Origin of the sequence: Kitasatospora sp. NPDC051984, from assembly GCF_044593455.1 — a bacterium.
Classification (GTDB): Bacteria; Actinomycetota; Actinomycetes; order Streptomycetales; family Streptomycetaceae; genus Kitasatospora.
In genome coordinates, this window is record NZ_JBIUCB010000007.1 from 1 (window position 1) to 372636 (window position 372636).

A 372636-nucleotide genomic window follows, 5' to 3' on the forward strand; every position below is an offset into this window, starting at 1 on the left:
GACCTGCTCGCCCAGGGCATCGAGCTCGCCGAGGGGCACCGCCGGAACATCGACCTGAAGGAGCTGGGCCAGAACGCCCTCGCCGGCGCGATCGGTGGCGCCTCCGGTCACCTGGTCGGCAAGGGGCTGGGCGGCGCGGCCGGCCGGCTCGGCCTGGGCAGTGCCGCGCGGTCGCTGCCCGGGAAGGCGGCGATCGGCGCGGCCACCGGGGTCGGCGCCGACGCCACCACCCAGTACCTGACCACCGGCAAGGTCGACACCTCCACCCTGCTCGGCTCCGGCCTCTCCGGCGGCGCGGGCGCCGGCCTGCACGCCGGCGCCACCTCGGTCAAGCACCACAGCGCCCCGCCCAAACCCGGCGGCGGCCCGCACGACCTGCCCGACCTGACCCGCGCCGGCGGGGACGGAAACCAGGACGGCCCACCGAAGTTCGGCAAGCCCGGCACCTCCTCCTCCAGCAGCTACCACGGTCCCGAGCTCACCCCGGGTGCCGGGAGCTCCCGGACCGATGGCCTCTCCCCCTTCGGTACCGCCGGCACCACAGCCCCGCAAGGGCGGCCCGGACCTGCACCCGCTCCCCATCGGGCACCCGCAAACCCTCAAGCGCAGAACCCGAACCCGGACCTTTCATCCATGGCTGGTGCGGCTTCCGTCTCCCGGCCCTCCACCCAACAGGCCGACACCACCGCCCCCTGCACAGCTCCCTCGAACGTCGGCAGCACAGCGTATGAACCCTGCCGGCTTTCCAGTGTGATCATTTTCCACAATGGGGGTGCCCAGCAAGGCCAGTGACGAGTTGTTGCAGGTCAGGAGGTTGTTGACGAAATGAAGTGCTGATCGACGGTTTGCTCTTTGGTGCCGACGTCAGACTGCGCGCAGTAGGCGTTGTGCAGTCAGATTGAGGAAGTATCGGTATTCGGTGGGCTCGTCGATGGTGAATTCGATGTCGGTGGCTGCCAGGACGACGGTGATCCATTCGAAGGAGTCGACGTAGGCGGTGTAGCGGCAGTGGTGGTCATCGATCGGTTCGAGTTCACCGTCGATCCGGTGAAGCCTGCCGGCGGCGTCGCGAGCGTCGGCGTTGAGCGTGAGGACGATGCGGACGGTTCTGGGGCCGTGGAAGCGGTGTTGGAGGTGGCGTGCGAGATCGTCCGTCGGTAGGGCGCGCGGGGTGAATCTCTCCGCCTCGACGTGTGGCGTACCGACCCGGTCGACGCGGAAGTTCCTCCAGTCGTGGCGGTCTCGGTCCCACGCGTAGAGGTACCAGCGGCTGCGGATCTGGACCATTCGCATCGGCTCGACCGTGCGCCGCGAGGAGCCCGCCTTTCCCAGGTAGTCGAAGGTGGCGGGGGCGTGCTCGGAGATCGCTGTCGCCAGTGAGCGGAGGACGGCGTTGTCAGTCTGCGGGGGCGCGGTGTGAGCGAATTCGACGGCGGCGAGGACTTGTTCGGTGCGGTGCCGCAGGGCCGATGGCAGGACCCGTCGGAGCTTGTCCCCGGCGCGTTGAGCGGACTCGGTGACGGTCTCGACTCCAGTGCCTCCCGCCGCTGCCCAACGCAGCCCGAGGGCGATGGCGATGGCTTCGTCGTCGTCGAGCATGAGCGGCGGCAGCGCAGCGCCCGCGACGAGCTGATAGTAGCCACCAGGTCCACGGGTGCTCCGGACGGGGTACCCGATCTCGCGCAACAGGTCGAGATCACGTCGGAGCGTGCGGCCGGGCACCTCCAACGCTCGGGCGAGATCCTCACCGGTCCACCGCCGGCCGGACTGCAGCAGCGACAGCAACCTCAGCGCCCGCTGGACCGGTGTCGCCACGGCGTCCTCCCGACCAGGTCGCTCATCTCCATAGTTGTGGCAATGATATGGCCACAACTGCTTGTAGCGTCGGTCCATGGCCCACAAACGAGTCCCCGACCGCGCAAGTTGGATCACGGTCGAGAAAGCGCGCACGCACAACCTCCGAGATGTCACTGTGCGGGTGCCCAAGCATCGACTGACGGTGTTCACCGGAGTTTCGGGGTCGGGGAAGTCGTCGCTGGCCTTCGACACCATCGCCGCCGAGGCCGACCGCCTGGTGACCGGTTCCTATCCGGTGTTCGTGCGCAACCGGCTGCCGCAGCATCCGGCGGCGAACGTCGACCGAATCGACGGGCTGACCTTCACCACGATCATCGATCAGCGGCGGTTCACCGGCAGCGCACGGTCGACCGTAGGCACGGCCAGTGACATCGCTCCGATGCTGCGGCTGTTGTTCTCGCGGGTCGGACGCCCCAGCGCGGGCTTCTCCCCGGCCTACTCGTTCAACGACCCGACCGGGATGTGTCCGCATTGCGAGGGGCTCGGCGTCGTCGATGACATCGACCTCGACCGGCTACTCGATCGGTCGCTCAGCCTGCGGGAGGGCGCCATCCGGTTTCCCACGTTCGAGCCGGGCACGTACCGGTGGAAGCGACTGGTGGACTCGGGGCTGGCCGACGTGGACGTGTCTCTGCGTAACCTGCCGGGAAGCGTCGTCGACACGCTGTTGTACGCCGAAGAGATCAAGCTGACGAACCCGCTGCCGGGCTACCCCAAGCATGGGACGTTCGACGGCGTCATCCCGCGACTGCGGAACTCCTATCTACGCAAGGCGCCGTCGCGGTTGTCCGACGAGGTCGAATCGGCGCTCTCCCGCATCGTTTTCCGCCGAGCCTGCCCTGACTGCGGTGGAACTCGGCTCAACGAGGCGGCAAGAGGCAGCCTGATCGGCGGCAGGTCGATCGCCGACTGGTCGAACCTTCCGATCACAGAACTGCACAACACCGCAGCCTCGGTGAATGATCCGACCGTGGCGCCACTGGTCACAACGATCCTTGAACGGCTCCACGCCTTCGAGCTCGTCGGGCTGGGGTACTTGTCCCTCGACCGGGAGTCCTCCACTCTGTCCGGTGGCGAGGCGCAGCGGGTCAAGATCGTTCGGCATCTCGGCAGCCCGCTCAGCGACGTGTGCTACGTCTTCGACGAACCCAGCGCCGGACTGCATCCCCACGACGTGCAGCGACTCCTCGACCTCATCGCACGACTCCGCGACGCGCACAACACGGTCCTCGTCGTCGAACATCACCCGGCCGTCATCAACGCGGCCGACCACATCATCGACCTCGGGCCCGGCGGCGGAACCCTCGGCGGGATCGTGACCTTCGAAGGAACACCGAAAGACCTGACCGCCACCGACACCGCAACGGGGCGGTTCCTCCGGCAGGCCGTCCCGCTGAACACCACACCGCGCGCACCGACCGGGAAGGTGCGGATCAGCAACGCCCGCCGGCACAACCTCCGCGACATCACCATCGACGTTCCCCTCGGCGTCCTGGTCGCGGTCAGCGGTGTCGCCGGCTCGGGGAAGAGCACCCTGTTCGCCGGCGAACTACCGCGCCAGCATCCGGACTTCGTCACCGTCGACCAGACACCGTTGCGTGGCGGCATCCGGTCCACCCCGGCGACCGTGCTCGGCATCGCCGAGGCGATCCGGACCGTGTTCGCCGCCGCCAGCGGCCTGCCTGCACCGTGGTTCAGCGCGAACGCCCGTGGCGCCTGCCCCGTTTGCAGGGGCAAGGGAGTCGTCATCACGGACCTCTCCTTCCTCGACGACGTGCGCACCGAATGCGACGCCTGCGAAGGCACGCGCTTCAACCCCGAAGCCCTCGCGGCCCGATATCACGGTCACACCATCGCTGACGTCCTCACGATGAACCCCGAGGACGCGGTCGAGCTGTTCTCCGAACACCATTCGATCCGCCGGCGCCTGCCGTGGATGAGCCGCGTCGGCCTCGACTACCTCACCATCGGACAGAGCGTCGACACCCTCTCCGGCGGCGAACGTCAACGGCTGCTCCTCGCCAGACACCTCGCCGACACCACCACAGAGGCTCTCCGACTCGTCCTGGACGAACCCACCACCGGCCTGCACGGCGCCGACGTCGACCGCCTCCTCACACTCTTCGACGACCTCGTCGACCACGGCGCGACCATCATCGCGATCGAACACAACCAACGAGTCATCGCCCGAGCCGACTACGTGGTCGACGTCGGTCCAGGCGCCGGCCACCAAGGCGGGACCATCCTCTACCAAGGCACACCGCAGGGACTCCTCGACGCCCCTGACTCGATGACCGGTCAGCACCTCCGAGGGCAAGTTGCGCCGGCACGGCCTTCGGCCCGAGTACGGAACGGGCAATCCGGGTGAACCACGGTGCGGGTTGGCGGACAACCGCCTGCCGCCATGCTCGATCCTCAGCGCGGTTCCTCGCCAGCGGGCCGCTCGGCAAGCCGTTCCGCCGCGCGGGTACTCCCGAGGTCCGCTGCTTTTCGGCACCAGTCCACGGATTCGGCGTGCTTTCCTTGCTGCTCGAGAATCCACCCGACCGACTCCGCGGCCGTTGCGTTGCCCATTGCCGCGCAGATCAGAAACCAGTGTTTCGCCTCGCCCAGTGCGCCACGCTCTGCCAGCCTGACGGCGAGCCGGAACATCGCCTCGGGATCGCCATTTTCGGCATCAGGCCGGTAGCCGGCTTCGGCTGCGGCGGCGATTTCCGGTCGGTCGGGTTGCGGGTGAAGGTTGAATCCGGGGGTTCGGCTGCCGTCCTTTCGGAACGTCACCATGGACGTTTCGGCTGTGGTGCGGACGTTGCAGCTGGTCCACGCTTTTTTCTCCCCGCAGCTCCACTCGATGCCGAGTTCCCACTCGACGTCGTGCTCCTGGGTGTGCGCGGTCAGCAGGAACCACTCGCTCTGCCCGCGCGGAATGATGGTGGGAAGTGTGATGGGAACGGGCCCGTCCGCCATTTGCGCCGGTTCGTCCAGCCACACCCGAACCTGCGGGTCCGGGATGCTGCCCCAGGGGTCGATTTCCAACGGTGCGGTTCGAGTGGGATGACGGGATTTCACCCGGAAGCCCAGGGTGTGCACGACCACCGGCTCCGCCTCGGGTGCGCTCACTCGCACCGCGATCCCGTGTCCGCTGACCTGAGCGGTAATCGGGCGCGGACCGGTTGCCGAGCTGGGCGGATAAATCAGCTGAAGACGGCTGATGAATCGGACTTCAACGACGGGTTCCAAAGGGCCACCTCCGTGCTCCTGGCTTGGCCGTGAACTCGAAAGGATGCCCACCGAGATCGATGACGCTCGTGCCCGACCGGCCCGCGCAGGTCCAGTCGAGTTCCAGGCGCCATTCGACGTAGTGGCGGGTGGAGGTGACTGTCAGCTCGAATACTTCCGGGTCGCCCGGAGAGACCGTGTACAGGAATTTCGGGCCTTTCAGGCGTGGCGGGTTCTTGTCGAGATCAAGGGAATACTTGCGCACTTGCGGGATTCCCAGATGCGTGGTCTCGGTTCCGTCGAGCGGAGGGCGGCGCGCCACCACAATGGGGCGCAAGGCGCGTAGCAGGACGGCCCGGTCCTCGACGGCCTCCACAAAGATCCGGACCAGCCCACCGCTGAGGGGAACTCCGTCGGACCAGTCGCGCTGGATCACGTAGTCGGATTCCACCTCGCAGGTAATGGCGACCGGAATTTCGGCAGGAGGCCGCTGCGGGGGAGAGTGGTAGATGTTCACCGCCCCGACCGATCCGGCCTGTACGGCCGACTCGGCCCTGCCCGAGAAATCGTTGTGCGTCCGCGGTTCCGACGTCCCGCCGCTGTCCGAGCGTTCGGGATCCCTGGTGCCACCGTGATCACTCATGCTTCCCCCACGCTGAGATCGTGCGATCGGCGCTGCGGTCGCCGGCGTGCGTCTCAGCCATCGTCCTCCGTCCGGGTGCCGGAAGGAGCCGGTTCGCCGGAGATTCCAGGGCTGGGCCGAGAAAGGTGGGAAGCCCGTGGCGGTGTCGCGGACGAGCGAGTAGCGTCCGGGCTCGATGACCGACTCCTGGGACACCATCGCCGATTGGTACACAGCCCTGCTGCGGGCCGGCTCCGCGATGAACGACTTCAACCGCGATGTCCTGCTCGAACACCTCCCCGACGAACTCGGCGGCCATCGCGTGCTCGATCTCGGCTGTGGCGAAGGCGTCATCGCCCGTGCGGTGGCCGCGCGCGGGGCCTCGGTCGTGGGTATCGACCCGTCACCTCGCATGATCGAGCACGCGAAGTCCGCCGTGGCAGGCCGGGCCGGTACGGTGAGCTACTCGGTCGACGACGGATGCGTGCTGAGGACGGTCGCCACCGACTCGGTCGACTGGGTGACCGCCGGACTGTCCCTGAACAACGTGCCCGACCTCGACGCCGCACTCTCGGCCGTCCGGCGAGTGCTGACGGTGCACGGCTCGCTCGTCTTCACCATCCCGCACCCCTGCTTTGAAGCACCCCACGCCACCTGGACGCAGACCGAGGACGGCACCGCCCGCCGGGTCGTCGGCGCCTACCTCGCCGAAGGATTCTGGCGCTCGACCAACCCCGAGGCCGTCCGCCGAGCCGGCAACCAACACCGGACCTTGTCGACGTACCTGATGGCCCTTGTCCGCCAGGGTTTCGTCCTGGACGCCATCACCGAGCCGGCCCCGGGCTGCCAACTCGCGGCCGCACAGCCACAGCGAGCCGGGCTGCCGCCATTCCTCGCCGTCCGCGCGCACCGCGGTTGAGCGCGGACCAGTACCAACCGCGCGCCCTCGGCCCCGACGTTCACGAGGGCAGTGGCATCAACTGCCCGCAGTGAGGTTTACCGGCCACGGCCGTTCGCCGACCTCGCAGTGGTAGCACCGGGCGACGCAGGAGCGCGTTGCCGGCACCGATGGCGGGCTGCTCGAAGCTGCCGTTGACCAGGGCGATGCGGGACGGGACGGGCGTGGTCACAGTCTTCCCCTTCGGGTCGGTGGCGTGAGTGCGGACGGTCGGACCGGAGGTGACGAGGGATCCGGAATCGCCGGCCGAGGAGCCCGCGCAGTCGCGGCCGGGCCCCGCAATTCCCCGGCGAACCGGGAGCGGAGCTGCGGCGGACCGGGCATCCGAGCCTCAGAGTGGCTGGTCGTTTCTGTGCGCACCAGGGCGTGGGATTCGTGTGCGGAGCATGGAAAGTGGCGTCCGCCTCGAACACCCCGGGGCGTGAACGCCCTGGCGTGGACCGGGGCCGGGCGCAGCGCGGCGCGTTCGCGAGCCGGGGGGCGGGGGTGTGGCGTCGCGTCAGGGCTGATGGGGGCGCGGGGTGCCGAACCAGCGGGTCAGGGCGGCCGTCAGGGTGTGCTGGTCGCCGCCTAGCCAGGCCACGTGGCCGTCCGGGCGGAGCAGGACCGCGGGGGCGGGCAAGTCCGGGCAGGGGTCGGTGAGTTGGTCGACGCGGTCGGACCAGGGGGCGGCCGAGAGGTGGCCGGTGCGGTCGAGGAGGAGGCCGCGGGCGGTGTGCAGGTGGGCGTAGAGGCGGCCGGTGGTGAGGGGGATGTCCCGTTGGTGGCGGCCGAGTTGGTCGGGGCCGTCGCCGAAGTCGTAGCGGATGTCCAGGGCCGTGATGATGCCGGTGATGTGGCGGTTGACCTCGGGGAAGTCCATCAGGCGGGTGAACAGGTGGCGCAGGGCGGTCGGGCCCGGGTCGGTGCCGATCATGATGCTCTGGGCGCGGGTGTTGTCCAGGACGGCGGCGCCCACCGGGTGGCGCTCGGCGTGGTAGGTGTCCAACAGGCCGGGCGGGGCCCAGCCGTTGACCTCCGCCGCCAGTTTCCAGCCCAGGTTGAACGCGTCCTGCACGCCGAGGTTGAGGCCCTGGCCGCCGGTCGGCGGGTGGATGTGCGCGGCATCGCCCGCGAGCAGGACCCGGCCCACCCGGTACTGCTCCGCCTGGCGGGTCGCGTTGCCGAAGCGGGACAGCCAACGCGGCGAGTGCACACCGAAGTCGGTGCCCGCCACCGCACGCAGCTGCTGCCGGAAGTCGTCCAGCGTCGGCGCCGTCCGATCCTCGGACACACCGTCGGCCGGCACCACCACCCGGTACTGCCCGTCGCCCTCCGGCTGCAGGCCGAACCGCACCTGGGTGCGCCGCACCCGCTCCACCACCTCGGCGATCCGCTCCGGGTCCTCCGCGGCCGACAGCTGCCCCACCAGGGTCTCCACCGTCGCCGCCTCGCCCGGGAACGCCACACCCGCCAGCCGGCGCACCGTGCTGCGACCACCGTCGCAGCCCACCAGCCAGCGCGCCCGCAGCCGCGAGCCGTCCGCCAACTCGACCTCGACACCCTCCTCGTCCTGCGCCAGACCCACCACCTCGCGCCCGCGCCGCAGCTCCACGCCCAACTCCGCGGCGCGCTCCGCCAACAGCCGCTCCGTCACCGGCTGCGGCGTCGCCAGACCGTACGGATGGGCGGTGTCCATGCCCTCCGGCCAGTCCTTCATCACGCCGCCGAACAGGCCGCCGACCCGGTACTCCGGACTCACCGCCCGGAAACGCTCCAACAGACCGCGCTGATCCATCACCTCCACACTGCGCGCATGCAGACCCTGCCCGCGGGACTCCCCGGTCGGAGCCGTCAACCGCTCAAGAACCACCACCTCCACCCCGTGCAGCCGCAACTCGCACGCCAGCATCAGCCCGGTCGGCCCGCCGCCGACCACCAGCACGTCGATCATCAACTCTCCCAAATCGTCCGGCAAGTGATTTTTCGTCAGATTCGGCGCGTACTTCGCTTCCCGCGCTTCCCCGCCCTTGGTCGGACATTCTGCGACAGCCCGGGGGCCTTGCCGCAAGCCCCCCGTCGCGCTATAGCTTGAGAGTGGCAGGAGCGGCCCGACCGCCCTGCCGTTGCTGTTCCCGGCACCTGTGTTCGAGCCGGCGGCCGGCGCGACGGCGCGCCGCCCCCGGATGCGGCGTGTGCGCGGCGTGTGCGCGGCCGGGAACCGGACAAACCCGTGGCCGAGACCCCGGCAGACCGCCCGCAGCCGCACACCCACGGTGACCGTCCGGATACGATGACGGCACATCAAGTCCGCCGGCGGGGAGCCGGGACGGACGCGAGCCGGGGAGGGCGGGATGCGCCGAGCCGTGCCGCCGATCCGGCAGTTGCGCGCCGGTCCGAGCGCCGCGAGGGTCGCCACGTTGGTCGCCGCGTTGGCGGTGACGCTGGTCGTGGCGCTGCTCCCCGGCCCGGCCGGCGGCGACCGGTTCGCGGACGCCCGCGGGGCAGCGGTCCGGGCGGCCAACAGCGCGAGCAACGCGAGCGCCGCGGGCAGCATGGCGGAGGAGGAGCCGGAGAGCGTCGAACGTGGACGCGGCTCCACAACTCCCGCCCCCGCAGCCCCCGTTCGCCGCGAGGCCCGGCCGTCCGCGGTGGCGAAGCGATCGGCGGTCGGCGCGGCCCCGCGCACGCCGCCCGATACCGCCGGCCGTCAGCCCGCACCGGCCGCACATCCGGCCGGGCCCGCCGTACTTCAGGTGTTCCGCCACTGAGCCGGAGCCGTCGCGCCCGGCCCCGACACCCCGTCACCGACCGACCACCGTCGCGCCGCACCGTGCCGTATCGCCCCGCGCACCGCATCGCGCCGTGCCGCACCGCATCGCCCCGCGCCGCGCAACCTCGCCCCAGCCTGCCCGCGCCTGCCCGCGCCCGCCCGCACGCCGGACGGCCGCCGGGCGGACCGGGCGTGCCCCGCGCCACCGGAAGTCCCCGTCACTGCTACGTCCGAGGACCCGCCATGCCCTGGAACCCTGCCCGGGTGCGCGCCGTGCTGCGCACCGATCTGCCCGCCTCGATCACTGTCTTCCTCGTCGCCGTCCCGCTCTGCGTGGGCGTCTCCGTCGCCTCTGGCGCGCCCGCCGAACTCGGCCTGGTCACCGGCATCATCGGCGGCCTGGTGGCCGGCGCGCTGCCCGGCAGCAGTCTGCAGGTCAGCGGGCCCGCCGCCGGGCTGACCGTGCTGGTCCACTCCGCCGTCACCACCTACGGGTTGCCCGCGCTCGGCGTGGTGGTGCTGACCGCCGGGTTGGTGCAGGTGTTGCTCGCGGTGCTGCGCCTGGGGCGCTGGTTCCGGGCCGTCTCCGCCGCGGTGGTGGAGGGGATGCTCACCGGGATCGGCATCGTGCTGATCGCCTCGCAGTCCTATGTGTTGCTGGATCGCAAGGCCGGCGGCGAGGCGCTCGCCAACCTGGTCGGTCTGCCCGTCGCCGCCGTCCGGGCGGTGGACACGGCGGCCGGCGGGGCGTCGCTCGCCGTCGGCGCGGGGGTGGTCGCGGTGCTGGTGCTGTGGAAGTTCGTGCCGCGCCGACTCTCGCTGCTGCCCGGCCCGTTGGTGGCCGTGGTGCTCGCCGCGGCCGCTGTCCGGCTGCTGCACCTTCCGGTGCCGACCGTCCGGGTGGACGGCCTGCTCGACACCGTGCAGCCGCCGGGCGCCGAGCAGTTCGCGCTGCTGGTGCGGCCCGAAGTGTGGGGCACCGTGCTGGCGTTCGCGCTGATCGCGTCCGCCGAGAGCCTGTTCAGCGCGTCCGCAGTCGACCACATGCACGCCGGGCCGCGCACCGCGTACAACCGGGAGTTGCTCGCCCAGGGCGTCGGAAACGCGGTGGCGGGGGCGCTCGGCGCGCTGCCGATGACGGCGGTGATCGTCCGCAGCGCCGCCAACGTGCAGGCGGGCGCCCGGACGAAGGCCTCGCGGATCCTGCACGGAGTCTGGCTGCTGCTGTTCGCGCTGGTGCTGCCGGGTCTGCTGCACCTGGTGCCGCTGGCCGCGCTCGCCGGGCTGCTGGTTCACGCGGGCGGCAAACTCGTCGCGCCCCGGGCCCGGTTGAGGATGTGGCGCGCGGATCGCTCCGAGGCGCTCGTGCTGCTCGCCACCGCGATCGGCATCGTCGCCCTCAACCTGCTGGAGGGCGTGGTGATCGGCCTGGTCGCCGCGCTCGCCAAGACCGCGTGGGACGTCACCCACATTCGGCTGCACGTCGAACAGTCGCCGGACGGCACCGTGGTGCGGGTGCACGGGAACGCCACCTTCGTCAAACTCCCCACCCTGGTCGACCGGTTGGAGGACGTCACCCCGACCGGCCCGGTGGAGCTCGACCTGTCCGCCCTCACCCACCTCGACGCGGCCTGCCGCCAGGCCCTCACCTCCTGGGCCGACCAGCACCGCCGACGCGGCGTCCCCGTCACCGTCACCCCCGGCCCCGAGCTGGTCGGATCGACCTGACGTATCATCAACAGCCGGTGCCCGGCACCGTGGTTGACAGCCCACGGCGCCGGGCATCGGCGCGTTCAGACGCGGCGGACCGGGTGACCCACCGTCGCGTTCAGACGCGGCGGACCGGGCGGCCCAGCCGTCGCGTTCAGACGGCGGACCGGGTGACCCGCCGGTAGACCAGGAACACCAGGGCGGCCGAGAGGGCCAGCAGCAGGCCGCCCTCGACCAGCTGCATCGGGATGAAGTGCGAGTTCGGGTGGTAGGTCGCCCAGGCCTGGGTGGCCTTGTCGCACGCGTCGCCGAGGTGGTAGCAGTCGGCCTCGGTCGCCCGCGTCCCGTTCGCCAGCACCGGTCCGTGGTCCACCAGCCAGGCTCCGTACGGAATTTGGCCGGGGACGCCGCGCCAGTGGCTGATCTGCCCGCCGAGGTTGCCCGTTGCTTCGGACACCGGAACGAAGTACACCCGGAGCGAGCGGACCAGCAGTTCGGCCCCCAGCACGAGGACGCCGGTCACCAGCATCGACACCACGGTGCGGCGCACCAGTTGACCGACCGCCACGCCGACGGCCAGCGCGAACAGCGACCAGGCGAGCGGCGCGAGGCCGATCGTCGCGTAGGTGAAGCCGGGGAAGAGGTCGTTCCGCCCGAAGTCGAGACGGTTCATGTCGAGCGCGAGCCAGGTGTTCAGCGCGGCGAACAGGCCGATCGCGAGGATCACCAGCGCCGCCGGCGCGGCCAGCCGGGCGGTCAGCCAGCGCGCCGGCGACACCGACTGGGCGCGGATCATCCGCACGGTGCCGCGCTCGTACTCCTGGGCGAGCAGCGGTGCGCCCAGGAACATGCCGACCACCGCGGGCAGCAGGAAGAACGGCCGGTGCATCCAGTCGGCGGTCCAGTTCACCGCGTCGTTGACGTCGGTGATGAAGTGGTCGCAGGCCGGCACACCCCAACCGCCGCCATCGCGGCACTCGCCGTGGTACAGGGAGATCTCGCGCTGGATCTTGAAGTGCAGGAACAGCTGGACGGCGGCCACCAGCAGCATGGCGCCGCCGACGGTCCAGACGGCGAGGCGGTTCTGTCGCCAGGCCAGCCAGGCGAGGCCGTGCAGGCGGGAGCGGCGGGCGGGAGCGGGCTCCTTGGCCGGGCCGGAAGCGGTGTCGGGCGAGGTCAGCTGTGCGGTGCTCATGCGGCGGCCTCGCTGATGGTCGAGAGGCGGTCGCCCGGGGTACCGGCCTCGGCGGGATTGCGCAGGTGGGCGAGCAGGAGTTCCTCCAGGCGCGGACGCGTCGCGTCCCACGACTCGGGCAGGTCCCCGGTCGGCGGGCCGGCCGGGTCGATGCGGATCAGGCCGGTGGCCTGGCGGCCGGTGACCCGCCACTCGATCACCTTCCCGGCGGGCCGCTCCGCGTCGGCCAGGCCGGCCACCAGCCGGTGCCCGTCCAGGAGTTCGTCCAGGTCGCCGGCCAGTCGGACGCGGCCGGACTGCACCAGCAGGACGTGGTCGACCACCTCCTCCAGCTCGGACATCAGGTGCGAGGAGATCACCACAGTGGTGCCGTGCTCGGCGGCCTGGGCCAGCAGCAGGCCGGTCAGGTCGTGCCGGGCCAGTGGGTCCAGATCGGCGAACGGCTCGTCCAGCAGCAGGAGTTCGGCCCGCTTGCCGAGCGCCATGGCCAGCGCGACCCGGCTGCGTTGGCCGCCGGACAGCCGGCCGACCCGGGCGTTCGGCCGCAACTCGCCGAGCTCGACCACGCGTTGGGCTGTCGCCTGGTCCCAGGACGGGTTCAGCTCGCGGCCCATCCGCAGCGTTTCGGCGACCGTGAACGTCCGGTAGAGCGGCTTCTCCTGCGTCACATAGGCCACCTTGGCCCGCAGTTCGGGCGCCGCGGGGCCCGTCACCGACTCGCCGAGCACCCGCAGTTCGCCCTCGGACGGGGCGAACAGCCGTGCCGCCAGCCCGAGCAGTGTGCTCTTGCCCGCCCCGTTCGGCCCGACCACGCCGCAGACCCGGCCGGTCGGCACCGTGAAGTCGCAGTGCCGGACCGCCCATTGATTCCGGCGGTAGGCCCAGCCGAGGTCCTTCGCCTCGAGTGCGAGCGGCGTACCCATCGCTGCTGTCATTCCTCACCCTTGTCCAGTGTCGTCCGCTCCGCCGGGCGGCCCCCGGTCGCGAAGCGCTGATCCAGTACGGAGGCCACCAGCGCGCCGATGTCCTCCCGCTCGAGCCCGGCCTTCCGGGCCGCGTCCACCCACGCCGTCAACTGCGCCCGCAGCGGCCCGTCCTCGGCCGTCTCCGGCCGGGACAGCGACCGCAACACGAACGTCCCCAGCCCCGGACGCGGCGCCACCAGCCCCTCCCGCTCCAGCTCCCGGTACGCCTTCAGCACGGTGTTCGCATTGACCGCCGTCCGCTCCACCACCTCCCGCGCCGTCGGCAACCGGTCCCCGGGCTGAAGGGCGCCGAGCCGCAACGCGTGCTTGGTCTGCTGGACGATCTGCTGATACGTCGGCACGCCACCGCGCCGATCCAGGCGGTACTCGATCACGGCACCACCACCCTTTCACTAATTGATTAGTGGAATGGTGGCGGTCGGGCGTGGCCAGGTCAAGTCGCCTGGTGAGAGGCATGTTTGACGACACTTCGGGTCGGGCGGGGTGAGATGCGCGGGCCGTGGTGAACGTTCCACGAGGTGCCCGGGCTTGCTGCGAACGGCGGGAAAACCGGCGGATCCGGGTGCGGACCCGTGTGACCTGGGCACACGCGCAACCATGGTGCGAATCGGATACACGATGATGACGGAGCAGCGCGGCCCGACCGATCTGGTCGCGGACGTGGTGGGTGCGGAGCGGGCCGGGTTCGACTTCTCGGTGATCAGCGACCACTACTTTCCGTGGCTGGCCGAACAGGGGCATGCCCCGAATGCCTGGGTGGTGCTCGGCGCGGCCGCCCGGGCCACTGACGCGCTGCCGCTGATGACGTACGTGACCTGCCCGACGTTCCGCTACCACCCGGTGGTGGTCGCGCAGCAGGCCGCGACCGTTCAGCTGCTCTCCGGCGGTCGGTTCCGGCTCGGGCTGGGCAGCGGCGAGAACCTCAACGAGCATGTGATGGGCCGGGGTTGGCCCGCCGCGGCGGTGCGGCAGGAGATGCTGGCGGAGGCCGTCGAGATCATTCGGGCGCTGTTCGCCGGGGGGTACGTCACCCATCACGGGCAGCACTTCCAGGTGGACCGCGCGAAACTGTGGGATCTGCCCGAGCCGCCACCGCCGATCGGCGTCGCCGTCTCCGGCCCGGCCTCCTGCGCGCTCGCCGGACGCCTCGCCGACCTGGTGATCGCGGTCCAGCCGGAACGGTCGCTGCTGACCGGGTTCGCCGAGCACGGCGGAGCGGGAAAGCCCGCCGTCGGGCAGATCCCGATCTGCTTCGACCGCGACCGCGACGCCGCCGTCACCCGCGCCCACCAGCAGTTCCGCTGGCTCGGCGGCGGCTGGAAGGTCAACGCCGAACTTCCCGGCCCGGCCGCGTTCGCCGCCGCGAGCCGGTTCGTGCGCCCCGAGGACGTCGCCCGGATCGTCCCCTGCGGCGACCGGACGGAGGACTTCCTCGGCGCCGTCCGCCCGTTCGTGCAGGCCGGGTTCGACGAGCTCGCGCTGATCCAGATCGGCGGCGGGAGCCAACCCGCGTACCTGGACTGGGCGGAGCGCGAGCTGCTGCCCGCGCTCCGCGAACTCTGACGGAACGCCCCGCGCACGCGCCGACGGAGCGCTCACTCTCGACGGGCCGCCGCACCGCCTGCGGGGCTGACCGCCGAAACGGACCGGCGCGTCGCGTGGGCGCGCAGCTCGTCCGCGTACGGCGCCCAGTGTTCGCGGGTGAGCAGGTGGCCCGCGCCCGGCATGACGCGCAGGCGGGCTCCCGGGACGGCGGCGGTGAGGGCGCGGGCGGCGGACGGGCGCAGCAGCGGGTCGCGTTCGCCGTGCAGGACGAGGGTCGGTGCGGCGATCCGGGCGAGCGGCCCGCCGGACCACTTCGCGCCGATCTGCCGGCTCTGCGCCTGGGCGTCGCGGAACCCGGCGAGGCCGTGCGCGGCCTCCCGTTCGACGAACTCCCGGACGTCGTCCGGCCCGACGGCGCGTTCGGGAGCGTCGAGGATCCGGGCGAGCGCGACCGCCAGGGCGAGGTTGCCCTCGGGGGTCTCCGGGTGGTGCAGCCGGGCCAGTCGGAGCACCGGCCCCGGGCAGACGTGGCGCAGCGCGCCGAGCGCGCCCGCGTCGCTGGGCATCGCCGCGGAGGAGGTCAGGGTGAGCACCCGCTGCGGGTGCCGGACGGCGACGCGCTGGGCGACCAGCCCGCCCAGCGAGTGCCCGAACAGGTGGGCGCGGGGCCAGCCCAGTGCGTCCAGCACGGCGACGGCGTCGTCCGTCAGGTCCTCGGCCCGGTAGGCGGGCGCGGTGCGGCGCAGCAGTGCGGTGACGGGGTGCCTGGCGGGCGGCGCGGTCACCCGTCCGGACTCGCCGGCGTCGCGCTGGTCGTAGGCGGCCACGTGGAAGCCGCGTGCGACCAGTTCGCGGACCAGGCCGTCCGGCCACCAGAACCGGGTGGTGCCGAGGCCCATCACCAGCAGCAGCGGTTCGCCGCCCGTCCCGCCGAGGTCCTGGTAGGCGATCGGTACCTCGCCGTTGTACGTGTAACGCGTTGTCGTGGTCATCTGTCTCCTCCCCGACTGTATCGCGTACAGCGTTCGCGAACACCGTACGCGATAGGTAGGCTGGCCGCCACACCCACCCCGGAGGCGCAACGTGACGCAGCGGCAGGACGGCCCGATCTGGCTGCGGCCCGAACAGGCCAGGGCCGGACGCCCGGCCGAACGCAGCCGGGCCGAGATCACCGCGTCGGCCGTCGAACTCGCCGACCGCGAAGGCCTGGACGCCGTCTCGATGCGCCGCGTCGCCACCGCACTCGGCACCGGCGCCGCCTCGCTCTACCGGTACGTCGCCACCCGCGACGAACTCCTCGACCTGATGACCGACAGCGCCGCCGCCGAGTACGACCTCCCCGCGCCCACCGGCGACTGGCAGACCGACCTGCTCACCGTCGCCCGCCAGGCCCGGCAGATCATGCGCCGCCACCCCTGGCTGCCCGCCCTCGTCATCGGCCGCCCCACGCTCGGCCCGCACGGCGCCGACCTGCTCGAACACGTCCTCGCCGTGCTCGCCGACCACCCCGCCGCCCCGTCCCGCAAGGTCGAGGCGTTCGCCCTGCTCGGCGGCCTCACCGCCCTGTTCGCCCAGAACGAGACGGCCGCCCGCGCCGACGACGCCGCCCACCGCACCGCCTACCTGCGCCACCTCGCCACCGACGGCGGCCACCCCCGGATCGCCGCCCTCTTCACCACCCCCGGCCCCGCCGCCCCCCGCGACCCGTTCGAGGACGTACTCACCCGCGCCCTCGCGGGCGTACTCGGCTGACGGGGCTTCGGTACGGGTCGGCTCAGCCCGCGGCCGGGCGGCCGGCGAAGGCGTCGACCAGGGCGCGCTCGAACGCGGGCAGGTCGTCCGGCCTGCGGCTGGACACCAGCGTGTTGGGCCCGTCCACGCAGACCACCACCTCCCGGTCCACCCAGGTCGCACCGGCGTTCACCAGGTCCGTGCGAAGGCTCGGCCAGGACGTCAAGGTGCGGCCGCGCACCGCGTCGGCCTCGATCAGCGTCCACGGACCGTGGCAGATCACCGCGACCGGTTTGCCGCGCGCGAAGAAGCCGCTGACGAAGTCCACGGCGTGGCGGTCGGTGCGCAGGAAGTCCGGGTTCGCCACGCCCCCCGGCAGCACCAGCGCGTCGAAGTCGGCGGCCGAGGTGTCCGCGGCGACCGCGTCCACCGGGAAGGCGTCCGCCCGGTCCAGGTGGTGGAACGCCCGGATCCTCCCGGGTTTCGTCGACACCAGCCGGGGCGTGCCGCCGCGGTCCGCGACCGCCTGCCACGGCGAGGTCAGTTCGACCTGCTCCGTTCCTCGGGGTGCCGCCAGAAAGGCGACCACGACCTCGTTCAGCTCGTTCATCTCGACTCTCCGCTCCGCGGTCGATCCGGCCCCCGCGGCGCGTTTCACCACGATCGCCACCCGGCAAACCGGCCGGCCGGGACCGGCGGGGCCTGGACCACGTACTGCGCCGCCCGGCCCCGGATTCCCCGACCCGCCGGGCGGCGCCTGCGTCCCCGCCGGTCCGGCTCACCGGCACGGCGGCGAGCCGGACCGGTCAGCCGGACCGACGCCTGCCCGGCGGTTCTTCTGCGAGCTGGTGCCGCCCCGGTCAGCCCTCGCGCATGTCGCCGAAGCGGAACCGGCGGTGCATCCGCTCGTGCCAGGTCAGCTCGGGTGCGACCAGGTCGTCCGGGGGCAGGGTGTCGCGCGGCAGAACGGCCCTGGAGAGCGGCGGGGCGGTCCGCTCGGTGTCGCGGGCCTGTTCGCCCAGGGCCGCCAGCTGGAGCGGGGTGGCGTGGGTGCGGACCGTCGGGAACAACTGGGCCTCCTCCACCCCGAAGTGCCCCGTCGCCTCCTCGATCAGCCGGGCCAGCAGCCGGTCGAACTCGGCCGAGCCGGATGGGGTCGCCCGCAACTCGCGCACCAGCTCGTACAGCACCGCGTGCGTCCGCAGGCCGTGGTCCACCGTGTCGTCACGGGCCGGCCGGCCGCTGCGCGCGATCGGGTACAGGTACTCGTCCTCCGCCGCCAGGTGCCGCACCAGCCCGTCGGCGGTGAGCAGCGCCAGCCAGTTCCGCCGCGGATCGCCCAGCGGCAGGCCCGCCAGCTCACTGAAGCGCACCCGCAGCACGTCGTGATCCGTCGTCATCTGTTCCAACAGGTCCAGCTCCAGGTCGGTCGCCATCGTCAAGCACCTCTTCGTCGCGGTCCCAACCCCTCGCGGATGCGCCTGCCCGCCTCCGCGAACCGGAAACCGCACTCTCCGGCTGCGCCGCGAGACCGCCCCGGGGTCAACCTCGCAGCGTGACGAACCCGTTCACGAACCCGTTCACGGACCCGGACGCCGAGCCGACGCGCGACAAGATCGCCGACGTGCTGGGCCCGGCGATCGAAGGCTGGGACGCGTTGCTGCGCGTGCTGGCGGATGGCGGGGTCGAGACACCCTGGCGGTGGTTCCGGGACGGCGGCCGGCTGGTCAAGGCCGCGGACCGCACCCGAGTGTCGACCGCCTGCGCCCCATCCTGAAGGCCCGCATCGCGCTGCGGTAGCGCGCCTGCGGTGGCGCGCGCGGCCCCGGACGGACGGTTCCTGGTGGGCGGACCGACCCGTTCAGCCCTCGCTGGCGATCTCGATGCAGGCAAGGTCGATCTGGTCGGCGAGCTGGCGGACCAGGCTGGCGAACACTGCGGCCGTCACCGGGTCGAGTTCGTTGTCGTCGCGCTGCGCCCAGTCCTGCCACTCCTCGGGGAGTGCGCGCAGCAGGGCGACCACTTGCAGGGCGGGAATGGCCAGGTCGCCGGAGAGTCCGCAGACGATCGGGACGCTGAGTTGCGCCATGGTGTCCACCTCCTGCTGCGTCGATGCCCGTTCGGGCGTCTGCCCGCGAGCGGGGGGCGGAAACGGGGGGCGGTGCGGCTGTCCTGCGGATGTGCTGCGAGCGGGCCCGGGGCGGCGAGGGTAGTAGTGGTGGTGGCGGGTGGTGAAGGCGCGGGCCGGCGTGCGGGTTGCGGCGGGTCCGGGCGGACGGGAGGCGGGAGTGTGATGGCCGGACGCGCAGGTGGGCCGCGCGAGCGCAACGTCCGTGCGCCGCGAGGCAGTCGCCCGGCCAGGTCGGGGCGGCCGGCGGCCGCGCGCGGCGCCGAGGTGCCCCGGCGGCCGAGCGGGCTGGAGCGGATGGCCGGACGGGCCTGGCGGTTGCTGGCCATCGCGGTGGCCGGGTACGCCGGTTATCTGATCGTCAGTCGGCTGCTGCTGCCGGTGGTGGCGGTGTTCGTCGCGCTGGTGGTCACCGCCGTGCTGCGCCCGCCCGTCGATCTGCTGGCCCGCCGGATGCCGCGCGCGTTCGCGGTGCTGTTCACCGTGCTCGGCGCGATGCTGCTGCTCGCCGCGGTGGGGACGCTGATCGCGGTGGTGACCCAGGCCCAGTCCGGGCAGCTGGGAGGGCAGGTGCGGGACGGCCTGGACCGGCTGGAGCACTGGCTGGAGGGCCCGCCGTTCCACGCCCGGGCCGGCACCCTCGGCGACCTGCGGCACCGGCTCGGCCAACTGCTCAGCACGCACCGGCAGGCCGTGCTGTCCACGGCCGTCACCGGCGCCGGCTGGGTGGTGGAGGCAGCGGCCGGCGCCGCGCTGGCACTGTTCTGCGCGGTGTTCTTCACGCACTCCGGCGAACGGATGTGGAGCTGGGGGACGTCCCTGCTGCCCGCCCGCACCGGCGAACTGTGGCAGCGGGGCGGCCGCGCCGGGTGGCGGACCTTCGCCGGCTACACCCGGGGCCTGTTCCTGGTCGCGGGCACCAACGCCGTCCTGGTCGGCGTGGTGCTGGCCGTACTCGGCGTGCCGCTCGCCGTGCCGCTGGCCGGCCTGGAGTTCGTCGCGGCGCTGATCCCGCTGATCGGTTCGCCGATCGCCCTCGCGGTCGCCTCGCTGGTCGCACTCGCCACCCGCGGACCGGTGACCGCGCTGGTGGTGCTCGCCCTGATCGTGGTGATCGGCCAGCTGGAGGGCCACATCCTGCACCCCCTGGTGATGGGCTGGGCGGTGCGCCTGCACCCCGTCGCGATCGCTCTGGCCGTCGCCGCCGGCGGCACGCTGGGCGGGATCGTTGGCGCGGCCGTCGCGGTGCCGGTGCTGTCGGTGGGCTGGGGGGTGTTCCGCGAACTGCGCGGACCGGCGGGAACTACCTGAGGGGGCGCGCGGCGGGGGAGTTCGTGCGCCCGGCGCTCATTGGTCGTAACGGTGGCTGCCCCGTGACTGGGTGCCGGTGGTCGGGTCGATGGTGCCCGTGCCGAGCGGGTCGGTGGTGGTGGTGGTGGCCGGGTGGCTGCGGCGGTGGCCGTAGTGGTGGCGCCGGCGCAGGCCCGCGCGGATCAGGAGCAGGCCGGCGCCGAAGATCAGCGTCAGGGCGATTCCGGCGAGGAACGCGCCCAGGGTGCTGATGGTGGCGATCTGGTGACCGAACATCGTCACGGCCGTCTCGGGTCCGCCGCCCAGGTTCTCGGCGATCAGCAGTCCGGCGAACGCACCGGACGCGGCGAACAGGAGGAGTCCGAGCAGCAGCATGGGTCCACGTCCTTTCGCGTGCTCCATTGCTCCGTTCACGCGGCGTCTGCCCGGTGGCCCCCCGCTCAATCACCGGGCCCGGCCGAGACGCGTGACCTGCCGCTGTGTCCGGCCGTGTCGGGATGTGCGCCCTCAGATGAGGTCCGGGCACTCCGTGGCGAAGCCGTCCGAGACGGGCTGCCAGACGCCTTCGTCCTGGCGTGCGCTCAGTCGGTCGGCTTCGGTGGCGGTCTCGATCAGCTGGGCGGTGGTCAGGTGGACGGCCGCCGTGAAGACCCGGCCGAGGTGGTGGCAGTGCATCACCGGGCGGAACTCCTCGGAGTACGGCTCGTCGGCGACCGCGAACAGGTCGGGCAGCGTCCAGCCCAGGGGGCCCGCGATGGCGCACAGCTGGTACCTGTGGTGCGGACTCGGCTCCCAGCTCTCCACCATGCTGGGCAGGGTGCTGCGGGACAGGCCCATGAACGGCAGTTCGCGGAGGCCGAAGCCGCGGTTGTGGATCATCGTGCCGAGCGCGGCGGCGAAGCCGGTCTGGGCGGGAAATGGCTCAGGCCGTACCGCGCTCCGTCGCGGCGATGCGGGGCAGTGAGCGGACGAAGGCCTCCAGGGCGACGAGTTGCGCGTGGTTGCAGTGGCTGACGCGGTAGGAGAACCGGTCCATGACCTTGGCGTCGCGCCGCGGGGGGAGGAGTTCCGGCGGGACCGGGTGGCCGGCGACGGCGTACAGGTCGGCGAGGGGTAGGCCGAGTTCGGCGGCGAGTTCGGTGAACCGCTGCGGGCCGGGCTGGTGTCGGTTCCGCTCGCGGCGAGACTGCCGAGGATGGTGGTCCGTTCCAGGGGAGGAAGGTAGCGGATCCGCGAACTCCCCTTCCGGGCAGGCCGGGTGGGGTCAGGCGCCCTGGCGGAAGACGAGCAGGTAGCGCCAGAACAGCAGGCGGCGAATGCGGCACCCGGGCAGCAGCGAAGCGGCCTCCCGGCGGATCTCGTGCAGGGGCATGGTCGGCATGGCGACCGGCGCCGTGCCCGCCGGTGGAGCCTGGCGGCGGCGGAGCGTTTCGGCGGCTGCCACGGCGAGCCGGGCGGCGGCGTTGACGGGTACGGCCGCCAGGCTCCACGCCCAGTCGCGGCGGGTCTTCTCGGGGTAGCAGCCCAGGATCACCAGGACGCCGCCGGGCGCCAGTGCCTCGCGCAGTGCGGCGACGGTGGCGAAGGGCATGTGGTGGACGGTGGCGAGGCAGGAGATGAAGTCGTAGTGCCCCTGGGGGAGTTGGAGCTCTGTGAGGTCCGCGTGCCGGAAGTGGAGTGCCCGGTGGTCGGCCGTCCGTGCGGACGCCGCGCGGGCCTGCGCTATCGCCTCCGCCGACCGGTCGATCGCATCGACCCGCAGGCCCGACTGGGCGAGTCGGCGGGCGAATCGGCCGGTCCCGCAGCCGACGTCCAGGGCCGCACGGCCGTTCCGCGGCACCTGGCGCAGCAGCAGGCGGTGGTAGTGGTCGTTGTGATCGAAGGGCACGATCCGATCCTGCCACGGCGACCGCAAAGGCAACTCGCCTGCGTACCGCTGCTGTTGGGGGGAGTCAGGGCGTCCGGAAGAGCCGGTCCAGGTGGTGGTGGAGGACGGCGATGGCGGACTCGGGGGTGCGCTGGCCCAGGAGCACGCTCAGGCCGAGGCCGGCGGAGAGGGCGAGGAGGACGACGGCCTCGTGCTGGGGGTCGGTGATGGCGGCGGCGGTGAGGTGGGCGACGAGGAAGGCCTCCATCTCGTTCGGGGCGGAGAGGAAGGATTGCTCGGCGAGGGCCGGGTCGGTGACGGAGAGGACGGCGTACGCGGTGTAGACGAGGTGGAAGGTGCGGCTCTCCTCGTCGGTGGGGACGGCCTCGACCAGGACGGCTTCGACGATCTCGCGCGGGGACGGGGTGGCGGCGGTGGCCCGGACGCGGTCGCGGACGCGTTCGCCCATCCGGACCCCGAGGCGGGTGAGGGTGGCCAGGAGCAGCTGCTCCTTGGTGTCGAAGTAGTACTGCACCAGGCGGACCGAGACGCCCGCCTCCTGTGCGACGGAGCGCATCGTGACGGCGTGCAGGCCGGTCCGTGCGGCGGAGCGAAGCAGGGCGTCGATGATCAGGGCCCGCCGTTCCTCGTGGTCGACCAGCTTCGGCATCCGGGCTCCTTCGAACGTTTTTGTGGTACAAACATACCATCAAAAGCTCCGGAGGGGATTCATGACCAGGACCAGCGTCGGACACTTCGTCAACGAGGAGGCCCGCACCGCGTTCCTCGACGCCTACGATCGGGCCATGGGCCTGTGGCCCGCCCCGCACAGTGCCCTCGACGTCGAAACCTCCTACGGCACCGTGCACGTCCACCACTACGCGGGGCCCGGCGCGGGGGAGCCGGTCGTGCTGCTGCACGGCCACGCCGGCCACCCGGCCAACTGGTACCCGCAGATCGCGGCGCTCGGCGCCCACCATCCCGTGTACGCGATCTCCACCCTCGACGACCCCGGCCGCAGCGTGCAGCGCGCCGTCGCCCCAGGGCCGGCCGAGAACGCCGAGTGGCTCGGCGAGGTGCTGGCCGGGCTCGGCCTGGAACGGGTGCACCTGGTCGGCGTCTCGTACGGCGGCTGGCTGGCCCTCAACCAGGCGATCCGCGCGCCCGGGCGGCTGGCGTCCATCGCCCCGCTGGACCCGGGCGGCATCGAGAAGGTGCCGGTCCGGTTCTACTTCCACATGATCGCGGGCCTGTTCGGCATGCTCGCACCCCGCCGCTTCCGTCCCGCCCTCGCCCGGCTGCTCGCCAACCCCGCGCTGATCGCCCCACCCGAGATGCTCGCCCCGATGATGCTCGCCATGCGCAGCTGGAAGCCCACCGGCCGTCCCGCCGCCCCGCCGTTCGGCGACGAGGAACTGCGTGCCGTCACCGTCCCCACCCTCGTGCTGGTCGGTGCCCGCAGCGCGCTGCTGCGCCCGCGCCGGGTGCTGGCCCGGGTCACCGGCCTGATCCCGGGCGTCCGGGCCGAGATGGTTCCGGGCGCGGGGCACGGCCTCACCCTGGAACGGCCGGAGCTGGTCAACGCGCTTCTGCTGGAGTTCTTCGCCGCCACGAAAGCGGAGTGCGCGGCGGAGTGACGTGACGTCAGGCCGCCAGTCGTCCGCCGGGTGGGGGAGCGGAGGGCTCGGGTTCGGGTGCGGGCTCGGGTCCGGGCGCCGGGTCGGGCGGGGCGGGGTTCGGCGGCGGGGGCTCGTACGGGCCGGGCGGGGAGAAGGGCGGGTCCGGGTCCGGCGGCACGGGCGTCGGGCTGTACGGGCCGGGCGGATCGGTCGGGCGCGGCGGGCTGTCCGGCGGTTCGGGCGGCCGCACGTCCGGGTCGACGGGGATCGGCATGGTCATCGCGCTCACCGTCCCAAAGCCTTTTCGAGCTGGTGTTTGTTCATCTTCGAGCGGCCCTCGACGTTGCGCTGCCGGGCCTCGTTGTACAGCTGGTCGTACGTCGGCCCCTCGGCCCCGCTGTGCGAGCGCTTGCCGCCGCGGTGTCCGGAGGAGACGTCCTTCACCGAGCTGCGCGAGGCCGTCCGACTCTCGCCGTGCCGGGCGCGTTCCTTGTTCACGGTGCGCGCCGCGATCTCCTCGGCGCGCTGCTCGCTCGCGCCGCGCTTCAGCTGGCTCTCCTTGATGTGTTCGTACTGGCGCTCCCGTTTGGGGCTCGATCCGGCGGGCATGACTGCTCTCCTTTCGTGGCCGGACGGGTTCATGTCGGCGCATACCCGGATCGGTCGGGACGAATCGGGTTCAAACGCGGCCGATCGGGTAAAGGTGGAGCGTCGCTCCGAGCAGGCTGCCCAGCGTCCCAGCAGCGATGCGCCCGGAGCCGTGACCAGAAGCCCGGCAGACAGCAACAGCGGGCCCACCGCCGTCCCCCGGGAGATGACTCCCAGTGATCACCACGACCCACCGCCACCGGCCGGCGCGCCGTCGCCGCGCCGGCCGGCCGAACGACCGCCGGTACGGAGAAAGCGACCGGCGGTACGGAGAAAGCGACCGCCGGTACGGAGAACGCGGCAGCCGTGAGATCGACCCGATGTACCGGCCGACCCGGCGCGAGATGCGGGCCATGGGCAAGTTCGAGGCCCGGGAGCTCAGTGACGCGCTGTTCCGGCGGCTGGCCGAACTGCCGCCCGAGGATTCGCGGTCGAGCTATGTGCGCGGCACCGTGATCGAACTCAACATGCCGCTGGTGCGGTTCGTCGCCGCCCGGTTCCGGCACCGCCCGGAGGAGCTCGACGACATCCTGCAGGTCGGCACGATCGGCCTGATCAAGGCCGTCGACGGGTTCGACCCGGATCGGGGCGTCGAGTTCGTCACCTACGCGATCCCGACCATCGCCGGTGAGATCAAACGATTCTTCCGCGACACCTCGTGGCCGCTGCGGGTCCCGCGCAGCGTCCAGGAACGCTACCTGGCCGCTGCCCGCGCCTCCGACCGGCTCGAACAGGACCTCGGCCGGCTGCCCGACACCGCCGAACTCGCCGAGGAACTGCACGTCACCGAGGCCGAGGCGGCCGAAGGGCTGGACGCCGGGCGGCTGTGCCGCTGCGACTCGCTCGACTCGCTGCGCGACGACGAGTCCGACGAGACCGGCAGCGCGCTGATCAACCGGCTCGGCTGCTGCGACCCGGAACTCGAACTCGCCGAACTGCGCGTCGCGGCAAGGCCGTTCATCGGCCGACTGCCCGAACGGGAACTCACCGTGCTGCTGCTGCGGTTCTGGGGCGGACTCACCCAGAGCGAGATCGCCGTCGAGATCGGCGTCTCGCAGATGCACGTCTCGCGGATCCTCACCGCCACCCTGACCGGGCTGCGCGAACAGATCGAGGGCGGGACGCGCGGCACCACGGACACGGCGCGTGATTGAGCCTCGCCCAGCCGGGTAGCCGCGCGGACCGTAGCCGCCTCAGGGCGGGAAACCCTACCGTCGGCAGGAGGTGTTCGCACCGTGGACGCCCGGACTGCCATCGGTGCCCTCCTCACCGTCACCCTGCGCCGTCCCCCCGGCGCACTGGTGGTGCGCCCCGAGGGCGAACTCGATCACGACAGCGTCGGCCCGCTCCGCGAAGCCCTGGAGCGGGCCGTCGCCGACCCGCCCGCCCGGCTGGTGGTGGACTGCGGCGGCCTCGACTTCTGCGACTCCACCGGCCTCAACCTGCTGCTGCGGGCGAACGCCGCCCTCCAGCAGGCGGGCGTCCCGCTGCTGGTGGCCGCTCCCGGACGGGTGATGCTCCAGATACTGGAGATCACCGGCGCGGACGAGGTGCTGGCCGTGCGGCCCACCGTCGAGGACGCGCTGACCGACGGGCCGGCCGGGAACGCGGCAGCGCCGGCGAGCAGCGATGAGAGGCCGGCAGCGCCGCCGGGCGGTGGCGGGCCTTCGGGCGGTACTGAGTCCGGCGGTGTCGAGCCTTCGAACAGTACCGAGCCTTCTGCCGCGTCTTCGGACAGTGCCGCGAGTCCGGAGCCGGGCGGCGCGGAGAGGCACGGGGAGCAGCGATGAGCGGCCGGCCCGTCGAGGGTCGCACCGAGCGCCGCCGCCTGCCGCTCACTGCCGCGCCCGGCGCGGTCGCCCGCAGCCGGGAGTTCACCCGCCTCGCCCTGCTGGAGTGGGGCTGGCTGCCCGCGCGCGACGCCGTCGGCCGGGCCGCCGCCGAGGACGTGCTGCTGATGACCGGCGAACTCGTCACCAACGCCTGCCAGCACGCGTCCGGCCCGTACGCGCTGGAACTGACCAGGTGCGGGCCGCTGCTGCGGGTCGCGGTGTGCGACGGCGACGACCGGATGCCGGTGCTGCGCGCCCCGCACGTGCCCGCGCGGCCGGGTGGCCACGGTCTGCGGGTGGTCGACCGGCTCGCCGCGGCCTGGGGCAGCGAACCGGTTCCCGGCGGCGGCAAACGGGTGTGGCTGGAGACGATCCGCCCCCCGGCGGAACCCTGGCGGCGACGGTGCCACAGTGGAAGAGATGTCAGTGAACGGCCGGGGCCCCGCCTCACCCGGCGGGCCCGGCGCCGTTGACCGGACCCGAGGTGGTGGTGACGTGGACAGCGCGCCCGACCCGCGCACACCGGAGCCCGCACGGCCCGAACCCGAGCCCGAGCCCGAATTCGAGCCCGAGCCCGAGCACGCCGACGCGCGGCACCCCGCGGCGCCCCGGCCCACGTCCGACGGCGTGGCGCTGCGCCGGCTGCTGGCCGGGCTGACAGCCGTGCGGGACGGCGACCTGTCGCTGCGGCTGCCGAACGCGCCCGGGGTGCTGGGCGAGATCTCCGGCGTCTACAACGACATGGCGGAGCGGCTGTCCCGGCTGAACGCCGAGGTGACCCGGGTGGCCCGCGAGGTGGGCACCGAGGGCATGCTCGGCGGCCAGGCCGAGGTGCCGCAGGCGGTGGGCGCGTGGCGGGAGCTGGCGGACTCGGTGAACGCGATGGCCGGCAACCTCACCGCGCAGGTCCGCAACATCGCGCAGGTGACCACGGCGGTGGCCCGCGGCGACCTGACCCGCACCATCGCGGTGGACGCCCGGGGCGAGATCCTGGAACTCAAGAACACCGTCAACACCATGGTGGAGCAGCTCAGTTCGTTCGCCGCCGAGGTGACCCGGGTGGCCCGCGAGGTCGGCACCGAGGGCATTCTCGGCGGGCAGGCGGACGTGCGCGGCGTGTCGGGGACGTGGCGCGACCTGACCGACAGCGTGAACTTCATGGCGGGGAACCTCACCGCGCAGGTCCGTTCGATCGCCCAGGTGGCGACGGCGGTGGCCCGCGGCGACCTGACCCGGAAGACCGACGTGGTGGCCCGGGGCGAGATCCTGGAACTGAAGAGCACCGTCAACACCATGGTGGAGCAGCTGAGTTCGTTCGCCGGCGAGGTGACCCGGGTGGCCCGCGAGGTCGGCACCGAGGGCATGCTCGGCGGGCAGGCGGACGTGCGCGGCGTGTCGGGGACGTGGCGCGACCTGACCGACAACGTCAACGTGATGGCGTCCAACCTGACCGGCCAGGTCCGGTCGATCGCCCAGGTGGCGACGGCGGTGGCGCGCGGCGACCTGTCGCGCCGGGTCACCGTCGAGGCGGAAGGCGAAGTCGCCGAACTGGTCCGTACGTTGAACGCGATGGTGGACACCCTGTCGGCGTTCGCGGCGGAGGTGACCCGGGTGGCCCGGGAGGTCGGCACCGACGGCATCCTCGGCGGCCAGGCCCGGGTGCCGAACGTGGCGGGCACCTGGAAGGACCTGACCGACAGCGTCAACTTCATGGCGCACAACCTGACCAGCCAGGTCCGCAACATCGCGCAGGTGACCACGGCGGTGGCCGGCGGCGACCTGACCCGCAAGATCGACGTGGACGCCCGGGGCGAGATCCTGGAACTCAAGAACACCGTCAACACCATGGTGGAGCAGCTCAGTTCGTTCGCCGCCGAGGTGACCCGGGTGGCCCGCGAGGTCGGCACCGAGGGCCGGCTCGGCGGGCAGGCCGAGGTGGAGGGCGTCTCCGGCACCTGGAAACGCCTGACCGAGAACGTCAACGAACTCGCCGGGAACCTGACCCGGCAGGTGCGGGCGATCGGCGAGGTCACCGGCGCCGTCACCGCGGGCGACCTGACCCGGTCGATCACCGTCGAGGCGTCCGGCGAGGTCGCCGACCTGAAGGACAACGTCAACGTGATGGTGGAGTCACTGCGCGAGACCACCCGGGCCAACCGCGAACAGGACTGGCTGAAGACCCACCTGGCCCGCCTCACCGGCCTGATCCAGGGCCGCCGCGAGCCCGCCGCCGTCGCCGAACTGCTGATGGACGAACTCTGCCCGCTGCTGAACGCCCAGTACGGCACCTGCTACCTCTCCGAGGAGTACCTGACGGAGGACGGCGCGGCCCGGGCCGGCGCCGGGCGGCCGGTGCTGGTGCGGGCCGCCGCCTACGGCCACCGGGCGAGCGACACCCCGCGCCGGTTCGGCCTCGGCGAGTCGCTGATCGGCCAGGCCGGGCGCAGCCGCCGCCCGATCGCCCTCACCGACCTGCCGCCCGGCTACGCCGAGATCGGCTCCGCGCTGGGCTCCGGACCCCCGCGTGAACTGCTGATCCAGCCGATCACCATGGAGGACCGGCTGCTGGGCGTGGTCGAGGTCGCCACCCTGCACCACTTCACCGACCTGCACCGGGACTTCCTGGAACGCCTCGCCCAGGACATCGGAACCACCCTGGCCACCCTGCTGGCCAACGCCCGCACCGACGAACTGCTCCAGGAGTCGCAGCGGCTGACCGCCGAACTCCGGGCCCGGTCCGAGCAGTTGGTCGACGGCCAGGAGGAACTGCGGCGCTCCAACGCGGAACTCGGCGAGAAGGCCGAACTGCTGGCCGCGCAGAACCGCGACATCGAGGCGAAGAACCTGCAGATCGAACAGGCCCGCCGCGAACTCGAGGACCGCGCCCGCCAGTTGACCTCCGCCTCGATGTACAAGTCGGAGTTCCTGGCCAACATGAGCCACGAGCTGCGCACCCCGCTCAACAGCCTGCTGATCCTCGCCCAGCTGCTCGCGCAGAACTCCGAGGGCAACCTGACGGACAAACAGGTCGAGTACGCCGAGGTGATCCGCTCGGCCGGCTCCGACCTGCTGCAACTCATCAACGACATCCTCGACCTGTCGAAGGTCGAGGCCGGCAAGCTCGACGTCACCGTCGAACGGTTCCCGCTGCGCGAACTGCTCGACTACGTCGACACCGCCTTCCGCCCGCTGGCCGCCGAGAAGGGCCTCGACTTCCGGATCGGCGCCGCGCCCGGCGCGCCCGCCGAACTGCGCACCGACCAGGCCCGGTTGCGGCAGATCCTGCGCAACCTGCTCTCCAACGCCGTCAAGTTCACCGACCGCGGCTTCGTCGAACTCACCGTCGAACCCGCCCGGACCGGTGAACTTCCCGGCGGGCAGCGGGAGTCGGGCGCCGTCGCGTTCCGCGTCCAGGACTCCGGCATCGGCATCGGCGCGGACCACCTGGAATCCATCTTCGGCGCCTTCCAGCAGGCCGACGGCACCACCAGCCGCAAATATGGCGGCACCGGCCTCGGCCTGTCCATCAGCCGCGAACTCGCCCGGCTGCTCGGCGGCGCGGTGAGCGCCGAATCGGTACCGGGCGAAGGGAGTTGCTTCACCCTGCTGCTGCCCGACCGGCTCGCCCCCGCACCCGAAGCCACCGAACCCCGCGCCGCCGAACCCCGCACCGGTGAACCCCGCTCCGGCGAAGCCGCCGGCCCGCCCGGCGCCGCACCCGCCGCCCCGTCACCCGCCCGCGCGGGCCGACTGGCCGGCCGCACCGTCCTGGTCGTCGACGACGACTCGCGCAACGTGTACGCCCTCAGCACCGCCCTCGAACTCGAAGGCGCCACCGCCCTGCACGCCGCCAACGGCCGCACCGGACTCGCCATGCTGCGCGCCCACCCCGAGACCGACCTGGTGCTGATGGACCTGATGATGCCCGAACTCGACGGCTACGCCGCGACCGCCGCGATCCGCGAGAGCGCCGAACACGCCACCCTCCCGATCATCGCCGTCACCGCGAAGGCGATGCCCGACGACCGCGCCCGCAGCCTCGCCGCCGGCGCCGACGACCACCTCACCAAACCCGTCGACACCAACCACCTGATCGCCACCGTCCAGCACTGGTTGGAGAGTTGACGCCGTGTCGAAGAACTGCGAGCAGCACCGCGCGGGGGCCGACCCGCGCCGTCTGCTCGCCCTGCGGCTGCGCCACGCCCAGGACGAGACCGAGGACCTGCGCGCCGCCCTCGCCGCCCGCCCGCTCACCGCCCTCGCCACCGGCGTCCTCGCCGAACGGCTCGGCTGCGGACCCGCCGAAGCCGGCAGCCAACTGCTCGCACTCGCCGAACGCGCCCGGCTCACCCCGCAGGAACTCGCCGCCGACATCCTCACCACGCTGCCCGGCCCCGCCGACGGCGACACCACGCCCGCCGCCACCGCACCGCCCGACCGGCCGCCTGACCGACTGCCCGGACCGCCCGAACCCACCGTCGAGTCCGCCCTCACCCAGGCCGCCGCCATGGTCGCCGCCACCGCCGCCGTGCTGTGGACCGCCCGCCCCGGCGGCGTCCTGCACCCCGCCGCCGCACCCGGCTTCGGCGACACCGAACGCGCCGACTGGCGACACGTCCCGCCCGGCCTCGACACGCCCGCCGGGCGCGCCCTGCGACAGCGCACCACCCAGGGCCCCGAAGGCCCGGTCGCCGCCACCCTCGGCGCCGCCCGCGCCCCCTACCGCCTCGCCGTGCCCGTGCACCGCGCCGACGGGCCCGCCGCCGTCCTCGAACTCGCCTGGCCCGAGCGCCCCGGCGACCCCACCACCGCCGAACGCCGCCGCCTGCAAACGATCGCCGAGGTCTGCGCGCTCGCCCTCACCGACCCCGGGCTCGCCACCACCGGCCCCGCCCCCACCGACACCGGCGCCCTCGACGCCGCGCTCGCCCCCGCCGCGCTGCTCGACCCCGAACCCGCCCACGGCACCCCCGCAGACTTCCGCCTCGCCCGGGTCAACGCCGCCTTCACCGACCTCGCCGACCGGCCCCCGCACCGCCTCGAAGGCCGCACCCTCACCGAGACCTACCCACTGGCCTGCGCCGACGGCCTGCTCGACCTGCTGCTCGAAGTGCACGCCACCGGCCGCCCGCAGCACCACGACAGCCTCGCCCTCACCTTCCTGGCCGGTCAGACCCCCGCCCCCGTCCTGCTCGAACTCGCCGCCGCCCGCCACGGCAACCGCCTGCTGGTCAGCTGGCAGCCCGCCGCCGGCACCGACCGCACCGACCACCTGCTGCGCGCCGCCCAACGCCTCAGCCACCTCGCCGGGTTCGAGGAGGACCTGCGCACCGGCGAGATCCACTGGACGCCGCGCACCGCCGACCTGCTCGGCCTGCCCGCCGGCACCGCCCCCGTCCCGCTCGCCGCCCTCGCCGCGCACGTCCACCCCGACGACGAACAGACCGTCCGCCGGGTCGTCAACTCCGCCGTCCAGCACGGCCGCGCCGACTCCGCGGTCTTTCGGATGCGACACCTCAGCAGCTACACCCACTACGTGCGCCTGGTCGCCGAACCCGTCCTCGACGCCCACGGGCACACCGCCGCCGTCCGCGGCGCCTACCAGGACGTCTCCGCCCAGCACTGGACCGAGACCGCGCTCGCCGCCACCACCGAACGCCTCGCCGACACCCGGCAGGAAGCCGCCGACAACCACCGCCTCGCGCTGCGCCTGCAACAGGCCATCCTGCCGCCCGCCCCGCCGCCGCTGGAGAGCGCCGGCCTGCGCGCCGCCGTCCGCTACCGGCCCGCCTCGCAGCGCGACCGGGTCGGCGGCGACTGGTACGACACCACCCTGCTGCCCGACCGCACCGCGCTGCTGGTGGTCGGCGACATGGCCGGACACGGCGTCGAGGCCGCCACCGGCATGGTCGCCCTGCGCAACGCGCTGCGCGGCCTCGCCTACACCGGCGCCGGGCCCGGCCGCCTGCTCGGCTGGCTCCATGAGGCCGCCGCCGACCTCACCGACGCCACCGCCACCGCCGTCTGCGCCCGCTACCACCCCGACACCCGCACCCTGCACTGGGCCCGGGCGGGCCACCTGCCGCCCCTCCTGCTGCGCGACGGCACCGTCGGCCCGCTGCCCATGCCGCACGGCATCCTGCTCGGCGCCGCCGAAGACCCCGAGTACGAGGAGGCCCGGCACACCCTGAGGCCCGGAGACATCCTGGTGCTGTACACCGACGGCCTGATCGAACGCCGCGACCAGTCCGTCGAGGAAGCGCTCGACCACCTCGCCCAGGTGCTCGCCGAACCCGCCGCCGACCTCGACACCCTGCTCGACCGGGCCCTGGAACTGAGCGTGGCCGACACCGACGACGACACCTGCCTGATCGCCGTCGAGGTCCTCGGCACGGTCCTCGGCACCACGAACGACACGTCGGACCACGCGTCCGACCCACCCGCACCGGCCGCACACCCGACCGGGACGACCTGACGAGAGACGGAGGAGAGCAGCCATGACCATGATCCAGGAGACCGTCGAGGTGGACGTCCCACTGCACACCGCCTACAGCCAGTGGACGCAGTTCGAGGACTTCCCCCAGTTCATGGACGGCGTCGAAGAGGTCACCCCGCTCGACGAACGGCACAACCACTGGCGCACCAGGATCTCCGGCGTCAGCCGCGAGTTCGAGACCGAGACCGTCGACCGGCAGCCCGACCGGAAGATCGTCTGGCGGACCGTCGGCGGCGACACCGACCAGATGGGCATGGTCAGCTTCGCCCGGCTCGCCGACGACCGCTGCGAGGTGCGCCTCGCGATGGACTACGACCGGCAGGGGATGGCCCACCACACCGCCGACACCACGGGGATCATCGACCGACGGGTCCGCGGCGACCTGGAACGGTTCAAGTCCTTCATCGAGGAGCGTGGCGTCGAATGAGGACCCCGGGTTCGCGGCCGGCCAGGTTTGAGGCCCGCCACAACGGACAGCCGCCCCACATGGACAGAGCATGCTGCTCAGGCCCCGCCGACTGGCTGGACGCCCCCACCCACTGGACGTTCCTCGACCCGGTCGCCGACCGCCTCGCCGACTTCATCCAGGCCCTGCCGCTCGGCCGGGTGCGCGACGTGCTGCACGGCGTCCCGCTCGGCCACCCGCTGCACCCGGCGCTCGTCGACACCCCGATCGGCTGCTGGCTGGCCGCCGGAGTGCTCGACCTCACCGGCGGCGACGACCGGGCCGCCCGCACCCTGACCGCCGTCGGGCTGATCAGCCTGCCGCCGGTCTTCTGGTCCGGCTGGGTGGACTGGTCCCGGCTGCCGCCCGCCCAGCGCCGCCTCGGCCTGGTGCACGCCGCGAGCGCCGCCGCCGGCGCCATCCTGCACGGGTGCTCGCTGCGGGCCCGCTGCCACGGCCACCCGCTGCGCGGCCGGGTGCTCGGGCTGAGCGGCACCACCCTCGTCGGCCTCGCCGCCGGGCTCGGAGGACACCTGGCGTACCGGCACGCCGCCGGCGCCGCCCACGCCGAGGCCGAGTTCCGGCTCGCACCGCCCGACTGGCAACCGCTCGGCGACACCGCCGAGTTCCCCGAAGAGGTCCCGGTGCGCCGCCGGCTCGGCGAGGTCGCCGTGCTCGTCGTGCACGGCTCCGACGACAGCTGGACGGTCCTCGCCGACCGCTGCACCCACACGGCCGGATCGCTCTCGGACGGCGAACTGATCGACGGCTGCGTGCAGTGCCCGGAATGCCAGTCCCGGTTCCGGCTCAGCGACGGCCACCCCGTACAGGGCCCCGCCACCGCCGTACAGCCCCGCTTCGAAACCCGGATACTGGCCGACCGGCTGGAGGCCCGGCCACCCCAATGACCACCGTCCAGGACCTGCTGGAGCGGCACGGCACCACGTACGCCGAGCAGGCCGGCATCCGGCTGCGCGACACCCCCGCGCCGCTCTACCAACTGCTGGTCCTCACCCAGCTGTGCGCGATCCGGATCCGCGCCGACACCGCCGCCGACGCCGCCCGCGAGCTGTTCGCCGACGGGCTGCGCACCCCCCGCGCGATGACCGGGTCCAGCTGGCAGCAGCGGGTCGACGCGCTCGGCCGCGCCCACTACGTCCGGTACGACGAGAGCACCGCCACCGCGCTCGGCGAGGGCGCCGCACTCGTCACCGAACGCTGGCACGGCGACCTGCGGCGGCTGCGCGAAGAGGCCGAACGCGACCCCGCCGCGATCGGCCGGCTGCTGCGCGAGGTGCCCCGGATCGGCCCCGTCGGCGCGGACATCTTCCGCCGCGAGGCCCAGCTGCTCTGGCCCGAGCTGCGCCCGTTCTTCGACCGCCGCGCCCTGTCCGCCGCCGCCGGTCTGGGCCTGCCGCGCGAGCCCGACGCGCTTGCCGCGCTGGTCCGCCCCGACGACCTGGCCCGGCTCTCCACGGCGCTCGTTCGGTCCACCTTGAGCTGATCGGCGGTCGGCCAGGTGGGCGCCGGGGACGCAGCTGGGCAGACGCGCTGACGGTACGTTCGGAACCGCCGGATGTTCGGGACGGTTCGACGGAGGCCGAGATGTCCGCACCGCAACGCCAGTCCACCGTGGCCGTGGAGACCGACGTCCCCGGCAGACTCGACCGGCTGCCGTGGTCGCCCTGGCACTGGCGGATCCTGATCGGCCTCGGCACCGTCTGGATCCTGGACGGCCTGGAAGTCACCATCGTCGGCAACCTCGCCGCCCGGCTCGCCGAACCCGGCAGCGGCATCGCCATCAGCACCGCCCAGGTCACCACCACCGCCGCCGCGCTGTACGTGGCCGGCGCCTGCTGCGGCGCGCTGTTCTTCGGCTGGCTCACCGACCGGCTCGGCCGCAAGAAGCTGTTCATGGTCACCCTCGCGGTGTATCTCGCCGCGACCGCCGTCACCGCACTCTCCTGGACCGCCTGGTTCTTCTTCCTGTGCCGCTTCTTCACCGGCTTCGGCATCGGCGGCGAGTACGCGGCGATCAACTCCGCCATCGACGAACTGATCCCCGCCCGGGTCCGCGGCCGGATCGACCTGATCGTCAACGGCAGCTTCTGGATCGGCGCGGCGATCGGCGCGTTCGCCTCGATCGCCCTGCTCAACACCGCGCTGTTCGCCACCGACGTCGGCTGGCGGCTCGCCTTCGGCATCGGCGTGGTGCTCGGCCTGGTCATCCTGCTGGTGCGCCGGCACGTCCCGGAGAGCCCGCGCTGGCTGATCACCCACGGCCGCCGCCGGGAGGCCGAGAAGATCGTCACCGAGGCCGAGAGGACCGTCGAACGCGAGACCGGCGAACCCCTGCCACCGGTGGACGAACCACCGATCCGGATCCGCGAGCGCGGCCCGATCGGCTTCGGCACCATCACCCGCACCCTGGTCGCGCACTACCCGCGCCGCACCGTCCTCGGGCTGGCGCTGTTCATCGGCCAGTCCTTCCTCTACAACTCCGTCACCTTCGGCTACGCCGCGATCCTCACCACCTTCTTCGACGTCCCCGCCGGCGACACCGGCTACTACTTCGCGGTGATCGCCGTCGGCAACTTCCTCGGCCCGCTGCTGCTCGGCCACCTCTTCGACTCGGTCGGCCGCAAACCGATGATCGCCGGCACCTACATCGGCTCCGGCGTCCTGCTGTTCGGCACCGCCTGGCTGTTCCAGCGCGGCTCGCTGGACGCCACCACCATGACCGCCTGCTGGACGGCCGTGCTGTTCCTCGCCTCCGCCGGGGCCAGCGCCGCCTACCTCACCGTCAGCGAGATCTTCCCGCTGGAGACGCGAGCGCTGTGCATCGCGTTCTTCTACGCCGTCGGGACCGCCGCCGGTGGTATCTCCGGCCCGCTGCTGTTCAACGGCCTGGTCTCCAGCGGCCAAGTCGGCGACGCCACATTGGCGTTCTGCATCGGCGCCGCGCTGATGACGCTGGCGGGCCTGGTCGAGGCACTGATCGGCGTCAAGGCCGAGCGGCGCAGCCTGGAGTCGCTGGCCGCGCCGCTCAGCCAAGTGCCGTCCGAGCAGTGACGGTACGTCAACCGTCGCGCGGGGGTCGCGTCAGCCCAGCGTCCACTGCTGGGCGGGCGTGCCGTTGCAGGTCCACAGCTGGAGCCGGGTGCCGTCGGCGGGCGAGCCGTTGGGGGAGTCCAGGCACTTGCCGGAGCCGGTGTTCACGAAGGCGCGGCCGCTGCCGTACGACCACTGCTGGGCGCCGGTGCCGTTGCAGGTGTACAGCTGGATCGCCGCGCCGTCGCTGTGCGAGGCGGCGTCCACGTCCAGGCACTTGCCGAGGGCGCGAACGGTGCCGTCGCTGCCGACCGACCACTGCTGGGCGGCGCTGCCGGTGCAGTTGTGCAACTGGATCGGCGTGCGGTCGGCACTGGACGCCCCCGCCACGTCCACGCACATGCCGCCCGGGCCGGTGATCCGGCCGGTGTAGGGCACCGGGCCGGTGCCCGACGTGCTGGCGTGCACGTAGTCGACCACCATGGTCTGCGGGAAGGCCGACGACCCGTCCGGGCTGCCCGGCCAGTCGCCGCCGACGGCCAGGTTGAGGATCACGAAGAACGGGTGGTCGAACACCCAGCGGTTGCCGCCCAAGTCGGCCGGGGTACGGGTCTGGTAGGCGTGGCCGTCCACCGACCAGGTCACGGCGGACGGGCTCCAGTCGACGGCGAAGACGTGGAAGTCGTCCGCGAAGGACTGCCCCGCCGGCAGCGAGTACGGCGCGCCGATGCCGCCCGCGCCCGAGTAGCCCGGCCCGTGGATGGTGCCGTGTACGGTGCCCGGCTCGCGGCCGATGTTCTCCATCACGTCGATCTCGCCGCTGTTCGGCCACTGCACCGTGCCGATGTCGTTGCCGAGCATCCAGAACGCCGGCCAGATCCCCTGCCCGCGCGGGATCTTGATCCGGGACTCGAAGTGCCCGTACGCCTGGGCGAAGCTCCGGGCGGTGTTCAGCCGGGCCGAGGTGTACTGGCAGGTGCCGTACCAACAGCCCAGCCCCGCATCGGTGTTGCGCTTCGCCGTGATCACCAGATGCCCCTGGCCGTCCAGCGCGGCGTTCGCCGCACCCGCCGTGTAGTACTGGAGCTCGTGGTTGCCGTTGCCGGAACCGCCGGTCTCCACCGTCCACTTGGCGGGATCGACCGCGGATCCGGCCGGGCCGTCGAAGTCGTCGCCCCAACTCTGTGCGGCGGTCGGTTGGTTGGCGATCGGCGTGGCGACCGGGGCGGCGTGGGCAGCCGGTGCGGCCGGGGCGGCGCCGAGCAGCGCGGCGGCCAGGAGAAGCGCGAGGCCGCCGAAGGGCCGGCGGCGGGTGGACGGTGCAGCAGTCATGGACGAACCCGCTTCCTGCTAGCGCTCGTTGACGATACGCCTGATGGTAGGAACGCGCTCTCGCCATGGCAATGTCAAGGTAGCGGTCGCCGCGTCACGGATTTCGATCACCTGGTGTGCACAATCGGTCGCCGCGTGTGAGCGGTGCGGCTTGCGGGCACGGGCACCCCGCAGCCCCCTCGCAGATCGGAGCTCACGGTGAACCTGGCACGCAGCTCGGAGACGGGCGCCGGCCATGCCCTGGTGCTCGGCGCCGGCATCAGCGGCCTGTGCGCCGCCCGGGCCCTCTCCGAGGTCTACGACCGCGTCACCCTGGTCGAACGGGACACCCTCACGGGCGACGGCACCGTCCGGCGGGGAGCGCCGCAGGGGGCGCACGTGCACTCGCTGACGGTCCGCGGCGCGAACGTCCTGGAGGAGTTCTTCCCCGGCTTCGCCGACGAACTCGCCGCCGACGGCGCCACCTTGGTCACCGCGCTGAGCGAGGTCGACATCGTGTTCTTCGGCTCCCTGCTGCACAAAGTGCCGCTGGGCACGGTCCTCCAGGCCGGGCGCCCCTTCCTCGAGGAGCGCCTGCGCGCCAAAGTCTGCGCGGCGCCCAACATCACCCTGCTGGACGGCCGGGAAGCGACCGCCCCGCTCACCACGCCCGACCGCACCAGGGTGACGGGAGCCCGGTTGGCACGCTCGGGCACCTTCGAGGCCATCGACGCCGACCTCGTCGTCGACGCCATGGGACGGGCGGGCCGAGGCGCCACCTGGCTGGCGGCACTCGGATACGACAAGCCCACCGAGCAACGCCAGCGCGTCGACGTGGCCTACGCGAGCCGCCGCTACCGGCTCCCTCCGGGCGCCCTCGGCCCGAACAAGGCCCTCCTGGTCGGCGCGACCCCCGCACGCCCACGTGGCCTGGTCCTCACCCAGCAGGAGGACAACCTCTGGGTGCTCTCCCTGTACGGATTCGGCCGCCAGGACCACCCGCCGACCGCACCCGACGAATTCCTGCTGTTCGCACAGGAGTTGGCCACCGTCGACGCGTGGGAAGCCCTCCGGAACGCCGACCCGGTCACCGGCGTCGCCTCCTTCGCGTACCCCCACTCCGTGCGCCGGCACTTCCACCGGCTCCGCCGCCTCCCCGACGGCCTGATCTCCATCGGCGACGCGATCTGCAGCCTCAACCCGATCTACGGCGCCGGCATGACCGTCGCCGCACTCGAAGCCGCCGCTCTGCGCGACTGCCTCGCCGACGGCACACGAGACCTCCCCCGCCGCTTCTACCGGTCCGCCGCGAAATCCGTGCAACTCTCCTGGCTCTTCGCCACCCTGGCCGACCGTTCCATGCCCCAAGTCCCCGGCACCCGCCCCGCGTTGGCCGCCCTCCTGGCCAAGTCCTTCCGCGCCACCATGCGAGCCGCGGCCACCGACCCCAAGGTCGCCGCCGCCGTCTGGAACGCCGTCAGCCTCACCGGCTCCCCGGCCGACCTGGCCCGCCCGCACATCATCGCCGCGACGCTGCGCAACTGGCCGCGCGAGAAGCCCGAAGGCTAGCCCAGAGCGACGCTGAACACGTCGCCGTGCCCCGGCCGGCCGTCACGTTCCTCGCGGCTGTCGACGACGAGCGCCGAGACCCGCAGGGCCTGCGCCCGGTACTCGACGTAGCCGCACGTCGCGCTTCTCGCCCGGATCGGCCCGGTCGAACAGCGGGAGCAGCCACTCGTCCGGTGTCAGCCGCAACGCGCGGTGCTGTTCGGCGAGTTGGCGGGCCGTCGTGGTCTTTCCGGCCCCGGGAGGCCGACCCTCAGGAACAGTGTGGGCACGCCCCGATGGTGTCAGCCTGCCGATCTGGACGGTCACCCGATTGTTGCCCTCACGGGACGTTCCAGGCGGCGATGACCGGGTGGCCGTGTTCGGTGGCGAGGGTGCTGAGGGTGCCGGGGTGGGGGTGGCCGAGGAGGCCGGCCGCGGACGGGGCGAGGTCGAGCCAGCGGGCGGCGAGGATGCGGGCCAGGTGGCCGTGGGCGACAACGGCGACGTCACCGTCGGCCAGCAGGGGGCGGATTCGGGCCAGTGCCGCGTCCGTGCGGGCGGCGACCTGCTGGAGCTGCTCGCCGGGGAAGGCCGCTCCGCCGGGGATGACGCCGTCCCGCCACAGGTCCCAGCCCGGCCGGGACTGTTCGATCTGGTCGGCCGTCAGGCCCTCGTAGCCGCCGTAGTCCCACTCGATCAGGTCGGGGTCGGCCATGACGTCGGACAGGCCCGCGAGTTCGGCCGTCCGCAGGGCGCGGCTCAGCGGGCTGCTGAACACCGCCACCGGGCGGCGGCGGGCCGCGAGTCGCGGCGCGAGCGCCCGGGCCGTCGCCTCGCCGGCGGCGGTCAGCGGGACGTCGGTGCGGCCGGCATGACGGCCCGACAGGCTCCACTCGGTCTGGCCGTGCCTGATCACTGTCAACTCGCCCATGGCTGTGCAGGTTAGCCGATGATGTGATCACCATGGCGGGGGTATGCGCGATGCGGCAGGCTGACCGTCATGGAGACGACGCCGTTGGCCGATGGAGATGTTCGCTGGGTGTTTCCGGAGCTGGAGCGCCCTGCCGAGGTCGAGGCGCTGCTGCGCGAAGCGGGCACGCTGATCGAGGCGCTGGCGGAGCGCTTGGGCGTCCGGCCGAGCTGGACGGGCAGCGGGTTGGAGTTCTGCCGCCCGGGCGGCGAGCCGAACGCGTCCCTGTTCGGTTGCGCCGAAGTGCCCGAGGTGTCGTTCGTCGTCGACCTGGAGGCGGAGCGTGGTGCCGTGCGGCGCTGGGAGGTCGAGGCGAGGATCTCGGTGCGCTGCGACCACGCGGGGCCCTGGGACTGCGGCCATCACACCATCGAGGAGAGGTCCGCGTCGTTCGGCTCCCCGGCGGCCGCAGCGCGAGGCCTGGTGGAGGCGGCCGCGTGGTTGCGGGAGCGTTGCGCGGCCGAGCCGCTGAGCGTCTGGCGGGAGCGGGACGACGAGCCCGGGGAGCGCCGGTCGGTGTCGTCGAGGGCAGTGTGACAATCGGGGCGTGAGTGAAGAATTCGTCGACCTGGGGTTCGTGACGGCGCCGTCCGGTGTGCTGGTGTTCGGCATGGCGTCGTGGATCGACTACTGGCCCGAACTCGGGCTGCCGCTGTCCGAGCGGGCCGCGGCGGCCGCGGCGTCCGGTGGCGGCCATCTGTGGGACGGCGAGTGCGAGGCGGTGGCCGTGCCGGCGGCCGGGGACCGGAAGTTGGCGGTGCGGGCGCAGACCGCGCTCTCCTGGTACACCGAGGAACCGGTGATCTCGCTGCTCGAGGTCGACCTCGGCCTGACCTGGGCCGGGGTTGACGACATCCCGATCCCGCTCGGGGACCTGCCGGTCGACCGGTGTGGCATGGTCCTCGGCGACGGTGTGGCGCTCGACGCCTGGATCGGGATGGAGGGCGAACCGGCCGACGGTCTCGCCGACCTCACCTACTGGGGGCTCCACGGGCCGGACGCCCACGCGCGGTTCGGCGGGCAGGAGTTCACGACGGACGGCACCTGGGGCTGGCTCGACCTGCCGGTCGCGCAGGCGGAGGCGCGCGCGGCCGAGATCGAGGCGTGGCGGGGCGGCCTGCGGAGCGGAAAGGGCGTTGCCGTCACGGTCAGCAAGCACACCGACCACCACCTGTTCCAGCGTGCCGGCGCGAACCACCCCCTGCTGGCCGGAGCGATCGAGGTCGGCGGCTGCCAGGTGCTCGGCATCGACTGGGAGCCGGCCGACCACTCGATGACCCACCACGGCGAACGGGCCCTCGGCCAGGTCTACCCCGTCACGCTCGAAGCGGACGGGGCCGGCGGGACGGTGCTGCGATGGGCGGTTCAGCCGGCTGATGAGCACGAGGACTGACGGTCAGGTGGCCTCGCCGCACAGGTCCGCGCCGTCGCGACGACTGCCAGGCTGCTCGGGATCGTACATCGCAGCAGCATGCCCACCGGCGTCGATGTCGACAAATCGTGCGGGTGCCCGATGAGTTCCTCGGTGCAGGCGTGCTACACAGGCGCATGACGTTCTTTCGTGACCTGAGCCCGTACACCTATTCCGAACGGGAAGTCATCGCCGACGGGCCCTATTTCGCGACGTTCGCCCCCACCTACCGCAGGGTGAACGTGGGGTGGCTGAGCAGATGGCACCGATACTCGAGTGGCGCCGCCCCGGAGGGTTTCCTCGTCCGGCTGCTCGACATCGTCCAGTGGCAGTGCGTGAACGGCACGCGGGGGTTCCACAGTTGCGGGCTCTGTCCGCCCTGGCGGCGGCAGGACGGGGCGTTAACGGTCGAGCACCAGGGTGCGGCCGTCGCTCTGGGGTCCAGCGAGATTCGTGTCCCGGGCCGGGCCGGCGAGGTCTTCGCGGCGCCGACGTTGGTGGTGCATTACGTGAGCGCGCACGGGTATCTTCCGCCGCCGTCGTTCGTCGAGGCGGTGCTGGCCTGTCCCGAGGGGTGGATGTCCGGGCCGGACGCGGCTGGGGTGCCGGACGGGGCGGAGCGGCAGGACTATTCGGCTCGGGTCGGGGAGGGGTAGCCGGACCGTCAATTCGCGAATACCGGGAGCCGTGGCCAATTCCCTTGGCGGAGCCGACAGCTGCGGCCCATTCAGCGGTGGGGGACGCGACTTTCCAATGACGGCGTTGATCACTAAGGTCTGGGGTCTGTGACCACGAGTGAACCCGGCGACGACCTGTGGGCAGAGTTCGTCAGGGAGTTTGAGAAGAACAACGCGGTGCACGAGCCGAGCGCCGCGGAGCGGGCGGCGGCGGCCCGGCAGCGGCCGGTGCGGCGGCGTTCGCGGCGGTGGCTGGTGCTTCCGGCGGCGGCCGTGCTGCTGGCGGCGGCGGGTGCGACGGCGTACGTGATGCGGCCCGCGGAGAAGAAGGCGCCCGTGGTGGCGGCCAGCCCGTCGGGGGTGGCGGGTGCGGCGATCCCGCTGGCCGTTTTCCCGAAGCAGGTGCAGGGGTTCACGCTGGTGGCGGCCGTGCAGAACCCGAGTTGCACGGGCCCGGACACGGTGGGGGCGACCCTCGCCGGGATGATCGCGCAGGGGAAGGGGTGTCTCGGCGTCGATCTGGCGCTGTACAAGGACGCCGACGGCAACCAGTACAACCTGGCGCTGTTCACCATGAAGGACCCGGTCGAGGCGCTGCACCTGGTGACGTTCCTGGCCGGCAACGCCGACACGTACCAGGTCGCCGTCCAGCTCCCGCCGAAGGACTCCGGCCTGCGCGAACTGCCCGCCGACAGTGGCCTGGTGCAGAACTTCGGGTCGTACGGGCACGGCATGCTGGTCGGCATGGCGCAGTGGTCGGACGGCCGCACCGCCGACTTCAACAAGCTGGCGGACCGGCTCAAGCCGCTGACCGATGCCGTCATGAAAGACATTCCGGCCTGAGGAAAAGCATGACGGTGCGTCAACTCGCTTGAACCGTCCCGGGTCGGTGGCCTGCTCGGTTAGGGTGAGGCTGCGCTTCGGTGCGGCGGCGGACGCGGTCGTCGCGGGGCGGGGGAGGAATGGACGCGGTGGTTCCGAGCACGGTGCAGCAGTTGGCCATCCTGGTGGCTCTCGTTCTGCCCGGGATCTTCTACCAGGCCGTCTCCGACCGCCTGCGCGGGCCGCGGGCCTCCGAGCAGGAGCCGCAGAACCGTGCGCTGCGGGCGGTCGCGATCAGCGGTCTGCTGGACGCCGTGTACGCGGTGGTCGCGGGGCCGTGGCTGGCGCGGCTGTTGACCGGGGGCGACGGCGGGCCGCTGGCGGGGGTGCTGCGGCATCCGCGGCAGGCGGGGCTGGCGGTGCTGCTGCTGGTCGTGGCGGTGCCGGCGGGCGCGGCCTGGGCGGCGGCGGCCGTGCGGCGGCGGCGCGAGCGGGCGCACTACGAGCCGACGCCGACGGCCTGGGACTTCCTGTTCGCCGACCGGGACCCGTGCTTCGTCCGGATCCGGCTCAAAGGCGGCCTGTGGGTGGGCGGTTGGCTCGGCTCGCGGTCGGCGGTGTCGGCGTTCCCGCAGCAGCAGGACATCTATCTGGAATCGCAGTGGCGCCTGGGCAGCGACGGGACGTTCCTCGGCAAGGTGCCCGGCACCGCCGGGGTCTACGTCAAGGGCAGCGAGGTCGAGGTGCTGGAAATGCTGGCGCCGCCCGAGTTGGTGGAGGTGCCGGTGACACGGAGGGAGCAGAACGATGGCAGCGAGCAACCCGAAGAAGCGCGGCAGTGACGACGACCTGTCGCTGGAGGGCCTGATCGAGGAGCACGGTTCCCGCCGGATCTTCCGGATCGGCGGCGGCTCGACCGAGCCGGACCAGGGCCCCGAGGGCGCCTCCGGCACGGCGCAGAGCGAGAAAGCACCCGAGAACGGCAGTTCCGAGTAGCCCGCTCACGGCCCGATGTGGAGGTGCGCCGCCCACAAGTGCGGTGCGGGCAGCAGGCGTTCACGCAGTGAGCGGACGGCGTGGTGCAGGGCCAACGCCGGGTCGAACGGTCGGAGGCCGGCGGCGTCGTCCTCCGCCAGGGCGGCGTAGAAGTCTCCGGTGACGCGGCGGGCGACCTTGTCGGAGACGCTCCACAGCGTGCCGACGACGTGGGTGAAACCGGCCAGCTGGAACGACGGCGCGAGGTGCACCGCCTCGTCCGGCAGATCGACGCCGCCCTGGGACGTTGAGCAGGCCGACAGGAAGGCCAGTTCGGCGTCCACCGGGCGCTGCGCGAAGAGGTCGAGGGCGCTGAGCCGGCCGTCGTGCAGGATCAGGCCGCTGTTCGACGGGCTGCCCGGGTCGCTGATGCCGTGACAGCTGAAGTGCACCCAGGAGTGCCGGGACAGCGCCCGGCGGACCTGCTCCACGGTGGCGTGCTCGCCGTCCAGCCGCAGGCCGCCGGGGAAGAGTTCCGTCACCAGTGCCGCCTCGGGCTCGGCGCCGGGCAGCGGCGGGCCGCCCGGGGTGTGCGGAAGCGCGACCACCAGCGGGGCGGGTCGCCGCCGGGGTGACACGGTGGCCCTGCGCCGGGCGCGCAGCAGGGAGCGCACGGTCGGCGTGTACGAGGAGACGGCGCGGTCCATCACCCAGGTGCCGGGGATGTTCCGGCCCTTGCCCGCGGCGTGCAGCGGCAGGAACGCCAGCCGGCCGGTCGGGCACCACCGCAGCCGCGGCCACTCCTCGCCGTCCAGCGGGGTCCCGCGCAGGCCGAGCCGGTTCAGGACGGGCGCGGCCAGGCTGTCCCACAGCCACTCGAGGACGGTGCTGTGGAAGGTCATCATCTGCTTGGCGGCCGCCATGCCCTGGTCCCCGTAGGCGACGTCGATGCGCCGCTCGTCGAAGGCCAGCGCGGCCGTCAGCACCTCGTCCGGGCTGAGGTCCGGCAGCGGCAGGACGTCGATGCGCGGCTCGCCGCCGCCGCGGGCGGCCAGGATCAGGGCGTGCGAGCCGTACGCGCTGACGTTGACCACCACCACCGGCCCGTGCTCCGCCACCGAGAGCAGCTGACGGGTGGTCGGTGGGCGCAGGAAGTCGTCGAGCCCGTCCAACTCCCGTATTTCCTCCAGGAGTTGGTTCCATCGGCGGGACAGCGTGTGGCGCTCCTCGGCGTCCCGCAGGGCGGCCGCGCCTGCCGTCTCCTGGACGAAGAAGGCGTCGGGCCCTTGCTGTTGCAGCGCGGGGTGCTCCTGGCTCAGCCGGTCCCGGATCCGTTCGAACTCCGCGGCGCGGGCCGGGTCGAGCGCGCGCAGCCGGGACAGGTCGCCCTGGTTCTCCAGGCCCTGGGCCAGCAGCACGCCCCGGCCCTGTTCGAGCAGGGCCAGCGCCCGCGCCGGATCGCCCGCCCGGATCGCCAGGGCCGCCGCCGAACTGGCCAGCCCCCGGCCGGAACTGAGCCGGTCCTCCTGGTCGATCCGGGCGAGATGACGCGGCGCCACGCTCGGCAGCAGGCCCACCGCGTGGGCGAAGCCGTCCAGGGCCTCCGCCCACCGGCCGGTTCGGGCCGCGATGCCGCCCCACGTGCGGGCCGCCTCGAGCCGGGTGTGCGGCGGGAGGACCGGATCCTCGGCCGTCTGCCGGTTCAGCCGGATCACCTCCGCCAGATCGACCCGCTCGCCGTGATCGCCCCGCCGCAGCTGCGCCGTCCCCTCGACCCGTTCGCCGTACCGGGCCCGCCGCAGCTGCGCCATCGCCAGCACCTGACGGGCCAGGGCGTGCATCGGGTCGGGGGAATGCGTGTGGTCGGCGAGGGCCTCGCGGGCGGCCGCCGCGGCCCGGCGCAGCGCCGTCCTGGCGGCACGTTCGGGGAGCAGCTCCGAGGTGCGCAGAGCGGCGAGGGCCAGCCGGGCCAGCGCGGTCGTCCGCAACGGGTGCGGGGAGCCGAGCTCCATCACCAGGTCCTCGAACTGCCGGCAGACGTCCAGCGCGGCCGGGGCGTCCTCGGCCTCGCGGGCCTGCTCGAAGCGCACCACGGCCAGGTTGAGCGCGGCGCGCTCCCGGGCCGGCGACATTCCGCGGTGCCGGTCGGCGGCCTCGCTCAGCAGGGCGAGCGCCTGCTCGCGCAGAGCCGGGTCGTCGGTGGTCGCGGACAGGCCGGACAGGGCCAGGCCGAGGTTGTTCAGCACCTGCGGGCGCAGTACCGAGCCCGGGGCGGTGTGCTCCACGGCCGACCGGAACACGGCAACGGCCTGAACAGCCCAGCTGCGGTCGCCCGTTCGGGACGCCCGGCTGAGCAGAGCGGCCCCGAGGTTGGTGAGGACCAGGCCCCGGTCGCCGTACCCCTCCGGTACGGCGGCGAGCGCGCCCTTCAGGGTGCCCAGCGCGGCATCCAGCTGCTCGTCCGAGCCGGACTCCGCCGCCAGCGACCACTGGAGATAGCCGAGGCCGGCCTGCACGGTCGAGCGCTGCGGGGCGTGCTCCGGCAGGTGGAGCAGCGCGGCACGGCAGCACTCCATCGCCTCGGCCCGAAGCCGCGCGTCCGGCCGGAAGCCGTACAGGTCGGCGAGGCAGGTGGAGAGCCCCTCGAGGGCGTACGGGTGGGGTTTCGGCGCGGTCAGCGCGATGGTCTCGCGGTGGCGGGCGGCGGCCTGCTCCAGGTACGCCGGGTCGCCGGTGAAGTGGAAGCGCATGCGCAGGTTGTTGCCGAGGGCCACCAGGCAGTCGGCACGGTCCGTCCGGTCCTCGGTCGGCTCCGCCAGGGCCTCGGACAGCAGGGCGGCGGACCGGTCGAGCGCGGCGGTGTCCGAACGCAGCCAGCCGGACTTGTCGAGCGCGGCGGCGAGACGGTGGATCACGGTCAGCTGTCGCGGGTCGTCGGCGGGGGCCATCGCCAGGGCCAGTTCGAGGTAGTGCACCGACCGGTCGAGCACGTCCGCGTCGTCACTGTGGTTGGTGAGATCCAGCAGCGCGGCGCCCAGCAGCAGCCGGTAGTACGCGCGGTCGGACGTGGTGCACCGCTCGTCGGCCGTCACGACCGCGTCCAGCACGGCCACCGCCGTACGGTGGGCGGCCGGGTCGCCGGTGTTCGCCGCGCGCTGCATCCAGTGACCGCCGAGCCGGGCCTCCAGGTCGAGCCGCCGCGGGTCGCCAGGGGGCAGCAGCGCGGCCGCGCCGCTCATCGACGCAGTGGCCTGCTGCCACGCGTCCCCGACCGGCTGGTCGGTGCCGAGTACGAGGGCCGTCCCCAGCGAGAACCGCACGTCGGCCTCGAAGTCCGGTTCGGGGTAGGGCAGTTCGAGGCATTCCCGGTAGTGCACCACCGCCTCGGCGGCGCGCTCGCCCCGGTCCTCCCTCGCTGCGGAGCCGAGCAGGCAGTCGGCCAGGTGCCGCAGCGCCAGTGCGCGTGCGGCCGTGGGCTGCGGCAGTTCCCCGACCAGCCGGCGCAGCAGCGTGATCGACTCGGCCGACGGGTCGTCACTTCCCTCGGACTCGGCCCGCAGACCCAGCAGGTCCGCCAGCGCCGAGCCCCGTTCCAGCCGGAGCACCGGGACCTGCGGCGAGGTGGCCTCGAAACCCGCGCCGGCCAGGGCGACGGCCTCCGCGAGATCCCGGGGGTCATGGCCGGCCCGGTAACGCCTGGTCAGGGCGAGCGAGAGCATCGTCAGGGCGTTGGCGGACAGCGCGGTCCCGCCCGGTGCGAGACCGGCCACCTCCCGGGCCGCGTCGAGCGCGACAGCGGTGGCCTCGGCGTCGTCCTCGGCGGCGGCCCCGAGCAGGGCGAGGCTCAGGTTGTGCAGGTACTGCAGCCGCAAGCCCTCGGCGGGCGCGACCTCGGCGGCCCTCCGACACAACGCGACACCTTCGGCCCGCAGCCCGGGCTCTGTTGCAGCCTGGGTGATCAGCACCATGCCCAGGTGGCAGAGCACGTCCGGGTACCCCGACGGGTCGGCGGCGCCGTCCGCTCCGCGCAGCGCCTCGCGGAGGAGGGCGGCGGCCTCCGGCAGGGCGTCGCGGTCGTCGAAGAGGACCGCGGACTGGGCCAGGGCTCGGCCGAGTTCGAGGCGGTAGGCCGCGAATTCGGGGGAGTCGGGCGGGCAGGACGCGAGCGCGGTGCGGATTTCGGAGGCGGCGTCGCGGATCGCCTCGTTGTCCAGGGTGGCGTCCGCCCAGAAGCGCAGGGTGGTGCCCAGGTTGGCGTGCCGGAGGGCCTGTTCGTCGGGCGTGCCGGGGACGGCCGCCACGGCGGCGCGGCAGACCTCCACGGATTCGGCGAGCGAGGGGAGTTCGGCGCGGTCCTGCCAGTCGTACAGCAGGGCCACCCCGAGCCGGGACAGCACCGAGCCCCGCACCGGGCTGTCCGGCGGGCACTGGGCCGCCGACCGGCGGAACAGCCGGACCGCGGCGGCGGGCGCGCCGGGGTACCGCCAGCGCTGGTACGCCAGCGTCAGGCCGATCGCCGCGGCGTTCGTGTGCGCGAGGCTCGGCCCGTCGTCCTCGGGGACGTCCTCGCCGGCGGCCACGGCCAGGACCGGCGCGTATTCGGACGGAATCTCTTCCGGCCGGTGCCGTCGCACCTGGAGCAGGCAGAGCAGCCCCTCGCCGAGCGGCGTCGGGTCGCGCTCGCCGCCGGCCCAGTACGCGAGCAGGTCGGCGCAGCCGAGCAATACGGCGTGCTCGAGCGGGAGTCCGGTGGCGGGTGGCACCCCGCCGGCCCGGAGTGCGGCCGTCGCCGCGTACGCCTCGGCGGTGGTGAACCACGTCAGCGCCGCAGGATCGGCCGCCGGAAGGTCGAAGTGGGCGGACAGCAGTGCGATCGCCTCGTCGTCGGTCACAGCCAGCTGCTCTCCGCCGGGATGTCGTCGGCGAGCAGCACGATGAGGTCCTCGCGGCTCGGGGTGTCGGCCCCGGCGAGCCGGGAGGCCTGCCGTTCGACCATCTCCTCCAGCAGGGTGCGGGCGTCGCGGGCGTTGGCGGGGTCGCCGCGGAGCTCGCGGCGGGTGAATCGTTCGACGAGCCGGTCGGTGACTTCCGGGGCGAGGCGGTAGGTGTGCCGTTCGGCTTCGCGGACCACGATCTCGGTGAGCTCGGCCGGGTCGTACGGGTCGAACTCGAGGATGCGGGAGAACCGGGAGCGCAGGCCGGGGTTGGAGTCCAGGAAGGTCCGCATCTCCTCGGTGTAGCCCGCCGCGATGACCACCACGTCGTCGCGGTGGTCCTCCATCAGTTTGGTGAGGACGTCGATGGCTTCCTGGCCGAAGTCGCTGCTCGAGCCGAACCGCCGGGCCAGGCTGTACGCCTCGTCGATGAACAGCACGCCGCCGGACGCGCGTTCGAAGGCCTGGCGGGTCTTCTGCGCGGTGTGCCCGAGGTACTCGCCGACCAGGTCGCCGCGGGCGACCTCCACCAGGTGGCCCTTCTTCAGCGCGCCGAGCGCGGCGAGTATCTGTCCGTACAGCCGGGCCACGGTGGTCTTGCCGGTGCCGGGCGGGCCGGAGAAGACCAGATGGTGTGCTCGGGGCGGCGGGGGCAGGTCGGCGTCGGTGCGCCACCTGGCCAGCCGGAGCAGGTCGACCTGGATGTCGACCTGCCGCTTGGCCTCGGCGAGTCCGATCATGCGCCCGAGTTCGGTGATCGGGCCGGTCTCGGGCCGCAGGATGTCCTCCGCGGTGGCGCCGGTGCGCAGGTTCTCCGTCCGCACCCGGTCGTTGGAGATCAGCGCCTCACCCTCGCAGCCGGTGATCTCGCAGTCCGTCAGGCTGCCGTACACGTTCTCGTCCAGGCGGACGCCGTCGCTCCCGGCTCCGTGCACCCGTACCCCGCTGAGCGTCAACTGGCTGGTGTTGCGGGCCCACAGGGCCGTGCCCCGGCTGGCGGAGATCTCCAGCCGGTCGATCTCCACGGTGGTGTTGTCGAGGGTCAGCAGCCCGACCTCACCGGCCTTCGTCACCGTGCAGTCGTGTGCGGTGAGCCGGCTGTCCTCGCGGCAGTTCAGGCCGTACAGGCCGGCCCGTTCGACCGTGACGGCTTCGGCGGTGAGACGCGCGGTGTTCTGCAGCAGCAGCCCGGAGGTGGTGACGTCGGCGATGACGGCGCCGACCAGCCGGACGGTCACGCCGGTGCCGATGCAGCGCACCCCGTTCTGGCAGCGTTCCAGGCGCAGTTCGGTCAGTTCCACCACCGATCCCTCCTGGATCAGGACGGCGCTCTCGGACTGGTCGTGGACCCGCAGCCGGGTGAACTCGCCGCGCGCCTTGTGCACGTTGACGCCGGTGCCGCCGAAGGCCACCGCGCAGTCGTCGACCAGCGGGACGCCGCCGGAGGCGACGCTGATGCCGTGCACGCCGGCGTTCTCGATCCGGCACCGCTCCAGCCGTCCGCGGCCCTGGTCCTCGACGATCACGCCGCAGTCCCGGCAGCGCGCGAACAGGCAGTCCCGGACCTTGGGTTCGGCGCCCCGGGCGATGTAGAGGCCGACGGTGGCGCCGCTGACCGTGGTGTCCTGGACGGAGCCGCGCGCCTGGTGGTCGTAGACGATGCCGGTGGCGTGCACCTCGTCGATCCGGGAGCCCAGGATCTGTACGGCGGAGTGGTCGCCGGCGGCGATCGCGGTGTCGCCGGTGCCCCGGAACTCGCAGCCGCGGATCTCCGCCGTCGAACCGGTCACGTCGATGCCGCGGCCCCGGCTGTCGACGACGGTGCAGTCGGTGATCTCGGCGTTCGCGCGTTCCTTCAGCACCAGCGCGTGGCCCTTGGCGGAGCGGAACGCGGTGCGCTCGAACGTGCCGCCGGCGCCCGCGAGTTCGGTCCGGCCCGCGGTGATCTCGCAGTCCCGCACGGTCAGTTCGGCGCCCTGGGAGGCGAGCAGCGCGTACTCGCCGGGCGCGTCGATCCGGCAGTGGCGCAGCTCCAGGCGGCCGGTGGTGGAGACGGCGATCGCGCCGCGGCCCTCGACGGTCAGGGAGTCGAGCGTGACGGCGCCCTCGCACTCCAGGGCGGATCCTTCGGGGGTCTCGATCACCACTGGCCCCTCGCCCTCCGCCCGGACCACCTCGACGGTGCCGGACACCAGCAGCGGCCCCGCCTCCCGGTACCGGCCCGGCTCGATCAGCACCCGGACCGGCCGGTCCCTCGGCGCGGCGCGCAGCGCCGACCCGAGACTCCGGTGCGCCGCCCCGCGACCCTGCCCGACCCGGACGGTCACGGCCTCGCCCGTCACCGACTCGGCCCGCCTGGTGTGCCCGGCGAGCAGGTTCGAGCCGTACGGGGTCAGCGCGTTCGCCAACTGCGCCGGAAACACGGCGAGTCCGTGCATCTGGGCGAGCACCGGCGAGTTCAGTGGCAGGAGCTGGACGGCCGGCCCGTCGGTGCGGAACGGCCAGTGCGGCAGCGGCGCCGGAGGGTTCGCCCCCGGGTTGAGCCGGGCCAGCACCGCCGTCACCGCGTACCGCCGCCCGGCGCGCGTGACGGTCTGCTGCCCGGCCTCCAACGAGGCGATCTCGGACCACGGCACGGCCCGCTCCCGGCCGCCGACGGCCACCACCACGCCCCGGCCCTCCACCCGCAACTCGCAGCCCCGGGACAGCCGGAGAACCAGCCACCTGATGCCGAACGTGCCGAACACCGCCACGGTGAGCAGCGCCAGCAGCGGCTGGACGGGCGCGAAGGCGCCGAGCGGGGCCATGGCGAGGACGGCGGCGACGATCACCAGCAGCATCACCACCCGGAACCCGCGCAGCAGCACCCGGCCCGGCAGGGACAGCAGCGCGCCGGCCGCGAACACCGAGGCCCCGCCGGGGCCGTCCGGCAGCCGGGTCGTCCCGCCCCAGCGGTCCGACAGGCGCGGGACGAACACCTGGTCGAGGCGCGCCGCCGGCACCGCCAGCGGCGCCAGGTCGAGCAGGATCCCCTGCCACTGCGCCGACCAGCGCGGCGAGCCGCCGGCCGGCAGCGCGGCCGGGCTGCCCAGCGAGGTCCGCACCAGCAGCGAGCCCCGGAAGTGCGGCGCCTCGTACGCGGCCACGAACCCCCGCGTCGGCAGCACGCACATCCCGTCGACCGCGTCCCAGGGCAGCCGCACCTTCCGCAGGCCGCCGCGGAGTTCGAGGTACTCGGGATCGACCACCACCGTGACGGGCGCCCACGCGCGCACCGCCTGCCGGACCAGCACCACCGCCCACACCACGGCCGTCAGACCGTCGACCAGCATCGCCGCCGGCCGCGTCACCACCCCGGCGAACAGCGGCAGCCCGCAGCCGGCGAACGCGCCGGCCGCGAACAGCGCGAACGCCGCGCGCCGGCGGCGGTACTGCGCCGACGGCCGCAGCCGCACCTGCTCACTCTCCTGTGCCATCGCGCCCCCAGTAACGCCGACTGCCCTCCTGGTCATCAAATCAGCGAACTCCGGCCCCGGCGGCCGGTTCGGCGTTTTGACCGGTCTGCTGATGGGACGTCAACGACGCGCGCACCACCCCCACTTGGAGACTGGTCAACGGCGGCCCCGGTGGCCAGCATGGGTACCCGTCGTTCCGCACCACCGCGCCCAGGAGGCCTTCGTGTCGCACGCCCCGAGCCAGCCGAGCCACTCCTCCGGCCCGTCCGGAACCCCGCTGCTCGGCGACACCGTCGGAGCCAACCTCGACCGGGCCGTCCGCGCCTTCCCGGACCGCGAGGCACTGGTGGAGTGCGCCACCGGCCGGCGCTGGACGTACGACCGACTCGCCGCCGACGTCGACGCGGTGGCGCTCGGCCTGCGCGCCAGGGGCGTCGGCCGCGGCGACCGGGTCGGCATCTGGGCGCCGAACCGCGCCGAGTGGACGCTCACCCAGTACGCCACCGCGAAACTCGGCGCCATCCTGGTCACCGTCAACCCGGCCTACCGCACCCACGAGCTGGAGTACGTCCTCAACCAGGCCGGCGTGCGCCTGCTGGTCGCCGCCCGCGAGTTCAAGACCTCCGACTACGCCGCGATGATCGCCGACGTCCGCCCGCGCTGCGCCGAACTGGCGGACGTGGTGCTGCTGGACGGGCCGGACTGGGACGAGCTGCTGCTGGCGGGCCGCCGGGAGGACCGGGCGGTGCTGGCCGGGATCGCGGAGGAGCTGGCCGCCGACGACCCGATCAACATCCAGTACACCTCCGGCACCACCGGCTTCCCCAAGGGCGCCACCCTCTCGCACCGCAACATCCTCAACAACGGTTATTTCGTCGGGGAGTTGTGCGGCTACACCGAGCAGGACCGGATCTGCATCCCGGTGCCGTTCTACCACTGCTTCGGCATGGTGATGGGCAATCTCGCCGCCACCTCGCACGGCGCCTGCATGGTGATCCCGGCGCCCGCGTTCGACGCCTCCGCGACGCTGGCCGCCGTCGCCGCCGAGTCCTGCACCTCGCTGTACGGGGTGCCGACCATGTTCATCGCCGAACTCGCCGACCCGGACTTCGACCGCCACGACCTGAGCAGCCTGCGCACCGGCATCATGGCGGGCGCGCCCTGCCCGATCGAGGTGATGAAGGACGTCATCGGCCGGATGGGCATGACCGAGGTGTCCATCTGCTACGGCATGACCGAGACCTCCCCGGTCTCCACCCAGACCCGGGCCGACGACTCGGTCGAACGCCGGGTCTCCACCGTCGGCCGGGTCGGGCCGCACCTGGAGGTGAAGGTCGTCGACCAGGCCACCGGCGCCACCGTCCCGCGCGGCGAGACCGGCGAACTGTGCACCCGCGGCTACTCGGTGATGCTCGGCTACTGGGGCGAGCCCGAGCAGACCGCGCAGGCGATCGACACCGAAGGCTGGATGCACACCGGCGACCTCGCCGTGATGGACCAGGACGGCTATCTGAGCGTCACCGGCCGCAGCAAGGACATGGTGATCCGCGGCGGCGAGAACCTCTACCCGCGGGAGATCGAGGAGTTCCTGTACACCCACCCCGACGTGCTCGACGTCCAGGTGATCGGCGTTCCCGACGCCAAGTACGGCGAGGAGTTGATGGCCTGGGTGCGGATGCGCGAGGGCGCCCGCCCGCTCACCGCCGAAGCGGTCCGGGAGTACTGCACCGGCCGGCTCGCGCACTTCAAGATCCCGCGCTACGTGCACGTGGTCGACGAGTTCCCGATGACCGTCACCGGCAAGATCCGCAAGGTCGAGATGCGCGAGCAGGCGGCCCGGATGCTGAGCGACTGACCGGCCGTCGGGGGAGCATGGGGGAGTGCCCGTTCTCGCCGTCCTGTTCGCTGTCCTCGGCGCCGCCTCCAACGCCACCGGCACCGCCTTCCAGCGCAAGGCGGCCGCCAAGCTCGGTCACGGTGGCGGCCTGCGGTTCGTGCTCACCCTGGCGCGGGACTCGGCCTGGCTGATCGGCATCGCCGGATTGGCCGGCGCGGCCCTGTTCCAGGCGCTCGCGCTGAGCTTCGGGGCGCTCGCGCTGGTGCAGCCGGTGTTCGTGCTGGAGCTGCCGTTCGCGCTGCTGATCGCCTCGCCGCTGATGCACCGCCGGGTGCCGCGGGCCGGCTGGGCCGGGGTGGCCGCCGTGGTCGGCGGACTGGTCCTGTTCCTCGGCAGCGCCGCGCCGACCGGGGGCACCGTCAACGCCCCGATGAGCCGCTGGGTGCCCGTGCTGGTGGGCTGCCTCGGCCTGATGGGCGCCGCCGTCCTTGCCGCCCAGCACTGGCGCGCCCCGCTGTTCCGGGCCGGCGCGCTGGGCAGCGCGGCGGCCGTCGGCAACGCGCTGACCGCCGCCCTGATGAAGTCCGCCACCGGGACCTTCGCCGACCACGGACCGGCCGCGTTCTTCTCCGTCTGGCAGACCTACGGCTTCGCGCTGGCCGGAATCGCCGCCGTCCTGCTGCTGGAGAACGCCCTGCAGGCCGGCCCGCTGGCCATCTCGCAGCCCGCCCTGACCATCGGCGACGCCGGGGTCAGCCTGCTGCTCGGCGTGGTGCTGTTCGACGAGACCGTCCGCACCGGCTGGTGGGTGCTGCCCGCGCTGCTCGGGCTGGCCGTGGTCATCGGCGGCGTGCTGACCCTGGTGCGGGCCGTCCCGCACATCCAAGAGGTCGTCAGCTCCGGGAAGAAGTGAGCTTCCGGGAGCTGACGACCTCGGCAAGACGGTGCGTCAGGAGACCGTGCGTCAGGAGACCTCGCGTCAGAAGATGAGCTTCCAGTTGTCGATGTAGCCGGTGTCACCGCGGTACATGTCCTGGACCTTCAGCCGCCAGGTGCCGTTGGCGACCTGCGCGGAGGCGTCCACCGTGTAGGTCTCGAGCACGTTGTCGGCGGAGTCGCCGACGTTGGCCTTCTTCAGCGAGTAGACCTTGCCGTCGGGGCCGACCAGGTCGATGTTCAGGTCACCGCGCCAGGTGTGCTTGATGTCCACGGACACCTTGAGGTCGCTGGGCGCCTGGCCCTCGACCTTGTCGACGACGATGTCCGAGAAGGCGGCCGGGCCGCCGCCGTCCGGGATCGGCACCCGGGTGGCGTTCGAGACGATGGCCCGGGCGACCTTCCAGGTGAACTTCGTCGTGACGCTGCTGTGGTGCGAGGCCTTGGCGAGCAGCGTGACCTCGTAGGTGCCCGGCGTGGTCGGGGTGCCGGAGACCTTGCCGGTGACGGGGTGCACCTTCAGACCGTCGGGCAGGCCCTCGGCGTGGAAGGTGAGCTGACCGGGGTTGAAGTTGGTGGCCTTGAACTGGAGGTCGACCTCCTCGCCGACCGCGCTGATCTGGGAGTCGATCGAGTCGACCATGATGCCGTCGACGACCCGCGGACCGACGTTGATCGCCGCCCAGGCGTTGGCGGTGTTCATGTAGGTCTGGCTGGTCTGCCCGTACAGGTCCGCGGCGGCCTTGAGGGTCGCGACGCGGGCGGCGGCGTAGTTGGTGGAGGAGGTCATGTAGGTGGTGAGCGCCCGGTACCAGATCTTGGCGGCGGCGTCGCGGCCGATCCCGGTCACCGGCAGGCCGTCGGAGGTCGGCGAGTCGTAGTTCACGCCGTTGACGGTCTTGGCGCCGCTGCCCTCGGAGGCCAGGTAGAACCAGTGGTTGGCCGGGCCGGACGAGTAGTGGACGTCGATCGAGCCGAGGCCCGAGTACCAGGCGTCCTTGGACTTGCCGTCCTTGGAGGGCTTGTCCATGTAGCGCAGCGGGGCGCCGGTGCCGTAGATGTCGATCTTCTCGCCGACCAGGTAGTCGCCCTTGTCCTGGGGGTTGTTGGCCCAGAACTCGATGGCGGCGGCCATGATGTCGGAGGTCGCCTCGTTCAGACCGCCGGACTCGCCGCTGTAGATCAGGCCCGCGGTGTTCGAGGTGACGCCGTGGGTCATCTCGTGGGCGCCGACGTCGATCGAGGTGAGCGGGTGGGTGTTGCCCGAGCCGTCGCCGTAGGTCATGCAGAAGCAGCTGTCGGACCAGAACGCGTTGACGTAGTTGCTGCCGTAGTGGACCCGGGTGTAGGCGCCGACGCCGTCGTTCTTGATGCCGTTGCGGCCGTGGACGTTCTTGTAGTAGTCCCAGGTGAGCTGGGCGCCGTAGGCGGCGTCCACGGCGGCGGTCTGCCGGTTGGAGACGGTGCCGTCGCCCCAGGTGTCGGTCGGGTTGGTGAACAGCGACTTGGTGGAGCCGCTGGTGCCCTTCAGGTCGTACGTGCTGTGGCCGCCGCGGGTGGGGTCGGTCATCGCGAAGCCGCCGCCGGCCGCTGCCGAGGTGCCGATGTCGACCTGGCCGGAGAACTGGCTGTTGCCGATGCCGGTCTCGATGCCCTGGAACTCGAAGATCTTCTTGCCGGTGTTCGCGTCGGTGATGACGTGCAGCTCGGACGGCGTGCCGTCCTCCTGCGTGCCGGTGACGATCGTCTCCCACGCCAGGGTCGGGGTGCCGGAGGCGGCCCAGACGACCTTGCGGGCGTTGTCCGCCGCCGGCTCCTCGACCTTCGCGTCCCCGGCGCTGTCCAGCGCGAGGCCCTTCGCGGAGTCGGCGCTCTCCTTCTCGTTGGTGTCGACGGCGATGTCCGCCTCGGTGGCCTTGGTGACGCCCGTGGTCGAACCGTCCGGGGCGGTGTGGACGACCAGGTCGCCGCCGAGCACCGGCAGTCCGGCGTAGGTGCGCTCGTAGCGGGTGTGCACGCTGCCGTCCGCGTCCTTCGTCACGGACTTGGCGATCAGCGCCTCCTCCGACCGCAGGCCCAGCGACCTCGCGGTCTCGGCCTTCGACGCATCCGCCGAGGCCAGCAACTCGCCACGCTGCTCCGGCGACAGCTGCACCGGCAGCGCGCCGGCGATGGCCTGGACCTCGGCCGGGGCCTGGTCCGTGGTGTCGGCGGAGGCGACACCGGAGGTCAGGGCGGCCGCGATCATGGCGGCGCCGGCTATCAGAGCGGTTGCGCTGACGGTCTTTCGGGAGGATCGAGTCACACGGAACTCCTTCTGCGACGGCCGCGTGGGTACGGCCGGAGTCAGCCGGGAGGGCAGGGATGGAGCCGCCCGGTAGAGCTGGTGGTTCGAACGAGCAGGACGGTGTCCGACGGGTCGCCGCATCGTGGTGGTGCGTGTGCGTCTGCAAGGACCTCTGCGGCGATGGGACGGTACAGTGCCAGCTTTGTTGGGAACGCGTCACCCATGCGGCAACAAGTTGGCCGAAATACTTCGTTCTCGACGTAATGTCGAGGTAATCGGCCGTCAGAACGTTGGTAATGCGCCAAAAAAGCGGGAGCCGGGGACGGCCCCACACCGTCCCCGACTCCTCTTCCCGCGCTCCCGGACGGGCCCCACACCCGCCGGGAGCTCTTCCCGCCTCCGGACAGACCCCCACGCCTGCCGAAGGCTCGACCGCTACGCGGCGGGCGTGATCAGCCCGTAGTGCCCGTCGTAACGGTGGTACATGACGTTGCCGCGGCCGGTCACGGCATCGGTGTAGAACACGAACGGCAACCCGGTCAGCTCCAGCCGCGCCCGGGCCTGCTCGCCCGTCAGGCGGGGCACCGTCAGACGGCTGACCACCAATCCCGTCACCGGGTGCGGCAGCGGGCCGGTCGAGGCCAGCCGGTAGCCGCCCGCCGCGCCGCGGTAGACCAGGCTGTCGCAACCGCTCTCGGCGTCCGTGAACAGCTGGAAGTCGTAGTCCATCGCCTCCAGTTCGAACACCGCGTCGAGCGCACCCAGCCGCGCCGCGCTGTAGCTGCGGTGCCGCACCAGCCGACGGTCCTCCGGCTCCACGTGACGGCGCTGCGGGCGGTGCTCCGGGTCCAGGCCGTCGGCCCAGCCGAGCGGCGTGCGGGCCGGCCGGCGGTGATGACGCAGGCGGGCGACCCGCGACACCAGGCGGTCCTGGAGCAGATCGATCGCCTCACGCATCGTCGCCGCAGCGACGTGCGCCCGCACCGGACGTCCGTTGACGTCCACCGTGGCCTGCGCCAACGACGGCCGGGCCACCGCGTGGTTGGGCTCCTGCACCAGCCGCACCCGGACCGCGAGCACCGGCTCGTCCAGCCGGTCCAGCACCGCGGCGATCTTCACCCGCGCGTAGTCGGGGGCGCCGGCCGAAACCTCGCCGCGGGTCTCCACCAGCACCTCGACCTCGGCAACACTACGGGTCTGCAGACGGTTCATCAGAAACTCCTTTCCCGATGACTCCAGCCTGCTCCATGGCCGCCGCCGCGCAGAGGGCCGAACGGTCCACGTGGGGGAGCCGACGGGCCTGGCTGTTTCGGGACGGTCGGCGGGCATGGTTCGACGAGGTGTCAGTCCTGCTTCGCCTCGTCGTTGCTGTCATCGTCCCGTTGGTGCTCGTCTTCGTGCTCGTCTTCGTGCTCGCGGCGGGCCTCGCGTCGCCGGGAACGCAGGTGCCACACCAGCAGGGCCACGAGCACCACCGCCGCCACCACGATCGCCGCCGAACGCCCCACCACAGCCTCAATGTGCGAATACGCGGAGCCCGCGAAATAGCCGAGCAGGACGAACCCCACGCCCCAGATCACCCCGCCGATCGCGTTGAACAGCAGGAACCGGGGGTACGGCATCCGCGACACCCCCGCCAGCGCCGGCATCATTGCCCGGAAGAACGCCACGAACCGCCCCAGCAGCACCGCCATCGGACCCCGACGGCGGATCAGGCTCTGTGCTCCCTCGACCCGGTTCGCGTGCCGGCGCATCGTCTTCGTCCGCAGCACCGCCGGACCGAACCGGCGGCCCACCTCGTACCCCGTCGAGTCGCCGAGGATCGCCGCGGCCACCACCACCAGCACCATCAGGCCCAGCGACACCTTGCCCTGATGGGCAAGCACTCCGCCGAGCACCGCCGCCGTCTCGCCCGGCAGCACGAACCCGACGAACAGCGCGTCCTCCGCGAACACCAGGGCCCCCACCACCGCGTACACCACCGGGCCCGACAGCCCCCGCAGCCAGTCGGTGAGGCCGTGCACCCGGACCACCTCGCTCCCGGCTCGCCCGCCGTCCGACCCTCACCGTAACGCCGGGCCCGCGCCACCGCCCGCAGAACCCGCTGCCCGGGGGGCGCGTCGCATGCCCCCGATGGGCCAGACTGTGCCGGTGACCGCGAGATCCCTGGCCAAAGGCAGCAACCTCCCGATCGACGTGCCCGCCGTGCACGCCGACCTCAGCTGGACGCCCGCACCCGGCGCCCCCGACCTCACCGCCGCCGCGCTGCTGCTGACCGCCGACGGCCAGGCCCGCGAGGCAAGCGATCTGATCCGGCGTCGACGCACCCCGCACCGTTCCGGCGCCGTCCTCTGCCGCGGCCGCACCGGCCCCGCCGAAGCCCCCGTCGAACGGATCGAGGCCGACCTCGCGGCGCTCGACGTCCGCGACGCCGACGTGCAGCGCGTCCTGCTGCTGGCCGCCACCGACGGCGAGGGCACCTTCGGCCGGATCCGCGACCTGACGCTGGCGATCTCCGACGCCCGCACCGGCCTGCCCCTCGCCACCTTCACCATCGAGGCCGGCCGGGAGACCGCCCTGATCGGCGGCGAACTCTACCGCCGCAACGGCCACTGGAAGTTCCGCGCCGTCGGCCAGGGCTTCGCCAACGGCCTGGACGGGCTGGCCGCGGCGTACGGCTTCACGCTGCCCACGGACTCTGCCGGGCAAGAGCCGGAGCCGGAGCCGGTGTTGGAGACGGCATTGGAGCCCGAGCCGGAGCCGGATTCGAGGCGGGAGGCCGGGAGTTCGCCCGGGCCCGAGGCCGTGGCGGGGCCGGCGCCGGATGCGGGCGGCGCGCTCACGGTGCCGCGACCGGCGGCAGAGCCGTCGCCCGTACCCGAGCCGAAGCGCGAGCCGGCCCCGGAGACCGGGCGGGCGAACGGGCCGCACACCGCACCGGAGTTGGAGGCCGGGCCGGCACCCGAGCCCCTGCCGGGGCCGGATGCCACCCGTGAGTTGAGGCTGCGCCTGTCGGCCGGGCCCTCGCCCGAACCGGTGCCGGTGCCGGAGGGCGTGCACTTCACCCGCGAGCTCAGGCTGCGCCCGGCGGAAGAGCCGTCTCCCGCACCGGAGTTGGAGCCCGGGCCCGGGGGCGTCCACTTCACCCGCGAGCTCAGGCTGCGCCCGCTGCCGACCCCGCAGCCCGCGCCCGCATCCGACCCGTTCGCGTCCTCGCCGGCACCGCGGCCCGCGCCCGCATCCGACCCGTTCGCGTCCTCCCCGGCCCCGCAGCGCGCGCCCGCGCCCGACCCGTTCGCGACGTCGCCGGAACAGCCCGCGCCCGACCCGTTCGCGCTCCCGCCGTCGCCGGAACAGGTCGCGCTCCCGCCGTCGCCGGAACCGCTCTCGGTGCCGCCGGCCGTCCCCCCGCGCCCCACGCACGCGCCCGACATCGCGGCCGCCGCCGCCGCGCAGCAGCTCGCCGCCGCCGCCGCGCAGCAGCTCGCCGCGGCAGGCGAGTCGCAGCTGCCCGTCGACATGCGCAAGCGCCTCTCGTTGCGCAAGCAGCAGGTCGCCGTCAGCCTGCAGAAGCACGGCGCGCAGGGTGTGGTGGCGCGGATTCTGCTGGTGCTGGACGCGTCCGGGTCGATGGCGGGGTTGTACGCGCGGGGCGTGGTCGCGGACGTGGTGGAGCGGATGGCCGCCGTGGCCGCGCAGTTGGACGACGACGGGACGATGCAGGCGTGGACGTTCGCGTCCCGCTCGGCCCGGCTGCCCGATCTGAGCGTGCCGGGGCTGCCCGAGTGGCTGCGGCTGCACGTCCGGCCCGGTGAGGCGAGCATGGGCGGGCTGTTCGGCCGTCGTCGTATCCGGGCGCCGAGGCCCGACGGGCGGGTGGACATGAAGGCGGTCGGGATCCAGAACGAGGAGCAGAAGGTGATCGCCGAGGTGCGGGAGTTCGTCCGCGCCTTCCCGTCGCCGCTGCCCACCCTGGTGCTGTTCTTCTCCGACGGCGGCATCTACCGCAACTCCGAGATCGAGTTCCAGCTGCGCTCGGCCGTCGAGGAGCCGATCTTCTGGCAGTTCGTCGGCCTCGGGCATTCCAACTACGGCGTGCTGGAGTACTTCGACCGACTGCCGGGCCGCCGGGTCGACAACGTCGGGTTCTTCGCCGTCGACGACATCAGCACCCTGCCCGACCCGGAGCTGTACGACCGGCTGCTGTCCGAGTTCCCGCAGTGGATCACGGCCGCCCGCCGGGCCGGCATCCTGCGCTGACGGGCCCGCATCCTGCGCTGACGAGCCGGCGGGACGTCAGGCCGCGGCGCGCGTGGTCCGGTCGGTGACCGAGACCACGCCGTCGACGGCGGCGCACAGTTCGCGCAGGGCGAGGGTGTGGCAGTGCGGGGCGGTGGTGCCGCTGAGGGTGACCTCGCCCTGGACGACGTCGACGCTGATCAGGGCGGGGCTGGTGCCTTCGACGGTGGTGAGGATCTCCTCGACGATTTCGCGGCGGATCGCCTGGTCCTCGCGGAGGAAGACCCGCAGCAGATCGCCGCGGCTGACGGTGCCGATCAGGCGGCCGTCGGTGGGGGAGACCACGGGCAGGCGTTTGACTCGCCGACGGGTCATCAGGCGGGCGGCGGCGACCACCGTGCTGTCGGGGGTGGTGCAGACGGCGGGGGTGGTCATCAGGTCGGCGGCGGTGGTGCCGGTGCCGCGCAGGTGGACGGGTGCGGGCAGCAGGGATGCCGGGTCGTACTGGGCGAGTTGGGTGCGCAGCAGGTCGGCCTCGGAGACGACGCCGAGCGGCCGGTGGTCGGTGTCCACCACCGGCACGGCGGTGATGTCGTACTCGGCGAGCAGTGCGACGATCTCGCGGAAGCCCGTTCCGGGGCTGACGGTGACCACTTGACTGGTCATCATCGCTCCGACGGTGCAGTGCCGCATCGCCCTTCGCCTCCTCGGTCCGCGCCGGTCCGATGCCGACGTTCCCACTCTGCGGGGTGTGCGGCGTCGGGGGCGAGGGCCGGAGGTCCCGGGTGGTGGGGCCGGTCGGCGGGGCGGGGGCGGGGCGGCAGCAGCCGCAGTCCGGACACCCATTCGGGGCGGATCCGGACGGAGACGGCGGGCGGGCCGGTGGCGGCGGTGGGGTGTACGGCGTCGGCGTGGCCGAGCACGGTGACAGTCCAGCCGCTGCCGTCGGCGGGGTCGACCTGGTCGGCCTGGAAGGCGACGACGGTGCCGGTCACGGCGCGCAGCAGCTCTTCGTCGGGCTGGTCGACCAGGACGCTGCCGCCGTCCGCGAGGCGGTAGCGGACCGGCAGGACGGCGGGCAGGGCGTGCCGGGTGTAGACGAGCCGGCCCACCGAGTGACGGGCCATCAGGCGCAGACACTGGCCCGGGTCGAGGCTGAGGCCATCGGGGGAGGAGACGGGTTCGCTGGTCATATCTCCGATCCTGGGCGGTCGGAGCCGTGTGGCGGGAGGGCCGTTGGTCGTTTCCGTACCGGTCGAGCGTCCTTCCGATCGGCGGGGGTGGGGCTCCGGGATACGAACCGATTACGTTCTTTTTCTGTTCATAGAACTGTTTGTATGTTCATCGACAGGCTGTCAGTCGGCCAGCCCCCCGCTACCCGACTGGAGTCACGAGTGAGCCCCTCCTCCTCCGCGCGCCGACGCACCCTCACCGCCGGCGCCCTCGCGGCGAGCGCCGCACTGCTCGTCGCCGCAGTCCAGGTCGACACCGCCTCCGCCGCCCCCGGCCGCGACGCCGCGATCGCCCGCGCGGAGGCGAACGTCTCCCACCACGCCGACCTGTTCGGCTTCGGCGCCGGCCAGGGCCTGAAGGTCAAGGACGTCATCATCGACGCGGACGGCACCCAGCACGTCCGCTTCGACCGCACCTACCGCGGCCTGCCGGTGATCGGCGGCGACCTGGTCGTCCACCAGGACGCCCGTGGCAAGCTCGCCGACTCTTCCCGCGCCAAGGGCCACGACGCCGCGGTGAAGTCCGTGGTGCCCGCCGTCTCCCCGCAGCACGGTGCCGCCGCCGCGCTCGGCCAGGCCCAGGGCATATCCGGCGCGACCGCCACCCCCGAACTGGTCGTCTGGGCCGCCGACGGCACCCCCCGCCTCGCCTGGCAGACCACCGTCAGCGGCGAGGGAAAGCAGGGCCAGCCGGCCGGCCGGATCGTCGTCACCGACGCCAACACCGGTGAGGCGATCGAGAGTTACGACTCCGAGCAGTCCGCGGCCGGCACCGGCCACTCCGAGTACACCGGCGACGTCCGGATCGACACCACCCAGCAGGCCGACGGCAGCTACACGCTGACCGACCCGGTCCGCGGCCACCTCACCAAGGACGCCAAGAACCTCGGCGCGAGCAGCGTCAAGGCCGGCTCCGGCAGCGCGCTCACCAGCACCACCAACGTGTGGGGCGACGGGAAGAAGTTCTCCACCGACCGGTCCACCGCCGCCGTCGACGCCCACGCCAACACCGCCTGGACGTACGACTACTACCTCAACACCTTCGGCCGCAAGGGCATCAAGAACGACGGCCGCGGCGCCACCGTCTTCGTCCACGTCGGCACCAACTGGGACAACGCCCAGTGGTCCGACACCTGCTTCTGCATGATGACCGGCGACGGCAACGGCACCACCGACCCCGAGCAGGTCGACCTCGACACCATGGGCCACGAGATGACCCACGGCGTCACCAGCGCCACCGCCAACCTGCGCTACAGCAGCGAGTCCGGCGGCCTCAACGAAGCCACCAGCGACATCTTCGGCACCATGGTCGAGTGGTACGCCAACAACGGCGTCGACACCCCCGACTACCTGTTCAGCGACCAGTCCACCCCGCCGTGGCTGCGCCGCTTCGACAAGCCCTCGCTGGACGGCCGCTCCGCCGACTGCTGGAGCAAGACCGTCGGCAAGCTGGACGTGCACTACTCCTCCGGCGTCGCCAACCACTGGTTCTACCTGGCCAGCGAGGGCAGCGGCAGCAAGACCATCAACGGCTTCACCTACAACAGCCCGACCTGCAACAACTCCACCGTCACCGGCATCGGCAACCAGAAGGTCGCCGCCATCTGGTACCGGGCGCTCACCGTCTACATGACCTCCACCACCAACTACGCCGGCGCCCGCACCGCCTCGCTGAACGCCGCCCGCGACCTGTACGGCGCCACCTCCACCGAGTACGCGACCGTCGCCGCCGCGTGGAGCGCCGTCTCCGTCGCCTGACCGCACGTGTGTCCGGATGGCGACCGATCGGCCGCTATCCTGGCCCGATGAGCGACAACCTTCCCCCCTGCCCCAGCTGCGCCGGCCAGTACACGTACGAGATGGACGCCCTGATGGTCTGCCCCGAGTGCGGCCACGAGTGGGCGCCCGCCGGGGACGACGCGGCGCAGCCGGCGGGGGAGCGGGAGATCCGGGACGCCGTCGGCAACGTGCTGGCCGACGGCGACACCGTCACCGTGGTCAAGGCCCTGAAGGTCAAGGGCAGCGCCTCCGGCATCAAGGCCGGCACCAAGGTGCGCAACATCCGGCTGGTCGACGGCGTCGACGGCCACGACATCGACTGCCGGATCGACGGGTTCGGCGCCATGCAGCTCAAGTCGAGCGTGGTCAAGAAGGCCTGACCCGCTTCCTGCCCCGCCGTGCTCCCGGACTCCCCGCGTGGGGGCCGGGAGCACGATCATTGTCGGGGTCGGCTTGCTAGGGTCGGCGCGACGCCCCCGTGCCCTTTCGGGCCTTGAACGAGACGGTGACGACCACGTGAACGCCGAGAACCCGCAGTCGCTCCCGGTGGCCAGTGTGCCGCTGTACCAGCTGAAGGCGGAGTTCTTCAAAACGCTCGGGCACCCCGTGCGGATCCGGGTCCTGGAGCTGCTCAGCACCCGCGACCACGCCGTCGCCGAGATGCTCCCCGAGGTCGGCGTGGAGCCGGCCAACCTCTCCCAGCAGCTGGCCGTGCTGCGCCGCGCCAAGCTGGTGCACGCCCGCCGCGAGGGCTCCACCGTCGTCTACACCCTCGCCAGCGGCGAGGTTGCCGACCTGCTGCGGGTCGCCCGTTCCATCCTCGGCTCGCTGATCACCGACCAGGCCGGCCTGCTCGCCGACCTGCGGGCCGCCGACAAGGGCTGACGCGCCGTCACTTCCCTTGCTGTGCCCGCGAGGGCGCCGTTGCGCCCCAACATGCAGACATTGCGACTTGCGAAATTCTTCAAGTCGATACATTCTGATCGGGTGCCCGGCAGGTCCGTCCTGCCCGGGCGCCTGCGTGCCGACATGGGGAAGGGGCCGGACGTGACCGAGCTGTTCGAGGATGAGGTCCGCGAGCAACTCGCCCTCGCCGAAAGGGCGTTGCGCGAGGCCCGGGACGCCGACGACGACCACGGCGCGCAGGCCCAGGCCGGCCGGATCGCCGGGCTGCTGCGGATCGCGGAGCAGCACGGCGTCGCCGTCCCGTCCCGGTCCGGAACAGAGCCGGAACCCCAGAAAGAGAGCTGAACGGTGCCCGCGTCGCAGTGTCAGGCCCAGGCGGAGGTCCATGATCCGCTCGCCACGATCCGATGCGGCGGGGCGGCGTGAACGGCGGGGGTGTGATCGGACGGCGGGTGCGGGCGGTACTGCCGAACCGCAAGGTGCTGGCCACCATGGGCCGCGACCCGCGCCGCGACTTGATCGCCGGCCTGACGGTGGCCGTCGTGGCGCTGCCGCTGGCACTGGGCTTCGGAGTGTCCTCCGGGGCGGGCGCGGCGGCCGGGCTGGCCACCGCCGTGGTCGCGGGTGCGATCGCCGCCGTGTTCGGCGGCTCCGGCCTCCAGGTCACCGGCCCGACCGGTGCGATGACCGTGGTGCTGGTGCCGATCGTGGCCCACTACGGCACCCCGGGCGTCCTGACCGTCGGCCTGCTCGCGGGCCTGATGCTGATACTGCTGGGGCTCGCCGGGGCCGGGCGCTGGATGGCGTACGTGCCGGTGCCGGTGGTGGAGGGCTTCACGGTCGGTATCGCCGGTGTGATCGCGCTCCAGCAGGTGCCCGGCGCGCTCGGAGTGGCCAAGCCGGAGGGCGAGAACCCGGCGGTGGTCGCCGCCCGCGCCGTGAAGGCGTTCGCGGAGACCCCGCACTGGGCAGCTGTGCTGCTCGCCGCGGGCGTCGCCGCCCTGATGCTGATCGGCGGGAAGCTGCGGCCTGCCGTCCCGTTCTCGCTGATCGCCGTGGTCGCCGCCACCGTGCTGGCCAAGGCCGTCGACCTGCCGGTCGGCGTCATCGGCAAGCTGCCCGCCGGGCTGCCCAGCCCCTCGCTCGGCTTCCTCGACCTGTCCGCCGTGCCCGGGCTGCTGCCGTCCGCGCTGGTGGTGGCCGCGCTCGGCGGGCTGGAGTCGCTGATGTCGGCGACCGCCGCCGATGCGATGACCGCGAACGACCCCCGCCGGGGCGGCGAGCGGCACGACAGCGACCGGGAGCTGTTCGGCCAGGGCCTGGCCAACCTGGTCGCCCCGCTGTTCGGCGGCGTTGCCGCGACCGGCGCGATCGCCCGCACCGCCGTCAACGTGCGCACTGGCGCGGTCTCCCGACTGGCCGCGCTGGTGCACGCCGCCGTGCTGGCCGTGGTGGTGTTCGCCGCCGCGCCGCTGGTCGCCGACATTCCGCTGGCCGCGCTGGCCGGTGTGCTGATAGCCACCGCCGTCCGCATGGTCCAGGCCGGGGCGCTGCGCGCACTGGCCCGCACCGGGCGCGGCGAGGCCGCCGTGCTGGCTGCGACCGCCGTCGCCACCCTCGCCTTCGACCTGGTCACCGCCGTCGGGGTCGGCCTGCTGCTGGCCGGCGCGCTGGCACTGCGCTCCGTCGCCCGGGGCGCCCGGCTGGAGCGGCTGCCGGTGTCCGAGGAGGACCACGCGGGCGGGCGGATCGCCGCCTTCAGGCTGCACGGCCCGCTGCTGTTCGCCGCCGCGCACCGGCTGCGGACAGAGCTGACGGCCGCCGCGCGGGCCGAGGTGGTGATCCTGCGGATGTCCCGGGTCACCGCGATCGACGCCAGCGGCGCGACCGTGCTCGGAGAGGCGCTCGCCGACCTGCACCGCCGCGGCACCCTGGTACTGGTCTCCGGGCTGCACGACGAACACCGGCGACCGCTGGACGCCCTCGGCGTGCTGGACGAACTCCAGCTCCAAGGGCGGCTGTTCGGCACCTCGGCGGAGGCCCTGGAATACGCCCGGGACAGCCTGCCGTCCATCCCCGCGCCGGCCGTCGGCACCCGCTGAACGGCCCGGGCCGCTCGCACGCCGGGCGGCCCGGCCTGCCCGGTAGAGTGGGCCCAGTAGCACCCCCTCGGGGTGCGTGACGGCGGTGGGGCCCGCCGGACACGAACCGCAGCGGTCTGCTGCCAACGGTCCCTGCTTGTACAGTGGCGCGCCCGGAATTCTCGGGTGCCGTGCGAGTAGGAGACGTGTGCCCGTGGAGAGTCCGATGGCGGTCGATGCCGAGGCCCGGCAGCGGCCGGTGAGGCGGGGGCCGGACAGTGAACTGGCGGCCGTGATCGGTGTGGTGGCCGTCGGGGGTGTGCTGGGGGCGTGTGCCCGGTACGCGATCGCGCTGGCATGGCCGACGCCGGTGGACGGGTTTCCGTGGGCGACGCTGGCGATCAATGTGGCCGGGTGCGCGGTGATCGGGGCGTTCATGACGGTGCTCACGGAGGCGTGGCGGGCGCACCGGCTGGTGCGGCCGTTCTTCGGTACCGGTGTACTGGGCGGGTTCACCACTTTTTCCACCTACGCGGTCGACATCCAGCGCCTGATGCTGGCCGGCCGCGCCCCGGCGGCGCTGGGGTACCTGGCCGCGACCCTGCTCGCCGCGATGGTCGCGGTCTGGGCCGGCGCGGCGGTCGCCCGCCGGGTGATCCGACGGAGGACGCGATGACCACACGCATCGAACGGGCGCTGCGGATGACGGCGCTGGTCGGCGAGGACGAGCGCTGGCACCACCGCCCGCTGTACGCCGAGATCGTGCACCGGGTGCACGCCGCGGGGCTGGCCGGTGCCAGCGTGTTCCGCGGGGTCGAGGGCTTCGGCGCGTCCTCGATGGTGCACACTTCGCGGCTGCTGTCGGTCGGCGACGACATGCCGATGGCGGTCGTGGTGGTGGACCGCGAGGAGCGGATCCGCTCGTTCCTGCCGCAGCTGGACGACCTGCTGGACCGGTGCCTGGTGACGCTCGACGCGTGCGAGGTGCTCCGGAAGGTCAAGGACGACGGGATGGCGCGGTGAACTGGCTGCTGGTGATCGTCGGCGCGGCGGTCGGCGCCCCGCTGCGCTACCTGACCGACCGGGCGGTGCAGGCCCGGCACGACACGGTGTTCCCGTGGGGGACGTTCGCCGTCAACGTGTCCGGTTCCCTGGTGCTCGGCCTGCTGACCGGCGCGGTGGCCGCCGGCGCGGCCTCTTCGCAGCTCCAGCTGCTGCTCGGCACGGGCTTCTGCGGGGCGCTGACCACGTATTCGACGTTCTCGTACGAGACCTTGCGGCTGGCCGAGAGCGGGGCCCGGTTCTACGCGGTGATGAACGCGGCGGGCAGCGTGGTGGCGGGTCTGGGGTCGGCGTTCACGGGGTGGGCGATCGCCCAGGCGCTGTGGGTGTGAGGCCGTGGCCCGTTCTCGATCGGCCGTAAGGATGATCCTCCGGCCGTGACGGACCTGGGCATGGCTGGTGGGCGGGGGTCCCGGACCCCGGGGGAGTGGCGGTGCGTCGCCGTGATCCGGACAGAATGCCCGCCGGGGCCAGGATCATCTTCCCGTGGGCACGGACCGCGAGTTAGCGTGACGTTGAGTTAGTTGCCCGAGGCACTCAACTGCCCGGGCCGCGCAGTCGCAGGCTCCATCGCCGACGCCACCGCCGGCCCAGCTCCGGGAAGGGAGCACCAGATGGCCACCGCCGCAGAAACCTCCCCCACCATCCACCCCGCCCCGCGCGAGGCGACCTGCCCGTTCGCCCCGCCGCCCGCCTACCAGCAGGCCCGGCACGACGAGCCGATCAGCCGCGTCACCCTGTACGACGGCAACACCGCCCTGCTGATCACCCGCCACGAGGACGTCCGCGCCATCCTCGCCGACAACCGGTTCAGCTCCGACCCGGCGAACCCCGGCTTCCCGTTCCTCACCGAGGGCGCCCGCCAACTCCTCAACGTCAAGCCCACGTTCATCCGGCTCGACGACCCCGAGCACGGCCGGCTGCGCCGCATGCTCACCGGCGACTTCACCGTCCGCAAGACCGCCGAACTGCGCACCGAGATCCAGCGGATCACCGACGAACTCATCGACAGGATGATCGACGGACGCCAACAGGCCGACCTGGTCGGCGAGTTCGCGCTGCCGCTGCCGTCCCTGGTGATCTGCCTGCTGCTCGGCGTCCCCTACCAGGACCACGACTTCTTCCAGGAGTGCAGCCGCACCCTGCTGCACCGCGGCGCCACCACGGAGGAGATCGTCGAGGCCAACAACCGCCTCACCGAATACCTCGACGCCCTGACCGCGTCCAAGCGCGACAACCCCGACGACGGCATCCTCAGCCGCCTGGTCGAGCGCGGTGAACTCGAGATCGAGGACATCGGCGCGATGGGCCGGCTGCTGCTGATCGCCGGGCACGAGACCACCGCCAACATGACCGCGCTGTCCGTGCTGGCCCTGCTCCGCAACCCCGAGCAACTCGCCCACCTGCGCGCCCACCCCGAGGACACGCCCGCCGCCGTCGAGGAGCTGCTGCGCTACCTCAGCATCGTGCAGACCGGCCTGGTCCGGGTCGCCGTCGCCGACGCCGAGATCGGCGGCACCAAGATCCGGGCCGGCGAGGGCGTCATCCTCCAGGTCAACACCGCCAACTGGGACGACGGACGCTACCCCGGGGCCGACACCCTCGACCTCACCCGCGACACCCGCCACCACCTCGCCTTCGGCTTCGGCGTCCACCAGTGCCTCGGCCAGCCGCTCGCCCGGCTGGAACTGGAGATCGCCCTGGAGACCCTGCTGCGCCGGCTGCCCGACCTGAAGCTCGCCATGCCGTTCGAGGACGTCCCGTTCCGGCACGACATGCTGATCTACGGCGTCCACGAACTCCAGGTCGCCTGGTGAGCGCCACCACGCCGGCCCGCACCGGTGACCCCGCGACGGCCGGAACCGTGACCGTCTCCGTCGACCAGGACCGCTGCTGCGGCGCCGGACAGTGCGTCCGCAACGCCCCCGAAGTGTTCGACCAGCGCGAGGAGGACGGCGTGGTCGTGCTGCTCGACGCCCGCCCGCCCGCCGAGCTGCGCTCCGCCCTCGAGGACGCCGCCGCGTCCTGCCCCTCCGGGGCGGTCCGGATCACCGAGAACTGACCCGGACGCCCCCGGTAAACTGCCGAACCGTCCCGCCGCTCCATGGCGGGACGGTTCGACGTTTGAGGAGGAGTCCCGTCGAGGCCACCGTCGAACTCGCCCCGCACGGCGTCACCGACCTGCGCGGGCAGGCAGGCCCGCCGCTGACGATCCGCTACGGCCCGGGCGCCGCCGTCGTGGTGGCCGGACTGCCCGGCAGCGGCAAGAGCACCCTGCTGCACCGCTGGGACGGCCGCGCCCCCGTCCTCGACCCGCGCACCAGCCGCCTGGCCGCTCAGGCCGCGATGCCCGCCCGGCTCCCGTACCCCGTCTACCGGCCCGTCGTGCGCACCCTGCACCTGCTGCGCACCCGCGCCGCGCTGCGCAGGCCCGGGCCGCTGCTGGTGCACGACTGCGGCAGCCGCCGCTGGATGCGCCTCGCCCTCGCGCACTGGGCCCGCCGGTACGGGCGCGAGCTGCACGTGGTGCTGCTCGCCGTCCGGCCCGAGCAGGCGCTGGCCGGCCAGCACGCCCGGGCCCGGACCGCCGCCCCGCGCACCTTCCGCCGCCACGTGCGCGGCCTGACGGCGCTGCTGGCCGCCGTCGAACGGCGGGGGCGGTCAGCGTTCCCGGGTGCCTCGTCCGTGCTGCTCGCGGACGAGACCTCGCGGGAGCGGCTGACCGCCGTCCGGTTCGTGGCCCCGGACCAGTAGCCGTCAGGCGTAGATGACGTTCCACTGCTGGTTGCGGTCGCCCGTGCGGCAGCCCTCGATCGTCACCTGGCTTCCGGCGTGGGAGGTCAGGCAACCCTGGTCGCCGTCGGCGGAGTGGATGTACGTGCCGATGTCGCCGGCCGCGTACCACCAGCGCGACCGGGACGCGGTGTTGTCGTACGGGTCGTACCAGGGGTTGTACTCGGACAGTTCGCCGGTGTTGTTGAAGCTGTTTCGCAGGTTCCGGTAGCTCTTGGTGGTGCACCAGCCGTCGGTGCACTTCTCCGTCTCCCAGGAGGAGAAGACGACCTGGTTGGCGGAGGTCATGGTGACGTACCACCACTGGTTGGACTGGCCGGTCTGCGCGTAGCTGTACACCGGGGCGCCCTGGTCGATGTTGTGCGCGTAGTCGTCCAGGTACTGGCCGGTGCCCATGTTCAGGACGTGCACCCAGCCCCGGGGCACGGCGGCCTGGGCGGGGGCCTCGACGGCGAACACGCCCGCGAGGACGGACAGGGACACGCCGGCGGCGGTGAGGATCGTTCGGATGTTCTTCACGGTGGGACTTTCCTTCCGGCGGGTCAGCTGTAGGTGATCTGCCACTGCTGGTCGTGGTCGCCCGAGCGGCAGCCCTCGACCGTCACCTGGCCCCAGGCGTGGGCGGTCAGGCAGTCGCCGTTCCAGGCGGCGGAGTGGATGTACGTCCCGGCGTCGCCACCCACGTAGTACCAGAGCTGCTCGCCGGGCAGTTCACCGAAGCGGGTGTCGTGCTGCCAGCGCTGCTGCGGGCCGAGGACGCCGCGGTTGCCGCTGTCTCGGGTGAGGTTGCGGTACCACCAGCCGGTGAGGCCGTTGCCCTGCTGGGTCTCGTAGGAGGAGAACGAGACCGTGTTGTTGCCGCTGTTGTCCACCCACCACCACTGGTTGGACTGGCCGGTCTGCGCGTACGTGTACACCGGGGCGCCCTGGTTGGTGTTGTGGGCGTAGTCGTCCAGCAACTGGCCGGTGCCGACGTTCCGGATGTGCGCCCAGCCCTGCGGCACGGCGGCCTGCGCGGGGGCCTCGACGGCGAACACGCCGGCGAGGACGGACAGGGACACGCCGGCGGCGGTGAGGATCCTTCGGATGTGCTTCATGGTGCGGCTCTCCTTCCGGCCGGTCAGCTGTAGAGGACGTTCCACTGCTGGTCGTGGTCGCCCGAGCGGCAGCCCTCGACCGTCACCTGGCCCCAGGCGTGGGCGGTGAGGCAGTCGCCGTTCCAGGCGGCGGAGTGGATGTACGTCCCGGCGTCGCCGGCCACGTAGTACCAGGCCTCCTCACCGGGCAGGCCGCCGAAGCCGATGTTGGCGGTCCAGAGCTGCTGCGGGCCGAGGACGCCGCGGTTGCCGCCGTCGCGGACGAGGTTGCGGTACCACCACTTGGCCACGCTGCTGTACTGCTGCGTCTCGTAGGAGGAGAAGGTGACCGTGCTGTTGGTGTTGTTGGCCACCCACCACCACTGGTTGGACTGCCCGGTCTGCGCGTACGTGTACACCGGCGCGCCCTGGTTGGTGTTGTGCGCGTAATCGTCCAGGTACTGGCCGGTGCCGACGTTCTGGATGTGCGCCCAGCCCTGCTGCACCATGGCGTCGGCGGGCGCGGCCGCGGTGATGGTGGCGGCCAGTGCGGCGCCGGCCACCAAGGCGCCGACGAATCTCTTCTTCACTGTCTTTCCCCCTTGTTCCTGTTCTGCGGGCGACGCCCCCGCGTCGCCGACCAGGTGAGGGGACGGTATGAAAGGCCGTTGGACAGATGATGGACAGCCGAAAATGCCGCCGCCCCGGACGTGGCGTCCGGGGCGGCGGATGGTTGACGGGCCGTCAGTGGCCGCGGGCGATCCACTCCGCCAGGTGCGGGGCCTCCGCGCCGACGGTGGTCGAGTCGCCGTGGCCGGTGCGCACCACCGTCTCGGCCGGGAGCGTCAGCAGACGGTCGCGGATCGAGTCGACGATGGTCGGGAAGTCGGAGAACGACCGCCCGGTGGCGCCCGGCCCGCCCGCGAACAGGGTGTCGCCGGTGAAGACGGTGCCCAGCTCCGGCGCGTACAGGCTGACCGCGCCCGGGCTGTGGCCCGGGGTGTGCAGAACGGTCAAGGCGGTTCCGGCGACGGTCAGTTGCTGACCGTCGGCGAGCGCGCCGTCGGGCCCCCGGTCCGGGTGGGTCTGGTCCCACAGCACCTGGTCGTCCGGGTGCAGCAGGATCGGCGCGCCCGTGCGGGCGGCCAGCTCCGGCGCGGCGTCGATGTGGTCGTTGTGCGCGTGGGTGGAGACGATCGCCACCAGTGCGCGCCCGGCCACCGCCGCGGCGATCGCGTCCGCGTCGTGCGCGGCGTCGATCACGATCACCTCGTGGTCGTCGCCGACCAGCCACACGTTGTTGTCGACCTGCCAGGTGCCGCCGTCCAGGCAGAACTCCCCCGCGGTGACCAGGTGTTCGATCCGGGCCGCCATCAGAAGACCACCACCGAACGCAGCACCTCGCCGCGGTGCATCCGGGCGAACGCCTCCTCGACGCCGTCCAGCGGGATGGTCTCGCTGACGAACGCGTCCAGGTCGAGCCGGCCCTGGAGGTACAGGTCGATCAGCATCGGGAAGTCCCGCTCGGGGAGGCAGTCGCCGTACCAGGAGGACTTGAGCGCACCGCCGCGGCCGAACACGTCCAGCAGCGGGAGTTCGAGGGTCATCTCCGGGGTCGGAACGCCGACCAGCACCACGGTGCCCGCCAGGTCGCGGGCGTAGAACGCCTGCTTGTACGTCTCCGGGCGGCCGACCGCGTCGATCACCACGTCCGCGCCGTTGCCGCCGGTCAGCTCGCGGATCGCCTCCACGGCGTCGGTCTCCCGCGAGTTCACCGTGTGGGTGGCGCCCAGGCCGCGGGCGGTGACCAGCTTGCGCTCGTCCACGTCCACCGCGATGATCCGCGACGCGCCCGCCAGCCGGGCACCCATCACCGCGGCGTTGCCGACGCCGCCGCAGCCGATCACCGCGACGCTGTCGCCGCGACCCACCTGGCCGGTGTTGATCGCCGCGCCCAGACCGGCCATCACGCCGCAGCCCAGCAGGCCCGCCGCGGCCGGCGAGGCCGCCGGGTCCACCTTGGTGCACTGGCCCGCCGCGACCAGGGTCTTCTCGGCGAACGCGCCGATGCCCAGGGCCGGCGACAGCTCGGTGCCGTCCTCCAGCGTCATCTTCTGCTTCGCGTTGTGGGTGGCGAAGCAGTACTGCGGCCGGCCCCGCCGACACGCACGGCAACGGCCGCACACCGCACGCCAGTTGAGGATCACGAAGTCACCCGGCACGACATTGTCGACACCCTCGCCGACGGCCTCCACCACGCCCGCCGCCTCGTGGCCCAGCAGGAACGGGAACTCGTCGTTGATCCCGCCCTCCCGGTAGTGCAGGTCGGTGTGGCACACGCCGCACGCCTGCACCTTCACCACGGCCTCGCCCGGACCCGGATCGGGCACCACGATCGGCACCACCTCCACCGGCGCGCCCTTCGCCCGAGCGATCACACCCCGCACAACCTGAGCCATCCCGAAACCCTTCTTGCATTTACGGCAATTTCGCGGCGCGGACGCGCCTGTGCCGAACCTACGCCGATCTGCCCGCGCGGCGGACCCTTCAGTCCCCGGACGGGCGACCCGCGGGCCGACGATCCAGCAGCACAGCGCCACTTCCACGGCCCTGACGTGCCAGCAGCGTACCCAGCGCCAGCCACCCCGCCGCCAGCAGCCAGCCGCCCAGCACATCCAGCGTCCAGTGCACCCCCAGGTACACCCGGCTCGCACCGACCGCCCCCGCGAACAGCACCGCCCCCACCACCGCGAGGCGGGCGGCCGCCGGACGGGCCAGCACCACCGCGAGCGCCAGCAGCCCCGCACCGGCCGCGGCCGTGAACGCGTGCCCCGACGGGAACGAGAAACCGGAGGCGTGCACCGCCCGGTCCGCGAGCGGCGGCCGCGGCCGGCCGAAGCCGTGCATCAGCAGCTGGCGCAGCCCCTGGCCGAGCAGCAGCCACACCGTCGGCGCGAACAGCACCAGCGCGACGGGCTTCGGTACCCGCCGGACCATGAGCGCGCCCGCCGCCAGCGTCATCAGGTACGGCAGCGGCGCCGAACCCAGCGCCGTCACCATCGTCGCCACCGTCGTCGCGCCGGGCGGCCGGTGCCCCACGCACCAGTCCAGCACGGCCTGTTCGAACCCGAACGGCCCCCACCCGTGCGCGGCCAGCACCCCCGCCAGCACTGCGAACGCCGCCCAGCAGCCGACCAGCGCCACCGCTGCCTTCCGGCCAGCCGTCATCGTGGAATCTCCCGAGGTCGCAAGCGGCGCACCGCCAGGAACCGCACGCACCGCAGGGGACATCGTACGGGTCCGAACAACAGCAGTCGGAACCGGTCGGCGATCGCTAGGATTCGGCGGTCGAACAGCAGGTGAAGGAGTGTCAAGGATGGCCGAGCAGGCGGTGGCCGGGGAACTCGGCGACCGGTACGTCGGGATGCTCGCCGAAGTCTCCCGCTCCGGGCGCCGGTTGACCCGCGCGGAAGTCGAATCGCTGCGCGCCCTCGGCGAACGCGGCGCCGAGACCGGACAGGGCCTGCGCGACCTGGTCGCCCACTGCATGAGTGCCGGACGCCGGGCCTGGCCGACCCTCCCCGGCATCGCCGGCGCCGGCACCGTCGGCGAACTGCGACAGGTCGGCGAAGCCCTGCTGATCGCCGCCGAAACCGCCCTCGCCGCCCTCGGCGAAGGCCATGAGCGCGCCCAACGGCTGGCCGTCCGCCAGGAGGAAGCCGCGCGCCGCGAGTTCATCGACGACCTGCTGTACGGCCGCAGCGACCTCGGCACCCTCGCCGAACGCGCCGAACGCTTCGGCCTGCGCCTGGCCCGCACCCACGCCGTCGCCGTCGCCGTCGGCGCCGACCAGCCCTACGGCCACCTGGACGCCGTGGTACGCCGCGTCGAACGCGAACTCACCGGCCGCTTCGGCGAACGCGACGTCCTGCTCGCCACCAAGGACGGCCGGCTGGTGTGCGTCGCCCCCGAGAGCGAACAGGCCGTCCTCGACGCCTTCGCCCGCCTCGCACTGCGCCCCGGCGCCGGCTACCCACCCGCCCGCCGGGTCGCCACCGGACGACGCCACTCCGGGGCCGGCGGCGTGGTGCGCAGCTACGAGGAGGCGCTCGACGCGCTCGACTTCGCCGAACGGCTCGACCTGCCGTCGGAGCTGCTCAAAGCCGAGGAGTTGCTGGTCTTCCCGGTCCTGATGCGCGACCGCGCGGCGATGGCGGACCTGGTGCGTACGGTCCTCGGCCCGCTCGCCGCTGCCCGCGGCGGGGCCGGCCCGCTGCTCGACACCATCGCCGTGCAGGCGGAGGCGGGCTACGTCAACGCGGAAGCGGCTCGCCGCCTGGGGGTCAGCGTACGGACGCTCGGCTACCGGACGGAGCGCATCAAGGCGCTGACCGGGTACGACCCGACGGACGCGCTGCACCGGTACACGCTGGAGACGGCGGCGATGGGGGCTCGGTTGCTGGGGTGGCCGGGGCAAGGGCTTTAGCTGCGCGCCAAGCGCAAGCCGGTCCGTGAGGTCGCGAGCACGTGCAAGTCATTGTTCGGTGTCGCGATCTTGCCGACAGTTGCGTTCCCCTTCGCGCAGTTCCGCCCCCTCGCTTCGCTGGGGGCACCCCCAGCGCCCCTGTTTTCGCGCCCGTCCGAGCACATGCGTGGATTGCGCGTCAAGAGGGCGTCAAGATTGCCGGGTTCTGGCAATGTGCGGAGGGGGCCCGAGCTGACACGATCTTCCTGTCGCCGGGAGATCGGCGCGGATGGGCCGGCGGGAATCGGGGGATTCGTTCCGTTGGCCCGGGTGTCGACGCTCCGGACCGGGGGGTACGGGGGTCGGCACTGGAGGGGGGAGGCGTCCCGACCGGGGGGTAGGGGCGTCGATGAAGGGGGAGCGGCGTCCTGACCGGGGGGTAAGGGCGTCCACGAGGGGGGAACGGCGTCCCGACCGGGGGGTAGGGGCGTCAACGAGGGGGAAGGGGCCGGCGTCCGTGGGGGGGCGGAGCCGGCGCCTGCCCCGTTTTGGGGTTCTGCGGGGCGGGGCCCGTTGAGGTGATTGTCGGATGAGTGGGCTGCGAGCCGTCGGGGGCGGTCGGGGCCGAGCTGCCAGGGTGGCTGACGGCTCATCCCTCCTGCCCCGCGCGTGCCGTGCGCTTCTCGGGCCCGTGCGGGCAACCCCCGACCACGGACGAAGAGGACATCGCAGCGATGACCGACGAGATCGCCTACGCCCGGATCCATCCCGCCATCGGCATGGCCCGGATCGGTAACAGCACCCGCGAGGACGGCTGGTTCTACGGACCGGAGACGCCGGATCCGGAACCCGCGCCGGTCGGCTTCTACAAGGACGACAGCGGAGCGATCAAGCGTCAGGCCGCCCGGTTCCGGATCTACGGCTACGACAGCCGGCACCAGGTGGTGCGTGAACTCACCGCCACCGAGGCGGGGGTGACGATCGAGTGGGCCGTGCACGTGGCCAACCGGAAGGCCGACTGGTACAACTTCGACCTCGCGCTGGACATCCCCGACATGAAGGGCCAGGCGTCGGCCCGCCGCAACCTCAAGCAGGCGGACCGCGGCAGCCTGATCATCGACCCCGGGCCCAAGACCCTGACCGCCGGGACCAAGGACGTCGTCGAGTTCACCGGCGGCACCTTCCTAGGCAAGTCGGTTCCGCTCGGCCGGATGCACACCGACGACCAGGGCCGCCTGGTCGTTCTCGGCGGCACCGGCGACTCCGGGGCGCCCGGCGGCGAGCCGTTGCACTCGTTCGGCAACAACGACGGCTGGTACGACGACACTTCGGACGGCCCGGTCACCGCGACCCTCACCCTCGGCGGCAAGGAGGTTCCGGTGCAGGGCGCGTGGGTGGTGGTCGCCCCGCCCAACTACGGCCCGGACCTGAAGGCCGTGCGCACCCTGTGGGACGTGCTGCACGACGTGTTCGGCGCAGGTGCCGGTTTCGGCGACAACGACGAGGACGGCGTCAACTTCCAACGGGACATCGAGCCGATCCTGCGGCGGTTCTGCGAACTCCAGTGGGCCAACAAGGGGTTCGCCACCCACTTCGGCTTCGGCGGCCCCGAGGACTTCCTCGCCCCGGAGCTGCTGAAGCGCCTGTCCAGCCCGGCCGAACGCAACCGCGAGCTGCGCCACCAGGTGCTCACCACGATGCGTGACTACAGCCGCGACGGCATGTCGCCGGTGCCGTGGCCGTGGATCTACGGCGACGCGATGGCCCGGACGCCCAAGTCGGCGCTCCAGTACCTGGCGCTGTCCGACACCCAGATCACGCACCTGATCGCCTGGTCCAAGGGCGAGTTCAGCACCACCCCGTGGCGGGGCTTCCCGCGCCGGCTGGAGGACGCCGAGGTCGCCGACCAGCCCGGCCTGCTGGACCGCGCCGCCCTCGACTTCTGCCTCGCCGACGCCTTCCACCCCGGCTGCGAAGTCACCTGGCCGATCCGGCACTCGTCGATGTTCGAGCACCCGTTCCGGATCCTGCGCCGCCCCGACGGGCAGCAAGAACCCGACTACGGGCCGCAGTTGAGCGCCGAGCGGGCTCTCGGCCCCGACGGCCCGCTGCACGCCCAGGGCCCCGGCGACCTCACCCGCTGGATGGCGATCCCCTGGCAGACCGACACCGCCAGCTGCCGGGCCGGCTACGAGATCCAGGCGCTGCCGCCCGACCGCTACGACCCGTACGTGCCGACCTTCTGGCCCGCCCGGGTGCCCAACCACGTGCTCACCGACGAAGACTTCCGGATCGTCAACAAGGAGGACGGGCAGGGCAGTTCGGACGAGGAGCGGGAGGACGCGTTCGCCCGCCGGGCGTCCTGGCTGCGCGGCCTGTTCGGCGAGTACCCCGACCAGCTGGCGCAGGCCGTCAGGGAGTGGCACCACTTCGGCATCGTCGAGACCCGCCAATACACCGTCGGCGACGGGAAGTTCCCGCCGGTGATTCAGGTCGAGTCCGTTCCGGGCTTCGATCTGGAGGGCGTTCCGCACGACCGCAACCTGGTGACCGTGCACGTGCCGGAGACCTCCGTGCTGGACGTCACCACCGTCAGCGGCGTGCTCGGCGACGCCGTCGAACGCACCGGCTTCCGGGCCGAGCAGATCACCGTCGGCTACATCGACAAGCTCGACCCGTTCGGCGAGGAGGCCGCCAACGGGGGCGGCGCCCGCCCGGCGGAGCCCACCAACAAGTGACCCGCTACGACGTCCTGGTGGCCGGCGGCGGACCGGCGGGCGCGGCCGCCGCGCTGACGCTGGTCAGGGCCGGGCGCAGCGTGCTGCTCGCCGACGCCGGACGCGGCCCCGCGCCCGTCGGCGAGGCGCTGCCGGCCGCCGCCCGGGTGCTGCTCGGCGACCTCGGCGCGGGCGGCGTCCTGACGGCCGGCCATCTGCCGTGCCTGGCCAACCGCTCCGCCTGGGGCGGGCCCCGGCTGGCGTCCACCGACAGCGTCTTCGACCCGCACGGCCACGGCTGGCACCTGGACCGCGTCCTGTTCGACCGTCAACTGCGCGAGTGCGCCCGGGCGCAGGGCGCGCACCTGGTCGCCGGCGCGGTGCGGATCAACGGGCGGGCCAGGGGCGGCAGTTGGCGCGTCGAGCTGCGCGGGGCGGGGGAGCGGCGGACGGTGCGCTGCCGGTGGCTGGTCGACGCCACCGGGCGGCGGGCCGCGCTCGCCACCGCGTGCGGGGCGCGGCGCCGCACCGGTGACCGGCTGGTGGCGCTGCACCTCACGCTGGGGCCCGCCGACCCGGCCGACCCGGACACCACCACCACCGTCGAGGCCGCCCCCGACGGCTGGTGGTACACCGCGCCGCTGCCCACCGGCCGCCGCCTGCTGGTCTGGTACACCGACGCGGACCTGCCCGCCGCCGACCCCGGACTACCGGCGTTCGCGGCCCGGCTGGCCGCCACCCGGCACGTCCTCGACCTGGCGGCCCGGCACCCGTGGCCCGCCGGCGCCGCACCCCGGCGGGCCCCCGCGCACACCGCCCGGCTGGCGGACGTCACCGGCGACGGCTGGATCGCCGCCGGGGACGCCGCGGCGGCCTTCGACCCGCTGTCCTCGCAGGGCATCCTCACCGCCCTGTACACCGGCCTGGCCGCCGGCCGCGCCGTGCACGCCCGGCTGTCCGGCCGGCCCGGGGCGCTCGACGCGTACCGCGCCGAGCTGGCCGCCATCGACGCGGCCTACCTGCGCAACCACCGCACCCACTACTGCGCCGAACAGCGCTGGCCCGACCGGCCGTTCTGGCGCCGCCGCCACCCGCACCCCGGCGGGAGCGGACACCCGACCCCCTTGGAGACCGCATGTCCACCGACCCCCGTGCCGACGTGACCAGCCGCGCCGCCGACGCCCCCCGGCACGGCCACCGCTTCCTGCTGCTCGGCCGGAAGACGATCTTCAGCTACCACCTGGCGCTGTACCACGTTCCCGTGCACGCCTTCCAGATGATCACCCTGTTCGGCCTGTCCGACGAGCTCCGCGCGCTGTACCTGAAGGACCTCGCCGAGCACGAGCGCGAGCAGGTCTACTACGCGCTGTTCTCCGAGGGCCACTGGCCGCTCAAGGAGATCGTCGACGGCACCCGCCGCTCGCTCCCGGTGGAACTGGAGCGCGTCACCGTGGACGAACAGGGCAACCGCACCTTCACCACCATCCTGCCCGCCACCGACGCCACCTGCCGCAAGGAGGACGTCCTGCACTACCAGCCGCTCGACGCCACCGGCTACCCCGACTACCTGACCCTGCTCTCCTTCGGCCAGGGCGACGAAGTGCACCTCGCCCACCAGCTCGCGGCGTCGCCCAACTGGGACGAGGTGGTCACCACCGTCGAACCGCAGGGCTTCGGGCCCGCCGACCTGCGCCCCGCCGGGACGGTCACCATCCCGTCGATCAAGGACGCCCACGGGGTGGTCGGCAAGAGCCCGCTGGTCACCGGCGGGAAGTACCAGGGCCGGATCGACGGCCGGACCGTCAACTTCATCGCGGGCCGCCAGGGTTGGTGGAACAACACCTCCCTGAACGCCAAGTAACCCGGCCCCCACCGGTAACAGGACGTCCCGGCCGCCCCAGGAATCGATGGCCACTACGCCACAACCGGTAGCCGGCGCTCCGTCGGCAGGCACGGTCGGTTGTCGTGCGAACGGCCGCCCGCCGTAGCCGGACGTATCGGTTCCGGTCAGGACGCTGGGCCACCGGACGGCGCCCCGCCTAGCATGTGTGGCCACCGGACTCCCCGTGCCACCACGCACCGCGCACCGCACCGTCCGCCTCGCCGGGTGCCGCCCGGCCTCGCGCGCCCCGTCCCCCTTCTCGGACGGGGCGCTCCACCTTGGGGGTTGACCGCCCATGCACACCGGATCCGCCGCACCGCCCGCCCGGCCCGTCCGGGCCGTCCTGCTGGTCCTGGCCCTGCTGGCCGCGCTGCTCGCCGCCGCCGTCCCCGCCGCGGGCCCCGCGCACGCCGCCGTCCCCGACCGCTGGGGCTTCGCCTACCTCGACAACCCGACGCCGCCGCCCGGCTACGTCCCCGACCCGTCGCGCCAGTGGGGCAGTTGGCCGTCCCCGGGGACCAACCCCGTCAGGGTCGACCAGCTCGGCACCGGCAGCTACGTGGTGCACTTCCCGCTGATCGCCGGGCCCGGCGGCGTCGCCCACGTCACCGCCGTCAACCGCTCCGGCACCTGGTGCCAGGCGGCAGGCTGGACCGCCGCCGGCAGCGGAATCGACGTCGGCGTGAGCTGCTACCGGCCCGGCGGCGCGCCCGACGACTCGCAGTTCACCGTGCTGTACACCGCCAGCAGCGGCGCCCCCCTCCCGCCCGGGGCCGGCTATGCCTACCTGGACTCCACCCCGGGCGGCACGCTGCTCGACCAGTACAACTCCTCCGGTGGCAGCAACCTCTCCAGCCACGGCTCCACCGGCATCTGGAAGGCCTGGCTGCCCGGCGTCGGGGGCGCCGGTTACCTCGGCAACGTCGAGGTCACCGCCGTCGACCCCGGCCAGGGCGCCCGCTGCAAGGTCACCGAATGGGGACCGTCCAGCAGCGGCCAGACCCTCGTGGTCAACTGCTTCGACGCCTCGGGCGCGCTCTTCGACACCGAATGGACGCTCAGCTACTCGGTCAGGCGCGCCGTGCACGGGCCCGCGATCCCGCCCAAGAACTTCGGCTACCTCTGGTACAACGGCTCGGTGCCGGCCGCCACCAACTTCAACTCGGCCGGCGGCACCAACACGCTGGCCGTCGGCATCCCCAGCACCGCCACCCTGCCGAGCCTCGCCGTGCCCGCCGACCACGCCCAGGTCACCGCGTTCGGCAGCGGCGCCGGGTACTGCCAGCTCGCACTGCCCTGGGCGCGCAGCTCCGGCAGCGTCCAGCTGTACCCGATCTGCTTCACCCCTGGGGGTGGGCCCACCACCGCACCGTTCTTCACCGCGTACACCTCGGCGTTCTGACGAGTGTTCTGACGCTGCATCGTTTTTGCGCCCCGCCCCCCTGTCCTCGGGAGGCGGGGCGTGGTGCGTCCACAAGCCGTTTCGTAACCGTACGGGTTCAGGTGATTACTGATAGAGATGGGGGGTCCGTCTCGGCAAGGGAGCCGCCATGACCGTCCTGACCGACCGCAATCCGTCGCCCGTGGCGGAACCCGATACGCGCGGCGCAGCGCGCAAACCCGGGAGCGTGCTGGTCCGCTGGATCACCACCACCGACCACAAGACGATCGGCAGCCTTTATCTGATCACGTCGTTCGCGTTCTTCCTGATCGGCGGAGTGATGGCGCTGATCATGCGGGCCGAACTGGCCAGGCCGGGCACGCAGATCGTCTCCAACGAGCAGTTCAACCAGCTGTTCACCATGCACGGCACGGTGATGCTGCTGGTGTTCGCCACCCCGCTGTTCTCGGGTTTCGCGAACTGGATCATGCCGTTGCAGATCGGTGCGCCGGACGTCGCGTTCCCACGGCTGAACATGTTCGCCTACTGGCTGTACCTGTTCGGCTCGCTGATCGTGGTGGGCGGCTTCCTCACTCCCAACGGCGCGGCGGACTTCGGCTGGTTCGCCTACTCGCCGCTGTCGGACGCGGTGCACTCGCCGGGCATCGGCGGCGACATGTGGATCATGGGCCTGGTGTTCTCCGGCTTCGGCACCATCCTCGGCTCGGTCAACTTCATCACCACGATCATCTGCATGCGAGCCCCCGGCATGACGATGTTCCGGATGTCGATCTTCGTCTGGAACACCCTGCTGACCGCCGTGCTGATCATCATGGTCTTCCCGCTGCTGGCCGCCGCGCTGCTCGCCCTGGAGGCCGACCGCAAGTTCGGCGCCCACGTCTTCGACCCCGGCAACGGCGGCCCGATCCTCTGGCAGCACCTGTTCTGGTTCTTCGGCCACCCCGAGGTGTACATCATCGCGCTGCCGTTCTTCGGCATCATCTCCGAGATCATCCCGGTCTTCGCCCGCAAGCCGATGTTCGGCTACTCCGGCCTGATCGCCGCCACCATCGCCATCTCCGGCCTGTCCCTCACGGTCTGGGCGCACCACATGTTCGTCACCGGCCAAGTGCTGCTGCCGTTCTTCTCCTTCATGACGCTGCTGATCGCCATCCCGACCGGCGTGAAGTTCTTCAACTGGATCGGCACCATGTGGAAGGGCTCACTGAGCTTCGAGACACCGATGCTGTGGGCCTTCGGCTTCCTGGTCACCTTCCTGTTCGGCGGCCTGACGGGCGTGCTGCTCGCCTCCCCGCCGATCGACTTCCACGTCTCCGACTCGTACTTCGTGGTCGCGCACTTCCACTACGTGGTGTTCGGCACCGTCGTCTTCGCGATGTTCGCCGGCTTCCACTTCTGGTGGCCCAAGATGACCGGCCGGATGCTCGACGAACGAATCGGCCGGATCTGCTTCTGGACGCTGTTCGTGGGCTTCCACACCACCTTCCTGGTCCAGCACTGGCTCGGCGCGGAAGGCATGCCCCGCCGCTACGCCGACTACCTGGCCTCCGACGGCTTCACCACCCTCAACATGATCTCCACCATCGGCTCCTTCCTGCTCGGCCTGTCGATGCTGCCCTTCCTCTACAACGTCTGGAAGACCGCCAAGTACGGCGAGAAGGTCGAGGTCGACGACGCGTGGGGCTGGGGCCGCTCGCTGGAGTGGGCGACCTCCTGCCCGCCGCCGCGGCACAACTTCGTCACCCTGCCGAAGATCCGTTCCGAATCCCCGACGTTCAACCTGCACCACCCCGACGTCCCCGACGAGCTCCAGGACGCCGGACACCAGGGCGGACGGCAGCAGGGGGCCCCGGCGATCCCGCGCGACGACCAGCGATGACCGAGCGGACGCCCACCGGCCCCTCCGTCGGCGCCGCCGGCGAGACCGACGCGGGCCTGCGGCAACTCGAGGGCTACCTGTACTGGCAGGACCAGACCCGGCAGGCCCGGCGCGCCGCAGCCGAGTTCGCCGACCTGCTGCCCTGGCTGACCGCCACGCAGCGCTTCGACCTGGAGCACCACTTCGCGCACGCCCAGCTCCAGGCCAGCCGGCGCCGGCTCGAACAGTTCCGGGAGACCCGCGAACGGCTCCGCGAGCAGTACGGCGCGCGCTACCGCCGGCTGCGCGCCCGCTGCCTGCTGGCCGCGCTGCTGGCGACCGTGCTCTGCACGACGGCGTTCCTGGCGATCGTCCGGCCGCACTGACCGGGCGCCACCGGTCGCCGGGGGTGTTCCCGGGACAGGCCGGGGACGGCCCGGGGAATGATCGAGGTCGCTCGCCTGTTCGGAGGTGGGTGAGCAGGGGCCGGTACGGCCCCGGCCGGTTCGCGGCCGGAGTCCGGGCCGGGGCAGGGGCGACGGAGGCGGGGATCATGGAACTGGGTGTGTACGGGCTGAGCGCCAAGGCGACGCTGGGGCCGGCCGATACGGCGCGGCTGGCGCGCAGGGCCGAGGAGTGGGGCTACCGGTCGTGGTGGGTCGGCGACCACGTGGTACTGCCCAGCCCCCGGGTGCCGGAGTCGCCGATGGCGCCCACTGATCCGATCCTCGATCCGCTGGTGCACCTGTCCTACGTCGCGGCGCTGACCGAACGCATGGAACTGGGCACCGGAATCCTCATCCTGCCGCAGCGCAACCCCGTGGTGCTGGCCAAGCAGGCCGCGAGCCTCGACGTGCTCTCCGGCGGCCGGCTGCTGCTCGGCGTCGCGCCCGGCTACCTGGAACCGGAGCTGGCCGCCGTCGGCGTGCGGCTCGCCGAGCGCGGCGGGCGCACCGACGAATACCTGGACGCGATGCGCCAGTTGTGGAGCTCGCCCGAGCCGGAGTTCCACGGCCGGTACGCCGACTTCGACCACGTGGACGCGCACCCGCGCCCCGTCCGGCCCGACGGCCCGCGGATCATGATCGGCGGCCACAGCCCCGCCGCCTACCGCCGGGCCGTGGCCAAGGGCCACGGCTGGATCGGCAACGGCCACAGCCCGCAGGACCTGGCCCGCCACCTCGACGGGCTGCGCAAGGCCGCGGCCGAGGTGACCCGGCCCGCGCACCTCGGCCGGCTGGAGATCAACTTCATGCAGATCGACCCGGTCGAGACCAGCCCCGACGACGCGCGGCGCTACGCCGACCTCGGCGTCGACCGGCTGCTGCTCTACCCGTTGCCGCTGGAGGACCCGGCGGACGTCGAAGCCTTCCTGCGACGGCACGCCGACCTGCCCCGCTGAGCGGTCGTCAGCGGTCCGCCGCCGCGCGCTCGGTGGCCGGGCGGCGCCGCGCGGACGGGGCGAGCGCAGGGGGAGTCCAGACACCGTCAGGGTGGTACACGTTGGTGCCCGGCGCGACGATCGCGTCGATCCGGTCCAGCGCCGCGTCGTCCAGCACCAGCGAGGCGCCCTTCAGCAGCCCCTCCAGCTGCTCCACTGTGCGCGGACCGATGATCACCGAGGTGACCGCCGGGTGCGCCAGCGGGAACGCCACCGCCAGCTCCGGCAGCGTGCAGCCCAACTCGTCGGCGAGCTCGACCAGTTGCTCCACCGCCTCGAGCTTGCGGGCGTTCACCGGCAGTGCCGGGTCGAAGCGGTGCGGGTGCAGCGCCGCCCGGCCCGAGGACAGGTCGATCGTGCCGCCCTTGCGGTGACGGCCGGTCAGGAAGCCCGACGCCAGCGGGCTCCACGTCAGCACGCCCATGCCGTAGCGCTGCGCCACCGGCAGCACCGAGGACTCGATGCCGCGCGCCAGGATCGAGTACGGCGGCTGCTCGGTCCGAAAGCGCGGCAGCGCCCGGCGCTCCGCCACCCAGTGCGCCTCGACGATCTGCTCGGCCGGGAAGGTCGAGCAGCCGAACGCCCGGATCTTGCCCTGCCGGACCAGGTCGCCCAGCACCGACAGGGTCTCCTCGACGTCCGTCCGGTGGTCCGGCCGGTGCACCTGGTACAGGTCGATCCAGTCGGTGCGCAGCCGCCGCAGGCTGTCCTCGACCGCCTGCGTGATCCACCGCCGCGAGTTCCCGCCCCGGTTCGGCCCCTGGCCCATCGGGAAGTGCACCTTGGTGGCCAGCACCACGTCCTCGCGCCGCCCCTGCAGCGCCTTGCCGACGATCTCCTCCGACTCGCCCGCCGAATACATGTCCGCGGTGTCGACGAAGTTGATCCCGGCGTCGAGCGCCGCGTGCACCAGCCGGATGCCCTCCTGGTGGTCCGGGTTGCCGACCGACCCGAGCATCATGGTGCCGAGGCAGTGTGCGCTCACCTCGATGCCGGTGAGTCCGAGAGTCCGGTAACGCATGGTCAATCCCCTTTGTCTGGCTGTTCGTTGTGCGGCGCGCCGGTAGTCACTGTAGGAACTGGAGTGGGCTCTAGATCAACTCTCTATGCTGATCCGATGCAGACCCCGCCCACCCCGGCCGCGCCCCTGACCATCGGCCAGGTCGCCGGACGCACCGGCCTGAGCGTGCACGCCCTGCGCTTCTACGAACGCGAGGGAATCCTCGCCGCCCCCGTGCGGCGCACCTCCGGCGGCGGGCGCCGCTACAGCGAGAGCGACGTCGAGTGGCTCAACCTGTGCATCGTGCTGCGCGCCTCCGGCATGCCCATCCCCGACATCCGCCGCTACACCGAACTCGCCCGCACCGGCGCCGGCACCGAACCCGACCGGCTCGCCCTGCTGCGTGCGCACGAGGCCCGGGTGATCGATCAACTCGCGGAGCTGCAACGGTCGTTGGACCTTGTGCGGTACAAGGTCGCGGTGTACGAGGACTATCTGGAGCAGCATCCGCAGGGCGCTGCTCCGGCGTGCTGAGCCGAGAGTTCAGGCGCCGTTCGCGGGGCGGGCCGCGGGCTGGGCGCCGCCGAGCACGTGCGCGAAGGCGACGCGGGCAGACGGCGGTGCCTCTGCGGTTGTGAAGGTTCGGGGTGCGAGGCGCTGGGGCGGGCGGGGCGGGGTAGCCGCCGGGGGACACCGAAGGAGGGCTTCTCGTATGACAGTCTCCGCCGCCCGGGCCACCCGGGTCACGTTGCCGGACAGTCCGCACCCCGAGGCCTGCGTCGAAGCGTGGCTGGGGTTCGACGCCAACGAGCCGTACGCCGTGTGCCTGATGTTTCCGCCGTTGCGGGCCGAGGACGAGCCCATCGAGTGGTGGTTCGCCCGGGACCTGCTGGACGCGGGGCGGCACGCCCGGGCCGGGCGGGGGGACGTGACGGTTGCGCCCGGGCCCGGCGGGGCTGTGCACGTCACGTTGCGGGGCGAGACAGGGGAGGCGGTGATCAGGGTTCCGGGCGAGGTGGTGGACGGCTTCCTGGGCGACTGCTTCGCGCTGATTCCGGCGGGTGCCGAGTCGTTGCAGCTCGACCTCGATGCCGAGTTGGTGCGGCTGCGGGCCTGAAGCGTCCGGGAGTTGGCGTGCGGTCGGCGGATCGGGGAGACTCGCGCGCATGGTTTCGGTAGTGCAGAACGTGGCGATCGACTGCGCCGACGCGTACGGACTGGCCCGGTTCTGGGCCGAGGTGACGGGCCGGCCGATCGATTCGGACGCGGCGCCGGGGGACCGGGAGACGCAGGTGTCGCTCGGTGGTGGGCTGGTGCTGTACTTCAACCAGGTGCCCGAGCCCAAGACGGTCAAGAACCGCGTCCATCTGTGCCTGCGCCCCGAGACCGCGCGCGACGGGGAGGTCGAGCGGCTGCTGGGCCTCGGCGCGGCCTTCGTCGCCGACCGCCGCAACCCCGACGGCACCGGGTGGGCCGTGCTGGCCGATCCCGAGGGCAATGAGTTCTGCGTGCTGCGCAGCCGTGCCGAGCGGGTCGCGGCGGCGGACTGAGCCGATCGGCGTGCCACGCCGATTCGGGATCGGGAATGCCCGGTAGATTCGGGCCCGTGACCGGCAACGACGCGGTCCTGGCGTTGATGGTGGTCACGGCGCTGGGGTTCGATTTCACCAACGGGTTTCACGACACGGGCAATGCGATGGCGACGTCGATCGTCACCGGTGCCCTCCCACCGCGAGTGGCGGTCGCCGTCTCGGCGGTGCTGAACCTGGTCGGGGCGTTCCTGTCGACCGCGGTGGCGGCGACCATCGCCAACGGGCTGGTTGAAACCGGGGTGGTGACCTTGACCGTGGTCTGCGCCGGGCTGACCGGCAGCATCCTGTGGAACCTGGCGACCTGGTACCTCGGGATCCCGTCCAGCTCCTCGCACGCGCTGATCGGCGGCGTGATCGGGGCGACGATGGCGGCGGCCGGGGCCTCGGCCGTGAAGTGGCAGGGCCTGGTCTCCAAGGTGATCGTGCCCGCCGCTCTGTCGCCGTTCATCGCCGGCGCGGTGGCCGCGACCGGCACCGTGCTGGTCTACCGGTTCACCCGGGGCGTCGCCGAGGACAGGCGCGGGCGCGGGTTCCGGTACGGCCAGATCGGTTCGGCGTCGATGGTCTCGCTCGCCCACGGCACCAACGACGCGCAGAAGACCATGGGCGTCATCACGCTGGCCCTGATCGCCAACGGCACCCTGCCCGCCGGGTCGAAGGCACCGGACTGGGTGATCCTGTCCTGCGCGGTGGCGATCGCGCTGGGCACGTACATCGGCGGCTGGCGGGTGATCCGGACCCTCGGCAAGGGGCTGGTGGAGATCGAGCCGCCGCAGGGGATGGCCGCCGAATCGGCCTCGGCGGCCGTGATCCTCTGCTCCACCGACTTCGGCTACTCGCTCTCCACCACCCACGTCGCCACCGGATCGATCCTGGGCTCGGGCATCGGCCGCACCGGCGCGATGGTGCGCTGGCAGCTCGCCCGGCGGATGGTGACCGCCTGGGTGTTCACGCTGCCGGCTGCCGCGCTGGCCGGCGCGGTGGCCTACCGGATCGCCGACGGGATCGGCGGGACGGCGGGCGTGGTGGTGATCTTCGTGCTGCTGGTGCTGGCATCGACGGCGTTCTACATCGCGTCCCGCCGGGCGGCCGTGACGCCGGACAACGTCAACGCCGAGTGGACGGGCTCGGTGACGCCCCAGCCCGTCAAGGCCAACAACCGGGTGAGCCCGTGAACTCCTGGATCAACCTGGACGCGCTCTGGCGGATCGTCGTGGTCGGCCTGCTCACCGGCGCCGGCCTCCCCGCCCTGTTCGCCATCGGGCTGCGCCTGCTCAACCCGCCCGGCACGTCCGTGACGGCGGCGCGGCCGACCGCCGGAGCGGTCGGCCGCGTACTGGCCGGGCTGATCTTCGCGGTGGTGCTCGCGGCGATCGGCTGGGGAATCTCGGTGATCGTCAACCACCGGTGAGCGCCCGGCCCGCTGCCGGGTGGTTCAACTGGCGCTCCGCTCGAAGGAGTTGACGGGCTCCGGGGCGGAGTGGGTGGCGCGGGCGGTGGGGCGCAGGGGCCACCAGAGGGCGCGGCCGAGGAGGGCGGCGAGGGCGGGGACGAGAGCCAGGGAGAGGACGGCGGCGGAGAGCAGGATGCCGAGGGTGAGGGCGAAGGCGATCTGTTCGGTGCCGGGGGTCGCGGCGAGGGTGGCGAAGGAACCGGCCAGCACCAGGCCGGCGGTGGCGATGGTGGGGGCGGTGTGGCGGACGGCGCGGGCGACGGCGGCGCGGGCGGAACCGGGACCGCGCATCTCCTCGCGGATCCGGTCGGTGATCAGGATGTTGTAGTCGGTGCCGAGCGCCACCACGAACAGGAACAGCACCAGCGGCAGGGTGAAAGCGACACCGGGTTCGGACCGCAGGTGCTGGAAGACCAGGGTGGACGCGCCCAGCGTGGCGGTGAAGCCCGCGCCGACGGCGAGCATCAGCGCCAGCGGGGCCAGCAGACTGCGCAGGAGCAGCAGCAGGATGACGGCGATGAGCGCCGCCGCGACCGGGAAGACCAGCTTCAGGTCGTGGTCGATGGCGGTGGAGATGTCCGCGAAGATTGCCGCCGTACCGCCGACGTGGGCGCTCGTCCCGGCGGGGGTGTGCGCGGCGACGGCGGCGCGGACGGGGCCGGAGACCAGGTCGCGGGCCTGCTGGCTCTGCGGGTCGGCGGTCGGGTAGAGGTCGATGCGGGCGGCCCGGCCGTCGGGGCTGAGGGCCGTCCGGCCGACCTGGCCGATGCCGTCCACCCGGGCCAGCTCCTTGGCCAGACCGTCCAGTTGAGCCACCGCGACGGGGCCGCCGTTGTTCGCCGTGACGTACACCGTGGTCGGGTCGGAGACGCCCGCCGGCAGTGCCCGGGAGATCTCGGCGGCGGTGGCGGTCGCCGGGGTGCCAGAGGAGGCGGGCGGGCTGTAGTTCATCCGGATGCCCACCATGCCGGCGGTCAGCGCGCCCAGCAGCGCGACGGACGCCAGCAGCAGGGCCGCCGGACGCCGGGCGACCAACTCGCCGAACCGGCCCGCGAAACCCTCCCGGGCCGGGCGGCGCAGCGCGCGGGACGGCCAGAACATCCCCCGGCCGCAGGCGGCGAGCAGTGCGGGCATCAGGGTGAGGCTGGCCAGCAGCATGACCAGCACGGCGACCGCGACGGCCGGACCGAGCGAACGGAAATCGCCGAAGCTCGCCACACCCAGAGTGGCGAACGCCGCCACGATGGTCAGCGCGGCGGAGGTGATCGCCGTGCCGACCCGGCCCGCGACCTCGGCCGCCGCCTCCCGGACGGGCTGCTCGGGCCGGGCCCGCAGCTGCTCGCGGAACCGGAACAGCAGGAACAGCAGGTAGTCGACGCCGATGCCGAGCAGCACCACCGTGATCAGACTCGACGTGGACGGGGACAGCTTCAGCCCGGTGAGCGCCGCCGCCCCGGCCACCGCCCCGCTTGCCGCGCCGCCGACGATCGCGACCGCCAGCAGCGGCAGCAGGGCCGCCAGCACGCTGCGGAACACCAGCACGTTGAGCAGCACGATCAGCCCGGCCAGCAGCGCGCTGCCGATCGCGGCGGCGGTCCGGTCCCTGTCGGCGGAGTCCGCCGAGTCGGCCAGGCCGCCGGTGAAGCCGGTGCGCATGCCGGCCTCGGCGAAGCGCTCGCGAGTATCGTCGCGGAAGGTCCGGTAGACGCTCTGCACACCCTCGTTCGAGGAGTCGCCGGTCAGTTCGACGGCGAGCAGTTCGAAGCTGCGGTCGGGGGCGAGCATCGCCGGGGCGACCTTCGGGGTCTGCGAGTGGTCGGGCACCAGGAAGGTCGGCTCGTCCTTCTTGCGCGGCATGACGATGCGGTGCTTGCCGAGCCGGTCCGCCTCGGCCTCGATCCGCTTCTGGTCGTCGTCGGTGAGCGCCCGGCCGTCGGTGCGGGCGACCAGGACGGTCACGACGGTGGCGTCCGGGTCCAGCCCGAAGTGGTCCTCGGCGATCCGCAGCGCGGCGGCCGAGTCGTAGCTGCGGGGCAGGAAGTCGCCGGACTGCGACTGGGTGACCTTGTCGAACAGCATCGGGCCGAGCCCCGTCAGTGCGATCCCCAGCACCGCCCAGACGGCGATGACCTTCCAGGCGTTTCTGGTGGCGAATCCGGTCAGTGCGCGGATCACGAAACCCTCCCGTTGATGGACGCGCACGCCGCCCCTGAAATCGGAGATCGGTGGGTGTGAACGTCGGTGTTTTCGCCGGGACTCTCCGGCCTGATCACAGCTCATCAGCCGATTCGGGCCCAGACGTCGGGTCGGCGGACGATCCGGGGCGGGGCCCGCGCTCCCGCCGCCCGGCAGGGCCTGGGACCGTGCTCCCAGCGAGAGCCACCGCAGGGGCCCATGTCCGGCCCGTCCGGCCGGTGCGAGAATGGGGCATCAGCGCAGATCAGCGACCCGGGGCCGACCGGGCACCGGGGAGTTGGGACATGACGGGGACGGTGGGTCCGGAGACGGCGGGCTCAGCAGCTTCGGGGACGGCGGGTTCAGCAGCTTCGGAGACGGCGGGCGCGCTCTCGCGTCGTTGGCCGGAGGGGCTGCCGTGGAGCCAGACCGATGCGCTGGTGGCCGTCGGCGCGAGCCTGCTGGACGTGCTCGGCTACCTGCTGTTCGCCGCAGCCGTAGGCGGCGTCGGCGTGCCCGGCTTCCTGCTCGCCCTGTGTTCCGGGATGCCGCTGCTGGCGCGCCGCACCCACCCGGTGCCGATGTACGCCGGCGTGCTGCTGCTCCAGGCGGCCACCAACCTGGCCGAGCCGGTCGGCATCCACTTCGGTGCCGTCCTGACAGTGGCGCTGTACACGCTCGCCCGCCACGCCCGGCTCCGGGTGACCGCCGCGGCCGTCGCCGTCACCTCGCTGATGACGGTGCTGACCCAGAGCCACTTCCGGGCGCCCAGTTGGGATGCCCTGGTCTCCGCACCGGCCTCCTGCGTGCTGGTGGCGGGCGCGGCCCTGGTGGTCGCCCGCTGGCAGCGCGAGGTGGCCGCCAACCGCCGGCTGATGGCCGACCGGGCGGTGGCCGAGGAACGCCGGCGCATCGCCCGGGAGCTGCACGACATCGTGGCCCACCACATCACCACCATGCAGTTGATGGCCGGCGGCGCCCGGGCCAACCTCGCCGACCCCGAGGTGGTCCGGGACGCCCTGATCACGCTGGAGTCCTCCGGCCGGCTCGCGCTGCGCGAGATGCGCCAACTGCTGGACGTCCTGCGGGCCGGCGACGAACCCGACGCCGCGCCGCCCGCCCCGCAACCCGGCACCGACGACCTCGAACGACTGGCGGACGACTCCCGCCTGGCCGGCCTGCCCACCGAACTGACCGTCCACGGCGCCCCGCGCCCGCTGCCGCCGAGCCTCGGCCTGACGGTCTACCGGATCGTCCAGGAGGCCCTGACCAACACCCGCAAGTACGCCGGCCCGAAGGCCCGCGCGACCGTCCGCCTGACGTACCGCCCGGACGCTGTGGTGGTCCTGGTGCGCGACGACGGTGTGGGTGCCGGCGGGGGAGCGGGTGGCGAGGGCGGCGGTCACGGCCTGATCGGCATGCGTGAGCGCGTCGCCCTGCACGGCGGCAGCCTCAGCTGCGGCCCGCACCCCGACGGCGGCTTCGCCGTCCTGGCCGAACTGCCCCTGACCGCCGACGAGACCGCCGGGGCCGAACCCCGGTACGGAGAGGTACCCGCATGAACGCCGCCGCCCCCGCGATCCGCGTCCTGGTCGCCGACGACCAGCCCCTGGTCCGCCGCGGACTGACACTGATCCTCTCCCCGAACCCGTCCTTCGAGGTGGTCGGCGAGGCCGAGAACGGCGAACAGGCCGTCGCCCTCGCCCAGCGCCTGCGCCCCGACGTGGTGGTGATGGACCTGCGGATGCCCGTCCTCGACGGCGTCGCCGCCACCGAACAGCTCGCCGGCCTCCTCCCCGAGTGCCGGGTGCTCGCGCTCTCCACCTTCGACCTCGACGAGTACGTGGTCGCCGCGCTGCGGGCCGGCGCCCACGGCTTCCTGCCCAAGGACGTCTCCCCCGAGGACCTCGCCACCGCGATCCGCACCGTCCACGCCGGTGACGCCGTGGTGGCGCCCCGCCTGCTCACCCGCCTGATCGCCACCCACGTCCGGTCCCCGCAGCCCGCCCCGCCGACCGCCGCCACCGCCTCGGTGGCCGACGACATCACGCCGCGCGAACGCGAGGTCTGGCGGCTGATGGCCACCGGGCTGGACAACAACGCGATCGCGGACGCGATGGAGATCAGCCCGTCCACGGTGAAGAACCACATCACCGGCCTGTTCGCCAAGCTCGACGTGCGCGACCGGGCACAGGCCGTCATCGCCGCCTACGAATCCGGGCTGATCACGCCGCAGCGATCCTGAGCGACCCGGACGGGCTGCTGCTTCCTGACGGTGCGTCAAGTCGAGTGAATGGCAGTGGAGTTGAAGGGCCGATCGGGGCCGAAGGCGTGGCGGGCGAAGTGTTCGCCGATTCGGCGGTGGGCGGCCGCGTCCGGGTGGAGGCCGTCGGGGAGCGGGAGTTCGGCGTACTCGTGTTCGCCGTACAGCCGGCGGCCGTCGAGGTAGTGCAGGTGCGGGTCGTCGAGCGCGCGCAGGCCGACGATCCGGGCCAGTTCCTCGCGGATGACGGTCAGCGTCAGGCGGCCGGCGGCGCGTTCGGCCGGGTCGCCGGTGGCGCGGAAGCGGAGCGTTCCGGCGGTGAAATCCGGCATCAAGGGGCCCGGGGTGTCCTCGTGCAACGGGCACAGTAGCGGGGAGACCAGCAGCAGCGGGGTGTGCGGGTGCCCTTCGCGGATCGTGTCCAGGAAGCCGTGCACCGCCGGGCCGAACGCGCGCAGGCGCATCGCGTCGCTGTTCACCACGTTGATGCCGACCTTCAGGCTGATCAGGTCGGCCCGCGCGTCCCGGATCGCCCGGGCCGTGAACGGGTCGAGCAGCGCGCTGCCGCCGAACCCCAGGTTGACCAGCTCCACGCCGCCGCGCGCCGCCGCGATCGCCGGCCAAGTCCCGGTCGGGTGGGCCGCGTTGGAGCCGTGGCTGATCGAACTGCCGTGGTGCAGCCAGATCTTGCGCCCACGCCCCGGGAGCGGCTCGACCGGCGCGTCGGTGCGCAGTGCGACCAACTCGGTGACCTCGGTGTGCGGCAGCCAGATCTCCACGTCCTTCGCCCGCCCCGGCAGGCCCGTGAACCGGGCCGCGCCGATCGGGCCCTCGGTGAGTTCGGCTTCCTGCGTCAGCAGATCCGTGACGGTGCGCAGATTGCCGCCCGCAACCGTGGCCTGAGCGGTCAGCCGCCCGTCGATCAGCAGGTCGTACACCCCGGCGGCGGGCGGCGGGAACCCCCGGTAGGCGCGCCTGGTCGGCAGCGTGTCCAGCTCGATCCGGGTGGCCGCCGTCCGGAACACCACCCGCACCCCCGACGGCTGCGCCTCCGCGACGGCCAACTGCCGGTCCGGCACCTGCCGCCGCGCCCGGCTCGGCAGCCGGTGCGGCAGCAGGCCGTGCGGGGTGATCTCGAAGTCGAGGTGGCCGCGCAGGAGTTGGGGGGTGATGGGGGTGGTGATCCAGTCCGGTGCTTCGGTGCTTGGTGCTTCAGCCTTGGGTGCCATGGCCTCTTCCTCGATCGCCTATGCGCATCATGCTGGTTCCTAAGTGGCTTAGGCAAATGTGGTGGTGATGATGGCGTGGCGTGAGGTGTCTTCGGCGTCGCCGGTGGGCGGGAGCGGCGAGGTGGAAAACGGGGTGCGGTGCCAGGAGTCGCAGAGCGGCTGACCCGTTGTCGGTCCCTGGCCGGTGGATCGGGATACTGCCGGAATGACAGACGATCTGACGGTCCGACCGGAGAGCGGTGCGGGTGGGGGCGAGCGGCGGCGGAGTCTGCGGCGGGACGTGTCCGGGCCCGCGTTGCTGGCCGGGCTGGTGTGTGTCGCGGTGTCGTTCTCCGGGCCGTTGGTGGTGGTGCTGGCGGCCGCCGCGGCCGGGCGGTTGGATGCCGCGCACACCGCGTCGTGGATCTGGGCGGTGGCGATCGGCAGCGGGATCAGCGGGTTCGCTCTCAGCTGGTGGACCCGGACGCCGGTGGTGACCGCGTGGTCGACTCCCGGGGCGGCGCTGCTGGTGACGAGTCTCGGCCACTACCCGTACCGGGAGGCGGTCGGCGCGTTCCTGGTGAGTGCCGTCGCGGTCACGCTGTTCGGTGTCACCGGCTGGTTCGGACGCCTGATCGCCGCCGTGCCCGAGGGGATCGTGCACGCGATGCTGGCCGGCATCCTGTTCTCGTTCGGCGCCGGGATCTTCGGGGCGGTGCACGGCGCGCCTGTGCTGGTGCTCGGGAGCTTCGTCGCGTTCCTGTTCGCGAAGCGGCTCGCGCCGCGGTACGCCGTGGTGATCGCCCTGGTGGTCGGCGGGGTGCTGGCCGCGCTGACGGTCGGACTGCGGCTGCACCCCGGCTCGGGTGGGCCGACCGTGCCGGTGCTCACCGCCCCCGCGTTCTCCTGGCCCGCGCTGGTCGGCCTGGCGCTGCCGCTCACCATCGTCTCGCTCGCCTCGCAGAACGCGCCGGGGCTCGGCGTGATGCGAGCGTTCGGCTACCGTCCGGACGACCGTCTGCTGATCGGCGTGACCGGCGGGGCGTCCGTCCTGCTGGCGCCGTTCGGCTCGCCCGGCGTCAACCTGGCCGCCATCACCGCCGCGATCTGCTCCGGTCCCGAGGCGCATCCCGACCCGCGGCGCCGCTACGTCGCGGGCATGTCGTCCGGTGCGCTGTACGTGCTCGTCGGCAGCTTCAGCGGCGTGCTGGTCGGCCTGTTCACCGGCCTGCCACGGGAGTTGATCGCCGTGATCGCCGGCGTCGCGCTGCTCGCCTCGCTGCAGAACAGTCTCGCCGCCGCGCTCGCCCCCGAACCCGGTCGCGACGCCGCCGTGGTGACGCTGCTCGCCGCCGCCTCCGGCACGACCCTGTTCGGCATCGGCTCCGCGTTCTGGGGCCTGGTGTTCGGCCTCGCCACGCATGCGGTCACGTCCGGACGGCTGCCGCGGTTGGGCCTGCGTCGCTGACGAGCCCCACTGCCGGCGGCAGTGGGGCTGTCGGTGGGCCGGTGGTTCAGCGGGTGTCGCGGGCCGCGCGGACGATGAGGTCGGTGACCTCGGCCGGGTGGGAGACGGCGACCGCGTGGGAGGCCTTGTCGATGGTGACGGTGTAGGCGTGGGCGCGCTCGGCCATCCACTTCTCGGCCTTCGGCGGGATGTTGTGGTCCTGACCGACGGTCATGGCGTAGGAGGGGATGTCCTTCCAGGCCGCCTTCGAGGCCTTCTCGTCCAGGGCGAGGGTGGTGACCGGCCGCTGGGAGGCCGCCATGATCGCGGCGGTGGGAGCGGGGACGTCGGCGGCGAACTGCTGGTGGAACAGCTCCTGCTTGATGGTCAGTTCAGTGCCGGTGCTGCCGTCGGGCATGGGGATGGAGGTGGGGCTGACGGCGTCGCCCAGGGTGCTGCCCGGGTACTTGGCGGCCAGGTCGCCGGCGCTCTCGCCGACGTTCGGGATGAACGCGGCGATGTAGACCAGCGCCTTCACGTCGGGGTCGCCGGCGGCGGCCTGGGTGATCACCGAGCCGCCGTAGGAGTGGCCGACCAGGACGATGGGCCCGTGCACGCTGTCCAGGACGCTGCGGATGTAGGCGGCGTCGCTGGTCACGCCGCGCAGCGGGTTGGCTGCGGCGATGACCGGGTAGCCGTCGTTCTTCAGACGCTTGACGACGCCGGACCAGCTGGAGGCGTCGGCGAACGCGCCGTGGACGAGCACGACGGTGGGCTTGGCCTGGCTCGTCACGTCCTTCTGCGGGGCGGCGCTGCTGGTCACCGTGGTGGCGGCCAGCAGGGAGCCGGCCACGGCGGTGGCGGCGGCCACGGTGGTGGCGGCCTTGACGGCTGAACGGGTGCGGGAGGAACGGGACATGACGGTCTCCTTGTAAGCGGTCGCCGGTGACACGGTCCGGCAGAAAGACGCGGGTGTGCCGCGCTACGGACCGTTCTGAGCGGCGACGGCGGTTGAACGGCCGCACCGATGACGGCGGGCGGCCGGCTGAGCCGGACAGGTCGGCCGGAAGGGCTGCGCGGTGCGCGGCGTCCGGCCTTGGGGGTGCAGGCATCCCAGGGCGGCCCGGGGGGAGCCGGGCCGCCCTGGAGCAGGGGTCAGGACCCGTTGTGCAGGCCCGCGTAGAGGAAGCGGCTGGCCTGGTCGACGGCCGCCTTCGCGGCGTTGGTGTTGGCGAGGGCGTCGAGCATGGCGAAGTCGTGGATGATGCCGTTGTAGCGGACGCTGGTGGTGTCGTTGCCTGCGGCGCGGAGCTTCGCGGCGTACGCCTCGCCCTCGTCGCGCAGCACGTCGGCCTCGTCGGTGATGACCAGGGCCTTGGGCAGCCCGGCGAGCTGGTTGAGGTTCGCGCGCAGCGGGGAGGCGGTGATCTGCTCGCGGTCCTTGGCGTTCGGGGCGTAGGCGTCCCAGAACCACTTCATGGCCTTGCGGGTCAGCCAGGGGCCGTCGGCGAACTCCCGGTAGGAGGGGGTTTCGAAGTTGGCGTCCGTGACGGGGTAGAACAGCACCTGCTCGCGCAGGGCGGGGCCGCCGCGCTGCTTGGCCATGAGCGTGACGGCGGCCGTCATGTTGCCGCCGACGCTGTCGCCGGCGACGGCGATCCGGGAGCCGTCGACGTTGATCTCGTCACCGTGCTCGGCGACCCACTTGGTGGCCGCGTACGACTGCTCGTTGGCGATCGGGTAGCGGGCCTCGGGCGCGGGCGTGTAGTCGACGAAGATGACCGCGGCCTGGGCGCCGTTGGCGATCTGCCGCACCAGCCGGTCGTGGGTGTTCTCGTTGCCGAGGACCCAGCCGCCGCCGTGGAAGTACATGACCGCCGGGAGCTTGCCGGTCACGCCGGCGGGGCGGACGATCCGGATGTTCACCTCACCGGTGGGTCCCACCTTGAGCGTGCGGTGGCTGACCTCGGCCGGCAGCTTGTCGACGGGACCGCTCTGCGCGCCGTCGAGCGCCTTGCGGGCGTCCTCGTAGGACAGCGTGTAGATCGGCGGGTTCTTCGCCGCCGCGTCGGCGAACGCCTGGGCGTCCTTCTCCAGAACCGGCCCGGACGCCTTGGCGGGCGACTTGGCCGGAGCGGCCGAGGCGTTGGCGGCGATCGTGGCGCCGGCGACGAGGGTGACGGCCGCGACGACGGCGACCTTGCGGTTGATGCGGAAGGGGATGGTGCGCATGGGGAAACTCCTGGTCCGGTGGCGAACAGTGAGCGCCACCGGATCGTCAAGGTGGGGTGAGACCGGACCTACGAGGTGAGACCGGAGGTAACTTGCGGGCGCTGCTTGTGGGTTGAGCGGGCGCTGCTTGTGGATCGAGCGGGCTCGGCGAGTGGATCGAGCGGGCTCGGCGAGTGGGTCGAGCGTGCTCAGGCGGTTCCGAAGGCGGTGTTCAGGCGGTGCCGAAGGCGGTGCGCAGAATGGCGATGGCCTGGCTGATGGCGCCTTCCGCGGCATGGGTCCCGCGCAGGGCGTTGAGCATCACGAAGTCGTGGATGACGGCCTGGTAGCGGACGGCGGTGACGGGGACGCCGGCCTGGCGCAGCTTGTTCGCGTAGGCCTCGCCCTCGTCGCGCAGGACGTCGGCCTCGCCGGTGATGACCAGGGCCGGGGGCAGGCCGGTGAGCTGCTCGACGGTGGCGCGCAGCGGGGAGGCGGTGATCTCGGCGCGCTGCTGCTCGTCGGTCGTGTACTGGTCCCAGAACCACTGCATGGCGTCGCGGCGCAGGAAGTAGCCGGTGGCGAACTGGTGGTACGACGGGGTGTCGAAGGACGCGTCGGTCACCGGGTAGAACAGCACCTGCTGCACCAGGCGGACGTCGCCGCGCTCCTTGGCCATCAGGGTCAGCGCGGCGGACATGTTGCCGCCGACACTGTCGCCGGCCACCGCGAGGCGGGTGGCGTCCAGGCCCTCGCCCGCGCCCTCGGCGACGATCCAGCGGGCGACGGCGTAGTTCTGCTCGATGGCGACCGGGTAGCGGGCCTCGGGGGAGAGGTCGTACTCGGGGAAGACGACGGCCGCGCCCGCGCCGACGGCCAGTTCGCGCACCAGGCGGTCGTGGGTGTGCGCGTTGCCGAACACCCAGCCCGCGCCGTGGATGTAGAGGATCACCGGCAGCGTGCCGGTGGACCCGGCCGGGCGGACGATCCGCGCCCGCACCGAGCCGGTCGGCCCGCCGGGAACGGTGATCCACTCCTCGTCGATCGCCGGCAGCTCGACCTCACCGGACTGAACCTCGTCGACGGCCTTGCGGCCCTCCTCCGGACCCAGGTCGAACAGGTACGGCGGGTTGGCGGTGGCCTCGGCGAAGTCCCGGGCCTGCGGCTCGAGGAACGGGCTGGGGGTGGACTGCGAGTGGGACATGGTGAAGGGCGGCCTCTCGGTGGTCGAAGGGGGGTAAAGCCCAGGTTAGGAACCCGGGTTCGCCCCGCTTGTACGCGCAGCGCACTCGTTCCGGCCGGTCCGCGTACTCGTCGCCGGCACCCGTTGGGGCGTCGACTCGGCGATCACCGAAGGTAGGGAAAGCCCAGGGTCAACAGGGGTAGAGGTGGTGCCGGTGCATGCCGACCTCGATCGCGGTCGCCACCCATGTGCACGGGCGGACCGCCCCCGCGCCCGGCCGGGCCCGGGCTTCAGCGGCCGGCGGCCCCTTTGTGCCGCTTCCCGTGCTTGTCGGCGGGTTCGGCCTGGTCGTCCGGCCAGTCGTGCGTGACGGTCGGCGGACGTCCCTCCGCGCGGTAGTTTTCGCGGGGCCGCCGGTGCAGCACGCCGACGGGTTCGGCCTGGTCGCTCGGCCAATCGTGCCCGACGGTCGGCGGACGGCCCTCGGCGCGGTGGTCCTCGCGCTGCTCCTCGGGCGCGTCGGTGCGGGCCTTCGCCCGGCGCTCTTCGCGGAGCGCCTCGCGGTCCTGTTCGGGCGTGGGTACGCCGCCCGCGCCGCCCTGCGGCATCTCGTCCATGGCGCCGGCTCCCTTCCTCGCCGTCGGAGCCGTCCGACGGAGTCACTTCGCGGGTGCCCGGCCGGGCGGAGTCCAATCGTGTGTTCTCAGTTCGGCTGGTGCAGCGGCGCTCCGCGGTGCGTCGCGGCCAGCGCGAGCACCTGGTCGACCGTCCAGTGGTCGGCCGCGTGGGTGCCGTAGTGGGCGGCCAGGACCCGTCCGTCGGGCGCGAGCAGGAAATCGGCGGGCAGCCCGAGCCGGCCGCCGAGCGGACGGGCGGCGGGGAGCCGCTCGCGGCCGCGCAGGACCAGCGGGATGCCGACGAGCACGGCGCGCGCGATGGCGGGCCAGACCCGCGGGTCGAGCAGTGCGCGAGCGCCGCGCCCGACGCCGTACATGCGGTACAGGCGCTGCGAGGGGTCGGCGACCAGGGCGAACGGCAGACCGTCGGCGTACGGCCGGAGTTCCTCGACGGGGGAGTGGAAGACGGCCGCCTCCCGGATCCCGGCCTCCTGCAACTCCCGGTGGCGGACGGCGAATTGGCGCAGGTGCAGGTTGCAGATCGGGCAGCCGGCGAAGCGGCGGAACTGGAGGTGGGTGACGCCGCCCGCGGGGACGGGCGGGAGGGGCGCGCCGGTGGTGTCGGTGGTGGGGACGGTCGGGGCGGCGGTGCCGATCCGGAGGCGGGACATCTGGGCTCCCTCGTAGGTGTAGACCGTACGCCTAAACTGTAGGCGTATGCCGTACGCTGTCAACCCGTGCCCCGCCCCCGCTCTCTCACCAACGACCAGATCGCCGCCGCCGCGCTCGCCGTGATCGACCGCGACGGCCTGCCCGCGCTCTCCATGCGCACCGTCGCCACCGAACTCGACCGCCGCACCATGGCGCTGTACCGCTATGTCGAGGACCGCGAGGAAGTGGAGTGCCTGGTGGTCGACCTGGCGCTCGGTGCCGTCCTCGACCGCGCCGCCGCCGAGCAGCCGACGCCGCGCGCGCGGGTGCTCGCACTGCTGGAGCTGATGCGCGAGGCGGTCGGCGCCCACCCGGGCGTCCTGCCGCTGGCCATCCGCCATCACCGCACCTGCCGGCCCGCGCTGCGCTGGCGCGAACGCCTGCTGGAGGCCCTCACCGATGCCGGCCTGGACGACCCCGCCCGCGCGGCGGCCCTCCACGCGCTGGTCGCCTACACGATCGGCGCGCTCGAACTCGAACACCAGGGCGCGGCCCCCGGCCCCACCCCCGACGCCTTTCCGCTGCTCGCCGCGGCCCTCGCCACCCGCGACACCACTCCCGCCGGCCCCGCGTTCACCGCCGGGGCGCGGACCGTCCTGGACGGCCTCGGCCTCGGTCTCGGTCTCGGCTGACGGTTACGCGGCGATGTCCAGGATGTCGTAGAGGTGTTCCCCGGCGCCCCAGCGCTCCAGCGCGGCCCGGTCGACCAGGTGGATGCGCTGCTGGTGGGCGAGCTTGCGGGCCGGGGCGGTGAATCCGGACAGGCCGACCACGATGGCGATCCTCGCCCGGTGGACGGGCCGGGCGGTGCCGTTGAAGGTCTGGAGCTCGGGGCTGCCGACGGGGCGGCGGTAGCGCTTGCACTGGACGACCACCTTCCGGCCGTCCTCGTCGCGCGCGATCACGTCGGCCCCGAGATCGCCGGCGCCGCCGACCCGCAGCGCGCCGGAGAAGCCATCCCGGTCGAGCAGCGCCCGGCACATCTCCTCGAAGCCGCGCGGCGCGGAGTTCACGAAGTCGTCGAGGGTGAAGTCCGCCGTCCAACTCGCGGCCACCGCCGGGTGGTTCGGGACGGCGGGCAGCCAACCGGGCGCGGTGGCCCGGACGTAGAGGGTGGCGGTGGCGGCGGCCAGCAGGGCGATCCCGCCGAGGCCGATGCCCAGGTACAGCAGGTGCGCGGCGGCCCACCCCCAGGCCGCCTTCAGCACCACGATGGCGGCGCCCAGGGCGAGAATCCACAGCACGACCTTGACCGCGTCGTCGCTCATCGCCGCCCCAGTCCCTTCCGCTCGTCGGTCCGGCGCCCGCCGCGCCCGACCGTTGGTGTACCAGCGGCGGGGGACGGTAGGTGGGCGGTTGTCCGCACCCGGACCGCCCGGTGGCCGTGATCAGGACATGCGCGCCGGGGGCGTACGCCGTGGCTCCACCTCGCGGGCGGTCGGCGGTCTGTCGATCGGTGAGGGCGGAGGCCGGGCGCGGCCACCGCCGACGAGCTGCGGCGACGGCCCGCGCGGGGCGAACACCCGGGCGCCGTCCGGAGATTGGCGGAATCCGAACCGGTCGGGCCTGCCTCCCTCTCGGATCCTGCTGGATCGGTGAGCGGCTTTTCGGGTGGTCAAGTGCTGCTCCGTCGCTGGACAGGCCCCATGGCGGGACGGAGCTGCTGGTCGGTGCCGGCCTGGGGCGTCTCCCTGGACGTTGCGCAGGAGTGGGGCGTGGCCCCCGAGGGGTACGTACAGCGCAGGGACACGGTGATCACCGGCCTGCCGGCGACCGGCCCCGGATGGGCCGAAGACCTCTGGAACGCCGAGCCGGTGGCCGACCGGCTGGGGTTCCGCGACAGGCCGGCCGAGGCGGGGCCGTGGGCGGTGGTCCCCGACGCAGACCGGCCGCGCTGGCAGTGCAAGCCGCTGGAGGGCGTGGGCCCGCTGCGGTTCGGGATGAGCCACTCCGGCCCGGGTGACTCCCAAGTGTGGGCACGAGCAGAGCGGGCCGGAGACACCTCGGTCAGCGCGGCCTGCTTCTGCGTCGAGGGCTGGGAGTACCACGGCTGACACCACAACAGGGGCCCGGTCGGCGAGCCGGCTCACCATGCTAGACCCATCCTCCGCACGTAACCGTTTCGGATGAACTGATGATCTGGCCGGCACTTCGGCGGGGGTGGGTCGTTGGGCAGGACGTGTCGATATCTCGTTCGCGTCGTTCCCGGGTCCGGCGTCCTCGCATGACGGTGGAGTTGGCCCCGGTGATCGAGAGGCGTCTGGGCGCTCTGCCTGCCTCTGCCGAGTTTCTGCGCCGGCTCGACGTGGCCGGGATCATCGACGAGCTGTGCCCGATCCGCGAGGTCGCGCACCTCACGCACGGGCAGGTGATCGAGGTCCTGGTCGCCAACCGGCTGTCCTCGCCGACCTCGATGGTGCGAGTCGGCAACTGGGCGCGGGCATGGGCGGTCGAGGAGGTCTTCGGGGTCGAGCCGGACCTGCTCAACGACGACCGGCTCGCCCGCGCACTCGACGCGATCGCGCCACATCTGCAGGAGATCACCGGCTCCATCGGCGCGCAGGCGATCGCGGAGTTCGGTGTCGACACCGCCCAGATCCACTGGGACATGACCAGCATGTCGCTGTTCGGCGCCTACGAGGACCAGGAAGAGGGCTTTCCGCAGGTCAGATACGGCCACCCGAAGGACCGGCGGGTGGATCTCAAGCAGATCCAGGCCGGGCTGGCCGTCAGCCGCGACGGCGGGATCCCCCTCTTCCACCGCGTCCACGACGGCGGCGCGGGCGAGGTCGCGCAGGTCGTCGGCGCGATGAAGGCCCTGCGGAAGATCGCCGACCGCAAGGACTTCCTGCTCGTCGCGGACTCCAAACTCGTGTCCTACACGAACATCACCGCGCTGCTCGACGCGAAGGTCGACTTCGTCGCCCCGCTCCCGGCAGCCCAGGTCAAAGCGGAGGTCTACGCCGCCCTGGACGTGGAATCCGCGCAGTTGGTCGACTACGTCAACGACCGCGACCGGGAGCGGAACACCCCCACCGGCCAGCGCGAGTCCTACCGGGTCCTGGAAGACGTCCACGTCATGGCCGGGCCGCGCAAGAGCGACCCGCAGCACCGGCTGCGCAGGATCCTGGTCCACTCCACCGGCAACGCCAAGGGCCAACAGACCGCCCGCGCCAAACGCCTGGCCCGCGCGGCGGAAGAGCTGGGGAAGCTGCAGCGCTCGGCCGGCGGGCGTTTCTACAACACCGCGGCCAAGGTCGAGGCCCGCATCGGCGTGATCGCCAAGACCCGCCGGGTCACGAACTGCCTGCGCACCGAGGTCACCACCGACCCCGACGGGCGGCCGCTGCTGGCCTGGCACTTCGACCAGGACGTCCTGGATGCCGAGACCGCCACCGACGGCTGGTACGCCCTGGTCACCCGGCTCACTCCCGAGCAGGCCGACGCGTCCGAGGTCCTCAAGCGTTACAAGGGCCAGAACGTGGTCGAGCGCCGCTACAACGACTTCAAGGGCCCTCTCGCGGTCGCGCCGATCTTCCTGGAGCACAACCGCCGCATCGCCGCCCTGATCACCGTCATCTGCCTGGCCCTGCTGGTGTTCTGCCTGATCGAACGTCAAGTCCGCCAGGCCCTGGGCCCCGAGCAGACCATGACAGGCCTCTACCCCGACAACCGCCGGGTCCGCCCCACCGGACGCATGATCCTCTACCACCTCGACAGCCTCATGCTCCGCCCCGGCACCGCCACCAGCCCACCGGTCATCCTCATCAGCCAAGGAGTCCAAGCACACCTGCTCGAACTCCTCGACATCGACGAAACCCGACCCCGCTGGCTGGAGACCTAAAACCCCACCCGCGAAGTCACCGGCTAGAGGCCGTAGCGGCGGCCGGACTGCTCGGCCTGGGCGAGGCGGCGGAGGTTGAGGAGGACGGGTTCGAACAGGACGGCGGCGGCGACCGCGTACTCGGCCTGCTCCTGGGGGGTGGGGAGGACCTCCATGCGGTCGAGGTCGTAGACGGCGGCCTGTTCCATGTAGCGGGCGTACGGGAGCAGGTCGTCGGCGCTGAGGGGGTAGCCGAGGCGGCCGAGGGTGGCGAGGGCGGCGACCAGGGCCCGGTGGGCGGGGGAGAGGTCTCCCACCTCGCAGGGGGCGGACCAGCCGAGGCGGGTGAACAGATCGTCAGCGAGCTTGCGGGCGGCGGCAGTTGGCTGGTCCTCGTCGGCCGCGAGGGTCGGCTCGGTGGGGTGGGGCAGCGTCCTCAGGGCCGCACCGAGGCGGAGAGTGAGGCCGAGGGAGTCGTCGTCGACGTGCGCGAGCACCTCCCGGACGGTGGCGACCGGGATGCGGCCGACCTGGATCATCGCCCGCACCAGGCGGAGCCGTCGCAGGTGCGATTCGTCGTATTCGGCCTGGGTGGTGTTGATCAGGCGGCCGGGCGGGAGCAGGCCCTCGCGCAGGTAGTACTTGATGGTGGCGAGGGAGACACCGCTGCTTTCGCTGAGATCTGCCAGGCGCATCCTCTTGTGGCCTCCGTCGGCGAGTGTCACTATCCAAGGCATTGATGAGTGGGGCTATCCAATCACGGACGGTCCGACGACAGGGGGATGTCATGTTCGCCAAGCCGATACCGGGCCGAACCACCGCCGCCGCCGCCGAAGGGAACGTCGTCCTCTTCCTGATCGGCATGCGGATCAACCACTTCTGGGCGCCGCACCACTGGCTGCCCGTGTTCCTCGCGATGCCGCGGATGCTGCGCGAACTCTCCCGCGACCCGCAGAGCGGACTGCTCGGCTACCAGCTGCTCACCGGCTCGCCGCGCACGTACTACGTGGTCCAGTACTGGGAGTCCGAGGAGAAACTGCTCAAGTACGCCGCCGCGCCGCAGCAGTTGCACCGCAAGGCCTGGGCGATGATCAACCGCTTCGAGCGCAAGTCCCGTCAGCACGTGGGGATTTGGCACGAGACGTACATCGTCCCGCCCGGCTCCTACGAGTCGATCTACGGCGACATGCCGCCGTACGGCCTCGGCGCCGCCACCGGCACCCTGCCGATCGAGCGCCGCGGCGCCACCGCGCGGGAGCGCTTCGCGCACGGTGCCAAGGGTGCGGAGGGTGCGGAGGGCCCGGAGAGTGCGGAGGGGCCGGAGAGTGCGGAGGGTCGGGAGGGTCGGGAGGACGCTTCCTGACCTGGGGGTTGACCGAATGTGATCGGATGGCGGCGGATAGAGTCTGGCCCGGATCGGCGCCCGGTGGGGGCGTCGGTGAGGGCTTGACCTGGCGAGGGTGTGTTGCAGGAGAACGGTGTCGGGGCGATGGATCCCGACCAGGGCGGGAAGCTGGCGGCGCGCTGGTGGAAGTGGGCGCTGTCGGCGCCGGAGGAGAGCTCGCCGGTAGCGGACCGGACCGGCGAGTTCGCCGGCTGGCAGCAGCCGTCGGACGTCTGGTTCCTGGCCGGGACGTACGGCGGCCGGGTGGTCCGGCGGTGCCAGATCCCCGCCGGGAAGCCGCTGTTCTTCCCCGTCCTGAACACCACCCGTCCGGCGCTGGGCTTTTCCGCGCGTCCGTGGCGGATGGACGTGTCCCGGGCCGAGGCCGATCTGAACGGAATCCCGCTGCCGCTGCGGGAGTTCGCCTCCCGGCGGTTCATGGTGGGTATTTTCCCACAGGTCGCGTGGGGCCTGTGGGGTGCGCTGGAGCCGCTCACGCCCGGGCATTACGTGCTGGCGATCAACGGGACGGCCGGGGACTTCGAGGTGGACACCACCTACCACCTGGACGTGGTCGCGTCCTGACGCAGGGCCCTTCGAGGGGTGGTCCGGCAAAGTTTACCGAGTTGTGGCCATGACAACTTGTCAAAAGTGTGGACCGCGAACGGTCGCTTCCGTAGGTTCGGTGCCTCCCGGTGACAGTGCGATCGCCGAACTCCCATTCGGGTTCGGCGAGTTGCCACTGCCACATCGAGTGCTGCGATGCGGAGGAAGCATGCGTGTCACCCGTAGGAACCTCAGGCTGCTGGCGGGCGCCCCGCTCGCCGCAGCCGCCCTGCTCGCGCTGACTGCCGGCCCCGCCGGCGCCGCGATACCGATCAACAAACCGATGACCGGCATGGCCACCTACTTCACCGACACCGGCTACGGCGCCTGCGGCACCCAGATCAACGCCGGCACCCAGATGCTGGTCGCCGTCCCCGCCAGCTGGTGGACCACCGCGAACCCGAACAACGACCCGGTCTGCAAGGGCATTTCGGTGAAGGTGACGTACCAGGGCAAGACGCTGACCCTGCCGGTCAAGGACAAGTGCCCGTCCTGCGCCTCCACCCACCTGGACCTGAGCAAGCCGGCGTTCGCCCAGCTCGCCCCGCTCGACCAGGGCGTCATCAACGGGATCACCTGGCAGTTCGTGCAGACCACCCTCACCGGGCAGACCGTCGCGCTGAGCGCCCCGGTCAGCGGTTCCGTCGGCGGGCAGGCCGCGCCGCAGGACGCTCCGCTCACCGGCTTCTAGGCCCCGCTCGGCCGGTGTCCGCGTTCGCGTGCGGGCACCGGCCGGGGCGGTCCGTCGGCGCCGCCGACCGTCAGTGGCGCCGACCGTCAGCGGCGCCGACGGTCGGCGGACGCCAGGGCGAGGACCGCCGCCACGATCACCACGGCCAGCACCAGGCTCACCGGGCCGGTGCCCAGGTCGAGGCCGCCGCGTTCCCGGCTGACGCCGGCCCAGTCGGCGAAGCACGCGCCGAGCGGGCGGGTGAGGACGTACGCCCACCAGAACGCGAGGACCGGCGGCAGCCGCAGCAGTCGGTGGCCCAGCGCGGGCACCGCGATCAGGGCGGCGAACAGCAGGCCGGACGGGAGGTACCCCCAGCCGAGGGTGGCGGCAGTCAGGTCGCCGACAGCGGTGCCCAGGGCGAAGGTCGCCATCACCGCCGTCCAGTAGAAGACCTCCCGGCGGCCGCCGCGCACCGTCTCCACCGCGAGCGTCCCCTCCGTGCGGCGCCACACCCAGAACACGGCGGCCAGCGCCAGCGTGAACGCGGCGGCCGAGACCGCGTACGGCACCCCCAGCGCCACGTGCGCCACGTCGGCGGCCATCGTGCCGAACACGCTGACCATCACCACGGCCGCCCAGTAGACCGCGGGCCGGTACCGGCCGGCCCGCGCCTGGGCGAAGAGCGCCGCCGCGAGCAGCACCGTGGCACCCGCCACCGCCGGAATCGGACCGAGCGTGCGCGCCAAGTAGTCGGAGGTGGTCTCGCCCATCCCCGTGGTGAGCACCTTCACCACCCAGAAGCCGGCCGTCACCTGCGGCACCTTGCTCCACAGCGGAGCGGGGCGCTGCCCGTTCAGCCGGTCGGTCCCGGTCATCGTCGTCGTGGCGCCCACAGCGGCGGCACTCCTCTCGGTGGCGCGGCCCGGCCGCGCGGGGTCGTTGCGGTGGCCGGGCGGCAACAGGGTGGGCGGCAGGGCCGACACCGGTGCGGCAACAGGGCCGGTCAGCAGCATGGCCGGGCGAAGCTGAAGGGAAGCTGAAGACCTCGCCGGTCTCCCGTCCGGTGGGTGGCGGGTCTCCCGTCCGGAGGGTGGCGCCTGCCCCGTTCGGAGGGTGGCGCAAGGCCGTCGCAGACCAGTGGTCGGCGGGGAAGGCGGCCTGGTTCCCGGGGAGTTGGTGTGACGGTCGTCATAGTCGTGCGGGTGGGCGACAGGTGGGGGAGGGCGGGGTCCGGCGGGTGTGAAGGATGTGATGATGAGCCCGTCATGAAGGCTGGGCGAGTGGTACGGGCAGGCCGGGCTGCGGTGTTCGCGGCCGGATGCGTGCTGCTCGCTGCCGTCGCGCACGTGCTGATGTCCGGGCAGCCGGTGGCCGTCTGGGTGCTGGCCGCCGCGTTCGGCGGCGTCGCCGGGCTGGGCTGGTTGACGGCCCGGAGGGAGCGCGGCCCGCTGCTGGTCACCGCGCTGACCGTCGGCGTCCAGGCCGCGCTGCACACGGCGTTCTCGTTCGGGCAGGCAACGGCGGCTCCGGCTGCCGCCCCTGCCGCGACGGACGGGCTCGCCGCGCGCTGGGCGCACCTGCTGCTGTGCAACGCCGGGCCGCTGACCGACGAACAGGCCGCCCGGTTGATCGAGGCCGCCGGTCTCGACCCGGGGACGGTGGCGGCGCTCACCGATCCACCCGGGATGGCAGGTGTGCCCGGGATGTCGGACATGCCTGGCATGGCGCACCACGCGATGGCGATGGCCGGGCCGCACGGTGGCGGGGGTGGCGGCATGCTCGCCGCGCACCTGTTGGCCGCGCTGCTGCTCGGCCTGTGGCTGGCCGCCGGCGAGCGCGCCGTGCACGGGCTGGCCCGGACGGTTGCCGCCCGGCTGTTCGCGCCCGTCCTGCTGCTGCTCGGCGTCGTTCGGCCCGCCTGGGTGCCGTTGCGCTCGCGCCGGTCCAGGGCCTCGGGGTGGCGGCCGCGGTCGCGGCTGCTCGTCCACTCCCTTGCCACGCGGGGACCGCCGGTGGTGACCGCCGTCGCCTGACGGCCACGTCACACCCCGGAGTCGCTCCGCCCCACCACCGCACGCCCCTGCTCGGGCACCGGTGCCGTCGGCGCGCGCCCCGGGCCGGCCTCGCGGCCCGATCCGGCCGCTCCCGTCTCCCGAGCAAGGACACCCGGAGATGATTTCCGCTCTTCCCGCGTCACGTTCCGTCACCGGCCGGACGCGTGCCGACGACCAGACCGTGACCGCCTGGGCGCTGGCCGCCCGCAGCGGCGACCCCGCCGCGGTCGAACGGTTCGTCCGCGCCACCCGCCCCGACGTCCGGCGGTTCGTCACCCACCTCAGCGGCGAACCCCAGGCCGCCGACGACCTCACCCAGGACACCTACCTGCGCGCGCTGCGCAGCCTGCCCAGCTTCGAGGGCCGCTCCTCGGCCCGGACCTGGCTGCTCTCCATCGCCCGCCGCACCGTCGTCGACCGGTTCCGGTTCGCCGCCCGCCGGCCGCGACTGCTCGACACCGACGACTGGCAGAGCGCCGCCGAACAGGTCCAGCCCCACCACCTGCCCGGCTTCGACGAGGGCATCGCGCTCGGCGAACTGCTCGACGCGCTGCCCGCCGAACGCCGCGACGCCTTCGTCCTCACCGCGCTGCTCGGCCTGCCCTACGAGGAGGTCGCCGAACTGACCGGCTGCCCGATCGGCACCGTCCGCTCCCGGGTCAACCGGGCCCGCGGGGTGCTGATCCGCAAGCTCGCGGACGCCGAACACGCCGACTCCCTGGCGGTCGGCTGCGCGGCCTGAACGGTTCCCCGCGAACGGGGGGCGCTCCAGCGTCCCCCGGCGGGGTGTGAACGGTGTCGCCGGTCTCGCGCAGCTCCGTGCGTCGAGCGACGTCGGTGGTGGGGCGTGAACGGTTCCCGGGTCCACCCGATGGGGGCATCGGGCCGCGTGTCCCGGTGCTACCGGCGGGCGGAGTGCGCTGTCGTGGATCCGCATTCACCGATCACGTCCATGGGAGTACGCATGTCCGTCACCACCGGCACCACCGGCACCACCGTCTTCGCCGTCGAGGGAATGAGCTGCGGCCACTGCGAACGGACCGTCACCGCAGGCCTCGTCGCCCTGCCCGGCGTCACCGACGTCGTCGCGGACGCCAAGGCCGGCCGGGTCACCGTCAGCGGCGACGCCGACGAGGGCGAGGTCCGCGCGGCCGTGGATCAGGCCGGATTCACCTTCGCCGGTCGGATCTGACCGGCATCGGCAGAACGGCGGGAACCCGGGCCCGGTCGGGCACGACAGCTGAGGTGTGAACCCAACCCGACCGGCTCCGGTGCCGCCGACGCCGCCCGGCGCCACCGAACACGCCGCTACCGTGATCCAGCCGTCTCATCGCGTCTTCCTCACCGCCGTACCTCCGTTCGCACCTTCGCGGAGCACGTCGAGGCGGCGTGCGGCGTGCGGCGCGCGGCGGCGGTGACGGCGCGGCCGTGTCGCAGGGCGCCATGCCAGGGGCCGTGGTCAAGACGGTCGACGAGGGAGTCGATAGTGAAGCTCCGGGCGCCGATCCCGGGGTCTTCGACCTCGGGCCGGGTCAGTGGCGCGGCCACCGGCGCCCCTGGGCGGGCGCGCACCGCGTAGGGGGCGACGGCGGCTGGGCGTACGCGTTGCGCAGGCGCCCGTCCTGGTAGTGGCCGAGCAGCAGGGCGCCGAAGCCCACGCTGCTGCCGGCGGCCTCGGTGAAGCCGCCGCCGACGAACTCCTGGCCGCCCTCGCACTTGAGCTTGAGCCAGTCGGGCGAGCGGCGGTGGACGTAGGGCGCGTCGGCGCGTTTGGCGATCAGCCCCTTCCGGCCGCGGGCGCAGGCGGTGTCGAGGAGCTGCTGGTTCCAGTGGTTGCGGTGCGGGGTGAAGCGGAGCGGGTCGTCGAAGCCGAGCGCGTCGCGCAGCAGTGCCTTGCGGGTGCGCAGCGGCAGCGCAGTGAGGCCGTGGCCGACGCCCTGCCCGAGCCGGCGGCCGGCGGTTCGCCGCCGGGGCCCGGACTGCCCGGATCGGGGAGGACGTCGAGCGGGCCGTCGCCCGGATGCTCACCGAGTGAGACGTTCACGCTTCGGGGTGGACTCGCAGGTGTGCGCGCTGTTCGCGACCGCGCCGAGGATCTGCCCGACGGCGGGCCTACCGGGAACCCGGCGGTACCGGAGGGGAAGAAGTCGAGGGCGCGGAGCGGGAACGACCGTGGCGGCGGTGGCTGGTGTCGCACAGCGGGTAGTGGCGGCTGCGACGGCAGGTGCAGACGGCCACCACCGGGCGGTCGCAGTACAGCGTGCCGCCGTCGGGCAGCAGCAGCTCCACCGGCCCGTCGATCAGCAGCGGGCCGCGCTCAGTGAGGCGCACTCGTGGGGCAGGTGGGTCGTGGTCAGGGGCGGACACTGCGTATCACCGCCAACTCCTCGGTGCGGACGCCGGGTTCGACCAGCCCGTTCGCCTCGAACCACTGCGCCCGGGAGGTCATCACCGGGCCGAAGGCCTGCGACTTCCGCGCGGTGATGTCGGTGTGCAGGCCGGCGGAGCGCAGCCGCCGGACGGTGGCGTCGGGATCGGCCAGTGAGGACTGAACGAGCAGCAGCACTCCGCCGGGATCGAGCAATGTCGGCACTTGGAGGCACAGCCGGTCGAGCAGCAGCCGCCCGTCCGGTCCGGCGTCCCATGCCATCGCGGGCCCGCGGGTGGGCGGCTGCGCGGATCGGGAGGGGACGTACGGCGGATTGGACAGCACCAGGTCGAAGCGGTCGTCGAGGGCAGCGGCGGTCAGGTCGGCGCGCCGGAGATGTACCGGAAGTCGGTGCAGGTGTGCGTTCAGCCAGGCCGTCGTCAGTGCGCGGCGGGACAGGTCCACGGCCGTGACCCGGCATCCGCGGCGCGCCGCCGCCAGAGCCAGGGCACCGCAGCCGGTGCCGAGGTCCAGGCACCGGGCCCCGGGCGACACGGGCTCGCGTCCGAGCGCTTCCAGCAGCAGCTCGGTGTCCCCCTGCACGGGGTACACGCCGGGTGGTCTGAGCAGGAGCATGGCCACGCGTATGCCCGTCGGGCGGGGGGCCACACGTGGCCGAGCGCTTCAAGGCCGGCGGTGCGTCGGGCGAGGTCGGTTCGCTGTCGCGGCCGCCGTGGTGACCGGGCGGGTGGCGCGGAGATGCGGGGGGAGCGTGCACGCTTCGTTCCGGGTGGCCGGCACCGCGACCCGGTGTGCGGGTCGGTCAGCAGGAACTCCTCATCGGGCGCCGGAGCTCAGCCGATTGGGGGTTCGGACAGCTCGGCGGTCGCGCAGCTGCCGGTGGGCTCCTCGGGCAGCGGGGTGCGGAGTGAAGTGGTGCCGGCGCACCAGGCGCGCAGCTGGTGGGCGGCGAGTCGTTCCTCGGTGAGGGCGTAGGCGAGCGCGCCGAACGCAATGTCCTCGGTGGGGCAGCCGAGATCGGCGATCAGCGGGTCGATGACGGTGCGCCGGACGAGCTGCTCGTGAACGGCGTCGGCAAGGACGTGCTCGCGGTAGAACAACGTGCCGCGCGGTGACGCGCCGAGCCGTTCGAACGCTGTCGCGAGTCGGGCCGCGCCGGGCGGCGAGGTGATCTCCACCGCCGCGAACTGCCCGACCAGGGCGCCGCGCAGCGCCCGGTGCAGGCCGAAGAGCGACATCGTGTTGACCACCGCGAGGGCCGGCCCGGGTGCGGCGTCCAGATAGGCGCCGTACGCCGGATCGAGACCGAAGTCCGCCATCATGGCCGCGAACAGCTGGGCGTGCGCCCGCTCGGGCCGGCCCGCGCCGTACTCGTCGTACTGCACGGCGACCAGTGCTGCCTTCGCCGGGTTCGGCAGCCGCGGTACCGCCCACATCTGGGGGTCGGCCTCCTTCAGGTGGTACAGCGACCGGTGGGCCAGGTACTCGCGGGCCTGCGTCCTGGTCCCGCGCGTCAGCAGGTGGTGCGACGGCCCGTCGCCGTCCGGCGGCTCCACCAGCAGACCCGCCAGCACCTCGGCGAGCGGCACCGGCCGGCCCACCTCGCGGCGCAGCGCGGAGAGGAACACCTCCTCCAGGGCGGCCCGCAGGGCAAGCAACTCCGGCGACCACTCCCAGCCGTCGTCCACGCCCGCGAAGCCCCGGTAGTGCAGCTCGTAGCAGACGTACAGGGCGAGTTGCAGGTCGTCCCCCCAAGGATCGGCCGGCGCCCACGAAGGCAGCGCGTATCGGCCGGAGCCGTCCAGGGCGGCCAGAACGGCTGCGGAGAGCGGGCCGCGCGGGGTCGGCAGCGGCGGAGCGGCCGACGCGGAGGGGGAGGGGGGAAGCCGGGTCACGGCGGGCCTCCGTCCGAACGCAGTTCCAGGACGCAGCATTTGGGTCCGCCGCCGGCCTTCCGCAGTTCCGGCAGGGCAACCGGCACCGGCTGGTAGCCGGCAGCGTGCAGCTGGTCCGCCAGGCCCTGGGCCGTGGCAGGCAGCACCACGTGCCGCCCGTCACTGACAGCGTTCAGGCCGAACACGGCAGCGTCCGCGCCGTGAGCGAGGATCGCGTCCGGGTACAGACGATGAAGCAGGCGGCGGCTGTCCGGGGAGAATGCCGGTGGGTAGTACATGATCCGCTCCTGGTCGAGTACGGCCAGCGCGGTGTCCAGGTGGTAGTAGCGCGGATCGGTCAGACGGAGGGTCACCACTGGCAGCCCCAGAATCCGCTGGGCCTCCCGGTGAGCGGCCGGGGTGGTGCGAAAGCCGCTGGCTGCGAGGATGCGCGGGCCCGCCACCAGCAGGTCGCCCTCGCCCTCGTTCACCTCCAGGGCGTTTCTCACCTGCCGGAATCCGGCTGCGGTGAACCAGCGTTGGTGCGCCTCAGCCTCGCCGGCGCGCTGCGGATGCCGGAACCGCGCCACCAGTACCCGCCCCGCCACGACCGTGGCCCCGTTCGCGGTGAACACCATGTCCGGCAGCCCCGGTTCGGCGTCCATGAGCTCGACCCGGTGGCCCAGCCCGCGCAGGACCGCCGCCAGGTCCGCCCACTGCCGTAGCGCCGCAGTGCGATCCACCGGTCGCGTCGGGTCCATCCACGGATTGATCGCGTACTCGACCGCGAAGTGCTCGGGCGGGCACAGCAGGTACCGCCGGGACGGCGTTCCTGGCGATGTGGTGGACGACGTCCGGTGCCAGTACGCAGGCGCGGCGGCAGCTGGTGGAGCGTTCATGCGCCGCGTCTGTCCTGGCCCGGCCGCACCGAAACGCCGGCCGTAGGGAGTGCCGGCGACCCCTGTTCTGGCGAATCGGGCAAATCGGAATAAACATGTCGCCCGGCTCCGGGGCGAGCCCTTGGCCCTGACGGAGGAGCGCCCAGCAGTCGGTTGCCGGGAGCTCCTGCGTTCACCTTCACCGGGGCCCGAGGCCGTCGAGTGGCGCCCTACGGCAGGGGCACGGCGTGCAGGCACGGGTGGCGGACGTCCTGCCCGGGAGCGGGCAGCACGATCGCCACATCGCCGTCGATCTCTACCCGCAGGTCGCCGGCGGCACTTTCCCAGACGGGTCGCCCGTCAGGGGCGACCGCACCGGTGAGATGGACGATGACCACGGTCGGCGGTGCGTGGCAGCCGACGGCGCCGGGCAGAGTCACCGCGTACCGGCGGGTGGGGTCCATGGTGGTCGACCTCCTCGGGATGCCCCCGCGTACGGTGCAGCAGGCGGCTCTCGCCCGTCGCGGCTCTCGTCTCGGAGCGGGACCGGGCGTGCGACGTCCCGCGGTCCATCGCTTTCCTGCGCGGATCGCCGCGGCAGGTGCGGCGGCTCAGGGCCGGAACACCACCTTCACCGCGCCGTCCCGCTTCTGCTGGAACATCTCGTACGCCGCGGGCGCCTCGTCCAGCGGCAGGTGGTGGGTGGCGAAGGCGTCGACGCCCAGCGGGTCCGCGTCGGTGAGCAGCGGCAGCAGGTCGTCCGTCCAGCGGCGGACGTTGGCCTGGCCCATCCGCAGCTGGATCTGCTTGTCGAACATGGTGAGCAGCGGCAGCGGGTCGGTCATGCCGCCGTAGACGCCGACCACCGAGATGGTGCCGCCGCGGCGGACCAGTTCGATGGCCAGGTGCAGGGCGTGCAGGCGGTCCACGCCGGCCCGCTGCATCAGTGCGCGGGCGAGCGCGTCCGGCAGCAGACCGGTGGCGCGCTGCGCGGCTGCCGCCACGGGGGAGCCGTGCGCCTCCATGCCGACCGCGTCGATCACGCTGTCCGGGCCGAGGCCGTCGGTGAGGTTGAGAACGGTGTCGGGCACTGCGTCGGGCAGGTCGTTCAGGTCGAGGACGACGGCGCCGCGCTCCCGGGCGCGTTCCAGCCGCTCGGGCACCAGGTCCACGGCGATCACCTGCCTGACGCCGGGGCGCAGCAGGGCGATGCGCACGCACATGTCGCCGATCGGGCCGAGCCCGAGCACCAGCAGCGTGCCGCCGTCCGGGACGTCTGCGTATTCGACGGCCTGCCAGGCCGTCGGCAGTACGTCCGACAGGAACAGGAACCGGTCGTCCGGTGGCCCGTCCGGCACCTTCACCGGCAGCGTGTCGCCGAACGGAACGCGCAGCAACCCGGCCTGCCCGCCCGGTACTTGGCCGTAGAGCTTGGTGTAGCCGAACAGTGCGGCGCCGCTGCCGTACTCGCGTACCTGGGTGGTTTCGCACTGCGAGTGCAGGCCGGCCGCGCACATCCGGCAGGTGCCGCAGCTGACGTTGAACGGCACCACCACCCGGTCGCCCGGACTCAGCGTGCGCACTGCCCCGCCGGTCTCCCGGACGGTGCCCATCGCCTCGTGTCCGAGGATGTCGCCCGGGTCCAGGAACGGACCGAGCACCTCGTACAGGTGCAGGTCCGAGCCGCACAGGCCGGTCGACGTCACCTCCACCAGTACGTCCGACGGGTCCTCGATCCGCGGGTCGGGCACCTCCTCGACCCGCACGTCCCGCCTGCCCTGCCAGGTCACCGCGCGCATCGCGCACTCCTTCCGCCGGCCGTCCGTCTCCGCCCGGGTTCCGCCGGGCACGACCACGCGTCTGCCCGGGGCGGCCGCACGCCAAGCGGGCGACGGGCGCGGTTTGGCGGTAACCGGCCAGCAGTCGTCGTGCCTGTCGTGCGGCGTCGTCCGTGGTTGGGTTCTATCTGCAAACGCCGAAGGCCCGGACCGCTTGCATCCGGCCCGCGCGCCTGGGCAGCAGCTGGAAGCCGCCCTCGCCGAGGTGGGTGAGCCGGTTGCTTGCAGGGCGGGATGCTGCGCCTATCCAGAGGGTGGCAGCAGCGTCCCGAGGGGGCCGAGATCCAGGTTGAGATCTTCCATGGCCAATCCGTATCGGGCGCAGAGTTCGGACATGCGTTGGTGGAGGGCCATGAGCGTTGCGCCCAGACGCTCCTCCTGCTCGTCCGTGAGGTCACCGAGGTCGACGCGGTGGAGGGCTTGGCGCTCCATGAGTTGCCGCAGAAGCTCGACGATGGTGAGGACGAGTTTCATCAGGTCCCGCTCGACGGTTTCTTCACTGGTGGTCAGCCGGTGCGGCGGCCTCGCCGGTGGATGCCTGGCCGGGAACGGAACGCTCTGAGGGGTCGTCGGCAGGAGTTGGAAGGCGCGGGTCGCCGCGTCGGCGATCTCGTCGAGGCGGTTCGCGGGCTGACGGGTGTCACCGGTCATGGGGCATCTCGCTGTGGTGACGCCGCGGCGTTCCAGGGTGCCGGGTTCTGCTCGCTGATGGACATGATGAGGGCCCGCAGGGAGACGCGGACGAGGTCGATGTCCGCGATGGACAGGACGATGTCGCCGGTGAGTACCACGCCGTCACTGAGCAACCGGTCCAGCAGGTCGATGAGTGCGACCTGCCGTTGGGGCATCGGCGTCGCGGAACTCGCCGGCAGCACATCGGGCGTTCTCACGGTGCCGCCTCCTGTGCCTGCTGGAGGGCTGCGAACGAGTAGGGGGCCCATGGACCGGTGACTTCGACGCGGACGCCGGCCAGGCCGTCGATCGAGTGCAGGACGTCGGTGCGGAACGGCTCGGCGTGGTCCAGCGGTACCAGGTAGGCGTCGTTGCTGACGTTCACGCCCGGGCCGACGGCCAGCTGGCCTTCCTGAGGCCGGTGGCGGACGCGCTCGACGGCGTACGCGCGGGCGGCGGTTTCGATCCGCCGTGCGGCCCGTTCGGCTGCTTGGTAGGCGTCCTGTCGCGAGTCCCGTTGCGCCCGTCGCTGGCGCAGATAGGCGCGCCCGGAACCGGGCTCGGGATTCGGAGGAGGTCCGGCAGGTGTCGTCGGCTGGTCGACGTAGAGCTTGACGCCCCATTCCAGGTGATCGGCGAGGTGGGACAACTGTTCGTCGAACACGGACTGCCGCTCGTCGAGCACGGCCCGAACCCGGATGTCGTCGAGGTACACCGTCGCCAGACGCAGGGGAAGGACGGTGGTGCGGGCCGCGATCGCCTCGATCACGCCGTGGTGCGCGCGTGCCAGGTCCTCCAGCCACTCGAGGTCTTCGAGATGTCGGCGGAGCGCGCTCTCCTCGAAGTCCTGCTCGGGTACCGGACTGACAACGGCCACCGGGCCGGCGCCGTGTGTCGGCTCGACCAGGTGCACTGGTTCCCCGCCCACCCCGTGGAGCCCGCGCAGGGTCCGGCGCAGGCCGTCGACGTACCTGGCCACGGCATACGTGTAGCTGACCGACCTGGTCATTTCTCACCCCCGGTGTCCGACCGGGATCGGGGCGCCGCCCTCCGGGCGCGTGCCGGGCGCCGTTTGGCGGGCTCCTCCTCGGTGTCCTCGACCGGCGGCAGGGCCGCGGAGGCGCGTAGCGTTTCGATCTCCTCGCGGAGACGCCGGTTCTCGTCCTCGAGCGTGGGTGGGCTGACGGCGCTGGAGGAGAGCGAGGGATCGTGCTCCCACCAGTCGATGCCCATCTCCCTGGCCTTGTCCACCGATGCGATCAGTAGGCGCAGCTTGATGGTGAGCAGTTCGATGTCGAGGAGGTTGATCTGGATGTCGCCGGCGATGACGACGCCCTTGTCCAACACGCGTTCCAGGATGTCGGCGAGGTTTGCCGAGGACTGGCCGTACGGCGGGGCGGACCCGTAGGGCAGGGAGCCGGGCCGGTTGGCGATGGGTTCGGACACGGCCTGTCGACCTCCTTCGAGCGTGGCGGCACTCAGCTCTCGCTGTGGCTCCGGTGCGCTTGGATCTCGTCGAGGCGGTCGAGGAGTTCGTCCTCGCGACGGCTGAAGGTTTCCTCGTCGATGTCTCCGGCGAGGAGTGCCTTCTCCAGTGCGGCGAGTTCCCGTTCGACGGGCGTGGGATCGTAGTACTCGTCCTCGGCTGCCTCGACGACGCGTTCCAGCACCCAGACGGTGCCGCGTACGGGTGCCAGGGGAAGGGTCAGGATTTGGGCGATCAGACCCACTGGGTGTTCCTCCTTCAGACGAAGCTGTAGGCGGGGAGGGGACCGTGCATCCGGAAGTCGAACTCCTCCCCCAGCTCGTCGGCAAGCCCCTTCTCGGCGGTGAGAAACTTCTCCTGGTGCTCCTGGTCCACCAGGAAGGAAATGTTCAGGAAGTCGGATCCGGTGGGCTCGGAGGCCCGTTCCCGGCGGGTGTGGGGGCGCAGCGCCTCGATGACTCCGGCCGCCAGTGCCTGGTGCCGGGCCTGGACTTCGTTGACCACGAGCTCTCCGAGAGCCAGTGGCAGGTCGGGGTTGGTGTCGCCGGCCTTGATGTCGTCGTTGAGCTGCCGGGCTTCGGCGGACTCCGCCAGGATCTGACGGAGCAGGGCCTCCTCGTCGATGGCCGCTTTGAGGTGGTACTCGGCACAGCCTTCCAACGCCGCCAGGCGCTGGACGTACTCCTCACGCCGTTCTTCGAGGGCCGACCGCACGGCGTCGTCGTCCGGGGCGGTGAACCCGAAGCGCAGTGGAAGCACCGTGCCGTCGGCCATGAGGCGTTCCTGGACCGCCTGGTGGGCCGCGAGGTCGCGGCGCTTGGGCCGCAGGCTCTCGGGCGCGTCGCTCACGACGGCGCTGAGCGGCCCGCCGGCCACGGTCCGCAGCTGCGAGGGGGGATCTCCGACCCCGGCGAGACCGTCCAGGCGCTTGGGGTGGGCGTCGGCGGTGATGGAGTAGACGTACACGGCCATGTCATTCCTCCCGTCGCCTGGTGGGTCGGCGCGCGGGCCTCTCGCGCTTCGGCGCGGGCTCCTTGTCCTCGTCCTTGTCCTCGTCCTTGTCCCGTCCGAGGTGAAGGGCGTCGGCGGCGCTTTCGACGGCTCCGCTGATCGCGCCCTTGGCCTTGCCGCGCGATCCGCCTTCGGTGACCTCTCCGACGATGTCGGTGAGCTGGGTCGGCGCCTTGCGCCCGGATTCAAGATCGAGGCGGTTGCACGCCTCGGCGAAGCGGAGGTAGGTGTCGACGCTGGCGACGACGATCCGGACGTCGATTTTGAGGAGCTCGATCCCAACCAGGGACACCCGGATGAAGACGTCGATGACCAGGCCGCGGTCGAGGATCAGTTCGACGATGTCATAGAGATTTCCTGTGTTGCCGGTCCTGGAAACGCTGCTTGCGCCTTGCGGCACCACACTCACGGTGCCTCCCTTCGCCGGCCCTTCGCTGCGGCGGGAGCCGATGTCGAGCCATCCAGCGCCGGGTTCTCACGTCGGCCGGTCGATCTGCCCACGCGTGTAGCGGCGGTGCCGCTCGTACCCGATGAGCTCGCCTTCCTCGTCGAGCGTCACCCGGTAGCTGGCCATCACACTGGTCGTTTCGGGGATGCGTTCCAGTTCGACCACCTCCACGTCGGCCTGCCACCCGTCCTCGGTGGGCTTGAGCGCGGAGACGGACTCGGGCTCGCGGCCCAGGAGCTCCGCCAGTTGCTCGGCCGCGCAGCGCATGGCCCTCAACGCCGGGACCCGGCGGTGCCGGTGCCTCGCCCCGGTGGACTGATGGCTGCTGTCGCCGGTGCGGGTTGCGGACGCACGTCGGGAAGCAGGTTTGCTCAGTCGGGGGTCATCGTCCTTGCCTGCGGCCATGTTCCTCTCCGGACTCGGAGATGTGCTGGCTGACGGTCTGCGTGCACCGGCTGCCAACCAACGCAGTCCATCTCATGATATCGGCCCATCAGCACTCGGCGAGGTTTGGAGGAATCCCACCGTTCGGAACCCGCAATCCGTGAGAGGCGGGGAAATGATACCGGCATCGGCTTCTGAAGGCACCTCGAGCGCGCATGATGGGCCTGTGTGCGGGGACGCGGCAGCACATGCGCGTTCGGAATGCACTGGGTCAGACTTGTGTAGTACGGAGTGCCCCTACGAGAGCTGCACAAAGGCCGGCTTGCGGTTGCGCCCAATTGTGTGCCGTGCGCCGAGTGCCTTTGGGGTCGTGCAGCCGACGACCATATTCGCTCGGGCGGCAACTGGACAGTGAATGTGCATGGGACCGCATTGTCATTCGCGGCTGTATGCGTGCCGTGTGCTGTTGGCCTGCTCCTCCACGTTGCACCCCTCCGACCGAAGGGGCTATGAGTGCCTCTCCGGCGAAGGGGATATGAGCCGGAAGGAATGACCTCATGAAAGACACCTCCAAAGTCGCCCTCGCGGCTGCGGTCGCTGGTGGTTACGTGCTCGGGCGTGCCAAGAAGGGGCGGCTCGCTTTCGGCGTCGCGGCATACCTCGCGGGCCGCCGGTTGCCACGCCAGCTCGTAAGCGACGGGCTGCGTCGACTCGGCGACCTGCCGCAGGTGGCGGAGCTGAACGAACAGGTCAAGGGAGAACTGCTCGAAGCCGGTAAGCACGCGGCGGCGACTGCGGCCGATCGCGGTGTCGGGAAGATTGCGGACTCGCTGAGGGAACGCAGGCTCAACATCGGCAAGCCGGAGTCACAGGGGGAGGAAGAGGAGGAGCCGTACGACGAGGAGGAAGAGTACGACGAGGAGGAGCCGGAGCAGGACGAGGGCGAGGAGGACGGGGAGGAGCCAGAGCAGGACGAGGACGAGGACGAGGAGAAACCGCGCCGCCGGACCCAACGACGACGCGCCGCCTCCACGGGTGACGAGGACGACCACCCCCGTCGGCGGCCCGCAAGCCAGAAGGCCACGGGAACGAAGTCCACAGCCGCACGCAAACCCGCGAAGAAGGCGGCACCGGCGAAGAAGGCGGCTCCGGCAGCGAAGAAGGCCCCGGCCAAGAAAGCCTCCGCGAGCAAGAGCGCCACCGCCAGGACATCCTCGCGGTCCACCCGAAGGAGGTAGGTCATGGCCAGGACGAAACAGGAGCCACCCGAGGTCTCAGGCGTCGACCGGCTGAAGGACGAAGCCGTCAAGTACGTCGGTGCCCAGATTGAACACCTGGCGGCCAGGGCCGGGGACAAGGTCACCGACCTCACGGACCGGCTCGGCGATGTCGCGGAGAACGGTGGCGTTCTACCCAAGGTGGGTGCCCGGGTCCTGCAGGGTGACTCACCGGTCAAGGCGTTCTTGGGTGAGAAGGCGAGCAGCTTGAAGGACAACGTCGTGGGCAAGGTGAAGGAGACCTTCGGTGGCGGGGGCAAGTCCGGCCGCAAGGCTGGAAAGAAGGTCATGAACATCATCGAGACCCTCGATGTTGGCCTGCCCGTACGCACTGTCTACGACCACTGGACCCAGTACGAGGATTTCAGCGGATTCGCCAAGGGCGTGCAGGACGTCTCGCACGGCGACGAAGTGACCACCGACTGGCAGGTGAAGGTCGGACCCTCGAAGCGCAGCTTCAAGGCGACCGTCCAGGAGCAGGTGCCGGACGAGCGCATCGTGTGGACCTCGGAGGGCGCCAAGGGCAGCACCCGCGGGCATGTGAGCTTCCACGAGCTCACACCGACACTGACCCGCATCGTCCTGGTCGTCGAGTACTACCCGTCGGGGTTCTTCGAGAAGACCGGGAACATCTGGCGCGCGCAGGGCCGCCGGCTGCGGCTCGACTTCAAGAACTTCCAGCGGCATGTCTCCCTCACCAACGACGAGGCGGAGGGGTGGCGCGGTGAGATCCGCGACGGCGAGGTCGTCCGCAGTCATGAGGAGGCCATGGAAGAGGAGGAAGCGGAACAGGAGGACCAGCCCGAGGAGGAAGCGGAACAGGACGACCAGCCCGAGGAGGAATACGACGGGGAGGAAGGGGAAGACGAGTACGAAGAGGAAGCCCCTGAGGATGAAGAGGACAGGGACTACTCGGATCGAGACGTCGAATCCGAGGAGGAGTCCGACGACGAGGACGAACGAGACGAACCATAAGTCGCCCTCCTCTCCGCGGTCGTCGCCGGGGGTACCCGCGGATAAGGGCCGAGTACGGGGACGCGAGCTTTTCTGACCGTGCCGGTCCGCTGCCGCATAGTGCGCGGGGACATCAAAAGCGGCTTGCAGAATGGGTAGCGGAGGAGAATTCAATGAGTGCCGGGAAGAAAATCAAGCACACCGCTAAAACGGCTGAGGGAAAAGTCAAGGAAACGACCGGCAAGGCCGTCGGAAACGAGAGCCTCGTGGCCAAGGGAAAGGCCGAGCAGGTCAAGGGAGATACGGCGCAGGCAGGCCAGAAGGTAAAGGACGCTTTCAAGCACTGAGCGGATTCACCGAACCATGCCGGCCGCCCCAGCCGAGTACTGCGCTGGGGCCACCGACGCGATTGGCGAGCCCACCTGCCTCCTGGTCGTCGTCGGCGATCAGGAGGCGGGGCAGCCCCCGCGACCGCCGTTGGGCTGTTCGCAGGGGGCCGGCGTTCGCCGTCGGCACGCCGGTCTCTGGTGGACCGGATCGCACAGCGCTGGGGTGCCCGTTCCCCTCACCGCCGCGGGAGGTGCTGACGCCGGAGTTGCTCGGCGAGGTGTTCGGAGTCCGGTCCGCCGTCACCGCGCATCCGCTGACCGGGGATTCGACCACCGGGCGCCCGCAGTCTGAACGGGGCGCCGTTCATGGGGAACTGAGAAGTTGGGCTGCCACCATGGTGCGCGCCCGGCGGCCCCCGCCGCCGGGTGGTTGCCGGGCCTGCCGGTCGGAAGGAGTCTCCTCGGTGAGCACGCTCAACGGTCTGCCCGTGCACATACTTCTGGTTCACATCGTGGTGGTGTTCGTGCCGCTGACGGCGCTCGCCCTGATCGTGTGTGCGCTCAGCCCGGCCGTCGCGCGGCGGTGCGGTCTGCTGCTGCCGGTGCTGGCGTTCGTCACGGTGGCGAGCGTTCCGCTGACCACCAACGCGGGGGAGTGGCTGGAGCACAACGTCGAGCGCAACGACCTGGTGCGCAAGCACGCCGAGCTCGGTGACGGCATGCTGCCGTGGGTGGGCGGGCTGTTCCTGCTGGCGGTGCTGGTCTGGTGGTTCACCCGCGCGGCCAGCACCCGCAGCTTCTCCGGCGCGCTGCGGATCGGCGCCACCGTGCTGTGCGCCGTGGTGGCCGTCGGCGCGGTCGTCGACGTCTACCGGATCGGCGACTCCGGCGCGAAGGCCGCCTGGCAGGACGCCCTCACCTCCAGCAGCGACCACTGAGCACTGGTCATGACGGGCGGCCGGGCGGGACCAGGCCGCACTGGTAGGCGAGTGCGACGAGCTGGGCGCGGTCGCGGGCGTCCAGCTTGGACATCGCGCGGTGCACGTGGGTGCGGACGGTGAGCGGGCTGACGAAGATCCGCTCGGCGATCTCCTCATTGCTCAGGCCGGTCGCGGCCAGCGCCATCACCTCGCGCTCGCGGGCGGTGAGGACGGCCAGCCGGTCGGCCGCGGGCTCGGCGGCCGGGCCCGGCTGAGCGCGGAAGCGGTCGATCATCGCGCGGGTGGCGGCGGGCGAGAGCAGGGCGTCGCCGGCCGCCACCGTGCGGATCGCGCCGAGGAGTTCGGCGGGCGCCGCGCCCTTGCCGAGGAAGCCGTCGGCGCCCGCGCGCAGGGCCTGGGCGATGTACTCGTCGATCTCGAAGGTGGTCAGGATCAGCACCCGGGTGCCGGACAGCTCCTCGCTGCCGCAGATCTCGGCGGTCGCGGCGAGGCCGTCGCCGCCGGGCATCCGGATGTCCATCAGGACCAGGTCGGGTCGGGTGGCGCGGGTGATCTCGACCGCCTCGCGGCCGTTGGAGGCCTCGCCGACCACCTCCATGTCGTCCTCGGCGTCGATCAGCATCCGGAAGGCGCCGCGCAGCAGGGCCTGGTCGTCGGCGAGCAGGACACGGATGGTCATCGGAGGGAGTCCTTGTCGTCGGGCTCGGCGGAGGCGGGGTCGGTGAAAGCAGGCGTGTCCCGGCTGCCGGTGCGCAGCGGGAGTTCGGCGGTGACCAGGAAACCGCCGTCGGGCCGGTGGTCCGCGCTGAGCCGGCCGCCCACGGCGACGGCCCGCTCGCGCATGCCGATCAGGCCGAAGCCGCCGGGGCCGTCCTGGCGAAGCGCCGGCCGTCCGATGGCCCGGCCGTTGGCGACGGACAGCGCGAGCCGGCTGCCGCTGTAGGCGAGGGTGACTTCGGCGTCGGCCCCGCGGGCGTGCTTGGCGACGTTGGTCAGCGACTCCTGGACGATCCGGAAGGCCGTCAGGTCGACGCCGGGGGAGAGCGGGCGCAGCTCGCCGGTGACGGTGAGCCGGACCGGCAGCCCGGCCTGTTCGAAGGCGTTGATCAGGTCCGGCAGGCGGTCGAGGCCGGGGGTGGGTTCGAGCGGGGCGGGCTCCTCGGCGCGGCGCAGCAGGCCGACGGTGGCGCGCAGTTCCTGGAGGGCCGCGCCGGTGGCGTCGGTGAGGTGGCTGAGTACCTCGCGGGCCCGGTCGGGGTGCCGGTCCATCAGGTGGACGGCGATGCCGGCCTGGGCGTTGGCGAGCGCGATGTGGTGGGCGACGACGTCGTGCAGGTCGCGGGCGATCCGGATCCGCTCGTCGGCGACCCGGCGGCGGGCCTCCTCCTCGCGGGTGCGCTCGGCGCGTTCGGCGCGGCGCTCGATCGCGGCGAGGTGGGCGCGGCGGTTGCGGACCGAGTCGCCGAGCGCGCCCGGCAGCAGCGCCCAGGCGAGGACGCCCAGCCGTTCGCCGATCGGGCCGTGCGGGCCGAAGACCAGTGCCGTCGCGGTGAGCAGCACGGCCGAGAGGACCGAGGCGCGGAACGCGATGGTGCGGTCGGTACGGACGGCCAGGAAGTAGAGCGCCGCCAGCAGCGGCCAGCCCAGCGCGACGGTGAGCCGCATGCCCGTCGCGGCGAGCGTCACCGTGCACACCAGGGTGAGGGCGACCACCATCCGCGGGTAGCGGCGGTGGAAGAAGACGGCGACGGTGGAGACCGCGGCGAGCACCAGGGTGAGCAGGCCCGGCATCGTGTAGTGCCCGCCGCTCTGGTCCGCGCTGACGCCCTGGGTCACGATCGCCACCAGGGCGACGCCCCCCGCCGCGTCCAGCAGGCGGGGGTGGTCGCGGCGCAGGCGCTGCCACAGGTCGGTCATCACGGGGCCCTGGTTCTCGAAGCGGAGGGTGTGCGACGGCGGGGCCGCCCGGCGGGGGGCGGCCCCGCCAGTCAACGGTAACGTTCCGGGCCCGAACAACCGTCCGGGCCCGGAACGCGGTGACGCAGGTCAGACGGTCGCGGGCGTGCGGTCCGCGGCCGGCTCGGCGTCGGCGGCCTGGAGCTTGCTGCCCTCGACGTCGATGTCCGGCAGGACCTGGTCGAGCTTCTTCGGCAGCCACCAGGCGCGGCGGCCGAGCAGTGCCAGGACAGCCGGGACGAGTGCCATCCGGACCACGAAGGCGTCGAAGGCGACGGCCGCGGCCAGACCCAGGCCCATCATCTTGATCATCGGCTCGTTCATGCCGATGAAGCCGGAGAACACCGCGATCATGATCAGCGCGGCGGCGGTGACCACCCGGGCGTTGTGCCGGAAACCGGTGACGATCGCCTCGGACGGGCTCTCGCCGTGCACGTACGCCTCGCGGATCCGGGTGACCAGGAACACCTCGTAGTCCATGGCCAGGCCGAACACCACGCCGACCATGAAGATCGGCATCATGCTCATCACCGGGCCGGTCTGGTCCACGCCGATCAGGCCGGCCAGCCAGCCCCACTGGAAGATCGCGACCACGGCGCCGAGCGCGGCGGCCACCGAGAGCAGGAAGCCGACCGCGGCCTTCAGCGGGACCAGCACCGAGCGGAACACCAGCAGCAGCAGGACGATCGCGAGGCCGACCACCACTGCGAGGTAGGGCACCAGTGCGTCGGAGAGCTTCTGCGACACGTCGATGTTCATCGCCGTGGTGCCGGTGACCAGCACGGTCGCGCCGGTGGTGGACTTCAGGCCGGCCGCGTCGTCGCGGATCGCCCGCACCAGGTCCGTGGTCTTCGCCTCGGCCGGGCCGGTCGCCGGGATCGCGTTGACCAGGGCGGTGTCACCGGCCGGGTTGAAGACCGGCGGGGCGACCGCGACCACGCCGGGCAGGCCGGAGACGGTCTTGGAGACCTGCTCGGCGGCGGCCTTCGGGTCGGGTGCGCCCTTGGCGTCCACCACGACGGTCAGCGGGCCGTTGAAGCCCGGGCCGAAGCCCTGGGACAGCAGGTCGTAGGCGCGGCGCTCGGTGGTCGAGGTCGGCTTCGCCTCGTCGCCGGGCAGGCCCAGGCGCAGGTCCAGCGCCGGGGCGGCGATCACGCCGAGGCCGATCACGCCGCCGATCAGCACCAGCAGCGGACGGCGCAGCACGAACCGGGCCCAGCGGGCGCCGCCGTTGTCACCGCCCGCCGGGCGGGTGCTGTCCGCGGCGGCCCTGCGCTCCTTGCGGGGCAGCGCCTTGCGGCCGATGAAACCGAGCAGCGCGGGCACCAGGGTCAGCGCCACCAGCACGGCGATCACGACCGTTCCGGCGGCGGCCAGGCCCATCTTCGACAGGATCGGGATGCCGACCACGGACAGGCCGGCCAGCGCGATCACAACGGTCAGACCGGCGAACACCACGGCCGAACCCGCCGTGCCGACGGCCCGCCCGGCCGCCTCGCGCGGGGCCCGGCCCTCGGCGAGCTCGGCGCGGTAGCGCGAGATGATGAACAGCGCGTAGTCGATGCCGACCGCCAGGCCCAGCATCATCGCCAGCGTGCCGGTGGTGGCGGACAGGCCCAGCGTGCTGCCCAGCGCGGTGATCAGTGCCATGCCGAGGCCGACGCCGACCACGGCCGTCAGCAGCGGCAGCCCCGCCGCGACCAGCGAACCGAAGGTGATCACCAGCACGACGGCGGACAGCGCCATGCCGATCGCCTCGCTGCTGCCGCCCTCCTCGCCGTGGCTGGCCAGTGCGGTGCCGCCCATCTCGACCTTCAGCCCGGCGTCCCGGCCGTGCTGCGCGGCCTGCTCCAGCGCGGCGGTCGCCTCCTTGGACAGCTCGCCGGCCTTGGCCGAGTAGGTGACGGTGGCGTACGCGGTGGTGCCGTCCTGGGAGACGGTGTGCGCCTGGAACGGGTCGACCGCGCCGGTGACCTCGGGGGCGTGCGCCAGCTCGCCGACCGTCTTCTGCACGGCCTGCTGGTTCGCCTCCGCGGTGACCTTCTGACCGTCCGGGGCGACGAACACGATGCGGGCCTGGGCGCCGTCCGCGTGGCCGCCGGGGAAGCGCTGGTTCATCAGGTCGAAGGCCTTCTGCGCCTCCGTGCCGGGTATCGAGAAGGCATCGGCGGGGGCGGCGGGCGCCTTGGCCGCGAGCACTCCGCCGACGGCCAGCACGGCGACCCAGAGCAGGGTCACCAGCTTGCGCCGGTCGAAGGCCCATCGGCCCAGGCGGTACAGGAACGTGGCCACGGGGGAGCGGCCTCCTTCGGATTCGGTGCACGGGCGCGGAACATGCCGCAGGCGGCACCGCGCACCGGTTCCGGCGCGGTCCGCCCGCAGCATGTCCCATCCTTCGTCACCGCCCCCACCTGCGTCGTCGTCGCTGTGCAGACAGTTGTGTACTGCGTCCGCAGTAGGGCCGGGCGGGTCCGCTCATCCCGGAGGCTCAGGGCAGGTACGCCACCTCGGGGAAGCGGGGCGAGGGGCGGTCGAGCAGCGGGGCGGCGCGGTGGCGCAGGTGGAGGTCGAAGAAGGCGCGCGGTAGGCCTGCTGGATCAGCAGGGCGCGGGCCGGGTCGATGGTGCCGACCATGCGGGTTATCTGCTCGTCGGACAGGCCGAGCAGGCGGCCCGCTTGCGGGATCAGGGTGACGTTGTCGCCGTACGAGGGGTGGACGGCGCCCGCCGCCCGGACCTCCAGGCGCCAGCCGCGCAGGTGGGACCAGAACTCGGCGACGTAGGGGTCGGTCGCGCGCGGGAAGTCGGCGGTCATCAGCAGGAACGGCCGGTCCAGGTCGGCCGTGATGCTGGGGTGGCCGAAGCCGGGCTGCATCGGGCCGTCCAGGCCCAGGCCCGCCAGCACCCGGCGGTCGTCCAGCATGGTGCAGGCGGTGGCCGTGGCGCCCTTCGACCAGCCGAACATGCCGATCCGCGAGGCGTCCATGGCCGCGCCCAGTCCGTCCGGGAGCGGGCGGCGCTCGGCGTCCGGGTTGTGTCCGGCGGCGAGCTGCTCGACACAGTCCAGGACGAAGCGCAGGTCGACGGCGTAGTCCAGGGCGTACATCGGGCCGGGGGAATCCGCCGGGGTGAGGACCCTTCCGGAGGGCAGCTCGCTGAAGCAGTCACCGAGATGGTCGACCGTCACCACCACATAGCCGTGGCTGGCGAGCTCCTGCACCATCACGGTGTGGTCGGCGCGGTGGCTGCGCGCGCCGTGCGAGTAGACGATCACGGGCAGCCGGTGGCCGGTGCGGTGCACCGGAGCGCCAGTCCGGCCGGCGGTGAGCGGGACGAGCGCCGGGTCGAGCGGGAATCCGGTGGCCGACAGGAACGCCCGCATGGTGGCGTCGGGCAGCCACGGGGCGAGCGGCAGGCCGTCGGTGGGGCGGGCCGGGTACCAGACGCTCGCCATCAGCTCGCGGTGCGGGTTCATGCCCGCCATCGGGTTCGGGCGGGAGGTGTCGACCAGGTGCAGCGGCGTCGTGCCGATCGGGAACGGGCCGGTGGGGGCAGGCAGGGTGAGCCGCGCTGTGCCGCTCTCCGCGTGGGCGGGCCGGGCGGCGGCGAGCGGGGCGGCGGCGCCGAGGGCCAGGGCGGCGCCCAGGCCCATGCCGGTGCCCAGCAGGCGGCGGCGGGTCAACTCGGGGCGGGGGAGGGTCATTTCGGCTCCAGGGGTTCGAGGGGAGGGGAGGTTCACTGGTCGCGGCTCGGGACGGTGAACAGTGCGAGCAGGACGGCGATCGCAGCCCAGATCGGGTAGACCGCCCACGCGCCGCCGATCGAGGACGGGTAGGGCTGGCCGGTGATCTCCCCGACCAGGCCCAGCCGGGCCCAGGCGTTGAACGGTTGCATGTGTGCGACCACCGCGCCGAAGTGGGTGTTGTCGCGGACGAACATCGGGACCATGAACAGCAGCGCGAACAGCGCGACCATCGCCGTGACGCTGTGCCGGATCACCGCGCCCAGCGCCAGACCGACCAGCGCGCCCACCGGCGCCAGCAGCGCGGAGGCGAGCAGCAGCCGCAGCGCGCCCGGGTCGCCGATCGACACGCCGCCGTACTTGCCGGCCAGGATCGCCTCGTCCAGCCAGAACGAGACGGACGCCACCAGCAGGCCGAACCCGGTGGCCGTCGCGGCGACCACCAGCAGCTTGGCGGCCAGCACCTCCTTGCGGGCGGGGACGGCGGCGAAGGTGGTGCGCAGCAGGCCGGTGGTCTGCTCGCTGAGGATCGCGATCGCGCCCAGCGCACCCATCATCAGCAGCACCAGCGACGCGCACGGCCGGGTGAACGCGTCGTGCAGGGCGCCGAATTCGGCGTAGTACGCCTGCTGCGGGGCCGGCCAGGAGTCGAACTCGGCGCGGGAGGTGCGGGCGCCGTTGGCGTTCATCGCGACGATGGTCAGCGTGGCGAACAGCAGGAACCAGGGGATCGACCGCAGCGAGCGCAGCTTGATCCACTCGGCGGCCAGCAGGTCGGTGAACCGGGCGGGCGGTGCGGCCCGGTCGATGGTCGGGTGAAAGGTGCTCATGCTCGTGCTCCTGCCGCGTACTCGACGCTGCTGCCGGTCAGTTCCATGAAGGCCTGCTCCAACGAGCCGGTGCGGGGCACCAGTTCGTGGATCAGCAGGCGGTGGTCGAGGGCGGTCCGGGCGATCGAGAGCGCGTCCGGGCCGGTCACCGTCAGTAGCCCGTCCGGTGCCTGCGACACCTGCGCGCCGTCGGCGGTCAGCGCCGTCACCAGCGCCGCCGGGTCGGTCGTGCGGACCTGAACGGTCCGCTGCGAACCGCGGGCCGCGAAGTCCGCCACCGTCTCGTCCGCGAGCAACTCGCCGCGTCCGACCACGATCAGCCGGTCCGCGGTGTGCTCCATCTCCGTCATCAGGTGGCTGCTGACGAACACCGTGCGGCCCTCGGCGGCCAGCCGCCGGAACAGGTTCCGGACGAACAGCACGCCCTCCGGGTCCAGCCCGTTCAGCGGCTCGTCGAAGATCAGCACCGGCGGGTCGCCCAGCAGCGCCCCCGCGATGCCCAGCCGCTGCCGCATGCCCAGCGAGAAGCCGCCGATCCGCCGGTCCGCGGCCGCCGACAGCCCGACCTCGCGCAGCACCTCGTCCACCCGGTCGGCCGGGATCGCGTTGCTACGGGCCAGAAAACGCAGCTGGTCGCGGGCAGTTCGGCCGCCGTGCACGTCCCCGGCGTCGAGCAGCGCGCCCACGTGCCGCAACGCCCGCCGCAGGCCGCGGCAGTCGCGGCCGGCCACGGTCGCCGAACCGGAGGTCGGCGCGTGCAGCCCGAGGATCATCCGCAGAGTGGTGCTCTTGCCCGCACCGTTCGGGCCGAGAAAACCGGTGACGTGGCCCGAACGGACCGTGAAGGACAGGTCGTTGACGGCGGTGACGCGGCCGTAGCGCTTGGTGAGACGGGTAACTTCGATCACGGGGACAACGCTGCCGGGCAGCGGTATTCGCGCACATTCGGCGACGGGGGACAATCGCGCTGGCGGACGATCAACTTCGGGATGTCATCCGTGGGGGACTGCGCGGCCCGGAGGATGATCGTTACGCTCGGGGCATGAATCTCACCCGGGTGCCGACGAAGTTCCTCTCCCGCGTGGCACCCGGGACTTGGATGGTGCTGCTCTGGTTCGCCGTCACCGCGTACACCGTCTTCGAGCAGGCACACACCCGGGACGGCATCTCCGTCCTCACCCTGAGCACCGGCAACCAGATCGACGAAGTGATCGCCGTCCTGGCCGTGCTCGCCGCCGGACGCCGCCGGCGCCGCCCGCTGACCGCGCTCTGCCTGCTGCTGTTCGGCACCATCGCGTCGGTGATGGCGATGGCCGTCGCAGACATCCCGCTGCTCCAGTACCTCGTCGTAGACGTGGCCATCTGCTACCTCGCGGCCACCCAGCCCACCCGCACCTCCGTCATCGCAGGAGCGCTCGCGCTCGGCACCCTGCTCGGCTACTCCGGCCTGCGCGCGCTGTTCAGCATGGACGACTACGGCAGCACCACGCTCACCGGCGCGCTCGCCACAGCGATCGCCTGGCTGATCGGACACGCCGTCCACCAGAGCCACACCCACGCCGAGACGCTGCGCGCGCAGGCCACCGAACAGGCCATCACCTCCGAACGGCTGCGCATCGCACGCGAGTTGCACGACATGGTGGCGCACAACATCGGCATCGTCGCCATGCAGGCCGGCGCCGCCCGCCGGGTCTTCGACACCCAGCCCGCACGGGCCCGCGCCGCACTCGGCGAGGTCGAGACCGCCGGCCGCGAGACGCTGGCCGGGCTGCGCCGCCTGCTCGGCGCGCTGCGCGACGCGGAGACTGTTGACGCTGATGAACTGTCTGCCCCCGCACCGGTGTTGGACGATCTGGCGCGGCTGGCCGCGACCACCACCGCGGCCGGCGTCCGGGTGGACCTGCACTGGAGTGGCGCGCGTCGCCCGCTGCCGCCCGAGATCGAACTGTCCGCGTACCGGATCGTGCAGGAGGCCGTCACCAACGTGGTGCGGCATGCGAAGGCGCGGGCCTGTTCGGTTTCCATCGAGTTCCGCCCCGCCGAGGTGGCCGTCAGCGTGGTCAACCCCGGCCCCGGGCCACGGCACTCGGACGGCAGCGGGTACGGTCTGGTCGGCATGCAGGAGCGGGTCACGCTGCTGCACGGCGAGTTCACCGCCGGGCCGCAACCCGACGGCGGCTTCCGGGTGGCCGCGAGGCTGCCGGTCCCCGTACCCAGCGACCTTCTCGTCTCCTTGGAGCCCGCCCGATGATCCGCGTCCTGCTCGTCGACGACCAGCCGCTGGTCCGCGCCTCTCTCGACATGATCATTACGGATGCGCCCGACCTTGCGGTCGTCGGCGAGGCCGGAAACGGCGCCGACGCGGTTCGGCTCGCCGCCGAACTGCGGCCCGACATCGTGGTGATGGACATCCGCATGCCCGGCATGGACGGCATCGAAGCCACCCGGATCATCGCCGGCGCCGGCGCGGACGCCCCCCAGGTGCTCGTGCTGACCACCTTCGACCAGGACGAGCACGTCTACGGCGCGCTGCAGGCCGGGGCGTCCGGATTCCTCGTCAAGGACATGGAGTTGGACGACATTCTGGCCGCGATACGGGTGGTCGCCGCCGGGAACGCGCTGATCGCCCCGACCGTCACCCGCCGGCTGATCGCCCACTTCGCCCGGCAGACGGCTCCGGTGGCCCCGGCAGCTCCGGTCACCTTCGAGGCCCTGACCACCCGGGAACGCGAGATCCTCACGCTGGTCGGGCTCGGGCGCTCCAATGCGGAGATCGCCGCGGAGCTGCACCTCACTGCGGCGACCGCGAAGACGTACATCTCGCGGCTGCTGACGAAGCTCGACGCGCGGGACCGGGTTCAGTTGGTGATCACGGCGTATGAGGCGGGGCTGGTGGGGCAGCGTTGAAGTTCAAGCGCTGCGCTTCGGCTGGGGGAGGATGCTGAAGCGCGGCGCTTCGGGGAGGGGCTGCTGAGGACTGTCGGCAGCCCGTCGGCGTGATGTCGGCATTTGTCGGCGGGATGCCGGTGCACAGGTACAGGCTTGTGCACATGACTGAGCTTCTCGCATCGTCCGACGACGGCCACCCCATCACCGCTCTCGACACCGGATCCGGGCCGAACCTGCTGGTGGTCCACCCCGGCGGCGCAGATGCGACGTCCTGGGACGGCGTCACCCGCCACCTCACCGACGACTTCCGCGTCGTCAGGATCCGCCGACGGATCTACGTACCCGAAGCAGACATTGCGCTACCTCACTCGACGACCGTCGAGGCAGCCGACATTGTCGCTGTCGCGAAGCTCCTGGAGTCCCCGGTGCTCCTCGTCGGACACTCCTCGGGCGCCGTCGCCGCGCTGGAAGCCGCACTGCTGGACCCGTCGGCGTTCGCCGGACTGTGGCTCTACGAACCACCCTTGCCCACCAAGGAGTTGATCGCCGGTCAGGCCGGAGCGCGGGCCCGTGCCGCGCTCGACAGCGGCGATCCGGCCGAGGCGATGCGGATCCACCTGCGGGACATCGTTCGCATGCCCGCGAACGTGGTGGACGCCATGCTCGCCGACCCGCATGTGCGAGCGGCGCTCACCGCATACGCGACGGCACAGATCGCCGACAGCGAGGCGATCGACGCGCTCGGTGTCGGTATCGATCGCTTCGCGACGCTCGAAACCCCGACGACCTTGATCGAAGGCGACCTCAGCCCCTCCCACCTGCGCGAACGCCTGGCCGACCTGGCGGCAGTCCTGCCGAACGCGCGGATCACGACGCTCACCGGCCACGGACACATCGCCCACCTGACGGCCCCTGACACCTTGGCCGACACCATCCGGGACATGGCGCGGCGGGTTCTCCACGCATGACAGCTGCGCTGACCTCTGACTTCCTGGCAGCCGATCTGAGGAGTTGCGGGGAAGGGAGAGGCAGCGCGACGGCAACGTTCGTTCTGGTGCGCGGCCCCGGGCCGGCGTGTTGCTGCCGGGCCCGGGGCCGGGCTTGCCGGGATCAGCACTTGATGTAGTGCCACTCCACGCGGCGAACGTGAGAGCCGGTGGGCGAGGAGATGGAGACGGTGGCGTGGGTTCCCTTGCCGGTTGCCCACCTGCTGTCCCGGACATTTCCGTCCCAGAAAACGGCCCGCACGAAGGGACAACGGCCGTCCGCCGCCGTGTCGTACACCGTGCCGGAAACGTACGTGTAGTTGTTCTGGAAGCAGCCGTTGGCGTACCCCTCGCTGCCGTTGACGTACCAGTTCTTCTCGCAGGCCGTCATGGTGGGGGAGCCCGCGGCCATGGCGGGGGTCAGGCCGGTCGGGAACGTGAAGGCGGCGACAGCGCCGGCCAGGACGGCGGCCTTCTTGAGGTGGTTGAACACGGGAATCTCCTTTGTTCGTTCGCGTCTTGGTGATCGTCCGGAAAGAGGTCGTGCCCAGGTGGCGGCGTGGCAGGAGGACGTGCGCGGCGGCAAGAACGAGCTGGGTCGTTGCATGTGCCGGCTCGATCGAGAGGCAATGTGATTGCCGCGATCGGCTCTGCTGCCAGCAAAGGTTGGCCGGACACGAACATATCGTCGGACCGGCCGCCGCAGCAGGGCGGAATGCGGCGTGCAAGGGGTAGCTACGAAGCGGGCCGGCAGGCTGGGCAAGGCTGCACTCCTCCCGTGTGTGCCGCGTGCGCCGGTCGCGCCCGGTCGTCGACGCGCGGGCCGTAGGAGCCCTCATCGCAGGAGCGGCGCTTCCATTTCTGCGGGGGCGGACGGGCAACCAGGTCGTGCAGCGGGCAGGTGACGGCGGTGTCGTGGCGGGTGGTGGCTGCGACATGGAAGTCATCAGCCTGCTCCAACTCGCTTCGCCGGGCCGCGCTGCAGCCGTGATCCGCGTTCGGGGAAGGCAGGGCGCCCGGTCGATCGACGTCCGCCCCGCAGACCCGGCTGGGAGCTGTCCGGCCGATCATTGATGGCGTGCTCCGGCTGCTTCCGTCGCCCGGGGCCGTCGCCAGAAGCCGATTGCCAGAGGTCTGCCCTTGCGTGACCATCGCTGGATGGAAACGGATGAGGGCCGAAAGCTGATTCGGGTCGTGCGGACGTGTCCGGCCTGCCCGTCGCAGTGGGATGCCTGGACGGCGGACGGCCAGTACCTGTACTTCCGATACCGGCATGGTGAGGGCAGCGTCGAGTGGCACCCCGGCCCTGACTTTGATGACGGTCCGGAGTCTTGGAACGATGGCCGCTCGGGGCTTCTCGTCGAATGGGACGACGGCAGCGACAGCGGTGACATCGACCTTGAGGACTTCCTCGCGGCAGCGGGCTTGGTGTTGGCCCCAGGTGCCTTGGTGCGCTGAGGTTGTGGCACGTGGTCAGGTGCGGAGCCGGACGGCTGGGGCCGCCTCGGTGACGGCGCCGAGGAAGGCGTAACCGCGCTTGTTGCAGTGGGTCGCGACGGCGCGGGAGGTGTGCAGCCTGTTTGCCGGCCTGCTCGCTGGTGTTGCGCTTCTGTGCCGCTCCCGATCGAAGCCCGGTGGCCGTCCGCCTCGTGATCCTTTGCGCAGGTGGGCGGCCTGGCTGTCGGCCTTCTCCGGGATCGTGTGTCGGACGCCGCTGCGGCGCCGCCGCAGGTACTCGCGGCAGGGGCCGTCGCCGGATGGCGGGCTTGTCTATCGGATGTTTATCGGTATGGGTGATCATGGTGCGGGCCGAGCGCACTCGGCTGCAAGAACCGCACCGGTCCCGTTCGCGGGGCCGCAGAAACACGAGCGAGAACCAACATGCGTACCCGTCAACTGTCTGCTGCCGTCGGCCTGGTGGCCGCGCTGGGGCTCACCCTGACCGCGTGCGGCTCCGACGCCGCCAACACTGCCGCGGCCAAGCCCTCCGCCCCGGCCAGCACCGTGCCGAGCGGTCAGGCGTCCACCCCGGCGAGTGCCCCGGCGGGTGCGCCGGAGAGCTCCCCGGCGAGTGCCAAGGCAAGCCCCGAGGGCGGCGGTGGCGGGGGCGGCGGCCGCAAGTGCACGGCGGCGGACCTGAAGGCCGCGATCGCGTTCGGGACCGGTGCGCAGACGCCGGACGGGCCGGGTGCGGAGGAGATCGAGCTGACCAACCAGTCGAAGTCGGTCTGCACGATGAAGGGTTACCCGGGGGTGGACCTGGTCGGCAGCAAGGGCACCTGGAACCTGACGCGCTTCCAGGGCGTCCAGCCCGAGCAGGTCACCCTGCAGCCCGGCGGCAAGGCGTACGTCACCATCAACTACCTGCCGTTCGCGGGCGACGGCGGGGCCGAGTTCAAGGTGCAGAAGATCGTCCTGACGCCGCCGGACGACACCCACCAGCTGACCGTCGAGTGGAGCGGCGCCAGCCCGCAGGACCAGAGCGGCGCCACCCACCCCGGCACCTACGTGCGTCCCGTGATCGCCGCCCGCTGACGCGTCGACACCAGGCAGGCCCCGACTTCCCCGAGTGCGGCGGGAGATCGGGGCCTGATGTCGTTTCCGGCCGGGCGTCGCAGGGGCCGGACGATCATCTGTCGGTGTGGCCGGATACGTTCTTCCCAGCTCAGGAACGGCGGCCGGGAGGGCTCTGACGTGGCATGGCTGACAGCGGGTGACTACGAGGTCACTCTGGAGGCGGACGGAAAGGTCGCGTGCCGGAACGCGGCCGGCCGCCGGTTGAAGACGGTGCCGGCGAAGCTCAAGGACGACCCGGCCGTCGTGCAGCTGCGCCGGCTCGCGGAGTGGCTCGACGCGCACGAGCGGCAGTGCCTGGCGACCGTCGAGCGGTGGATGGTCCGTTCGCTGCCCGTCCCGGCCGCCGTGCTCGGCGCGGTGTGGGCCGACGAGACCTGGCGGTCGGTGCTGCGCGACCTGGTGGTGACGGGCGCCGACGGCTCGGTGGCCGGGTTCCTGCGCGACGCCGACCCGGCGCGCGGCATCGGCGTGGTCGACCTGGACGGCGACACCGTCCGCCTGACCGACGCCGAGATCCGGATCCCGCACCCCGTGCTGCTCGAAGACCTGGACGAGCTACGGGAGTTCGCCGTCGAGCTGGACGTCGCCCAGCAGCTCCAGCAGCTGCACCGCGAGGTCTGGCAGCGCCCCGCCGACCTCGACCCCAAGGACACCCAGGTCGACACCTACGCCGGCGGCCGCTACAAGGAGCTGCGCGAACTGGTCGGCCGCTGCGCCCGGTTGGGCCACCGCGTCCGCGGCGGGTACGCGATCGTGCCGCTGGTCGAGGACGGCCGCACGCTGGAGGCCCGCGTCTGGGTCGGCGACTACTACGAGTACGACGAGTGCGAGACCGGCTCGCTCAGCTGGGTCAACGCCGACGGGCGGCCGGTGCCGTTCGCCGAAGTGGGCCCGGTGGCCTGGTCCGAAGGCATGCGCATGGCCGCCGCGCTGCACGCCGGCCGCACCATCGAAGGGGAGGAGTCGGCATGACGGACAGCACCCGCACCGACGCGCAGTACCACGAAGACCTGCTCGACGCCGGCGCCGTTCTGACGCTCGGCCGGATCGCCGCGGCCGACGGCGTCGACAGCACCGTCGACACGCTGACCGCCCGCAGCTACCGCCACCCCGGGCTGGACGGCCGCACCGTCGTCCGCCTGGTGCCCGCCGCACTCGGCCCGGCCGAGGACCTCGCCGTCGAGTTCCTCGGCCTGATACCGGACGGCGAACCCGTCGAGGTGGGCCAGGTCCGGCAGGAGGCGCTCGGCTTCCCCGCCTGGGCGCTGGTCCACGACCCGGCCAACGGGCACCACGCGCTGGCCGTGGTCAAGGAGATGGAACGCCTCGCCCGCTTCGTCAAGTCCAAGCCCGGCAACGCCAAGGACGGCTTCGACGAACTCGCCGTCCGCCTCGGCCGCGCCGTCCCGCACTTCCTGCCCACCTACTGCGAACAGGTCGGCCGGATCTTCCTCGAACAGGGCAACCAGAACTACGCCGCCACCTACTTCGGCAAGGCCCGCGAGGCCGAACGCACCCACAGCCTGCCCATCGACGAGGAACGGCTGCGCGCCGTCTTCCTGGAGTTCGCACTCGGCGGCGCTCTGACCGTCAAGGCGCTGCGCCAGTACGTGAAGGAACTCGCCGGACGACTCGACGCGCCCACCGCCTGGCAGCGCTTCCGCCAGCTGTGCGCGGAACGCTCCGCCGCGGGCATGGCCCCGTACGCGGGCATCGCCGAGGACGCCCGGCAGCTGATCCGGGCCGCCGGGCTCGACCGGCAGGAACAGGAACAGCTGCTGCTCGGCGAGTTGCTGACCTCGCCCGCCGTCGGCCGGGCCCCCGCCGCGGTGTGGAAGTCCTGGCGCGGCGCGCTGATCGAACTGGCCCGCCGGGACGACGCGGTCCGGGCCCGGCTGCTGGAGATCCTGCCGACCCCGGCCGGCTCCCAGAACGACGCCGCCGTCGACGCCGACTGGCTGACGCTGCTCCAGGAGTCGGGTGCCGAGGACCTCCTGACAGACCCGGAGGCCACAGGTGCGGAGCCCGCCGCCCGCTGGCTCCAGCGCTGGACCGCCCACCTCGACCGGGGCTGGCGCTCCCGCCCCGCCTGCGGCGCCACCGTCGAACTGGCCGGCCGGATGGCCGAGCGGCTGCGCGCCGAGGCCGTCCCGGTGGAGCTCCTGCCCAAGCACCCGACGGCGCTGAACGTCCTGGACGTGCTGCTCGCGGAGGGGGTGCCGGTCGCCGATCCGTCGGACACCCCGAGCATCTACCTCGGCCCTTGGGTGGAGGACGGCGGCCCCGGACGCCGCGACCTGGCGGCCGTCGCGGCGGACCCGCGCTTCCGCGCCGCGCTGAAGAACGCCGTCCCGGAGGTCTGGGGAAGGCACGGTGGCAGCACGCTCGGCCCGATCGCCGTCCAATACCCGGTGCTGCGCGCCCTGTTCGTCGAATGGGCCGACGAGCGGGCCGACGAACTGCGCTCCGCGACCGGCCTGGCCGGCGCCCTGAGCCTGCTGACCACCCTCGGCCCCGTCCGCTCCGCCCTCATCGACGCCAACCCGGCCGCCGCCGCCCGGATCGCCGGAATCGACGTCGCCGCCCTGCTCGGACACACCCTCCGGGCCGGCATCCTCGACGAACTCGGCTGGCCCGCCCTGGAGGAGGGCCTGCGCCGCCTCTTCGAGGACGAGGACAGCGGCCGCGTCCCCGGCCGGATCAACCGCAGCGACCTGCAGATCGAGGACGCCTGGCCGGCCCTGATCCTGGCCCGCCGCAACAGGGCCGTCGTGGTCGGCCCGGACGGCATCCTGCTGGAGCACGACCTGCGCTGCCCCGCCGACCTGCCCCGCTGGCACAGCCCCCGCCTGCGTTTCGTCGACGGCGAACTGCTGGTCGCCTGGCGGGAGGACGGCGAGGTCCGCGCGTACTGGTCCGGCCGGCCCGACCAGGTGTTCGTGCCGACCGGCGAACCGGTCGACGTCGGCTACTACGGCCCGCACAACATGAGTGAGGCCTCTCTGCCGCTGCCCGGCGGCGGCCGCGCCACCGGCGGCCGGGTTTTGCACGCCGGCGACACCGTGCTGCCCGTCGAACGGCCCGTGTTCAGCGACGGCGTCGGCCACTGGACGTACCGCCGCGGCGCCCTGGTCGAGTACGACCCGCTGACGGGCAGCCACGGCCGGGCGTCCGCACCGCCGCTGTTCAGCAAGGACGGCGACTCGTCCGGCACCCTCCGGCCCGTGCACTCCCGGCTGTTCCCGCTCCAACCCGGTCTGGAACTCAGCCCGCTCGGCACCGACGGCACCCTGCTCGGCGGCTGCCTGCGCACCGGCAACGACCGGGCGACGTTCACCGGCGTCGACGGCCACCGGGTCACCGTGGAGTCGGCCCACCGGTGGCCGGTCGGCCGGATCACCCTGCCCGGCGGCGCAGCCCTCGCCCTGACCGCCGACCAGCGCACCATCCTGCTCGGCCCCGCCGACGGCACCCCCGACCACGTCGCCGAACTCACCGTCTCCCACCCCGGCCAACTGCACGCCGCCGGCACCGCCCTGGTGCCGCCGCTCGACCACTGGCACGCGCTGCGCCCCCGCGACGAGGCCGGCTCACAGCTGCTGCGCGCCGTCACCGACCGACAGGCCGCCGAACTCCTCGACGCCGCCTGGCCGGTGGACGCCGAGGACGTCGAACCGCCGAGCAGCCCCGAGCTGCTGCTGATCCAGGGCACCGCCCGGCAGGTCGCGGGCAGCAAGGCGCGCCAGGCCGTCCCGGTCACGGCCGCCGCCCAGATGCTGCCGGGCCTCACCGACCCGCTGCTGCTCGCGGGCGTCGCCGGACTCGCCCGGGTCGCCACCGACACCGCGACCAGCGCCGCCCGCTTCGCGCCGCTGCCGACGCCCGAGACCGACGAGCAGCCCGCGTCCGCCGAACCCGCCGTGTACCAGCCGGAACACGGCGACGACGGGATGCTGCACGAGACACTCCGGGGCGTCCTCGGCGACGTGGACGGCTTCGGGCGCCGCTGGCGGCACGAGCCCCAGCAGTGGCACGTGCTCGCCAACCTGCGCACCGTCACCGACCTGTTGGCCGCGCCGCCGCAGGACCGGCCCGCCACCTGGACGGCCGACCCGCGCCGCCTCTCCCTGCGGGGCGACCACCACGGCTGGGCCCACCTGCTCGGCCGCACCGCCCCCCTCGCCGTGGCCGCCGCCGTCCCCGGCACCGGGCAGCCCGCCCGGTCCGCGCTGGCCCTGCTGCTGACCGAGCTGACCCGCGGCTGGCTCGCCGACCGCGGGCCGATGCTCCGTCAGCTGACGCTCAGCGAAAAGAACGACACCACGAAGTCCGGGGCGCACAAGGCCCGGGTGGGCCAGGTGCTGCGCTGCGGCGAGCGAACCGTGGTCGTGCTGGAGAGCGAAAGCTACGGGGACCTTCTGCACTGGGACGCGATCGAGCACGACCCGTCCGGGGAGTTCGGGCCCGTCGCCGACTTCACCATCACCGGGGAACGGCGGGTCCGCGACGACCTGACGGCCGACTGGATCGCCCGCTTCACCGCCCAGCTCGCCCAGCACGGCCCGATCGCCGCGAAGCCGGAGCAGGCCGAGGAGTTCGACGCCGCCACCGGCATCGGCCGGGCCCGCGCCACGCTGCTGCTCGCCATGCCCGACGGGCTGTACTGCCGGTGGAGCGACTTCCCCACGGCCGAACAACTCACCCGGTACGAGCTGAAGGCCGCTCAGGCCAACGCCGCCGCCGAGTGGCTGCGCGCCCTCGACCGCCCCGACAGGTTCGCCGTCCTGGCCGCCCTGCTCCCCGCCGACCCGGCGCAGCTGTGGTCCGACGGCCTGGCCACGGACACCGCCGCGGCCCGCTGGATCGAACGGCGCGGACGCCTGCGGACCCTCCCCGAGGAGGACCAGACCGCCGTCACCGGCACGACCATCTCCGCGATCGAGGAAGTCCTCAACCCGGCCACCACCCGCTGGCTCACCCGCACCACCACCCAGCGCCTGCGCCCGACCGACTACGGCGCCGAGCTGGTGCCCGACGACCCCGGCGCGTTCCCCAGCGGCCACAACCTCGGCAGGGCCGTCGACGCGCTCCGCTGGCTGGCCCACCGCCTGCCGTACGGCGCCGAACTGCGCCCGCTGCTGCCCACGGCGCTGGCCGCGCTCCGCGCCCGCCTCACCGACCCGGGCCTGCTGCTCGACCTCGGCCCGTACGCCACCGTCGGCAACCAGATACTCGCGCCCCTGCTGCGCAGCCACTTCGGCCTGCCGGAGCGGAACGGCGACACGTTGGTGGCCTGCGGCGAGGCGCTGGTGCTGGCCCCCGGCCGCCGCGGCGAGACCGTCTACCTGCGGTCCGCCGCGCTCACCGGCCCCGAGGACCCGCTGCTCGAACTGCTCGACGGCCTGGTGGCAGGCCACGACGGCCGGCGCACGCTGGCCGCCCTGCGGGCGCTGCTCGGCGACGACCTGGCCCGGCTGACCGCCCACGGCTGTGACGCCGACGAACCGGCCGGCTACCCGCAGGACCCACTGCGCAGCGCGCCCGCGCTGGTCGCCCAGGTCTCCGAGGAGTTCGGGCTCGGCGAGGACGCCGCCGCCCTCTACCTGCAACTGCTCGCCCTCCCCGACCCCACCGACCGCAACACGGCCCGCTGGACCAGCTGGAAGCCCGCCCGGCTCAAGCGCGCCCGGGCCGAACTCGCCGCCACCGACCTGGTGTTGGAGGCCAAGCGGTCCCGGGCCGGCCGGGGCCTGTTCCTGCCCGGCGGCTGGCAGGAGGCCAAGTCGCCCGCCCTGCCCATCGAGGCCTGGAAGGCCGGCCTGTACGCCATCCCGTCCGACCGGGCGATCCTGCCGCACCTCCCCGCACCCGAACTGTTCGCCCGCGCCTGGCAGCGGATCGCCGACGGCGACCGGCCCGGCTACGAACAGCTCACCACCAACACCCGCCGGCGAGGCCGTCGATGAAGACCACTGGGGATTTCGCCATGAGCACTGAGCCCGACCGGCAGGTCGTCCTGCCCGAGGACAAGTACGCCGCCGAACTCGCGTTCCTCGCCGCGTACGACACCGGCCCCCGCCCGCCCGGCTGGCGGCTCACCCCGCGCGCCGTCGTCACCTTCGTGCTCGGCAGTGGCGGCGAGAAGCTCAAGCACGGCCGTCGCAGCATGACGGTCGAAGCGAAGTTCGTCGGCGACCGCGCCCTGGTCGAACGCTGCGTCGTCACCCTGGCCGGCGAACACGGCCTGCTGCTGGTCGGCGAACCCGGCACCGCCAAGTCGATGCTCTCCGAACTGCTCGCCGCCGCCGTCTGCGGCACCAGCGCACTCACCGTCCAGGGCACCGCCGGCACCACCGAGGACCAGCTCAAGTACGGCTGGAACTACGCCCTGCTGCTCGCCAAGGGCCCCAGCCGGGAAGCCCTGGTGCCCTCGCCCGTCCTCACCGCCATGACCACCGGCGCGGTCGCCCGCGTCGAAGAAGTCACCCGCTGCCTGCCCGAAGTCCAGGACGCCCTGGTCTCGTTGCTCTCCGAACGCCGGATAGCCGTCCCCGAACTCGCGGGCAGCGCGGACGCCCAGCTGCACGCCGCCCCCGGGTTCACCCTGATCGCCACCGCCAACCTGCGTGACAAGGGCGTCTCCGAGATGTCCGCCGCCCTGAAACGACGCTTCAACTTCGAGACCGTCGGCCCGATCGGCGACCTCGACGCCGAGATCGACCTCGTCCGGCGCCAGTCCACCGCCGCCGTCGCTCGCGCCGGCGCACCCTACGCGGTCGACGACGCCGTCCTCGAAGCCCTGGTCACCGCCTTCCGCGACCTGCGCACCGGCCGCTCCGTCGAAGGCTGGGACGTCGAACGCCCCTCCACCGTCATGAGCACCGCCGAAGCCGTCTCCGTCGCCACCGCACTCGGCGTCACCGCTGCCTACCTCGACGGCGCCGACACCCTCACCCGCCTCCCCGGCCAACTCGTCGGCGTCGTCCGCAAGGACGACCCCGCCGACACCGCCCGGCTCCTCGGCTACTGGGACGGCCCGGTCCGCCGCCGCGCCGAACAGGGCTCCGCGACCTGGCGCACCCTGTGGGACCTGCGCCCGGCACTGGGGGCCTGACGGCAGTGACCACCGATGCCAATGCCTCCCCGGCGGGGATCGCGCGGGCCGGCGAAGACTGCCCTGGGACGTCCGCCGTGGGCGCTGCTGCCGACGTCGTGTCCGAGGCTGCCCCGGCCGGGCTCGCCCATTCCGGCGACGAGCGCCCCGGGCCGTCGGCCACCGACACCGTGCCCGGGGCGTCCCCGGCCGAGGCCCTTGCCCGGCTTGCCGGTTCGGGCGTGGACGGCCCCGGGCCCTACCTGATCGGCGTGCGCCACCACGCCCCGTCGATCGCGGCCGCGCTGCCCGCCCTGCTCGACGCGGCGCGGCCGGACGTGCTGCTCGTCGAACTGCCCGAGGAGTTCCAGCCGTGGCTCGGCCTCCTCGCCGACGAGCACACCGATGCGCCGGTGGCCCTCGCCGCCGCAACCGCCGACGAGGGTGCCGGACCGGCGTTCTACCCGTTCGCGGACTTCTCCCCGGAACTGGCCGCCCTCCGCTGGGCCGCCCGCCACGGCGTGCCCGCCCTCGCCTGCGACCTGCCGCTCGCCCACCGCGCCGCCGGCGGTGCTGCGGCGGGTTCCGGCGGCGCGGCCGGGCTCGCCGAGGCACTGCGCCGCCGATTGACCGGCCGCCCCGACGAAGACCTGTGGGACCGCCTGGTCGAGGCCCCCGCCCCCGGCTGCACCCCGGAAGAAATCCGCCGCGCCGCCCTGCTCGTCGGCTGGGCGCTGCGGCAGGACGCCCACACCGTCGACCCGCTCGACCTCCACCGCGAGTCGTGGATGCGCGCCCGCATCCACGCGGCCAGGGCGGCCGGCCGCCGGGTGGCCGCGGTCATCGGGGCCTTTCACGCGTCGGCGCTGCTCGGCGATGCCGGGGCGGCAAGTGCTCCCGCGGCGACGGACGTTGGTCCGCGGGCAGGGGCTGTGCCGGGGCAGGCAAGTGCCGTTCCGGCCTCGGTGACTGCCCCGTGTTCGTTGGCTGCCTCGCCGGTGGAGGTTGTCCCGGATGCGACGAGCAGCTTGCCTTCGGCAGCTGTCGTGCCGTGGTCGGTTGCTGACGGGCTGGTGGCTGATGCGCCGTCAGCGGCTGCCCCGATGTCGGCGGCGAGCGCTGCTTCGGTGGCTGGTGCGGTACCGGCAAGTGCCGTTCCGGCCTCGGTGACTGCCCCGTGTTCGTTGGCTGCCTCGCCGGTGGAGGTTGTCCCGGATGCGACGAGCAGCTTGCCTTCGGCAGCTGTCGTGCCGTGGTCGGTCGCTGACGGGCTGGTGGCTGATCCGCCGTCAGCGGCTGCCCCGACGTCGGCGGCGAGCGCTGCTTCGGTGGCTGGTGCGGTACCGGCAAGTGCCGTTCCGGCCTCGGTGACTGCCCCGTGTTCGTTGGCTGCCTCGCCGGTGGAGGTTGTCCCGGATGCGACGAGCAGCTTGCCTTCGGCAGCTGTCGTGCCGTGGTCGGTCGCTGACGGGCTGGTGGCTGATCCGCCGTCAGCGGCTGCCCCGACGTCGGCGGCGAGCGCTGCTTCGGCGGCTGGTGCGGCCCCGGCGGCGAGCGCCCCTTTGGCGGCTGGCGTGGCCCCGGCGGCGAGCGCTCCTTCGGCGGCTGGCGTGGCCCCGGCGACGAGCGCCCCTTCGGTGGCTGGCGCGGTACCGGCGACGACCGCCCCTTCGGCGGCTGGCGCGGTACCGGCGACTGCCCAGGCACAGCCCGTCGCGACCGTGCCGTCGTCGGAGACTGCACCTGCGTCGACCGGCGGGCCGGAGTCGTACGTCATCTCGCTCGTCCCCTACACGTACCCGCTGCTCGACGCCCGCTCCGGCTACCCCGCCGGGATCCGGGACCCGGAGTGGCAGCACACCGTGCTGGCCGCCGGCGGAGACCCGGACCGGCTCGCCACGGAGCTCACCCGCACCGCGGTCCGGATCTGCGACGCGCTGCGTGGCCAGGGGCACCCTGCCGGGCCCGCCGATGCGCGGGAGGTGGTGCGGCTGGCAGGAGACCTGGCCCGGCTGCGCGGGCTTCCGGCGCCGGGGCGGGGGGAGTTGATCGAGGCGGTGCAGACCGCCCTCGCGCAGGGGGAACCGCTCGGGCGCGGTCGGGCTGTTGCCCGGGCGCTCGAGGAGGTGCTGGTCGGCAGCCGCACCGGTCGTCCGACCCCGGCCGCGCCCCGCACCGGTCTCGGACCGGCCGTCGAGGCACTGCTCGTCGAACTCGGCCTGCCCGACGCAGCCGAGCCGTCCGCGCGCGATCTCCGGCTCGACCCGCACCGCTCGTCCCTCGACGCCCGCCGCGAACTGCTGCTGCGCCGCCTGGAAGTGTGCGGCGTGCCCTACGGCGAACCGGTCGCCGTGACCGGTGCGGGCGGCACCGACGCGGTCGGGTCGCGGTGGCGGGTGCAGTGGACGCCGGCCGTTGCCGCGATGCTCACCGTTGCGGGAGTGCGCGGGGTGACGCCCGGTCAGGCCGCCGACGGTGCGCTGCGCGAGCGCTTGCGGCGCGAACGGGAGGCGGGCGGCTCGACGGCCCGGCAGACCATCGACGGTCTCGCCGCCGCCGCCGGGTGCGCCCTGCCCGCGCTGACGGCCGCCCGGCTCGGCCAACTCGCCGAGGAGGTACCGGCGGTGGCGTCCCTCGCCGAACTGCTCGACGGGCTCGCCCTGCTCGACCGGTTCGCCGCCGGGCACCTGGCCGGCCGCGAGGCAGTCGCGCCGCTGCTCGGCCAGGCCGCCGAGGCCGCCGAACTGCTCACCGCCGCCGCGGTGAGGGGGCTCGAGGGCCTGGCCGGTTCCGACGACTTCGCCGACGCCCGCGCCCTGGTGGAGTTCGCCCGCCGGGCCGACGCCGACGGCGGCATCCGGCTCGGCCACACCCTCCGCCGCCTCGCCGACGACGGCTCGCCGCTGATCCGCGGCGCCGCCGGCGCGACCCGGGTGCTGCTCGGCCACCAGGAGCCCGCCGAGTTCGGCGGGCGGGTCGCCTCCTGGGTGGACGCCGCCTCCGCCCCGGCGGGCCGGGCGGCACTCAGTCGCTCTCTCGGCGGGCTGCTCACCGCGGCCGAGGGGCTGCTCACCGCCGCCCCGGCCGCGCTCGAACCCCTGCTGGCCCGCGTCACCGAGCTCTCCGACGAAGCCTTCCTGGACCGATTGCCCGCCCTGCGCGGCGGGTTCGACACACTCAGCCCGGCCGCCCGCGACCGGCTGCTCGCCGTCGTCGAGGAACGCCTCGGCGCCCGGGTCGACACCCTGCCGACCGAGCTCGACCCGGCCACCCTCGCCACCTGGGCGCGGGCTGATCTGGCTGTGCGTCAATTGCTCGAAGCCAGTGGATTGTTGATCGAAAAAGCGGACGATCCCGCAAGGCTTCACGCGCCCGACGAGCCAACCCGCCCGACCGGAACCCCCGGAACGACTCTCCCGCCCGCCGACCGATGGCGGCTGGTACTCGGACGCCCGGGCAGCGGCCCGGCCCCGACCGGCCGGTCCGCGCGACTCGCCGCCGCGCTCGACGAGCTGTACGGCACCGGCCGGGGCGAGGGTTCCGCGCCCGGCCCGACCGGTGACTGGCGCGGTGGCCGGGAAGCCCCGTACCCGGGCGTCCGGGAGTGGTCGGAGGAACTGGTGGCCCTGTTCGGGCCGGGCATCCGCGAGGAGGTGCTCGCCGCCGCGGCCGGCGCGGGCCGTACCGATGTGCTGGAGGCGCTCGCCCCGGAGGCCGTCCGCCCCTCGGTCGAGCTGCTGCGCACGGTGCTCCAGCACGCGGGCGGCCTGCCCGAAGCGCGCCTCGCCGCCCTGCGCCCGCTGGTCCGGCGGCTGGTGGAGGAACTGTCGCGCGAGCTGGCGAGCACGCTGCGCCCCGCGCTGACCGGACTCACCCTGCCCCGGCCGAGCCGCCGTCGCGGCGGCCCGCTCGACCTCGACCGGACGATCCGGGCCAACCTCGCCACCGCCCGTCCCGGCGCCGACGGAAGCACCGTGATCGTGCCCGAACGGCCGGTCATCCGGACCAGGGCCACCCAGGCCAACGACTGGCGGCTGATCCTCGTCGTGGACGTGTCCGGGTCGATGGAGGCGTCCACCGTCTGGGCCGCGCTGACCGCGTCGATCCTGGCCGGAGTCCCGTCCCTGACCGCGCACTTCGTGGCCTTCTCGACCGACGTCGTCGATCTGAGCGGACGGGTCGACGACCCGCTGGGGCTGCTCCTGGAGGTCCGGGTCGGCGGCGGGACGCACATCGCGGCGGGCCTGCGGTACGCCCGCGAGCTGGTCACCGTGCCGTCCCGCACGCTGATCGCGGTGGTGAGCGACTTCGAGGAGGGCTACCCGCTCGGCGGGCTCCTGACGGAGACCCGGGCGCTGGTAGGCGCCGGCTGCCAGCTGCTCGGCTGCGCCGCCCTCGACGACACCGGAAAGCCGCGGTACTCGGTGGCCGTCGCCGAACAACTCGTCGCCGCGGGCATGCCGGTGGCGGCGCTCAGCCCGCTGGAACTGGCCCGCTGGGTGGGGGAGAAGATCCGATGACAGACACCCAATGGCCCGCGGTGGCCGCCGAGGTGGTCGCGGAGGTAGTGTCGGCCCTGTCGGCGCGCCTCCAGAAGCGGCTCGACGGCGCGGCCGCCAAACTCGCCGACCGCCCGATCGAGCGGACCGGCGACGACTGGACACTGCGGATCGACGACGAGACCGTGCTGGTCCTGCACGCCCCCGGCGGCACCGTCCGTACGGCCGACGACGTCCGGTGCGGCTGCCTGCTCGCCCCCGACTGCCTGCACCGCGCCGCCGCCGTCACGGCCGCGCCGCTGGCCGCGCCCGCCGCCGACGAACCGGTGCCAACGCCTTCGGAACCCGTACCGGGCGCGGGAGTTGACGCCCCGCCGCCGGACGAGCCGCTCACCCCCGCCGAGGCCGAAGCCGTCGACCGCCTGCGCCGGGTCGCGGCCGACACCCTGGCCGCCGGCATCAGCGGCGCCGGCAGCATCCTGCAGGCGGAACTGCTGCGCACCGCCCACCAGGCCCGGCTGCTCGGCCTGCACCGGCCGGCCGCGCTGGCCACCACCGTGGTCACCCGGCTGCGCGCCGCCCGGGCCGCCGAGCCCGACCACCGGCTCGCCGACCTGGCCACCGCCCATCGCGAACTGCTCGGCGCCACCACCGTGTTGACGCCCGGGGAGCTGCGCGGAGCGGCCCGGCAGACGTACCGGGAGGTCGGCTCGCTGCGCCTGTACGGGCTGTTCGCCGAGCCGGTGGTGTCGGCCACGCACGCCGGTGTGACGGTCTGGGTGGTGGACGCCGACGGGAAGCTCGCCACCGTCTCCGACGTCACCCCGCACGCCGATCCGACCGAAGCCGCGCAACTCGCGGGGGCGGCGGCCGGCCGGCCGGTCCGGCTGGGGGACGCGGCGCTGTCGCACCGCGACCTCGCCCGCGCCGGGCTGGTCATCCAGGGTGCGACCCGGACCGAGTCCGGGCGCCTCGGCGCGGGCGCGCAGGTCCGGGCCGTGCGCGCCGCCGGGGCCGACTGGGACGAGGAGCCCGTCGCCCGGCTCTGGGCGGAACCGGTGCCCGCCCAGATCGCCCGCGCCCTGACCGTCGGACGCACCCCGCACGAGCGGCGGCCCGCCGGGTCGGACCTGCTGTTCCTCGACGTCACCGTGCTCGGCCCCGGCGCCGTCCCCGGTTCGCCCGGCCCGCAACTGCTCGCCGAGTGCGCGGGGACGGCGGTGGCGCTGCTGCCCGCCCACGACCACCCGCGACTCGCCTTCGCCGCCAACCTCGCGGCACTCGCCTCCGTACCCGGCCTGCCGCTGCGCGTGATCGGCCGCCTGGAGCGCGCCACCCACCCGCGCCTGCGCCTGCTGGCCGCCGCCCCCGCCCCGGGACGCCCCGGCCCGCTGCTCACTCTGCCGCCCGCGTACCGCGACCGCGTCAGCCTGGGCCTGGAACGCCTTCAACACGCCGACCTGCCGCCGGGCCACGCCGAAGCGCCGCCTGCCGCCGCGTTCCCCCCGCAACCGCCCTTCCACCTGCTGACCCGCCCGCTCGAACAGGCCGTCACCGGCGGTCGCCGGGCGCTGGCCGGACGCTCCGCGCAGGCCGCCGCGGAAGGGCGCGGGCTGCGGGCGGTGGGTCTCGGCACCGCGGAGCAGTTGGTGGTCGCGCTGCACGCGGCGGCGGCGGATCGGGAGCGTGATGTGTTCGGCCGTCTGCACGGCGCCGATCACCTGGGTTTCGCCGCGGCCTGGCTCGCTGCCGCGCGCTACCAGGAGGAGCTGGTCACCGCACTCTGCGCGGCCGCCTGGCCGGCCGAGGCCGCCGTTGATCCGACAGGCCGGATCGGCCCGGTGCCGAGATGATCGGAGGTGGGCGTCCGCCGGGCGCCGGAGACGGGTGGGGTGAGCGCGAGGAGGCCTCGGATGGACCAGGAGTCGACCACGGCGATCCGGGCCGTGCCGAACGCGACGCCCGAGGAGCGGGTGGCGCTCGGGCGGGAGGCCCGGCGGCGTGCCCCGCGTTCGAGTCATGCGGAGTTCCGGGCGGCGAAGGACCGGCCGGATCCGTTGAAGATCCTGAAGGCGCAGTCGGCGGTCCGGCTGCCCGAGCTGGTGCCGATCCGCTACGCCCGGATGATGGAGTCGCCGTTCCGGTTCTACCGGGGCGCCGCCGCGATCATGGCCTCGGACCTGGCGGGCTCGCCGGATTCCGGCATCCGGGCCCAGCTGTGCGGCGACGCCCACATGCTGAACTTCCGGCTGCTGGCCTCGCCGGAGCGTCAACTCCTGTTTGACATCAACGACTTCGACGAGACGCTGCCCGGCCCCTGGGAATGGGACGTCAAGCGGCTGGCGGCCAGCCTGGTGATCGCCGGGCGGGCCAACGACTTCGACGACAAGGTGCGGGCCGACATCGTGCGGGCCACCGTCCGGTCGTACCGCGAGTCGATGACCCGCTTCGCCGCCCTGGGCAACCTCGACCTCTGGTACACCCGGATGGACTCCACCCAGCTCCAGGCCCTGGCCACCGGGCGCCTCCACAAGCGCGGCCGGACGATGCTGGCCCGCAGCATGGCCAAGGCCCGCACCCGGGACAGCCTCCAGGTCTTCGGCAAACTCACCCGGGTGATCGACGGTGAGGTACGGATCGCCCCCGACCCGCCGCTGCTGATGCCCATCGACGAACTGCTGCCGGAGATGCAACGTGCCGCGCTGGAACGGGAGTTCCGTAGTCTGCTCGAACGCTACGGCAGCACCCTCAGCTCCGACCGGCGCACCCTGCTGGCCGACTACCGGCTGGTGGACGTGGCCCGCAAAGTGGTCGGCGTCGGCAGCGTCGGCACCCGTTGCTGGATCTTCCTGATGCTCGGCCGGGACGGCCAGGACCCGCTGTTCCTGCAGGCCAAGGAGGCCGGCCCGTCCGTACTGGCCGCCCACGTCGGCGCCAGCGAGTACCACAACCAGGGCGAGCGGGTGGTGGCCGGCCAGCGGCTGATGCAGGCCGCCAGCGACATCTTCCTCGGCTGGGAGCGGGTGCGGGGCCTCGACGACCGGCAGCGCGACTTCTACATCCGCCAACTGCGCGACTGGAAGGGCATCGTGGTCGCCGAGGACCTGCTGCCGTCCGGCATGCAGGTCTTCGGCGAGGTCTGCGGATTCACTCTGGCCCGCGCCCACGCCCGCTCCGGCGACCGGATCGCCATCGCCGCGTACCTGGGCAAGAAGGACGTGTTCGACCACGCGCTGGTGTCGTTCGCCGAGGCGTACGCGGACCAGAACGAACGCGACCACCGGGCGCTGGTCAAGGCCGTCAAGGCCGGCCGGCTGCCGGCCGAGGAACTGCCCGCCGGCTAGGCCGCATTTCGTTCGGCTCGAAAAACGGCCTAGCGGGGCGACCAGTACGGCGCGGCGTGGGCGAGGGCGCGGCCCTCGAGGGCGGCGACGAGTTGTTCGAAGAGGTGGACGGCGGCGGGGCCGGACCAGTCGGGGGGCAGGACCTGCGGGGGCAGGCCCGGGTCGCGGAAGGGGAGTTTGCGCCAGTCGTCGACCACGGACAGGTAGCCGGTGAAGGCGTCCCGGCCGTCCACGAACGCGGTCGCGGCCAGGCGGTCGGCCTCGGCGGTGCGGTCGGTGAGGAACTCCCGGTAGCGGCGGTCGATTTCGTCCAGGTCCCAGCCCTTGCGGACCATCGCGGCGAGGTCCTGCCCGCCGACGTGGTCGCCGGTGAAGAGGGCGCACTGGTCGGTCAGGCCGAGTTCGTCGATGGCGCGCCCGGCGGCGGGGAGCATGCGGGCGGGGGCGATCCACACCGCCGCGCCGATGTTGCCGAAGCCGAGTGCGGCCAGGTGCGCGGTCAGTTGGTGGCGTCTGGCGCGGGCGGACTCGGGGACGGAGAAGTTGACGAGGCACCAGCCGTCGGCGAGGTCGGCGGGCTGCCGGGCGTGCCAGATCACCTCGTCGCCGGCGGCCAGTGCCTCCAGCGCGGCGGGCGTCAGCGCGTATCCGCGGACGCCGGAGCGGGTCTGGGCCTCCAGCCAGCCGCGCTGCTTGAGCCGGAAGACCGCGGTGCGGACGCTGGAGGCGTCCAGGCCGGCCTGGGTGAGCAGTTCGACGGTGCCGGCGATCGGCATCCAGTTGCCCAGCTTGCGGACGACGGCGCCGAGGAAGGTGACCAGCACGGTGCGGGAACGGCGTGCCGCGGTGGGCCGGGCGTCGTCCGTGGGCTCGGCCGTCCCGCCGAGTGCCCCGCTCGTCCCGCCGAGTGTCTCGCTCATCCCAGTGAGTATGACGGACGTCGAACCGATGATCGGACCGCACCCCGGGCCCTCACGCGGGAGCCCCGATCCGGTCCGGCGTCCACCGCAGGTGCACGGTGGCGGGGGCGCCGTCGCGCAGCAGCGACAGCCGGGGCGGGACGCGGTCGGTGCGCGCGGTGGGCGGGCGGCGGCGTCCGGCCCGCCACTGCACCGGCCAGTCGGCGCCCGCGCCGCGGTAGTCCTGTTCGGCCGCCGCGTGCAGCGTCCACTGCGGGTCGTACAGGTGGGTGCGGCCCAGTGCGCACAGGTCGGCGCGGCCGGCCAGCAGGATCGAGTTGACGTCGTCCCAGGAGGAGATCGCGCCCACCGCGATCACCTGCACCCCCGCCGGGGCCGCCACCCGGTGGCGGATCCGGTCGGCGAACGGCGTCTGGTAGGAGCGCCCGTAGGCCGGTTTCTCGTTCCTGGCGACCTGCCCGGAGGAGACGTCGATCGCGGCCGCGCCGTGCTCGACGAAGGCCCGGGCGATCTCCACCGCGTCCTCCTCGGTGGTGCCGTCCGGCAGCCAGTCGGTCGCCGAGATGCGCACCGTCACCGGGATCCGCTCCGGCACGGCCCGCCGGACGGCGTCGAACACCTCCAGCGGGAAACGCAGGCGCCGGGGCAGGCTGCCGCCGTACGCGTCGGTGCGGCGGTTGGCGACGGGGGAGAGGAAGGAGGACAGCAGGTAGCCGTGCGCGGCGTGCACCTCGATCAGGTCGAAGCCCGCCTCCACCCCGCGCCGCGCCGCCGCCTCGAAGTCGGCGAGCACCCGGTCGAGGTCGGCGCGGGTCGCTTCGCGCGGCACGTGGCAGCCGGGCCCGTACGGCAGCGCCGACGGCCCGATCACCTCCCAGTTGCCGTCGGGGAGCGGCTCGTCGATGCCGTCCCACATCAGCCGGGTCGAGCCCTTGCGGCCCGAGTGGCCGAGCTGGAGGCCGATCTTCGCCGAACTGTGCTGGTGCACGAAGGAGGTGGTGCGATGCCAGGCGTCGCGCTGCGCGTCGTTCCACAGGCCCGCGCAGCCGGGCGTGATCCGGCCCTCGGGGGAGACGCAGACCATCTCGCTCATCACCAGGCCCGCGCCGCCGAGCGCCTTCGAACCCAGGTGCACCAGATGGAAGTCGCCGGGCACGCCGTCCACCGCGGAGTACATGTCCATCGGCGAGACGACGACGCGGTTGTTCAGCTCCAACTCGCCGATCCGCACCGGCTGGAACATGGCCGGCGCCGCCGCCAGCCCCTGCTGCCGGGCGAAGTCGCCCTCCACCAGCGCGGCGAACTCCGCGTCGCGTTCCTTCAGGTTCTCGAAGGTGATCCGGCGCGAGCGGGTCAGCAGGTTGAAGACGAACTGGGCGGGCTCCTGGTCGGCGTACATGCCGATGTTCTCGAACCACTCCAGCGAGGCCTGCGCGGCCCGCTGGGTCGACTCGACCACCGGCCGGCGCTCCTCCTGGTACGCGGCCAACGCCTTGGGAACGGTTGCCCGTTCGTGCAGGCAGGCCGCCAGCGCCAGGGCGTCCTCCATGGCGAGCTTGGTGCCGGAGCCGATCGAGAAGTGCGCGGTGTGCGCGGCGTCGCCGAGCAGCACCACGTTGCCGTCGTACCAGCGCTCGTTGCGGACGGTGGTGAAGTTCAGCCAGCGCGACTTGTTGGTGAAGACCTGGTGGCCCTTCAGCTCCTCGGCGAAGATCTCCGCGATCCGGGAGACCGCGTCGTCGTCGGACTCGCCCGGCCCGAACTCCCGCCCGGCGGTGCGGTCGAAACCGGCCCGCCGCCACACCTCTTCGTGCATTTCCACGATGAACGTCGAGCCCGTCGCCGAGTACGGGTAGCCGTGGATCTGCATGGTTCCCCACTCCGTCTGCTTGACGAAGAACTGGAACGCCTCGAAGACCAGGTCGGTGCCGAGCCAGATGTACTTGTTGTGCCGGGTGTCCAGCGACGGGCGGAACGCCTCGGCGAGCGAGGTCCGCACGGCGGAGTGCACACCGTCCGCCGCCAGCACCAGATCGTGGGTGGCCCGCAGTTCCTCGACGCCCGGCGCCGGGGTGCGGTAGCGGACGCGCACGCCGAGCTCCGCGGCGCGCCGCTGGAGGATCTCCAGCAGGTCCTTGCGGCCCATCGCGGCGAACCCCTGCCCGCCGACGGTGAACCGGTGGCCGTTGAAGTCGACGTCGATGTCCGTCCAGCGGGCGAAGCCGCGCTCCATCGCGGCGTGCACCACCTCGTCCGCGCCCGCGATGCCGGTCAGCGTCTCGTCGGAGAACACCACACCGAAGCCGAAGGTGTCCTCGGGGGCGTTGCGCTCCCACACCGTCACCCGGTGCGAGGGGTCCAACTGCTTCATCAGCGCGGCGAAGTACAGCCCGCCCGGGCCGCCGCCGACCACCGCGATCCTCATGCCGTGCCCTCCACTGCCGAGTCCTCGACGAGCCTGCGCAGCCGGAAATGCTGGAGCTTGCCGCTCGGATTGCGCGGCAGCGCCTCGACGAACCGCACCTCGCGCGGGTACTTGTACGGCGCGAGCTGCCGCTTCACGTGGTCCTGGATGCTGCGGGCCGTCGCCGGGTCCGCCGCCGCGCCCGGCCGCAGCACCACGAACGCGCAGACCACCGAGCCGCGTTCGGCGTCGGGCGCGGCCACCACCGCCGACTCCACCACGTCCGGATGGGTGTCCACGGCGGCCTCCACCTCGGGCCCGGCGATGTTGTAGCCGGACGAGACGATCATGTTGTCGCTGCGCGCCCGGTACCAGAAGTAGCCGTCCTCGTCGCGGACGAAGGTGTCGCCGGTGACGTTCCAGCCGTTGAGCACATAGTCGGCCTGGCGCTCGTCGTCCAGGTACCGGCAGCCGACCGGGCCGATCACCGCCAGCCGCCCCTCCTCGCCCGGGCCGAGCTCCTCGCCGTCCGGGCCGAGCACCGTCGCCCGGAACCCCGGCACCGGCCGGCCCGTCGCGCCCGGGCGGATCTCGTCACCCGCGGCCGAGATGAAGATGTGCAGCAACTCCGTCGCGCCGATGCCGTCCACCACTCGCAGACCGGTCTCCGCCCGCAGCTGCTCCCACACCTCCAGCGGGATGTGCTCGCCCGCGCTCACCGCCACGCGCAGAGATGAAATCCGATGCGTCAGACCGGACTTGACGATCTGCCGGTACGCGGTCGGCGCCGTCGCCAGCACCGTCACCCCGTGCTCGGCCACCAGCTCGGCCAGCTGCGCCGGCGTCGCCGACTCGGTCAGGAACGCGCACGCGCCCGCCCGCAGCGGGAACACCACCAGCATGCCCAGCCCGAAGGTGAACGCCAGCGGCGCCGTGCAGGCCACCAGGTCGTCCGGGCGCAGCCGCAGGGTGGAGGTGCCGAAGGTGTTGTCGATCGACAGCAGATCGCGGTGGAAGTGCACGGTGATCTTCGGGACGCCCGTGGTCCCCGAGGTCGGCCCGAACAGCGCCACGTCGTCCGCCGCCGTGTCCACCGCCGTGAACCGGCCCTCCTTGCCCGCCGCCCGCTGCACCAGGTCGTCCTTCGCGCTGCCGCCGACCGGCACCACCGTGAGCTCCGGGAGGCCCCGCACCTCGTCCAAGCCCCTCATCTCTTCCAAAAATCGGTGGTCCACCAGCGCCAGCACCGGCCGGGTCTTCGCCACGATCGGCCCCAACTCCCGTGCCCGCAAGGCCGCCATGGTGGCCACCGCGATCCCGCCGGCCCGCAGCACGCCCAGCCAGGCCGCCACCGCCCACGGATTGTTCGGCGAACGCAGCAGCACCCGGTTGCCCGGCACCAGGCCCAGATCCTCGGTCAGCACCTGCGCCACCTGCGCCGACCGCAGCTGCAACTCGCCGTACGTCCACACCTCCCCGCCCGGCGTGCGCAGCGCCGGCCGGTCCGGGCCCAGCGCGGCGACCTGACGGTCCAGCAACTCCACCGCGGCGTTCAGGCGTTCGGGGTAGTGCAGCGACTCGGTGGTGAACTCCAGCACCGGCCACTGCCCGGCCGGCGGCAGGTGGTCGCGCGCGAACGTGTCACGGAAACCCGACTCCGTCATCTGCCGTCCCCCGCCCGGATCATGCCCTCCTGGAGCACCGTCGCCAGATGCACACCGTCCGGCGTGAAGAACCGGCCCTCGCCGAGACCCCGGCCGGACTCCGCCGCCACCGCCTGCTGCGCGTACAGCAGCCAGCCGTCCAACACCCCCGGGCGCGGCGGGCGGTGGAACCACATCGCATGGTCCAGGCTCGCCGTGACCAGCCCCGGCCGCGCCCACCCCAGGCCCAGCACCCGCAGCACCGGCTCCAGGATCGTGTAGTCGCACACGTACGCCAGCGCCGCCGCGTCCCGCTGCGCGTCGCTCAGCCCCTCCACCGGCCGCAGCGCGTCGAACGGCCGCACCCAGACCGCCTGGTGCGGCGCCCGCCCGCCCTCGACGTCCAGGTACACCGGGCCCGGTACGTGCCGCAGGTCGAAGCTGCGCCCCGCCGACCAGTACTCCTTGGACGCCTCGGTCATGGTGCCGCCCTCGCGGTCCGCCAAGTAGGCGGCGGAGCCGAGCAGTTCATCAGGGCCGGGCAGACCGCCGGGCGGCGCGGCGGCGAAGCTGCCGCCGGGCTCGCCCGCCGCGAAGTTGGCCAGGCACACGTACAGCGCCTTGCCGCGCTGGTAGGCGCGCACCTGCCGGGTCGCGTAGCCGCGGCCGTCGCGCAGCAACTCGACCTCGTGGCGCACCGGTTCGCCGATCTCGGCCGGGCGCATGAAGTACGAGTGCATCGAGTGCAGCACCTTGCCGTCCCCGACCGAGCGCATCGCCGCGGCCGCCGCCTGCGCGACCAGGTCGCCGCCGTACGCCTTCGGCCACGGACAGGGCTGGGTGACGGCGGTGAACGCGAGGTCGAAGTGCTCGGGTGCGACGGGCTCCAGGGCGACGGCCGCGGCGAAGAACTCCGAGGTGGTGTCGGCCATCAGGGCCGCTCCAGCCAGTCGGGGAGCTCCGCGTCCGGCACCTCGGGCAGGTTGACCACGATGTTCTCCGGGGTGCGGGTGGTCATCCAGGTCAGCGGGCGGTTGCGGTCGAGGTTGCACTCCACGTGCGGCATGAACGGCGGGACGAACACCCAGTCGCCCTCGGCGAGATCGACGTAGTCGGCGAACTTCGCGCCGAAGTAGATCCGGCCCCGGCCCGACAGCACGTAGCCGCCGGTCTCCGCCTCGCCGTGGTGATGCGGCACCGACCGGTAGCCGGGCTCGTTGCCGACCTTGCCGAACCACAGCCGCTTCGCCGGGGTGTGCTGGATGCTGACGCCGGAGATCCGGGTGGCGCCCGCCGACTGCCCGGTGTCGGCGGGCTCGTTGCCCGCCCTGGTCACCACCGGGACCACCAGGCCGCTCTCGGTGGCGTACACCGAGTTGTCGCCCTCCAGCAGGTACGAGCTGTAGTCGGGGGAGTTGCCGGGGGTGGGGTCCATGGGAAGCTCCTCGTCGTTGAGGGTCGGTTCGAGAGAGTTCGCTCTGCTGGATCGTCGGCGGTGCCGTGTACGACGGTGGTGCGGGGTCAGTCGGTGAGGCGCACCGTGTTGCGCAGGGTGCCGATGCCGGAGATCGACGTCTCCAGCACGTCGCCGTCGGCCAGGAAGCGCTGCGGGTCGCGGGCGGCGCCGACGCCGCCGGGCGTCCCGGTGAGGACCAGGTCGCCCGGGCGCAGCACGGTGAACGTGGAGATGTAGGCCAGCAGGTCGGCGGCGTCGAAGACCAGCGTCTTGGTGCTGTCGCGCTGCACCTGTTCGCCGTTGACCCGGCAGACCACCTCAAGTCCGGCCGCCGGGTCCACCTCGTCCGGGGTGACCACGACCGGGCCGACCGGGCAGGACCCGTCCCAGGCCTTGCCCTGGAGCCACTGCGCCGTCCGGTTCTGCCAGTCCCGCACCGAGACGTCGTTCGCCACCGTGTAGCCCGCGATCCCGGCCAGCGCCGCCGCCCGGTCGGCGCGGCGCAGCGTGGCGCCGACCACCACCGCGAGCTCGGCCTCCCAGTCCAGCTGGAGGCCGCGCGGCAGCACCAGGTCGTCCTGCGGCCCGGCCAGCGTGTCCGCGAACTTCGCGAACAGCGTGGGGTGGGACGGGAGTTCACGTCCCATCTCGCGGATGTGCTCGGCGTAGTTCAGCCCGCAGCAGAGCACCTTGCCCGGCGTGGGCAGCGGCAGCACGGGGACGGCGCCGGGGATCGGCTCACCGGGCTGCGGCGTGGCGCCGGTGCGGAGGAAGGCCGACAGGTCGGGGGCCGGGAGCGCGTGCCAGACCTCACCCCGGAGCACCGCGGCACTGCTGCCGCCGCCCGGGCGGGTGACCGTTGCGAGACGCATGGGAGGAACCTCCACTTCGGCACCGCTGCACGCCGCCCGGTGCCGGGAGCGTTGTTTCAATGGTTCTGCGACCGTCACAGGACTGTCAATAGCTGCTACGGTGACGCGCACCGAAGACACCCGACAGCACCAGACGGTTACCAGACCCGCAGGAGTCCTCCATGGCGAGCTACTCGGCCCCCGTCCCGGTCAACCCCGCGTCGCTGCCCGAACCGCGCGGCTACTCGCACGGCACGCTCTGCGGCAACACCCTCCACCTCGGCGGCCAGACCGCCCTCGACCGGGACATGCGGATCGTCCCCGGCGGCATCGTCGAACAGTTCCGGCAGGCCTTCGGCAACGTGCTCGCCACGCTCGCCGAGGCCGGTGGGCGGCCGGAGGACCTGGTGAGCATCACGCTCTACCTCACCGACATCCCCGACTACCAGGCGCACGGCAAGCAGATCGGCGAGGTCTGGCGCGAACTCGTCGGGCCGGTCTACCCGGCGATGGCCGGCATCGGCACCCCCGCGCTGTGGCAGCCCGAGGCGATGATCGAGATCCTCGGCGTCGCCGTCATCCCCGACGACCGGCTGATCCGCCCCGCCGCGTCCTGACTCCTCGTCCTGATCATTGACGGCCGCACCCACAACGGAACAAGGGCGGTGACGCGCAGGAGAGGGGGAGTCCCTGCGCGCCACCGCCCGTCGGTGGGTCTGTCCGAGCGTCAGCCGGTGAAGGCCGCCGTGCCGTGCGGGGTGCCGAGGCCGGTCGGGCCGTCGTAGCCGGTGGTGGACACTCGTTCACGAGGAGTTCGGCGGCGGCATCATCTCCGCCATCAACTTCAAGCTCGACGTCAAGAAGGGGCGCCGGCATGCCGCCGGGCCGTCCGGAAATGTGTCCGAATTGTGGTGGCGATGGTGCGTGCACGGCCCTAGACTCCGGCTGCTCGAACGTCGGTGATCGGCACGGGCGTTGAGCGACGAACCTTGGGGGGTTCCGATGAGATTGCTGCCGTCGTCCGGCAGGCACCGACGCGCCGTCGGTGTGTTCGCGGCGGGCGCGCTGCTGTTGACCTCGCTGGTCGCCCAGTCCGGCACCGCCTTCGCGGCGGCCGGCGGGTCGTCCGACGCCGCCAAGCCCGCGGCCGAGGCGCCGCGCGCGGGGGGACCGGAGGCGAAGGCCGAACCGAAAGCCGAACCGAAGGCCGCGCCGAAGCCGGACCCGCAGGCCGAGCACCAGGCGGCCGCGAAGGCGCTGCAGGAGTCCGACCCGACCGGGGCCTGCCCGGCGGAGCTCGACCCGAAGGCACCCGTCACCTGCACGATGGACGGGTCCGGCACCGCGAGTTCGACGCTGAACGTGACGCAGGACCACGACCTGGTCCTCTTCCAGGTGCTCGCCACCCAGCAGTACAGCCTGACCAGGACGCTGACCGCGCCCGACGGCTCGACCGTCGCCTGCGAGAACGTGATCTCCTACGCCTCCGGCGCGTTCCGCTGCGCGACCGGGCAGGCCGGCACGTACACCCTGAACCTGACCAACGCCTACGGGGCGAACTCGATCTCCGTCGCCTACCTGCCGCTGCTGTCCACCGGCGCGTGCAGGACGGTGGCCGGCGACGACAGCAAGCTGGGCACCGCGAAGTCGTTCAGCGGCTCGCTGGGCACCGGCGCGGTCGGTGACTGCTACACCACCGACCTCGCCCCGGGCGACCTGCTGCGCACCTACGGGCCGAACTACCAGGCCACCTGGACCGTCTACGACGGCGCCGGCAAGCGGATCTGCGACTCCTACACCACCGGTAACTCGAGCAGCGGCCTGGACTGCGCTCTGACCGGTACCGCGCCCTACCGGGCGACGGTCCAGCAGGTCTCCGGCCAGGCGGTCAACTACACCTTCGCCGCCGCCCGGCTGTCCCGGCCCGAGGGCTGCGCGACCGTCGAGCCGCAGGCCTACGGCGAGGCCCCCGACCTGACCTCCACCACCCGCTGCCGCACCCTGCGGGTGGCCGCCGACGGCCGCTACCAGTACAGCTGGGTGAACAACTCCGGGACGTACCTGCGCGGTCGGCTGTTCCGCACCGACGGCACCTTGGACAGCTGCCAGAGCACCGACTGCACGCTGACCGCCGGCGACCACACCTGGGTGCTGGACGGCGACTCCGGTGACGTGGGCGCCTACGGGATGACGCTGCGCTCGGCGACCGAGACCCGCGGCTGCACCGCCACCCCCGACGACGGCTTCGCCTCCGGCGCCGTCACCGGCACCTTCGACAGCGCCGGGCAGGCCCGCTGCCTGACCCTGCCGACCGCCTCCGGCAAGGGCCTGTACCTGCTCAACCGGCCGCCCACCGACGGAGCCGCGGCCACCGTCGAGATCGACGACGCGGGCGGCGCCAAGCAGTGCGACAACGGCGGCTACGGCTACGCGGCCTGCAAGCTGACCGGCACCGCCCCGTTCCGGGCCGTGCTCACCGCCGGCGCCGGCAAGCCGTACGGGGTGATCGTCCACCGGACCGACAGCGACGCGGGCTGCACCGCCTGGCCGCAGTCCGGCTACGGCGGCTCCTGGGGCACCGAGGTCTCGCTGAACGCGACCGACCCGCAGCGCTGCCTGAGCATCCCGGCCGACCAGCACGCGCCCGCCGAAATGCTGGACTACGCGAACAACCTGAACCAGGTGAACGCGTCCGTGTCCATCACCGACGGCACCGGCGCCGAGGTCTGCTCGACGCAAGGCAGCTCCACCACCACCTGCCGGTTCACCCCGGGCACCTCGTACACGGCGGTGCTGGCCGGCGGCCAGACGGACACCTACAAGATGGTGCGCCGGGACATCTCGCCGAGCGCGCCGTGCACCACCCGCTCCTCGACCGCCGTCGGCGGCCCGTCCACCCCGTTCGACTTCACCTCGGCGCTGGACGCCCGCTGCGTGCGGATCACCGGCGCGGCCACCGACAAGTTCTGGCTGACCAGCCGCACCACCGGCAACCGCTACGAGGCCGGCACGCTGCTGATGGCGGTGGACGCCGACGGCAAGGTCCAGTGCCGGCAGTGGGGCGTCTCCTGCAAGATGACCGGTTCGACCTCGTACGTGGCCCTGGTGGTCGCGTCCGGTTACCAGGGCAAGGCGGTCCACGCGAACGTCGACGCCTGGAAGGTCGGCGGGGCGGACGGCTGGGCCCCCGAGTGCGCGTCCAACGTGCTGTCGGCGAACGGCTTCCCGCAGCACAGCGGCATGCTCACCGAGACCGACACCGCGTACTGCGGCGTGATCGACCTGAAGGCCGGTCAGGGCATCACCGTGGCGGGCACCACCAGCAACGCCGGGCCCTACCTGGCGCCGTGGCTGGCGATCTCCGGCCCGAACGAGTGGACCGACTCCTACAACAGCTACCAGTGCTTCCAGAACTACGGCCAGTTCGGCGGCGCCTGCACGAACTGGAGCTCCACCGGCGGCCGGGCGCTGCTGATGGTCACCCCGGACAAGTCCCCGACCCCGGTCGAGTACACCGTCCAGGGCCTGGCCGGGGGTTCGAGGCCCGACTACGGCACGCCGCAGACGATCGCCCCGGCGACCGGCCGGGCCGGCACCCTGCTGCCGGCCGTGATCCGCGGCACCGGCCTGACGATGGGCAGCAAGATCAAGCTGGCGCAGAGCTCCACGAACAGCCTGGTCTGGCCGCAGTCGGTGAACGCCGACGGCACCGTGCTGAACGTGCTCGTCGACACCAGGAACCTGGCACCCGGCACGTACGACCTGCTGCGCGACGGCATGGGCTACACCCCGGGACAGGCCTCGCCGGGCTACGTGCCGAACGCCTTCGAGGTCACCGCGGCCGACACACCCGTCAAGTCCCGCTTCGTGCCGCTCACTTCGGCCCGGCTGCTGGACACCCGCGACGGCACCGGCGCGTCCAAGGCCCGCATCGGCGCGGGCCAGACGACGAGCCTGCAGGTGACGGGCGCCAACGGCGTCCCGGCCACCGGCGTCACCTCCGTCGTGCTGAACGTGACCGCCGTCGACCCCAGCGAGGACGGACACCTCACCGCCGGCCAGTCCGCGGTGCCGAGCCTGACCTTCGCCGCCCACCGCACCACCGCCAACGAGCTGACGGTGCCCGTGGTCAACGGCAAGATCGACCTGCGCAACGACACCGGGACGCTCGACCTGGTCGCCGACCTCGCCGGCTACTACACCGACGCCACCGACCAGGGCTCCGCCCTCACGCCGATCACCCCCGCCCGCTTCCTCGACACCCGCGACGGCACCGGCGCGCCCAAGGCCCGCATCGGCGCGGGCCAGACGGCTGCCGTGCAGGTGACGGGCGTCAAGGGCGTCCCGGCCGACGGCGTCACCGCCGTGGTCATGAACGTGACGGCCGTGTCCCCGACCGGGACCGGCTGGATCACCGCCCACGCCGACGGGCAGCCGCTGCCCGGCACGTCGAACCTCAACTTCACCCCCGGCCGGACCGTTTCCAACCTGGTGACCGTCCCCGTGGTGAACGGCAAGGTCGACCTGCACAACAGCGCCGGCACCGTCGACCTGATCGCCGACGTCACCGGCTACTACTCGGCGACCGGCACCAGCACCTTCAGCCCCGCCACCCCGCTGCGCCTGCTCGACACCCGCGACGGCACCGGCGCCCGCCAGGGCACCGTCGGCGCGGGCGGCATCGTTAGCTTCCAGGTCGGCGGCGTCGATGGCGTGCCGTCCGGCGCCACCGCCGTACTGCTGAACGTCACGGCCACCGACTCGACCGCCACCGGGTACCTGACCGCCTACCCGCACGGCACCGACCGTCCTGGTACCTCCAGCCTCAACTACGTGGCGGGCCAGACGGTTTCGCACCAGGTGCTGGTCCCGGTCGTGGACGGGCGGGTGGTGTTCTACAACTCCACCGGGAACGTGAACGTCACCGCGGACCTGACCGGCTGGTTCGCCGCCTGACCGGTTGAGAGCATCCGACGGGCCGTCGACGCAGCCGGCGTCGGCGGCCCGTTCTGCGTCAGAGCGCGCGGAAGAGCCGGTAGCCGGTCTGGATGAAGCGGCCGTCGACCCGGGGGCCGGCGTTGGTCAACGCGGCCAGGGCGGTGCCGCGTTGGGGGGAGAACGCGATGAAGGACGTGCAGCCGCGGGTGCCGCCGGAGTGGAAGAGGACATCGCCGTCGGGGGTCGGGCGGAGGTTCCAGACCAGGCAGATGCGGTCCGTGGAACGGGGTTTGACCAGGCGCGGTTGCTGGACGTCGTGGAGCGCGGTTTCCAGCGGGGTGCTCGGGGCGGCGGCCGGGTCGAGGTGGAGGGTCAGGTAGCGCAGCAGGTCGCGGGCGGTGGAGCGGACGGCGCCGGCGCCCGGCAGGGCGGGGATCTCCCAGGGCGGGAGCGGACGTCCGTGCAGGTGGCCGACGGCGGCGCCGGGCTCGCAGCCGGTGCCGGTGAGTCCGAGCGGTCCGGCGACGCGGACGGCGAGCAGCGCCGGATAGGTGCTGTCGGTGCGTTCGGCGAGGGTCCGGCCGAGCAGGCCGACGCCGTAGTTGGAGTAGTGCACCCCGTCACCGGGCTTGTGCCGCAGGCGAGTTCGGGTCATGGCCAGGTCCAGGTCCGCGGCGGAGTAGGCCGCGTACGGGTTGGTGAACCAGGAGGGCAGTGCCGAGCGCCGCAGGCCGGGCGGTAGGCGGGGGAGGCCGGAGGTGTGGGTGGCGAGGTGGAGGAGGGTGAGCGGGGTGTCGGAGACGGTGACGGTGTCCTGGAGGCTCAGGTCGTTCCGGGCGACCAGTTCGGCGAGCAGCAGGGCCGTGAACGTCTTGCTGACCGACCCGAGTTCGAAGCCGGTGTCCGGCGTGACCGGCTCGCTGGAGAGGCCGTCCGTTCGGCCGTGGCAGAGCAGTTGTTCGCCGTCGTCGGGGGAGACGGTGGCGAGGGCGATGGCGGACCCGCGCGGTACGGTCCGGGCGAGTGCCGTGAGGTGCGGGTTCACCGGAGGGCGCGGGCGAGGGTGAGGGTGCCGGCCACCACGCCGACCACGGCGGTGTGTTCGTTGTCCTTGAAGGCGCGCGCCGGGTCCTCGTCGACCGGGTCCAGGTCGCGTGGCAGCAGGCCGTCCTCGCGCTGGGCGGCGAGCAGGTGCTCCCAGCTCCGCGGGTCGCACACCGGCTCGGGCAGGCAGGCGTCCACGATCAGCAGTTCGCCGAGCAGGTCCCACTGGCCGGTCTCCTGCCAGATGTCGGCCCACACCGGCAGCCAGGCGGCCAGGTACTCGCGCAGCGGCGCGGGCAGCCGGTCGGGCAGAGCGCCCCAGTCGGTGAGGTGGAAGACGGTGTGGGTGACGCTGTAGGCGGTCATCCAGTCGATCGCCCAGGGTTCGGGCCGGGCGCCGAGCCAGGTCGCGGTGGCGAGCGCGTCCCAGGCGGGTCGGCTCTCCAGTCCGATCACGTGCCGGGCGTTGGCGACGGCCAGGCGCCGGTTCGGCATCGACTCCACGGCGTGCGTGGCGCGCAACCCGTCGAGGCCGCGCAGGAGTTCGTCGAGCGATGGGTGCCGGTAGCCGGCCCGGTGGAAGTGCAGGTAGGTCTCCAGCGGGTCGCTGAGCAGCATGTGCCGGAACTGCCGTTCGTACAGCAGGTCGCCCTGGCGCAGTTGCTGCCAGCCGAAGTCGAGCAGCACCCGGGCACGTTCCCGTTCGGTCGGGCCGGAGACGGTCTCGCGCAGTACCAGGGAGGCGGCGAGGGCGCATTCGCCGATCGGCTTGTAGGCGTTGTCGGGGTCGGAGAGGTCGGCCCCTCCGTCGGGTGGCAGGGCGCCGAGGCCCTGCTCGTGCGCGGTGTGCAGCCACTCCAGCGAGCGGGTGGCCAGCCGGTGGGCGTCGGCGAGCACGGCCGGGTTCATGCGGCGGCCAGGTGCTGGGCGACGGCCAGGTCGAGGGCGCTGCGCGCGGTGCCGTCGCCGGTCAGCGCCAACTGCCGCAGCAGCGGCGGTAGTTCCAGCGCGGACGGGGTGCCGGTGTGCTGCAGCCAGGCCAGCCAGCGGACCAGCCGGGCGGCGGTGCGGTGGTCGCGGCGCAGCACGGCGCGGGCGGCGCCGCGGGCGAGTGCGAGCGGGTGTTCGTGGGCGAGCCGGTGCACCGGGCCGTCCAGGGTCGGCAGGGCGAGGCAGGACAGCTGCGCCATTCGCACCGACCAGTGCTGCCAGCCGTCCTCGCCCGGGTCGGGCGGCGGGGGCGGGGGCGGGGCCAGGACGGGGTAGCCGGCGAGGGAGAGGAGTTCGGCGGTGGCCCGGTCGCGCCACACGTGGATCCCGGACTCGTCGGAGGGGAACAGCCGGAACGCCTCGGCGGCGAGCTCGGCGGTCTCCGGCGGGGTCGGGACGCCGGTGAGCAGGGTCGGGGCGAACACGTCCGGGCCCAGTACCCGGACTCCGGCCAGCAGGGCCTGCGGCTCCGGCGCGGCGGGGGCGGGAAGAGCCGCGCCCTCGGCGCCGGTGAGAGCGTCGAGGGTGCGGCCTGCCGCCCACTCGGTCGCGGCAGCGAACTCCCGCTGGGGCGATTCGGCGAACGGCATGGGGTCTGCTACTTTCTTCCGATTCTTCCGGGTTTTCCGATTTGATGCCGGGTCGGTGCTACTTCTTCTCCTTGGGACCCTTCGGGGAGAGCAACAGGGCGAGCAGGAGCAGGCCGAGCGCCTCGGGGCGGTACAGCGGGGCGTCGCTGACCGTCGACTCGTCTTCGGTCATCAGCGCCCGCACGGCGCCGAGTTCGGGCGTCGTCGCCCGGTGCGGAGTAAGCACGGTCTGGGCAAGCATCGGATACGCCTCCTCGGGGAAGGACGGACGTCATCGTCGGATCGACGATGTCCTTTCCCCACGCTAGGCGCGGCCCCGGATCGACGCATGTGGAGTTCCGGCTCCGCTGTCAGGGGCATGACCTCATGTCATGGACGCGACTGCTGGGTCCGCACCCGGGCCGCCCGGAACTCCAGATGGCGCTGCTCGGCGAGGCTCGCGGTGGCCTTCGCGGCACGTCGGTAGTGCGCGAACGCCCCGGCCAGGTCGCCGCTCCGCTCCAGCAGGTGCGCCCGCACCGACAGCAGCCGGTGGTGGCCGGCCAGCCGCCCGTCCTCGTCCAGGGCGGCCAGCAGCGCCAGGCCCGCGGCCGGGCCCTCGGTCTCGGCGAGGGCGATCGCACGGTTGAGCGTCACCATCGGATTGGGCGCGATCCGCTCCAGCACCAGGTACAGCGCGTGCACGTGCGGCCAGTCGGTCTCCGCCGCGGTGGCCGCGTCGGCGTGCGTCGCCGCGATCGCGGCCTGCAACTGGTACGGCCCCAGCGCCGGATCCGCCAGCGACGCCCGGACCAGCGCCATGCCCTCGCCCAGCAGCGCGCGGTCCCACTTCGAGCGGTCCTGCCCGTCCAGCGGCACCAGATCGCCGGACGCCGTCGCCCGCGCCTCCCGGCGGGCATGCGTCAGCAGCATCAGCGCCAGCAGCCCCGTCACCTCGCTGTCGCCCGGCAGCTGTTCATGCACCGTCCTGGTCAGCCGGATCGCCTCGCGGGCGAGGTCCGCGCGGTGCAACTCGCTGCCCGAGGAGGCGATGTAGCCCTCATTGAAGATCAGGTAGAGCACGTGCAGCACCACCCGCAGCTGCTCCTCGCGCTCCGCGCCGACCGGCAGCACGAACCGGCTGCCCGCCGCCCGGATCCGCTGCTTGGCCCGGCTGATCCTGGCCGCCATCGTCGCCTCCGGCACCAGGAACGCGCGGGCGATCTCCGCCGTCGTCAGACCACCCACCGCACGCAGCGTCAACGCCGTCCGGGACGCCGCCGTCAGCGTCGGATGGCAGCACAGGAACAGCAGCACCAGCGTGTCGTCGGTGCCAGGCACCTCCTCCGGCACCACCTCCGCAGCCATCGCCCACTCCCGCTCGCGGCGCGCCCGGTCACTGCGCACCTGGTCCACCAGCCGCCGCGACGCCACCGTCACCAGCCAGCCGCGCGGACTGTCCGGCACACCCTCCGCCGACCACTGCACGGCCGCCGCCAGCACCGCCTCCTGGACGGCGTCCTCGCATCCCTCGAACCGGCCGTACCGGCGGACCAGCGTGCCGAGGACCTGCGGCGCGAGCTCACGCAGCAGGCCCTCGAAGTCGGTTGCTGTCATGCCTCCAGGTTTCCGTCGGAGAACATCACCTGACGCACCTCCACCCCCAGACCCGCGATCGCCGCGTCCGGGATCTGCGCCGCCAGCTCGACCGCCCGCTCCTTGTTCTCGCAGTCCACCAGGTAGAAGCCGCCCAGGAACTCCTTCGCCTCCAGGAACGGGCCGTCCGTCACCACCGTCTGCCCGCCCCGCACCGACACCACCGCCGACTGCGACGGATCCACCAGCGCCTGCGTGAGGATCAGCTCGCCGGAGTCCTTCAGCGTCTGGATGAACCTGCCGTGGCCGGCGCCGAGACCCGCCTTCTCCTCGTCGGTCAGCGCGTCCAGCACCGCCGGGTTGATGTGCAGGCCGATCAGGAACTTCATCTCGCACTCCTCGTTGTTCGGCGGCCCCGGCCGGGGCCCTCGGGGTGTGGTCGGAGCCGTCGACGCGGTCTTGACATCTTCCGGGCGAGTTCCGGACGAGAAATTCTTTGCCCGCCGGGACGGGCGGGGGTGTCAAGAACCGCTCGGCCGCTCCGACCATCCGGCGAAACGTCGGGAACAGGTGAAGAAGGAGCTTTCGGAGATGCGAGTCGACCGGGCACGGTGGGGACTGGCCCTGCTCATGCTGCCGACCCTGATCGTCGCGATGGACGTGACCGCGCTGCTGCTGGCGCTGCCACGGCTCAGCGCCGACCTCGGGGCGGACAACGTCCAACAGCTGTGGATCAGCGACAGCTACGGCCTCATGGTGGCCGGCCTGGTCATCACCATGGGCACCCTCGGCGACCGGATCGGCCGTCGGCGCCTGCTGCTGACCGGCGCCGCCGCGTTCGCGGTGCTCTCGGTGGTGGCCGCCTTCGCGGTCGATCCGCTGATGCTCATCGTCGTGCGGGCCCTGCTGGGCGTCGCCGGAGCGACCCTGGCCCCCTCCACGCTGTCGCTCATCACCAACATGTTCCGCGACGAGCGGGCACGCGGCCGGGCCATCGCCATCTGGGCCACCGGCCAGTTCGCCGGCGGCGCGCTCGGGCCGGTGCTGGCCGGCGTGCTGCTCCAGCACTTCTGGTGGGGATCGGTGTTCCTGATCGCCGTACCGCCGATGCTGCTCCTGCTGATCGCCGGGCCGGCGCTGCTCCCCGAGTTCCGCAGCGACCGCGCCGGCCGCCTGGACCCGGCGGGCGTCGGGCTGTCGCTGGCGGCGATGATGCTGCTGGTGTACGGCATCAAGCAGCTGGCCGTGGACGGCATTTCGGGCGGGGCCTCGGCTTGGCCGGCCGTCGCGCTGGTGGTCGGCGCGGTGCTGGGGATGCTCTTCGTCCGGCGTCAACTCCGGGTCGATTCCCCGCTGTTGGACCTCCGCCTGCTGCGCAGTCGGCCGTTCACGGCCGTCCTGGTCGGGCTGGTCCTCGCGGGCGTCGCGATGGCGGGCACCGGGCTGCTGGTCACCCAGTACCTGCAGAACGTGCTCGACCACTCGCCGGCCGTCTCGGCGGTGCTGTTCGCCCCCATGGGCATCGGCGTGGCCGTCGGCACCATGACCGCACCCGCGCTCGCCCGCCGGATGAAGCAGACCGCCGCGATCGCGGGCGGCCTGGCCCTCTCGGCACTCGGCGGCCTGCTGCTGGCCGCCGTCGACGGGGACGGCGCCCTGCCGCTGGCGATGACCGGCATCACCGTCCTCGCCCTCGGCACCGGCCCGCTGTTCGCCCTCGGCACCGGCCTCGTCCTCGGCTCCGTCCCCCCGGAACGGGCCGGCTCCGCCGCGTCCATGTCGGAGACCGGCAACTACCTCGGCGGCTCGCTCGGGTTCGCCCTGCTCGGCGTGCTGGCCGCGATCGTCTACCGGCACGGCATGCACGGCACCTCCGACTCCCTCGCGGGCGCGGTCGCTGCCGCGCAGCAGCTTCCCGCGGAGCAGGGGGCTGCGCTGCTGCGCGACGCGCGGGAGGCGTTCACCACGGCCCTGCACGTCACAGGGCTTGCCGCGGCGGTCATCTTTGCCGCGCTGGCGGTTCTGGTGCTGACGATGCGACAGCCTGCGGCGGCGGGTGCGGTGACGCTTCCGGAGGCGGAGGTGAGCCGGGCGTAGCCGCGAGGGCCGTCGGCGGGTGGCCGTCACCCGGTCGCCACGGGCACGCCCTCCGGGCGGTCGGCGAGCAGGGCCGCGATGTGGTCCGCGCAGCGCAGGGCCGCCGTAGCCATGGCGGCCCTGGTCATCCCGGCGACGTGCGGGGTGAGCAGGGCGTTCGGCAGGCCGAAGAGCGGCGAGGCGAAGGCGGCGTGCTCGTGCTCGAAGGTGTCGACGGCGGCTGCCGCGAGCGGGTGCGTGGGGTCGCGCAGCGCATCGGCCAGCGCCTGCTCGTCGACGATCCCGCCCCGGGCGGTGTTCAGCAGGATCGACCCCGGACGCATCAGCGCGAGCTCCGCCCGACCGACCATCCCCCGGGTCCGTGGAGTGAGCGGCAGGTGCAGGGAGACCACATCACTGGTCGCCAGCAGCGCGGCGAGGGAACGGGCCCGGGGCACCGACGCCTCGTCCGGTCGGCGCGAGAGGCCCTGGACCTCCATACCCAGGGCGGTCGCCCGCGCGGCCAGGGCCAGGCCGATCCGCCCGAGTCCGACGATGCCCAGGGTCAGCTCCGACAGCTCCACCGCCGGTGCGGCGGGCGCGCGCCAACTGCCTTGGTGCGCGGCATCGTTGTGTGCCGGGAGATCGCGGGCCAGGGCGAGGAGCTGGGCGAGCGCGAACTCGGCGACCGCATTCGCGTTGGACCCCGGAGTGTGGGTGACGGCGACCCCGTGACGGGCCGCGGCCGCCAACTCGACGTGATCGGTGCCCGCCCCGGCCCGGCCGACCACCCGAAGCCGGTTCGCCAGCCCCGCGTCCGTCGCCGCCGCGAGGAACGCCGCGCGCAGCGGCACCCCCGCCCGGGACTTGACCGCGTGGTAGCCGCGTCCGTCCCGGACGGCCTCGGCGAGCAGCGCGGACTCGTCGAAGGCATCGAAGTCCGTGAAGTCCACCCGGCCGCCCCAGGCGGCCCGCGCCCCGGCGGGATCGGCCACCCGCCGGAGGTTCAGCGTGACGGCCAGCCCGTGGCCGAGCAGACGCTCCAGTTCCCGACCCAGCAGCTCGCCAGGAGCCGCGTCCAGCAACAGGACCCGGGCCCGCTCCATGTGGCCCCCCTTTCCCCTCCCCTGCGTGGACCCTACTGCCGCCGGACATGTCGATGTGTGATCAGGCAGGTGGCGAGGCCGGGAAAGGTTTCATGGATGTGGTCGCGCAGCTCCCGGCGGATGAGTAGGCGGCGGAATCCGTGGAGCCGTGCGATGGTCCGCTCGACGACCCAGCAGTGAACGCCGAGGCCGGATCCGTGGGGTACTCCGCGTCGGGCGATCACCAACGCGGAACGCTCGCTTGCCGGAGGCTCGCGCAGCGCTTCACCCGACCCGCCCACGCGGACAGGCGACTCGATCACGGGCGCCCGAGACTGACGGGGCGCGCATGCTCGCCCGCCGTCTGGAGGTCTACATGTCCAGCTTTTCCCAACTGCCGGATTGGAACTACGCCATGGGGCAGGCAGCTGCCCATCTCCGGGTCCTCGACCACACTTCCAAGGTGGAAAAAGGCAAGAGCCCGACGTTCATGTCGCCCGAGCTGGGGAACCTGCTGCAGGCGTATGCGGCGGCAGCCGACGCATGGATCAAATTTGCGCGCGAGGTTTCCGCGGCTCAGAGTTCCGGGCGCCAAGAGGCTCTGTGAGGACACCCAGGAGCCCTGGCCGCATGTGTTCGCCGGGTTGGCTGGATCACGCGGCGAGGAGGGGTCTGCCGCCCCAACGGACACCACTGGCGGTTGCAGCGACTGCGGGAGTGGGACCGACGAGGGCACGGTAATCCTGGACGGGCCGTCGCTGCCCGTGCTCAGGCTCGTGTACGCCGCGGCGCACGGCCGGAAGCCCCTCGGAGAGGGCGCGGGCCATCAGCCCGTCCGGTGAGCGGCGGATGCCGAGCGCGGCCTCCGATCGCAGTCGCGCTGTTCCGACCGGTCGGGCCCGGTTGTTGTCGCAAGGGGCGGATGATGGATCGTGTGGACGAGAGCGACTTCGGTGCGGCGGCGGGTCCGGCGGTGCCGGTGGCACTGCGGGGCTCGGCCGGCATCGCGTCCGGCGGTCCGACGCCGACGGTGTTCCTGCTGGTCGGGCTGACCGGGTCGGGTAAGACCACGTATGCCACCCGGGTGCTGGAGCCGGCCGGTGCGGCGCGGCTGTCGGTGGACGAGCTGGTTCACGCCCGGCACGGCCGTTACGGGGTGGACTACCCCGAGCACCGGTACTTCGAGTTGGAGGCTCCGGTGGTCGCGGAGGTCCGCGAGCGCCTGGCCGGGCTGGTGGCCGCCGGAACCGACGTGGTGCTCGACCACGGGCTGTGGCTCCAGCGGGGCCGCGACGAGTGGAAGAAGCTGGTCTCCCAAGCCGGTGCACGGTGGCGGCTGCTGTACTTCCCCGTCCCGAAGGGCGAGTTGCTTCGGCGTCTGCAGGAGCGCAACCGGCGCGAGGACGCCAACGCGCTGACCGTGACGGCCGGCGCGCTGGACGACTTCTACGAGCGGTTCGACGTCCCCGAGGGCGAGGGCGAGGAGATCGTCGAGCCCGGCTCGTTCTAGCCGAGCGGCCTGGTGGGTGGGCGCCAGGCGTCCACGATGTGCTGGGCCTCCCCGGCCCACCGGTCGGGGACGGCGGCGAGGGTGGGCGGTCGCGGTCCGAGCGCCTGCGCGCCGATCCGGCCGCCGTTGCGTTCCAAGTGGGCGAGGCTCGTCGACGGATGGCGGCGGCGACGCCGTGTCGCCACTTGAAGTGGTGCACGACGATCGGTGGCCGGTTGATCGGCCGGTGACCGGGGGCGCGGTGGTTGCCGGAGGCGACTTGCATGGACGAGCGGGCGAGTTGGCGCCGGTCAGTCGGGGAGGAGGACGGCGACGCCGGTGACGTGGTCGGCGGCGAGGTCGGTGAGGGCCGTGTTGGCCTGGTGGAGGGGGTAGCGGGTGAGGTGGATGGACGGGCGGACGCGGGCTGCCTCGGTGAGGAAGTCGTGGCCGTCGGTGCGGGTGTTGGCGGTGACGGAGCGGAGGGTGCGTTCCTGGAAGAGGTGGTGCTGGTAGTTCAGGGTGGGGATGTCGGTGAGGTGGATGCCGGCGATCGCGAGGGTGCCGCCGCGGTCGAGGGCGGCGAGGGCGACAGGGACGAGTTCGCCGACCGGGGCGAACAGGATGGCGGCGTCGAGGGGTTCCGGCGGGGCGTCGTAGGAGTCGCCGGCGAAGCCCGCGCCGAGGTCGCGGGCCAGGTCGCGGGCTTCGGGGGCGCGGGTGAAGACGGCCACCCGGGCGCCGCGGGCGAGGGCGATCTGGGCGGTCAGGTGGGCGGAGGCGCCGAAGCCCCAGATGCCGAGGAGGCCGCCCGGCGGGAGGTTCGCGCGGGACAGGGCGCGGTGGCCGATGATGCCGGCGCACAGCAGTGGTGCGAGTTCCTCGGCGGCCGGGCCGTCGGGCAGCGGGTAGGCGAAGCGGGCGTCGGCGGTGACGAACCCGGCGTAGCCGCCGTGCCGGTCCCAGCCGGTGTACGTCGAGGCGGGGCACAGGTTCTCCCGTCCGCTGCGGCAGTACCGGCACTGCCCGCACACCCCGGCCAGCCAGGCCACTCCCGCGCGGTCGCCGACCGCGAACTCCGTCACGCCCGGGCCGGTCGACGTCACCCGCCCGACCACCTCGTGGCCGGGCGTGCAGCGCGGCATCCGGGGCGGGAGGTCGCCCTCGGCGAGGTGCAGGTCGGTGCGGCACACCCCGCAAGCCTCCACCTCGACCAGGATCTCCCGATCAGCCGGGACGGGCGGCGGCCGCCGCTCCCACTCGAGCGGCCCGTCCCCGCTGCTCACCGGCCCCGGGCGGGCCACCACCCAGGCGCCGTCCCGTGCCGTTGCCGTCGCGCGCGTCGTTTCCACCTTTCCAGCGTGCTCCCGGTGGCGGGGAGGGGACGAGTCGGCCCGGTGGCCCGGGCCGGTTGTCGGGCCGAATAGGGCCGTCCGGACCATGCCGCAGGACGGCCCAGGTCGGAAAGCTGGAGGGGTACGGGGCCGGGTCGAGCGGTGAGGAAGGCGGGCGGCATGCACGCGCATCCGCAGCAACGGAAGAACCCACTGAGGCGGAGCAGTGACCGCGTGCAGTGGTGGGTGGGGCGGCTCCTGCTGGTGCTGGCGGTCGGCGGGATCCCGGCGGCGCTCGCCGTCGGCCTGATCGTCCACCAGGACCAGTCCCGGGCGGCCGAGACCGAGGCCGCCACCCGGCACCCGGTGACCGCTCGGCTGGTCGCAGACGTTCCCGCCGCGATGGGCATCACCTCGACCCGGGCCGCCGTCACCTGGAACGCCGACGGCACCGACCACCGGGCGAGCGCCGTGGTGTCCTCCGGCCAGCCCGCCGGCACCCCCGTCCGGATCTGGCTGGACGAACGCGGCGAGGTCGTCCCGCGACCGGCCGGCGCCGGCGAGGCCGTCGCGGTCGCACTGACCGCAGGGCTGCTCGCCGTCACCGCCCTGCCGCTGCTCTGCACCCTGGTGTGGAAGGGCACCCTGCACGTCCTGGACCGCCGCCGCTACGCCGAGTGGGACGCCGAGTGGCAGCAGATCGAGCCGCAGTGGACCCGGCGGCAGCCGAGCTGACCGCGTCGGTGCGGGAGCGTGGCCGGACGCGACACGCAGGCGCGGCGGGTGTCGCGGGCCCGGTGGCCGGTGCGGCGGGACCGACGGTGGTGGATGGTGGGAGACGGACAACGGGAGGCACCGCCATGGATCATCAGCCCGCCCCGACGCCCCGGCCGGGACTGCTCACGTTCCTGGGCGGGGTCGGGACCGTGACCGGTAGCAAGTTTCTGGTGGAGACGGACCACGCCCGCGTCATGATCGACTGCGGGCTGTTCCAGGGCCTGGCCGAGCTGCGGCGGCGCAACCGCCGTGCGCTGCCGCTGGACCCCGCCGATGTGCACTGCGTGGTGCTCACGCATGCGCACCTGGACCATTGCGGGTATCTGCCCCGGCTGGTGGCGGACGGGTTCCGGGGGCCGGTCTTCACCACGCCGTACACGGCGCGGATCGCCGAGCTGATCCTGCGCGACAGTGCCCATCTGCTCCAGGAGGACGCCGACCACGCCAACCGGCACGGCTGGTCGAAGCACCGCCCCGCGCTGCCGCTGTACACCGAGCAGGACGTGGAGCGGACCCTCCAGCTGTTCGACCCCGTCGCGCACCACAGCGAGATCGAGATCGCCGACCGGACGGTTCTGCGCCTGCACCCGGCCGGGCACATCCTCGGGTCGTCCTGGGTGCACCTCGCGCTGGAGGACGGCCACACCCTCGCCGTCAGCGGCGACCTCGGCCGGCCCGTCCACCCGCTGCTGAATCCCCCGGACCCGTTCACCGGCGCCGACGTGCTGCTGATGGAATCCACGTACGGCAACCGGCGGCACGAGGAGACCGCGGCCCGGGAATGGTTCGCGAACGCCATCGACCGGACGCTGGCCCGGGGCGGCACCGTCGTCATCCCGTCGTTCGCCGTGGACCGCACCGAGGTGGTGCTGCACGAGCTCGCCGAGCTCCGCCGCGCGGGGCGGCTGTCGCGCGGCGCACCGGTCTACGTGGACAGTCCGATGGCGCTCGCCACGCTGCGGATCTACCAGGACGCGTTCGCCGAACGGGCGCCCGAACTGCGTCCGGAGGTGCTGGCCCGGGGCGAGGCGGCGATCAGCCCGGAGCCGTTCCGGGCGGTGCGGTCGCTGCCGGAGTCGCTGGAGCTGGAGAACTCCGCGCTGCCCGCGATCCTGGTGTCCGCGTCCGGCATGGCCACCGGCGGGCGCGTCGTGCACCATCTGCACCGGCTGCTGCCCGATCCCCGCAACACCGTGATCGTGGTCGGGTACGCAGCTGCCGGCACCCGGGCACGGGATCTGGTCGACGGCGCGCGGGTGTTGAAGATGTACGGCGGCTACGTGCCCGTCCGGGCGGAGATCGTCAACGTCCCGGCGTTCTCGGCGCACGCGGACGCCGCCGAGATCGTCGACTGGCTGCGCCCGGCCCCCGCCCCGTCCGCGACGTACCTGGTGCACGGCGAGCCGGAGGGCGCGCAGGCGCTCCGCGACCGGATCGACCGGGAGCTCGGCTGGACGGCCGTGGTGCCGCGGTCCGGGGAGCGGGTGCTGGTGCGCTGAGCGTGCCTCTGCCGTGCGCAGGACTCCCGGGCAAAGACGGCGATCGTCCGATCGGGCCGCCTCATTCGAGGCGATGTCCGCCACAGTCGCCACGACAGAGGCTTCTGATGACGAACACGCCTACTGGCCGGGGGAGACCAGTCCGGTCTCGTAGGCGAGGACCACGGCCTGGGCGCGGTCGCGGAGGGTGAGTTTGGCGAAGATCCGGGCGACGTGGGTCTTCACGGTGGCCTCGCTGAGCGTCAGGTGCCGGGCCAGTTCGCTGTTGGAGAGGCCGCGGCCGAGCATCGTCAGTACTTCGAGTTCGCGGGGTGTCAGCGCCGCGAGGTCGAGGTGGACGGCCGGGGCGCGGTCGGCGGGAGAGGCGGCGGACGGCGGGCTTGTGGCGAAACGTTCGACCAGGCGGCGGGTGATGGAGGGGGAGAGCAGCGCGTCGCCGGTGTCCACCAGGCGGACGGCGGCGGCCAGGTGGGCCGCTGTGACGTCCTTGAGCAGGAAGCCGCTGGCGCCGAGGGACAGCGCGGCGTAGACGTAGCGGTCGAGGTCGAAGGTGGTCAGCATCAGCACCCGGCAGTCCGGCTGCCGGGCGAGGATCCGGCGGGCCGCTTCGAGGCCGTCGAGGACCGGCATCCGGATGTCCATGAGTACGACGTCGGGGCGTAGCCGGGCGGCGAGTGCGACGGCCTCGGCGCCGTCGGCGGCCTCGCCGACCACGTCGATGCCGCGGGCGGTGAGGATCAGCCGGAAGCCGGTGCGGATCAGTTCCTGGTCGTCGGCGATCAGCACGCGGGGCGGAGGAAGCGTGCTCATGCGGCGCCCGCCAGCGGGATCCGGGCGCGGACCCGGTAGCCGCCGCCGAGGCGGTGCCGGGCGTCCAGGTCGCCGCCGTACACCGCGACGCGTTCGCGCAGGCCGAGCAGGCCCCGGCCGGTGCCGTCCGGGCGGCGCCGGGGTGCGGGGGAGGCGCCGCTGAGGATGCTGGGGCCGCTGTTCAGCACCTCGACCCGCAGGTAGCGGTCGGTCCAGCGCACCGTCACCTCGGCCTTTCCGCCGTCGCCGTGGCGCAGCGCGTTGGTCAGCGCCTCCTGCACGATCCGGTACGCCGTCAGGTCGATCCCGGCGGGCAGCGGCCGCGGCTCGCCGGAGATCCGCACCTCCACCGGGAGGCCGGCGAAGGCGATCCGGTCGACCAGCGCGCCGAGTCCGTGCAGGCCGGGCTGCGGCGCGAGGTCGGCCTCCTCGTCGGAGCCGTCCGCCGCGGGGGCCAACAGGCCCAGCAGCTGGCGCAGTTGGGTCATCGTGTCGCGGCCCGCGCCCTCCACGGCGGCCAGCGCGGTGGCGGCGGCGTCGGGCATCAGCGCCAGCACCTCGCGGGCGGCGCCGGCCTGAACGACCATCAGGCTCACGTTGTGGCTGACGATGTCGTGCAACTCGTGGGCGATCCGGGCCCGTTCGGCGTCCACGGCGGCCCGGGCCGCGCTCTCCCGCTCGCGCTCCAGCAGCCAGCCGCGGTCCTCCAGCGCCTTGCGGTGCCGCCGCCGTTCGCGCAGCAGCGCGGCGCCGAACCAGCCCGCGGCGGCCAGTGCGGCCAGCAGCGCGCCGACCAGCAGAACTCCCCGATCCCCGTGCACCCCGTCACTCTGGCAGAGCCACAGGTGTACGCGCATCATCCGCCGGATCCAGCGCCGTACATCCCCGGGATGACGACGGTTCAGGGATGCACCTGAAGAGGGACGCCGGGGCTCGGCGGGGTCGGGCAGTGTTCGGTGCCATGACGGAACGAGGCAAGGTCGTCAGGTTGGACGACGCACGCGGCGAGCACGGGGATGTGGTCGTCCGACTGGACGGCGTACGCAAGGAGTTCGGCGAGACCGCCGCGCTGGACGGGGTCTCGCTGGAGATCCGGGCCGGCGAGGCGGTGGCCGTGATGGGGCCCTCGGGGTGCGGCAAGTCCACGCTGCTCAACATGGTGGCGGGACTGGACCGGCCCAGCGCGGGCCGGGTCGAGGTGAACGGCGAGGACCTGGGCCGGCTGAACGAGACCGGGCTGGCGCTGTACCGGCGCCGCCGGATCGGCATGATCTTCCAGTTCTTCAACCTGATCGACGACCTGCCGGCGCTGGACAACGTCGCACTGGCCGCCCAGCTGACCGGCAGCCCGGCCGGCCAGGCCCGGCGGCGGGCGCTGGAACTGCTCGACGAACTCGGCATCGCCGACCGGCGCTCGGTCTACCCGGCGGCGCTCAGCGGCGGCGAGCGCCAGCGCGTGGCGGTGGCCCGGGCGCTGATGAACCGTCCGGCGCTGCTGCTCGCCGACGAGCCGACCGGCGCACTGGACAGCCGGGCCGGCGAGCAGGTGATGGACCTCTTGATCGACCTCAACCAGATCGGGCAGACCCTGCTGATGGTCACCCACGACAAGCGCCTGGCCACCCGCTGCGCCGGTCGGCTGATCGAGCTGGCCGACGGCAAGGTGGCCCGCGAGAGCGTTCTGGAGCGGGCATGAGCACGTTCTCGAGTCGGGCGGGGTGGGTCGGCTCGGGTGCCGTCTGGCAGGCGTCCCGCGCCGCCGTGAAACGCCGACGGCTGCAGACCTTCGTGATCGGCCTGGTGGTCTTCCTCTCCGCCACCACCCTGGTGGTCGCGCTCGGGCTGATCGACGCGGCCAGTGCCCCGTTCGACAAGGCCTTCGGTGCTTCGAGCGGCGCCCATCTGACCGCGGCCTTCGACCCGGCCAAGGCCACCGAGGCCCAGCTCGCCGAGACCGTGAAGCAGCCCGGCGTGACTGCCGCGGGCCCGTTCGGCCAGCTCCACGTGGACCTGGAGGACCCGACCGGCGACCTGCCCGAACAGCCCGCCACCCTGGTCGGACGGGCCGACCCGGGCGGGCCGGTGGACCAGTTGGAGGTCTGGAAGGGCCACTGGGCCACCGCCCCCGGCGAACTGGTGCTCAACCTGCCCCGCGGCGCCCGCCCGCCGGACTCCCTGATCGGCTCCACCCGCACGATCGCCGGCCGGGGGAGTCTCACCGTGGTCGGCGTGGCCAGCAGCGTGACCGGCACCGCCGACGGCTGGGTGACGCCCGCCCAGCTGACGGAGCTGCACCCCACCGCCGTCCAGATGCTCTACCGCTTCCCGCACGCCGGATCGGCGGGCGACATGGACGCCGCCACGGCCGCGATCACCGGGCAGCTGCCGCCGGGCTCGCTGGTCTCGGGCCTGTCCTGGCTGAAGGTCAAGGAACAGGTCGGCCGGGGCGCCGAGCTCTTCGTCCCGCTGCTGATGACCTTCGGCGTCGTCGGCCTGATCGTGGCCGTGCTGATCGTCGGCAACGTGATCAGCGGCGCCGTGGTCTCCGGCTTCCGGCACATCGGCGTGCTCAAGGCGATCGGCTTCACCCCGAACCAGGTGGTCGCCGTCTACCTGACGATGCTGTCCGTCCCTGCCGTGGTCGGCTGCGTGCTGGGCACCGTCGCGGGCAACCTGGCGGCCGTGCCGCTGGTCACCCTGTCGCTGCGCGGCATCGTCGGCACCACCTATGTGATCAGCCCCTGGGTGGACGCGCTCGCCCTGCTCGGCCTGCCCGCCGTGGTGGTGCTCGCCGCGCTGCTCCCGGCGATGCGCGCCCACCGGCTGTCCGCCGCCCGGGCGATCAGCGCGGGCAGCGCGCCGCGCGCCGGGCGCGCCCTGCGGGTCCAGCGCCGGCTGGCCGGCGCCCGGCTGCCGCGCTCCGTCAGCCTGGGCCTCGGCCTGCCGTTCGCCCGGCCCAGCCGCACCGCGCTGACGCTGGCCGCCGTGGTGCTCGGCTCCGCCGCCGTCACCCTGACCACCGGGCTGACCAGCACCATGACCAAGTACGGGGACACGGTGGAGCATGCCGGCCAGCGGCGGGTCGAGATCGACACCGGCCAGAGCCGGATGAACCAGACCGAGCCGACCCTGCCGAACACCGAGATCGAGGCGAAACTGCGCGAACTGCCCGGCGCGGCAAAGGTGATGGTCAACTCCTACGTGCTGGCCCAGCTGGTCGGCGACCCGCAGCCGGTCATCGTCGACGCGATGCGCGGCGACTTCCAGCAGCTCGGCCCGCTGCTCCTCAAGGGCCGCTGGTTCGGCGGACCCGACGAGATCGTCGCCTCGGCGGGCTTCCTGCACCAGCGCGGACTCGCCGTCGGCGACCAACTGACACTCTCGGTGGGCGACCGGCAGGCCCGGATGACCATCGTCGGCGACTGCCTGGTCTCCGCCCCCGACCTGGTCTTCGCCGACTGGCAGGGCCTCCGGGCGGCCGCGCCGGACAGCAAGTCGCTCGACCGGGTCCCGCAGTACGCCGTGCAGTTCGCGTCCGACGCCGACCCGGCCGGGTTGCAGCGCGCCGTCAAGGCGATCGATCCCGGGCTCTACCCGAACGCCGGGACGACGGTCAACGCCGGTTCGGTGACGGTGATCAGCACCTCCGGCATCCTCACCCTGCTGCTGGGCGCCGTCACCGCGCTCGGCGTCTTCAACACCGTCGTTCTCAACACCCGGGAGCGCCGCCGCGACCTCGGGGTGTTCAAGGCGATCGGCATGACGCCCCGCCAGGTGAAGGCGATGATGATCACCTCGATGGCCGCCGTCGGCCTGGTCGGCGGACTGGTCGGGCTGCCGCTCGGGGTGCTCGCCCACCGCCTGCTGGTGAGCGTCACCTTCGGTGCGGCCGGGATCGAACTCCCCGGCTGGATGGTGCACATCTGGTCGCCCGCGAACCTGGCCGCGCTGAGCCTGGCGGGTGCGCTGATCGCGGCGGCGGGCGCGCTGGTCCCGGCCCGGTCGGCGGCCCGGCTGACCGTGGCGGAGGTGCTGCGCGGCGAGTGAGAGCCCGTCGCGTTCCTGCTCGGCCCCGGCGGCCTCCCCGCCGGGGCCGATCATTTATCCGACGGATATTAATTCCTATCGCAGGATGGCCACTTCAATTAAATCTTGGTTTGTGCGCGATTCGACTTCGGGTACTCTCTGACCGGCCGACCGGAATTTCCGGGTCGATTCGACGGGCCTGCGTGCGTGGCGGCGGGCGAAGGTGGGTGAGCGCATTGAACAGTTCGGCAGTTGACCTGATGAATATCGGTGACCAGCCGAATGCGGACGCGATTCTGTGGTCGGTCTTCGCCCCCGAGGCCCGGGAGAATCCCTACGCCCCGCTCGCGGCGCTGCGCAGGATCACCCCCGTCCTGCACCACGAGGAATTGGACACCCGCTTTCTGACGGGGTTCGCCGAATGCCAGGCCGCCCTGGCCGGCCCGGCCTTCGCGGTGCCCGACCGGGCCTGGATGGAGCGGGAACAGCCCGAGTGGCAGGCCCACTCCGCAGCCGACATGTTCTACGCCTCGCTGCTCGGCACCAACGGAGCCGCCCACGAGCGCCTGCGCGGCCCCCTGGTGAAGGCGTTCGGGCCACGGCGGACGGCCGCGCTGTCCGCGGCGATCGAGCAGACCGTCGACGAACTGCTCGACGGCTTCGCCGACGCCACCGCCGACGGCGGCACGGCCGACTTCCAGGAACTGGTCGGCTACCCGCTGCCGGTCGCGGTGGTCGGCCGACTGATCGGCGTGCCCGCCGCCGAGCAGGAGCGCTTCCACCGGCTCGGACGCGACGCCGCGCGCCTGCTGGAACCGGTGCGCTCCGACGAGGACTGGCGGCTCGCGGACGAGGCAGTCACCGCCCTGCGCGGCTACTTCACCGAACTGCTGCGCGAGCGCCGCGCCCGGCCCGCCGAGGACCTCACCTCGGGGCTGCTCACCCAAGCCGCGGTCGACCAGCACCCGCTGGAAGAACGGGAGTTGGTGGACGTCCTGGTACTGGTCTTCGTCGCCGGGTTCGAAACCACCGCCGGGCTGCTCGGGCTCTCGGTGCACGCCCTGCTCACCCACCCCGACCAGGCGGCCCTGCTGCGCGCCGACCCGGGCCTGCTGCCCGGCGCGGTCGAGGAGTCCCTGCGCTGGGACGGCCCGGTGCTGATGACCGAACGGCTCGCCACCCGGCCCGCCGAGATCGGCGGCGTGCACGTCCCCGCCGGCGGCAGCGTCACCGCCGTCATCGGCGCCGCCAACCGGGATCCGAGGCGCTACCCGGAGCCCGACGCGTTCCTGGTCCGCCGCCCCGAGCGGCACGTACTGAGCTTCGGCGCCGGGCCGCACTACTGCTTCGGCGCGGCACTGGCCCGCCTCGAAGGGGCCGCGCTGCTCGGCCGGCTGCTCGCCCGCTTCCCCCGGCTCGCCCTCGCCGGGCCACCGGTGCGGCGCGCGTCCGCCTGCCTGCGCTCGTTCGACGCGCTGCCACTGGTGGCCGTCGGCTGACGGCCACCCGCCGCACGTGTCGTACCGCCACTCCCCGAAGGACGTGCCAGTGAACTACCTGCACCGCGAACGCGCCGAACTCGAAGCGCTCATGCCCGGGTTGGACCAGGCACTCGCCCGCCACCCGCTGACGGCACTGGAACAGGCACCCAGCCCGGCCATCGAGGAATTCAAGAACGCCGGCGGCCCCGGCCTGCTGGTGCCCGCCGCCCACTCAGGCGCCGGCGCGAGCCCCCTGCAGGCCGTCCGGGTGCAGCGCGCCGTCGGCGCCCGCTGCCCCTCGCTCGCGGTCGCCACCACCATGCACCACTTCTCCATCGCCGGCCTGGTCGAAGCCGCCAAGTACGGCAACGGCCTGGAAGGGCTGCTGCTCGAGGCGATCGCCAAGGAACGGATGCTGGTCGCGTCCGGATTCGCCGAAGGCCGGCCCGGCCAGAACATCCTCACCCCGCACATCACCGCCGAACGGCGCGGCGACCGGATCGTCCTCAACGGCAGCAAAATGCCGTGCAGCCTCTCCCGCTCCATGGACCTGCTGACCGCCTCCGTCGCCCTCACCGGCGAGGACGGCATCCCGAGGCTCGCCGTCGCACTGATCCCCGCCGCCACCCCGGGAGTCACCGTCCGCCCGTTCTGGGGCACGCACATCCTGGCCGGCGCCGAGAGCGACGAAGTCCGGCTCACCGACGTCGAGCTGGACCCGAGCATGGTGGTCGCCACCGAAGTCACCGCCGACGCCGTGCCCGACACACTCAACGTGGCGGGCTTCCTCTGGTTCGAAGTCCTGCTCACCGCCGGCTACCTCGGCATGGCCAGCGCCCTGGTCGAACGCGCCCTGCACCGCAAAGGCGGCGGCGAGGACGACCCCACGCCCTACCTCGTCCCCGTCGAAGCCGCCATGCTCGCCGTCGAGGCCGTCGCCCGCGCCATGGCCGACGAGGAGTGGAACGAGGCCCTGCTCGTCCAGGCACTCACCGCCCGCTACGCCGCACAGGACGCCATCGCCCGCACCACCCGGGCCTGCCTCGCCGCCCTCGGCGGCATGGCGTTCATCGGCTCACCCGACGGCTCCTACCTCGCCTCCGCCGCCGTCGGCCTGACCTTCCACCCACCGGCCCGCAACAGGATGGCCCGCCCACTGCGGGAGTTCCTCGACGGCCGCGCCCTGCGGATCGGCTGAGCCGGTGGCACCGGGCTACCAGATCGAAGAGCTGCGCAGCGTCGAGGAGTTGCCACCCGGCGCCTGGGAACGGCTCGCCCCGCCCGACGACCCGATGTGGTCCCGGGGCGTGTTCACCGCGCTCGAACGCAGCCGCGTCGGGCCGGCCGGCTACCGCTACCTGACGGTCCGCCACGAGAGCGACCTGGTGGCCGTCCTGCCACTGTGCCTGTTCCGCGACCTGATGCTCGACCGGATCGTCGGCCCCCAGGAACGCCGCCTGCTCGCCCCGCTGCGCCGCGTCGCGCCCCGCCTGCTGCGGGTCCCGATGCTGTTCTGCGGCCACCTGCTCGGCCAGGGCCACCTGCTGACCGCCCGCCCGCTCGACGCCCCGGCCGGGCGCCTGCTGGTGGACGCCGTCCTCGACTTCGCGCGCCGCGAGGGTCTGGGAACGGTGGTGTTCAAGGACTTCGCCGCCCCCGACCTCGCCCCACTGCGCGAACCGCTCACCGCGGCCGGCTTCTTCCTCGCCCCGGGCCTCCCCGACACCGAACTCACCCTGTCCACCGCCACCTTCGAGGAGTACCTGGCCGGCCTCCCCGCCAAGCCACGGCGCAACGCCCGCGCCAAGATCCGCCGCTTCCAGGCCCACCCCGACCTGCGGATCGAGATCCTCGCCGAATACGCGCACCTGCTGCCCCAACTGCTCGCCCTCTACCGGCAGGTGATGGACCGCGCCGACCAGACACTCGACGTCCTCGACCACGCCTTCCTCACCGCCCTCACCGGCCAGGACGACCCGCGCAGCCGCCTGGTGGTCTGCTTCGAAGGAGCGGAGCCCGTCGGCTTCCTGCTCTGCCTGTTCACCGGCGACGGCGCCATCGGCGCCCGGATCGGCCTCGACTACCGCCTCAACCACGACGCCGCGATCTACCACAACCTGCACTACGCGGCCGTCCGGCTCGCCATGGACAGCGGCTGCCGACACATCCGCTTCGCTCAGACCGCCTACGAACCCAAGGTCGAGATGGGCTGCGCGCTGATCGAACAGTGGCACGCCATGACCCACGTCCGCGCCCTGCCCCGCGCGGTGCTCCGCCGACTCCTCCCGGCCGCCCTCACCGCCGCCCGCGCCGACGCGCTCGGACCGCACCACACCCAACCGACCCACCGCGAAAAGAGGCCCTCACATGCCGCGCGTTGAAGTGGAGCTGCCCATCGCCGTGGCGCCCGAGGACGCCTGGCCGGTCGTGGTGGACGTCCTCGGCTACCCCGACTGCATGGACAGCGTCGACTCCGTCGAAATCGTCGAACAACCCGACGAGAACCACCGCACCACCGCCTGGTCCGTCCGCCTCAAGGGCTCCGTCCTGCGCTGGACCGAGACCGAACTCATCGACCACACCGCGCGCCGCTTCGACTTCGAACAACTCAGCGGCGACCTCGGCGCTTTCGTCGGCCACTGGGCGGTGAGCGCCGCACCCGGCGGCGGCAGCACCGTCGCCCTGCACGTCGACTTCGACATCGGCATCCCACTGCTCGCCGACATGCTCAACCCCGTCGCGGCCGACGCACTGCGCGAGAGCGCCGCCCAGATGCTCGCCGCCCTCGAACAGCGACTGCTGCTCCAGGCGGTGAGCCGGTGACCACCGCCCCCGCTTTCGATCAGCTGCGCCGCCACTTCTCCCCGAAACTCGCCCTGTCCGGCGGCTTCGCCGGCCGCGGCGCCGTCGAAGTGGCCGCCGAAGGCTGCCGGGTGACACTCTCCGACGGCCGCACTGCACTCGACTTCGGCTCCTACGCCGTCACCCTGCTCGGCCACCGCCACCCCGCCGTGACCGCCGCCGTGCACGCCCAGCTCGACGCCATGCCGACCGCCACCCGCAGCCTCGCCAACCCCGTCGCCGCCCAGGCCGCCGCCGCCCTCAGCGGCTACCTCGGCGACGCGCTCCCCAAGGTCTACTTCGGCCTGAACGGGGCCGACGTCGTCGAAGTCGCCGTCAAACTCGCCCGACTGGCCACCGGCCGCACCCGCGTCCTCGCCGTACGCGGCGGCTTCCACGGCAAATCGCTCGGCGCACTCGCCCTCACCCACAGCCCGCTCTACCGCACCGGCCTGCTCGGCTGCGCCGTCGACGTCGCCCACCTCGACGCCGACGACCCGCACGCCGTCGCCCGCGAAGTGGCGGGCGGCGAAGTGGCCGCCGTCGTCCTCGAACCGGTCCAGGGCGAGAACGGCGCACAGCCACTGCCCACCGAGACCCTGCGCCAGTGGTGCGAGGACGCCGCCCGGCACGGCACCTTCGTGATCGCCGACGAGATCCAGTGCGGCCTGCGCCGCTGCGGCGAACGCTCCGTCGCCCTCGCCGACGGCCTCCCGGTCGACGCCGTCCTGCTCGGCAAACCGCTCGGCGGCGGCGTCGTCCCGCTCTCCGCGCTGCTCTGCACCGAACGGATGTACGCGCCACTCGCCGCCGACCCGTTCCTGCACTCCGCCACCTTCGGCGGCCACCCGCTGAGCTGCGCCGCCGTCCCCGCCGCACTCCAGGTGATCGAGGAACTCGCCGACCACGGACGCCAGTTGGCAGCACAACTGGACGGCGTCCTCGACGAGCTCCGGGCCCGCCACCCCGACGTGGTGCGCGCCGTCCGCGGCCGCGGCCTGCTGCGCGGCATCGACTGCGTCTCGCCGCACGCCGCCGGCACCACCCTGGTCGAACTGGCCGGCACCGGACTCCTGGTGTCGCCCTGCCTGAGCCGCCCCACCACCGTCCGGCTGCTGCCACCGCTCATCAGCACCGCCGCCGAGATCGCCGAAGCGGCCACCCTGCTGGACGCCGCACTCGCGGCGACCGGACGAACCCTGCGCAGAACAGACGCCGGCTGACCACGGCCGGCACCGAGGCCGCACCCGCGGCGGAAGGAGCGAAGGAAGCTTTGCCCACACGAGAGGAACTGGCCGTCACGGTCAGAACGGTCATCTCCGACGTCCTCGGCACCGACCCCGCCGAACTCCAGGACCGCACCAGCCTGCTCGAGGACTACGGCATCGACAGCCTGGAACTCATGGAGATCGGCGCCCGCCTGGAACGCGCCCTCCAACTGCGCATCGACCCGGGCGACCTGATCGCCGCCCGCGACGTCGGCCACGCCATCGACCTGCTGCGCACCCGGCTGGACACCGCCGTATGAACGGCCGCCACCCCACGGGCGGACACCGCGTCGCCGTCACCGGAATCGGCGTCAAGTCCCCGGCCGGCAACGGAATCGAGGAGGTCTACGCCGCCCTGCTGGCCGGCCGCTCCGCCACCACCCGGCTCGACCGCCTGGCCGACTCCGGCCTGCCCGTCCACATCGCCTGCCTGACCCCGCCGTTCGACGTCACCGCGTACCTCACCCCCCGCGAGGTACGCCAGATCGACCGCCCCGCACAACTGCTGCTCTGCGCCGCCGCCGACGCGCTGGCCGACGCCGAACTGCCCGCCGACCAGCGGACCGACCGTATCGGCGTCCAGATCGGCACCGGCATCGGCGGCCTCACCAGCATGGAGGACGCCACCACCGGCTTCGCCCACCGCCCCCGCGACCTGCCCGTGCACACCGTCCCCAGAACCATGAACAACTCGCCCGCCTGCCGGATCGCGCTGCGCCACGGCTTCCAGGGCGTCTGCACCACCTACTCCAGCGCCTGCGCCAGCGGCAGCACCGCCCTCGCCGAGGCCGCCCGCCGGATCCGGCACGGCGAACTCGACGTGGCGGTGGCCGGAGGCGTCGACTCCGCGGTGAGCACCGTGGTGATGGGCTCGTTCGCCCGGATGCGGGCACTTTCCACCCGCAACGACGACCCGGCGACGGCCAGCCGCCCGTTCGACGCCGACCGGGACGGCTTCGTGATGGGGGAGGGCGCGGCCGTCCTGGTGCTCGAACGCTGGGAGGCGGCCCGCGCCCGTGGTGCCCGCATCCACGGCGAGATCGCCGGCTGGGCCGAGACCTGCGACGCCTTCCACATCGCCGCCCCGCACGAATCCGGCGAAGTGGCCGGCCGGTGCATGACGCAGGCCATCGCCGACGCCGGGCTGTCCGCCGCCGACATCGGCCACATCAGCGCCCACGGGACATCGACGGTGCCCGGCGACCGCGCCGAGGCCCGGGCGATCGACCAGTGCTTCGACGGCCAGTCGCCACCGGTCACCGCCGTCAAGGGCGTCACCGGCCACCTGATCGGCGCCGCCGGCGCGCTCGAGGCCGCACTCGCCCTGGTCTGCGCGGCCCGCGGCACCGTCCCGCCGGTCGCCAACCTGCGCAGCAGCCCCGAGGCGCACTGGGTGGACCTGGTGAGCGGCGCGCCGCGCACCGTCGCGCCCGCCCCCGTGCTGTCCAACTCCTTCGGGTTCGGCGGCCAGAACGCCTGCCTGGTGCTCGCGCCCCCGCTCTGAACCCCCGTCAGCTCAATTCGCGGAGCCAAACATGCGAGTCCTTCTCACCGGGGCGACCGGAGTGGTCGGCACCGAGTTCGCGCACCAACTGCGCGCCGCCACCGCCGCGCACGGCCGGCCCCTCACCCTCGTCCCGGTGGCGCGGCGGGACGAGACGGTGGTGCGCTGGCGGATGGGCGCCGAACCGCCACCCGCCGAACTGGCCGGCCACTGGGACGTCATCGTGCACGCGGCCGCCAGCACCCGCTGGACGCTGACCCGCGACGAGGCCGTCGCCGCCAACCTCGAACCGCTGCGCGCCGTCCTCACCCTCGCCGACCGCGACACCCATCTGGTCCAGGTGTCCACCGCGTACGTCGGCGGCGTCCGCAACCCCGAGGACCTGCGCGGCACCGAGTTCGAGGGCTACCGCAACGGCTACGAGTGGTCCAAGGCCACCTGTGAGGCGATCGCCCGCCAGGCCCACCCCGGCCCGCTCACCCTGATCCGCCCGCCCCTGGTGGTCGGCCGCCGCGGCACCGGCGAGATCGCCCGCTTCTCCGGCCCCTACTCGATCCTCCAGGCGCTGGTCTCCGGCACCGCCGCCGTGGTGGTCGGCGACCCGGCCGGCCACGCCGAGATCAGCCCCGTCGACGAGGTCGCGGCGGCCATGGTCGCCGCCGTCCTCGCTCCACCGCCCGAGCAGCCCCGCACCGAGGTGATCGCCGCCGGCCCCGACAGCCTCGACCTGGACGAACTCCTCGACGTCATCTGCGTCACCCTCAACCGCTTCCGCGCCGCGCACGGCGTCGCCCCCATCGACCGCCCCCCGCTGGTGTCCGTCGACAGCTGGAACCGCTTCTTCCTGCCGCTCGCCGACCAGTGGCTCTCGCCCATCCAGAGCCAGGCCGTCAAACTGCTCGCGATGTTCCAGAGCTACACCAGCATGCGCCGCCCCTTCGACCCCACCTGGAAGGTCGCCGACCCCGCCGCCGCCATGGCCGCCTCCGTCCACCACTGGGCCGAACGCCGCCCCCGCCTCGCCCTGGCCCGCCCCGAACCGTGGACGCTGCTCACGTCCTGACGCCGCGTCAGCAGCCCGCGTTCGAGGGCGACGACCACGCTGGGGCCCGGATCGACGGCGAGACCGGAACGGGCGGCCTCCGCCGGCATCCTGGTCGGCCGGGTGCGCCGCCCGGCACGCCCGGCCGGTTGAACCTGCCGTCCGATCGGTGGACAGTCGCGGGTTACTATTCTAGCGCTAGGATAGTTTCCATGGACTCAGGCCTGACCGCCGCCGAGCTGACGCTGCTCGGGCTGCTGGTGGAGAAACCCCGGCACGGATACGAGCTGGAGGGGGTGATCGCGGAGCGCGGGATGCGGGAGTGGACCGAGGTCGGATTCAGCTCGATCTACTACCTGCTGACGAAGCTCCGGGAGCGCGGACTGATCGAACAGGTCGAGGGATCGGCCGTCGTCGGCGACAAACGGCGCAAGGTGTTCGGCGCGACCGCCGAGGGCCGACGGGCCTGCGCGGCGGCGGCCGAGGCGGCGATCGCCGAACTGCACCCGCTGTATCCGCGCGTCCTGGTCGGCCTGGCCAACCAGCCCGCCATCGGCCATGAACAGCTGCTCGACGCCCTGGAGCGGCGCTCGCGGGCGCTCGCCGAACGCATCGAGCAAGTGGCCGAAGCCGCCGGGCCGCCCGTGCCCGACTTCGTGCGCGCGATCTTCGACTACTCGCTGGGCCAACTACGCGCCGAACAGGACTGGTTGGACCGTTACCGGGCATCGCTTGGCGGTGCGCACCCACAAGGAGGGGGACCGAGCATGGCACCGTACGACATCAAGAAGGACCTGAAGGAGTTCTACGCGCCCAAGAACACCACGTGGGCCGTCGTGGACGTCCCCGAACAGCAGTTCCTCGCCGTCGACGGCAGCGGCAACCCGAACACCGCACCCGCCCACGCCGCCGCCGTCGAGGCGCTCTACGCCGTCGCGTACACCCTGAAGTTCGCGGGCAAGCAGGCCGAGGGCGGCCGGGACTTCGTGGTCGGCCCGCTGGAAGGGCTGTGGTGGGCCGAGGAGTTCGAGGCCTTCACCAGCCGGGACAAGGACAGCTGGAACTGGACCATGATGATCAGCCTGCCCGGCTGGATCACCGAGCAGATGATCGACGAGGCCCGGCAGACCGCACTCGCCAAGAAGAAGCACCCCACCATCGCCGACGTCCGCCGGCTCACCCTGCACGAGGGCCCCAGCGCCCAGCTGCTGCACATCGGCTCCTACGACGACGAAGCGCCCGCCCTGCACCAGCTGCACCACGAGTACCTGCCGGCCAACGGCCTGCGGCCCGGCGCCAAGCACCACGAGATCTACCTCGGCGACCCCCGCAGGACCGCGCCCGAGAAGCTCAAGACCGTCGTCCGCCAGCCGGTCGAACCCGCCTGACCGGTAAGGGTGTTCACGGCCCCGCGATCCGGTCGGCGTGCCGGCGGACGTAGTCGCCGACACCGGTGGCCGGGCGCCCCGTGACCAGTTGGACGCCGTCGGCCCGGCGGTCGTAGCGGTTCTCGGCGTGCAGCCGGGCCATGGTGGCGATGTGCTCGAACACGTGGTCCGGCAGCCCGAGCGGCTCGAGGTCGCGGTCGATCCACTCGTCGAGCGGCACATCGGTGTAGCCGACCGGCCGGCCGAGGGCGGCGGACACCTCCGCGGCGACGGCGTCCCCGTCCTGCGAGCGCGGGCCGGTCAGTTCGTAGCTGCGGCCGAGGTGCGGCTGCGGCTCGGCCAGCACCTGCGCGACCACCGCCGCGACGTCGGCCGCCGCGACCGGCGAGGTCCGGGCGCGGCCGAGCGGCAGCCGGATGGTGCCGTCCCGGGCGATCGAGGACAGGCCGACCCGGAACAGCGGGTTCTCCAGGAACACGGTCGGTCTGACCTCGACCACCGGCAGCCCCGACCAGCCGAGGACCTGCTCCACCAGCCACTGCTGCCGGTGCTGCCGCGACTCGCCCGCCTCGGCCAAGTCCAGCTCGGAGACGGTCAGTTGCGACATGTTGACCAGTACCTCCAGGCCCGGCGCCGCCCGCGCCACGGCCGCCGTCGTGACCGCGGCCTGGAGGTACTGGGCCGACACGCCCATGCCGAAGTACACCCGCGTGCAGCCCGACAGCGCCTTCGTCACCTCGCCGATCCGGGTCAGGTCCGCGACCACCACCTCGGCGCCCGTCGCCCGCAGCGCCTTGGCGCGCTCGTCGTCGCGCCGCACCAGCGCCCGGACCGGCAGGCCGCGTCCGCGCAACTCCTCCACCACGGACCGCCCCACGGCCCCCACCCGGCCGGCGGCGCCGGTCACCAGAATCGGTTGCACGCGGGATCTCCTTCCCCGGCCTGTTGTGCCGTCAGACGGTCGCGGCGTCGATGACGAAGCGGTAGCGGACATCGCCGGCCTGCACGCGCTTGTACGCCTCGTTGACCTGGTCGGCGCGGATCGTCTCGATCTCGGCGGCCACGCCGTGCCGCGCGCAGAAGTCGAGCATCTCCTGGGTCTCCGCGATGCCGCCGATGCTGGAACTGCTCATGCTGCGCCGGTTGCCGCCCAGCGTGCGCAGGTCCACCGGCAGCTCCTTCTCGGGCAGGCCGAGGTTGACCATGGTGCCGTCCCGGCGCAGCAGGTCGAACAGGGCGGGGAAGTCGAGCGGGGCGGAGACGGTGTTGAGGATCAGGTCGAAGCGGCGGGCGAGCGCGTCGAAGGTCGCCGGGTCGGAGGTGGCGTAGTAGCGGTCGGCGCCCAGCCGCAGGCCGTCGTCCCGCTTGCGCAGCGACTGCGACAGCACGGTGACCTCCGCCCCGAGCGCGTGCGCGATCTTCACCGCCACGTGGCCGATGCCGCCGAAACCGACGACCGCGACCCGCTTCCCCGGGCCCGCGCCCCAGTGCCGCAGCGGCGAGTAGGTGGTGATGCCGGCGCACAGCAGCGGGGCGCCGGCGTCCATCGGGAGGGCGTCCGGGAAGCGCAGCACGAAGTCCTGATCCACGACGATGGTCTCCGCGTAGCCGCCGTAGGTCGGCCGGCCCTGCCGGTCGAGGGCGTTGTACGTCCACACCGGGCCGTCGTCGCAGTACTGCTCCAGCCCCGCCCGGCAGTTGTCGCACGTCCGGCAGGAGTCGACCATGCAGCCGACGCCGACCCGGTCGCCGACCGCGAACTTCGTGACACCCCCGCCGACTTGAGCGACCACTCCGGTGATCTCGTGCCCCGGGACCATCGGGAAGACGGCGCCGCCCCAGCCGTCGTGGACCTGGTGGATGTCGGAGTGGCAGATGCCCACGAAGGCGATATCGATCAGCACGTCGTGCTCGCCGACCGGTCGGCGCTCGACGGTGGTGCGCGCGAGCGGGGCGTTGGCGGCGGGGGCGGCGTAGGCGGCGACGGTGGTCATTCCGTCGGGTCCCTTCTCTGCGGAACGGGTCTGGGTGTCGGTGTGGCGGGGTGAACCACCCGCGCGGCTACCGCCGATGGGGCGACGGCCGGTGACGTCAGGGGTAGTCACGGGGAGTCACGGGGAACAGGGACGGGTCTCGGTCCAGTCGACGAGCAGGCGGCGTTCGGCGAAGAGCCAGCGGCCGTGCTGCTTGACGAAGACGTCCAGGTAGCGGATGGCGGCGATCATGACCGTGCGTTCGGCGTCCGCCCCGTAGGAGAGGTGGTGCGCCAGGCAGTAACTCTCGCCCGTCGCGCGGTCGCCGTCCAGGGTGACGGTGCTCCGACCGTTGAAGTGCAGGGTCGCCCGGTGGGAGTTCAGGTCCGCGAAGACCGGCGCGAGGGCCTCCCGGCCGCGCAGCTCCTGGGCCGGCTCGGCCGCGCCGGCATCCATGTGCACCAGGAAACGGGCGTCCTCGGTGAACAGGCCCTGCTGCCCCGCGGCGTCCCGGCGATCCGCGCAGCGCGCGTACGCGTCGACCAGTTCGCGGATGGCCAGCCGGTCGGCGGCCTCCTGCTCCGAGACCGGGGTGTGGACGGACATGGCGGCTCCCTCGGGACGGCGTCCGGTACACCTGTTACGACACCCCGGGCCCGGGCCGCCCGCAACGCGGACCTGTTGCTCAGCCGCGGAGGGTCCGCATCGCCGTCGCCCAGGTTGGACGAGGCCGCCGCCCGTGAGCTGCGGGAGGAGGCCGGGCGGGGCTTCTCCACCCACGGCTGGGACAGCGACGTGGATCCGCGCGCCCTGGTCGAGCAGTGACGTGTGTCGTGCGTCATCGGGGCGGGGCTTGACGGGCACTGCGGCCAATAGGTGATCATGGGGCGTCACCTGTGCGCCTACGTTCGAACGACAGGAGTCGGAGAGTGGGAACCCCGCTGGCAGTCGCTGCGGTACAGCCCAGTTGGGCCGGGGCGGATGTCCTGGCCAACGCGGAACTGCACGCCCGGGCGATCGTGCGGGCCGAGGCCCGACTGGTCGTCTTCCCCGAACTCTCCCTCACCGGTTACGACCTCGGTGCGCCGTCACTCGCCACGGACGACAGCCGCCTCCGGCCGATCGTGGAAGCCTGCCGCGCGGCCGGCGCAGTCGCGCTGGTCGGCGCCCCGGCGCGGGACGCGGACGGCCGCGAGTACATCGCCACGCTGGCAGTGACCGGCGAGAGCGTGACCGTGGCCTACCGGAAAGTGTGGCTCCACGGAGCAGAGTTCGACCGCTTCACCCCCGGCGAGAAGCCGACCGTGCTCACCCTCGACGGCTGGCGGCTCGGACTGGCCATCTGCTACGACGCGGCCGTGCCCCAACACGCCGCCGACACGGCGGCACTCGGAATCGACGCGTACGTCGCCAGCACCATCTACGGCCCGGACTCCCACAGCCGCCGCGACTCCCACATGCGTGAACGCGCCACCACCCACGCCACCTGGGTCGTCCTCGCCACAGCCGCAGGCCCCAGCGGCACCTTCGCCCAGACCTCCGGCGGCTCGGGCATCTGGACACCGAACGGAGACCTCGCCACACAGGCCGGCCCCGACGCGGACCAGACCGTGGCGTTCACTCTCCCCGCCCTGGCCTGACCAGCCGCGCCATGGACCTGCGCGCGGAACTGATGCCCCCGCCGGTGAGCCGGCCAACGTGACGCACCACCTGGAAGGTCAGGTTCACCCCGGCGCGCTCCAGGGGTCGGTGGCCCACTCTGTCGACCACGAGCACGCCTCACCGAACGCGGCGATCAGCTCGAACGGCAGCTCCCGATCCGCCTGCCCGATGGCCAGCGCAAGCCACCGACCTGAGGACGGCGGCTGCCACAACCGCATGCTTGCGGCAACGTTGCTCAGGAAGCCGAGCGGCTCGGGAGCCACGAACTCGGGGTCCGGATGGTCGAACCCGAGATACGGCCACAACTCGACCGTCCTGGGGCTGCCCCAACGGGCGGTCAGCACGGCCGCCAGCGCATCGAGGTCGGCCGCCAGTTCCTCCTCGGCCGCGTCGACGGTCTCCGCGCTGCAGTCCTCCCAGAAGTCCCGACTCTCCCGCAACACGGCCACCCGGTACCCAGGCCCACCCCACCCGCCGGCCGTGCCCGGTCGCTCCTCGTGCTCCGGGAACGGCAGGGCGCTCAGTTCGTCGATGACCGACAGCTGGGCCTCGGTGAAACCCGTCGGACGGTGCTGACTTGCCATGCGCGCAGCCTAAACGCTGTCCCGGACGCTCCGGACCGGCGAACCCGTCAGGACGGCCGGCGACGCCGGTAGTAGGCCCAGGCCAGGGCCAGCACTATCGGCCCCCACAGCATCGCCGACGTGATGCACACCCGGGCCAGGTGCATCCACCATCCGTTGCTGTACCCCACTTCGGGCAGGGCGCCCATCCAGGCGAGCGGGCCCGGCCGCGTTCCGCCGGCGGATACATCGTCTGCACGACGGACAGCACCTGCGGAACCATCAGCGCGGCGCACAGTCCCTGGACGACGCGGGCGCCGACGAGAGCGATCGTGTTCGGGGACAGCCCGCAGGCCAGCGAGGCGAGGACGAACCCGGCCGCGCCCAGGACGAACAGGTGCTTGCGGCCGAAGAGATCGCCGAGCCGGCCACCGGTGATCAGCGCGGCCCCGAAGGCGAGCGTGTAACCGGCGCCGATCCACTGGACGGTGGCGTATGGGCCGGGGGTGAGGCGCATTTGGCCGCGAGGAGACAGCCCACTTGGATCTCTCCGTGCTTCTCCGCACTGCGGGGTGTTACTGGGGTGTGAGGGGGCGCAGGGGCTGGTCCACCATGGGCGGGGAGCGGCAGCCGGAGCGCGTCCGGTGGGAACGTTCGACGTGGTGCGTGCGGTACCGGTGCGGCACAACTGATGGGTGGGGAGAGGGAATGAGCAGCAGTGAGGGTGACCGGGCGGCGTCGGTGACCGAGCTGGCGCAGGAACTCGTCCGCCGGCCGAGCAGGGCCGGCATCGACGACTACGGGCCGGTGCTCGAGGTGCTGGAGGACTGGCTCGGCGTCCGGGGCCTGCCGCACCGGCGGCTGCACCACCAGGGCGAGTTGGCGGGGCTGCTGGTGGAGATCCCCGGTGGGCGACCGGGTCGGTGGTGGGCGCTGGACGCCTGTGTGGACACCGCCCCGTACGGCGACGAGAGCGCATGGTCGTTTCCCCCGGACAGCGGTGACGTCGTGTCGGGCTGGCTGCGGGGGAGGGGCAGCGCCGACTCGAAACTGGCAGCGGCGATGTTCTGCCACCTCGCGGCCGACCTGGCGCCGCGCGCCGCCGAGTTGCACGGCGGCCTCGCCGTGCTGCTGGACGTCGACGAGCACACCGGCACCTTCGGCGGCGCGCGCGCCTACCTCGCCGACGAACACGCGGCCCGCCCGGAAGGCGTGATGATCGGCTACCCGGGCCTGGACGAGATCGTGGTCGGCGGCCGTGGCCTGTGGCGGGCGGTGATCGCCGTACCCGGCCCCGCCGGGCACTCCGGATCGCGCCGTACCCAGGTGGGTGCCGTCTCCCGCGCCGCCCACCTCGTCCGCCTCCTGGACGCGGCCCACCTGCCCGGCGCCGACGGCGCATCGGGGTTCCCGCTGGGGCCGAAGCTCACGGTCACCGCCTTCCACGGCGGCGCGGGCTTCTCCACCACACCGGACCTGTGCGAGCTGAACGTCGACGTGCGCACCGTCCCCGGCTTCGACGCCCGTGAGGCCGAGGCGCTGATCCGCAAGGCCGTCGCCGAACTGGACGCCGACATGCCTTCCCCACGGCCGACGGACGTCACGCCGGTGGCGAGCTGGCCGCCGTTCCGCCTGACCGAGGACGAGCAACCCGCCGCCACACTGTTCGAGGCGACCGCGGCCCAGGGACTGCGCGTGCACGCGAAGGTCGCCGGTCCCTCCAACATCGGCAACCTGCTCGCCGGAGAAGGGATCCCGGCCACGGCCGGCTTCGGCGTGCCCTACGAAGGGCTGCACGGCACCGACGAGCGAGCACACCTCGCCGCACTGCCCCAGGTGTACGCCGCCTACCGGCAGGCCGTCCTGAGCCTGCTGTCCCAGCCGTAGGCGGCCGCGTCCCAGCCGGGGTCCCGGATTCTTTCCACCGCGATCCCATCGAGGCCCCAACTTCGGCTCAGGGGAGGAATGTTGAGTATCGGTGCCGGATTGACGGCGGTGGAGAACCTGCGGACTGCCGACTGCCCCGCACGGCACCCGTGGTGTCCTGGAGCCGCCCATCCGGGATCCGGTACCGGTACCAACGTCCTCAGCGTCTGCGACAAGAAGGAGTGGCACCCGTGGTCAGCATCCTCGACACCCTCACAGGCCTGCTGCCCCGTCCCACCGACGTCCGTCCCAAGGACTGGGACTCGGTACGCCGACGGCTCGGCGCGGACCTCCCCGCCGACTACAAGGCCTTCATCGACACCTACGGCGGCGGCTACGTCGACAACTACCTGTGGATCCTCGAAACCCGGCTGCGCCAACGAGTACTACGACCTCTTCGAGGCCGTCGAGGAACGCGCCGAAGCCAACGAGTACCTGTGGTCCAGCAGCGAGCCGAAGCCCGCCCAACTCGACCACGCCGACGCTCGGATCATCCCCTGGGCCTCCACCGACAACGGCGAGTTCCTGTACTGGCTTGCCCAGCCGGGCCAGCACCCCGACCAGTGGACCGTCATGGTCAACGAAGCCCGCGGCCCCTGGTGGGAGCACTTCGACCTCACTCTCACCCGCTTCCTCGCCCGCTCCCTCACGGGCGAGACGCGCTCCGAGATCCTCTCCGACCTCTTCCCTTCCGATCCTCACGACTTCCGGCCCTCCGGCCTCTTCGGGTAAGGGGCAACTGCCTTGCCGCCGGGGCGGTGCGGCCGGGCGGGTTTCCGGTCCGCAGGCGGCAATTGACCCATGATCTCCGGGCAGGATTGACCTCTGTGGCGGGCCATTCGGAACTCTGGGCTCGTGATCACGACGAACCCCCGGGCCTCGGGCGGTTCGACTACCTGCGCCTGCTCGGCCGGGTCATGCGCGGTGAGGCCGATCCGAAGGAGATCACCGAATCCGCGGAACGTTTCGACAACCACTACGTGGACAGCCCCGTCTGGCGCGCCGCACCGGAGGCATCCGCCTGAGCGGCCGCCGGACCGCACCGGTTCCGGTCCTGCGGGGGCGGCGGTGCTCGGCGGCCCGGAGCGGCGGTCGGGCTCAGTCGACGTCGGCGTCGCCCATGACGTGGAGGAGCCGGGACAGGACTCGGAGGCAGGCGTCGATGTCGGGGCCGGTGAGGTCGTCGGCGGCGTGGCGGAGGACTGCGCGTTCGCGGCCGAGTACCGCGGTGATGGCGGTCCGGCCCGGTTCGGTCAGCCGGATGAGGGAGGACCTCTGGTGGGCCGGGTTGGGAACGGACTCGACCAGGCCTTTCGCGGCCGCGTCGTTGACCATGCGCTGGACGAACTGGCGGCTGAGCGTCTGCGCCCGCCCCATCTGGGGGACGGTCATGGGCCCGTGGTCGCGGAGCAGGTTGAGCACGGCGCGGATTCCGGCCGACAGCCCCTCGGCGGACATGTCCTGCTCCACCGTGCGGTGGGTGCGCCGGTACAACGGCCCCACCAGGTCGAACACCTCGGTGAGTCGGTCCGTCAGCTCTTCGGGCACCGGGCCGGTGTCTGCTTCGTCCATACCGCCATGATGGCACCCCGGTTGTCATTCTCCCGCAATAGTGACACCTTGGTTGTCATGAATGATCTGTTCTGGCTGGACACCGGCACCGGCAAACCCCTGGTCCTGCTGCACGGCGGCTTCCTGGACCACCGCATGTGGAACGACCAGATCCCCGCCCTCGCCACGCAGTACCGCGTCATCGCGCCAGACGCCCGCGGCCACGGCCGGTCCGCCAACGCCACCGAACCGTTCCGGCACACCGACGACCTCGCCGCGCTGCTTCGACACCTGGACACCGGCCCCGCGATCCTGGTGGGCGTCTCCATGGGAGGGAGCATCGCGGTCGACACCGCACTCGAACACCCCGAACTGGTCAGCGCCGTGGTCGTCAGCGGCGCCGGAACCAGCGAGCCGGACTTCACCGACCCGTGGACCCTCCGGACCTGGACCACCTGGCAGACGGCGATGGCCGCCGGCGACCTGAACGCCGCCGTCGACGCCTTCACGCTCTTCGCCGCCGGACCGGACCGCACCCTCGACGAACTCGCCCCCGACGTCGTCGGCCGCCTGCGCGAGATGACCCACAGCACCCTGTCCAAGCACACCGCCGGCGAACCCGACCTGCGCATCCCCATCCGCGACACCTGGAACCGCGCCACCCGCATCGACGTGCCCGTACGGGCCATCAACGGCGCCCTCGACTCGCCCGACCACATCACCATGGCCGAACGCCTCACCCGCGCCGCCCCCAACGGGCACACCGTCACGATCGACGGGACCGCCCACTACCCCAACATGGAACGCCCGGAGGCCTTCAACAAGGCACTCGAAGACCTCCTGCGCACCCTGTGACCACACACTCACCCCCCCCGGGCCGCGGCGCGCAATCTCCTGCCGCGCTGCTGTGCCCGGGGCCAGGCGGGCGTCGTGTGCCGGCACTGTCGGTCGCGGGTCGTAGGTTCGGGCGGTGATGACCATTGACCCGCAGACCGCCTACCAGGTGCCCGACGTCCTGCCCGACCCGTGGGAGGTGCTGCGCGGGACGAAGTGGCCGGCGCTGGAGACCGCGTGCGGGTCGGGGGCGAAAGTGCCGCGGGTTCTGGTGCGGTTGCTCGACGAGGACCTGACGGTGCCTGAGACCCGGGAGGCGCTCGACGGCCTCGAGCCGGTTCGGCACCAGAACACCATCTACGGCGCGACCCCCGCGACCGCCCTGTTCGTCGCGGCGCTCCTCGCCCACCGCGCGCCACGGCGGGCGGGGGCGGCGGACGGTGTGGACGTGCAGCTGCTGAACTGGCTCGCCGACGTCGCCCACGACTTCGACGACGCGTGCGTCGCGGCAGGAGACCGCTACTTCAACGGGCGCTATCTGGACGGCTACCCGGCCATGGTCGCCATACGCGCGCTGAGGCCGGTGCTTCACCGCGCCGTCGAACCGTTCCTCGACGATCCCGATGCCGCCGTCCGCGACACCGCGCTGGCCGCCGCCCTCGCCCTCGCCGAACACCCCGCTCTGGCCCCGCACCGCGACGACCTCGCCGCCCGCGCTCGCCGCCTCCTGCTCACCGGCGACACCCGGTGGCGCCGTTGGCAGGCTCTCGACGCCCTGACCGCCTGGGGGCACGACACCACCGGCCTCGCCCGTCCCGGCGACGACAACCGCAGTCCCTGCACCACCACCCAATCCCCCGACGCGGACTTCGCCGACCATCCGCCGTTCTGACAACTCCTCGCGCCACGGCCCTCCGGCCCCGGGGTGCGGCGTGGACTCACCTGTGACGCCGGCTGGTCGGTTGCTCGTTGGTGTGGCGCTCCGAGCCTGCCGGCGGCGATCGGCGCGCGGGTCGACGGGGCGAAGAAAGGCGGGGTTCGGCGGCTCCAACATGCCGCGTTCTAGGAGTCGTTGCCGCCGAGGAGGACGCGGTAGACGATTCTGGTGCCGTCGGTGCTCACCTCGGTGCAGAGGGCGCGACGGTCGAGCAACCAGCCGTTCGCCTCGCACCGTTGCCGGGGCCGGGGCCGGAGCCGGTCGGCGGCCGCCGCGGTCGGTACGTCGGGTGGACCCGCCAGGTAGAGCGTGCGCCAGCAGGTGGCGGCGTGGCCGTTGCCGCAGCCCTTGCCGGTGTCGAGGACGGTGTAGCCGGGCGGCGGTTCCGGCATGGCCGTCCGGGACGGGATCCCCGCCTCGTGGAAGGCCACGAGCGCCAGCAGCGGGGTCGCGGCGAGGACGAGGCCCAACTGGCCGTAGAACGCGATGCCCGCCGCCCGGGACCAGCCGGCCGGACGCCCGGTGCGCCGGCCGGCGATCCGCCGGTCCAGCCGCAGGCCGATCAGGACGGCCAGTTCGGCGAGCGGCGTGTGGAGCAGGTAGAGCTCGGCCTTGCTGCGCGGGTGCAGCAGGTCGAACGCCACCGCGAGTACCAGCGCCAGCCAGAGCGTCAACGCGGCGGCGACGGCTGCCCGGAGCGGCGTGGGACGGGCGCGCAGCAGCCAGTGGACGAGCGGCAGCAGTGCGAACAGCACCCCGACGACGGCCCACGTCACGATCCCCATGATCCGAAACCCTCCCAGCGGCGGACGGCGACAGCCCGGGAAGTCGGACGCCCGGGAAGTGACTGTCGGTTCCGGTACGACGGGCGCCGGCCGGACAGGGAGGTCGGCGGCTGTGGCCGCGCGACCGGCTTACGGCCTGCGCCCGCGTGGTCATGCGCGTCGAAGCTCCGGTTGAACAAGTCGCCTTGTTCTTCCGGAGCTTCGGGCCGTCACCGGGTGCCCGTGCGGTCGAGCGCCGCTCTCACATGGGTCACCGGATGCTGCGGGGTCTGCGGGGTCTGCGGGGGTCAGCCGGTGGTGCTCCAGCTGTGGGCGACGTCGATGACGAGTCGGTTGTCGAGTTGGAAGACCTCGAACGGCAGGCGTGCCCGGACGCCGAGGCCGAACTGGGTCTCGCCCTCCATGCTGCCGGCGAAGCGGGTGTCCACGAAGGTGCGGTGGCCGGTGAGGTCGACGCCCGGGAGCGGGTCGCCCGACCGGGCCGGGTAGACCTTCTGCCAGGTGGTGGGGTCGTAGGAGCTCGCGCCGACGACGATCTCCAGGACGGCGCCGCCGCTCACCGGGATCGGTGTGCCGGAGCCGGCCTGGTAGATGGTGTTGCCGTTCGTGTAGTGCACCCGATAGGCGAGCGGGTTCTGCGGTGAGGTGCCCGGGACGTCGATCACCAGGCGGTCGAAGCACTCGTGGGTACCGGTGCGGACGTTCGTCAGCGCCTGCGGCTGGTACGGGACGGTCCGGTCCTGCCGGTCGAGGCTGCCCCACACGGCCTGGCAGTCGGTGGTGGCGGTGACGGCCGAGGCCGTCGGGACCGCGGTCGCCGCCACCCCCGCGGCGAGCATCACGGCAGCCAGCGCGGTGGTCCACCGTCGCATGTCGTTCCCCCTATCTGCGCCGGCCCCAGTGGCCGGCCCGCAATAATCCACGCGCCGGCGCGCGGAAAGGTATCGGGCATACGGGAACTGATCCGTTCCGCGCGGCCGGGCGGCCGGTCCACAAGCCTGTAGGTCCACAAGCCTGTAGGTCCACGAACACCGCAGGGGAGAAAACCTGACATGTCGATACTTCCCGAGGTCGCTACGCCACCAGGCCGCCGCCGCGTCCTCGCCCTGGGAGCGGCCCTCGCCGCCGCACCCTGGAGCACCCCTCCCGCCGCACTCACCGTCAGGAACGGCAGCACCGTCACCCTGACCCGCACCACGCGGCTGCGTCGCCTCCTCGTCGAGCCCGGTGGCACCCTCACCGCCCCGGCCGGGCAGGTGCTGACGCTCACCGTCGACGGCGTGGAGACCGGCACGGAGCTGACCGTCACGGGCGGCGACCGGGCCCGGATCGCGCCCGGATCGCGCCCGGCGAGTACCGCGGCGGCGTGGTGGTCAGCGTGTGCGAGCAGAACGCCGTGGCCTTCCAGGGCCTCGAGTTTCAGCTCCGGCGGGCCCTGCGCGTCACCGCCGACGGGCCGGACGCGGCCAGGTCCGTGCTCGCCGCCCGGCTCGCCGCCCGGCTCGGCGGGCGGGTCGGCCGGTCCGGCGTCGACGGTCTCGCCGTCCGGTCCACCGGCGAGGTGTTCCCGGCAACGTGCGCACCATCAACCTGCTGGGCCGGGGCACGACGGCCGCCTACCTCGGCTGCGAGCTCTCCTCGGAGGGCTGGGGCGTGCCCTCCAGCGACGTCGGCCAGGACTGCCGGCTGGTGGCCGTCAACAGCCGGGTGACCATCACCGGCCGGTCCGGCTACGGCGCCTATGCCATCGGGGACGCCACCGAACGCTTTCTTGGCTGCGAGTTCGACGTCGCCGACCACGCCGCCGTCGTCCGCGGCGGCATCGTGCACTTCGGCGACAGCCACCGGGCCGCCGTGCGCGAGCTGAACGACAGCCGGGAACTCGGCCTGACCGAAGGCGAGTTGACGACCCTGATCCCGCAGTCGGGGACGGTCCGGTCGCGGCGCTTCGGCGTGATGTGGCACGGCCCGGGCGCGGCACGGACCGACGGCGGCACCGTGTTCCGCACCGGGGAGGCCGTGTTCCTGAACAAGGGCCAGGCCGTGCGGATCACCGTGGACGGTTTCGGACGGGCGGCAGGATCGCCGAGGAGCTGCCGATGAGCTCGCCGGCGTTGCCCTTCAAGGTGCACCGGTAGTCGTCGACCTTCGTGCCTTCGAATCCTGCGGTGGCGCTGCTGGAGAGGCTCACGACGAGGGTCGTGGTGCCGGTGCAGGTGGCGCTCGTGGGCTCGGTGGCCGTGCCTGCCGTGCCTGTTTTCGCCCGCCGGGGCGAGCGCGGCGGCCCAGGTTCGGGGGCGGATTTTCGATACGGGCATTATTCCTCTTTTCGGAAATTCCATGCTGGGGTGGATTCGGCGACTGCGAAATCCGGGCCGCCCGCCTCTTGTTGCGGTGCCGGGTTCCGGCTGCGGAGGATTCTCGGAACGGGCCGCCGACTTCCAGCCGATGGGGCAATTTTGATGACAAATCATTCGTCCGGGCGACTTTCCCGCAATTAATTTTCCTTCGCGCCGAGCTTTCGCCTACGATCGGTCCGCCTGGAAATCTGACGTCGGGAGGGAATTTCCGTGGGTGCGGTGCTGCTGCTCGGCGCGGATTCGCTGAGCGTCGAGGACGTAGCGGATTTCGCCCGCCGACCGGACGGGTGGGACGTCAGGCTGGACGAAGCCGCCGAGGACCGGATGGCGGCATCCGCCCGGGTCAAGGACGAGCTGGTCGCGTCGGGCCGGCCCGTCTACGGGGTGACGACCGGCTTCGGCGACAGCTGCGGTCGGCACATCGGCCCGGCCAAGGCCGCAGACCTGCAACGCAACCTCATCGCGGGCCACTTGGCGGGGAACGGCGAGCCAGCCCCGGCCGAGGTGGTCCGGGCCACCATGCTGATCCGGGCCAACTGCCTGGCCCGGGGCTACTCCGGCGTGCGAGTCGCCGTGGTGGAGCTGCTGGCCGACTGCCTCCGCGCGGACATCCTGCCGGTGATCCCACAGCGCGGCTCCGTGGGGGCCGGCGGAGACCTCGTCCCGCTCGCCTACCTCGCCGACCTGCTGACCGGCCACGGCACCGCGCTGCACCGGGGCGAGCTCCGGCCCGCCGCCGACGCACTGCGGGAAGCCGGCCTGACGCCACTCCGGCTCGCCCCCAAGGAGGGCCTGGCGCTCATCAACGGCACGTCCTTCATGGCCGGTTACGCCGTCGCCACGATCCGCGCCGCCCACGAGCTGTCCGCCGTCACGGACCTCTGCACGGCGCTCGCCGCCGAGACGCTGGAGGCGAGCACGGCGCCGTTCGAACCCTTCCTCCACCAGCACAAGCCACACCCCGGGCAGTACACCAGCGCCGCGCGGGTCCGCCGCCTGCTGCACGGCTCAAGGCTGGCCGTCCGGCACGAGGACCGGGTCGGCACCAACCCCAGGCTCGCCGGGGACGGCTACCAACTGCTGCGCTCCGGCCTGCAGGACAGGTACTCCGTCCGCTGCGCACCACACGTCACCGGCGTCCTGAACGACACCCTCGGCTGGGCCGCCGACTGGCTGGACACCGAGATCAACTCCACCAACGACAACCCACTGTTCGACCCCGACACCGGCGAGGTCCACCACGGCGGAAACTTCTACGGCGGCCATGTCGGCCAGGCGATGGACGCCCTCAAACTCGCCCTGGCCAGCACCGGCGACCTGCTGGACCGTCAGACCGCCCTGCTGGTCGACGAGAAGAGCAACCACGGGCTGACGGCCAACCTCATTCGGCCGGTGCTCGACGCGGACTACGAATCGGGCCTTCACCACGGCTTCAAAGCCGCACAGAGCGCCTCCTCCGCACTGGCCGCCGAGGCACTGAAAAACACCATGCCGGCCACGGCGTTCTCCCGCTCCACCGAGTCCCACAACCAGGACAAGGTCAGCATGGCCACCGTCGCGGCCCGGGACGCCTGGCACACCGTCGAACTCGTCCAGCACATCGCCGCCATCACCCTGGCCGCCCTCTGCCAGGCCGCCGACCTGCGCGGCAGCGACCGCCTCGCACCGGCCACCCAAGCGGCGTACGACCTGGTGCGCACCGTCGTCGGATTCCTCGACCGGGACAGGCGGCTCGACACCGAACTCGCCGACCTGGCCGCACTGATCGCCTCCGGCAGGATCGGCGCACTGCTCACCACCACGGACGGCCACCTGACGGACGAACTGCCCGAGCAGGCAAGGAGGTCCGGTGTCCATGGCCACGCCTGAGCCCGCGCTGTCCGCGCCGCCGCTGTCCGAGTTGCTGGTGCGCGAGACGGTCGGGGCCGTGCTCGGCACCTCCCTGCACGAGTGTCCCGCCGACCGGCCGCTTGCCGAACTTCCGGAGCCGATCTACGACAGCCTCGCCCAACTCGAAGTGCTCACCTGGAAGGCGATCGACCCCGCGCCGTGCGCCCCGTACGGGCGCAGCGGCGGCCTGAACCCAGGGGAGGCGGTGGGCGTTCGCGGAGGAGTCCGCCCGCGCCCGCCCCGCGCCCGCCGCGCGTACGTGCTCGGCTACGGCCTGGCCGGCGACGCCCACCACGTCACCGCCCCGCCACCCGACGGGGGCGGGCTGCGCACCGCGATGCTCGGCGCGCTTGCGGACGCGGTGCTCACCCCCGACGCCGTCGGTTACGTCAACGGCCACGGCACCGGCACCGGCACCGGCACCCCGGCGAACGACACCGCCGAACTGAGCGCGATGCGGCCCGCCAGGTGGCGGAGCATCGCCACGCCCGAGCGGACCGACGCGTTCCTCGAAGCTCTGCGTCAGCAAGCCCCTGTACCAGCACCATGAGGGAAGTCCGATGGGCCGACTCGACCGCAAGACCGTTCTGATCAGCGGCACCAGCTCCGGCATCGGCCGGGCCGCGGCGCTGGAGTTCGCCCGCGAGGGGGCCAGGGTGGTGGGCTGCGGCCGCGACCCGGAGGCGGCCGACGAGACCGCCCGCCTGGTCAAGGAGGTGGGTGGCGAAATGATCTCGCTCGCGCCCGTCGACCTGTCGGTCCGGGCCGGGGCCGAGGAGTGGGTGGAGTACGCGCTGTGCGAGTACGGCGGCTTCGACGTGCTGTGCAACAACGCCTCGTCGATGCGCAACGCGCCCTTCGACCGGCTCACCCCCAAGGACTGGCACTACACCATCCGCAACGAACTCGACCTGGTGTACCAGTGCACCTCCGCGGCCTGGCCGCACCTCACCAAGCATGGGGGCGTGGTCCTCAACATCGCCTCGATCTCGGGCTCCCGCGGCGCGCTGTTCGTTCAGCAGGGCGCGCACGGTGCGGCGAAGGGCGGCGTGCTCGCGCTGACGCGGCACCTGTGCGGAGCGGGCGGCGCGCACAACATCCGGGTCAACTCGATCAGCCCGGGTCTGATCCGCACCCCGGCCACCGCACCGCACATCGACGACCCGGACGGCGGTGTCCCCGCCCTGCTGCGGACCATCCCGGCGGGCCGGCCGGGCCGCCCCGAGGAGGTCGCCAAGCTCGCGGTGTTCCTGGCCTCCGACGACGCCGCGTACATCAACGGCGCGGACTTCGTGATCGACGGCGGCATCAGCGCGATGGCCGGCTGAGCTCCGCCGCACCTGACCGACCGACCCCGACGTCACCCGCATCGAGGCCTACCACCAGGCGTTCGGCAGCGGACTCCACGACGAGCTGTGCGACCTGGTCGCCACCTGCATGTCCGACTACGACACCGGCGGCTGGACCAGCCCGCACCTGCGCAGCTGACGCCTACGGCCGGTCCGCGACCAGGGGGACGGGCTGCCAACTGCCGTCCCAGTCCTCCTGCCAGCAGCAGACCTGGTCGCCGGCGATCACGGCGGCGGCCAGCAAGCGGCCGTCGCGGCCCAGGTGAAGAGCGGGCAGCGAGGCCGCCGAGCCGCCCAGCAGTTCGGCGTGCGCGCCGGTGTCGACGGCCAGGCCGTCCGGCGTCGCTTGAACCGCGCCCCGGCCGCCCCGCAGGGTGACCAGCAGCGACTCGGTGCCCGGTGCGGGCGCGCCGTCCGGCTCCCACACGCCCGAGAAGTGCCGGGTGAGCGGGTGCACCAGTCCGGACGGGTCGAGGAGCCGGGCGGTCAGCTCGCCCCAGTGGTTGACCGCAAGAGCGGCCTGCCGGGCGCCCGCCGCGAGCATGGTCGCCGGAGCCGGAGCCGGAGCCGGAGCCGGAGCCGGAGCCGGAGCCGGAACGGGACCGGGACTGGGACTGGGACCGGGAACGGGACCGGCGCCGGGGGCGAGCGGCCACGTCCAGTGGGTGACCCGGCCCTCCTCCGCGACCACGACCGCCGGGGTGCCGTCGGCGTCCCAGGCCGCGGTGAGCACCCGGGCCGGCCACACGTCGGGGACGGTCTGCTCCTCGCGGCCGCCGTCCGGGCGCAGGCGCAGCAGGCACAGGCCGGTCGCCTGGGCGGTCCAGATCAGCGCCTCGCCGAACGGCGAGACCAGCGTGGCGAGCCCCCGCGCGCCGTACCGGACCTGCTCCCAGCCGTCCGCCTCGGTGCCCAGCCAGAGCACCTCGTAACGGTCGAGGGCGGCGGTGACCAGCCGCCCGGCGCCGTCGCGGACGACGGCCACCGCGCGCACGCCCCGCGGCCCGCCGCCCGTCAGGCGCGACGGTTCGGCGGAGGTGGACCAGCGCCGCAGGCCCTGCGGGCCGCCGGTGACGACGACCGGCCGGTCCCGGGCGTCGGCGGTCAGCGACAGGCAGCCGTGCCGCGGCGCTGGGCCGGCGGCGACCAGTTCGCGCAGCCGCTCGGCCCACGGGGTCAGTGGGGACGGGCGGCCCGCCGGGTCCGGGTCCAGCGCCCGCAGCAGCCAGTCGACGGCCGCGGTGGAGTACCCGGCCTCCTCCAGTTCCTCGCCGGTCAGCGCCGCGACCCGCGCCGTGTCGCGGATCCGGGCGTCCGGCACCAGCAGGATGCGGGCCAGCGCACCCACCGAGAACGCGTCCTTCGCCGTGCTGGGTGGAGCACCCAGGCGCTCCTCCTCGGCCGCCCCGAAGCCCGGCGTGCCCACCCTGGTCCGCAGCGGCCGGTCCAGCCGTGCCAGGAACGTCAGGTCGATCAGGTGGGGCCGCCCGGCGGCGTCCACCAGCACGTTGGCGTGCGAGATGTCCCGGTGCGCCCAGCCCAGGTCGTGCAGCTCGTCGACGATCCGGCAGAGCCGCACCAGCACGTCCAGCCGTTCGGCCGGGGCCGCGGCGGATTCCTGCGCCCAGACCTGGAGTTGCGGGCCGTCGACCCAGCGCGACACCAGGTACGGCACCTGCCCGCCGCCGGGCGCGCCGGGCGGGTGCGGGGCGGCGCCGACGAAGCACAGCGGCACCACCAGGCCGGGCACGGACAGCTGGTTGGCCCGGACCGCGCTGTCCTCCCAGCGCGCCCGCCACCGTTCGATCTCCTCCTCGCTCGCGCGCGGCCCGTACGGCCGGAGGATCTTGACGGCGCACAGGTCGCGAGCGCCGTCCCGGTCGGTGCGCTCGGCCCGCCAGACCTCGCCCTCGCCGCCGGCCTTGACCCTTTGCAGCAGGCGGTACTCGTCCGGCCGGTGCGCCGGGCCGAGCGTCAGACCGGCCTCGAAGCTCACTCCTCACCCCGGTAGCGGAAGGCGAACGAGGCGGGCGGCGGGCCGAGGTCGGTGGCGTCGGGATCGGCGACGGGTGCGGGCGGTACGGGCGGTACGGGCTGTGCGATCGGACGCGGGGGAGCGGCCGGCGGCGGGGGCACCTCCCGGACATCGGCCAGGGCAGCCGCCAGCCGCTCCAGCAGGCCGGCCAGCTCCTCGATCCGGGCGGCGCGCCAGGCCGCGTCCTCGGCCCGGCCGCCCTGCGCGGCGGCCTCGTCCAGGAAACGGTGCAGCGCGTCCAGCGGCTCGCCGAGCCCGGGCGGGACGGCCGCGGGCCGGGCGGGCCGGAAGGCGGCGGTGAGGTCGCGGACGAAGGAGCGCCGGCCGTCCTCGGAGTCGCCGCCGACCACCGAACGCGTCACCGCGCGCTTGACGTTGCGGGCGTCCAGCAGCGGTCGGCCGAACACCCGCTCGGACTCCGCGACGACCCGGGCCGCGGCGGCCGACAGCCGCTCCGCCTGGCCGGCCGTGCCCGGCCCCCGCCCCGCGGGCAGCGTCGGCTCCTCGGCGAGCGCCCGCAGCGCGGCCACCGCCAGCGGGTGCAGCGGACGGCCGCCGCCGCCCGCACCGCCCGCACCGCCCGCACCACTCGCGCCGCCGCCGGGGCGCAGCGGGACCCGGCGGGAGGTGCCGGAGCCGAGACCGGAGAAGTACTCCGCGAGCACCTCGAAGCCGCCGATCGCGGCGCTGTCCCCGCCGCCGACCCGGACCAGCTGGCCGAGCAGTTCGTGGTTGGGTTCCAGCGCCGTCCCGCCCCGGTTCCCGTCCCGCAGCCACCGCTGGTACATGTCGGACGTGCTGATGCCGATGGCGTGCAGGCGCACGCCCATGTCGCGGTGGAGGTGCTCCATCAGGCTGACGGGTTCCTCGGCGGCGCGGACGACCTCGCCCAGGCCCTGGTCGCCCTTGGGCGCCCAGTGCGCGCCGTCGCTGACCAGCACCACCAGCTTCTCGTTGCCCGGTTTGCCGTGGTGGTACAGCAGGTTGGCGGCGTCGTGCAGGGCGTTGCCGATGTTCGTCCCGGCGTTGAGCGGGCGCAGCAGCGTCACCGCCTGCCGGAACTCCTCGACGGTCTCCCCGGCGGACCCGGCGTCCAGCTCGGCCATGCCGCCGCCGCGCGGGAACACCTGCTGCGTGGTGTGGGTGAACTGCACCAGGGCCAGCCGGGAGACCCGTCCGCTCAGCTGCAACCGCATCGCCAGCAGGTACTGGAGGGCTTCGCGCAGCGCCTCCATCCGCTGCCGCCGCCGCGGACTGCCCGGGCGGCGCAGCGCCGAGAGGAAACCGCCGCCCTCGTCCAGGACGCCGGGGATGTCGTCGACGCTCATCGAGCCGCTGCAGTCGGCCAGCACCACGATGTCCACGCCGTTGCGGGCCCCGGACGCGAACAGCTCGACCTCGGTCTGCGCGGTGATCTCGCCCAGCACCCCGCGCCGGCCGCCCGCGTCGGCGAGCTGCATGCGGTACGGCAGGCCCCCGATGTCCAGCCACAGCTCGCGGTCGGGCTCGGCGGGCAGCCACAGCAGCCGGCCGGGCAGTCCGGCGCCGGCCAGGTCGTGCACGGCCGTGTCGAGCGGCGACTCGGTCGGCATCTCCAACCGGACGCGGCGCAGCGGCACCACCGGCGGCCGGTCGATCCGCCAGCGCTGCTCCGCCGGCGACGCCTCCACGCCGAGCGCGGCGGCCCGGTCCTCGCCGAGCGCGACCACCCCCGCGGGGACCTCCGCCACCGGGACCAGCCGCAGTTCCGCCTCGACGGGCCCGCCGGCGCCGTCCAGCACCAACAGCGCGGGCAGCCCGGCGGCCGGGGCGCCGGCCGGTAGTTCGGCGCGGGCGATCCCGGCCCGCTGCCCGGCGACCGGCCCGCCCTCGGGCACCGGGTACAGCCGGTGAGTGGCCGCGCTCGGCAGCGACTCGCTCATCGAGGCCCCCTCCGTTTGCCGTCCGCCAGCCGGATGTCCACGCCCAGCTGCTCCGAGTAGGACCTGATCCGGGAGCCCTGCGGGCCGATGAACCGGCCCTGGAGCTCCTGCGGCAGGTACACCCAGAGCAGCGCCGGCCGGCCACCGCCGGGCCCGCCGGTGCGGGCCGCCTTGAACTCCTGCAGCCGCAGCCCGGCGGCGATCTCCGCACCCCAGCGCGGATCCTGCTGCCTCAGCAACTGCTGCAGCGCGCGCAGGAGTTGCTCGCCCTCGACGGCGCGACCGGCCAGCGTGCCCAGTTCGCGGTCCCAGTCGGCCGCCGCCCGGTCGAAGGCCGGCCCGACACCGCCCCGGACCCGGTCCAGCGCGGCGCGGATCGCCCGGTAGTCGGCGGCGAGCTCGCGGTGGCCGCAGTTGCGCAGGTTGTGAGCGAACGCCTGGAGCGAGGGCACCCGCACGCCCGGCTTGCGGACCGCCCCCGCGCAGATCTGGTACAGCAGCCGGTCGGCGGGCAGGCCCGCCACAGTGCTGTGGGCCCGGCACAGCCCCAGCCCGACCCGTTCGGCGCCGAACACCTGCCAGCGGCGGGCGTGCCGGGTGCAGGCCTGCCGGTCGCACGGCCGGCCGGCCTGGTCGAGCCAGTCGCAGGAGACCGTGCCGACCGACGCGCAGCCGCGCTCCTCGCACACCGGGAACGCCCGCCGGTAGCAGCCCGGGCAGTAGTCGGTGTCCGGATCCTGCGGATGGCTGGTGCGGTGCCGGGCACACCAGGCCCGGCGGGTACGGCAGTCGGCGCCCGCGCACCAGAAGACCGCGTCGGCGGCGCACTCCTGACAACGCGGACGGTGCTCCGGACAGCTCGGGGTGAGCGCGCCGCTCAGCAGCACCGCGTGGTCGACGCACACCAGGTCCGGCAGCCCGGCGTCCGAGCAGCCCCGGCAGCGGAACACGCCGTAACCGGCCCGGCCCGCCCGGTCGCAGGCGGCACAGCGGTGCACCAGCCTGGCCGGTTCGCGCACCGCCACCAGATCGACCCGGGTGTCCGGCGCGAGGACGGGGACGCCGGGGACGACCCGGAGGATCTCCAGCCGGATGGTGCCCTGCTCGGCGTCCCACGAGTGCACGGCGCCGCCGCGCACCGGACGGCCGTACAGGGTGGGCTCCAACTGCGCCCACAGGGCGGCCAGTTCGTCCTGTCCGCCGATCGGCGTGGACCAGTCGCGCAGGTCGAGCACCGCCTCGACCTGACCGGTGGGACGGTCGGTCATGAGCCGTCCCTCCGCCGAGGGTTCGGGTTCTGCGAGCGCCGGCCCTGGCCCTGGCCCTGCCGCCGCTGGCCCTGTGGCCGACGGCCGCCCGGCTGGGAGGGAGACCTGGGACGGCCGGACTGCTCCCTGGCGCGGGGCGCCGGCGCGACGCCCTCGGCGAGAGTGCGGCGCCAGTCGCTCAGCAGCAACTCCAGTACGCCGGGGGAGTCCTGGGCCAACCGGGCCGCCAACTCGCCGCCGGGGCGCGGATCGCGGAGCAGCTGTTCGGCGTGCTGGGCCAGCGGCCCGCTGCCGCGGCCCTCCCGGGCGGTGCGCAGCAGCAGGTCCCAGGTGCGCAGGCCGGGCAGCCCGAACGACGGCAGCTCGACGGGGGCGAGCAGCGGCAGCAGCTCCTCGGCGGTCGCGTCGAGCAGGCCGAACTCCGGCACCAGGTCGGTCAGCAGCCGCCGGGCCACGTCGCGGGCGGGCCTGGTCCGCTGCGCCCGGCCGGAGTCCGTCGACTCGGGGGCGAACCGGGCGCGCAGCCCGTGCACGACCGCCCGGGCCCGGTTGGCCTCGATCACGCTCTGCGGGATGTTCCGTTCGCGCTCGCCGGCCCGGACCGTCCGCCGGGCCTTGAGCGCCAGCGCCGCGAACAGCAGCGCCTGGGCGCGCAGATCGGCCAGCGACACCTGGGCGTCCACACAGCGGACCAGCGCCTCGGCCGGTGCGCCGGACGCCGCGGGCAGCGGGGCGACATCCATCCGCAGCAGGTCCGCGATGCCGTGGCGGCGGCGGAGTTCGGCGCGGACGTGGTGCAGGTGGCGCGGGTCGGCGGAGGCCAGGTAGCGGGCGGCGAGGTGTTCGCGGGAGTCGGCGAGCCGCCGCGAGCCGACCGGATCGGCCGGGCCGCCGATCCGGGCCCGTCCGGTCAGTGCGATCAGCGTCGGGCTGTGCCGGCGCAGCAGGTTGCAGAGCACCTCCTGCTCGGCGTCGTCCAGCACCGCCAGGCCGTGCAGGTCGCCGCCGAGGGCCGGCAGCGGGCCCGCCGGGGCGAGGCGCACGCCGGGGGCGTGCAGGGCTCCGCCGAGGGCGCGCGCGGTGTCGGCCAGCGCGGACAGGACGGCCCCGAGGTACCCGTACGCCACCTCGCGGGCGCCGGGCGTCCCCAGCCAGACCCCCGGCAGGGCGACGCCGAACAGGCCGTCGGCGCGTCCGTCGGCGCGTTCGTCGGTGCGGAGTTCGGCGGCGGGCAGCGAGGGCGGAGGTCCGGGCAGCCGCACGGAACGCAGCAGCGTTGCGGTGTCCGGGCCGGTCACGGCTACCCCCTTGGTGAGGGACTGCCGTGCGGGCCCCACCCGGGTCAGGCTCACCAGCATGTCTTCAGGTTATCCAATCGGGCTGCCGCTGTGACCAGTTGACGCAGAATCAGATCGACTCGCAGCGGCGGCAGTTCAGTCGAGAAAGGTCCGGCTGCCGCCCGCGCCGTCCAGACCGGGCGGGGCCTGCTCCTCGGCGCTGAGGTGCAGGCGGCCCGACAGCCGCACCGCGACGGCGTCACCCAGCACCAGCCGGTCCGACTCGGCGAACGGGACCCGCTCGCCGGGCTCCAGCCTGCGCCCGGAACTCCGGTGCAGCACCGTCCCGTTCCCCGACCCGAGGTCCACCGCGAACGCGCGCGGGCCGTTCGGCGTCTCCTCCAGCGAGAGCATCAGATGCCGCCGGCTCACCCGCCGCACCTCGCGCGGCGGCCGCAGCTCGGAAGCCGTCAGATTGATGCCGTGGCTCAGATCGCCGCGGCCCAACTGCACCGCGCTGCCCACACTGATCGGGAACCGCAGGAACTCCGCACCGCCGGCGGCGTCCGAGAGCACGAACAGCCGCCCGGCCCCGCGCGGCCCCGCCTCCTCCAGCGGACAGCCGCAGCAGGTGCACACCACCTGCCCTCCCCGGTCGATCGACGGCCAGTCCAGCAGCCGGTCCGGCCACAGGAACGCCTTGACGCAGCCCCGCGTCGTGCACCGCCAGTGGCTGCGCAGCACCTGGTCGTGCGCCGGGACGCGGGTGTCGATGTGCTGCCCGTGCTTGAGCTCCTTGTATTCCAGCGCCCGGGAGACCACGTGGTCCGGCTCCGGCCGGATGCCGCTCGGCCCCAGCCGCGCCGTGCCGCCGTGCCACTCCCAGCTGAGGAAGCGCCCAGGGAACTCCTCGATCCAGGGATGCTGCCGCCGCAGGTCCCTGAACCGGTCGTCGCTGATCACGAACCAGCCCCGGTCACGGGCCAGTTCGAGCAGCACCGGGTCGGCGGTCGGCGCGAAGCGCAACTCGCCGGAACGCTCCAGCCCCCGCAGCGCCTGCCGATCCTCCGCGGACAGGGCCCGCCGCAGCGAGTTGTCGGCGACCAGCACCAGCGGGGCGTGCGCACCGTACTGCCGGTGCCAGGCGTCGCGGACCAGCTCCAGCCGGGCCAGCAACGGAAAGTGCCGGCTGAGCGGCGGCAGCCGCCCCGACCAGCACACGTTGGACACATCGACCACAGCTCCGACGCCGGTCGGCATGCGTTGCACCGCCCCCCACGAACTCCCGTTCCGTACACAGGAGTTCATCAAGCTAGCGACGCCTGGCCGACAGGGACAAGGCCCCACCGCCGGAACGGTGCGGCTGTGCACCGGCAGTTCCGGAGCTGCCCGGTGTGGCGGAGGGACACCCCTGTGGCCACCGGTCGTTCGCACCACCGGGCCGCGTCGTGACCGCGACCGGGCCTGCCGGCGGGCCGGCAGATTCACTGCTGACCAATACCCACGACCGGTGATATCAGCCGACCAATTGTCGTCACCCATTTGGCGGGCTCGCTGTTCGAATAGCGAGGGCTACGCTTTACATTGCTTCGCCGGGGGAAATTTCCTAACGCCTCCACCTGCGGAGCCCGGCACCTGGTCATATTTTCCAGAGGCCTCGTAAATCGAACACAAGAGGGGATGACCGCCATGGCGAACTACCGGAACGGCATGCCGGCCGATACGATCGACGTCACCTGGATCAAGAGCACCGCAAGCGCGCCGACCGGACAGTGTGTGGAACTCGCGGTCGTGGAGACCCGCGACCTCGTGGTCCGGAACTCGCGAGACCCGCAGGGCCCGGCACTGCTGTTCACGCCCGGCGAGTTCGAGGCCTTCGTGCAGGGAGCCAAGCGCGGGGAATTCGACCACCTGATCGAGATTTAGCATTTCTGGGCGAACTTGGTCCGTAAACGCGCGGACCCCGATTGTGGGAAGATGAGACCGACTATTTGTCGGCTCGCTCACACCGTTGGGGTCCGCGTGTCGGATTTTGGCAGTTCTGAGGCAATCGTTCCGATCGGTCGGTCGAGTGCCGATCCGAAGAAGAACCCGATGGTCGCAGCGGTGGTGCTCAGTGCCACACTGCGCTCGCTGCGGATCGGCCGGGGAATGAAGCAGGGCGACGTTGCCCGCGATACCCGGATGTCCGCTTCGAAGCTGTGCAAGCTGGAGAATGGAGACCTGCTGCCCCAACGGCAGGATGTGGATCTCCTCGCCGGTGTCTACGGCGTCAGCCCCGGGCAGCGGACGTGGCTCGGGATGCTCACGGATCTGGCCCGCCAGCCTCCGGAGTGGCAGCAGTCGGGCATCACGGTGCCGTTCTTCATGTGTCAGCTGGTGGGGCTGGAACCTGCGGCGGAGCGGCTGTGGACCTACGAGGCCGATCTTGTTCCCGGGCTCTTCCAGACCGAGGCGTACATGAGGGCGGTGATGGCCAGGAGCCAGCCCGCGCTCGGTCCCGGCGAGATCGAGGAGCGGATCGAGGTCCGGCGTTACCGCCAGGACCGCCTGTTCTCCGAGGTGCCGGACTGCATCGCCGTCTTCGACGAGAGCATCCTGTGGCGCCGTATCGGCAGCAGGGAGACCATGGTCGAGCAGCTGGAACGCCTGATCAACATCACCTGGATCCCGCAGGTCCAGATCCGCATCGTCCCGCTGGACGGCGAGCACCAAGTCCTCACCAACGTCTGCTCGCTGACGCAACTCGAGTTCGGCCAGGGCTCCACGGGGCTGCCCTCCGTCATCTACCTGGAGACCGACGAACAGAGCAAGTACTTCGTCAAGGGTGAGCGGGCGCGGGGGAACGTGCCGTCGTACGAACGCTACGCGGCCACGCTGCTGAAGCTCATGGCGGACGCCGCCGATCGCCCCAAGAGCCGGAAGATCCTGGAGGAGGCCCGGCAGCGCTTTGCTCGCTGACCGGGCCCCTGCTCAGCGAACCCGCGCGACTCCGCCGAACTCCAGCCACTCGTGGGTCTGTTGCGGCCGGCGCAGATCGGAGTCGGGGCGCCAGTCGGTGACGTCCACCAGGTAGGGATCGAGAACGGACAGGCCGTCGAAGTACCGGCGGACGTCGTGCTTCTCGCGGACCCGTCCCCAACGGCCGCCCGTGTCGCGGTTCATCAGGCCGGTGACCTCGTCGCGCACCCGCTCGTCGTCGCTGACCAGTTGGCAGATCACCAGGTAGCTGCCGGGGGCGAGGTGATCCCGCATGCGCCGGATCATCGCCGCGGGGTCTTCGTCGTCCTTCAAGCAGTGGATCACCGAGACGTACAAGGCAGCGACGGGCCGGCCGAAGTCGATGAACCCTCCCCGGGAGGCCTCCTCGACGATGCGGTCCGTGTCGGTCATGTTGGCCTCGATGAATCTCGTCCCGTCGTTCACGTCGAGCGAGGTGCGGCCGTGCGCGATCACGACAGGATCGATGTCTATGTAGGTGACCCGGGCGTCGCGGTGCACATCCTGCGCGACTTGGTGCACGTTCGGCCTGGTCGGCAGCCCCGAGCCGTGGTCGATGAACTGTCTGATCCCGCACTCGCGCGCCAGGAAACGGACGACGCGTTCCAGGAACCACCGATTGTTCAGAGCGAGATCGCGACTGCTGGGCGCTATCGCCAGGAGCTTCTCGCAGGCTTCGCGGTCCGCTTCGAAGTTGAGTTCCCCGCCCAATAGCCAGTCGTACATTCGTGCTGCGCTCGGGCGTGATGTGTCGATGGCAGATGACTGCCCGTTCTCACTACCCACGGTGCCCCTTCCGTGGCCGGAGCAACCCGGGGGATTCCCCGAGAGCCGGGGTCTAATCGTAGGCAGGTGCATGCTCCCGCACCATGCCCCCATCCGAGTGGCGCGGACGACTCGATGGCGCACAGTGGCGAGAGCCTGGCGGATTTCCGCAGGTGATTCGCCACCTCGCGCGCCAGGGCGCCCCTTCGGCGGGCCGGCAGACGGCATATGCCATATCGACGTGCAGTGCTATGTGCGGGCAAGCATGCGAAGCGCGAGCCGCCACTCGACCTCCACGGCGCCCTCACCGATCCCCATCAGCCGGGAGACCTCCGGAACGCCGAGTCCCAGCCGGTACCGCAGGAGAACCACGTCGGCGGCGGCCTCCGGAAGGGCCGAGTGCAACCAGCCTTCCCCCCGCCGGCTCGACGCGGCCCGCGCCGACACCGCGCCCCGGAGCAGCGGCCAGCACTCGGCCATCGGCTGGGGGCAGCCCAGCAGGGCCTCCCACCTGGCCTCGATGTACCCGAACGTCCACGCGACGGCCTCGGACCCGAGCCCACCGTCAGCGAGCCGCGCCCGGGCGTACCTCCCGTAGTCCGGCCCGTAGAGCTGAACGAACGCCTCGAAGTCGCACCGCGGCCGGAGGGATCGCGCGCGAGCGCCGGACTCCTGCCGGCACCCCACAGTTCTGGTCGAGGAATGCGACCACATGTCTCCGCCTGCCGCTCGTCAGTTCTCTTCCCGTACACACGCACGGGACGGCCCTCCCCCGAACCGGAGGACCGCCCCGCAGGTTCAGACCACCCGCCCCCACCTGACCTGGAGAACCACCTCCCTGGTGTACCGGAGCAGGCACAGCAGCAGCACCGCCCGGGAGGTGGCGACGGGTTCGCTTCCCAGCGCCACCCAGCTGATGAGAAGAACCGCCAGCACGCCGCTCAAACGCGCGGTGACGCTGATTACCCCGAACGAGGGCAGGGCCCGGTTCGGCGGGAAATTTCTGGTAGCTTTGGCGAAATCGAGAAACGGCAGGAATCGACGCCGCCCTCGGTGAAATGGTTCGAGCATTGCCTGTTCTCGTAAACCTCGACCGATTCGTACGGACCCCGGGCACGATGGGGCGACCGAACCCGGGGCCGTGCCGGCTGACCGGCACAGGCATCAACCTACCGGCGTTTTTTGCGGATCAGCGGGTTGAGGGCCGTTCACTCAATTTCTGATTGTGCCGAGCGAAATCCGACCGGCAGGATCGCCTGATCCGGTCAGGGCTGGTCGGCAATGAAACCCGGTGGTCATTTTGTGGCACTGGCCGCGACAGTCTGGACGGCTTCACCCCCGAAGGGGGCGGCGGTGCCAACGGGATGAGCGTGCAGGCGCCGGTGAGGACGAAGGCGCATCCGGTCAGGGCGAACGGGCGCGTCCTGCAGAACCCCTGGGCATCCTCCGCCTCAACCAGGTTCTGCCCGACCTGCCCGGCCGATCGAGTCAACCGCCCCCGGTGCCACCGACCGGTCGGATACTCCGAGGCCAGGAACCGAATGCCGAGCATCTGTTCCATCCCGGCCTCCACCCGGCGCTGGAGTGCAACTTCCAGAGCCGCCGTCGAGCCGCGCAGCTCCACGTCCCGGCCGTCCGGCCCGAGTCGAAGCACCCTCAGATCGCTCACGCATCCCCCGTCGTACGACCGTATGAGGGGCCAATCAAAGGCAGCGGTTGTGTATTTCGCTTCGGCTCCCGGTGTGCTGGTCCGGGAGGACGGGGCGTGGTGCTGATGGACCAGTCTGCGCCGAGGCCGACTTGGCCGATCGGGCGTCGGGCGGCGCTGGCCCGCGACCGGCCGGGTACTGGCCATTGTCGCCGGCCCCGGCGGTGACCCCGCCGTCGTCCGCGGCGCACGGGATGCGGCGGGTGCCGCGGGCCTGCTGCCGTTGGTCGTCGCACCCACCGGAGCGCCGCCGGCCGAGGACCTCACCGTGCAGCGGACCTTCGGCGCCGCCCGGTCCATCGAGTTCGACGCGATCCTGGTGGCCCACGCTCCCGAGCCGGGGGCGAACGACCGCGGCGCACGGGACGCCAGGTCCGGTGCGGTCGCGGGCGGGCAGCCGGCACTCGACTCCCGGGTCGTCCTGCTGGTCAACGAGGCCTACCGGCACGCCAAGCCGCTCGCCGGCCGCGCGGACTCCCGCGCCCTGTGGGCCGCGGCGGGAGTGGACCCGCAGGCGCCGGGCGCGTTCGTCGAGACGGACGCCGGACAGGCCGTCACGGCGCTGGCCGAGCAGCTCGCCACGCACCGGGTCTGGGAGCGCTTCCCCGCGGCACTCTGAGCCGTTCTGCTCCCGCCCGCCGCCGGGGCCACCCGCGCGGGCGGGCGGGAGCTCTCGTGCAGCCCGCGCGTGGGGTCGCAATCGCCCTACCGGCACGTACAGCCGGTCACCAGCGGTACCAGCGGGCCCGACCGGATCCGGAAGCGCTGCGGACGACGAACCCGAGCAGCCACAGCACCAGCACGGCCAGCGCGACCCACCACAGGACGTGGACGGCGAAGCCTGCCCCGAACAGCAGAAGGATGATGAGCAGAACGAGCAGCAGCGCCACCATGACAACCACCTTCCTCGTTCCGGCTTGTGCCCGGCCGGGTGCGAACGATGCGTGACCGTGGCGGACGTTGCAGGGGTCCGAGCGGCGCGGCCGGACTCGAGAATCCTGAAGGCCGCATCCAGGCGGAGGAGCGCCTGCGACGCAGAAATCAGGGTTCAGGTCTGAGCGGTGATGGCGACACACAGGACCGCGATGCCGAGGGCGAGCCAGGCCATGTAGTCGCCCAGGCGGCCGGAGTGCAGGCGGCGCGGCGACCGGACGATCCGGGTGAGCGGATGTCCAGAAGCGAGCCGGGGCACGCGTCGGTGGACAGTGGCCACGGCGAGCGCGACAGCCAGACCGGCGGACAGCATGCCCAGCAGCACTCCGGTCCAGGTCCAGGCAGCGGCTGGTACGGGTAGATGCTGCGGGCTGTCGGGACCGGCGGTCACGACGGCCGAGTAGCGAGCGGGATCGGTGAACAGTGCCGCTCCACGGACGAGCGAGTCGGCGAAGGCGGGCACGCACCCCGCAGCGAATGCGAGAGCCAGCAGGATCGCGGGGACAACGATCATGGTGGGCGGCAGGGCGCGCTCCGCGGTGCGGATCTCGGGTTCCTCGCCCTCGCCGGTGGTCTCCTCCTCGTCGGTCCGGCCGCGCACGGCAGGGCCCACGGCCCAGAAGATCCGCAGCGCGACGCGCAGCACGGCGGCGCCAGTGGCAGCGGAGGCGGCGACGAACACCGCGGGGAGCCAGGGCTGCCAGTGGCCGGCGGCATCCTCACCGAGGGCTTTGCCCAGGCCGGTGCCGAACGGGGGGAGCCCGGCCAGCGCCAGCGCGCCGATGACGAACAGCACGCCCACCAGCCGCTGCTTCCGTGCCTTGCCGTGCAGGCCGTACTCGGAGACCAGGACAGCCAGGCCACGCAGCGCGGCCAGGGGGAGAGCGAGCGTCGCTCGTGCTGCGCCGCGCACGCCGTGAAGATCGGCTGCGGCGGCCGGCCTCACCCGGCGTGCCGCGAACGCCGCACCCACCGAGGCGATGGCGGCCACCAGCAACTCGACCGCAGAGACCGAGCTGATCGACACGACCGTGATGCCGAGCAGCACTACGGACCACGCCGTGATCTCGATCCCCGCGCGCACCAGGCCGTCCTGATTGCTCATGCTGTTCATGGCCGACCGCATGAGGGGCCGTCAGCATGCGGCCGGGGACCGACGTGAGCGGCTGTCACCGCGTGGCGCAGCCCTCCGCAGGCTCGGGCGCTTGTCGCGGTCGGACCCGCGGCGGTGTCGCCGCGTCGGGATCGGTCGACATGAGAACTTATCGACCGAGGGCGTGTTCGAGTTCCTGCTTGTTCATCTTCGAACGGCCGTGGATGTTGCGTTGCTTGGCCTCGTTGTACAGCTGCTCCTTGGTCGGGCCCTGCGAACCGCTGTGGGAACGCAGGCCTCCGCGCCGGGAGGAGGAGATGTCCTTGACCGAACTGCGACTGGCGGTCTTCGACTCGCCGTGCTGGGCACGTTCCTTGTTCACGGTGCGGGCGGCGATCTCCTTGGCACGCTTCTCGCTCTCACCGCGATCCAACGCACTCTCCTTGATGTGCTCGTACTGCCGTTCCCGCTTCTTGCTCGAACCAGCAGGCATGGCCACTCACTCCTGTCGATGTGACTGCGGGACGCACCCGCCCCGCAGCTGTGAAACGAACCCCGCGCAGCGTTCGGGCAGACCCTTCCCCACCCGGCCGGACACCCGCCGCGCTGCGCCGGCGAAGGCGCCAAGGGCATGGACGGCCTGCTGCTGGCGGCATCCTGCACGGGCCCGGTCGTCGAAGCGGCCGTGGGCACCGAAGTCCTGCGCGGAGTCCACCGGGGCGAACAGGTTGTCGGGGTCGCCCGGCCGGCGGGGCTGGTCGGTCTGCTGGGCCTCGAAGCCCGTGCGGGCCAGGTACCGGTCCAGCAGGCCCGGCACGACCGCGTTGGCGAGCAGGGTCGCCACCGTGCTGCCGCCGACCCAGTACTCCCTCCGCCCGGGATGCCCGGCCGCGAACAGCACGGCCCGGGCTGCGACTTCGGGCTGGTAGATCGGCGGAACCGGCTGCGCCCGCCTCGGCAGACGCGAGCGGACCCAGTCGAACTGGGGGGTGTTCACCGCCGGCATCTGCACCATGGTGGTGCGCACCCGTGTGCCGGAAGCCAGCAGTTCGCAGCGCAGCGCCTCGTTGAAGCCCTGGATCGCATGTTTGGCACCGCTGTAGGCACTCTGCAGCGGGATGCCGCGGTAGGCGATGGCGGACCCGACCTGCACGATCACGCCCCGGTCGCGCGGCAGCATCCGGTGCAGCGCCGCCTGGGTGCCGTGCACGTAGCCGAGGTAGGAGACCTCGGTGACGCGTCGGAACTCCTCGGCGGTGATCTCGGCGAAGGGCGCGAAGACGGAGGCGAAGGCGGCGTTCACCCACACGTCGAACGGCCCCAGTTCTTCCTCGATCCGCTGGGCTGCGCCCTCCACCGCGTCCGGGTCGGCGACATCCGCCTCGATGGCGATCACCTTCGGGGCGCCCCGCTGTACGGCCTCGCGTACAGCGCCGTCGAGGCCGGCCCGGCCCCGGGCGATCAGCGCGAGACGGTCACCGCGGGCGGCGAACGCCGCCGCACAGGCGCGGCCGATGCCGGCGCTGGCCCCGGTGACCACCACGTTCCGGGCGGGATGCTCGTGACCCGTCATGAGGTGCGGCTTTCCGCGATCGGCGACCGTAAACGGGCTGCGGCAGTGCGTGCGAGCCGGGCCGCACAGCCGTAGCGTCGAGAAACGGCAGACCACCCGTAGCCGAAGGAGGCGCCCGATGCCGGCCGCAGCGCTGTTCGACGTGGACGGAACCCTGCTGGACACCAGCTACTGGCACACGGTCGCCTGGACCGAGGCGCTCGCCCAATTCGGGCACACTCCGGCGATGGCACGCATCCATGAGGCGATCGGCATGGGCGGCGACCAACTGCTCGACCATGTCCTCGGCGAGGACCGCGACCGCAGTGAGGACGAAGCAGTCAGCACCGCACATCAAGCCCTGTTCGCGCGCCTGTGGCCCGGGCTGCGGGCCTTCGACGGCGCGGCCGAACTGCTGCGGGAACTGAAGCGGCGCGGCTGGACGATCGTGCTGGCCTCCTCCGCCTCCGACAGGGACCTGCATGTGATGCGCCGTGTCCTGGATGCCGACGACGTGATCGACGCCGTCACCGGCGCGGACGACGTGGACGCCAGCAAGCCCGCCCCCGACCTGGTCCGCGCCGCCCTCGACAAAGCCGGCGCCGAACCCGACCAGGCACTGTTCGTCGGCGACACTCCCTGGGACGTGCAGGCCGCCGCCCGGGCCCGGGTGCCGTGCATCGCGGTGTTGTCCGGCGGCGTCGGCGAACCGGCCTTGCGCGCAGCCGGCGCCGTCGAGGTCCACACCTCGGTGGCCGCACTTCTCAGGCACCTCGACACCAGCGCGCTCGCCGACCCTGACCGCGTCACGGCCGGATCCCGGTAGGGCGCGTCGGTGCGGTGCCACCTCTGAAGAGCGCAAACGGTCTCGGTCGCGACGAGAGGACGTTCTGACCGCGCAGAACGTCCTCTCTGGCGAAGGCGGGCAGGTCAGTGCTTCGTCGCGTCCTTGACCTTCTCCTCGGCCTGCTTCAGATCGCTCTTGACCTGCTTGGCCTTGCCTTCGGCCTCCAGCGTCCGGTCACCGGTCACCTTGCCTGCTGCTTCTTTTGCCTTGCCCTCGGCCTTCTCGGCAACGTTTCGGACCTTGTCCTCTCCGCTCATCACGTTCACACCTCTTTCCGCATCGCGGCGGGCCGGTTCCCGCAGCACACGTGCGCATGCCCCCGGAGCAGAGCCCAAACCCACCACGGGTCCCGAACAAGGCCCGGTTCAGCGATTGAGGGCGGGCAGAACAAGCCCACCGTAGGCGTCGAAGAAGGCCTCCTGGTCCGAGCCGATCTGACCGACGTACACCTCGTCGAACCCGGCCCGCACGTAGCCGCGCACCGTCTCCAGGTGCTCCTCCACCTCGTCCCCGCACGTCACCGCGTCCGCGATCATCTCGCGCGTGACCAGTTCGCCGGCCTGCTCGAAGTGCGCCGGGGTCGGCAGGACCTGGGCGAGTTCGCCGGGCAGAAGCTCGGTCGGCCACAGCCGGTGCACCGCGTCAACGGCCTTGTCCCGGTCGGTGCTCCAGCACACCTTCACGCCGCCCACGACCTTCTTGCCGGCACCGCCGCCCTCACGGAAGGCACCTACCAGGTCCGCGTCCGGGCTCATGGTGACGAACCCGTCCCCGATCCGCCCCGCCACCTCGGCCGCCCGCGGACCGAACCCGGACACGAGCACCGGCAGCGGTCCGTCGGGCGCGGTGTACAAGCGGGCGTTGTCGACGCTGTAGTGCCGGCCGCGATGGCTGACCAGCTTGCCGGTGAACAGCTTGCGCATCACGTCCACCGCTTCCTCCAGCATCTCGGCGCGCTCCGCGAAGGAAGGCCACCGGTCGCCGAGAACGTGTTCGTTCAATGCCTCACCAGTGCCGACGCCCAGCGCGAAGCGCCCGCCGAGCATGACGCTCGAAGTGGCGGCCGCCTGCGCGGTCACCGCAGGGTGCAGCCGGACGGTCGGGCAGGTCACCAGCGTGGTGACCGGCAGGCTGACAGCCTGCGAGAGCGCGCCGATCATCGACCAGACGAACGGGCTGTTGCCCTGCCGGTCGTTCCACGGATGGAAGTGGTCGGAGATCGCCAGCCGGGTGAACCCGGCCTGCTGTGCCCTCCGGGCCTGGTCGATCAGCTCCGCCGGGGTGAACTCCTCGCACGAGAGGAAATAGCCGTACTCGGTCATCGGATCCCGCTCCTCTGCGGATGCTGTCCTTTCCGGGCAGACGAAGTCACGGAGCCTGCGTATCGGCCGCCGGGGGCTCCGGCTCCTCGTCGTCGTCATCGGCACGGACATCAGGCGGCGTGGGCGCCACGATCTGCCGCTCCTCCGCAGAGCGCTCTCGCACCTGCTTGTCATCGCGGGCGGTGTCTTCTTCCTCGGGGTCGCTCATGGCAATCCTCTCGTCAGGTCCAGGGTCCGCGCGGCGCGAAGGGACCGCAAAACGTGCGCAGGCGGACCGTCGTCAGCAGGGCCACCCGCCTTCCCGCAGACCGGACCTCGGAATCCGGACTGGCCATACCCGAATCGAGGTTCATACTTGTGGTATGGGCGATGCGCGCGAGCCTCGTACCAGCTGGACGTTTCTGACCCAACACGCCAGGGTCCTGCTGATGGTCTCGCGCGACCCGGCAGTGCGACTGCGTGATCTCGCCAGCGCGTGCGGGGTGACCGAGCGGGCGATTCAGGCCATCGTCACCGATCTGGAGAGCGCGGGGTACCTGACCCGCGCCCGTTACGGGCGCCGCAATCACTACCGCGTCACCCGCCATGCGTACTTCCGTCACCCCGCCGAGGCCGGCTTCGAGATCGCCGACTTCCTGGAGCTGTTCTCCAAGCTCCCGCAGGGCTCCGGTGTTCACGAACACCGCGAGAACCTTCCTTCCGGTGATCATCATGAACGCGATGACGCGTGATCCCGCGTCCCGTACCGCTGTCCGTTCTTCCTGCTGCGGCCCTGAACGCGGCTGCCGCCGCGCGCGGTCGGACTCAGGAGGTGGGACCGGTGGCCCATGACGAGACGGGCCCGACCGGCGAGGCGCTGCCCACGGCCGTGAGAACCGGTTCGGACGAGGATCGTGGCCGCTTCACCAACTCGGTTCCCCTGCGGATCACGCTCACGCAAGTCCCCGGCGTCGCTGCGATCGTGCGGCTCGCCGGCGAGATCGATCCGGACCAGCGCCGCGCACTGGCGGAGGTGCTCGACAGCGCTGTCGCCCGGCACCTGCCACGGCTGGTCGTGGACATCGCGGCGGTGGGCTTCTGCGATTGCACTGTCCTCAACGTGCTGCTCAGCACTTGCTTGGCCTCCCAGGAGGCGGGTGTCGAGCTGGTGGTCACCGGAGCCGACCACCAGGCCCGGCGGCTGTTCGAGATCACCGGCGCCGATCGGGTCTTCACCCTGCGCACCACCGTGAGCAGCGCGTTGGCCGGTACCCGCGAGAGCAACGGCTGAGCCCGCCATGGTCGTCGTCGTACACCCCGCGGAGAACTCCGGGCCGTGAAGCAGTGACAGCCATGCCACCCATACCGCTGGAGTGGTGCTACCCGCGCCCACTCGCCCGAACGGGGGACGCCGCCCGTTCGGCCGTGCGCTCGACCCGTGCAGCGCCGACGATGGCCAATGTGAGGGCGGCGTACCCACGGGAGGGAAACGGTGACTGAAAGCGACGGGCAGCAGGACTCCGAGGAGGAGGCCGACCGCAAATGGACCGAGATGCTGCAGGAGGTCCGCGTTGCCCAGACGGGCGCACAGATCCTCTTCGGCTTCCTGATCAGCGTGGTCTTCACCCCGCGGTTCACTCAGATCAGCCCGGGTGAACGTGCGCTGTACGACGTCACGGTGGTCCTCGGAGCCATCGCCACCGGCACTCTGATCGCCCCGGTCGCCTTCCACCGCTTCCTCGCCGGACACGGGATGATGCCCGAACTCGTACGCGCCGGCGCCAAGATGATCATCTTGGGTCTCGTTCTGCTCGGTCTCACCGTCGGCGCCGCCCTGGTGCTGCTCCTGCACGTCGCCACCGGGTCGTCGATCGCCTGGCTGGTGGCCGGTGCGGTGATGCTCTGGTTCGTCGTCTGCTGGCTCGTCCTGCCCCTGCTGGCTCTGCGGCGCGGCCGCCGCGCATCGGGTTCACCGGCCCGCTGACAGTCCCCGAGGGTGGGCGAGGGTCGCGGCGGCTTCGAGCAGAAGCGCGTGGACGAAGGCCTGGGGCAGGTTGCCGCGGAGCTGGCGCTGGGCGACGTCGAACTCCTCCGCGAACAGGCCCGGCGGGCCGCACGCGGCGCGGTTGCGTTCGAACCAGCGCACCGCGTCGACCTCGTTGCCCTGCTGGTGCGTGGCCAGGGCCATGGCGAAGCCGCACAGCAGGAACGCGCCCTCGGTGTCTTCGAGAGGCCGGCCGTCGTGGCGGAACCGGTAGACGTAGTGGTCCTGGACGAGGCCGGTGCGCACGGCGTGCAGGGTGGCGGTGGTGCGGGGGTCGTCGGCGGGCAGGGCGCCGCGGACGGCGGGCATCAGGAGCGCCGCGTCCACGCCCTCGAGTGTGGGTGAGCGCTGCCAGCGCCCGGTCGGGTGCAGGCAGTCGGCGGAGGTTTCGTCGACGAGCCGGTCCGCGAGTGCCTCCCAGCGGGCCGCCTTCCCGCCGCTGGACGAGGGTGCCTGGGCGGCGATGGCTCGCAGGCCGGCGGCACAGATCAGGCGGCTGTGCGCCCACCTGTCGTCGTGGAGTTCCCAGATCCCGGCGTCCGCCTCGCGGTGGCGGGCTGCGATCGCGTCGGCGGCAGCTGTCGCGGCGCGCCAGGCGTCGGCGTCGAGGCGGTCGTGGCGTGCGGCAGCGGCGAGCAGCAGCAGGCTCTCGCCGAAGATGTCGAGCTGGAACTGGTGGCGGACCTTGTTGCCGACGATGTCGAACCCGCCCGGGTAGCCCGCCAGGTCGAGGGTGCGCTGCTGGGGCACCGCCGCGCCGGTGGTGGTGCAGGCAGGAGCAAGGGCGGGTCCGTGCTCGAGGAGGCGAGCCGTGACGAACCGTACGGAGTCGTCCAGCAGCGGGTGCGCGCCGGCTGCGGCGACACCCTGGCCGATGTAGGCCTGGTCTCGGATCCACACGTACCGGTAGTCGTAGTTGCGGCCCTGTTCGGCGCGCTCGGGCAGGCTCGTGGTGGCCGCTGCGACCGTGCCGCCGGCGGGGCCGGTGAGGCCGGACAGCACCGCGTGGGCGTGCCGGGCGTCGCGCTGTCCGATCGTGTTCGCCAGGTCCGGCGCGGACGCCCGCCAGGTCTGTTCGGTGGCCCGCCACAGCACATCGGCCGGTGTGGGCGCGGGCAGGCGCCGATCGGAGACCTCCAGGACGAGGTCGTGGTGCCGGCCGCCGGGTTCCAGCCGTACCCCGGTGCGCAGCGCGGCGTCGTCCGTGCCGGCGTCGGGTGTTCCGGCGAGGCGCACGTGCAGGTTGCCGGCCAGGCGCATGTCCACCCGGTCGGCGGCCACGGTTCAGCTCCCTCCGCTGCCGGGCAGAAACTCCTGCACCTTGGATTTGACGCCCTGGCGCACCACCGACGCGCTGTCGCTGTCGCCCTTCAGGACCGACAGGGCAGCCGCCTTGATCTGGTCCCAGGTGGCGTGGGGCGGGATCGGGGGCACCGCCGGGTCGGTGCGGAAGTCGATGACGAACGGCCGGTCCGCCGCCAGGGCCCTGCTCCAGGCCGGCCCCACGTCCTCCGGCCGCTCGACCCGGACTCCGTCCAGACCGAACGTCCGGGCGATGTCGGCGTACGGCACGTCCGGCAGGCTCTGCGACGGTTCGAACTGCGGCGCGCCCTGCATCGCGCGCATCTCCCAGGTGACCTGGTTCAGGTCGCGGTTGTTCAGCACCGCCACCACCAGACGCGGGTCCGACCACTCCCGGTAGTACTTGGCAGCGGTGATCAGCTCGGCCAGGCCGTTCATCTGCATCGCCCCGTCGCCGACGATCGCGATCGCCGGCCTCCTCGGGTGGGCGAACTTCGCGCCGATCACGTACGGCACCCCCGGCCCCATCGTGGCCAGCGTGCCCGACAGGGAACCGCGCATGCCGTCGCGGAAGCGCAGGTGGCGGGCGTACCAGTTCGCCGCCGACCCGGAGTCCGCTGCCACGATCGCGTTGTCGGGCAGCAGCGCGTCGAGCGAGTGGACGACGTACTCGGGGTTGACCGGGTCGGCGCTCACCTCGGCGCGGCGCTGCATGACCTCCCACCAGCGCGCGGCGTTGTCCTCCACCGTCTTGCGCCAGGCACCGTCCGGCTTGCTCTCCAGCAGGGGGACGAGCCGGCGCAGCGCCTCGGCGGCGTCGCCGACCAGGTTGACCTCGAACGGGTAGCGCAGCCCGACCATGGACGGGTCGAGGTCGATCTGCACCGCCCGCGCCTGCTCGAAGTCGGGCAGGAACTGGCTGTACGGGAAGCTGGAGCCCACCACCAGGAGGGTGTCGCAGTCGCGCATCATCTCGTAGGACGCGCGGGTGCCGAGCAGGCCGATCGACCCGGTCACGTAGGGGAGTGTGTCGGGCAGCGCGTCCTTGCCCAGCAGGGCCTTCGCCACACCCGCACCGAGCAGGTCCGCAACCTGCTCGACCTCGGGCCGGGCGTGCCGAGCGCCCTGGCCGACCAGCATCGCGACCCTCTCCCCGGCGTTGAGGATCTCCGCCGCCTTGGCGAGTTCCGCGTCGGTCGGGATCGGTGCGTAGTGCGGCACGCCGAGGCTGGAGGGGACCTGCTTGAACGCGTGCGCCGGCGGCTCGTAGTCGAGTTCCTGCACGTCGGCGGGGATGATCAGCGCGGTGACGGTGCGCCGCGTCGCGGCGATGCGCATCGCCCGGTCCAGCACGTTCGGCAGCTGCGCCGGGACGGTGACCACCTCGCAGAACTCCGAGGCCACGTCCTTGTACAGCGAGGCCAGGTCGACCTCCTGCTGGTAGGAGCCGCCCATCGCGCTGCGGTCGGTCTGCCCGACGATCGCCACCACCGGGACGTGGTCGAGCTTCGCGTCGTACAGCCCGTTCAGCAGGTGGATCGCGCCCGGTCCGGAGGTGGCGGCGCAGACTCCCGTCCGGCCGGAGAACTTCGCGTACCCGACGGCCTCGAAGGCGGCCATCTCCTCGTGCCGGGCCTGAATGAATCGGGGCCGGTCCTCGGCACGGCCCCACGCGGCGAGCAGCCCGTTGATGCCGTCGCCCGGGTAGGCGAAGACGTACTCCACCTGCCAGTCGCGCAGCCGTTCGAGGACGTAGTCGGAAACCTTCATCACCAGCTCCTCCACAGCGCGGTCGCGGCCCTCAGGACCTGGCCGGCCCCAGCCACGCGGTTAACCGTTCGGGCCCGACGCAAAACCCCATCGGCCCGGAAGCCGGACGGAGTCGCCAGGACGTCAGTGCCCCGGTTCCGGGAACCGCGGCCGCAGCGGGCACTCCGCCCAGACCGACTTGCCGAACGGCCGCACGTCCGTGCCCCATCTGGTGGAAAGCCGCTCGACGACGAGCAGGCCGTGCCCACCCGGTCGGTCCGGACTCGCCGGACGCCGCTCCGGCATCGCTGTGGTGCCGTCGGTGACCTCGACCCGCACCTGATCCGTGCCCAGGCCAAGGGCGACCTCGTGAGGGCCTGCCGTGTGCAGCCGAGCGTTGGCGACGAGCTCACTGACCACCAGCACAACGTCCTCGCGCGCCAGAGCGCGGACGCCCCACCCGCGAAGAACCACCTCGGCGAACGCACGGGCCACGCTCACCGGGTGCTGCTCACCGGACAGGTCGATACACCAGTGCTGCTCGGCAGGACAGTCGTGCAGTGCCGGCCGCGCCATCGGTGTCACCCCCAGAAGCCGGCGGGCCACGTTGATGTTCCAGCGTGTGCCCGTTGGCCGCGAAATCCACACAACCGGCGCCAATCGAAAGCCGCCGGGTGAGCTGCGGTTGGACCGACCGTCCGGGGGCAGGCGCGAAGACAGCCGCCGCAGGAAGAGGAAGTGTGATGAGTACCGTCCCGCAGCGACCAGCTCCCGGACGAACGGGTCGCCCGGCGCACCGTGGGAGGCGAATCCACTCAGCGCGGCGTGGTGACCTTCGCGCGCCTCGACGGCAGTCGCACCCGTGTCCGCCTGGCAATGGAGTTCGAGCCCGAGGGCATGGCCGAACGAGCCGGCGACGCTCTGGGCATGGTCGACCGGAGGGTCAAGGGCGACCTCGGGCGCTTCAAGGAGTTCATCGAGCACCGCGGCGACGCCAGCGGGGCCTGGCGCGGGCGGATCACCCCCAGCTGACCTCCGGCCGTGTCGCGCACCCCGAACCGGGGCATCCACGACGTAGCAGGCCAACCCGAGGGGTTGATTCCAGATGGCTGTGCAGCCGCGTTCGCCGGGTAGGGACCGGCCTCGCACCGACGCGGGCCGGGTGGCGTACTGCGAGGATCTGCCGGTCGTCGACAACCCGCGGTCCGCCAGCACGGCCGAAGCACGGGAACTCACGAACTCCCTGATCATCCGGCTGCGGGAATGCGAAGAGGGCACCGCCGAGTACTCCTACATCCGCGGCACCGTGATCGAGCTGAACCTGTCGCTGGTCAAATACGCCGCCCGCCGCTACCGGAACAGCCACGTGCCGATGGACGACATCGTCCAGACCGGCACCATCGGTCTGATCAAGGCCATCGACCGCTTCGACACCACCCGAGGGGTGGCGTTCACCACCTTCGCGCTGCCGACGATCACCGGGGAAATGAGGCGGCTGTTCCGCGACACCACCTGGGCCCTGCACGTGCCGCGCCGCGCGCAGGAACTCCGCCTCGCGGTGGCGGCCGGCCGAGACGATCTCGAGCAGGCGCTCGGCCGGGCTCCCACTGACGCAGAGCTGGCCGAGCACCTCGACGTGAGTGAGGACGAGGTTCGTGCGGGCGCCGCGGCAGCCGACGCGCGAACTGCCGACTCCCTGGACGCGCCCACCGACGGTGGCGACCCGGACAGCAGCCTTCAGGCCCGGCTGGGCCGCTGCGACCCGCGACTGGCAGCCGTCGAGGACATCGAGGCCCTGCGGCCGCTGATCGCCCTCCTACCGCAGCGTGAACGCCGGATCCTGGCGCTGCGCTTCACCGGCGAACTCACTCAGGCGGAAATCGGCCGCTGCCTCGGCATCTCACAGATGCAGGTTTCACGCCTGCTCGCGCGCACCCTCCAGAGCCTGCGCGCCGGCCTGGGCGAGGAGACTCCCTGACAGGCGTCACCGCGAACCTCGGGTGAGCATCGATGTCGCCGGGCTGGACCTCACCGGCTACCCGGCCGACGACTGGCTGCGCTCCCATCGCCGAATCGACCCGCACATATGCGACCACCGCCGCATCAGCGCACAGCTCACCCACGCCGACACCCCCGAAACCGTCGGCCGACTGCTGACCGCCCTGGCCGAACTGACCACGATCGCCGACACCTTGCGCCCCGCCGCGCAGGTCGACGTGCCCGACCCCACCGACCTGCGGCGGAACAGGCATTGCTGCCCCGCGACGCGTTCTTCGGCCCCACCGAGCACGTCCCCACCGGAACGGCCGCGGGCCGGATCGCGGCACCGTGGGGGCCGGTCCGGCTACGTGCTCGCGGCGTCCAATCTCTGCCCACGCACCGCTCGCCCCGCCCGCCGCCCGCCGCCCGCCGCTCACCGGTCGGACACGGGGCAGTACCCGGTGCCGGCGGGCGAGTGCGCCCGTTCCGCATACCGAGCTGACCGCGCCCGCACGGCGGCGCTCACCGGTCGACGCCTCCCATCACCGGGTCGATGCTCGCCACCGCGACGATGACGTCCGCGAGCATGCCGCCCTCGCACATCGCTGCCATCGTCTGGAGGTTGGTGAAGCTCGGGTCGCGGAAGTGCACCCGGTACGGCTGCGTGCCGCCGTCGGAGACGACGTGCACGCCCAGCTCGCCCCTGGCGGACTCGATCGCCGCGTAGGCCTGGCCGACCGGGACCGGGAAGCCCTCGGTCACCAGCTTGAAGTGGTGGATCAGCGCCTCCATGGATTCGCCCATGATCTTCCGGATGTGGTCGAGCGAGTTGCCCAACCCGTCCGTTCCGAGCGCCAGTTGGGCGGGCCAGGCAATCTTCTTGTCACCCACCATGACCGGGCCGGGGGACAGCCGGTCAAGGCACTGCTCGACGATCCGCAGCGACTGGCGCATCTCCTCCAGCCGGATCAGGAACCGGCCGTAGGCGTCCGCGGTGTCCGCCGTCGCGACCTCGAACTCGTAGTTCTCGTACCCGCAGTAGGGGTCGGTCTTGCGCAGGTCGTGCGGCAGCCCGGTGGCCCGCAGGATCGGCCCGGTGGCACCGAGCGCCAGGCAGCCGGCCAGGTTCAGGTGGCCGACGTCGACCAGCCGCGCTTTGAAGGCCGGGTTCCTGGTCGCCAGTTTGTCGTACTCGTGCATCCGCGAGCGCAGCAGCTTCACGCCCTCGCGGATCAGGTCCGGCGCATCCGGGGGCAGGTCCTGCACCACGCCGCCCGGCCGGACGTAGCCATGGTTCATGCGCAGGCCCGTGACCAGCTCGAAGATGTCGAGAATGACCTCGCGGTCCCGGAAACCGTAGACCATCAGCGTGGTGGACCCGATCTCCATCCCGCCGGCGGCCAGTGCCACCAGGTGGGAGGAGATCCGGTTGAGTTCCATCATCAGCACCCGGATGACGTCGGCCCGCTCCGGGATCTGTTCGGTGATGCCGAGCAGCTTCTCCACCGCCAGGCAGTAGGCGGTCTCGTTGAACAGTGGCATCAGGTAGTCCATCCGGGTCACGAAGGTCGTGCCCTGGACCCAGTTGCGGAACTCCATGTTCTTCTCGATGCCGGTGTGCAGGTAGCCGATACCGCAGCGGGCCTGTTTCACCGTCTCGCCGTCGATCTCCAGGACCAGGCGCAGCACGCCGTGCGTGGACGGGTGCTGAGGCCCCATGTTGACGATGATCCGCTCGTCGTCGGCCTGCGCGACGGCGTCGACCACTTCGCCCCAGTTACTGCCGGTGACGGTGTAGACGCGGCCCTCGGTGGTGTCCCGCGCTCCTGACGACTCGTGCTCGATGCCGCTCATCAGCCGTATGACCTCCTGACCTCCGCTCGGGTCGCCGATCGCCTGATGTGTTCGTGTCACGGAGTGTGATCGGGCACGACAGGACCGGCCGTCCGGGCGGGCCGACCCCCGGGCCCCCCGCACGGGCGCGACTCGGCGGCTCGGGCTCCTCAAATCCAGGATCGCGTACATCTGCCATGAGCACCCGGCCGGACCGGTGCGTCACACCAGCCACGGCCGGGCAGACCGGGCGTCTCGTGATCGGCACGCACCGCGCCGAAGGCCCGGCGCACGACGGACCCTCCCGGGCGACAGCCGCCACGCCGCCCGGCTGTGAACTCCTTGGGCGGGCTGCGGCCTGCCACGGAGGGGGCGCCCGATCTACGGTGAAGGTATGGACAGCACCCAGGTGGCCCCGGGCGTCGGCGCTGGCGGTGACCGGCGGTTCTGGCCGGCGGCCGGGCGGGACTGATTTCTGCCCTGCGGTGTCCAGCCGCGGACATGGTCGGCCGGAAGGAGCGAGTCGATGGGTACACCTCCGAACGATCCGGTGCCGCCGAACCCGACACCGGCGCCAGGCCCCGGTGGGCCCGAGCCCGGGCCCGTGCCCGGACCGGTGCCCGCGCCGGGCGGCCCCGAACCGGCACCGCCGGCTCCTCCGCAGCCCGGGCCCGATCCGCAGCCACCTCCTGCGCCCGCGCCGGAACCGGGCCCTCACCCCGGCCCGTTGCCGGGACCTGTACCGGCACCCGAGCCGAGGGCTGGACCAGCCAGGTGACGCCGACGTCCGAACACGGCGAGCGGGAACGGATCGGGAGAATGGCGCTCAAGGTGGCACTGGCCGGTGACACGATGCTCGGGCGTGGCGTCGCCGAGGAACTGCGGCGCTCGCCGACGCCGCAGACGCTGTTCGCCGCCGAGGTGCGGGAGGCACTCGCGGAGGCCGATCTCGTGGTGCTCAACCTGGAGTGCTGCGTCTCCGACCGAGGGCACCGCTGGCCGGACCCGTACAAGCCGTTCTTCTTCCGGGCCCCTCCCTCAGCGGCGAGGGTGCTCGCCGAGCTGGGAGTGGACTGCGTGACCCTGGCCAACAACCATGCCCTGGACTACGGCTTCGACGCCCTTGCCGATACCCGTGTCCTGCTGGAGGGCGCCGGTGTCCGTACGGTGGGAGCGGGCCGGGACGTCCGGGCGGCCCGGCAGTTCGCGGTGCTGGAGACGGGCGGGGTGCGGCTGGCGGTGGTTGCCGCCACCGACCACCCGGAGGACTACGCGGCCGACGACCAGCGTCCCGGGGTGGCCTGGGCCGACCTCCATGCGGGCGTACCCGACTGGCTCCGGGCGCTGGTGGCCCGGGCCGCGCGGGAGGCCGACATCGTGCTGGTCACCGCGCACTGGGGCCCCAACATGACTTCCCGACCGCCGCGGCACGTGCTCGCGGCGGCACCCCAACTGCTGGCGGCCGGCGCGACATTGGTGGCAGGGCACTCCGCCCACGTCTTCCACGGTGTAGCCGACCGGATCATCTACGACATGGGCGACTTCGTCGACGACTACGCCGTCCACCCGGCGCTGCGCAACGACCTGGGGCTGCTGTTCCTGGTCACCTTTGACGGACCCGAGCCCGCACGCCTGACCCCCGTCCGGCTGGACGCACTGCCCCTGTTCCTCGACAACTGCCACACCCGCCTCGCCCACGGCGACGAGTGGGAGTGGATCCGCGGCCGGTTCACCACCGCCTCCGCCGAGCTCGGCACCCACGTGGGCCGACGGGCCGGACGGCTGACGGTCGACTGGAGATGAGTGACAGGGGGGTCAGGCTGGCCGAGGGGAGCCCACACCGCTTCCGTATCGAGCAGTGGGACCGGACGCGAGTACGAGTCGGCCGTCACCGGAGGCAGCACGGGGGTGATCGCCTCGGCGATCTCCCTACGTGAAGCAGGTCGTGTTGTGGGCAACGCAGCCGTTCAAGGGACCTCGGCCCACCTCGGGCGACGGAAACAGGGCCCGGTCATTCCGGCGTGTCACCGGTATGTTCGCCATGTCCTGACAGGCTCCGGCCGATCTCCCGCCCCCAGGCGTCGACCGCGGACCAGTCCCGGTGGTCGCCGTACCGCAGTCCCATCGCCCTGAACTTCACGCGTCCGGCGCGCGTCAGGTGCTCAGGTTCGACGACCCCCGAGAACAGGCGGTGCCCGCGAGGCCGGAGCTCGGCGATCAGGTCGCCCACCACGTGCTCCTCCTCACGGGCGGCCAGCGCCCGCCACGGGCCCCGCAGCGCATCCGGCATTCCCACGGTGAACAGCCAGAGATCCCGGCCCGCGAGCAGGCCGGCGTTCGCGCGGACGAACCGCGACGCGGGCGGGAGCCACATCATGTCGTGAACGGCGCTGCCCACCACGTACGCGTCGTATCCGGCCGGATCGGCGGCGGCGTCGACGGCGACCGCGTCGACCTCGCACCCCTGCTCCCGCAGGCGTGCCGCGAGGCGCTCGGCGATGCTCCGGGTCGAGCCGTGGACACCGGCGTACGCGACGAGCACACGGTCAGCGCCGTGCCGGTCGGCGGTCCCCGGGGCAGCGTTCACGTTCACCACTCTCATCGGCCGGGCATCCGGCCGCGACCATACGCACCCTGGCGCGGCTGGGTCCACCGCACGGTTTTCGGCCGCCCCGTCCCGCTGGCGCTTCGTCATATTCGTCGCCGGATCGGAAGCGAATCACCGACCGGCGGGATGCTCCCGCGTGGAGTGGTCGACTGAACTCAGAGCGTGGCGGCCGTCGGTGGCGACTGTCGCCCGGTGGCCGCCGAGAGGAAGCTGGTGGGAGGGACTGCGCGACGTGGCCGAGCGGGTGGCCCGATGTTCCGCGCGAGACGGGAGCCGATCGATGTCGGATGCCGGTGATGGTGAACTGCTGGATCTTGTCGGCGAATTGGCCGCTCTGGTCCGACTCGCCGCGGAGGCGCTGGACGGCGCGACCGCGGCGCTGATGGTCGAGGTCGGCGCGGCGGGCGCGGTGGTGCGGTCGGAGAAGGCACTGGCCGAACTGCGCGGGCGGATCGAGGAGGACGCGGGTGCCCTGCCCGCGGGGTTGCGGGCCGTGGTGGTCGGCGTGCAGGTGGGGCGCGAGGTGGAGTGGCTGGGGGTGCTCGCCCAGCGGCTGCTGGAGCTGGCCTGGGCGCGGCAGGATCGCGAGCCGTTTTCGGAGCGGCTGCGCACGCCGCTGCGCGGAATCGCCGAGGCGGCGGTCGGTCTGGTCCGCAGGGCGGCCGACGTCCTGGAGCAGACCGCACCGGAGGGCGTCGCGGACCTGCTGTCGGACGTCCCCGAGACGGCCCTGCGGCAGCGTCTGTTGTTCGAACGGCTGCTCACGGCGAACGCACCGGTCGACGTCCGCACCGTCGCCGACCTGGTACTGCTGTCCGCGCACTGCCGGCAGTGCGCGGAGCACGCCGGTGCGATTGGGCGGTGCGCCTTGCTGTTCACCGGCCCCTCGTTGCGGCACGCAGGTCGAGGCTAGGGCGGAGGCGGGCCGACCGCGGCCGTTGCGGCAGCGAGCAGTCGCCGCGTTGCGGCGTGTCGGACGGTTCCTTGGTAAGTCACCACCATGGGGTCCTGCACCGGATCGGTCGGATCGACACGGAGCCCGTCGCGACGGGCCAGGTGGGTCAGCAGCGCCAGCACGTTGTGCGCGTACGCCTGCGAGGCCGTCACGGGGACCTGGGCGGCGAGCTCACCGGCGCCGATGACGATCACCCCGTCGCCGACCAGGGTCGTGGCGCCCGGCCGGGCGCACTCGAGGTTGCCCTGCGCCCAGCCGTCCGCAGGAGCGGGCACGTGCGCGGGCCCGGCCGTCAGGTCGACCAGGACCGAGCCGGGCCGCATCGCCGCCACCGCGTCGGTGCGCAGCAGCATCGGCGGATCCCCGCCGGGCACGTCGAGCGCGGTCACCACGAGGTCGTAGTGGGGCACGGCCGCCGCGAGGACCTCGCTCAGCGCGGAGCGGCGGTGCGCCAGCGTCTCGCCCAGTTCCAGGTCATCGGCCACCGGGTCGAGTCCGGGCAGGGCCAGCAGCTCGGCACCGAGCGCGACGGCCTGCGCCCGCTCGACGCGGCGCAGTTCGGCGACCTGTACGCGGGCACCGAGGCGGCGGGCGGTGTCGACGGCCTGGAGTCCGTCGGGCCCGGCGCCGATCACCAGCGTCCGCACCGGTTCGAACGCCGTGCCCCCGGCGCCCCACGGCGGCAGGCACCGGCCGAGCCGTTCGGCCGCGAGCAGGACCGCCCGGTAGCCGGCGATCCGCGCCTGGGACGTCGTGGCGTCCATCGGACGGGCCGCGGGCAGCCGGGCGTCCGCCAGGTCGAGGCCGATCGCGGTGACCCCGCGGTCGGCCCACTGCCCCACCTGACGGGGGATCGCGGTGGGGCGCAGCAGGGCGATCAGCAGGCGCCCGGGGCGCAGGCCGGGCAGTCGGTCGAGGGCCGGCGGATGCACCCCGATGAGCGCGTCGGCGCGGTGCAACAGCTCGGCGTGTCCGGCGAGTTCGGCTCCGGCCGCGAGGTACGCCTCGTCGTGCAACCAGGCCTGGGCGCCGACGCCGGGCTCGACCAGAACCGTCAGCCCGAGCCGTCCGACGGCGGTAACCACGTCGGGCACCAGGGCCACCCGCCGTTCGCCCGGCACGGTCTCCCGGCAAACGCCGAGGACGGTTCGGGGTGCTCCGGTCTCCATGTGCGTCTCACCGCCCTCCGGGACTGGCCGTATGTCCAGTATGTCCTTGATTGCGACCTCGGCTCCCCCGGGCGGATACTCGACGAGGGGCGTCGTCGGGCGTGGCCCGCCGAACCGGCGTCCCGAAGCGGCGGAAGGGGCCGAAATGCCCGGCCGGGGCTGGCAGTTCTGGGTGGACCGCGGCGGCACCTTCACGGACGTGGTCGCGCTGGCCCCCGACGGTCGGCTGCTGACCCGTAAGCTGCTCTCGCACGACCCGGCCCGCTACCGCGATGCGGCCGTCGCCGGCATCCGCGCCCTGCTCCCGTCGGGCGACGGGCGGATCGACTCCGTGCGGATGGGCACCACGGTGGCCACCAACGCCCTGCTGGAGCGGGCGGGCGAACCGACCGCCCTGGTGGTGACCCGGGGCTTCGCGGATGCGCTGCGGATCGGCTACCAGAACCGACCGCAGATCTTCGCCCGGGAGATCACTCTGCCCGAGCCGCTGTACACCCGGGTGATCGAGGTGGACGAGCGGATCACCGCCGACGGAACGGTCCTGCGCCGGCCCGACCTGGACCGGCTCGAAGGCGAGCTGCGCCATTGCCGGAGGGACGGCATCGGCGCGCTCGCGGTGCTCTGCCTGCACAGCTACCTGCACCCCGCGCACGAGCAGGAGATCGGCCGGCTTGCCGAGCGGCTCGGTTTCGGCCAGGTGTCGCTCTCGAGCGAGGCGAGTCCGCTGATGAGGTTGGTGCCGCGCGGCGACACGGCCGTGGCCGACGCCTACCTCTCGCCCGGCCTGCGGCGCTATGTCCGGCAGGTGGAAGGGGAGTTGAGCGGTGTGCCGGTGATGTTCATGCAGTCCAACGGCGGTCTCGCCGCAGCGGGTCACTTCCGCGGCAAGGACGCGATCCTGTCCGGTCCGGCCGGTGGCATTGTCGGCATGGTGCGGATGTCCCGACTGGCCGGATTCGAGCGGGTGATCGGCTTCGACATGGGCGGCACCTCCACCGATGTGTCGCACTACGCGGGCGAGTTCGAGCGGGTGGTGACCACCGAGGTCGCCGGGGTGCGGCTGCGGGCGCCGATGCTGGCGATCCGCACAGTGGCGGCCGGCGGCGGCTCGGTGCTGCGCTTCGAAGGCGGGCGGCTCCGGGTCGGCCCGGACTCGGCCGGCGCCGACCCCGGGCCGGCCTGTTACCGGCAGGGCGGGCCGCTCACCGTCACCGACGCCAACCTGCTGCTCGGCCGGATCCAGGCCGAGCACTTCCCGCGCGTCCTCGGGCCGGACGGCGACCAACCGCCCGATCTCGACCTGGTCCGCCGTCAATTCACCGTTCTGGCCGGCCGGATCGCCGCAGACTCGGGGACGGGCTGCTTGCCGGAGCAGGCCGCGGAAGGCTTCCTGCGGATCGCGGTCGGCAACATCGCCAACGCGATCAAACGGATCTCGGTGCAGCAGGGCCACGACGTCACCAGGTACGCGCTGACAACCTTCGGCGGCGCCGGCGGCCAGCACGCCTGTGCGGTCGCCGAGGCGCTCGGCATCCGCACGGTGCTGGTCCCGCCGATGGCCGGGGTGCTCTCCGCGCTCGGCATCGGCCTGGCCGACACCACCGTGCTGCGCGAGCACGCCGTCGAGCGCCTGTTGGAGCCCGAGGTCATGGCGGACCTGCGCACACTGTCCGAGGAACTGGCGGCAGGTGCCACGTCCGAGCTGCGGGAGCAGGGGATCGCGCCGGACCGGATCAGGCTGGCACACCGGGCCCGGCTGCGGTACCGCGGCACGGACACGACACTGGACGTCGCGCTCGGTGAACTCGGCAACATGGAAAGGGAGTTCGAGAAGCGACACCGATCCACCTATTCCTTCCTGATGGACCGTCCGATCGTTGTCGAAGCCCTCGCGGTGGAGGCCACCGGCCTCACCGAGCAGCCGGACCTGGGCGCGCCGCAGGTCCACCGGAACGGACCTGCCGTGCTCCCCACCGTCCGGATGGCCACCGGCGGCCAGTGGTGCGAGGTGCCGCTGCTGCAACGCGAGTGGATGCGCCCGGCCGACACCGTCACCGGGCCGGCCGTGATCGCCGAGGCCGGTGCCACCACGGTGGTGGACGACGGCTGGCGCGCCACCGTCACTCCCGCCGGCCACCTGAAGATCGAGCAGATCGCCGACCGGGCCGGGCCCACGGTCACCGCCGAGGCAGACCCGGTGCTGCTCGAGGTGTTCAACAACCTCTTCATGGCGATCGCGCAACAGATGGGAGCCCGGCTGGAGTCGACCGCCCAGTCCGTCAATATCAAGGAGCGGCTGGACTTCTCCTGCGCACTGTTCGACCCGGAAGGCAACCTGGTCGCCAACGCCCCGCACATCCCGGTGCACCTGGGCTCGATGGGCACCACCGTCAAGGAAGTGCTCCGCCGCCGCGGACCGAAGATGCGGCCGGGCGACTCCTACGCCGTCAACGACCCCTACCACGGCGGCACCCACCTGCCCGACATCACCGTCATCACCCCGGTCTTCGACCCGGCCGGCCGCGACATCCTGTTCTTCGTCGCCTCCCGCGGCCACCACGCCGAGATCGGCGGAATCACCCCCGGCTCGATGCCGGCGACCAGCCGGGAGATAGAACAGGAAGGCGTGCTCTTCGACAACTGGCTGCTGGTGGCGGACGGCAGGCTCCGCGAGGCCGAGACGCTGCGCCTGCTCACCGACGCGCCCCATCCCTCGCGCGACCCGGCCACCAACCTCGCCGACCTGCGGGCCCAGATCGCCGCCAATCGCAAGGGAGTCGACGAAGTCAACGCGATGATCGAGCAGTTCGGGCTCGATGTGGTCCAGGCCTACATGCGGCACGTGCAGGACAACGCCGAACGGGCGGTACGCGAGGCGATCGGCGAACTCGCCGACGGCTCCTACCGGTACGAGACCGACAGCGGCGCGGTGATCGCGGTACAGATCCGGGTGGACCGCCGCCGCCGCACCGCCACCGTCGACTTCACCGGCACCTCCGCCCAGCTCGACAGCAACCTCAACGCGCCGTCCGCCGTGGTGAACGCCGCGGTGCTGTACGTCTTCCGCACCCTGGTGGCCGACGACATCCCGCTCAACGACGGCTGCCTGCGCCCGCTGCGGATCGTCGTCCCACCCGGCTCGATGCTCGCCCCACGTCCACCGGCGGCCGTCGCCGCCGGCAACGTCGAGACCTCACAGGCCGTCACCGGCGCGCTCTACGCCGCCCTCGGCCTCCAGGCCGAAGGGTCCGGCACGATGAACAACCTCACCCTCGGCAACGACCGCCACCAGTACTACGAAACCATCGCCTCCGGCTCCGGCGCGGGCCCCGACTTCGACGGCGCCGCCGCCGTCCAGACCCACATGACCAACTCGCGGCTGACCGACCCCGAGGTCCTGGAGTGGCGCCTGCCCGTCCTCCTCGACGAGTTCGCCGTACGGTCCGGCAGCGGCGGAACGGGCCGCCATCGTGGCGGTGACGGCGTGGTACGACGAATCCGCTTCCGCGAGCCGATGACGGTCAGCATCCTGTCCGGGCACCGCCGCGTCCCCCCGTACGGCATGGCCGGCGGCGCACCCGGCGCACTCGGCGCCAACCGCCTGCTGCGCCGGGACGGCACGGTCGAGCCACTGGCCGGCTTCGCTACCGTGGACGTCGAACCGGACGACGTCCTGGAGGTCGAGACCCCGGGCGGCGGCGGATACGGCGAGCCGGAGCCACCGCAACACCGATGACGCCGCACGGGCTGGGACACTTCCCGGAAGGGCTGTGGCCGGTTGGCGCCTTGAGGGAGAGGCGTTCGCACGGACGAACCGCGACCGGGGCGGGAGCCACACCATGTCGTGAACAGCGCTGCCGACCACGTACGCGTCGTACCCGCCCCTACCGGCCCCAGACCAACGGCAAGGTCGAACGCTTCAACCGCAGCTGCTCGACGAATGGGCCTACGCCAGGCCCTACCGCACCGAACAGGAACGACGCGACGCCTACCCCACCTGGCTCCACACCTACAATCACCACCACGGACACACCGCACTCGCAGGCAAACCACCCGCCAGCCGCGTCCCCAACCTCACAGTAGTTCAGTCCGTGTCGCTCGGGGCAGTCACCTCGGCCGGAGCTGGCGAGGCACCCGGTGACAAGCTTGCCCGACCGGAACCCCGACACCCCTCACAGGGAGTCCACGAGCCCGCCGTCGATGACGAAGTCGGCGCCCGTGATGTTCGCGGCACCGGGACCGGCGAGGAACAGGACGAGGTCCGCGACCTCCGCCGGGCGGGTGAAGCGGCCGGTCGCGGACTGGGCCGCGGCAGCGCGGGCCACGTCGTCGGGGCCGGTACCACGGGACCGTCCGACCGTGGCGGCAACGCCATCAGCGCCCTGCCACAGCGCGGTCTCCACCGGGCCGGGGCCGATCGTGTTCACCCGTACCCCCTGTGGTCCCACCTCCTTGGACAGGGCCTTGCAGAAGTTGGTCAGTGCGGCCTTGGCGGCGCCGTAGTCGATGACCAGGGGGTCCGGCAGCCGCGCGTTGACCGAGGAGACGGTGACGATGCGTCCCGCGCCGGAGGCGAGCAGGTGCGGCAGGGCGGCCCGGGTGGTGCGGACGGCGGTCAGGAGGTTGACGCTCAGGGCCCAGTCCCAGTCCTCGTCGGTCACGCTCAGGAAGCCGTCGACCCTCGGGCGCACCGCTCCGACGTTGTTCACCAGCACGTCGATGCCGCCACGGAGCCGGGCGGCCTTGGCGATCAGCCCGGCCGGACCGCCCGGTGTCGCGAGATCGACTTCCACGACGGTGAGGTTCGAGCCCTGCTTCACGTGCGCGTCGAGGGCATCGGTGCGTGTTCGTGACCCCGCGACGACGTGGCATCCCGCTGCGAGGAACGCCTCGGTGATCGCCAGCCCGATGCCGCGCCCGGCCCCGGTGACGACGACGCTCTGGCCGGCCAGACCGTCGTCGTCACCGGGCCTCGCCGATCGCGACGGTGTGGAAGGGGTCACCGCAAGGTCTCCACGGTCGGTCGTGTCGGCCCGCTGAACGCGGTGTCTGCCCAGCTGCTGTGCGGTCGGCGTCCGTGAACGAGGACGACGGCGATCGAGGTTGTCACGTCTGGAGCCTCTCTGGGCGTGCGTGCCCGGGTGCCCTGACCCGGTATGTCCGTATCAGACCGGAACCCCGGCGGACCTGCATCAGGAAGGGCCGTGGTGTTCACGGTGGGCTACCGAACAGCTGCGGGTCGGGTGTGAATCCGGAGGGGTTTCGGCACCGCCCGCGCGTTCTCCTCGACTCGGGGACGTACAGGCGCAGGGTGAGGGTGAAGGCGCCGTCGGCGGCGAGGGGCAGCCAGTTGGTCCGGTTGAGCGGGGGCTCCTGGGTCCTGGGCCTGGATGAGCAGGAGGGTGTTCGCCGGTGTCGAGGTCCGTGGCGGGGTGGTGTGCTGGCCGATCGAGTAGATGCCGGCGGGGTTGTCGATGAGGAAGCCGTCGGCGTCATAGGCGGTCAGCGACTGCAACGCGACGGCGGGCGGGGTCTGACCGATAGGGAAGGTGGGGGTGAGAGCGGCGTGGGTCGCGTGGTCGTCGGCGGTCGGGTGGACGGTGTCCGCCCCGGTTCCACGACCAAGGCAGTCCGAACCCGTGGACGGAGGAGGGAAGGGCCGACGGTCGCGGTCGACTGCGATGAGTCATAGCGTGATCACTCGGTGCAGCCGGATCGCGGCTCGACGACGACGAAATGAGGACGCCATGGCCAGCAGGGCCAGCATCGTTTTCGCCCATGGACTCTGGGCCGACGGGTCGTGCTTCAACAAGCTCATCCCCGCGCTCCAGGCCGAGGGGCACGCGGTCTCCAGTTCGCAGCACGGCCTCGACTCGCTCGAAAGCGACGTCGCGTGCGTCACCCGCTCCATCGACTACGTGCCCGGTCCGGTCGTGCTCGTCGGCCACTCGTACGGCGGGACCCTGATCACCAAGGCCGGAGTTCACGACCGGGTGGGCGCACTGGTCTACATCGCCGCGCTCGGCCCGGACGAGGACGAGACCTCGCAGGAGCAGCAGAACAAGTTCCCCCGTACGCCCGTGTTCGATCACATCGACGTCTCCCACGGCCGGATCCGGCTCAAGGAGTCGGGCACCGGCGACTTCTGCGGCGATCTGCCGCCGGCCGAGCAGAAGCTCGTCCGGGCCGTGGGCGCCGTGCCGGTCCCCGACCTGTTCGACCAGCAGATGCCCGGCACCGCCTGGCGCACCAAGCCGAGCTGGTGCATCGTCGCGAACAACGACCGTACGGTGCACCCGGACCTGGAACGGGCCTCCGCCGAGCGCATGGGCGCCAAGGCCTACGACGTCGACAGCAGCCACGTGCCGATGCTCTCGAACCCGGACTTCGTCCTCGACGTCATCCGCGACGCCGCGAAGTCCCTCGAAGCGTAGGTGTCGGCCGACCGGAATCCGCCGGGGGCTGTTCCCGGGCGGCGGCGCACGCGGCAGGTCACGTCGAGCCCACGGGATCGCGAAGAGCAGGCCGTGGATGAAGCTCAGGACAGGCGGCGACGGGGTTTGGGTGGCGCTGTGAGGAGTCGGGCACCGGCGACCCTTCCGCAGGGTTGGAGTGGAGCGGTCCGGCGGGCGGCTCGGAGGTGGCTCCGAGGCCGTGATGGCGGGTGGATCCCGCGCCTCCGGAGGGCATTCGTGTCGGTGGCCGCCCGCGACGGCGATCGTGTGAGGGCGGTCATCGGCGGGAGCCGGAGGTGCTCGGCAGCGCGGCAGTCGGGCACTTCCTGTTCCGTCAGGGGGTGGTCAGGGGGCTGTGACGGCGGAGGCGAAGTCGGGGTGCACGCCGAGTTGGGCGAGCATGACGCTGACTCCGACGTAGCAGTTGAACTCCTTGACCTTCCCGCCTTCCACGTACCAGAAGTCGGCGGTGGGGATGCTGAGTCGGGCACCGGCTGCGTGGACGGTGCCGGGGGGTGTCTCGAAGGGGCCGGTGACGGTGCCCTCGGTCGTCAGCTCGACGGCGACCACGTCGCCCATGACGTGGAGCCGGTGCAGTTCGCGGTGGATGTCGGGTGCCAGCGCACCCATGAAGGCGACGACCTGGTCGCCGAGGTGTTCGCCGCAGTAGCTCTCGCCTGCGACGACCGCACGTCGACGGCGCGGCAGCCTTAGCCGCGGGCGAGGGAGGCGATGTCCAGGTCCGGCAGGTCCAGTCCGGGGACGCCCGGGGTGTCCTCCAGCCGGGCGAAGGACTTGAGGATCGCGTACTCGTGGTTGCGCATGACCACGTAGACGATCGGGAGGCGGTGCCGGGCCGCGGTGTAGAGCGCCTGGACGGAGTACCGGAAGGAGCCGTCGCCGATCAGGCCGACCACCGGGCGCCGCACCCCGCGCTCCCGGTCGGCCAGCGCCACGCCCACCCCCGCCGGGACGGCCCAGCCGATGTCCCCGCTGGCCGTGGCGAAGAACGAGCCGGGGCGGGTGGTGGGCAGCCACTCGAGCTGTTCCGCCATGGTCGAGGTCGACTCGTTGACGATGACGATGACGATGACGATGACGATGACGGCGTCCGGCGGGCGGAGACCCGGCCGGGTATTCCGCCCATCGACCTGCTCGGCGAGCAGATCACGGCGGCGCCGGCCCAAAGCCCGACCATTGGCCACGGCCTGGCCCGCACTCTGCGCGCCGCCGCCAAGGAAGTCGAGCTGAACCGCTACCACCGGGCCACCCGGCGCGCCTTCCCCGACGGCCTCGAGACCCAGCCGACGAAGGTGCAGATCGGCGGCGGCAGCCACCAGTTGGCCGGCTTCTTTCCCTGGTGTACATCGACCACCCGCGCTCCGCCAAGGGCTTCGCCCGCGAGAGCTTCCGGGTGCTTGCCTCGGGCGGGCAGGTCATCACGGGAGGGCGGGACGCCGCCCACGTGCTCGGCCGCTATCCGGCCGCCCCGGTCGCCGCCGACGAGATGATCGAGCGCTGGCACTCCTAGCGCAGCTGTCGCGACGACATCAACACCTACCTCGGCCTGATCAACTACGTCTTCCGCGACCAGGACGACGACCCCGCCTACACGCCACGCCTCTGGACCTTCGACACCTCACTCGCCAACCCCAAGCGCGAGTGGGCCAGCTGGGCCGGCGTCTACGTCATCGCCACCAAGTAGAAACTCGGCCCGAACCAGCGCGGTGGTCCGGCAGAACCGGACCACCGTCTCGCCGGGAGGCGTCCGCAATGGGGTTGAGCCACACTCTGGCCGCCATGACAACGTCGGCCCGCTCCGCGTCCCCGGGGCGTTGCGGTGGTTCAGCCGCGGGGGGCGTCGAGGTCGCTGTCGGGGATCCAGGAGCCGTGGATGCCGCCGGTGACGCGGCGCGGGAGGTGGACGGTGGCGATCCGGTCGAGGCCGGCGGCGTCCAGGACCAGGAGCTGGGAGGCGTCCTGCTTGAGGTCGGAGACGACGGTGAGGAGGTAGCCGTCGTCCTCGCGGGTGGCGCCCGCGGCGGGGACGAAGACGGCCTCGCTGGGCAGCCGGGCGTCGCCGGCCTGGTGGACCAGGCGGCTGCCGGTGGTGCGGTCGTACTTGACGATGCCGTAGCCGCCGAAGCCCTCCTGGTCGGGGAAGGAGACCGCGTACTGGTAGCGGTGCTCGGCGCCGAGGAAGTCCTCGTTGAGGGTCGGGAACTCGACCGCGAGGTCGTCGACGACCTGCTCGTCGACGCGGCCGGCGGTCAGGTCGACGACCCAACGCCGGGTGTAGGAGCGGGTGTTGGGCTCGGTGCCGCGCCCCGGCGCGCCGACCCACCAGTTCCAGGAGAGCTGGAAGCCCTCGCGGTCCACGGTCGGCCCTTCCAGGACGATGCGCCCCTGGGCGTCCTCGTAGGCGTTGGCGGCGTGCAGCATGTTGCCCGGCTCGATGGCGAACCACCGGATCTTTCCGGCGCCCTGAGGGCCGCGCGGCATGACGCCGATCCGGGCGGGCTGGTCGTCGTTCCAGCCGTAGGGGATGCCGGAGTGCTCGTTCGGGGCGAAGGTGACGGTGCCCTCGACGAAGACGACGTGGTTGCGGGTGATCGCGAAATCGTGCTTGAGGGAGGCGGTGGCGCCCGGCACCTCGAAGCCGTGCGTGACCCGGCCCTTGGCGTCGGCGACGTAGTACATCAGGTAGGGAGGGAACGGGGAGGAGCCGAAGAAGTGCAGCTCGCCGGTGACCGGGTCGGTCTTCGGGTGGGCGGTCATCGCGCTGCGCAGCTTGCCGTCGAAGTCGTAGGCGCCGACCGTCTCCAGCTCCGGGGTGAGCTCGAAGGGGAAGTTGGCTTCGCACAGGGCGAGCAGGCGTCCGGCGTGCTCGATGACGTGGGTGCCGGCGGTGCTGGCGGTCAGGTCGGGGCCGTGGTCGGTCAGATAGGGGGCGCCGTCCAGGGCCGGGGTGTGCACCCAGCGGTTGCGGTACCACTCGGCCTCGCCGTCGCGCAGGCGGATGCCGTGGACCATGCCGCTGCCCTTGAACCAGTGGGTGGGGGTGACGCCGGGCTTGGGGTTGTGGCTGTTGCGGATCAGCCGGCCGGTCAGCTCCGGGGGCAGGTTGCCCTCGACGGTCAGGCCGACGGCGGTGACCTCGTCGGCGACGGGGGTGTAGTGGCCGGTCAGGTACGGCTTGTTGGACATGGCGGGGACCTCTCTGGTCGGTTGGAACGGTGAGCTGCGGAAGCCGGATCGGCGGTCGGGGTGGGGTCAGCGCTGCTGCTCGGCACGGGCCTTGAGACTCGCCAGCCAGGTGGTCAGGGAGTGCTCCAGCGCTCGGCCGAGCTCCTCGGCGGCGGCGTCGACGGGGGCGCCGCTCCAGGACTCCTCGGTGCGGACGGTGACCTGGCCGCCGGTCTGCTCGAAGGTCCACACGTGGACGCCGTCGATGCCGTTGGCGGGGCCGCCCCACACCAGTCGCCGGCCGGGGACGATCTCTCGGACGGTGGAGGTGATCTCCAGGCCGTGGGTCTTCCAGCGGAAGGAGCTGCCGGGCTGCAGCGGGCCGTCGAGCTCGGCCCGGTCCACGTCCGCGTTCCAGTCGGCCCAGGCGTCGATGTCGGTGTGCAGGGCCCAGACCGTCTCGATCGGAGCGTCGATCACGGTGGACAGGCGGACGATGACGGGGGCGGTCTCGTCGATGGTGAACATGGCGGTGGTTCCTCTCGGGTGATCCGGTGATGGGGGTCGGGTCTGGCGGTGGGTCAGTTGGTGGGGACGGTGGTCGAGGCGGGGGCGGGTGCCTCCGCGGCGAGGGCGCCGCCGCGCCGCGTCAGACCTGCGGCGAGCAGGGCGGTGGCGGCCAGGACCGCGGCCGAGATGCCGAAGGCGGTGCGGTAGCCGGCGGTGAGCGCGTCCAGGTGGGGCTGGTGGGTCGCGGTGCGGGCCGTGGCGGTGCCGGCCAGGGTGGCCAGGACGGCCAGGCCGATCGCGCCGCCGACCTGGCGCGTGGTGTTGACCAGCCCTCCGGCCAGGCCGGAGTCCTGCCGGTCGACGCCTTCGACGGACAGCGCGGTCAGTTGGACGAAGGCGACGCTCAGGCCCAGGCCGATGAGGATGCTCGGACCGAGGACGTCGGTGAGGTAGCTGCCGTGGGCGCTGATCTGCGACAGCCACAGCAGGCCGGCTGCCTCGGTGAACAGCGCGGCGGTGACGGTGGCGGTGGCGCCGATGCGGCGGGAGACCTGCGGGGCCAGCGTGGAGCCGAGCATGTTGGCTGCGGCGAGCGGGAGTTGGCCGAGGCCGGTGAGGAGCGGGCTGGAGCCCAGGACCTGCTGCTGGTAGAGCGGCAGGAAGAAGAACAGGGCGATCCAGACCGAGCCGAGCAGGGCCATCAGCACGTTCCCGGCCGTGACGCGTCCGGCGCCGAACAGACGCGGGGGCAGGAGCGGGTTCGGGTGGCGGCGCTCGATCAGGACCAGCGCGACAGTCAGCACTGCGGCGACCGCGAAGGCGCCGAGGACCTGTGGGTCGGTCCAGCCGGAGCGGCGGGCCGTGGTCAGCCCCCAGACCAGGGCGGTCAGTGCGAGTGTGACGGCGGCGGTGCCGAGGACGTCGAACCTCCCGCTCTCCTGCACCGAAGTCCTCGGGGCGAAGGCAGCGGCCGCGGCGAGGACCAGGAACGCGCCGATCGCGACGGCGTGGAAGATCCACCGCCAGCCGAGCGCCTGGGTCAGCACCCCGCCGAGCAGTACTCCTGCCGCGCCGCCCGCGCCGGAGACCGCTCCCCACACGCCCAGCGCCCTGCCCCGTCCGGGGCCGGGCGGGAACAGATCCATGACCAGGGCCAGGGCCGCAGGGGCGATGGCCGCAGCCCCGATGCCCTGGACGGCGCGGGCCGCGATCAGGATGCCGGAGGAGGAGGCGAGCCCCGCCGCCACCGAGGCCGCACCGAACAGCATGAGGCCGCCCAGCAGGACCGTCCGCCGTCCCAGCAGGTCCGCGGCGCGACCACCGGCCAGGAGCAGCGCCCCGAACGCCAGGCCGTAGGCGTTGACCACCCAGGTCGTGCCGCTGTCCGACAGTCCGACGCCGGCGCGGATCTGCGGGAGGGCCACGTTCACGATCGAGGTGGCCAGCATGATGGTGAACTGGGCCCCGGCCAGGGCCGCGAGCGCGGCCGCGGGGCTTCTCGTGGTTCCAGAAGTCCTGAACATCCCGTCCTCCATGAGTGGTTGGCCACTCACTCTCGTGAGCCCAAAAATATGAGTGGTTAGCCACTCACTCTTGAAGCCGAAGAGACGGCGGGGCTCGCCCCGCCGACCGCCCTGCTCAGTAGTGCGTGACGCCTGCCGCCAGCGTCCGCATCCAGGGCCCGTCCGCTTCGTCCGCGCCCATCGAGACGATCAGGTGACACAGCATGCCGATGGCGAAGAACTGCTGGATCTGCTCGTCGCTCCCGCCGGAGGCGCCGCGTACGTACTCCACCAGCCGCGCGTAGCCCCGGCGGACCACCTCGCGCACAGCCGGCTCCGAGACGGCGGCGGCCTGGGCGTGCAGTTGGATCAGCATCAGGTCGTTGTTGCTGATCAGCCGGGCATAGGCATCGCCCATGGCCTCCAGTACCGCCTCCGGCGAGCTGCCTGTGGCGTCGGCGGCCCCGCCCTCCAGACTTGCCCGCACCTGGACGAAGCAGTGCTCGACCACGGCCGCGAACAGCGACTCCTTGCTGGGGAACAGGCGGTAAACGTAGGCCTGGGAGATGCCGGCCGCCTTGGCGACCTCGGTCGTCGTGGTGCCCCAGTAGCCCCGCGCCGCGAAGGCGCCGATGGCGGTGCGCAGCACCGTCTCGCGGCGTTCCTCGGCGGTGGACAACTGGCGGGCTCGCTCCTTGCTCATGTGAGTATTCAACCACTCACACTTTTCCGCGTCAACGAGTACGCCCACGCGGACGGTGACGATTCACGGGGTGGCCGCATTCGCGCCGACTCGCGGCACGGGTGCCTGTGGTCGAACAGGGCTCCGGCAATCACCCGGAGATGACGGGTCTTCCCTCGCGGCAGTGGACACACGAGGTCTGCCCGGTCGCACGGGTGGAGGACCGGCTGCGGGAGGTGCTGCTGGTGCAGTGCCGGGCGGACCGGATCGAGCCGCCGGGCCGGATCGAGCCGCCGGGCCGGATCGACCGGATCATCGCCTCGGCCCGGGCGGAGAAGGCGTTCTGCGCGCGGACCGTCGAGCGCCTGGGCGAGGTCTGCGCGTCCCGGCTGCCGATCGAGGCGCACTTCGGCCCGCTCGCCGGGGCGGAACCAGCAACCATCCGGTCACAGCACCAACGGCTCACGGCCCAGTAGAGTCAGGGTCGGCGTGCAGGGACAGGACCGCGACGTCGCCGCCGAAGCCCACCACGAGCGAGCCTTCCGGGGTCACGGTCAGCGCATGGACTGGCGCGGGAAACACCAGCTCCCGGCCGATCTGCCGCCCGGCGGCCGGCTCCCACAGGCACACCGTTCCATCCGAACCACCGGTGACGACGCGGAGTTCTCCACCGATCACCGCGGTCACCACCGCGGACACGGTGCCTTCGTGGCCGACCAGCCTGCCGACTTCCCGCCCCATGACCAGGTCCCACACGCGCACGGTGGCGTCGTAACCTGCCGTGATCGCGTGGGCTCTGCCGCCGACGACCGCTGTCGCGACCGCCCACGCCTCGCCGTCGTGGCCCGGCAGGGGCTCCCCGACCGGTTGTCCGGTGGTCAGGTCCCACTGCCAGACCTTGCCACCGCTCATACAGCCCACCGCATGGGGCCTGTCATCGATCACCAGCGTGTCGATGGCCATCAGGAAGTCGTCGTGTCCGGTGAGTTCGCCGACCTGTTCCCCACTGGCCAGATCCCAGACCCGCACGGACACGTCGTCGTCGCTGGCGAGCGCACACGGTCGCCCCTGGACGACAGCCGTGCCCAGACACCACACCTCACCGTTGATCCCCGGCAGCTCGCCCGTCTGCCGGCGGGTGGCCAGGTCCCACGCGAGTACCGCCCAGTCGCTGGCCGTGACGACGCACGGCCGACCGTCCACGACCTCCGTCGCCACCGCCCACACTCTGCCGTTGAGGTCGCTCATGGGCCCGCCGACCGGTTGGCCGGTCTGAAGGTCCCGCACCCGGACCGTCTGGTCCTTGCTGCCGGTGACCACGACGTGGCGGCCGTCCGAGAAGGTTGTCACCACCGCGTCAACACCGCCGGTGTGACCGGACGGGTTCATCTGGAAGTGCGGGTCACTCTGCGCGCCGGTGGACCACAGCACCTGCCATGGCTCGGTGTCGACACCCTCCACTGACACGGCGGCAATCCGTGCCGACAACTCCCGGTCCCCGTACCGAGCCGCGTCCAGGGCCAGCAGCTGCCGCCGCACCCACGGTGGCACGTCCCGGTGTACGTCCACCGACGCCCGGTAAACCGCAGCCATCAGTCGCGCATCGGAATCCGCATCGGAAGCCAGCAACCCCAGAACCCGCTCAGGATCAGCGTTCACCAGCCATGGCAGGTCCGTCCACCACCCTTCGGCCCCCGACGGATCCGAAGCCGAAGCGGCCATATGAACGTCGTCACTCATGGCCGAAACTCTAGTGATGCGGCCGGATAGGTCCGCCAGGTTGGATCAAGCTGCGCTCTTGAGAGGCCGTCCGCCCCAGCGGACGCCTTTCTCGCTTCGGATGCGGGCGCGTTCTTTGCGTTCGGCGGCCAGGACGTCGCGGTGGCCGGCGTTGGCGCTGCGCCAGCGCAGGTAGGCGTGCAGGGCCCGGGTCTGCACGGTGTGGTTGGGGTGGTTGGAGTTGGCGATGGTGAACTGCCTCAGCAGCCCGAAGTGCGCCTCGATCGGGTTGGCCCACGAGGCGTAGGTCGGGGTGAAGCACAACTCGACCTTGTTCTCCTTCGTCCAGCGGCGGATGTCGGCGCCTTTGTGAGCGGACAGGTTGTCGAGGATCACGTAGATCGGGGCGCCGTCGGGCCGTGCGGCGCGGATCGACTACCTGAGGTGGTTCGGCGCGGGCGCGGTGGGTGGTCGGCGAGTGGCGCGGCGACGGCTTCGGGCATCCCCCGCTCATCGCGGTTCGGCGATGAGGAGGGGGCCGCGCGGGCGGACGGTGGCGGCGGTGGCGTTCTCCCTGACCGGGGTGGCCGTGGCCGGCCTGAGCCGTAGGCGGGCGAGGACGGCTGCGGTGATGACGAGCATCTCGGTCCAGGCGAAGGACTCGCCGACGCACTTGTGGTGGCCGGCGCCGAAGGGGAAGAACAGCCTGGCCGGGGCACGATCCGCGGGACGGGACCAGCGGTCGGGATCGAATCGTAACGGGTCGGTGTGGAGCTTGGGGGAGCGGTGCAGTGCGGTCGGGCTGAACAGGATCTCCGCTCCCGGGGGCAGGAGGACGCCGCCGTAGTGGAGCGGCGCCACTGCCCGGCGCATCAGGATCCAGTTGGGGGTGTGGAGCCGGAGGGTCTCGCTGATCGCGTGCCCCGTGCGTTCCAGGCGCGGCAGGTCGTCCATGGACACGACGCCGTCGGCGGCGATGGCGCGGACCTCCTCGCTCAGCTCGTCCTGCAGGTCCTGGTGCCGGGCGAGTTCGTGGAACAGCCAGGCGAGCGTGGTGGCGGTCGTCTCGGTGCCGGCCAGGAGCAGCGAGACCGCCTCGTCCCGGACCTGGGCCGGTGCCATGGCGAGGCCGGTCTCCTCGTCGCGGGTGGACAGCAGCAGGGAGAGCAGCGTGCCGTCCGGGCCCTGCTGTAGGCCGGCGGCCTGGGCGACGATCTCGTCCACGACGGTGCGCAGGCCCTGGACCGCCGCATCGAAGCGCCGGTTGGCGGGTACGGGCAGCTTCTCCAGCAGCGGCGAGGGGTAGAGCGCCCGTCGGACGAATCCGGTGAGGACCACGGGCACGGCCCGGTCGATCCTGTTCTTCTGGTCGCGGCTCAGATGGGTGGCGAACAGCGCCTCGACCACGATGTCCCGGGCGAGTTCGTGCATCCGCGTTTCGATCGGCGCGGCCCGTCCGGGCTCCCAGCGCGACACTGCTGCCGCTGCCGCCCGTGCGGCCAGCGTGGCGTACCGGCGGATGCTGTCGCGGTGGAAGGCCGGCTGGACCAGTCGCCGCTGGCGGAGGTGGAACGCGCCCTCGGAGGTGAACAGGCCGTTGCCCAGCAGTCCGCGGGCCTTGTCGAAGACGAAGCCCTTCTCGGTCTTCGCGGCGTCTTTGACGAGCAGTCGGTGGACCAGTTCGGGGTCTGTGAGGACGTGAACCGGCCTGTGCCACAGGTGGATCCGCACCACGGGGCCGTGGTCGGCCAGTGACTGGAGAAAGGGCAGGGGGCAGGTGAGCAGCGGGACCAGGTGCCCGAGCAGAGGCAGTCGGCCCGGAGCGCACGGCACCCCGGCGGGCGCGGCGTCGTCCTCGGACATCAGTGCCTCGCCACGGGCGGTGGTGCGTCGAACCGCGAGCTGCTGCGGGACCAGTCGATGTGGCCCCGCAGCCACAGACCGAGGCCGCGCGCGTACGCCGCTGTCGCAGGACTCCCGGTGGTGCGGACGGTCCGGCTCAGCTCGACGAACGCGGCCATCTCGGCATCGCGCATGGCGATGGCAGACTTCCGGGCCTCGGCCGACGAACAGCGGTGGTGGAGGGCGAGGACCTCGACCAGGTTGTGGCGGCCCTGGCCGCCGGCCGTCTCCTTGGCATGGGAGTAAAGGTCGTTGTCCCAGCTCACCAGGTTCGCGGTGATGTCCCTGAGCCGACGCAGCGCGGGGCTGTCCGCCTCGGCGGAAGGCACTTCGTAGCCCGCCGCGACGTCGACCAGGGTGAGACAGGTGTACGTCGCTCCCGCGTGCCGACGCATCGCCACGTACTCGGCCGGTCCCGGCACCAGTCCGGCCTCCCGGTTCGCGGCCTCCCATACCTGGGCGTGGAGGTAGTCGCGGACTGAGCACTCCCAGCGGAACAGCTGTGACGGCGACGCCTGTGCGGCGACCCGGTCCCGTATGTCCCGCAGGGCCGCGGCGAAGGTGTGGGCCGGTCCGTCCAGGCCGGCCTCGGCCACGTCCGCTTCGGCCAAGTCCGCGTCGAGCACCCGGGCCAGCAGAGCGGTAGTCCGTGCCAGCGGCGCGGGACGGGCGCCGCGTTCGCGGTCCTCGCAGTAGCCGTCGTCGAAGGAGAAGAGCCACACGTACCAGTCGGACAGCAGGCGCAGCATGTCGGCGGGCACCTCGGGATTGGTCCGTGCGGCCAGGTGGCCGCTGCGCTGACGCCCGATCCGCATCGCCCGGTGCGGCTGCCCGTCCAGCAGCCGGTGCCGCGCCAGCCAGGTAAGGCTCTGCCGGTCCGCCTGGTCGGCGTGTCGGTTGGTCAGGGACGGGAAAGGGCACCACAAGTCGTCCGCGGTGCTGCGCGGTTGTCCGGCGCGGAGATCGCTCATCGTTTCGCCGACCTTCGTCTGGGTGGGTGGCCGCCGGCTTCCGTGCCCCGGCGACGATCGCGTGCGGGGCGACCCGCCTGCGCGAGGAGGCCGAAGCTAGTCCGTTGCGGGGCACAGCAATGGACTGTGCGCGCATCCGTGGTTGTCTCTCGGCGCACCGCCGGTCATCGCGCCCTGCCCTGGAGCCCGAGGACGCTGCGCACCGGGAGCTGTACACGCCGTAATTCCGGGATGTTCTGACGGCCGGTAACCTTGGGTGCCCGCGGAGCGGGCCGGCGGACTCGAGGGGGACGAGAGTGGCGGACGGCGGGCGGGTGCCGGTTCTGGTCGGGCGGCAGCGGGAGACGGAACTGCTGACCGCGGCCCTGGTCCAGGCGGTGGACGGTGCGAGCGGGTCCACCGTGCTGCTGCGCGGCGAGGCAGGCGTCGGTAAGAGCACGCTGCTGGCCTGGGTGGAGCGCGCGGCGCGCGAGCGCGGGTTCACCGTGCTGCGGGCGGTCGGCACGGAGGCGGAGACGGACCTCGCATTCGGGGCCCTCCACCAGGCGTTCTGGCTCCTCATCCAGCGTTCCGGTGCCTTGTCCGCGCACCAGCGGGAGGCCCTGGAGAGCGCGCTCGACGGCCGCTCCGGAACCCCGAGCGGGTTCGCCGTCGGAGCCGCCACCCTGGCGCTGCTGGGAGAGACGGTGCGGACCGCCCCCCTGCTGCTGCTCCTGGACGACCTGCACTGGATCGACACCTCCAGCGCAACCGTCTTCGCCTTCCTCCACCGTCGCTGCGCCGAACTGCCGGTGGTGATCGTCGGCGCCACCCGCCCGGACGGGCCGGCCGCTCAGGCCTGGTCGGCCGAAGCCGTCGACGTGCGGGCCCTGCCGCAGACGGACGCGGCCCTGCTGCTGGGCACCCGCTACCCCGAACTCGCCGCTCCCGCCAGGGACCGGGTGCTGGCGGAGGCGGCCGGAAACCCCCTGGCGCTGGTGGAGCTGCCGCGCCAACTGGCGGCCGCACAGCAGCGGGGAACCGCTCCCCTGCCGGAGCGGCTGCCGCTCGGGCGGAAGCTGGAGCGGATGTTCACCGAACTGCTTCCCGTGCACCGAGTCGGTCCTGCGGCGCACCGCTGAAACCCGGTAGTCAGATGACCTAACACGCCTCCCGGCCTGCGGATCAGGCTGACGTCGAAGGGTTTCGGCGAAAGGGCGGTCAGGTGGGCTTGCAGGTGACGTCCGCGGCGGTCCCGGACGACGAGAAGGCGGCGTTCTGGAGCAGGGATCTGTCGCGGGCGCTGGTGCCGGTCGAGGGGCATCTGGCGTCGCATCGGCTGGGGTACGTGCGAATCTCGACGCTGGAGGCGGACGCGGCGCGGGTCTCCCGGCCGGCGGCGCTGATCGCACGGGACCGGCGGACCGAGCCGCAGGTGGGGGTCGAGGTGCAGGTGTCGGGTCGGGCGGTGCTGGAGCAGGCCAGGCGGACGCTCCGGCCTGGCAGGCCTTCCACTGCGACAGCGTCCGCCGGTACGCCGCGCTGACCACCCGGATGGCGGCGACGGTGTCCCGCTGGAAGTCCGGGCGGCCGGCATCGACGAGAAGCCGAAGGCGTCGGGACCCGCTGCGTGCTCGGTGGGCCGCCAGTGTTCCCGCCTCAGGCGAAGTGCCGGATAGTGGCCGGTTCGGCAGGCTCCTAGGGGTGCCACCGGTCCGCGGCGGGCCGGCCCGTGGCGGCGAACCGCCCCGCGCCGCCCTCAAGCAGTGCCGCCGCGATCGAGCGCGCCTGCTCGGCGATGGCGGACCGGATGAATGGGGCGAACGTGAAGAACGCCGTCATCTCGTCCTTGGTCCCGGTCAGCAACTGTTTGCCGTCCAGGCGCCCGTCCGCGAGGGCCTGCTGCAGATCGCCGGCACGCCGAAGGCGCCGAGGACGGGGTACATCGGCGGAGCGATGCTGCCCGGGGGGGGAGACGTCCCGGACGAGCTGCCGGTAGGCGGCGAGCAGGTGCTCGGCCGGGACGGTGCGCAGTGCGGCCGGCGGGTCGGGGCTGCGGTCCAGGCCAGGCCGGTCGACCACACGTTGAGGTGAGGCAGCCGTCCTCGTTCCAGGCGGGGCGCGCCGTCCCATCACCGCTTTGAGCCGGGAGGGCTCCTGGGGCACGGACGGCCCTGGGGACCGCGTCCCGAACGCCCGTGAACTGCTGACGTCGAGGTCAGGGGCGGTTCGGCACCCATCTCGCCGGACCCGCGTAGCCGCGCCCCGGTCGGCCGGCCGCCCAGTGGCCGACCACGGCCACTGTGGCCCGACGGTCTGCATCCAGCCGCCCGTGTTCGAGACGACCTGGGCCAGCCCGGCGGAAAACCTTCTCCCGCAGTGGGGTCCAGGCGGACCCGGCGGAATCCGTGACGGTACTCGGCTCTATCGACCTTCCCCGGGGTCCGCGCCATAAGGAGTCGCCCGCGGTCAGGTCCGGTGCAGGGCGAGCCGCGTGGCCACGCCGCCGCCGACGCCGACGACCACCGCCGTCGGCAGCCACCACCATGGCCAGTGCGCCAGGCCGAGCGCGGCGTCGAGCGACCACCGGCCTGGGCCGGTGGCGGCCAGCACTGCACCGATGGCGATCAGCACGAGGGGGTACTCGTACCCGTCGTGCTGTACCCACAGCCCGTGCGGCCACTTGACGGTGAGGGCGACTGTCATCACGCCCATCACACCCGCGCCGGCCAGCGGGGTGAGCAGGCCGAGCGCCAGCATCAGCCCGGCCCCGATCTGGGTGCCGCCCGCGGCGAGCGCGGTGAGCTTCCCGCCTCGGAAGCCGTCGCCGCGGAACTCCGCGGTGCCACCCGCCAGTCCGCTGCCGCCCAGGCGGAAACTGACCTTCTGGACGCCGTGGCCCGCGATCAGCAGGCCTGCGACCACCCGCAGCAGGAGAAGGCCCGTGTTCACGATGGACTCCGGTCGAGTTCGGTCGCGGCCCGTCAGCCGGCGGCGTGCGGGTTGACCATGGCCTGGGCGTAGACGACACCCATGCCGTAGGCGCCGCCGTGCTCCTTGACCAGGTCCGTCACCGCGACATAGGTCTCGGTCCGGGCCCAGTCGCGCTGGAGCTCCAGCAGCACCTGCACCCAGGTGACCGGCACTGCCCCGGCCGCGGTCATCCGCTGCAGGGCGTGCTCGTGCGCCTGCGGGCTCACACCGCCGGAGGCGTCCGCGACCACGTACACCTCGTAGCCCTGATGCAGCGCCGACAGCGCCGGCAGGACCAGGCAGACCTCGGTCCACAGGCCGGAGAGGATGATCTTGCTGCGGCCGGTCGCCTTGACCGCCTCGACCAGCGCCGCGTCCTCCCAGGCGTTCATGCTGGTCCGGTCGATCAACTTCTGCTCGGGGAAGACCGCCCGCAGCTGCGGGAGGATCGGCCCGGAGAAGGACTCCGCCGCCACGGTGGAGAGCACCACCGGCACGTCGAATATCTTCGCGGCCTTCGCCAGGCCGACGGTCGAGTTGATGATGGCGGTGCGGTCGCCGCTGCCGGTGCCGAAGAACATCTGCGGCTGGTGGTCGACGAACAGCATCATCGCGTTGTCCGGGGTGAGCAGATCGGGACTCGGGGCGGCGTGGACCCTGTCGAAGTCGACCATGATTCTTCTCTTCTCTCGGAGCGTCAGGGAGTCGATGAAGCGCTGGGCCCCGTCGGACCGGCGGGGCCGCACGCTGGACGACGCTAGGACGCTTCGCACGGAACGGCTGCTCCCTCCGTGCCCCGGGAGTGTTCCGACACTGCACGCGGGCCCCGGGTGGGTCGTCGAGGGGGAACCGTGCGCTGAGAGGCAACCGGCGATGCGCTGCGATGGCACTACGGACGCGGCCGGCGGCCTAGGTTCGCCGGGTCGTTCCACCGGACTGCCCGAGAGAGGAACCCCGTTGTCCGCCATGCCCGTTGCCGGAATCCGCCCCGGCGCTACCGAGGAGCCCGCCGACCTGGTCGTCCGCAACGCCAAGGTGTTGACCAACGACCCGCGCCGCCCCCGGGCCAGTGCCGTGGCCGTCCGGGACGGACTGGTCCAGGCGGTCGGCCTGGCGTGCGGCCCGCGGTCTCGCCCTCCCGGGGCAGGGCGCGGCGCCGCTGGACCCGTGCTTCTTCTGACGATGCGACAACTCGGAGAGGAGGCGTCATGACCACGCCCGCAGGTGATCCCCGCACCGCCCCGCCACAGGTTCCCGGACCACAGGTTCCCGGACCACAGGTTCCCGGACCACAGGTTCACGACCGTCATCCGCTGGCGCTGGCCCTGTTCGCCCTCACCGCGGTCAGCGGCCTGATCGACGCGGTGAGCTACCTCGGCCTCGGCCATGTCTTCACGGCGAACATGACCGGCAACGTGGTCGTCATCGCCTTCGCCCTGGCCGGAGCACCCGGCTTCTCCGTCGCAGGCTCGCTGACCTCCCTCGTCGCCTTCCTCGCCGGCGCGGTCCTGGCCGGCCGCCTCGCGGGGCGGTACGCCACTACGCGGCGCGGCCGGTGGCTGCGCGCGGCCCTGGTCCTGGAGGTCTCGCTGCACGGCGCGGCCGCTGCCGTCGCCTTCGTCCGGGGTGTCGAGGGGGCCGCGCAGTACACCGTGATCGCCCTTGTGGCGGTGGCGATGGGCATCCGCAACGGCACCGTGCGCGCCCTCGCCGTCCCCGACCTCACCACCACCGTCCTCACCCTCACCCTGACCGGCCTCGCCGCCGACTCCCGCCTTGCCGGCGGCACCGCCCCCCGCCAGCGCCGCAGGGTCCTCGCCGTCGCCACCATGCTGGCGGGCGCCCTGCCGGGTGCGGTCCTGGTGCTGCACGGCCAGATCGCGTGGGCCCTGGTGGCCAGCGCGGTGCTGGCCGGTGCCACCGTCCTGCTCAACCGGGAGTGAGACGGCACCACTTCGCTCGGCTCCCCATTCGCGCCGCGTCCCTTCCGGAGACCTCATGCCCTCAACGGCCGCCTTGGAACTGTCCCGATGGCAGTTCGCCATCACGGCGATCTTCCACATGTCCTTCCCGGCCCTCACGGTCGGTCTCTCCGTGCTGCTCGCCGTCGTGCAGACCGCTTACGTACGCACGGGAAACCCGCTCTATCAGCAGATCTTCCGCTTCTGGAAGAAGATCTTCGCTGTCGGCTTCGGCCTCGGCGTCGTCGCGGGCACCGTGATGACCTTCGAGTTCGGCCTCAACTGGGGCGTCTTCGCCCACGCCGTCGGACCCGTCATCGGGGTGACCATCGGCATGGAGGTCATCACGGCCTTCTTCCTGGAGGCCGGCTTCATCGGCGTGATGCTCTACGGCGAGGGCCGGGTCAAGCCGCGGACCATGGCCTTCGCCTCCTGGATGGTGGCCTTCGGCACCCTGCTGTCCACCACCTGGATCCTGTCCGCCAACAGCTGGATGCAGGACCCGGCCGGCTACACCGAGACGGCCGGCCAGTTCCACCCGAGCGACTGGGGCGAGGTCCTGCTCAACCCGGCCTTCACCTACCGCTTCCCGCACATGCTGCTGGCCGTGCTGATCAGTGCGAGCTGGTTCGTCGGAGGCATCTCCGCCTGGTATCTGGTCAAGCAGCGCCGGGCCGCGCTGCCGTTCGCCCGCCGCTGCCTGTCCGTCGCCCTCGGCGTGCTCGCCGTCCTGATGCCGGTCCAGCTGTACATCGGCGACGCCACCGCCATCTTCATGGCGCAGCACCAGCCCGCGAAACTCCAGGCGTTCGAAGGCAACTGGCGCACCGACAACAACGGGTACAACCTGGTCGTCGTCCCCGACACCGACCGGGGTGCGAACGATCTGCGCATCACAGTCCCGCACCTGGGCGCGGTGATCGGCCACGATCTCACCGGCGAGGCCGCGGTGCCCGGCCTGCTGGAGACCCCGCCCGACCAGCGGCCCAACATGTGGAGCACCTTCTACGGCTTCCGGGCCATGTACTTCACCGCCCTCGCCATGTTCGCCACCGCCCTCGCGGGGCTGGTGCTGCGCCTGCGGAGGCGACTGTTCGACTCCCGCCGATTCCTGCGCTGGATGGTCTGGATGACACCGGCCGGCGTCATCGCGATCACCGGCGGGTGGATCACCGCCGAGGCGGGGCGCCAGCCCTGGGTGGTCTACGGCAAGCTGCGCACCCAGGACGCGCTGTCGCACTTGAGCACGGCGCAGGCCGCGACCACCCTGACCGCCTTCGTGCTCCTCTACGCGGCCCTGCTGGCCATCTGGGTCCGCTACATCGTCCGTACCGTCAAGGCCGGACCCGACCTGCCCACGGGTGAAGCCGCGACGGCCGCCCCCGGAACGGAGGCCTCCGTTGCTTGAGTACGCCACCTACGCCCTCGTCCTGCTCTCGCTCGGCATGTACGTCGTCCTGGACGGCTACGACCTGGGCGTCGGCATGCTCAGCCTGTTCGCCAAGGGGGAGAGCCGGCGCGAGTACGGCGAGTTGATCGCCACCGCCTGGGACGCGAACGAGAGCTGGCTCGTACTGGCCGGTGTGGCCCTGTGGGCCGGGCTGCCCGGCGTCTACGCGACCGTGCTCCCCGGGGTCTACCTGCCGCTGATCGGCATGCTGCTCGCGATCATCCTGCGCGGCATGGGACTGGAGTTCCAGAGCGCCGCCACCGGCTACCGGCGCGGGTGGGCCCTGCTGTTCGGCGCCTCCTCGCTCGCTGCGACCCTCTGCCAGGGCCTGGTGCTCGGCGGCGTGCTCTCCGGACTGGCGCAGCGTGACGGGTCGTTCAGCGGCGGTGCCTTCGACTGGCTCACCCCCTACAGCCTGCTGTGCGCGCTCGGCCTGGTGGCGCTCTACCTGCTGGCCGGGGCCGCCTGGCTGCAGGACAAGACCGAAGGTGCCGCCCGCGAACGCGCCGGTCGGGCCGGGCGCCCGCTGCTGGCGGCCACCGCCGTGGCCGCGCTGATCCTCGGGTTCGGCCTGCAGGCCGCCGACCCGCAGGAGTTCGGGTTCGACGAACCGGTGCGCGCGGCACTGTTCTGGACTGCCGTCGCCGGGGCGGCGGCCGCGGGCGCGGTGGCCTGGTACGGCTTCGGACGGCGGCCCGACTGGCGGCCGTTCGCGGGTGTGGTCACCGCCCAGGTCTGCGGCCTGCTCGCCCTGGTGGCCGCGACCGCGCCGGTGGTCGTCCCGCCCGGACTGACGCTCCATCAGGCGTCCAGTCCGCCCGGCTCGCAGACCTTCCTCGTCGTCGGCGTGGGATTGTGCATGCCGGTGGTGTTCGCCTACAACGCGTACGCCTGGTGGGCCTTCCGGGGTAAGTTCACGCAGACCCCGGAGGCGCCGCTCGACCCGCTGCGGGTGCGCACGGGGGCACCCCGCCAAGCCCGGCCCGAGCCGGGCGGCTTCGTGGTCGTGGTCCGGCGCGCACTGCTCACCGTGCTGGGCGCCGGGTTGGCGGCCGTGTCCCAGGACGTCTTCGGTGGCGTTGCGACCTGGATCGATCCGCTGGGCGTCACGCTCCTGTCGGCGGCGGCCCTGGCCGCCTGGATCATCAGCGACCGGAGGGACCAGCGGGACGGGGTCTTCGATCTCGACCCGGACGACCAGGACACCGTTCGGACGGGGACGTGAGCACCTCGACCGCCCTGCTGACCGAACTCGGCGACGCGCGCGTCCGGGACCAGGACGACGAGGTGTCGGCCCGGTTGCACGCGTGGGCCGAGCCCGGCCGCGCGGAGTTGCGGCGGGCGGGCCTGCTGCGCGGTCTGGCTCCGCTGGGCACCGTGCTCTGGGCGGCCGGTCTGGCCTGGGCGGCGCAGCGCGGGCTCACCGGCCAGCACGGCGGACGGCTCCCGGTACGGGTCCTGCCCGGCGCCGGGCTCGTGCTGGCCGGTGTGGCGGTCCGGGCGGCGCTGCTGGCCACCGCCGACGCGGCGGCCGCGCGCGGCGCCCGCCGGGTGCGCGCGGCACTGCGCGAGCGCCTGCTCGCCGCAGCTCTGCCGGCGCGCGGCCCCGCCCGGCCCGCCATCGGTGACGCCGCCCTCGCCGAGTCCCTGACCGGTGAGGTCGCCCGGCTGACCGAGTGGCTCACCGAGTACGTCCCCGCTCGCACCACGATGCTGCTGGGCAGCGGTCTGACCTTGGCCGCCATCGCGGTTCGCAGCTGGTTCGTAGCACTGATCCTGGTCATCGCCACCCCGTTGCTGCCCGCCAACCTCAAGGTCATCGGCCTCGGTACGCAGGCCGCCGTGCACGCGCAGCTCACGGCGGTGCGCCGGCACGGCGCGCGCCTGCTCGACCACCTGCGCGGCCTGCCCACCCTGATCGGACTGGGCGCCCGGGACACCGCCGCCGTCGCGCTGCGCGAGGACGACGAGGAACTGGCCCGTCGCACCCAGGCGGTGCTACGGGTCGCCTTCCTCTCCACCGCCTGGATCGAGCTGCTGATCACCGGCACGCTCGCCGTGGTGGCGACCTACTGCGGACTGGCGCTCCTCGACTACCTCCAGCTGCCGCTGGTGCCAGGCCGGATGAGCCTGGCCACCGCGCTCTTCGTGCTGGTGCTCACCCCCGCCTACTTCGCCCCCGCCCGCGACCTGGCCCGGGGCTACCACGCCCGAGCCGAGGCCCGCGCCGCAGCGGAGCTGATCGAAGGGATACTCGCCGGCGCCGGCAATGACGGCGATGATCCGGACCCGCCCGCGCCGGCCCGGCACACCGGCGGCGCGGCCGGCGTGCACCTGGACCATGTGACGGTCCGTCATCCAGAGCGTACGGAGCCGGCACTGGACGACGTGAGCCTCCAGCTGGCCCCCGGCGCCCTCGTCGCCGTCACCGGGCCCAGCGGCGCGGGCAAGTCGACCCTGCTCGCCGTCGCCGCGGGACTGGCTCAACCCACCTCCGGAACCGTCGCCCACGAGCGGGGCGGCACCTTCCAGCCGCCGTCACCCGCCTCGGTCGCCTGGGTCGGCCAACCCGCGCACCTGCTGCCCGGCACCGTCCGCGAGAACCTGCTCCTGGCCCGACCCGATGCCACCGACGAAGCACTCTCCGCCGCCTTCCGCACGCTCGGCTTCAGCGACCTGCTCGCCGACCTGCCGGGCGGTCTGGACACCCCGCTCGGCGAGCGGGGCAGCGGGCTCTCCTCCGGCCAGTCCCAGCAACTCTCCCTCGTCCGGGCACTGCTGCGGGACGCCCCGCTGCTCTGCCTGGACGAGCCCACCGCCCACCTCGACCCGGTGGCGGAGGCCCGCGTGGTGGCGGCCCTGCGCACGCTGATGCGCGGCCGGAGCGTGCTGCTCGCCACCCACAGCCCCGCACTGCTCCCGCTCGCCGACCGGACGATCGACCTGGACCGGGGAAGGACGCGATGAACGCCTGGAAACTGCTGCGCCACTCCATGCCCCGCCGCGACCTGGCCGTCGCCATCGCGTTGGCCGCGGCGGCGGAACTGAGCGCAGCGGCGCTGCTGGGCCTGTCCGGCTGGTTCCTGACGACCTGCGCGCTGGTGACCCTGCTGGCCAACACGACCTGGTCGTGGATGTACCCGTCGGGGACGGTCCGCGCCCTCGCCCTGCTGCGCACGTCGCTGCGCTACCTCGAACGGCTGGTCAGCCACCGGGTCGTCCTCGCCACGACCGTGACCCTGCGCGGCCGCCTGGTCCGGGGTGCCGGCGAACTGAGCGCGCGCGAGCTCCGAGCCCAGCGCGACGGAACCCTGCTCGCCCGCCTGACCGCCGATGTCGAGACGGTGGCTGGCCTGCCCGCCCAGGTCGTCGCGCCACTCGCCGGCTGCGCGGTCACCGCGGTGCTGGTGGAGGCGCTGCTGCTGCGGGCGAGCCCGACGCTCGGTGCGGCCGAGCTCGCCGTGTTCATGGGCGGCATCTGGTGGGCGATCCGCACCGGCCGCCGGGCCCGGCGGCACCTCGCAGGCGCGGCCGTCGCGCGGGCCGGCGCCGGGACGAACCTGATCGCCGCCCGGACCGCTTTCAACGAACTGCGCTGCCTGGACGCGATCCCGCAAGCCCGAGGCGTCGTCGCGACGGCGCTGGAGCACGAGGAGGCGGCTGCCGCCGCCGCGGCAGCCGAGCAGCGCAAGGGCCGCTTGGGCCTGAGGCTGCTCGCCGCCCTCGGCCAGGGCCTCGCCCTGCTTCTCGCGCTGCAGGCAGGCGCCTGGTCGCAGCCGGTGGCCGACGCCGTCGGCGAGGTGCTGCTGCTCGCGGCGGTGTGGGACCTACTGGAGCGCCTTCCGCAGCTGCTGCAGGAGCTGGCCGCCGCCCAGGACGCGGCAGCGCGTCTCGGCCCGCTCGGTGCGGCCACCGCCGACCGGCAGCCGCCCGCGCCGACGCGGCGCGGCCCGGTGCTCACCGTGATGGACCTGCCCGCTGCCAACGGTGGGCGGCCACTGTCGTTCACCGTCCGCGCTCCCCGGCTGATCGTCGTCACCGGCCCGAACGGCAGTGGGAAATCCACGCTTCTCGGGCAACTGGCCGGACGGCTGCCGACCACCTCCGGCCGGGTACGGCTGGACGGCGCTCCTGTCGCGGACCTGCCCGCCGAAGCCGTCGCCGACGTGCTCACCCTGGTCGAGGCCGACGACTGGCTCGCCGACACGACCGTCGCGGCCAACTTGCGCCTGGCCGCACCACTCGCCGACCCGGAGCACCTGCGTTCTGCGCTGGCGACAGTCGGCCTCGGCGCCCTGCCCTTGGACACCCCGGTCGGCCCCGCCGGCCGCGCGCTCTCCCAAGGACAGCGCCGCCGCCTCGCCGTCGCCCGGGCGATCCTGCGCCGGCCGCGCATCCTGCTGCTCGACGAACCCACCGCAGGACTCGACCGGCCGACCGCCGAGGCACTGCTGCGCGACCTGCGCCGGGCGCTGCCCGACTCGGCCCTGGTCCTCGCCCTGCAGGACCAGGACCTCGCGCTGCTCCCGTGGCACCCGGACGTCGCGGTCGACCTGGCCGGCACGACGGCTCCTCAACCGGCCTGCGAAACCGGGGGATTCCTGCACGGGGCGAGAGTCGCCCCGGGCAGGACGGGGGCCGGGAGGCGATCCGGAACGTCCTGACCGTCGGCGCCCGCACCGACCTCGCCATGCTCGATGGGTACCGGCCCCTCGCCGCCGGCGGCGACCGCTCACCACCGCCAACGCTTACACTGCCCACCCCGCCCTCACCCCTGAAACCGTCCAGGCACTCCTGGTCCACGAGGCACGCTGGACCACCGCGATGACCGACGGCGGCAAGGATTTCGCGCGCAACGTGCTGCGCCGCTACGGCTGGGGAGTGCCAACCGAGGTGCGACGTGGGCGGAACGTGCGAGGCCGGCAAACGGGCCGGATCGCGGGGGGTGGTGCAGCTGTGAGGCCGTCGGCCCCATGTCCGCCGCGTGCGCGAACGGTTCTTCCCGTCTGCTGACGACCCGTCAGCAAAGTCAGCAAAAGGTCAGCATCCATCCACCCGCAGCGTGCGAAACCCGCCCGCAGGCGGGAATCGGCAGGGTCTCCGGGACTGCTGTCGAGAGCTCGGCCCGCGACGCTCGTTGGCGTCTCGCCCAGAGCCGAAGGCGGTCGCGGGCCACCCCGCATGGGGCTGGTCGCCGCGACCGCCGAGTGCGACATGTGAGCAGGTCAGGCGCGGTTTCCTCGCGCCTTGAGGGCGATGTTCGGAAGCTCCGGCGCGGGCAGTCGGTCGCCCGGGTAGCCCTCGACTTCGCCGAACCGGACCCCCTTCTCCCAGTCGATTCGTGCTTGTACGATCTCCTCACTGGATCGGCCGATGAAGTTCCACCACATGACGATCTGCTCGTCGAAGGGGGTGCCGCCGAGCAGGATCAGGCGGGCGGGGGTGGGGGAGGGGTTGGTGATGATGAGGGTGCTGGGGCCGGGCGGGAGGTAGCCGAGGTCGGCGGGGTGCAGGGGGGTGCCGGCGAAGGTGATGTCGCCCTGGTCGACGAGGAGGCCGTGTTCGAAGGTGGGGTCGACGTCGAGGGTGAGGGTGGTGCCAGGGTCGAGGACGAGTTCGGCGCCGAGCAGCGGGCTGAAGGTGGGGACGGGGGAGGTTTCGCCGGCCAGCGTGCCGAGGAAGACGCGGACCTCGGCGCCGTCGAGCGTGACCGGGCCGGGGACGTGGTGGTGGAAGTCCCGTGCGGTGTGCCGGTGTTCGTCGGGGAGCGCGACCCAGAGCTGGACGCCGTGCAGGGTGCTGGTGGCGGCCGTCGAGGTCTCGGAGTGGGCGATGCCGCGGCCGGCCGTCATGAGGTTGAGTTCGCCGGGCCGGACGAAGGCGTGCACGCCGAGGCTGTCGCGGTGCTCGATCTCGCCGCTGAACAGCCAGCTGACGGTCTGCAGGCCGATGTGCGGGTGCGGGGCGACGTCCATGCCGCCGGTGATGGCGACGTCGTCGGGGCCGTAGTGGTCGATGAAGCACCAGGCGCCGATCAGGGTGCGCTCGCGCTGGGGGAGGGTGCGGCGGACGGTCATCGCGCGCGGGCCGCCGAGCGGGACGTCCCGCGGCGGGAGGACCCGGACGGTGGCCGCGCGGGGGTCGTTCTCGGTGGTGCTCATGGTTGTGTTCCCTCCCGTGCCGTCCGGTTACCGGAGTTCCCGGTCGGCCCGTTCCAACAAATCGTTCCAGCTTCAACTATTATGGAGGGTATCGTCAGGCAAATACCAGTACGCAGGCGGAGGAGCTCCAGGTGACCGAGGTGGCGACCACCACGACCGGCCGGCGGGTCTACATCGACAAGCAGCACCCGCAGGCCTTCCGTGCTCTGCGGTCCAACGCCGAGGCGGTCCGCGAGGCCGCTGCCGAGGCGGGACTCGACCGCCGCCTCGTTGAACTGGTCAACCTGCGCGTCTCGCAGATCAACGGCTGCGCCTACTGCCTGGACGTGCACACCAAGGCCGCCCTGCAGGCCGGCGAGAGCGTGCAGCGGCTCGGCGTGCTGAACGCCTGGCGCGACACCGCCCTGTTCGACGAGCGCGAGCGGGCCGCACTGGCGCTCGCCGAGGCCACCACCCACCCTGCCGACGCCACCGCCCAGGACGTGGCGTACGCGCAGGCCCGGGCGGTGCTCGGCGACGAGCAGATCTCCGCCGTGATCTGGGTGGCCATCGCCATCAACGCCTTCAACCGCGTCTCCATTCTGAGCAAGCACCCGGTCCGGCCCGCGCGCGTGGCCGCCGAAGCCGTTGTGAATGCGTAGGCGCCGGTAGGGAGTTGGCGTCACGTCAACGGCGCACGCCCAGCTGTCGGAGGGCGGTCGGCCGGCCACCGAAAATGCGTGGCCGGCGGGATCGGGCGAGTGGCAGGGTCGGAGGATGGCTCAGCAGCACAGCTCGCCCCGCCACGCGCCCAATCGGTCGTCCAGTCGGTCCGCCACGTCAGGGCGGGCGTCCGAACTGCACGCCGTGCGCGCCGACTTCGACGCCAGCACGATCGTCGTCTACCAGGCGTACGCGCCCGCGATCGCCGAACCCGCGCTGCGGGCCGGACGGTTCGTCGCGCCGTTCTCGTTCCGCCGGATGACTTGGATCAAGCCCTCGCTGCCCTGGCTGCTGCACCGCAGCAACTGGGGCACCAAGTCCGGACAGGAACGCATCCTGGCCGTCCGGATCACCCGGCAGGGCTGGGAACGCGCGCTGGCAGCAGCCGAGTTGACCACCGGCGACCAGCAGCGGCTGGCGGCGGCCCGGGTGCACGTCCAGTGGGACCCGGAGCGGTCGCTGCGCGGGGCGGCGCTCAACCACTACAGCATCCAGGTCGGCCTGGGGCGGGGATCGTCCGGGAGTTCGCCGAGGAGTGGATCGTGTCCCTCGCCGACCTCACTCCGCAGATCCGCCGCGCCGCCGAACTGGTCCGCGCCGGCCGCACCGAACAGGCCCGCCGGCTGCTCCCGGACGAGCGCCGCTACCCACTGCCCCCCGAACTCGCCGCGCGTCTCTGCCGCGTGTGACCTCCCGCCGGCGCAGTGGCCGGGGAGGGGGAAGGGGAGGGGGAGGGGGAGGATCAGGCCAGGTCGGAGGGGCGGATCCGGTAGACCTGGAGATTCAGGTTGTAGTACTTGGTGGTCTCGCCGACCCAGCGCATCCCGAGCCGCTTCGCCACCGCGTGCGCCCGGTCGTTCTTCGGCCGGGCCACCGCGAACACCTCCTCGACGTCCTGGGTGAACGCCCACCTCAACAGCGCCAGACCCGCCTCCGTCGCGTACCCCTGGCCCCAGGCGTGCGGGGCGAGCTGCCAAGTGATCTCCAGGTCCTCGTCGTACGGCGGCAGCGGACGGATGCTCAGCCCGCCGACCACCTTCTTGTCCTCCCGCCGCTCCACCGCCCACCGCCCGCGCGGAGGCAGCAGTCCGGACTGCTCCTGCGCCCAGGCCTGCAGCACCAAACGCATCGCATCGACATCGGCGACCTGCGACATCGCCGGCGTCAGCCAGCGGGCGACGTCCGTGGAGCCGTACACGGCCAGCGCGTCCTCGGCGTCGTCGGGCGTCCAGTCGCGGACGACGAGCCGATCAGTGGTCAGTCTGATCCCCATGGCCGGGTCCTCCCTCATTCGATTGGCGGACGTCTCCTCCCCCGGAGTGTGCGCCCCCGGCCCGTCCCCGTCGAGCGGGGGAATCGGCCTTCACTGTCCGTCGCTGTGCGGTCGCCCGGGCCGGTCTGGCGTTGGGGTGCTCGCCCGTTTGTTGTGCGTTGGGTGGGTGCGCGCGGTGGGTCAGGGGTGGGCCGGGGAGATGATCTACGCGGAGATAATCTCTGCGGGGATGTTTTCTGTGAGCGGCGATCGGTTTTGATCGGCCGAGAGAGATCATCTATGCGGAGATTATCTCCGCAGGGATGAACTCCCCGCGCCCGACCGACTGGGCCGAGACGGACCCAGTGGCGCGCGCTCAGCGGCGCCCCGCCAGCGGAATGCCCAGACCCTCCGGGCCGCCGCCCTCGAGGGCCAGCGCGGTGCCGATCTCGTCGGGCAGCGTGGCCAGTCCCAGCAGGGCCAGCGCCAGTCCGGCGGTGGTGCGGTGCCAGTCGCCGGCCCGGCGCATCAGAGTGTGGCCGCTGCCGAACACCCGGTAGCCGGCCACCCGCGCCCCGTGGTCGCGGGCCCGGAGAGCGAACAGATCGGTGTCGGCGGGCGGCGTCACCCGGTCGCGGTCGCCGTGCAGCATCAGCACCGACGTGCCCCGCAGGTGCTCGGTCGGCTCGTCCTGCGGGCACCACGGCGCCAGCGCCACCACTCCCTGCACGCACGGGTGCGCGGCTGCCCGCAGCGCCGCCCGGCCGCCCATCGAGTGCCCGATCAGCACCGTCGGCACCGGCCCGAGCGTCTCCGCCAACTCCGCCAGCGCCGCCTCCGCGTCGCGGGCCGCGTCCGCGCGCTCACCGTTCCAGCCCCGGCAGCGGTAGTGCACGGTGCCCACCGCCAGCGACCGGCCCGCAGCCCCGTCCGAGCCGGGCTGTGTCGAGCGTCGCACCGCGCGTTCCACGGCCCGCGCGAACGGGCGCATCCGCAGGCCCGGCAGGTTCAGCGCCGGCACCGGTTCCGGGCCGAACTCCCGCCCGCCGTGCAGCACCAGCACCGCCGCGTCCGGCGCCGAAGGCCGCACCCGCCAGGACAGTGCCCGGTGCGCTGCCATCGTCCCGTCCTCGCCGGAGTGCACCGCCAGCCGCCCGTCGTTCATCACACCGTCCCGTCGCCGTGCCCACCTGGGCTGCCACTGTACGCGGACGCCACCGCCGACCGGGAGCGTGCGGATCGCCCGGTGTTCGAGCGCTGAGTCCGAACCGCACAGCTCCGATGCGGGACGCCGGACCTGACTGCTCATAGGGTGTCAGCGTGCCCACGGCAGGCCGCGCCGCCCACCGTGCGGCGCCCCCAGTCGCAGGCCCACCGCGCCCCTCGAGCTGTGGCGGGCCTGCGTCCCACCGGCAGAGCCGAGGAGAGCCATGGCCGACGTCCAACCGCCCCGCACCGACGGCACCCCGACCGCCGAACTCGGCGTCATCGGCGGATCCGGACTCTACGCGCTGCTCGAAGACGTCACCGAGGTGCACGTCGAAACGCCCTACGGGCCGCCCAGCGACGCCCTGTTCATCGGCGAGGCGGCCGGCCGGCGGGTCGCCTTCCTGCCCCGCCACGGCCGCGGCCACCGCCTGCCGCCGCACCGCATCAACTACCGCGCCAACCTGTGGGCGCTGCACTCGCTCGGGGTGCGTCAGGTCCTCGCCCCGTGCGCCGTCGGCGGCCTGCGTCCCGAGTACGGCCCCGGAACGCTGCTGGTGCCCGACCAGTTCGTCGATCGGACCTCCGGCCGGGCGGGGACCTACTACGACGGCCGCAGCCTTCCTGACGGTTCGATGCCGGAGGTGGTGCACGTCGCGATGGCCGACCCCTACTGCCCCGACGGCCGGAACGCCACGCTGGCCGCCGCCCGGTCACTCGCCTGGGAACCGGTCGACGGCGGCACCCTGGTGGTGATCGAGGGCCCACGCTTCTCCACCCGCGCCGAATCCCGCTGGTTCACCGCCAACGGCTGGTCCGTGGTCGGCATGACCGGCCACCCCGAAGCCGCGCTGGCCCGCGAACTCGGCCTCTGCTACACCTCGTTGGCACTCGTCACGGACCTGGACGCCGGGGTGGAGACCGGCGAGGGCGTCACCCACGCCGAGGTGCTGAAAGTCTTCGCCCGCAACGTCGACCGCCTGCGCGCCGTCCTGTTCAAGGCCCTCGAATCGCTGCCCGCCACCCGCGACTGCCTCTGCTCGCACGCCCTGGACGGCGTGGAGACCGGCCTGCCCGGCGTCTGATCCGGCGGCCCTGCTGCTCCGATTCACGCTGCGGCTCCGGTTTCCCGGAGTTCCGGCCCGGCGACGTCGGTCGGCCGGCGCCCGCCGTCTTCTGGCGGTGCGCCGGCCGAACGCGCTCCCTGCGCGGGCGGGTGCGCCCGCTATCGATTCCGCGCGCGCCGGCAGAAGTGCGCCAGCGCCATCAGGGCCGCCAGCGCCGTGCCCCAGGCCGCCACCACGGCGACCAGCAGCATCGGCGCCCGCAGCGCCACCGCCAGTCCCAAAAGTCCGAACGACACGACCAGACAGCACGCGATCACCACGACCACCGATCGTGGGCGGGCCACCAGCGACCGCCGAAGCCGCGCCATCCGTGCTGGTCGCATCGTGCGCAGCTCGCGCTCCAGCTCCAGATCGCTTCCCAGCTCGGCCTCGATCTGATGAAGAATCAGGAGCTCACGCGGGGAGAGTGCCGGTCCGTCCATCAACCACCTCCGCGCCGCCAGGCAGGCGCGCCCGGCCTTCCCCGCCGGCGCGTCCCTACGTCCCAGGTAGCAACACATCTGCCCGCTGCACGCCGGTTCTAACATGCGAACGCGGTGCCGAACCGCCGTGCTGCGACCGGCGTTTCGTCCCTCCGCGACCCAAATGACCCGCGCGCCGCGCCCACCCCACCGGCACCGGGCGCACCCCTTCGGGCGGCGTCCGCACGGCCGTTGCGACGGCGCGCGACGTGTACGCGCAGAACCGATTCGCCACCGGGCCCCGCCCCTACGGTAGTTCGCGCCGGGACGGACCCGTCGATCCCGGCGTTCGATCGGAAAGGCCGTACCACCCCCATGCACCTGCGTTCCACGGCTGCCGCCGCCGTCGCCTCGCTCGCCCTGCTGTTCGCCACGCCGTGCCCCGCCGCCGCGGCCGTCGGCGAGTTCCGCTACACGTACTTCGACAACTTCGGCGACCGTGCCGAGGGCCGGCTCGTCGACCCCGACAGCCGGGTCTGCCACACCCTCCCCGAGGTCGCCGACCCCGACACCACCGAACCCGCCTTCGCCCCGCAGAACCTCACCGGCTCTACTGCCACCATGTTCACCGGCCCCGACTGCGACGGCGAGTACTACTCGCTGCGCCCCGGCGGTCGCGCCTCCGACCGCCTCAAGCTCCGCTCCGTCGTCTTCTCCTGACCGGACCCCCCATTCGCACACCGCCGTGCGGCTCCGCCCCAGCCGGGGCCGCACGCCCCGCTCCGGACGCGTGAATCGCCCAAGTGATGGGGCGTCAGGACGCCTTGCGGGGTGCGGCCTTCTTCGTGGCAGCCTTCTTGGCCGGCGCCTTCGTGCTCTTCTTCGCCGCCGCCCCGCTCCGCCTCGCCGACGCGTTCCGGGTCCGCTTCGCGGCACCGCCGCCCGAGGCCGCGTCCTGCGCCGCCTCCGCATCCTCGGCATCCGCCGCAGACCCGGCCGCTCGGCCGCCCTTCGCACCCCGGCCGTGTTCGCCCTTGGCGGCCTTCACACTGCTGCGCAGCACCGCCATCAGGTCGATCACCTCGGCCTCGCCGCCTCCGGCCTGCTCCTCCAGGTGCGGTGCCTCCACCCCGGCCAGCTTGGCGTCGATCAACTCCTGGAGCGCCAGCTGGTATTCGTCGTGCAGCGCCGACAGGTCGAAGTCCTCCGACAGCGTGTCCATCAGCGAACGCGCCATCTTCAGCTCCTGCGGACGGACCGTCACCTTCTCGTCCGGCGCCATCCCCTGGGCCGAGCGGACCTCGTCCGGCCACAGGCAGGTCTGCAGCACCAGGGTGTCCTCGTGCACCCGCAGCACCGCCAGCGACTCCCTGGTCCGCATGGTCACCTTGGTCACCGCGATCTGCCCCGACGCGCGCAGCGCGTCCCGCAGCAGCACGTACGGCTTCGCCGGGGCCTTGTCGGCGGTGGCCACGTAGTAGGCCTTGGAGTACATCAGCGGGTCGATCGACTCGGCGGGGACGAACGCCAGCACGTCCACCACCTTCTTGCTCGGCAGCGGCAGTTCTGCCAGGTCCTCCTCGTCGAGCACCACCTGCCGACCGTCCGCAGACTCGTGCCCCTTGGCGATCTCGCCGTACGGGACCTCCTTGTCCTCCGCCTCGCAGAACCGCTTCATCCGGATGCGCGAGCCGTCCTTCGCATGCACCTGGTGCAGGGCCGGCCCACTGTGCTCCTCCGTGGCGGCATACAGCTGGACCGGTACGCTGACCAGCCCGAACGTGATGACGCCTTTCCAGGTGACCTGTGGCATGTCATGGCCCTTTCGCGGGGACTTCCCACGGTATGCCCGAGCGACAGGTCACGGAAGTCGAGGGCCGCCGCCTGGTCCTCTCCCACCTCGACAAGGTCCTCTGGCCCGCCACGGGGTGGACCAAGGGCGAGGCCCTCTACTACTACGCGCAGATCGCCCCCGCGATGCTTCCGCACCTGCGCGGCCGCGCCGCCAGCTTCCTGCGCTTCCCCTCCGGCATCGGCGAGGAGGGATTCTTCGCCAAGAACCCGCCACCCGGCCTGCCCGCCTGGGTGCACACCGTGACCGCGCCCAGCCATGAAGGCCCCAAGCAGCGCGTCGCCGTGGACGACCTGCCGACGCTGATGACCGTCGCCAACGGCTACGCCCTCGAACTGCACGTGCCGCAGTGGACCGCCGAGAGTGGACCCGACGCCCACGACCGCCTGGTCGTCGACCTCGACCCCGGACCCGGTGCCGACCTCACCCACTGCTGCCGCGTCGCCCTGCTGATCCGCGAAGCCCTCGCCGCCGACGGCCTGGTCTGCCGACCCAAGACCTCCGGCAGCAAGGGACTGCACCTGTATGCCGCGCTGCGCCCCGCCCCCGCCCGGCAGGTCAGCGACTACGCGCACGCCCTCGCCGAACGCCTCGCCCGCGAGCACCCCACCCTGGTCGTGTCCCGGATGACCAAGGCGCTGCGCCGGGGAAAGGTGTTCGTCGACTGGTCGCAGAACGCGACGGCGAAGACCACCGCCGCAGCCTACACTCTGCGCGCCACCAGCGTTCCGGGGGTGTCGGCCCCGGTGAGCTGGAGCGAGGTGGAGCAGTGCACCGACCCGGCCGAGCTGATGTTCAGCCCGGAGGAGGTGCTCGACCGGTTTGCCGAGCAGGGCGACCTGCTGGCCGACCTGCTCAGCGACGACCAGACACTGCCGGAGCCCGACGGCTGATCCCGGCGGCAGGCCGGCCGGCGCCCGGGGGAGGCCCGGGCCGTGCGGCGGCGGTGTGGTGTCAGGACGTGGCGGCCTCCGCGGCGGGCTCGGCGATCAGGGCGGTGGCGATGCGGCGGAAGCCGACGCTCTCGTATATCCGCGCCACGGCGTCGTCGCTGGCGGACAGGAAGACCGTGCGTATGCCGGTGGCCCGGGCGTGCTCGACCAACTGCGCGGTGACCCGGCGGGCCAGGCCCTGCCGCCGCAGCGACGGGAGCGTCGCCACCGCGACGATCTCGCTGACGTCGCCGACCGGCTGGTGGCAGCCGGAGGCGACGGCCAGGCCGTCGGGCCCGGCGATCGCGGCGACGACCGTGCGGCCGGCCTCCATGCGGCCGATCATCCGCGTCACCTGGCCGTCGGCGATCGCCGTCCGGGTGGCGTCGGCGAGCTGCTCCGGGCCGGCCACGCCGACCTGGGTGCCCGGGTCGGCGAAGGCGAGGTGCGGGACGGTGACGGCGCTCGGCAGCAGCGGGTCGTCGATCGTCAGCACCCGGACCGTCGGGTCGTTCTCCGCAGCCGGGTCGGCAGCCGACGGGCCGTCGAGCTCCAGGACCAGCAGCGGGTGCTCGTGCACCTCCAGGCCCGAAGACTCGATCGGGGCGCGCAGACCCGGCGAGGTCTCGTGCACCCATTCGAAGCTCTCCGGTGCGCCCAGCTCACGCTGGCGGGCCCGGACCCGCTCCACGTCGGCGGCGGTGAACGGTCCGTCGCCGCCGAGTCGCGGACGTGCGTAGTAGTGCCAGCCCGGCCCCGTGCGGACGAACAGGGTGAACGGGCCGTGTTCCTCGGCGGTCGCGGAGAACCGGGGAACGGCGTCGAAGAACTCCTCGAGCCGGGCCAGGACGGTCGACGGCCCGCCTGCCTCCGCCCCCGGGGTAAGGGTGAGGTCGGTGTCGTGCTGGGTGTCGCGCATCGTGCCGTCCAAGGGTGTGGTGCGTCCTCTCGTGGAGGTTGATCACGCGGAATCAAAGCAGGGCGATCGGACGCGTGCACCTCTTTTTTCGAACCCTGCGCACGGCCTGTTCGACCATGTCGGTCTGGCAGCGTCTGCGTCGGCGTCGAATGCCGAATCGGTTCTGCGATGAGGCGATTGCCCTGTTAAGGCGCAAAAGTGAGGTGCAATCACCTCCCGCGGATGGCGGCGCGTGGGGCCCTGGGGCTCGAACGGGATGCCGATGTTCACTCGGGGGAGGGGATGTGAGGGGTTCGCCGTTGACGTTCGGCGTCAGGCCTTCCACACCTCGGCGAGGTGGGCGATCAGCAGCTCGGCCACCTCGGCCGGGCGCTCCAGAGCGGGCAGGTGGCCGGCCCAGGGGAGTTCGCGGTGCTCGCCGGCGGGCAGCACGGCCGCCGTGTCGACGGCGATCCGGCGGAAGTCGTCCACGTCGTGCCGGCCGCCGAACACCAGCGCGGGGGCGACGGCGTTGCGCAGGTCCACCTCGGGCTCGGTCGGGTGGAACTCCTCCTCGGGCGCCAGCTGCACCTCGTACGCGTTGCGCTGCATCACCCGGACCTTGGCCTTTGCGGCCTCGTCCGCGTCGGGCCCAAGGAAGGTGTCCACCATCAGCTCGACCGCCTCGTCCAGCCGCCCGGACTCGACCAGTTCGACCTCGCGCTCGCCCAGTTCCACCAGTTCGGCGCTCGGCTCGTGGGTGGCGCTGCCCGGGCAGAGCAGCGTCAGCGAGTGCACCCGCTCCGGGCGCAGCGCCGCGAACCGGGCGGCCATGTTGCCGCCGAAGGAGGCGCCGATGAGCGAGACCCGGTCGATGCCGAGTTCGTCGAGCAGGTCCTCCAGGTCGGTCAGGTTGCTGTACGGCGCGTCCGCACAGGGGGTCTCCCCGAAACCGCGGAAGTCGCACCGCACGACTCGGTACCCGGCCTCGCGCAGCGCGTCCCACTGGCCGTCCCACATCCGCCGGTCGCAGACGGAGGAGTGCAGCAGGAGTACCGCGGGGCCGGAGCCGGCCGTCTCGTGAGTGATCGTCATCGCGCCAACCTAGAACAGCGACTCGTGACCTGACCAGGGGATTACCTGTCAGCAGAGACGGTGGGGGTGGGCCGGGCGGTGTCCGTGGCGGACGGCATGATGGGGGCGTGCCCGAAGGAGACAGCATCTACCTGGTCGCCACTCAGCTCAACCGCGCGCTCGCCGGCGCGGTGTTGACGGTGGCGGACCTGCGCGTGCCCGCCCACGCCACCGCCGACCTCACCGGCCGCCGGGTGCTGGAGACGGTGCCGCGCGGCAAACACCTGCTGACCAGGTTCGAGGGCGGCGTGACGCTCCACACCCACCTGCGGATGGACGGCCGCTGGCAGGTGTTCCGGCCCGGCGAGCGCTGGCGCAGCGGACCGGCGTTCCAGATCCGGGCGATCCTCGGCACCGAGCAGGGCACCGCCGTCGGCTACCGACTGCCCGTGGTGCAACTGCTGCGCACCGCCGAGGAGGCCCGGGTGGTCGGCCACCTCGGCCCCGACCTGCTCGGCCCCGACTGGGACGTCGCCGAAGTCCGCCGCCGCCTGCTGGCCGCCCCGCAACGCCCGGTCGGCGCGGCCCTGCTCGACCAGCGGAACCTGGCCGGCATCGGCAACGTCTACGCGAACGAACTGAGCTTCCTGGCCGGAGTCACCCCGTGGCTGCCGGTCGCCGAACTGCCCGACCTCGACCGGCTGCTGCACCGGGCGCACCAACTGCTGGACGCCAACAAGCTGCGGCACGGCCACATCACCACCGGCGACACCCGGCCCGGCTGCCAGAACTGGGTGTACGGCCGGGCCCGCCGCAACTGCGTGCGCTGCGGCACGCCGATCCGCACCGGTACCCACGCGCAGGACCGCACCGCGTACTGGTGCCCGCGCTGCCAGCGCGGCCCGGCACCGACCGGCTGACGGCGGCATGCCGACGCTGGACGGCGTCGGGACGTGGGGGTGTCAGTCCGGCTCGACCAGCGCCGGGTGGCGCGGGTCGTCCACCCGGACGGTGAGGTCGGCGAGCTCGGCCGGGTCGGTCTCGGTGCAGTAGCGCTCGTGGGCGGGAAGCGTCCAGTGCTGATCGGCGGGGGTGCGGCGGGCGAGCGCGGCAGCGGACTGGGTGAGGTGCACGGTGAGTTCGAACGGCAGCCAGCGGCCGAGCAGGAACGGGCCGTCCAGTAGCAGCACTCCGCGCGGCGGCAGTTCCAGGTAACGGGCCCGGGTGGAACGGTCGGTGGCCGGATCCCAGAAGGTGGGCAGCATCCGGCCGTCCGCGCCCGGCTCCAGCGGGTCGAGTACCTCGCGCAGCAGCGCGCCCTCGTCCAGCCACAGGTCGTGGAAGGCGTCCGGATCCTGCTTGCCGTACTCGAAGCGGACCGAGGCGGGACGCAGGAAGTCGCCCGCCGATACCCGCTGTACCGGCCGGCCGAGCAGCCGCAGCGGCTCCACCAACGCATCCGCCAACTCACCCGGGCGGGCGGCGGCCGCGCCGTCGATCGCCACCCGCAGACGGCGGTCCGGATCGTCGGGGCCGGGCAGCCGGTGGATCCGCTCCGCGAGCAGGGCGACCAGGCGCTCCGGGGAGATCGGGGTCACCCGCACCGGACGATCACTTCCTCTCCGTCGACCGGACTTTCCGTCGACCGGACGTTCCGTCAACCGGACTATATTTTCCGATACCTGATCGTCGCTCATTCCAGGGGGATCCCGCCGTGCCTTCGCCGACCCTCGCCGACGTGGATGCCCTCGCCGCCCGTGCCCACGCCGGACAGTACGACCGGATCGGCGTCCCCTACATCGAACACGTCCGGGCCGTGGCAGCAGGCGTCGCGGCGTTCGGCACCGGCCTGCAGATGGCCGCACTGCTGCACGACGTGCTGGAGGACACCCCGACCCGCGCCGACGATCTGCTTGTCGCAGGGATCCCCGCCGGAGTGGTCGCCACCGTCTGCCGGGTCACCCGGGAGCCGGGGACGGACTACCGGGCGATGCTGCTCGACATCGTCACCGATCAGGCCGCGACCCTCGTCAAGATCGCCGACAACGCCCACAACTCCCGCGCCGACCGGTCCGCCCGGCTGCCCGAGGCGGACCGCGCCCGGCTGGCCGCGCGCTACCGGGACGCCCGCGCCGTCCTGTGGCCCGCCGTCGCCGACGCCGACCTGCGGACCGTCCTCGCCGCCGTCAACCCCCCGCTGCTGGCCGAACTCGACTGAAGCGTTCGGCGGGAGCAGGCTGGAAGGAGCAGTGGGGGCCGACAGCGAGGAGCCGAGGATGTCCGAGATGAATGACAGGCTCAACGACAAGGCGCAGCGCGACGAGGACGATGTCCGCGCCGTAGACCCCCTGGAAGGCATCACCTCCGACCAGAACATGAGCGCCTGGGGGGAGCCGCCGGCGGAGGGCGAGCGGATCGCCGAACCGCCCCAGCAGGAGGAGCAGCGGTGAACGCGCGAGCCGCGGTGCCCGAACCGCACACCTCCGATTGGAACGTGCGCCTGCGGCTGGTCGAGGTCGGCGACCTCACCCAGGCACACGCCGTCCTTGACACCGGCGTCAACCTGATCGAGGTCGACGCCGAGGCCCATCGCAGCGCCCAGGACCCCGCCGACCCGGCGATCGGCGACGAACTCGCCGTCGGACGCGCACTGGCAGCCCTCGGGCAGCAACTGATCCACCGCGGCTCGACCGCCGCCGAAGCAGTCGAATCCGCCCGTCGGCGCGACACACCGTAGTCACCGAACGGCGGGGCGCCGGGTGTCGAGGGGTCGGCACTCGGCCATGGCGGGCGGTCTGCGGGGTTTCGGCCTGCCTGGTGCAGGTGCCTGGGTGCAGGTGCATGTGCAGGGCTTCGGTGCCCGGGCAGGCCGAAACCCGGGCCGTCGCGCACCTGATTGTGCCGCCGCGGCCCGGGTTCGGGGGGAGAGTCAGGCCTGCGGGGCGGCCGCGCCGCCGCCCGTCTTCACCGCCTCCACCATGTGCTGGTGCACCTCGCGCGCCGCCGCCTCGTCCGCCGCGGCGACCGGGCTGCCCTCCACGGTGAACCAGTCGAGCGCCCCGCTGTACTGCACCGTCAGCCGCGCCTCGCCCTCGATCCACATGGTGTGCACCGTCAGATCCCCGGTGATGACGCCAATCTCCACGGTCTTCACGCCACCGTGGCCGGACAGAATGCCCTGCGTGGTCCAGGTTGCCCATGTGTTCACAAACCCGCTCCCATCCGCCGCCCTATGGGCCGCTCGGTCCCGACCCCACAGGTACCCAACCCGTGGCGACCGTCTTCCACTGTCACTCGGAAGGCCGAAAACCGCCCCCCGGGCGGGTGCCCGGCGCCGGGAACAGCATCGACGTATGGGAGAGCGAGAGACGGCGCCCCCGCGCCGAGACTGGTCCTCGAAACTGGCGACGACTCGACCGTCATCAGTCCGAGCCGCACCTACTCCTTAGGCCGTGACCCCGCTGCCGACATCGTCCTCACCGACCCCAGGGTCTCCTGGCACCACGCGCGACTTCATGTCGGCGACGGTCACTGGATCGTGGACCACATCGGCTCCACCAACGGTACCTGGGCGGACGGGCGGCGCATCGTCCACCAGGAGATCGAACCCGGCACCGTGCTCTGCCTCGGCAGCCCCGCCGACGGGCCGCACTGCACCTTCAGCGCTCTGCCGCGGCCGACCGCCGTCCAGCGGGTGCCCGGCGGCGGACCGTCGCTCGAAGCCCGGCCGTCCGCACTGACCGCCATCACCGGCTCGCTCCGGCCGCCGTCCAGGGTCCGGCCGCTGCCGACCAGAGTGGTCCGGATCGGGCGAGCCCCGGACAACGACCTGGTGCTCGGCGACCTGTCCGTCTCCCAGCACCACGCCGAACTGCGGGCCCGCCCCGACGGCCGCTACGAGATAGCCGACCTGGCCAGCCACAACGGCACCTACCTCAACGGCCGGCCCGTGCTGTGGGCCCTCGTCGGGCCCGGCGACCTGGCCGGCATCGGCCACTCGATGTTCTGCCTGGTCGGCGACGAACTCCAGGAATTCGTCGACACCGGCGACATCGACCGGGGTGCCCGGTGACGGGCAGGCGCCGGGTGACTGTCAACAGCCGGGCGCAGGGACGCCCGCCGTCGGCATTTCCACCGCAGACCGCCCCGCTGCCGGGCCGAGGCCGCAGCGCTGGCGCCGACAGCTCGGCACGCTCTGCCGCCCCTACGCCAGTGCCCTCGCCGCCGACCGGACCTTCCTCGCCCTCGCCCTGCGGGGCATTGCTGCAGCTCGACCACATTCCGGTGCTCAACCAGCTCCCCTGGCTGGTCCCCTCCCGCTGGGCGCTCGGCGCGATGGCCGCCACGATCGACCTGCACGCCATCGTTCCCGGCAGCCTCACCGACGATCCCCTGCTCGCCCACCGGGCCGGTATCTGGTTGCTCGACGTGGGCATGCTGATCGTCCTCGCCGTGCTGTACGGCCTGATCGTCGCCGGCTGCTGCGCCGGCACGAACCGGCCGTGATGCGGCGGTAGCCGATAGGAACCCCTGGCAGATTCCGGCCCCACCCACGTCGTCCCCGGCGGCGGCCCGCCGACCTGGACCGGCCCCGGCCCGGCCGCCGTCAGGGTGCCACTGGACCCGCTGCTGCCGGTCGTCCTCGCCGCGGCCCGCGGGAACTGGGCCCGGATCGTCTGCTCCAATAGCTCGACGGCTTGGGTTGGCGGCCGACTGCTGGTGGCCCTCCCGCAACGGCCCCGGCCACCGGCTTCCCGCTCACCGCCGGCGAGGACCCGCGCCCGCTGCTCACCGCTCTGGAGCGCAGCCTCGCCGACTACCGGCGGCTGCTCGACGACTACGCGGCCGGCCGGACCGACCTGGAGACCTTCCGCGACGGCACCCGCGACCTGCGGCTGGGCGCCGTGATCGACGGAGCCTCCGCCTGGCCGCTCGATCTCGAACGGGACCGCTGGCTCTACTGCGACGCCGCGCAGGTACAGGGCTACGCGGCGGCCGACGGCGATCGCGAAGGCGGCGACACCGGCAGCCAGGGCGAGCGCGATGACGGTGGGGGTGGCAGCCGTGGCTGAACGGGGCGCCGCAGTGCGGGACAGCGCCGAGCGCGGAGGAAGTTGACGATGACAGGGGAAGAGCCGCTTGCCGCCGCCGGGCAGGACGAACTCGGCGGCCGGACGCTCGCCGGATACCGGCTGGAGCACGTGATCGGGCGGGGCGGGATGGCAGTGGTCTACCGGGCCGAGGGCCTCCGGTTGGGCCGCACCGTGGCGGTGAAGCTGCTGGCACCCGAATCCGAGGGCACCGACCCCGATCATCCGGAACATGCCTACCTCACTGATTTCGGGCTGACCAAGAAGTCGCTGTCGCTCACCGGCCTGACCAGCGTCGGACAGTTCGTCGGCACGCTGGACTACGCCGCTTCCGAGCAGATCTCCGGCAAGCCGGTGGACGGGCGCTGCGACGTGTACAGCCTGGGCTGCGTGGTGCACGAAATGCTCACCGGCAGTCCGCCGTTCCGCCGTGACGACGACCTGGCGCTGCTGTGGGCGCACCACAACGACCGGCCACCGGACGCGCTGCGGCAGCGGGCGGACCTTTCCGGTGAGGTGGGCGCCGTCCTGCGGCGGGCGATGGCGAAACGGTCGGAGAGCCGGTACGCCGGCTGTCTGGAGTTCGTCGCGGCGCTGCGGGCCGCGTCCGACGTCCGGCCCCAACGGCCGCGCCAGACAACGTCGTTGCCCCCGGCGTGGGCGTGGCCGGTGTTCGACCCGGACGGGACGCGCTGACGGGTGCGCGCGGCGTGCCGGTGAGGGTGGGTGTCGTAACGATCGATGGCATGCACCTATCAATCCTGAGAGTTTGCTGGCAATCTGCCCCTCGGCCAGGGCCCCCACAGACCCTGGCAACCGAGAGGAGCACCGATGAGCGACAGACTCCGCGTCCTCGCCACCCGCGCCGCAGCGCTGCTGAGCACCACCGTGCTGGTAGCCGCCGGCACCGCGGCCCTGGCCGCCCCCACCGCCCAGGCCGTCCAGGGCAACAGTGGCACCGCGGCCGCGAGTTGCACAGCGACCCAGGTGGTGGCGAACGGCGGATTCGAGTCCGGCACCTCGCCGTGGACCTCGTCCAGCGGCGTGATCACCAGCGGGGGAGGCCAGAGCGCCCATGGCGGAACGTCCTTCGCCTGGCTGAACGGCTACGGCTCGGCCCACACCGACACGCTGGCGCAGACCGTCACCCTTCCCGCAGGCTGCACCAGCGCCAGCCTCAGCTTCTGGCTGCACGTGGATACGGCCGAGACCACCACGACCACGGCATACGACAAACTCACCGCCAAGATCGGCACCACCACCCTCGCCACCTACTCCAACCTGGACGCGGCGGCCGGCTACGTGAAGAAGAGCTTCGACGTATCCGCCTACGCCGGACAGACCGTCAGCGTCTCGTTCAGCGGCGTCGAGGACTCCGGACAGCAGACCAGCTTCGTGCTGGACGACGTGGCGCTCGACGTCTCCGCGGGCGGTACCACCCCGCCGCCGACCACCGACGGCACCCGCACCCCCGCACCCACCGGATACACCGTCAACCTGACGAGTGACACCAGCGGCGCCAACTGGTCCGGCCACCAGAGCATCGGCTTCACCAACCCCTCGGCAACCCCGCTGACCGAGGTGTACCTGCGGCTGTGGGACAACTACCACGGCAGCTGCCCCACGACGCCGATCACCGTCAGCAACCTGACCGGCGGCACCACCGCGCCGCTCACCGTCGGCTGCACCGCGCTCAAGGTCACCCTGCCCGCGCCGCTCGCCCAGGGCGCGAGCGGCAGCGTCGGCTTCGACCTTTCCATCGCCGTCCCCTCTGGCGCGGACCGGTTCGGACGCGACGGCGCGTTCAACTTCATCGGCAACGCCCTGCCCGTGCTCGCCGTCCGCGACGCGGCCGGCTGGCACCTCGACCCGTACACCAACAACGGCGAGTCCTTCTACACGCTGGCATCCGATTACACGGTCACCCTCGACCACCCGAGCAGCCTGCTCGTCCCCGCGACCGGCACCTCGGTGGACACCCCCGGCAGCAGCGGACGGACCGTCACCACCGCCACCGCCAAGAGCGTCCGCGAATTCGCCTGGGCGGCCGGGCCGTTCAGCAAGATATCCGGCACCTCGCCGGGCGGAGTCGCCGTCAACGTGTACTCCGTCAGCAGCATCAGCTCGTCCAGCGCGCAGTCCATGCTGACCACCGCCAAGTCCGCCGTCGACTCCCACGCCGCGCGCTTCGGTGCCTACCCCTACGGCGAACTCGACGCGGTGATCGACAACAACTTCTGGTTCGGCGGCATGGAATACCCCGGCTTCGTGCTCGACCTGGTCTCCACCACCGCCCTCACCCACGAGATCGGCCACCAGTGGTGGTACGGCATCGTCGGCGACGACGAGTACAACAGCCCCTGGCTGGACGAGGCATTCACCGACTACGCCACCGACCTCGCCCTCGGCGGCACCGGAACCAACTGCTGGAGCAGCGTCTCCTGGGCATCCTCCGCCGAGAAGATCACCAACTCGATGGCCTACTGGGACGCCAACTCCTCCCGCTACTCGACGGTCATCTACAACTACGGCAAGTGCGCCCTGCACGACCTGCGCCGCACCATCGGTGACACCGCGATGACCAAGCTGCTGCACGACTACGCGGCAGCGCACTGGTACGGGGTTTCCACCACAGCCGAGTTCAAGGCCGCCGCGCAGGCCGCGACGACCGTGGACCTGACCTCGTTCTGGACCCAGCACCGCATCGAAGGCTGAGCACCCGCCATCGGCCCCGCCCGCCCGTCCCGGACCTCCGCCGGGCGGGCCGGGCCGGCCGGCCCCGTCGAAGTGGTCCGTGCCCGTCTCATCGCTTGTCCTTCTGTTTCTGCATCGGTTCTCGGTCAGTGCGGTGCCCCTTCTTCGGGTGACGCCGGGTGACTGTGGGCCTGCGTGCCGGGACTCCGCCCGGCAAGGCGTGGCGCGAGGATTCCGCCGACGAAGCCCGCAAGGGCGCCCCAGCCTGCGGCCAGCGGGACCAGCGTGAGCAGATTTGGGTCCAGCACCGTCGAGCCCGTTCCTCCCAGACCAAGCAGCGACAGCCCGTACACGGCCGACACCCGGGTCAGCAGGCCGATCGTGAGCAGTGCCAGGGCCAGCACCACCGCGAGTTGTACGGCCGACCGCCACGCCGGGAGTGCCGGACGCGAACGGGCCGCCACCGCCACGCCGGTCGCCAGGATCAGCACTGATGCCAGCGGCAGCAGGAGCCACGCCCAGCCGTTCTGCTCCGCCAGCGACCCGAGGTCCAGCGTCACGTTCTTTCCGGAGTGCAGCACCGCCGCCAGCGGCTGTGGGAACGGCAGGCCCAGGCTGTCGTCCACATGCCCGTGCCAGGACCCGCCCATTCCGATGCCCAGCGCCATCCAGGCCAGGTTTGGAAGGCCCAGGCACAGCACCGCGAGCGTCTCCCGTGGCTCACTGCCCGTTGCCGTCGCGACCAGCCCGCTGATGAGGCCCAGCCCGACGCACAGCAGCAGCAACGACAGCACCGCGTGCACCGTCGGACGCAGCGTGCCGTGCCAGCGCACCCAGCGGGTCGGCAACGGCGCGCGGCGAGAGGCGGCCAGCGCCAGCAGGACGACCACCGCCAGCCACAGCAACCCGAAACCGACCGCCGGGCCGGGGTCGGCCCGGAACCCCACGACCGGGGCCGCGCCCAGCGCGCCGCCGAGCTGGTCGATCAGTGGATTGCCCGTCGACACCGTGAAACTGTGCCGCGCCGCCCAGGAGAGCAGCAGCACCACGACCGTCCAGCATCCTGCCAGTGCGAGAACTCGCGCGAGCAGAGCCCGTCCGCCCACCACCGGGTGTCGGCGCAGCGGGCGCAGAAACAGGAACGCCGCAGCGAGCGCCCCCGCCAGCGTGACCGACAGCGGGATGGCGGTGATCCCGCCCTGCGCGGTCGCCACGAAGGCGGCGCTGCCCTCGAGTTGGACTGGCACCCCCATCGACATCAATACCGTTGCAGCCAGCACCGCACCGAAACCGTCACCCGGCAGTTCGTCGGCGCGCGCCAGCCACAGCCCGAGTGCGGCCACGGCCGCCATCGCCACCAGCGAGCCCACGGCGGCCACCAGGGCGGAGACCAGCACGGCGACCCAGCCGGGCAGCGCCGAGCGGGGCCCGAGGCCCGGCTGCGGGGGAGCAGGAACAGGGGGCACGCGTCTCACCGGCCCTTCGAACTGAGCCCCCCGCGGGCAGCCGACCGGGACCGGCCGACCTTTCCAGCTTCGGACACCCCGCAAGGCAGGGCGAGTTACGGCTCGACCCGGGCGCGAGGCAGCGAGTTCGCCGGTGCTGGCGGACAATGGTGGATGCGCAGTGTGGCCTCGGGGGAGTCCGACTGAGAGGTAGTTCCGTGGCTGATCAGCCGACACCTCGGCAACCCGAAGAATCAGACAACGAGAACAACAACGCACCGCCGCCGCCTCACCGCCCCACCGAGGTGGTGGGCGAGTCGACCGACCCGCCGACGGAAGGGGTGGCAGACACATCCGGGGCCCCGACCGAGGCAGTTGGAGGTCCGGCGCCTGGTCGGGGCTGCGCAGCGGCCTCGGAAGGACGCACCGGGCGCGTACCGGGTGCGCCGGACGTCGTGGGTGACGGTGCCTCGGGCGCAGGCCCGCCGATGGAGCTGGTGGACGGAACATCGGGGCCTCCTGCAGCGGTAGCTGGTAGTTGGTAGTTGGTAGCTGGTGGCGAAGGGGCGGGTCGGTGGGCGACGGCGTCGGATCAGTGGGGCGCTGAGGGCTCTGCGGGATCCGCGCGGTCCGGGCGGAGCCGGCGGAGTGATGGCGCGTCGGGTGGGGAGCCTCCGACCGAGTCGGTGGGTGGGACAGTCGAGCCTCCTTCATGGGCGAACGGTGGGTCGGCGCCTGGGCGGGTGGATGCGCAGGGGGCCGGGCTGCGTGCGGAGAGCGACTGGCCGTCGAGTAACGGACCGGGCGGGTTGAGGTCAGGTTCTGGTACCGGTGGCGGCTCCCGGGCTGAGGCCGGGCCGCCGTCGTCCTCGGACGGAGCGGGACCTGCCGGGCCGCCGTCCGGTCCGCTGTCGGCAGGTGGCGCGGGCCAGTCGGACGGGGTGCGGCCGGTTGATGGCCTCGGGTGACGGGACGCCACCGCCGAGTGGTGGTGGGCGAGTGCTGGTCGGGGACGGTGGGGACGGTGAGGGGGGTGGAAGGTGGTCGTGGTGGCGGTAGGGGCCGGCGCTGGCCGCCGCGGTGCTCGTCGTCGGTCTCGGTGTTGCGCGGGGCGTGGCGCTCAGCGGCGGCTCCTCCGGTGGCGGGTCCGCCCAGAACGTGGCCCTCCAGCTCGCCGGGGCGGTCGGCCAGGAGCCCTTCACCGACTCCGTTGCCTACGCCGCCGGGACTGGTGCCGGCGGATCAAGCGGGTACCCGACCGGTGGGGCAGGGACGGCCACCCCGGCCGCCACCCGCGGCACCGTGAAAGGTGGCGAACCCGGTCTGTGCGGAGGTACGCGGGAGGTCGCCAGCTGTGACGTGCCGAAGCCGCCGTTCTGGTTGACAACCAGGGTGTGCCCCGGGTGCGGTGCGAGTGCGGCAAATCCGCTGCTCCCGCCGAACGGCACGGGTGATACCTATACCGGCATGGCTTGGGCCTCCTTTCAGGCGAACGATGTGGTGACGGTCCAGCCAGCGGCGGCACCGGTGACGCAGATGGTGTTGGTCAACCGGGCCACGGGCAGCCAGTTCGACCGGCCGGTCGGCGGGACTGGCAATTCGGACAGTTCGGCCACGCCCGGCGAATCCGGCTCAGGACCGCGCACAAGCCAGCCGGCAGTGCCTCGCCGTCCGGTCCTTCGTCCCCTGGCGGGCAGGCGGGGATGCCGTCGTCAGGAGCTTCGGGATCATCGGAACGCAATTCTTCAGGGGCTGGGCCGGGTTCTGAACCTACTTCGCCGTACGCCGGCGCCGGGACATCGGGATAGGCGAATACGGGTAAAGCTGGGAGTTGATCGATCGGTGGCGCTCCGGCCGGTGGGACGGCGGCGGGTCCGGGTATGCCGTGGCGCAGCGCCAGGTGTCAGTGGCGCAGGTATCGGAGCATGGTGACACCGCTTTCGAAGGTGTGTGTCTCGGCGAGGACCAGGTCGGTTCGCGTGTCGGACGGTGGAAACAGTGGTCGGCCACGGCCGAGCACCACAGGGTGGACATACAGGCTGTACTCGTCGATCAGGTCGAGCCGTCGGAATTCGGTGGCGAGGACGGCGCCGCCGACCGCGAGGTCGGACGCGGAGGCGGCCTTGAGAGAGGCAATCGCCTGCGGGTCGACGGCTCGGGCGATCGTGGTGTTCCAGTCGGCGTGGGTGAGGGTGCGGGAGAAGACGGTCTTCGGCATGTCGCGCCAGATGCGGGAGAACTCCACCATGGGCGGGGTGGCGGCCGGGTCCTGGTCGGCGGTCGGCCAGTAGCCCGCCATCAGCTGGTAGGTGACACGGCCATCGAGGAAGCCGCTCATCGCTGCCAGCCGTCGGTTGAAGTGCTTGTGCAACTGGTCGTCGATCAACTGCCAGCCGAGATCGCCTTCGGGACCCTCGAAGTAGCCGTCGAGTGACACCGACATCATCAGGACAAGCTGGGACATCAGTGCCTCCTGGTACATATGGCAATCAATGTGGTGTTCGGCAACGTACCCGGGCGATTGGCCGTCATAACGGCCATCGGGGCCACGATCGCGAAATCTCCCTTCGGTGGACACCGGGGTCAACTGATCGGTTGATGGCCCATCAACTGATCGACAGGGAAGGGATATCCGATCGGCTTGAGAAGGCGTCGCGGCGGCCGGGCACACTCCAGACAACACGAAACAGAAGGTGCGAAGGTGGCACCCCAGTTGAAAGGGGATCAACATGCGTGAACTGCAGAGCATGTTGGACAGCCGGGTCGCGGACGGCACGGTGCCGGGTGCGGTGGCACTGGTGGCCCGAGGAGGGGCGGTGGAAGTCGCGACGGCAGGCGATCTGACCAGGGAGTCCCTGGTGCGGATCGCGTCGATCGGGAAGCCGATGATGGCCGCCGCAGTACTGCAACTGGTCGACGACGGCGCCTTCGGCCTGGACGATCCGGTGGAGCACTGGCTGCCGGAGCTCGCCGATCGCCGGGTGGTGCGAACACCGCAGTCGCCGGTCACGGACACCGTGGCTGCCGACCGGCCGATCACGGTGCGGGACCTTCTCGAATCCCGGGCGGGGTACGGATTTCCGGCGGATTTCTCGCTGCCGGCCCTGGCGCCATTGGTCGGCGAACTGCTGCAGGGGCCACCCCAGCCACAGAAGGTGATGCCACCGGACGAGTGGCTGGCGGCGCTGGCCCGCATCCCGATGCTCCATCAGCCGGGGGAGGCATGGCTGTACAACATCTGCTCGGACATCCAGGGCGTATTGGTGTCCCGCGCAAGCGGGCAGTCGCTCGACGAGGCGCTGGCAGAGCGGTTGTTCGAGCCGTTGGGGATGGCCGACACCGGCTTCTCCGCACCATCTGGCGAGGCCGACCGACTCAGCCCGCTGTACCGGCCGAACCCGGACGGGGCACCGACCGTGGTGGACCCGCCGGGCGGGCAGTGGAGCATTCCCCCGGCATTTCCCTCGGGGGCCGGCGGTCTGGCGTCGAGCCTGGACGACGTACTCACGTTCCAGCGGATGTTGCTGTCCGGCGGCCGGGCCGAAGACGGACGGCACGTCATGTCCGAGCGCGCGGTCTGGCAGATGACCACCAACTACCTGACGGAACAACAGCGTGCGGACAGCGAGCTGTTCCTGGAGGGTCAGGGATGGGGCTTCGGCGGATCGGTGGACGTGACACGTCGCGAGCCGTGGAACGCACGAGGCCGGTACGGCTGGGTGGGCGGCACCGGGACGGCGGCCCACCTCGTCCCGACGACCGGGCTGGTGACAATCCTGCTCACCCAGCAGGAGATGACTGGCCCCACCCCGCCACCGCTGATGCGGGAGTTCTGGCGCTACGCGGCGGGCGGCTGAGTATCCGGCGAGGCGGCGGCGTCGGAGCGGCGGTAGCTGGATCCGTCCCGGGTGCGGGTCAGCAGTTGGGCCTCGATCAGATAGCGACGAAGCATGGAGGTGTCGGAATGGACGGTGAGTAGCACGTCATTGACCTCGCGCTCGCTGTACGAGCGGTCGGGCTCGAACAGGGACTGTGCGAGGTGGGAGAGCAGGGCGGTGCGACGGGCCGGCTTGCGAGGGACCGACGTCAGACGGCCCTCGCTGAAGAAAGCGGCAAGGGCGGTCGGCGTTGCGTTGGCGGACATGACATGAAGCCTTGCAGGGCGGCTGCTGGGCGGACAACCGGATTTCGACGCGCGACGCCGGCCCGAGGGCCGGCGTCACCGACAGAGGAGAACATGCATGCGTATGACGAACGTACGGTGGGCTGCTGTACTGGTATTGCTGCTGCGGTGCCGACGGGGCATCAGCTCAGGCCAGGCCGAACCAGCTGAGGACGGTCTGCACCAGCAGGATGGTGGACATCAGGGCCACCCCGACCACCACCGTGGTCGCGGCGATCCGGTACCGGCGGCCGTTCGCGGCATTGCCGAGCAGCGAACGGCGGTTGGTGAGTACCAGCAGGTACACCAGCACGATCGGGCTGATCAGCCCCTGGAGCACCTGGGTACCGATCAACAACTGAATGACGTCCACGGGCGTCAACGCCACGATCGCGCCCAGGGCGAGCTGTGCAGTGAACACACCGAGGAACAACGGTGCGTCGCGGAACCGCCTGGAGACCGAGCGCTCCACCCCGACGGCCTCGCCGATCGCGTAGCCGGCGGACAGCGGGACCACGGCGCCGGCCAGGGCGGAGGCACCCAACAGTCCGAAAGCGAACAGCAGTTCCGCACCCGGGCCGGCCACCGGCTCCAGAGCCCGGGCCGCCTCGGCCGCGGACTGCAAGGGACCGGTCCCGCCGATCGCAGACGCGGTGGCCACAATGATGGTCAGGCTGATGACGCACGCGAACACCGCTCCGAGTACGGCGTCCGCCCTGATCAGCTTGTAATCCTCCGGCTTCGCTCCGCGGTCCACCACCCCGGCCGCGGCGTAGAACTGCATGTACGGGCTGACGGTTGTTCCGATCAGGGCCACCGCGAGGAGAATGAAGTCGCTGGACGGCTCGAGGTGCGGAATCACCAGGTGCTTGCCGACGTCGCCCCAGTGCGGGTGGCCGAGGATCATGGCGATCGGGTAGGCGAAGAACGCCAGCGACATCACCAGGAAGATTCGCTCGGCCCACCGGTACGAGCCGAACAGCACCAGCGCCCACAGCAGCACGGCGGCCGGCGGAACGACCGCCCACTTCGGTACGCCGAGCAGTTCGAACGCCGCGCCGATTCCGGCGAATTCACTGACCACCAGGCCGGTGTTGGCCAGCAGCAGGCAGCCGACCGCCAGGGCAGTCAGCCGGAGACTGAACTGCTCGCGGATCAGGGCGCCGAGACCCTTTCCGGTGTACGCCCCGAGACGGACGGCCATCTCCTGGACCATCACCAGGGCGACGGTGACCAGCACCATGAAGAACAGCGTGTTGTAGGTGAACTGGGATCCGGCCGAGGCGTAGGTGGCGATGCCCGCGGCGTCGTTGCCCGCGTTGGCGGCGACCAGTCCGGGCCCGGCGATCATCGCCACGGCGGCGATCCGGCGCAACCCGCGCCTGCGGCCGCGTGGCGGTGCAGGGGCGGCGGCCGGCCCGGAGAAGGTTGCGGTGACGCCGAGTTCGGTCGCTGCAACGCCGACCGGGGCCGAAGCGGCCTGCGGCGCAGTGGAATCGGTAGCGATGGGGTCGAGGTGGGCGTTCACTGGCGGAACCTCCGGAAGTGCAGGCGCCCGCGTTCGGGCAGCAGGGCGTCGAGGATGTCGTCGGCGAGGATGCGGCCCAGAGGGCGTCCGTCCTCGCCGACCACCAGGAGGGAGGACTTGCGAGCGGCCATCAGCTGGTCGGCGGCCTGGGCGAGCCGGGTGTCCGGGGTGAGCGTCACCGGCGCACCGAACTGGGCCAGCCAGTCCGCCAGCTCGGAGATCCGGGTGGAGTCCTCGGCCACCGCCAGCTCGAACAGCGGCACGTCGGCTACCAGCCGTCCGGCGGCGTCGAGCACCACCACGGCGTCGATCTCGGCGCGGTGCTCTGCCTGGGCGGCAAGGTCGGCCCGGACTTCCGAAACGGTCTGTTCCAGCCGGACCGTGACCAGCCGGGTCGTCATGGCGCCACCGGCGGTGCCCTCGCGGTGGGAGAGAAGGTCTCGGAGCTCGGCGGCCTCCTCGCTGGGCATCCGCTCCAGCAGACTCTCCCGTTCACGGGGCGCCAGATCGCGCAGCGCGTCGGCGGCTTCGTCGGGCTCCATCGCATCGACCAGCCGTGCGGCATGCTCCGGCTGGGCCTCGCGGAGCAGGTTCTCGAGCTCGGCCGGCACCATTTCCTCCAGAGCGTCCGCGGCCTGCTCCGGCTCCAACCAGCCCAGGAGTTCCTGGCGTTCGCTGCGGCCGAGGTCCTCCAGGATGTCGGCCAGATCGGCGGGGCGGAGCCGGTGCAAGGCGGAGCGTGAGGCACGCAACCGGACTTCCGTGGGGCCGTCGGTGGCCTGCTCGCCGAACGGAGCGACAGACTGCCAGTCCAGGACGCGCTCCGGCGTCGGTCGGACCTGCCAACGGCGCGGGCCGAGTCGGCGCAGCAGCGTCGGCAGCGAGACGTCCACCCCGACCAGGACCACCCGGCCCACCAACGGGGCCAGGTACAGATCGGCGGCCCTGGTCACCTGGACGCCGTCCACATCGACGAGTTGGTGGTCCAGCACGTCGCGGGCCAGCAGCACCTCACCGGGACGGCGCTGGAAGTCCCGCAGGTCGACCCGGGAGGCGCGCAACCGGACCTGTCCGGCCGTGAGACGTCCGATCGCATCCGCCGGGAGGAAGGCCCGGCGACGTCCGATCCGCAGGATCAGACCGGTCATCGGTGGATACGGCTCCGGGCCGTACAGCCGGGCGACCACATCGGTGAGCCGTCCGACCTCCGCGCCCGCCTGATTGGTGACGGACGCTCCGATCAGCCCGGCCAAAGAGACAAGGGAGGAACGCACCGCACGGCCGGCGGTGGCGCGGTGGCCCAGACCGGTCCGGCGATCGCGGAGCCTGGAAGAAGTCGAATTGAAAAGTGTGTTGGTGGCCATGGCGAACACCCCTCTGCCCCGGCGAGGCGGGGCCGACGGGCGATTCGGGACAGCTCCTCATGAGTGCCGGTCAACTTCCGCGACCAGGCCCCAGTTCGGCCCGGCGGCAACGGCTCGGCCGGGTGCGGTGGGCTCCGGGGTGGGCCCGGTCGCGGGCGGTCCACGGAGCGGGCCGACGGCAGCGGACCGCCGAGCGCCCCGCAGCAGGCGGTACGAAGCCGTGGCGGAGCCCGTGGCGAGGCCGGACCCGACCGGGCCGGACCGCAGCCAGGCGCAGCCACGGACCGGGCATGCCGGAGGACGGCGGACCGCGGCCGGGTACCGGCGGCGCTCGACCGAGCAGGGTCACGGAATCAGTGAAGGAGGAACTGTCTCGAACCGCAGAAAAACGGCGAGGACGAATCGGGAAGGGGCTGACTGTGCCCCGGACTACTGCAGTCCATCTCGCCTCCTCCCGATTCTGACCAGCGAGTCCCACTCGCGGCCGCGCGGCAGGCGACCAGGCCACGACGGCCCGGCGCACCCCAACTCGTCAGAGCTTTGGCACTCCACGGCGTGTCCCCAGGGCAGGGGAAGCCACTTGGGATCACCCCTTGGGCCGGGGAGACCTGTCCTGATCCGGAGCGTCTCTCGACGGGTGGGATCAGTGGCCTGTGTCCGTGAAGACGCCTCACCGAACGAGGTGTCTGTCCTGTGCGACCAGGATAGGGCCACCGTCACCCCCGCAACCCCATGCTTGACCAGGGTTTGACCCCAACGTGGTCGGACCTGGGGAAATGACGGACACGGGCCGACCGGCCGAAGGGAGAACTCGGGGCGCGCACGGAGGCGGTGGAGGTGGCGGGGTGGGCGGGGGTTGTGGCTGAACCGCAATGCGCCGCGTGGGACAGGCGTCAATGTTGACCGGAGATGATGACCGACATGGGGGAGAGGGGGATCGACGTGAAGGAAACGTCGGTGCGCAACGGGTACGTCGACCTATTGCGGGCGGCGGCGATCGTTCTGATGGTGGTTGGGCATTGGCTGATCACCGCACTGGAACGGGCGCCCGACGGATCGTTGGCGGCACCCGAGTTGATGGCCATCGTGCCATGGACCCAGTGGCTGACGCTGGTCTTCCAGATCATGCCGGTGTTCTTCCTGGCCGGTGGCTACGCGGCAGCCGGTTCCTGGAGCGCCTGCCGCGCCGAGGGCGGTACTGCGGCCGGGTGGATCCGCGGGCGGGCCTTGAGGTTGCTGATGCCGACCGGTGCGTACCTGGTCCTGGCGCTGAGCGGGCTGCTGATCGCGGCAGCGTTCAGAGCCGATCCGGTGCTGCTGAGGATGATCGGTTGGGCGCTGGCCATGCAGTTCTGGTTCCTGCCGGTCTACTTGATGATCAGCGCCCTGACACCGTGGTTGTACGCGCTGCACCGGCGGTGGGGTCTGAGCGCCGTCGCGGTGACGGCCGTCGCGGCTGTCGGCGTCGATCTGGTGGTTCTCGGGGTGGACATGGAGTGGGCGGGGCGGGTCGGTCTGCTGAACTACCTGCTGGTGTGGACGGTCTCGTACCAACTCGGATTCGACTGGAAGGACGGCGGGGTGACAACTCGGCCGTGGTTCGGTGCCGTTCTGGCCGTGGGCGGCGCGGCAGGCTACGCGGCGCTGGTGGAGTTCGGACCGTTCCCGGTCAGCCTGGTGCTGGTCACCGGGGAGGAGGTGTCCAACACCAACCCGCCCTCACTCGCCATGCTGGCGTGGCTGGTCGCCCAGTGCGGGCTCTGTCTGCTGCTGGCTCCGCGCGCGGAGCGGGCGTTGCGGTCGGCGCGCCGCAGCCGGTTCGTCGAACCGCTCGGCCGGGTCAGCATGACGCTCTACCTGTGGCACATGGTGCCGGTCCTCGGTGCCGGCGCCGCGTTCTATCTGACCGACCTGGCCCCCGAGCCGGAGGTGGGCTCGGGAGCCTGGTGGGCCTGGCGGCCGGGCTGGATCCTGGTGCTGGCCGCACTGTTCTGCCTACTGCTGCTGGCCCTGCGGCCGGTGGACGGCCTGCTGATACGCCTGGCCCGGAGGGCCAGGCCACAGGCCGCGATCACCGGGGCGTGGCGGACGCTCCTGCTGACCGTCGGCCTGGCCGCCACCGTCTGGGCGCTGGCGCACTGGGCCGTGCAGGGCCTTGCCTGGGGCGGGTCGCCGGACTGGCCGACAGCGCTGGCCTTCGGCGCCGGGGCGGCGCTGGTCGGCGCTGCCGCCACCCGGCGGGCAGCGGCGGAGACGACGGATATGGCTGCGCGGGCCGGGGGTTGATCGACGTCAGGACTCGAGCGGGAGGCGGAACTCGATGGAGCGGTGCGTGGTGCGGTAACCGAGGGCCTGGTTCACGGCGATCATGCCGGCGTTGTGGTCGGCGGTGTCGGTGAGGAGGCCGGTGATCTCCGGCTGCTCGGTGCGCGCCCAGCGGATGGCCTCGGCCTTCATGGCCCGGGCGAGACCCCGTCGGCGATGGGCGGGCATCACACCGGTGCCGTAGTGCTGGGCGTTGCCGGAGCGGTTGGCGGGGAGGACGAGTTCGGTGAAACCGACGATGCTGCCGGTGGCCTCCTCGACCACGGCGACGGTGTGCAGGAGTTCACCTCGGTCCTCAACGGCCTTCTCGGCCGCGAGGACCCGGGCTTCGTCCCAGACGACCACGCCGAAATCGGTGTCACCCATCGGCGTGTCGTCCATGGCGGTGCGCGAAACGGTGAAGGTGGCCAGCCACTCGTCCGGGCAGCTGCCGAGCCACGAGATCAGCCGGTATCCGGGGTGGAGCGGCACCTCGGTGGCGGCCGGCGCAGAGGTGGGTGAGGTCAGGTCGAGCCGGGCGTAGTCGAGGGCCAGCGCCCGTCCGAAGCCCCGTGCGGTGAGGAAGGCATCGCCCGGGGATCCCTCAACCGCCTGGACGAGCATCGCCCGGCGGCCGTCCTCGCGGGCCGCCGCGGCGGCAGCGGACAGCAGCGCGGAGCCGACGCCGCGCCGGCGTTCGGCGGGGTGGACGTTCAGTGTCAGGGAGCACAGGTGGGCCTGGGCGGGGGAGGCGAACAGTCCCAGAACGGCGGTTCCGAGCGGGGTGCCGTCAGGGGCGGACGCCAGCCAGGTGAGACGGCGGGTGAGCGGCGGTGGGACGGAATCGGTGAGGGCGGTCAGACGGAACGTCACGAGTGGTGGACTCCAGAGGGAGGGCGGGCGAGCAATGAGTGTGCATGCGGCACCGAAGCAGGTGAATCCGTCCGGTGCAAGCGATTTCCGGTCCGCTGCCGGTTGTCGAACCGGGCGCGGGGCTGTGGCCTGTGGCGGTTGGTACGGGGGATATCGCGGGGAGCAAAGGAGGGTCGAATGAAAGGAGTTGGTGACTGATGCAGCGTCATATTGCTTGGAAACGTGATGAGCTGACGATGAATCAGTTCGGATCGACACGCGCGCGGCCACTGGTGCGGGCAGGTCCAGGGCGGGATCATCGTCGCTGTGGTGGTCGGCGTCGCGGCAGCCGGACAGGGCTGCCGGGGCGCACCCGGGGCGGCGAAGGTGGAGGGCGGATGACCGACGCGCGACTCACGGTGGAGCGCCTGCGCACTCTGGTGGCCGAAGGCGCCGTGGAGACCGTGGTGCTGGCCGTCACCGACATGCAGGGGCGGTTGCAGGGCAAGCGATTGGCGGCGGAGTACTTCCTGAACGAGGTGCTGGCCGGAGGCGCCGAGGGCTGCGGCTACCTGCTGGCGGTGGACGTGGAGATGAACACCGTGGACGGCTACGCGGTGTCCTCCTGGGAGAACGGCTATGGCGACCTGGTGTTCCGGCCCGACCTGACGACCCTGCGGATGGTGCCGTGGCACCCGGCCACCGCGATGGTGCAGTGCGACCTCGCCCACCAGGACGGCAGCCCGGTAGCGGTGTCGCCCCGCCAAGTGCTGCGCCGTCAGCTGGAGCGGCTCGCAGGGTACGGATGGCGGGCGTACGTGGGCACCGAGCTGGAGTTCATGGTCTTCCGCGACAGCTACGAGCGGGCCTGGGAGAAGCACTACCAGGACCTGACGCCCGTCAACCAGTACAACGTGGACTACTCGATCCTCGGCACCGGACGGATCGAGCCGCTACTGCGCAGACTGCGTACGGGGATGGCGGGCGCCGGGCTGGTGGTGGAGTCGGCGAAGGGCGAGTGCAACCTCGGGCAGCACGAGATCGCCTTCCGCTACACCGACGCGCTGCGCTGCTGCGACGACCACGCCGTGTACAAGACCGGAGCGAAGGAGATCGCCGCACAGGAGGGCGTCAGCCTCACCTTCATGGCCAAGTACGACCAGCGGGAGGGCAATTCCTGCCACATCCACCTGAGCCTGCGCGACCAGCAGGGCCGCCCAGTGTTCCCCGGGAACGGCACGCAGGAGACGGACACGGAGACGGGGATCGAGGGCGGGCACGGGCAGCTGGGAGGGTTCTCCCGGACGATGGAGCACTTCCTGGCGGGGCAGCTCGCCTGCCTCGGCGAGTTCGCGCTGCTGCTCGCGCCGACCGTCAACTCCTACAAGCGCTACGTGGCAGGCAGCTTCGCCCCGACCGCGATCGCCTGGGGCCGCGACAACCGGACGTGCGCGCTGCGGGTGGTCGGGCACGGCAGCTCCCTGCGGTTCGAGAACCGGGTGCCCGGCGGGGACGTCAACCCGTACCTGGCGGTGGCCGCACTGATCGCCGCCGGACTGCACGGGGTGGAGCACCAACTGCCGCTGGAGCCGGAATTCACCGGCAACGCCTACGCCTCCGACGCCCCACGTGTGCCGGCCACGCTCCGGGAGGCGATCGAGCTGTTCGACCGCAGCGAGGCCGCCACCGTGGCGTTCGGCAAGGACATGGTCCGGCACTACGCCCACGCGGGCCGGGTCGAACTCGCCGCCTACGACGCCGCGGTGACCGACTGGGAACGCCGCCGCGGCTTCGAGCGGCTGTAGGACGCGGACTCGTGGCCGCCACCACCGGACACCACCGCGTGGGCCCGGCCACCCGGACACCACACCACAGGAGAGCGCCGTGATCGACCAGCCCGATCCGTACCAGGTGGTCAACCCCGCCACCGAGGAGGTGATCGCCACCGTCGAGCTGGCCGGCATCGAGGCCACCGACGCCGCGATCGCCCGCGCCAAGGTCGCCTTCGAGAGCTGGCGGGCAGTCGCCCCGGGCGACCGGGCCCGGCTGCTGCGCCGCTTCGCCGCCGAGGTGGACGCCGACCGTGAGCACCTGGCCGCGCTGGAGGTCGCCAACGCGGGGCACACCATCGGCAATGCCCGGTGGGAGGCCGGCAACGCCCGCGACGTCATCGAGTACTACGCGGGCGCGCCGGAGCGGCTGTTCGGCCGGCAGATCCCGGTCGCGGGCGGCCTCGACGTCACCTTCCACGAGCCGCTCGGCGTGGTCGGCGTGATCGTCCCGTGGAACTTCCCGATGCCGATCGCCGCCTGGGCACTCGCGCCCGCCCTCGCCGCAGGCAACACGGTGATCGTCAAACCCGCCGAGGCGACCCCGCTGACCGCGCTGCGCCTCGGCGAACTCGCCCTGCGCGCGGGGCTGCCGGAGGGCGTGCTGCAGATCCTGCCCGGCCGCGGGCCGGTGGTCGGGCAGCGGTTCGTCACTCACCCGGATGTCCGCAAGGTGGTGTTCACCGGCTCCACGGCAGTCGGCAGATCCGTGATGGCCGGCTGCGCCGCGCAGGTCAAACCCGTGACGCTGGAGCTCGGCGGCAAGAGCGCCAACATCGTGTTCGCCGACGCCGATCTGGACAAGGCCGCCGCCACCGCCCCGTACGCGGTGTTCGACAACGCGGGGCAGGACTGCTGCGCCCGCTCCCGGATCCTGGTCGAGGCGAGCGTGTACGAGGCGTTCATGGCCCGGCTGGAGACCGCGGTGCGGGCGGTGCGGGTCGGTGACCCGGGCGACGAGAAGACCGAGATGGGCCCGCTGATCTCGGCCGCGCACCGGCAGCGGGTCGCCTCGTACGTGGACGGCGACACCGAGGTGGCGTTCCGCGGCAGCGCCCCGGAGGGCCCCGGATTCTGGTACCCGCCGACGGTGCTCGCCCCCATCGCGCCCGACCACCGGGCGTTCACCGAGGAGGTGTTCGGGCCGGTGGTCGCGGTGGTGCCGTTCCGCGGCGAGAGCGACGCGGTACGGATCGCCAACACCACCGAGTACGGCCTGTCCGGCTCGATCTGGACGCGCGACGTGGGCCGGGCACTGCGCGTCGCCCGCGCCGTCGAGGCGGGCAACCTGTCCGTCAACTCGCACTCCTCGGTGCGGTACTGGACGCCGTTCGGCGGTTTCAAACAGTCCGGCCTGGGCCGCGAGCTCGGCCCCGACGCCCTGCACGCCTTCACCGAGACCAAGAACGTCTTCATCGCGACGGAGGAATGAACCCCATGACCAAGCGACTCGACGGCCGGGTGGCCGTCGTCACCGGCGCGGGCAGCGGCATCGGCCTGGCCACCGTGCGCAGGTTCGCCGCCGAAGGGGCGAAGGTGGTGTGCGCCGACATCGACGAGGAGACCGGCGCCAAGGCCGCCAACGAGGTCGGCGGCCTGTTCGTGCGCACCGACGTGAGCGACGAGGAGCAGGTCCGGGTACTGTTCGACACCGCCGTCGAGCACTACGGCAGCCTGGACGTGGCGTTCAACAACGCCGGAATCTCGCCGCCCGACGACGACTCGATCCTGGTCACCGGGCTGGAGGCGTGGAAGCGCGTCCAGGACGTCAACCTGACCTCCGTCTACCTGTGCTGCAAGTACGCGATCGGGCACATGCGGCGCCAGGGCAAGGGCTCGATCATCAACACCGCGTCCTTCGTGGCGGTCATGGGCGCCGCCACCTCGCAGATCTCCTACAGCGCCTCCAAGGGCGGGGTGCTGTCGATGAGCCGCGAGCTGGGCGTCGAGTTCGCACGCGAGGGGATCCGGGTCAACGCGCTGTGCCCGGGGCCGGTCAACACCCCGCTGCTGCAGGAGTTGTTCGCCAAGGACCCGGAGCGGGCCGCCCGCCGCCTGGTGCACATCCCGCTCGGCCGGTTCGCCGAGCCCGAGGAGATCGCCGCCGCCGTCGCCTTCCTGGCCAGCGACGACTCCTCCTTCATGACCGCGAACACCTTCCTGGTGGACGGCGGCATCTCCGGCGCCTACGTCACCCCGCTCTAGCCGGCGCGGGCTCAACGGGACGGCCGGGCGGGTCGCGAGGACACCGCCCGGCCGTTCAACGCTGAGCCGTTCGACCCTGGTTCAAGCCTGAGTCGTTCTGCCGCGAGCCGTTCCGGCCCGGCAGGGCGGCACCGGCACTGTTCACTCCGCGGAGAAGGCGTCCCCGCCGATCGCGGCGGCGCTGCCGCCCAGGGAGGCCGCATCGCCCTCGACGCCCAGCGCGTCGCCGCCCGCGGCGAAGGCATCGCCCCCGAGCGCGGCGGCGTTGCCGCCCAGTGCGGCGGCGTCGCCGTCGATGGCCAGCGCGTTGCCGCGAACGGCCCAGGCGTCGCCTTCGACTGCCACCGCGTCGCCGTCGATCGCCAGCGCGTCGCCGCCGAAGGCGATCGCTCCGTGCGGGTGGTGGTGGTGTCCGTGCGGGTGGTGCTCGTGCGCGGACGCGGTGCCCGCGGCACCGAACAGGGCGAGCCCGGTGAGGATGGTGGCGGTGGTGAGCTTGGCAATGCTGGAACGCATCAAGTCCTCCATGGTTGGCGCCGATCGCGACCGATCGCGACCGATCCTGGAGGAGGGCCGACCCGTGGCGTGGGCCTCGGGCCGTGTCGTCACCCGTCCGGGGCAACGCCACTGCCGTGACGGGTGAGTGAGGTACCGCCGGATGCCGTACCGGTTGACGGTCCGTCGATTCGCTTGTCGGACAAGGCAGTTGAAGTACCAAGCGGTATGACGATCGGATCAGCGGGCCGGGAGCTCCATCTCGAACCAGACCACCTTGCCGTCCCGGGTCGCCCGGCTGCCCCAGCGGAGCGCCAACTCGTTGATCAACTGCATGCCCCGGCCGCCCTCCTCGTGCGGACCCGACGGCCGCAGCCGCGGCTCCCGGCTGTCCGCGTCCGACACCTCCACCGTCAGCAACGCACCACGGAACACCCGCAGTTGCAGCGGCGAACCGGCATGAACCAGGGCGTTCGTCAACAACTCGCCGGTCAGCAGCACCACCGGCTCCACCAGCGAGGTCAGGCCCCAGCCCGTCAGCGTCCGCCGGGTGAACTCCCGGGCGTGCCGCAGCAGCGCCGGGTCGCCGGACAGCGGCAGCGTCGCCAGCCGGTCCTCGCCGACCGGACCCGCGTGCGCCATGATGACCGCCACGTCGTCCTGCCCCAGCGTCGCGCCGAGCGCGTCCAGCACCACGTCGCAGCCCCGCTCCAAGGTGCCCTGACGGTGGGTAACAGTCGAGCGCAGCAACTCCAGGCCCTCGTCCAGGTCCTGGCCGCGCCGCTCCACCAGACCGTCCGTGTACAGCACCAGCAGCCCGTCCTTGCGCAGCGGGAACCGGATCGACTCGAACGGCACCCCGCCCACGCCCAACGGCGCCCCCGGCGGCGGCTGCACCAGCCGCGCCTGCCCGTCGCGCTCGGACACCACCGGCGGCAGATGCCCGGCCGAGGCGAGGATGCACTCCTCGTCCACCGGGTCGAACACCGCGCACACACAGGTCGCGAACTGGCCCTCGCCGAGCTGCGCCGTCGCATCGTCCAGCCGGCGCAGCACCCGCGCCGGATCCAGGTCCAGCGTCACCAGCGTGCGCGCCACCGTGCGCAGTTGGCCCATGGTGGCGGCCGCCCGGATGCCGTGGCCCATCACGTCGCCGACGATCAGCGCCACCCGGCCGCCGGTCAGCGGCACCACGTCGAACCAGTCGCCGCCGATCTCGTCGCCCACCGTCGAGGGCAGATAGCGGTGCGCGATCTCCAACCCCGGTGTGAGGTGCACGTCCTGCGGCAGCAGGCTGCGCTGCAGGGTGAGCGCGGTGTCCCGTTCGCGCCGGTACAGCCGGGCGTTGTCGATGCACACCGCCGCCCGCGCCGCCAACTCCTCGCCGAGCGCCAGGTCGGCCGCCGTGAACGCCTCCGGATTGGCCATCCGCGCGAACTCCACCCCGCCCAGCACCTGCCCGCGCGCCAGCAGCGGCACCATCAAATACGAGTGCAGGCCCGCGTCCAGACTGGGCTGGACCCGCTCCGGGTAGGTGACGATCCGGCGCAGCGCGAACTCGTCCACGTGCGGCACCAGCACCGACCGGCCGGTACGCATCGCCTGCGCGTACAGGTGTGCGGAACGCGACGCCCCACCGACCTCGTCGGCCGCGTTCACGAGTTTGGCGCGGGCACCCTCGCCGTCGTCGGCCCGCTCACCGACCGCGACCGCGCGCAGCAGCACCGAACCCGACTCGGGCACCGGCTCCGGGTCCTCGTCCGCCATCACCGCCTCACGGATGTCGACGGTGACGAAGTCCGCGAAGCGGGGGATCACCACGTCCACCAGCTCCTGCGCGGTCAGGTGCAGATCCAGCGTGGTGCCGATCCGGGTGGACGCCTCGTTCAGCAGGGCCAGCCGCTGCTGGGCGGTCTCGGCGGCCTCCAGCGCGCGCTGGCGCTGCTCGGCGGCGTCCCGCTCCCGGGTGTACAGCAGCGCGTTGTCGATCGACACCGCCGCCCTGCCCGACAGCTCCGCCGCCAGCGCCACGTCCGCCTCGTCGTACGGGGCCGCGGTGCGCGCGCGCAGGAACGTCGCGGTGCCGAGCGCCGAGCCGCGGGCGATCAGCGGCACCACCATGAACGACCGCACCCCCTGCTCCCGGATCGCGGCGCCGCGCACCGGATCGTCGGTGAACCACTTCATCGCGGGGGCGTCGGTCTGCGGCACCAGCACCGGCCGGCTGTGCGCCAGCGCCCACGCGTCCGGGGTGCTCGGATGGAAACGCCGCACCGTGCCGACCGGGGCGATCGGCCACATTCCGCTGTCGGGGACGGTGTGGAACGCCAGCCGGCGCAGCACCGCGGACCGGTCGGAGCGGTCCGGCAGCACCACGGCCTCGCCGCGCACCATGGACTCCAGCACCTCGACCACCACGGCGTCGGCCAGCCGCGGCGTCGCCGTCTCGGCCAGCTCCCGGGCGGTGGTGGCCAGGTCCAGCGTGGTGCCGATCCGTGCGGACGCGTCGTTCAGCAGCGCCAGCCGCTGCTGCGCGGCGTCGACGGCGATCTCCGCCTCGAAGCGGTCGGTGATGTCCACGACCGTCACGCACACCCCGAGCACCGTGCCGTCCGGCTCGTCCAGCCGGAAACACGCCACCGACCAGGCGTGTTCGCGCTCCGGGTCGGCCGGCGTCCAGCCGTGGGTGCGGGCGTCCAGCACCGACCGGCCGTCGGCCAGCACTTTCATCATCATCGCCTCGACCTGCTGGCCGTCGATGGCGGGCAGCACCTCGGTCAGGCGCCGCCGCACGCTCTCCTGCCGGGGCACCCCGTTGATCCGGGCCAGCGCCTCGTTCAGGCGGACGAAGCGCAGCTCGGTGTCGAACACCGCCATGCCGACCGGGGACTGGGTGAAGAAACCGTCCAGCACCGCCAGGTCGGAGGCCAGCCGGCGCACCGCGCTGACGTCGGAGGCCACCGCCAGCACCATCGGGGTGCCGTCCGGGCCGAGGATCGGGAAAGTGCGGAACTCCAGCCGCACCAGATGCCCGTCCCGGTGCCGTACCGGGAAGACCCCCGAGAACGGGCGGCCCTCGAGGATCCGGGAGAACAGCTCCAGCACCTCCGGACGCCGGTCCGCCCCCACCAGCAGGTCCGCGGCGCGGGCGCCCACCGCCGCCGCGGCGGGAAAACCGAGCAGGGCCTCCGCGTCCGGGCTCCAGTGCAGGATCCGGCCGTCGGACGCGACCAGCGCCGTCGCCACCGGAATGGCCAGCAGGCCGTCGGGCAGCTGCGCACCGCCCTCCGCCAGCGGAGAGGCGGGGCGGATCCGGTGACTACCCTGCTTGTCGGTGTCCATCTGGCCACCTGCCGTTCCGGGGGCGGGTACCGCCCTGCCATCGTCGCACGCCGGGCCGCCCGCGCCCAGACGGGTGAGCGACCGCTATCGTGGGCCGGATGGACACCCGTCGGACAGATCCCCAGGTGGCGCCCGGTGGCGCGTAGGCCCCCCGCTCCCGTGAGCCCGCTGCCGCAGCGCGACGGCATCGACGCGGTCCACGTGCGGCTGCCCCTCGAAGGCCCCTGGCCGACCGTCCGCGCCTACCTGGAGGAGCGCTACGGCGCCGCCGCCGGCACCGGACGGATAGTGGCGATGCTCGACGCCGGCGAATTCGTCGGCACCGACGGGCCGATCGCCCCCGACACCTCCTACCGGCCCGGCGGCCACGTGTGGTTCCACCGCGAACCCGGGCCGCCCGAACCCGTGGTGCCGTTCCCCGTCGAGGTGCTGTACCGCGACGAGCGGATCGTGGTCGCCGACAAGCCGCACTTCCTCGCCACCACGCCGCGCGGCAGCTACGCCACCGAGACCGCGCTCGCCCGGCTGCGCCGCGACCTCGGCCTGCCCCGGCTCAGCCCCGCGCACCGCCTGGACCGCCTCACCGCGGGCGTGGTGCTGTTCGTCGCCGACCCCGCCCGCCGGGGCGCCTACCAGGGACTGTTCGAACGGCGGGAGGCCGTCAAGACGTACGAGGCGATCGCCCGGCACGACTCCGCGGTGGCCCTGCCGACCACCGTGCGCAACCGGCTGGTCAAGGACCACGGCCGGCTGGACGCCTACCAGGTGCCGGGGGAGCCCAACGCGGAGAGCCGGGTCGAGCTACTGGAGACCCGCGACGGTCTGGGCCGCTACCGGCTCGCCCCGCGCACCGGCCGCACCCACCAGCTGCGGGTGCACATGAACGGCCTCGGCCTGCCGATCCTCGGCGACCCCATCTACCCTGAACTGCTGCCCGAACAGGACCCCGAGGACTACCGGCGTCCGCTCCAACTGCTGGCACGGTCGCTGGAGTTCACCGACCCCGTGGACGGCACCCCGCGGCGCTTCGTCAGCGGACGGATGCTGGCGGCGTGGGCCGATCCGGCCGACTGGCACGGCTGACGGGCCCTCGGGCCGACGGCGAACGCCTCCTTGTGCGCAGTGTATTGACGGGCAGTCTAATAACTTCTACCTTCGCGGCAGTGGCCCCGTTCCACCCCGGCCACCCTCGACTCCGCCCCACCGCGAAGGAGCCGGCATGCCGCCCCACCCCGCCGCCACCCCCGGCGCCCCCGACCGCGAGCGCACCGCCCCCGACCGGGAACGCACCGCTGAACGCCTGCTCGCCTCCTCCGCGAAGCTCTCGTTCAACCCGCTCAACGACGTCGACTGGGACGCCGACCCCGTCCCCGGCGCCTACTACTGCCCGCCCCGCCACCTCTCCCTCTACGGCACCGACCTGTGGGAGCGGCTGACCGAGGACGAGCGCGTCGAACTCTCCAAGCACGAGGTCGCCTCGATAGCCAGCGTCGGCATCTGGTTCGAGGAGATCCTCATGCAGATGCTGCTGCGCCACGCCTTCGACCGGGACCCCACCAGCAACCACGTCCAGTACGCGCTCACCGAGATCGCGGACGAATGCCGGCACTCGATCATGTTCGCCCGAATGATCGCCAAAATGGGTGTCCCCGCGTACGGTGCCGGATTCGTCGCCCACAACCTCGGCCGGCTGTTCAAGGCGATCTCCACCCACAGCCAGACCTTCGGCGGCACCATGTACGTCGAAGAGATCCTGGACGCCTTCCAGCGCGAAATGATGAACGACGACACCGTCCAGCCGCTCACCCGGCAGGTCTCCCGGATCCACGTCATCGAAGAGTCCCGGCACATCACCTACGCCCGCGAGGAACTCGTCCGCAAGCGGCTCGGGCCGCTGCAGCGGCGGTGGGAACAGCTGTTCCTCGGCGTGGTCATCTACTACGCCACCACCGCGCTGATCCACCCCCGGCTCTACGCCGCCGTCGGTATCGACCCGAAGATCGGCAAGGCCGTCGCCCGGGCCAACCCGCACTGGCGCACTACCAAGACAGAAATGGCGCAGAAGGTGATCGGCGTGCTGGACCGGGCCGGACTGGTCGGCCGCGCCAACCGCTGGCTGCTGCGCGCGGCCGGAGTGATCGCCTGAGCGGTTCGACGGCGGATCAGGTCGCACAGTTGTGATCATTTGGTGGCGAGATGGGCTTCCGGTGATCGAGTGGCGCGGATACAGTGCGACGCAGCGAACGATCCGGGGGAATCACCATGCGCCGCGCACCACTCACCACCGCTGCCGCCGTCCTGCTGCTCACCGCCGTCGCCGGATGCGGCGGATCGACGCCATCCGGAGGCGGTGGGACGACGGCCGCCGCCCCCGCCGGGGACTCCGCCGGAGGTGCAACGTCCGGCAGCCCGGGAACGACGGGTGCTCCGAGCACGGGTTCGGGCGACAACGCGCCGAGCGGCGCCGCCGGCAGCATCACCGTGGCCTTCGCGGGCGACGTCCACTTCGAGGGCCGGACCGGCTCCCGGCTGACCGCCCCCGCCGGCGAGACCGCGCTCGGGCCGATCGCCAAGACCCTGTCCGCCGCCGACCTGGCGGTGCTCAACCTGGAGACCGCGATCACCGGCCGCGGCAAGCCCGAGCCCAAGACCTACACGTTCCGCACCAGCCCCAAGGCGCTCACCGCGCTCAAGGACGCCGGGATAGACGTGCTCTCCCAGGCCAACAACCACGCCGTCGACTTCGGCGCCGACGGCCTCGCCGACACCCTCGCCGCCAAGGCCAACTCCCCGATTCCGCTGATCGGCATCGGCAAGGACACGGCCGAAGCCTTCGCGCCCCACATCGCCGACGTGCGCGGAACAAAGGTCGCCGTCCTGGCGGCGAGCCAGGTCGACGAAATCACCAACCAGAAGTGGCGGGCCGGCGAGCACAAGGCCGGCATCGCCTCCGCGTTCGACGAGAAGGCCCTGCTGCGCGCCGTCACCGAGGCCAAGGCGCAGGCGCCCGTGGTGCTGGTCTACCTGCACTGGGGCGAGGAAGGCGTGGCCTGCCCGACCGCCGCGCAGACCGCACTCGCCAAGAAGCTCGCCACGGCCGGCGCCACCGCCGTGGTCGGCACCCACGCCCACACCATGCTCGGTGCGGGCATGCTCGGGAACACCTACGTGGCGTACGGCTTCGGCAACTTCCTCTGGTACGGCACCTCGAACTACACCGCCTCCGACGAGACCGGCGTCACCACACTCACCATCAGCACCGACGGACGCGTCACCGGAGAAACCTTCACCCCCGCCCACATCGACGGCCGCGGCGTGCCCGTCCCGCAGACCGGCAGCGCGGCGAAGGCCGCCCAGCAGCGCCGCGACGGCCTGCGCGGCTGCACCGGACTGGCCGCCGTCCCGAAGTGACGGCGGCTCGACCGGGCGGCCGTCAGCCCAGGTTCAGCACCTGGCCCGGGTGGATCAGGTCCGGGTTCTCGCCCACCACCTGCTGGTTGCTCTGGTAGAGACCGCTCCAGCCGCCGTTCAGCTCGTGGCTGCGGGCGATCTTCGCCAGCGTGTCGCCCGGGCCGACGGTGTACGGCTGCGGGGACGGGGTCGCGGCGGACGGGGATTCGGCGGGCGCGGGTGCGCTGCCGGGCGTGGAGGTGCTCGGGGGCGGCGTGGTGGTGGCCGGGTCGGGGGTGGTGGGCTGCTGGGTGCCGCCGTTGCCGTGGCTGTCCTGGCCCTGGCCCTGGCCCTGGTCGTTGCCGTGGCCTGTGCTGTTGCCGTTCTCGGCGCCGTTCCCGTTCCCGTTGCCGTTCTGGTTGTCGGACGGTGTGGTCGGGTTCGGGCTCGGGTTGGTGCTCGGGTCGGTCGACGGCGTAGTCGGAGCGGTCGGCGTAGTCGGAGCGGTCGGGGTGGCCGGGCTCTCCGGGGTGGGGGCCGGGGACGGCGTGGCCGCAGGCGGCTGGGGGTGCGTCAGCTGTATGTAGCGCTCGTACAGGCTCTGGTGGCTGGTCCAGAACCAACCGCCGTTCTTCTCGTACCAGTACACGTGGTACACCGGGTCGTAGCCGGGCAGGCCGGAGAACACCGGAGTGGCGTTCTGCGGGGCGACGGTGCCGTCCGAGGCGGTGTTGACGGCGGCGATGCCGCGGGCGCCGCGCAGCGCACCCGATTCGTCCGCCGAGTCGTTGTTGTCCACCACGCCGGGGGCGCTGACCGTGCGCAGGCCCGCCGTGTCGGCGCAGGACACCCACGGCTGCGGGCCCTCGGTTGCCAGGATCCGTTCGGCGACCGCGATCTGCTGGCTGCGGGTGGCTCCGCTGGGCAGCTCGGCGTACCGGGTACCGCCGTAGTCGATCCAGCGCTGGGCGGTGATCTGGAGGCCGCCGTACAGGCCGTTGCCCGAGTCGGAACTCCAGTTGCCGCCGCTCTCGCAGTCGGCGACCCGGTCCCAGACCGTGCTGGGGGCGGCCTGCGCACCCGTCACGGCGAGCAGCGGCAGGGCGAGGCCGACGCCGGCGACGCCGGCTGCGGCGATCGCCCGCTCGGCGGCTTTCTCCGCCTGGCTCTGCCGACGGTGGCGCCCGGAACCCGTGAAGAGCATGCCAGATCCTCTCCGCACGCCTGCGAGGTGAGCTGTCGGGTTCGGACCGGAGGGAGGCCCGGCCGCCGTGTGCCGGCGGGAGCCGGTGCGGAGGCTTCACCCCTAGCCGTGGGGGCGGCGACGTACTTGGTTCCCCCGTCCCTGTCCAAGGGTTGTGGTGGTCGACCCGGCAACGCGGCGGACAGGGTTCGGCGTTGCCGCGTGCGGGGCCCGGCGGTGCGGGCCGGACCGAGCCTAATCACTCGAACGGAGCAATCACAAGCTCATCGCGGCCGTATTACGGCCGAGTTGCGCCGCCCGGGCGGTCGGGCGGTCGGGCGGTCGGGCGGTCGGGTGATCCGGCGGTCCGATGGTCGGGTGCGAAATTCTGGCCGATCGGTGGGATTGGGGGAGCGGGGGGAGGGAAGGCGGACGCTCCCGCTTGGGCGCTTGGAAGCTGAGCGGACATCAAATGCCGTGACATTAAAGCGAGTTGAGCGAGATCCGGGCATTGCAGGCGTTGCGGATAAATCGCGCGACAGCTGCTTCGGGAGCTTCCTACCATCGCGGTGATCGCTGTTCCCCGACCCGCTGTGGAGGTGCCCGTGGCTGTGCTGATTCCCGAAGTACTCCGGGTGGAGCGCCAGTTCGCCCGTCTGTTCGTCGGCCAGTCGCTGTCCGTCCTGGGCGACAGGGTGTCGTTCGTCGCGCTGCCGTTCGCCGTGCTGTCGATCGGCGGGTCGGCCGCCGATGTCGGCCTGGTGGCTTCGGCGGGCCTGCTGCCGGTGCTGGTGTTCATGCTGATCGGCGGCGTGTGGGCGGACCGGATGCCAAGACAGCGGATCATGCTGGCCTCCGATCTGGTGCGGTGCGTGGTCCAGGCGGCCGTCGCGGTGTTGCTGCTCACCGGGACGGCCCGGGTCGGGGTGCTGGCACTGCTGATGGTGGTGTTCGGGGTGGCGGACGCGTTCTTCCTGCCCGCCTCCACCGGGCTGATCCCGCTGCTGGTGTCCGGTGAACGGCTGGGCGAGGCCAATGCCTTGCGCGGGCTCGTCCACTCGGTGGGGTTGGTGATCGGCCCGGTGCTGGCCGGCGCGCTGGTCGCCCTTGCCGGGCCCGGCGGTGCCCTGATGGTGGATGCCGCGAGCTTCGCGGCCAGCGCCGCCGTGCTGGCGAGACTCGGTGCGGTGGGCGGGCGGGCCAGTGCGGAGCAGGCCGAGCGACTCGGGTTCCTGGCCGAACTCCGGGTCGGCTGGCGGCAGGTGCGAGAACGGGCCTGGGTGTGGTCGGGCATGCTCGCGATCGCGGTGTACCACGTGGTGGTGCTGCCCTCGGTGTTCGTGCTCGGCCCGGTCCTGGCGGATCGCGAGTGGGGCGGGGCCGGCGCCTGGGCCGTGGTGGTCACCGCCTTCGGCCTCGGCTCGATCGTCGGCGACGTCTGCGCCTACCGCCTGAAACCGGCCCGGCCGATGGCGGTGGCGGCCGTCGGGATGGCGATTGCCTCCTGCCAGGCGCTGATCATCGGATCCGGCGCTCCGGTCGCGGTGATCGCCCTGCTGGAGGCCTGCACCGGAGTCGGCGTCTCGCTCTGCTTCGTGCTGTGGGAGACCTCACTCCAGGTGCACATACCCGAGCAGGTGCTGTCGCGGGTCAGCTCCTACGACCACCTGATCTCGGTGGCGCTGATGCCACTCGGCCTGGTGCTCGCAGGCCCGCTCGCGGACGGGATCGGCGTGCACCGGACGCTGTTCGGCATGACCGCGCTGGGAGTGCCCGCCGCCCTCCTCCTGCTCGCGCTGCCGGCCGTCCGGAAGCTGCCCGCACGACCACAGGTGGACGCACCTATCCAGTAATCCATGAAAGAGTGGAATAGGCTCGTCGTGCACGCCGCTCGGTCAACGCCGGCGGAGCACCGCACCACGCACCACGTTCCACGCATCACGCACCACCCGGGAGCCGCCCATGTCCGTCGAGGCCCAGCGCCCGCTGCCACCCCGGGCAGCCGCGCCGACCACTGCTCCGCCCGGCACCCCGCCCGGCGGGCCGGGTGGCCGCCCGATCCGGCTCGGGCTGCGCGCCAACCTCGCGCAGTTCGGCCTGCTGGTGGCGGTCAACGCCCTGGTCGGCGGCATGCTCGGGCAGGAGCGGACGGTTCTGCCGCTGCTCGCCGACAAGGTCTTCCACCTGTCCGCCTACACGGGTGCGCTGACGTACATCCTGGCGTTCGGCGCGACCAAGGCGGTCACCAACTTCTTCGCCGGCACCCTCTCCGACCGGTACGGGCGCAGGCCGGTGCTGATCGCGGGCTGGCTGGTGGCCCTGCCGATACCGGCGATGCTGGCCTGGGGCCCGACCTGGGGTTGGATCGTCGCGGCGAACGTGCTGCTGGGCGTCAACCAGGGCCTCACCTGGTCCACCACGGTGATCATGAAGATCGACCTGGTCGGCCCGGCCCGGCGCGGCCTCGCGATGGGCCTGAACGAGGCGGCGGGCTACCTCGCGGTGGCCGTCACCGCGACCGGCACCGGCGCCATTGCCGCCCACTGGGGCCTGCGCCCACAGCCGTTCCTGCTCGGCGCGGCCTACGTTGCGCTCGGCCTGGGCCTGACGGTCGCCGCCGTCCGGGAGACGCGCGAGCACGCCCGGGCGGAGGCCGCCGCCCATGCGGTCACCACAAGCACGGCGCTGGAGGGAGCGGTCGCCGGGGCCTCGCCGGAGGGTACGGTCGCTGCCATGCCGGAGGATGCGGCCACTGCCCCCGCGAACGCCGGTGGTGACGACCAGGCGGCGCTCAGCACCGCCCGAATAGCGCGCACCACCAGCCTCGGAGACCGGGCGCTGTCCAGCGCCAGCTGGGCCGGCATGGTCAACAACCTCAACGACGCCCTCGCCTGGGGCATCTTCCCGCTGCTGTACGCCGCGCACGGTCTGGAGATCGGCCGGATCGGCATCCTGGCCGCGCTCTACCCGGCGGTCTGGGGCGCGGGGCAGATGCTCACCGGCTGGTGGTCCGACCGGATCGGCCGCAAGCACCTGATCACCGCGGGCATGCTGCTGCAGGCCGCCGCCCTCGGCCTGGTCGCGGTCGGGACGACCTTCCCGGTGTGGGCCGCCGCCCAGGCACTGCTGGGTGCGGGCACCGCCCTGGTCTACCCGACGCTGCTGGCCGTCATCGGCGACGTCGCCCACCCCGCATGGCGGGCGCGCGCCGTCGGCGTCTACCGGCTGTGGCGTGACGGCGGCTTCGCGGTCGGAGCGCTGGTGGCGGGCATCCTCGCCGACGCCTACGGCGTGACCACCGCGATCTGGGCGGTTGCCGCGCTGACCGCCGTGGCCGGCGTCACCGTGGCGGTGCGGATGTACGAGACGCACCCGCGCAACTGATCAGCCCGCGCAACTGATCAGCCGCCAGCGGTTGTCGCCGGCGGTGGCGAGGGGCGGCAACCCCGGGGGTCATGGTTTCGGGGTCGCAGTCAGAGGACGAGCGATGCGATGCCGTGCGGGTGTCGGGCAGTGCGGGGAACGGAGGAGGTCCAGGCGGAACAGGATGCTGCGGCGGGTGCGTCGCGGCGGGCCGGTGCGACGGTGCCGGGAAGGCCCTACGGGCAGGCCGTGGGGTGGAAATCGGCACGCAGGGAGGCGAGTTCGGAGGTTCGAGCGCCGTGGGCGCGCAGGTGCTCCTCGAGCGTGCCGTGGTGGGAACGGACGGAGATCAGGGCGCGGCGCAGGTGGACGGCCGCGACCGGGCGGCCGGCGTGGCCGGGGACGTCGGGGTCGTGGGCGGTGAGTCCCAGTGCCGCGTTGGAACGCAGGAAGTCGGAGAGGATCTCCGGCTCCCCGGCGCCCAGCAGCGACTGCACCAGCGCGACCACCACGCCGGTGCGGTCCTTGCCGGACGCGCAGTGCACCAGGACGGCCCGGCGCTCGGCGGCCAGCAAGGTCCGGACGAGCGCGACGGCCGGGCGTCCGGCGAGCTCGGCCATCAGCGGGTACAGCTCGGCCTGCTCCTCGGGCCAGCGCTGCTCGGCGAAGACGGGGACGTGCAGGTGCCGGATGCCGCTGTCGCCGAGCGCATCCGGGCGAGCGGTGACCTCCGGCGTGCTGCGCAGGTCGAGGACGGTGCGCACACCGAGGCCGAGCAGCGTCCGGGCGCCGTCGGGCGTCAACTGGTCCAGCGCACCGGAGCGGTAAAGGATGCCGTGGGGCAGTGCCCCGAGCCCGCCCGCGTCCCGGAAGTTGCGCACCCCGGGAAGGGCGGTCCCGTCCGCTTCCGCTGCCATCGGTTCGTCCGCGATCACGCCGGCCATCCTAGTGCCGCGTCAGGCAACCTTCGCCCCGTCGCGACGCGCCCCCAGCCCTTGGGGGCTGGGAGGTACCCCCAGGCACGCACTCTCGCCGCACCGGTCGAAAACCCAAGTACATCCAGTACGAGGGCTTCCGTCCGGCACGCCGATAGCACGCACCGGACGCCGCTCCTTGACGGGCAAAGGCTGCCTGACGCGGCACTGGGCGGCCCCGGGGCGCCGGCCCACGGCACTCCTAGGTGGGGACGACGGCCAGGACCACCGCGGTGTTCTCGCGGATGGCCGGGCCGTCCAGCTCGACCGCCACCCGGGCCGATTCGGTGCTGGTGACGGGCTTCAGCGGGACCGAGACCGCAGGAACCTTCGCGGTGTTGCCGCACAGGCCGGCGTAGTCCATGACGTCGCCGTGCGGGTAGGCGCTGTCGTCCAGGTGCGCCAGCTGATCGGCCGTCAGGCCATGTTGCTGCAAGTAGTCGGTCATTGCGGCGCGGGTGCTGCGAAGCGCCACCGCGACGTGCAGTCGGCCGCTCTCCGGATCGACCCGGGCGAGGTAGTGCAGGTCCGTCGCCCCGGCGGGCAGGTCGAGTTCGTAGGCGGCCAGCGCCTGGTCCAGCGACAGCACGGTGCCCTTGCAGGCGCGCCGGTCGCCGGCCGGCAGCCCTTCGGCGGTGAACAGGCGTACCACCCACAGACTCATCAGGGTAAAGACGGTCAGCAGTGTGAGGCCGATCGCCCATCGCACTGCGCGTTCCCCGGTCTCCGACACCTTCGCCCCCCGCCCCCTGCATGCCCACGCACGCGGTCCGCGCGACGCTAGCAGAGCCGCCGCGTCGCCGTCGGCCTTATCGGGCAACCGAATTGGCCGCGGGGCCGGCTTGCGGGCGTCGGGGACATGCAGGGATGCAGGGGGAGGGACGGTCGGTCAGCTGAGGGTGATGCCGGGGTAGAGGGGGTGCTCGGCCAGCAGGTCGACGGCGCGCTTGGCGACCGCGTCGCGGATGGCGGGGTCGAGGACGTACTGGGCCTTGGAGGAGCCGGCGGCGGAGGTCGCGGCCAGGACGGTGTGGATCAGGTCCGCCACCTCGTCCAGCTCCGCGGTGCCGAGGCCGCGGGTGGTGAGGGCGGGGGTGCCGAGGCGGATGCCGGAGGTGTACCAGGCGCCGTTCGGGTCCTGCGGAACGGAGTTGCGGTTGGTGACGATGCCCGAGTCCAGCAGCGCCGCCTCGGCCTGGCGGCCGGTCAGGCCGTAGGAGGAGACGTCCGCCAGCACCAGGTGGTTGTCGGTGCCGCCGGTCACCAGCCGGGCGCCGCGCTTCAGCAGGCCCTCGGCCAGTGCGTGCGCGTTGTCCACCACCTGGCGGGCGTACACCTGGAACTCGGGACGCCGGGCCTCCGCGAACGCGACGGCCTTCGCGGCCATCACGTGCGACAGCGGGCCGCCGAGCACCAGCGGGCAGCCCCGGTCGACGTGCTCGGCCAGCTCGGAGGTGCACAGCACCATGCCGCCGCGCGGGCCGCGCAGCGACTTGTGGGTGGTGGTGGTGACGATCTGCGCGTGTGCGATCGGGTCGAAGTCGCCGGTCAGCACCTTGCCCGCGACCAGGCCCGCGAAGTGCGCCATGTCGACCATCAGGGTCGCGCCGACCTCGTCCGCGATCTCCCGCATCTTCCGGAAGTTCACCAGCCGCGGGTAGGCCGAGTACCCGGCGACCAGGATCAGCGGCTTGAAGTCGAGGGCGATCCGCCGGACCTCGGCGTAGTCGACCAGCCCGGTCACGGGGTCCGTCCCGTAGCTGCGCTGGTCGAACATCTTGCCGGAGATGTTCGGCCGGAAGCCGTGCGTCAGGTGGCCGCCCGTGTCCAGCGACATGCCGAGCATCCGCTGGTTGCCCAGTTCGCGGCGGAGCTCCGCCCAGTCCTGCTCGCTCAGGTCGTTGACGTTGCGCACCCCGGCCCGCCGGAGCGCCGGGCTCTCCACCCGCTGCGAGAGCACCGCCCAGAACGCCACCAGGTTGGCGTCGATACCGGAGTGCGGCTGCACGTACGCGTGTTCCGCGCCGAACAGTTCCCGGGCGTGCTCGGCGGCCAGCGACTCCACGGTGTCGACGTTCCGGCAGCCCGCGTAGAACCGGCGGCCCGGGGTGCCCTCCGCGTACTTGTCGCTCAGCCAGTTGCCCATCGCCAGCAGCACGGCGGGCGAGGCGTAGTTCTCGCTGGCGATCAGCTTCAGCGAGGCGCGCTGGTCCTCGATCTCTCCGCCGATCGCCGCCGCGATCCGCGGCTCGACGGCGCGCACCACGTCCAGTGCGCTGCGGAAGGCGGTGTCGGCGGCGGGGCTGCCGAAGGTGTGCGGGGTCAGGGACTCGGCCAAGGCGGTCTCCTCGTTCGGAATGGCGACGATTCGGACGGCCCAGGCGCTCGGCTACAGCACGTCGGAACCCGCGGGTTCCGTGCGGAGCCGCTCCCCGATGGTGAAATCCATCCCAGCGCGCCAGTCACGGCTCACCGCGACTCTACCAACCACCCGCGCCCGGTCCGGACCAGCCCCGGCCAGGGCACATCCCCGCCCGGCGGCGGAAAACTCCCTGGTGCTGCCCGTGCGCCCGTGCTGCCCGCGCTGCCCGTGCGCCTGCGCGGGCGTTCGGCACGATCGTGCGCACGACCTCGACCGTTGAGGGCCACAAGGACGCCGACTTCGACCTGCTGGACCCGGCCCGTGCCGAGCCGGAGTACCGGCAGTTGCTGGAGGAGCAGTCGCTGGGGATGACGTTCCTGCACTTCACGACCGAGTACGTCCGTCACAACGGTCACGCGGACCTGCTGCGTGAGCACCTCGACGGGGTGGCCGGCGCCTGAGAGATGCCGAAGTGCCGTGCGGGGCAAGGGGGATGGGGCGGGCCCGATCGAACGGCGCGTCAGGTGACCGGATAACATACTGAGTATGGGACCTCTCGAACCGAATGTGCCCGAGCTGATCCTCGGCCTGATTCTCTTCTTCTTCCTGTTCGCGGTGCTCGGCAAGGTGGTGCTGCCGCGCATCGAACGGACGCTCGCCGAACGCCACGACAAGACCGACGGTGGTCTGGCCCGCGCCGAGGCCGCCCGCGCCGAGGCCGAACGCATACGTGACGAGTTCCAGTCGGAGCTGTCCGCCGCCCGGCACGAGGCCGCCGCGATCCGTCAGACCGCCGCCGAGGAGGGCGCGGCCCTGGTCGCCGCCCTGCGCGCCGAGGGCCTCCAGCAGCGCGAGCAGTTGGTGGCCGAGGCGCACGTGCAGCTTGCTGCCGACAAGGTGCTGGCCGAGGCCGAGCTGCGCGAGGACGTCATCAAGGTGGCGACCGAGCTGGCCTCCCGGGTGGTCGGCGAACCGCTGGCCGACCTGCCCTCAACCCGCGCCGTCGTGGAGGAGTACCGAAACCGCGCCACCGTCTGACGCGCCGTCACACCGACTGTCGACAGGCCCCGACGGGCTGTCCGCCCCCAGAAGTCCTGGGAGCGGGCGGCCCGTTCGGCGTTCCGGAAGGCGCAGGGGCTCAGGTGCACGGGCCGTCGTCGGCCCACACGCCCCACTGGCCGCCGGCGGTCGGGTTCTCGTTCAGGGTCCACCACTTGGCGTGGTAGTTGTGGCCGTTGTAGCTGGCCTTGTCGCCGCCCACGTAGGTGGTGGTCGGCTGCCAGACCGGGCTGCACGCGGTGGTGCCCGGCGAGGAGCTGGAACTGCCGCTGGGCGAGGGCGAGGACGAGCCGGTGGGCGGGGTCGCACCGGCGAACCGCACTGTGAACTTGGTGAAGTCCCAGTCGTTCTGCGCCACGCTGGAGCACGACCCGGACAGGCCCGGGTCCACCGTGCCGGGGCACTGCCGGTCCCGGTTGACCGACCAGTAGGTATAACGGGCCAGCCGGTGCGCGGTCGCGAAGTCCAGCACGGTCTGGAAGTCGGCCTGCCTGAAGTACTCGGCGGCGTCGGTGCGGCCGTTCATCATCGACACGCCCTCGTGGGCGTACGCGGTGGCCTCGTTCCAGCCGAAGGTGCTCTGCAGGATCTGATTGAACTTCACCAGCGCGTCGGTCTGCGCCGCGGCCCCGTTGAAGCCGCCGTCGAACGGCATGATCGAGTAGTTGTTCGGCGTGAAACCCTGCGACTTGGCCTCCAGCAGCATCTGGGTGCCGAACCAGCCGGTGCCGGCGTTGGTGCCGGCGGTGGTGACGGAGATGTAGATGCCCGGGTTGTTCTGCTGGAGGATCCGGGCCGCGCCGATCTCGTTGTGGATCGCGGCGGTGTTCTCGTACTCCGGCTCCTCCAGGTCGAAGTCGATCGCCTTGAGGTTGTACTTGGTGACCACCTTCTGGTAGGCGGCGGCGGTCGCCTCCGGAGTGCCGCAGGTCTGGCCGAGCTTGGTGCCGCCGTAACCGCCCACCGAGACCGAGACGTCGCCGCCCTTGGCGCGGATGGTCTGGATCACCGCAGGCATGGTGGTGTCCGAGTCGATCGAGGAGGTTCCGCCCCAGGACGGGCTGCAACTGCTGCCCTGGGCCAGGATGAACGCCAACTGGAAGGCCTTCTGGCCGGTGGCGTCCATCACCGCGGCGGCGTTCGGCGGGCTGTTGTCCTCCGGCATCAGATACGGCGCGGAGGCGTACCAGTTGGAACCGAGCCCGTCTGTGGTGGCGGCGTTCGCCGACCCGGACGCGGTGACGGCGGCCACCCCGCCGGCCAGCAGGGCGAATGCGGACAGCGCGACCGCGAGGGCGCGGCGCGGGCGGTGGCGCGCCGGGGCGACGGCAGGGGGGTGTGGGGGAAGTGCGCGTTCCATCGAGGACCTCTCCAGGAGGCGGCGAGGACGGCGGCCCGGGGGCGCGAAGTGGGGGCGCGCGGCCGGGTCAACGGCCGGGTACCGAGCCGAGGTTGACATGACTGCCCACTGGTATAGACCTGCGCCGGATGGTCGTCAACCCTTGCTGACGCCTGACGCCTGACGCCTGACGCCTGATGCCTGATGCCCGACGCCTGATGCCCGGTGCCCGACGCCTGACGCCCGGCGCCCGGCGCGCGCGACGTCTAATGCCGGGCGCCCGGAGGGTTCGGTGCCCCGTCAGCTTCCTGTGCCGTCCGCCCCGCCCGACGGGCCGTGCCAGGCGGGCCCGTCGGACGCCGGGCCGGGGCCGGGCTCTGCGGCGACGGCGGGGGCCGGTGCGTTCGCCGGGAGGTAGGACTCCACGCCGCGCAGGAACACCTCGATCTTGAACGCGTACCGCTGGTCGCCGTCGCCCGTCATCATGGTGCCCGCCAGGCGCTGAATGGTCGGGAAACGGTCGGTCGGCAGATCGTCCAGGTAGCCGCGCAGCTGGTCGAAGTAGGCGCCGAGGTCGGTTCCCCGGGCCATCCGGTCGGTGTACACCGAGGCCTCGTACGCGTCGGTGTCGATGATCTGGCCGAGCGCGTCCAGCGCCCAGGCCGCCACCTGCGGCGGCAGACCGACCTGGAGCAGCAGGTCGAGCAGGAACTCGGTGATCCGCAACTGGCTCTCACCCACCGGGATGCTGCCCAGCGACACCAGTGACACGTCCCGATGGGCCGTCAGCACCCGCTGCGCCTCGAAGCAGATCTCGGTGATCTGCTCCTTCCAGCGCTCGGGCTCCGGCCGGAGCGGCAGCCGGATCTCCGACACCACCCGCTCCAGCATCAGGTCGAACAGCTCCTCCTTGTTGGCCACGTGCGCGTACAGCGAGGCCGGGCCGGTGCCGAGCTCCTGGGCGATCCGGCGCATCGTCACCCCCGCCAGGCCCTCGGCGTCCAGCACCCGGACGGCGGTCTCGACGATCAGTGAGCGGCTGAGCGGCTGGCGCGGGTCGGCCTTGCGTGGCTTGTGCCACGGGATCGAGGGCATCTGCGCGGACATCGGGCCACCTGCTTTCGCTGAACGTCCAATGTCGATCATCGTACTCGGGACGAACGCCGTTCGACCGGTGGGCGAAGCACCCGGCTCGAGAGCCGATCGTGGGAGCCTCGGGAGCGGGTCAGGGGCAGGTCGGGGGCGGGTCCGGGGCAGGTCGGGGGCGGGTCAGGGGTGGGTCCGGGGCGCCCTCCGGGAGAAGTCGGGGTTAAATCGTTTGACGGGAACGCTGCTCGACTCGTAGAACAGTGTTCGTTAGAAGAAACACCGTTCACTGCGCGGCCCACCGTCCACCGCGCCCTGGCATTCAGCAGGAGTTAGCAATGACCGATGCGGTCGGACTTACCACCTTGGCGAAGCCGCCCGGCGCGGCCGAGCCCTACCGTTGGCGCTGGGTCGCGCTGTTCGTCATCCTCGCCGCCGAGGTGATGGACCTGCTCGACTCGCTGGTGACGAACATCGCCGCGCCCGCGATACGGCAGGACATCGGCGGCGGCGAGTCCACCATCCAGTGGCTCGGCGCGGCCTACACGCTGGCGATGGCGATCGGCCTGATCACCGGCGGCCGGCTCGGCGACATCTTCGGTCGTCGGCGGATGTTCATGCTCGGCGCGGCCGGGTTCACGCTCGGCTCGCTCGCCTGCGGCGTGGCCCAGGAGCCGTGGCAGCTGATCGCCGCCCGGATCGCCCAGGGGCTGCTCGGCGCCGTGATGCTCCCGCAGGGCCTCGGCATCATGAAGGAGATCTTCTCGCCGAGCGAGCAGGGCACGGCCTTCGGCCTGTTCGGTCCGGTGATGGGCCTGTCCACGGTCGGCGGCCCGATCCTGGCCGGCTGGCTGATCGACGCAGACTTCGCCGGCACCGGCTGGCGGATGATCTTCCTGATCAACATTCCGCTCGGCCTGTTCGCCCTCATAGGCGGCCGGGTGTTCCTTCCCGCCCAGGCGGAGGGGCGCACGGTCCGGCTCGACCTGGTCGGCGCGCTGCTCGCGGCGCTCGGCGCGGCCACCGTCATCTACCCGCTGGTGCAGGGCCGTGAGCACGACTGGCCGCTGTGGGCGTTCGCGCTGCTGGCGGTCGGCGTGGCGGTGTTCGGAGTGTTCGGCTGGTACGAGGCGCGACGCAAGGCCACCGGGGCGGACCCGCTGGTCGAGCCCAGCCTGTTCGCCAAGCGCGGCTTCAGCGGCGGCATGGTGCTCGGCCTGATCTTCTTCACCGCCATGACGGGCTTCTGGCTGACGTTCAGCCTCTACACCCAGCTGGGTCTGCACTACAGCCCACTGAAGTCCGGCCTGGCAGGGGTGCCCGCCTCGATCGGCATGGTGATCGCGTTCGTCACCTCGCAGGCGCTGCAGCGCTTCGGCCGCAAGGTGATGCACGCGGGCCTGCTGGTGATGGTGGCCGGCGTGCTCGGCCTGATGTACACGCTGCACAGCCAGGGCGCGGGTGTCACCCCGTGGCAGACCGTGCCGGCGCTGCTGGTGACGGGCCTCGGCATGGGCCTGGTGATGGCACCGTTCTTCGGCATGGTGCTCGCCTCGGTGGACACGCACGAGACCGGCTCGGCCTCGGGCACGCTGACGGCCGTTCAGCAGCTGGGCGGCGCGCTCGGCAGCGCCATCCTCGGCACGGTGTTCTTCGAGCGGCTGAAGACCGCAGGCTTCGCCAACGCCGAGCAGCTCACCCTCTGGTTCGAGATCGGCATGATGGCCGTGGTGTTCGCCGCCATCTTCCTGCTCCCCAAGCACGCCCGCCCCGAGGGTGCCGAGGGCGCGCACGGGGAGGGCGCTGAGGGTGCGGACGCACCGGCCGAACCCCGCAAGGAAGGGGAGCACCAGCCGGTGTGACGTCTCGTCAATGACGGTCCGGCCGATCGGCCGCCCCGGGCATCGAGCGCCAGGGGCGACCGACCGGCCGGTCACTCGGATCGGGTCCGCCGGCGGCCGACGGTCGATCGGGTCCGCCGTCCGCCGACGGTCAATCGGGTCCGCCGTCCGCCGGCGGCCGTCGATCATCGGCCCTCGGCCGTCAACGTTCAGCCGTTGTACGCGGCGAACATCTTCGAGAACTGGTAGGGGGTCTGCGGAATGTTGGTGCACTTGGGCAGCGAGCCGGTGCAGGCGTTGGCGTCCCGGGTCATCTCCCAGAAGGCCAGCTCCCCGAGGTGGTTCTGCTGGGCGAAGGTGAGCAGCTGCTGGGCGTCGGAGATACCGAACACCTCGGAGCTGGTGTCGTTCTGGCCGAGCATCGGGGTGACGCCGACCATGGCGTACGCCTGAGCGTCCGTCAGGTTGGTCCACACGGAGCGGATCTGCGCCTGGGTGGACTGGGCGGACTGGATCGCGTAGGCGCCCATCTTGCCGGCGGGGCTCGGGGCGGCCCAGTCGCCGAAGTCCATCGCCATGACGTTGACCAGGTCGACGGCCAGGCCGGCGTTCTTGGCGGACTGCAGGATGTAGACGCCGTCGGCGGTGAGTCCGCTGGGCAGCACCGGCAGGGTCAGGCTGACCTTCAGGTCGCGGCCCTTGGCGCGCTGCGCGGCCTGCACCTGGGCGAGGGCGGCGGAGCGGCGGTCGACGGAGGCGTGGTCGGTGACGGCGGTGCCCTCGATGTCGAAGTCGACCCGGTCCAGCGTGTAGACGTCCACCACCTTCTGGTACTGGGCGGCGAGCGAGGTCACGGTGGTACAGGACTGCGCCAGTTCGGTACCGTTCGCGCCGCCGAACGACGGGCGGACGTCGCCGCCGGCGGCCCGGATGGCGTCCATGTCGTCCTTGTCCCAGCCGGTGGCGGGGTCGTACGCGCCGAACCAGCTGGCGGTGCAGGGCTGGCTGCCGTTGATGATGAAGGCCAGCGAGAACTCCTTGAGTCCGCTGGCGGCGGAGAGCGCGGGGAGACTGGGCGTCGGGTAGGCGCCGAGGTCCACGTAGGGCGCGGCGGTGCCGGGCGTGGTGCCGGTGCCGGCGGTGGCGGTCACGACGGCGGAGGCGGCGGACTCGTTGCCGGCGGCGTCGAAGGCGCTGACGGTGAAGGTGTGGCTGCTGCCCTGGAGCAGTCCGCGGACGGTCGCGCTGGTGCCGGTGGCGATGGCGACGACGGTGCTGCCCTCGCGCAGGTGGTAGCCGGCCACGCCGACGTTGTCGGTGGCGGCGTTCCAACCGAGGGTGATGCTGCCGGGCCCGGTGCCGGTGCTGCGCAGGTTGCCGGGGACGGTCGGCGGGGTGCTGTCGGCGGGCGCACCGGCGCACGGCAGGTTGTTGATGGTGCAGTTGGCGGGCGCGGTCTGGGTGGCACCGCTGGTCACGCCGAAGCCGACGGCGGGGGCGCTGGCGCCGGGGGCGAGTGGCGAGGCCCAGGTCGGCGAGGTCACCGTGTAGTGGGTGCCGGTTGAGGTGCTGGTGGAGGTGAGGGTGCCGTTCCACAGGCTGGAGACGGTCTCGCCGGTCGGCAGGTCGAAGGAGAGCGACCAGGTGTTGACGGTCGTGTTGGTGTGGTTGGTGACGGTGTAGCTGGCCTGGAAGCCGTTCGACCAGCTCTGGGTCACGGCGTAGTCGGCGACCAGTCCGGAGACCCCGGCGGCGTTGGCCGTGCCGGCCGAGGTGGCGGCCAGCGGCGCGACGAGCAGGGCCGCGGTGGCGGCGAGAGACAGGGTGACGCGCCTCATGGGCGGGTTCTCCTCGACGGTGTGGGGGAGTGTGGTGGTGCCACGGGTGCATGGAGTGCACCGGCTGCGGGGCGGCGCGGTGCGGTGCGCGGTGCTGGGGGCGGACTCAAGGTGGTCCAGACCAATTGGGGCCGTCAAGGTGAAAACCTGAGGTTTTGCAGAGAGTTGACGGTTCGTCGAGGCGCGGGCGGGACGGGACGGGCAGGCTGCGTCGGAGCGGCGTCGAGCCGGCGTCGAGCCGGCGTCGGGGCAGCGCCGGGCTCCGGGGGGCGGCTCCGGGTAGGTTCTGGGGCGCTCCGGCAGGCCGTGGTGTGGGGAGGGTGCGGCAAAGGGAGAGCGATGGCTCCGGCGGGCCATGGTGACGGAGGGCGCGGCCCCGGAGCTGTGGGGGATGGGGCCGCGCCACCCGCCTGACTCGCGTCGGGCGTTCATGGGCCGTCAGGCGGTGACGGCGGCGTTGCGCATCCGGCGGGCCAGGTACACGCCCGAGGCGGTTGCCGACAGCAGGCCGGCGCCGGCCAGGCCGAGCAGGGCGTTGCTGCTGTTGGTGTGGGTCGACGCGGCGGTGCTGGTCGCGGCGGTGCCGGCGGCGGCCTCCTGGGCGGTCAGGGCGTCGCCGCCGTGGCCGGTGTGGGAGACGGAGGAGTGGTCGGCGCCCGCGGCGATCTGCGCCTCGGTGGGCGCGGACGGCGTCTGGGCGGCGAGCGCGCCGGCCGCGGCCGCGGTGCCCGAGCCGAAGTCGACGTCCGAGCAGCCGAAGAACGCCTCCGGGCTGTCGGTGCGCTGCCACACCATGTAGACGATCTGACGACCGGTGCGCTGCGGCAGGTTGACGTTGACGTTGTAGTAGCCGTTGTCCGAGGTGCGCGGGCTGGCGAAGGTGGCGATCGGGTTCGCCAGGTCCAGGTTGGACCACTTCAGCGGCTGGGTCGGGTTGTAGCTGCTGTTGGTGATGTACAGCGTCATGACGCCCTGGTGGGGCGCGGTGACGCGGAAGTTGAAGGTCTTCGCGCCGGCCGCCACAGAGGTGGCCGGCCAGTCGGTGCGGGCCCAGTCCAGGGCGCGGTACTTGTCGCGGTTGGCGGAGCACAGGTGGCCGTCGGGGATGATCTGCTGGGCCTGCCCGTTGGCGCTGGCGATGTTGACCTCGTTCCAGTCGTACAGCGGCTGGGTGCCGCTGTCCGCGACGAGGTCCTTGCAGACCTGGGACTTGGGGGCCTCGGGGCCCTCCGCGTAGCAGGCGGCGACGCGGCTGGCGGGGCCGAACATCGCGCCGTGGGCGCCGGCGGTGCCGGCGGCGAAGGTGGTGGCGACCAGGGCGCCCGCGCCCACTGCGGACGCGGTGAGCAGACGACGGGACCAGGACATGGTTCTCCTCGGAAAAGTGCCGGGTCGATGGTGGGGGAAGGGGCGGACGTACGTCCGCCCGACGCCCAGGGAGCGACCCGTGGGCGGCGCGGTGTGGACCCGGCACACCGCGAACGGACCGAAGGCTACGATTGGCCTATACCAATTGACAAGTGTCTGCCACATTCGGCCGGTGCCCCGATGGCGGCATCCGGCCACCCGCAACACCGTTGGCGAGCCGCCGACCTGGCGTTGCATCAGAATCCGCCGACCGCGCGCTCGGCGAAAAGCACCAGCGGAATCGGCCTCCGACCAGGCCCGGAACCTACCGCCGCCGTACCCGCCGGGCTACGTCCACCCGCCGGCGCGGCCACCTCCACCCTCCGCGCGCGGTGTGCGACGGCTCCGGCGGATAAGGAGGTCATAAGCCACCGATAACCCGCAGCCAACCCGCCAAAGGTCCGCCGAAGCCCCGCCCGGCGGCCCCGCGCCCGCCCGCCCGGCGGCCCCGCGCGCGCCCGCCCGGCGGCCCCGCGCGCGCCCGCCCGATGCCTCGTCAGCTCCCGGGCGCGGTCAGCGAGCTGATCAGGCGCGCCGTGTCGAGACCGGTCTCCAGGTAGGCGACGAAGAGTTCGTTGTTCAACGCCCAGGGCGAGCGTCGTGCCCGTACCCGGCGGATCGCCCCGGCGGTGTCCGCACCCAGTTCGACCAGCGCCTGGGCCACCACCAGCCCGGACCGGTTGTAGCCGGAGTGGCAGCGCACCAGCACCCGGCGTCCGGCCGCGACCGCCGCCGCCGTGTACTCGGCCGCGGCCTGGACGGTGGCCAGCTGCTCGGCGTCCAGCGGGTCGTCCGGCACCTCGGCGACCAGGTGCTCGACGCCCGGGTCGGGCCCGTGGCCGGGTGCCGTGAACAGGCTGACCACCAGGTCGAACTCGGCGCCGACGCACACGAATTGGAGCTCACCGGTGGGGTCGTGCCAGTAGTGGCCGCCCATCCACAGGCCGGGTGCGACCTCGTTCCACGGCTCCTCGGGCGGCCCCGGCAGGTCGGGACCGTCCTTCCGTCGGGTCTTCATGTCATCGCCTCCCCGCCCGACAACGCGATCGGTCCCGGCACGGTTCCCGCAAGCACCGGGGCCGGGGCGGGGTTCGCCGGGCGTTCATGCGGGGAACAGGTCGCGGTGGGGCTTCGTTGGGGCGGGGTCGGGAGGTTGGTCGGCGCCGTGTTCACACCGAACCGAGGGACGGAAACCGTGATCGAACCGCGCGCCCCGAAGTGGCGTCGTCGCCTCTCGCTGCTGCTGGCCGCCGTCGCGTTGCCGGTCGTCGGCGTGGGAGTGCTGACCGCCTCGCCCGCCGCCGCCGCGCCGACCGACGACATCCGCCTGAACGAGGTGGTGACGACCGGGTCGGTGAACGACTCGATCGAGCTGTACAACAAGGGCACCGCGACGATCGACCTGTCGGGGTGGATCCTCAAGGACGACAACGACAGCAACAAGTACAAGATCGCCTCCGGCACCAGCCTGGCCCCGGGCGGCTTCAAGGCCTTCGACGTGCACGGCAGTTTCGGCCTCGGCTCCGCCGACAGCGCCCGGCTGTACCTGGCCGACGGCACCACCCTGGTCGACTCGTTCAGCTGGAGCTCGCACTCCAACCCCTCCTGGTCGCGCTGCGCCGACGGCACCGGCGACTGGACCCAGGCCGCCACCCTGACCCTCGGCGCCGCCAACAACTGCGGCTCCGGCGGCGGCGGTTCCACGACCCCGGTGGCCTGGCCCGGCGGTTCGACGGTCGCCACCGCCGACGCCGCCAACGTGTTCGGCACCGACCTGTCCGGCCTCTACCAGGAGGGCGGCGTGATGTGGGGCGCGCAGAACTCCGGCAAGCTGTGGCGGCTGGTCCCGAACGGCTCCGGCGGCTGGACGCCCGACACCGCCAACGGCTGGGGCTCCGGCAAGGCGCTGCGCTTCCCCGGCGGCACCGGCACCCCCGACGACGAGGGCGTCACCCTGACCGGCGCGGGCTCGGCCGGCGGCGTGTACGTCTCCAGCGAGCGCAACGCCGACGCCTCGTCCACCAGCCGGCTGTCCGTGCTGCGCTACGACGTGTCCGGCACCGGCAGCACGCTGACCGCCACCCGGGAGTGGAACCTCACCCCCGACCTGCCCGCCACCGGCGCCAACCTCGGCCTGGAGGGCATCACCTGGGTGCCCGACAGCTACCTGACCGGCGCGGGCTTCAAGGACGCCGCCACCGGCGCCGCCTACGACCCGAGCCGCTACGCCGCGCACACCGGCGGCGTGTTCTTCGTGGGCGTCGAGGGCTCCGGCACCGTCTACGGCTACGTGCTGCTGGAGGCCGGCGGGTTCACCAAGGTCGCCACCCTCAGCAGCGGCATGGCCGGCGTGATGGAACTCCAGTGGGAGCCGCAGGCCAACCGGCTCTGGGTGGTCTGCGACGACACCTGCTCCGGCCAGCACCGGACCTTCCAGGTGAACACCGCCGGGTCCTTCGCCGTCACCGCCGTCCACAACCGCCCCGCCGGTATGCCGAACATCAACAACGAGGGCTTCACCCTGGCCGGCGCCGACGAGTGCGTGGGCGGCAGCAAGCCCGTCTACTGGTCCGACGACAGCAACACCGGCAGCCACGCACTGCGCAAGGGCAGCATCAACTGCTGATCCGGCGTCAGAGGTCGGCGGGCGGCGAGGTCTCGGCGACCGGGCCGTACTCGGCGAGGCCGGTGGTGGACCGGAGACGGTAGCCATCGGCCTCGCAGGTCAGCGTCAGTACGGACAGCCGGCCGTCGCCGTCGACCAGCAGGTCGGCGACGCAGTCCGAGGCGTAATGCTGGGCCAGCTGCGAACGGGAGACGGCGTCGAACGCCCCGGCGACCGTCGCGAGCGGGAGTCGCCCGACCAGGTGGAAGCCCATGCCGCCGCGGAGTGTCCGGATTCTCGCCCGCCCGCGGAAGGACCCCGGGTCGTTCCGCAGCAGTTCCCGGGCCAGCACGCGGTGGTCGGTGAGCAGCGGCTCCGGCGGGCGCGGCGACCGCACCCACGCGGCGTCGTCGGAGCGGGTGTACGCGGCTTCCCGGGTGATCGTCAGATATGCCTGGCTTCGGGCCGGTTGCTCCGCAGAAGCCGATATCACGCTGAGTGCCCCGGTCTGCTGGTCGTCCGACACGTTGACCACGCCCTGCCGCCGCACGGTGCGCGTGCCGTCCGTGACTTCGACGTTGAGCACCGCGGAGAACGGCTGCGCGGGCAGCGCGAGAGCCGCCCGGAGCTCGGCCAACTCCTGGTCGGGGCTGACCGGCCACGCCGCGCCGGCCGACGCGGGTACGGCCCGTGCGCCGGACGGCGCGGGCAGCGGCCTCGGCGCGGACACGCCCCCCGAACACCCCGTCAGCGCGGCCGCCAGCACCCCTGCGGCCACCGTGACCACCACGCCGCCCCTGTGCGTCACCACGGACCCAACCCCCACCGCAACCCTCGACTTGATCAGCGACCGATACGTTGTCGCAGGTCAGGGGTGGAGCGCAAGGGATTTCGGCCGGTGGACCGAGAAAGTTCTCAGGAGGTGAAACCGGCGTGGACGTGGTCGTGGTGGGTCGGGTCGCTGAAGAACTGGTTCGCCGCCTGTCCGCCGGACAGCAGGCGCGGGCCGCCCACGTTGTACGAGCCGGCGGCCGCGGCGGCGCGCATGAAGGAGTCGACCAGCTCGGTGGGGGTGGCCGGGTCCACCACCGGGTGGCCGTCGATCTGCCAGGTGTCGAAGGCCTTCCCCAGCGGGTGGTCGCTCGGCCGGTCGGTGCCGAACACCAGCAGCGGATGGCCGGAACGCACCACGCTGACCTGGAAACTGTACGGACCGGCCAGCGTCAGCATCGCGCTCAGCACCGAGTCGTGGACCTGCCCGCTGCGCACGTCGGCCGCGGCGGCGGGCGGCAGCACGATCCGGGGCTGGGCGAGCACCCGGGTCGCCGGGTCGGAGAGGGTGGCCGCCGGCGGGCCGGGGTTGGCGGGGTGCAGGGCGGTGACGTCCCACCGGGGGTCGGCCCGGGACAGCCGCACGTCGACCGTGGTGCCCGCGGACTGCGGGGCCCCGTTCGGCCCGGCCAGCCACTGGCGGCACACCACCAGGACGCTCGCCGAGTCGCTCAGCAGCCCGCCGTACTGGGCGTCGATCACCTCCACCGCGGCCTGCGGGGCGTCCGCCAGCAGCGTTCCGCCCTGTTGGGCGAGCCCGGCCGGCAGCCCGAGCGCCGCCACCCGCTGCCCGGCCGCCGCCGCGCCCTGCCCGCCCGGCGGCCAGCTGCCGATCGCCTCCACCACCTGCACCGCCCGGAGTTTGACGTCCGGTTGGAGTTCGCCCGGCCCGGGCTGCCAGGCGGCGGGGGAGGGGAACACGGACCCGGCCGGGGACGGGGACGGTGAGCCGAAGGACCGGGCGATCGGGTGGGAGGCGGAACAGGCCGTCAGCGCGGCGCAGCCGAGTCCGGCCAGCAGGGCGGCCCGGCGGGGGAGACCAGGTGTGCTCATCCGCCCACTATCGGCGGCGGCCCGGCGGCGGCGTGAGGTGACCCGCCGTCAGGTCAGCAGATGGCCGAGGTAGCCACCGGCGGCGATCAGCCCGGTGACGAGGCAGTACGCCTGGGCGAAGCGGGTCAGCCGGGGGTCGCGGAGGAACGCGTCGTGGGTGGGCGCGAACAGGCGGATGCCGCGACGCAGCAGGCCGGTGAGGCCGGCGCCGCAGGCCAGCAGGCCGAGGCCGACCAGCGCGGTGCGCCCCGCCCAGTCGCGGAAGGCGGCGGTGGTGCAGGTGCCGTTGTTCATGCAGTGCACGTTCACCACGGCGCCCTCCGCGAACCTCCTTGGCGCGTCGGTCAGTTGCGCGGGACCGGCGGGGACGGTGCCGTGGCAGGTGGTGGTGGCGAGGCGGAGGGTGCGGACGGTGCTGCACGAGGAGACGGTCATCGGCACCTCGGGCCGGCGGCGGGCGTCCGACAGCTCCGTGAGCCGGGCCGCGCCGGTCACCAGGATGCCGACGCCGACGGCGGTGAGCAGCAGCGTCATCAGCAGGCCGACCGCGTTCGCCCGGACCGAGAGGCGCCCGCCGGCATTCGGTTTCCGTTCCTGGGCCATGACGGGCCATCACCTTCTTTTCGTGCGGGTGCGCCGGGTGCGAGCCGCGGTGTCGGACGACTCCGTGCGAATCCGGATTCCGGAGGCAAGCCTGAGGCCAGGAGGGCTTCCAATATACCCCCAGGGGGTATAAATTTCATCTCATCGAGAGGGCGACGAGCCCCCCGGAAACGCAGTACGCACTCGAGGAGATGCCATGAACAGCCACGCCGGACACGAGCACGCCGCACACAACCACGCGGGCCACGGCGGCGCCCAGGCAGGGGGACTCTCGGTGTCGGAGACCGGCTACACCCTGGAGCTCGACGCGACGATCCTCGGCGCCGGGCCGCAGACGATCACCTTCCGGGTGACCGGCCCCGACGGGCAGCCGGTGACCGCGTACGTCCCCGAGCACGAGAAGGAGCTGCACTTCATCGCCGTGCGGCGCGACACCACCGGCTTCCAGCACGTGCACCCGGTGCGGGACGGCAAGGGCGTCTGGACCACCGAGCTGACCCTGACGCCGGGCGACTGGAAGTTCTTCACCGACATCCACCCGGCCGCCCACACCGGAACCCTGACGCTCGGCGCCGACGTCGCCGTCGCCGGTGCCTACGACCCGCGCCCGCTCCCGGAGAGCACCGGGATCGCCCGGATCGGCGACTACGCGGTCACGCTCGACGGCGAGCTGCTGGCCGGCGAGGCGAGCGAGCTGACCCTCACCGTCAGCCGCGACGGACACCCCGTGACCGACCTCGAGCCCTACCTGGCCGCCTACGGACACCTGGTGGCGCTGCGCGTCGGCGACCTCGGCTACCTCCACGTCCACCCGGAGGGCGCCCCCGGCGACGGCGTCACCGCGCCCGGCCCGGAGATCTCCTTCATGGCCGTCGCGCCCTCGGCCGGCACCTACCGCCTGTTCCTGGACTTCCAGCACGAGGGCACTGTGCGGACCGCCGAGTTCACGGTGCGCACCACCACGAAGACCGCCACCGCCGCGCCGGGGCACGAGCACCACGCCCACCACGGGCACCACGGGCACCACTGAAAGCGCGACCCCCGTCCGCTCCGAAGAAGGGAGTACGCACATGCCCCGCCTCACCGCCCTCACGCCCGACACGGCAGTGGGCGCCTCGCGCGACCTCCTCGCCGACCTGGTCTCCCGGCACGGCAGCATCGGCGACATGGTCTCCACCATGGCCCACTCACCGGCCGTCCTGGGCGGATACCTCCAGCTCAGCCGGGCCATGGGCCGCGCCAAGCTCGACCGCAGGATCAGCGAACGGATCTCCGTCGCCGTCCAGGTGCAACAGGGGTGCGGCCGCTGTCTCGACGCCCACGTCGGCGCCGCCCGCGCGCTCGGAGTGGACGAGGACGAGATCGAGCGGGCCCGCAAGGGCACCTCGGCCGATCCCGCGATCGCGGCGATCATCGCCCTCGCCCTCCAGGTCTACCGCGAACCGACGTCGATCACCGACGAACAGGTCACCGCGCTGCGCGCGCACGGCTACAGCGACCGCGCGATCGCGGATGTGGTCGGCGTCGTCGCGCTGAACATCCTCACCGGTGCCTTCAACCTCCCGGCCGGCCTCACACCGGGAAACGAGGGCGACACCGATGAGTAGCGAGAACACCCCTGCCTGTACGTGCGGGGCACGGCCGCCACCCCGGGGGCCGTGCCCGGCCGGATGGACCCGGAAGGAACCCGTCATGCGACTGTTCGCGATCCGTGACTACCGCCACCTCTTCGCCGCCCAGGTCATCGCCCTCTTCGGCACCGGACTGACCACCGTGGCCCTCGGCCTCCTCGCCTACGACCTCGCCGGTCCCCGCGCCGGCACGGTGCTGGGCACCGCACTGACCATCAAGATGGTGATGTACGTGGTCATCGCGCCGCCGGCCGCCGCGTACATCGACCGGCTCCCCAGACGAGCCGTGCTCGTCGCGCTCGACGTGATCCGCGGCTCGGTCGTCCTGCTGCTGCCGTTCGTCAGCGAGATCTGGCACGTCTACGTCCTGATCGGGCTGCTCCAGGCCGGTTCCGCGGCGTTCACGCCGACGTTCCAGGCCGTCATCCCCGACATCGTCACCGACGACGCCGCCTACACCCGTGCGCTGTCCGCCTCCCAGGTGGCCTCCACCATGGAGAGCCTGCTCAGTCCCGTGCTGGCCGGCCTGGCCCTGACGTTCCTGAGTTTCGACCGGCTGTTCCTCGGCACCTCCGTCGGGTTCCTGCTCTCCGCGCTCCTCGTTCTGTCGACCCGCATCCCGAACGCCCGCCCGAGCGCCCACAGCAAGGCCTGGGACAAGGCGGCGGCAGGGATCAGGACCTTCCTCACCACACCGCGGCTGCGCGGCATCATGGCGCTGAACCTGACGGTCGCCGCCGCCGGTTCGATCGTCGTGGTGAACACCGTCAACTACGTGCGTGACGAGCTCGGCGGCTCGCAGTCGGAGGTCGCCTGGATGCTCGCCGCCTCCGGCACCGGAACGCTGCTGGCCGCGCTCGCGCTGCCCCGGGTCCTCGACCGGATCGCCGCCCGCACCGTGATGATGGCCGGCGCCGCCGTCCTGGTGGCCGCGATCGCCGCCGCGGCGACCGTCATCGCGGCCGGGCTCGCCACCTGGGCCGGTACGGCCGCCATCTGGATCGCGACCGGGATCGGCATGGCGCTGATCATCACCCCGACCGGCAAGGTCCTGCGCGCCTCCGTCGGACGCGGCGCGATCCCCGAGGTGTTCGCCGCCCAGTTCTCGCTCTCGCACCTGGCCTGGCTGATCACCTACCCGATCGCGGGCTGGCTCGGCACGACCGCCGGCTACCCGGTGACCTGGACCGTTCTGGCGGGCCTCGCCGCGGCGGGAGCCACCGGCGCCCTCGTCCTGTGGCCGCGCCACGACGGGCCGGAGACCACCAGTACGACGGTGGCAACCGCCCGGCACACCCCGGAGAACCTGGTCAAGGCCGCGTGAAGCGCCACTGCACAGAACGGGCCCGGACCGCCTGATCGCGATGCCGAGGCCCGGTCTGGCGGGATCGAACCGGTCCGAGCCGTTCCACATCCGCGGCCGCTTCTTCTCCTGCTCGCCCCGCGCGGCAGCCCGGTAGGCGTGCGCTTCCTGTCTGCGTCTTGACATGACGGTCTCCCCAGCCCCCCTGGTGCACGTGACCGTGCGGCCCACAAGTTACTCGCGCCGCAGCACCGTTGTGGTGTGGTTGTCAGAGAAATATGAACAACAGGGATCCGGTGACGGCGAGCAGGACGGTGCCGATGCCTGTCCGGGCGAGGCCGCGGCGGACTCGGCGGGTGCGCAGGAGTTCGGAGCGGTGCGGGGCGAACCGGTTGACGGCGCGGAGGGTGAGGGCGACCAGGGTGGCGCCCGTGATCAGGAGTCCGGCGACGGTGGTGAGGAGCGTGATGAAGAGCCTGCCCGCGGTGATGACGTCACAGAGGCCGTCCTGGGCGCAGCGGACCTTCACCACGGTGCCGGCCGGGTACTCCTCCGGCGCTTGGCGCAACAGCAAGCCTGCGCCGGTGACGGGTGCGCCAGGGTCGCCGGTGCCGTAGCAGCTGGTGACGGAGTCCTTGCTCCGGTGGTGGGTCTCGCACGCTCCGACAGTCATCCGCAGCTCCGGCCTGCTGTGCACGTCGGCGAGGGCCAGCGTCTGCAGCGCGCCGCCGAACAGAAACAGGGGTCCGATCACCGCCCCGATCAGTTGCAGCAGCCACGCAGGCGGCGGCGTCCGCTTGGGGGCCGGCGACAGGTCGCGGCGTTTCGGGGTGAGCCCGTGCTTCGTCCGGTCGCGCTTCTTGTGGTGCTTCTTGGTGGCCATGACGGGCCCTCACCTGTTCCTTGTCGTACGAGGCCGTGGGGCGCACAAGTTACTCCCGCGAGCGGGTCGCGGATAGGATCACCGAATGACCGAGTTCCGCATCGTGGAAGCAGTGGCGTTGTCGCCCGAGGAGACCTGGCGGCGCGTCACCGACTGGCCCCGGCACGGGGAGGCGGTGCCGTTCACCGTGGTCACCGGTGACGGCCGGACGGTGGTGGGGCGCACCGGGATCGGGCGGTTCGGGTTCGCGGACGTGATGGACGTCGAGCGGTGGGAGCCGCCGCAGGGGAGTTTCGGGGTCGGGCGGTGCCGACTGGTCAAGCGTGGGCCGGTGGTGACGGGGTGGGCCGAGATCGAGGTGCGGCCGTACCGGGGCGGCAGCGCCGTCCGGTGGCGGGAGGAGCTGCGGATCGGGGTGCTGCCCGGCCTGTTCGACCGGCCGACGGCGTGGTGCGGCCGGGTGGTGTTCCGACGGGCGCTGCGCACGCTGCTGCGCGGATGAGGAAGGCCCGGACTGCCGCCGCGGTCCGGGCCTCCTCGGTGGCAGGGCGTCAGATCAGGCCCTGGGCGAGCATCGCGTCTGCGACCAGCTCGAAGCCGGCGATGTTCGCGCCGACCACGTAGTTGCCCGGGCTGCCGTACTTCTCCGCCGTGGTGAAGCAGGAGTCGTGGATGTGCTTCATGATCTCGCCGAGCCGGTGCTCGGTGTGCTCGAAGGTCCACGAGTCGCGGGAGGCGTTCTGCTGCATCTCCAGCGCGGAGGTGGCGACACCGCCCGCGTTGGCGGCCTTGCCGGGCGCGAACGCCACGCCCGCCTCCTGGAACACCCGCACCGCCTCCGGGGTGGTCGGCATGTTGGCGCCCTCGGCGACGGCCTTCACGCCGCCGCGGACCAGCGCGAGCGCGTCCGCCTCGTGCAGCTCGTTCTGGGTGGCGCAGGGCAGCGCCACGTCGCAGGGGACGTTCCAGACGCCGGTGCCCGGCACGTACTTGACGTGCTCGCCGCGCGCCTCGGCGTAGTCGGAGACCCGGCCGCGACGGGTCTCCTTGACCTCCTTGAGCAGCGCCAGGTCGATGCCCTTCTCGTCGACCACGTAGCCGGTCGAGTCGGAGCAGGTCAGCACGGTCGCGCCCAGCTGCTGGGCCTTCTCGATCGCGTAGATCGCCACGTTGCCGGAGCCGGAGACCACCACGCGCTGCCCGGCCAGGCTCTCGCCGCGGACCCGCAGCATCTCCTCGGTGAACATCACGCAGCCGTAGCCGGTGGCCTCGGTGCGCGCCTGCGCGCCGCCCCAGCCCAGGCCCTTCCCGGTCAGGACGCCCGACTCGTAGCGGTTGGTGATGCGCTTGTACTGGCCGAACAGGTAGCCGATCTCGCGGCCGCCGACGCCGATGTCACCGGCCGGGACGTCGGTGTACTCGCCCAGGTGGCGGTGGAGTTCGGTCATGAACGACTGGCAGAACCGCATGATCTCGGCGTCCGAACGGCCCTTGGGGTCGAAGTCGGAGCCGCCCTTGCCGCCGCCGATCGGCATGCCGGTCAGGGCGTTCTTGAAGATCTGCTCGAAACCGAGGAACTTGACGATTCCGAGGTTGACGGACGGGTGGAAGCGCAGTCCGCCCTTGTACGGGCCAAGTGCGCTGGAGAACTCCACCCGGAAGCCCCGGTTGACGTGGATACCGCCCTTGTCGTCGGACCACGGCACGCGGAAGATCAGCTGCCGCTCGGGCTCGCAGACCCGCTCGATGATCCGCGCGTCGACGAGTTCGGGGCGCTGCAGCAGGACCGGGCCGAGCGTTTCGAGGACCTCACGGACCGCCTGGTGGAACTCGTTCTCGCCCTGGTTCCGCCGCAGGACTTCCTGGTACAGCGGCTCGATCAGGCGGGCGCCGGCGTCGGTGGACGCGGCAGAGCTGGGGGTGGCCGGCATCAAGGCACAACCTTCCGTGGATCGGATGGTGCACGAGGGCGCCCCGCGAGGGGGCCGCCCTTGGTCCTCCTCGCCGTTGAGGATCGCCGCCGGCATGCCTGACACGCGCCGCGCGACGGGGTGGGACCTATGGTCCACACCATTGTCACAGTGCTGACCTGTATTCATCGACAGCGTGTCCAGCATGTGAACACCTGATCGGGTGAATTCGGGCGATCGGAGGGCTTCAAGAGCCGGACCCAAAGGGTGGTGGCTCGGTGCGCGGTCTCAGCGCAGCAGGACGCGCACGTTCCGGTCCGCGAGGATCTCGTCGATGGCCCGGAGAACCGACCCGCGTTCGGGCTCGGCCGGGTCCAGCAGCTCCGCGTCGAGCGCCGCCCGGCTCGGGCCGGAGTGCTCCCACTCCAGCGTGACGGAGGCCGCGCCGCCCCAACTGGGCAGGCAGAGGCAGTCGTTCAGGGCGTCGAGGTTCCAGCCGAAGTAGCCGCCGGGGCCGTTCACGGCCTCGCCCAGTGCGCAGTAGAAGGCGTACTCGTCCACGATGTGCCGCCCGTCGAGCCGGTAATGGCCGTGCGGCGGCCACTGCTTCTCGGGTGCGGGCGGGCGGTGGGAGAACAGCGCGGCCCCCGCCCAGGCCATCCGGCCCGCCCGGTCCAGGCCGTGCCAGAGGCCGGGGCGGTCGAGGGTTCCCGAGTGGCGCAGGCGCCAGGGTAGTTCGCAGGCCGGGGAGAGACTGTCTCCGCACAGTTCGACGGTGATGTCCCACAGCCCCGCGCCGCGCTCGGACGGCTGCGCGGCCAGCACGGTGACCCCGTAGACCGACAGCCGGCCCATGCGGCGGTCCTTCGCGTCGTGCAGATACAGGTCGGCCCAGCCTTCGAGCGCGGCCCTGCGGGTGCCGATGCGGTCGAGGGCGGCGAGCAGCGAACCCGCGGGTGTGCAGCCCAGCAACTGCACGTCCCAGAGGTACTGGTCCTCCTCCGGGGTTGAGTAGTCGTACCCCGCGAACAGGCCGGCGAACTCCTGGACGTGTCCCCAGGAGTCGTCGTGCTCGTCGCCGATCAGTTCCCCGCCGATGCTGTGACCCGCCAAGTCCCTGCCCCCTTCGTCGTGTTCGGGGCAGGGTACCTGGCGGGGCCCGTCACATGCGGGGCTGGAGCCACCAGGCGGTGGTGGCCGGGGGGAGGATGCCCGGAGGGCAGGGGGCGGAGGAGAGGAGGGGGGTGCCGGTGACGGGGGCGGGGGCGGGGGTGGTGCCGAAGTTGGTGGCGACCAGGATGCCGTCGCCGCGGGTGAAGGCGAGGACGTTGGGCGGGGTCTCCAGCCAGCGGAGGGTGCCTTCGCCGAGTTGCGGGAGCAGACGGCGCAGGTGGAGGGCCTCGCGGTAGAGGTGGTAGGGGGAGGTGTGGTCGGTGAGGGCGCGCTCGGCGGTGTGGGCGGCGAAGGACGGGGGCTGCGGCAGCCAGGTGGGGGCGGAGCCGTCGGGGCTGAAGCCGAACGGGGCCTCGGTGCCGGCCCAGGGGAGCGGGACGCGGCAGCCGTCGCGGATGCCCTTGCGGCTGCCGGTGCGGTGGAAGATCGGGTCGGTGATCACATCGTCCGGCAGGTCGTCGACCTCGGGCAGGCCGAGTTCCTCGCCCTGGTACAGGTAGGCCGCGCCGGGCAGTGCCAGCATCAACAGGGCGGCGGCGCGCGCCCGTTCGGGGCTGCCGAAGCGGGTGGTGGTGCGGACCTGGTCGTGGTTGTTGAGCACCCAGGTGACGGTGGATCCGGTGGCGGTGATGTCGCGCACCGCGGCGTCGATCACCTGGTGGAAGTGCTCGCTGTCCCACGGCGCGTGCAGCAGGTGGAAGAAGAACGCCTGGTGGAGCTCGTCCGCCCGGACGTACATGGCCTGTTCGGCGGGGGTCGGCACGGAGGCCTCGCCGACCAGCAGCCGCTGCCGTCCGTCGAGCGCGGTGTACTCCTCGCAGATCGCCCGCCAGGCACGCCAGATGTCGTGCACCTCGGGCTGGTTCCAGGCCAGCGGGTTGACGGAGTCGCGGGTGCGCTCGTCGGCCTCCGGGTCGGGGGAGTCGGGGAGTTCGGGGTGCTTGAAGAGGCCGGCGGCGACGTCGATGCGGAAGCCGTCCACGCCGCGGTCCAGCCAGAAGCGCAGGACCTTCTCGAACTCGGCCGGCACCTCGGGGTTGCGCCAGTTCAGGTCCGGCTGTTCGGGGGTGAACATGTGCAGGTACCACTGGCCGGCGGTGCCGTCCGGTTCGGTGATCCGGCTCCACGCGGGGCCGCCGAACATGGCCCGCCAGTTGTTGGGCGGCAGTTCGCCGTCCGTGCCGCGGCCGTCCGCGAAGTGGAAGCGGGCCCGCTCGGGGCTGTCGGGGGCGGCGAGCAACGCGTCCTGGAACCACGGGTGTTCGGTGGAGCAGTGGTTGGGCACGGTGTCGAGGACTAGGCGCAGGCCGAGCTTGCGGCAGTCCTCGACCAGCAGGTCGAAGTCCTCCAGGGTGCCGAACATCGGGTCGACGCCCTTGTAGTCGGCGACGTCGTAGCCGTGGTCGTGCTGCGGTGACGGGTAGAACGGGTTCAGCCAGACGCCGTCCACGCCCAGGCGCTTCAGGTAGGGCAGTTGGGCCCGCACGCCCGGCAGGTCGCCGATGCCGTCGCCGTTGGAGTCCTGGAAGCTGCGGACGTACACCTGGTAGATCACCGCGGACCGCCACCAGAGCTCGTCGGGCGCGCCCGGGGCCGTCTGTTCGGCCGGGAGTCGGCGTTCCGCGGGGGCTTCGGCGGACTGGCCGGGGAGCTGGGCGGGGCGCGGCGGATCGCCGGGGACGACGGGCGTGATCATGCGTCACCTTCACGGGAGCGCGCGAGGGAGGTCGCGCTGGCAGGCGTGGGAACCGGCTGACAGGCCGTCAGTTCCTCGGGGATACCTGCATGTTAGGTATACGCCAAAGAGTGTGTCCAGGAGACTGGGGGGACGTCTGTCACCTTCTGCGCCACAGGGTGCCACCACTTGGGCCGTTTCGGATCGGGTTCCGGACGAATAACCGGGCGCGCTCGGGGGTAGGGCACGCCCAGGAGCGCCGCCCGGCGCGCGGCCGAACACGGTCCAACCGCCCGGCGCACCCCCTGAAGTTCAAGGAGGCACCCGCGTGCGGCTACCCCTGCTCGCACTGCTCGCCATGGGCCCCGCGCACGGCTACCAGCTCCGCCGGGCCCTGGAGAACACCTTCGGCCCGGCCTGGCCGCGCACCAACGACGGGCAGGTGTACATCACCCTGGGCCGGCTGGAGAAGTCCGGCCTGATCGAGGGACAGGACGTCGCCCAGGACGGCCGCCCCGCCAAGCGGGTCTTCGCGCTGACCGACCCGGGGCGGCGCGAGCTCGCCGACTGGTTCGCCCGGCCGTCCGAGGGCGCCAAGGTCCGCGAGGAGTTCTTCCTGAAACTCGTGCTGGCCCCGAAGACCCGGCTCGCCGACCGCCGCACCCTGATCGACCTTCAGCGCTCGCACTGCCTGGCCACCCTGCGCGGACTGGACGCCAGTGCCGACCGGTCCCGCGAACTCGGCATGTCCCGGCTGCTGATCGAGGGCGCGGTGCTGCAACTGAAGGCCGAGCTGGACTGGTTGGAGCGCTGTCAGCAGGAGTTCACGTAGCGGGGTTCGCGAGCCCGGCCGCCATGCCGGCCAGCATCCAGTCCAGGGCGCGGTGGAAGTGCTGTTCGCGCAGCAGCTGTTCGGAGTCCACGGGCCGGTCCGTCAGCACGCCGGACTCGGCGATCTCCGGAATCTGCATCACCGCCTCGGTGATCTCCGCGATCAGCCCCTCCTCGGTGGTGCCGGCCGCGGTCGCCTTCTCGTCCCAGTTGACCTCGTTGGCGGTGAAGCCGTAGGCGTACTGGAAGATCGCCGACAGGGCCGCCATCGCGTCGTCCTCCGGCAGCGGCGAACTGCGCGCCACCTCCAGGGCGCAGGCGGAGAACTGGATCGAGTTCGGGCCGATGTTCAGATAGTCGTTGTAGAGCCGGACCGCCCACGGGTGCGCCAGCATCGCCGCCCGCCAGGTGACCGCCAGCGCCCGCATGCCGTCCTGCCAGCTCAGCCCGTCGCTGGGCCGAGGGCGCTCCATCTCGCCCGCCACCACGTCCAACGCCAGCTCCAGCAGGTCGTCCTTGTCGGAGACGTACCAGTACAGCGACATCGGCGTGACGTCGAGGCGGGCCGCCAGCGCGCGCATCGAGAACTTCGCCTCGCCCTGCTCGTCCAGCAGCCGTACCGCCGCCGCCACGACCACCTCGCGGTCCAGCCCGCCCGCCCCGCCCGCGGCGGTTCCCGCCGCACGGGTGCCCCGGCGGCCCCGGGCGGGCTGCGGGGTGAGCCAGACGCTCTTCTTGACCTGTGAGGCGCGCTTGACGGCCACGCTGCTCCTTCGCCTTCGGTGGGACGGGCTTCGACGGCCCCCACCGTACGCGTTCGGGCCCGCGCGCGGTGCGCGGGCCCGGGGTGCTCGGTGCTGCTAAGCCGCAGGTGAGGGCTCCGGTGCGGCAGCGGGAGCGGTCGGCTGCTCGGTGCCCCGCAGCAGGGCCGCCGAGACCAGGCCGCCGAGCAGGATCGCGGCCGCGCCGATCAGCTGGCTGGAGGTCAGTCCGTCGGAGAACGCCGTCCGCACCACCTCGCGGAGGCTGTCGTCGGGTGCGGCGGCCAGCGCGTCCGGCAGTGACTTCGCGGCCGAGTCGGGCACCTGGGCGGGCAGGCCCGCCGCGAAGCGCGAGCCGAGCACCGCGCCGAGGACGGCCACGCCGAGGCCGCCGCCGAACTCGGTGGCCGTGCCCTGCACGCCCGCGCCCGCTCCCGCCCGCTCCGGCGGGATCGCGCCCATCAGGGCCGTGGCCATCGCCGGCTGGGCCACCGCGATGCCGGCGCCCATCAGCAGCAGGCCCGCGAGCAGGCCGGTGTACCCGTGCGCCGAGCCCGTCAGGGCGATCACCGCGAGGCCGCCGGACAGCAGCGCCATGCCGAGCGCGACCGCCCCCGGGAAGCCGAGCTTCGGCAGCAGCCGGGCGCCGACGCCCGTCAGGTTGAGCACCACGATCGCCAGCGCCAGCGGGGTCATCCGCAGGCCGGCCTCCAACGGGCGGTAGCCGAGCACCAGTTGCAGGTACTGGGTGAGCAGGAACAGCGAGCCCGCCATGCCGAAGGCGACCAGGACGCCGCCCGCGGCCGCGCCGTTGAAGCGGCGGTTGCGGAAGAATGACATGTCGAGCATCGGCGTCGGGGTGCGCAACTCCCAGGCCACGAAGGCGGACAGGGCGGCCGCGCCGATCGCCGCGGACAGCAGCACCCGGCCCGAGCCCCAGCCGTGCAGCGGGCCGGAGATGATCGCGAACACCACGCCGACCATGCCGACGGTGGACAGCACCGCGCCCGGGATGTCGGGCCGGCGGCCGGCCGGGTCGCGGCTCTCCGGCAGCAGGCGGGCCACCGCGAACAGGCCGATCAGCGCCACCGGAAGGTTGATCAGGAAGATCGAGCCCCACCAGAAGTGCGCCAGCAGCACGCCGCCGAGCAGCGGGCCGCCCGCGAAGCCGAGCGAGCTGACGGCGCCCCAGATGCCGATCGCCTTGGGCACCTCGTCGCCCTGGAAGACCTGCATCACCACGGCGAGCGTCGTGGTCATCAGCAGGGCGCCGCCGATGCCCATGCCGGCCCGGGCGGCGATCAGTTGGCCGGTGGACTGGGCGAAGGCGGCGGTGGCGGAGCCGATGCCGAACAGTGCCAGCCCGGCCAGCAGGGCGCGCTTGCGGCCGTACCGGTCGGCGAGGCTGCCGGCCGTCAGCAGCAGGCCGGACTGCACCAGCGAATAGGCGTTGATCATCCACTGGATGTCGGCCGTGCCCGCGCCCAACTCCTCGGTCAGCGACGGGATCGCGACGTTCAGCACGGTGTTGTCGAGCAGGACCACCAGGGTGGCGAGACACACCACCGCCAGGATCACCCAGCGGCGCGGGTGCGGGGCGGTGGCCGGGACGGACGTTGGTGACAAGAGGGCTCCCCCGGAACGGACGCGGACGAAGGCGCCCGGTGATGGCCGGGCATGTGTTGTACACCGTAGAGGAATCCTTCTACGGTGTACAACGAATATTCGCGCCAAGGGTCCGGCGGGTTGACGGCTAACGCTATTAGCCTTAGCTTTTGGTGGCGTGACGGCAGAAGGGGCGCTCTCCATGGGGAAGTTGACGGATCGACGGCCGGACGGGCCCGGCCCGGCGAGTCGGCTGGGGTGGGCGGTCCTGGCGCTGTTCTCGGCCGCCTTCGCGGTCTTCGAGGCCGCGGTGCACGGCTGGTGGACGGGCCTGGCCGGTGCCGCCCTGCTCATCGGCCCGCTGCTGGTCCACCCGGCCGCGCACCGCGCGCTGCCGCCGGTCGTCGTGCTGGTCGCCTACAGCCTCTCGCCGCTGGACCAGCCGTGGATCTTCACCGCCGCCCTCGGCCTGCTCACCGCCGTTGCCGTCAGACGTGCCAGCGCTGGTCGGCCGCGTCGTTGCAGTACCACTGGATGATCGGAGTGCGGAGCGCGGAGCTGCCGCCCTGCACGCTGACGCACAGGCCCGAGTTCTTGTTCTTGAAGCGCATGTTCGAGCTGTCGATCATGTAGTTGTCGATGTAGAAGGTCTGGTTCGCCCCGCCGTGGCACTCCCACTGGCCGAGCTGGGCACCCGGCTGGGTGGTCCAGCCCGGCGCCTCCAGGCACAGGCCCCAGCGGTTCACGATCTCGTAGGCGCCGCCGCCCGTGTTCTCGAACGTCCACAGCTGGTCGTTGTTGCCGTTGCAGTCCCACTGGAACGCCGGGAGGCCGTTGCCGTCGCCGCCGCCGTCCAGCGCCAGGCACTTGTTGGTGGCGTTGCTCCTCAGGTTCCCCTGGAAGTCGCTGGCCGCCGACGCGGAGCCCGCCGAGGTCAGCGAGAGCGTCACGGTCAGCGCGGTGACGGCGCCGGCGGTGGTGAGCAGACGGCCGAGGCCGGTCCTGCGGGTCATGGATCCTCCAGATCGGTGCTGCTGGTGCGGTGCCCCGCAAACCTAGGGCGACGCCCCGGCCGGCCGGGTGCGACCGTGCCCGGTGAGCCCCGCCGGACGGTGTCGAACCGCACACCGAGCGCGTTGATCTTCCGCTCGTGGCGCGGATAGCCTGGGGACGAATCGACTTCGGATGTCACTCGGGGGAAGCGACATGCGCGAGACGCCCCCGCCGGGGGGTCGGACCGTCCAGCGCCTGCGCCGGGCCGACGACGTCCTCGACCTCCAGGCCGCCGGACGCCGCGGCGGAACCCCCGCCGTCCTGCGCCTGCTCGCCGCCCGCACCCGGGCCGGCGTCCTGCTGCTGCACCCCTCCGGTACCGACGCCTGCCCGCCACCCGCACCCGTCAACGCCGCCGAACGCGCCCTGGCCCGCAGCGCCGTCCGCGAAGCCGTCACCCGCGGCACCGGCTCCGCCGCCGTCGGACAGGCCGCCCTGACCTGCCTGGTCGTCACCCTGCCCGGCCGCCCCGGCACCCGACTGCCCGTCCTTGCCGCTGTCGCACCCCGCCCCGCCCCGCCCGACCTGCCCGTCCTGCTCGCCGACGCCGCCACCGTCCTCAGCCTCACCTGGGACGCCGAACGCGGCCGCCAACAGGCCCACCGGGCGCAACTCGCCGACACCGGCACCCGCGAAGCCGTCCTCCAGCTGTTGATGGCCGGCCAGATCGCCGTTGCCCGCCGACTCGCCCGAACCCTGCGCAGCGCACTGCCCGACACCGTACGGATGTACGCCGTCGAAGGACCCGCCGCCGCCCGCCGGGACGCCGCCGACTGGGCCGCCACCACCGCCGCCTGGGTCGGCCGCGAACCCGGCGGAGCCCGCCGCACCCTCGTCCTCGAACCCGCCACCAGCACCCGCCCGCTCGCCGCCTGGCTGCACCACCCCGCCGTCGCCGACACCTGCCACGTCGGCATCAGCGACGCCGTCCCGCTGCGCGACACCGCCCTCGCCCACCACCAGGCTCTCCGGGCCCTCACCGCCGCCCGCCGGCACCCCGAACGCCGCGCCGCCCACGCCCAACTCGGCGACCTCGCACCCGCGCTCGGCCCCGCCGGCGCCGCCTGGGCCGCCGCCACCCTCGCCCCCCTGCACACCCACCGGCCCGCCCGCCCCCAGGACCCCGACGGCCCCGCGCTGCTCGCCACCGCCACCGCCTGGCTGCACCACCCCACCGACGCCGCCGCCCGCCTCGGCATCCACCGCAACACCCTGGCCGCCCGCCTCACCCACCTCCACCACCGCCTCGGCACCGACCCGCACCGCCTCGCCGACCGGGCCGCGCTCTCCCTGGCCCTGCGACTGCGGACTGACGGACAGTCAATATGTGTCGGTGGAACCGGACTTGACGAACTACTGGCCCAGCCGCAGGTGATCGACTGGGCTTCGAGCCGGCTCCACCCGCTGCACGCCCCCGACGCCCCGCCCGCGCTGGCCGACACCCTCGCGCGCTGGCTGCGCCACGACGCCCGAATCGGCCCCACCGCCCAGGAGTTGGCGCTCTCGCCCTCGGCCGTCCGCAAACGCCTCGGCCGGATCGAGACGCTGCTCAACTGCGCGTTGCTGCGCCCACCGACCGCCGTCCACGACCTGTGGCTCGCCCACCGTGCCCTGGAGCTGGCCGGCCGACCTTAGGGTCCGGCCGGGGTCAATTGGCGGAACCGGCAAGCGGCGCGTCGGGCGGCGTGCCTAACGTGGCCTGCCGGGGGGCAGTTCAGAGCACGTTCACGGGTCGGGACCGCCGATTGCGCAGGTCCGGCCCGCTCCTCAGGAGGCAGTACATGAGACTTCGGGCATGTTCGAGCGCGCTGGCGATCGCCGCGCTGACCGTCGGCCTGACCGCCGCCGCGCCCGCCGGCCACGTGGTGGGCCCGCGGCCGTTCCTGGACCGGCTGAACACCGTCACCCCCGGCCCGTCCACCGTGCCGGGGAACGGTGACCAGAACCCGTACGGCACGTTCACGATCAAGGAGAACGTCGGGGACCTGCACCGGGGCAGCGTCCTGGTCAGCAACTTCAACAACGCGGCCAACCTGCAGGGCACCGGCACCACCCTGGTGCAGGTCGCCCCGGACGGCGCCGTGACGACGTTCGCCACCATCGACCCCGCCCATCTGCCCGGCCCCTGCCCCGGCGGCGTCGGCCTCACCACCGCGCTCACCGTGCTGCCCGGCGGCTGGGTCGTGGTCGGCAGCCTGCCCACCGCCGACGGCACGGCCGCCACCGCGCAGGCCGGCTGCCTGCTGGTGCTCGACCGCCACGGCACCGTCCGTGAGACGTTCGTCGGCGGCGGCATCAACGGCCCCTGGGACATGACCGCCGTCAGCCACGGCAGGCACAGCGACCTGTTCGTCACCAACGTGCTCAACGGCACCGTCGCCGGGGGCGGCGCGGAGGTCGACGCGGGCACCGTGCTGCGGATCTCCCTGACCACGAACGACGACCAGCCGCCGCAGCGCGGCGACACCACCGTGATCGGCTCCGGCTTCCCCCAACGGACCGACCCCGCCGCGCTGGTGATCGGCCCGACCGGCGTCAGCCTCGGACGCGACGGCACGCTGTACGTCGCCGACACGGTGCCGAACCGGATCACCGCCATCCCGCGCGCGCTCACCCGCGACGACAGCGCCGGCACCGGCCGGGTCATCACCTCCGGCGGGGACCTCAACGGCCCGCTGGGCATGACCCTCACCCCCAAGGGTGACCTGCTGACCGTCAACAGCCAGGACGGCAACATCGTCGAGACCACCCCCCGCGGGGAACAGGTGGCGGTGAAGCAGATCAACAACGAGGGCAACCCGGCGGGCGCGGGCGCGCTCTTCGGCCTCACCCTGGACATCGACTGCGACGCCGTCTGGTTCGTCAACGACGCCGACAACACGCTGGACCTGCTGCACTGAGACCGCTTGCGGCGCGCGGCGGCGGGCCCTCCCGCTGCCGCGCGCCGCAGGTGCGGTGGGAACTTTGTTGGCGCGGTGGGGCGTTGAGCCCGGCATGGTGGCACTGGTGGCGGTGATGGGCAGCCTGGTGTTCCCTGCGGCGCTGGTGCTGCTGGGGTTCGCGGCCTCGGCGACGCGACGCGCGGCCGTGCGGTGGACCGGTCCGGCGGAGAGCGGTCGCGGGGTCGGGGCGCAGGCGGGGGAGGAGCTGCACGCGCTGCTGTACGCGGGCAAGCGGGTGCAGTTGGAGCAGCGGCGGATCGAACTGGTGCTGCGCGACGACGAGCACGACGGCGCGCCCCCGCGCACCGGGATCGACCTGGCGGCGGGCACGGCCCGGATCCGGCGGACCGGTGACTGACAAGCCGTCGGCCGTCAGTGCGCGGCGACCCGCAGGTGCAGGCGGCGCGGGCGCAGCACGGTGGCCAGCGGGACGGGACGCAGGTCGGCGTCCGGCTCCGGGACGAGGCGCCGGCGGGAGAGCAGGGTGGCCAGCACGAGGACGCACTCGGTGCGGGCGAACAGGTCGCCCACGCACTTGCGGGCGCCCGACCCGAACGGCAGGAACGCCCGCCGGGCGGCCGGGGTGACCCGCTCGGGCCGCCAGCGGTCCGGGTCGAACTGGGCCGGCGCGCGGTACGCGGCCGGGTGCCGGGACACCGCCGCCGGGGAGAACACCAGCGTGGTCCCCGCCCGGAGCGTGCGGCCCGCCAACTCGGTGGGCGCGGTGGTCACCCGGGTGAACAGCCAGCCCGGCGGGTGCAGGCGCAGCGTCTCCGACACCACCCGGTCGACGGCGCCCAGCCGCGGCAGGTCCGTCCACCCCGGGGCGCGGCCGTCCGGCAGCACCTCCGCCAGCTCCGCCCGGACCTGCTCGGCCGCCGCCGGGTGCTGGGACAGCCGCCACAGCGCCCACGTGAGGGTGGCCGCGACGGTCTCGGTGCCGGCCGCGAGCAGGGTGATCACCTGGTCGTGCACCTCGGCGTCGGAGAGCCGCGCCCCGTCCTCGCCGCGGGCGGCGAGCAGCGAGGCCAGCAGGTCGGGCTCGGTGCCGGTGCCGGTGCCGGTGCCAGTGCCGGTGGGATCGGGCGCGGTGAGGTCGGGCTGGGGGAGGGGCGCGCGGTAGGTGGCGATCAACTGCCGGGTGGCGTCGTGCAGTTGGGTCAGCGCCCGGCGGTAGCGCAGGTTGCCGGGCAGTGGCAGCTCGCGCACCGGCGTGGGCAGCAGCATCTGCCGGAACACCCCGTTCAGCACGGTGTCGAACGCGCGCTCCACGCTACGCGCCAGCTCCGCGTCGATCGCCGTCGCGCAGAGCGTGCGGCCCAGGGTGCGCAGCGCGATCCCGTGGAAGGTGGGGAAGGCGTCGATCACCTTGCCCGGCTGCCACCCGCCGGTGGCGAACTCGATCTCGGCCTGCATGACCTGTGCGTACCTGGCCAACTGCGGGCGCCGGAAGGCGGATTGGACCAGCCGGCGCTGGTGCTGGTGGTCGCGGTACGGGCAGGTGACCAGGCCGTTGCCCGCCACGTCGCGGGCCCGGTCGTAGAACGCACCGCCCTTGTCGAACAGCCGGTGGTCGGCCAGCACCTGGTTCAACAGTTCCGGGTGGCACGGGACTTGAACGGTCGTCGGCCCCAGCCGCATCGCCACCAGGTCGCCGTGCTGGTGCAGCGAGGACAGGTACCCCGCCGACCCGCGCAGCAGCCGGTGGCCGTGGCCGAGCAGCGGCAGGGCGCCCGGCGCGACGGCGGCGGAGTAGGTCGGGGGCTGCGACGGGTGCTGCGATGAGCGCTGCGGCGAGTGCGGCATCCCTCCACGGTAGGCAGCCCCGGTCGGCGGCGGACCGCGCCCGACGGCCCGTCGCCTGCCGGACCGGTCGGGCGGCGGGCGTGGCGGGGCATGACGAACGTGGGTTCGTGGGGTGGGGTGTTGTGCGTCAGGTTGACGGGGCGTCAGGGGCGCTGTTGGCGGGTGCGATCGAGGCCGAGCAGTGCGGACGGGCCGCGGCGTTCCGGTGCGAACGGGATGCCGGAGGTGAGGCCGCGCAGGCCGACGGTCAGGGCCTCGCCCAGGAAGCCGATGCCGATGGACAGTTGGGTCGGGCGGGCGTCGGCGGGCAGCCCGGCGTGCTCGGCGAGGAACGAGAACCCGGCCATCACCGCCAGCGAGCCCGCGGCGACCAGGAACGTCCAGCCGGTCCAGCGCTGCCAGAGCACGCCCTGGCGCGCCTCGACCCGGACGGTCGCGCCGCGCAGCGCGCCCGTCGCGAGGCCGAGCACGAGGCCCGCCGCGATCCAGGCCCAGTCGACCGCGCCAAGGCCGTGGCGCAGGCCGTGGCGCAGGTCGTGGTGCTGCCAGAGCGACCACACGCCGAGCGCCGTGAGGACCACCGGCGGTCCGAACAGGTCCCGCGCGTTGAGCGGTTCGCCGCGCAGCCGCCGGACCACCACCGCGACGACCACCGCCGCGATCAGGACCGCGCTCATCCATCCGTGCATCGTTCCGCTCCCCCGAGATCTTTTTAGCTCGACTGTGCCAAAACGCAATTTAGCTCGCCCGTGCTATAACGGCAACATGCCGAAGATCGTGGACCCCGAGGAGCGCCGCCAGGCCGTCGCCGATGCCGTACTGCGCGTCGCCGCCCGGGAAGGCCTCGAACACGCCTCGCTGCGCAACGTCGCCGACGAGGCCGGACTCGCGATCGGCTCGGTCCGGCACTACTTCGCCGGCAGCTCGGAGCTGATGATCTTCGCGATGGGGGAGTTGGCCCGTCGCATCGAAGCCCGCATCCGCACCCGCGCGGCCGCCCTGCTCGACCCCGCCGCGACCGGCGACCGGCGCGAGCTGACACTGCAACTCCTCGCCGAGACACTCCCGTTGGACACCGTGCGCCGCGAAGAGTCCGCCGTCTGGCTGTCGTTCGTCACCGCCGCCCGCACCCGCCCCGAACTGCGCGGCCGCCTCGCCACGATGCAGGCCGGCCTGGACGAACTCATCCACCGCGTCCTGCTCGAGACCCGCCGTACCGGCGCCCTCGCCCCCGGCCTCGACCTCGCCGTGGAGACCCGCCGCCTCTCCGCCCTCCTCGACGGCCTCACCCTCCAAGCCGTCCAGCACCCCCTCCTGGTCGGCCCGGACGAGCTCTGCGCCGTTCTCCGCAGCCACCTCGACTCACTGGCCGGTGCACGGCCTTGAGGCGCTGAGCCCGCCGCCCCGGCCCGCGGCACCGTCGCGGCGCGGTGCCCGCGCGAACCCGCCACCACCGGCCTACCCTTGGCAGGCACGGAAGGACGTGCCTTGGCGGCACGGAAGGACGTGGCGAACGTGGCACACCGGATCGACGGCAGCGCGGGGGACGTTCTCACCGCGCGCCTGCGCGAGCAGACCGCGAAACTGGTCGCCCTCGAGCCCGACGTCCGCGCCGACCGGCCCGACGCCGTCCACCAGATGCGCGTCGCCTCCCGCCGCCTGCGCAGCGCCCTGCGCACCCACCGCCGCCACCTGGCCGGCGACCACACCGGCCTGGAGAGCGAACTGCGCGAGCTCGGTCGGAACCTCGGCCGGGCCCGCGATGCCGAAGTGCTCGGCGAACGCCTCCTCGCCCAGGCCCGCGAACTCCCCGACGGCGGCGACCGCGAACGCGTCCTCGCCGAACTCACCACCTGGAGCAGCCGGGAGGCCCGCGAAGGCCGCGCCGCCGTCCTCGCCGCACTCGACAGCCAAGCCTTCCGCGAACTGCTCGACGCCCTCACCGCACTCGCCGACAACCCCCCGCTCAACGCCCGCGCGACACGGCCCGCCGGGCCGGAACTCACCCGCATCCTGCGCCGCGAACACCGCCGCACCGCCGAACGCCTCGCCACCGCCGAACACACCCCCGACGGCCCGGCCCGCGAACACGCCCTGCACGACGCACGCAAGGCCGCGAAGCGCGCCCGCTACGCCGGCGAGACCGCCGGCCGCCCGGCCCGCAGCTTCACCCGCCGGATGAAGGCCCTGCAGGACGTGCTGGGCCGCCACCAGGACGCGATCGTTGCCCGTGGGGCGGTGCGGGGGCTGTCGGACGGGGGTTTTGGGTATGGGGTGTTGTTCGGGCGGCAGGTGGGGGAGGCGGTGTTCGCGCGGGAGTTGTTGCCGGGGGTGTGGGGGAGGGCGGGGCGGCGGCCGAAGCGGATGCGGTGACGGGGGTGTTTGGCGGTCAGGGCGCGAGGTGGCGGAGGGTGAACTCGGGGAGGGCGTACGGGCCGGCCTGGGGAGCGGTGGGGTCGGCGGGGTGGTCGGCGCCGGGGATGGCGGGGGCGTGGAGTTCGGCGTCGTCGACGGGGGCGTAGTCGAGTACCGCCGGGTCGGGGAGCTGCCAGAAGCGGCGGGTGTTGGCGGAGACGGCGTACGCGGTGGCGAAGCGGACGGTGGGCGGGGCGGTCAGCGCGGCCCGCACAAAACCGATCGCGTCGCGGGGGCTGAGCCAGGTCGCCAGGTGGCGGGGCTCGGTGGGGGCCGGTTCGAAGCTGCCGATGCGCAGGCAGATCACCGACAGGCCGAACTTGTCGGCGTAGAGCCGCCCAAGGGCCTCGATGGCCGCCTTGCTCACGCCGTACAGGCCGTCGGGCCGGACGGGATCCTCCGGGTCGGTGTGGTGGCCGACCGGGTGGAAGCCGGTGACGCGGTTGCTGCTGGCCAGGACCACCCGGTCGATGCCGGTACGGCGCGCCGCCTCCAGGACGTTGTGGGTGCCGAGCACGTTCACGTCGAGCAGTTCCGGCAGCGGCGCTTCGTCCGGCACGCCGCCCAGGTGAAGCACCTGATCGGCGCCGGCGAGTGCCGCCTCCACGGCGGCCGCGTCGCGCAGATCGACGGTGCGCGCCTCCTCGTTGGCGGCCTCCGGCCGTAGCGGCACCCGGTCGAGCAGGATCAGCCGCTCGGCCTCGTCCCGAAGTGCCTTGCGCGCAACGGTTCCGATGTTCCCCGCCGCGCCGGTCAACGCCACCGTACCCAGCCGCACTCTGCCTCCTCAGGCGATCCGTCCGTTGCATTCTGGGCGCCGGTCTCCCACCGATCAAGCGATATGCGGCGGGCGATCGCGGTCGCTCGATCATGGTGTCCGGCCGTGGTTCAGCGCACGCAACGCGTGGGCGGGGGAGGGGCGGTGGCGCGCGGACGGACCTGGGTGGCCGGGTGGGCGGCGGTGCTGGGCAGCGTGTTCGCGGCCGGGCACGGGGTGGCGGTGGCGCTGTTGCCGTCCGGGCAGCGGGCCGGGACGCCCGCCCGGCGAACGGCGCCGAGCTGAAGGACGCGCTGCTGAAGGTCGCGGGTTCGCCGACGGCGGAGCGGGTGCTGCCCCACCCTGGTCGCGGTGCTGTGCGCGCCGGCCTGGCTGGTGGCCGCCGTGCTCGACCGGCGGCGGGCCGACCTGAGCAAGTCGACGCCGCGTGGTTGCTGGCAGGGCTGCTCGGCGTCGGCCTGGTGCTCGCCTCCGTTGCCGCGCTCGCCCAGGCGAACGGGCCGGACGAGGCCGACGGGCGGCAGGTGCGGCGGATCGCGCAGGCGGGCGGGGTGAAGCGGAGGCTGTCGATCGTCGCGGTGCGCTCCGAGCCGACGGCGCTGGGGCGGGTGAACCGCCACCAGGTGTACCGCACGACCGTCGATCTGGAGGTGCCGTACGCGGCCGGCCCGCAGACCGTCACCACCCGGGTGGAGACGCTCGGCGGCTGAGCTCGGTGGCTGAGTGTGGTATTCGCGACCCGGCCCGACGCGTGTCGTACGGCGATCGGCCGGCTTCGCCAGCGCGTACGTAGGCGGGTGGTGCGCGGATCGGCCGCACAGGGCGGCGAGTTGGGGGCACTGGCGGGCCGGATCGGCTGCTGGGTACGGTCGGTGCCATGTCCGAAGCTGTCAGCAAGCGCAACGTCGAGGTCGTCCGTCGCTACCTCCGGGTCTTCGAGACGAGGCAGGTCGCCGAGTTCGAGGAGCTCGTCGCCGAGGACGTGCTCGTTCACGGCGCGGGGCTGCACGGTCAGGGGCGGCACTACCCCGAGGGGTCGGTGCTGACCCCGGGCCTGTCCAACTGCCGCGTCCAGGTGGACGATCTCTTCGCGGCCGGCGACCGCGTCACCGTGGCCTTCACACTCACCTACACCCACGACCGCAGCGGCCGGGACCTCACCATGACGGGCGTCAAGTCCTACCGGCTCCGCGACGGGCGGATCGTGGAGTTCTGGGGCGAGACCGACCTCTACGGACTCCTCCGCCAGGCCGGACTCGTCCCCGAGCGGATTCCGCCCTTCTGACCGGATCGCACAACGGGCCTACGGCGCGGTCGGGTTCAGGCCCGCGGTGGTCGCGGCGGTGCGGAGGAGGTCGTCGACCATGGTGGGGGTGAGGCGGCCGGTGTAGGTGTTGCGGGGGCTGACGTGGAAGCAGCCGTAGAGGTGGAGGGGCGGGCCGTCGTCGGTGGCGGGGAGGATCGCGTGGGCGCCGTGGGTGAACTGCGGGCGGGGGCGGGGGACTTGCCAGCCGGCGGCGGCGAGGGCGGGGAGGACGGCCTGCCAGGCGAAGCCGCCGAGGGCGACCACGGCGCGGACGGTGGGGCGGAGGTACTCGAACTCGCGGACGATCCAGGGGCGGCAGGTGTCGCGTTCGGTGTTGGTGGGCCTGTTCTCGGGCGGGGCGCAGCGGACCGGGTCGGTGATGCGGACGCCGAACAGTTCGAGGCCGTCGTCCCGCCAGGTGGAGTGCGGCTGGGAGGCCAGGCCGAGTCGGTGCAGGGAGGCGTACAGCAGGTCGCCCGAAGGGTCGCCGGTGAAGATCCGGCCCGTTCGGTTGCCGCCGTGCGCGGCGGGGGCGAGGCCGACCAGGACCAGGCGGGCGTCGGTCGGTCCGAAGCCCGGGATCGGCCGCGCCCAGTAGTCCTGGTCCTGGAACGCGCGGCGCTTCACCCGGGCCGCCTCCTCCCGCCACTCGACCAGGCGCGGGCAGGCCCGGCAGCCGACCACCAACTCGTCCAGTTCGGCCAGCCCGTGGACACGTCCGACCAGTTCGGAGGGCAGGGCGGAGGACGGTTCGGAGGGCAGTTCCATGGCGCCGATCCTAGGGGCGCGCAGACCGTGACAGGCGGGACGGCGAGTCAACGGGAAAGCGTTTTCCCGTTGGGTCTCGCGCGGCCCGGCCGGTGGGGGCGGGGGCGGAGTAGCGTAGAGATACGAGTCTGCGTGCCGTACGGGTCGAGGTGACGGCGATGATCGTGGTTGACGCGTTGATTGCGGTGCTGGTGCTGTTGGCGGTGGTGGCCGGGTTGAGTGTGCGCATGGTGCAGCAGTACCAGCTCGGCGTGGTGTTCCGGTTCGGGCGGGTGCGGGACGAGATCAGGGCGCCGGGGCTGGTGCGGATCATGCCGATCGCGGACCGGCTGCGCCGGGTGAACGTGCAGATCATCACCATGCCCATCCCGGCGCAGGAGGGCATCACCCGGGACAACGTGACCGTCCGGGTGGATGCGGTGGTGTATTTCAAGGTGGTCGACCCGGTGAAGGCGATCGTCAACGTGCAGGACTACAACTTCGCGATGTCGCAGGTCGCACAGACCTCGCTGCGGTCGATCATCGGCAAGAGCGAGCTCGACGACCTGCTGGCCAACCGCGAGCCGATCAACCAGGGCCTGGAGCTGATGCTGGACAGCCCGGCGCTGGGCTGGGGCATCCAGATCGACCGGGTGGAGATCAAGGACGTCGCCCTGCCCGAGTCGATGAAGCGCTCGATGGCCCGGCAGGCCGAGGCGGACCGGGAGCGCCGGGCCCGGATCATCACCGCCGACGGCGAGTACCAGGCGTCCGCGCGCCTGTCGGAGGCCGCGAAGGTGATGTCCGCGACCCCGGCCGCGCTGCAACTGCGGCTGCTGCAGACCGTGGTGGAGGTCGCCGCGGAGAAGAACTCCACGCTGGTGCTGCCGTTCCCGGTGGAGCTGCTGCGCTTCCTGGAGAGCTCCACCGAACGCAACACCGCGCAGGCCGTCGAGGCCACCGAGGTCGCGGCGCAACTCGCCGAGAACGAGGCCGAGGGGAAGCTGGAGCCGGATCCGGACGTCGAGCAGCTGGAGCTGCCGCAGGTCGCGGCGGCCGCCGAAGTGGGCCGTCCGGAGCGCCCGTTGGACGTCGCCCCGCGGCACGCGGCGTGACCCGCCGGACGGACGGCCGGGGCCTCAGCGGTGGCGGGCGGTCCGGTGGCGGGGCCAGCATGGAAGACGGCCAGTGGACACAACCAGCTCGGGAGGTCCGGCCATGACCACCGCGAAAGAGATCATGCACCCGGGAGCGGCGTGCGTCACCGGTGAGCAGACCCTCGGCGACGCCGCCCGGATGATGCGCGAACGCGGCGTCGGCGCGCTGCCGATCTGCGACGAGAACCAGAAACTGCTGGGCATCGTCACCGACCGGGACATCGTGCTCAGGTGCGTCGCCGACGGACGCGACCCCGGCACCGTCAAGTGCCTCGAACTCGCCCTCGGTCGCCCGATGGTGATCGAGGAGGACGAGGACGCGGAGTTGGTGCTGTCGGTGATGGAGGACCACCGGGTGCGCCGGCTGCCGGTGATCAACCACCCCGACCACAAACTCGTCGGCATGATCAGCGAAGCCGACATCGCCCGGCACCTGCCCCAGGAGCGCGTGGCGGAGTTCGTCACGGCCGTCACCGCCGTCACCGCCCACTGAGAACCGGTAGGGCGACACCCCGCCACACCGGGTGGTGCGGCGGGGTGGCGGCGTGTCAGTGCATGTACTGCTTCGGCAACTTGGCGACGAAGGCGTCCGCGATCACCTGGTAGCCCGCGTCGTTGGCGTGGATGTCGCCGCGCGCCATGTTGGTCCACTGCATGACCCGGGCCACGTTCAGCGGCACCTGCTGGTTGCCCAGCGGCACCAGCGGCGCGAACGAGGTGGTGGAGAACGCCCCCGCCACGTCGGCGGTCGGGACGCGGTGGCGCGCGTCCACCGTCTCGATCACCGAGTTGAGCGCGTTGGCGAGCGGCACCGAGGCGGTGGCCATCTCCTTGCCCTTGTCGCCCGTCATCCAGGCGGCCAGGAACGGGTCGTACAGGTTCATGCCGACGATCCGGGTGTGCGGGCCGGCCGCCTGCTGGAGCTCGCCGAGGATCCGGTCCAGGCCGGTTCGGACCTGCTCGATGCCGTTCATCGCGCAGGGCAGGTCGAGCGAGCCACCGGCCGCGCAGCGCTGCACGTCGTTGGCGCCGATGTCGATCGTCACCAGCACCTCGTCCTTCCAGTGCGCCTTCAAGTAGGCGACCGCCGCCTCCAGTTGGGAGCCGCCGAAGGAGTGCGGGTACGGGCAGCCGCCGTTCGCCATGGTGCCGGTGGTCTCGCCCGGACAGCCCAGGTCGGTGAACTCGAACGGGCGGTGGTCGTCCGCCGCCCGCTCGTCCAGCGTCCGCGCCAGGTCCTGGGCGTAGCCGCGGCCCACGATGTGGCCGCCGGTCGGCGTGGACTGGTAGCCGGCCGCCAGCGAGTCGCCGATCGCCAGGTAGTACGCCGTGGCGTGCTGCCCGCCCGGCGCCGCCGAAGCGGGAACGGCCGCCGCGCCGGTGAGGGTCAGAGCGGCGAGCGCGGCCGCAACGAGCGCGCGGCGGCGGGGGATTGGGCGCATGGAGCCTCCAGGGCGAATGATCGCTATCAGACGGATCCGAGGAGGCTACTGCTCGGTACACCCCCAGGAACAGGGGTGTGCACGTACTTGATCTTCCGGGGCAGGGTGGTTCAGCCCGGGAACGCGTAGACCGTGGTGGCGTGCGCGACCGGGTCGTCCGGGGCAGGGTGGTTCAGCCCGGGAACGCGTAGACCGTGGTGGCGTGCGCGACCGGGTCGTCCGGGGCGTCCGGCGTGGTGAGGGTGATCTCGGCGAACGCGATCCGGCGGCCCAGCTTGGTCAGCCGCGCCGTGACCAGCAGATCGGTGTCACGCGCCGCACGCTGGAAGGTGATCGACTGCTGGACGGTGGTCATCGGAGCGAACCCGCCCAGCGCCGAGGACACCGCGACGACCGTCGCCGTGTCGGCCGCCGCCATCATCGCCTGCCCCGACAGCCCGCCGCCGTCCCGGGCCAACTGGTCGGACCACGGCAGCCGCAGCACCGCGTGCCGCGTCCCCGTCTCCACCACGGAGAGCCCCAGGGCCCGCACCCACGGTGCGAATCGCTCGGCGAGGATCAGGTCACCCTCGGCGGGCTCCAAGGGGTTCTTACCGGCTTCGGCAGCCTTCGGCGGGGTCGTCATGGCGTGATCGTAGGAGCTGCCGGTGACGCGGCGCCATACCCGGGACGCGGAGTGTCCACCGGTCGTGGGCAACCCCGCGGCGAGGCATGGTGGTGGGGTGGGAGTGAGGCGGCGGAGTCTGGCGGAACTGCGGAGCGAGTGGCGCGCCGAACACCTGCTGGTGCTGCTGCCGATCAGCCTGATCGTGCTGATCTCCGCCATCGACATCTCGATCTCCCCGAACATCCACCTCGGCCCGCTGCTGGTGGTCGCCCCCGCCATCACCGCCTCGTTCGCCGGCACCCGCATGACCGCCCTGATCGGCGCGCTCGCACTGATCGCCCTGATCCTCATCGCCGCCCTGCACGGCGGCCTGTTCACCGCCAACCATCAGGCCCAGATCGGCGCGCTCGCCCTGGTCACCGTCGTCGTCGTCGCCTTCCGCCGAACCCGCGAACGCCACGGACGCGAACTCACCCGGGTCCGTACCGTCTCCGACGCCGTCCAGCGCGTCCTGATGCGCCCGCTGCCCGAACAGGCCGGACCGCTGCGGATTGCCACCCGGTACCTCGCCGCCGACGACGAAGCGAACGTCGGTGGCGACCTGTACGCGGCCGTCCGCACCCCGCACGCCACCCGCCTGCTGATCGGCGACGTCCGCGGCAAGGGACTCGACGCCGTCGGCGACGCCGCCGCGCTGCTCGGCGCGTTTCGCGAGCTCGCCCACCGGCACGAGGACCCGGCCTGCCTGGCCGATGCGCTGGAGACCTCCTACCAGCGCCACCTCGCCGAAGTCGCCGACGCCGGCCAGGACGTCCGGGAGAACTTCGCCACCGCGCTCGTGCTCGACCTGCCCGACGACCGCCCCGTGATCCGGCTCGCGGACTGCGGGCACCCGCCGCCCCTGCTGCTCACCCCCGGCCACGCCCACCTGCTCCCGCTGCACCGGAGCGGCCCCCCGCTGGGCATGGGCGACCTCGCCCCCGCCGACCGCCGCACCGAGGAGTTCGCCTTCCCGCCCGGCAGCACCCTGCTGCTCTACACCGACGGCGTCACCGAGGCCCGCAACCACGAGGCCGTCTTCTACCCCCTGCCCGCCCGCGCCGCCCACCTCGCCCCGGAGCCCATCACACCCACGGACTTCCTCGACCGCCTCCGCCGTGACCTGCTGGCCTACGTCGGGGGACGGCTGATGGACGACGCGGCGATGGTGGCGGTCGGGCGGGAGGGCTGACGGGGGCTACTCGTTCTGCCGGGTTTGCTCGAGCGCGCGGAGCAGGACTTCAGCGAGGTGCAACGGCCGGGCGGACGGCTCCAGTTGGGTGAGCTGGGTGCGGCAGCTGAGGCCGTCCGCGAGCAGCAGCGTGCCCGGCTCGGCGGCGCGGACGGCGGGCAGCAGGGCGCGTTCGGCGGCGGCCACCGACACCTCGTAGTGGCCGCGCTCGAAACCGAAAGCCCCGGCCAATCCGCAGCAGCCGGCGTCGAGGTGACGGTTCGTCAGGCCGAGCATGGCGGTGAGGCGCTGGTCGGCGTCGGTGCCCAGGACGGCGTGCTGGTGGCAGTGCACCTGGGTCATCGCCGTGCCGCCCAGCCGCGGCAGGGCCACCTCGTTTTCGTCCAGGAATTCGGCCAAGGTGCGGACCCGGGAGGGGAGTTCGGGGGCGTCGAGGAGTTTCGGCCAGTCGCCGCGCAGGGTGGCGGTGCAGGACGGCTCCAGGCCCACCACCGGGAGGCCGGGCGGCAGTTGGCGCTGGGAGCGGCGGATCACCCGGCGCGCCGCGCCGAGTTGGCCGCTGGCGATCAGCGTGAGCCCGCAGCACACCGGCCCGGCCGGCAGCTGCACCCGGAAGCCGAGCCGCTCCAGCACCTGCACGGCGGCCATCGCCGGTGCGGGGTCCAGGAGTTCGGACATCGAGTCGGGCCACAGCAGCACCGCAGGTGCGGCCGGGTCGGCCGGGTGGGCGGCGCGGTAGCTGCGGAACCAGGAGGAGAAACGGCGCTCCGGGAGGGCGGGGAGCGAGCGCCGGGGGTCGATGCCGCCGAGGCGCTTGAGCAGGGCGCCGCTGAACCGGCCGCTCAGGGCGGCGTTCGCGGCGCGCGGCGCGAGATGGGCCAGGCGGAGCCACAGCGGCAGCAGGCCGAACGAGTAGTGGGCGGCCGGGCGAGGCCTGAACCGGTAGTGGTGGTACAGGAATTCGGACCGGTAGGTGGCCATGTCCACCTGCACCGGGCAGTCGCTCGCGCAGCCCTTGCAGCCCAGGCAGAGATCGAGCGCCTCCCGGACCTCCGGCGAGCGCCAGCCGTCGGTGACCAGTTCGCCGCGCAGCATCTCGCCGCGCAGCATCTCGCCGAGCAGCCGGGCTCGGCCCCGGGTGGAGTGCCGTTCCTCTCCCGTCACCATGTAACTCGGGCACATCACCCCGCTGTTGGTGTCCACGCACTTTCCGACGCCGACGCAGCGGTGGACGGCGTTCAGCAGACTGCCGGCGTCCTGCGGGTAGGCCAGGGTGAGTGGCAACTCCCGTCCGGGGAAGCGCAGATCGGCGTCCAGCGGGCGCGGGTCGACCAGCAGGCCGGGGTTGAGCAGGCCGTCCGGGTCCCAGATCTGCTTGAACCGGGCGAACAGGTCGATCACCTGCGGCGGGAACATCCGAGGCAGCAGCTCGGCCCGGGCCTGCCCGTCGCCGTGCTCGCCGGAGAGTGAACCACCGTGCGCCACCACCAGATCCGCCGCCTCGGTGAGGAACTCCCGCATCACCTGCGGCCGTTCACGCACCGGGAAGTCCAGGCGCAGGTGCACGCAACCCTCGCCGAAATGCCCGTACGGCACCCCGCGCAGCCCGTGACGCTTCAGCAGTGCCCGCAACTTCCGCAGGTAGGAGCCGAGTTGCTCGACCGGGACGGCCGAATCCTCCCAGCCAGGCCACGCCGCCCCACCCGGTCGGCCGTCCGGACCCGGAGGCAGCCGGGTGACGATGCCGGCGCCGGCCTCCCGGATCGACCACAGCGCACGCTGCTCGGCCGGGTCGGTGACCAGCGCGACCGTCGCGGTGCGCTCCCGCCGTACGGCGTCGGCGAGTTGACGCGCCCGGTCGGCGGCCTCGGCGGCCGTGGCGCCGCCCGTCTCCAGGAACAGCCAGCACGCACCGTCGGGCAGCCGGTCCAGCACCGGCGGGCGCGGCCCCGCCGCGAGCAGCGCGGCGACCAGGTCGGCGGCCATGCCCTCGCAGGTCAACGGTTCGAGCGGCAGCAGCGCGGGCACCGCGTCGGCGGCGGCCGTCTCGTCCCGGTAACCCGCCACCACCAGTGCGCGGTACGGCGGTTCGGGCACCAGCCGGACGGTCGCGCCGAGCAGCAGGGCGCACGTCCCCTCGGTGCCGGTGACGGCCCGCACCAGGTCGAAGCCGCGCTCCGGGAGCAGCGCGTCCAGCGGATAGCCCGAACCGCGACGCGGCAGCACCGGCATGGCGCGGCGCAGCAGCGCCAGATTGTCGGCGGCCAGGGCCTGCAACTCCCGGTGCAGACGGCCGAGTCGGCCCGGCGCGGCGGCCAGGGCGGCCCGTTCGGGCGGTGGCAGCGGGCCGGTGACGGTCAGTTCGGTGCCGTCGGCGAGCAGCAGGTCCAGGCTGTGCAGATTGTCGGAGGTGCGGCCCCATGCCAGCGAGTGCGAGCCACAGGCGTCGTTGCCGATCATCCCGCCCAGCGTGCACCGGCTGTGGGTGGACGGATCCGGCCCGAACCGAAGCCCGAACGGCCTTGCCGCGCGCTGGAGTTCGTCCAGTACCGTGCCCGGTTCGACCCGCGCGGTGCGGGCCTCCGGATCGACCGTCAGCACCTTGCCGAGATGCCGCCGAAAGTCCAGCACCACCGCGCCGGGCCCGATCGCCTGCCCCCCGATGCTCGTCCCCGACCCGCGCGCCACCACCGGCACCCCGAACTCCCGGCACACCGCGAGCGCCGCCCGCACATCGTCCGCATCGGCCGGCTTCACCACCCCACGCGGCACCTGCCGGTAGTTGGACGCGTCCTGCCCGTACACGGCCCGCTCCGCAACGTCGAAGCGGACCTCACCACGGACGGCGGCAGCGAGAGCACGGGCGAGATCGGAGACCATCCGCCGATCATCCCAGCCGGGGGCGTCCGGCCCCGGTCGCGGGCCCGCGAACGGCGGGTCGGAGCTCGACGGGCAGCCGCGGTTCCGCGCTGTGTCCGGCCGACGGCTACCTTGGCGGGCATGGAAACCGAACACCCCCTGGTCCGTGACGTCTTCCCCGAACTCGTGGACGAACTCGCGGCGCTGCTGGAGCAGGACGGCGAACCCGAACTGGCCGCCGGCGCACGGGAACTGCGCCTGGTCGCACTGTGCGAGTGCGAGGACGCCTCCTGCCAGAGCTTCCGCACCGCCCCGCACCCGGCCGGACAGCCGTACGGCCCGGGCCACCGCTGCCTCGAACTGCCCGCCGAGGAGGGCGTGGCCGTCCTGGACGTGGTGGACGACCGGATCATGTACGTCGAGCTGATCGACCACCCCCCGCTGCGGGACGCGCGTACGCACCACGCCGCGCGAGCATGAAGATCGGATCATCACGAGTCGCGAACCGGACCCGGCCGCCCTCTCGGTTGAGCCGGTGAACGGTCAACTACCGGTGGTTTGCGCTGATTCGGAGACCGGGCTTGCCTGCTTGGGGATGGTGGCCACGACCGGTTCGGTGGGCTGCGGCCCGGATGCGGCGGGTGTGGTCGGTGGAGTCGAGGCCGTAGGCGAAGTCGGGGCGGTCGGCTGGATCTTGTCGTCGCGTTCGTCGTCGCCGGCGCCGTCGCGGGTGGTGAGGACGGTGTCGAAGATTTCGCGGAGCTTGTCGGTGGCCTGCTTGGAGAACAGGCCGCACAGGCCGGCGATGCCGGCGAAGCCGTACGGGTTGGTGGCGGTGCCGTCGGTGCCGTTGGCGAACAGGCCGCCGCGCAGCAGGAAGTAGACCAGCAGGGCGAGTGCGCCGCCGATCGCGGTGCGCAGCAGGTACCAGGGCAGCCAGCTGGGCAGGAGTTGGCGGTTGCCCGCGTAGGTGGCGAAGGACGTCGCGGCGTGCACGAAGCTGCCGAGCCCGCTGGCGGCCAGGACGGCGATCAGCATCGCGGTGTTGGACGTCAGGTGCCAGGGGCCGAGGCCGAGCACCTCCCAGGTCGCGGGGACCTCGGACGGGGCGCGTTCGGCGGTCAGGGTGGTGAGCGGCGTCCAGACGCTGATCAGGGCGGCCACGCAGACGAATGCCTCGGCCAGCAGCAGTACGCCGAGCAGCAGCACGGCCCAGCCGGCCATCTGCTGCTGGGGCGGGAGTTGGCCGACAGGCCCCGGAGTGGGGCCGCCGTCGGCGGCGGAGAACGGGTCCGCGGTGGGATCGGCCGACGGGGAGACAGGGGAGGTCATCGAGAGTTCGCCTTCCGGTCCGGTGATGCACGGAGGTGCACGGGGTGCACGGGGTGCACGGAGGTGGCGCGGCAGAGGTTGGCGCGGGGAGGGACTTTACCGTCCGCCCGGGGCCGACGGTTCGTCAGGACCGCTTGGGCCAGGCCAACCGCGTGCTCGTCAGGAGGTTGCCCGACGGATCGTCAGGGCACGCGGCCCGGGCGGAAGATTTCCGAAATCCCTGCCGCGAGCCGACGTACGCCGTCCCCACTCCCGGCGCGTGTTCGCGCGAGGGCGCGCTCAGCGGCACACGCGCCTCGGGCCTGCGAGGGCGCGCTCAGCGACGCACGCGCCTCGGGCCTGCGGGGGCGCGCTCAGCGGCGCACGCCCGCCAGGCGGGAGAACTTGGCGACCTCGAAGGTGGCGTACGAATTCGACGCCAGCAGCGAGAACTTGATGCCCTCGCGGCCGTCCGGGCGCTTGTAGCCGTCCGGGAGGAAGCGCTTGTAGTGCTCGGCGGCGCGCTGGAAGAACTGCGGGCGCTCGGTGCGGGTCAGGGCCCCCGGCAGGTCGAAGACGAACAGGTAGTGGCGGATCATCCGGGTGAACAGGTGGGTGCGCACCTCGGGGTTGACCGGCGGGGCCTCCTCGGGCTGCGCGTCCAGCAGCTCGAAGGTGCCCTCGTAGCGGTCGAACAGGTCGAAGTGGCTTGCTCCTTCGCCGCCCGCCGGGTGCAGGGTGTGGCGGCGGCGGATGGTGACGCACTCGCGGTTGAGAACCGCGATCCGGGAGGCGGCCAGCAGCGTGCGGTGCACTGCCGGGACCTCCTCGTAGAACCCGTCGGGGAAGGTCGGGGCGGTGGCGGTGCGCACCAGCCGGTCCCAGATCAGCGGTGGCGCGCCGAAGAATTCGGGGTGCTCGGCGGGGGTGAACACATCGGGGCCGGCGGCGTCCAGCAGTTCGGCCGCGTTGCCCGGCCACACCTTGCCCCGGTACTCGCGGTTGTGGCCGAACAGCAGCAGATCGACCTCACCGGTCTCGGTGAGCCGGGCGTCCATCGCCTCGAACGCGTCCGCCGGCAGCAGGTGGTCGGCGTCCAGGAACAGCAGGTAGTCGCCGCGCGCGTGTGCCGCGCCCGCCATCCGGGCCCGTCCGATGCCGGGCTCCGTGTCCAGCCGCAGCACCCGTACCCGGGCGTCGCGCAGCTCGTACGCCTCCAGCAGCCGCTCCTCCGGGCAGTGCGGGGAGGGCGTCTGGACCACGATGATCTCGAACTCGCGGAAGGACTGTGCGAGCAGGGAGTCGAGGCACTCCTTCAGTTGTTCCTGCTCGTCGTAAGCGGGGAGCACGACGGTGATCAGTGGTGGGGCCATGGGCGGGAGGCTAGGGGCGGGGACAGCCTCAGGCAAAGGTCGGAAGCCGCTCTAAAGCGGCTATTCCGGACAGCAGTCATGGGAAGTTCGCTGAATCTTCACCAAACGAACACGAGCGTGCGATGAAATGTCCGGATAGAGGGCGGAACGCCGTGACTTGCTGACGTATCGTCAGATGTACGCATGGTGGTGGAGCTGCGCACACACCGTGCCGAATGTCCCTCCGGGGCAAGGACCAACGGCCCTCAGTACCAGTTGTGAGCCTGCCAGAACGCCCACGCCGCACACGGGCTGCCATAGGTCTGGTTCATGTACTGCAGGCCCCACTTGATCTGGGTCGCCGGGTTGTCCCGCCAGTCCGCGCCCGCCGACGCCATCTTCGAACCCGGCAGCGCCTGCATCAGCCCGTACGCACCCGAGGACGGGTTGGTCGCATGCACGTTCCAGCCGCTCTCGCGCTCCACGATGTTGTTGAAGCACTGCAACTGCCCCGCCGGCACGAGCTGCGCCGCGATCTGCTGCGGCGTCCCGCTCAGCGCCTTGGCGACGGCCGACGCGGACACCGGCGCGGACGCCGACGCGGATGCCGACGGGGTGGCGGACGGCTTGCTGCTCGCCAGCGCCTGGCGCTGCTGCGACCGGGACGCCGCCTCGGCGATCGCCCTGGCCTTCGCCTCGGCGCTCGCACTGGCACTCGCACTGGCCTCCGCTTCCGCCTTGGCCTTCGCGTCCGCCTCGGCCTGCGCGGACGCACTGGCGCTCGCGCTCGCCTCCGCCTCGGCCCGCGCCTGCGCGGACGCGGCGTCCGGCGAGGGGAGGGCGTCCGCCGCGAGCTGCTCGACGCTCGCCGGCCGGGCCGCCGCGTCGGCCGGGGCCGAGTGCTGCGGCAGGGCGATCGCCAGGGCGGCGGCACCCGCGACCGCGACGGTTGCCACGCCCGCCACCATCGAGTGGCGGTTGCGACGGAGCGTCCGCGAAAGGCGGGAGGGGCGGCGGTGCGGGCGGCGGTGCGGCATGGCGATCTCTTCTTGTACGGGCCGGACGGCCGGTGGGACACGGCGGCCCGCCGACCGGCACGCACGGCACCGGCCCCGCACCGTGGAACACGGCGCAGCGCGGCAATCGGACGAACGCGGCAGCGGAATGGTGGCCGGAGCGGCCGGGCTGCCCGGCGGACGGGGGACATTCTTGGCAGATCACGCAGAGTGGCTCAAAAGCCCCGGCAACTATGCCTCGTAGTAGCGGATCGGTCGGAGGGGAGGTGGTCGGGCGGGCTTCGGCGGCTCCGGGTCGGGCTTGGTCCGCACCATCGGCCGGTGGCCACCGGAATGCCTCTGACCTGCGAAATTGCGGTAAGCTTCGGCGGGCGGACGGGAAGGCGATGTGGCCGTCCGCGAGGCTGGTTCGCGCACCGACTATTGGGAGTCGTAGAAGCCCGCCACGATGTGGGAGGGCTCACAGGAACCGAACGCACACCGGCACGCCCCGCACCCGGACGAACACGCCCGGTCGAACGGAACGGCACCCCGGTCACAGCCCGCGATCACCGAGCCCCGATACTTGCCCGCATGGTGATCGCGGTGGTGGGGCTGGTGGCAGTGCTCGGCCTGTTCGGGGCGGCGCACTGGTACGTGTGGCGACGACTGGTCCGCGACGTCTCCCGCCCCGGCAGCCGCTACCGGCGCGCAGGCACCGTGCTCACCGTCCTGCTGCCCGTGCTCTCCCTGCTGGCCCTGGTCGGCGGCCGGGCCTTCCCGCTCGCCGTGGAACGCTGGTTCGCCTGGCCCGGCTACCTCTGGATGGCCGTTCTCCTCTACCTCCTGCTCGCCCTGCTGGCCGGCGAACTGCTGCGCCCCCTGCTGCTCCGGCTTCCGCGTCGCCGCGAGAGCGAGCCGGCGGTGGCTGTCGAGCCCGTGGCGGTCTCTGCCGCGGCGGTGACGGTTTCTGCGGAGGCGGCGGGGCCCGCAGGGCCTGCTGCTGGGTCGGCGGAGCCCGAAGAGTCCGCGGCGGGGTCTGCTGGGGCGGGGAAGGCGGTGGAGCCCTCGCGGCGGCTGTTCGTGTCCCGGGTGGTGGCCGGGGCGGCCGCCGGAGTCGCCGTCGGCGTGGTGGGCAACGGCGCGTACGGGGTGCTGCGCGGGCCGCAGGTGAAGCGCGTGACGGTGCCGCTGGCGAAACTGCCGCGCGCCGCGCACGGCTACCGGATCGCCGTGGTCAGCGACATCCACCTCGGCCCGATCCTCGGCCGCGCACACACCCGGCGGATCGTCGACACCATCAACGCCACCCAGCCCGACCTGATCACCGTAGTCGGCGACCTGGTCGACGGCACCGTCCCCGAACTCGGCCCCGCCGCCCGCCCGTTGGCCGACCTGCGGGCCAAGGACGGCGCGTACTTCGTCACCGGTAACCACGAGTACTTCTCGGGCGCCGCGCCCTGGGTCGACTTCGTCCGCGAACTCGGCGTCCACCCGCTGGAGAACGCCCGCGTCGAGCTGCCCTGGTTCGACCTCGCCGGAGTCAACGACATCGCCGGCACCTCACAGGGCCAAGGCCCGGACTACGCACGGGCGTTGGGCGACCGCGACCGTGGCCGGGCGGCCGTCCTGATGGCCCACCAGCCGGTGACCGTCCACGACAGCGTCCGCCACGGCGTCGACCTCCAGCTCTCCGGCCACACCCACGGCGGCCAGCTCTGGCCCGGCAACTACCTTGCCGAACTGGCCAATCCGACCGTGGCCGGCCTGGAACGGTACGGCGACACCCAGCTCTACGTCACCCGCGGCGCGGGCGCCTGGGGCCCGCCGGTCCGGGTCGGCGCACCGTCCGACATCACGGTGGTCACACTCGCCTCGCTCCAGGCCTGAGGCCGCTCCAACTGACCCGACCCCGCCGGGACATGGCGCGAGGCGGCCGGGTGCAGGCAAGCCGATGCCGCACCCGGCCGCCGACGCAGGCTACCTGACCTCGAAGTCGGGCCAGGCCACCGCCGTTTCGACATCGACGCCGTAGTCCACACCGGGGACGTCCCAGCCGTACAGCGCGCGGAACTGGCCGTAGAACCACGCCGCGCCGCCCGGCTCCCCGGCCAGCGCGGCGGCCGGATCGGCCCACAGCTCGCGCACCCGCTCCTGCACCTTCTCGTCCAACTCCCAGCCGTCCAGCCGGATCCGGCCCCGCTCGTCCAGCACCAGCGGCTTCTCGCCGGTCAGCTGCGACCACAGGTCGACGGCCTGGTCGGCGGTGCTGCGCCAACCGTCCGCACCGAGAACGTTGCGCAGCAGCGAGGTGTACAGGGCGATGGACGGAATCGCCGTGGACGCCTGCGTGACGGCGGCACCGGCGACCACGGTGAACGCCCGGCTCGCGCCATCGGCGAGAACACCGTCGGCCAGGGTGCGCGCGGTCGCCTCCAGGTGCTCCTTGGCGGCGCCGATGGTGCCCCGCCGATAGACGGGGGCAGTGATGTCGGAGCCGACGTAGGACAGCGCCACCGTGGTGAACCCGCTGCCGAGCAGCCGACGTTCGGCCAGCGCCTCGACCCACAACCGCCAGTCCTCGCCGCCCATCACCTGCACCGTGGCACGCTGCTCCTCCTCACTCGCCGCGGTGAGCTGCACGCTGCCGACCGTCGCCACCTCGTCCGGGAACACCAGGGACGCGGCCTCGTACGCTTCGCCGATCGGCTTGATGACGGAGTGGTGCACCTCGCCCGTCACCGGATCGGTGCGACGCGGTGCGGCAAGGCTGTAGACCAGATGGTCGACCGGGCCGAACCGCTCCGCGATCAGATCGAGCGCCCGCTCCTTGGCGGCCGCGGAGAACGCGTCGGCGTTGACGAAGACGAAATCCGCGTCGGCGCCCAACTCCGCGGTGGCTGCCGTGCGGTACCAACCGGCCGTTGCCGTACGGCGCTCGGTCGGCGCGCCCTCGAAGGCGACGCCGACACCGCGGATGCCGTGACGCCGCAGGCCCGCCAGCAGAATCGACATGCCGTACCCGGCGCTCGAGCCGAGCAGCAGCACCACCGGGGCGCGGCCCTCGGGAGTGCGCGCCGGGATCGACTCCCAGGTGCGCTTCACGACCTCGGCGCAACCCGCCGGGTGGGAGTTGACGATCAGATAGCCGCGCTGCTTCGGGGTGATCTGCTGGAGGGTCACTCGGGGGTCCGTTCCGGTGGGGTGGCCGACCTCCTGGTCCGGGACGGCCACGGTCAGCTGCTGCGCCAGGTGCACGACGGGCCCGTGCAGCGCGAGACTGCCGAGGTCGTACGCCTCCGTTTCCGGGGAGCGTATCGGGGCCGCTGCCCGCCGCCCGTGCGAGCGTGCCACGGAGGATCGGCGCGGCGCTTGTGGGTGCCGCTATTGCGAGGACGCGCCTTCGTGAGCTATCGGACGGATACCGGGGTCGGGCGGCGCCAGAGGTCCGACCCGACCGCCGCTGCTCACGGGTGCATGCGCGCGCCCTTGAGCACCTTGTCCACGACGTTGCGCGGCCCGTGCAGCGCCAGCCCCACCAGATCGAGCGCCACCGTCGGCACCGCTCGCACCGCCGCCCGGTTGTCCCGGTCGTTGCCGGTGCCGAACAGCTCCGCCGTGAACACCGCCACCGGCAACGAGCGTCGACGGCCACCCCCGGCCACCGTCGCCACCATCCTCGGCTTCCACGACCCGCCCCACCTCACCCGCCACTTCCTCGGGACCACTCCTGGTCGGTATGTGCGTCGGGGGTGGTAGGGGGAGGTGGTTGCGCTGCGCGCGGCTGTGTGGGGGGAGTTGGGTGGGTGCCACCTCGGGCTGGTTCGTGGGGCGCTCGGCCGGCCGTCAGTGGGCGTGGTGGGCGACCAGGGATCGCATGGAGGTCAGGAAGCCTTCCACGGCGGCGAGTTCGGCGGGGGAGAGGCCGTCGACCAGGGCGACGGTGTCGGCGATCAACGGGCCGAAGAAGGTCTCGCCGAGGGTGACGGCCTGCTCGGTGACTTCGAGGAGGACGCGGCGGCGGTCGTGGGGGTCGCGGGTGCGGCGGAGGTGGCCGTGGCGTTCGAGGCGGTCGAGGACGGCGGTGGTGCCGGCCGAGTTGAGGCGGAGTTCGCGGCCGAGCAGGCCGGGCGTCGCGGGGGTGCCGGCGCGGGCGGCGTCGAGGAGGGCGATCAGGGCGCGCAGGTCGGTGGGGTGGAGGTTGTTGCGCTGGGCGAAGGCGGCGGCGAGCAGGTCCAGTTCGACGGTGAGGGCGCGGAGTTGATGCACCGTCCGGAGTCCGTGCTGGTCGGTCATGGGGTGCGGCCTTTCGGCGGGGGTGGGTTCCTGGGTGGAGATGCGGGTGCATAGTATCTCGCCGAGCGAGACACTCGCTCAGCGAGACAACTCTGCCCGTGGAGGCTGCCGCCATGGCGTTCGACCGTTCCGCCTTCCTGTCCGCGTACGACACCCTGCTGGGCCGCTGGCCCGTCCCGGTCGAGACGATCGACGTCGAGACGCCGTACGGAATCACCCGGGTCAACGCCGCCGGACCGGCCGGCGGTCCGCCGCTGGTGCTGCTCCACGGGGGTGGTGCCACGGCGGCGAGCTGGTGGGCCAACGTCGCCGAACTCGCCCGCACGGCACAGGTGTTCGCGGTGGACCGGATCGGCGACGCGGGCCGCTCCGCGAGCGGCGGGCGGCAGCCGGTGCGCCGCGTCGAGGACCTGCACGGCTGGCTGGACGCGGTGCTGGACGGGCTCGGGCTGGACCACGTCGACCTGTGCGGGCACTCCTACGGCGGGTGGATCGCGCTGAGCCACGCGCTGCGCCGCCCCGAACGGGTCGACCGCCTCGCGCTGCTCGACCCCACCGGCTGCTTCACCGGCTACTCGCTCCGCTATCTCCTGCACGCGGCGCCCATGCTGGCCCGGCCCGGCGAAGCCCGCGCCCGGACGTTTCTGGCCTGGGAGACCGGCGGCGTCCCGCTCGACCCGGACTGGGCCCGCCTCTACGGCCTCGCCGCGACCTTCCCCGCCGCCCGCCCCGTCACCGGCCGCCGCCCCACCCCGGAAACGCTCAGGACCCTCCGCGCCCGCTGCCTGCTGCTGGTCGCCGCGAACAGCCGCTGCCACGACCCGCGCACCCTCACCGCCCGGGCCGGACGGCTGCTCCCGCAGGCCGAGATCCGCACCCTCGGCGGCGTCTCCCACCACGCCCTGCCGTACACCCGGGCGGAGCGGGTGAACGCCGAGCTGACGCGTTTTCTGCGGCGGTGAGAGTCACCAGCCGGTGCGCAGGCGGTAGGACGGGGTGAGGTCGCGGACCTCGGCGGAGCGGACCACCTCGCGGCCGAGGACGGGCCGCAGGTGCTTGTCGAGCAGGCGCAGCACCTCCTCGGACAGCCGCGCCTTCAGCCCCTCCGGCCGTCCCGGCAGCAGGCCGATGGCGATGTGCACGAAGGCGGTCAACTGGCCGTCCGCGTCGCCCACCCAGGTCTCGGCGGCCTGACGGAACAAGGTCTTGCACACGCCCCGGGAGGACACCCGGTCGCGGACCAGGGGGTGCAGCTCGCGGACGAATCCGGGGCGGTCGAAGGAGTCGGCCAGCTGTGGTGAGTAGTCGACGGTGATGTGGGGCATGGCGGACCTTCTTCGCGCAGATGCTGATGCTTGGCTTCTACATCTGCCATCTAAGCCCCGCCCCGCTCGGGTCCCGCGTCCGGGGTCCCACATGCTGGACAGGGCGGCGTCGAAAAAGATCAGTCGGCGGCGGGAGGCGTGTCGCGGACGCCGAGGCGCAGGTGTTCCACGTGGTAGAGCGCCTGGTCGAGCAGCTCGGCGACGTGGTTGTCGTACAGCGCGTAGACGATCGAGCGGCCGTGGCGCTCGCCGGTGACCAGCCCGAGGTTGCGCAGCAGTCGCAGTTGGTGCGAGCAGGCGGAGGCCTCCAGGCCGACGGCTTCGGCGAGGTCGCCCACCGAGCAGGGGCCTTCCTGGAGGCGGGCCAGGATGTGCAGGCGGGAGGGGGTGGCCAGGGCCTGGAGGGTGGCCGCGACATCGGCCGTTCCGACGGCGTCCAGGCGTTCGCGGGTGGTGGCGCTGCTGGCGGTGTCGATTCCGTGGCCCATGACGTCATCATACCGGTGACACCTGAAGACCTGTTCAGATGTTCCGGTATGGTGGAGGAGTCCTCCCCGCCCCGCGAAGGGTTGCCCCGCCATGTCTTCCGTCCTGGACCGGCGGCCCGCGCCGCCCACCGCCGAACCCCGCCCGGCCCCGCCGAAACGGCGCACCCGCGTCCTCGCGCTGCCCGAGGCCCGGTGGGCGCTCGCCGCACTGCTGCTGTTCCTGGTCGCTCTCCCGCTGGACCTGGCCGGCGCCCCCGCCTGGACGTGGGGCCCGCTGTACGCCCTCGCGTACGCCACCGGCGGCTGGGAGCCCGGCTGGGCAGGGCTTCAGGCGCTGAAGGAGAAGACACTCGACGTCGACCTGCTGATGATCGTCGCGGCGCTCGGCGCGGCAGCGGTCGGACAGGTGCTGGACGGCGCGCTGCTGATCGTCATCTTCGCCACCTCCGGCGCGCTCGAGGCGATCGCCACCGCCCGCACCGCCGACTCGGTGCGCGGCCTGCTCGACCTGGCCCCCGCCACCGCCACCCGCCTCACCGGCGCCGGCGAGGAGACCGTCCGGGTCGAGCAACTGGCCGTCGGCGACACCGTGTTGATCCGGCCCGGCGAGCGGATCGGCGCGGACGGCCGGGTCCTGGACGGCACCAGCGAGGTCGACCAGGCCACCATCACCGGCGAGCCACTGCCGGTCGCCAAGCGCAACGGCGACGAGGTGTTCGCCGGCACCCTGAACGGCACCGGCGCACTGCGGGTACGCGTCGAACGCGACGCCGCCGACACCGTGATCGCCCGGATCGTCGCCATGGTCGAGGAAGCCTCCGAGACCAAGGCCCCCACCCAACTGTTCATCGAGAAGGTCGAACAGCGGTACTCGCTCGGCATGGTGGCCGCCACCCTGGCCGTGTTCGCCGTCCCGCTCGCCCTCGGCTCCGCGTTCACCGACGCACTGCTGCGCGCCATGACCTTCATGATCGTCGCCTCGCCGTGCGCGGTGGTCCTCGCCACCATGCCGCCCCTGCTGTCCGCGATCGCCAACTCCGGCCGCCACGGCGTCCTGGTCAAGTCCGCCGTCGTGATGGAACGCCTCGGCCAGATCGACACCGTCGCCCTCGACAAGACCGGCACCCTCACCGAAGGCACCCCCCGCGTCACCGACATCCGCCCGCAGGCCGACTCCGGCCTGACCGAGAACCAACTGCTCGCCCTCGCCGCCGCCGCCGAACACCCCAGCGAACACCCGCTCGCCCGCGCCGTCGTCGACGCCGCCCGCAGCCGCCGGCTCACCCCGGCCACCGCCGCGGACTTCAGCTCCACGCCCGGCGTCGGCGTCACCGCCACCGTCGACGGACACACCGTCACCGTCCACGCCCCCGACCACGACTGCCCGGCCACCGGCGCAGCCGTCGCCGAACTCGAGGACGCCGGGCGCACCGCCGTCGTGGTCGCCACCGACGGCACCCCCGTCGGCGTCCTCGGCATCGCCGACCGGCTGCGCCCCGACGCCGCCGCCACCGTCCGCGCCCTGACGGCGCTGACCGGCACCACCCCCGCGCTGCTCACCGGCGACAACCCGCGCGCCGCCCGGCAGTTGGCCGCGGAGGCCGGCCTCGGCGAAGTCCGGGCCCGCCTGCTGCCGCAGGACAAGGCCGCCGCCGTCAAGGAGTGGGAGACGGCCGGGCGGAAGGTGCTCGTGGTCGGCGACGGCGTGAACGACGCGCCCGCGCTGGCCGCCGCGCACACCGGCATCGCGATGGGCCGGGCCGGATCCGACCTCGCCCTGGAGACCGCCGACGCGGTGATCGTCCGCGACGAACTCGCCACCGTCCCGGCCGTGGTGGCGCTCTCCCGCCGGGCCCGCGCGCTGGTGGTGCAGAACCTCGCCATCGCGGCGACGTTCATCACCGTCCTGGTGGTGTGGGACCTGGTCGCCACCCTCCCGCTGCCGCTCGGCGTCCTCGGCCACGAAGGCTCCACCGTCCTGGTCGGCCTCAACGGCCTGCGCCTGCTGCGCGAATCCGCCTGGACCAAGGCCCGACGGGCGGGGAGCACCGCATGAGCCGCCGCACCGAGACCGAGTCCCGCTGCACCGTCACGGTCTGCCGCGGCTGCTGCTGCGGCACCACCGCGAAAGTCCCCCGCCTGGACCACGAGGCCCAGCTCGTCGACCTGCGCACCTCGCTGGCCGGCATCGCCATGATCCGGCGCACCGACTGCCTCGACGCCTGCGAGCGGGCCAACGTCATCGTCGTCCAGCCCTCCGCCGAGGGCCGCCGGGCGGGCGGACGCCCGGTCTGGCTCGGCCAGGTCAACGACCGCGACGCCGCCGCCGACATCACCGCCTGGGTCGCCGCCGGAGGCCCCGGCCTGGCCGAACCGCCGGACATCCTCGACCTGTACGCCTTCCAGCCCTCCCGCCGAGTGCGCGCCGAACTGGAAGGCAACTAGGGTCTGTCTGGCCGATCTTGCCGGGCGCGCGACGCCGGATCATCCGCCCCCAGCCTGGCGGCTGGGAGGTGCCCCCACCCCCAGCCCCAAGGGGGGCTGGGAGG

General features: G+C 72.5%; 348 protein-coding genes, 15 pseudogenes and 3 riboswitches. Of the genes and pseudogenes, 187 read left to right on the forward strand and 176 right to left on the reverse strand.

Features of this window, described 5'->3' with window-relative positions; all coding sequences use genetic code 11:
- Positions 1-792: pseudogene (locus tag ACIHEI_RS15755) on the forward strand (hypothetical protein); the annotation flags it as partial.
- A 72-nt stretch (positions 793-864) separates the two neighbouring features.
- On the opposite strand, the gene ACIHEI_RS15760 reads toward ACIHEI_RS15755, so the two are convergent.
- Positions 865-1815, reverse strand: a complete 951-nt coding sequence (locus ACIHEI_RS15760) for a helix-turn-helix transcriptional regulator (protein ID WP_396606972.1) — start codon at positions 1813-1815, stop codon at positions 865-867.
- A 76-nt stretch (positions 1816-1891) separates the two neighbouring features.
- Here ACIHEI_RS15760 and ACIHEI_RS15765 point away from each other — a divergent pair, with 76 nt between their 5' ends.
- Entirely contained in the window at positions 1892-4225 is a 2334-nt protein-coding gene (locus ACIHEI_RS15765) for an excinuclease ABC subunit UvrA (protein ID WP_396606973.1), read from the forward strand.
- Positions 4226-4272: 47 nt separating this feature from the next.
- On the opposite strand, the gene ACIHEI_RS15770 is transcribed toward ACIHEI_RS15765, so the two are convergent.
- Both ACIHEI_RS15770 and ACIHEI_RS15775 read right to left on the reverse strand, forming a co-directional pair.
- Entirely contained in the window at positions 4273-5097 is an 825-nt protein-coding gene (locus ACIHEI_RS15770; protein ID WP_396606974.1) for a tetratricopeptide repeat protein, read from the reverse strand.
- The gene (locus ACIHEI_RS15775) at positions 5081-5719 is read right to left on the reverse strand and encodes a hypothetical protein (protein ID WP_396606975.1); all 639 of its coding nucleotides are present in this window, start codon (positions 5717-5719) and stop codon (positions 5081-5083) included. The genes ACIHEI_RS15770 and ACIHEI_RS15775 overlap by 17 nt, the downstream gene beginning before the upstream one ends.
- A 175-nt stretch (positions 5720-5894) precedes the next feature.
- On the opposite strand from ACIHEI_RS15775, the gene ACIHEI_RS15780 reads away from it, so the two are divergent.
- Entirely contained in the window at positions 5895-6617 is a 723-nt protein-coding gene (locus ACIHEI_RS15780) for a class I SAM-dependent methyltransferase (protein ID WP_396606976.1), read from the forward strand.
- Between the two features lie 538 nt (positions 6618-7155).
- Here ACIHEI_RS15780 and ACIHEI_RS15785 read toward each other — a convergent pair.
- The gene (locus ACIHEI_RS15785; protein ID WP_396606977.1) at positions 7156-8589 is read right to left on the reverse strand and encodes an FAD-dependent monooxygenase; all 1434 of its coding nucleotides are present in this window, start codon (positions 8587-8589) and stop codon (positions 7156-7158) included.
- 400 nt (positions 8590-8989) lie between these two features.
- Between ACIHEI_RS15785 and ACIHEI_RS15790 the strand changes: the two genes are divergently transcribed.
- On the forward strand, positions 8990-9406 hold the full coding sequence (locus ACIHEI_RS15790; protein WP_396606978.1) for a hypothetical protein: 417 nt from the start codon (positions 8990-8992) through the stop codon (positions 9404-9406).
- A gap of 245 nt (positions 9407-9651) precedes the next feature.
- Positions 9652-11136: a SulP family inorganic anion transporter gene (locus ACIHEI_RS15795; protein WP_396606979.1), complete on the forward strand. Its 1485-nt coding sequence runs from the start codon at positions 9652-9654 to the stop codon at positions 11134-11136.
- A gap of 136 nt (positions 11137-11272) precedes the next feature.
- Here the strand turns inward: ACIHEI_RS15795 and ACIHEI_RS15800 are convergent, their stop codons facing one another.
- The 3 genes from ACIHEI_RS15800 to ACIHEI_RS15810 are packed head-to-tail and all read right to left on the reverse strand — an operon-like array spanning position 11273 to position 13673.
- Positions 11273-12313 (reverse strand): ABC transporter permease, encoded by a 1041-nt coding sequence (locus ACIHEI_RS15800; RefSeq protein WP_396606980.1) that lies wholly within the window; start codon positions 12311-12313, stop codon positions 11273-11275.
- Entirely contained in the window at positions 12310-13248 is a 939-nt protein-coding gene (locus tag ACIHEI_RS15805) for an ABC transporter ATP-binding protein (RefSeq protein ID WP_396606981.1), read from the reverse strand. The genes ACIHEI_RS15800 and ACIHEI_RS15805 overlap by 4 nt, the downstream gene beginning before the upstream one ends.
- On the reverse strand, positions 13245-13673 hold the full coding sequence (locus ACIHEI_RS15810; RefSeq protein WP_396606982.1) for a GntR family transcriptional regulator: 429 nt from the start codon (positions 13671-13673) through the stop codon (positions 13245-13247). The genes ACIHEI_RS15805 and ACIHEI_RS15810 overlap by 4 nt, the downstream gene beginning before the upstream one ends.
- Before the next feature lie 223 nt (positions 13674-13896).
- Between ACIHEI_RS15810 and ACIHEI_RS15815 the strand changes: the two genes are divergently transcribed.
- A complete protein-coding gene (locus tag ACIHEI_RS15815; RefSeq protein WP_396606983.1) occupies positions 13897-14862 on the forward strand; it encodes a TIGR03557 family F420-dependent LLM class oxidoreductase in 966 nt (321 codons plus the stop codon).
- A gap of 32 nt (positions 14863-14894) precedes the next feature.
- Here ACIHEI_RS15815 and ACIHEI_RS15820 read toward each other — a convergent pair whose 3' ends face one another.
- Positions 14895-15836: an alpha/beta fold hydrolase gene (locus tag ACIHEI_RS15820; protein WP_396606984.1), complete on the reverse strand. Its 942-nt coding sequence runs from the start codon at positions 15834-15836 to the stop codon at positions 14895-14897.
- A 91-nt stretch (positions 15837-15927) separates the two neighbouring features.
- On the opposite strand from ACIHEI_RS15820, the gene ACIHEI_RS15825 reads away from it, so the two are divergent.
- Entirely contained in the window at positions 15928-16596 is a 669-nt protein-coding gene (locus ACIHEI_RS15825; RefSeq protein WP_396606985.1) for a TetR/AcrR family transcriptional regulator, read from the forward strand.
- Positions 16597-16618: 22 nt separating this feature from the next.
- Here ACIHEI_RS15825 and ACIHEI_RS15830 read toward each other — a convergent pair whose 3' ends face one another.
- Both ACIHEI_RS15830 and ACIHEI_RS15835 read right to left on the reverse strand, forming a co-directional pair.
- The gene (locus ACIHEI_RS15830; RefSeq protein WP_392945592.1) at positions 16619-17185 is read right to left on the reverse strand and encodes a type 1 glutamine amidotransferase domain-containing protein; all 567 of its coding nucleotides are present in this window, start codon (positions 17183-17185) and stop codon (positions 16619-16621) included.
- A gap of 250 nt (positions 17186-17435) precedes the next feature.
- A complete protein-coding gene (locus ACIHEI_RS15835; protein ID WP_396606986.1) occupies positions 17436-18011 on the reverse strand; it encodes a hemerythrin domain-containing protein in 576 nt (191 codons plus the stop codon).
- Positions 18012-18130: 119 nt separating this feature from the next.
- On the opposite strand from ACIHEI_RS15835, the gene ACIHEI_RS15840 reads away from it, so the two are divergent.
- The gene (locus tag ACIHEI_RS15840; RefSeq protein WP_396606987.1) at positions 18131-18352 is read left to right on the forward strand and encodes a hypothetical protein; all 222 of its coding nucleotides are present in this window, start codon (positions 18131-18133) and stop codon (positions 18350-18352) included.
- Between the two features lie 84 nt (positions 18353-18436).
- Here the strand turns inward: ACIHEI_RS15840 and ACIHEI_RS15845 are convergent, their stop codons facing one another.
- A complete protein-coding gene (locus tag ACIHEI_RS15845; RefSeq protein ID WP_392945598.1) occupies positions 18437-18664 on the reverse strand; it encodes a hypothetical protein in 228 nt (75 codons plus the stop codon).
- A 204-nt stretch (positions 18665-18868) separates the two neighbouring features.
- Between ACIHEI_RS15845 and ACIHEI_RS15850 the strand changes: the two genes are divergently transcribed.
- Entirely contained in the window at positions 18869-20014 is a 1146-nt protein-coding gene (locus tag ACIHEI_RS15850) for an AI-2E family transporter (RefSeq protein WP_396606988.1), read from the forward strand.
- Between the two features lie 36 nt (positions 20015-20050).
- On the opposite strand, the gene ACIHEI_RS15855 is transcribed toward ACIHEI_RS15850, so the two are convergent.
- From ACIHEI_RS15855 to ACIHEI_RS15870, 4 genes are all read right to left on the reverse strand, one after another.
- Positions 20051-20389: a hypothetical protein gene (locus ACIHEI_RS15855; protein ID WP_396606989.1), complete on the reverse strand. Its 339-nt coding sequence runs from the start codon at positions 20387-20389 to the stop codon at positions 20051-20053.
- Between the two features lie 132 nt (positions 20390-20521).
- Complete coding sequence (locus ACIHEI_RS15860) at positions 20522-20893, reverse strand: hypothetical protein (protein ID WP_396606990.1); 372 nt, start codon at positions 20891-20893, stop codon at positions 20522-20524.
- Positions 20894-21278: 385 nt separating this feature from the next.
- Complete coding sequence (locus ACIHEI_RS15865; protein ID WP_396606991.1) at positions 21279-21935, reverse strand: class I SAM-dependent methyltransferase; 657 nt, start codon at positions 21933-21935, stop codon at positions 21279-21281.
- 31 nt (positions 21936-21966) lie between these two features.
- The gene (locus ACIHEI_RS15870) at positions 21967-22551 is read right to left on the reverse strand and encodes a TetR/AcrR family transcriptional regulator (RefSeq protein WP_396606992.1); all 585 of its coding nucleotides are present in this window, start codon (positions 22549-22551) and stop codon (positions 21967-21969) included.
- 61 nt (positions 22552-22612) lie between these two features.
- On the opposite strand from ACIHEI_RS15870, the gene ACIHEI_RS15875 reads away from it, so the two are divergent.
- Positions 22613-23518, forward strand: coding sequence for an alpha/beta fold hydrolase (locus tag ACIHEI_RS15875; protein WP_396606993.1), 906 nt, complete (start codon positions 22613-22615; stop codon positions 23516-23518).
- A 7-nt stretch (positions 23519-23525) separates the two neighbouring features.
- Here ACIHEI_RS15875 and ACIHEI_RS15880 read toward each other — a convergent pair whose 3' ends face one another.
- Positions 23526-23780, reverse strand: coding sequence for a hypothetical protein (locus ACIHEI_RS15880; RefSeq protein ID WP_396606994.1), 255 nt, complete (start codon positions 23778-23780; stop codon positions 23526-23528).
- 5 nt (positions 23781-23785) lie between these two features.
- The gene (locus ACIHEI_RS15885; protein WP_396606995.1) at positions 23786-24109 is read right to left on the reverse strand and encodes a plasmid stabilization protein; all 324 of its coding nucleotides are present in this window, start codon (positions 24107-24109) and stop codon (positions 23786-23788) included.
- A 215-nt stretch (positions 24110-24324) separates the two neighbouring features.
- Here ACIHEI_RS15885 and ACIHEI_RS15890 point away from each other — a divergent pair, with 215 nt between their 5' ends.
- From ACIHEI_RS15890 to ACIHEI_RS15930, 9 genes are all read left to right on the forward strand, one after another.
- Positions 24325-25302 (forward strand): SigB/SigF/SigG family RNA polymerase sigma factor, encoded by a 978-nt coding sequence (locus ACIHEI_RS15890; protein WP_396606996.1) that lies wholly within the window; start codon positions 24325-24327, stop codon positions 25300-25302.
- Positions 25303-25383: 81 nt separating this feature from the next.
- Entirely contained in the window at positions 25384-25938 is a 555-nt protein-coding gene (locus ACIHEI_RS15895; protein WP_396606997.1) for an STAS domain-containing protein, read from the forward strand.
- A complete protein-coding gene (locus ACIHEI_RS15900) occupies positions 25935-26453 on the forward strand; it encodes an ATP-binding protein (RefSeq protein ID WP_396606998.1) in 519 nt (172 codons plus the stop codon). The genes ACIHEI_RS15895 and ACIHEI_RS15900 overlap by 4 nt, the downstream gene beginning before the upstream one ends.
- 22 nt (positions 26454-26475) lie before the next feature.
- Positions 26476-30105 (forward strand): HAMP domain-containing protein, encoded by a 3630-nt coding sequence (locus ACIHEI_RS15905; protein ID WP_396606999.1) that lies wholly within the window; start codon positions 26476-26478, stop codon positions 30103-30105.
- A gap of 4 nt (positions 30106-30109) precedes the next feature.
- Entirely contained in the window at positions 30110-32455 is a 2346-nt protein-coding gene (locus ACIHEI_RS15910; protein WP_396607000.1) for a SpoIIE family protein phosphatase, read from the forward strand.
- 22 nt (positions 32456-32477) lie between these two features.
- Positions 32478-32903: an SRPBCC family protein gene (locus ACIHEI_RS15915; protein ID WP_396607001.1), complete on the forward strand. Its 426-nt coding sequence runs from the start codon at positions 32478-32480 to the stop codon at positions 32901-32903.
- Positions 32904-32962: 59 nt separating this feature from the next.
- Positions 32963-33829: a Rieske 2Fe-2S domain-containing protein gene (locus ACIHEI_RS15920; protein ID WP_396607002.1), complete on the forward strand. Its 867-nt coding sequence runs from the start codon at positions 32963-32965 to the stop codon at positions 33827-33829.
- Complete coding sequence (locus ACIHEI_RS15925) at positions 33826-34425, forward strand: endonuclease (RefSeq protein WP_396607003.1); 600 nt, start codon at positions 33826-33828, stop codon at positions 34423-34425. Before ACIHEI_RS15920 ends, ACIHEI_RS15925 begins: the two co-directional genes overlap by 4 nt.
- Positions 34426-34526: 101 nt before the next feature.
- Positions 34527-35993: an MFS transporter gene (locus ACIHEI_RS15930; protein ID WP_396607004.1), complete on the forward strand. Its 1467-nt coding sequence runs from the start codon at positions 34527-34529 to the stop codon at positions 35991-35993.
- 30 nt (positions 35994-36023) lie between these two features.
- Here ACIHEI_RS15930 and ACIHEI_RS15935 read toward each other — a convergent pair whose 3' ends face one another.
- Positions 36024-37304, reverse strand: coding sequence for a ricin-type beta-trefoil lectin domain protein (locus ACIHEI_RS15935; RefSeq protein ID WP_396607005.1), 1281 nt, complete (start codon positions 37302-37304; stop codon positions 36024-36026).
- Between the two features lie 198 nt (positions 37305-37502).
- Between ACIHEI_RS15935 and ACIHEI_RS15940 the strand changes: the two genes are divergently transcribed.
- A complete protein-coding gene (locus tag ACIHEI_RS15940; protein ID WP_396607006.1) occupies positions 37503-38852 on the forward strand; it encodes an FAD-dependent oxidoreductase in 1350 nt (449 codons plus the stop codon).
- A 114-nt stretch (positions 38853-38966) separates the two neighbouring features.
- Here the strand turns inward: ACIHEI_RS15940 and ACIHEI_RS15945 are convergent.
- Positions 38967-39121: pseudogene (locus ACIHEI_RS15945) on the reverse strand (AAA family ATPase); the annotation flags it as partial.
- Positions 39122-39171: 50 nt separating this feature from the next.
- Entirely contained in the window at positions 39172-39762 is a 591-nt protein-coding gene (locus ACIHEI_RS15950; protein WP_392945632.1) for a histidine phosphatase family protein, read from the reverse strand.
- Positions 39763-39831: 69 nt separating this feature from the next.
- Here ACIHEI_RS15950 and ACIHEI_RS15955 point away from each other — a divergent pair, with 69 nt between their 5' ends.
- The 6 genes from ACIHEI_RS15955 (at position 39832) to ACIHEI_RS15980 (ending at position 43707) form a co-directional block, all read left to right on the forward strand.
- A complete protein-coding gene (locus tag ACIHEI_RS15955) occupies positions 39832-40338 on the forward strand; it encodes a hypothetical protein (protein WP_396607007.1) in 507 nt (168 codons plus the stop codon).
- A 10-nt stretch (positions 40339-40348) separates the two neighbouring features.
- The gene (locus ACIHEI_RS15960; RefSeq protein WP_396607008.1) at positions 40349-41194 is read left to right on the forward strand and encodes a hypothetical protein; all 846 of its coding nucleotides are present in this window, start codon (positions 40349-40351) and stop codon (positions 41192-41194) included.
- A gap of 113 nt (positions 41195-41307) precedes the next feature.
- Positions 41308-41868, forward strand: coding sequence for a hypothetical protein (locus ACIHEI_RS15965; protein ID WP_396607009.1), 561 nt, complete (start codon positions 41308-41310; stop codon positions 41866-41868).
- Positions 41869-41997: 129 nt separating this feature from the next.
- The gene (locus ACIHEI_RS15970; RefSeq protein ID WP_396607010.1) at positions 41998-42732 is read left to right on the forward strand and encodes a hypothetical protein; all 735 of its coding nucleotides are present in this window, start codon (positions 41998-42000) and stop codon (positions 42730-42732) included.
- Positions 42733-42851: 119 nt separating this feature from the next.
- Entirely contained in the window at positions 42852-43553 is a 702-nt protein-coding gene (locus ACIHEI_RS15975; RefSeq protein ID WP_387647012.1) for a DUF6338 family protein, read from the forward strand.
- Positions 43519-43707, forward strand: coding sequence for a hypothetical protein (locus ACIHEI_RS15980; RefSeq protein WP_387647009.1), 189 nt, complete (start codon positions 43519-43521; stop codon positions 43705-43707). Before ACIHEI_RS15975 ends, ACIHEI_RS15980 begins: the two co-directional genes overlap by 35 nt.
- A 5-nt stretch (positions 43708-43712) precedes the next feature.
- Here ACIHEI_RS15980 and ACIHEI_RS15985 read toward each other — a convergent pair whose 3' ends face one another.
- Both ACIHEI_RS15985 and ACIHEI_RS15990 read right to left on the reverse strand, forming a co-directional pair.
- Entirely contained in the window at positions 43713-48578 is a 4866-nt protein-coding gene (locus tag ACIHEI_RS15985) for a CHAT domain-containing protein (RefSeq protein WP_396607011.1), read from the reverse strand.
- The gene (locus tag ACIHEI_RS15990) at positions 48575-52096 is read right to left on the reverse strand and encodes a right-handed parallel beta-helix repeat-containing protein (protein WP_396607012.1); all 3522 of its coding nucleotides are present in this window, start codon (positions 52094-52096) and stop codon (positions 48575-48577) included. The genes ACIHEI_RS15985 and ACIHEI_RS15990 overlap by 4 nt, the downstream gene beginning before the upstream one ends.
- A 202-nt stretch (positions 52097-52298) precedes the next feature.
- Between ACIHEI_RS15990 and ACIHEI_RS15995 the strand changes: the two genes are divergently transcribed.
- A complete protein-coding gene (locus tag ACIHEI_RS15995) occupies positions 52299-53930 on the forward strand; it encodes an AMP-binding protein (RefSeq protein ID WP_396607013.1) in 1632 nt (543 codons plus the stop codon).
- 25 nt (positions 53931-53955) lie between these two features.
- Positions 53956-54825 carry a DMT family transporter gene (locus ACIHEI_RS16000; RefSeq protein ID WP_396607014.1) on the forward strand — a complete coding sequence of 290 codons (870 nt, stop codon included), beginning with the start codon at positions 53956-53958 and terminating at the stop codon, positions 54823-54825.
- Between the two features lie 66 nt (positions 54826-54891).
- Here the strand turns inward: ACIHEI_RS16000 and ACIHEI_RS16005 are convergent, their stop codons facing one another.
- The 3 genes from ACIHEI_RS16005 to ACIHEI_RS16015 form a co-directional block, all read right to left on the reverse strand.
- Entirely contained in the window at positions 54892-57096 is a 2205-nt protein-coding gene (locus ACIHEI_RS16005) for a M4 family metallopeptidase (protein WP_396607245.1), read from the reverse strand.
- Positions 57097-57570: 474 nt separating this feature from the next.
- Positions 57571-58347, reverse strand: coding sequence for a sigma 54 modulation/S30EA ribosomal C-terminal domain-containing protein (locus ACIHEI_RS16010; protein ID WP_396607015.1), 777 nt, complete (start codon positions 58345-58347; stop codon positions 57571-57573).
- 131 nt (positions 58348-58478) lie between these two features.
- The gene (locus tag ACIHEI_RS16015; protein WP_396607016.1) at positions 58479-59159 is read right to left on the reverse strand and encodes a DedA family protein; all 681 of its coding nucleotides are present in this window, start codon (positions 59157-59159) and stop codon (positions 58479-58481) included.
- A 109-nt stretch (positions 59160-59268) separates the two neighbouring features.
- Here ACIHEI_RS16015 and ACIHEI_RS16020 point away from each other — a divergent pair.
- A pseudogene (locus tag ACIHEI_RS16020) lies at positions 59269-59799 on the forward strand (TerD family protein); the annotation flags it as partial.
- 831 nt (positions 59800-60630) lie between these two features.
- A pseudogene (locus ACIHEI_RS16025) lies at positions 60631-61395 on the forward strand (vWA domain-containing protein); the annotation flags it as partial.
- 36 nt (positions 61396-61431) lie between these two features.
- Here ACIHEI_RS16025 and ACIHEI_RS16030 read toward each other — a convergent pair.
- Both ACIHEI_RS16030 and ACIHEI_RS16035 read right to left on the reverse strand, forming a co-directional pair.
- Positions 61432-62043: a CBS domain-containing protein gene (locus tag ACIHEI_RS16030; protein WP_396607017.1), complete on the reverse strand. Its 612-nt coding sequence runs from the start codon at positions 62041-62043 to the stop codon at positions 61432-61434.
- Positions 62040-62567, reverse strand: a complete 528-nt coding sequence (locus ACIHEI_RS16035) for a pyridoxamine 5'-phosphate oxidase family protein (RefSeq protein WP_387646984.1) — start codon at positions 62565-62567, stop codon at positions 62040-62042. Before ACIHEI_RS16035 ends, ACIHEI_RS16030 begins: the two co-directional genes overlap by 4 nt.
- A 201-nt stretch (positions 62568-62768) precedes the next feature.
- Here ACIHEI_RS16035 and ACIHEI_RS16040 point away from each other — a divergent pair, with 201 nt between their 5' ends.
- From ACIHEI_RS16040 to ACIHEI_RS16090, 11 genes are all read left to right on the forward strand, one after another.
- A complete protein-coding gene (locus tag ACIHEI_RS16040) occupies positions 62769-64364 on the forward strand; it encodes a M4 family metallopeptidase (RefSeq protein WP_396607018.1) in 1596 nt (531 codons plus the stop codon).
- Between the two features lie 47 nt (positions 64365-64411).
- The gene (locus ACIHEI_RS16045; protein WP_396607019.1) at positions 64412-64765 is read left to right on the forward strand and encodes a zinc ribbon domain-containing protein YjdM; all 354 of its coding nucleotides are present in this window, start codon (positions 64412-64414) and stop codon (positions 64763-64765) included.
- Positions 64766-64901: 136 nt separating this feature from the next.
- Entirely contained in the window at positions 64902-65270 is a 369-nt protein-coding gene (locus ACIHEI_RS16050; RefSeq protein WP_392945661.1) for an ArsR/SmtB family transcription factor, read from the forward strand.
- A gap of 162 nt (positions 65271-65432) precedes the next feature.
- Complete coding sequence (locus tag ACIHEI_RS16055; protein WP_387646976.1) at positions 65433-65636, forward strand: hypothetical protein; 204 nt, start codon at positions 65433-65435, stop codon at positions 65634-65636.
- Between the two features lie 146 nt (positions 65637-65782).
- The gene (locus ACIHEI_RS16060) at positions 65783-67393 is read left to right on the forward strand and encodes a SulP family inorganic anion transporter (RefSeq protein ID WP_396607246.1); all 1611 of its coding nucleotides are present in this window, start codon (positions 65783-65785) and stop codon (positions 67391-67393) included.
- Between the two features lie 205 nt (positions 67394-67598).
- Positions 67599-68048: a fluoride efflux transporter CrcB gene (gene crcB, locus ACIHEI_RS16065; protein WP_396607020.1), complete on the forward strand. Its 450-nt coding sequence runs from the start codon at positions 67599-67601 to the stop codon at positions 68046-68048.
- Positions 68045-68395, forward strand: a complete 351-nt coding sequence (locus ACIHEI_RS16070; protein WP_396607021.1) for a DUF190 domain-containing protein — start codon at positions 68045-68047, stop codon at positions 68393-68395. The genes crcB (ACIHEI_RS16065) and ACIHEI_RS16070 overlap by 4 nt, the downstream gene beginning before the upstream one ends.
- Entirely contained in the window at positions 68392-68766 is a 375-nt protein-coding gene (gene crcB / locus ACIHEI_RS16075; RefSeq protein WP_392945667.1) for a fluoride efflux transporter CrcB, read from the forward strand. Before ACIHEI_RS16070 ends, crcB (ACIHEI_RS16075) begins: the two co-directional genes overlap by 4 nt.
- Before the next feature lie 282 nt (positions 68767-69048).
- Positions 69049-70251, forward strand: coding sequence for a cytochrome P450 (locus tag ACIHEI_RS16080; protein ID WP_396607022.1), 1203 nt, complete (start codon positions 69049-69051; stop codon positions 70249-70251).
- A gap of 47 nt (positions 70252-70298) precedes the next feature.
- The gene (locus ACIHEI_RS16085; protein WP_396607247.1) at positions 70299-70496 is read left to right on the forward strand and encodes a ferredoxin; all 198 of its coding nucleotides are present in this window, start codon (positions 70299-70301) and stop codon (positions 70494-70496) included.
- A gap of 62 nt (positions 70497-70558) precedes the next feature.
- A complete protein-coding gene (locus ACIHEI_RS16090) occupies positions 70559-71188 on the forward strand; it encodes an AAA family ATPase (RefSeq protein ID WP_387646963.1) in 630 nt (209 codons plus the stop codon).
- 3 nt (positions 71189-71191) lie between these two features.
- Here ACIHEI_RS16090 and ACIHEI_RS16095 read toward each other — a convergent pair whose 3' ends face one another.
- The 6 genes from ACIHEI_RS16095 to ACIHEI_RS16120 all read right to left on the reverse strand — a co-directional run bounded on the left by ACIHEI_RS16095 (position 71192) and on the right by ACIHEI_RS16120 (position 75531).
- Positions 71192-71746 (reverse strand): RICIN domain-containing protein, encoded by a 555-nt coding sequence (locus tag ACIHEI_RS16095; protein ID WP_387864238.1) that lies wholly within the window; start codon positions 71744-71746, stop codon positions 71192-71194.
- 23 nt (positions 71747-71769) lie between these two features.
- On the reverse strand, positions 71770-72324 hold the full coding sequence (locus ACIHEI_RS16100) for an RICIN domain-containing protein (protein WP_392945687.1): 555 nt from the start codon (positions 72322-72324) through the stop codon (positions 71770-71772).
- Positions 72325-72347: 23 nt separating this feature from the next.
- Positions 72348-72893, reverse strand: coding sequence for an RICIN domain-containing protein (locus tag ACIHEI_RS16105; protein ID WP_396607023.1), 546 nt, complete (start codon positions 72891-72893; stop codon positions 72348-72350).
- 154 nt (positions 72894-73047) lie between these two features.
- Positions 73048-73677 carry an MBL fold metallo-hydrolase gene (locus ACIHEI_RS16110; RefSeq protein WP_396607024.1) on the reverse strand — a complete coding sequence of 210 codons (630 nt, stop codon included), beginning with the start codon at positions 73675-73677 and terminating at the stop codon, positions 73048-73050.
- Positions 73677-74762 carry an S-(hydroxymethyl)mycothiol dehydrogenase gene (locus ACIHEI_RS16115; protein ID WP_387646951.1) on the reverse strand — a complete coding sequence of 362 codons (1086 nt, stop codon included), beginning with the start codon at positions 74760-74762 and terminating at the stop codon, positions 73677-73679. The genes ACIHEI_RS16110 and ACIHEI_RS16115 overlap by 1 nt, the downstream gene beginning before the upstream one ends.
- Before the next feature lie 88 nt (positions 74763-74850).
- Entirely contained in the window at positions 74851-75531 is a 681-nt protein-coding gene (locus ACIHEI_RS16120) for a phosphatase PAP2 family protein (protein ID WP_396607025.1), read from the reverse strand.
- A gap of 148 nt (positions 75532-75679) precedes the next feature.
- On the opposite strand from ACIHEI_RS16120, the gene ACIHEI_RS16125 reads away from it, so the two are divergent.
- The 8 genes from ACIHEI_RS16125 (at position 75680) to ACIHEI_RS16160 (ending at position 86029) form a co-directional block, all read left to right on the forward strand.
- The gene (locus ACIHEI_RS16125) at positions 75680-76789 is read left to right on the forward strand and encodes a PucR family transcriptional regulator (RefSeq protein ID WP_396607026.1); all 1110 of its coding nucleotides are present in this window, start codon (positions 75680-75682) and stop codon (positions 76787-76789) included.
- Between the two features lie 713 nt (positions 76790-77502).
- Positions 77503-79506 carry a LodA/GoxA family CTQ-dependent oxidase gene (locus tag ACIHEI_RS16130; protein ID WP_396607027.1) on the forward strand — a complete coding sequence of 668 codons (2004 nt, stop codon included), beginning with the start codon at positions 77503-77505 and terminating at the stop codon, positions 79504-79506.
- Complete coding sequence (locus ACIHEI_RS16135) at positions 79503-80648, forward strand: tryptophan 7-halogenase (RefSeq protein ID WP_396607028.1); 1146 nt, start codon at positions 79503-79505, stop codon at positions 80646-80648. The genes ACIHEI_RS16130 and ACIHEI_RS16135 overlap by 4 nt, the downstream gene beginning before the upstream one ends.
- Positions 80621-81346, forward strand: a complete 726-nt coding sequence (locus ACIHEI_RS16140) for a hypothetical protein (protein WP_396607029.1) — start codon at positions 80621-80623, stop codon at positions 81344-81346. The genes ACIHEI_RS16135 and ACIHEI_RS16140 overlap by 28 nt, the downstream gene beginning before the upstream one ends.
- Positions 81347-81662: 316 nt before the next feature.
- Entirely contained in the window at positions 81663-82769 is a 1107-nt protein-coding gene (locus ACIHEI_RS16145; RefSeq protein WP_396607030.1) for a hypothetical protein, read from the forward strand.
- 148 nt (positions 82770-82917) lie between these two features.
- The gene (gene ctaD / locus ACIHEI_RS16150; protein ID WP_396607031.1) at positions 82918-84648 is read left to right on the forward strand and encodes a cytochrome c oxidase subunit I; all 1731 of its coding nucleotides are present in this window, start codon (positions 82918-82920) and stop codon (positions 84646-84648) included.
- The gene (locus ACIHEI_RS16155) at positions 84645-85013 is read left to right on the forward strand and encodes a hypothetical protein (protein WP_396607032.1); all 369 of its coding nucleotides are present in this window, start codon (positions 84645-84647) and stop codon (positions 85011-85013) included. Before ctaD ends, ACIHEI_RS16155 begins: the two co-directional genes overlap by 4 nt.
- A gap of 167 nt (positions 85014-85180) precedes the next feature.
- Positions 85181-86029: an LLM class F420-dependent oxidoreductase gene (locus ACIHEI_RS16160; RefSeq protein ID WP_396607033.1), complete on the forward strand. Its 849-nt coding sequence runs from the start codon at positions 85181-85183 to the stop codon at positions 86027-86029.
- 7 nt (positions 86030-86036) lie between these two features.
- Here ACIHEI_RS16160 and ACIHEI_RS16165 read toward each other — a convergent pair whose 3' ends face one another.
- Positions 86037-87089 (reverse strand): aldo/keto reductase, encoded by a 1053-nt coding sequence (locus ACIHEI_RS16165; protein ID WP_396607034.1) that lies wholly within the window; start codon positions 87087-87089, stop codon positions 86037-86039.
- 96 nt (positions 87090-87185) lie between these two features.
- Between ACIHEI_RS16165 and ACIHEI_RS16170 the strand changes: the two genes are divergently transcribed.
- The 5 genes from ACIHEI_RS16170 to ACIHEI_RS16190 all read left to right on the forward strand — a co-directional run bounded on the left by ACIHEI_RS16170 (position 87186) and on the right by ACIHEI_RS16190 (position 90071).
- Entirely contained in the window at positions 87186-87602 is a 417-nt protein-coding gene (locus ACIHEI_RS16170; protein WP_396607035.1) for a MerR family transcriptional regulator, read from the forward strand.
- Between the two features lie 178 nt (positions 87603-87780).
- Entirely contained in the window at positions 87781-88185 is a 405-nt protein-coding gene (locus ACIHEI_RS16175; RefSeq protein WP_396607036.1) for an SsgA family sporulation/cell division regulator, read from the forward strand.
- A gap of 49 nt (positions 88186-88234) precedes the next feature.
- Entirely contained in the window at positions 88235-88618 is a 384-nt protein-coding gene (locus tag ACIHEI_RS16180; protein ID WP_396607037.1) for a VOC family protein, read from the forward strand.
- A gap of 56 nt (positions 88619-88674) precedes the next feature.
- Positions 88675-89835: an anion permease gene (locus tag ACIHEI_RS16185; protein WP_396607038.1), complete on the forward strand. Its 1161-nt coding sequence runs from the start codon at positions 88675-88677 to the stop codon at positions 89833-89835.
- Complete coding sequence (locus ACIHEI_RS16190) at positions 89832-90071, forward strand: hypothetical protein (RefSeq protein WP_392945721.1); 240 nt, start codon at positions 89832-89834, stop codon at positions 90069-90071. Before ACIHEI_RS16185 ends, ACIHEI_RS16190 begins: the two co-directional genes overlap by 4 nt.
- Positions 90072-90095: 24 nt before the next feature.
- Here ACIHEI_RS16190 and ACIHEI_RS16195 read toward each other — a convergent pair whose 3' ends face one another.
- On the reverse strand, positions 90096-92288 hold the full coding sequence (locus ACIHEI_RS16195; RefSeq protein ID WP_396607039.1) for an MMPL family transporter: 2193 nt from the start codon (positions 92286-92288) through the stop codon (positions 90096-90098).
- A gap of 305 nt (positions 92289-92593) precedes the next feature.
- Between ACIHEI_RS16195 and ACIHEI_RS16200 the strand changes: the two genes are divergently transcribed.
- On the forward strand, positions 92594-93850 hold the full coding sequence (locus ACIHEI_RS16200) for a sensor histidine kinase (RefSeq protein WP_396607040.1): 1257 nt from the start codon (positions 92594-92596) through the stop codon (positions 93848-93850).
- A complete protein-coding gene (locus ACIHEI_RS16205; protein WP_392945727.1) occupies positions 93847-94533 on the forward strand; it encodes a response regulator in 687 nt (228 codons plus the stop codon). The genes ACIHEI_RS16200 and ACIHEI_RS16205 overlap by 4 nt, the downstream gene beginning before the upstream one ends.
- Before the next feature lie 35 nt (positions 94534-94568).
- Here ACIHEI_RS16205 and ACIHEI_RS16210 read toward each other — a convergent pair whose 3' ends face one another.
- Positions 94569-95780, reverse strand: coding sequence for a GDSL-type esterase/lipase family protein (locus ACIHEI_RS16210; RefSeq protein ID WP_396607041.1), 1212 nt, complete (start codon positions 95778-95780; stop codon positions 94569-94571).
- 205 nt (positions 95781-95985) lie between these two features.
- On the opposite strand from ACIHEI_RS16210, the gene ACIHEI_RS16215 reads away from it, so the two are divergent.
- Entirely contained in the window at positions 95986-97227 is a 1242-nt protein-coding gene (locus tag ACIHEI_RS16215) for a benzoate/H(+) symporter BenE family transporter (RefSeq protein WP_396607042.1), read from the forward strand.
- A gap of 46 nt (positions 97228-97273) precedes the next feature.
- On the opposite strand, the gene ACIHEI_RS16220 is transcribed toward ACIHEI_RS16215, so the two are convergent.
- The 5 genes from ACIHEI_RS16220 to ACIHEI_RS16240 all read right to left on the reverse strand — a co-directional run bounded on the left by ACIHEI_RS16220 (position 97274) and on the right by ACIHEI_RS16240 (position 101888).
- A complete protein-coding gene (locus ACIHEI_RS16220; RefSeq protein ID WP_396607043.1) occupies positions 97274-98125 on the reverse strand; it encodes an alpha/beta fold hydrolase in 852 nt (283 codons plus the stop codon).
- Positions 98126-98361: 236 nt separating this feature from the next.
- Positions 98362-99438: an alpha/beta hydrolase gene (locus tag ACIHEI_RS16225; RefSeq protein ID WP_396607044.1), complete on the reverse strand. Its 1077-nt coding sequence runs from the start codon at positions 99436-99438 to the stop codon at positions 98362-98364.
- Positions 99439-99649: 211 nt separating this feature from the next.
- Positions 99650-100621, reverse strand: a complete 972-nt coding sequence (locus tag ACIHEI_RS16230) for an alpha/beta hydrolase (RefSeq protein WP_396607045.1) — start codon at positions 100619-100621, stop codon at positions 99650-99652.
- A gap of 269 nt (positions 100622-100890) precedes the next feature.
- The gene (locus tag ACIHEI_RS16235; RefSeq protein WP_396607046.1) at positions 100891-101217 is read right to left on the reverse strand and encodes a hypothetical protein; all 327 of its coding nucleotides are present in this window, start codon (positions 101215-101217) and stop codon (positions 100891-100893) included.
- Positions 101218-101303: 86 nt separating this feature from the next.
- Positions 101304-101888, reverse strand: a complete 585-nt coding sequence (locus ACIHEI_RS16240) for a peroxiredoxin-like family protein (RefSeq protein WP_392945740.1) — start codon at positions 101886-101888, stop codon at positions 101304-101306.
- 66 nt (positions 101889-101954) lie between these two features.
- Between ACIHEI_RS16240 and ACIHEI_RS16245 the strand changes: the two genes are divergently transcribed.
- Positions 101955-102560 carry a TetR/AcrR family transcriptional regulator gene (locus ACIHEI_RS16245; RefSeq protein WP_396607047.1) on the forward strand — a complete coding sequence of 202 codons (606 nt, stop codon included), beginning with the start codon at positions 101955-101957 and terminating at the stop codon, positions 102558-102560.
- Between the two features lie 3 nt (positions 102561-102563).
- On the opposite strand, the gene ACIHEI_RS16250 is transcribed toward ACIHEI_RS16245, so the two are convergent.
- The gene (locus ACIHEI_RS16250; protein WP_396607048.1) at positions 102564-103196 is read right to left on the reverse strand and encodes a restriction endonuclease; all 633 of its coding nucleotides are present in this window, start codon (positions 103194-103196) and stop codon (positions 102564-102566) included.
- Positions 103197-103574: 378 nt separating this feature from the next.
- Here ACIHEI_RS16250 and ACIHEI_RS16255 point away from each other — a divergent pair, with 378 nt between their 5' ends.
- On the forward strand, positions 103575-103982 hold the full coding sequence (locus ACIHEI_RS16255) for a hypothetical protein (RefSeq protein WP_396607049.1): 408 nt from the start codon (positions 103575-103577) through the stop codon (positions 103980-103982).
- Positions 103983-104173: 191 nt separating this feature from the next.
- Positions 104174-105772, forward strand: a complete 1599-nt coding sequence (locus ACIHEI_RS16260) for an IS1634 family transposase (RefSeq protein WP_396607050.1) — start codon at positions 104174-104176, stop codon at positions 105770-105772.
- 23 nt (positions 105773-105795) lie between these two features.
- Here the strand turns inward: ACIHEI_RS16260 and ACIHEI_RS16265 are convergent, their stop codons facing one another.
- Entirely contained in the window at positions 105796-106446 is a 651-nt protein-coding gene (locus ACIHEI_RS16265; RefSeq protein WP_396607051.1) for a MerR family transcriptional regulator, read from the reverse strand.
- A gap of 92 nt (positions 106447-106538) precedes the next feature.
- Here ACIHEI_RS16265 and ACIHEI_RS16270 point away from each other — a divergent pair, with 92 nt between their 5' ends.
- The 3 genes from ACIHEI_RS16270 (at position 106539) to ACIHEI_RS16280 (ending at position 108432) form a co-directional block, all read left to right on the forward strand.
- Positions 106539-107114, forward strand: coding sequence for a DUF4188 domain-containing protein (locus tag ACIHEI_RS16270; RefSeq protein ID WP_396607052.1), 576 nt, complete (start codon positions 106539-106541; stop codon positions 107112-107114).
- 126 nt (positions 107115-107240) lie between these two features.
- A complete protein-coding gene (locus ACIHEI_RS16275; protein WP_396607053.1) occupies positions 107241-107720 on the forward strand; it encodes a hypothetical protein in 480 nt (159 codons plus the stop codon).
- 190 nt (positions 107721-107910) lie between these two features.
- A complete protein-coding gene (locus tag ACIHEI_RS16280) occupies positions 107911-108432 on the forward strand; it encodes a cysteine/serine endopeptidase inhibitor (RefSeq protein WP_392945752.1) in 522 nt (173 codons plus the stop codon).
- A gap of 86 nt (positions 108433-108518) precedes the next feature.
- On the opposite strand, the gene ACIHEI_RS16285 is transcribed toward ACIHEI_RS16280, so the two are convergent.
- Positions 108519-109289, reverse strand: coding sequence for a hypothetical protein (locus ACIHEI_RS16285; RefSeq protein ID WP_387864396.1), 771 nt, complete (start codon positions 109287-109289; stop codon positions 108519-108521).
- 390 nt (positions 109290-109679) lie between these two features.
- On the opposite strand from ACIHEI_RS16285, the gene ACIHEI_RS16290 reads away from it, so the two are divergent.
- From ACIHEI_RS16290 to ACIHEI_RS16300, 3 genes are all read left to right on the forward strand, one after another.
- Positions 109680-110447, forward strand: coding sequence for a PE-PGRS family protein (locus ACIHEI_RS16290; protein WP_396607054.1), 768 nt, complete (start codon positions 109680-109682; stop codon positions 110445-110447).
- Positions 110448-110586: 139 nt separating this feature from the next.
- Entirely contained in the window at positions 110587-111210 is a 624-nt protein-coding gene (locus tag ACIHEI_RS16295) for a sigma-70 family RNA polymerase sigma factor (protein WP_387646868.1), read from the forward strand.
- Between the two features lie 222 nt (positions 111211-111432).
- Complete coding sequence (locus ACIHEI_RS16300) at positions 111433-111660, forward strand: heavy-metal-associated domain-containing protein (RefSeq protein ID WP_387864169.1); 228 nt, start codon at positions 111433-111435, stop codon at positions 111658-111660.
- A gap of 149 nt (positions 111661-111809) precedes the next feature.
- On the opposite strand, the gene ACIHEI_RS16305 is transcribed toward ACIHEI_RS16300, so the two are convergent.
- The 15 genes from ACIHEI_RS16305 to ACIHEI_RS16375 form a co-directional block, all read right to left on the reverse strand.
- Positions 111810-112496, reverse strand: a complete 687-nt coding sequence (locus tag ACIHEI_RS16305; RefSeq protein WP_396607055.1) for a hypothetical protein — start codon at positions 112494-112496, stop codon at positions 111810-111812.
- A gap of 84 nt (positions 112497-112580) precedes the next feature.
- Entirely contained in the window at positions 112581-112799 is a 219-nt protein-coding gene (locus ACIHEI_RS16310; protein WP_396607056.1) for a CDGSH iron-sulfur domain-containing protein, read from the reverse strand.
- 22 nt (positions 112800-112821) lie between these two features.
- On the reverse strand, positions 112822-113448 hold the full coding sequence (locus ACIHEI_RS16315) for a HemK2/MTQ2 family protein methyltransferase (RefSeq protein WP_396607057.1): 627 nt from the start codon (positions 113446-113448) through the stop codon (positions 112822-112824).
- 242 nt (positions 113449-113690) lie between these two features.
- Complete coding sequence (locus ACIHEI_RS16320; protein WP_396607058.1) at positions 113691-114752, reverse strand: iron-containing redox enzyme family protein; 1062 nt, start codon at positions 114750-114752, stop codon at positions 113691-113693.
- Positions 114749-115630 carry a dimethylargininase gene (gene ddaH / locus ACIHEI_RS16325; RefSeq protein ID WP_396607059.1) on the reverse strand — a complete coding sequence of 294 codons (882 nt, stop codon included), beginning with the start codon at positions 115628-115630 and terminating at the stop codon, positions 114749-114751. Before ddaH ends, ACIHEI_RS16320 begins: the two co-directional genes overlap by 4 nt.
- A gap of 209 nt (positions 115631-115839) precedes the next feature.
- Entirely contained in the window at positions 115840-116073 is a 234-nt protein-coding gene (locus ACIHEI_RS16330; RefSeq protein WP_396607060.1) for a DUF6296 family protein, read from the reverse strand.
- Positions 116074-116220: 147 nt separating this feature from the next.
- Positions 116221-117408, reverse strand: coding sequence for an alcohol dehydrogenase catalytic domain-containing protein (locus tag ACIHEI_RS16335; protein ID WP_396607061.1), 1188 nt, complete (start codon positions 117406-117408; stop codon positions 116221-116223).
- 282 nt (positions 117409-117690) lie between these two features.
- Positions 117691-118098, reverse strand: a complete 408-nt coding sequence (locus tag ACIHEI_RS16340; RefSeq protein ID WP_396607062.1) for a gas vesicle protein K — start codon at positions 118096-118098, stop codon at positions 117691-117693.
- Positions 118095-118295 (reverse strand): gas vesicle protein, encoded by a 201-nt coding sequence (locus tag ACIHEI_RS16345; protein ID WP_396607248.1) that lies wholly within the window; start codon positions 118293-118295, stop codon positions 118095-118097. Before ACIHEI_RS16345 ends, ACIHEI_RS16340 begins: the two co-directional genes overlap by 4 nt.
- Before the next feature lie 38 nt (positions 118296-118333).
- Positions 118334-119128, reverse strand: coding sequence for a GvpL/GvpF family gas vesicle protein (locus ACIHEI_RS16350; RefSeq protein WP_396607063.1), 795 nt, complete (start codon positions 119126-119128; stop codon positions 118334-118336).
- Positions 119125-119565 carry a gas vesicle protein GvpJ gene (gvpJ, locus tag ACIHEI_RS16355; protein ID WP_396607064.1) on the reverse strand — a complete coding sequence of 147 codons (441 nt, stop codon included), beginning with the start codon at positions 119563-119565 and terminating at the stop codon, positions 119125-119127. Before gvpJ ends, ACIHEI_RS16350 begins: the two co-directional genes overlap by 4 nt.
- Positions 119566-119597: 32 nt before the next feature.
- The gene (locus ACIHEI_RS16360) at positions 119598-119849 is read right to left on the reverse strand and encodes a gas vesicle protein GvpG (RefSeq protein WP_396607065.1); all 252 of its coding nucleotides are present in this window, start codon (positions 119847-119849) and stop codon (positions 119598-119600) included.
- A gap of 14 nt (positions 119850-119863) precedes the next feature.
- Positions 119864-120577 carry a GvpL/GvpF family gas vesicle protein gene (locus ACIHEI_RS16365; RefSeq protein ID WP_396607066.1) on the reverse strand — a complete coding sequence of 238 codons (714 nt, stop codon included), beginning with the start codon at positions 120575-120577 and terminating at the stop codon, positions 119864-119866.
- A gap of 1 nt (position 120578) precedes the next feature.
- On the reverse strand, positions 120579-121025 hold the full coding sequence (locus tag ACIHEI_RS16370) for a gas vesicle structural protein GvpA (protein WP_396607067.1): 447 nt from the start codon (positions 121023-121025) through the stop codon (positions 120579-120581).
- A gap of 66 nt (positions 121026-121091) precedes the next feature.
- Complete coding sequence (locus tag ACIHEI_RS16375) at positions 121092-121469, reverse strand: gas vesicle protein (protein WP_396607068.1); 378 nt, start codon at positions 121467-121469, stop codon at positions 121092-121094.
- A gap of 536 nt (positions 121470-122005) precedes the next feature.
- Between ACIHEI_RS16375 and ACIHEI_RS16380 the strand changes: the two genes are divergently transcribed.
- From ACIHEI_RS16380 to ACIHEI_RS16400, 5 genes and pseudogenes are all read left to right on the forward strand, one after another.
- Entirely contained in the window at positions 122006-122686 is a 681-nt protein-coding gene (locus tag ACIHEI_RS16380) for a histone protein (protein WP_396607069.1), read from the forward strand.
- A 3-nt stretch (positions 122687-122689) separates the two neighbouring features.
- Positions 122690-123700, forward strand: a complete 1011-nt coding sequence (locus tag ACIHEI_RS16385; protein WP_396607070.1) for an SRPBCC family protein — start codon at positions 122690-122692, stop codon at positions 123698-123700.
- 152 nt (positions 123701-123852) lie between these two features.
- Positions 123853-124026, forward strand: coding sequence for a CsbD family protein (locus tag ACIHEI_RS16390; protein WP_396607071.1), 174 nt, complete (start codon positions 123853-123855; stop codon positions 124024-124026).
- A 221-nt stretch (positions 124027-124247) separates the two neighbouring features.
- Positions 124248-124334 (forward strand): annotated as a pseudogene (locus ACIHEI_RS16395) (ABC transporter ATP-binding protein); the annotation flags it as partial.
- A gap of 138 nt (positions 124335-124472) precedes the next feature.
- Positions 124473-124946 (forward strand): DUF2231 domain-containing protein, encoded by a 474-nt coding sequence (locus ACIHEI_RS16400; protein ID WP_396607249.1) that lies wholly within the window; start codon positions 124473-124475, stop codon positions 124944-124946.
- A 7-nt stretch (positions 124947-124953) separates the two neighbouring features.
- Here the strand turns inward: ACIHEI_RS16400 and ACIHEI_RS16405 are convergent, their stop codons facing one another.
- The 6 genes from ACIHEI_RS16405 to ACIHEI_RS16430 form a co-directional block, all read right to left on the reverse strand.
- Positions 124954-125628: a response regulator gene (locus ACIHEI_RS16405; protein WP_387646854.1), complete on the reverse strand. Its 675-nt coding sequence runs from the start codon at positions 125626-125628 to the stop codon at positions 124954-124956.
- Entirely contained in the window at positions 125625-126866 is a 1242-nt protein-coding gene (locus ACIHEI_RS16410; protein WP_396607072.1) for a sensor histidine kinase, read from the reverse strand. Before ACIHEI_RS16410 ends, ACIHEI_RS16405 begins: the two co-directional genes overlap by 4 nt.
- Before the next feature lie 129 nt (positions 126867-126995).
- The gene (locus ACIHEI_RS16415) at positions 126996-129197 is read right to left on the reverse strand and encodes an MMPL family transporter (protein ID WP_396607073.1); all 2202 of its coding nucleotides are present in this window, start codon (positions 129195-129197) and stop codon (positions 126996-126998) included.
- Between the two features lie 183 nt (positions 129198-129380).
- On the reverse strand, positions 129381-130607 hold the full coding sequence (locus ACIHEI_RS16420) for an alpha/beta hydrolase family protein (RefSeq protein WP_396607074.1): 1227 nt from the start codon (positions 130605-130607) through the stop codon (positions 129381-129383).
- Positions 130608-130639: 32 nt separating this feature from the next.
- On the reverse strand, positions 130640-131476 hold the full coding sequence (locus ACIHEI_RS16425) for an ABC transporter permease (protein WP_396607075.1): 837 nt from the start codon (positions 131474-131476) through the stop codon (positions 130640-130642).
- Positions 131473-132384, reverse strand: coding sequence for an ABC transporter ATP-binding protein (locus tag ACIHEI_RS16430; RefSeq protein WP_396607076.1), 912 nt, complete (start codon positions 132382-132384; stop codon positions 131473-131475). Before ACIHEI_RS16430 ends, ACIHEI_RS16425 begins: the two co-directional genes overlap by 4 nt.
- Positions 132385-132518: 134 nt before the next feature.
- Here ACIHEI_RS16430 and ACIHEI_RS16435 point away from each other — a divergent pair, with 134 nt between their 5' ends.
- From ACIHEI_RS16435 to ACIHEI_RS16445, 3 genes are all read left to right on the forward strand, one after another.
- Positions 132519-133727 (forward strand): sensor histidine kinase, encoded by a 1209-nt coding sequence (locus tag ACIHEI_RS16435; RefSeq protein WP_396607077.1) that lies wholly within the window; start codon positions 132519-132521, stop codon positions 133725-133727.
- Complete coding sequence (locus ACIHEI_RS16440; RefSeq protein WP_396607078.1) at positions 133724-134383, forward strand: response regulator; 660 nt, start codon at positions 133724-133726, stop codon at positions 134381-134383. The genes ACIHEI_RS16435 and ACIHEI_RS16440 overlap by 4 nt, the downstream gene beginning before the upstream one ends.
- Before the next feature lie 143 nt (positions 134384-134526).
- Positions 134527-135333 (forward strand): alpha/beta fold hydrolase, encoded by an 807-nt coding sequence (locus ACIHEI_RS16445; RefSeq protein ID WP_396607250.1) that lies wholly within the window; start codon positions 134527-134529, stop codon positions 135331-135333.
- A 142-nt stretch (positions 135334-135475) separates the two neighbouring features.
- Here the strand turns inward: ACIHEI_RS16445 and ACIHEI_RS16450 are convergent, their stop codons facing one another.
- Positions 135476-135844, reverse strand: coding sequence for a hypothetical protein (locus ACIHEI_RS16450; protein ID WP_387646830.1), 369 nt, complete (start codon positions 135842-135844; stop codon positions 135476-135478).
- A gap of 665 nt (positions 135845-136509) precedes the next feature.
- On the opposite strand from ACIHEI_RS16450, the gene ACIHEI_RS16455 reads away from it, so the two are divergent.
- From ACIHEI_RS16455 to ACIHEI_RS16490, 8 genes are all read left to right on the forward strand, one after another.
- Positions 136510-136809: a hypothetical protein gene (locus ACIHEI_RS16455; protein WP_396607079.1), complete on the forward strand. Its 300-nt coding sequence runs from the start codon at positions 136510-136512 to the stop codon at positions 136807-136809.
- 423 nt (positions 136810-137232) lie between these two features.
- On the forward strand, positions 137233-137886 hold the full coding sequence (locus ACIHEI_RS16460; RefSeq protein WP_396607080.1) for a DUF4232 domain-containing protein: 654 nt from the start codon (positions 137233-137235) through the stop codon (positions 137884-137886).
- A gap of 159 nt (positions 137887-138045) precedes the next feature.
- Complete coding sequence (locus tag ACIHEI_RS16465; RefSeq protein ID WP_396607081.1) at positions 138046-138900, forward strand: DUF4132 domain-containing protein; 855 nt, start codon at positions 138046-138048, stop codon at positions 138898-138900.
- Positions 138897-143894: a hypothetical protein gene (locus ACIHEI_RS16470; protein ID WP_396607082.1), complete on the forward strand. Its 4998-nt coding sequence runs from the start codon at positions 138897-138899 to the stop codon at positions 143892-143894. Before ACIHEI_RS16465 ends, ACIHEI_RS16470 begins: the two co-directional genes overlap by 4 nt.
- A gap of 20 nt (positions 143895-143914) precedes the next feature.
- Positions 143915-145042, forward strand: a complete 1128-nt coding sequence (locus tag ACIHEI_RS16475; protein WP_396607083.1) for an AAA family ATPase — start codon at positions 143915-143917, stop codon at positions 145040-145042.
- Between the two features lie 170 nt (positions 145043-145212).
- Positions 145213-149541: a DUF5682 family protein gene (locus ACIHEI_RS16480; protein ID WP_396607251.1), complete on the forward strand. Its 4329-nt coding sequence runs from the start codon at positions 145213-145215 to the stop codon at positions 149539-149541.
- Positions 149538-151373: a hypothetical protein gene (locus ACIHEI_RS16485; protein WP_396607084.1), complete on the forward strand. Its 1836-nt coding sequence runs from the start codon at positions 149538-149540 to the stop codon at positions 151371-151373. Before ACIHEI_RS16480 ends, ACIHEI_RS16485 begins: the two co-directional genes overlap by 4 nt.
- Positions 151374-151433: 60 nt before the next feature.
- Positions 151434-152864, forward strand: coding sequence for a DUF2252 domain-containing protein (locus ACIHEI_RS16490; RefSeq protein ID WP_396607085.1), 1431 nt, complete (start codon positions 151434-151436; stop codon positions 152862-152864).
- 29 nt (positions 152865-152893) lie between these two features.
- On the opposite strand, the gene ACIHEI_RS16495 is transcribed toward ACIHEI_RS16490, so the two are convergent.
- From ACIHEI_RS16495 to ACIHEI_RS16520, 6 genes are all read right to left on the reverse strand, one after another.
- Positions 152894-153784 (reverse strand): PaaX family transcriptional regulator C-terminal domain-containing protein, encoded by an 891-nt coding sequence (locus ACIHEI_RS16495; protein WP_387864134.1) that lies wholly within the window; start codon positions 153782-153784, stop codon positions 152894-152896.
- A gap of 52 nt (positions 153785-153836) precedes the next feature.
- The gene (locus tag ACIHEI_RS16500; protein WP_396607086.1) at positions 153837-156209 is read right to left on the reverse strand and encodes a bifunctional salicylyl-CoA 5-hydroxylase/oxidoreductase; all 2373 of its coding nucleotides are present in this window, start codon (positions 156207-156209) and stop codon (positions 153837-153839) included.
- Positions 156206-157852 (reverse strand): AMP-binding protein, encoded by a 1647-nt coding sequence (locus tag ACIHEI_RS16505; protein WP_396607087.1) that lies wholly within the window; start codon positions 157850-157852, stop codon positions 156206-156208. Before ACIHEI_RS16505 ends, ACIHEI_RS16500 begins: the two co-directional genes overlap by 4 nt.
- The gene (locus tag ACIHEI_RS16510; protein ID WP_396607088.1) at positions 157849-158763 is read right to left on the reverse strand and encodes an acyl-CoA thioesterase; all 915 of its coding nucleotides are present in this window, start codon (positions 158761-158763) and stop codon (positions 157849-157851) included. The genes ACIHEI_RS16505 and ACIHEI_RS16510 overlap by 4 nt, the downstream gene beginning before the upstream one ends.
- Positions 158763-159266 (reverse strand): cupin domain-containing protein, encoded by a 504-nt coding sequence (locus ACIHEI_RS16515; RefSeq protein WP_387646796.1) that lies wholly within the window; start codon positions 159264-159266, stop codon positions 158763-158765. The genes ACIHEI_RS16510 and ACIHEI_RS16515 overlap by 1 nt, the downstream gene beginning before the upstream one ends.
- A gap of 86 nt (positions 159267-159352) precedes the next feature.
- Positions 159353-160159, reverse strand: a complete 807-nt coding sequence (locus ACIHEI_RS16520) for a fumarylacetoacetate hydrolase family protein (RefSeq protein WP_387864123.1) — start codon at positions 160157-160159, stop codon at positions 159353-159355.
- Positions 160160-160320: 161 nt separating this feature from the next.
- Between ACIHEI_RS16520 and ACIHEI_RS16525 the strand changes: the two genes are divergently transcribed.
- The 3 genes and pseudogenes from ACIHEI_RS16525 to ACIHEI_RS16535 all read left to right on the forward strand — a co-directional run bounded on the left by ACIHEI_RS16525 (position 160321) and on the right by ACIHEI_RS16535 (position 165094).
- Positions 160321-160755, forward strand: a complete 435-nt coding sequence (locus ACIHEI_RS16525) for a RidA family protein (RefSeq protein WP_396607089.1) — start codon at positions 160321-160323, stop codon at positions 160753-160755.
- A gap of 181 nt (positions 160756-160936) precedes the next feature.
- Positions 160937-161101, forward strand: a pseudogene (locus ACIHEI_RS16530) (hypothetical protein); the annotation flags it as partial.
- Positions 161102-161140: 39 nt separating this feature from the next.
- Positions 161141-165094 (forward strand): cell envelope integrity protein TolA, encoded by a 3954-nt coding sequence (locus tag ACIHEI_RS16535; RefSeq protein WP_396607090.1) that lies wholly within the window; start codon positions 161141-161143, stop codon positions 165092-165094.
- 58 nt (positions 165095-165152) lie between these two features.
- On the opposite strand, the gene ACIHEI_RS16540 is transcribed toward ACIHEI_RS16535, so the two are convergent.
- The 6 genes from ACIHEI_RS16540 to ACIHEI_RS16565 form a co-directional block, all read right to left on the reverse strand.
- On the reverse strand, positions 165153-166121 hold the full coding sequence (locus tag ACIHEI_RS16540; RefSeq protein WP_396607091.1) for a serine hydrolase domain-containing protein: 969 nt from the start codon (positions 166119-166121) through the stop codon (positions 165153-165155).
- Positions 166118-167029 (reverse strand): DUF6895 family protein, encoded by a 912-nt coding sequence (locus ACIHEI_RS16545; protein ID WP_387646779.1) that lies wholly within the window; start codon positions 167027-167029, stop codon positions 166118-166120. Before ACIHEI_RS16545 ends, ACIHEI_RS16540 begins: the two co-directional genes overlap by 4 nt.
- Positions 167026-167700, reverse strand: a complete 675-nt coding sequence (locus ACIHEI_RS16550) for a hypothetical protein (RefSeq protein WP_392945813.1) — start codon at positions 167698-167700, stop codon at positions 167026-167028. The genes ACIHEI_RS16545 and ACIHEI_RS16550 overlap by 4 nt, the downstream gene beginning before the upstream one ends.
- A 58-nt stretch (positions 167701-167758) precedes the next feature.
- On the reverse strand, positions 167759-167941 hold the full coding sequence (locus ACIHEI_RS16555; protein ID WP_396607092.1) for a hypothetical protein: 183 nt from the start codon (positions 167939-167941) through the stop codon (positions 167759-167761).
- Positions 167942-168069: 128 nt separating this feature from the next.
- Positions 168070-169296: an RNA polymerase sigma factor gene (locus ACIHEI_RS16560; protein WP_396607093.1), complete on the reverse strand. Its 1227-nt coding sequence runs from the start codon at positions 169294-169296 to the stop codon at positions 168070-168072.
- Entirely contained in the window at positions 169293-169664 is a 372-nt protein-coding gene (locus tag ACIHEI_RS16565) for a YciI family protein (RefSeq protein WP_387864110.1), read from the reverse strand. The genes ACIHEI_RS16560 and ACIHEI_RS16565 overlap by 4 nt, the downstream gene beginning before the upstream one ends.
- A 202-nt stretch (positions 169665-169866) precedes the next feature.
- Here ACIHEI_RS16565 and ACIHEI_RS16570 point away from each other — a divergent pair, with 202 nt between their 5' ends.
- Entirely contained in the window at positions 169867-171372 is a 1506-nt protein-coding gene (locus ACIHEI_RS16570) for an MFS transporter (protein ID WP_396607094.1), read from the forward strand.
- Positions 171373-171398: 26 nt separating this feature from the next.
- Here the strand turns inward: ACIHEI_RS16570 and ACIHEI_RS16575 are convergent, their stop codons facing one another.
- Positions 171399-172457 carry an NAD(P)-dependent oxidoreductase gene (locus ACIHEI_RS16575; RefSeq protein WP_396607095.1) on the reverse strand — a complete coding sequence of 353 codons (1059 nt, stop codon included), beginning with the start codon at positions 172455-172457 and terminating at the stop codon, positions 171399-171401.
- A 355-nt stretch (positions 172458-172812) separates the two neighbouring features.
- Here ACIHEI_RS16575 and ACIHEI_RS16580 point away from each other — a divergent pair, with 355 nt between their 5' ends.
- The gene (locus tag ACIHEI_RS16580; protein ID WP_396607096.1) at positions 172813-173043 is read left to right on the forward strand and encodes a hypothetical protein; all 231 of its coding nucleotides are present in this window, start codon (positions 172813-172815) and stop codon (positions 173041-173043) included.
- A gap of 327 nt (positions 173044-173370) precedes the next feature.
- Positions 173371-173946, forward strand: coding sequence for an AAA family ATPase (locus ACIHEI_RS16585; RefSeq protein WP_396607097.1), 576 nt, complete (start codon positions 173371-173373; stop codon positions 173944-173946).
- On the opposite strand, the gene ACIHEI_RS16590 is transcribed toward ACIHEI_RS16585, so the two are convergent.
- Together ACIHEI_RS16590 and ACIHEI_RS16595 are read right to left on the reverse strand one after the other, a co-directional pair.
- Positions 173943-174083 (reverse strand): hypothetical protein, encoded by a 141-nt coding sequence (locus ACIHEI_RS16590; protein WP_392945829.1) that lies wholly within the window; start codon positions 174081-174083, stop codon positions 173943-173945. The two genes, ACIHEI_RS16585 and ACIHEI_RS16590, sit on opposite strands and share 4 nt — an antisense overlap.
- 153 nt (positions 174084-174236) lie before the next feature.
- A complete protein-coding gene (locus ACIHEI_RS16595) occupies positions 174237-175277 on the reverse strand; it encodes a zinc-dependent alcohol dehydrogenase family protein (RefSeq protein WP_396607098.1) in 1041 nt (346 codons plus the stop codon).
- Between the two features lie 216 nt (positions 175278-175493).
- Here ACIHEI_RS16595 and ACIHEI_RS16600 point away from each other — a divergent pair, with 216 nt between their 5' ends.
- Both ACIHEI_RS16600 and ACIHEI_RS16605 read left to right on the forward strand, forming a co-directional pair.
- On the forward strand, positions 175494-175994 hold the full coding sequence (locus ACIHEI_RS16600; protein WP_396607099.1) for a hypothetical protein: 501 nt from the start codon (positions 175494-175496) through the stop codon (positions 175992-175994).
- Between the two features lie 191 nt (positions 175995-176185).
- A complete protein-coding gene (locus tag ACIHEI_RS16605) occupies positions 176186-177535 on the forward strand; it encodes an MBL fold metallo-hydrolase RNA specificity domain-containing protein (RefSeq protein ID WP_396607100.1) in 1350 nt (449 codons plus the stop codon).
- A gap of 120 nt (positions 177536-177655) precedes the next feature.
- Here ACIHEI_RS16605 and ACIHEI_RS16610 read toward each other — a convergent pair whose 3' ends face one another.
- A complete protein-coding gene (locus ACIHEI_RS16610; RefSeq protein ID WP_396607101.1) occupies positions 177656-178345 on the reverse strand; it encodes a response regulator in 690 nt (229 codons plus the stop codon).
- Positions 178342-179205 (reverse strand): sensor histidine kinase, encoded by an 864-nt coding sequence (locus tag ACIHEI_RS16615; protein ID WP_396607102.1) that lies wholly within the window; start codon positions 179203-179205, stop codon positions 178342-178344. The genes ACIHEI_RS16610 and ACIHEI_RS16615 overlap by 4 nt, the downstream gene beginning before the upstream one ends.
- Positions 179206-179306: 101 nt before the next feature.
- Between ACIHEI_RS16615 and ACIHEI_RS16620 the strand changes: the two genes are divergently transcribed.
- The 11 genes from ACIHEI_RS16620 to ACIHEI_RS16670 all read left to right on the forward strand — a co-directional run bounded on the left by ACIHEI_RS16620 (position 179307) and on the right by ACIHEI_RS16670 (position 191895).
- Positions 179307-180041 carry an ABC transporter ATP-binding protein gene (locus tag ACIHEI_RS16620; protein WP_387646749.1) on the forward strand — a complete coding sequence of 245 codons (735 nt, stop codon included), beginning with the start codon at positions 179307-179309 and terminating at the stop codon, positions 180039-180041.
- Positions 180038-182392, forward strand: coding sequence for an FtsX-like permease family protein (locus ACIHEI_RS16625; protein ID WP_396607103.1), 2355 nt, complete (start codon positions 180038-180040; stop codon positions 182390-182392). Before ACIHEI_RS16620 ends, ACIHEI_RS16625 begins: the two co-directional genes overlap by 4 nt.
- Positions 182393-182631: 239 nt before the next feature.
- Entirely contained in the window at positions 182632-183870 is a 1239-nt protein-coding gene (locus ACIHEI_RS16630; RefSeq protein ID WP_396607104.1) for a cytochrome P450, read from the forward strand.
- A 49-nt stretch (positions 183871-183919) separates the two neighbouring features.
- Positions 183920-185050, forward strand: a complete 1131-nt coding sequence (locus tag ACIHEI_RS16635) for an acyl-CoA dehydrogenase (protein ID WP_396607105.1) — start codon at positions 183920-183922, stop codon at positions 185048-185050.
- A gap of 4 nt (positions 185051-185054) precedes the next feature.
- Positions 185055-186233, forward strand: coding sequence for a GNAT family N-acetyltransferase (locus ACIHEI_RS16640; protein ID WP_396607106.1), 1179 nt, complete (start codon positions 185055-185057; stop codon positions 186231-186233).
- On the forward strand, positions 186220-186675 hold the full coding sequence (locus ACIHEI_RS16645) for a type II toxin-antitoxin system RatA family toxin (protein ID WP_387646736.1): 456 nt from the start codon (positions 186220-186222) through the stop codon (positions 186673-186675). The genes ACIHEI_RS16640 and ACIHEI_RS16645 overlap by 14 nt, the downstream gene beginning before the upstream one ends.
- The gene (locus ACIHEI_RS16650; RefSeq protein ID WP_396607107.1) at positions 186672-187916 is read left to right on the forward strand and encodes an aspartate aminotransferase family protein; all 1245 of its coding nucleotides are present in this window, start codon (positions 186672-186674) and stop codon (positions 187914-187916) included. Before ACIHEI_RS16645 ends, ACIHEI_RS16650 begins: the two co-directional genes overlap by 4 nt.
- A 50-nt stretch (positions 187917-187966) precedes the next feature.
- Positions 187967-188221, forward strand: a complete 255-nt coding sequence (locus tag ACIHEI_RS16655; protein ID WP_387646731.1) for an acyl carrier protein — start codon at positions 187967-187969, stop codon at positions 188219-188221.
- Positions 188218-189465 carry a beta-ketoacyl-[acyl-carrier-protein] synthase family protein gene (locus ACIHEI_RS16660; RefSeq protein ID WP_396607108.1) on the forward strand — a complete coding sequence of 416 codons (1248 nt, stop codon included), beginning with the start codon at positions 188218-188220 and terminating at the stop codon, positions 189463-189465. The genes ACIHEI_RS16655 and ACIHEI_RS16660 overlap by 4 nt, the downstream gene beginning before the upstream one ends.
- A 31-nt stretch (positions 189466-189496) precedes the next feature.
- Positions 189497-190528: an SDR family oxidoreductase gene (locus ACIHEI_RS16665; protein ID WP_396607109.1), complete on the forward strand. Its 1032-nt coding sequence runs from the start codon at positions 189497-189499 to the stop codon at positions 190526-190528.
- A gap of 191 nt (positions 190529-190719) precedes the next feature.
- Positions 190720-191895, forward strand: a complete 1176-nt coding sequence (locus ACIHEI_RS16670) for a GyrI-like domain-containing protein (protein ID WP_396607110.1) — start codon at positions 190720-190722, stop codon at positions 191893-191895.
- A gap of 13 nt (positions 191896-191908) precedes the next feature.
- Here ACIHEI_RS16670 and ACIHEI_RS16675 read toward each other — a convergent pair whose 3' ends face one another.
- The 3 genes from ACIHEI_RS16675 to ACIHEI_RS16685 all read right to left on the reverse strand — a co-directional run bounded on the left by ACIHEI_RS16675 (position 191909) and on the right by ACIHEI_RS16685 (position 194474).
- A complete protein-coding gene (locus ACIHEI_RS16675) occupies positions 191909-192817 on the reverse strand; it encodes an NAD(P)H-binding protein (protein ID WP_396607111.1) in 909 nt (302 codons plus the stop codon).
- 31 nt (positions 192818-192848) lie between these two features.
- Positions 192849-193889: an NAD(P)-dependent alcohol dehydrogenase gene (locus ACIHEI_RS16680; RefSeq protein ID WP_396607112.1), complete on the reverse strand. Its 1041-nt coding sequence runs from the start codon at positions 193887-193889 to the stop codon at positions 192849-192851.
- Between the two features lie 117 nt (positions 193890-194006).
- Positions 194007-194474 (reverse strand): nuclear transport factor 2 family protein, encoded by a 468-nt coding sequence (locus tag ACIHEI_RS16685; RefSeq protein ID WP_396607113.1) that lies wholly within the window; start codon positions 194472-194474, stop codon positions 194007-194009.
- Positions 194475-194797: 323 nt separating this feature from the next.
- Here ACIHEI_RS16685 and ACIHEI_RS16690 point away from each other — a divergent pair, with 323 nt between their 5' ends.
- Complete coding sequence (locus tag ACIHEI_RS16690) at positions 194798-195508, forward strand: carbon-nitrogen hydrolase family protein (protein ID WP_396607114.1); 711 nt, start codon at positions 194798-194800, stop codon at positions 195506-195508.
- A gap of 84 nt (positions 195509-195592) precedes the next feature.
- Here the strand turns inward: ACIHEI_RS16690 and ACIHEI_RS16695 are convergent, their stop codons facing one another.
- Together ACIHEI_RS16695 and ACIHEI_RS16700 are read right to left on the reverse strand one after the other, a co-directional pair.
- Entirely contained in the window at positions 195593-196114 is a 522-nt protein-coding gene (locus ACIHEI_RS16695; protein WP_396607115.1) for a hypothetical protein, read from the reverse strand.
- Between the two features lie 94 nt (positions 196115-196208).
- Positions 196209-196610, reverse strand: a complete 402-nt coding sequence (locus tag ACIHEI_RS16700; protein ID WP_396607116.1) for an MFS transporter — start codon at positions 196608-196610, stop codon at positions 196209-196211.
- 191 nt (positions 196611-196801) lie between these two features.
- Between ACIHEI_RS16700 and ACIHEI_RS16705 the strand changes: the two genes are divergently transcribed.
- The 3 genes and pseudogenes from ACIHEI_RS16705 to ACIHEI_RS16715 all read left to right on the forward strand — a co-directional run.
- Positions 196802-197980, forward strand: coding sequence for a M20 family metallopeptidase (locus ACIHEI_RS16705; protein WP_396607117.1), 1179 nt, complete (start codon positions 196802-196804; stop codon positions 197978-197980).
- 78 nt (positions 197981-198058) lie between these two features.
- Positions 198059-198751: a hypothetical protein gene (locus ACIHEI_RS16710; RefSeq protein ID WP_396607118.1), complete on the forward strand. Its 693-nt coding sequence runs from the start codon at positions 198059-198061 to the stop codon at positions 198749-198751.
- Between the two features lie 140 nt (positions 198752-198891).
- Positions 198892-199044 (forward strand): annotated as a pseudogene (locus ACIHEI_RS16715) (cupin domain-containing protein); the annotation flags it as partial.
- A 73-nt stretch (positions 199045-199117) separates the two neighbouring features.
- Here ACIHEI_RS16715 and ACIHEI_RS16720 read toward each other — a convergent pair.
- Positions 199118-199591, reverse strand: a complete 474-nt coding sequence (locus ACIHEI_RS16720) for a MarR family winged helix-turn-helix transcriptional regulator (RefSeq protein ID WP_396607119.1) — start codon at positions 199589-199591, stop codon at positions 199118-199120.
- A gap of 57 nt (positions 199592-199648) precedes the next feature.
- On the opposite strand from ACIHEI_RS16720, the gene ACIHEI_RS16725 reads away from it, so the two are divergent.
- Together ACIHEI_RS16725 and ACIHEI_RS16730 are read left to right on the forward strand one after the other, a co-directional pair.
- Positions 199649-200425, forward strand: a complete 777-nt coding sequence (locus tag ACIHEI_RS16725) for an alpha/beta fold hydrolase (protein ID WP_396607120.1) — start codon at positions 199649-199651, stop codon at positions 200423-200425.
- A 118-nt stretch (positions 200426-200543) separates the two neighbouring features.
- Positions 200544-201296: a hypothetical protein gene (locus ACIHEI_RS16730; protein WP_396607121.1), complete on the forward strand. Its 753-nt coding sequence runs from the start codon at positions 200544-200546 to the stop codon at positions 201294-201296.
- A 170-nt stretch (positions 201297-201466) separates the two neighbouring features.
- Here ACIHEI_RS16730 and ACIHEI_RS16735 read toward each other — a convergent pair whose 3' ends face one another.
- Positions 201467-202126: a hypothetical protein gene (locus ACIHEI_RS16735; protein WP_396607122.1), complete on the reverse strand. Its 660-nt coding sequence runs from the start codon at positions 202124-202126 to the stop codon at positions 201467-201469.
- 287 nt (positions 202127-202413) lie between these two features.
- Positions 202414-202998 (reverse strand): hypothetical protein, encoded by a 585-nt coding sequence (locus ACIHEI_RS16740; RefSeq protein ID WP_396607123.1) that lies wholly within the window; start codon positions 202996-202998, stop codon positions 202414-202416.
- A gap of 703 nt (positions 202999-203701) precedes the next feature.
- On the opposite strand from ACIHEI_RS16740, the gene ACIHEI_RS16745 reads away from it, so the two are divergent.
- The 4 genes from ACIHEI_RS16745 (at position 203702) to ACIHEI_RS16760 (ending at position 207704) form a co-directional block, all read left to right on the forward strand.
- Positions 203702-204229, forward strand: coding sequence for a hypothetical protein (locus ACIHEI_RS16745; protein ID WP_396607124.1), 528 nt, complete (start codon positions 203702-203704; stop codon positions 204227-204229).
- A 467-nt stretch (positions 204230-204696) separates the two neighbouring features.
- A complete protein-coding gene (gene hutH / locus ACIHEI_RS16750) occupies positions 204697-206355 on the forward strand; it encodes a histidine ammonia-lyase (RefSeq protein ID WP_396607125.1) in 1659 nt (552 codons plus the stop codon).
- Positions 206342-206926 (forward strand): hypothetical protein, encoded by a 585-nt coding sequence (locus ACIHEI_RS16755; RefSeq protein WP_396607126.1) that lies wholly within the window; start codon positions 206342-206344, stop codon positions 206924-206926. Before hutH ends, ACIHEI_RS16755 begins: the two co-directional genes overlap by 14 nt.
- 10 nt (positions 206927-206936) lie before the next feature.
- A complete protein-coding gene (locus tag ACIHEI_RS16760; RefSeq protein ID WP_387648216.1) occupies positions 206937-207704 on the forward strand; it encodes an SDR family NAD(P)-dependent oxidoreductase in 768 nt (255 codons plus the stop codon).
- Positions 207705-207867: 163 nt separating this feature from the next.
- Here the strand turns inward: ACIHEI_RS16760 and ACIHEI_RS16765 are convergent, their stop codons facing one another.
- The 5 genes from ACIHEI_RS16765 to ACIHEI_RS16785 form a co-directional block, all read right to left on the reverse strand.
- A complete protein-coding gene (locus tag ACIHEI_RS16765; RefSeq protein WP_396607127.1) occupies positions 207868-209721 on the reverse strand; it encodes a serine/threonine protein kinase in 1854 nt (617 codons plus the stop codon).
- Entirely contained in the window at positions 209718-211682 is a 1965-nt protein-coding gene (locus ACIHEI_RS16770; RefSeq protein ID WP_396607128.1) for a VWA domain-containing protein, read from the reverse strand. Before ACIHEI_RS16770 ends, ACIHEI_RS16765 begins: the two co-directional genes overlap by 4 nt.
- Positions 211679-212950 (reverse strand): KH domain-containing protein, encoded by a 1272-nt coding sequence (locus ACIHEI_RS16775; RefSeq protein ID WP_392945890.1) that lies wholly within the window; start codon positions 212948-212950, stop codon positions 211679-211681. The genes ACIHEI_RS16770 and ACIHEI_RS16775 overlap by 4 nt, the downstream gene beginning before the upstream one ends.
- A complete protein-coding gene (locus ACIHEI_RS16780; RefSeq protein ID WP_396607129.1) occupies positions 212947-214308 on the reverse strand; it encodes a hypothetical protein in 1362 nt (453 codons plus the stop codon). The genes ACIHEI_RS16775 and ACIHEI_RS16780 overlap by 4 nt, the downstream gene beginning before the upstream one ends.
- 75 nt (positions 214309-214383) lie before the next feature.
- Entirely contained in the window at positions 214384-215487 is a 1104-nt protein-coding gene (locus ACIHEI_RS16785) for an FHA domain-containing protein (RefSeq protein ID WP_396607130.1), read from the reverse strand.
- Between the two features lie 429 nt (positions 215488-215916).
- On the opposite strand from ACIHEI_RS16785, the gene ACIHEI_RS16790 reads away from it, so the two are divergent.
- The gene (locus tag ACIHEI_RS16790) at positions 215917-216153 is read left to right on the forward strand and encodes a DUF397 domain-containing protein (RefSeq protein ID WP_396607131.1); all 237 of its coding nucleotides are present in this window, start codon (positions 215917-215919) and stop codon (positions 216151-216153) included.
- Between the two features lie 168 nt (positions 216154-216321).
- Positions 216322-217188 (forward strand): helix-turn-helix domain-containing protein, encoded by an 867-nt coding sequence (locus ACIHEI_RS16795; RefSeq protein ID WP_396607132.1) that lies wholly within the window; start codon positions 216322-216324, stop codon positions 217186-217188.
- A gap of 12 nt (positions 217189-217200) precedes the next feature.
- Here ACIHEI_RS16795 and ACIHEI_RS16800 read toward each other — a convergent pair whose 3' ends face one another.
- Together ACIHEI_RS16800 and ACIHEI_RS16805 are read right to left on the reverse strand one after the other, a co-directional pair.
- Positions 217201-218013, reverse strand: coding sequence for an SAM-dependent methyltransferase (locus ACIHEI_RS16800; protein ID WP_396607133.1), 813 nt, complete (start codon positions 218011-218013; stop codon positions 217201-217203).
- 228 nt (positions 218014-218241) lie between these two features.
- On the reverse strand, positions 218242-218397 hold the full coding sequence (locus ACIHEI_RS16805; RefSeq protein WP_392945902.1) for a sigma factor-like helix-turn-helix DNA-binding protein: 156 nt from the start codon (positions 218395-218397) through the stop codon (positions 218242-218244).
- A gap of 1442 nt (positions 218398-219839) precedes the next feature.
- Between ACIHEI_RS16805 and ACIHEI_RS16810 the strand changes: the two genes are divergently transcribed.
- On the forward strand, positions 219840-220319 hold the full coding sequence (locus tag ACIHEI_RS16810; protein WP_396607252.1) for a hypothetical protein: 480 nt from the start codon (positions 219840-219842) through the stop codon (positions 220317-220319).
- Between the two features lie 106 nt (positions 220320-220425).
- Here ACIHEI_RS16810 and ACIHEI_RS16815 read toward each other — a convergent pair whose 3' ends face one another.
- The 4 genes from ACIHEI_RS16815 to ACIHEI_RS16830 form a co-directional block, all read right to left on the reverse strand.
- Positions 220426-220593, reverse strand: coding sequence for a hydrophobic protein (locus tag ACIHEI_RS16815; RefSeq protein WP_392945903.1), 168 nt, complete (start codon positions 220591-220593; stop codon positions 220426-220428).
- A gap of 155 nt (positions 220594-220748) precedes the next feature.
- On the reverse strand, positions 220749-221738 hold the full coding sequence (locus tag ACIHEI_RS16820) for a hypothetical protein (protein WP_396607134.1): 990 nt from the start codon (positions 221736-221738) through the stop codon (positions 220749-220751).
- Positions 221739-221895: 157 nt separating this feature from the next.
- Entirely contained in the window at positions 221896-222219 is a 324-nt protein-coding gene (locus tag ACIHEI_RS16825; RefSeq protein ID WP_392945907.1) for a plasmid stabilization protein, read from the reverse strand.
- Between the two features lie 6 nt (positions 222220-222225).
- The gene (locus ACIHEI_RS16830) at positions 222226-223299 is read right to left on the reverse strand and encodes an SDR family oxidoreductase (protein WP_396607135.1); all 1074 of its coding nucleotides are present in this window, start codon (positions 223297-223299) and stop codon (positions 222226-222228) included.
- A gap of 118 nt (positions 223300-223417) precedes the next feature.
- On the opposite strand from ACIHEI_RS16830, the gene ACIHEI_RS16835 reads away from it, so the two are divergent.
- Positions 223418-224104, forward strand: a complete 687-nt coding sequence (locus tag ACIHEI_RS16835) for an HAD family hydrolase (RefSeq protein ID WP_396607136.1) — start codon at positions 223418-223420, stop codon at positions 224102-224104.
- A 104-nt stretch (positions 224105-224208) separates the two neighbouring features.
- Here the strand turns inward: ACIHEI_RS16835 and ACIHEI_RS16840 are convergent, their stop codons facing one another.
- From ACIHEI_RS16840 to ACIHEI_RS16850, 3 genes are all read right to left on the reverse strand, one after another.
- A complete protein-coding gene (locus tag ACIHEI_RS16840) occupies positions 224209-224382 on the reverse strand; it encodes a CsbD family protein (protein WP_396607137.1) in 174 nt (57 codons plus the stop codon).
- A 108-nt stretch (positions 224383-224490) separates the two neighbouring features.
- Positions 224491-225447: a TIGR03557 family F420-dependent LLM class oxidoreductase gene (locus ACIHEI_RS16845; protein WP_396607138.1), complete on the reverse strand. Its 957-nt coding sequence runs from the start codon at positions 225445-225447 to the stop codon at positions 224491-224493.
- A gap of 46 nt (positions 225448-225493) precedes the next feature.
- Entirely contained in the window at positions 225494-225655 is a 162-nt protein-coding gene (locus ACIHEI_RS16850) for a hypothetical protein (RefSeq protein WP_396607139.1), read from the reverse strand.
- Between the two features lie 154 nt (positions 225656-225809).
- On the opposite strand from ACIHEI_RS16850, the gene ACIHEI_RS16855 reads away from it, so the two are divergent.
- From ACIHEI_RS16855 to ACIHEI_RS16865, 3 genes are all read left to right on the forward strand, one after another.
- Complete coding sequence (locus ACIHEI_RS16855) at positions 225810-226178, forward strand: helix-turn-helix transcriptional regulator (RefSeq protein WP_396607140.1); 369 nt, start codon at positions 225810-225812, stop codon at positions 226176-226178.
- Between the two features lie 89 nt (positions 226179-226267).
- Positions 226268-226717 carry an STAS domain-containing protein gene (locus ACIHEI_RS16860; protein ID WP_396607141.1) on the forward strand — a complete coding sequence of 150 codons (450 nt, stop codon included), beginning with the start codon at positions 226268-226270 and terminating at the stop codon, positions 226715-226717.
- Positions 226718-226918: 201 nt separating this feature from the next.
- Entirely contained in the window at positions 226919-227410 is a 492-nt protein-coding gene (locus ACIHEI_RS16865) for a DUF6328 family protein (RefSeq protein WP_396607142.1), read from the forward strand.
- On the opposite strand, the gene ACIHEI_RS16870 is transcribed toward ACIHEI_RS16865, so the two are convergent.
- From ACIHEI_RS16870 to ACIHEI_RS16880, 3 genes are all read right to left on the reverse strand, one after another.
- Entirely contained in the window at positions 227396-228751 is a 1356-nt protein-coding gene (locus ACIHEI_RS16870) for a glycoside hydrolase family 15 protein (RefSeq protein WP_396607143.1), read from the reverse strand. The genes ACIHEI_RS16865 and ACIHEI_RS16870 overlap by 15 nt on opposite strands.
- A gap of 3 nt (positions 228752-228754) precedes the next feature.
- Entirely contained in the window at positions 228755-230542 is a 1788-nt protein-coding gene (locus ACIHEI_RS16875; RefSeq protein ID WP_396607144.1) for a thiamine pyrophosphate-requiring protein, read from the reverse strand.
- Between the two features lie 123 nt (positions 230543-230665).
- Positions 230666-231097 (reverse strand): ATP-binding protein, encoded by a 432-nt coding sequence (locus ACIHEI_RS16880; protein WP_392946502.1) that lies wholly within the window; start codon positions 231095-231097, stop codon positions 230666-230668.
- Positions 231098-231283: 186 nt separating this feature from the next.
- On the opposite strand from ACIHEI_RS16880, the pseudogene ACIHEI_RS16885 reads away from it, so the two are divergent.
- The 3 genes and pseudogenes from ACIHEI_RS16885 to ACIHEI_RS16895 form a co-directional block, all read left to right on the forward strand.
- Positions 231284-231553, forward strand: a pseudogene (locus ACIHEI_RS16885) (cyclase); the annotation flags it as partial.
- 73 nt (positions 231554-231626) lie between these two features.
- On the forward strand, positions 231627-232499 hold the full coding sequence (locus ACIHEI_RS16890; protein ID WP_396607145.1) for a SigB/SigF/SigG family RNA polymerase sigma factor: 873 nt from the start codon (positions 231627-231629) through the stop codon (positions 232497-232499).
- Positions 232500-232521: 22 nt separating this feature from the next.
- A pseudogene (locus ACIHEI_RS16895) lies at positions 232522-232847 on the forward strand (ornithine decarboxylase); the annotation flags it as partial.
- 176 nt (positions 232848-233023) lie between these two features.
- Here the strand turns inward: ACIHEI_RS16895 and ACIHEI_RS16900 are convergent.
- Positions 233024-234355 (reverse strand): NADH-quinone oxidoreductase subunit D, encoded by a 1332-nt coding sequence (locus tag ACIHEI_RS16900; protein ID WP_396607146.1) that lies wholly within the window; start codon positions 234353-234355, stop codon positions 233024-233026.
- A 798-nt stretch (positions 234356-235153) separates the two neighbouring features.
- On the opposite strand from ACIHEI_RS16900, the gene ACIHEI_RS16905 reads away from it, so the two are divergent.
- Positions 235154-236137 carry a CapA family protein gene (locus ACIHEI_RS16905; RefSeq protein ID WP_396607147.1) on the forward strand — a complete coding sequence of 328 codons (984 nt, stop codon included), beginning with the start codon at positions 235154-235156 and terminating at the stop codon, positions 236135-236137.
- Between the two features lie 208 nt (positions 236138-236345).
- On the opposite strand, the gene ACIHEI_RS16910 is transcribed toward ACIHEI_RS16905, so the two are convergent.
- Positions 236346-237029 carry a flavodoxin domain-containing protein gene (locus tag ACIHEI_RS16910; RefSeq protein ID WP_396607148.1) on the reverse strand — a complete coding sequence of 228 codons (684 nt, stop codon included), beginning with the start codon at positions 237027-237029 and terminating at the stop codon, positions 236346-236348.
- Positions 237030-237222: 193 nt separating this feature from the next.
- On the opposite strand from ACIHEI_RS16910, the gene ACIHEI_RS16915 reads away from it, so the two are divergent.
- A complete protein-coding gene (locus tag ACIHEI_RS16915) occupies positions 237223-237855 on the forward strand; it encodes a hypothetical protein (protein WP_396607149.1) in 633 nt (210 codons plus the stop codon).
- Here ACIHEI_RS16915 and ACIHEI_RS16920 read toward each other — a convergent pair.
- Complete coding sequence (locus ACIHEI_RS16920; protein ID WP_396607150.1) at positions 237852-239066, reverse strand: NAD(P) transhydrogenase subunit alpha; 1215 nt, start codon at positions 239064-239066, stop codon at positions 237852-237854. The genes ACIHEI_RS16915 and ACIHEI_RS16920 overlap by 4 nt on opposite strands.
- Positions 239067-239211: 145 nt before the next feature.
- Here ACIHEI_RS16920 and ACIHEI_RS16925 point away from each other — a divergent pair, with 145 nt between their 5' ends.
- Both ACIHEI_RS16925 and ACIHEI_RS16930 read left to right on the forward strand, forming a co-directional pair.
- Positions 239212-242802: a hydantoinase B/oxoprolinase family protein gene (locus ACIHEI_RS16925; protein ID WP_396607151.1), complete on the forward strand. Its 3591-nt coding sequence runs from the start codon at positions 239212-239214 to the stop codon at positions 242800-242802.
- Between the two features lie 134 nt (positions 242803-242936).
- Positions 242937-243142 (forward strand): annotated as a pseudogene (locus ACIHEI_RS16930) (integrase core domain-containing protein); the annotation flags it as partial.
- A 96-nt stretch (positions 243143-243238) separates the two neighbouring features.
- On the opposite strand, the gene ACIHEI_RS16935 reads toward ACIHEI_RS16930, so the two are convergent.
- Complete coding sequence (locus tag ACIHEI_RS16935; RefSeq protein WP_396607152.1) at positions 243239-244069, reverse strand: SDR family NAD(P)-dependent oxidoreductase; 831 nt, start codon at positions 244067-244069, stop codon at positions 243239-243241.
- Positions 244070-244813: 744 nt separating this feature from the next.
- Between ACIHEI_RS16935 and ACIHEI_RS16940 the strand changes: the two genes are divergently transcribed.
- A complete protein-coding gene (locus ACIHEI_RS16940) occupies positions 244814-245500 on the forward strand; it encodes an alpha/beta fold hydrolase (protein WP_396607153.1) in 687 nt (228 codons plus the stop codon).
- A 366-nt stretch (positions 245501-245866) separates the two neighbouring features.
- Here ACIHEI_RS16940 and ACIHEI_RS16945 read toward each other — a convergent pair whose 3' ends face one another.
- A complete protein-coding gene (locus ACIHEI_RS16945) occupies positions 245867-246229 on the reverse strand; it encodes a nuclear transport factor 2 family protein (protein WP_396607253.1) in 363 nt (120 codons plus the stop codon).
- Between the two features lie 2 nt (positions 246230-246231).
- Complete coding sequence (locus tag ACIHEI_RS16950; RefSeq protein ID WP_396607254.1) at positions 246232-246783, reverse strand: thiamine pyrophosphate-dependent enzyme; 552 nt, start codon at positions 246781-246783, stop codon at positions 246232-246234.
- Between ACIHEI_RS16950 and ACIHEI_RS16955 the strand changes: the two are divergent.
- Positions 246667-247226: pseudogene (locus ACIHEI_RS16955) on the forward strand (glycosyltransferase). The gene ACIHEI_RS16950 and the pseudogene ACIHEI_RS16955 sit on opposite strands and share 117 nt — an antisense overlap.
- 140 nt (positions 247227-247366) lie before the next feature.
- Here the strand turns inward: ACIHEI_RS16955 and ACIHEI_RS16960 are convergent.
- The 4 genes from ACIHEI_RS16960 to ACIHEI_RS16975 form a co-directional block, all read right to left on the reverse strand.
- On the reverse strand, positions 247367-248728 hold the full coding sequence (locus ACIHEI_RS16960) for a carotenoid oxygenase family protein (protein ID WP_396607154.1): 1362 nt from the start codon (positions 248726-248728) through the stop codon (positions 247367-247369).
- Between the two features lie 66 nt (positions 248729-248794).
- On the reverse strand, positions 248795-249235 hold the full coding sequence (locus tag ACIHEI_RS16965; protein WP_396607155.1) for an SRPBCC family protein: 441 nt from the start codon (positions 249233-249235) through the stop codon (positions 248795-248797).
- 53 nt (positions 249236-249288) lie between these two features.
- A complete protein-coding gene (locus ACIHEI_RS16970) occupies positions 249289-250740 on the reverse strand; it encodes a DHA2 family efflux MFS transporter permease subunit (protein WP_396607156.1) in 1452 nt (483 codons plus the stop codon).
- Between the two features lie 115 nt (positions 250741-250855).
- The gene (locus tag ACIHEI_RS16975; protein ID WP_396607157.1) at positions 250856-251422 is read right to left on the reverse strand and encodes a TetR/AcrR family transcriptional regulator; all 567 of its coding nucleotides are present in this window, start codon (positions 251420-251422) and stop codon (positions 250856-250858) included.
- Positions 251423-251562: 140 nt separating this feature from the next.
- On the opposite strand from ACIHEI_RS16975, the gene ACIHEI_RS16980 reads away from it, so the two are divergent.
- A complete protein-coding gene (locus tag ACIHEI_RS16980; RefSeq protein ID WP_396607158.1) occupies positions 251563-251877 on the forward strand; it encodes a hypothetical protein in 315 nt (104 codons plus the stop codon).
- On the opposite strand, the gene ACIHEI_RS16985 is transcribed toward ACIHEI_RS16980, so the two are convergent.
- The 4 genes and pseudogenes from ACIHEI_RS16985 to ACIHEI_RS17000 all read right to left on the reverse strand — a co-directional run bounded on the left by ACIHEI_RS16985 (position 251864) and on the right by ACIHEI_RS17000 (position 255993).
- A complete protein-coding gene (locus tag ACIHEI_RS16985) occupies positions 251864-253141 on the reverse strand; it encodes a WD40 repeat domain-containing protein (protein WP_396607159.1) in 1278 nt (425 codons plus the stop codon). The genes ACIHEI_RS16980 and ACIHEI_RS16985 overlap by 14 nt on opposite strands.
- Positions 253142-253186: 45 nt before the next feature.
- Positions 253187-253555, reverse strand: a pseudogene (locus tag ACIHEI_RS16990) (transposase); the annotation flags it as partial.
- A 75-nt stretch (positions 253556-253630) separates the two neighbouring features.
- Positions 253631-254983: a cytochrome P450 gene (locus tag ACIHEI_RS16995; protein ID WP_396607160.1), complete on the reverse strand. Its 1353-nt coding sequence runs from the start codon at positions 254981-254983 to the stop codon at positions 253631-253633.
- Positions 254983-255993 carry a hypothetical protein gene (locus tag ACIHEI_RS17000; protein WP_396607161.1) on the reverse strand — a complete coding sequence of 337 codons (1011 nt, stop codon included), beginning with the start codon at positions 255991-255993 and terminating at the stop codon, positions 254983-254985. The genes ACIHEI_RS16995 and ACIHEI_RS17000 overlap by 1 nt, the downstream gene beginning before the upstream one ends.
- Positions 255994-256289: 296 nt before the next feature.
- Between ACIHEI_RS17000 and ACIHEI_RS17005 the strand changes: the two genes are divergently transcribed.
- On the forward strand, positions 256290-257114 hold the full coding sequence (locus tag ACIHEI_RS17005) for a BREX system ATP-binding domain-containing protein (RefSeq protein ID WP_396607162.1): 825 nt from the start codon (positions 256290-256292) through the stop codon (positions 257112-257114).
- Positions 257115-257197: 83 nt separating this feature from the next.
- Positions 257198-257518 carry a hypothetical protein gene (locus ACIHEI_RS17010; protein ID WP_396607163.1) on the forward strand — a complete coding sequence of 107 codons (321 nt, stop codon included), beginning with the start codon at positions 257198-257200 and terminating at the stop codon, positions 257516-257518.
- A gap of 152 nt (positions 257519-257670) precedes the next feature.
- Here the strand turns inward: ACIHEI_RS17010 and ACIHEI_RS17015 are convergent, their stop codons facing one another.
- The 3 genes from ACIHEI_RS17015 to ACIHEI_RS17025 form a co-directional block, all read right to left on the reverse strand.
- On the reverse strand, positions 257671-258054 hold the full coding sequence (locus tag ACIHEI_RS17015) for a hypothetical protein (RefSeq protein ID WP_396607164.1): 384 nt from the start codon (positions 258052-258054) through the stop codon (positions 257671-257673).
- 387 nt (positions 258055-258441) lie between these two features.
- On the reverse strand, positions 258442-258924 hold the full coding sequence (locus ACIHEI_RS17020; protein ID WP_396607165.1) for a DoxX family protein: 483 nt from the start codon (positions 258922-258924) through the stop codon (positions 258442-258444).
- A gap of 32 nt (positions 258925-258956) precedes the next feature.
- Positions 258957-259619, reverse strand: a complete 663-nt coding sequence (locus tag ACIHEI_RS17025) for a hydrolase (protein ID WP_380338285.1) — start codon at positions 259617-259619, stop codon at positions 258957-258959.
- A 534-nt stretch (positions 259620-260153) separates the two neighbouring features.
- Between ACIHEI_RS17025 and ACIHEI_RS17030 the strand changes: the two genes are divergently transcribed.
- From ACIHEI_RS17030 to ACIHEI_RS17050, 5 genes are all read left to right on the forward strand, one after another.
- Positions 260154-260888: a YoaK family protein gene (locus tag ACIHEI_RS17030; RefSeq protein WP_396607166.1), complete on the forward strand. Its 735-nt coding sequence runs from the start codon at positions 260154-260156 to the stop codon at positions 260886-260888.
- A 73-nt stretch (positions 260889-260961) separates the two neighbouring features.
- A complete protein-coding gene (locus tag ACIHEI_RS17035) occupies positions 260962-262314 on the forward strand; it encodes a cytochrome ubiquinol oxidase subunit I (RefSeq protein ID WP_392945990.1) in 1353 nt (450 codons plus the stop codon).
- Positions 262307-263581: a cytochrome d ubiquinol oxidase subunit II gene (locus tag ACIHEI_RS17040; RefSeq protein ID WP_396607167.1), complete on the forward strand. Its 1275-nt coding sequence runs from the start codon at positions 262307-262309 to the stop codon at positions 263579-263581. The genes ACIHEI_RS17035 and ACIHEI_RS17040 overlap by 8 nt, the downstream gene beginning before the upstream one ends.
- Entirely contained in the window at positions 263578-265323 is a 1746-nt protein-coding gene (locus ACIHEI_RS17045) for an ABC transporter ATP-binding protein/permease (RefSeq protein ID WP_396607168.1), read from the forward strand. Before ACIHEI_RS17040 ends, ACIHEI_RS17045 begins: the two co-directional genes overlap by 4 nt.
- Positions 265320-267020 (forward strand): ATP-binding cassette domain-containing protein, encoded by a 1701-nt coding sequence (locus ACIHEI_RS17050; RefSeq protein WP_396607169.1) that lies wholly within the window; start codon positions 265320-265322, stop codon positions 267018-267020. Before ACIHEI_RS17045 ends, ACIHEI_RS17050 begins: the two co-directional genes overlap by 4 nt.
- A 561-nt stretch (positions 267021-267581) precedes the next feature.
- Here the strand turns inward: ACIHEI_RS17050 and ACIHEI_RS17055 are convergent.
- Complete coding sequence (locus ACIHEI_RS17055; protein ID WP_396607170.1) at positions 267582-268517, reverse strand: pirin family protein; 936 nt, start codon at positions 268515-268517, stop codon at positions 267582-267584.
- 131 nt (positions 268518-268648) lie between these two features.
- Here ACIHEI_RS17055 and ACIHEI_RS17060 point away from each other — a divergent pair, with 131 nt between their 5' ends.
- Together ACIHEI_RS17060 and ACIHEI_RS17065 are read left to right on the forward strand one after the other, a co-directional pair.
- Positions 268649-269158 (forward strand): carboxymuconolactone decarboxylase family protein, encoded by a 510-nt coding sequence (locus ACIHEI_RS17060; RefSeq protein WP_387648126.1) that lies wholly within the window; start codon positions 268649-268651, stop codon positions 269156-269158.
- A 196-nt stretch (positions 269159-269354) separates the two neighbouring features.
- Positions 269355-269908, forward strand: a pseudogene (locus tag ACIHEI_RS17065) (DUF4291 domain-containing protein).
- Positions 269909-269961: 53 nt separating this feature from the next.
- Here ACIHEI_RS17065 and ACIHEI_RS17070 read toward each other — a convergent pair.
- Both ACIHEI_RS17070 and ACIHEI_RS17075 read right to left on the reverse strand, forming a co-directional pair.
- Positions 269962-270492, reverse strand: coding sequence for a GNAT family N-acetyltransferase (locus ACIHEI_RS17070; protein ID WP_392946004.1), 531 nt, complete (start codon positions 270490-270492; stop codon positions 269962-269964).
- Positions 270493-270847: 355 nt separating this feature from the next.
- Positions 270848-271636 carry an alpha/beta fold hydrolase gene (locus ACIHEI_RS17075; protein ID WP_396607171.1) on the reverse strand — a complete coding sequence of 263 codons (789 nt, stop codon included), beginning with the start codon at positions 271634-271636 and terminating at the stop codon, positions 270848-270850.
- A gap of 265 nt (positions 271637-271901) precedes the next feature.
- Here ACIHEI_RS17075 and ACIHEI_RS17080 point away from each other — a divergent pair, with 265 nt between their 5' ends.
- The gene (locus ACIHEI_RS17080; RefSeq protein WP_387861978.1) at positions 271902-272762 is read left to right on the forward strand and encodes an S-methyl-5'-thioadenosine phosphorylase; all 861 of its coding nucleotides are present in this window, start codon (positions 271902-271904) and stop codon (positions 272760-272762) included.
- A 140-nt stretch (positions 272763-272902) separates the two neighbouring features.
- Here the strand turns inward: ACIHEI_RS17080 and ACIHEI_RS17085 are convergent, their stop codons facing one another.
- Positions 272903-273226, reverse strand: coding sequence for a hypothetical protein (locus ACIHEI_RS17085; protein ID WP_392946010.1), 324 nt, complete (start codon positions 273224-273226; stop codon positions 272903-272905).
- A gap of 354 nt (positions 273227-273580) precedes the next feature.
- Here ACIHEI_RS17085 and ACIHEI_RS17090 point away from each other — a divergent pair, with 354 nt between their 5' ends.
- Positions 273581-273925, forward strand: a complete 345-nt coding sequence (locus ACIHEI_RS17090) for a hypothetical protein (RefSeq protein WP_387648111.1) — start codon at positions 273581-273583, stop codon at positions 273923-273925.
- Positions 273926-274019: 94 nt separating this feature from the next.
- On the opposite strand, the gene ACIHEI_RS17095 is transcribed toward ACIHEI_RS17090, so the two are convergent.
- A complete protein-coding gene (locus ACIHEI_RS17095; RefSeq protein WP_396607172.1) occupies positions 274020-275018 on the reverse strand; it encodes a Ku protein in 999 nt (332 codons plus the stop codon).
- Positions 275019-275050: 32 nt separating this feature from the next.
- Here ACIHEI_RS17095 and ligD point away from each other — a divergent pair, with 32 nt between their 5' ends.
- Positions 275051-275950, forward strand: a complete 900-nt coding sequence (gene ligD, locus ACIHEI_RS17100) for a non-homologous end-joining DNA ligase (RefSeq protein ID WP_387648105.1) — start codon at positions 275051-275053, stop codon at positions 275948-275950.
- 61 nt (positions 275951-276011) lie between these two features.
- Here the strand turns inward: ligD and ACIHEI_RS17105 are convergent, their stop codons facing one another.
- The gene (locus ACIHEI_RS17105; RefSeq protein WP_396607173.1) at positions 276012-276908 is read right to left on the reverse strand and encodes a GNAT family N-acetyltransferase; all 897 of its coding nucleotides are present in this window, start codon (positions 276906-276908) and stop codon (positions 276012-276014) included.
- Positions 276909-277220: 312 nt separating this feature from the next.
- Positions 277221-277982, reverse strand: a complete 762-nt coding sequence (locus ACIHEI_RS17110) for an alpha/beta fold hydrolase (protein ID WP_396607174.1) — start codon at positions 277980-277982, stop codon at positions 277221-277223.
- A gap of 107 nt (positions 277983-278089) precedes the next feature.
- Between ACIHEI_RS17110 and ACIHEI_RS17115 the strand changes: the two genes are divergently transcribed.
- Positions 278090-278881: a DNA-formamidopyrimidine glycosylase family protein gene (locus tag ACIHEI_RS17115; protein WP_396607175.1), complete on the forward strand. Its 792-nt coding sequence runs from the start codon at positions 278090-278092 to the stop codon at positions 278879-278881.
- 42 nt (positions 278882-278923) lie between these two features.
- Here ACIHEI_RS17115 and ACIHEI_RS17120 read toward each other — a convergent pair whose 3' ends face one another.
- Positions 278924-279565 carry a uridine kinase gene (locus ACIHEI_RS17120; protein ID WP_392946023.1) on the reverse strand — a complete coding sequence of 214 codons (642 nt, stop codon included), beginning with the start codon at positions 279563-279565 and terminating at the stop codon, positions 278924-278926.
- Between the two features lie 110 nt (positions 279566-279675).
- Here ACIHEI_RS17120 and ACIHEI_RS17125 point away from each other — a divergent pair, with 110 nt between their 5' ends.
- Genes ACIHEI_RS17125 through ACIHEI_RS17135 form a run of 3 tightly spaced genes read left to right on the forward strand, consistent with a single transcriptional unit; the run spans position 279676 to position 280698 of the window.
- Complete coding sequence (locus ACIHEI_RS17125) at positions 279676-280179, forward strand: phosphohydrolase (RefSeq protein WP_396607176.1); 504 nt, start codon at positions 279676-279678, stop codon at positions 280177-280179.
- Between the two features lie 58 nt (positions 280180-280237).
- Positions 280238-280411, forward strand: a complete 174-nt coding sequence (locus tag ACIHEI_RS17130) for a hypothetical protein (protein WP_392946027.1) — start codon at positions 280238-280240, stop codon at positions 280409-280411.
- A complete protein-coding gene (locus tag ACIHEI_RS17135) occupies positions 280408-280698 on the forward strand; it encodes a dsRBD fold-containing protein (RefSeq protein WP_387648084.1) in 291 nt (96 codons plus the stop codon). Before ACIHEI_RS17130 ends, ACIHEI_RS17135 begins: the two co-directional genes overlap by 4 nt.
- 192 nt (positions 280699-280890) lie before the next feature.
- Here the strand turns inward: ACIHEI_RS17135 and ACIHEI_RS17140 are convergent, their stop codons facing one another.
- Positions 280891-281169, reverse strand: a complete 279-nt coding sequence (locus ACIHEI_RS17140) for a hypothetical protein (RefSeq protein ID WP_387648081.1) — start codon at positions 281167-281169, stop codon at positions 280891-280893.
- Positions 281170-281193: 24 nt separating this feature from the next.
- On the opposite strand from ACIHEI_RS17140, the gene ACIHEI_RS17145 reads away from it, so the two are divergent.
- The 5 genes from ACIHEI_RS17145 to ACIHEI_RS17165 all read left to right on the forward strand — a co-directional run bounded on the left by ACIHEI_RS17145 (position 281194) and on the right by ACIHEI_RS17165 (position 285766).
- Positions 281194-282033, forward strand: a complete 840-nt coding sequence (locus ACIHEI_RS17145; RefSeq protein ID WP_396607177.1) for an FHA domain-containing protein — start codon at positions 281194-281196, stop codon at positions 282031-282033.
- 188 nt (positions 282034-282221) lie between these two features.
- A complete protein-coding gene (locus ACIHEI_RS17150) occupies positions 282222-282467 on the forward strand; it encodes a hypothetical protein (protein WP_396607178.1) in 246 nt (81 codons plus the stop codon).
- Positions 282468-282658: 191 nt separating this feature from the next.
- The gene (locus ACIHEI_RS17155) at positions 282659-283033 is read left to right on the forward strand and encodes a hypothetical protein (protein WP_396607179.1); all 375 of its coding nucleotides are present in this window, start codon (positions 282659-282661) and stop codon (positions 283031-283033) included.
- Between the two features lie 48 nt (positions 283034-283081).
- Positions 283082-283747, forward strand: a complete 666-nt coding sequence (locus ACIHEI_RS17160; RefSeq protein ID WP_396607180.1) for a serine/threonine-protein kinase — start codon at positions 283082-283084, stop codon at positions 283745-283747.
- A gap of 135 nt (positions 283748-283882) precedes the next feature.
- Complete coding sequence (locus ACIHEI_RS17165) at positions 283883-285766, forward strand: M1 family aminopeptidase (protein WP_396607181.1); 1884 nt, start codon at positions 283883-283885, stop codon at positions 285764-285766.
- Positions 285767-285891: 125 nt separating this feature from the next.
- Here ACIHEI_RS17165 and ACIHEI_RS17170 read toward each other — a convergent pair whose 3' ends face one another.
- The gene (locus tag ACIHEI_RS17170) at positions 285892-287142 is read right to left on the reverse strand and encodes a streptophobe family protein (protein ID WP_396607182.1); all 1251 of its coding nucleotides are present in this window, start codon (positions 287140-287142) and stop codon (positions 285892-285894) included.
- A 1409-nt stretch (positions 287143-288551) separates the two neighbouring features.
- Between ACIHEI_RS17170 and ACIHEI_RS17175 the strand changes: the two are divergent.
- Both ACIHEI_RS17175 and ACIHEI_RS17180 read left to right on the forward strand, forming a co-directional pair.
- Positions 288552-288644, forward strand: a pseudogene (locus ACIHEI_RS17175) (DUF6777 domain-containing protein); the annotation flags it as partial.
- 13 nt (positions 288645-288657) lie between these two features.
- On the forward strand, positions 288658-289122 hold the full coding sequence (locus tag ACIHEI_RS17180; RefSeq protein ID WP_396607183.1) for a hypothetical protein: 465 nt from the start codon (positions 288658-288660) through the stop codon (positions 289120-289122).
- Here ACIHEI_RS17180 and ACIHEI_RS17185 read toward each other — a convergent pair.
- Entirely contained in the window at positions 289094-289654 is a 561-nt protein-coding gene (locus tag ACIHEI_RS17185) for a dihydrofolate reductase family protein (RefSeq protein ID WP_387648065.1), read from the reverse strand. The genes ACIHEI_RS17180 and ACIHEI_RS17185 overlap by 29 nt on opposite strands.
- A 265-nt stretch (positions 289655-289919) precedes the next feature.
- Between ACIHEI_RS17185 and ACIHEI_RS17190 the strand changes: the two genes are divergently transcribed.
- Positions 289920-291047 carry a serine hydrolase domain-containing protein gene (locus ACIHEI_RS17190; protein WP_396607184.1) on the forward strand — a complete coding sequence of 376 codons (1128 nt, stop codon included), beginning with the start codon at positions 289920-289922 and terminating at the stop codon, positions 291045-291047.
- Here ACIHEI_RS17190 and ACIHEI_RS17195 read toward each other — a convergent pair.
- The 3 genes from ACIHEI_RS17195 to ACIHEI_RS17205 form a co-directional block, all read right to left on the reverse strand.
- Positions 291029-291334, reverse strand: coding sequence for a DUF2087 domain-containing protein (locus tag ACIHEI_RS17195; protein WP_396607185.1), 306 nt, complete (start codon positions 291332-291334; stop codon positions 291029-291031). The two genes, ACIHEI_RS17190 and ACIHEI_RS17195, sit on opposite strands and share 19 nt — an antisense overlap.
- 166 nt (positions 291335-291500) lie before the next feature.
- On the reverse strand, positions 291501-292703 hold the full coding sequence (locus ACIHEI_RS17200) for an NRAMP family divalent metal transporter (protein WP_396607255.1): 1203 nt from the start codon (positions 292701-292703) through the stop codon (positions 291501-291503).
- Between the two features lie 173 nt (positions 292704-292876).
- Positions 292877-294133 carry a magnesium transporter MgtE N-terminal domain-containing protein gene (locus ACIHEI_RS17205; protein ID WP_396607186.1) on the reverse strand — a complete coding sequence of 419 codons (1257 nt, stop codon included), beginning with the start codon at positions 294131-294133 and terminating at the stop codon, positions 292877-292879.
- A 627-nt stretch (positions 294134-294760) separates the two neighbouring features.
- Positions 294761-294933: riboswitch (M-box (ykoK) riboswitch) on the reverse strand.
- 232 nt (positions 294934-295165) lie between these two features.
- Here ACIHEI_RS17205 and ACIHEI_RS17210 point away from each other — a divergent pair.
- Positions 295166-296530 carry an acyltransferase gene (locus ACIHEI_RS17210; RefSeq protein ID WP_396607187.1) on the forward strand — a complete coding sequence of 455 codons (1365 nt, stop codon included), beginning with the start codon at positions 295166-295168 and terminating at the stop codon, positions 296528-296530.
- Positions 296531-296536: 6 nt separating this feature from the next.
- Here ACIHEI_RS17210 and ACIHEI_RS17215 read toward each other — a convergent pair whose 3' ends face one another.
- Complete coding sequence (locus ACIHEI_RS17215; RefSeq protein ID WP_392946051.1) at positions 296537-297421, reverse strand: GNAT family N-acetyltransferase; 885 nt, start codon at positions 297419-297421, stop codon at positions 296537-296539.
- A 377-nt stretch (positions 297422-297798) separates the two neighbouring features.
- Here ACIHEI_RS17215 and ACIHEI_RS17220 point away from each other — a divergent pair, with 377 nt between their 5' ends.
- The 3 genes from ACIHEI_RS17220 to ACIHEI_RS17230 all read left to right on the forward strand — a co-directional run bounded on the left by ACIHEI_RS17220 (position 297799) and on the right by ACIHEI_RS17230 (position 301434).
- Positions 297799-299205, forward strand: coding sequence for a glutamine synthetase family protein (locus ACIHEI_RS17220; protein WP_396607188.1), 1407 nt, complete (start codon positions 297799-297801; stop codon positions 299203-299205).
- Between the two features lie 79 nt (positions 299206-299284).
- On the forward strand, positions 299285-300661 hold the full coding sequence (locus tag ACIHEI_RS17225) for an aldehyde dehydrogenase family protein (protein WP_387648046.1): 1377 nt from the start codon (positions 299285-299287) through the stop codon (positions 300659-300661).
- Positions 300658-301434 (forward strand): 3-oxoacyl-ACP reductase, encoded by a 777-nt coding sequence (locus tag ACIHEI_RS17230; RefSeq protein ID WP_387648043.1) that lies wholly within the window; start codon positions 300658-300660, stop codon positions 301432-301434. The genes ACIHEI_RS17225 and ACIHEI_RS17230 overlap by 4 nt, the downstream gene beginning before the upstream one ends.
- A gap of 141 nt (positions 301435-301575) precedes the next feature.
- Here ACIHEI_RS17230 and ACIHEI_RS17235 read toward each other — a convergent pair whose 3' ends face one another.
- Both ACIHEI_RS17235 and ACIHEI_RS17240 read right to left on the reverse strand, forming a co-directional pair.
- Positions 301576-301950 carry a hypothetical protein gene (locus tag ACIHEI_RS17235; protein ID WP_387648040.1) on the reverse strand — a complete coding sequence of 125 codons (375 nt, stop codon included), beginning with the start codon at positions 301948-301950 and terminating at the stop codon, positions 301576-301578.
- Between the two features lie 219 nt (positions 301951-302169).
- Positions 302170-305271 (reverse strand): SpoIIE family protein phosphatase, encoded by a 3102-nt coding sequence (locus tag ACIHEI_RS17240; RefSeq protein WP_396607189.1) that lies wholly within the window; start codon positions 305269-305271, stop codon positions 302170-302172.
- 159 nt (positions 305272-305430) lie between these two features.
- On the opposite strand from ACIHEI_RS17240, the gene ACIHEI_RS17245 reads away from it, so the two are divergent.
- From ACIHEI_RS17245 to ACIHEI_RS17255, 3 genes are all read left to right on the forward strand, one after another.
- On the forward strand, positions 305431-306354 hold the full coding sequence (locus ACIHEI_RS17245; RefSeq protein ID WP_396607190.1) for a pseudouridine synthase: 924 nt from the start codon (positions 305431-305433) through the stop codon (positions 306352-306354).
- A 136-nt stretch (positions 306355-306490) separates the two neighbouring features.
- Positions 306491-307417, forward strand: a complete 927-nt coding sequence (locus ACIHEI_RS17250; RefSeq protein WP_396607191.1) for a diiron oxygenase — start codon at positions 306491-306493, stop codon at positions 307415-307417.
- Positions 307418-307533: 116 nt separating this feature from the next.
- The gene (locus tag ACIHEI_RS17255) at positions 307534-308682 is read left to right on the forward strand and encodes a CapA family protein (RefSeq protein ID WP_392946065.1); all 1149 of its coding nucleotides are present in this window, start codon (positions 307534-307536) and stop codon (positions 308680-308682) included.
- Between the two features lie 22 nt (positions 308683-308704).
- On the opposite strand, the gene ACIHEI_RS17260 is transcribed toward ACIHEI_RS17255, so the two are convergent.
- Positions 308705-309865 carry a transglycosylase family protein gene (locus ACIHEI_RS17260; RefSeq protein ID WP_396607192.1) on the reverse strand — a complete coding sequence of 387 codons (1161 nt, stop codon included), beginning with the start codon at positions 309863-309865 and terminating at the stop codon, positions 308705-308707.
- 3 nt (positions 309866-309868) lie between these two features.
- Positions 309869-310035, reverse strand: a riboswitch (cyclic di-AMP (ydaO/yuaA leader).
- A gap of 414 nt (positions 310036-310449) precedes the next feature.
- Between ACIHEI_RS17260 and ACIHEI_RS17265 the strand changes: the two genes are divergently transcribed.
- Both ACIHEI_RS17265 and ACIHEI_RS17270 read left to right on the forward strand, forming a co-directional pair.
- Positions 310450-311697, forward strand: coding sequence for an MFS transporter (locus ACIHEI_RS17265; RefSeq protein ID WP_392946069.1), 1248 nt, complete (start codon positions 310450-310452; stop codon positions 311695-311697).
- Positions 311698-311806: 109 nt separating this feature from the next.
- Positions 311807-313228, forward strand: coding sequence for an MFS transporter (locus tag ACIHEI_RS17270; protein ID WP_396607193.1), 1422 nt, complete (start codon positions 311807-311809; stop codon positions 313226-313228).
- Between the two features lie 215 nt (positions 313229-313443).
- On the opposite strand, the gene ACIHEI_RS17275 is transcribed toward ACIHEI_RS17270, so the two are convergent.
- From ACIHEI_RS17275 to ACIHEI_RS17285, 3 genes are all read right to left on the reverse strand, one after another.
- Complete coding sequence (locus ACIHEI_RS17275) at positions 313444-314151, reverse strand: tyrosine-protein phosphatase (RefSeq protein ID WP_396607194.1); 708 nt, start codon at positions 314149-314151, stop codon at positions 313444-313446.
- Positions 314152-314383: 232 nt separating this feature from the next.
- On the reverse strand, positions 314384-314845 hold the full coding sequence (locus tag ACIHEI_RS17280) for a hypothetical protein (protein WP_392946075.1): 462 nt from the start codon (positions 314843-314845) through the stop codon (positions 314384-314386).
- A 225-nt stretch (positions 314846-315070) separates the two neighbouring features.
- Complete coding sequence (locus ACIHEI_RS17285; protein ID WP_396607195.1) at positions 315071-316519, reverse strand: glycine hydroxymethyltransferase; 1449 nt, start codon at positions 316517-316519, stop codon at positions 315071-315073.
- Between the two features lie 30 nt (positions 316520-316549).
- Positions 316550-316657: riboswitch (ZMP/ZTP riboswitch) on the reverse strand.
- A 143-nt stretch (positions 316658-316800) separates the two neighbouring features.
- Here ACIHEI_RS17285 and ACIHEI_RS17290 point away from each other — a divergent pair.
- Together ACIHEI_RS17290 and ACIHEI_RS17295 are read left to right on the forward strand one after the other, a co-directional pair.
- A complete protein-coding gene (locus tag ACIHEI_RS17290; RefSeq protein WP_396607196.1) occupies positions 316801-317004 on the forward strand; it encodes a DUF664 domain-containing protein in 204 nt (67 codons plus the stop codon).
- 85 nt (positions 317005-317089) lie between these two features.
- Positions 317090-317581 (forward strand): hypothetical protein, encoded by a 492-nt coding sequence (locus ACIHEI_RS17295; protein ID WP_396607197.1) that lies wholly within the window; start codon positions 317090-317092, stop codon positions 317579-317581.
- A gap of 100 nt (positions 317582-317681) precedes the next feature.
- On the opposite strand, the gene ACIHEI_RS17300 is transcribed toward ACIHEI_RS17295, so the two are convergent.
- Entirely contained in the window at positions 317682-318962 is a 1281-nt protein-coding gene (locus ACIHEI_RS17300) for a carbohydrate-binding protein (protein WP_396607198.1), read from the reverse strand.
- 279 nt (positions 318963-319241) lie between these two features.
- Positions 319242-320048 (reverse strand): TetR/AcrR family transcriptional regulator C-terminal domain-containing protein, encoded by an 807-nt coding sequence (locus tag ACIHEI_RS17305; RefSeq protein ID WP_396607199.1) that lies wholly within the window; start codon positions 320046-320048, stop codon positions 319242-319244.
- Positions 320049-320365: 317 nt separating this feature from the next.
- Between ACIHEI_RS17305 and ACIHEI_RS17310 the strand changes: the two genes are divergently transcribed.
- Positions 320366-321889: an MFS transporter gene (locus ACIHEI_RS17310; protein ID WP_396607200.1), complete on the forward strand. Its 1524-nt coding sequence runs from the start codon at positions 320366-320368 to the stop codon at positions 321887-321889.
- Positions 321890-322077: 188 nt separating this feature from the next.
- On the opposite strand, the gene ACIHEI_RS17315 is transcribed toward ACIHEI_RS17310, so the two are convergent.
- The 3 genes from ACIHEI_RS17315 to ACIHEI_RS17325 form a co-directional block, all read right to left on the reverse strand.
- Positions 322078-323706, reverse strand: a complete 1629-nt coding sequence (locus tag ACIHEI_RS17315) for a cellulose binding domain-containing protein (protein ID WP_396607201.1) — start codon at positions 323704-323706, stop codon at positions 322078-322080.
- Positions 323707-324144: 438 nt separating this feature from the next.
- On the reverse strand, positions 324145-325074 hold the full coding sequence (locus tag ACIHEI_RS17320) for a lytic polysaccharide monooxygenase (protein ID WP_396607202.1): 930 nt from the start codon (positions 325072-325074) through the stop codon (positions 324145-324147).
- Positions 325075-325609: 535 nt separating this feature from the next.
- Complete coding sequence (locus ACIHEI_RS17325; protein WP_396607203.1) at positions 325610-326131, reverse strand: protein phosphatase; 522 nt, start codon at positions 326129-326131, stop codon at positions 325610-325612.
- 177 nt (positions 326132-326308) lie between these two features.
- On the opposite strand from ACIHEI_RS17325, the gene ACIHEI_RS17330 reads away from it, so the two are divergent.
- Positions 326309-327739: a lamin tail domain-containing protein gene (locus tag ACIHEI_RS17330; RefSeq protein ID WP_396607204.1), complete on the forward strand. Its 1431-nt coding sequence runs from the start codon at positions 326309-326311 to the stop codon at positions 327737-327739.
- Positions 327740-327746: 7 nt separating this feature from the next.
- Here the strand turns inward: ACIHEI_RS17330 and ACIHEI_RS17335 are convergent, their stop codons facing one another.
- The 3 genes from ACIHEI_RS17335 to ACIHEI_RS17345 form a co-directional block, all read right to left on the reverse strand.
- A complete protein-coding gene (locus tag ACIHEI_RS17335; RefSeq protein ID WP_396607205.1) occupies positions 327747-328529 on the reverse strand; it encodes a hypothetical protein in 783 nt (260 codons plus the stop codon).
- 104 nt (positions 328530-328633) lie between these two features.
- The gene (locus tag ACIHEI_RS17340; RefSeq protein ID WP_396607206.1) at positions 328634-329602 is read right to left on the reverse strand and encodes a hypothetical protein; all 969 of its coding nucleotides are present in this window, start codon (positions 329600-329602) and stop codon (positions 328634-328636) included.
- A 48-nt stretch (positions 329603-329650) separates the two neighbouring features.
- Positions 329651-330205 (reverse strand): hypothetical protein, encoded by a 555-nt coding sequence (locus ACIHEI_RS17345; protein ID WP_396607207.1) that lies wholly within the window; start codon positions 330203-330205, stop codon positions 329651-329653.
- A 196-nt stretch (positions 330206-330401) separates the two neighbouring features.
- On the opposite strand from ACIHEI_RS17345, the gene ACIHEI_RS17350 reads away from it, so the two are divergent.
- The 3 genes from ACIHEI_RS17350 (at position 330402) to ACIHEI_RS17360 (ending at position 333160) form a co-directional block, all read left to right on the forward strand.
- Positions 330402-331235 carry a hypothetical protein gene (locus tag ACIHEI_RS17350; RefSeq protein WP_396607208.1) on the forward strand — a complete coding sequence of 278 codons (834 nt, stop codon included), beginning with the start codon at positions 330402-330404 and terminating at the stop codon, positions 331233-331235.
- A 40-nt stretch (positions 331236-331275) separates the two neighbouring features.
- Positions 331276-331812: a carboxymuconolactone decarboxylase family protein gene (locus tag ACIHEI_RS17355; RefSeq protein WP_396607209.1), complete on the forward strand. Its 537-nt coding sequence runs from the start codon at positions 331276-331278 to the stop codon at positions 331810-331812.
- Between the two features lie 85 nt (positions 331813-331897).
- Complete coding sequence (locus ACIHEI_RS17360) at positions 331898-333160, forward strand: MFS transporter (RefSeq protein ID WP_396607210.1); 1263 nt, start codon at positions 331898-331900, stop codon at positions 333158-333160.
- 247 nt (positions 333161-333407) lie between these two features.
- Here the strand turns inward: ACIHEI_RS17360 and ACIHEI_RS17365 are convergent, their stop codons facing one another.
- Positions 333408-334022: a hypothetical protein gene (locus tag ACIHEI_RS17365; protein WP_396607211.1), complete on the reverse strand. Its 615-nt coding sequence runs from the start codon at positions 334020-334022 to the stop codon at positions 333408-333410.
- An 85-nt stretch (positions 334023-334107) separates the two neighbouring features.
- Between ACIHEI_RS17365 and ACIHEI_RS17370 the strand changes: the two genes are divergently transcribed.
- A complete protein-coding gene (locus ACIHEI_RS17370; protein WP_392946107.1) occupies positions 334108-334524 on the forward strand; it encodes an SRPBCC family protein in 417 nt (138 codons plus the stop codon).
- Positions 334525-334573: 49 nt separating this feature from the next.
- Here ACIHEI_RS17370 and gdhA read toward each other — a convergent pair whose 3' ends face one another.
- The 3 genes from gdhA to ACIHEI_RS17385 form a co-directional block, all read right to left on the reverse strand.
- A complete protein-coding gene (gene gdhA, locus ACIHEI_RS17375) occupies positions 334574-335953 on the reverse strand; it encodes an NADP-specific glutamate dehydrogenase (RefSeq protein ID WP_396607212.1) in 1380 nt (459 codons plus the stop codon).
- A 267-nt stretch (positions 335954-336220) separates the two neighbouring features.
- Positions 336221-337045 carry a barstar family protein gene (locus tag ACIHEI_RS17380; RefSeq protein WP_396607213.1) on the reverse strand — a complete coding sequence of 275 codons (825 nt, stop codon included), beginning with the start codon at positions 337043-337045 and terminating at the stop codon, positions 336221-336223.
- 49 nt (positions 337046-337094) lie between these two features.
- Positions 337095-338801: a glycoside hydrolase family 13 protein gene (locus ACIHEI_RS17385; protein ID WP_387647951.1), complete on the reverse strand. Its 1707-nt coding sequence runs from the start codon at positions 338799-338801 to the stop codon at positions 337095-337097.
- A 307-nt stretch (positions 338802-339108) separates the two neighbouring features.
- On the opposite strand from ACIHEI_RS17385, the gene ACIHEI_RS17390 reads away from it, so the two are divergent.
- Complete coding sequence (locus tag ACIHEI_RS17390; RefSeq protein WP_396607214.1) at positions 339109-339612, forward strand: helix-turn-helix transcriptional regulator; 504 nt, start codon at positions 339109-339111, stop codon at positions 339610-339612.
- Here ACIHEI_RS17390 and ACIHEI_RS17395 read toward each other — a convergent pair.
- Complete coding sequence (locus tag ACIHEI_RS17395; protein WP_396607215.1) at positions 339605-340375, reverse strand: TetR/AcrR family transcriptional regulator; 771 nt, start codon at positions 340373-340375, stop codon at positions 339605-339607. The genes ACIHEI_RS17390 and ACIHEI_RS17395 overlap by 8 nt on opposite strands.
- Before the next feature lie 96 nt (positions 340376-340471).
- Positions 340472-341998: an MFS transporter gene (locus ACIHEI_RS17400; RefSeq protein ID WP_396607216.1), complete on the reverse strand. Its 1527-nt coding sequence runs from the start codon at positions 341996-341998 to the stop codon at positions 340472-340474.
- A 181-nt stretch (positions 341999-342179) separates the two neighbouring features.
- On the opposite strand from ACIHEI_RS17400, the gene ACIHEI_RS17405 reads away from it, so the two are divergent.
- Positions 342180-342515, forward strand: a complete 336-nt coding sequence (locus ACIHEI_RS17405) for a hypothetical protein (protein WP_396607217.1) — start codon at positions 342180-342182, stop codon at positions 342513-342515.
- On the opposite strand, the gene ACIHEI_RS17410 is transcribed toward ACIHEI_RS17405, so the two are convergent.
- Positions 342466-342990, reverse strand: coding sequence for an RICIN domain-containing protein (locus tag ACIHEI_RS17410; protein WP_396607218.1), 525 nt, complete (start codon positions 342988-342990; stop codon positions 342466-342468). The two genes, ACIHEI_RS17405 and ACIHEI_RS17410, sit on opposite strands and share 50 nt — an antisense overlap.
- 193 nt (positions 342991-343183) lie before the next feature.
- Here ACIHEI_RS17410 and ACIHEI_RS17415 point away from each other — a divergent pair, with 193 nt between their 5' ends.
- The 3 genes from ACIHEI_RS17415 to ACIHEI_RS17425 all read left to right on the forward strand — a co-directional run bounded on the left by ACIHEI_RS17415 (position 343184) and on the right by ACIHEI_RS17425 (position 346330).
- Positions 343184-344665, forward strand: a complete 1482-nt coding sequence (locus ACIHEI_RS17415; protein ID WP_396607219.1) for a helix-turn-helix domain-containing protein — start codon at positions 343184-343186, stop codon at positions 344663-344665.
- Between the two features lie 146 nt (positions 344666-344811).
- Positions 344812-345930, forward strand: a complete 1119-nt coding sequence (locus ACIHEI_RS17420; protein ID WP_396607220.1) for a hypothetical protein — start codon at positions 344812-344814, stop codon at positions 345928-345930.
- Positions 345931-346024: 94 nt separating this feature from the next.
- Entirely contained in the window at positions 346025-346330 is a 306-nt protein-coding gene (locus ACIHEI_RS17425; protein ID WP_396607221.1) for a DUF6191 domain-containing protein, read from the forward strand.
- Positions 346331-346344: 14 nt separating this feature from the next.
- Here ACIHEI_RS17425 and ACIHEI_RS17430 read toward each other — a convergent pair whose 3' ends face one another.
- Positions 346345-347778, reverse strand: a complete 1434-nt coding sequence (locus ACIHEI_RS17430; protein WP_396607222.1) for a cytochrome P450 — start codon at positions 347776-347778, stop codon at positions 346345-346347.
- 143 nt (positions 347779-347921) lie between these two features.
- Positions 347922-348467, reverse strand: a complete 546-nt coding sequence (locus ACIHEI_RS17435; protein WP_396607223.1) for a DUF1453 domain-containing protein — start codon at positions 348465-348467, stop codon at positions 347922-347924.
- A 76-nt stretch (positions 348468-348543) separates the two neighbouring features.
- Here ACIHEI_RS17435 and ACIHEI_RS17440 point away from each other — a divergent pair, with 76 nt between their 5' ends.
- Both ACIHEI_RS17440 and ACIHEI_RS17445 read left to right on the forward strand, forming a co-directional pair.
- Positions 348544-349164: a TetR/AcrR family transcriptional regulator gene (locus ACIHEI_RS17440; RefSeq protein WP_396607224.1), complete on the forward strand. Its 621-nt coding sequence runs from the start codon at positions 348544-348546 to the stop codon at positions 349162-349164.
- 102 nt (positions 349165-349266) lie between these two features.
- Positions 349267-350151 carry a CHAD domain-containing protein gene (locus tag ACIHEI_RS17445; RefSeq protein ID WP_396607225.1) on the forward strand — a complete coding sequence of 295 codons (885 nt, stop codon included), beginning with the start codon at positions 349267-349269 and terminating at the stop codon, positions 350149-350151.
- 16 nt (positions 350152-350167) lie between these two features.
- Here the strand turns inward: ACIHEI_RS17445 and ACIHEI_RS17450 are convergent, their stop codons facing one another.
- The gene (locus tag ACIHEI_RS17450; protein WP_396607226.1) at positions 350168-350971 is read right to left on the reverse strand and encodes an NAD-dependent epimerase/dehydratase family protein; all 804 of its coding nucleotides are present in this window, start codon (positions 350969-350971) and stop codon (positions 350168-350170) included.
- 144 nt (positions 350972-351115) lie between these two features.
- Here ACIHEI_RS17450 and ACIHEI_RS17455 point away from each other — a divergent pair, with 144 nt between their 5' ends.
- The 3 genes from ACIHEI_RS17455 to ACIHEI_RS17465 all read left to right on the forward strand — a co-directional run bounded on the left by ACIHEI_RS17455 (position 351116) and on the right by ACIHEI_RS17465 (position 352256).
- Positions 351116-351256, forward strand: a complete 141-nt coding sequence (locus tag ACIHEI_RS17455) for a hypothetical protein (protein WP_396607227.1) — start codon at positions 351116-351118, stop codon at positions 351254-351256.
- A gap of 146 nt (positions 351257-351402) precedes the next feature.
- Positions 351403-351681, forward strand: a complete 279-nt coding sequence (locus ACIHEI_RS17460; RefSeq protein ID WP_396607228.1) for a hypothetical protein — start codon at positions 351403-351405, stop codon at positions 351679-351681.
- Positions 351682-351848: 167 nt separating this feature from the next.
- The gene (locus ACIHEI_RS17465; RefSeq protein ID WP_396607229.1) at positions 351849-352256 is read left to right on the forward strand and encodes an ester cyclase; all 408 of its coding nucleotides are present in this window, start codon (positions 351849-351851) and stop codon (positions 352254-352256) included.
- Between the two features lie 18 nt (positions 352257-352274).
- Here ACIHEI_RS17465 and ACIHEI_RS17470 read toward each other — a convergent pair whose 3' ends face one another.
- On the reverse strand, positions 352275-353045 hold the full coding sequence (locus ACIHEI_RS17470) for a uracil-DNA glycosylase (RefSeq protein WP_392946142.1): 771 nt from the start codon (positions 353043-353045) through the stop codon (positions 352275-352277).
- A 158-nt stretch (positions 353046-353203) separates the two neighbouring features.
- Here ACIHEI_RS17470 and ACIHEI_RS17475 point away from each other — a divergent pair, with 158 nt between their 5' ends.
- Together ACIHEI_RS17475 and ACIHEI_RS17480 are read left to right on the forward strand one after the other, a co-directional pair.
- Positions 353204-354139: a slipin family protein gene (locus ACIHEI_RS17475; RefSeq protein WP_396607230.1), complete on the forward strand. Its 936-nt coding sequence runs from the start codon at positions 353204-353206 to the stop codon at positions 354137-354139.
- 103 nt (positions 354140-354242) lie between these two features.
- A complete protein-coding gene (locus tag ACIHEI_RS17480; protein WP_396607231.1) occupies positions 354243-354674 on the forward strand; it encodes a CBS domain-containing protein in 432 nt (143 codons plus the stop codon).
- Positions 354675-354729: 55 nt separating this feature from the next.
- Here the strand turns inward: ACIHEI_RS17480 and ACIHEI_RS17485 are convergent, their stop codons facing one another.
- Positions 354730-355623 (reverse strand): SGNH/GDSL hydrolase family protein, encoded by an 894-nt coding sequence (locus ACIHEI_RS17485; RefSeq protein WP_396607232.1) that lies wholly within the window; start codon positions 355621-355623, stop codon positions 354730-354732.
- Between the two features lie 172 nt (positions 355624-355795).
- Positions 355796-356248, reverse strand: a complete 453-nt coding sequence (locus ACIHEI_RS17490) for a PaaI family thioesterase (RefSeq protein ID WP_387647897.1) — start codon at positions 356246-356248, stop codon at positions 355796-355798.
- A 103-nt stretch (positions 356249-356351) separates the two neighbouring features.
- Here ACIHEI_RS17490 and ACIHEI_RS17495 point away from each other — a divergent pair, with 103 nt between their 5' ends.
- Positions 356352-357461: a PP2C family protein-serine/threonine phosphatase gene (locus ACIHEI_RS17495; protein ID WP_396607233.1), complete on the forward strand. Its 1110-nt coding sequence runs from the start codon at positions 356352-356354 to the stop codon at positions 357459-357461.
- A gap of 6 nt (positions 357462-357467) precedes the next feature.
- On the opposite strand, the gene ACIHEI_RS17500 is transcribed toward ACIHEI_RS17495, so the two are convergent.
- Entirely contained in the window at positions 357468-360341 is a 2874-nt protein-coding gene (locus ACIHEI_RS17500) for an FAD-binding and (Fe-S)-binding domain-containing protein (RefSeq protein WP_396607234.1), read from the reverse strand.
- 120 nt (positions 360342-360461) lie between these two features.
- Here ACIHEI_RS17500 and ACIHEI_RS17505 point away from each other — a divergent pair, with 120 nt between their 5' ends.
- A complete protein-coding gene (locus tag ACIHEI_RS17505; protein ID WP_396607235.1) occupies positions 360462-360800 on the forward strand; it encodes a hypothetical protein in 339 nt (112 codons plus the stop codon).
- Positions 360801-360863: 63 nt separating this feature from the next.
- Here the strand turns inward: ACIHEI_RS17505 and ACIHEI_RS17510 are convergent, their stop codons facing one another.
- The 3 genes from ACIHEI_RS17510 to ACIHEI_RS17520 form a co-directional block, all read right to left on the reverse strand.
- The gene (locus ACIHEI_RS17510) at positions 360864-361652 is read right to left on the reverse strand and encodes a hypothetical protein (RefSeq protein WP_396607236.1); all 789 of its coding nucleotides are present in this window, start codon (positions 361650-361652) and stop codon (positions 360864-360866) included.
- Positions 361653-362005: 353 nt separating this feature from the next.
- Positions 362006-363004, reverse strand: coding sequence for a glycosyltransferase family 2 protein (locus tag ACIHEI_RS17515; protein ID WP_392946156.1), 999 nt, complete (start codon positions 363002-363004; stop codon positions 362006-362008).
- 245 nt (positions 363005-363249) lie between these two features.
- Entirely contained in the window at positions 363250-363939 is a 690-nt protein-coding gene (locus tag ACIHEI_RS17520) for a transglycosylase SLT domain-containing protein (protein ID WP_396607237.1), read from the reverse strand.
- Positions 363940-364572: 633 nt separating this feature from the next.
- Here ACIHEI_RS17520 and ACIHEI_RS17525 point away from each other — a divergent pair.
- The gene (locus ACIHEI_RS17525; RefSeq protein WP_396607238.1) at positions 364573-365868 is read left to right on the forward strand and encodes a metallophosphoesterase; all 1296 of its coding nucleotides are present in this window, start codon (positions 364573-364575) and stop codon (positions 365866-365868) included.
- Positions 365869-365958: 90 nt separating this feature from the next.
- Here ACIHEI_RS17525 and ACIHEI_RS17530 read toward each other — a convergent pair whose 3' ends face one another.
- From ACIHEI_RS17530 to ACIHEI_RS17540, 3 genes and pseudogenes are all read right to left on the reverse strand, one after another.
- On the reverse strand, positions 365959-367332 hold the full coding sequence (locus ACIHEI_RS17530) for an enoyl-[acyl-carrier-protein] reductase FabV (protein WP_396607239.1): 1374 nt from the start codon (positions 367330-367332) through the stop codon (positions 365959-365961).
- Positions 367333-367445: 113 nt separating this feature from the next.
- A pseudogene (locus tag ACIHEI_RS17535) lies at positions 367446-367622 on the reverse strand (DUF2000 family protein); the annotation flags it as partial.
- A 202-nt stretch (positions 367623-367824) separates the two neighbouring features.
- Positions 367825-368274 carry a MarR family winged helix-turn-helix transcriptional regulator gene (locus ACIHEI_RS17540; RefSeq protein ID WP_396607240.1) on the reverse strand — a complete coding sequence of 150 codons (450 nt, stop codon included), beginning with the start codon at positions 368272-368274 and terminating at the stop codon, positions 367825-367827.
- A gap of 113 nt (positions 368275-368387) precedes the next feature.
- On the opposite strand from ACIHEI_RS17540, the gene ACIHEI_RS17545 reads away from it, so the two are divergent.
- Entirely contained in the window at positions 368388-369236 is an 849-nt protein-coding gene (locus ACIHEI_RS17545; RefSeq protein ID WP_396607241.1) for an alpha/beta fold hydrolase, read from the forward strand.
- Positions 369237-369239: 3 nt separating this feature from the next.
- Here ACIHEI_RS17545 and ACIHEI_RS17550 read toward each other — a convergent pair whose 3' ends face one another.
- Together ACIHEI_RS17550 and ACIHEI_RS17555 are read right to left on the reverse strand one after the other, a co-directional pair.
- Positions 369240-369599 carry a 5-carboxymethyl-2-hydroxymuconate Delta-isomerase gene (locus ACIHEI_RS17550; RefSeq protein ID WP_396607242.1) on the reverse strand — a complete coding sequence of 120 codons (360 nt, stop codon included), beginning with the start codon at positions 369597-369599 and terminating at the stop codon, positions 369240-369242.
- 119 nt (positions 369600-369718) lie between these two features.
- Positions 369719-370087, reverse strand: coding sequence for an ArsR/SmtB family transcription factor (locus tag ACIHEI_RS17555; RefSeq protein WP_392946168.1), 369 nt, complete (start codon positions 370085-370087; stop codon positions 369719-369721).
- 91 nt (positions 370088-370178) lie between these two features.
- Here ACIHEI_RS17555 and ACIHEI_RS17560 point away from each other — a divergent pair, with 91 nt between their 5' ends.
- Both ACIHEI_RS17560 and ACIHEI_RS17565 read left to right on the forward strand, forming a co-directional pair.
- On the forward strand, positions 370179-372143 hold the full coding sequence (locus ACIHEI_RS17560) for a heavy metal translocating P-type ATPase (protein ID WP_396607243.1): 1965 nt from the start codon (positions 370179-370181) through the stop codon (positions 372141-372143).
- Entirely contained in the window at positions 372140-372532 is a 393-nt protein-coding gene (locus ACIHEI_RS17565; protein WP_396607244.1) for a (2Fe-2S) ferredoxin domain-containing protein, read from the forward strand. Before ACIHEI_RS17560 ends, ACIHEI_RS17565 begins: the two co-directional genes overlap by 4 nt.
- The last annotated feature ends 104 nt before the right edge of the window (positions 372533-372636 follow it).

Bases quoted from the DNA above. Each gene is read 5' to 3' on its own strand.
- ACIHEI_RS15765 (WP_396606973.1), top strand. From the start codon at position 1,892: ATGGCCCACAAACGAGTCCCCGACCGCGCAAGTTGGATCACGGTCGAG.
- ACIHEI_RS15775 (WP_396606975.1), bottom strand. From the start codon at position 5,719: ATGAGTGATCACGGTGGCACCAGGGATCCCGAACGCTCGGACAGCGGC.
- ACIHEI_RS15780 (WP_396606976.1), top strand. From the start codon at position 5,895: ATGACCGACTCCTGGGACACCATCGCCGATTGGTACACAGCCCTGCTG.
- ACIHEI_RS15785 (WP_396606977.1), bottom strand. From the start codon at position 8,589: ATGATCGACGTGCTGGTGGTCGGCGGCGGGCCGACCGGGCTGATGCTG.
- ACIHEI_RS15790 (WP_396606978.1), top strand. From the start codon at position 8,990: ATGCGCCGAGCCGTGCCGCCGATCCGGCAGTTGCGCGCCGGTCCGAGC.
- ACIHEI_RS15795 (WP_396606979.1), top strand. From the start codon at position 9,652: ATGCCCTGGAACCCTGCCCGGGTGCGCGCCGTGCTGCGCACCGATCTG.
- ACIHEI_RS15800 (WP_396606980.1), bottom strand. From the start codon at position 12,313: ATGAGCACCGCACAGCTGACCTCGCCCGACACCGCTTCCGGCCCGGCC.
- ACIHEI_RS15805 (WP_396606981.1), bottom strand. From the start codon at position 13,248: ATGACAGCAGCGATGGGTACGCCGCTCGCACTCGAGGCGAAGGACCTC.
- ACIHEI_RS15815 (WP_396606983.1), top strand. From the start codon at position 13,897: ATGGTGCGAATCGGATACACGATGATGACGGAGCAGCGCGGCCCGACC.
- ACIHEI_RS15820 (WP_396606984.1), bottom strand. From the start codon at position 15,836: ATGACCACGACAACGCGTTACACGTACAACGGCGAGGTACCGATCGCC.
- ACIHEI_RS15830 (WP_392945592.1), bottom strand. From the start codon at position 17,185: ATGAACGAGCTGAACGAGGTCGTGGTCGCCTTTCTGGCGGCACCCCGA.
- ACIHEI_RS15835 (WP_396606986.1), bottom strand. From the start codon at position 18,011: ATGGCGACCGACCTGGAGCTGGACCTGTTGGAACAGATGACGACGGAT.
- ACIHEI_RS15845 (WP_392945598.1), bottom strand. From the start codon at position 18,664: ATGGCGCAACTCAGCGTCCCGATCGTCTGCGGACTCTCCGGCGACCTG.
- ACIHEI_RS15850 (WP_396606988.1), top strand. From the start codon at position 18,869: ATGGCCGGACGCGCAGGTGGGCCGCGCGAGCGCAACGTCCGTGCGCCG.
- ACIHEI_RS15855 (WP_396606989.1), bottom strand. From the start codon at position 20,389: ATGCTGCTGCTCGGACTCCTCCTGTTCGCCGCGTCCGGTGCGTTCGCC.
- ACIHEI_RS15860 (WP_396606990.1), bottom strand. From the start codon at position 20,893: ATGATCCACAACCGCGGCTTCGGCCTCCGCGAACTGCCGTTCATGGGC.
- ACIHEI_RS15870 (WP_396606992.1), bottom strand. From the start codon at position 22,551: ATGCCGAAGCTGGTCGACCACGAGGAACGGCGGGCCCTGATCATCGAC.
- ACIHEI_RS15875 (WP_396606993.1), top strand. From the start codon at position 22,613: ATGACCAGGACCAGCGTCGGACACTTCGTCAACGAGGAGGCCCGCACC.
- ACIHEI_RS15880 (WP_396606994.1), bottom strand. From the start codon at position 23,780: ATGACCATGCCGATCCCCGTCGACCCGGACGTGCGGCCGCCCGAACCG.
- ACIHEI_RS15885 (WP_396606995.1), bottom strand. From the start codon at position 24,109: ATGCCCGCCGGATCGAGCCCCAAACGGGAGCGCCAGTACGAACACATC.
- ACIHEI_RS15900 (WP_396606998.1), top strand. From the start codon at position 25,935: ATGAGCGGCCGGCCCGTCGAGGGTCGCACCGAGCGCCGCCGCCTGCCG.
- ACIHEI_RS15915 (WP_396607001.1), top strand. From the start codon at position 32,478: ATGACCATGATCCAGGAGACCGTCGAGGTGGACGTCCCACTGCACACC.
- ACIHEI_RS15920 (WP_396607002.1), top strand. From the start codon at position 32,963: ATGGACAGAGCATGCTGCTCAGGCCCCGCCGACTGGCTGGACGCCCCC.
- ACIHEI_RS15925 (WP_396607003.1), top strand. From the start codon at position 33,826: ATGACCACCGTCCAGGACCTGCTGGAGCGGCACGGCACCACGTACGCC.
- ACIHEI_RS15930 (WP_396607004.1), top strand. From the start codon at position 34,527: ATGTCCGCACCGCAACGCCAGTCCACCGTGGCCGTGGAGACCGACGTC.
- ACIHEI_RS15935 (WP_396607005.1), bottom strand. From the start codon at position 37,304: ATGACTGCTGCACCGTCCACCCGCCGCCGGCCCTTCGGCGGCCTCGCG.
- ACIHEI_RS15950 (WP_392945632.1), bottom strand. From the start codon at position 39,762: ATGGGCGAGTTGACAGTGATCAGGCACGGCCAGACCGAGTGGAGCCTG.
- ACIHEI_RS15955 (WP_396607007.1), top strand. From the start codon at position 39,832: ATGGAGACGACGCCGTTGGCCGATGGAGATGTTCGCTGGGTGTTTCCG.
- ACIHEI_RS15975 (WP_387647012.1), top strand. From the start codon at position 42,852: ATGGACGCGGTGGTTCCGAGCACGGTGCAGCAGTTGGCCATCCTGGTG.
- ACIHEI_RS15980 (WP_387647009.1), top strand. From the start codon at position 43,519: ATGGCAGCGAGCAACCCGAAGAAGCGCGGCAGTGACGACGACCTGTCG.
- ACIHEI_RS15990 (WP_396607012.1), bottom strand. From the start codon at position 52,096: ATGGCACAGGAGAGTGAGCAGGTGCGGCTGCGGCCGTCGGCGCAGTAC.
- ACIHEI_RS16005 (WP_396607245.1), bottom strand. From the start codon at position 57,096: ATGATCGCGGCCGCCCTGACCTCCGGTGTCGCCTCCGCCGACACCACG.
- ACIHEI_RS16010 (WP_396607015.1), bottom strand. From the start codon at position 58,347: ATGAACCGTCTGCAGACCCGTAGTGTTGCCGAGGTCGAGGTGCTGGTG.
- ACIHEI_RS16030 (WP_396607017.1), bottom strand. From the start codon at position 62,043: ATGATGACCAGTCAAGTGGTCACCGTCAGCCCCGGAACGGGCTTCCGC.
- ACIHEI_RS16035 (WP_387646984.1), bottom strand. From the start codon at position 62,567: ATGACCAGCGAACCCGTCTCCTCCCCCGATGGCCTCAGCCTCGACCCG.
- ACIHEI_RS16045 (WP_396607019.1), top strand. From the start codon at position 64,412: ATGAGCGACAACCTTCCCCCCTGCCCCAGCTGCGCCGGCCAGTACACG.
- ACIHEI_RS16060 (WP_396607246.1), top strand. From the start codon at position 65,783: ATGGGCCGCGACCCGCGCCGCGACTTGATCGCCGGCCTGACGGTGGCC.
- crcB (WP_396607020.1), top strand. From the start codon at position 67,599: ATGGCGGTCGATGCCGAGGCCCGGCAGCGGCCGGTGAGGCGGGGGCCG.
- ACIHEI_RS16070 (WP_396607021.1), top strand. From the start codon at position 68,045: ATGACCACACGCATCGAACGGGCGCTGCGGATGACGGCGCTGGTCGGC.
- ACIHEI_RS16080 (WP_396607022.1), top strand. From the start codon at position 69,049: ATGGCCACCGCCGCAGAAACCTCCCCCACCATCCACCCCGCCCCGCGC.
- ACIHEI_RS16100 (WP_392945687.1), bottom strand. From the start codon at position 72,324: ATGAAGCACATCCGAAGGATCCTCACCGCCGCCGGCGTGTCCCTGTCC.
- ACIHEI_RS16110 (WP_396607024.1), bottom strand. From the start codon at position 73,677: ATGGCGGCCCGGATCGAACACCTGGTCACCGCGGGGGAGTTCTGCCTG.
- ACIHEI_RS16115 (WP_387646951.1), bottom strand. From the start codon at position 74,762: ATGGCTCAGGTTGTGCGGGGTGTGATCGCTCGGGCGAAGGGCGCGCCG.
- ACIHEI_RS16120 (WP_396607025.1), bottom strand. From the start codon at position 75,531: ATGACGGCTGGCCGGAAGGCAGCGGTGGCGCTGGTCGGCTGCTGGGCG.
- ACIHEI_RS16125 (WP_396607026.1), top strand. From the start codon at position 75,680: ATGGCCGAGCAGGCGGTGGCCGGGGAACTCGGCGACCGGTACGTCGGG.
- ACIHEI_RS16130 (WP_396607027.1), top strand. From the start codon at position 77,503: ATGACCGACGAGATCGCCTACGCCCGGATCCATCCCGCCATCGGCATG.
- ACIHEI_RS16140 (WP_396607029.1), top strand. From the start codon at position 80,621: ATGTCCACCGACCCCCGTGCCGACGTGACCAGCCGCGCCGCCGACGCC.
- ACIHEI_RS16145 (WP_396607030.1), top strand. From the start codon at position 81,663: ATGCACACCGGATCCGCCGCACCGCCCGCCCGGCCCGTCCGGGCCGTC.
- ctaD (WP_396607031.1), top strand. From the start codon at position 82,918: ATGACCGTCCTGACCGACCGCAATCCGTCGCCCGTGGCGGAACCCGAT.
- ACIHEI_RS16155 (WP_396607032.1), top strand. From the start codon at position 84,645: ATGACCGAGCGGACGCCCACCGGCCCCTCCGTCGGCGCCGCCGGCGAG.
- ACIHEI_RS16160 (WP_396607033.1), top strand. From the start codon at position 85,181: ATGGAACTGGGTGTGTACGGGCTGAGCGCCAAGGCGACGCTGGGGCCG.
- ACIHEI_RS16165 (WP_396607034.1), bottom strand. From the start codon at position 87,089: ATGCGTTACCGGACTCTCGGACTCACCGGCATCGAGGTGAGCGCACAC.
- ACIHEI_RS16170 (WP_396607035.1), top strand. From the start codon at position 87,186: ATGCAGACCCCGCCCACCCCGGCCGCGCCCCTGACCATCGGCCAGGTC.
- ACIHEI_RS16175 (WP_396607036.1), top strand. From the start codon at position 87,781: ATGACAGTCTCCGCCGCCCGGGCCACCCGGGTCACGTTGCCGGACAGT.
- ACIHEI_RS16180 (WP_396607037.1), top strand. From the start codon at position 88,235: ATGGTTTCGGTAGTGCAGAACGTGGCGATCGACTGCGCCGACGCGTAC.
- ACIHEI_RS16200 (WP_396607040.1), top strand. From the start codon at position 92,594: ATGACGGGGACGGTGGGTCCGGAGACGGCGGGCTCAGCAGCTTCGGGG.
- ACIHEI_RS16205 (WP_392945727.1), top strand. From the start codon at position 93,847: ATGAACGCCGCCGCCCCCGCGATCCGCGTCCTGGTCGCCGACGACCAG.
- ACIHEI_RS16210 (WP_396607041.1), bottom strand. From the start codon at position 95,780: ATGGCACCCAAGGCTGAAGCACCAAGCACCGAAGCACCGGACTGGATC.
- ACIHEI_RS16215 (WP_396607042.1), top strand. From the start codon at position 95,986: ATGACAGACGATCTGACGGTCCGACCGGAGAGCGGTGCGGGTGGGGGC.
- ACIHEI_RS16220 (WP_396607043.1), bottom strand. From the start codon at position 98,125: ATGTCCCGTTCCTCCCGCACCCGTTCAGCCGTCAAGGCCGCCACCACC.
- ACIHEI_RS16225 (WP_396607044.1), bottom strand. From the start codon at position 99,438: ATGCGCACCATCCCCTTCCGCATCAACCGCAAGGTCGCCGTCGTCGCG.
- ACIHEI_RS16230 (WP_396607045.1), bottom strand. From the start codon at position 100,621: ATGTCCCACTCGCAGTCCACCCCCAGCCCGTTCCTCGAGCCGCAGGCC.
- ACIHEI_RS16235 (WP_396607046.1), bottom strand. From the start codon at position 101,217: ATGGACGAGATGCCGCAGGGCGGCGCGGGCGGCGTACCCACGCCCGAA.
- ACIHEI_RS16240 (WP_392945740.1), bottom strand. From the start codon at position 101,888: ATGTCCCGCCTCCGGATCGGCACCGCCGCCCCGACCGTCCCCACCACC.
- ACIHEI_RS16250 (WP_396607048.1), bottom strand. From the start codon at position 103,196: ATGAGCGACGACGCGGTCAAGGTCGTGCTGTGGATTCTCGCCCTGGGC.
- ACIHEI_RS16255 (WP_396607049.1), top strand. From the start codon at position 103,575: ATGGCGGGACGGAGCTGCTGGTCGGTGCCGGCCTGGGGCGTCTCCCTG.
- ACIHEI_RS16265 (WP_396607051.1), bottom strand. From the start codon at position 106,446: ATGCGCCTGGCAGATCTCAGCGAAAGCAGCGGTGTCTCCCTCGCCACC.
- ACIHEI_RS16270 (WP_396607052.1), top strand. From the start codon at position 106,539: ATGTTCGCCAAGCCGATACCGGGCCGAACCACCGCCGCCGCCGCCGAA.
- ACIHEI_RS16275 (WP_396607053.1), top strand. From the start codon at position 107,241: ATGGATCCCGACCAGGGCGGGAAGCTGGCGGCGCGCTGGTGGAAGTGG.
- ACIHEI_RS16280 (WP_392945752.1), top strand. From the start codon at position 107,911: ATGCGTGTCACCCGTAGGAACCTCAGGCTGCTGGCGGGCGCCCCGCTC.
- ACIHEI_RS16285 (WP_387864396.1), bottom strand. From the start codon at position 109,289: ATGACCGGGACCGACCGGCTGAACGGGCAGCGCCCCGCTCCGCTGTGG.
- ACIHEI_RS16290 (WP_396607054.1), top strand. From the start codon at position 109,680: ATGAAGGCTGGGCGAGTGGTACGGGCAGGCCGGGCTGCGGTGTTCGCG.
- ACIHEI_RS16295 (WP_387646868.1), top strand. From the start codon at position 110,587: ATGATTTCCGCTCTTCCCGCGTCACGTTCCGTCACCGGCCGGACGCGT.
- ACIHEI_RS16300 (WP_387864169.1), top strand. From the start codon at position 111,433: ATGTCCGTCACCACCGGCACCACCGGCACCACCGTCTTCGCCGTCGAG.
- ddaH (WP_396607059.1), bottom strand. From the start codon at position 115,630: ATGAACGCTCCACCAGCTGCCGCCGCGCCTGCGTACTGGCACCGGACG.
- ACIHEI_RS16330 (WP_396607060.1), bottom strand. From the start codon at position 116,073: ATGGACCCCACCCGCCGGTACGCGGTGACTCTGCCCGGCGCCGTCGGC.
- ACIHEI_RS16335 (WP_396607061.1), bottom strand. From the start codon at position 117,408: ATGCGCGCGGTGACCTGGCAGGGCAGGCGGGACGTGCGGGTCGAGGAG.
- ACIHEI_RS16340 (WP_396607062.1), bottom strand. From the start codon at position 118,098: ATGACCGGTGACACCCGTCAGCCCGCGAACCGCCTCGACGAGATCGCC.
- ACIHEI_RS16345 (WP_396607248.1), bottom strand. From the start codon at position 118,295: ATGCCCCAACGGCAGGTCGCACTCATCGACCTGCTGGACCGGTTGCTC.
- ACIHEI_RS16350 (WP_396607063.1), bottom strand. From the start codon at position 119,128: ATGACCAGGTCGGTCAGCTACACGTATGCCGTGGCCAGGTACGTCGAC.
- ACIHEI_RS16365 (WP_396607066.1), bottom strand. From the start codon at position 120,577: ATGGCCGTGTACGTCTACTCCATCACCGCCGACGCCCACCCCAAGCGC.
- ACIHEI_RS16375 (WP_396607068.1), bottom strand. From the start codon at position 121,469: ATGGCCGCAGGCAAGGACGATGACCCCCGACTGAGCAAACCTGCTTCC.
- ACIHEI_RS16380 (WP_396607069.1), top strand. From the start codon at position 122,006: ATGAAAGACACCTCCAAAGTCGCCCTCGCGGCTGCGGTCGCTGGTGGT.
- ACIHEI_RS16385 (WP_396607070.1), top strand. From the start codon at position 122,690: ATGGCCAGGACGAAACAGGAGCCACCCGAGGTCTCAGGCGTCGACCGG.
- ACIHEI_RS16390 (WP_396607071.1), top strand. From the start codon at position 123,853: ATGAGTGCCGGGAAGAAAATCAAGCACACCGCTAAAACGGCTGAGGGA.
- ACIHEI_RS16405 (WP_387646854.1), bottom strand. From the start codon at position 125,628: ATGACCATCCGTGTCCTGCTCGCCGACGACCAGGCCCTGCTGCGCGGC.
- ACIHEI_RS16410 (WP_396607072.1), bottom strand. From the start codon at position 126,866: ATGACCGACCTGTGGCAGCGCCTGCGCCGCGACCACCCCCGCCTGCTG.
- ACIHEI_RS16420 (WP_396607074.1), bottom strand. From the start codon at position 130,607: ATGACCCTCCCCCGCCCCGAGTTGACCCGCCGCCGCCTGCTGGGCACC.
- ACIHEI_RS16425 (WP_396607075.1), bottom strand. From the start codon at position 131,476: ATGAGCACCTTTCACCCGACCATCGACCGGGCCGCACCGCCCGCCCGG.
- ACIHEI_RS16435 (WP_396607077.1), top strand. From the start codon at position 132,519: ATGAATCTCACCCGGGTGCCGACGAAGTTCCTCTCCCGCGTGGCACCC.
- ACIHEI_RS16440 (WP_396607078.1), top strand. From the start codon at position 133,724: ATGATCCGCGTCCTGCTCGTCGACGACCAGCCGCTGGTCCGCGCCTCT.
- ACIHEI_RS16445 (WP_396607250.1), top strand. From the start codon at position 134,527: ATGACTGAGCTTCTCGCATCGTCCGACGACGGCCACCCCATCACCGCT.
- ACIHEI_RS16455 (WP_396607079.1), top strand. From the start codon at position 136,510: ATGGAAACGGATGAGGGCCGAAAGCTGATTCGGGTCGTGCGGACGTGT.
- ACIHEI_RS16460 (WP_396607080.1), top strand. From the start codon at position 137,233: ATGCGTACCCGTCAACTGTCTGCTGCCGTCGGCCTGGTGGCCGCGCTG.
- ACIHEI_RS16470 (WP_396607082.1), top strand. From the start codon at position 138,897: ATGACGGACAGCACCCGCACCGACGCGCAGTACCACGAAGACCTGCTC.
- ACIHEI_RS16475 (WP_396607083.1), top strand. From the start codon at position 143,915: ATGAGCACTGAGCCCGACCGGCAGGTCGTCCTGCCCGAGGACAAGTAC.
- ACIHEI_RS16485 (WP_396607084.1), top strand. From the start codon at position 149,538: ATGACAGACACCCAATGGCCCGCGGTGGCCGCCGAGGTGGTCGCGGAG.
- ACIHEI_RS16490 (WP_396607085.1), top strand. From the start codon at position 151,434: ATGGACCAGGAGTCGACCACGGCGATCCGGGCCGTGCCGAACGCGACG.
- ACIHEI_RS16495 (WP_387864134.1), bottom strand. From the start codon at position 153,784: ATGAGCGAGACACTCGGCGGGACGAGCGGGGCACTCGGCGGGACGGCC.
- ACIHEI_RS16500 (WP_396607086.1), bottom strand. From the start codon at position 156,209: ATGAGGATCGCGGTGGTCGGCGGCGGCCCGGGCGGGCTGTACTTCGCC.
- ACIHEI_RS16505 (WP_396607087.1), bottom strand. From the start codon at position 157,852: ATGACGGAGTCGGGTTTCCGTGACACGTTCGCGCGCGACCACCTGCCG.
- ACIHEI_RS16510 (WP_396607088.1), bottom strand. From the start codon at position 158,763: ATGGCCGACACCACCTCGGAGTTCTTCGCCGCGGCCGTCGCCCTGGAG.
- ACIHEI_RS16515 (WP_387646796.1), bottom strand. From the start codon at position 159,266: ATGGACCCCACCCCCGGCAACTCCCCCGACTACAGCTCGTACCTGCTG.
- ACIHEI_RS16520 (WP_387864123.1), bottom strand. From the start codon at position 160,159: ATGCGTCTCGCAACGGTCACCCGCCCGGGCGGCGGCAGCAGTGCCGCG.
- ACIHEI_RS16525 (WP_396607089.1), top strand. From the start codon at position 160,321: ATGGCGAGCTACTCGGCCCCCGTCCCGGTCAACCCCGCGTCGCTGCCC.
- ACIHEI_RS16535 (WP_396607090.1), top strand. From the start codon at position 161,141: ATGAGATTGCTGCCGTCGTCCGGCAGGCACCGACGCGCCGTCGGTGTG.
- ACIHEI_RS16545 (WP_387646779.1), bottom strand. From the start codon at position 167,029: ATGAACCCGGCCGTGCTCGCCGACGCCCACCGGCTGGCCACCCGCTCG.
- ACIHEI_RS16550 (WP_392945813.1), bottom strand. From the start codon at position 167,700: ATGCCGTTCGCCGAATCGCCCCAGCGGGAGTTCGCTGCCGCGACCGAG.
- ACIHEI_RS16555 (WP_396607092.1), bottom strand. From the start codon at position 167,941: ATGCTTGCCCAGACCGTGCTTACTCCGCACCGGGCGACGACGCCCGAA.
- ACIHEI_RS16560 (WP_396607093.1), bottom strand. From the start codon at position 169,296: ATGACAGCAACCGACTTCGAGGGCCTGCTGCGTGAGCTCGCGCCGCAG.
- ACIHEI_RS16565 (WP_387864110.1), bottom strand. From the start codon at position 169,664: ATGAAGTTCCTGATCGGCCTGCACATCAACCCGGCGGTGCTGGACGCG.
- ACIHEI_RS16570 (WP_396607094.1), top strand. From the start codon at position 169,867: ATGCGAGTCGACCGGGCACGGTGGGGACTGGCCCTGCTCATGCTGCCG.
- ACIHEI_RS16575 (WP_396607095.1), bottom strand. From the start codon at position 172,457: ATGGAGCGGGCCCGGGTCCTGTTGCTGGACGCGGCTCCTGGCGAGCTG.
- ACIHEI_RS16580 (WP_396607096.1), top strand. From the start codon at position 172,813: ATGTCCAGCTTTTCCCAACTGCCGGATTGGAACTACGCCATGGGGCAG.
- ACIHEI_RS16610 (WP_396607101.1), bottom strand. From the start codon at position 178,345: ATGAGCACGCTTCCTCCGCCCCGCGTGCTGATCGCCGACGACCAGGAA.
- ACIHEI_RS16615 (WP_396607102.1), bottom strand. From the start codon at position 179,205: ATGATGCGCGTACACCTGTGGCTCTGCCAGAGTGACGGGGTGCACGGG.
- ACIHEI_RS16620 (WP_387646749.1), top strand. From the start codon at position 179,307: ATGACGGAACGAGGCAAGGTCGTCAGGTTGGACGACGCACGCGGCGAG.
- ACIHEI_RS16625 (WP_396607103.1), top strand. From the start codon at position 180,038: ATGAGCACGTTCTCGAGTCGGGCGGGGTGGGTCGGCTCGGGTGCCGTC.
- ACIHEI_RS16630 (WP_396607104.1), top strand. From the start codon at position 182,632: ATGAATATCGGTGACCAGCCGAATGCGGACGCGATTCTGTGGTCGGTC.
- ACIHEI_RS16645 (WP_387646736.1), top strand. From the start codon at position 186,220: ATGCCGCGCGTTGAAGTGGAGCTGCCCATCGCCGTGGCGCCCGAGGAC.
- ACIHEI_RS16660 (WP_396607108.1), top strand. From the start codon at position 188,218: ATGAACGGCCGCCACCCCACGGGCGGACACCGCGTCGCCGTCACCGGA.
- ACIHEI_RS16665 (WP_396607109.1), top strand. From the start codon at position 189,497: ATGCGAGTCCTTCTCACCGGGGCGACCGGAGTGGTCGGCACCGAGTTC.
- ACIHEI_RS16670 (WP_396607110.1), top strand. From the start codon at position 190,720: ATGGACTCAGGCCTGACCGCCGCCGAGCTGACGCTGCTCGGGCTGCTG.
- ACIHEI_RS16680 (WP_396607112.1), bottom strand. From the start codon at position 193,889: ATGACCACCGTCGCCGCCTACGCCGCCCCCGCCGCCAACGCCCCGCTC.
- ACIHEI_RS16685 (WP_396607113.1), bottom strand. From the start codon at position 194,474: ATGTCCGTCCACACCCCGGTCTCGGAGCAGGAGGCCGCCGACCGGCTG.
- ACIHEI_RS16695 (WP_396607115.1), bottom strand. From the start codon at position 196,114: ATGGCAAGTCAGCACCGTCCGACGGGTTTCACCGAGGCCCAGCTGTCG.
- ACIHEI_RS16700 (WP_396607116.1), bottom strand. From the start codon at position 196,610: ATGCGCCTCACCCCCGGCCCATACGCCACCGTCCAGTGGATCGGCGCC.
- ACIHEI_RS16705 (WP_396607117.1), top strand. From the start codon at position 196,802: ATGAGCAGCAGTGAGGGTGACCGGGCGGCGTCGGTGACCGAGCTGGCG.
- ACIHEI_RS16710 (WP_396607118.1), top strand. From the start codon at position 198,059: ATGTTGAGTATCGGTGCCGGATTGACGGCGGTGGAGAACCTGCGGACT.
- ACIHEI_RS16720 (WP_396607119.1), bottom strand. From the start codon at position 199,591: ATGGACGAAGCAGACACCGGCCCGGTGCCCGAAGAGCTGACGGACCGA.
- ACIHEI_RS16725 (WP_396607120.1), top strand. From the start codon at position 199,649: ATGAATGATCTGTTCTGGCTGGACACCGGCACCGGCAAACCCCTGGTC.
- ACIHEI_RS16730 (WP_396607121.1), top strand. From the start codon at position 200,544: ATGACCATTGACCCGCAGACCGCCTACCAGGTGCCCGACGTCCTGCCC.
- ACIHEI_RS16735 (WP_396607122.1), bottom strand. From the start codon at position 202,126: ATGGGGATCGTGACGTGGGCCGTCGTCGGGGTGCTGTTCGCACTGCTG.
- ACIHEI_RS16740 (WP_396607123.1), bottom strand. From the start codon at position 202,998: ATGCGACGGTGGACCACCGCGCTGGCTGCCGTGATGCTCGCCGCGGGG.
- ACIHEI_RS16755 (WP_396607126.1), top strand. From the start codon at position 206,342: ATGGCCACGCCTGAGCCCGCGCTGTCCGCGCCGCCGCTGTCCGAGTTG.
- ACIHEI_RS16760 (WP_387648216.1), top strand. From the start codon at position 206,937: ATGGGCCGACTCGACCGCAAGACCGTTCTGATCAGCGGCACCAGCTCC.
- ACIHEI_RS16770 (WP_396607128.1), bottom strand. From the start codon at position 211,682: ATGAGCGAGTCGCTGCCGAGCGCGGCCACTCACCGGCTGTACCCGGTG.
- ACIHEI_RS16775 (WP_392945890.1), bottom strand. From the start codon at position 212,950: ATGACCGACCGTCCCACCGGTCAGGTCGAGGCGGTGCTCGACCTGCGC.
- ACIHEI_RS16780 (WP_396607129.1), bottom strand. From the start codon at position 214,308: ATGCTGGTGAGCCTGACCCGGGTGGGGCCCGCACGGCAGTCCCTCACC.
- ACIHEI_RS16785 (WP_396607130.1), bottom strand. From the start codon at position 215,487: ATGCCGACCGGCGTCGGAGCTGTGGTCGATGTGTCCAACGTGTGCTGG.
- ACIHEI_RS16790 (WP_396607131.1), top strand. From the start codon at position 215,917: ATGGCGAACTACCGGAACGGCATGCCGGCCGATACGATCGACGTCACC.
- ACIHEI_RS16795 (WP_396607132.1), top strand. From the start codon at position 216,322: ATGGTCGCAGCGGTGGTGCTCAGTGCCACACTGCGCTCGCTGCGGATC.
- ACIHEI_RS16815 (WP_392945903.1), bottom strand. From the start codon at position 220,593: ATGGTGGCGCTGCTGCTCGTTCTGCTCATCATCCTTCTGCTGTTCGGG.
- ACIHEI_RS16820 (WP_396607134.1), bottom strand. From the start codon at position 221,738: ATGAGCAATCAGGACGGCCTGGTGCGCGCGGGGATCGAGATCACGGCG.
- ACIHEI_RS16825 (WP_392945907.1), bottom strand. From the start codon at position 222,219: ATGCCTGCTGGTTCGAGCAAGAAGCGGGAACGGCAGTACGAGCACATC.
- ACIHEI_RS16830 (WP_396607135.1), bottom strand. From the start codon at position 223,299: ATGACGGGTCACGAGCATCCCGCCCGGAACGTGGTGGTCACCGGGGCC.
- ACIHEI_RS16835 (WP_396607136.1), top strand. From the start codon at position 223,418: ATGCCGGCCGCAGCGCTGTTCGACGTGGACGGAACCCTGCTGGACACC.
- ACIHEI_RS16840 (WP_396607137.1), bottom strand. From the start codon at position 224,382: ATGAGCGGAGAGGACAAGGTCCGAAACGTTGCCGAGAAGGCCGAGGGC.
- ACIHEI_RS16845 (WP_396607138.1), bottom strand. From the start codon at position 225,447: ATGACCGAGTACGGCTATTTCCTCTCGTGCGAGGAGTTCACCCCGGCG.
- ACIHEI_RS16850 (WP_396607139.1), bottom strand. From the start codon at position 225,655: ATGAGCGACCCCGAGGAAGAAGACACCGCCCGCGATGACAAGCAGGTG.
- ACIHEI_RS16855 (WP_396607140.1), top strand. From the start codon at position 225,810: ATGGGCGATGCGCGCGAGCCTCGTACCAGCTGGACGTTTCTGACCCAA.
- ACIHEI_RS16875 (WP_396607144.1), bottom strand. From the start codon at position 230,542: ATGAAGGTTTCCGACTACGTCCTCGAACGGCTGCGCGACTGGCAGGTG.
- ACIHEI_RS16880 (WP_392946502.1), bottom strand. From the start codon at position 231,097: ATGGCGCGGCCGGCACTGCACGACTGTCCTGCCGAGCAGCACTGGTGT.
- ACIHEI_RS16890 (WP_396607145.1), top strand. From the start codon at position 231,627: ATGGCTGTGCAGCCGCGTTCGCCGGGTAGGGACCGGCCTCGCACCGAC.
- ACIHEI_RS16900 (WP_396607146.1), bottom strand. From the start codon at position 234,355: ATGAGCGGCATCGAGCACGAGTCGTCAGGAGCGCGGGACACCACCGAG.
- ACIHEI_RS16905 (WP_396607147.1), top strand. From the start codon at position 235,154: ATGGCGCTCAAGGTGGCACTGGCCGGTGACACGATGCTCGGGCGTGGC.
- ACIHEI_RS16910 (WP_396607148.1), bottom strand. From the start codon at position 237,029: ATGACGAAGCGCCAGCGGGACGGGGCGGCCGAAAACCGTGCGGTGGAC.
- ACIHEI_RS16915 (WP_396607149.1), top strand. From the start codon at position 237,223: ATGTCGGATGCCGGTGATGGTGAACTGCTGGATCTTGTCGGCGAATTG.
- ACIHEI_RS16920 (WP_396607150.1), bottom strand. From the start codon at position 239,066: ATGGAGACCGGAGCACCCCGAACCGTCCTCGGCGTTTGCCGGGAGACC.
- ACIHEI_RS16925 (WP_396607151.1), top strand. From the start codon at position 239,212: ATGCCCGGCCGGGGCTGGCAGTTCTGGGTGGACCGCGGCGGCACCTTC.
- ACIHEI_RS16940 (WP_396607153.1), top strand. From the start codon at position 244,814: ATGGCCAGCAGGGCCAGCATCGTTTTCGCCCATGGACTCTGGGCCGAC.
- ACIHEI_RS16960 (WP_396607154.1), bottom strand. From the start codon at position 248,728: ATGTCCAACAAGCCGTACCTGACCGGCCACTACACCCCCGTCGCCGAC.
- ACIHEI_RS16965 (WP_396607155.1), bottom strand. From the start codon at position 249,235: ATGTTCACCATCGACGAGACCGCCCCCGTCATCGTCCGCCTGTCCACC.
- ACIHEI_RS16970 (WP_396607156.1), bottom strand. From the start codon at position 250,740: ATGTTCAGGACTTCTGGAACCACGAGAAGCCCCGCGGCCGCGCTCGCG.
- ACIHEI_RS16975 (WP_396607157.1), bottom strand. From the start codon at position 251,422: ATGAGCAAGGAGCGAGCCCGCCAGTTGTCCACCGCCGAGGAACGCCGC.
- ACIHEI_RS16980 (WP_396607158.1), top strand. From the start codon at position 251,563: ATGACGGGTCTTCCCTCGCGGCAGTGGACACACGAGGTCTGCCCGGTC.
- ACIHEI_RS16985 (WP_396607159.1), bottom strand. From the start codon at position 253,141: ATGAGTGACGACGTTCATATGGCCGCTTCGGCTTCGGATCCGTCGGGG.
- ACIHEI_RS16995 (WP_396607160.1), bottom strand. From the start codon at position 254,983: ATGTCCGAGGACGACGCCGCGCCCGCCGGGGTGCCGTGCGCTCCGGGC.
- ACIHEI_RS17000 (WP_396607161.1), bottom strand. From the start codon at position 255,993: ATGAGCGATCTCCGCGCCGGACAACCGCGCAGCACCGCGGACGACTTG.
- ACIHEI_RS17025 (WP_380338285.1), bottom strand. From the start codon at position 259,619: ATGGTCGACTTCGACAGGGTCCACGCCGCCCCGAGTCCCGATCTGCTC.
- ACIHEI_RS17030 (WP_396607166.1), top strand. From the start codon at position 260,154: ATGACCACGCCCGCAGGTGATCCCCGCACCGCCCCGCCACAGGTTCCC.
- ACIHEI_RS17050 (WP_396607169.1), top strand. From the start codon at position 265,320: ATGAACGCCTGGAAACTGCTGCGCCACTCCATGCCCCGCCGCGACCTG.
- ACIHEI_RS17055 (WP_396607170.1), bottom strand. From the start codon at position 268,517: ATGAGCACCACCGAGAACGACCCCCGCGCGGCCACCGTCCGGGTCCTC.
- ACIHEI_RS17070 (WP_392946004.1), bottom strand. From the start codon at position 270,492: ATGGGGATCAGACTGACCACTGATCGGCTCGTCGTCCGCGACTGGACG.
- ACIHEI_RS17075 (WP_396607171.1), bottom strand. From the start codon at position 271,636: ATGAACGACGGGCGGCTGGCGGTGCACTCCGGCGAGGACGGGACGATG.
- ACIHEI_RS17080 (WP_387861978.1), top strand. From the start codon at position 271,902: ATGGCCGACGTCCAACCGCCCCGCACCGACGGCACCCCGACCGCCGAA.
- ACIHEI_RS17085 (WP_392946010.1), bottom strand. From the start codon at position 273,226: ATGGACGGACCGGCACTCTCCCCGCGTGAGCTCCTGATTCTTCATCAG.
- ACIHEI_RS17090 (WP_387648111.1), top strand. From the start codon at position 273,581: ATGCACCTGCGTTCCACGGCTGCCGCCGCCGTCGCCTCGCTCGCCCTG.
- ACIHEI_RS17095 (WP_396607172.1), bottom strand. From the start codon at position 275,018: ATGCCACAGGTCACCTGGAAAGGCGTCATCACGTTCGGGCTGGTCAGC.
- ligD (WP_387648105.1), top strand. From the start codon at position 275,051: ATGCCCGAGCGACAGGTCACGGAAGTCGAGGGCCGCCGCCTGGTCCTC.
- ACIHEI_RS17105 (WP_396607173.1), bottom strand. From the start codon at position 276,908: ATGCGCGACACCCAGCACGACACCGACCTCACCCTTACCCCGGGGGCG.
- ACIHEI_RS17110 (WP_396607174.1), bottom strand. From the start codon at position 277,982: ATGACGATCACTCACGAGACGGCCGGCTCCGGCCCCGCGGTACTCCTG.
- ACIHEI_RS17130 (WP_392946027.1), top strand. From the start codon at position 280,238: ATGTCCGAGATGAATGACAGGCTCAACGACAAGGCGCAGCGCGACGAG.
- ACIHEI_RS17145 (WP_396607177.1), top strand. From the start codon at position 281,194: ATGGGCCGCTCGGTCCCGACCCCACAGGTACCCAACCCGTGGCGACCG.
- ACIHEI_RS17160 (WP_396607180.1), top strand. From the start codon at position 283,082: ATGACAGGGGAAGAGCCGCTTGCCGCCGCCGGGCAGGACGAACTCGGC.
- ACIHEI_RS17165 (WP_396607181.1), top strand. From the start codon at position 283,883: ATGAGCGACAGACTCCGCGTCCTCGCCACCCGCGCCGCAGCGCTGCTG.
- ACIHEI_RS17180 (WP_396607183.1), top strand. From the start codon at position 288,658: ATGGCTTGGGCCTCCTTTCAGGCGAACGATGTGGTGACGGTCCAGCCA.
- ACIHEI_RS17185 (WP_387648065.1), bottom strand. From the start codon at position 289,654: ATGTCCCAGCTTGTCCTGATGATGTCGGTGTCACTCGACGGCTACTTC.
- ACIHEI_RS17190 (WP_396607184.1), top strand. From the start codon at position 289,920: ATGCGTGAACTGCAGAGCATGTTGGACAGCCGGGTCGCGGACGGCACG.
- ACIHEI_RS17195 (WP_396607185.1), bottom strand. From the start codon at position 291,334: ATGTCCGCCAACGCAACGCCGACCGCCCTTGCCGCTTTCTTCAGCGAG.
- ACIHEI_RS17200 (WP_396607255.1), bottom strand. From the start codon at position 292,703: ATGATCGCCGGGCCCGGACTGGTCGCCGCCAACGCGGGCAACGACGCC.
- ACIHEI_RS17210 (WP_396607187.1), top strand. From the start codon at position 295,166: ATGGGGGAGAGGGGGATCGACGTGAAGGAAACGTCGGTGCGCAACGGG.
- ACIHEI_RS17220 (WP_396607188.1), top strand. From the start codon at position 297,799: ATGACCGACGCGCGACTCACGGTGGAGCGCCTGCGCACTCTGGTGGCC.
- ACIHEI_RS17230 (WP_387648043.1), top strand. From the start codon at position 300,658: ATGAACCCCATGACCAAGCGACTCGACGGCCGGGTGGCCGTCGTCACC.
- ACIHEI_RS17235 (WP_387648040.1), bottom strand. From the start codon at position 301,950: ATGCGTTCCAGCATTGCCAAGCTCACCACCGCCACCATCCTCACCGGG.
- ACIHEI_RS17240 (WP_396607189.1), bottom strand. From the start codon at position 305,271: ATGGACACCGACAAGCAGGGTAGTCACCGGATCCGCCCCGCCTCTCCG.
- ACIHEI_RS17250 (WP_396607191.1), top strand. From the start codon at position 306,491: ATGCCGCCCCACCCCGCCGCCACCCCCGGCGCCCCCGACCGCGAGCGC.
- ACIHEI_RS17255 (WP_392946065.1), top strand. From the start codon at position 307,534: ATGCGCCGCGCACCACTCACCACCGCTGCCGCCGTCCTGCTGCTCACC.
- ACIHEI_RS17260 (WP_396607192.1), bottom strand. From the start codon at position 309,865: ATGCTCTTCACGGGTTCCGGGCGCCACCGTCGGCAGAGCCAGGCGGAG.
- ACIHEI_RS17270 (WP_396607193.1), top strand. From the start codon at position 311,807: ATGTCCGTCGAGGCCCAGCGCCCGCTGCCACCCCGGGCAGCCGCGCCG.
- ACIHEI_RS17275 (WP_396607194.1), bottom strand. From the start codon at position 314,151: ATGGCCGGCGTGATCGCGGACGAACCGATGGCAGCGGAAGCGGACGGG.
- ACIHEI_RS17280 (WP_392946075.1), bottom strand. From the start codon at position 314,845: ATGAGTCTGTGGGTGGTACGCCTGTTCACCGCCGAAGGGCTGCCGGCC.
- ACIHEI_RS17295 (WP_396607197.1), top strand. From the start codon at position 317,090: ATGGGACCTCTCGAACCGAATGTGCCCGAGCTGATCCTCGGCCTGATT.
- ACIHEI_RS17300 (WP_396607198.1), bottom strand. From the start codon at position 318,962: ATGGAACGCGCACTTCCCCCACACCCCCCTGCCGTCGCCCCGGCGCGC.
- ACIHEI_RS17305 (WP_396607199.1), bottom strand. From the start codon at position 320,048: ATGTCCGCGCAGATGCCCTCGATCCCGTGGCACAAGCCACGCAAGGCC.
- ACIHEI_RS17310 (WP_396607200.1), top strand. From the start codon at position 320,366: ATGACCGATGCGGTCGGACTTACCACCTTGGCGAAGCCGCCCGGCGCG.
- ACIHEI_RS17315 (WP_396607201.1), bottom strand. From the start codon at position 323,706: ATGAGGCGCGTCACCCTGTCTCTCGCCGCCACCGCGGCCCTGCTCGTC.
- ACIHEI_RS17320 (WP_396607202.1), bottom strand. From the start codon at position 325,074: ATGTCCTGGTCCCGTCGTCTGCTCACCGCGTCCGCAGTGGGCGCGGGC.
- ACIHEI_RS17325 (WP_396607203.1), bottom strand. From the start codon at position 326,131: ATGAAGACCCGACGGAAGGACGGTCCCGACCTGCCGGGGCCGCCCGAG.
- ACIHEI_RS17340 (WP_396607206.1), bottom strand. From the start codon at position 329,602: ATGAGCACACCTGGTCTCCCCCGCCGGGCCGCCCTGCTGGCCGGACTC.
- ACIHEI_RS17345 (WP_396607207.1), bottom strand. From the start codon at position 330,205: ATGGCCCAGGAACGGAAACCGAATGCCGGCGGGCGCCTCTCGGTCCGG.
- ACIHEI_RS17350 (WP_396607208.1), top strand. From the start codon at position 330,402: ATGAACAGCCACGCCGGACACGAGCACGCCGCACACAACCACGCGGGC.
- ACIHEI_RS17355 (WP_396607209.1), top strand. From the start codon at position 331,276: ATGCCCCGCCTCACCGCCCTCACGCCCGACACGGCAGTGGGCGCCTCG.
- ACIHEI_RS17360 (WP_396607210.1), top strand. From the start codon at position 331,898: ATGCGACTGTTCGCGATCCGTGACTACCGCCACCTCTTCGCCGCCCAG.
- ACIHEI_RS17365 (WP_396607211.1), bottom strand. From the start codon at position 334,022: ATGGCCACCAAGAAGCACCACAAGAAGCGCGACCGGACGAAGCACGGG.
- ACIHEI_RS17370 (WP_392946107.1), top strand. From the start codon at position 334,108: ATGACCGAGTTCCGCATCGTGGAAGCAGTGGCGTTGTCGCCCGAGGAG.
- gdhA (WP_396607212.1), bottom strand. From the start codon at position 335,953: ATGCCGGCCACCCCCAGCTCTGCCGCGTCCACCGACGCCGGCGCCCGC.
- ACIHEI_RS17385 (WP_387647951.1), bottom strand. From the start codon at position 338,801: ATGATCACGCCCGTCGTCCCCGGCGATCCGCCGCGCCCCGCCCAGCTC.
- ACIHEI_RS17405 (WP_396607217.1), top strand. From the start codon at position 342,180: ATGGGGAAGTTGACGGATCGACGGCCGGACGGGCCCGGCCCGGCGAGT.
- ACIHEI_RS17410 (WP_396607218.1), bottom strand. From the start codon at position 342,990: ATGACCCGCAGGACCGGCCTCGGCCGTCTGCTCACCACCGCCGGCGCC.
- ACIHEI_RS17415 (WP_396607219.1), top strand. From the start codon at position 343,184: ATGCGCGAGACGCCCCCGCCGGGGGGTCGGACCGTCCAGCGCCTGCGC.
- ACIHEI_RS17420 (WP_396607220.1), top strand. From the start codon at position 344,812: ATGAGACTTCGGGCATGTTCGAGCGCGCTGGCGATCGCCGCGCTGACC.
- ACIHEI_RS17425 (WP_396607221.1), top strand. From the start codon at position 346,025: ATGGTGGCACTGGTGGCGGTGATGGGCAGCCTGGTGTTCCCTGCGGCG.
- ACIHEI_RS17430 (WP_396607222.1), bottom strand. From the start codon at position 347,778: ATGCCGCACTCGCCGCAGCGCTCATCGCAGCACCCGTCGCAGCCCCCG.
- ACIHEI_RS17435 (WP_396607223.1), bottom strand. From the start codon at position 348,467: ATGCACGGATGGATGAGCGCGGTCCTGATCGCGGCGGTGGTCGTCGCG.
- ACIHEI_RS17440 (WP_396607224.1), top strand. From the start codon at position 348,544: ATGCCGAAGATCGTGGACCCCGAGGAGCGCCGCCAGGCCGTCGCCGAT.
- ACIHEI_RS17465 (WP_396607229.1), top strand. From the start codon at position 351,849: ATGTCCGAAGCTGTCAGCAAGCGCAACGTCGAGGTCGTCCGTCGCTAC.
- ACIHEI_RS17470 (WP_392946142.1), bottom strand. From the start codon at position 353,045: ATGGAACTGCCCTCCGAACCGTCCTCCGCCCTGCCCTCCGAACTGGTC.
- ACIHEI_RS17475 (WP_396607230.1), top strand. From the start codon at position 353,204: ATGATCGTGGTTGACGCGTTGATTGCGGTGCTGGTGCTGTTGGCGGTG.
- ACIHEI_RS17480 (WP_396607231.1), top strand. From the start codon at position 354,243: ATGACCACCGCGAAAGAGATCATGCACCCGGGAGCGGCGTGCGTCACC.
- ACIHEI_RS17485 (WP_396607232.1), bottom strand. From the start codon at position 355,623: ATGCGCCCAATCCCCCGCCGCCGCGCGCTCGTTGCGGCCGCGCTCGCC.
- ACIHEI_RS17490 (WP_387647897.1), bottom strand. From the start codon at position 356,248: ATGACGACCCCGCCGAAGGCTGCCGAAGCCGGTAAGAACCCCTTGGAG.
- ACIHEI_RS17500 (WP_396607234.1), bottom strand. From the start codon at position 360,341: ATGGTCTCCGATCTCGCCCGTGCTCTCGCTGCCGCCGTCCGTGGTGAG.
- ACIHEI_RS17505 (WP_396607235.1), top strand. From the start codon at position 360,462: ATGGAAACCGAACACCCCCTGGTCCGTGACGTCTTCCCCGAACTCGTG.
- ACIHEI_RS17510 (WP_396607236.1), bottom strand. From the start codon at position 361,652: ATGACCTCCCCTGTCTCCCCGTCGGCCGATCCCACCGCGGACCCGTTC.
- ACIHEI_RS17515 (WP_392946156.1), bottom strand. From the start codon at position 363,004: ATGGCCCCACCACTGATCACCGTCGTGCTCCCCGCTTACGACGAGCAG.
- ACIHEI_RS17525 (WP_396607238.1), top strand. From the start codon at position 364,573: ATGGTGATCGCGGTGGTGGGGCTGGTGGCAGTGCTCGGCCTGTTCGGG.
- ACIHEI_RS17540 (WP_396607240.1), bottom strand. From the start codon at position 368,274: ATGACCGACCAGCACGGACTCCGGACGGTGCATCAACTCCGCGCCCTC.
- ACIHEI_RS17545 (WP_396607241.1), top strand. From the start codon at position 368,388: ATGGCGTTCGACCGTTCCGCCTTCCTGTCCGCGTACGACACCCTGCTG.
- ACIHEI_RS17550 (WP_396607242.1), bottom strand. From the start codon at position 369,599: ATGCCCCACATCACCGTCGACTACTCACCACAGCTGGCCGACTCCTTC.
- ACIHEI_RS17555 (WP_392946168.1), bottom strand. From the start codon at position 370,087: ATGGGCCACGGAATCGACACCGCCAGCAGCGCCACCACCCGCGAACGC.
- ACIHEI_RS17560 (WP_396607243.1), top strand. From the start codon at position 370,179: ATGTCTTCCGTCCTGGACCGGCGGCCCGCGCCGCCCACCGCCGAACCC.
- ACIHEI_RS17565 (WP_396607244.1), top strand. From the start codon at position 372,140: ATGAGCCGCCGCACCGAGACCGAGTCCCGCTGCACCGTCACGGTCTGC.